Consider the following 454,696-nt stretch of genomic DNA (forward strand, 5'->3'; position numbering starts at 1 on the left):
GATGGCAATGTCGTCGTCGAGCGAGGTATGCGGCAACTGGGCGACGCTGACCTTGTAGCCTTTCAGCGACAGGATGTCGTGCACCACGCGCCAGCTCGAAGCGTCGATGAATGCACCCGGCACGATCACGATGTTCTTTGCGATCGGCACCGGAGCTGTCGACGTCGCGGGCGCAGCGGCATGTGCTGCGCCCGCCAGGCCTGCAGCCAGCGCGACCGCGGTGGCAATTGCACGCTTCATCACTTCGCCTTCAGCGAGCCGTAGCCCTTGGGCGTCTTGATGGAGGTGCAGGTGCCTTTCTCTACCAGCACCCAGGCGTCACCCTGGTAATCGACTTTGGACGTGGCGGCGCACGAGGTGCCAGGGCCTGCGGCGCAGTCGTTCTGGCCGGCTTTCGCCACGCCGTAGCACTTCTCCATTTCCTTCTTGGGTTCCGCGGCGTGGGCGGCGGAGGTGCACAGTGCAATAGCCAGGGTGGCTGCGAGTCCTGCGTAGGTGGTTTTCATAATCTTGGTCTCCTTGGTTAAGGTGTGACCAGATTAAGGGGGGAGTGTGTATCGCTTGTGTCGGTGGCGTGGGAGGTTTTGGCAAGTTGTGTATCTGGCATGGCGCCAGATACACTGGGATACAAAAATGTCTACGGCAGGGGGCTGGCATCGACCGTTGGGGCCGCCCGCTTGCCGGGCGATAGAAGCTGGCGCCCTGCAAGCCGCCTGCGTTGCGCCAGTGGGCCAGGCCGTTGTTGTGTGACGCCGGCTATGCCGAGCCAACGCAAGCGAGATCGCGGCGTAGAATGGACGGCATGAGGCCAGACCTGCCACCCGACCAGCAATGGAAACTGATGCTGGGGAGTTTCATCCACGAGTTCTCGCGGCTGGAGGCGCACGTATTCATCCTGTGCGCGCGCAGCATCGGTACCGACCAGACCCGCAAGCTTACCTTTGGCAAGCGCCTGGACCGCATCAAGGCCAGCCTGAAACAGCAATCACCGCGGGCCAGCGAAGCCATGCTGGCGCTGCTGCGCGAAGCGCGCGGCTTGGCGGAGTTCCGCAATGCGCTGCTGCACGACACGGCATTCCACGGCATGGGCGGCAGCGCGCCGCAAATGGAAGAAATGGAAGCGCGCCAGCAGCAGCTTGAATTGCTGCTGGCGGCGCTGGCGCAGGCTTAGAGGCAGTTTCAAAATGGCCGTGGCGTTGTTGCGGCTCCTTGCCGTGCAGGCGCACTGTCTTCGTCGCCGCGCCTAGCCACGCCCATCTTGAAACGGCCTCTTAGCGGCGCAGGGCGGAAATGGCTTGCTCGATGCTTGCGCTGTCCAAGCGTTTGGCCAGCTTGCGGCCTTGCTCGCGCATGCGTTCGAACGCTTCGTCGAGTTCGGTCGTGCTTGGCTGCAGTGGCGCCAGCGAACGGGCCAGCTTGGGCAGGATGGCGCGGCGCAGGAAGCGTTCTCCCATCTGGCTCAATTGCCAGGCGACGGCGCCCAGGCTGAGGAAAAAGGCGATGATGAAACCGGTGTCCATGTTTTCCGGCGCCTGCTGGCGCAGCGCTGCCAGCACCAGTCCGCAAAACGCAAATGCCCCGCCGATCGTCCACCACACTTCGCGGTCGAGGCGCGTGGCCGCCTCGAACTCGTCGAGCGCATCGGCCTGCAGGCGCAGTGCGGCATCGAGCTGGCGGCGACGTTCCGACGCATCGATCAGCAACGGCGCCTCGCGCAGGCGCGCAGCGGCGGCAAGTGCATCGGCGTGGCGGATCGACAGATGGGGATTGGTCGTTTGCTCCAACTGCACCAGTGGCAGCTGCTCGGCGCTTAACTTGGTGTAGTGCCCGACTTCCATTGGCAGCACCATGCCGCAATCGCAGCAGGTGCGCTGGTATCCAGCCAGCTCGCCTTTGGTCAGGGTGATGTAGTACACGTGCCAGGCCATGCCGATTCGCTGCACCGAGAATGCGCGGGCTGCCCGGCATACCGGGCAGAAATCGGCGACGTAGCCGGCGTGGGTGTGGACGGCCTTCCTGCCCCAGACGAAGATCATGTGTGCCTATGGCGGTTGGCGCTGGCAAAGGCCGGCAGGGCGGCGGCCGCGCTGGCGACGATCAGGAATTTCATGTGTTATCTCCGGGGGCGGCAATGGCGTGCCGGTTCGCCCGGCCATTATAGGCGCCGTTAGCGGAGATTTTCCATAAGGACAAACCCTGAAGGAAGCCATCAAGCGGCGGCGATCATTATGCGACCGCTTTCTCTTCGTGCGGAGCATCGCGCAATTCACGACGCAAGATCTTGCCGACGTTGGACTTGGGCAGGCTGTCGCGGAACTCGATGTGCTTCGGCTTCTTATACGCGGTGAGCTGCTGCTTGCAGTAGTCCATCAGCTGCTCGCCGGTGAGCGAAGAGTCCCTGCGCACGACGAACAGCTTGACGGCCTCGCCCGAGTTGGCATCGGGTACGCCGATGCAGGCGCATTCCATGACCATCGGATGGGCTGCCACGACGCACTCCACTTCGGTCGGGTAGACGTTGAAGCCGGAGACCAGGATCATGTCCTTCTTGCGGTCGACAATGCGCACATAGCCCTGCTCATCCATGATGCCGATGTCGCCCGACTTGAAATATCCGGAAGGGGTCATGACGCTCGCGGTTTCACTCGGCCGCCGCCAGTAGCCGGCCATCACTTGCGGGCCGCGGATTGCGATTTCGCCCGGCTGGCCGAACGGCAGCGGCTTGCCGTCGTCGTCGAGGATCGCCACCTCGGTGGACGGCACAGGCAGGCCGATGGTGCCGCTGAAGCCTTGCTGGTCCGGGCGGCACAGCGTGGCCGTGGGCGAGGTTTCGGACAGGCCGTAGCCTTCCAGGATCGGGCTGCCGGTCAGCTTCAGCCAGCGCTCGCTGACCACCTGCTGCACCGCCATGCCGCCGCCGAGCGTAATGCGCAATCCGGAAAAATCGACCTTGGCCAGTTCGGGCTGGTTCAGCAAGGCATTGAACAAGGTGTTCACGCCCGGGAAGAAGTTGACGCGGTACTTGGCCAGTTCCTTCGCAAAGCCCGCCATGTCGCGCGGGTTCGGCACCAGCAGGTTCATCGCGCCCCAGCGCGCGCCCATCAGCATGCAGGCATTCAGCGCGAGGATGTGATACAGCGGCAGCGCGCACACCGTCACGACCTGCTTGCCATCGCGCTCCTTGAGCAATGCCGGCCCGGCCCAGGCATCGTTTTGCAGCATATTGGCAATCACATTGCGGTGAGTCAGCATGGCGCCTTTCGACAGGCCGGTGGTGCCTCCTGTGTATTGCAGGAAGGCGATGTCGTCGTGAGCCAGGTCGGGCTTGCGCAGCTCCTGAGCGGCGCCGGCGCGCAAGGCCGCGCGGAACGGCAGCGCATCCGGCAGGCTGAATGCGGGCACCAGTTTCTTCACGCTGCGCACGACAAAGTTGACCAGCGCGCCTTTGCCGAAACCCAGCATGTCGCCCATGCTGGCCACGACGATATGCTTGATCTGGGTGTGCGGCAGCACCTTCTCCAGCGTGGTGGCGAAGTTCTCGAGGATGAAGATCGCTTGCGCGCCGGAGTCGGCCAGCTGGTGTTCGAGCTCGCGCGCGGTATAGAGCGGATTAACGTTGACCACCGTGTAGCCCGCCCTCAGCACGGCCGCCACCGCGATCGGATACTGCAACACGTTGGGCATCATCACCGCGACACGCGCACCTTTGTGCAGGCCGCGCTGTTGCAGCCAGGCAGCCAGGTTGCGCGAATGGCGGTCCCACTCGCGATAACCCATGGTGCTGCCCATGCAGGCATAAGCCTTGCGTTCGGAGTAGCGGGAGAACGATTCCTCCAGCAGGTGCGGCAGGGAGCCATACAGCTCGGGATCGATGGTGGCGGGAATGCCATCGGGGTAGGACTTCAGCCAGGCTTGTTCAGCGCTCATGCAGTCTCCTCTCTCATGCGCATCAGGGCGTGCGTCTTGTCATCGGCGCCGGGGCCGGCCACCGTCTCGATTTGCTCGGGTTGCAGCTCGCGTCCATCGGCCGCGCGGATGCCGACGCCGGCCACCGGCAGGCCGGTGGCCTTTTCCACCATGGTCAGGCGCGCGCCGTCCGGATGCGGCGCCCATTGCTCGCCCCACAGGGTCATGGCCGCCAGGACGGGGGCGAGGGCGCGGCCCTTTTCCGTCAGGCGGTAATGGACGATGCGCGCGTCTTCGGCGGAGGGTTGGCGCAGCAGGATGCCGTTCCCGACCAGCTTCTCCAGCCGCCGCGCCAGGATGCTGGTGCTGATGCCGAGGTGGCGCTGGAAATCCTGGAAGCGGCTCATGCCGCAGAACGCGTTGCGCAAGATGACAAAAGTCCACCATTCGCCCACCTGTTCAAGGGTCTGGGCGATGGGGCAGTTCATCTCCACGAACGAATTCTTGCTCATGGATTGAATTTATTGCAATTACTTCGGTAACGCAAGCGAAATTTGCGTGTACCTCATTCCTGCTTGAAGACTTTGCCCGCCGCCATGACGAACGGCACCTGCTTCAGGACATTGACGTCCTTCAGCGGGTCGCCGTCGACGGCGATGATGTCGGCTGCCTTGCCCGCTTCCAGCGTCCCGGCCACGGCGGATACGCCCAGCAGGTCGGCGGCATTGACCGTGGCGGCTTTGATCGCTTCGGCCGGCGTCATGCCGAATTCCACCATGTACTCGAATTCGTCGGCATTGCGGCCGTGCCTGGACACGCCGGCATCGGTGCCGAACGCGATCTTCACGCCGCTCTTATGCGCCAGCTTGAAGGATTTGCCGGTAATGCCGATGCGCCACTTGATCTTTTCCAGAACGGCCGGTTCGTAGGCATTCGGATTGGCCGCCAGGCGCTCCTTGTAGCCGTTCACGGTCGACATGGTGGAGACGTAATAGGCGCCCGATTTCAGGAACAGCTTGACGCTGCCGTCGTCCAGCAAGGTGCCGTGTTCGATCGAATCGGCGCCCATGGCCAGCGCCAGGTCCACGCCATCCTTGCCGTGCGCGTGCACCGCCACCTTCTTGCCGTACAGGTGGGCGGTATCGATCAGGGCCCGGGCTTCGTCATCGAACATCTGCTTGTTGACGCCGGCGCCGATCTTGCTGTTTACGCCGCCCGTGGTGGCGATCTTGATCACGTCCACGCCGCGGCCGATTTGCCGGCGGATGGCCTTGCGGCATTCTTCCGCGCTGTCGCAGACGTTATCGGTGTGGATGGCTTCCTGCACCCAGTCGGCGTAGCCGAGGCGGCCGTCCATATGGCCGGAAGTGGTGGAGATGGGCGTGCCGGCATCGATGATGCGCGGGCCCCTGGCCCAGCCCTTGTTGATCGCGTCGCGCAGCGCCAGGGTAATGCCCTGGTCGCTGTCGCCCAGGTTGCGCACGGTGGTGAAGCCGGCATTGAGCGTTTTGCCGGCGTTCATTTCCGCTTCATACGCCCAGGCGGCAGCGCTGGTGGTCACGCCGGCCAGCGCCCCTTCCAGCCCGGCGCGGTCGGACACCAGGTGTACATGGCTGTCGATCAGGCCCGGCAGCACGAAGCGCTGGCGCAGGTCGATCACCCTGGCGCCCGGATAGCGCTCGGCGCCGACAAAGCCATCGAGCACGGCCTGGATCTTGCCGTCTTCCACCACCAGGGTCGAGTTGCCGCGCGGCGCTTGGCCTGGTTTGTCCAGCAGCGTGCCAGCCTGGATCAGGGTCGGCGCAGCGGCAGCGGCGCCGCAAGCGAAAGCGAATGCCGCAGCGACGGCGGCACGCAGGGAAAGGCAGGAGGGCATGGCATTCCTATCGTTGTGAAAGTTTAGGAATGTAGCACGCCGGATAACGCATGTGTTCCGCAGTGCAACACATCACACTGTTGTCATTTCCGCCAGTTATAGTTAGTCTGTTTGCACAATTACCAATCGTCAACGGAGGCGCAAGATGCAAAAACTGGGTGCGGAATTCTTTGGGACGTTCTGGCTGGTCCTGGGCGGTTGCGGCAGCGCGGTGCTGGCGGCGGCCTTCCCCGGCGTCGGGATTGGCCTGCACGGAGTGTCGCTGGCGTTTGGCCTGACGGTGCTGACCATGGCTTTCGCCATCGGGCATATTTCGGGCTGCCATTTGAATCCGGCGGTGTCGGTCGGCCTGTGGCTGGGTGGCCGCTTCCCGGCCAAGGACTTGCCGGGCTATATCGTGGCGCAAGTGCTGGGCGGCATTGCCGCAGGCGGCGTGCTGTACCTGATCGCCAGCGGCAAGGCCGGCTTTGACGTGGGCGCCGGCTTCGCTTCCAACGGCTACGGCGAGCACTCGCCAGGGGGCTACAGCCTGCTGGCGGCCCTGGTGACGGAAGTGGTGATGACCGCCTTCTTCCTGGTGGTGATCCTGGGCGCCACCGACAAGCGCGCACCGGCCGGCTTCGCCCCGATCGCCATCGGCCTGTGCCTGACACTGATCCACCTGATCTCGATTCCAGTCACCAACACCTCGGTCAACCCGGCCCGCAGCACCGGCGTGGCGCTGTACGTCGGGGGCTGGGCGGTGGCGCAGCTGTGGCTGTTCTGGATCGCACCGATCATCGGCGCCGGCATCGGCGCCGGCATCTACCGCTTCATTGGCGACGAACAGAAAGGATAAATGGGGTACGTCCCCATTTAAGCCGTGCTGCTATGATGGGGGCTATCCAGGGAGGGCATATGGCGCTACCACATGCATCGTCCGGGCAAGTGGTCCGGATTGGCCGCGAGGCCGGTGAAAGCTTGTCGCAGTTTTCTTCCATCGCATTGGCCAAGACGGAGCAGCTCGAATTGATCCGCATGACGGTGCCGGCCGGCCGCGCCTTGCCGGAACACGCGGTGCACGGCCAGATTACGCTGCAATGCCTGGAAGGGGAGGTGTCGTTCAATGCGCATGGCCGCACGACCATCCTGCGCGGGGGCGAACTGCTGTACCTGGAAGGCGGCGCGCCCCATTCCTTGCAGGCGAACGCCGACTCCCTGTTGCTGCTGACTATTTTGCTGCCGGATTGAAGCTCTCGTAGCGCGGGTCGCGCGCCAGCAGGCCCTGCACCAGGTCGGCTGGCTGCAGGCCGTCGAACAGCACGCTGGCGACGGCGTTGGTGATCGGCATTTCCACGCCGAGGCGGCGCGCCAGTTCGCGTACCGCTTTGGCGCAAGGCACGCCTTCGGCGACATGGCCCAGTTCCTTGACGACGGTTGCCAGCGTCTTGCCCTGCGCCAGGCCCAAGCCGACGCGGCGGTTGCGCGACAGGTCGCCGGTGCAGGTCAGGATCAGGTCGCCCATGCCGGTCAGGCCCATGAACGTCTCGACATTGCCGCCCAGCGCGGTGCCAAGGCGGGTGATCTCGGCCAGGCCGCGCGTAATCAGCGCGGCGCGGGCATTCAGGCCCAGGCCCATGCCGTCGGCCACGCCCGTGGCGATGGCCAGCACATTCTTCACGGCGCCGCCCACTTCCACGCCGACAATGTCTTCACTGCAGTAGACGCGCATGGTGCCGCCATGCACGGCGCCCACCACCAGTTCGCACAGCGCAGCATCGCTGGAAGCGATGGTCAGCGCGCACGGCAAGCCCTTGGCGACTTCCTGCGCGAACGAGGGACCGGACAGCGCGCCGGCCGGCACGCCTTCCCCCAGCACTTCGCGCGCGATCTGGTGCGGCAGCATGCCGGTGTCGTATTCGAAGCCTTTGCACAGCCAGACGATGTTCGGGATGGGCTTGCCTTTCAGCGCCTGCAGCAGCGGGCGCAGGCCGGCTACCGGACAGGCGGCGATCAGCAGGCCGTCCTGGCCCACGTGGGCAACGGCCGCGTCGAAGTCGGCGCTCACCTGCAGCGCCGGCGGGAAAGGATAGCCTTTCAGGTAATGCGTATTGTCGCGGGCGGCGGCCATGTCGGCCATCGCGGCGGCATTGCGGCCCCATAGCACCACGTCGTGGCGGGCGGCGACGGCAATGGCAACAGCGGTGCCCCAGGCGCCGGCGCCCAGCACGCTGATCTTGCGTTTTCCTTCTTGCAGCATCTTGCTCAATTACCCCAGATATCGTTGCTGCGCACGTAGCCGGCCAGGCCGTCGCGGTGTTTCACCCTGGTCCAGCCATTGGCGGCGGGTTCGGCCAGTTCCAGCAGCACGCCCTTGTCGGCGATGAAGACCACGGGCGCAGTATCGTCGGCCGCACCGCGCACCTTGGTATTGGCGGCGCGCACGATCACATTGCGTTGCTTGATGCTTAAGCCTTTGGCTTCAGTCCAGGCCAGGTCGCCGGCCATGTCGCGCACCTTGACCCATTCGCCATAGGTCAGCACGATTTCCAGCGGCGCGCCGGGCGGGACAATGTACTGCTTGGCGGCCCGGGTCGACGGGGCGCCGTACAGTACGGCAGGATTGGCGCCTACCGACCGGTAGTCGATAGCCTGGGCGCTGGCGCAGGCCAGCAGCGAGGCGGCGAGGGCGACAATTCGGCATAAATTCATCGATCAGAACCTTAAAAATGCGCAAAGGCCCACTGGGGCCTTTGCATGCGGGGGAACCGTGGTTCCCCATGATATCGCAGAAGTATTACTGTACGGTTGCCGAGCCTTCGACCTGGGTCGCGCCGGCTTCGGCAGCTTGCTGCTGGGCGATGGCTGCCAGGCGCTGCTGGTAGAACACTTCGAAGTTGATCTCGGCCAGGTGGATCGGAGGGAAACCGGCGCGGGTGATCATGTCGGCGATGTTCGAACGCAGGTATGGGTACACGATGTTCGGGCAGCCGATGCCCAGCAGTGGATCGAGCTGTTCGGCTGGAATGTTGCGGGCTTCGAAGATGCCGGCTTGCTTGCCTTCAACCAGGAAAGCGACTTTGTCCTTGACCTTGGCAGTCACGGTCACGGTCACGGTCGACTCGAAGATGCCTTCGGACAGCGGCTCAGCGCCAACGTCCAGTGCCACTTCGATCGAAGGGGCTTCCTGTTCCAGGAAAATAGCTGGGGAGTTAGGCTGTTCCAGCGACATGTCTTTCAGGTAGACGCGTTGGATTTGGAACACGGGTTGCAGGTTTTCTTCAGACATGGAACGCTTTCGTATCAGTTATATAGTTAATGCTTGTCCAGGCCACGGGGTCAGCCCAAGTCAAACGCGACGGCAATTGTAGCAAAACTAGCTTATTTTCCAACGTTTTGCCCGCTTGTCCGTTGTATTTGGGGGCGTTTAACCTTTTAACAAGGGGTCGAGGCCGCCCGCCTGGTCCAGGGCATACAAGTCGTCAAAACCGCCAACATGGGTGTCGCCGATATAGATCTGCGGGACAGTGCGGCGGCCGGTCTTTTCCATCATCAGCTGGCGCTGGGCCGGGTCGAGGTCGACGCGGATCTTGTTGATGGCGGTGACACCCTTGCTTTCCAGCAAACGTTCGGCGCGCACGCAATACGGGCACACCAGGGTGCTGTACATGGTAACGTTGGCAGTCATGGCAGCTCCTTTACTTTGTCAGCGGCAGGTTTTGCGACTTCCAGGCTTCGATCCCGCCTTCCATCACGACCACGTCGGAGAAACCGGACTTTTCCAGCATGCGGGCGGCGCTGAAGGCGCTGATCCCTTTATCGCATACCACCACCAGGGTCTTGTTTTTGAACTTGTCCAGTTCACCCATGCGGTTGCCCAGTTCGGCCAGCGGGATATGTTTGGAATCGATGATACGGCTTTCCGCCTTGTCCTTGGCGCGCACATCGAGGATGCCGGCCTTGCCGCGGTTGATCAGCAAGGTGACGGCGGCAGGCGAGGCTTTCTTGCCGCGCTGGGTCAGGACCGGGAACAGCAGGGCGCCGCCGGACAGGAGGACGATGGCGATCAGGAAAATATTGTCGATGATGAATTTCACGGTAATCCAATGGTTGAACTTAATCTGCGCATTATAAAATAGATGCTTGTTCGTGGCTTCGGCGGCGATTTTCACCCATTTCCAACTCTATTGTTATAGCTCTATGTATAAAATCGTATTCATGCGTCACGGCGAGTCCACCTGGAACCTGGAAAATCGCTTCACCGGCTGGACCGATGTCGACCTGACCGAAAAAGGCGTCAACGAAGCCAAATCTGCCGGCAAAATCCTGAAAGATGCCGGCTTCTCCTTCGACCTGTGCTACACCTCCGTGCTCAAGCGCGCCATCCGCACCCTGTGGCTGACGCTTGACGAGATGGATGAGATGTACGTGCCGATCAAGCATGACTGGCGCCTGAACGAACGGCATTACGGTGCCTTGCAAGGCCTGGACAAGGGCGAAACCGCCGCCAAGTTCGGCGACGCCCAGGTGCTGGTCTGGCGCCGCAGCTACGATATCCCGCCGCCAGCGCTGGAAGCCGGCGATGACCGCACGTCCTTCCATGACCCGCGCTACGCCGGCTTGCCCAAGGATGCCATCCCGCTCACCGAATGCCTGAAAGACACCGTGGCGCGCGTCATGCCGGCCTGGGACGAGGAAATCGCCCCGGCCATCAAGTCCGGCAAGCAAATCCTGATCTCGGCCCACGGCAACAGCCTGCGCGCCCTGATCAAGATGCTGGACGGCATCAGTGACGAGGCCATCGTCGGCCTCAACATCCCGAACGGCCAGCCCCTGGTGTACGAACTCGATGCCGACCTGAAGCCGATCAAGCATTACTACCTGGGCGACCCGGCCGCCATCGCTGCCGCGCAGGCTGCCGTGGCCAACCAGGGCAAGGCCAAGTAATTCCCGTGGCGTGGTATCCGACTCGCCGCGCCTGCCGCGGCGCCGCGCTGGCCCTGCTGCTGGCGCTGGGCGCCGTGCAGGGCGCCCATGCCGCCCGGGCCGCCAACAAGCCCAGCGAGCGCAGCAAGCAAAAGGCTGCCGCCGAGACGGAGCGGGCGGCGCTGGCGCGCAAGTTGGCCACCCTGAAGGCGGAAATCGGCAAGACCGAAAGCGCCAAGGAAGACGCGGCCGATACGCTGGCCGAGTCGGAGGAAGCCATTTCCGACGCCAACCGCACCCTGCGCGATCTGGCGGCGGAGCAATCCCAGCTCAACAGCAAGGTGGCCGAACTGGCTGCCGAGCAGTTGCGCCTGTCCGCCACCGTGGCAGCCCAGAAGCAGCAGCTGGCCAAGCTGCTGCGCGAGCAGTACGTGGCCGGCAATGAGGACCGCATCAAGCTGCTGCTGTCGGGCGATAATCCCAACCGCATCAACCGCGAACTGCAGTTAATGGCCTATGTGTCGCAGTCGCAGGCGCGCCTGCTCGAATCGCTGCGCGCCAACCTGAAAAAAGTCGAGGAAAACCAGGCCGAGGCCCAGAACGCCAAGCAGGAACTGGACGAAATCGCCGAGGAGGAACGCCAGCAGAAAGCCAAGCTGGAACAGGAAAAAGGCCGCCGCGCCGCAGCCCTGGCCAGCCTGTCCAAGAAACTGCTGGCACAGCGCAAGCAAGCCGGCCGCATGGAGCAGGATGCCCAGCGTCTCGATGCGCTGGTCGACCGGCTGAATAAGCTCATTGAAGAACAGGCGCGCATCGCCGCCGCCGAAAAAGCGCGCCAGGAAAAGCTGGCCGCCGAACGGGCCGCCAAGGCCAAGGCGGAGGCGGAAGCGCGCGCCCTGGCCCGCGCCAAGGCGCAGGCCGAGCGCGAGCGGCTGGCGCAGGAAGCGAAAAAAGCCGGCAAGCCGGCTCCCAGGACGCCACCGGCCGAAGACGAACCGAAGGTCGCCGCCAAGCCGGAACCTGCCGAGCAGCGCGACGAGAAGTCGCCGCGGCCATCCGAGGTGGCGCTGGCGCCCGTGGTGCCGGACGGGGTGTTTGCCAGGCTCAAAGGCGCGCTGCCGGCGCCGGTTTCGGGCAAGGTCGACAAGCGCTTCGGCAGCAAGAATGCCGACGGCGTGGCCTGGAAAGGCATGGTGGTGAAGGCGGCCGCCGGTGCCGACGTGCGCGCCGTTGCTGCCGGCCGCGTGGTGTACGCAACCTCGCTGCGCGGCTACGGCAATTTCATTATCATCGACCACGGCGGCCAGTACTGGAGCGGCTACGGCTACAACGAGTCTGTGCTGAAACGTGCCGGCGACGTGGTGAAAGCGGGCGAGGTGATCGCCACCGTCGGAAATACCGGCGGCTACGAAGAATCGGGTTTATACTTTGAGATGCGCCACCAGGGCAAGCCGATAGATCCGGCCGGGTGGGTCAAGTTCTAGCGGCGGAAAGCAATCAATGGGCAACAAAACGAAGAGTCTGGGCCTGGTCGGCCTTGGTATGGTGGCTGGCATAGCCGTCTCGATGCAGTTTTCCGCCCTGGCGCAAAAGGCTGCCACGCCTTTGCCGCTGGAAGAACTGCGCACCCTGTCCGAAGTTTTCAGCCTGATCAAATCCGACTACGTCGAACAGGTCGACGAGAAGAAGCTGCTGCAGGACGCCATCGCCGGCATGGTCTCTTCCCTCGACCCGCATTCCACCTATCTCGATAAGACCGCATTCAGGGAAATGCGCGAATCCATCCACGGCAAGTTTGTCGGCATCGGCATCGAAGTGGGCGTGGAAGACGGCAACATCAAGGTCGTGGCGCCGATCGAGGATTCGCCGGCCTGGCGCGCCGGCATCAAGGCGGGCGACCTGATTACCCGCCTGGACAACCAGCCGCTGAAAGGCCTGTCGCTGGACGAGGCAATCAAGAAAATGCGCGGCGAGCCCCGCACCAAGGTGGTGCTGACGGTTTCGCGCAAGGATGAAGAAAAGCCGTTGCTCGTTCCCATCGTGCGCGAAGAGATCCGCGTGCAAAGCGTGAAGGTGAAGATGGTGGAGCCGGACTACGCCTGGCTGCGCATCTCGCAATTCCAGGAGCCGACGGTGGAAGACATGGCGAAGAAGCTTAGCGCCCTGTATGCCAAGCACCCGAACATCAAGGGCCTGGTGCTGGACCTGCGCAACGACCCGGGCGGCGTGGTGCAGGGCGCCGTCGGCGTATCGGCCGCTTTCCTGCCGAAGGATGCACTGGTGGTGTCCACCGACGGCCAGCTGGCCGATTCCAAGCAGGCCTTCCATGCCACCTCGGCCAACTATTCCAGCCGCAGCGGCGGCGACCCGCTGGCCAAGCTGCCGGCGGCGCTGAAGACGGTGCCCATGGTGGTGCTGGTCAACGGCGGCTCCGCCTCCGCTTCCGAGATCGTGGCCGGCGCCCTGCAGGACTACAAGCGCGCCATCGTCATGGGCAGCCAGACTTTCGGCAAGGGCTCGGTGCAGACGCTGCGCCAGATCACCGCCGATTCGGCCGTCAAACTGACCACGGCGCGCTACTTTACGCCGAACGGCCGCGGCATCCAGGCCAAGGGCATCGTGCCCGACGTGCTGGTGGACGAAACGGCGGAGGGCGATGCGATCAACAGCCTGCGCCTGCGCGAAGCCGACCTGCAGAAGCACCTGGCCAACAGCGAAGGCGGGGAGGACAAGCAAGGCCGCATCCGCCGCGACGAGCTGGAAGAAGAACAGCGCCTGCTGGCCGCGGCGAAAAAGCAGAAGCCTTTCGAGTTGGGCGGCAAGGACGATTTCCAGCTGGAGCAGGCGCTGCGCCATTTCAAGGGCCTGCCGGTGAAGACGGCCGCCAGGCCTGAGCTGGCAGCGAAGTAGATGAACGACCAGCAGCTGCTGCGTTATTCGCGCCATATCCTGCTCGACGAAATCGGCATCGAGGGGCAGCAGGCGATTTTGCAGGGCAGGGCGCTGGTGATCGGTGCGGGCGGGCTCGGCTCGCCGGCGGCGCTCTACCTGGCATCGGCCGGCATCGGCCAGCTGACCATCGTCGACCACGACTGCGTCGACCTGACCAACCTGCAGCGCCAGATTGCGCACACCACGGAGCGTGTCGGACAGCCCAAGGCCGAATCGGCGCGCGCCACGCTGCACGCCATCAACCCTGAATGCCAGGTGAACGCCCTGGTCGAACGCGCCGACGATGCGCGCCTGGCGGCGCTGGTGGCGCAGCACGACGTGGTGCTCGATTGCACCGACAACTTCAAGACCCGCCATGCCGTCAACCGCGCCTGCGTCGCGCACCGCGTGCCCCTGGTATCCGGCGCCGTGATCCGTTTCGATGGCCAGGTCAGCGTGTTCGATACCCGTGTGTCCGGGCCGTGCTACTCCTGCCTGTTCCCGCAGGACCAGCCGTTCGAGGATGTGGCCTGTTCCACCATGGGTGTGTTTGCGCCGCTGGTGGGCGTGGTCGGCGCCATGCAGGCTGCCGAAGCGCTCAAGCTGGTGATGGGAATCGGCGAATCGCTGTCCGGCCGCCTGCTGCTGCTCGATGGATTGCGCATGGAATGGAACAGCATTAGCATCACCCGCAACGAGGCCTGTCCTGTGTGCGGGACACAACATCAATAATCAGGAGATCCACCAATGAAGCGAGTTTCCGCCGTCCTGGCACTGGCGATCGCAACTGCGTTCAGCGCGCAGGCAGCCGTCACCCAAACCACGCGCTACGTCATCATTTCCGAGAACAACGGCAAGCAGATGGGCGAGCAGGTGGTGGAAAGCCACGACGACGGCTTGACCAGGGTCCGCTACATTTACAAGGACAATGGCCGCGGCCCCGAGCTGACGGAGGAATTCCGCCTGGCCGAGGACGGCACCATGTCGTACTACCACTCCCGGGGCAATTCGACCTTTGGCGCCGTGGTGGACGAGAAATTCGAGCGCAAGGGCGGCAAGGCGCAATGGAAATCCACTACCGAGCAGGGCGCAAAAGACGTCAGCGGCCCGGCCGTGTACGTGGCGCTGAACGGCAGCTTCGAAGTGGATTCGCGCGCGATAGCCGCGCTGGCCCGGACGCCTTCGGCCAGCATCCCGCTGCTGCCCTCCGGCACCCTGAAGCAAGTGGTGCTCGATGAGGCGCAGGTGACCGGCCCCAAGGGGCAGTCGCAGCAAGTGCAGCTGGTGGCCCAGACCGGCCTCGGACTGAGCCCGAAATTCCTGTGGATCACCAAGGGCGCCAATCCCTCCCTGTTCGCAGTCGTCGAGCCGGGCACCTATGTGTTCGCCGTCGAGGGATGGCAGGACAACGGCAAGCTGCTGGCCGAGCGCCAGAAAGTCGCCGAAGCGAAGATGCTGAACGACATGGCCGCCAAGCTGCAGCACCCGCTGCAGGGCCTGACCGTGGTGAAGAATGCCCGCATCTTCGACAGCAACAAGGCCACCGTCGGCGCACCGTCCGACGTGTACGTGCTGCGCGGCCGCATCGCCGCCATCATGCCGGCCGGCTCGCCGTTGCGCGGCGCCGTCAACGAGATCGATGCCGGTGGCCGCATCATGCTGCCAGGCCTGTTCGACATGCACGGCCACATCGGCCGCTGGGAGGGCGCGCTGCATGTGGCGGCCGGCGTGACCACACTGCGCGACATGGGCAACGACAATGCCCAGCTGCAGATGATGATCGACGAAGTCGCCGACGGCGAGCTGCTGGCGCCGCAGATCGTGCCGACCGGCTTCCTGGAGGGCGAAAGCTCGTATTCCTCCAACGGCGGCTTCGTGGTGAAAACCCTGGAGCAATCCAGGCGCGCCATCGACTGGTACGCCGGGCATGGCTACCCGCAGCTCAAGATCTACAACTCCTTCCCGAAGGAGATCCTGAAGGATACCGTGGCGTACGCCCACTCGCGCGGCATGCGCGTCTCCGGCCACGTGCCGGCCGGCCTGCGCGCCCAGCAGGCGCTCGACGCCGGCTACGACGAGCTGCAGCACATCAACCAGGTCATGCTGAACTTCCTGTTCAAGCCCGGCGTGGAGACGCGCAGCCTGGAACGCTTCTACCTGCCGGCGGAAAAGGTGGCGGGCCTGGACTTCAATTCGAAGACGGTGAAAGACTTTGTCGCGACGCTGAAGAAAAAGCAGGTTGTGATCGACCCGACCCTGGCCACCTTCGCCTTCCTGAAGCAGAAGGACGGCGACGTCAACGAGCCGTGGGCGGCGGTGGAAGGCAATATGCCGCCCGACGTGGCGCGCGGCTTCCACGTCGGCACCATGAAAATCCCGGATGCGGCGACCCAGGCGCGCTACGAGAAGTCCTTCGCCAAGATGGTGCAGTTCGTCGGCATCCTGCACAAGGCAGGGGTGCCGATCGTGGCCGGCACCGACGACCTGGCGGGTTTCACCCTGCACTCGGAGCTGGCGCTGCTGGTGAAAGCCGGCCTGACCCCGGCCGAGGCGATCCAGGTGGCGACCCGCAACGGCGCCCGCTACACCCGCACCAGCGCCGACCGGGGCAGCATCGAGACCGGCAAGCTGGCCGACCTGGTGCTGGTCGACGGCGACCCGACCAGGAATATCGAAGACCTGCGCAAGGTAGCCGCCGTGATCACTCGCGGCCATGTGGTCTATCCTAAGGAAGTGGACGAGGCGCTGGGCATCAAGCCTTTCGTCGCCGACGCGCCGGCGGTGAAGCCGCTGGCGGCCGTGCCGTCCAATATCGCAGGTTCGAACGACGGAGTGTTGCGCCGCGCAGGCGCAATTGGCCGCAAGCACGATTGAATCACTTATACTGCCAGTTTAATTTTTAGTGAATCTTATGCAAAAACCAAGCAAACGCCGCTCCGGCGGTTTTACGCTGATCGAGATCATGGTGGTCGTCGTGATCATGGGCGTGCTGGCGGCACTGGTGCTGCCTAAGGTGCTGGACCGCGTGGGCCAGTCCAAGACTGCCGCTGCCAAGGTCGAAATCTCCACCATCATGCAGTCGCTGAAGATGTACAAGCTGGATAACCAGCGCTACCCGACCACGGAGCAGGGCCTGCAGGCCCTGATGGCCAAGCCGACAGCCGGCCCTGCGGCCAACGGCTGGAAGGCGCCGTACCTGGAAAAAATGCCGAAGGACCCTTGGGGCAACCCGTACCAGTTCCTGTCCCCGGGCGTAAAGGGGGAAATCGATGTGTTCTCGTATGGCGCCGACGGCCAGCCAGGCGGCAGCGGCGACGATGCTGATATCGGTTCCTGGGAAATCTGAGCGCGCGCCTGCGCATTCGGCAGGGTTCACGCTGATCGAGCTGCTGGTGGTGCTGGTCATCATCGGCATCACGCTCGGCCTGACCGTGATGAATGTCGCGCCGTCCCAGGCGCAAGCCATGCAGAAGGAAGCGCAGCGCATCGCGCTTTTGATGCAGCTGGCGCGCGATGAAGCCATCGTGCGCAACCGGCCGATCGCCTTCGAGGCGGGGCCGGACAGTTACCGCTTCCTGGTGCGTAACGACAAAACCTGGGAAACGCTGCCGCAGGACGACCTGCTGCGCGAACGCCCGTTCCAGTTCACCCCGATCACGCTGCTGCTGGACCCGCCGACCAATGTGCCGGGCAGCATGCGCATCGTGTTCGGCCGTGAGCCGGTCGACCGCCCATTCACGCTGACCATGGCCAGCGGCGATTTGCGCGCCATCATCCGCGCCGACGGCATCGGCCATTTCACGGTGGACTGAAGAATGCGGCAACGAGGCTTTACCCTGCTGGAAGTGCTGGTGGCGCTGCTGATAGTCTGCACCGCGCTGGGCGCCGCCTTGCGCGCCATGGGCAGCCTGACCCAGAACAGCGAAGGCCTGCGCACCAATATGATGGCCATCTGGTCGGCCGAGAACCGCATGGTGCAGGTGCGCCTGGCCAAGGTGTGGCCGGCGCCGGGCAAAACCACCTTCGAGTGCCCGCAAGCCGATTTCAATTTCATTTGTGAAGAAGCGGTGTTCACGCTGCCGAACCCGCGCATGCGCCGGATCGAGGTGAGCGTCTTCGAAGCGAGCGCACCGCAACGCCGCATCACATCGCTGAACCAACTGGTGCTGCAGGAATGAAGAACACGCGCGGCTTTACCCTGATTGAACTGCTGGTGGCGATCACCGTGCTGGCCATCGTGGCCGTGCTGGGCTGGCGCGGGCTGGATGGCATCGTGCGCTCGCGCGAGCAGCTGACGCGGAACATGGAACAGACGCGCGGCATCCAGCTCACCTTCGCCCAGATGCAGAGCGACCTGGAACAGATCGCCGACAAGCCGCTGCTGCGCGAGCGCCAGAACCTGCTGGCCGAAGCCAACCGCCTGGTCTTTGTCCGCACCGTGCTGGTCGAGAATGCGGCGTCGCAGCTGCAGGTGGTCAGCTACACCATCCGCGACGGCTTGCTGTCGCGTACCGAGTCGCGCGGTGCGCGCGACCTGATCGAACTGGACGCCCTGTGGACGGCCGCCCTGGAACAGTCGGGGCAGCAGGCCATGGTGGGCTTGCAGGCCGGTGTCAGCAGGATGGAGTTCCGGCTGTGGGAGGGCGGCGGCTGGCGGCAGCCGGGCAATGCCACGAGCGCGCCTGCCGAACCGAAGTGCGACGATGCCGACCCGAAATGCAAGGAGATCAAGGCCGCGCTGGCAAGCAAGGCGGAAGGCCCGACCGGGCTGGAAATCTCCTTGCAGATCCAGGGCCAGCCGGCGCCCCTGGTCAAAGTCTTCCTGCTGGGGTCCGTATGAAACGGCGCTTCCAGTCCCGCCAGCGCGGTGTCGCTGTTGTTACGGCGCTACTGTTAACCACCCTGGCCGTGACCATCGTGGCCAGCCTGTTCTGGCAGCAGCAGGTGCAGGTGCGCTCGATCGAAAACCAGCGCCTGCATTCGCAGACGCGCTGGATCGTGCGCTCGGGCCTTGATCTGGCCAGGCTTATCCTGCGCCAGGACATGCTGGACAGCCGTACCATGACGCGCGCCGACGGCCTGTGGGCCACGCCGCTGGCGGAAACCCGGCTCGACGATTTCGTCAAACGCGAAAAGATCGAAGGCGAAACTTTCGACGCGACCATTTCCGGGCAGAATTACGACGCCCAATCGCGCTACAATCTTGCGAATCTGGCCAGCACGACCGGGGCGGGCGGCATCAACAAGCGGCAGGTGGCGGTGTTTGCGCGCCTGCTGCAGATCCTGCAGCTCGATCCGGCGCTGGCCAAGGCCGTGGCGCTCCAGGTGGCGCGCAGCGAGGGCGCCGGCCTGCTGCAGCAGCCATCGGGAACCCCGCCGTCGCCGGAGGTCGAAGCGGTGCCGCCGGGCAGCGGCCAGCCGATGAAGATGCTGCGGGCGGAGGATTTGCTGTCGGTATCGGGCTTCGACCAGAAGGCGATCGACAAGCTGCGTGATCTGGTCGTTGTCCTGCCGGCTGCGACGCCAATCAACGTCAACACGGCGCCGGCGGAAGTGCTGGCGGCCCTGATCAACGGGTCGCTGTCGGAGGGGCAGAACCTGGTGCTGGCGCGCAAGCGCGCGCCCTTCCTCAATGTCGTCAACTTCAAGCAGAACGCGGGCAAGGCGCCGCTGCTGCAGGACAACGATATCGATTGCCGCAGCGACTACTTCCTGGTGATGAGCCGGGTGAAGCTGGATCGGGCGGAACTGGTGTCGTGGTCGCTGATCCATCGCGACCAGTACGGCACAAACGTGGTGTGGATACGGGAAATTTAAGGAATAGGGAAGGCCAGCTTTGACAACACTCTACATTCGGTATCCGGCCCGCGCCGCAGCCGCCGACAACGGCGTGCCGGCGAGCTGCCAGTTTGCGCTGGTGGGCGATGGCGGCAACGTGATGCAGCAGGGCGCCGGCGCGCTGGGCAACCTCGGCGAACTGGTATCGAGCGCGCGCCGCGTCGTGCTGCTGCTGGCCGCCGCCGATGTCTCGCTGCTGAAAGTCAAAATGCCGCCGCTGTCGGGCGCCCGCTTGAAGGCCGCCCTGCCCAACCTGGTGGAAGAACAGGTGCTGGGCGATCCGGCCGACTGTGTGCTGGCCCTGGCGCCCGCCAGCGGCGACAGCGACGAACGCGTGGTGGCCGTGGCCAACCGCGCCTGGCTGGAAGTGCTGGTCAAGGCGCTGGTGGCGCAAGGCGCGCACGGCGTCGCGGCGCTGCCGGTGCAACTGAGTTTGCCGCTGGCGCCGGGCAGCGTGTCGGCCGCCCTGGGCGTGGACGATGCCGGCCTGGAGCTGACCCTGCGCAGCGCCCCCAACGAAGGCCTGGGCCTGACCCTGCCCAATGCCGCCGAACCTGCGCTGCAGACCCTGCGCGCACTGGCCGGCGAAGCCCCGGTCACGCTGTACCTGGCCCCGGCCCAGCGCGCCGAGTATGCCGCGGCGGCGGCCAATGTGCCGGGCATCACGCTGGAGGAAGACAACTGGGCGCACCGCATCGCTGCCGCCAAAGCGGTGCCGTTCGACCTGGCCGCCGGCCTGGGCGCCGTCAGCGGCGCCACCGCCCGCGCCTGGGCGCGCTGGAAATGGCCGCTCCGCATCGCCGTGGCGGCGGTGCTGGTCAACATCGTCGGCATGAACTGGGAATGGCTGCGCCTCAAGCGCGAAGCCGACGCTGTGAAGCAGAACATGGTGCAGGTATTCCGCGCCGCCTACCCGAACCAGCCTGTCACCGGCGACCCGGCGGCGCAAATGCGCCGCAATATTGCCGTCGCGCGCGCCAGCAGCGGCGGCGGCACGGCCGACGAATTCACCAACATGAGCGCGCTCCTGGGCGAGGCGCTGGCCGTGCTGCCCAACCGCGAGGCGGTGGCGGGCATCGAATACAAGGAACGCAGCATGACGGTCAAATTCAAGCCGAACAGCGTCGACGCCAGCGCGCTGGCGCAGGTGCAGGCCGCGCTGGCACAGCGCAAGATGAGCGCCACCGAAAGCGGCCCGGGCGTGTGGCTGGTGAAGGCAGGGGGCAAGTGATGGCTAAGCTGAACGACACCATCAACGGCTATCGTGCTGCCGCCGCCACCTGGTGGGGCGCGCGCAACGAACAAGAGCAGCGCATGCTGACCATCGGCGCGATCGTGGTCGCCCTCGGCCTGGTGTGGGGCGTGCTGGTCGACCCGGCACTGAGCGGCCGCGCCAAACTGCAGAAAGAGCTGCCGCTGCTGAACCAGCAGGTGGCCGAATTGCAGGCGCTGTCCGGCGAGGCGGCCCAGTTGGCCGCCCAGCCGCCGGTCCAGCCACAGCCCCTGAGCAAGGAAGGTGTGGCGGCGCGGCTGCAGGCTGCCGGCCTGGCCACGCAAAACCTGGCGGTCACGGGCGATTACATTAAAGTGGAATTCAAGGGGGTGCCGTTCCCTGGTTTGGTGACCTGGCTCGATGCGATGCGCCGCGAGCAGCGTGTGCTCGTGCAGGAAGGCACCGTCACGCAGCAAGGACCGGCCGGTCAGGTGGATGCCAACCTGACCCTGCGCCAGGAGTCTTCCGCACAATGAAGCGCGCAGTATTGTGGTTGTTGGCGATTGTGCTCAGTGCCGGCCTGACCGTGCTGGTTTTTCTGCCTGCGAGCTGGATGGGGCAGGTGGTGGAAAGCCAGAGCGGCGGCCGTTTGACCCTGGGCGACGCGCAAGGTACGCTGTGGCGCGGTTCCGCCTTCATTGGCGGCGCCGCCAGCAGGGATGGCGCAGTCACGCCGCTGTTGCCGGGACGCTTCAGCTGGCGCCTGTCGCCGCTGGTGCTGTTCGGCAGCGTCGACCTGGAGCTGCAAAACCCGGATGCACTGACGCAGCCGGTATCGCTGCGCGGCGGCTGGAACAGCTGGGAAGTCAGCCCGGCAGCCCTGATGCTGCCGGCCGACGGCCTGGCAGGGCTGGGCGCGCCGCTGAATACGCTGGCCCCGAGCGGCCGCATGAAACTGTCCTGGTCTTCGCTGCAGCTGGCGCGTGCAGGGCAGGCGGTGGCGCTGAACGGGCGCACCACGCTGGAAATGCAGGACATGTCGTCGCGCCTGACGCCGGTCAAGCCTCTGGGCAGCTACCAGCTGGCCTTCGACTGGAAGGGCCAGCAAGCCGCGCTGGCGCTGCATTCGCAGCGCGGGCCGCTGCTGCTAAGCGGCACCGGGAAGTTCGAGCATGGCCGCCTGCAGTTTTCCGGCCAGGCGGAAGCGGCAACAGGATTTGAAGACCAGCTGGTCGGCCTTTTAAGCATGCTGGGCCAGCGCAAGCCAAACAGCGTTAAAAACGTCATTGCACTAGAGTTCCGATAATGAAAACACACACTGCTAGCCCAAACCCTTTCCCGGCACTGCGCCGACTGAGCGCTGCCGCGCTGCTGTGCTGTGCGCTGGCGCCTGCCGCCGCTCCGGTGCCGGCCTGGGCCCAGCCCAATGACGAAGCGGCGCTGAATTTCGTCGGCGCCGACATCGAATCGGTGATCAAGGCCGTCGGCCATTACACCAACATCACCTTCCTGATCGATCCGCGTGTCAAAGGCACGCTGACCCTGGTCTCGGAAAAATCCATCACCAAGTCGCAGGCCTTCCAGCTGCTGGCCTCCGCGCTGCGCCTGCAGGGCTATGCCATCGTCAGCGGCGACGGCTACGCCAAGGTGGTGCCGGAAGCGGAAGCCAAGCTGCAGGCCTCGCCGACCATCGTCGGCGGCCAGAAAAGCCCGCAGGGCGACCAGATCGTGACCCAGGTGTTCCACCTGAACCACGAGAACTCGGCCAACCTGGTGACCGTGCTGCGTCCCCTGATCACGCCCAACAACACCATCAATGCCAACCCCGGCAACAACACCCTGGTCATCACCGACTACTCGGACAACCTGAAGCGCCTGGCCAAGATCGTGGCCTCGCTCGACGCGCCGTCGTCGGCCGACCTGGATGTGGTGCCGGTGCGCTACGCCATCGCCAGCGACCTGGCGGCCATGATCAACAAGCTGATGGAGCCGGGCGCCGGCGGCGACTCCGGCCGCGTGACCCTGGTACCCGACCCGCGCACCAATTCGCTGGTGGTGCGCGCGCCGTCGGCGGCACGCGCCAACCTGGCCAAGTCCCTGATCTCGAAACTGGACCAGCCAACCGCGCAGGCCGGCAATGTGCACGTGGTCTACCTGAAAAACGCCGAAGCGACCAAGCTGGCGGAAACGCTGCGCTCCGTGGTGTCGGGCGACGGCGGCAGCAGCCAGTCCGGCAGCAATAGCGGCGGCCTGAATGCGCTGGGCGGCGCCGGCAGCGGCAACAGCCAGATGGGCCAGTCCGGCCTGGGCTCGTCCTCGCAATCGGGCACCGGCCAGGGCGGCCCGAGCAACCCGGCGCTGCAAAGCGGCAGCCGCAGCGGCTCGCAGGCTTCCGGTGCCGGCGGTTCGGCCGGCTTCATCCAGGCCGACGCCACCACCAATACCCTGATCATCACCGCGCCGGAGACCGTCTACCGCAACCTGCGCGCCGTGATCGACCAGCTCGACGTGCGCCGTGCCCAGGTTTATATCGAATCGATGATCGTCGAGGTCAATGCCAACAAGCTGTCCGAATTCGGCGTGCAATGGGCCGGCCTGAGCGGCAACGACGGCAGCACCTACCGCGTCGGTGGCGGCACCACGTACGACAGGGCCGGCAACAACAGCATGGTCAACCTGGCTGCGCTGATCGACGGCACCGACGGTGCGAAGCCGCCCGGTGGCGGCCTGACGCTGGGCATTTTCAAGCAGCTGGCAAACGGCAGGCTGGGCCTGGGCGCCGTGGCGCATGCGCTGGGCACCGATGGCGACAGCAATATCCTGTCGACGCCGAACATGCTCACGCTGGACAATGAAGTGGCCACCATCAAGGTCGGGCAGAATGTGCCGATCGTGACCGGCTCGTTCACCACCACATCCGGCACCAACAATAATCCGTTCCAGACCGTCGACCGCAAGGATATCGGCATCACCTTGAAGGTGCGGCCGCAGATTTCCGAAGGGGGCACCATCAAGCTGGCGATCTACAACGAAAGCTCGAGCATCGACGACGTCACCAATAACGCCGGCCTGATCCTCAAGAACCGCGTCATCGAAACCAATATCATCGCCGACGACGGCCAGATCCTGGTGCTCGGCGGCCTGATCCAGGACGATTCCAACGACGGCGTCGACAAGGTGCCGGGCCTGGGCGACATTCCGCTGATCGGCCATTTGTTCAAGTACCAGAAGCGCGAACGCAAGAAGACCAACCTCATGGTCTTCCTGCGGCCGGTGGTGGTGCGCAACCGCGAGCAGGGCATGAGCCTGACTGCCGACCGCTACGACTTCATGCGGGCGACCCAGCGTGCGGCAACGCCGGAGCCGAGCATCACGGTCAAGAACCTGGGCTCGCCGATGCTGCCCGAGCTGCAGAACGGCCAGCCGACCGGCAGCGGCCAGCTGGCGCGCCCGATTGCCCCGGCCGCACCTGCCGTGCCTGAACCGAAGCAACAGTAAAAGCAAGCGATGACCAACCTCCTGCCCTACGCCTTCGCGCGCGACTTCCTGGTGCTGGCCCAGCCCAGCGCGGAAGCCGAACATGCGGTCGATGTGATGATGTCGGCCGCCACGCCCGCTTCCGCCATTGCGGAGGTGTCGCGCCGCTTCGGCCGCATCAACCTGAAACACCTGTCGCGCGCCGACCTGGAGGCGGCGATTGCCGCCGCCTATGCCAGTGCCAGCGGCGACGCCTCGCAGGTGGCGGAAGAATTCGACGCCGACCTCGACCTGACCAAGCTGCTACAGGACGTGCCGGCCATCGAAGACTTGCTGGAATCGTCCGACGACGCGCCGGTGATCCGCATGATCAATGCGCTGCTGACGCAAGCCCTGCGCGATGGCGCATCGGATATCCATATCGAACCGTTCGAGCAGACCTCGGTGGTGCGCTTCCGCGTCGACGGCGCGCTGCGCGACATCGTGCGCCCGCGCAAGGCCATCCACGGCTCGCTGATTTCGCGTATCAAGATCATGGCGCAGCTCGACATCGCCGAAAAGCGCCTGCCGCAGGATGGCCGCATCACGCTGCGCGTGGGCGGCAAGCCGGTGGACGTGCGCGTCTCCACGCTGCCGACCGGCCACGGCGAACGCGCCGTATTGCGCCTGCTGGACAAGGAAGCGGGCCGGCTCGACCTGTCGCACCTGGGCATGAGCGAGAAGATGATGGGGCAGTTCAACAGCCTGATCAACCAGCCGCACGGCATCGTGCTGGTCACCGGCCCGACCGGCTCGGGCAAGACCACCACGCTGTACGCCGCCCTGTCCATGCTGAACAACACTTCCACCAACATCATGACGGTGGAAGACCCGGTCGAATACGACCTGCACGGCGTGGGCCAGACCCAGGTCAACGCCCGCATCGACATGACTTTCGCCAAGGCCCTGCGCGCCATCCTGCGCCAGGACCCGGACGTGATCATGATCGGCGAGATCCGCGACCTGGAAACCGCGCAGATCGCGGTGCAGGCTTCGCTGACCGGCCACCTGGTGCTGGCTACCCTGCACACCAACGATGCCGCCGCCGCCGTGACCCGTTTGCTGGACATGGGCATCGAGCCCTTCCTGCTGTCCTCGTCCCTGCTTGGCGTGCTGGCCCAGCGCCTGGTGCGCAAGCTGTGCCCGAGCTGCAAGACTTTCGACGGCACGCAGTGGAAGGCCGTGGGCTGCGAGCATTGCGGCAACACCGGCTACCAGGGCCGCGTCGGCATCTACGAGCTGCTGCAGACGGACGAACATATCCGGGCCCAGATCCACGACCGCACCTCGGAAGCCGAGATACGCGTCACCGCGCAGCAGCATGGCGGCATGACCACCATGCGCGAGGACGGCGAGCGCTGGCTGCAGCAGGGCATCACCACGCCGGCCGAACTGCTGCGCGTGACGAAGGACTAAGCGATGCCCGCCTTCCGCTATGAAGCCGTCGATGCCGCAGGCGCCAGCAAGAAGGGCGTGGTCAATGCCGACAGCGCCCGCTCCGCGCGCGCCGACCTGCGCTCGCAAGGCCTGGTGCCGATCAAGGTCGACGCCATTTCAGCGCAGGTCGACGCCAGCGGCGCCACGTCGCGGCGCGGCTTCGGTGAAAAGCTCAGCACCACGGAACTGGCGCTGTTCACGCGCCAGCTGGCCAGCCTGCTGGAAGCGGGGCTGCCGCTGGAGCAGGCCTTCACCGCGTTGCTGGAACAGGCCGAACGGCAGTACGTGCGCGACCTGGTGGCCTCGATCCGCTCGGAAGTGATGGGCGGCTCCTCGCTGTCCGATGCGCTGTCGCGCCACCCGCGCGACTTCCAGGAAATCTACCGCGCGCTGGTCGCTTCCGGCGAGCAGATCGGCCAGTTGTCGCGCGTGCTGTCGCGCCTTGCCGACTATATCGAACGGCGCAATGCGCTGGTGCAGAAGGTCAAGCTGGCCTTTACCTACCCGGCCATCGTAACCGTGGTGGCGTTCCTGATCGTGATCTTCCTGCTCACCTACGTGGTGCCGCAGATCGTGTCGGTATTTGCCAATACCAAGCAGAAGCTGCCGCTGCTGACGGTGATCATGCTGGCGATCTCCGACTTCGTGCGCAGCTACGGCTTCGCCGTGCTGGGCATTCTGGTGGCCGGCGGTTTCGTGGTGCGGCGCATGCTGCAAAACCCCGACATCAAGCTGCGCTGGCACACCTGGCTGCTGACCGCGCCGCTGTACGGCAAGTTCGAGCGCAGCCTGAACACCTCGCGCTTTGCCAGCACGCTGGCGATCACCACCGGCTCCGGCGTGCCGATCCTGCGCGCGCTGGAAACCAGCCGCGACACGCTGTCCAACGTGGCCATGCGTCAGCTGGTCGAGCAGGCCAGCGACTCGGTGCGCGAAGGCGCCAGCCTGGCCCGTTCGCTGTCGGCGCAAAAACACTTCCCGCCAATGCTGATCCACATGATCCGCGCCGGCGAAATCACCGGCGAACTGCCCGCCATGCTGGACCGCGCCGCCAGCGCGCAGGAATCGGACCTGGAACGCCGCACGCTGACCATCGCCGGCCTGCTGGAACCGATGCTGATCCTGGCCATGGGCGTGGTGGTGCTGCTGATCGTGCTGGCCGTGCTGATGCCGATCATCGAAATCAATCAGCTCGTGCGCTGAACCTGGAGAATTGAATTGAAACGTTTGCCTTTGATCTGCAGTGTGGCCGCCGTCGCGGTGCTGTCTGCCTCGCTGGCCTACTGGGGCATGCAGCTGTTCAAGCCGAAGCAGCGCCCGATCGCGGCGGTGCCGGTGGCGCAGGTGCTGGAAGCGAACATGGACGCGGCGCGCGGGCTGTTTGGCGGCAATACCGCGCTGGCAGCCGTCAGCAACTACCAGTTGCGCGGCGTGGTGGCCGATACCCGCGGCCACGGCAGCGTGGCCATCATTTCGGCCGACGGGCAGCCGGCCAAGGCCTTCCCGGTCGGTTCGGAATTGTCGCCCGGCGTCAGCGTGAAGGAAGTGCAGCCGCGCCACGTGATCCTGATGGAAGGCGGCGTGCAGAAGCGCCTTGACCTGATGAGCGACCAGGGCGTGAGTTCGACCGGCGGCATCGTCGGGCCGATGAACATGGGCGGGCCGCAGGAGCCGCCGCCAGTGCCGCTGCCGCCGCCGCCGGCCACGCCGATGGCGCCGCCGCCGGTGCAGATGGCGCCGGCGCAGCCGACTTCCACTTCCGCGCAGCCGACTGGTGGGGCGCCGCAGGCGCGATGAGGCGCTTAGTCCTTCTCCTCGCCTTGTGCACGGGATTCGCCTGCGCTGCTGAAAACCCGCACCCCGATACGCGGCTGCCGCAGGCCGGTGTCAGACCCGGTGGGTCTGACACCGGGTTACCGGTTTTGCAGCGCCCGCGAGTCGCCCTGGTCCTCTCCGGCGGCGGCGCCCGCGGCTTCGCCCATGTCGGCGTCCTGCGCGCCCTGCAGGAAATGCGCATCCCGATCGACATCGTGGTCGGCACCTCGATGGGCAGCGTGATCGGCGGCGCCTGGGCCGCCGGCGCCTCGCTGAAAGACCTGGAAAACATGGCCGCCAGCACCGACTGGGACAGCGTGGTCGCCGACCGCCCGGCGCGCGACGAGCTGCATTTCCGCCGCCGCGACGAAGACATCCTGATCCCCTCCCGCATCGAGTTCGGCATCACGCGCAAGGGCGTACAGGGCCCGCCCGGCGCCGCCAGCAACGCCGCGCTGGAAATGGCCCTGCAACGCCTGCTGCCGCGCGGCACGCGCGACCTGCCGGTCAGCCAGTTGCCGCTGCCATTCCGCTCGGTTGCCTCCGACCTGCTGACCGGCGAACTGGTCGTGCTTGACAACACGCCGCTGTTCCAGACCATCCGCGCCTCGCTGGCCGTGCCGGGCGTGTTCGCGCCGGTGCGCATCAAGGACCACCTGGTGGTGGACGGTGGCCTGGTGCGCAACCTGCCGGTCGACATGGCGCGCGCAATGGGCGCCGACATCGTCATCGCGGTCAATGTCGGCACCACGCTGGCGCCGGAAAAGGAGCTGGGCAGCGCGCTGGGCGTGGCCAACCAGATGCTGCAGATCCTGACCGAACAGAATGTGCAGCGTTCGCTCAGCGAATTGCGCAAGGACGACATCCTGATCGCGCCAAAGCTGGACGGTATCACCTTCCTCGACTTCTCGACCTGGCAGAAAGCCATGGCCGCAGGGGAAGCTGCCGCGCGCGAACTGGCGCCCCGCCTGGCCGCGCTGGCGCTGCCTGAGCGCGACTACATCAGCATGGAGAGCCTGCGCCTGGCCACGCCGGCCGATTCCGACCGGCCCGTCAAGCTGGCCAAGGTGCAGATCCAGGGGACGCAGGAAGTGAATCCGCAAGTGCTGGAAAAGCAGTCCGGCCTGGAACCCGGCCAGCCGACCACGCGCGAACAGGTGCGGCAGGCCGCCGTGGCGCTGTATGGCCGCGGCGACATGGCCCGCGTGGAAACCGACATCGACGACGTCGACGGCGAACGTACCGTCACCATCCGCACCACGGAAGCGGAATGGGCGCGCAGCCGCATGCGCGTCGGCCTCGAGCTGGCCAGCGATTTCCGCGACTCGAACAACTTCGCCATCAAGGTCATGCACGTGCTGTCGGCGCTCAATAGCTGGGGCGGGGAACTGCGCACCGAAGGACGCCTGGGCAATGAGCGCGGCCTCGGCATCCAGTGGTGGCAGCCGCTGGGGCCAGGCTCGCAATGGTTCGTGATGCCGTCGGCGCAGGTCGGCAGGATTGCCGGCGACATCTTCCAGAAAGAGCAGCGCATGGCGCGCGTGGCCTACAGCACGCGTGCCGCTTCGTTTGCGCTCGGACGGCAGTTCGGCAACTGGGGCGAGTTGTCGGTGGGCGTGACGCGCCAGGCCAATTCCGTGCGGCGCCTGATTCCGCAAGACCCGACTTTGCCGGTGGATCGCGTCTACGACAACAAGACCTTTGCCCGCTTCCGCGTCGATACGCTCGATTCGCTGGCCTTCCCGACGCGCGGCACTTTGATCACCATTGGCCGCGAGCAGACGCCGGGCAGCGGCAAGAGTGTCGGCAGCGGCGGCGTGAACTGGGGCGCGACCGCGCTGCAGGCTTTCCAGTGGAAGGACTGGGCCGGCCACGTGTCGCTGGAGTGGGCCAAGGCGCAGGCCGGTGCTTCGCCGGTCACGCTGGGCGGCTTCCTGCGCCTGTCGGGCACGCCGACCGATTCGATCCAGGAGCCGGTAATCGTGCTGGGACGCCTCGTGCTGGCGCGCCGCATCGCTGCGCTGCCGAGCGCATTCGGCGGCACCATGCGGGCCGGTTTCTCTCTCGAGACTGGTGGCGGATTCGACCGCCGTGCGTCGGCAACCGGGCGCGCCTTGAAGCAGGCAGGCAGCGCTTTCCTGTCGGTGGAAACCCGCTTTGGCCCCTTGTTCCTTGGCGCCGGTGCCACCCGCAGCGGGGAAGAAACCTTATATCTTTTCCTCGGCCCGATCTGGTAGCCAGCAAGCTTGAGTTCCCTCTGCCTTGTCCATTGCAGGATGCATGGCGTGCGCACCTGCTCGAGGTCGTCGAGCTCGGCGCTCAGATCGAAAATTGCTCAGGCGCGATTAAAGTCGATCCAGGTAGATGCTCTCCGGCACAACTGGCGGAGAGCCCTTGCATTGGAGCAGGAATTGCTGACCATCATTGGCCAGGATGGATAAGCTTGCGCCAGCTTCCCGGCAGGCCTGCTGCAGCAGGTTCAACGCGACCCTGGCATTGCCCGGGAGCACGTGATTTTCAATGTGCGTGATGGTCGGCGAGTCCGCGAAGGCAGTGCAGCCAAAGCGGCCATCGACTTTCAAGCCATTCGGCAATGTCCAGTACCCGGAACCAGTCTTGCAGTCCTGGCGGATCAGATAGTCCATCAAGGGCTTCAGATAGACGGCATCATTATGCGGCGGGGATGCTGGCTGCAATCGGACGCCAAGGGGTGGAAGAATGCTGCGCCAGCTAAGCGCGGGGTCGAGCCGGCCTTGCGTCATCAGGGTCTCGATAAACCGATAGGCCGGCAAGTCGCGTCGACTGTCGGTGAGCGCGAGCAGTGACGCGGCCGAATATTGCGGCTGCTTGAACGCGGAGCGCATGGCGGCAAAGAAGTCCCGCTTACCCTGACTGCCATGGCGTGCGAGCCGGTCGTAGCTGTAAAAAAAAGGGCAACGCCGCAATCATAGAACAGCTTTTGTTCGGGGGAAGTGGCCTGGATGTCGAGGAGTGAACGCGACGCAATGCCCAGCTGGCAGTTATTGATACTGGCGTTCATCGTATCCAAGGCGTATTGCCGGCTGATCAGCTGCAGCTCCGTAAGCGTGTTGAGCGCGGCATATTCAGCCATCCCCTCGTGTATCCAGGCGTGCCCATAATTGGCCGGTCTGCTGAGTTCAGCGTTGAAGATATGCGCCAATTCGTGCGCCAGGAAGCGCCGGAGCTGGCGCTGCCTGTCTTCGGTGCGCACTGCCCACTCCTCGCCATACAGGGCCAGACGCACGGATTGGCCCGGTAGCGTATCGCCCCGGTAGCTGTCGGATGGGCCGGTCTTGGCGAGCATGGACAATATGATGGCTGGCCTGATGCGCTCCTTGGGAACGCCGAACCTGGTCCGGTAGGCTTGCGTTACAGCGTCGACAGTGCCCTTGACCTCTTGCTTGATCCACGGTGGCGTAGCTGGATCGAACAAGAAACTGGCCCTTTCCCCCTGCATTGCATGCAATGGTCCGACATAAAGATACGCACCTGCGATGGCAGCTGTTGCCAAGTCGTCGTGCCAGGCCGTGCCGGGCGCAATATTGCGTCCCCGGACAACGCCGCCGGCATTGAAGCGGAAGCTTGTGGACCAGGTTTCAGGGGACAGTGCAAGATGCTCTGACAGGATGGCTGCGCCACTGCTGCCCACCGGGATTGTCGTTTCATAATGGCGGAGCTTAGCTGCCTGAAGCACCGGAATTTCGATTGATACATGGCTAAACGCTTGTTCCGACTTGCTGCGCAAGCCGATGTCGTCGAGAAGCAAGTCGGGATTACTGAGCTTCCAATGGCTAATGCGCGTTTCGAGCTGGCGCTGTTTAAACTGGACCTGCGTGACCGGCGTTGGAAAGTCATAGTTGACGACAATCGCACTAGCGTCCTTCATGCCCAAGGTCACTTGCACCGGTGCGGGGGCCGCCATGGACGGAGCGCCTAGCAACAGGGCAAGACCTGCGCCGGCGAATCGAATTATTGGAAACATCTGAAGAGCATTTTCAAGGCGTCGCAGCAGAGAGATTTATTGGCAAAGCCGTTTCGCCCGCTGAAGCGGCTTTCGATGTCGCCTCCACGGCAAAGCTGCTTTCACGCCAGCCGAAGCGGGAATCAGGGAGTCGTCAACGGAAATACTGCCGTCACTCTGGATGATGGTTGCTTGCGATCCGATCCCCATCCTGCAATCGGTCTCGGCGCGTACGGCGGGGGTGGAATGCGAGGGCGATTGGACCGCTGGCGGCCGGGCTATTCGTCCTCGGAGCCGGTAAGTTTCTTGTCGATCAGCTTCCTGGCAGCTTGGCGCTCGGCAGTGGTGCGGTTCTTGTCGTGCGGCCCCGCTGCCCGTGCCTTGGCCAGCGCCGCAATCGGATTGCGGGGTTTGCCAAAGTGTTGCGAGGGCTCGACGCGGATCCGCATCTTCTGCCGTGTCGCCAGCTGCTTGTTAGCCATTACAGTACGTAGCGTGACAGGTCTTCGTTGACGGCCAGCGCATCCAGGCGCTGGTTCACATAGGATGCATCAATCGTGACGGACTTGGCGCCGCTTTCGGTCGCCGTGTAGGAGATCTCTTCCAGCAGCTTTTCCATCACCGTGTACAGGCGGCGCGCGCCGATATTCTCGGTGCGTTCGTTGACCTGGAAGGCAATCTCCGCCAGGCGGTTGATGCCGTCCGCGGCAAACTCCAGGTGCACCCCTTCGGTCGCCAGCAAGGCCTGGTACTGCTTGGTCAGGCAGGCGTCGGTACTGGTCAGGATACGCTCGAAGTCGGCGATCGACAACGACTCCAGTTCGACGCGGATCGGGAAGCGGCCCTGCAGCTCGGGGATCAGGTCCGACGGCTTGGCCAGGTGGAAGGCGCCCGAGGCGATGAACAGGATATGGTCGGTGCGTACCATGCCGTACTTGGTGTTGACGGTGGTGCCTTCCACCAGCGGCAGCAGGTCGCGCTGCACGCCGGCGCGCGAGACGTCGGCGCCGCCCACTTCCGAGCGCGAAGCGATCTTGTCCACTTCGTCCAGGAAGACGATGCCGTTCTGCTCCACGTTGGCGAGCGCTTTCTTTTTCATCTCGTCTTCGTTGACCAGCTTGGCCGCTTCCTCCTCGAGCAGGAATTGCATGGCTTCCTTGATCTTGACCTTGCGCGCCTTCTTGCGGCCGCCGCCCATGCCGGAGAACATCGACTTGATCTGCTCCGTCATTTCTTCCATGCCGGGCGGCGCCATGATTTCCATGGTCGGGCTCTGCTCGGCCAGCTCGATCTCGATTTCCTTGTCGTCGAGCTCGCCCTGGCGCAGGCGCTTGCGGAAAGTCTGGCGCGTGCTGTCGTCGCTGCGCGGCTCGGCCGATGCATTGGCAAAGCCGAAGTCGCGCGGCGGCGGCAGCAGGATGTCGAGGACGCGGTCTTCCGCCGCGTCTTCGGCGCGCGCACGCACCTTGGCCATTTCCGACTGGCGGGTCTGTTTCACGCCAATATCGATCAGGTCGCGGATGATGGTGTCGACGTCGCGGCCGACGTAGCCCACTTCGGTGAACTTGGTCGCTTCCACCTTGATGAAGGGGGCGTCGGCCAGTTTGGCCAGGCGGCGCGCGATCTCGGTCTTGCCGACGCCGGTGGGGCCGATCATCAGGATGTTTTTCGGCGTGATTTCATGGCGCAGCGGCTCTTCCACCTGCTGGCGGCGCCAGCGGTTGCGCAGCGCAATGGCAACGGCCTTCTTGGCCTTGCCCTGGCCCACCACATGTTTGTCGAGTTCGCCGACGATTTCTTGAGGGGTCATGTTCATGCTGGGTCCAGAGTTTCGATGATGTGGTTCAGGTTGGTGTAGATGCACAGCTCGCCGGCAATGGTGAGCGACTTCTTCACCACTTCGGAGGGGGACAGGTCGGTGTTCTCGATCAGGGCCTTGGCGGCCGACTGGGCATAGCTGCCGCCGGAGCCGATGGCGCCGATGCCGCCTTCCGGCTCGAGCACGTCGCCGTTGCCGGTGATCACCAGGGTGGCATCCTTGTCGGCCACCAGCAGCATCGCTTCCAGGCGGCGCAGCACGCGGTCGGTGCGCCAGTCCTTGGCCATCTCGACCGAGGCGCGCAGCAAGTTGCCCTGGTGCTTTTCCAGCTTGGCTTCGAAGCGGTCGAGCAGGGTGAAGGCATCGGCCGTGCCACCGGCAAAGCCGCACAGGACCTTGTTCTGGTACAGTTTGCGCACCTTGCGTGCCGTGCCCTTCATGACGATATTGCCCAGCGTGACCTGACCATCGCCGCCGATCGCGACATCGTTGCCGCGACGCACGCACAGGATGGTGGTGCCGTGAAATTGTTCCATGTTAATGCCTTTGTATTGGGATTAACGCGGTATTTTGGGGCCGCAGCCCCAAAATTCAACAGCTCAGTACTTGTGGGGGAAGAGCCGCGCTATGTCAGCATAACCCAGCAGGCGCATCAGCGCGGCGACCAGGTGGTTCAGGTCGCGGAACTCGACGCGGTGCTCGCCGCTTGCCAATTCGGCCACTTTGGCCTGCAAGGCGCTGGCCGCGCCAAACTCCATGCGCGCCAGGCGGCCGCAATCGAATACCACCACCTGGTTCTCGCTGGCATAGGCATCGATCGCACCCAGCAGGGTGCCGATGTCGCCTTCGATCACGGCGGGCAGCATGAAGCGGTCGGAAGCGGCGGCAGTGGCCTGGCGCGGAGCATTGGCCACCTTCTTCGGCGCCACGAACGGCGGCGGCGATACCTCGAAAGTGACGCAGTAGTCCATCGACGCTTCTTCGAATTCCTTTTCCTGGTTCAGCAGGCGCAGCAGTTCGAGGTAGAGCAGCCACGGCGCTTCGCCGACGTCGCGGTTGCCGATGGTGAGGATGTTGCGTACCTGCTCGGCCAGTTCGGCGGCGCCCACCACGATCAGTTCGCGGTCGGCCGCCTGGACCTTTTTCAGGGCCTCCAGCAGCAGGGCGCAGCCTTCCGGATCGACGCCGTTGACCCGTGAGAAGTCCAGGCGCAGCGGCTGTTTCTGGTCCATGCTGTCCAGCCGTTCCAGCTGCGGTGCCACGGAGGCGTTCAGCATGCCGGCCAAGCCCAGGGTCGGCGTCACGCCGGAATAGCCGCGTGTCACTTCCGGCGCCTTGCTGTCCGCGCTGGCGGGCGGGACCCAGGACGGCGGCGACGTTTCATACTGGCTGGCGTAGTCGATCGACACGTTTTCGAACGATTCCTGGCGGCCCAGGACCTGGTACAGGTCGAACAGCATCCACCACACTGTGCGGTCCTGCGCCGAGTCGGGCAGGCTGCCCAGCAGCATTTGTTCGGCCACCTCGGCCTGGCCATTGGAATACAGGATCGCGATCTCTTCCACGATCGGCGCGCTTTCCGCGGCCGCCGCTTCGAGCGGCATATCCTCATCGCCCAGCAGCTCGGTGGTGTACTGGTCCAGCAGGGGCAAGGTGGCGCCATCATTGGCGGCTGCGGCCGCGGCTGGCTGCAGCGTGCGCGGCTTGCGGGCCCAGGCGGGTTCCGGTTCATTAAAGATGTCCGCTGCCATCGCCGCCTCGATGGCGTCGATCTTCATGGCGGTGGCGCGGGCGATTTCGCGTTGCAGGTCCGACTGTTGCGCGCGCTGGCGCTCCAGTTCGCTGTTCGCGGCCAGGCGTGCGGCGTCCGCATCGTCTGTTTCGACGACGCTTTCCTCGACCTTGCCTTTTTTGAAAATGGAGAACAGTCCCATAGGATCACTAGTGTAGCCCAACGGAAAATTATAAGGGCGTACCGTACGTGTAAAGAAAAGAAAAAAGCACGCCTAAGCGTGCTTTTTCTCAATTTGTGGCGGATCAGTCGCCGTACAGCTTCTGTTTCAGTTCGCGGCGCTGCTGTGCTTCCAGCGACAGGGTAGCCGTTGGACGTGCGATCAGGCGTGGAATGCCGATCGGTTCGCCGGTTTCCTCGCAATAACCATAGTCGTTATTGTCGATGGCCGCGATCGATTGCTGGACCTTCTTCAGCAGCTTGCGCTCGCGGTCGCGGGTACGCAGTTCCAGTGCGTGCTCTTCTTCGATGGTGGCGCGGTCGGCGGGATCGGGCACCAGCACGGTTTCGCGCAGGTGTTCGGTGGTTTCGCCAGCGTTTTTCAGCAGTTCTTTTTCAAGGTTTTGCAGCTTGTTCTTGAAAAACGCCATCTGGGCCGGGTTCATGTAGTCCTTGTCGCTCATCTTCAGAATTTCTTCTTCGGTGAGCAGGACTTCCGCGGCGGGGGTCGATTTATTTGCTTTTGTCATGACTTCGCTTACCTTCGATACGACAGAGTTTTCAGATTTCTGCTTGGGTGGCGTCAAAAAAAACGCCTTAGTTTATACCAAACATTGTTCAAGGCCAGTAATAAAGATGTCTTTTGGGAGATTTTTGCCAATAAACACCATTTTGCTGGCCCGTGTCTCGTTTTCGCCCCATTTGGCGCCCAGGTCGCTGCCCATCAGCTGGTGCACGCCCTGGAACACGACTTTCCTTTCTGCGCCCTGCATCAACAATACGCCTTTGTAACGCAACATGCGAGGACCGTACACATCAACGAGACCGCCCAGGAATTCATCAAGTTTGGCCGGGTCAAACGGGCGTTCGCTCTTGAACACGAAAGCGGCGATATCGTCGCTGTGGTGGGCGTGGTGATGGTCGTGATGATGGTGCTCGTGGCCGCAGTGTTCGCCATGTGCGTGGTCGTGATCGCAATCGGCATGGTCGTGCTCGTGCTCATCCTCGGCCAGGAAATCGGGATCGATTTCCAGCTTTTCATTCAGGTTGAAGCCGCGCAGGTCCAGCACCTCGGTCAGCGGCGCCTTGCCGAAATCGGAGCGGCTGATCGGCGCGCGCGGGTTGATGCGCTTCAGGCGCGCGCTCAGCGCGTCGACGGTGGCCGCATCCACCAGGTCGGTCTTGGACAGCAGGATCTTGTCGGCAAAGCCGACCTGGCGCTGCGCTTCTTCATGCTCGTCGAGCTGCTGCATGGCGTGGCGCGCGTCGACCACCGTGACCACGGCGTCAAGCAGGTAGTTAGCGCCCACTTCCTCGTCGATGAAGAAAGTCTGGGCTACCGGGCCGGGATTGGCCAGGCCCGTGGTTTCAATCACCACGCGCTCGAACTGGATTTCGCCGGCGGCGCGGCGCTTGGCCAGATCGCTGAGGCCGACGATCAGGTCGCCGCGTACGGTGCAGCAAATGCAGCCGTTATTCATTTCCACGATTTGCTCGCGCGATTCCTGGACCAGGATTTCGTTGTCGATATTTTCCTGGCCGAACTCGTTTTCGATCACGGCGATCTTCATGCCGTGCTCCTCGCGCAGGATGCGGTTCAGCAGCGTGGTTTTGCCGGCGCCAAGAAATCCGGTCAGGATGGTGGTTGGGATCATTGCCATAGTCGTACGAGAAGCATTGGGAATCGGTCGATTATGCCGGAATTCTGGAAATGCTGGCAAATGGGCAAACTTGAGCAGGATCAAGTTCCCGGCTATTTAATTTTAGCCCTTGGGTGGGCCTTGTCATAGACCAGCGCCAGGTGCTGGAAATCAAGGGCGGTGTACACCTGGGTCGAAGTGATGCTGGCGTGGCCCAGCATCTCCTGCACCGCGCGCAGGTCGCCCGAGGACTGCAGCACGTGCGAGGCAAACGAGTGGCGCAGCATGTGCGGGTGCACGGCCACCGGCGCGCCGGCCCGGATGCCGTGCGCCTTCAGCCGCAGCTGCACCACGCGCGGCGTGATGCGCTTGCCGCGCTCGTTGAGGAACAGGGCGCTGCTGCCGTCGGTTGGGGCGGGGCGCACGGCCAGCCAGGCCTGCAGCGCATCGAGGGCGGCGCTGCCGACCGGCACGCGGCGCATCTTGTTGCCCTTGCCGGTCACCACGACTTCGGCGTTGTCCAGTTCCAGCCAGCCCAGCGAGGCGGGCTGGCCGTCCCCCGCCTTGCGGAAGGCGCGGTCCAGGCTGGCCAATTCGGACACCCGCAGGCCGCTCGAATACAGCAGCTCGAACATGGCGCGGTCGCACAGCCGGGCCGGCGCGCCGGCGCCGGCGCTTGGCGCCGTTGGCGCCACCAGCTGCACCGCATCGTCGACCGACAGGGCCTTGGGCAGGGTCTTGGCCCGCTTGGGCGCGCGCACGCCTTCCACCGGGTTGGCCGCCAGCGTGCCGTGCCGGCCCAGCCAGGCGAAAAAGCCGCGCCAGCCCGACAGCTTGCGCGCAATGCTGCGCGCATCCAGGCCGCGGCCATGGAGCTGGGCCGCGTAGCGGCGGATATCGAAGTGGGTCAGGGCGGCCCAGGCTTTGCCGTCGGACAGGGCGGCCAGCTCGCGCAGGTCGCGGCCGTAGGCGGCCACCGTGTGCGCGGACAGCTTGCGCTGGGTGGCCAGGTGGGCCAGGTAGGCGCCGGCCTGTTCCTGCTTACCGGCGCCGCTCATTGGCTCAGGCCAGCAGGGGAGCCAGCGCTACGCTGGCGGTTTCGCCGATGTGGACCAGGAAGTCGGTCGCCATCAGGGAGGTGAAACGTTCCGGGTCCGGCGAGCCCATGATCAGCAGGCCGAAAGCCGCGCCCCTGGCGCCGGGCTTGCGCAGCGGCAAGATCACCACCGACTTGATCTGCCCGGCATCGTCCAGCCAGCGCACCGCTTCGAAATCGTTGTTGCTGCCGCAGTAGGGCGTCAGCAGGCTGTTGGCGAACAGGCGGGCGTCTTCCGATACGCCGCTGGCAAACCATGCACCGGCAAATTCGTCGGCCACGTTGAACAGGCGCAGGGTGGCGGCCGGCACCTGGAAGCTGTCGACCAGGCCTTGCGCCACCGCGCGCGGAACCTCGGCATCGTCGCGGGTTTGCAGGATGGCCTGGTTCCAGCTGTGGAAACGGTTGGCGATGGCAGCGTTGGCTTCGGCATGGCGCGTCAGTTCGGCCATGCGCAATTCCAGCGCCTTATATTTGTCGCGCATGACTTCCATCTGGCGTTCCTGCAACGAGACCGCCCGCCCGGTCAGGGGACTGGACAGCCTGACGTCGCCGAGCAGGTTGGCGTGTTCTTCGAAGAAGTGGGGATGGTCGGCCAGGTACTGCGCGACGATTGCGGAATCCAGGGAGTCGGTCATTGGTGATGTCACATCGAATGTTGCAGGCGTGGACATTTTAACCGAAGGGGGACGCCCTTGGGGCGGGGGCTGCCTGGGTCAGACCCCCAGGCCTGACCCGGGTTTTCCGGCTTAGAAGTTGTGGTGTATGCCCAGCGCGTAATGGTTCTGGTTGACGTCCGAAGTCGACGCCGCGGTGAGCGGGGTCTTCTTCTGCGACAGGTCCAGGTACAGGTAGGTACGCGGCGACAGGTTGTATTCATAGCCGACCGAGAGCTGCTTGGTCTTGAGCTGGCCATCCGGGTCCTTTTGCCCATAGCCCAGGCGGAACATGCCAGGGCCGTAGGTGTAGTTGGCGCCCAGCATCCAGGCGCTGATGCCGTCGTTGGAGGCCAGCACGTGGCCCAGGTCCTGCCTGCCGTAGTTGGCCATCAGCTTCAGTTGCGGCATCGGACGGAAGTAGGCGCCGACCGAATGCCACTTGACCTCGGTCGCATTGCGTTCGGAACCGGCATAGATGGCCCACTGCGGCGCCGTGCCCGGCGCCATATACGTGGCGCTGACCGAGTACGGGTAGGCCCCGGCCTGCGAGCCGACCGGATACTGTGGCGCAGCCACCGTGCCGCGGCCAACGATCGCGCTTGCCAGGCCATTGTTTTCCTTGCTGCCGACGGTCACATTGAACTGGAAGCCGTTCCACACCGGCGTGTTGTACCAGATCGCGTTGGAGAAACGGTTGCCGGAATTGCCGGCCTGGCCCAGCGGATCGGAGCCGCTGCCCGGCACCGCGGTGCGGTAGCCGGCCACCATGATGTCGGTCTGGAAGCCGGCCTGGTTCGGCATGCCGGACCAGGGCTCGAACTGGGTGCTGGTTTCCTGCAGCGAGGTCAGTGCGCGGCCGGCGCGGATGGTACCGAAGCCGCCTTGCAGGCCGACCCGGCTCTGGCCCTGGAACAGCGGACGGCTTACGCCTTCGATGGTGCCGGTGTCCGGCTCGAAGCGGATCTCCAGGTGGAACAGGGCCTTCAGGCCGCTGCCCAGGTCTTCGACGCCACGAAAGCCCAGTTTGTTGTTGTCGCGCTTGGCTTCCTGAATGGCGGTATTCGCCGAATTGGTGGTCTTGGTAACGCCGGCATCCAGCGTGCCATAAATGGTGACGGAGGATTGCGCAAAGGCAGCACTGCTGAAGGCGCCCATCAAGGCCAGGGCCAATAACGATTTCTTCATGTGTTCTTCCTTTTTATGAGTCAAACCGGGTCCGGGGATGGTTATACGATAAGTGCAGATAGCGCGGCATCCGCGCCGAATGGTCATTTACCTGCGCGAAACAGGGTCAAAAACGGGCGCCGCTGTTGTATTTTTGAAACGCTTGCCAGCCTGCTCATTTGGTGAAAGACCTGTAAGGAAGGCGAAAGCCAGGGCTGTCACATTTGTCACACATCAAAAAGTCCGGGAGTCATGCGCCACCGCCTAGTGGTGCGGCTACACTGGGCATGCAGCTTATTCCTTGGAACCGGATACATCGATGGCAAATCGAGACGAGCTGGTGATTATCAGGGGAGCGCGGTCAGGAGACGCCGCAGCCCAGCTAGCGTTGGGCAAGCTCTACCTTTTCGGCGGGGCCAGCCTGCCACAAAACATGCCGACAGCCTTGCATTGGCTATGCCGCGCCGCGACCCAGGGCGTGGAGGAAGCTTGGCGGCTGATCGGTGCGAACATCCCGTTTGAAGTGGCGCAGCCGGCGCGCACGCAGGCCTTGCAGTGGTTCGTGCGCGCCGCGCAGGAAGGCATTCCGGCAGCGGTGCGCGTGCTGGCGCAGTTGCGGCGCGTCGACTTGTCGCCGCCTGCCGCCGCCAGCCTGGCGCGCGCGGCCGCGGTGCCGGTAGCGCTACAGCGCGCGGCGCCGGCGCCCGGCCCGGAGGTGCCGGCCAGTGTGCCCCAAGCCTGGCGCGCAATGGAAGCCGCGCCACATGCCGACCAGGACGAGCTGCTGCGCTTGCGCACCCTGGCCGCCCAGGGCGGCGACCGCGATGCCCAGTTGGCGCTGGGCCTGCACCTGGCGCGCATGAACAGCGAAGGCGACCGGGTGGAATCGAGCAGCGGCACGGTCAACTTCAAGCGCGCCCTGCGCTGGCTGGCCCAGGCCGGCGAACAGGGACTGGCTGACGCCTGGTTTGCCATGTCGCGCATTTATATCCGTCCCGAATTTTCCCAGCGCAGCGCGAGCGAAGCGCATGCCTGCCTGGAGCGTGCGGCCGGCATGGGGCATAGCGGGGCGCAGCTGGAATGCGGCATCCACGCCTGGCGCGCGCGCCGCGGCGCCGAAGACAATGACGTGCGGGCAGTGTACTGGCTGCAGAAAGCGGCGGCCCAGGGCAGCGCCGAGGCGCAGCAGGCGCTGGACCGGATTTCCCCACCGCCGCCGCCGGCCAGCTGGGCCGATCCCTTGCTGCCGCTGCTGACGCGCGAATTCCTCAGCAGCCAGCCCCTGCTTGCGGCGCGCATCGAGCTGGCGGCCTTGTTCCGCCTGACGCGCGCCGAGGCCTTGCTATTGGATGTGAAGGCGGCCGATCAGGGGCATTGCGTGGTGGTCGATATCCGCGCCAGCTATGGCCGCAGCAAACGCCGCCTGGTGCTGGTGCGCACCGCGGCGGAGCGGCAGAAGCTGGACCGCATCGGGCGCCTGTTCGAGCAGGTCGATGCGGAAATGGAGGGGAATTACCGGCAGCGCCTGTACCGCCTCAAGAGCTGGCTTGGGGCGGATATGATGGCGGCTGCTTGAACCGGTAAGCCCGGGCCAGACCCCAGGGGCCGACCCGCGCACAACCGCAACCTGCGGCAGTGGCACAGACGGGGTCTGACCCGATGGGTCAGACCCCGGTTTACCGGTGTCAGAGCGTGATCTCGCCTTCAAACACAGTCACGGCCGGCCCGGTCAGGTAAACCGGCTGCCCCTCGCCGGCCCAGGCGATCGACAACTGCCCGCCGCGCGCATCCACGCGCACCGGCGAATCCAGCAAGCCGCGGCGGATGCCCGCCACGACAGCCGCGCAAGCGCCCGTGCCGCAGGCCAGCGTCTCGCCGGCGCCGCGTTCGAACACGCGCAGTTTCACGTGCTGGCGGTCGAGCAGTTGCATGAAGCCGGCGTTCACCCGCTTGGGGAAGCGCAGATGATGCTCGATCAGCGGTCCCACCAGCTCTACCGGTGCGCTATCGACGTCGGCCACTACCTGCACCGCATGCGGGTTGCCCATCGAGACTACCGACACCTGCACCGCCTCGCGCTGGCCGGCCAGCTCCAACACCAGCGGCCACAGGGTTTCACGCCCTTCCGGCTGGCCCTGCAAGCCTTCCGTATCGAACGGCACTTGCGCCGGGTCCAGCACCGGTGCGCCCATGTCGACGGTAATGCTGCCGTCGTCTTCCAGGCGCGGCTCGATGATGCCGGCCAGGGTTTCCACCCTGATCTTGCGCGCCGCTGTCAGGCCCTTCTCGACCACGAACTTGACGAAGGCGCGCGAACCATTGCCGCATTGTTCCACCTCGCCGCCATCGTTGTTGAAGATGCGATAACGGAAATCGCAACCCGGCACGGCCGATTTTTCCACCACCAGCATCTGGTCCGCGCCCACGCCGAAACGGCGGTCCGCCAGCGCTTGCCACTGGGCCGGGCTGAAATCGATCTTCTGGTTAATGGCGTCAATGACCACGAAATCATTGCCGGCGCCGTGCATCTTGGTGAATTTGAGTTTCATCGCTTTTTCGAATAGAAGGAAGGCTGGCCTTCCGGGCGGGTCTTGAAGCGCTTGTGGGTCCAGAAGTATTCGGCTGGCGCTTCTTTTACGCGTTCTTCAATAAATTCATTCATACGGCGCGTTGCCGCGACCATATCGGGCCCGGGGTAATTCTCCCACACCGGATAGAACTTCACACGGTAGCCGGCGTAACCGGGCAGGAAGGTGGCGATCACCGGCATCACCTGGCCACCGGTCGCCGCGGCGATGCGCGCGGTGGCAGTCAGGGTGGCGGCAGGCACGCCGAAGAAGGGGACGAACTCGGCATCCTTGTCGCCGAAGTCCATGTCCGGCAGCATGAAGTAGGGCAGCTTTTCCTTCAGCGCGCGCAAGATGGGCTTGATGCCGTCCTGGCGGGTAAACAGCCTGACCGGCTTGAAACGGGCGCGGCCGGCACGCAGCACTTCATCGAAGGCCTTGTTCTTTTGTGCGACGTACATGGACGATGCTGACGCTTCCATGGCGATGGCGGCGCCGCCCACGTCCAGGCAGACGAAGTGCGGGCACAGCAGGATGGTCGACTTTTCCGTCATTTCGGCCACCGGGACCTGGCCGGGCGGCATGCCGGCACTGGTTTCTACCTTGATCAGCTTGCGCAGGCGCTCTTCCGATGCCCACCACAGGATGGAGCGTTCCAGCACGCTGCGCGAGTAAGCCTGGAAGTGCTGGCGCGCGATGGCGCGGCGCTGCTGTTCCGTCAACTGCGGCATGGTCAGGCGCAGGTTGGTGAGCGCGATTTCGCGGCGCGGGCCCATGACGACAAACAGCAGGCTGCCCACGGCCTTGCCGATTCGGCCCAGCAGCGGCAGCGGCAGCCAGTGCAGCAGCCACATCATCCCAAGCAGGAGCCTCATGCCGAGGCCTCCTGCGCTGTGGCGCCCGGACCGGCCACCCCGGCCGGTACCTTGTAGCGGTTATAGCTCCAGTAGTACTGGGCCGGGCAGCGTGCGATCAGCTTTTCCATTTCAGCGTTGATGGCGCGCGCCTGGGCCGCGGAGTCGCCCTCCAGCGCACCTTCGAACGGCACGAAGCGCACCACATAGCCCTTGCCGCCCGGCAGGCGTTCGGCATAGACGATCAGGAGCACGGCATCGCCCAGTTGCGCCATCTTGGCCGGCAAGGTCATGGTGTAGGCGGTGCGGCCAAAGAAATCGGCCCACACCCCTTCGCCTTCCTGCGGCACCTGGTCGGGCAGCAAGCCGATCGGCTGGCCCTTCTTGAGGAATTTGGCCAGCATGCGCACGCCGCCCATATTGGCCGGCGCCAACAGAAGGTTCTTGCGGGCACGGGCGCCTTCGATCAGCGGCTTCATCGCTTCCTTGCGCGGCGGGCGGTACATCACCATCAGTTCGGTGCGGTGGGCGATTTCCTGGGCGGTAATTTCAAAGCAGCCCAGGTGCGGGGTCAGGAACACAATGCCCTTGCCGGCGTCGAGGTATTGCTGCACCAGGTCCCAGTTCTCCACAGTGGCACGGCTGGTCACGCGCTGCGGGTCGGCGCACCAGATGAAGGGCAGCTCGGCAATGGCCTTGCCGGCTTCGCCGACGGCGCTGCCGAGATGGGCCGAAAAGCCGGCCTGGGCCATATTGGCGCGCATGCGGCGCCGGTAAGCGGGGGAAAGCAGATAGACCAGCCAGCCCAGCCCGACGCCGAGCAGATGCAGTACCGGTAGAGGGAAGACGGAGAAGAAGCGGAATATTCTCAACAACATTTCTTAATTTATAAGAGCTTTTTAACGTTGCTCTGCACAAAAATTTTTTAAGAAGCGTAAAATACCACGTTGCAGTAGCCGCTGAGTTAACAGACAACTTGCGAGGCGGGATACAAACTTCGCTAAAGCGTCGCAAGCTTAATTGGTTTTGCGACAATGTTACTTTGACCAAAGCTAGGAGCTTGCGATGTCCAACGATTTCCTGTTTACCTCTGAATCCGTCTCTGAAGGCCACCCGGACAAGGTCGCCGACCAGATTTCCGATGCGATCCTGGATGCCATCCTCGCCCAGGACCCACGTGCCCGCGTTGCCGCGGAAACGCTGTGCAATACCGGCCTGGTGGTGCTGGCAGGTGAAATCACCACCCACGCCAACGTGGATTATATTCAAGTCGCCCGCGACACCATCAAGCGCATCGGCTACGACAATACCGAATACGGTATCGACTACAAGGGCTGCGCCGTGCTGGTTGCATACGACAAGCAATCGCCGGACATCGCCCAGGGCGTCGACGAAGGTGCTGGCATCGACCTCGACCAGGGGGCCGGCGACCAGGGCCTGATGTTCGGCTACGCCTGCGACGAAACCCCGGAACTGATGCCGGCGCCAATTTACTACTCGCACCGCCTGGTCGAACGTCAGTCGCAGCTGCGCAAGGATGGCCGCCTGCCATGGCTGCGTCCTGACGCCAAGTCGCAAGTCACCCTGCGCTACGTCGATGGCCGCCCGGTTTCCGTGGACACCGTGGTGCTGTCGACCCAGCACGCGCCCGAACTGAGCCACAGCCAGATCGAAGAAGCGGTGATCGAAGAGATCATCCGCCCGGTGCTGCCGACCGGATGGATCAAGGACACCAAGTTCCTGGTCAACCCGACCGGCCGTTTCGTCATTGGCGGCCCGCAAGGCGACTGCGGCCTGACCGGCCGCAAGATCATTGTCGACACCTACGGCGGCGCAGCCCCGCACGGCGGCGGCGCATTCTCCGGCAAGGACCCTTCCAAGGTTGACCGTTCCGCGGCTTACGCTGCCCGCTACGTGGCCAAGAACGTGGTGGCCGCAGGCCTGGCGCGCCAATGCCAGGTGCAGGTGTCGTACGCAATCGGCGTGGCACGCCCGATCAACATCACCGTGTACACCGAAGGCACCGGCGTGATCTCCGACGAGAAGATCGCCCAGCTGGTGCAGGAACACTTCGACCTGCGCCCGAAAGGCATCGTGCAGATGCTGGACCTGCTGCGCCCGATTTATACCAAGACCGCAGCCTACGGCCACTTCGGCCGTGAAGAGCCGGAATTCAGCTGGGAGCGCACCGACAAGGCGGCGATCCTGCGCGCCGCCGCCGGCCTCTAAGCTTGACAGCCGAGCCCGTGTCCCCCCTGGGGTCTGACCCCATGGTGGGACACGAACTCGGCCAGTAGTGCTACAATTTCCCCTCTCCGAGGAGCGCTGCGACCAGCAAGCCTGGCCAGGCTCGGAACTTCAACACCGCGCTCACGTTACTTTTTTCAACCTATGAAAGGAGGGCGTGATGAACGCCGTACTCAAAGACTCCGAAGACTACATCATCGCTGACATCGGCCTGGCCGCCTGGGGCGAAAAAGAGATCAAGATCGCGGAAACGGAAATGCCAGGCCTGATGGCAATCCGCGAAGAATTCGCCGCTGCTCAGCCGCTGAAAGGCGCGCGCATCACCGGTTCGCTGCACATGACCATCCAGACCGCAGTGCTGATCCGCACCCTGGAAGCACTGGGCGCGCAAGTGCGCTGGGCCTCCTGCAATATCTACTCGACCCAGGACCACGCTGCCGCAGCCATTGCCGCCGTCGGTACCCCTGTGTTCGCGGTCAAGGGCGAAACCCTGGCCGACTACTGGGACTACACCCACCGCATCTTCGAGTGGCCGGGTGAAGGCGTGTACTCCAACATGATCCTGGACGACGGCGGCGATGCAACCCTGCTGCTGCACCTGGGCGCCCGTGCCGAGAAAGACATCTCGGTCCTGAACAACCCGGGTTCGGAAGAAGAAATCTGCCTGTTCAATTCCATCAAGGCCCACCTGGCCAAGGACGCGACCTGGTACTCCAAGCGCCTGCCGCACATCCTGGGCGTGACCGAAGAAACCACCACCGGCGTGCACCGCCTGTACCAGATGCACAAGGAAGGCAAGCTGGCTTTCCCTGCCATCAATGTGAACGACTCCGTCACCAAGTCCAAGTTCGACAACCTGTACGGCTGCCGCGAGTCCCTGGTGGACGGCATCAAGCGCGCCACCGACGTCATGGTGGCCGGCAAGATCGCCGTGATCGCCGGCTACGGTGACGTCGGCAAGGGTTCTGCGCAAGCGATGCGCGCCCTGTCGGCGCAGGTGTGGGTGACCGAAATCGACCCGATTTGCGCGCTGCAGGCTGCGATGGAAGGCTACCGCGTGGTGACCATGGATTACGCCGCTGAACACGGCGACATCTTCGTGACCTGCACCGGCAACTACCACATCCTGACCGAACAGCACATGCTGAAGATGAAGGACCAGGCGATCGTCTGCAACATCGGCCACTTCGACAATGAGATCGATGTCGCCTCCCTGAAGAAATACCAGTGGGAGAACATCAAGCCGCAGGTGGACCACGTGATCTTCCCGGACGGCAAGCGCATCATCCTGCTGGCGGAAGGCCGCCTGGTGAACCTGGGCTGCGGCACCGGCCACCCATCGTATGTGATGTCGTCCTCGTTCGCCAACCAGACCATCGCCCAGATCGAGCTGTTCGCCAACACCAAGGCCTACCCGGTCGGCGTGTACACCCTGCCCAAGCACCTGGACGAGAAGGTCGCGCGCCTGCAGCTGAAGAAGCTGAACGCGCAGCTGACCACCCTGACCGAAGAGCAGGCGGCGTACATCAACGTGAAAGTCGAAGGCCCTTACAAGCCTGAGCACTACCGCTACTAAAACCGGCAGGGCGGCGGGACCTGGCCCTGGGTCCGGCTGCCGTCCCGCACTGCAAATCACCCGGCTTATACCGGTCGGGTCTGGCCCTTGGCTCAGACCCGGGTTTACCGGTCCTCACAATCGAGCAAAATCATGCGTTTGGTCCTCACCTGGATAATCAATGCCGCCGCGCTCTTCGCGCTGCCTTACCTGATGCATTCCGTCAGTGTCACAAACATTGGCGCCGCTTTGGTTGCTGCCCTCCTGCTTGGCCTGGTCAACACCCTGGTGCGCCCATTGCTGCTGCTGCTGACATTGCCCGTTACGGTGCTGTCGCTTGGCCTGTTCATCTTCGTCATCAATGGCTTCATGTTCTGGCTGGTGGCGAAAGTGGTGGACGGCTTCCACGTGGACAGCTTCTGGTCAGCCATTGGTGGCGCGCTCTTGTACAGCGTGATTTCCTGGGCCTTGTCTACCCTCCTGTTGAAAGACAATGATGGCTAACCATAATTTCAGTATCGAGTTCTTCCCGCCCAAGACGGCGGAAGGGACGGAAAAGCTGCGCCTCGTGCGCGCCAAACTGTCCGAGCTGCATCCCAAGTATTTTTCCGTGACCTTCGGCGCCGGCGGTTCCACCCAGCAGGGCACCCTGGACACCGTGCTCGAGATCATGGCGGCCGGCGAAGACGCCGCGCCGCACCTGTCCTGCATCGGCGGCACGCGCGAATCGATCCGCGCCATCTTGCAGCAGTACAAGTCGCACGGCATCAAGCGCCTGGTGGCGCTGCGTGGCGACCTGCCATCCGGTTACGGCATGGCGGGCGAGTTCCGTTACGCCAACGAGCTGGTGGAATTCGTGCGTGCGGAAACGGGCGACTGGTTCCATATCGAAGTGGCGGCGTACCCCGAGGTGCACCCGCAGGCGCGCTCGCCGCAGGATGATATGCAGGCCTTCGTGCGCAAGGTGAATGCCGGCGCCAACGCGGCGATCACCCAGTACTTTTATAACGCCGACGCGTATTTCCATTTCGTTGACGCGGCGCAGAAGGCGGGGGTGAACGTGCCTATCGTGGCGGGTATCATGCCGATCACGAACTACACGCAGCTGATGCGCTTCTCGGATATGTGCGGCGCCGAGATCCCGCGCTGGGTGCGCCTGAAACTGGCGTCATTCGGCGACGATTCGGCCTCGATCAAGGCTTTCGGTCTCGACGTGGTTTCGGACCTGTGTGAACGCCTGCTGGCCGGCGGCGCGCCGGGCCTGCACTTCTATTCCATGAACCAGGCTGTCGCTACCACGGCCCTGTGGAATCGATTGGTCTGAAACCGGTAGACCAGGGTCAGGCACAAGTGCCTGCCCCTGGCACGCGGCCGCCGCGTGCCCGGTGTCTGACCCTGCGGGTCAGACACCGGACTTCCGGTTCTAGTCTTCGGTAATTATGCGGTCCAGCGCCACATCGTGCCCATCGCTGCCGAAATCGGCAGCCAGGCAACGATACGCCACCCCCACGGTGGCCGGGCGCGGTTCGCGCGCCAGCGTGCGGTCGTAGAAGCCGCCGCCATATCCGAGCCGGTAGCCCTGCGGGTTATAGCCCAGGCAGGGTATCAGTAAAGCCGGCGGATATTCCTGCACCAGGCGCTGCATGGCCGGCACCGCCACTCCCATCGGATCCTTCACCATTGGTTCGCCGATAGTCCACTCCGAGAACGCCAGTGGCGCATGCTTTTCCAGCACCACCGGCAGCAGCAGCTTCACGCCCAGTTCCGCCAGCTCCGCATAACAGGCGTGCAAGTTCGGCTCGTCGCGCAAGGGCCAGTACACCCCGAGCGTGCCGACACCGGATTCACGCCACCACTGGACCACTTTCGCACCAATTTCCTTGTCCCACTGCGCCCGCGTTTCCGGCGCCAGCGCACGGCGCGCCGCGAGCATCGTCTTGCGCAGTTCCGCCTTGCCGGGTGCTGGTTGGCCGTCGCGGTTGCGTGGTATCCTAGTTGGGCTGGTCATATCGTGAATTACCTTGAGAGTCGTACATTGATTTCCACCTCGAAATGGATAGCCGGCGCACTGATGGTCGCAGCATGCGCCGCCTCGCCGCTGGCCCTGGCGCAGGATAACGCAAGCGACAGCCGCAAGGAAGATGATGCCTTCCTCCTGCTGCGCGATTCGGTACGGCGCGACGACGCCGCCAAGGCGGAGTTTTACGCCGCCCGCCTTACCGATTATTCGATTCCGTCCTACGTCGATTATTACCGTCTGAAGGCCCGCTTCAAGGAAGCGGCCGACCCGGAAGTGCGTGCCTTCCTGAGCAAGTACCAGGGCAGCGCCATCGCCGACCGCATGCGCAATGACTGGCTGCTGGAGCTGGGTCGCAAGCGCGAGTGGGCCACCTTCGACGAACAGTTCCCGCAGTTCGTGCTGCAGGACGATACCCAGGTCAAGTGCTATAACCTGTTGTCGCGCCTTTCCAAGGGCCAGCATGTTGCCGCCGATGCGCGCACGCTGCTGGTTTACCCGCCTTACTACGGCGAAGGTTGCGGCGCACTGATCGCGGCGCTGGCGCAGACCGGCCAGTTCACCGAGGACGACTTGTGGACGCAAGTGCGCCTGGCTGGCGAAACCAACGCCACCGGTCCGGCCAAGCGCACCGTGATACTGCTGAACGGTTCGGACAAGAAGATGGGCCAGGCAATCGATCTGCCTACGCTGGCGCTGGCCAAAGGCGCCGGCAGCACGCGCGCCGACCACGAGACCTTCCTGGTGGCTGTCGGCCGTGGCGCCCGCACCAGCATGAACCTGGCCCGCATGGCGCTGGAAAGGAATCTGCCGCTCCTGACGCCGCAAGAGCGCGCTATCGGCTGGGCCAACCTGGCGCTGGTGTCGTCCTATTCGTTCTCGCCCGACACGGCAGGCTACTGGGCCAAGGCGGCTGGCGCCCCGCTGTCCATGGACCAGATGCAATGGAAAACCCGCATCGCCCTGCGCGAGCGCGACTGGAAAACGGTCAAGGCCACCATCGCTGCCATGCCGCCGCAGTTGCGCAAGGACCCGACCTGGATCTACTGGAACGCGCGCGCCATCGCCGCCGAAGCAGGCAGCAATACGCCGGAGGTGCTGGCGGCCTACCGCAGCATTGCCGACCAGCCAAACTACTATGGCATCCTGGCCGCTGAAGAACTCGGCCAGCTGGTCACCATCCCGCTGCCGGGCCCGGCGCCGACAGCGGCCGAAATGGCCGCCATCGCCGCCAATCCCGGCCTGCAGCGCGCGCTCAAATTCTTTGAAATGCGCTTGCGCTTCGAAGGCACGCGCGAATGGAACTGGGAGACGCGCCGCCTGAACGAACGCGAGCTGATCGCCGCCGCCGAGTTCGCGCGCGAGAAGCATGTGCTGGACCGCATGGTGTACACCTCCGAGAAGACGCGCGTGCAGGCAGACTACACGCACCGCTACCCTGTGCCGCATGACGACATCATGCAGCCGACCACCAGCACCCTGGGGCTGGATCGCGCCTGGGTGTATGGCCTGATCCGCCAGGAGTCGCGTTTCATCATGGACGCGCAATCGTCGGCCGGCGCCTCGGGCCTGATGCAGGTGATGCCGTCCACCGGACGCTGGGTGGCGCGCAAGATCGGCTTGACCGACTTCGTGCAGGGCATGCTGACCGACGTGAAGACCAATATCCTGTTGGGCGCGAACTATATGAACATGGTCCTGGGCAGCATGGACGGCTCGCAGGTGTTGGCCACCGCAGCCTACAATGCCGGGCCGGGGCGCCTGCGTTCCTGGCGCACGCAGCTGACCAAGCCGATGGACAGCACCATCTTCATTGAATCGATTCCGTTCTCGGAAACGCGCGGCTACGTGAAAAACGTGATGGTCAATGCCACTTACTATGCGGCGCTGTTCGATGGCCGTCCGCAATCGCTCAAGGCGCGCCTGGGCAGTACCGTTACGCCGAAAGGCTACAGCGATCAGGAACAACAGGAGGCCGCCTACGGCGGCCGTTAACCAGTACTGGGAGAACAGAGGAAACATGCAGACCACAGAACTCGACCCGAAACTTGCCGAAACCCTCGCCGCGGCGCGCGAGCCTGGCTTGACCCTGGTTATCGGCAACAAGAACTATTCCTCATGGTCGATGCGCCCGTGGGTGGCGATGAAAGCCTTCAATATCCCGTTTACCGAAGTGCGCGTCCTGCTCGACCAGCCCGACACTTCCAACAATATCGCCAGGTACAGCGCCAGCGGCCGCGTGCCGGTGCTGCTGGCCGGCGACATGGCGATCTGGGACAGCATGGCGATCTGTGAATACCTGGCCGAGCAATTCCCCGACAAGCCGATGTGGCCGCGCGACGTCGCTGCGCGCGCCCTGGCGCGCTCGGTGTGCGCCGAGATGCACAGCTCCTTCGGCAGCCTGCGCACCACGATGTCGATGAACATCAAGGGCAGCTACCCGGGCAAGGGCCGCACGCCGGCCACCCAGGCCGACATCGGCCGCATCAGCGAGATGTGGGAGGAGTGCCTGAGCCGCTTCGGCCACAACGAATTCCTGTTCGGCGAGTTTTCGATTGCCGACGCCTTTTTCGCGCCGGTCGTGTGCCGCTTCAAAACCTATGGCGTGGTGCTGCCGCCGGCGCTGGCCGCTTATTGCGAGCGCATGCGCAGCCATCCTGCAGTCGACGCCTGGATCGCCGGCGCCCTGGCTGAAACCGAAACCGCGCCACTGCACGACGCGGAGATGCCGGACGATTGATGGCGATGAAGACTTACGTGGTCGGCGGCGCGGTGCGCGATGAATTGCTTGGATTGCCCGTCAAGGACCATGACCACGTCGTGGTAGGCGCCACGCCGGAAGACATGGTGAAGGCCGGCTTCCGCCCCGTTGGCAAGGATTTTCCCGTGTTCCTGCACCCGAAAACGCAGGAAGAATATGCGCTGGCGCGCACCGAGCGCAAGACCGCGCCCGGATACAAAGGCTTCGTATTCCACACTTCCAGCGACGTGACGCTGGAAGAAGACCTGGTGCGGCGCGACCTGACCATCAACGCCATCGCCCGTGGCGACGATGGCGTGCTGGTCGACCCCTACCATGGCCAGCAGGACATCAAGGACCGCATTTTCCGCCACGTGTCCGACGCTTTTGCCGAGGACCCGGTGCGCATCCTGCGCCTGGCGCGCTTTGCCTCGCGCTATCCGGATTTCCGCGTCGCGCCCGAGACCAATGCGCTGATGACACGCATGGTGGAGGAGGGGGAGGTCGACGCACTGGTGCCCGAGCGCGTATGGCAGGAGATCGCCCGCGGCCTGATGGAGCGGAAGCCATCGCGCATGCTGGAAGCGCTGCGCGATTGCGGCGCCCTCTCGCACATCCTTCCAGAGATCGGCGACGGCCATGCGGTGGCGCCGGTGATCGACCGTGCCGCTGAACAGGACCTGGAGCTGCCGGTGCGTTTTGCCGCACTCGCTCTGGCGCTCGACGTTGCGCAGGTCGAGCAGGCCTGCAAGCGACTGAAGGTGCCGACCGAATGCCGCGACCTGGCGGTGATGGCAGCGCGCGACCGCGCCAGCGTGGACAAGGCGCTGGCACTGGACGCCGCTGCGCTGGTCAGCCTGTTCGAACGCTGCGACGGGTTCCGCAAGCCGGCGCGCTTCGTGCAGATGGTGGCCGCAGCCGAATGCGCGGATGTCCGCTCCGGCGCATGCACGGCGCCATCGGCGCAGCGCGCGCTGCTGGCCAAGGCGCTCGATGCCGCGCGTGCGGTCAATGCCGGAGAGATTGCGCAAGGCTCGGCGGGTGCGCCGCAGCGGATTCCCGAGCTGGTGCGCGCGGCCCGCGTGCAAGCCGTGCGCGCCGCAATCGGTGCGCAGGAGGACCAGGATGACCAGCCTTAACTTCTTCCGCAATCCCCTGCGCGGCCTGTTTGGCGGCAAGGACAGGCCGACCGTGCCGGTCAAGGAATTGCGCGAGCGCGACCGCCGCCGCATGCTCAAGCATTTCCTCTCGCTGGAACGCCACGACCGCCTGCTGCGCTTCGGCACGCCCGTCAACGACGAGCAGATCACGCGCTATGTGGGCAGTATCGACTTCGACCGCGACCTGGTGTTCGGCGTGTACAACCGCGTCTTCAAGCTGGTGGCAGTGGGCCACCTGGCCTTTGCCGAGCGCGATGCGGACAAGCACAAAGTCACCGAGAAGGACCAGGTGGCGGAGTTCGGCGTGTCGGTTTCCAAGTCCGCGCGCGGCCTGGGCATCGGCTCCAGGCTGTTCGAACGCGCCAGCATCGCCTGCCGCAACAACGATGTCGACACCCTGTACATGCATTGCCTGTCCTCGAACGCCACGATGATCCACATCGCCAAGAAGGCCGGCATGGAAATCCACCGCGACTACGGCGAGGCCGACGCCTACCTCAAGCTTGGCCCGGCCGACCCGGCCAGCGTGCTGCAGGAAGCGATGGAAGAGCAGTTCGCATCGTTCGATTACGCCCTGAAAGCCAACGTCCGCGCTGCCAGCAAACTGCTCGACAAGATCCCTGGGGTAAAATCGGAGGAAAAGTAGAGGAGGCTTCATGCCGTTCGCCCTGCGCAGCATTGCTTTAGCCGTCACCATGGCCGCACCGCTGGCGCCGGCTGCGGGTGCGCCGTTGAACCTCTGCTACGAGGACATCCCGCAGGCGCCGTGGACCATGCCCGACGGCACCGGCCTGAATATCGAGCTGCTGAAGCGCGTCGCCAGGCTGACCGGCGACCAGTTCAACTTTGTTCCCCGCCCATGGAAGCGCTGTGAGGAGGAAACCCGTACCGGCGTGATCGACGCCATGGTCGGCCCCTCCGACAATCCGCGCCGGCGCGTCTACAGCCTGCCGCCGACCAAGGCCGACGGTTCCCAGGACCCCGAGCGCGCCATGTACCGCGACCACGTCGACCTGTACCTGCGCGTCGACAGCGGCGCAAGCTGGGACGGCAAGACCCTGGTCAATCCGCGCAAGCTGGTGGTGGCGCAGCGCGGCTATTACATCGTGGACATGCTGCAGGCGCGCGGCCAGACCGTGATCGACACGCCCAAGACGGCGGAAGAAGGCTTGCGCCTGCTGGCCGCCGGCAGCGCCGACGTTGCCGTGTTGATGGGGCGCGATGCGGAAAACCTGTTAAAGGAAGATCCACGCTTCCAGGGCCGCGTGATACTGGCCCGGCAGCCCTTCGCCACCTTCGATTTCCACCTGATGGTCGGGCGCAAAGCCTACAACAAGGAGCCCAGGCGCTTCGAGGCGATCTGGAACGCGATCGCCAAGGTGCGCGCTACCCCTGACTACCAGCGCCTGGAACAGTCGCTGGTTCGCCAGCACGAGCACGATTGACCGTTGCCCGCATGGCGTAGGCGAACAGCAGGCCGCTGGCGTACATCAGCACGCCGTACAAGGCGCCCGGCATGGCATAAGCATCCTGTTTCAGGACGCTGCTGCCGATCACCATCGCCAGCGTGCCATTCTGGATAGCGGTTTCGATCCCGAGCGTCACGGACTGCTGGCGCGAAAGGCGGGCCAGCCATGCCACGCCGAAGCCGCAGGCAAGCATGGTAACGTTGAGCGCCACCGCGAACGGCGCCAGGGTATGGAAGTTATCGCGCAGCATCGCCCAGTTCTTGGCAACGGCGGCGGCCACGATCAAGATGAACAGGACCGAGGCAATCCTGGTGCAGGTGCCCTCGATGCGCTGGCCCATGGCCGGCTTCAGGTGGCGCAGCAGCATGCCGACGGCGACCGGCAGGCCAAGCATCAGCACCATCTGCTTCATCATCGGGCCGACCGGCGCCTCCACCCGCTGTCCGCTGCTGGCAAAGTACTCCAGCGCGAAGGATACGATCAGCGGCAGCGTGAAGATGGTCAGCACGCTGGCTACGGCGGTGAAGCTCAATGCCAGCGCCACGTCGCCGCGCGCGATGTAAGTCAGCAGGTTGGAGGTGGTGCCGGTCGGGCAGGCTGCCAGGATCATGAAGCCGACCGCGAAAGCGCCGCCGATGCCCGCGGCCTGCAGCATGCCGAAGCAGGCCAGCGGCAGCAGCACAAAGTGGCACAGCACGCCCACCAGCAGGGCGCGCGGCTGCGTGACGATGCGCCTGAAATCGGCCGGCGTCAGGCCCAGGCCGAGCGCAAACATGATGAAAGCGAGTGCCGCGGGCAGCAGCACGGTCGAGACGATGTCTCCTTGCATGGCGGGGTCTCCTGGTCTTGATGGTTCGTGTGCGGACCGTACCGATAGTACTGTAGTAGTCTTGCGTTTTCCATCACAACGTGCGCCGCCGATATGAAGTCGTTCCACCCTTCCGCCGTGCTGCTGCTGGTGCAGCTGGCCGGCATGCTGATCTACCCCTTCCTCGAAACCATGCGCGGAGGCCAGATAATCTTTAATGCTTTCGGCATCGTCGTGCTGGTGGTGGCGACGCGCATGGTGCGGCGCACCCCGGGCCACGCCTGGATCAGCGCCAGTATCGCGGGACCGGTGGTTGTCCTGCTGGCGCTCCAGATGATGTTCGATATGCCGCAGCTGCTGCCCTGGTCCTCCGCGCTGGAGGCGGCGTTCTATTTTTATGCGGCTGCCAGCCTGGTGGCCTACATGATGGGCGACAGGGAAGCGACGACCGACGAACTGTTTGCCGCCGGTGCCGCCTTCACCTTGCTGGCATGGGCTTTCACCCACGTCTTTGTGCTGGTGCAGACGCTGCAGCCGGGGACTTTCGGCGCGGCCGTCAATGCGGCGGACCCGCGCACCTGGAGCGAACTGAATTACCTGAGCTTTGCGCTGCTTTCGAGTACCGGTATCGGCGACGTCATCCCGCTGACGTCCCATGCCCGCGCCATCGCCAGCGTCGAGATGCTGGTTGGCCTGATGTACCTGGCCGCGGTGGTGGCGCGCCTGATCGGCTTTACCCTGACGCCCAACAAAAACTAGGCTTACACCAGCGGCAGGGCGGTGGTGTCCTTGATACGCTGCAGGGCGAAGGACGATTTCACGTCCAGCACGGCCGGGTGGCGCAGCAGGGTCGCCATCATGAAGCGCGAGAAGTGGTCCATGTCTTCCACGTGCACGCGCAGCAGGTAGTCCATTTCGCCGGTCATGGCGTAACAGGCCACCACTTCCGGCCATTGTTCGACCGCCACCGCGAAGTCGGCGCGCGGCGAGGTGCCGGTCGGGTTCACGCCGAGGGCGCGGGCGTTGCTGTGGGCGGCGGCGTCGCTGTGCTTTTCCAGGCGCACATTGACATAGGCCAGCAGGCCGAGGCCGATCTTGTCGGGGTCCAGCAGCGCCACGTACTGGCGGATCACGCCTTCCTCTTCCAGGCGCTTGATGCGGCGCAGGCAGGGGGAAGGGGAGAGGTTGACTTGCTCTGCGACATCCTGATTCGACAGCCGGCCATCCGTTTGCAAGATGGACAATATCTTGCGATCCGTTTTATCCAGCGCAATCTTGGTCATAAATTCCTCTTTCAATCGAAGTTCTCGCAATATTATTGCTCAATCAAAGCAATGTTGGGAAATGTTTGCAATTAAATGTCGCATGCAGGGGACTATACTGTGCGCAATTCTAATAGGGAGACGCACCATGAAATTCACCCCCTGGGAAAACCCCATGCGCACCGACGGCTTCGAGTTCGTCGAGTTCGCGGCACCCGATCCAAAAGCCCTGGGCAAGCTGTTCGAAAACATGGGCTTCACCGCGATCGCCCGCCACCGCCACAAGGACGTAACCCTGTACCGCCAGGGCGAAATCAACTTCATCATCAACGCCGAGCAGGATTCCTTTGCCCAGCGCTTCGCCCGCCAGCATGGCCCGTCCGTGTGCGCCATCGCGATCCGCGTGGACGATGCCGCTTTCGCGTACAAGCGCGCGCTGGAACTGGGCGCGTGGGGTTTTGACAACAAAACCGGCCCGATGGAACTGAATATCCCCGCCATCAAGGGCGTGGGCGACTCCCTCCTGTACCTGGTGGACCGCTGGCGCGGCAAGAATGCGGCCGACGGCAAGCCGACCGGCGCCATTGGCGACATCTCGATTTACGACGCGGACTTCGTGGCCATCCCAGGCGCCCAAGCGAACCCGGTCGGCAATGGCCTGACCTATATCGACCACCTGACCCACAATGTGCACCGGGGCCGCATGAAGGAGTGGGCTGACTTCTACGAGCGCCTGTTCAATTTCCGCGAAGTGCGCTATTTCGACATCGAAGGCAAGCTGACCGGCCTGAAGTCGAAGGCCATGACTTCCCCATGCGGCAAGATCCGTATCCCGATCAACGAATCGTCGGACGACAAGTCGCAGATTGCCGAATACCTGAACGAATACCACGGCGAAGGCATCCAGCATATCGCTTTGGGCACCGACCAGATTTACGGCTCGGTGGAGCGGCTGCGCAACCAGGGCATCGTGTTCCAGGACACGATCGAAACCTACTATGAACTGGTCAACCGCCGCCTGCCCAACCACGGCGAGAACGTGGAAGAGCTGCGCCGCCTGCGCATCCTGATCGACGGCCATTCGTCGGCCGATTCGAACGAGCGTGAACTGCTGCTGCAGATCTTCACCCAGAACGTGATTGGTCCGATTTTCTTCGAGATCATCCAGCGCAAGGGCGACCAGGGCTTCGGTGAAGGCAACTTCCGCGCGCTGTTTGAATCGATTGAGCTGGACCAGATTCGCCGCGGCGTGCTGGACGACCCTGCGAAGTCGGCCGCCTGACACCGGGGTACCGGTTTAAAGAATTCCCGGCAGTCCCGCACCTAAGACGGGACGCCGTTCCAATTTTGAAGAAGTTATTGGAGACACACCTGATGAACGCACCCGTCAAGAGCGGCGAGCTATCGCCTGCGCACGACATTACCCTCGACGACAAGTGGACCCTGGAGCGCGGCCGCGCCTTCATGACCGGCACGCAAGCCCTGATCCGCCTGCCGATGCTGCAGCGTGAACGCGACCTGAAAGCCGGCCTGAACACCGCCGGCTACATCACCGGCTACCGCGGTTCGCCGGTCACCTCGGTCGACCAGACCGCGATGAAGGCCAAGAAGCACCTCGACGTGCACCACGTCAAATTCCACCCCGGGATGAACGAAGACCTGGCGGCGACCGCCGTCTGGGGCACCCAGCAGACCAACCTGTTCGAAGACGCCAAATACGACGGCGTATTCTCCATGTGGTACGGCAAGGGCCCGGGCGTCGACCGCTGTGGCGACGTGTTCAAACATGCCAATAACGCCGGCTCCTCGAAACACGGCGGCGTGCTGGTGCTGGCCGGCGACGACCACGCGGCAAAGTCGTCCTCCACCGCCCACCAGTCGGACCACATCCTCAATGCCTGCGGCATTCCGGTGCTGTACCCATCGTCGGTGCAGGAATACATCGACTACGGCCTGCATGCCTGGGCCATGAGCCGCTATACCGGCCTGTGGGTGTCGATGAAATGCGTGACCGATATTATCGAGTCGGGTGCCGTGGTCGATTTCGACCCGGACCGCGTCCAGATCCAAATGCCGGAAGACTTCGAGCTGCCGCCGGGCGGCCTGAATATCCGCTGGCCGGACACCGTGCTGGACATGGAAGTGCGCATGAACAGCTACAAGTGGTACGCCGCGCTGGCCTACTGCCGCGCCAATAAACTGAACAAGATCATCTGGGATGCGCCCAAGCCGAAGATCGGCATCATCACCGCCGGCAAGTCCTACCTCGATACCCGCCAGGCGCTGGCCGACCTGGGCATCGACGAGCAAGCCGCCGCCGATATCGGCATCCGCCTGTACAAGATCGGCATGACCTGGCCGCTGGAAGCGGACGGCGTGCACGAATTCGCCAAGGGCCTGGACGAGATCCTGGTGGTGGAAGAAAAGCGCCAGATCCTGGAATACGCGCTGAAGGAAGAGCTGTACAACCTGCCGGACGGCGAGCGTCCGCGCGTGGTCGGCAAGTTCGACGACACCGGCGAGTGGAGCAACAAGGGCAAGACCGGCCACGGCGACTGGCTGCTGCCTGCGACCTATGAGCTGAACCCGGCCCAGATCGCACGCGCCATCGCTTCGCGCATCGAGCATTACTGCAAGGACCATCCTGTCGCGGCACGCGTGAAAGAGCGTATCGCCTTCCTGGAAGCCAAGGAAGCGGCGCTGAAGAACCTGCCCGCCAAGGCTAATCCCGAGACCGACCGTATTCCTTATTTCTGCTCCGGTTGCCCGCACAATTCCTCGACCAAAGTGCCGGAAGGATCGCGCGCCATGGCCGGTATCGGCTGCCATTACATGGTGCTGTGGATGGACCGCGAAACGTCCACCTTCACCCATATGGGCGCGGAAGGCGTAACCTGGGTCGGCCAGGCGCCGTTCACCAACGAGAAGCACGTCTTCACCAACCTGGGCGACGGCACCTATTTCCATTCGGGCATCCTGGCGATCCGCGCTGCCGTTGCGGCCAAGGTGAACATCACCTACAAGATCCTGTACAACGACGCCGTGGCAATGACCGGCGGCCAGAACGTGGACGGCCCGCTGGACCCTGGCATGATTTCGCGCCAGATCGCGGCAGAAGGCGTGACGCCGATCATCGTGGTCACCGACGATCCTGAAAAATATCCGGACGACTACAACTGGGCGCCGGGCGTGACCGTGCGCCACCGCTCCGAGCTGATGGACGTGCAGAAGGAGCTGCGCGACAAGCCGGGCGTGTCGGCCATGATCTACGACCAGACCTGCGCCTCGGAAAAGCGCCGCCGCCGCAAAAAGGGCGAATACCCGGACCCGGCCAAGCGCGCCGTGATCAATGAAGCCGTCTGCGAAGGCTGCGGTGACTGCTCCGTGCAGTCCAACTGCCTGTCTGTGGAGCCGCTGGAAACCGAACTGGGCCGCAAGCGCCAGATCAACCAGTCCAGCTGCAACAAGGACTTCTCCTGCGTGAACGGCTTCTGCCCGTCCTTCGTGACGGTCGAAGGCGGCGGCCTGAAAAAGCCGAAGAAAGCTGCGGCAGCCGGCGGCGGCGAAGTGCCGGCCCTGCCATCGCCGGTGCTGCCGTCGACCGCCAGCCCGTACGGCATCCTGATCACCGGTATCGGCGGCACCGGCGTGGTGACGGTCGGCCAGATCCTGGCGGTGGCGGCGCACGTGGAAGGCAAGGGCGCGATCGTGCTGGACATGTCCGGCCTGGCCCAGAAGGGCGGCCCGGTGATGTCGCACGTGCGCCTGGCCGACAGGCAATCGGACCTGCACTCGACCCGCGTGGGTACCGGCAGCGCCAACCTGGTGATCGGCTGCGACCAGATCGTGACCGCATCGAAAGACGCCCTGTCGCGCATGGGCGAAGGCCGCACATATGCCGCCATCAACTCGACCGGGGCCACCACCGCGGCCTTCGTCAAGAACCCTGACTGGCAATTCCCGGGCACTTCCTCGCAGGCCGAGATCAAGCGCGCCTGCGGCGAAGCCAATGTGGACTTCGTCGACGCCGGCAAGATCGCGACCGCGCTGATGGGCGACTCGATCGCCACCAATATGTTCATGCTGGGCTACTCCTTCCAGAAAGGCCACGTGCCGCTGTCGGAAGCGGCGCTGATGAAGGCGATCGAGCTAAATGCCGTGTCCGTGCCGTTCAACAAGGCGGCCTTCAACTGGGGGCGCTACTGCGCGCACGACACCGCCGCCGTGACCAGGCTGGCCACACCGGCAACCGTGATCGAATTCAAGCGCACCCAGACGCTGGAAGAGATCATCGCCAAGCGCGTGGAACTGCTGACCGCCTACCAGGACGCCGCATACGCCAAACAGTACAGCGACTTCGTGGCGCAGGTACAGGCAGCGGAAGGCGCCTTCGGTTCGAAGAAGCTGACCGAAGCGGTGGCCCGTTACTTCTACAAGCTGATGGCCTATAAGGACGAATACGAAGTGGCACGCCTGCACAGCGACCCGGCCTTCCGCGAGAAGATCGCCAATATGTTCGAGGGCGACTACAAGGTGAAGTTCCACCTGGCGCCGCCGCTGTTTGCCAAGAAGGACAAGGAAGGCCACCTGGTCAAGCAGGAATTCGGTCCATGGATGCTGAAAGCCTTCGGCGTGCTGGCCAGGTTCAAAGGCCTGCGCGGCTCCGCCCTCGACATCTTCGGCTACACCGCGGAGCGCAAGATGGAACGCGCCCTGATCGGCGAATACCGCAAGACCGTGGAAGGCTTGCTGGGCAAGCTGAACGCCGACAACCTGGCAACCGCCGTGGCCATCGCGCGCATTCCTGAAGATATCCGCGGCTATGGCCACGTCAAGGAGCGCCACCTGAAGGCAGCCAAGCAGAAGGAAGCATCGCTGCTGGCGGACTTCAACAAACCGGCTGTGGCGACGCACGCGGCCTGATATTTGGCGCATGAGAAAAGCCGGGGCAAGTCCCCGGCTTTTTTTATAAGCATCTGCAAAATCATTCGTTCAGTAACAGGGGCGCGCTTGTTAATGTGGCGCCTCGTCACAAGAGGATCAGTTCAATGCAGACAAAATTCAGAATGAAACCATTGGCAGCAGGCGCTTTCGTTTTGCTGGCAGGCGTCGCGCAGGCCCAGGAAGCAGCCGCGCCGGCAGCAGTCGTGATCACCGGCTCGCGCATCCCGCGCGCCAGCCTGGAAGGCCCTTCGGCCGTCACCGTCATCACCGGCGACGACATCACCAGGCAAGGCTACAAGAATGTCTTTGACGCGCTGACCAACCAGTCGCAGAACAGCGGCTTCGTGCAGGGCGCGGATTTCGGCAATACCTTCACGCCATCGGCCAATGCCATCAGCCTGCGCGGCCTGGGGCCCAATCACACGCTGGTGCTGCTGAACGGCCGCCGCCTGGCCGACTTCCCGATCGCATACGAGGGCACGGTCAACTTCACCAACCTGGCCAATATTCCGTCGAGCGTGGTGGAGCGCATCGAGATCCTGAGCGGCGGCGCCTCGTCCATCTACGGCTCGGACGCGATCGCGGGCGTGGTCAACATCATCCTGAAGAAGCAGGCCAACGGCTATGACATCAACCTCAAAGCCGGTACCACCACGCGCGGCGGCGGTAGCGACAAGCGCCTGCAATTGACCGGCGGCCAGAGCGTCGGCAAGCTGAATACCCTGTTCAGCGTTGAACTGCTGGAACGCGACCCGCTGTGGAGCGCCGACCGTGACTTCATGGCCAGCAAGACCGGTGTGGCGCCGACATCGGTGCTGGCGCGCAGGAACGTCAGCACCGGGAAATATATAGACCTGGGCAATACCTGCGCCGGCATCGGCGACCTGTTCGGCGGCAGCACCGTCAAATACACGGCCAAGGCAGGCAGCTTCTGCGCCAGTCCGAAGGTCGGCCCAACCTACTGGACCACCCAGACCAAAAACAGCAGCCGGAACCTGTTCGGCAGCGCCAACTACGAGCTGTCCGACACCACTACCCTGTTTGCCGAAGCGCTGTACGGCAAGAACCGCAGCAGCAACAACACGCGCGGCCCGTCGTGGACGTCGCGTTCGGCCACCGACAGCTATTTCTGGAACCAGAACACCAGCCGCTACGAGGCCTGGAGCCGCTACATCGCACCGGAAGAAATGGGCGGCGTGGAGCGCTACAACCGGCGCTGGGACGACCAGGCAGCCTCGCTGTCGCTCGGCTTGCGCGGCCAGATTCCGAACACCACGTGGAACTACGAAGCCGGCTACACCGCTTCGCAGTACAAGAGCCAGAACCACGCGCCGCGCGCGTTGGCCAACATTGACGGCTTCTTCCTCGGGCCGCAACTGGGCGTGAATGCCAGCGGCGTCGCCATCTTCGCACCTGACCCGGCGCGCCTGGCCACGCGCCTGACACCAGGCGAATTCAACTCCATTACCGGCGAATCGGTCAGCGACGATAAAGCCTGGACCAATACCCTGAGCCTGACCGCCAACGGCGAAGCCTTCAACCTGCCCGCCGGAGCGGTGAAGGTGGCCACGGTGGCCGAACTGGGCAAGCAGGGCTTCTCCAATGTTCCTGACCCGCGCATCAACCAGGGCTACTTCAACACACTGGCGCGATCCGACGTCACCTCCGGCACGCGCAAGCGCTACGCGCTGGGCGCCGAGGCCAGCATCCCCCTCGTCAAGAGCCTGGTCGGCACGCTGGCCGGGCGCTACGACCATTACTCGTTCGCCGCTCGGGGCGACGGCAAGTTCACCTATAACGGCGGCCTGGAATGGCGGCCTGCCACGCAAGTGCTGCTGCGCGGGAACTACGCCACCAGCTTCCGCGCGCCGGACATGAACTACATTTACAAGGCGCGCGGTACGGGCTACTACGCATCGACCACGGATTACTACCGCTGCGCCAAAGCCGGCCAGCCGGTGGCCGACTGCGATTTCGCCAACTATTCGCCGGGCGCCGATTACGTGCAGACCGGCAGCAAGGACTTGCGTTCGGAGCAGGGCCGCTCGGCCGGGGTGGGCGCCGTATGGTCGCCCAGCGCCGACTTCGACGTTACGCTGGACTACTGGAAGATCCGCATCGACGACCTGGTCACCAACCTGAGCGCCGACAAGCTGCTGCGCGACGAGGCGGAATGCCGCATCAGGGGCGACCTCGCTTCGCCGACCTGCGCCGATGCGATCCGCCGGATCGTCCGCTATGCCGACAATGCGTTGAACAAGCCGGGCGAGATCAGGCAAATCCTGGTCAACCCGATCAACGCGTCGACCAGCAAGGTCAGCGGCATCGACCTGTCGGCCAAGTACGCCCTGCGCAGCGCCGCCTACGGCAGCTTTATCACCAAGGTGAACTATTCGAAAACGCTGAAACAGGCATCGCGCCAGTTCGCCGGTGATCCGCTGAACAACGACAAGGACGACCTTGGCAATTACGACTGGCGCGACAAGCTCAATGCCAGCCTGACCTGGAATGCGGGCGCCTGGTCCAACACCCTGTTCCTGCAGCGCTACGGCAAGGTACCCAACGGCGCCGGCGACGCCTGGCTGACGCGGACCACCCTGGTCAACGCCAGCGCGGTGGTCAAGCTGAACCAGCGCAGTACCGTGTCGCTGGCCGCCAACAACCTGTTCAACCGCGTCAAGCATGACGACAGCGGTGGCTGGCCCTATTACCCGGTCGGCAATTACAGCCCGGCCGGCCGCCAGGTCTGGCTCGAGCTGAACTACCACTTCGGTTCGTAGTGCTTTGCCAGTAATAAAAAGTGCAGAATAGAAAACTTCATTTCTGATGCTATTTCTATAACACATTTCCCAATTTTGGCCAACTGTTAACAATGGCAGTTGGTCAATCCCATCCCTTCAGGTCTACTGTTCCTTCCCTTGGCTTAGTTGGCAATCCCAACGACATGCCAGGAGCGTGTGCCGCCGTCTTGCCGCTTAATGAACTTATTGTGGAAATGCCGGAATCGAACATGTTGCAGACCCTGGATGATGTGCGCAAAATCGAAGTCGTGCTGAAAGTAGCCGAGCGTTGCAATATCAATTGCTCGTACTGCTACATGTTCAACAAGGGTAACGAGGAATATTCCGATCTGCCCGCCTATATCCGGCAGTCGACGGTGGAAGAGATCGCGCACTTCCTCGCCAACGGCGCGCGCGAACTCAATTGCAAGGACGTGAGCATCGGCTTGCACGGCGGCGAACCGCTGATGATCAAGAAGGAGCGCTACGTCGAAATCTGCGAAACCTTCATCCGCATCATCGCGCCGGTGGCCAAGGTGGATTTCACGATGCAGACCAACGCCGTCCTGGTGGACGACGAATGGATGCAGATCTTCAAGAAATACAAGATCCAGATCGGCGTCAGCATCGACGGTCCGCGCGAATACAACGACCGCGCCCGGCTCGACCACCAGGGCCGGAGCACCTACGACGGCACCGTGCGCGGCATCCGCAAGCTGCAAGGGGAGGGCAGCCACCTGCGCGCCGGCGTAGGCGGCCTGGCGGTGATCGACCCCCATGTCGACGCGAAGAAAATCTACCGCCACATGGTCGACGTGCTGGGCATCAGGAAGTTCGACTTCCTGCTGCCGATCGAAACGCACGACACTTTCGATGAATCGACCCTGCCGCTGTATGCCAAGTACCTGTGCGACGCCTTCGACGAATGGGTTGCCGACGGCGATACCGGCATCCGTATCCGGATGTTTACCAATATGCTGTCGTACTTCACGCGCGGCAAGGAGTACGCCGCGCGCGAAAACCACTATATCTTCAACCGCTGGATCCTGATGACGATCGACAGCAACGGCGGGATCGGCCCGGACGATGCGCTAAAGCCGCTGAACGGCGGCCTGTTTGCCCAGAACGTGCGCGAGGTGAGCCTGAAGCAATTCGTGCTGTCGCCGCTGATGCAGGATTTGCGCGCGGCCGAAATGGCCTTGCCGGCCGCCTGCACCGAGTGCGCCTGGCAGACCTATTGCAAGGGGGGCGGCCACTACGGCCGCTTCGCCAACCGCTTCAGCAGCCGCAACGGCTTCGACAACCCGACCATTTTCTGTGGCGCGCTGAAGCAGCTGTACGCCCATGCGGCAAAGCGCCTGATCGAGTCCGGCGTCGATTATGAGCGGGTGGTCGCCTCGCTGGAATATTCCGGCACGCGCCAGCAGCACGCGCCTGCCGCCATCCGCAGCGCCAATGCATCGTTCGGCGGGCGCAAGACGATACCCATCCACATGGCGTGACGCCGCAAGGCGCTGCGCAATGCTGTAGGGCCGGCATATTCTTCTTGGGTGGTAAGCCGGCCGGTATTCAAACACCCAATTTTTCACTAAGGACTTGAAATGACTGACAAGATCAAATCTGAAGAAGTTGTCAAGGCTGAGCTGGAAATCTCCGGCGCCATCAAAGACCTGGAAAAGCAGAAGGAAGGTTTCCTGGCTCGCCTGTCCGATGACCTGCTGGAAGACGTCAACGGCGGCTCCGTGCACCTGAACGGCCACGGCAACGTGGTAGTGACCTAAGCGCTCGACCTCTGGTGGATGGCCGGCACGCCGGCGTCCCAGCCGCTGCCTGCCAACCGCCAGACCTGTTTGCACGCCCCTTAACGGAATATCTCTGCCTACTGGAGTCGCGTATGGATCGCAGCACCGTGGACTATAGCCGCGTCATGCAGCCGCAGGAAGACGGCTACGACGTCGAGGTCTTCCGCGCGTTGAAGCAGGCCGCAGGCTTCGCCCGCCAGGACGTGCCCGGCATGTTCCGCGTGTTCGGCCAGCAGGTGGTAGCGGGGCGCTGGCGCCCCAGGCAATTCGAACACGAAGTGCCGTGCGAAACGGCCGCCCATTACGCGCTGCTGGATGCGGCGACGCGGCAGGCCGCGCCGGCCATGCATACCTCGATCAGCGGGCTGCTCGACGTCCTGACCGGTGTCGAACTGCGCAACAACACCGAGGTGTCCACCCTGTGCCCGACCGCGCGCTATCCCGGCGCCTGGATCGTGCTGACCTCGATCAGCGCCGACCCGGCCGTGGCCCTGCGCGGCATCATCCATGAAATGATGCACCAGAAGCTCATCGCGCTCGGCCTGGGTTCGCACCGTTCCTTCCTGGACGGCGGCGCAGCCTTCATCCTGAACGACAAGGAGCAACTGCACCGCTCCATTGTCAACAGCTACGCCGACACTATGCAGCCATACATGCCGGGCCCGATCGGGCGGCCGATGCTGGCCTGCATCCACGGCTACGCCTCCTTCCTGTCCGCCGCCGCGGCCACGCTCAAGCTGGTGCCGTACGATGCGGGCCGTGCCGCGTCCTATATGCGCTATGTCCGCAAATGGTCCGAACGGCTGGACGACTGCTGGAACGCCATCCGCGACGGCGCGCAAACCAGCGACCAGGGCGCGCAGCTCCTGCTCGGCCTGGAAAACTGGACCAGCGAGCACCTGCGCGATTACCGCGCCGCCGTGCGGGTATACGGCGACGGCGCCGAAGCCCGGGCGGCCTAGGAGCGCACGCCATGACCAAGCCCGCAGCCAATCGCCAGCGCGGTCCAGACGAAGCCGGCAGCCGCCACGTGCTGTGGCTGCGCATCAGCTTCCTGCTGGTCATGGTGATCGCCCTGGTGCTGGTCCTGATCTCCTACCTGAATTACTCGAACTACCGCAAGGCCTTCCTGGAGCAGAACCTGACGCGCAACCTGATCGTGGCCAAGGACGTGCGCCAGACGGTGCTGGGCGGGCTCAATATAGGTCTGGAGCCGGGCGCCAATATGCGGCTGCTGCCGGCCATCCGCGATGCGGCGCGCGACGGCAGCGGCATTCGCTACATCGGCGTGCTTGACGATGCCGGCGCCGTGATCGGCGATGGCGACATCATTGGCCGCGCCGCCCAGTGGCGCAAGCGGCTGGCCGGCACCGCGGCCGACGCCTACTGGCAGGCCAGCGATGCCGACAGCATGGAAGTCGGCATCCCTTTCGAAAACAACTTCCACATCAAGTCCGGCGCCGTGGTGATCGGTTACGACCGGCTGGCCATCGAGGCTGCCGCCAGCGATATGCGACGCAAGCTGGTGGTCAACGTCGCCATCACCCTGCTGTGCGTGGTGCTGCTGACCTTTGGCGGCGTGTACCTGGCCACCCGCAAGCTGGCCAGTGCCCTGGCCGGCGCCGCCACCGCCATTGACGCGGCAACGGCGCACGGCAAGCCGGCCCCGCTGGCGGGCGACGTGCTGGGCGCCGAGGCGGCCCAGGAAATCAACGAGTTCACCGAATTGAGCCAGCGCGTGGTGGGCGGCATCGCCGTGCTGGAACACGAACTGGCGGCGCGGCGCGAACTGGCCGCCTTGGGCGGCAAGGAGGAGGCATGAAGCAACTGCAGTTGCGCCTGGTGATCCTGTCGGCCACCCTGCTGGTGCTGTCAGCCCTGCTGCTGTCCTGGTTCGCCTGGCGCGATTTTTCGCAGGGCTTGCCGCCCGAGATGGCGCGCACCGTCACCACCGTCAGCCATTCGGTGGCGCATGTGATGAAGAAGGCGTATGACAGCGGCGTGCCGTTCCAGGCCATGAGCGGCGTCGAGGAATACCTGGGCCAGGTGCGCGACAACAACCCCAGCATCGTCTACCTGCAGGTCAGCGGCCAGGCCGGCCAGCCGCTGTACCGCAGCGGCTTCGCTGCGCTGGCCGAGCAGCCCGCGCTGCAGGCTGCGGCAGCCGGCGCCACCGGCGCCGCCACCCAACGCATCGGCCCCTACTTCAATACCGCAGTGCCGCTGGTGTTCGGCCACGTGCGGGTCGGCACCCTGCACCTGGGGCAGCGCGCCAGCTTCGTCGAGCAGCAGATGCGCGAGGTGAGCTACGACGTGCTGACCACGCTGGTGGTGGCGGGGCTGATCGCCCTCGAGCTGATGCGCTTCGTGCTGACGTTTGCCATCGCCACCCCGGCCGACGTGATCCGCGTCTTCGTGGCCCGCGTGCGCGAAGGCGACTACTCGCACTACCTGCCGGCCGACCGCCTGGGCGGCATCGGCCAGCTCAATGCCCATTTCAACCGCATCGTGGCCGAGGTCAATGCGCGCTGCCAGCGCTTGCCGGCTGCGGCGCGCGCCCGGCTGGCGGCGCTCAAGCTGCATGAGCCGGGCGCGCGCCACACCCTGCATGCCTCGGCCCTGGCGCATATCCGCTGGCCTTTCTTCCTGCTGATCTTTGCCGACTCGCTGTCGCTATCGTTCTTCCCGGTGTTTGTCGGGCAGTTCTATGCGCCGGGCATGGGCTTGTCGAAGAGCGTGGTGGTGGGCTTGCCGATCTCCATCTTCATGTTTACCTGGGCCCTGTCGATGCCGTGGGCCGGCATGTGGAGCGACCGCGTCGGCCACCGCAAGGCCTTCGTGGTGGGTGCGGCGGTCACCACCGCCGGCCTGGTGCTGACCGCGTTGGCCCAGACCCTGTACGACTTGCTGCTGTGGCGCTGCCTGACTGCCCTCGGCTATGGGTTGGTGTTCATCACGGCGCAAGGCTATGTGGCCAACAATACGCCGCCGGCCCAGCGCACGCGCGGCATGGCGGTATTCCTGTCGAGCTTCTTTGCCGGCTCGCTGTCCGGCTCGGCCATCGGCGGCATCCTGTCCGACCGCCTCGGGCACGGCGCCACCATCCTGCTGTCGGCCCTGTTGAGCGCGGCAGCCGCGCTGTTCGTGCTGCGCTTCCTGTCGCCGGCCAAGCCGTCCGGGGCGGCGCGCCGCTCGCTGGCGCTGGCCGACGTGCAGCGCCTGCTGCGCAACAGGAAATTTGCCGCCATCACCTTCCTGGCTGCGGTGCCGGCCAAGATCGCGTTGACCGGCTTCTTGTACTACACCGTGCCCCTCTATCTGAGCTTGCTTGGCAACAGCCAGTCCACCACCGGGCGCGTGATGATGGCCTACGGTCTGGCCATCATCGTGCTGTCGCCGCTGGCCGCCAAGCTGGCCGACCGCATCGGCCACCTGCGCTGGTTCGTCACGGTCGGCGGCTATGCGGCGGCGCTGGCCATGCTGGTCATCTATGTCAACGACAGCACGCCGGGCTTGCTGCTCAGCATCACCCTGCTGGGCATCGCGCATGCGATCGGGGTGTCGCCGCAGCTGGCGCTGATCAACGATTTTTGCAAGGAAGTGGTGGCGGAAGTGGGGGCCGGTACGGCGACCGGCATCTTCCGCCTGGTCGAGCGCCTGGGCAATGTGCTGGGGCCGGTCATTGCCGCGCTGTTGATTTCCCATTACGGCTATCGCGGCGCCTTCCTCGGCATCGGCTTGCTGTGCTTTGCCTGCATCACCAGCTTTACTGCCATGTTCTTTTGGTTTGACCGTAACCCGTCCCGCGCCGCCAGCGTCGCCGGATAATGTGTGAAGAGGACTGTAATGCGTTTGTGTCAACTGTTGTTGCTGGCCCTGCTGTGTGCGACAGCGGCCGTCAAGGCCGCGCCCGAACCGGAAGCCCCTGCCGCCCGGCCCTATCGCATCATGATGATGCTGTACCGCGGCGAGACCGATGCCGAAAAAGGCTTCATGGATTACTTCAAGCGGCGCAAGATACCGGCTGAGTTCATCATCCGCGACGCCCAGGCCGACCCGGCCCGGATTGCCGAGTTCGTGCGCGAGGCGCGGCACGCGAAGCCGGACTTGATCTATACCTTCGGCACCACGGTGACGGCGGCGGTGGCGGGGCTGGAAGGCGCCACCGATGCGGCGCGCCACATCACCGACATCCCGATCGTGTTCGACATCGTGGCCGATCCGGTAGGTGCCGGCCTGGTCAGCAACCTGCAATCCTCGGGCCGCAACCTGACCGGGGCCTCGCACATGGTGCCGCTGCGCGCCCAGCTGCAGGCGCTGGAAGCGATGCGCCGCACGCGCACGCTGGGCGTGATCTACAACCCCAACGAGCGCAACTCGGTGTTGGCGGTGCGCGAGCTGGAGAAGACGGCGCCATCCTTGTCGCTGTCGCTGCAACTGATGCCGCTCAAGGTGGACGGAACCAAGCAGCCCACGGTCGACGACATCGGGGTGGCGGTGCGCGCGCTGGTGGCGCGTAAGCCGGAATTCATCTACCTGCCGTCGGACTCTTTCCTGATCAAGCATGCCGGGGTGGCCGTGCGCGCAGCGCACGGCGCCGGCATCCCGGTGTTCGCCGCCACCGAGGCGCCGATCCGCGAGGAAGGCGCGCTGTTCGGCCTGGTCAGCACCTATGCCAATGTCGGCGAACTGGCGGCCTACAAGGCCGACCAGATCCTGTCGAGGAAGCTGCCGCCGGCCCGGATCCCGATCGACTCGCTCAAACGCTTCACCTACCTGGTGAACATGAACGCGGCCAAGTCGCTCGGCATCTATCCGCCGCTGTCGGTCATGAAGTTTGCCGAGCTGATCACGCCGGCAGCCACCATTGACGCGCGCGAATAGCGCAGGCAGCGGGACGCCCATGGCGCCCGCCCTTCCTCCCCGATTGAGCTGATCCATGGAACGACGTGATATCCAGCGGCGCGGCACCGCGCTGGCACTGGCGCTGGTTTGCAGCCAGGCGGCCTTGGCGGCGCCGCCGCTGCGCCTGGCCGATGCGCTGCGCCTGGCCTTGTCGGCCAACCCGGACCTGCAGGTGCAGCAGAGCGCGACGGCAGCGGCGCGCGGCCAGCTGCAGCAGGCCAGCGGCCAGTTCGACACGGTGCTGGCGGCCGGCGCCGACTATGCGCGCCAGCACGTGCCCAGCCCGCTGCCCGGCGCCGTGCAAGGCACCACCTACAGCGCCGGCTACCGGGTCGGCGCGCGCCAGCAGTTGCGCAGCGGCCTCACGCTGGGCGCCTCGCTTGACGCCAAGTCTTACCAAGACAGCGCCGTGCAGGGCGCGCAGGCACCGGGCACGGTGACGCTGGGCGTGACCTTGAACTTGCCGCTGCTGCGCGGGCGCGGCGGGCGCGAGGTGGCGGCGGTGGAAGATGCCGCCAGCCTGCAGGTGCAGGCCAGCGAACTGGCGCTGCGCGACAGCGCCGCGCAGGCGCTGTACCGCACGCTGTCGGCCTACTGGGCTTATGCGGTGCAATTTTCGCTGGAGCAGGTGGCGCGCGACAGCGAGCAGCGCAGCCGCGAACTGCTCGCTTCCACGCAAAAGCTGGTGGACGCGGCGGAAAAGCCGCGCGGCGACCTGGTGCTGCTGCAGGCCGACCTGGCCGACCGCGTGGCCAGCCGGCAGGCGGCGGCGCTGGCGCTGAGCGAGGCGCGCATCGCACTGGGCCGCGTGCTGGGCATGGATGGTGCCGCCAGCGCCGGCCTGGCGGCCCCGGCCGATGCCCTGCCGGCCATCCTGGCCATCGGCATGCCGGGCCAGGCCCAGCTGGTCGAGCTGCGCCTGGCCGCCCAGCAACGCCGGCCCGACCTGGCGGCGCTGGGCGCCCAGGTGGCGGCCGCCACGCGCCAGGCCGAGGCGGCACGCCACCGCCTGCTGCCCGGGCTGAACCTGGAACTGGGCGTGGCCTATGCCAAGGCGCACGACGGCAGCCAGCGCTATCCCTGGTGGAGCGACCCGGGCCGGGTGCAGCAGGGGCCGTCGGTATCGGCGCGCCTGGTGTATGAATTCCCGCTGCAAAACAACACGGCGCGCGGCCAGTTGCGCGAGCGTGCCGCCCAGCTCGACCAGGCGGTCGTGCAGCGGCGCGACCTGGCAGCGGCGGTGGCGGCCGGCATCGACAGCGCGGTTGCCAGCCTGGCCAGCCGCTCCGCCCAGCTGCAGGTGGCGCAGCAGGCGCTGGCCCTGTACGAACGCGCCGTCGGGCAGGAAATCGTCAAGCAGAAAAACGGCATCGCCACCCTGATCGACGTGATCAACGTGGAAGCGCGCTTCATCAACGCCCGCACCAGCTACCTGCAGACCTACCTGGCCTATGCGCAAGCGCTGGCACGGCTGCGCTACGAGAGCGGCACCCTGCTGCCGCCGGCGGGCGGCAGCGGCGCGGCCACCCGTTTCGAGCTTGACCCGGCCGAGCTGGCCGGGCTGGGCCCGCTGGCCGGCCAGCTCGCGCCGCCCCCTTGATTGCACGGAGCCGACCATGACCAACAAGACCATCTTCCGCCAGGTAGCGCTGAACCGCCTGTCATCCCCCGAAGAACTCGACTGCCTGCTGCAGGTGACCTCGGCCAAGGGCTGGCTGGCGCTGGCCGGCATCGGCTTGCTGCTGGTGACGGTGAGCGTGTGGAGCGTGTTCGGCCGCCTGCCCACCAAGTTGAGCGCGCAGCAATGCATTCTGCTCAAGAGCGGCGGCGTCAACCTGCTGACCACCGCTGCCAGCGGCCGCCTGTCCGACCTGTCGGTGGCGGTCGGCGACCAGGTGGCGCGCGGCCAGATCATCGGCCGCATCGAGCTGCCGGACCTGCTGCCGAAAATCCTGGCCAGCGAGGCGCGCCTGAAGGAAGCGGGCGAGCGCCACGCCCAGGTGCGGGCTGTGGCGGCGCAGGCGGCGCTGCTGCGCCAGGCGAGCACGCTGCAGCAGGCGCGCAACCTGGAGCAGCAGCTGCAGTCGGTGGCGCAGCGCCTGGCCCTGGTCAAGGAGCGCATCGAATCGCAGGCCAGCCTGTTCCAGCAGGGCTTGATCACCAAGCAGACTCTGCTGGCATCGCAGCTGGAAGCGGCCGCCATCGAAGTCGAAGCGCAGACCCTGCGCGGCCAGCTCAAGCAGCTGGAAGTGTCGCGCCTGGACGCCCAGCGCCAGAGCGACAACGAGGTGGCGCAGGCGGCCAATGCGCTGGAGGATGCGCGGCGCGCCACCGGGCTCCTGGTGCGCGACGCCGAGCACCTGACGGCCATCGTCAGCCCGTATTCCGGGCGCGTGCTGGAAGTCAAGGCCAACGAGGGCCAACTGGTCGAGCGCGGCACCGACATCCTGACCATCGAATCGTCCGGCCTCGACGTCAACGAACTGGAAGCCTATGTCTACCTGCCGGCCGCCGAGGGCAAGAAGGTGCGCGGCGGCATGAAGGTGGAGATCAGCCCCAGCACCGCCAAACGCGAGGAGTTTGGCTACCTGCCCGCCTTCGTGACGGCCGTGGCCAGCTACCCGTCGACCCAGCAGGGCCTGATGCGCGTGTTCGGCAACGACAAGCTGGTGCAGCAGCTGTCGGGCACGCAGGCACCGATCCAGATCATGGCGGCGCTCAAGCCGGCGGCAGCCAACGTCAGCCGCTATGAATGGTCGACCCGCAGCGGGCCGCCGTTCGCCTTGCAGAGCAATACCGCCTGCTCGGCCTCGATCACGCTGGCCGAGCAAAGGCCGGTGGCGCTGGTGATTCCCTTCCTGAAGAAAGTGGCCGGGCTCGAATGAAGGCGCTGCTCGCGATCCTGCAGCGCGCCTGGCAGCGCCTGGCCCGGGCCGGCAAGCGCGGCGTGCACACGCCATCGGTATTGCAGATGGAAGCGGTGGAATGCGGCGCCGCCTCGCTGTCCATGGTGCTCAGCTACTACAAGAAATACATCGCGCTGGAACAGCTGCGCATCGCCTGCGGCGTGTCGCGCGACGGCAGCAAGGCCAACAATATTCTGGCGGCGGCCCGCCAGTTCGGCCTGCAAGCCCAGGGCTTCCGCGCTGAACCGCAGGGCTTGCGCCAGGTGAAGCTGCCCGCGATCATCTTCTGGAACTTCAACCACTATGTGGTGCTGGACGGCTTCGCCGGCGACCAGGTCTACATCAACGACCCCGGCTACGGGCGGCGCACCGTGTCGGCCGAAGAATTCGACCAATCGTTTACCGGCGTCGTGCTGACCTTCGAGCCCGGCCCGCAATTCCAGCCATCGGGCCAGCCGCCCAGCCTGTTCGACGGGCTGCGCCGGCGTCTGGCCGGGGCCCGCGCGGCCGTCAGCTACCTGGTGCTGGTGGGCCTGGCGCTGGTGCTGCCCGGCCTGGTGATCCCCGCCTTCACCTCGGTCTTCATCGACCAGGTGCTGGTGGGCGGGCTCGACAGCTGGGCGCTGCCGCTGATCGCCGGCATGCTGGCCACGGCGGCGGTGCTGGCGGCGCTGACCTGGCTGCAGCGCTACTACCTGCTGAAGCTGGAAATGCGCATCGGGCTGAGCACGGCCGCAACCTTCTTCTGGCACGTGCTGCGCCTGCCGCTGTCGTTCTACAACCAGCGTTCGGCCGGCGACATCGGGGCCCGGGTCGGCATCAACGACGAGGTGGCCAAGATCCTCTCGGCCGACCTGGCCGGCGGCGTGCTGAGCGTGCTGACCGCGCTGTTCTTCGCCGCCATCATGCTGTTCTACGACGTGACGATGAGCCTGCTGACCATGGCCATCGTGATCGTCAATATGCTGGTGCTGCGCTATGTCTCGCAGCGCCGCGTCGAACTGACGCAAAAGCTGGCCATCGACCAGGGCAAGGTGTCCGGCACCTCGCTGAACGGCCTGGCGCTGATCGAGTCGCTCAAGGCCTCGGGCGCCGAATCGGACTTCTTCAGCCGCTGGGCCGGTTACCAGGCGCGGCTGATGAACTCGACCCAGGCCATGTTCCGCAGCTCGATCGCGCTCGACTTGCTGCCCAAATTCTTAACTGCCGTCAACGGCGCCCTGCTGCTGGGCATGGGCGGCATGCGCGTGATGGATGGCGTGATGACCATCGGCACCCTGGTGGCCTTCCAGGCGCTGGTGGCCAGCTTCACCGTGCCGGTCAACAACCTGGTGGCGCTGGGCGGCAAGATCCAGTCCTTCCAGGGCGACATGGGCCGGCTTGACGATGTGATGCGCTATCCCTGCGAAGACATCGCCGCCCTGGACCGCACCGAGCAGACGGTGGCCGGCGCCAAGCTGGAAGGCTGCCTGGAACTGCGCAACGTCACCTTCGGCTACAGCCGCCTCGGCCCGCCGCTGCTGAAGGACTTCAACCTGCTGGTCAAGCCGGGCCAGCGTGTGGCGCTGGTGGGCGGCTCGGGCTGCGGCAAGTCGACCGTCGCCAAGCTGGTGCTGGGCCTCTACGAGTTGTGGGACGGCGCGGTGCTGTTTGACGGCAAGCCGCGCCAGGCTTGGCCGCGCTGGCAGCTGCTCAATTCGATGGCGGCCGTGGACCAGGATATCGCCCTGTTCTCGGGCAGCGTGCGCGACAACCTGACCATGTGGGATAGCACGGTGGCGCACGCCGTCATGGTGCAGGCGGCCAAGGATGCCTGCATCCACGACGTCATCTCGGCGCGCGCCGGCGGCTATGACGGCGTGGTCAGCGAAGGCGGCGCCAATTTCAGCGGCGGCCAGCGGCAGCGCCTGGAAATAGCGCGCGCCCTGACCGCCAACCCGCGCCTGGTGATCCTGGACGAGGCCACCAGTGCCCTCGATCCGCTGACCGAGCAGCTGGTCGATGCCAACCTGCGCCGGCGCGGCTGCGCCTGCCTGATCGTGGCGCACCGCCTGAGTTCGATCCGCGACTGCGACGAGATCATCGTGCTCGAGCGCGGCCAGGTGGTCGAGCGCGGCACCCATGACACATTGCTGGCCCTGGACGGCCATTATGCGAGGCTGATGGCAAATGAATAAACGACACGATCCCAGCCTGGACCAGCAGCTGCTGCAGTGCGGCTGCGCAGGCAGCGAACGCGGCCTGCAGGTGGTCGGGCCGGACTTCCCGGCCTGGTTCATCGAGTACGGCCGGGTCGATGTATTCCTGGTGCGCACCGGCGACCACGGTGGCGCCGGTGCGCGCACCCTGCTGTTCTCGCTGGAAGCGGGGCAACTGCTGTGGCTGCCGGCCGATTGCGGCCACGCCAGCCTGCCGCTGGCCCTGCTGCCGGCCGCAGCCGCCCGCTACCGTTGCATCGGCCGGCACGAGGTGCAGGCCCTGCTGGCCGAGCCAGCGCTGCGCGCCGCTGCGATTGCCCAGCTCGACTGGCTGGCCGCCAGCATCGCCAGCGGGCTGGCGGCGCGCGGCGCGGCCCCGGCCGTGCCGCTCGAAGCGGGCCCGTGCAGCGCCGCGCAGGCGCAGGAAGTGGCGCCGGCGCAGCCGGGCCTATGGCTGGCGCCGCAAGCGGGCGAATTGCGCTACTGCGGCGGCGAGGTGCTGGCGCCGGCGCCAGCGGTGCCGCTGCCGCCCCATTGCCGCCTCGCCATGGCGGCCGGCAGCGCGCTGGCGGCCGGGCCGATCGACGCGCTGCAGCCCGGGCTGCCCTGCAGCGCCCTGCTGGACGGGGTGGACATCCTGTTCCGCCACCTGCACCGCAGCGCCATCGCGCAGGCCGAGCAAGCCGACGCCGCCGAACTGGACCGCCTGCACGCCAAGCGCGCGCGCAGCAGCCGCGCCATGAGCGATGCGCTGGGCGCCCTGGTCACGCTGTTTTACCAGCAGGCGCCGGGCATGGCGCCGTTGGAAGGGCGCAACCTGATCCTGGCCCAGTGCAAGCTGATCGGCCAGCGCCAGGGCATTGAATTCAAGCCGGGCGCGGCGCCGCTGGATCCCCGCTTCAGCGACCCGATCAAGGCCATTGCCCAGGCCTCGGGCGTGCGCAGCCGCAAGGTCACGCTGAAGGGCGACTGGTGGCTGCAGGACAATGGCCCGCTGCTGGCCTTCCACGACGCCAGCTGCATCCCGCATGCGCTGCTGCCCACGCGCGGCGGCCGCTATACCTGGATCGATCCCGACAGCGGCGCCGAGCAGCCGGTCAGCGCCACGTTTGCGCAAGCGCTCAAGCCCTTTGCCTTCGTGTTCTACCGCGGACTGCCGCCGCAGGCGCTGGCGCTGCGCGACATCCTGCGCTTCCTGCTGCGCAGCGTGCGCCCCGAGCTGGCCGTGGTGGCCGCCATCGCCCTGGCCAGCGCCGTGCTGGGCATGGCGTTGCCGCTGGCCAGCGGCTACCTGTTCGACAGCGTCTTCCCGGCAGCCGACGGGCGCGGCATGCTGCAGGTGGTGCTGATGCTGTTCGTGGCCAGCCTGGCCACGCTGCTGCTGGAGGCGACGCGCGCGCTGACCATGCTGCGCATCGAGGGCAAGGCCAGCAGCGACTTGCAGGCCGCCGTCTGGGACCGTGTGCTGAGCTTGCCGGTGCCTTTCTTCCGCGGCTACAGCGCGGGCGACCTGGCGACGCGCATCAACGGCATCAATGAAATCCGCCAAGCCATATCGGGCACGGTGATTGCCACTGCCATCAACAGCGCCTTTGCCGTGCTCAACATCTTCCTGCTGTTCTATTACAGCGGCAAGCTGGCCCTGGTGGCGTTGGCCCTGCTGCTGGCGGCGGTCGGCGTCAACCTGCTGATCGGCTATGCCAGCGCGGGCGTCAGCCGCCAGGCGGCCGATGCGCACGGCAAGGTGGCCGGGCTGGTGTTCGAGTATCTGGGCGGCGTGGCCAAGCTGCGCATCACGGGCGCCGAGGCGCGCGCCTTTGCCAACTGGGCGGCCAGCTTCGGCCGCCAGAAATGGCTGGCGCTGCGCGCCGGCACCCTGGCCAACTGCTCGGCCGTGTTCAATGCCGCCTTCCCGCTGCTGTCGAATGCCCTGCTGTTCGCCAGCATCGGGCTGGCCGGTGCCGGCGCCGACATGGCGCGCCTGTCGACCGGCGACTTCATCGCCTTCAGCGTGGCCTGGACCATCTTCCTCAACGCCGCGCTGGCGCTGGTCAAGACCGGCATCGACCTGCTGCCGCTGGCGGCCACCTACGAGCGCACCAAGCCGATCCTGCAAGCCTTGCCGGAAGTCGATGCCAGCAAGCCTTACCCCGGCGCCTTGAGCGGCGCGATCGAGTTGAGCAAGGTGCGCTTCGCCTACGCGCCGGATGCGCCGCCGGTGATCGACGACGTTTCGCTGTCGATCGCGCCGGGCCAGTTCGTGGCCCTGGTCGGCTCTTCCGGTTCCGGCAAATCGACCCTGCTGCGCCTGATGCTCGGCTTCGAGCAGCCCGGCAACGGCGGGCTCTACGTGGACGGGCAAAACCTCAACGAAATCGATATCGGCGCCGTGCGGCGCCAGATGGGCGTGGTGCTGCAGGGCGGCCGCCTGATGAGCGGGGATATCTTCACCAACATCATCGGCGCCAACAACCTGACCCTGGACGATGCATGGGCGGCGGCGCGGGCCTGCGGCCTGGACCGCGATATCGAAGCCATGCCGATGGGCATGCACACCCTGGTCAGCGAAGGCGGCGCCACGCTGTCGGGCGGGCAGCGGCAGCGCCTGCTCATCGCGCGCGCCATCGTCACCCAGCCCAAGATCGTGTTCTTCGACGAAGCCACCAGCGCGCTCGACAACCAGAGCCAGGCCATCGTCAGCGCCAGCCTGGAGCAGCTGAAAGCGACGCGCGTGGTGATTGCCCACCGCCTGAGCACGATCATGAACGCCGACCGCATCTACGTGCTCGACAAGGGCAGGCTGGTGCAGTCGGGCACGTATGAAGAACTGATGGCCCAGGACGGCTTGTTTGCCGAACTGGCCAAACGCCAGCTAGCATGAGGAATGCCATGAAGACTGTGTTTGTGCTGTTGTTGACCGTGTTGACCCTGAGCGCCTGCGAGAAGGCATCGCTGGCGCAGCAGCGCAGCGAGCAGTTGGCCGCGCAAACCGGCGACATCACGCTGGCGGTGGCCTGGCCCCTGACGTCGAGCAAGGCGACGCTGGCCAAGGGCGTGCAGCTGGCGGCCGACGAAATCAATGGCAGCGGCGGCATCCTGGGCGGCCGCAAGCTCAGGCTGCTGTTCAAGGACGACGCCGGCTCGCTGAATACCGGGCGCCAGGTGGCGCAGGAAATCGCCAACGACCCCGGGGTGGCGGCCGTGATCGGCCACCTGAACAGCTATATCACGGCGCCCGCCTCGCTGATCTACGAACGGGCCGGGCTGCTGATGATCACGCCGGGCGCCAGCGGGCAAAAGGTCACCGAACAGGGCGGCAAGCTGGTGTTCCGCAGCCTGCCTGGCAACCGCGACCAGGGGCGTCAGATCGGCGACTACGCGGCGGCCCAGGGCTACAAGCGGGTGGCCATCTACTACATCAAGAACGATTACGGCGTCGACCTGGCCAACTGCTTCGAGCAGCGCGCCCACGAGCTGGGCTTGACCGTGGTCGACCGCCAGTCGTACGACATGGGCGGCGGCGACCGCAGCATCACCCTGCGCAACTGGGCCGCATTCCTGAAGATCGATGCCATCTTCTTTGTCGGCTCCTTGCCGGAAGGGGGGCAAATCCTGCGCGACATGCGCGCGGCGGGGCTGCAGATGCCGGTGTTTGGCGGCGCCGGCCTGGATTCGCCCGATTTGATCAAGCTGGGCGGCCCGAGCGTCAACGGCACGGTGGTCTTTTCGCTGTTCAACCAGAACGATCCGCGGCCGGAAGTGCTGGCGTTCGGCCAGCGCTACCAGGCGCGCTACGGCAGCCTGCCCGACGCCACCGCGGCGCAGGGCTACGATACGCTGAAGCTGCTGGCCCAGGCGATGCAGGCGGCCAACAGCACGGCGCCGGCCGCGGTGGCAGCGGCGCTGCGCGCCACGCGCGACTGGCGCGGCGTCACCGGCGTGCACACCTTCGACGCCAAGGGCGACCTGATCGCCAAGCAACTGGCCAAGGTGGTGGTCAACAACGGCAAGTTCGAATCGTTTGCGGCGCGGCCGCCGGTCAGCTACCGGCCGTAAGCAAGGAGCAGCCGCATGCCGAAGGACCAGCATTTGCCGCAGCCGCCGGCCGGCGCCCCCGGGCATGCCGGCGCCCGCCTGCTGCATCCGCATATCGTGCTGCGGGTGGCGGGCGAGCCCTGCGCGCACTGGCAACAGTTGCACGATGGCGCAGCAGCAGCCAGCCTGGAGCATATGCACGCCTTGCGCCAGCGCATGGCGCAGCTGGCGGCGCCCGCCTGCGCCGCCATCGAACAGGCGGTGTGCCGCGCCGGCGCGGCGCGTGCGGCGCGGCGCGAACTGCTGGCCGCCAAGCGTGCCGCGTTCAACGGCCAAGCCCTGCGGCTTGGCGACGATTTGCTGCAAGCCTGGTTCGCGCCGCCCCAGCGCGCGCTGCTGGCCGGGCTGGCGGACCTGGCCGGCCAGCTGCATGCGGCCGAACGGGAGTTTGCTGCCGTCTTCGAGCAGGAGGCGGCCCGTGCGCTGCAGCGCCTGCGCACGGCAGCGCGGCAGGCGCCGGCCCTGATGGCGGGCATCCATTACAGCAACCCGGCTTTGTTTGGCCTGCTTGAACGCTGGCTGCACGACGCTGAGCCGCCCGACAGCAAATCGGCGCGCCGCCTGCAGGCCACGTTGCTCGAGTTTGCCATGCGCGCCGCCTTCAAGACCAGCCCGCTGTCCTCGTTCACCCTGGTCGCCGTGGCCAGCTGGCGCGACGGGGCCGGCGATGGCGGCGACCTTGGCGCGCGCGCGGCGCGCCTGGCGCTGCGCTTCAACCATAGCCAGCTGCTGCATGTGCTGGAAGCGCTCTGGCGCACGCCGCAACATCTGGGCGATGCCTTCCCGCTGCAGCTGAACCCGACCATCCGTCGTGAAGGCGGCCGCCTGCATTGGCAGCAGCTCGCTTGTACGGAGGCGCGCCACGGCAAGTTCTGGGGCGCGGCCCACCCCCAGCGCAGCGCGGCGCTGAGCGCTCCCTTGCAGGTCTTCCTGGCAACGATGGCAGCGCTGGACGAGCCGCTCACCCTGGCCTCGGCGGCGCAGGCGCTGGCGCGTGCGCTGCCGGCCCAGCACGCGGCGGAGGCGCGCCAGTTCGTCGACAGCATGCTGTCGCTCAACCTGCTGCATCCGTACTGGCCGCGCTACCAGCAGGACGACCTGCTGGACGACATGCTGCGCCTGGCGCCCGCGCTGGCGCCGCAGGCCGGCGGCGCACTGCGCCAGGGCGCCGTGCGGCTGCGGGCGCTGGCCCAGTCATACCCGCAGGCCAGCCTGGCGCAGCGGGTCGCGCTGCGCCGCGACATCGATAGCGCCGCCGCCGGCATGGCGGCCGCCGTCGGCGCCAGCCTGCCGCGGGCCCCGGTATTTTTCGAAGACTGCAGCATCGGCGGGCCGCCCTTGCACGCCTGTCCGCAGCGCTGGTCTGGCGTGCTGGACGATTTGCAGGCCTGGCTGGCCCTGCAGCCATTGTTCGATCCGGACACGGCGGCGCAATCGTGGCTGGCCGCCCGTTTCGTCGAGCGCTACGGCGCCGCCGGCGTGTGCTGCGATATCGCAGGCTTCCTGCACAGCCTGGAGTCCGGGCCGGTGCCGCCCACGCCGGCCATGGCGGCGCTGCGCGACGCAGCATTGGACGCCATGCTGGCGGGCGGCGGCCGGGCCGACGCGGCCTGGTGCCGGGAACTGGCCGTCCGCCTGCCGGGCACGGTGCGGCGGCGCGGGGCGTCGCAGGTCTTCTTCGGCCAGCGCACCGATAACGAGGCGGCGCCGCATGGTTTCGTGGTGAACCGCGTGTACGGCGGCAGCTCCATGCTGCTGTCGCGTTTCCTGGGCGAGCTGCCGCAGCAGGAACTGGCGCTGGTGCGGCGCTATATCGGCAGCCGCGCGGCGCAGGGCAATTACCTGGAATTGCCGGGCGTGTTCGGCTTCAACGGCAACCTGCACCCGCGCCTGGCCGATGGCGAAGTGCTGCTGCCCGGCGCGCAGCCCGGCCGCGCCGGGGTCGCGCGCCACAGCCTGGAGACGCTGCGTCTGGTCTACAACGCTGCCACCGACCGCCTCGATGTGCTGGACGCGGGCGGTGTGCCGCACGAGCTGTACTACTTTGGCTTCCTGCAGGCGCGTAACCTGGCGGCGCCTTTCCGCTGGCTGGCGCGCAATGCCAGCCCGCTGCCGGAATTGTGGCAACTGCTGCACCAGCGCCTGGGCGCAGCGGACAGCCGGCTGCTGGCGCTGCCGCGCGTGCAGGTCGGCAGCGTGCTTGTCGCGCGCCGGAGCTGGGTGGTGCCGCGCGCTTGCTGGCCCGACCCGCATGGCGCCCTGCCTGCGTTCGCGCGCGCGCTGCACGCGCTGCGCCGCCAGCATGGGCTGCCCGATGAAGTGTTCGCCCGCTTCGACGGCAAGCCGTTTTACCTGCACCTCGACAGCCCGCTGCATCTGCGCCAGCTGGCGGCCGCCATCCGCAGCAGCAGCGGCGCGGCGGCCTGCATCCAGGAAGCGCTGCCGGCGCCGGGCGTGGGCACGCTGCGCTGGCAGGGCCGTGACCATGTCGCGGAAATGCAGATTGAAATGACGCTTCCCGGCATATGAAGCAAGGAGACAACACCATGGGCTGGCGCTCCATCCACCTGTTCCTGGCCGATCCGGCCCGGGCCGACGCCTTCCTGCTGGAGGTGATCGCGCCCTGCATGGACGAGCTGTGCGCCTGCGGCCAGGCAGCAAGCTGGTTCTACATCCGCTACTGGGAACAGGGGCCGCACCTCCGGCTGCGCGTGCGGGACATGCCGGCCGCGCCCTATGCGCAGCTGCTGAGCCGCTTGCGCGCCCAGCTCGCGCACTATGTGGCCGCAAGCCAGGCGTGGCCGCTCGCCTATCCCGACGACATGGTATTCGAGCGCCCCGACGTCGATGCCGTGGCGCGCCGCTGGCTGCCGCAAGGCACGGTCAGGGAAATCGCCTATGTGCCGGAACTGCAGCGCTATGGCGGGGCGCAGGCGCTGGCAATCAGCGAGCGCCTGTTTGCGTTGTCCAGCGCGCTGGCGCTGCGCGTCGTCGCGGCCAGCCCGGACCCCAATGCGCGGCGCAGCCGGGGCTTGCTGTTGACCAGCGTGGCGCTGGCGGCGGCAAGCGGCGAGCGCGCCAGCCTGCTGCGCTTCCTGCGGCAGATGCAGGCCACTTGGCAAGCCATCCTGGGCGAGGTCGGCAGCCTGCGGGCGGCGGCGCAACTTGTCTCGCCGATACAACGGGCGCGCTACCTGGCGCTGATCGAGCACTTGCAGGCCGGAAGACCGGCGCCGCCGGGGATTGCCGGCGAATGGTGGGCGCACATACAGCAGGCCATCGCCGGCTGGCGCGCGCTGGCAAGGCGCGGCTTGTTGCAGTGCCCGCTCAGCGGCCAGGCGGCCATTGATGCGCCGGGCCAGGCGCGCGCGATCGCGGCGCTGCTCGATGCGCACATCCACATGATGAACAACCGCCTCGGCTTGTCGCCCGAAATCGAATACTGGTATGCCTGCATGCTCGAGCACGCGGTCCAGGTGCCTTGCACCGAGGAAGTTACATATTGATTATTGTTGCGAAAAAAATAAGTTTGTTCTACTGTCCCTGGAGGCGGCCGTCAGCCGCATAACCCGACCCAGAAGCGAGGAACCCCGAGTGCACTGCGATACAGATGCTTACTTGCCGGATGACGCTTACGACACCATCGTCCGCGCCGGCGACTGGACCAGCCTGCGTGCCCGCGCGAGCGCCTGCCTGGCCCCATTGGGCGCCACCGACTTCATGCTCAAGCTGGAGCACGGGCGGCCGCTGGGCGCCAGCTACCACCTGACCGGCACACTCGAGGAGACGGTGCTGCAGATGTTCGGCGACCGCGAGTGCGCAGTGGCCGATCCGGTCAACCGGCACTTGCGCTCGACGGCGATGCCGCACGAATGGCAACCGGCGCAACTGTCGCAAGTGGCGGCGCCGACGGTCTACCAGCTATTGAGCAAGGCCGGCATCAAGCATGGGCTGAGCTTGAGCATGCGCGGCCCCCACACGGCCAGCCGCATCGACTTCTACGGCAAAGCGGAATCGCGGCTGGCGGCCTCGCCGGCGCTGCGGGCCAGCTTTGTGCTGCTGGGCGCCCATCTGCATTGCCGCGCCGACGACCTGCTCAGCCAGCAGAGCCGCGCGCCGGCGCCGCAGCTCTCCAAGCGCGAGCTCGAATGCATCAAGTGGAGCGCGGCAGGCAAGACCTGCGCCGAAATCGGCCTCATCCTGGGCATAGGGCGGCGCACCGCCTACTTCCACCTGCATAATGTGGCGGCCAAGCTGGAGGTGTATTCGACCCGCCATGCGATCGGCCGGGCTGCCGAACTGGGCCTGCTCGATTAGTCGCGCAAGCCCTGGCGCACGATGCCATCGAGCATGGCCTTGGAATAGACCGCGCCGTGTTCCTCGCTGGCCTGCATCAGCGAACGCCAGAGCGGCACGATGCCCACCCCCAGCTGCTCGAACCGCTGCAGACCGCAAGCATAGATGCCATCGTAAGACGCGACCGATTGGCCCAGCCTGTCGCACGCGGCCGACTGGGCGGCGCGGTACGCCTTGACGCTGTCTGCGCTGCTGATGCCGGTCTGCAGCAGACCGTCAAGGGCCATGGCTTCGGCGCCGCCTTCGTGGATCCAAGGCTCGTCTTCGCCGATTCCGCCGCGCGCAATATTCAGTTGCCACAGGTGGGCCATTTCATGCGCGACCAGGCGCGCGACGTAGTCGCGCTTTTTCGGGTGGTCACCGGCGAGCTGGGCGCCTTCGACCCGGTAGGACAGCTGGCCCATGACGGCGCCGCCCTTGATCGAGAGGCCGGGCGCTTCGAAGCCTGCCACCGACAGCATGATGAACAGCTCGTCGCGCAAGGGGCGCTGGTAAGCCTTCTCGTAATAGCCGGAGAGTTTCGCGCCGGCGTCCAGGACGGTGTCGCGCAGCCAGTCTGGCGTTTTCGGATCAAGCAGGATATGCGCGGCGCCCGCCTGGGCCGCATGCGCCGGGCCGAAATAGGCGTAGCCGCGCGGCCCGCCGGCAATCATGCGGTTCTTGGGCGGTGCGATGACGTTCTCCTGTTGCCAGCCTGAGAGGCGGATATCGGCCCGCATCGGCCAGGCTTGTTTGCCCAGTTCGGCGTCGCCCTGCAAATGACCGAGGAAAATCGCCGTGCCGCCATCGGTGAAACGGTTGAATGGAGCATAGTTCTTGCCAGGCACGCCGTCGAAGGTACGGATCTCGATGCTGGCCGTGCTGAAAGGCTTGCCGTCCGACGACAGGATGTCGAACTCCGGCCCGGCCCGCATGCGCATGCCTGCGCCCAGCACCTTCCACGCCTTCGCACGGTAGTCGTCGACCGCACCCAGCCTGATGGCCGTGACGGGGCGCGCGAAACGGTAGTCGACCCGCCATAAGTCCTTTGCCACGTGACGCACATCGACCGTGACATCGAGGCGGGGCTGTTCTTCGGCTGGCACCACCTGCGTGGCACAGGACAGCAGCAAGGCGGCGCACAAGCGGGCGAATCGATGCATGGGGCAGGTCCTCTTCAAGGTGGCGGGAGGAGCCCATTCTATCCCGGCTACGCCGCACTTGTTCAAGCGAAGCGCACTATAATGCTTCGGCGTTTCCAACCAGCCGCCGGAGCATCGAGATGATTCGTACCGCAGTAATGCTTTCCCTGTTCGCCGCCTTCCCGCTGGCCCAAGGCGCGCCCGACCTTGCCACGTTCGCTGAACGCTCCGGCTACCAGGCCACGGGGCGTTACGATGAAGTGCAGCGCCTGTGCGCCGATTACCAGAAGGCGTACCCGAAAGCGGTGCGCTGTTTCGCGTTCGGCGAAACGCCCGAGGGACGGCCGATGCTGGCGCTGGCCATATCGCGTAGCGGCGCGCTGACTGCCGCCGCGGCCAGACAGCGCAAGCTGCCGGTGCTGCTGGTGCAGGGCGGCATCCATGCCGGCGAGATCGACGGCAAGGATGCGGGCTTTTGGGCCATGCGCGAAGCATTGGACGGCAAGGCTGCCGCCGGCGCCCTGGACAAGCAGGTGGTGCTGTTTGTCCCCGTCTTCAACGTCGATGGCCATGAGCGCTTCGGCAAGAACAACCGGCCCAACCAGCGCGGCCCGGCGGAAATGGGCTGGCGCGTCACGGCGCAGAACTACAATCTCAACCGCGACTATGTGAAAGCCGATGCGCCTGAAATGCAGGCCATGCTCAGGCTGGTCAACGAATGGGATCCGCTGGCCTACGTCGACCTGCATGTCACCAACGGCGCCAAGTTCCAGCCGGACGTATCGATCCAGGTGGAACCGGTCCACGGCGGCGATGCGGCACTGCTCCCGCTCGGCAAGCAGATGCGCGAGAACGTCATGGCCGACCTGCGCAAGCAGGGCTCCGACCCGCGCCACTTCTACATCTCCTTCGACAAGACCGACCAGCCGGATTCCGGTTTCGTCGACAGCATGCCAACGCCGCGCTTCTCGACCGGCTACTTCCCGCTGCGTAACCGCTTCGCGATGCTGGTGGAAACGCATGCGTGGCGCGACTACCCGCATCGCGTAAGAGTGACCCGCAATACCATCGTGTCGATGATGGAGCAGTTCGCACAGAACGGCGCGGCCTGGTCGAAGGTTGCGGCGGAAGCCGATGTGCGCGCCGCCAAACTGGCCGACATGCCGCTTAGCTACAAGACTACCGAACGCACCGAGATGATCGACTTCCCGGGCTACGAATACAGCCGCACTCCGTCCGACATCTCAGGCGGCGTGTGGACCAAGTACGACGAGTCCAGACCGCAGAAATGGACCGTGCCGCTACGCGACGAGGTAGTGCCGGACGTCATGGCCAAGGCGCCGGCCGGCGGCTACCTGGTGCCGGCCGCGCAGGCGGCGCTGGTCGAACCGAAGCTGAAGGTGCACGGCATCAGCTACAGGCGCCTGGCGCAGGCGCCGGGCAGGATAACGGTGGAAACTTTCCGCGCCGATGAAGCGAAGCTGACCGCGACCTCCTTCGAAGGCCACCAGTTGGCCAGCTGGAAGGGCGCATGGAAGCCGGAGCAACGCGAAGTCGGCAAGGGCGCCCTGTTCGTGCCGATCGCCCAGCCCAAGTCGCGCCTGCTGATGACCATGCTGGAGCCGGCCGGCGCCGATTCCCTGGCGGCCTGGGGCTTCTTCAACAACTACCTTGAGCGCAAGGAGTACATGGAGGAGTACGTAGCCGAGGAGGCGGCGCGCGATATGCTGGCTGCCGACACCGCCCTGGCGCCAGCCTTCAAGGCCAGGCTGGAAGGCGACCCGGCTTTCGCAAAGAGCCCGCGCGCGCGCCTGGATTTCTTCGCGCGCCGCCACGCCACCTGGGACGAGCGCCACAACCTGTATCCGGTGTACCGCACGGCCGTTGTTTACTAAACTCTCTGAAACATCGCCGTTTGCGCCACTTTCGATTGCGAGGAAATATCGGGTAAAGGTATAAAAGCAGCATCATAAAAGGAGACACCATGGGTATCCGGCCTTTCATGGCGCTGTTTACTGCAACGATGCTGGCCGCCGCTGCGCAAGCGGCGCCGGCGGGCAGTCCGGCTGCTGCCGTCAACGTGTTTATCGGCACCGGTGGCGACGGCCACACCTTTCCCGGCGCCAGCCGCCCCTTCGGCATGGTGCAATTGAGCCCGGATACCCAGGTGCGGCATTTCCGCCAGAGCTACCCCTGGGCGGCAGGCTACCGCTACGAGGACAACTCCATCCTCGGCTTTTCCCATACCCATTTCTCAGGCAGCGGCCACGCCGACCTGGGCGACATCCTGCTGATGCCGTACAGCGGCGACACCAAACTGGAGCCGGGCTACCCGGAACGCCCGTTCAGCGGCTACCGCTCCCGCTTCCGCCACGAGGATGAACGCGCGCAACCCGGTTACTACGCGGTGCGCCTGCAGGACCACGACATTGAGGTGGAGCTGACTGCCAGCGAGCGGGTCGGCCTGCACCGCTACCGCTATGCAAAAGGCGCGCAGGCGAAGCTGGTCCTGGACCTGCGCCAGAGCATCTACGACCACGCCGACAAGAACCTGTGGTCCTCGCTGCGCCTGCGCGACAGCCACACCATGACCGGCATGCGCATCACGCGCGGCTGGGCGCCCGGACGCCAGCTTTATTTCGCCATCAAGCTTTCGCGCCCTATTGCCGGCCACACCCTGCTCAACCGCGAGGAGGGTGTGGAATACAAGGGTTTCGCCGGCCCGGGCAAGACGCCGGCCGGCAAGGTGCAGGTGCAAGGCAAGGCGCTGGTGGCCGCCTTCGATTTCGGCACGCCTGAGGATGGCACCCTGCTGGTGAAAGTCGCGATTTCCGGTGTCAGCGAGGACGGTGCGCTGGCCAACCTGGAAGAAATGCCGGGCTGGGATTTCGACGCCGAACGCCAGCGCGCCGGCACTGCCTGGAACGACGCCCTGTCGGCAGTGGCCATCGAGGCGCCGGCCGAGATGCGCAGCATGGTCTACACCAGCCTCTACCACGCCATGCTGGCTCCCAGCCTGTTCATGGACCGCGACGGCAAGTATCGCGGCCCGGACAACCAGGTGCACCAGGCCCAAGGCTTCCGCTACCATTCGACATTCTCCCTGTGGGATACCTACCGCGCGCTGCACCCTTTGCTCACTCTGGTGCAGCCGGAGCAGCGCAATGCCGATTTCGTGAACTCGCTGCTGGCTTCGCGCCGGCATAGCCCGCACGGCATCCTGCCGGTATGGGCTTTCCACGGCCTGGAAACCTGGTGCATGATCGGCTACCACGCGGTGCCGGTTATTGCCGACGCCTACATGAAGGGCATCAAGGGCATCCCTGCCGACGAAGCCCTGGCCGCGATGGTGGCCAGCGCCGATTACGGCCCCTATGGCGGCCTTGAGCACTACAAAAAGCTGGGTTATGTGCCGATCGACCTCGAGCCGGAAGCCGCGTCCAAGACTGTGGAGTATGCCTTCGACGACTGGACCATCGCGCGTATGGCCGAGAAAATGGGCAGGAAGGACGTGGCAGCACGCTTCTACCAGCGCGCGCAGAACTACCGCAATGTTTTCGACACCAGGACCGGCTTCGTCCGCGCCCGCAAATCGACCGGTGAGTTCCGCGAACCCTTCAACCCGGTGCAGTCCAATTTCGGCAGCGACTACACGGAAGGCAGCGCCTGGCAGTATTCCTGGTATATGCCGCACGATAACGCGGGCCTGGCCGGCCTGCTGGGCGGGGATGCAAGCCTGCAGGCGAAGATCGACCAGGTCTTCGACGCCAGGGTCGATGAAAACGTGTACGCCCACATGGAAGACATCTCCGGCCTGATCGGCCACTATGCGCACGGGAACGAACCGTCGCACCACGTGGCCTACCTGTACAACTTTGCCGGCGCTCCGTGGAAGACGCAGGCGCGCCTGGCGCAGATCGTCGCCAGCCAGTACCACAACAAGCCGGACGGCCTGGCCGGCAACGACGACCTGGGGCAGATGTCGGCCTGGCTGGCCTTCACCGCGCTGGGTTTCTACCCGGTGGCGCCGGCCAGCAATGAGTATGTGATCGGCCGCCCTTTCGTCGACAAGGCCACGCTGAACCTGCCGAACGGCAAGCGTTTCACCATCCGCGCCGAGCAGCTGACGCCCGCCAATGCCTATGTCGGCAGCGTCACGCTGAACGGCAAGCCGCTGGCGCGCAGCTTCCTGCGCCATGCAGAGATCGTGGCCGGCGGCGAGCTGGTGTTCCGCATGCAGGCCGAGCCCAACAAGGAGTGGGGCCGCGCAAGCAGCGCCCGTCCATACAGCCAGACGAGGTATCAATGATGAGCGTTACCATCTTCCGCGCCGGCCTGGCGCTTGTGCTGGCCGCTGGCGCGCCGTTGGCGGCCGCACAGTTCGTCGGCAAGATCAGCGACCCGGTCGAATGGGTCAATCCCCTGATGGGCACTTCCAGCAAGCCGGAAATGTCGAACGGGAACACCTATCCCGCCATCGCCGTCCCCTGGGGCATGAACCTGTGGACCCCGCAGAGCGGCAAGATGGGCAACGGCTGGACCTACCAGTACGAAGCCGACAAGCTGCGCGGCCTGAAACAGACGCACCAGCCATCGCCCTGGATGAACGACTACGGCCAGTTCTCCGTCATGCCGGTGACCGGCGCCAAGCGCTTCACGGAAGACGAGCGCGCCAGCGTGTTCTCGCACAAGGCCGAAACGTCCAAGCCTTATTACTACAGCGTCTACCTGGCGGACGCCAACGTCACTGCGGAACTGACGCCGACCGAGCGCGCCGCCCAGTTCCGCTTTACCTTCCCCGAATCGGACAAGAGCTATGTGGTGGTGGACGCCTTCGACCAAGGCTCCTACGTCAGGATCATCCCCGAACAGCGCAAGGTGATCGGCTACAGCACGCGCTATGCGCGCGGTCCGTTGCCGTCGAGCTTCCGCATGTACTTCGTCATGCTGTTCGACAAGCCGTTCACCTCCACCGATGTGTGGCGCGGCAAGGAGCTGGTGGAAGGCGCGCTTGAAATGGAAAGCCAGCATAGCGGCGCGATCGTCGGCTTCAAGACCCGGCGCGGCGAGCAGGTGCACATGAAGGTCGCTTCGTCCTTCATCAGCCCCGAGCAGGCCGAATTGAACCTGCAGCGCGAACTGGCCAGCGACGGCTTCGACGCCACGCGCGCCCGCGCCAAGGCGGCCTGGAACCGCGTGCTGTCGAAGGTGGAAGTGGAGGGCGGCAGCATCGACCAGATGCGCACCTTCTACTCAAGCCTGTACCGCATGGTGCAGTTTCCGAACAAGATGTATGAGATCGATGCCGCCGGCCAGCCGGTGCACTGGAGTCCCTACAATGGCAAGGTGCTGCCCGGCTACCTGTTCGCCGGCACCGGCTTCTGGGACACTTTCCGCGCCCTGTATCCCTTCCTGAACCTGGTCTACCCATCGGTCAACCGCGAAATGCAGGCCGGCCTGGCCAATGCCTACCGCGAAGGCGGCTGGCTGCCCGAGTGGTCCAGCCCCGGCTACGCCGACATCATGGTCGGCAATAACTCCGCCTCGGTGGTGGCCGATGCCTGGATCAAGGGCAGCCGCAGCCCCGATATCGACACCTTGTGGCAAGCGCTCAAGCATGGCGCGGAAAACGAAGGTCCGGTAAGCGCCGTCGGCCGCGCCGGCGTGAAGTACTACAACGAGCTTGGCTACGTTCCTTACGATGTCAGGATCAACGAGAATGCCGCGCGCACGCTGGAATATGCCTACGACGACTTTGCGATCTACCAGTTGGGCAAGGCGCTCGGCAAGCCGGAATCGGAAATCGCCATCTACGCACGGCGCGCCATGAACTACAAGAAGCTGTTCGATCCGGAGACGGGCTTGATGCGCGGACGGAACAAGGATGGGAGCTTCCAGTCGCCATTTAATCCGGTCAAATGGGGCGATGCTTTCACCGAAGGCAATAGCTGGCATTACACCTGGTCGGTGTTCCACGATATCGACGGGCTGGTGAACCTGATGGGCGGGCGCACCGCCTTCATCGACAAGCTGGATACCGTGATGAGCATGCCGCCCGTGTATGACGAAAGCTATTACGGTTCCGTGATCCACGAGATCCGGGAAATGCAGGTGGCGAACATGGGGCAGTACGCGCACGGCAACCAGCCGATCCAGCATATGCTCTACCTGTACAACTATGCCGGGGCGCCGTGGAAGTCGCAGTACTGGATCCGCGAGACGCTGAACCGCATGTACAAGCCGACGCCGGATGGCTATTGCGGCGACGAAGACAACGGCCAGACCTCGGCCTGGTATGTGTTTTCGGCGCTCGGCTTCTACCCGGTAACGCCGGCAGTCGGGCAATATGTGGTCGGCGCACCGCTGTTCCAGCGTGCCACCGTCCATCTGGAAAACGGCAAGCAGATTCGCATCAACGCGCCAGCCAATAGCGCCGAAGCACGCTATATCCGCGCCGCGCAACTGAATGGCCGCGCGCTGCAGCGCAACTGGCTGGGGCATGACGAGTTGCTGCGCGGCGCCACCTTCGATGTCGAGATGTCGGCGCAACCGAACCGGCAGCGCGGTATTGCGCCAGCCGACGCGCCGTATTCCTTCTCGCGCGAAGGGCAGCGCTGATCGGCGGGCGGCGCCTTACTCCGCCTGCAGTGGAATCACGCCCGGCATGCTTGCCGGCGTGGCGCAGGGCTCCTCGTCGAAGGCGATATCGCCCAGCGGATTGGCGATGCCGTCGGTTTTCAGGTCCTTGAAGCCGAACAGGTCGCGGTCCATCAGGTGCGATGGCACCACGGTGGACAGGGCGGAGAAGGTGTTTTCCACCCGGCCCGGGTTCTTCTTCTCCCATTCGCGCAGCATGGCCTTGATCTGTTTGCGCTGCAGGTTTTCCTGCGAGCCGCACAAGTCGCACGGGATGATGGGGAAATTCTTCACCGCCGCGTAGCGCTCGGTGTCTTCTTCCTTCACATAAGCCAGCGGGCGGATCACCATGTGCTTGCCGTCATCGGACACCAGCTTGGCCGGCATGCCCTTGATCTTCCCGCCGAAGAACATATTCAGGAAGAAGGTCTCGAGGATGTCGTCGCGGTGGTGACCCAGGGCGATCTTGTTGCAGCCCAGTTCATCGGCCACGCGGTACAGGATGCCACGGCGCAGGCGCGAGCACAGGGAGCAGGTGGTTTTGCCTTCCGGGATCAGGCGCTTGACGATGGAGTAGGTGTCCTGGTTCTCGATGTGGAACGGCACGCCCAGTTTTTCCAGGTAGGCCGGCAGCACATCGGCCGGGAAGTTCGGCTGCTTCTGGTCCAGGTTGACGGCCACGATCTCGAAATTGATCGGCGCGCGTTCGCGCAGCGTCATCAGGATGTCCAGCAATGCATACGAGTCCTTGCCGCCCGACAGGCATACCATCACCTTGTCGCCGTCTTCAATCATGTTGAAGTCGCCGATGGCCTGTCCGACCAGGCGGCACAGGCGCTTGTGCAGTTTATTGTTTTCGTAGGCGATCTTGTCTTCCGCCTTGGTGTCCACTACCGCGTTCATTCTGCGTCCTTGATCTTGAATACTTCCACGCCCACGCCTTCGCAGTCCGGATACACGTCAGGCTTCATGGTCGACACGCGCGCGGCGCGCACGCTTGGATGCGCCAGCATCGCTATTACAACGTCGTCCACCAGGGTTTCCTGCAGGTGCACGTGGCCCTCGGCCATGCGGCGCGCAATGGTCTCGCGCATGAAGTCATAGTCGACCACTTCGTGCAGCTCGTCGGCCTTTGGGGTCGACACGGCCAGCGGGATGTACAGGTCAACGTTGATCAGTACGCGCTGCTCGCCTTTCTTCTCGAAATCGTGCACGCCGATGTTGATCAGCACTTCATAGTTGCGCAGGAACAGCCGGCGGCAGTCCTGCAGTTGCGGGTGAATCAGGGCGGACAGCATGGTGCTTAAACCTTCAATCAGAATTTATTTGGCAAGGAACATCACATCGCGCGGCGACGGCAGCAAATGCTGGCCGCCATCGACCAGCAGGGTAGTGCCGGTCACCGCACGCGCGCCTGCCGCGTAGACCACGGCGGCAGCAATGTCCTCGGGAGTACTGGAACGGCCCAATGGCGTCTGGGTGTGCGCCTTGGCGAAACCTTCCTCGCTCTGGTCCCCGGACACCATGGTGATGCCGGGCGCCACGCCTACCACCCGGACCTTTGGCGCCAGCGACTGGGCCAGCATGGTGTTGGCCGCTTGCAGCGCCGCCTTGGACAGGGTGTAGGACAGGAAATCAGGGTTGAGATTATAAAGCTTCTGGTCCAGCAGGTTCACAACCACCGCCTGGCCGCCTTCCGGCGTGGCGTCGTACAGGGCGCGCGCAAGCTGGATCGGCGCCGCCACATTGGCGTGCATATGGGCGTCGAGCCGGGCGTGGCTGATATTCAGGTCGGAGTCGTAATCGAACAGGGAGGCGTTGTTCACCACGCAGTCGACGCGCTCCAGCGCCTTCACTGCCGCCGGCAGCAAGCCGCGCACGGCTTCCTCATCGGACAGGTCGCATTGCAGCGTGATGGCGCGGCGGCCGAGGGCGGCAACAGCTTGCGCCACTTCGCGCGCTGCGTCGTGCGACGTGCGGTAGTGGACGGCGATGTCCCAGCCGGCACGCGCCAGGCCGAGCGCGATTTCGCGCCCCAGGCGGCGGCCGGCGCCAGTCACCAGGGCCACGCGCGGCGGCGCCGCGGGCGTCGGAATTGTTGTAGTCATAGTCAAATCAAGCAAAATGGCGCCGGGCGGCGCTGAACCGCTACAATGCCGGCATGTCTTTACCAGCTCCTTCTCCCGACGCGCTGGCCGCGTCCCAAGCCTTGCAGCGCCTGATTGCCGACGACATCGCGCGGCAAGGCGGCGCCATCCCGTTCTCCCGCTTCATGGAGCTGGCGCTGTATGCGCCCGGCCTGGGCTATTACAGCGGCGGCGCCGCCAAGCTGGGCAAGGATGGCGATTTTACAACTGCGCCCGAGCTGAGCGCCTTGTTCGGGCAGTCGCTGGCGCATGTCGCAGCCGCTATTATGGACCAAAGCGCGCCGCACATCCTTGAATTCGGCGCAGGAACGGGCAAGCTGGCGAAGGATATCCTGACCGAGGCGGCGGCGGCCGGCATCACGGTCGAGAGCTATTCCATCGTCGAGTTGTCCGGCGAGTTGCGCGCCCGCCAGCAGGAGCTGTTGCGCGATTTCCAGCAAGTGCGCTGGCTCGACGCGCTGCCGCCATCGTTTGCAGGCGCCGTATTCGGCAACGAGGTGCTGGACGCGATGCCGGTTGACGTGGTCACCCTGACCGAACAAGGCTGGCAGTCGCTGCATGTTGCCATCACGGAAACGGGCTTCGCCTGGCGCCCGACGGCTGCCGGTGCGGCGTTGCTGGCCCAGGTCGAGCGCCAGGTGCCGGACGCCGGACAACTGCCGGTGGGCTATGTCACCGAAGTGCACGGCGCCGGTTGCGGCTTCATGGCCACGCTGGCCAGCATGCTGGCCAAAGGCAAAGGCGCTGCCTTCCTGTTCGACTATGGTTTCCCGGCGCGCGAGTATTACCTGGGCGACCGCGCCAGCGGCACCCTGATGTGCCACTATCGCCACCATGCCCACGCGGAACCGTTCTACCTGCCCGGCCTGCAGGACATTACCGCCCACGTCGACTTCACGGCAATGGCGCTGGCGGCGCAGGACGCGGGCGCCGAAGTGATGGCGTACAACAGCCAGGCCGGCTTCCTGATCGGCGCCGGCATCGGCGAGCTGATCCAGCGCTATGATCCGGCCGACGCCATGAATTACCTGCCGCACGCCAACGCATTGCAGAAATTGCTTTCCCCGGCCGAAATGGGAGAATTGTTCAAGGTGCTGGTGATCGGCCATGGCATTGCGTTGCCTGCTCAATTGCTGCGCAGCGACCGCAGCCACCGTTTGTAATATGATTGAGAGATGGGAAAGATACATACTCACTATGACAACCTGAAGGTAGCGCGCGGCGCGCCACAGGAAGTCATACGTGCTGCTTACAAGGCGCTGAGCCAGAAATATCATCCTGATAAGAATCCTGGCGATGAAAAGGCGGCGCGCATCATGGCAATCGTCAACACGGCCTATGGCACGCTGTCCGATCCGCAACGCCGCAAGGAGCACGATGAATGGATCACCCAGGAAGAATGGGAAATCGAGTGGCTGGAAAGCACCAAGCACGAGCCGGCGCATGAGCCGGGCTGGTCCGACCAGCTCGACCTGCCGCGCCGGCGCCGGGTGCTCAAGTCCTGGCGCTTCTGGGGCACGGTGAGCGGCGCCGCCGCCGCCGGCTGGCTGGGCGGGGTGCTGACGGTGACCGAGCCGCGCGCCATGTCGAGCGTGCTGGCGGGGGCCTGGGGCGGCAAGCCTCCGGCCGAGCTGACAGCCACGGCGGCCGCCACCCCGAAGATCCACCCGCCGCGCGTGGAAAAAGTGACGCCCGACGATGGCTGGGCCGTTGCCAAACCGTATTCGCCGGAACCCGCGCTGTCTGCCGCCGCGGCACCGCCGATCAAGGTGCTGGCCCTGTCGCAAGTGGTGCTGCCTGGCGCCGCAGTCGACTGCGAAGCCGAGGTTGCCCCGTCTGTCGCGCCGAACGGTGAGCCGTGGCCGGCGCAGTCCGGTTATGTGGAAGGTTTCCCGGTTGGTAACAAGGGCGAAGATATGCAGCTCACGCTGGACAACAGCGCCAACGCTTCGCCGGTCTTCATCAAGGTGTACGACCTCGAGCGCCGCTCGAACGTGCGCTACGCCTATGTGCAGCCGCACGACAAGCTGGTGGTCGACCAGCTATCGAACGGCAAATACGAAATCCGTTACCAGAACCTGAACCTGGGCGCCGGCCAGAACGGCTGCACGCCCAAGAGCGGTTAAGCCGTGCCGGCGGTGAGCGTCTCGCTCAGTCCCATCTCGGGGCTGGCCATCAGGCGGTAGATATCCACCAGGATCAGCATCCGCTCGTCGATGGTGCCTAGGCCGATCATGTATTCCGAGCTGAAGGCCGTGCCCATGTCGGGCGCCGGCTTGATCTGCTCCGGTGTCAGGGTGGTCACGTCGGATACCGAATCGACCACCATGCCGACCACGCGGCCATTGATGTTCAGGATGATGACCACCGTGAACTGGTCGTACACCGGCTCGCCCAGCTTGAATTTGATGCGCATGTCCACCACCGGGATGATGATGCCGCGCAGGTTGATCACGCCCTTGATGAACTCGGGCGCGTTGGCAATGCGGGTCACCGCCTCGTATCCGCGGATTTCCTGCACCTTCAGGATATCGATGCCGTACTCTTCGGCACCGAGCTTGAATGCCAGGAATTCCTTGCCTTGGCTAGCGTCTTCTTGCGCAGTAACTTGCATGGTTTTTTTCCTTCAGCAAAATCTGTGTTGTCAAAGCGTATCAGAGTGCAAAGCGATTTACGAGCGGGCAATTTTTAATTGCTAGCTAAGTCAAATCTGATTATGCTGGATGTAAAGATTAGCGCATTTTGATCAAGGAGACTTCATGGCGGACCCTCAAGCCGTCGATGACAACTGGCTGCTCGAAGAAGACGAAGAAGAGAAGCAGCCAACATCGACAGGATCCCCAGAACAGCGGCTGTGGCGCGTGCTGATTGTGGACGACGACCAGGACGTGCACGCGGTGACCCGCCTGGCGCTGCGCAATGTCAGTTTCAAGGGACGCGAGCTGGAGTTGTTCTCAGCCTACAGTGGCCGCGAAGCCTTCGAGATCCTGCGCGATACGCCGGACATCGCCCTGGTGCTGCTTGACGTCGTGATGGAAACCGACGATGCCGGCCTGCTGCTGGCGCGCCGCATCCGTGAAGAATTGCACAACTCCATCGTGCGCGTCGTGCTGCGGACCGGCCAGCCGGGCCAGGCGCCGGAGCAGCGCGTCATCATCGAATACGACATCAACGATTACAAGGCCAAGACCGAACTCACCACGCAGAAGCTGTTCACCACCGTGATCTCGGCCCTGCGCGCGTACGAGAGCCTGAACATGCTGGAGCGTTCGCGCATTGGCCTGGGCAAGATCCTGGCCGGCGCGACCAACCTGTACCAGATCCATTCGCTGCGGGAATTCGCCTCCGGCGTGCTGAACCAGGTGTCCGCGATACTCGACGTGGGGGCCGATGGCGTGCTGTGCCTGATGCAGGTCGACACCGGCGATACCACCGTGGTGGCAGCCACCGGCGGTTACGCGCCACTGGCCGAGAATGAGCGGATGCCGGAAAGCCACCCGCTGTGGCCGACCATCCGGAAAGCCTTCAAGGAAAAGAAGAGCCAGTTCGAACATCCGGCCAATGTGCTGTTCATCCATACCCAGGAAAACCGCGACGTGCTGATTTCGGTGACGCCGCCCTGGCCGCTGGCCCAGATCCAGCGCGACCTGCTGGAAGTGTTCTGCGAGCGCATTGCTGCCGCCTTCGACAACCTGTACATGTTCGGCCAGTTGCGCAAGGCGCAGGAAGCCACCGTGGTGGCGCTGGCCGACCTGGCGGAATTCCGCGACGGCTGCACCGGCGGCCATGTGCGGCGCGTGCAGCAACTGTCCTCGGCCATTGCAGCGCGCATGAAGGAGCGCGGCGTTTATGACGACGAGCTGACGCCGCAACTGGTCGACATGATCGGCCTCGCCTCCATCCTGCATGACGTGGGCAAGGTCGCCACGCCGGACCATATCCTGCTGAAGCCGGGCCCGCATACCGAGGATGAGCGCGCCCTGATGCAAACCCACGCTGCTGTCGGGCGCAGCGTGCTGGAGCGTGCGGCCAATATGGTCGATGGCGTCAGCTACCTGACGTACGGCGCGGAAATCGCCGGCGGCCACCACGAGCACTGGGATGGCGGCGGCTACCCGAGCCAGCTCAAGGGCAAACAGATACCATTGTCGGCGCGCATCGTGGCGGTGGTCGATGTCTTCGATTCCCTGCTGCATGAGCGTCCCTACAAGGAACCGTGGCCGTATCCGGAAGTCATGACCTATATCCGCGACCGCGCCGGCACCCAGTTCGATCCCGCAGTGGTGGCAGCCCTGAACGAAGTGGTCGAACGCAACCCGGGGCTGGGGCAGGGCAGCTGAGCAAGCCCGACTGTGGCAGCCGCGCCGCGCTGCCGGCAGCATTCTCACCAAAGTTCACGGCGTGCAGCGTGCAAGCGCTAAAATAAGGACAGCCCTTGTCCTCCGCCTAAGCCATGAATGAACTGAAGGGCCTGACAGCGCTGGTCATCGAGCCCAATCCCAGCATGCGCGCCAGCTTGCACAATATGCTGAGCTTGTGCGGCCTGGTGCGTATCGACGATGCCGCCAGTTCCAACCAGGCGATCCGCGCGCTTGAAACCCGGACCTACGACCTGGTGCTGTGCGAATACGCCCTGGAAGGCGGCCAGGACGGCCAGCAAATGCTGGAAGACCTGCGGCATCACCGCCTGGTCAATGCTGCCACCATGTTCTTCATGGTCACCGGCGAAGGCCAGTTCAGCAAGGTGGTCAGCGCCGCCGAGCTGATGCCCAACGATTACATCCTCAAGCCTTTCGCGGCCGATGCCATGCTGGAACGTATCTGGCGCGCGCTCGAGCGCCGCAATGCCTTGCTGCCGGTGTACCAGCTGGTCGACATGGGCGACCTGCGCGCCGCAATCGACGCCTGCGAGGAAGGCGAGGCGGCGCAGCCGCGCTTTGCCCTGGACTTCCGGCGCCTGCGCGCCGAGATGCATATCCAGGCCGGCGAGCCGGAACTGGCGGAACCGCTGTACGCCGAGCTGTGGTCCAGCCGCCAGGTGCACTGGGCCCGGCTGGGCCAGGCCAAGACCCTCTACCTGCGCGGCCGCTACGATGAGGCGCGCGACATGCTGGAAGACCTGCTGGGCAAGAACAGCCGCTTCCTTGACGCCTACGACTGGCTGGCGCGCACGCATGAAGCGAATGGCAACCCGGCGGCGGCGCAGGCCGTGCTGGCCGAAGCGGTCGAACTGTCGCCGCATGCGGTGCGCCGCCTGCGCCGGCTGGGCGAAGTGGCGCTGGAAGCGGGCGACGTCGATGGCGCCGAGCGCGCCTTCAAGCAGGTGGTCAGTAAGACGCGTTACTCCGAGTTCCGCACGCCGGAAGACCATGCCAAGCTGGCGCAGACCCTGGTCAAGAAGGGCGATCCGGTGCAGGCGGCTGCGGTGATCCGCGACCTGGACAAATCGCTGTCGGGCAGCCCGAACACCGGCGTCTGCAGCGCCATCGCTTCGGCCGCGCTGCATGAATTCACCGGCAATGTGGCGCGCATGAATGCTTCGCTGGACTATGCGGTGAGCGGGGCGCGCACCGCCACCGGCCTGTCGAATGAAATGAAGATGGAACTGGCGCGCACCTGCCTGGAAGTAGGCAAGGAGGAGCAGGCGACGGAAGTGATGCGCGACGTCATGCGCAACAGCGCCACGCCGGGCGCCATGGAGCGCGCCATGCGCATGATGGAAAAGAGCGGCCACGCCGAACTGGGCCAGCGCCTGGCCGACGAAAGCCGCAATGAAGTCGGCGAGATGGTGGCAGCCGGTGCGGCGCTGGCAAAGAAGGGCGATTTCCGTGGCGCGGTCGACCTGATGCTGGAAGCGGTGGCCAAGCTGCCGGACAATGCCCAGGTGGCCTTCAACGCGGCGGTGGCGATCCTGAAATGCCTGGAAAACGAGGGCTGGGACGATGCCCTCGGGCGCCATGCGCTGGCGCTGGTGGCCACGGTGCGGCGCCTCGACCCGGCCAACGACAAGTTGAACGCGCTGGCAGGCCTGCACCAGGACATATTGAAGAAATACAACATCCGGCCGGCTGGGCGGCGCGAAGCTGGAGTGCGCGTCGCGATTTGATAGCTGCCGGGGCTACAATGGGCTATGAGCTCCCATCCACCAGAAGAACGCCCGGTCCGCGCCTACCTGCTGAAAAAGCTATGCAGCGATGACGAGGGATTGTTTGCGCTTGGCGTGTCGATCGCGCGCGTGGTGCAGATGGCCGACTCGGACGACCAGGGCACGCAGAGCCTGGCCTATCACGTGCTGTCCGACGTCGCGCTGACACAGAAGATCCTGCGCCTGGCCAACACGCCGCAATACCGCCAGGCCTCGGGCGCGCCGGTCACCACAATTTCCCATGCAATCTCGCTGCTTGGTTTCGATAATGTGAAAACCACGGCACTGGCGATGCTGCTGGTCGACACCATGGCCAACAGCAAGCATGCGCAAAGCGTGCGCGTGGAACTGGAGGCCGCGCTGTGCGCCAGCCTGGTGGGCCGCGAGCTGGCGCGCTACAGCCCCTACCAGAAGGCGGAAGAAGCAGCCATCGGCGCCTTGTTCAAGAACCTGGGCCCGCTGCTGATCGCCTCGCGCGAACACGATCGCTTCCGCGAAATCAATGCGCTGGTGGTGGCCGGCGAGCATTCGCAGGCCCAGGCTTCGCAGATGATACTGGGCAGTACTTATGACACCTTGACAGCGACCGTACTGCGCGAATGGAAGATCCCCGATGTGATCATCCGTTCGCTGACGCCACTGTACGGCAGCACCATGCGGCCGCCCGCGGACCGCACGGAATGGATACGCCAGGTGGTGCACTTCAGCATGGATGCGGCACGCGCCTTGACGCGCCTGGGCGGCGCCGCGTCCGATGACGTGCGGCTCCTGCACCAGCGCTTTGGCAGTTCGCTGGGACTGGAGCGCGAGCAGATCACCACGGTGCTGACGCGTGCGCGCAGCAGCATGGATGCGCTGTTGAACAGCATGCAGCTGGATGGCGCTTCGGGCGGTGCGTCGGGCGAGCCGGGCGATCCGTATGCGGAAGCGAACGAAGCGCCCGGCACGGCCGGGACCTTGCCGAGCGTGCTGGCGCTGGCCAGCATGGATTCCGGCGCCAGGGAGGGCGCTTACCCGAGTGGCAAGCCGTATGACGCGCGCGAGCAGTTGCTGGCCGGCGTACAGGAGCTGACCACGATGCGGGTGGAAGGCAAGGCGCGCGTCAATGAGCTGGTGCAGGCGGTGCTGGAGACCTTGTACCGCAGCATGGGGTTCCGCTTTGCGACGGTTTGCCTGAAGGATGCGAAGACTGGGCAGTTCCGGGCGCGCATTGCCTTGGGCGATAAGCGGGCCTTGCGGCTGGAGGGGTTTGTGTTTCCGCTGCAGGGAAAGGACTTGTTCCATCTGGCGCTGGAGAACGATGCGGACCTGATGATCGCGGATGCGAGCGTGGCCAAGATCCGCGACCTGCTGCCGAAATGGCACCTGGATCTGTTGCCAGATGCGCGCAGCTTTATTGTGCTGCCGCTGGTGGTGCAGGGAGTGCAGCTTGGTTTGTTTTATGCGGATCGCGCACAGCCGGCGCCGGAGGGTGTACCGCCCGATGAGACTTCGCTGATCCGGGCGCTGAAGGCACAGGTGCTGGCGGCTTTGTCGCCTTAAAACCGGTAAACCGCGGGGGGAGGGTTGTGCGCCGTAGCTCTTCTCAAAACGTCAAAGGCCCGGAGCCCCCTGACGGTTGATCTGGCGGGGTCCGACCCTGCGGGTCAGACCCAGGTTCACCGGTTTTAGGCCGGTTCAGGAAGACGCCCCGCCAGCGCCTCAAATTCAGCAACTTTCATCGGCCGCGCAAACAGATACCCCTGCGCCTCATTGCAGCATTTGCTGCGCAAGAATTCCACCTGCGCCTCCGTCTCCACCCCTTCCGCCACCACCCCCAGCCCCAGCGCATGCGCCAGCCCGATCGTGGCGGCCACAATCACCGCATCATTCGGATCGCTCTCAATATCCTTCACAAAGCCCCGGTCAATCTTGATCCGGTCGATCTCGAACAACTTCAGGTAGCTGAGCGACGAATATCCCGTCCCAAAATCATCGATTGCCACCTTGATGCCGCGTGCCCGCAGCTCGCGCAGCAGGTCGCGGCTGCGTTCCGGATCCTGCATCGCCGCCGACTCGGTAATCTCCAGCTCCAGCAGCGACGGATCGATTCCGCTCTCGCGCAGCAACTGGTCCAGCAGCGGCAGCAAGGCGCCGCCGTGGCACTGGCGCGCCGACAGGTTGACCGCCAGCCGCAGCGTACCCGCCCAGCGGCGCAGCAAGCCCACCGTCTGCTGCAGCACCCAATCTCCCAGCGGCAGGATCAGTCCCGATTCTTCCGCGATCGGAATAAAGCGGTCCGGCCCTACCATGCCCAGTTCAGGATGATGCCAGCGCAGCAGCACTTCCGCGCCGATCACGCGGCGGGAGGCCAGCTCCACCTGCGGCTGCAGGTACAGTTCGAATTCCTTACGCTCGAGCGCCTGCCACAGGCGATTCTCCATCATCAGCCGGTCGTGGGTGGCGGCATTCATGGCCGCTTCAAAAAACTGGAAATTACCGCGCCCCTGGCTCTTGGCCGCGTACATCGCCGTATCCGCGTGGCGCAGCAGGGTGGCGCTGTCATGGCCATCGGGCGGGAACATGGCGACGCCGACGCTGGTCCCGGTGTGGATGGTCTTGCCCGCCAGATGGAAGGGCTCGGCCAGTGCGGCGACGATGCGCACCGCGATCTGGCTCGCTTCCGCCGGCGTCACATTGCCGCCGGTGACCACAATGAATTCATCGCCGCCCAGGCGGGCGATGGTATCGACTTCGCGCAGCAGGTCGCGCAGGCGGTCGGCCACAGCCACCAGCAACTGGTCGCCGGTAGCGTGGCCGTGGGTGTCGTTGATCTTCTTGAAGTGGTCCAGGTCGAGGAACATGACCGCAGCCGTACCCTGGGCGCGGCGGGTCTGCGCCAGCAGCTGGTCGAGGCGCAGGTTGAGCGACAGGCGGTTATCCAGTCCGGTCAGCGGGTCGTGGTGGGCCAGCTTGTAGATCCGTTCCTGGGCGCGCTGCTGTTCGGTCAGGTCGTGCAGGATGGCGACGAACACATTGCCGTCCGGGAGCTCCACCTCGCTTACCGAAATCGCGATCGGGAAAATGCTGCCATCGTGGCGGCGGCCGCTCGATTCGTGCTCGTGGGTGGCACCGCTGGCAATATTGCGCAGCAGGCGCGCCGCGCTGTCGCTTTCCGCTTCCGGCAGCAGGATCGCCAGCGGCATGCCGGCCAGCGCTTCGGTCGGATAGCCGAACAGGCGGCAGGCGGCCGCGTTGGCCGACACCAGCAAGCCACCGGCATCGATGGTGAGGATGGCATCGGCCGCCTTGTCGAGGATGGCTTGCAGCCGCGCTTCGCGTTCGCGCAGGCGGATCGTGCTTTCCTTGACCTGCTGCTGGATCTGGGCGCGCTCGCCGCTGGTCAGCAGCATCAGGGCGCCCAGCAGGCCGGTCAGCATCAATCCGGCACTCAAGACCAGCCAGCTTTGCCAGCCGTGCTGGTGCACCATGTATGCGGCGGTGGGCAGCAGCACCAGTTCGTAGTCGCGGCCGCCAAGGCTGAGCTTGCGCCAGTAGTCATCCTCGTTCGGTGTGCGCGACAATTGGTCGATCAGTGTTGTCGGGCCAGGCTTGCTGCGGTCCACCAGGCGGGCCTGGATGTGTGGGAAATCGGCCGTTGCCAGTGCCCCGTTGACATAGGAATCGATCTGCATGGCCAGCAGCAGCATGCCGACTGCCGGCTGGCCGTCGCCCGGATCAACCGCCTGCAGCAGCACCACGCCGCTGCCTTCGCCAGGCAGGGACAGCATCACCGGCGCGCTGGCAACCGGCCTGCCGGTGCGCAGTGCATCGCGCACGGCTTGGGCGCGCACCGGTTCTGCCAGCCAGTCCAGGCCCTGGTAGTGGCGGCGCGCGGCAGGTTCGATGAACAATGTCACCATGTGATCGCCGGGTGGTACCCCGGCTTGCTCTTGCGCCGCATGGCGGTGCGTGTGTCCCGGGCCGCCGGAGGGGGCGATCATGCGGAAATCGGCACCAATGGTGTCGCGCGCCCAGGCTTCGAAATCCGCGCGTTCCGCTTCGGACACGGGACGCAGCCACGCCATCGACAGCAGCTCGGGCCGCTGGTCGAGGTAACCGTGTGCAATCTTGTCAAAACCTTGGGCCGACATCACGCGGCCGTAGCGGTTGATGGCGCGCGCCATCGCGAACACATAGCGCTCATGTTCGCTGAAGCGCGATTGCAGGGAGTCGCCCACCTGCTGCGCTTTGAGGCGGAAGCCCTCGAGGTGCTGCCGGGTTTCCCAGCGCGCCACCAGCACGTACAGCATCACGCACAGGCTCACCAGGAAGAGCTGCGGCACGCCAACCAGCAAGCGGCGGCGCTGCCACAGTGCACGCGGCTGGCCGAACAGTACCCAACACAGCGGCGCAGCCAGCAACACGCCAATCGCATCGCCTATCCACCAGGTCAGCCAGCTCGTCGTCAAATTGCCCGGCGCCATGGCGCCGACGCCGGCCGCCACGCCATTGGACAGCGTGCTGCTCACCAGGGTACCGCTGACTGCCAGCAGCAGGAAGCGCAGCACATCGCGGCCGGCGCCAATCTCCGGGCGGATCGCCCGACGGAAATACAGCATGCCCAGCCACGCCTGCAGCACCGAGCCGGCGGCGGCCGCAAGCGCCGCCAGCCCCTGCGGCAAGGGCGGCAGGGTCAGGGGATTGGGCGCGCCCGGCAGGGGCAGGAAATTGATCAGCAGGGCGCCGATGGCAACCCCGGGCAACAGGCGCGGCCCATACGTGACGACAGCGGCCAGGGCAATCCCGGCCGGCAGGAAAAGCGGGCTGGCATAAGCGGGCGCCAGCGACAGGTAGAGGCAGAAGCGGCCAATGACCGCGTAGGCCGCCAGCATCAACAGGTTGGCGGCCAGCGTGCGCTGCCAGCCAGGGGAGGGATTCTTCACAGAATGGGCGCTCGGGGGCACGGGATAAGTTGACCAATTTTATAGCAAACGGTGCAACGCAAAAACAACACTTGCAAATTTGCAGGAGTAGCCATTACAATCTCGCCCCGAAGCGCACGGTCATGCAGCGTTTGCGAAATAAGCAAATAACGGTATTGACAGTGTTGGAAAGTTGCTTCATACTCTGCGGTTCCTTCGCGGAGGGGTGGCCGAGTGGTTAAAGGCAGCAGACTGTAAATCTGCCCTCTTATGAGTACACTGGTTCGAATCCAGTCCCCTCCACCAAATGCAGGAAGCTGAGTGAAGTTGTAGTCGAAAGAAGTCGGACCTCGCGGGTGTAGCTCAATGGTAGAGCTGAAGCCTTCCAAGCTTAAGACGAGGGTTCGATTCCCTTCACCCGCTCCAAGCAGCACAGTAGTAAAAATAAGCCCTTGTAGCTCAGTGGTAGAGCACTCCCTTGGTAAGGGAGAGGCCACGTGTTCAATCCACGTCAAGGGCACCAGAATTCTGCAGTATCTATCTGTTAGTCGGGCGCGTGCCCTGCAACTCAACATTTGTTAGGAGTCTAAAATGGCAAAAGAAAAGTTCGAGCGGACTAAGCCGCACGTGAACGTTGGCACCATCGGTCACGTTGACCATGGTAAGACCACCCTGACCGCCGCGATTGCAACCGTTCTGTCGAAGAAGTTCGGCGGCGAAGCGAAAGCTTACGACCAGATCGACGCTGCTCCAGAAGAAAAAGCACGCGGCATTACCATCAACACCGCCCACGTCGAGTACGAGACCGCAACCCGTCACTACGCTCACGTTGACTGCCCAGGCCACGCCGACTACATCAAGAACATGATTACCGGTGCTGCGCAGATGGACGGCGCGATCCTGGTTTGCTCCGCAGCTGACGGCCCAATGCCACAGACCCGCGAGCACATCCTGCTGGCACGTCAGGTTGGTGTTCCATACATCATCGTGTTCCTGAACAAGTGCGACCTGGTGGACGACGCAGAACTGCTGGAACTGGTCGAAATGGAAGTGCGCGAGCTGCTGTCCAAGTACGAGTTCCCAGGCGACGACCTGCCAATCATCAAGGGTTCGGCACGTATGGCGCTGGAAGGCCAGGCTGGCGAAATGGGCGAAGACTGCATCATGCGTCTGGCCGATGCGCTGGATTCCTACATCCCAACCCCAGAGCGCGCTGTTGACGGCACCTTCCTGATGCCAGTGGAAGACGTGTTCTCGATCTCCGGCCGTGGTACCGTGGTGACCGGTCGTGTTGAGCGCGGCATCATCAAAGTCGGCGAAGAAATCGAAATCGTTGGTATCACCGACACCGTCAAGACCACCTGCACCGGCGTGGAAATGTTCCGCAAGCTGCTGGACCAGGGTCAGGCAGGCGACAACGTTGGTCTGCTGCTGCGCGGCACCAAGCGTGAAGACGTTCAGCGTGGTCAGGTTCTGGCCAAGCCAGGCTCGATCAAGCCGCACGCTCACTTCACCGGCGAGATCTACGTTCTGTCGAAAGATGAAGGCGGCCGTCACACCCCGTTCTTCAACAACTACCGTCCACAGTTCTACTTCCGTACCACCGACGTGACCGGCTCCATCGAGCTGCCAGCGGACAAAGAAATGGTTATGCCAGGCGACAACGTCTCCATCACCGTGAAGCTGATCTCCCCGATCGCTATGGAAGAAGGCCTGCGCTTCGCAATCCGTGAAGGTGGTCGTACCGTCGGCGCCGGCGTGGTTGCCAAGATCATCGACTAATAAGTCGAAAAGAGTCCAGCCAAGACTAGCGCCCGTCGCTGATGGGTGCTAGAATTACGGATTCCACTGTAAAGTTTTACGTAGGGGCGTAGCTCAATTGGCAGAGCGTCGGTCTCCAAAACCGAAGGTTGGGGGTTCGATGCCCTCCGCCCCTGCCACCGAATCTGGTGCAGGGCACCGAAAGTAAAAGTAAATGTCTAATCAATCCGTGCAAACCGTTAGCACGACGAACGATAAGTTCAAAGTCGTGTTGGCAGTTGTGGCGTTGATTGCAGGCGTGGTCGGATTCTTCGTCCTGACCGGTAAACCAACCCTGGTGCGGACAGCCGCGCTTGTGGTTGGTTTGCTCATTTCCGCCGGCATCGCGTACACCTCTGCTGCAGGCCGTGATTTCCTGAATTTTGCCAAGGAAGCCGTTCGCGAGACCAAAAAGGTCGTGTGGCCGACTCGCAAGGAAGCCACTCAGATTACCCTGATCGTGTTCGCGTTCGTGACCGTGATGGCAATTTTCCTCTGGGGCACGGATAAGATCCTCGAAATTGTGTTGTACGACCTGATCCTGGGCTGGAAGAAATAATGAGCGAAATTGTGCAAGACGAGCAGCCGGGCAAGGACCCGGCGCAGGCGGTGTCCACGCCAGTCAGCAACAAACGCTGGTATGTCGTACACGCCTACTCCGGCATGGAGAAGAGTGTTCAGCGCGCCCTGATGGAGCGTGTCGAGCGCGCTGGCATGCAGGACCAGTTCGGCCAGATCCTGGTGCCGACCGAAGAAGTGGTTGAAGTGCGCAACGGCCAGAAATCTGTGACCGAGCGCCGATTCTTCCCTGGCTACGTGCTGGTGGAAATGGAAATGACCGACGAAACCTGGCACCTGGTGAAGAACACCAGCAAAGTGACCGGTTTCATCGGCGGCAAGTCGAACAAGCCGACCCCGATCCCTGCGCGCGAGATCGAAAAGATCATGACGCAAATGCAGGAAGGCGTGGAAAAGCCACGTCCAAAAGTGCTGTACGAAGTGGGCGAGCAAGTCCGCATCAAGGATGGTCCGTTCACCGACTTCAACGGCAACGTGGAAGAAGTCAACTACGAGAAATCCAAGGTGCGTGTGTCGGTCACCATCTTCGGCCGCGCGACGCCAGTCGAACTCGAATTCGGCCAGGTCGAAAAGATTTAAACCAGTAGTGCGGTGTCAGACCCAATGGGTCTGACACCGGTTTGCCGGTTTTGCAGTAATCGCCGGCCTGAGCGTTCAATCAGGCAAACAAGAGGAGCCCCGCCGCGTGCGGGGCGCTACTACTCAATCCAACGATAGGAAGTGCCCAAATGGCAAAGAAAATCATTGGCTTTATCAAGCTGCAAGTTCCAGCTGGTAAGGCAAACCCATCCCCTCCAATCGGTCCAGCACTGGGCCAGCGCGGTCTGAACATCATGGAATTCTGCAAAGCGTTCAACGCGCAGACCCAAGGTATGGAACCAGGCATGCCAATCCCAGTCGTGATCACTGCGTTCGCGGACAAGTCCTTCACCTTCGTGATGAAGACCCCTCCAGCGACCTTCCTGATCAAGAAGCACTCCGGCGTGCAAAAAGGTTCGTCCAAGCCACATACCGACAAGGTAGGCAAGCTGACCCGCGCTCAAGCTGAAGAAATCGCTAAACTGAAGACCCCGGACCTGACCGCTGCCGACCTGGATGCTGCTGTTCGCACCATCGCTGGTTCCGCACGTTCCATGGGCATCACCGTAGAGGGCATCTAATCATGGCAAAACTGTCCAAGCGCGCTCAAGCCATCAAGGCTAAAGTAGACCGTACCAAAGTGTACGCTTTCGACAACGCTGTCGCCCTGGTTAAAGAACTGGCTACCGCCAAGTTCAACGAATCCATCGACGTGTCCGTTCAACTGGGCGTGGACCCTAAGAAGTCCGACCAGGTTGTTCGCGGTTCCGTGGTTCTGCCAGCTGGCACCGGCAAGACCGTTCGCGTTGCTGTGTTCGCAACCGGCGACAAGGCTGAGCAAGCTAAAGCTGCCGGCGCTGATGTTGTTGGTATGGAAGACCTGGCTGAGCGCGTCAAAGCCGGCGACATGCCTTTCGACATCGTGATCGCTTCCCCAGACACCATGCGTATCGTTGGTACCCTGGGCCAGATCCTGGGCCCACGCGGCCTGATGCCTAACCCGAAAGTCGGCACCGTAACCCCAGACGTGGCTGGCGCCGTGAAGAACGCCAAGGCCGGTCAGGTTCAGTACCGTACCGACAAGGCAGGTATCATCCACGCGACCATCGGCCGCAAGTCGTTCAGCGACGCAGATCTGAAGACCAACCTGGTTGCTCTGATCGACGCACTGAACAAGGCTAAGCCAGCTTCGTCCAAAGGCGTGTACCTGCGTAAAGTATCCCTGTCGTCCACCATGGGCGCTGGCGTACGCGTAGACCACGCTGGCCTGAACGGCTAAGTAAAAAATTAAGTCCTCACCGGAAGGTGGGGCGGATCTTTGGGCTGGCCGGGGTAACCCGGCCGCGCCTTCAAAGACCGTTGGGCTGGAGGCATCAGGTAGGCATCCGGTTAATACGCCCCGGGGCGTCCCAACGCAGATGGTGATCCCGAACAAGTTTATGTAGTCCCTTTAGACTCCTAAACCTCGGACGCCGTTGTTCGAACCGATGCGAGGCGCAAGCCGAGCATTATTTAAGGAGAAGACCGTGGGTCTCAATCTGAATGACAAAAAGGCCGTCGTCGCCGAAGTTTCCGCAAAAGTAGCAACTGCGCAAACTATCGTCGTGGCCGAGTACCGTGGCATCCAGGTTGGTCACTTGACTCAACTCCGTGCTAAAGCGCGTGCGCAAGGCGTGTACATCCGTGTTCTGAAGAACACCCTGGCACGTCGTGCAGTAGAAGGCACGCAGTTCGCCGCTCTGGCTGACTCCATGACCGGTCCGCTGATCTACTCGATCTCGGATGATGCTGTTGCTGCTGCGAAAGTCGTTGCTGACTTCGCAAAAACCAACGACAAGCTGGTTGTGAAGGCCGGTAACTTTGCAGGTAAGCAGCTCGACGTAGCTGGCGTTACCGCACTGGCGAGCATTCCTAGCCGTGAAGTCCTCATCTCGCAGCTGTTGGGCGTTATGCTGGCTCCGGTGTCGGGCTTTGCACGTGGCCTGGCTGCTCTGGCAGCCAAGAAAGAAACCGAAGCCGCTTAATCGCTGGCCTGGTTTCTTAGTCAATACCAATTCTGTAGTACTACAAACAAATTAGGAGTTTCAAATGGCAATTTCCAAAGACGACATCCTGAACGCAGTGTCCGAAATGTCCGTAATGGACCTGAACGAACTGGTTAAGGCATTCGAAGAAAAGTTCGGCGTGTCCGCAGCAGCAATGGCTGCTCCAGCCGCTGGCGGCGCCGCTGCTGGTGCAGCTGCTGCTGAAGAGCAAACCGAATTCAACCTGGTTCTGTCCGAAGTCGGCGCTAACAAAGTTGGCGTGATTAAGGCTGTTCGCGAAATCACCGGTCTGGGCCTGAAAGAAGCCAAAGACCTGGTTGACGGCGCACCGAAGACCGTGAAAGAAGCAATGGCTAAGGCCGACGCAGAAGCAGCTAAGAAGAAGCTGGAAGAAGCCGGCGCGAAAGCTGACCTGAAGTAATTGAACCAAGGCGGGTAACTGCCTTAGTTTAGGAAGCCAATGCGGCGGATCTCATCCGAAAGGGTGGGTCCGCCCTTGGCTCCTTTGTCGTCTCTGAAGTAGAAGTTGTTGTTTTATAGTGAATTGAGCTTTGCGAAGCGCGCCCGCAACGCTGAATTCTCTACCTTTTCCTGTCTCACACGGAGTGTCCATGCACTACTCATTTACTGAGAAGAAACGCATTCGCAAGTCCTTTGCGAAACGCGCCAACGTCCACAACGTTCCGTTCCTGCTGGCTACCCAGCTCGAGTCTTACGAGAACTTCTTGCAAGAGCACACTCCCGTTGCAAACCGCAAGAACGAAGGCCTGCAATCGGCTTTCACGTCGATCTTCCCAATCGTTTCCCACAATGGCTTCGCACGCCTGGAATTCCTGTCCTACGTCCTGGGTGACCCGGCGTTCGACGTCAAGGAATGCCAACTGCGCGGCCTGACCTTCGCTTCCCCGCTGCGCGCCAAGGTGCGTCTGGTGATCCTGGACAAGGAATCGCCAACCAAGCCGGTCGTGAAGGAAATGAAGGAGCAGGAAGTCTACATGGGCGAACTGCCCCTGATGACGACCACCGGCTCGTTCGTAATCAACGGTACCGAGCGTGTCATCGTCTCGCAGCTGCACCGTTCGCCAGGCGTGTTCTTCGAGCACGACCGCGGCAAGACCCATTCGTCCGGCAAGCTGCTGTTCTCGGCACGTATCATCCCTTACCGCGGTTCCTGGCTGGACTTCGAGTTCGACCCGAAAGACATCCTGTACTTCCGCGTCGACCGCCGCCGCAAGATGCCGGTATCGATCCTGCTGAAGGCGATCGGCATGACCCCGGAACAGATCCTGGCGAACTTCTTCGTCTTCGACAACTTCAACCTGCGTTCGGAAGGCGCAGAGATGGAGTTCGTGTCCGAACGCCTGCGCGGTGAAGTCGCGCGCTTCGACATCGTCGATCCGAAGTCGGGCAAGACCATCGTCACCAAGGACAAGCGTATCAACGCCAAGCACGTGCGCGAAATCGAAGCAGCCGGCATCCAGCACATCTCCGTGCCGGAAGACTACCTGCTGGGCCGCGTACTGGCGAAGAACATCGTCGATCCGGAAACCGGCGAAATCGTGGCCAATGCCAACGACGAGCTGACCGAAGACACCCTGGGCAAGCTGCGCGAAGCCAACATCTCCGCGATCCAGACCCTGTACACCAACGACCTGGACCAGGGCGGCTACATCTCCCAGACCCTGCGTATCGACGACACCGCCGACCAGACCGCGGCCCGTATCGCGATCTACCGCATGATGCGTCCTGGCGAACCGCCAACCGAAGAGTCGGTGGAAGCCCTGTTCAACGGCCTGTTCTACAGCGCCGACCGCTACGACCTGTCCGCCGTGGGCCGCATGAAGTTCAACCGCCGTATCGGCCGTGATGAACTGACCGGCGCCATGACCCTGTCGAACGACGACGTGCTGGCCGTGATCAAGATCCTGGTTGAGCTGCGCAATGGCCGCGGCGAAGTCGACGATATCGACCACCTGGGTAACCGCCGCGTACGTTGCGTGGGCGAACTGGCCGAGAACCAGTTCCGCGCCGGCTTGGTGCGCGTTGAGCGCGCCGTCAAGGAACGCCTGGGCCAGGCCGAAGCCGACAACCTGATGCCGCACGACCTGATCAACTCCAAGCCGATCTCGGCTGCGATTCGCGAGTTCTTCGGTTCGTCCCAGCTGTCGCAGTTCATGGACCAGACCAACCCGCTGTCGGAAATCACCCACAAGCGCCGTGTATCCGCTCTGGGCCCTGGCGGTCTGACCCGCGAACGCGCCGGCTTCGAGGTGCGCGACGTGCACCCGACCCACTACGGCCGCGTGTGCCCGATCGAAACGCCTGAAGGCCCGAACATTGGTCTGATCAACTCGCTGGCACTGTACGCCCGCCTGAACGAGTACGGTTTCCTGGAAACCCCGTACCGTAAAGTTGAAAACAGCAAGGTCACCGACAAGATCGACTACCTGTCCGCGATCGAAGAAGGCCGCTACATCATCGCCCAGGCAAACGCCAAAGTGAACGATGAAGGCCAACTGGTCGACGAACTGGTGTCGTCCCGTGAAGCTGGTGAAACCATCCTGGTCTCCCCAGAGCGCGTGCAGTACATGGACGTTGCGCCAGGCCAGATCGTTTCCGTGGCAGCATCGCTGATTCCATTCCTGGAGCACGATGACGCGAACCGTGCACTGATGGGTGCCAACATGCAGCGTCAGGCTGTGCCTTGCCTGCGTCCTGAAAAGGCGCTGGTCGGTACCGGTATCGAACGTACCGTGGCAGTCGACTCCGGCACCACCGTGCAGGCACTGCGCGGCGGCGTGGTGGACTACATCGACGCGGGCCGCGTCGTGATCCGCGTGAACGATGAAGAAGCACAGGCTGGTGAAGTCGGTGTGGACATCTACAACCTGATCAAGTACACCCGTTCCAACCAGAACACCAACATCAACCAGCGTCCTATCGTCAAAGTGGGCGACCGTGTGGCCAAGGGCGACGTGATCGCCGACGGCGCATCGACCGACCTGGGCGAACTGGCACTGGGCCAGAACATGACCGTGGCCTTCATGCCATGGAATGGTCTGAACTTCGAAGACTCGATCCTGATCTCGGAAAACGTTGTTAAAGACGACCGTTACACCTCGATCCACATCGAAGAACTGTCCGTTGTTGCCCGTGACACCAAGCTGGGCGCGGAAGAAATCACCCGCGATATTTCGAACCTGGCCGAGAACCAACTGGCTCGCCTGGACGAATCCGGCATCGTGTACATTGGCGCTGAAGTGCAAGCCGGCGACGTGCTGGTCGGTAAGGTGACCCCGAAGGGCGAAACCCAGCTGACTCCAGAAGAAAAGCTGCTGCGCGCGATCTTCGGCGAAAAAGCATCCGACGTGAAAGACACCTCGCTGCGCGTTCCATCCGGCATGGTTGGTACCGTCATCGACGTGCAAGTGTTCACCCGCGAAGGCATCCCACGCGACAAGCGCGCCCAGCAGATCATCGACGATGAACTGAAGCGCTACCGCCTGGACCTGAACGACCAGATGCGTATCGTGGAAGGCGACGCCTTCCAGCGTCTGGAAAAGATGATGATCGGCCAGGTTGTGAATGGCGGTCCGAAGAAGCTGGCCAAAGGCGCCAAGATCACCAAGGAATACCTGGACGATCTGGACAAGTTCCACTGGTTCGACATCCGTCCTGCCGACGAAGACATGGCCAAGGCCCTGGAAGCCATCAAGGAATCCATCGCCGAGAAGCGCCACCAGTTCGACCTGGCCTTCGAAGAGAAGCGCAAGAAGCTGACCCAGGGCGACGAACTGCAGCCTGGTGTGCAGAAGATGGTCAAGGTGTACCTGGCCGTTAAGCGCCGCCTGCAGTCCGGCGACAAGATGGCAGGCCGCCACGGTAACAAGGGTGTTGTGTCCCGTATCGTTCCGGTGGAAGACATGCCATACATGGCTGACGGTACCCCGGCAGACGTGGTGCTGAACCCACTGGGCGTTCCGTCCCGTATGAACGTTGGCCAGATCCTTGAAACCCACCTGGGTTGGGCAGCGAAGGGCCTGGGCATCCGTATCGGCGAAATGCTGCAAGCGCAGATCAAAGTCGAAGAGATGCGCAAGTACCTGACCACCGTGTACAACGAGTCCGGCGCCAAGGAAGATATCGCTTCCCTGTCCGACGACGAGATCATGAAGCTGGCGGCCAACCTGAAGAAGGGTGTGCCGTTCGCGACTCCGGTGTTCGACGGCGCGCACGAATCGGAAATCCGCCGCATGCTGGACCTGGCGTACCCGGATCACATCGCCTCGCACCTGGGCATGACCCCGTCCAAGAACCAGGTCACCATGTACGACGGCCGTACCGGCGAAGCGTTCGAGCGCAAGGTCACCGTGGGCGTGATGCACATGCTGAAGCTGCACCACCTGGTCGACGACAAGATGCACGCCCGTTCCACCGGTCCTTACTCGCTGGTGACGCAGCAGCCTCTGGGCGGTAAAGCCCAGTTCGGCGGCCAGCGCTTCGGTGAGATGGAGGTGTGGGCACTGGAAGCGTACGGCGCGTCCTACGTGCTGCAAGAGATGCTGACCGTGAAGTCCGACGACGTGAACGGCCGTACCAAAGTGTACGAGAACCTCGTCAAGGGCGACCACGTGATCGACGCCGGCATGCCGGAATCGTTCAACGTGCTGGTGAAAGAGATTCGTTCCCTGGGTATCGATATCGACCTGGAACGCAACTAAAACCGGTAAAGGGGGAATAAATGGGGACGTACCCCATTTTTCCCCGAAGGGAAAAATAGGGTACGTCCCCATTTATTCCCCGCCCCGCGGCTGCCGCGTATCGGGTGTCAGACCCTGTGGGTCTGACACCGGTTTACCGGTTTAAGTAAGTAAAGAATTCGTCACTATCTGGAGTGATACATGAAAGCCCTGCTCGATTTATTCAAGCAAGTACAGCAAAACGAGTCGTTCGACGCGATCAAGATCGGTCTGGCCTCTCCTGAGAAAATCCGTTCGTGGTCGTACGGCGAAGTCAAGAAGCCTGAGACCATCAACTACCGTACCTTCAAGCCAGAGCGCGACGGCCTGTTCTGCGCCAAGATCTTTGGCCCGATCAAGGACTACGAATGCCTGTGCGGCAAGTACAAGCGCCTGAAGCACCGCGGTGTCATCTGCGAAAAGTGCGGCGTTGAAGTGACCCTGGCCAAGGTGCGCCGTGAGCGCATGGGCCACATCGAACTGGCATCGCCGGTTGCGCACATCTGGTTCCTGAAATCGCTGCCGTCGCGTCTGGGCATGGTCCTGGACATGACCCTGCGCGATATCGAACGCGTACTGTACTTCGAAGCATACGTCGTGACCGATCCAGGCATGACCCCGCTGAAGAAGTGCCAGATCATGTCGGAAGACGACTACGCCGCCAAGTACGAAGAGTACGGCGACGACTTCACCGCCTTCATGGGCGCTGAAGGTATCCGCGAACTGCTGCGCTCGATCGACATCCACCGCGATGCCGAAGCCCTGCGCGTGGAACTGAAGGAATCCAAGTCCGAAGCCAAGATCAAGAAGTACGCCAAGCGCCTGAAAGTGCTGGAAGCGTTCCAGCGTTCCGGCATCAAGCCAGACTGGATGATCATGGAAGTGCTGCCGGTGCTGCCGCCGGAACTGCGCCCACTGGTCCCGCTGGATGGCGGCCGCTTCGCGACCTCCGACCTGAACGACCTGTACCGCCGCGTCATCAACCGTAACAACCGTCTGAAGCGCCTGATGGAGCTGCGTGCTCCAGAGATCATCACGCGTAACGAAAAGCGCATGCTGCAGGAAGCGGTCGACTCGCTGCTGGACAACGGCCGTCGCGGCAAAGCGATGACCGGCGCCAACAAGCGTCCGCTGAAGTCGCTGGCTGAAATGATCAAAGGTAAGGGCGGCCGCTTCCGTCAGAACCTGCTGGGTAAGCGCGTCGACTACTCCGGCCGTTCCGTGATCGTGGTGGGTCCACAGCTGAAACTGCACCAGTGCGGTCTGCCAAAGCTGATGGCCCTGGAACTGTTCAAGCCATTCATCTTCAACAAGCTGGAACTGATGGGTCTGGCGACCACCATCAAGGCCGCCAAGAAGCTGGTCGAAGTGCAAGAGCCAGTGGTGTGGGACATCCTGGAAGAAGTGATCCGCGAACATCCGATCATGCTGAACCGTGCACCAACCCTGCACCGTCTCGGTATCCAGGCTTTCGAGCCTGTGCTGATCGAAGGTAAAGCGATCCAGCTGCACCCGCTGGTCTGCGCCGCGTTCAACGCGGACTTCGACGGTGACCAGATGGCAGTCCACGTGCCGCTGTCGATCGAAGCACAGATGGAAGCCCGCACCCTGATGCTGGCTTCGAACAACATCCTGTTCCCATCGAACGGCGAACCATCGATCGTTCCTTCCCAGGATATCGTGCTGGGTCTGTACTACGCGACCCGCGAAGCGATCAACGCCAAGGGCGAAGGCATGATGTTCCCGGACGTGTCGGAAGTGATCCGCGCGTACGACAACAAGGAAGTGGAACTGGCGACCCGCATCACCGTGCGTATCGTTGAGAATCCAAAGGATCCTGCAACCGGCGAGTTCGTCCGTACCGTGACCCGTTACGAGACCACCGTTGGCCGCGCCATCCTGTCCGAGATCCTGCCGAAAGGCCTGCCATTCAGCGTGCTGAACCGTCCGCTGAAGAAGAAAGAGATCTCCAAGCTGATCAACACTTCCTTCCGCAAGTGCGGCCTGCGCGCGACCGTGGTGTTCGCCGACCAGCTGATGCAGTCGGGCTTCCGCCTGGCGACCCGCGCCGGTATCTCCATCTGCGTGGACGACATGCTGGTGCCGGAAGTGAAGAAGACCCTGATCGCGACCGCCGAAGCGGAAGTGAAGCAGATCGAGCAGCAGTACGCTTCCGGTCTGGTCACCGCCGGCGAACGTTACAACAAGGTCGTCGACATCTGGGGCAAGACCTCCGACGAAGTCGGCAAGGCGATGATGGACCACCTGAAGGTGGAAGACGTGGTGCGCCGCGACGGTACCCAGTCGACCCAGGAATCGTTCAACGCGATTTACATGATGGCCGACTCCGGTGCGCGTGGTTCCGCAGCACAGATCCGCCAGCTGGCCGGTATGCGTGGTCTGATGGCTAAACCTGACGGCTCGATTATCGAAACCCCGATTACCGCGAACTTCCGCGAAGGCCTGAACGTTCTGCAGTACTTCATCTCGACCCACGGCGCTCGTAAAGGTCTGGCCGACACCGCGCTGAAGACCGCGAACTCCGGTTACCTGACCCGTCGTCTGGTCGACGTGACCCAGGATCTGGTGGTGATCGAAGACGATTGCGGCACTTCCAACGGCACCCTGATGAAGGCGATGGTCGAAGGTGGTGAAGTGATCGAAGCCCTGCGCGACCGTATCCTCGGCCGCGTGGCAGGCACCGACATCGTCAACCCTGAAACCCAGGCTACCCTGTACGAAGCCGGCACCCTGCTGGACGAAGACATGGTGGAAGAGATCGAACGCGTCGGCATCGACGAAGTGAAGGTCCGTACCCCGCTGACCTGCGACACCCGCTACGGCCTGTGCGCCAAGTGCTACGGCCGCGACCTGGGCCGCGGCCTGCTGGTCAACGCCGGCGAAGCAGTCGGTGTGGTGGCAGCGCAGTCTATCGGTGAACCTGGTACCCAGCTGACCATGCGTACCTTCCACATCGGTGGTGCGGCATCGCGTGCAGCAGTGGCATCGTCCGTCGAAGCCAAGTCGAACGGCACCGTGCGCTTCACCGCCACCATGCGTTACGTCACCAACGGCAAGGGCGCCCAGATCGTCATTTCCCGTTCCGGCGAAGTGCTGATCACCGACGACCACGGCCGTGAGCGCGAGCGTCACAAGGTACCGTACGGTGCGACCCTGATCGTCAAGGACGGCATGGCTGTGAAGGCCGGCGCTCCTCTGGCAACCTGGGACCCGCTGACCCGTCCGATCATTACCGAGTACGCCGGTACCATCCGCTTCGAGAACATCGAAGAAGGCGTGACCGTGGCTCGCCAGGTCGACGAAGTGACCGGCCTGGCCACCCTGGTGGTGATCGACGCCAAGCGTCGTGGTTCCCCAGGCAAGGCCCTGCGTCCACAGGTGAAACTGCTGAACGAAGACGGCGGCGAAGTGAAGATCGCCGGCACCGAACACGCAGTGGCGATCGGCTTCCAGGTCGGCGCGCTGATCATGGTGAAAGACGGCCAGCAAGTGTCCGTGGGTGAGGTTCTGGCGCGTATCCCGACCGAATCGCAGAAGACCCGAGACATTACCGGTGGTCTGCCACGCGTTGCGGAACTGTTCGAAGCACGTTCGCCGAAAGACGCGGGCATGCTGGCGGAAGTCACCGGTACCGTGGCCTTCGGTAAGGAAACCAAGGGCAAGCAGCGTCTGGAAATCACCGACATGGACGGCAACAAGCACGAGTTCCTGATTACCAAGGACAAGCAAGTGCTGGTGCACGACGGCCAGGTGGTGAACAAGGGCGAGATGATTGTGGACGGCCCAGCCGATCCGCAAGACATCCTGCGCCTGCTGGGTATCGAAGCGCTGGCCCGCTACATCGTTGACGAAGTGCAGGACGTGTACCGACTGCAGGGCGTGAAGATCAACGACAAGCACATCGAGGTGATCGTTCGCCAGATGCTGCGCCGCGTGCAGATCACCAACGCCGGCGACACCGACTACATCGTCGGCGAGCAGGTGGAACGTTCGGAGCTGCTGGAAGAAAACGATCGCGTCAATGCGCTGAACAAGATCCCTGCAACCTACGAAAACGTACTGCTGGGTATTACCAAGGCATCGCTGTCGACCGACTCCTTCATCTCGGCTGCATCGTTCCAGGAAACCACCCGTGTCCTGACCGAAGCTGCGATCATGGGCAAGCGCGACGGTCTGCGCGGCCTGAAGGAAAACGTCATCGTTGGCCGCCTAATCCCAGGCGGTACCGGCCTGGCCTTCCACCGCGCCCGCAAAGAGAAGGAAGTGTGGGAAGCCGAAGAGCGCAAAGCGCTGCTGGAAGCAGAACGCGCCGCGATCGTGGCCGAACTGCCAGCGGACGAACCGCACCACAGCGACGAAGCGTAATCCGCTTCAACGCCAGCAAAAACGCCACCCTCGGGTGGCGTTTTTTTTGCTCAGATCAAATGTCCACCTTGGGGTCAGGAACCAAAGTGGACATTTTCCGTGACAAAAATGCCACCGTTGTGAGGCAATTTGCATGCGTTGAGGCTGGAAAGATTGCCAGGCGCCAATTGCATACTACAATCAGTATTTCTGAAATTGTTTGAGAACGATATGGCCGAACCCCTGCAAATCACCTGTGACGCGACGATTGTGGGTGACGATGGAAAAATGTACCTGCACGAGTCAATGTTCAGCGGCCTGTTCGACTTGCCAAACAATCATGCGGAAATCGTGGCACGCCTCCATCCGGCAAAGCGCAAGCTATTCGATGCGCTGGTGGCGGGGGAGCGAATTGAGGCCGAGGCCAAGGACCCCCAGGGGGTGCTGGTCAAGGTCCCGCTGGACAACGACATCACAGTGCACGTGAACCAGCGCTATGGCGGCGTGCGCCGCTTCAGTTACGCATCCATTATTGCGAAACATGCCCGTACCTACGGCGAAGTGCAGGCGCGCGGCTTTGACGCGAATTGTGAGCCGGTGATTCGCCAGATGCCCGACCGCAGCTTCCGGATCCTTTTCAATACCATGCCGCCGCGTGCACATGCGCTGGGTGCGGCCTTCAATATGGACCACTTTGGCGCCTGCATGACCAAACTGACCGCGTCGAAGATGACCTGGGATGACCGCGATGTGTTCCACCTGCCATCCGCGACTGAGGCGGAAATTCGCGCCATCCTGCAGTTCCTGCTTACTTACGGCAAGGATTGAGGTCACAAAGGGTGACCTGATCTCCAGGCTGGCTGCTATTTCTTGTCGCTGGCAGCGGCCTTCGAATCATCGATCAAGTCGAATTTTCCGTCGGATGTCATGAAGAACGTGCAGTCGGCGCCGGTCGCGCAGCCGCTGACGTGCTTCTTGCCGGCCGATTGCATCAGGTAGGAGCCCGGCCCCAGTTTGGTCTCGGGAGCGCCATCGGATTTGTGTACAAAGGTGCCGGACAGGACCACGATTTTCAGCGCATGGGTATGGTGATGCAAGGCGTTGATCTGGCCGGCATCGAATTTCACCAGCACGCCGTAGGGCTTGCCTTTCGTCCAGTCGCCCCAAAGTTTGGCGACCTTGGTGCCGGGGACCGGGCCCGGTTCCCACTTCACCGATTCGGCAGGCCAGAGCACGTCTTCCATGGGCTTGTCTTTGGCTGGCGCATTGGCGCTCAGCAGGGCGGAAACCGCTAGTACCGCAGATGCCATTGTTTTCATGGCGGCACTCCTTCTTGTTGTGGTTGGCGGAAAACTGGCGTCCACTTATCTTTATAGCCCATCCATCGTAGATTCCAAGTTGGCCTCCAGCGACAAAGCTGTGCGTAAATCGGCACACCGAGCGCGGATTGCGGCCGAGCCCGTGTCCCCCTTGGGGTCTGACCCCATGGTGTGACACGGGCTCGGCTGTAGCTGGGGTATATTGCTTCGATGGAAAGCGTCGAAGAACTTGAGCGGTGGTTCAGGATGGCGGGCGTCAGTTCGCTGCATGCCTGCATCGGACCGCTTCCCGGGTCGCGGGCTGCGTTGGGACGGTGGACCAGCGATGGGCCGGAACACGCCATTCGCTCCGTCAGCCCGCATCCGGGCACCTATCGCCTGGCGCTGATGATGGAGCCGCTCGATGCGCGTATCTGGCAGGGCAATACGCCGGTCTGGGGCGGTACCATCGGCGCCAACCGTTTCCGGCTTTGCCCGCCGGGGGAGCAGGGCAGGTGGAGCCAGCTTAGCAGCTGCGATATCGTCAACGTCTTCCTGCCGGTGCAATTGGTGGATCGCCTGGCGGCCCAGCGCGGGGAGGGAATCGATGCGACCCTGACAGCCAACCAGTTTACTTCCGACCGCATGGTGTTCGACCTGGTGCGCAAGATGCTCGATGCGCAGGCGCTGGCCGGTCCGCTGGCGGCGGAGATGTGCGACCACCTCGCCATGGCGCTGGCCTGCTACCTGATCGAGCATTATTCGCGGCCGGCGCAGGCGGAGGAGAGCACGCTCGGCGGAACCCGCCTGCGCCGGGTCCTGCGCCATATCACTGAGCACCTCGATGCGCCGCTGGCCAATGCGGAACTGGCTGCGTTGTGCGGCATGAGTGGGGCGCATTTCTCGCGCGAGTTCCACCGCGCCGTGGGGCTGCCGCCGCACCGCTATGTGCTGACGCGCCGCCTGGAGCTGGCCTGCGTGGCATTGGCTGGCGGGGAGGCGCGTATCGTCGACATCGCGGAGCAGTTCGGTTTTCATAGCGCCAGTCACTTCACGCGCGCTTTTTCGGCGCATTACGGCCTGTCGCCCGCTGCGTGGCGCGCCAGCCGCTGTAACAATTGTTAATAGCAGGATTGTGCAATTTGCGCGTGTTTGTGCACGCGTCGCCGATGGACCGGCCACAGAATCTCCAGTCCCAAACCACAAAAAATGGAGAGACCTATGGCTTTACTACGTAATTCCCTGGCGCTGCTTGCGCTGGCGGCGGCCGGCGCTGCGCAGGCCGATAATATTTCGCTGCGCATCGGTTTCGCCGAGGGCCGCAGCGGGGCGGAATTCAAACCCCTGCATGCGGAAGTGGGCAAGTTCGCTGTAACGCCGAATGTGCGCCAGGGTGCGGAAGGCGAGCAGTGGGTCGTGGTAGCCAAGGATGCCCAGGGCCGCGTGCTGCACGAGGTGACCGTCAATAACGGCTTGCGCCGTCACGTCGAGACCTTCAACCCGCGCTCAGGCGCCATCGACCTGTCGACCACGGTGCAGCAGCGTGAGGGCAGTTTCGAGGTGTCGCTGCCATTCGATAAGGCGACCGCCAGTGTCGAGGTGTTGCCGAAGCAGGGCGCTGCGAGCGGCGCCCGCTCGGCCGTCGCCGCGGCAGGGCCGCTGGCGCGCTTTGACCGCAGCACGCTGGAGCAGGCGGCCGCGAGCGGCAAGACTGCCCGTTCCGCCATGCTGGCCGCGACCCCGTCCGCCACGGCAACCACGATCCTGAACACCGGCAGTGCGGCGACCCGCATGGATTACGTCTTTATCGGCGACGGTTATACCGCCGCTGAAATGGACAAGTGGCGCGCCGATGCGCAAAAGGTGATCAACGGCTTCCTGGCCGACCCGTTGTTTAACGCCAACCGCAACTCCATGAACATCCATCGCGTCGACGTGGCCAGCAACCAGTCCGGCGTGGACGAGCTCGACAAGGGGATCTACCGCGATACCGCCATGGACGGCGAATTCGCCTGCTACAACATCGAGCGCCTGCTGTGCGTGAACAATAGCAAGGCGACCAATATCGCGGGCTCCGTGCTGGCGCCCGATGCGCGCGATGTGATCGTGGTGATCGCCAACTCTACCCGTTACGGCGGTTCAGGCGGCGCGGTGGCGACACTGTCCATGCACGCTTCGTCGATCGAGGTGGCGCTGCATGAAATTGGCCATACCGCTTTCGCGCTGGCAGATGAATATGAATACGGCACCTGCAACACGAGCAGCGAGCCGACCGAGGTCAATGTGTCGCTGAACGGCACGCGTTCGGTCAAATGGGGCAGCCTGATCTCCGGCAGCACCGCTGTCCCGACCGGGCTGGGTGTTTATCCGAACGGCACTGTCGGCACTTTCGTGGGCGCGCAGTACTGCGGTTCGGGCAAGTACCGCCCGACTGAGAACTCGCGCATGCGCACCCTGGGCTATCCGTGGCACGCCGTGAACGAAGGAGCGGTGAAGAAGGTCTTCGCCAAGTACACCGGCGCCGGCTCGGTGACCCAGACCGGTACGCTGGCCAACGGCGGCAGCGCCATCGCGCCAAGCGCTTCGCCAGGCTGGGTGCAGGCCGGTGCCGGCACCTTCTCCCTGCAGCTGAGTGGTCCTTCCGGCGCGGACTTCGACCTGTTCCTGTACAAGTGGTCGGGCAGCGCGTGGACCAAAGTGGCGGCCAGCGAAGGCAACACCTCCAGTGAGTCGATCAGCTACAACGGCACGGCGGGCTATTACTACGCGCAGGTGAAGTCGTATTCCGGCAGCGGCAATTACTCGCTGACCTACGCCTTCCCTAAGCCTTAAGCTCGCGCTGGCGCGCTTTCGGCAGGGCGGAGAATGCCTTGTCATAGGACCATTGCACCAGCTCGACAAGGTAGTCCTGTGGGAAGCTGCGCACGTCGACAATGGTGACCCAGTGAAACCGGCCCATGTAGCGGGCCGGTTTCACTCCCGGCATGCCGGTGAGTTCGAGAAAACGGTCGGGCGTGGCGCGGAAGCTGAAGCGCCACCGTTCCGGCTCGCTGGTCTTGAAGTAGGCGAAAGTCTTGCCGCCGATCTTGTAGCTCAGTACATTGACAGGCGGCGCGTGCAGCAGGCTCTCTGCGCCCGGCAGGCCGGCGCAGTGGGCTTTCAGCTTAGGTACGGTCAGGTGGTGGATAGGCATGGTACGTCATGCTAACATTTAGTCTATGATCGCCTCGGCCCTGTTTACTCCTGCCCAGCAAAAGCTGCTGGGTTTGCTGTTTGTGCGCGTGAATGAGGGTTTCCACCTCAACGAAATCATGCGCCTGACGGGGCTGGGCAGCGCTTCCGCGCAACGTGAGCTCAAGCGCCTGCATGAATCGGGGCTGATCGTCTCCGAACGCATCGGCAACGTGCGCCAGTTCCGCCCCAATAAAGAAAACCTGGTGTATCCCGAGCTGGCCAGCCTGGTCAAGAAGACTTTTGGCTTGGTCAGCGTGCTGAATTCGGCACTGGCGCCGATGCGCAAGCAGCTCAGCGTGGCGTTCGTCTACGGCACCACGGTCAAGCAAGCGGAAGACTCGACCGCGCCGGTCGAGCTACTGTTGATCGGCGAAAACACCACCTACGGCGAGTTGCTGAGCCGGCTTCCGGTGGCCGAGCGCCTGCTGCGCCGTAAGATCAACCCCAACCTGTATTCTGTCGACGACTTCCAGCGCCGCTTGCGCGAGCAGCAGCCTTTCATCCTCAAGATGCTGGGCGACCGCAAGGTGTTCGTACTGGGCGACGATACCGACCTCGATAACATCATCAAAGCGGTCCACCCGGAGGATGAGCATGGAGACGCGTTACCGGACGTTTAAGGAGTTCTACCCCTTCTACCTGAAGGAGCACGCCAACAGCACCTGCCGCCGCCTGCACTTCGCCGGCTCCAGCATCGTCCTGCTGCTGCTGGCCGTAGTCATCGTCACGGGCGAACTGGTGCTGCTATGGCTGCTGCCCGTGGTTGGCTACGGCTTCGCCTGGGTCGGCCATTTCTTCTTTGAACACAACCGGCCGGCAACCTTCAAGTATCCGCTGTTCAGCCTAATGGGCGACTGGGTAATGTTCCGCGATATGCTTACGGGCCGGGTTGCGTGGTGAAGCTACCGTGCGCGGCAGGCTGATGGCCACGCGGGTGTAGCGCCCCGCCTCCGATTCGCAGCCAATCTCGCCGCCGAAGGCCGTCACCACGCGTTTGCAGAAGGCCAGGCCCATGCCGGTGCCGCCGCCATTGTGGTGGGTGGTGTAGAACGGCTCGAACACATGCGGCAGCACATCGGGCGCGATGCCGTGGCCGTTGTCGGTCACCACCAGCCAGTTGTACGTGCCGCGCGAATAGCATTCCACCTCCACCGCGCCGCTGTTATTGACCTTCACTGCCTGCAGCGCATTCTTCAGCAGGTTATACAGCACGAACATCAGCAGCACATCCGAACCGTGGAAGCTGTACTCGTTGCGGATGGTGACGCGCACTTGCGACTTCTCGGCGCCCGAGAAGGGATAGCAGGCCATCGCTTCATCCACGCAGACGCTGACGGAATGCACGGCGAAGCTCTCGCGCTGCATGACGCCGTCGCGGGCAGAGGCCAGCAGCATATCCACGATAAAATTGGAGCGCGACACTTCGGCATCGATGCTGCGGGCAATTTCGCCCAGGTGTTCCAGCTGGCGCGTGCCTAACGCACCCTGGTGCTCGGGCCGGTAGCCGGCAATCAGCTCGGGCAGGCTGCGCGCCAGGATGCGGGTCTGGCTGCGGATGCTGGCCAGCGGCGTGCGCATTTCATGGGCGATGGTGGCGGCTGCTGCCAGCGGGTCGGCCAGCAGGTTGTGCCGCACCATGGCCTGGGCAATCAGGCCCAGCGAGGCCAGGATGAACACCACGCCCGGCGGGTAGATCTCGATCCCATAGTTGCACAGGTAATCGCTGGCCGCGCCGAAGTAGATCAGGATGCTGACCAGCACATAGCGCAAGCGCGTACGCTCGGTCGAGACGGCGCGCTGCTGGCGGTGGTACAGCAGCCACAAGGCGCGTCCGATCACCAGTACGGTCTGCGCCAGGTGCAGCGGATGCAGCCAGCCTGCCTTCGGGTAGGCGCCATAGAAGTAGTGCTGCAGGCCGGACAACATCCAGTCCGTGGTCGGCAGCAGCAGGCCCAGCCCGCAGGCGAACAGGTAGCTGAGATAGAGGCCGGGGCGCTCGTTCTTGCTGCCGGTGAGTTCAATGATGAAGTGGTACAGCGTGGTCGGCAGGAACAGGATGGGCAGGTAGCCCAGACGGGCCAGAGCCATGGCTGTGCTGTCGTTATGGGTCAGGAATAGCAGCGCCCAGCTCGCCTGCCAGAAAAAGGTGGTGGCGCAGACGGAAAAAAAGGTCAGGCCGACCCGGTTCGGGCCGCGCGAGCGCAACACATACAGCCCATAGCAAATAAATAGGGCTGAGACCAATGCCGGTATTAGCGCATACATTGAGTTTCCTCAGCTGAAAATCGGATTGTTAACAGCTTATTGTCAAGAAATTGGACAAGTATTGAGGAATGTCAATAGTTCGGCGCGCCAATCGGAAAAAGTAAGGGCTGGCATTAAGCCGTTTTACTTTTATGGAGAAATAGTCCTATGTACATGCACGTCCCAGCCCCCGACGCCCCTGCCGCAGCCGAAATGACCTTCCACCACAAGCTTTCGATCTTCCTAAAAGACTCCAATGCCTACGGCAATACCTACTTCGCGCGATATTTTGAATGGCAGGGCATTTGCCGGGAAAAGTGGTTTTACGAATGTATTTCCCGCGACATGCTGCAGGAGGAGGGCGTATTTATTACGAAGCATGCGCAGAATGATTACCTGCAAGAGACTTTCCCATTCCAGGAAGTTTCTTGCGAAGTAAATACCTACGATGTGCGCAAGTGCTCGTTCTGGCTCGAGTTCCGCTTCTATGCCGAAGGGCACCCGGTATCGGTGGGCCGGCAGCAGATCGTGTTCGCCAACCACGCGAAACAGATTTCACCGTTGCCAGAGCTGGTGCTCAAGCGCATCAAGCGCTACGCCCTCAGGAAATAGCTGCCCAGCCCGTGTCACACCCTGGGGTCACACCCTGAAGGTGACACGAGCGCGGCCATTGTGCGCTTGAGGCCGTGTCACACTTGGGGTGTGACCCCAAGGTGTGACACGGGCTCGTCCGTTAGCGCGAAGCGGCGATCCAGGCGTCGACTTTCGATTCCAGCAGGGCAAGCGGCACGGTGCCGTCGCCCAGCACGATGGCGTGGAACTTGGACAGCGTGAACTTGCTGCCCAGCGCCTTCTCGGCCTTGGCGCGCAGTTCCTGGATCTTCAGGGCGCCGGTCTTGTAGGCCAGGGCTTGCGCCGGCCATACCATGTAGCGTTCGGTCTGGTTGCGCGCCACGCTTTCGTCGCCCAGGGTTTCGGTCATGTACTTGATCGACTGCTCGCGGGTCCAGCCTTTGGCGTGCATGCCGGTGTCGACCACCAGGCGCACGGCGCGCAGCATCTCGTCGTTCAGGTGGCCGAAGTACTGCGCCGGGTCTTCGTACATGCCCATTTCCTTGCCCAGGGTTTCCGCATACAGCGCCCAGCCTTCGGTGAAGGCGGTATTGCCGCCGAACTTGCGGAACTTCGGCATGTCCAGCTCCTGCATCAGGGCGATGTGGAAGTGGTGGCCGGGTTTGCCTTCGTGCAGGAACAGGGTGTTCATGCCGGTGCTGCCGTACTTGGTCGGGTCGGTCACCACGGACCAGAACACGCCCGGACGCGAGCCATCCAGCGCAGGCGCCGTGTAATGGTCGGACGCGGTGTCGCGGCTCAGTTCAGGCTCCAGCCGCAGGTCCAGCTTGGCCTTCGGGATCAGGGTGAACATGGAAGGCAGCTTGGTGTCGAGCAGGTCGTTCAGCTTGTGGTACACGGCCTGCACTTCGTCTTCCGTTTTGAACGGGAAGAACTTCGGCTGTTGCGATACCCAGGTCGGCAGGCCGGCCGCCGGGCCGTCGTAGCCCAGTTTCGGTCCCAGCTTGGCGTATTCGGACTGGATGCGCGCCACTTCGCGCAGGCCGGTCTGGTGGATCTCTTCGGCGCCCTTGCTGGTCGTGGTGGAATCGGCGATGCGCACCTTGTACCAGGCTGCCCCGTTCGGCAGGGCGTTCCAGCCAGTGCTGGTACGGCAGGCCGGGATGTATTCCTTCTCCACGAAGGCGGACAGCTTGCTCAGGGCCGGGTTCAGCTTGTCGGCCACCGTGGCGCGGTAAGCGGCCGCCAGGCGCTGCTTGTCGGCGTCGCTGAAGCTGGCCGGGAACTTGGTCACCGGCGTGAAGTAGATGTTCTTTTCAGGCGTTTCGCTGACCAGCTTCTGGAATTGCGGCAGCGCGGCAACCATGATGGGCTTTGGCTGCGTAATGCCCTTGGCCATGCCTTCCTTCATATTGGCGATGGCCTGGTCGATCCAGGCTGGAAGCTGGTTCAGGCGGTTCAGGTAGGCCTCGTATTCCTTGACCGTGGTCAGCGGCTGCGACGCGTCGCCGCTGGAGAAGTTGGCCAGGGTGACCGGCATGCTGCTCATATGCTCGATCGGCAGCAGGTGTTCGGGGAAAGGTTCGTACGCCAGGTAGGTCTTCAGCTCGAAGGCCATCACGTCGTAGCTGATCCGGTCGCCGCGATTGAGCTGCGCACGGGGGATCGCCTGCAGGCGCTTGCTGAAGTTGCGGTACAGGTCGAACTGCCTGGCGCGCGAGGCCGGCCAGATGGCCGTGCCGATCTGGTCGTCGAAGCGGTTGTCGCCGTTCTGCGTCGCGCCTACCGGGTCGAATTTGGCGATCGCATCGTAGTACTCGTCGGCCAGTGCCCAGAACTGCTTCCTGGCTGCCTCATTGCTCTTGGCCGGAGCTTTTTCCAGCGCAGCCGGTGTGGCGGCGGCAGCGTTGGCGTGGACAGGGGCATAAGCCAGCAGAACGGCAGCCGCCAGGGCGCCGAGGGTAATACGATGTTTCATTTGTCTTGGTCCGGGTAAATGAAGGAGCGACAAGCATAGCCGAGCAAGGCCGCTGCTACAATGTTGCAAGATCGCTAAACACGAGGGGGAAAGCCGCATGTCGTATCCGCACATCGTTCGTAAGGCCGCCGCACAGGAAGCGGAAGGCACGTTCTCGCATCCGTGGAATCCCGATTCCGAGATCAGCGGCGCGCAACTGTCGCGCATGGCGGGCTTGAAGCGCACGGGCGTCAGCATCGGCCGCCTCAAGCCCGGCAAGGAGTCGTTCGCCTACCACCTGCACCATAACGAGGAGGAGTGGGTCTATATCCTCTCGGGGCGCGGTATTGCCCATATCGACGGCGAGGACTATGAACTGGAGCCGGGCGACTTTGTCGGCTTCCCCGCGCCATCCAAGGCGCACCAGATGATCAACCGCGGCACTGAGGACCTGGTCTACCTGATGGGCGGGGAGAACCTGGCAAGCGAAGTGGCGGACTTCCCGGCGCTCGACCGCCGCATGGTGCGCACCGGCGACAAGATCAAGGTCTACAAACTGTCGGAAGGCAAAGACTTCGGTCCGCTATGAGCTTCGATTGGGAGATCGCAGCAGCGCGCAGCCATATGGCGGGGGGCAAACTGAATGCGGCTATGGCGCACCTTGAACGCGCCCACGTGATCGGCCAACAGCAGGTGTGGCCGCATGTCCTGACACATTGGCTGATGCTGAGGGTGGAGCTGCAGCGTGGCCGTGCGGCTGCGGCATTCGGCCAGTTGCTGCGCATCGTATTGGGCGCGCTGGGGTCCGCGCTCGGCCTGGTCCCGACCGGGAATACGGGCGGCAGCGATATCGGCATGTTCAAGCGGATGCCCATCCCTGACGAACTGCAGGCAGCCAGCGAAGCGCAGCCGCGCAACCCGCTTGCCGATGCGGCATTCATGGCCTGGTTCGCCGTGTTGATGATGGCGCTAGCCATGGCGTGGCCGGAAAGCCGGCACCTGGCCGCCCCAGAGCGCTATTCGCTTGGCATCGGCTGGCCGGTAATGTTTTCCACACTGTTGTTGGCAGTACTGCTCTCCGCGCCGCGCCTGGTCCCACGGTACCGCGTGATGGCGAGCAAGCTGCTGTCCATCGGGCTGCTGGCTTATTGCTGCTTCTCCCTCGCCAGTGCCCCGGCATTGCTACTGGTGCTTGTGACCGGTAGGATCTTCCTGGGAGCGAAGAAAAAATGAGAAGAATCCTGGCACTGATGGCTATCGTGGCAACATTGGCCGGATGCGCAGCACCGCCGGTGCAGCACGGCTGCGTGGCTGAGAAATTCGAAAGCTTCCTGCCGCGCTATATGAGCGATCGCCAGTTCGCCACGGCGCGCACGGTGTTTCCGCTTGAATCCCTGGCGACGCTGGATCAAAAGAAAACCCTGGTAACGCGCGAGGAGTTTGCCGCCTCATCCCTGATCGCCGATACGATCAAGGCCGACCACCTCTCGCGCAGGCAGCTTGCAACGCCGGGCGGAATGGAACTGAACGTCTTCCGGCCCGACTCCGATTCGCTGATCTATTTCTACCGCTTCCGCCAGCAGGACGGCTGCTGGTACCTGTGGCAATTCGAAGATTCATCACTGTGAAAATATGCTGAGCAAGCGCGCAATGTTCTATATGTTGTTGGCGGGCGCCGTGTTAGGCGGCATGTGGTATTCGACGCGGTTGCTGCCGTCGCTCGCCAAGGGCGTGCAAACCATGCGCAAGGGCTGCGCGGCCAAAGCGCCTGAATCGTTCGACGCCTTCCTGGCGCGCTACCAGTCGGACCGCATGTTCGCCAACGCGCGCACCACAGACCCGCTGGAGAAAGTACTTAACGGCCTTGACGGCCCGGCCATGAGCAAGGTGCCGCGCACCGAATACCGCAGCCAGGAGCTGCTGGGCGATATGGTGAAGAAGCACGGCATGGCCGTAAGGCAGGAGGCCGGCAACATGGAGGTTGAAGCCGGTCCCGTCACCTACCGTTTCCGCCTGCAGGGCGGTTGCTGGGAGCTGTGGCAGGCCGAGTCGTGATCGCTACGCAGCGTCGAGCGACTCCGCGCCCGTCATCAGCGATTCCACCGCGCGCTCGAACAGCGGCGAGTATTCCACCGGCCGCAGGCTGCCATCGCGCATGGCGGCGAGCATGGCAGCGCGCGAGTACACCAGCGGCGTGGCATGGTCCGGCGCCGTGAACAGGAAGCCTGCATTGCGGGCAGCGACGGCGCCGAGGCGCAGCGGCACATACTTGTCGCCAGACAGCAGTTCGAAACCATTGCCCGCCTGCGCCCACTGCAGCCATTCGTCTTCGTAGCTCGTTACCGGGGCCAGTGCCGGGTCGGGCTGCACCGTGGCCAGGATGCCATGCAGCGCGAATTCGGCACTGAACTGGGCCTGGGCCGGCAAGGCATCCGCATGCGTTGCAGCCATCAGGCCTGGCTGGCCCGGATCGATGGCAGCGAAGCGCTCGCGCAGTCCCGCCACGTTCAGGCGCGGCGTGGTAGGCATCGGCATATTGTTGGACAGTACATCCATGTGCAGCGACACCAGCTGGTCCAGCGCTGCCTGCGCATCCGCTTCCTTCATGCCGATCGTTGCCAGGCCGGCACGCAGTTCGCGGCCAAGGGCCGGCAGCATCTTCATCAGCACCGCGCGTTCTTCCGGCAGGATCTTTTCCTGGGCACTCCACACCAGCTCCGGCAGCAGCTTGCCGTAGTCCGGCTGGCGGCCGTAAGTATGCACCATGACCTGGGCCCAGGTGCCGGTGATGAAGTCCATCATGCGGCGGTCGACGTTGACCGATTCGAGCTGGCCGCGCAAGGTGTCGGCCAGGGCAGCCACGAACGGCGCCACCTTCACCGCGCGTTCGAAAGCCGGCATCGCACGCTGCACGACCGGGTCGTGTTCGCGCAGCTGGGCTGCCAGGAAACTGTCCAGTTCCAGGCAGGCATCGGCGAACACGGAAGGGTCATGTTCGTACAGCTGCAATACCTGGTTGACCAGTCGCTCCACCTCGCCCTGCAACGGCTGCATCAGCGGCGAATCGGCGCCGATGCCGGCGGCGGCACTGCCAATGCGGTCCAGCAGGTGGCGCGCCGGCAGGTGGGCGCCTTGCAGTACAGCCAAATCTTTCAGTGCCGCGCGCAGGAAGGGGGCGTGCAGCCGGCTCAGTTGTACGCGGATGCCTTTCGGCAGCTGGTCGTCATTCAGGATGAATTCGAACAGCAAGCCGACCAGTTCCACCACGATGCGCTCCGAACCGTGCGGCAGGTTGGCCATCCGCTCGAGCAGGGCCAGGGGCGGCTGCGGCCCGCTGCCGGCATGTTCGCGCTGGAGCTGGCGCAAGGCGCTATCGAGTTGCGCGCGCAGCGTGTTTTGCTGCTGCGGGGCGCTGCGCCGTGCGCCGGACGGATTGAAGATGCTGAAGACCAGCTCCTGCAGTTCCGGCTTGGACGGCGTGTTTGCTTGTCCTTGCAGGATGCTCGGCGGTGAATCCTGCCGGATCTCCTGCTGCACCGCGCCCAGGCGCGCTACGCGCTGGCGCATGGCGGCGTCGACGTCCGCCTGGCCGGTCGCGGCACGCTGCCAGGCCAGGCGCTCCTGCTCCAGCCGGTTCAGCGCCGAGGGGCGCGCCACCAGGCGCGAACGGATGCCGCGCGACTCGAACACTTCGCGCAGGCGGGTGTAGAAGTCGCCCAGCTCCGCCGTCATGGCTTGCGACAGGGTGTCGAACAGCAGCTTGCTTTGCGCTTCGTCTGCCACCATGGCATGCAGCGCGTCGTACAGGGAGCGCGCCAGCAGGTAAGGGCGGAACGGGTTCTCCCGCTCGCGCACCTCGCTGTCGCCGTGCATCTGGGCGATGATCAGGTTCAGGTGACCCAGGCTCAGTTCGTCGGCGTCGCGCAGCTTCAGCAGCAGGCGCTCGACTTCGATCTGGCGCGTCACCACTTCATCGTCGATCAGGGTCAGGGTGTCGGCGCGGAAGTTGTGCAGGCCGGTACGCAGGTCGGTGTGCATGGTCTGCATGGCGCGCGCCAGCAGGCCGGCATAAGAGCGTTCCATGCGCGCGCGCATGGCGGCCCCCTGCTCGCGCAGGAAGACGCGGCATGCCCCGGCAAGGCGCTGTTCCGTCGGCGGCGCTGTGCGCAGGGCTTCCCCCAGAACTGCGTCGGCCTGGTCGGTCATCCGTTTGCACAATGTCGCAAAACCGGTTTGCGCTTCTTCGAGGGCGAGTGCAAGCACCCTTTTCAACGTTTGCATATGCCTAGATTCTATCGAAATGTTGCACCGAAGAGTCAACAATTTAACGGTCGAAAGTGTGTCAAAATGCAATTTTGACCGGAGTTTCCTGCAATGCGTATCGCGCTAGTTGCTGCTTTAATGTTAACCGCAGTGTCGGCCCAGGCCGATGTGAGCCTGGTGGGCACCCTGAAAGAGCGGGCCCTGTTGTCGGTCAACGGCGGCGCCCCACGCACTTATCCGGTTGGCGCCACGCTGCCTGATGGTAGCAGACTGGTGGGCGTGACGTCCGGCGAAGCCACCATTGAAGAAGGCGGCAAGCGCTACACGATACGTCTCGGCGAATTCGCGGCGTCCAAATCAAATAGTGGCGGCAATTCGATGGTGCTGTCGCCCGATCCCAATGGCCACTATTCCGTCACCGGCGAAATCAATGGCTTTCCTGTCAACATGATGCTCGATACCGGCGCCACGCTGGTGTCGATTCCGGCCGCACTGGCAGGCAAAATGGGCATCGACTACAAGAACAAGGGGCGCCGCGCCTTCACCCAGACGGCAGCCGGCACGGCGCCGGTCTGGATCGTGAAGCTGGACAAGGTGAGGGTCGGCGAGTTCGAATTTTCCAACGTCGATGGCTCGATCAACGAAGCCGGCCTGGGTGTCATCCTGCTTGGCAACTCCGTGCTCAAGCGGCTTGATATGAAGACGGAGTCCGGCCTTCTGACGCTGACAAAGCGTTTCTAGCATACAGCGCCGCCACCACGTCCGACTGGGTCACGATGCCGGCAAAGCGGTCTTCGTGATCGAGGACGGGAATGTGGTGGAAGCCGGAATCGGCCATTAGCGGCACCAGTTCGGTAATCGGCGTGTCGACGCTGGCCGTGCGCGGATGTCTGACCATGATCTGGCCGACCACTTCGGGCTTTTCCGAATGCGTCGTGCCGGAGGGACGCAGGAAGTCGCGCAACTGGCGGCGCATGCCGTGGTAATCATCCAGTCCGCCATGGGTCATGAAATCGCTGGTGGTGACGATGCCGATCACGCGCCGCACGCGATTCAATACCGGCACTGCTGCAATGCGGTGCTTGCGCATTTCGCGCCAGGCATCGGCCAGGGGCGTTGCAAATTCCGCCGTCACGGCATCCTTGGACATGATGTCGCCGCAAGTGATGATGCCCAAACGGCGCTGGTAGGCGCGCATCTGCGTTTTCAGGAACAGTTCTTCCAGGTCGTCGCGGCTGATATCGAGCTCCTGGTTGTACTGGCGCAGCACGGCGTCCAGGTCTTCCGGCTGGAAGCCGAAACGCACGGTCGGTACCTCGTCTTTCGTCGCATGCGGGTTCGGGTGCGCCAGTTGCTGGCTGTGTGGGTAGCGGCGCCCGGTCAGGTTGTTGTAGACGATCGCCGCGAGCACGATCAGCACGCAGTCCAGCAGCACCGGTCCCAAAGGCAGGCGGTAACCCATGGCATGGACTGCCGGGCCGCCGATCACCATCATCAGCGCCGTGGCGCCGCCGGGCGGATGCAGGCAGCGCAGCGCGAACATGGCGGCAATTGCCAGCGGAGTGGCCAGGGCCGCCGCCATCGGGCCGGGGCCGAGGAACTGCACGCAGGCCACGCCCATCAAGCCGGACACCACATTGCCGCCAATGACCGCCCACGGCTGCGCCATCGGGCTGGCCGGAAGACAGAACAGCAGCACGGAAGAAGCGCCGATCGGCGCCACCAGCCACATCGCATTGTCGCCCAACAGGTAGTGGGCGGCAAAGCTGGTTATCAAAAGGCCAAGCAAGGCGCCGGCACTGGCACGCAAGCGCTGGCGCTGGCTGGTATTGCTGCGGGCGGGAAGCAGGGAAAGAAGCGCGGATTTCAGCATCCGGCCATTATCCCACGCTTGCCAGCTACTCTCAGCCACCCGCCCCGTGCGACACCAGGTCAAGCGGCAGGCTGGTGGTGTACTTGATCTGCTCCATCGAAAAGGCCGATGAAACGCCGGTCAGCTGCGCGGCCTTGATCAGCTTCTTGTAAAAACGGTCATACCCTTCGATATCGGTGGTGACTACTTTCAAGAGGTAGTCGATATCGCCGCTCATGCGGTGGAACTCTTGCACTTCCGGCAACGCCACCACGGCGGCTGCGAACTTCGCCAGCCACTTCTCATCGTGCTGGCTGGTGCGCACGCTGACGAACACGGTCACCGGCAAGCCCGCCTTGCGGCGGTTGACGATCGCCACCCGGCGGTCGAAATATCCATCTTCCTCCAGCCGTTTCAGGCGCTTCCAGCATGGCGTGGTCGAAAGTCCAACTTTCTCCGCCAGCTCGGCCACTGAGAGCGTGCCGTCGACCTGCAATGCTCCAAGAATCGCGTAGTCGTAGCGGTCGAGATCATTCATTTTTATTTATATCGATATTTGGAATGCTTATTCTACATTAAGGCCTGTTTGAGGTAATTTTGGAATGGCTGATTCACAAGCAGTTCGTAAACTATTGAGTATGAGCAAAGAAATCTACCTCGACGGGAATGCCACCACCTGCGTGCTGCCGGCCGCCATCGACGCGGCAGTGCAAACCATGCGCGAGTGTTTCGGTAATCCCAGCAGCACTCACGCCACCGGCCTCAAGGCCAAGGCCATGATGGACACCGTGCGCCAGCGCGCCAAACGCCTGCTGGGCGTGGGCAGCGGCCGCATCATGTTCAACAGCGGCGCCACGGAAGGCATCCAGACTGCCGTGCTGTCGGCCCTGTGTGCGCTGCGCGAACGGCGCGCGCGCGGTGAATTGATCGGCAGCCTGCTGCTCTACGGCGCCACCGAGCACAAGGCGGTGCCGGAAGCACTGGCGCACTGGAACCGTTTGCTGGGCCTGGGCCTCGAATTGAAAAAGCTGCCGGTCGACGGCGATGGCCGCCACGACCTGGCCGCGCTGCGCGCGCTGGCGCCGCAAGCGGCATTCGTCTGCACCATGGCGGCCAATAATGAAACCGGCGTGGTATCCGACCTGGCCGGCATTGGCGCGACGCTAACAGGCAGCAAGGCGCTGTGGATGGTCGACTGCGTGCAAGGCCTCGGCAAGCTGCCGCTGGACCTGGGCAACACCCGCATCGATTACGCGCCGTTCTCCGGCCACAAGCTGTATGCGCCAAAAGGCATCGGCATGTTGTATGTACGCGATGGCGCGCCCTATACCCCGCTGGTGATGGGCGGCGGCCAGGAAGCAGGCCTGCGCTCCGGTACTGAAAACATGGCCGGAATTGCAGCGCTGGGCGCCGTATTGGCCGCGCTGGAAGAGGGCGGCACCTTCCGCTCGCCGACCGAGTTGCATGGCTTCCGCGAACAGCTGGCCGCCAGCCTGCGCGTGGCCTTCCCCGGCATCGTCTTCAATGCACCGTTCGACAAGGCGCTGCCGACCACCCTGAATTTCTCCGTGCCCGGTTTGTCGAGCAAGGAACTGCTGGATGTGTTCGACGCCGCCAACGTGCGCGTCAGCGCCGGCAGCGCATGCTCCGCCGCCAAGGCAGCACCGAGCTATGTGCTGGACGCGATGGGCTTGCCGGCCTGGCGCAGCAGCAGCGCGGTGCGCATGTCCTTCGGCCCGCTGGCCAGCCAAGACATCATCAGCGAAGCTTGCGCGCGCATCGAGCGCTGCGGCATGGCCCTGCGCGCCGCCGGCTTGCTGGATGCGCCGGGTGCCACGGCAAACGCCCCGGAAGGCGTGCTGCAACTGAGCCTGGGCGGCAGCCATACCTGGCTGCTGCTCGATGCTCCTACCCGCCAATGCATCGTAATCGACCACCAGGACGAACTGGCCGAACGCATCGACAGCTTGCTACTCAGCCACGGTTACCGGATCGCCGCGCGCTTCAGCACGCAAGGCGGCGCCGCGTGGCCGGCCGACAGCGAGAGCCTGGCGTTCGGTGCGCACAAGTTGCGCCGCGTGGCGCTGGGTTCCGGCCGACACGCCTACCTGCTTTGCAGCGGCGACAAAGTCCACTATGCCTTTACCGGGTTAGTGCCGTTTTCCGCACTGGAAGGCAAGTTCCCGGACGATGCGTTGCTGTGCGCCGGCCGAGAAGAATTGAACGCCTGTTGCACCAGCTTGCGCGCGGAGGCGCAAAGCGGCGCTGCCGGCACAGACCTGAACATGGACAGCATTACCCTGGCGCGCCTGCTGGAAACGCAGCCGCAGGCAGTGCTGGTGGACGTGCGTGAGGTGTACGAGCAGGCCGCCTGCATTCCTGGCGGCCGCGCGACGCAGAGCGTCCCACTGAGCCGGCTGGCGGCGTTCGTGCCAGGCTGGCTCGATGCCGCAGAACGGCCGCCGCTGGTGTTCTTCTGCCGCAGCGGAAACCGTAGCGCCAAAGCGGCGCAATGCCTGCGCCGGCTCGGCTATCGAAACGCTTTCAGCCTGGGTGGAGGAATTGCCCTGGCATCGCCAGCCCTGGCCCTGGCTGCATGATTTTGTGAGGTTGTATCCTGCTTGCGGCGGCCGTTGGCCGCCGTTTTTTTCGGAGAAGTCGGCGCCATGCCGGATTGTCGCCGCATTTGCATGCGGGCGGCGCCATGAGTTTGTCTTGACCCGTGGCACGAAAAAGAACGGCGACCAGCCGGCCGCCGACTTCCTTACAGCTTCATCTCCAGCATCGCGCGGAACAGGACGCTGGTCGGCGTGATGGTGGTGTCGCTACGTCTTCCGGTGGCCTCAATGTAGGAGGACTGCGCCAGGTTGTCCTGGTGCAGCATGTTTGAGGCAGAAAGGCGCAGTTGCGTCTTCGGAGTGAACTTCCACAAGCCATACAGGTCCAGCGCGCGCTTTGGCACCGAATAGGCGTACTGCCGCTCCGAGATGCGTACTGCGCCGCCGCCCTGGTAGCTGTACGAGCCGCCGAGTGTCAGCGGCAGCTTGTCCAGCTTCCAGTCCGCGCCGACCGTACCGCTGACCGGCACTTGCTGGTCCAGGCGGTTGTTCGGGCCTGGCACGGTGTCCAGCTTCGACCAGCTGCGCGTCAGATTGGCGCGTAGCTCGACGCCCGGCGCTTCCTTCATGATCGAGCGCAGCGGCAGCTTGGCTTCCAGCTCGATGCCGTAAGTGTTGGCGCTGCCGGCATTGACCGGGCGCGCGACCCATACGCCGTCGACCAGGTCGACGCGGCGGCGCGTGATGTCTTCGATGCGGCGCGCGTAAGTGCTGGCCGACAGCAGGCCGCCGCCTTCGCCGAGATAATGCTCGAACGCCAGATCCAGGCCCCAGGCCAGCTCCGGCTTCAGGTCCGGGTTGCCCATGGAATCCGGCGAAGTCGAGCTGTTGTTGTTGGAGGTGAAGCGGCGCGGGACCAGGTCGCCTACGGCCGGCGCCTTGTAGGTGCGGCTCAGCCCGAAACGCAGCTGGTCCTTCTTCTTGTCGCCCAGTTTGTACAGGGTCTGGAACAGAGGACTCAATACGCTGGAGTTGTTGTCGATGCTGCCGTAGTCGGTGCCGGTGTTCTGGATGTTCACGCCTTCCCAGCGCAGGCCAAAGTAGACGGACCAGCGGTCGGTCACATTCCATTCGTCCTGTGCGTAGGCGGCAAGGCGGGTCACGTTGGCGGAATAGACTTCATCAAGGTTCTGCGGCGCGGTGCCGGTTGGTGCGCGCAGGAATTGCTCGCGCTGGATACGGTCCTCATCGCGCTTGCTGTAGCCGATATCCCAGCCGGTCGCCAGCGCGTGGCCAGGGATCAGCGGGCTGGAATATTTGCCGGTGCTGGTGAACCCCTTGTCGGTGGACTCGGAAGTCACGCTGCGGGCACGCTCGAACAGCGCGCCGGTTTGCAGGTTCGGCGCCCTTACGTTGCGGTGGTTGTAGTTCAGGCCCGCCTTCATATCCAGCCTCGCGCCATCGGCCAGCGGGCGCGCCCAGCTCAGGTCCGTGCGCAACAATTCCATATCGGCCTTGATAGCCTGGTCCAGGGCGCTGAACATCGGCTGCTCGCCGTACCCGGTGCTGATGCGTTCCTTGTTGGCGGCACGGAAGCGGTTGAGCGCGAGAAAGCTCTGCGAGGTGATCACGTCGCCGGGCTTGATCGCATAGTTGATGCGCGGTGCCAGGTTGATGTTGCGGAAATAGCCGTCGCTGCTGGTTTCGCCCCGGCGCAGCAGGGGCGTGCTTCCGGCGGCTTCGGTGATCGAACGGCTTGGACGATCGAAGTCGCCGTGCAGGAAGCCGCCGCCGATCGAGTACGACCATGGCCCTTTGCGGCCCGACATTTGCAGGTTGGCGCTGGCGCCGGGTTGGCCGTTGTCCGATTGCAGGCCGGCCTTGATTTCGGCCTGCGCGGTGGAAATGGCTTTCTTGAGCACGATGTTGATGCCGCCGGCAATCGCCTGGGTGCTGAACTCGGCGGTGGCGGCGCGCATGACCTCGATGCGCTCGATCATGTCCGGCGTCAGCGAATCGAGCGAGAAGCCCGGTGGCGCCGGTTCGCCGTTCAACATGATCGAGGTGTAGCCGCTGCCCAGGCCACGCATGCGGATATTGCCGCCGCGGCCTTGCACGCCGTCCAGGGTGATGCCGGGCAGGCGCTTGAGTACTTCGCCGATGCTGGTGTCGCCGTTCTTCAGGATCTCTTCTTGCGTCACGACGATCTTGGTGGCGGTATCGTTGCGGCGGATATCCATGGCCGCGCTGCCCTTGATTTCCACTGTGGGCGTCGCTTTGTCGGCGGCGGCTTGATCCTGGGCGTAAGCAGCGTTCAAGGCTTGCGCGATCAGGATGAGAGGGAATGCGATTTTCTTCATGCAAATGGCGATGGCTTTTGAGAAACACAGCAGCATACACTGCCGGCCTCCGACCGGCAGGAAATGCGGATTTTCAGTGGTAGGGTTAGCAAAAAAACTCGCGCTCTTTCTGGTGCGAAATAGCGGGTGTGAAATGCGCTGATCTGTAACGGACCCATATGTACGCTAGCGAACAGTCGCATGTCGTGCGCCCGCCTAACATTGCTTGGAACATACTGCCGGTCTGCGCGGCAGTTCTAAGAATAAGTGTGAGGCCCACCCTTGAAAGAGAACCCTTTTTTATGGCCGGCCGCAAGTGCCGGGTTCAAGGAATCTGAATCGGGGTCCCTGCCCAAGGGGACCGGTGAGGAAGATGATTTGCCACTGCGCGGTGAGCTGTTCAGCGCGCAACAGATGGAGCAGCATGGCCGAGCGCTGGCTGCGAGCCATGAGCTCAGCAAGCGCGGCGGCGGCGACCGCCTGCTGGCACGGCTGAGCGAGAACGAAGCACTGATCGGCTCCACCTGCGAAGGCTTGACCGAGGCGGTCAAGGAGGGCCGCCAGATCACGCCCGCTTCCGAGTGGCTGCTCGATAATTTCTACCTGATTGAAGACCAGATCCGCACCGCGCGGCGCCACCTGCCCAAGGACTACAGCAAGGAGCTGCCGCGCCTGGCCAAAGGCGCGCCGGAAGGCACGCCGCGCGTCTATCAGATCGCGCTGGAGATCATCGCCCATGGCGACGGCCGCGTTGATCCGGAAAGCCTGAGCCGCTTCGTCGAAGCCTACCAGGAAGTGGCAACGCTGAAGCTGGGCGAGCTGTGGGCCATCCCGATCATGCTGCGCCTGGCGCTGATCGAGAACCTGCGCCGCGTGGCGGCGCGCGTGGCGGAGAACCGCTTCCAGCGCGACCTGGCGAACAGTTGGGCCGACCAGATGGTGGAAATCGCCGACAAGAATCCGAGTGGCCTGATCCTGCTGGTGGCCGACATGGCGCGCTCCGAACCGCCCATCACCAGCGGCTTCGTGGCCGAACTGGCGCGCCGCTTGCAGGGCCAGAGCCCGGTCCTGACGCTGGCACTCAACTGGATCACCTATCGCCTGGCCGAATCGGGCCAGACCATCGAGCAGCAGATCCAGGCGGAAATCCAGCTGCAGGCGGCGGAGCAGGTGTCGATCGCCAACAGCATCGGCAGCCTGCGCTTCCTCGGCACCATGGACTGGCAAGAATTCGTCGAGACCATGAGCGTGGTGGAACAGGCTTTGCGCCAGGACCCCGCCGGTACCTATCCAGATATGGACTTTTCCACGCGTGACCAGTACCGCCACAGCGTTGAGCGCATGGCGCGCTATTCGCGCGCGACGGAAGCGGAAGTGGCGCAGCAGGCACTCGAACTGGCGCGCACGCGCGCCGCCGACCATGACGCGCGCTTGCATCATGTCGGCTATTACCTGGTGGGTGACGGCATGCTGCTGATGGAGCGCCAGGTCGGCGTGCGCTTGCCACCGCTGCGCTCACTGAAGCGCACCATGCGCACCGCGCCGCTGCTGTCCTATCTCGGGGCGATTGGCGCCTTGTCCGTGATTGCTACCGCACTGATGCTGGAGCGCGCCTGGCGCGATGGCGTGCAGCCATGGGCGCTGCTGGCATTGGGCCTCCTCGGCCTGATGGGCAGCAGCCAGCTCGCGCTGGCCCTGGTCAATTGGGTTGCCACCCTGTTCGTCGAACCGAAGCCCTTGCCGCGTATGGATTTCCGCAATGGCATTCCGCCGGATGCGCGCAGCATGGTGGTGGTGCCGGCCTTGCTGTTCAGCCGGGAAAACGTCGATGAACTGTGCGAGCAGCTGGAGGTGCGCTTCCTTGCCAACCGCGATCCCAACCTGCGCTTTTGCCTGTTGACCGACTTCGCCGACGCGCAGGAGCAGACGCTGCCGGCCGACGCCGCCCTGACCGAACGCGTTGCCGCCAACATCGCGCGCCTGAACCTGAAATACACGGAGCAGGGCGCGCCTGCGCCATTCCTGCTGCTGCATCGCGCGCGCCGCTGGAACGCTGCGCAGCGGGCCTGGATGGGCGAGGAGCGCAAGCGCGGCAAGCTGTCGGACCTGAACCGCTTCATGCGCGGCGGTGCGCAGGATGCGTTCTCGTTGATCGTCGGCGATATCGAAGACCTGCCGTCCTTTAAGTACGTGATCACGCTCGATAGCGATACGCAGTTGCCGCGCGATGCGGCGCGCCAGTTTGTCGCAACGATGCGCCACCCGCTCAACCTGCCGCGCATCGACCAGCGCCTGCGGCGGGTGGTGGCCGGCTATGGCATCCTGCAACCGCGCGTGGCCGTGAGCCTGCCGAGCGAAGACGCGTCGCGTTACGAAAAGCTGTGCGGCGGCGAGCCTGGCATCGACCCGTATACCCGCACCGTCAGCGACGTCTACCAGGATGTCTTCGCCGAAGGTTCGTTCATCGGCAAGGGCATCTATGATGTCGACGTGTTCGAAGAAGTGCTGGGCCAGCGCTTCCCCGACAACCGCATCCTGAGCCACGACCTGCTGGAAGGTTGCTACCTGCGCGCCGGCCTGCTGAGCGACGCGCAGCTTTATGAACATTACCCGGCGCGCTATCGCGATGACGTCAGCCGGCGCCAGCGCTGGATACGCGGCGACTGGCAACTGCTGCCGTGGCTGATGCGGCGCGTGCCGCTGGCTGGCGGCAAGCATGAAAGCAATCCGCTGTCCGCGCTGTCGCGCTGGAAGCTGTTCGACAACTTGCGCCGCAGCCTGGTGGCGCCGGTGCTGACGCTGTCGCTGCTGATGGCCTTTGCGGCATTGCCGCACCCGTGGTTTTGGGCGCTGGCCGTGCTGGCAATCATTTTCCTGCCGCCGCTGGTGAGCGCCGTCTACGACGTGCTGCGCAAGCCGGACGATACCCTGTGGAGCCAGCATGTGCCGGCTTCGCTGCGCCGCAGCGGCATGCAGTTTGCGCATGCCTTGCTGACGCTGATATTCCTGCCTTATGAAGCTTATGTCAGCCTGGATGCCATCGTGCGCACCGGCTGGCGTCTTCTGGTGTCGCGGCGCCGCCTGTTGGAGTGGCGCGCGTCGGGCCTGTCGCGCTCCGGCACCAGCCTGGCCAGCAACTGGCGCACCATGTGGGTCGCCCCGTTGCTGGCGCTGGCCGTGGGCGCCGGCCTGGCCGTGCTGCGTCCGCAGGCATTCCAGGCGGCGCTGATCTTCGTCGCGGCCTGGTTCGCCTCGCCGCTGGTGGCCTGGTGGATCAGCCTTCCCATTGCGCGCGTGCAGCGCGCGTTGAAGGAAGACCAGAACCTGTTCCTGCACAAGCTGTCGCGCAAGACCTGGTTGTGGTTCGAAACCTTCGTCGGTCCGGAAGACAACTGGCTGCCGCCGGATAATATGCAGGAGCATCCGACCCAGGTAGTGGCGCACCGCACCTCGCCCACCAATATGGGCATGGCGCTGCTGGCCAACCTGACCGCCTACGATTTCGGCTATATCACTGGCGGCCAGCTTGCCGCCCGCACGGCCAGCACGCTGGACAGCATGTCCCAGCTCGAGCGCCACCAGGGGCACTTCTACAACTGGTACGACACCCAGTCGATGAAGCCGCTGCATCCGATCTATATCTCCACCGTGGACAGCGGCAACCTGGCGGGACACCTGCTCACGCTGCAGGCGGGCCTGGTGGGCATCGCCGAACAGCCGATCGTGCACCCGAACCTGGCGCAGGGCCTGGCCACCACCTGCGCCCTGGTGCGTGAAGCCGCCGCTTCGGCCGGCAGCGTGGCGGCAGAAGCGCTGGCGGTGCTGGAGGCGGCCATTGCGGCCCCGCCGGCCGCCTATCCGCCCAGCTTGCGGCAGCAGCGCGCCTGGCTGGTGCGCGCATGCGAAGGCTCCGAGCGATTCCTGCGCCAGGCCTCGGTCCCGCTCGACCCGCAAGTTGCGGCATGGGCAGAAGCGCTGCATGCACAGTGCCGCAGCATGCTGGACGAACTGGATGGCTTCGCGCCCTGGATCACGGCGCAAACCGAGGCGCAATACGACACCACGCTCGATCGCGTGCCGACCCTGCGCGAACTGGCAAGCTGGCCATTGCCCGGCGCGGCGCTGAGCGACCTGGCGCCGGACGAGCGCGAACGCCAGCAGCAACTGGCCGCGCTGGTGGAGCAGGGTGCGGCGCGCGCGCGCGAACGGCTCGACATGCTGAACCGCCTGTCGCACCAAGCCAATGAATTTGCCCAGTGCGAGTACGGCTTCCTGTTCAACCCGACCACCAAGCTGCTGGCCATCGGCTATAACCTGAGCGAACGGCGGCTCGATGCAAGCTGCTACGACCTGCTGGCCTCCGAAGTGCGGCTGGCCAGCTTCGTCGCCATCGCGCAGGGGCAGTTGCCGCAGGAGCACTGGTTCGCCATGGGGCGCCAGCTTTGCATCGTGCACGGACAGCCCGTGCTGCTGTCGTGGAGCGGCTCGATGTTCGAATACCTGATGCCGCTGCTGGTGATGCCGACCTACCCGAGCACTTTGCTGGACCAGACTTACCAGTCGGTGGTGGCGGCGCAAGTGGAATACGCCCGCCAGCGCAATGTGCCCTGGGGCATTTCCGAGTCGGGCTACAACACGACTGACGCGGCGCTGAACTACCAGTACCGAGCCTTCGGCGTGCCGGGCATTGGCCTGAAGCGCGGTTTGGCGGAAGACCTGGTGGTGGCGCCGTACGCCACCATGCTGGGCCTGATGGTCGATCCGGATAGCTCCTGCCAGAACCTGCAGAAAATGGCGGCGCTGGGCTTCATGGGCCGCTACGGCTTCTATGAGGCGATCGATTACACGGCGGCGCGCCTGCCGCGCGGCCAGCAATTTGCCATCATCAAATCCTTCATGGTGCACCACCAGGGCATGGGCTTACTGGCGCTGAGCTATGTGCTGAACGACCGGCCGATGCAGCGCCGCTTCGAATCCGACCCGCTGCTGCAATCGACCCTGCTGGTGCTGCAGGAGCGCAGCCCGCGCATCGGGGCCTTCCATTCGGCCAGCGCGGAGCAGGCTTCGGTGCGCAGCACGGTGCCTGACCAGGCGGCGCCGATGCGTATTCTGAGCCAGCACACGCCGCCGGTGCCGGAAACCCAGCTGCTGTCGAACGGACGCTATCACGTCATGGTGAGCAGCGCGGGCGGCAGCTACAGCCGCTGGAACAACCTGGCCGTGACGCGCTGGCGCGAAGACAGCACGCGCGACAACTGGGGCCAGTTCTGCTACGTGCAGGACGTGGAGGACGGTGCGTTCTGGTCCACCACCTACCAGCCGACCCAGGCCGAGCCCAAGCGGCTGGAAGTGATCTTCTCCGAAGGCCGTGCCGAATTCCGCCGCAGCGACAACGAGATCGAGCTGTACACGGAAATCGTGGTGTCGCCGGAAGACGATATCGAGATGCGCCGCACGCGCATCTCCAACCATTCCGAGCGGCGCCGCATCATCGAGATCACCAGCTTCGGGGAAGTGGTAATGGCGCCGGCGCCGGCCGACAACGCGCACCAGGCGTTCAGCAAGCTGTTCGTGCAGACCGAGATCGTGGAGGACGAAAGCGCCATCCTGTGCACGCGCCGCCCGCGCGGCAAGGACGAGAAGACGCCTTATCTGCTGCATGTGATGACGGTGCATGACGCACAGGTGCAGCATGTATCGTATGAAACCGACCGTGCGCGCTTCATCGGCCGCGGCAACACTGCGCAACTGCCGCTGGCATTGAAAGAGCCGGGGCCGCTGTCCGGCAGCGAGGGATCGGTGCTCGATCCGGTGGTGGCGATCCGCTACCGCATCGCGCTTGAACCGGGACAGGTGTCGGTGATCGACGTCGTGACCGGCATGACCGATACGCGCGATGCAGCCCAGTACCTGATCGACAAATACCAGGACCGCCACATGGCGGACCGCGTGTTCGAACTGGCGTGGACGCACAGCCAGGTGGTGCTGCGCCAGTTGAACGCCAGCGAGGCCGAGGCCCAGCTCTACGCACGCCTGGCCAACCACGTGATCTACCCGAATGCCGCCCTGCGCGCCGACCCCGGCATCCTGGTGCGCAACCAGCGTGGCCAGTCCGGCCTGTGGGCCTATGCAATATCCGGCGACTTGCCGATCGTGCTGATGGAAATCCGCGACGCCGCCAATATCGAACTGGCGCGGCAGCTGGTGCAGGCGCATGCCTACTGGCGCCTGAAAGGACTGGTGGTGGATCTGGTGATCTGGTACGAGGACCGATCCGGCTACCGCCAGGCGCTGCACGACCAGATCATGGGGTTGATCGCATCCGGCCTGGACGCGCATACCATCGACCGGCCGGGCGGCATCTTCGTGCGCCCGACCGAGAGCATTGCGCCAGAAGACCGCGTGCTGCTGCAGACGGTGGCGCGCGCCGTGCTGAGCGATGAGCGCGGCACGCTGGCCGATCAGTTGAAACGCGGCGTGGCGCCGACACTGCGCATGCCGCCGCTGATGGCGGAGGGGCGCGCCGAGCCGGCGGTGCGGGAACACCAGGCCACGGCAGGGGTGCCCCTGCCCGATGACCTGATCCTGGTGAACGGCCTGGGCGGCTTCACCCCGGACGGCAAGGAATATGTGATTGCCACCGGCGCCGGCAAGCGCACGCCGCTGCCTTGGTCGAATGTGATCGCCAACGCCCAGTTCGGCAGCGTGGTGTCGGAAAGCGGCCAGGCCTATACCTGGCAGGAGAACGCGCATGAATTCCGCCTGACGCCGTGGCATAACGATCCAGTGTCGGACCTGAGCGGCGAGGCGTTCTACCTGCGCGACGAGCAGACCGGCCGCTTCTGGTCGCCATGCGCCTTGCCGGCGCCGGGCGCGGGCAGCTACCTGACGCGGCACGGCTTTGGCTACTCCTCCTTCGAATATGCCGAAACCGGCATCAACAGCCGCATGACCACCTTCGTGGCGCTGGATGCGCCAGTGCGCTACACGGTGATCCGCGTGCGCAACGATTCCGACGTGGCGCGCAAGCTGTCGGTGACCGGGTATGTGGAATGGGTGTTGGGCGACATGCGTTCCAAGTCGGGCATGCATATCGTGACCGAGATCGATCCGGTGACCGGTGCGCTGTTCGCGCGCAATGCCTACAACACCGAATTCTCCGGCCGCGTGGCCTTCTTCAATGCCGACGCGTCAGTGCGTACGGTGACGTGCGACCGCACCGAGTTCGTCGGCCGCAACGGCAGCCTGGCGCGGCCGGCCGCGCTGCGCCGGGTGCGGCTGTCCGGCAAGGCCGGCGCGGGGCTGGATGCCTGCGCCGCCATCCAGGCGCCGTTCGAGCTGCAGCCAGGCCAGGAACGCGAGATCGTCTTCGTGCTGGGCATGGGTGGGCGCCGCAATGCCGACGCCGCCAATGTCGTGCAGCGGCATGGCGGGCGCGGTGCGGCCCTGCAGGCGCTGGGCGAAGTCCATGCGCACTGGGACAAGGTGCTGGGCGCGGTGCAGGTACAGACACCGGAGCCGGAGCTCGACGTGCTGGCCAATGGCTGGCTGATGTACCAGACCATCGCCTGCCGCATGTGGGCGCGCAGCGGCTACTATCAGAGCGGCGGGGCGTTTGGCTTCCGCGACCAGCTGCAGGATGCCATGGCAATGGTGCACACGCGGCCCGATATCCTGCGCGAGCATTTGATCCTGTGTGCGGCGCACCAGTTCGTCGAAGGCGACGTGCAGCACTGGTGGCACCCGCCCTCCGACCGCGGCGTGCGCACGCACTGCTCGGACGACTACCTGTGGCTGCCGCTCGCAGCATGGCGCTACGTATCGAGTACGGGCGACATGTCGGTGCTGGACGAGCAGGCGCATTACCTGGAAGGCCGGCCGGTGCAGCCGGAAGAGGACTCCTATTACGACATGCCGAGCCGCTCGGCGCATGCCGGCGACCTGTACGAACACTGCGTGCGGGCCATCCGCAACGGCCTGCGGTTTGGCGGGCACGGCTTGCCGCTGATCGGTTCCTGCGACTGGAACGACGGCATGGACAAGGTAGGCGAGCATGGCAAGGGCGAGAGCGTATGGCTGGCCTGGTTCCTGATCGAAGTGCTGCAGCGCTTTGCCGAAGTGGCGGAAAAGCGCGACGACGCATCGTTCGCCGGCGAATGCCGCGAGCAAGCCAGGACGCTGGCCGCCAATATCGAAGCCAACGCCTGGGATGGCCAGTGGTACCGCCGCGCCTACTTCGACGACGGCACACCGCTCGGCTCCGCCCAGAACGAAGAGTGCCAGATCGACTCGATCTCGCAAAGCTGGGGCGTGCTGACCGGCGCCGCCGACCAAGCGCGCGTGGCAGGGGCGATGCAGCAGGTACAGGCGCGGCTGGTGCGGCGCGACTTCGGCCTGATCCAGCTGCTCGACCCGCCGTTCGACAAGGCCGACCTGAATCCCGGCTACATCCGCGGCTACGTGCCGGGGGTGCGGGAAAACGGCGGGCAGTACACCCACGCAGCGATCTGGACCGTGATGGCCTTTGCGCGGCTGGGCGACGTCGAACGGGCCTGGGAGCTGATGCGCATGATCAACCCGGTACGGCACGGCGCCAGTGCCGAAACCTGCGCGCGCTACAAGGTCGAACCGTACGTGGTGACGGCCGACGTGTACGCCGTCGAACCGCATGTGGGCCGCGGCGGCTGGAGCTGGTACACCGGCTCTTCCGGCTGGATGTACCGCCTGCTGCTGGAATCCCTGCTCGGCCTGACGCGCCAGGCCGACAAGCTGCTGCTGGCCCCGCGCCTGCCTGCCGCCTGGCCAGGCTTCACGCTGCACTACCGCTACGGCAGCAGCACCTACATCCTGCGCATCACCCGCGGCGAAGCCCCCGCCTCGCCGACGGAGATCGCCCTGGTCGACGATGGCACCACCTATGAAATAGACGTCAAGGTGTAATTTGAAAGTCGGGGTCAGCTCCGGCAATCGGACATCGATGTCCGATTGCCGGAGCTGACCCCGACTTTAGGTGTGCTATCCTCTGCGCGCTTGTAACAACAGAGAGGTGCCATGTTCCGACTGTCTTTGCCTGCTGCCGCGGTGGCGGCTGTATTTGCGTTGCCCGCGTGGGCGCAAGATCCGCTGAGCTTTGCGCGTTATGACCAGGTGCGCACGACCGACTTGCACCTGGCCCTGAAGGCCGATTTTGCGCGCAAGACGCTCGACGGTTACGCGGAACTCTCGCTCAACTGGATCGACAAGTCGGCGCGCACCCTGGTGCTCGACACCCGCCAGCTCAGGATCGCGCGGGTGCAGGTCAAGCGCCCCGACGGCAGCTGGGCGCCAGCTTCCTTCATGCTCGACAGGCAAGACCCGAAGAAGGGCCGCGCGCTGCGCATTGCCCTGCAATCGCAACCCGAAAAGGTCCGCATCTATTACCGCACCGCGCCGACTGCCAATGCATTGCAGTGGATGAATCCGGAACAGACGCTGTCCGGCAAGCGTCCCTTCATGTTCAGCCAGTCGCAGCCGATCGAGGCCCGTTCCTGGGCGCCGGTGCAGGATACGCCAGCCGTGCGCTTCACCTACAGCGCCCACATCGATGCGCCTGCCGGCATGCGCGTTGTGATGAGCGCGGAGGGCGACCAGCATGCCACCGGCAAGGGTGGCTGGAACTTCAGGATGCCGCAGCCGGTACCAGCCTACCTGCTGGCCATCGCGATCGGCGAAATCGAGTTGCGTAACCTCGGTCCGCGCACTGCCGTGTACGCGGAGCCTGGCCGCATCGACGCTGCGGCCTATGAGCTGGCCGATACCGAGAAGATGGTCAACGCGGCCGAAGCGCTGTTCGGTCCTTATCGCTGGGGACGATACGACATGCTGGTGCTGCCGCCATCGTTCCCGATCGGCGGCATGGAAAACCCGCGCATGACCTTCCTGACCCCGACCATGATCGCGGGCGACCGCAGCCTGAACGACCTGATCGCGCACGAACTGGCGCATAGCTGGTCCGGCAACCTGGTCACCAACGCGTCGTGGAAGCACTGGTGGCTGAACGAGGGCTTTACCACCTACGTCACCACCCGCATCGTGGAAAGCCTGTATGGCAAGGACGTGGCGGACATGAACTTGCAGGTGGAGCAGTCGGAGGCGATCGCTTCGCTGAAAGACATCCCGCCAGCCAAGCAAGCCTTGCTGACCAAGGATCCCGACACGAACCCGGATACCTACACCGACGAAGGGCTGGCCTATCCGAAAGGCGCCTGGCTGCTGCACACGCTGGAGCAGCGCGCCGGCCGCGAAGTATTCGACCCATTCCTGCGGGGCTGGTTCGACCAGCATGCCTTCCAGTCGGCGACCACCGATGAATTCGTCAACTACCTGCGCAAGAACCTGCTGGCGAAGCATCCGGCCATCATGAGCGAGGCGGAGTTGGAGGAATGGCTGCACGGCAGCGGCATCCCGGCCAGCGCGCAGTACGTGAATTCGACCCGCCTGGCAGCGCTGGACGCCAAGCGCGAGGCCTGGCTGAAGGGAGAGCTGGCCACCAGCCTGCTGGAGACGCAGCAATGGATCGCGCTGGAGTGGATGCATTTCCTGAACGGCATCGACACCAGGGCCAATGCCGCGCAGATGAAGGAGCTGGATGAAGCCTTCAAGCTGCGCGACACGAAGAATAATGAGATCGGCTTCCGCTTCCTGCTGGCGTCCGTGCACGCCGGCTATGGCGTGCGCGAGCCGCTGCATGCCTTCCTCATGAGCGTGGGCCGCCAGAAGTTCGTGGTCCCGCTGTACAAGGCGCTGCTGAACAACCCGAACGAGGCGGCATGGGCCAAAGGCGTCTATGCCAAGGCCCGTTCGCGCTACCACCCTGAGACCCAGGGCTCCGTCGATAAACTGCTGAAGAAGTGACCATGCTGCTGAAGAAACCATTCGCCACCCTGCTCATGCTGGCTTTCGCTGCCGGCGCCGCCGTCAGTGTCCCTGCCGGCGCCACGCCTGAAGGAACGGCCGCTGCAGCAGCCGCCAGTGCGCCGGCTTTCGACCTCGATCGCGACGTCAACCTGGCGCTGAAAACCTTCGATGTGCCGGGCATGGCGATTGCCATCGTCAAGGACGGCAAGGTGCTAGCCACCAAAGGTTTCGGCGTGCGCAAGCTGGGCAACCCGGCGCCGGTGACGGGCAAAACCCTGTTCGAAATCGCCTCCAATTCGAAAGCATTTACCGCGGCAGGACTGGCGCAGCTGGTGGACGATGGCCAGCTTGGCTGGGACGACCCCGTCACCAGGCACCTGCCAAGCTTCCAGATGGCGGATGCCTACGTGACGCATACCATGACCGTGCGCGACCTGCTGGTGCATCGCAGCGGCCTCGGTTTGGGCGCGGGCGACCTGCTGTGGTGGCCAACGACCACCTTCAGCACCGATGAAATCATCGATCGCCTGCGCAATGTGAAGCTGGCGACCAGCTTCCGCAACAACTACGCCTACGACAACCTGCTGTACATCGTGGCAGGCAAGATCATCGCGCAAAAGGCCGGCAAGAGCTGGGAGCAGGCGATGCACGAGCGCATCCTGGCGCCGCTGGGCATGCATGGCACCACCACCAATGTCGACGAGATGCTGAAGGCGCCCGACTACTCGGCCCCGCACAGCAAGATCAATGGCAAGGCCGCCGTGGTCAAGCCGATGCCGGTGCAGAACGCGGTTGGCGCCATCGGCATCCAGACCAATGCGGAAGACATCGCCAAGTGGATGCAGGTGCTGCTCAATGAAGGCAGGATGGAAAACGGCAAGCAGCTTTTCAGCGCCAAGCAGGCCCGCGAGATGTGGACCCAGCAGACGCCGATGAAGATCAGCGAACCGAAACCGGCGCTGGCAGCCACCAAGCCCAATTTCGCGGCGTATGGGCTGGGCTTCCAGCTGCGCGACTACCGTGGCCGCAAGATCGCCATGCACGGCGGCGCATTGCAGGGCTTCTATTCGCGTATCGTGATGGTGCCGGAAGAGAAGCTGGGCGTGGCCATCTTCACCAATGCGGAGAACGGCCCGGCCATGACTGCGCTGCAGTGGCGCATCCTGGACAACTACCTGGGCGCGGCCCCGACCGACTGGATCAAGGTCTATGCCGCGCATGAGGCGGAAACGCATCAGGAGGAATTGGCGCGCCAGGGCAAGTTGACGGCGGCGCGCGCTACGGCTTCCAGGCCTTCGCTGCCGCTCGCTTCCTACAACGGCGACTACAAGGATGCCTGGTATGGCACGGTGAGCATCAAGCAGGAAGGCGGCCGGCAACTGATGTCCTTCAGCCGTACCCCGGATCTGACCGGCACGCTGGAGCACTTCCAGCACGACACCTTCATCGTGCGCTGGAAGGAGCGCAATTTCAACGCGGACGCCTACGTCACGTTCGCGCTGAATCCGGACGGTTCGATCGACCAGATGAAGATGGCGCCGGTGTCCTCAGAAACCGATTTCAGTTACGACTTTGCCGATTTGTCCTTTACTCCGGTGAAGAAGTGACAAAATTCGGACAAAATTGAAACGAAGTGTGAGATTCTTTCATGTGCGTATGCAGCATAATAGCGACTGGTTCATGCACCTGGGAGAATGAATGACTAGCCTGATCGTTTCAATTGCCGTCGTCCTGGCCGGTCTATTCGTTGCCGGCTATGGTTTTGTCACCTTGATGAGCCGCCTGCAGTCCCGTTAGGAAGTTCCAGCTCGAATACCTTGCGCTTGCGCGCCGCGATTTCCCCCAGGGCGCGCCGGAACGCCGGGTAGTTATTCAACAGCTTATCGAAACTGCCATCCGCTTGTGCGCGTTTCAGGCCCCTCTCCACTCTTTCCGCCATCGCCTTGTTGTCCTTGCTGACAAAGAAGTAGAACGGCACGCGGTAATGCAGGAAGATGGTCGGCTCGACCATCAATCCATCCTTGCCATACACCTGTTCCTCCGCCCAGGCTTCGTGCACGCCGCGCGGCATGTAGTCGAAGCGCCTCGCTTTGAGCATCGGGAACAGGGAACTGTAGCTGATTGTTGTTTCAACCGGCAGGCCGTTGTGGCGCAGCACGTCCACTGAAGGCCAGTTGAGGCCAGCGCCCGCGGTGAGCTTGCGCAGGTCATCCAGCGTGCGCACCTCGCGAAAGCGGGCTTCATCTTCCTTGCGGATCATGAAGACGCGGTAATCGTTCAGGTCGCGCACCAGCGATATGCGGATCGGCAGCAGGTCGCGCTCGCGCTGTTCGTTGGTGCCGTCCCACATGATGTTGATCACGCCGTTGCGCTTGATTTCCAGCGCGCGGCGCGGGCTGGTCAGCTCGTGGGGATAGAACTCGATGGAGAACGGACCTTCGGTCTTTTCCAGCGCCAGGCGCAGCAGCAGGTGGAAGTAGGTGACCTGGACTTCGGAACCCGGCGTAACCGACGGCAGGATAAAGCGCATCAACGGCGCGTTAGCCGCGCCGCCTGCGTTGGCCAGGGATGCTGCCGCCAGCAGCAGGCCGGCGGCAGCGCATTGCAGCTTTTTCAGCACTGATTACTGTGGCTTGACGAACTTCAGCGTCATGCGGTCGCTCTCGCCGATAGCGGCGTACTTGGCGCGGTCCTTGTCCTTGTTGGTCAGGGTTGGCGGCAGCGCCCACACGCCGTTTTCATGGTTGGCGTTGTCCTTGGCGTTGGCATTGATTTCGGACTTGGCCACCAGCTTGAAGCCGGCCTGCTCGGCCATCTTGATCACGTAGGCCTCGTGCATATAGCCGGTGCTGGCCTTGGCATCCTGGGGCATCGAAGCCGGCAGGCGGTGCTCTTCCACGCCGAAGATGCCGCCCGGTTTCAGGGTGTCGTAAATGCTGGCCATCAGCTTCTTCATGTTCTCGTCGCCGGTGCCGATCCAGTTGTGGATGTTGCGGAAGGTGAGCACCATGTCGGCGCTGCCTTTCGGCGCGTAGGTGTACACGCCATTGCCTGGCTCGAAGGCGCCCACGACCACCTTGTCGCGGCCCGGCTGCCGGGCCAGGAATTCCTGGAAGCGCTCGGCCGACTTGCGCACGCGTTCATCCGCCGATTGCGGGCTGGAGCCGGCGGTAATCAGCTTGCCCTGGTCGCGCAGGTAGGGCGCCAGGATTTCGGTATACCAGCCGCCGCCTGGCGACAGTTCAACCACCGTCATGTTCGGCTTGATGCCGAAGAAGGTCAGGGTCTCGTAAGGGTGGCGGAACTGGTCGCGTTTCACATTGTCCGCGTTGCGGGTCGGGCTGGCAATGGCGGCTTTCAAGGCAGGATCGGCCAGGGCCACGCCGGAAAAACTGGTGAAGCCGACGGCCAGCAGGCCGGCCAGGACGTACTGTTTCATTCAGGAGTCTCCTTTTGGGTTGGGCAGGCGACACAGCGGCTCCGGTCGCCCGGGACTTGATGATCGTGCAAGCTGGCCGGCTGGTCAAGTGTCCGCGCGGACGGTGTGCGGACACTCGCCGGACACTTTCAGCGGATATGTTTCAGCTTTGTACAAGCTTTACACAATGGCATAAAAATTGCGTACGATTTGACTCCTGCAAGCTGTCTTAGGTAATAACGATAACCCTGGAGAGACTATGGAACGACGTGCATTCCTCAACATGAGCGGCGGTGCAATGGCTGCCATGATGATGCCTTTTGGCCGCGCCATTGCGGCCGACGAGCTGATCAAGCCCGTGGAAGTAAAGTTCAAGAAGATGCTGGCAGATACCGCGCTGACCGCGGCCACCCAGGCCGGCGCCAGCTACTGCGACGTGCGCATCGGCCGCTACCTGAACCAGTTCATCACCACCCGCGACCTGAATATCGAGAACGTCACCAATACCGAGTCGGCGGGCGTCGGCGTGCGCGTGATCGCCAACGGCGCCTACGGCTTTGCCGCCACCAGCGATATGTCGCCGGACGGGGTAGCCGGCGCGGCGCGCCAGGCGGTCGCCATTGCCAAGGCCAATGCCAAGCTGCAGGCCGCCGGCGTGCAACTGGCGCCGACGCCGGGCGTGGGCGAAGTGTCGTGGGCGACCCCAATCAGGAAGGATTGGCGTACGGTGCCGATCAAGGAAAAGGCCGACCTGCTGATCACCGCCAACAAGGGCGCGCTGGAAGCCGGCGCGTCCTTCATCCAGTCCTTGCTGTTCCAGGTCAACCAGCAGAAGTATTTCGCTTCCACCGACGGTTCCTATATCGACCAGGACCTGCACCGCCTGTGGGTGCCGTTCTTTGCCACCGCCGTCGACAAGGCGACCGGCAAGTTCCGCAGCCGCTCCGACCTGGGTACTCCGGTCGGCATGGGCTATGAATACCTGGATGGCCGCAAGGAAGACAAGATCAAGGCAGCCGGCGGCGTCGCCACGCTGTACAACCGCTCCTACGACCTGGTGGAGGACGCGAAAGCCGCCGGCCGCCAGGCCAGGGAAAAGCTGAGCGCCAAGTCAGTCGAACCGGGCAAGTACGACCTCGTACTGTCGCCGGAACATATGTGGCTGACCATCCATGAATCCGTCGGCCACCCGACCGAGCTCGATCGCGTGCTGGGCTACGAAGCCAACTTCGCCGGCACGTCCTTCGCCACGCTGGACAAGCAGCAGTCGAAGAAATTCAAGTACGGCTCCGACCTGGTCAACATCGAAGCGGACAAGACCATCCAGGGTTCGCTGGGCGCAGTTGGCTACGACGACGAAGGCGTCAAGTGCAAGAAGTGGGACATCATCAAGGACGGCATCCTGGTCAACTACCAAGCCACGCGCGACCAGGCGGCAGTGATCGGCGAGCAGGAATCGCACGGCTGCTCCTACGCGGACTCCTGGAGCAATGTGCAATTCCAGCGCATGCCTAACGTTTCGCTCAAGGCCGGCAAGAAGAAGCTGACCCCGGACGAGCTGGTGAAGGACGTGAAGAAGGGCATTTACATCGTGGGCGCCGGTTCCTTCTCGATCGACCAGCAGCGCTACAATTTCCAGTTCGGCGGCCAGATGTTCTACGAGATCAAGGACGGCAAGATCGGCCAGATGCTGGAAGACGTGGCTTACCAGTCGAACACCCAGGAGTTCTGGAATGCCTGCACCGCCATGTGCGATGAGCGCGACTGGCGCATGGGCGGCTCCTTCTTTGACGGCAAAGGCCAGCCGATGCAGGTGAGCGCGGTGTCGCACGGGTCTTCGACCACCCGCTTCAACGGCATCAATGTGATCAACACTGCCCGCAAGATCGGCTGAGCGTAAAGGACAACCATGAAGATCCTGAATCAGGAAGAGACCAAGCGCATCTCCGACAAGGTCATGGCGCTGAGCAAAGCCGATGAGTGCATCGTTACCATCAACGGCAGCCGTACCGGCAATATCCGCTATGCGCGCAATGCCGTGTCGACTGCCGGGCTGGTGGAGAATACCCAGTTGTCCGTGTCCGTTGCTTTCGGCAAGAAGCAGGGCACGGCCGTCGTCAACGAGTTCGACGACAAGTCGCTGGCGAAAGCCGTGCAGCGCGCCGAAGAACTGGCCAGGCTGGCGCCGGAAAATCCGGAGTTCATGCCTACCCCGGACAAGCAGGCGTTCAAAGCTTCCAATACCTTCAGCAAGTCGACCGACGCGATCGACCCCGAGTATCGTGCACAGGTAGCTGCTTACAGCATTGAGGCCTGCAGGAAGAAAGGCTTGGTGGCTGCGGGCTTCTTTACCGACCAGTCCTCGTTCGAGACCGTCGCCAATTCCCGCGGCGTGTTCGGCCACCAGTGGCAGACCGGCATTGACTTCACCTGCACCGTGCGCACCGAAGACGGCCGCGGTTCGGGCTGGGTGCGCCGCGATGCGCAGGACGTGGCGCGCTTCGATCCGCGCGCAGCGGCCGAAGTGGCAATGGAAAAGGCGATCCGATCGGCGCAAGCCAAGGCGCTGGAGCCGGGCCGCTACACCGTGATCCTGGAGCCTGCCGCCACCTCAGACCTGCTGGCATTCATGTTCAACGGTTTCGACGCGCGTTCGGCCGATGAAGGCCGCAGCTTCCTGGCCAAGAAGGGAGGCGGCAACCGCATGGGCGACAAGCTGTTCGACGAACAGGTGAATGTGTGGGCCGACCCGTGGGACAAGGATATTCCTGTGCTGCCCTGGGATAACCAGACCTTGCTGGCGCGCGAGCGCATGGACATCATCAAGAACGGCAAGATCGCTTCGCTGAATTATTCGCCGTTCTGGGGCAAGAAGCAGGGCAAGCGTGCTGTCGGCCAACCGGGCAATATCATCATGGCCGGCGGTTCCAAGCCGACCGAGGAGCTGATTGCTTCGACCAAGAAGGGCATCCTGGTCACCCGCACCTGGTACATCCGCATGGTCGACCCGCAAACCGTGCTGCTGACCGGCCTGACCCGCGATGGCACCTTCTACATCGAGAACGGCAAGATCAAGCACCCGGTGAAGAACTTCCGCTTCAACGAAAGCCCGGTGACGATGCTGAACAACATTGAAGAACTGGGGCGTCCCGAAGTGCTGGCCGGCGACGAGTCGCAGTTCCAGTTGCTGATCCCGGCCATGAAGGTGCGCGACTTCAACTTCACCTCTTTGTCCGACGCAGTCTAGAACCGCTGCGTCGCAAAGTGTCGGACCCTGCGGGTCTGACACTGCTTTACCGGTTTTAAGAATGGAGCAACACATTGGAACGTAGATCCTTCCTGAAAGTCGCCGCTGCCGCCGGCGGCAGCATGCTGGTCCCCGTCTTTGGCAACGCCATCGCCGCTGAAGACCTGATGAACCCGATGGCCCGCAAGTTCAAGAAAGAACTGGCGGACGCCGCCCTGAACGCCGCCACCAAGGCCGGCGCCAGCTACTGCGACGTGCGCATCGGCCGCTACCTGAACCAGTTCATCACCACCCGCGACACCCGCGTCGAGAATATCGTCAACACCGAATCGACCGGCGTCGGCGTACGCGTGATCGCCAACGGCGCCTATGGCTTCGCCGCTACCAATGCCATGACTGTGGATGCCGTAGCCGACGCCGCGCGCCAGGCGGTCGCCATCGCCCGCGCCAACGCGCGATTGCAAACCTCGCCGGTGCAACTGGCGCCGGTCAAGGGCGTAGGAGAAGTGGCATGGCAGACGCCTTTCAAGAAGGACTGGCGCGAGGTGCCGATCAAGGAAAAGGCCGACATGCTGCTGGCCGCGAACAAGGCCGGCCTGGAGTCAGGCGCGTCCTTCATGACCGCCAACCTGTTCCAGGTCAACCAGCAGAAATACTTTGCCTCGACCGACGGCTCCTACATCGACCAGGATGTGCACCGCCTGTGGGCGCCGTTCACCGCCACCGCGGTGGACAAGGCAAGCGGGAAATTCCGTACCCGCGATGGCCTGTCTTCACCGGCAGGCATGGGCTATGAATTCTTCGACGCCAGGCCGGAGCACAAGGTGCGTGCGGCAGGCGGCGTCACCCAGTTGTATAACGGCGGCTACGACATCGTCGAAGATGCCAGGGCGGCCGGCAAGCAGGCACGCGAAAAGCTGTCGGCCAGGTCGGTCGAGCCGGGCAAGTACGACCTGGTGCTGAGTCCTGAACACCTGTTCCTGACCATCCACGAGAACGTCGGCCATGCCACGGAACTGGACCGCGTGCTGGGCTACGAGGCCAACTACGCCGGCACTTCCTTCGCCACGCTGGATAAATGGAAGAGCAGGAATTTCAAGTACGGCTCGGACATCGTCAACATCGTGGCCGACAAGACCACGCCGGGATCGCTGGGCAATGTGGCCTATGACGACGAAGGGGTGGCGTCGAAGAAGTGGGACCTGATCCGCAACGGCATCCTGGTGAACTACCAGGCCACGCGCGACCAGGCGCACATCATCGGCGAGAAGGAGTCGCATGGCTGCTCGTATGCCGACTCCTGGAGCAGCGTGCAGTTCCAGCGCATGCCGAATATCTCGCTGGAAGCGGGCAAGAAGCCGCTGTCGGTGGACGAGATGGTCAAGGACGTCAAGAAGGGCATCTACATCCTGGGCCGCGGTTCCTATTCCATCGACCAGCAGCGCTACAACTTCCAGTTCGGCGGCCAGCTGTTCTACGAGATCAAGGACGGCAAGGTCGGCCAGATGCTGAACGACGTGGCGTACCAGTCGAATACCCAGGAGTTCTGGAACTCCTGCACGGCCACCTGCGACCAGCGCGACTGGCGCATGGGCGGCTCGTTCTTCGACGGTAAAGGCCAGCCAAGCCAGGTCAGCGCCGTTTCGCACGGCTCGTCGACCACCCGCTTCAATGGCATCAATGTGATCAACACTGCCCGCAAGATTGACTAAGGACGCGATAGATGAAACTCCTGAGCAAAGACGAAGCAAAAAGCATCTGCGACAAAGTGATGGCCATGTCCAGGGCCGACGAGTGCCGCATCAACCTGAACGGCAGCCGCAAGGGCAATGTGCGCTACGCGAACAACAGCGTTTCCACCGCCGGCCAGATCGAGGACACGACCCTGGTGGTCAGCGTTGCATTCGGCAAGAAGCAAGGTTCCGCCACCTGCAACCAGTTCGACGCCAAGTCCCTGGAAGCTGCGGTGCGCCGCGCCGAGGAGATCGCGCGCCTGGCGCCGGAGAATCCGGAATTCATGCCGGCCGTGGGCAAGCAGGACTTCAAGGCCAGCAATACCTTCAGCCGCAATGCCGAGGCGTTCAATCCCGATTATCGCGCCGACGTGGCGTTCGCCAGCATCGAGGCGGCGAAGAAGGCCGGTTTGCAGGCGGCTGGATTCTTCAACGACAGCATTGGCTTCGACTGCATCGCCAATTCGAACGGCGTGTTCGGCTTCCAGGAGCTGGGCGGCCTGAATTTCACCGTGACCACGCGCACCAACGACGGCCGCGGTTCGGGCTGGGTCAATCGCGCTGCCTACGATCCGAAGGCATTCGATCCGCGCGCGGCTTCCGAGATCGCGATCGAGAAGGCCTTGCGCTCCGTGGATGCCAAGGCGCTGGAGCCGGGCCGCTACACGGTGGTGATGGAGCCTGCCGCCACCAACGACCTGCTGAACTTCATGTTCAACGCTTTCGATGCGCGTTCTGCCGATGAAGGCCGCAGCTTCCTGTCGAAGAAGGGCGGCGCCAACCGTCTGGGCGACAAGTTGTTCGACGAGCAGGTGAATGTCTGGACCGACCCGTGGGATGCCAGTGCGCCGGTGCTGCCCTGGGACCAGGCCTCGATGCAGGCGCGCGCCCGCCGCGACCTGATCAAGGGTGGCGTCATCACCTCGCTCGATTACAACCGTTACTGGGCGCAAAAGCAGCGCAAGGAGGCGACCCCGCCAGCCGGCAATATCATCATGGCGGGGGGCTCCCGTTCAACCGAGGAACTGATCGCCTCGACCAAGAAGGGCATCCTGGTGACACGGACCTGGTATATCCGCATGGTCGACCCGCAATCGGTGGCGCTGACCGGCCTGACCCGCGACGGCACTTTCTACATCGAGAACGGCAAGATCAAGCACCCGGTTAAGAACTTCCGCTTCAACGACAGCCCGGTATCGATGTTGAACAACATCGATGAACTGGGCCGTCCGGTGCTGATCGGCGACACCGATGCGCGCAAGCTGATGATTCCGGCCATGAAGGTGCGCGACTTCAACTTCACGTCGCTGTCCGACGCGGTTTAAGGAATGCCCGTCTACGATTTCTACTTCACCCGCCTGACTTACGAGTCGGGCGATTGGGATGTCGATATCCGCATGCCGAGCAATGTGCTCAACTCGCTGGTCGAATACACGACCCTGAAAGTTGATCCCGTTGAACGCATCGTGGCGCTGTCCGATCCGAAGATGCTGGAGGCGCCGTTCTGCTACCTGGCCGGCCACAAGCTGGTGCAGTTCACGGCGGCTGAGCGCAGGAACTTCGAGCGCTATGTGCGCGGCGGCGGCTTCGTCTTTGTGGACGACTGCAACCACGATATCGACGGCCTGTTTGCGAAATCGTTCGAGGCGGAAGTAGCGAAAATCTTCGGCCCGAAAGCACTGCACAAGATCCCCAACAGCCATCCTTTGTACTCGGCCTTCTTCAAGTTCGACGGGCCGCCGAACACCGGAATGGAGCTGAATGGCTGGGGCGACGACCTGGTGCACGACTACCTGAAGGCCGTGGAGCTCGGCGGCCGCATCAGGCTTTTGTATAGCAACAAGGACTATGGCTGCGAGTGGGACTATGATTTCCGCAACAAGCGCTGGCTGGCAATCGACAACACGCGCTTCGCAGTCAACATCATTCAATACGCGTTGGGAGCATGACCGTGGCTGAAAGCGGCTGGAGCGAGAACGAGATCGGCGTATTGCACGCCAGGGTAAAGGCACTGAAGGCGAGCATGGGCCGCGTCATCATCGGCCAGGAAGAAGTGATCGATTCGCTGGTCATCTGCCTGCTGGCAGGCGGCCATGCGCTGGTGGAAGGCGTGCCGGGCCTGGGCAAGACGCTGCTGGTCAAGTCGCTGGCGCAGGCCACGGACATGCAGTTCCGCCGCGTGCAGTTTACGCCGGACCTGATGCCGTCCGATATCGTCGGTACCGAGATCCTGGAGGAAGACCACGCGACCAGGAAGCGTGAGTTCCGCTTCCAGCAAGGCCCTGTCTTCACGCAAGTGCTGCTGGCGGACGAGATCAACCGCGCGCCGCCGAAGACGCAGTCGGCGCTGCTGGAAGCGATGCAGGAGCGTTGCGTGACCTTCGCCGGCCAGACCCACAAGCTGCCGCGCCCGTTCTTCGTGCTGGCGACGCAGAACCCGATCGAGCAGGCTGGCACTTATCCGCTGCCGGAAGCGCAGCTGGACCGCTTCCTGCTGCATATCGATGTCGGCTATCCGACGGAAGACGAAGAGATCGCGATGGTTTCCGCCACCACCCACGCCGGCCTGAAGGATGCCGAGCCCGTGATGGATGTGGAGACCTTGCTGCGCCTGCAGGCGCTGGTGCGCGATATCGAGATCGGCGAGCACTTGCTGCGTTACGCCACGCGCCTGGTACGCGCCACCCGTCCACGCGAAACGAATGTCGATGCGGTGAGGAAGCATGTCGGCTGGGGCGCCGGCCCGCGCGCTGGCCAGGCGCTGGTGCTGGCCTCCAAGGCCCGTGCACTGATGCAGGGCCGCCTGGCGGTGACGCGGGAAGACATCGGCCACATGCTGCTGCCGGTGCTGGCGCACCGCGTGCTGCGTAACTTCGAAGCGGAGGCGGACGGCATCGCGATCGCCGATATCCTGGCCGCGCTGCGCGGCGCAATCAAACCCGAATAAGCGATGCTGGAAACACCTGCGCTGCTGGCGCATTCCGCCGACCTTGAGCTTGTGATCCGCCATGTGCTGGCGGGGCTGGGCCATGGTATCCACGCGGGCCGCGAACGCGGTGCCGGCGTGGAATTCTCGGAATACCGCGCGTACGCACCCGGCGACGAGTGGCGCCGTGTCGACTGGAAGCTGCTGGCGCGCGCCGACCGCTACTACGTGCGCGAAGCGGAGCGCGACAGCCACGTCGCAACCTGGCTGGTGCTGGATGCCACCGCCTCGATGGCGGAGCCAAGCCGGCGCGTGGATGGCTTGAGCAAGCATTGGTACGCACGCACCGCGCTGGCGTGCGTGGCCGCGATCGCGCAGCGCCAGGGGGACGCCTTCGGGCTGCTGGTGATCTCCAGCGGCAAGGTCGACTTTACGCAAGCGTCGCGCGGGCCGCGCCATCTGCAGCGCGTGCTGGCGGCCTTGCAGCGGGCTACGCCATCGGGCGAACTGCCGGATGCGGATATCCTGCGCGCAAGCCTGCATTTCGCGCGCTCGCAGGGCATGGTGTTTGCCGCAACGGACGCCCTGGACTGGCCCTCTCCTTTGGGCGAAGCGCTGGTGCGCCTGCGCCATATGCGCCACGACGTGCGGCTGCTGGCCTTGCGCACCGAAGCTGAAGTTGAGGCGGACTTCGCTACCGGCCATGCCTACCGGGACCCGGAGGAGGGCGCCGGCCTGCACAGCTTTATCCGCGCCGGCCGTGACGCTTACCGTGCAGCGCTTGAAACACACTTTGCAGCCGTGCGCACCGCTTGCCGGCAGCATGACCTGCCTTTGTGCGAGGCGCGGATAGAGCAGCCGCTGGGCGAAGTGTTGCGCACCTGGTTGCGGAATCCAGAGGCGCGCAGGCCATGACCAGCATGCAGCCCTTATGGTGGTTTGCCTTGCCGGTGCTGCTGCTGCCGCTGTGGTGGCATATGCGAAAGCGCGAACGCACCCGTACCGACCTGCTTGCTACTGCACGCTTCCTGCCCCCCGCCGCGCCGCAGCAGCAGCGCGTCTTGCGCTGGTCGGACGTGCTGCTTCTGCTGGTGCGCATGGCGCTGCTGGCCGCGCTGATTGCATGGCTGGCGGTGCTTGCCCTGCCGTGGAAGGGCGATACGGTGTTCATCGATGCGTCGCTTGAAAATTCGCCTTGGGCTGCGCAGCAGCTGCGCTCGGCAGGCATGGACGGCGCCGCCCGCGAGCCGCTGCCCGCCGACCCGTGGAACTGGCTGGCCCGCAACGAGCACGAATGGCGCCCCGGGGCACGCTTCCTCATCCTCGCCCCCCGCGCCCCCATGCCTGCGCTCCCCCCGCGCCTGGCCCACGCCACCGACTTGCGCCTCGCACCGTCAAGCGCCAATGGCGCCTCGGCCGCGCATCCGTCCGACTCGGGGGCGCTGGCGCCGCCGCGCGAGCGGCACATCGTCGTCTCCGCGCCGGCCGAGCGACTGCCCGGCTGGCAAGCCCTGTTCGCCGCCTTCAGCACAGCAGCCGATGGCGCCAACCGCTACGTGATCGCAGACACGCCGACAGCCACGACAGAGCTGATAGTCTGGGATCGCGCCGACATTGCGCCCCCCGCCGCGTGGAAAGCCCCGCTCTGGTGGCGCACCGCCGGCTCCAGCGGGCAATCGCGCACCCCGCAGGGCCTCGCCTGGACTGCCCCGCAATGGCCGCTGCGGGACGTCGATGCGGCGCGCGCCCTCTATGAGCGGTGGCAGGCGGCGACCTCGCAGGCGGCCCCCTACCCGATGCCGGCGCAAACGCTGAAGGCCGGGCGCGCGCAGCCGCTGGCCACGGAGCCGGCCCGCTCACCCGATTGGCTGGCACTAGCCTTGCTGGCCCTGTTCGCACTTGAAAGGATGCTCGCCCATGCCCGCCGCCGCTGACCTCCTGGGCGGCGTGCGCCAGCGCATGCTGCAGGCCCTGATCCGCCGCCGCAGTCCGAGCTGGCTTCTGCCGTTGCTGGCCCCGGCCGCACTGGCCGCGGCGATACTCTCAGGTGCCTTCGGCAGCGCCAGCCCGATCACGCTCACGGTGCCTCTCGCGCTGGCCGCCGCTGTCATGCTCTGGGCCGCAATCGACTTTGCGCTCTGGCGCAAGCGAATCGATGATCAATTGCCATCCTGGTTGAACGACGCGGTTCCCGAGCTGGAAGACAGTAGCGCGATGCTGGCCGCCGCGCCCGGCACACCGCTCGGCGCCTTGCAGCGCAACCGCCTGCTGGCCCGTATCGACCAGGCCCTCAGCGAAGAGCGCCTGCGCGGCATCGCGATCCGGAAAGCCCGCTTCAACGCGGTTCCACTGGCGTTGGCGGTCGGTGCCGCCGGCTGCGCCTGGGCCTACGCCGCAGCGCATAGCCGGCAATTCGCGGCGCCCGGCAGCGCAGCCCCGGCAGCGCAGGCCGCCATTGCCGCCGCCGGCATCAGGCTGCATGCCGAGCCGCCGTCATACACCGGCGTGAAAGCCAGCGAAGGCGCTCCGCGCGACCTGCAAATCCCACAGCACAGCAAAGTGCGCTGGTGCGCAGTCAACGCCGGCGCCAGCATCGAACTTGGCGATGGCCAGACCCTGCAGGCCGATGCGGGAAAGTGCGCCGAATGGAGCGCCGGCGATTCCATCTTCTGGCGCAGCCGCCGCAACGCCGGCCAGCGCTACACGATCCGGGTGGCTCCCGACCAGGCCCCGCAAGTTGCCATCGCCGTGCCGATTGAACCGGTCACCGTTCTTAAACCCGACGCGCAAAGCGCGCAAATCAACGTCAGCGTCAGCGACGACTATTCGATCGCCAAGGCCACCTTGCATATGACCCTGGCACGCGGCAGCGGCGAAAACATCCGCTTTACCGACAAGGAAACCCCGCTTCCGGCATCGGCCGATCCACGCAAGCGCAGCTGGAACAAGCAATGGATGCTGAACGAGCTCGGCATGGAGCCCGGCGACGAACTGTATTTCTTCGTGCGCGCCAGCGATAACGCGCCGGTCCCGCAGACCGCGCAATCGCCCACCTACACATTGCGCCTGCCCGGCCAGCAGGGCGAGGCGCTGGAATCGGCAGCGTTGCCGTCGCTGGTCAAACCGGAGAACCTGCGCAGCCAGCGCCAGATCATCATCGATACCGAACAACTGCTCGCCGACGCGCCGCGCATTGGCGCAGCAGAGCTGCGTGCCCGCAGCGAAAAGATCGCAGGGGACCAGGCAAAGCTGCGCCTGCGCTATGGCCAGTTCCTCGGCGAGGAATCTTCCCTGTTCGGCGATGAAGAGCATGCCGAAGGCGATGGCCATGAGCACGGCGCCGCGGATACCCAGGGGCAGGGCGGCTTTGGCACCGGCAATATCGCAGCCCAGTTCGGCCATGCCCACGACCAGGAAGGCAACGCCACCATTTTCGACCCGGCCACCAAGGAGGTCCTGCGCCGCGCCTTGCGGGCCATGTGGGACGCCGAAAAACAGCTTCGTGCCATCGCGCCGAAGACGGCCCTGCCGCCTGAATACAAGGCACTTGGCGCCATCAAGGAACTGCAGCAGGCAGAACGCGTCTACCTGCACCGCACAGCCTTCGTGCCGCCAGCCATCAAGGAAGAAAAACGGATGAGCGGTGAGCTGGCCGGTACCGCCAGTTACCGCCGCGCGCAAGGCGCGGCCAATGAACCGGTCCCGGCCGACGTGCGGGCGCTGGTGCAAGCCCTTGGCGGCGATGGCGCACTGCCTGCCTTGTGGAGCAGGACAGCGCGCGAGGCCGTGGCACGCATCGCAGATGACGAGCAGCGCCTGTCCGCCCAGGCCTCGGTGCAGGACGTGGCCGACGGTTGCCTGCCATGCCGCGCCCAGTTGCGTGCCTGGCTGCGCGCGACAGTGCGGCAGCCGGCAGTGCCGCTTCAGGCGCGACCGCAAGCCCAGACGAAATTTGGCCAGGTATTGCAAGGGAAGGGCGCATCGTGAACGTGGATATCAACCTGCTGTACGGCGGCGCCGTGCTGGCCGGGACGGCAAGCGCCATGCTCTACATGCGCAAGAAGCGCTGGGTAGACGCGGCCCTGGCGCTGGCGGCAGGGGCATCGTTGGCCACCCTGCTCGCCGCACCGGCGGCTCCCGCGGGCGACGCCCAGCCCATCGTGCTCGCAACTGCCGCGGCATCGCCAACGGCACCCGACGATCGCCTGGCGGCAGCGCTGGCACGCCTGCCGTCGGCGCCGCGCACTGTCGCGGTGGAAGTGCAGGGCCAGGGCCTGCACGAGGCACAATGGCGCGATCTTCCCGTTCGGCCGATCCGATGGCAGCCAGAAACGGACGGCCTGCTGCGGCTGGAGTTTCCGCGAACGTTGCCACTGGGGCGCAACTTCGCACTGAGCGTGCGGCGCGGCGCTCCGCAAGCCGGCTGGCGCCTGCAATTGCTGGCCGAAAACGGCCAAGTGCTATCCGAGTCGCGCGCTGCAACAGCGGCCGACGCCTTGCGCGTGCAATGGCAGCCGCCAATGGCGGAGTCGATGGTGCTGCAAGCGCGCCTGCTGGACAAGGACGGCAAGGCCATTGCGCAAGGTCCGGTGCCGCTGCGCGTTCTTGACGCTGTGCCGCTGCAGGTGCAAGGCCGTTTTGGCGCGCCATCCTTCGACACGCGCGTGCTGAACCAGTTGTTGACCGATTCGAACGCCATCGTCGACTGGCAAACCACGCTGGGCAAATCGCTGGTGCGCAGCGAGCAGGCGCGGGCGCCGCTGACGCATCTTCATGCGCTGGTGGCCGATGCCGCCTGGCTTGAACGCGGCGGCTTGCGAGGGGCATTGTCGCAGGTCGGGCAAGGCCTGCCGCTGCTGGTCCTGGGCGGCAATGCCGACGACGCCGCGCTGTGGCAGCGTGAACTCGGATTGAAGCTGGTGCCGCAATCGGCCACCACCGAGCAGGAGGATATGCGCCGCCTGGCCCTGGCAGGCGCCACCCTGGCGTTCGCTCCGGGCGCCCATGTTCCCGTGTCCGGCGGCGCGTGGCAGGCCATTGCGCGCGACAAGGACGGCAAGCCGTGGCTGTGGCAGCGCGAATGGCAGAAAGGCCGCATCTTGTGGCTGGGCGTTCGCGACTGGCATCGCTACGCCATCAACGAGCCGGCGGCCCTCGGCCAATGGTGGCAGCAAGTCATGGACCTGGCAGCACTAGGTAGTGAACAGAATGTGCGCTGGGTCGACGCGGAACCGATGCCGCTTGCCGGCTTGCGCACCGAGCTATGCGCGCAAGGCGTGGCAAGCGGCGCTGCGGTCAGCGTCGGCCAGGAAGAGGCAAGGTGGCAGGCGCGCAGCGAGCGCGCAGACGCCGCATGCGTGGCGCTGTGGCCGCGCGCCAGCGGCTGGCTGCCGCTACGCAGCGGCGAGGCGGAGCATGCCGTTTACGTGTACAGCGCACAAGACTGGCCGGCATGGCAGGCCGCGCTGCGCCATGATGCGACGGCCCGCTACGCCAGCCGCAGCGCCCAGCCGGTCGCCGGGCTTGCGGCCAATGCAGCCGATGCTGCCGCCCGCGCGATGCCACGCGCTGGCGAGCCGCAACGGTGGGCCAGCGCCGTGCCGCGCTGGTTGCTGGGCCTTGCCTTTGCCGTCAGCGTGTTGCTACTGTGGTGGCGCGAGCGCCGTTGAGTGCTCGGCTGTGCTAATGTCTTGGCATGAAAGCGATCGACGAATTCAGGGTCAAGCCGGGCTTCCGGCTGCGCGACAAGGATGCGAAAGCGGACAGCAAACCCGATCGGGAGCTGCTGGATAAAATGCTGGACGACATCTCCGACCTGCAGGAGATGCTGTACGCCGAGCGCCAACGCAAGCTGCTGATCGTGTTGCAGGGCAAGGACACCTCCGGCAAGGACGGCACCGTGCGCCACCTGTTCGGCAAGATCAATCCCATGGGTTTGCGCGCCGTCGGTTTCCGGGCGCCGACCGGGATCGAAGCGGCGCATGATTTCCTGTGGCGTATCCACCGCGAGGTGCCGAAAGCGGGCGAGATCGCAGTTTTCAATCGCAGCCATTACGAGGACGTGCTGGTGACGCGCGTGCTCGGAATGATCACGCCGCAGGAATGCAAGCGCCGCTACGCCCAGATCCGCGACTTCGAGCGCATGCTGGCGGAAAGCGGCACCACCATCGTCAAGCTGTTCCTGCACATCTCGAAGAACGAGCAGAAGGCGCGCCTGCAAGAACGGGTCGACGACCCGCACAAGCACTGGAAGTTCGACCCGGAAGACCTGAAACAGCGCGAGCTCTGGAACAATTACCAGAAGGCCTACGAAGACGCGATCGCGGAAACCGACGCCGACCATGCGCCCTGGTACGTCGTCCCCGCGAACTCAAAACGGTATCGCAACGAGGCGGTCGCCCGCCTCTTGCTGGAAACCCTGCGCGGCATGGGGCTCGACTGGCCGCCGCCGGACAAACGGCTGCTGAAGCTTAAGGTGCGCTAGCCCACTCGCGCACATAGTCCGGTGCCGCAATTTCGCACGCCGGATCGGCCACCGGCGCAGTGCGCAGCTGGACGAATGGCAGCTCGCCCACCCAGGCAGCGATGCCCATGTCCTCCTCGTCGTCATTCGGCCCGCCGCTGCGCACCTTGCACGCCGCTTCGGCCAGGGAAATGCGCAGCACCGTGGTGGCTGCATGTTCCTTGTCGTTGCCGCCGCGCACTTCGAACCGGCGGCCAGGCGCCAGGTGATCCATGAAAGCATCCAGCGTGCGGCGCTGTTCGATTTCGTCCACCGCCTCGAAGCGGCCGTAGATCATTACCGAGCGATAGTTCATCGTATGGTTGAAGGCCGAACGCGCCAGCACCAGGCCGTCCAGGTGGGTGATGGTGACGCAGGCATCCTGCGCCATCAGCTGCTTCAGCATGCGGCTGCCGTTGGAGCCGTGGATGTAGAGGTGCTCGCCCTCGCGCCAGCAGGCGGTCGGGATGCAATGCGCGCCTTGCCCGTCGCTGAAGGCGATATGGCAGATATAGGCGGCGTCGACGATGGCACGCACCAGTTCAGGTTCATAGGCGGCGTTGACGGCGCCACGTCGCACGCGGGTGCGGTCGGATGGGGGAGGTGTTGTATTCATGGCATCGGACTATAATGTCCTGCTGGCCCCTGCAACAGGTCCAGGGGTATGTAAAACCATGGAGCCACGCTTGGATTATTCGCTGCTGATCTCGAACTTCACCGCCAGTCACGGCCACCATGGCTGGCCGCGCCAACGCCTGCTGCACGAATGCCTGCGCGCCGCTATCCGCGACGGCACGCTGGCACCGGGCACGCGCCTGGTCGCCACGCGCGCCCTGGCGTTGGAACTGGGGGTGGCACGCAACACCGTGCTGTACGCCTACGAGCAGCTCACCAGCGAAGGCTACGTGACGACGGACCGCAGCGGTACCATCGTGGCCGCCGTGGCACCGGCGCGGCAGCGCGAGGCCAGCGTGGTCGTGCCGTACCGGGGCTTGTCGCAACGTGCGCAGAACCTGCGCCACAGCAGCGCATCGGCTGCCAGCGGCACGCCTTTCGTGCCTGGCGTTCCCGACCTGGCAAGCTTCCCGATCGGGCTGTGGCGCCGCCTGCTGGAGCGCGCCTGGCGTTCGCTGCCGACCGAAAAACTGAACTACGGCGACCCGTGCGGCGAACCGGCGCTGCGCGAAGCCATCGCCGACTACCTGCGCGCCTCGCGCGGCGTGATCTGCGAAGCGGCGCAGGTATTCATCACCGACGGCAGCCAGAGCAGCCTGGACCTGTGCGGGCGCGCCTGTGCCGACGCCGGCGAAACGCTGTGGATGGAAAACCCCGGCTATGGCGGCGCCATGGCGGCCTTCCGCGCCGCCAGCCTGAAACTGGAACCGATCGACGTCGACGACGAGGGGATCGCGCCGCGCCCCGAAGACTGGATACAGCGCCCGCCGCGCCTGATCTACACCACGCCCTCGCACCAGTACCCGACCGGCACCGTGTTATCGCTGGCGCGCCGCATGGCCCTGATCGACGGCGCACGTTCCTGCGCGGCGCTGATCATCGAAGACGATTACGACAGCGAATTCCGTCACGACGGCCCGCCGCTGGCATCGATGCAGGGCCTGCAGCCCGACGCCCCGGTGCTGTACTGCGGCACTTTCAGCAAGACCATGTTCCCCGGTCTGCGCATCGGCTACCTGGTGGTGCCGCCCTGGCTGGTGCAGCCGCTGGCCACCATGCGCCAGCAATCGGCCTCGCGTGGCCGTGCCGCCGACCAGATTGCGCTGGCCGAATTCCTGCGCAGCGGCCAGTTCGCCCTGCACCTGCGCCGCATGCGTCGCGTGTATCGCGAACGGCGCGACGCCCTGGTGGCGGCGCTGGACAAGCACCTGGGCAGCATCGCCAGCGTGCAGGGCGCGTCGGCCGGCATGCACCTCGCGCTGCGCTGGGAAGACCCGCGCCTGTCCGACGCGCAGATCAGCCGCCGTGCGCTGGAGCAGGAAGGGATGATCGCCAACGCCCTCAGCGTGCACGCCGTTGCCGGCCAATGCAACTGGCAGGGACTGGCGCTGGGCTATGGCCAGGTCGACCCCGGCCAGGTGGAGACCCTGGTCAAGCGCCTGGCTGCTGTCATTCATTTAACGGCTTATGAAAATTTTTATCGAAAGTTCAAATAGTTGATCGGAACCCTGCGCCCATTGTTTTTAGAATGAAGTAAATCTGGCCTGACCAGATGTAGTCAAAAACAAAAGACGAATACTGGGACGCAATGAACCAACATTTCCTGAAACTGCGGCAGAATTTCAAGGCCGACATGATGGCGCGCTACGCCGTCGATGAACAACTGTTTGACGAAACCAGCCAGTGCATCGCGCCGCTGGCCGTGCCGTTCGCGGTGCGCCGCGGCGAGCTGCTGCAACGCGTCGGCCAGGCCTCGCGCGATGTGTTCTGGCTGACCGGCGGCGTCGCCCGCGTCGGTTATGTCAGCGAAGGCGGCAACGAGGTCACGATGCGGTTTGCCACCGAAGGGCATATCGCGAACGCCTATGAAGACTTGCTGGAGTTTCGCGGCGAGCAGCCGGCGCGCTCCTTCATCGTGGCCGAGACTTCGGTACAGGGCTTCCGTTTCGACTGGGAGCAGATGAGTGCCGCACGCGGCGAGCACCCGGTGCTGACGGCCTATATGACGCGGCTGCTGGAGTTTGCCGTGTGCAGCCAGGCGCGCCGCTTCATCACGCACACCGCGTCGAGCGCCGAAGAGCGCCTGGCCAATTTCAGGGAAGAATATCCGAACCTGGAACGCCGGATTTCGCAGAAGGTGCTGGCGTCCTACCTGCAGATCACGCCAGCCTATCTGTCGCAGCTCATGCGCCGCGAACAGGAAGCGGCCTGAAAGTCGGGGTCAGCCTGACCCCGGCTTTCATTTTTGTTCTTGCCGCAGGAGCGTCGACATGTATTGCGGCGTAATACCCAGGAAGGAGGCCAGCGATTTTTGCGAGATGCGCTGCTCGAGCCCCGGGTATTGTTCGCGGAATGCCGCCAGCCGGCAATTGGCCGAGGTCATGCTGCGCACCAGGCAGCTTTGCGAATAGCGGCGGATCGAGTGCTCCGACACCTTCAGGTAGTACTCGCGCATCAGGCTGTGTTCTTCGCGCAGGCGTGCCAGGGTGGCCCACTCGACGCGGATTGCCGTCACCGGCGTTTCCGCAACGATGAATTCCTGCGCCGGCTGGCCGTCCTGGGCCGCCAGCAAGTCGTGGTGCGAACCGCAAGCGTCCCCTTCCGCGGAAAACGCCATCGTCACGTCGGTGCCGTCCTTGGTCAGCATGCCGCGCCGCGCCACGCCGCGGTACAGCCAGTACGCCACGCTGGCCGGCTCGCCCGCGCGCTGCAGGTAGTCGCCTTTGCGGAAATGTACCTCGACGACATGCGGCGCCAGGATGCGGTTGAATTCATCAAACATTGCACGCGAGACGCCGATGCGGCTCATCGAGTAGTCGCTGAATTCTTCTCGCTGCTTTAGGAATGCTTCGGACATTGCGGTAGCTCTTGGTCTTTCTGACAATATTGTTTCTTGCCTGAAACCACAGGCCCCGCAATATAAACCACTGCAAGAAGCCCGGCAATCCCGTCGTCACGACTGTTGCGCAATACCAATTAATTTTAGTAACTACTTGATAATCTTCAACTATTTAAAGGGAGCACGCTCCCTGGTGTAGCTATACTACGCGTTGGCCATCCAGTCGCGCATGCCGTCTACCCAGGAGCGGGCCTGCAGGTTAAGCGATTTCCTGATCTGGGTGGCACGCTCGTACAGCACGGCAAAATCGATCGATGGCGCGCGCTTGAACGCGATCACCACGATGTTGGCGTCGTGCACCTCGGGCAGCCAGACGACGGCGTCGAACACCAGTTCCATGTGCTGCAGATTCTTGCCGTAATTGTCAAAGTCGCCGAACACATTGGTGGTCATGATGCCGTCCGGCCCCAGGCAGTCAAAGCAAGCCTGATAGAACTCCGGCGTATCGAGCACCGGACCGCGCGCCTCTTCGTCATACAGGTCGACTTGCAGCACGTCCACCGTGCCGTGATTGCGCGGGTCGAGCACGAAGTCCATCGCATTCATCTGGCGCACGTCGAGCCGCTCGTCGTTCGGCGGCAGGCCGAATTTCTCTTCGCAGATTGCAATCACGTTGGGATTGAGCTCGATGGCGGTCACGCGCGCCTTGGGGAACTGGCGGTAGCTGAATTTGGTCAAGGCCGCGCTGCCTAGGCCGAGCTGGACTATATGGCGCGGCGCGGGAATGAACAGGGTCCACATCATCATCATGCGCACGTACTCCAGCTCGATCATGTCGGGCTTGGACAGGCGCATGGCGCCCTGCACCCATGAAGTACCCAGGTGCAGTGAACGGACACCTTCGAATTCGGTGATGGTGGCGGGAGGAAAACCAGGCTGGTCAAATCTGCGGGAAGTCATGGCCGACAGTTTACCAGCCCGGCGCTCAAGCCTGCCGGCGGCGGCGCTTGAGGCCTGCCGCCCCGGTCACGCCGAGGCCTGCTAGCAGCAGGGCGTATCCAGCGGGCTCCGGCACCGCGCTGACGTTCAGTGTGCCCGAATAGCTGGCGGAAGCAGGCGTGAGGCCGGTATCCTCAAAATCCACATAGCCGTAGACCGTCAGCACCAGCGGCCCGGCGATCGCCGTGGGCAGCAGGTAGCCATACTCGAAAAGCCCGGGGCCGCTCAGTGTCAGCTCGTTGCCGTTGATGTAGGCGGCAGTGAAGGTCACGTCGGTCGGCGGGGTGAAGCCCAAGGTGACCAGGCTGGCATCGACAAAATAAGTCCCGGCGCTCGGCGAAAAATTGAAGGTGTCGGCGAAGGCGCCCTTTTCGAGATGGGTCACGCCAAAAGCGGCGGATTGTTCGGTGGCACTGCCGCCGAGGTTGACATTGGTGACGACATTGTCGGCCTGCACTGCCGCGGCGGCGACTGCAAGCAGCAAACCCATGGCTGTCTTCATGGCGTTCTCCTGGAAGCGCAGGCGAGGCGCCTGCACTTTCCAAGTTAGGCCGAGGGTCTGGGCTGGCGTTTGATCTGGATCAAAGGGGCAAGATGATTGCCACCGCCAGGCCGCCGCCATCGCGGTTGGCCAGCGCGATGCGGCCGCCATGGGCTTCGGCGATCTCGCGTGCCAGGGCCAGGCCGAGGCCGGTGCCGCTGCGCTTGGTGGAATAGAAAGGCACCAGGGCGTTGGCCAGCACCGCCTCGCTCATGCCGGGGCCGCGGTCCTGTACCTCGATGCGCAGCATGCCTTGCTGGCGGCGCAGCTCCAGGCTTACTTCCGCGGCAGGCGAACCGGATTCATGGGCGTTCTTCAGGAGGTTGAGCAAGGCCTGCTCCATTTGCGCGGCATCGAAGGCGTGCGGTTCGGCAGGCACATCGCCCTGCAGCTTGAACTGCACCTGATCGGACAGGGCGGCCAGGAAGCTGCCCCAGTCTTGCTGCTCAAGGCGCGGCGCAGGCAGCTTGGCAAAGCGCGCGTAGCCGAGGATGAAGCTTTCCAGGTGGCGCGTACGTTCCTCGATCGTGGCCAGGATTTGCGGCAGGCGCCCGGTCTGGCCACGCCGAACCAGCTCGGCGCCGGAATGGGCCAGCGAAGTCAGTGGCGCCAGCGAATTGTTCAATTCATGGCTGATCACGCGGATCACTTTTTTCCACGTCTGCACCTCCTGGCGGCGCAGCTCCTGCGTGAGCTGGCGCAGCAGCAACAGTTCATGCGGACGGCCATTCAGGCTGAAGCTGCGGCGCGCCAGGTGGAAGACTTCCTCCTCCTCGCTGTCGCCGATGGTAAACAGGCCGTCGCCGCCGCGGCCTACGGCATCGCGCAGGGCCGGCTGCACGCGGGAGAGCAAGTCCGGCAGGTGCAGGCCTTCCAGCTTGCGGCCCTCATTGACCAGCTGGCGCGCGGCCAGGTTGCCGAAGACGATGGCATCGTTGTCCGTGACCAGCAGCATGGCAACGGGCGTATGCTGGACCATGGTATCGAGCAACAATTCACGCTGCACCAGGCCCAGGCGCTGTTCGCGCAGCACCTGTCCCAGTTCGTTGTGGGCCGCGACCAGGTCGCTCAATTCATCGTTATGCGGCCAGTGCAGGCTGAAGGAAAAATCGCCGTCGCGGTAGCTGGCCACGGTGCCGGTCAGGGCCCGGTACAGCGAAAGCTGGCGTTGCAACTGGGCGCGGATGGTGATCACCGCCAGCGGCACCAGGCACAGCAGCGAAATGGCGACCACGCTGGTCGGATGCTGGGGCAAGAGCTGGTCCAGCCCGAGCGCGATCAAGATCCCGGTCGCCGTCAGCGTCCCCACCAACGCCGACCACAGGGTAAGAAGCGAGAGCCGCATCATCTTATACGGTCGGGCTCGTGTCACACCTTGGGGTCACACCCCAATGGTGACACGGCCCCAGCAGGTGCACAGCAGAGGCCGTGTCACACCTGGGGTGTGACCCCAGGGTGTGACACGGGCTGGGCCGGAGCGGGAGGCTGGTCATGGGCGGGCGATGCCGAGGCGTTCCATGCGGCGGTAGAGGGCCTGGCGCGAGAGACCGAGCTCGGCGGCGGCCTGGGCCACGACGCCGCTGGCGCGCTGCAGGGCGGCGACGATGGCGTCGCGGTCGGGTTCCTGGTCGGGGCCGGCGGCGATGGCGACGTGGCCGTTCATTGCGCTGGCCGCTGGCAGGCCGAGGTCGGGAACGGTGATGGTGTCGCCTTGTGCCAGCAGGCTGGCGCGGGCCATGACGTTCTTCAGTTCGCGTACATTGCCGGGCCAGCCGTGCGCCAGCAGGGCGGCCTCGGCGTCGGCGCGCAGCTGGCGTTGCTTGCCGAGAAAGTGGCGGGCCAGCGGCAGGATGTCGCCGCGGCGTTCGGCCAGCGGCGGCAGGCGCAGTTCGATCACGTTGAGGCGGTAGTACAGGTCTTCGCGGAAGGTGCCGGCGCGGATCATGGCGGGCAGGTCGGCATTCGTTGCGCTGATCACGCGTACCTGCACCTGGCGTTCGCGGTTGGAGCCGAGCCGTTCGAAGCGGCCGGTTTCCAGTACGCGTAGCAGCTTCATCTGGCCTGCCAGCGGCAGGTTGCCGATTTCGTCGAGGAACAGGGTGCCGCCGTCGGCGGCTTCGAACTTGCCTTCGCGCGCCCTGGAGGCGCCGGTGTAGGCGCCGGCGTCGGCGCCGAACAACTCGGCTTCAATCAGTTCGGCCGGCAGGGCGCCGCAGTTGAGCACCACGAAGGGGCCTGCGCACACCGAGGAGTTGGCCTGGATGATGTCGGCGATGCGTTCCTTGCCGGTGCCGTTCGGACCCGTGATCAGGACCGGCACGTCGGCGCGGGCGACCTGGCAGGCCAGCGCGATCACGCGTTCGGTGGCGGGGTCGTTCCACACTATATCGCGCAGCTTGTAGCGTTCCAGTTCGCGGCGCTGGCGCAGTTCGTCGCTGCGGTGTTGGTTGAGGGCGCGGTTGGCCTGGCCCAGTTCCAGGAGGTTGCGCACGGTGGCGATCAGGCGCTTGTCGTCCCACGGCTTGGACAGGTAGTCGGCGGCGCCGGCCTTGATCAGGTCGACTGCGGCGTCGAGGTGGGTCCAGGCAGTCAGCAGGATCACCGGCAGGTCGGGGTGACGCTTGCGGATGGCGCGGAACAGTTCCACGCCTTCTTCGCCGGAGGTGGTGTCGGCGGTGAAGTTCATGTCCTGCACGACCAGGTCGATGCTGGCGCTGCGCTGGTCGAGCAGGGCGAGGCCCGCTTCAGGCGCGGCGGCGTGCAGCGATTCGATGTCGTGCAAGGAGAACAGGACTTCGAGCGCGACTGCCACTGCGGCGTTGTCGTCGATGATGAGGATGGTTGGCATCTTGGCAGGATACATTAAAACCACTAAATCCGGGGCAGGCCCGAAGGTCTGCCCCCCTGCGGTTTGGGGGCGCCGGCTCAGCCCACGAGCGCCGCAGCCCGAGCCCGGCCCTTGGGTCAGGCCGAGCGGGTTGCCAGCGCCGGGGAAATGGAGGCGGCGCGCCACGCGGGGCCGTACACGGCGGCGATACCCAGCGCCCAGGATGCGGCGGCGCCGGCCAGCATATATTCGACCGGCAGGCGCGCCAGCTCCAGCTTCGATACCAGCAACTGGTTCAGGGCCAGGGCCCCCAGCAGGCCGCCGACGATCCCGGTGGTGGTGATCATCAGGTTTTCGGTCACGAAGTAGCGCAGGATGTCGATCTTGCGCGCGCCCAGTGCCCGCCGTACGCCGATCTGCTTGCGCCGCTGCGTCACCCACAGGCTGGCCATGCCGACGATGCCGCTGGCCGTCACCACCATCAGCAGCACGCTGACTGTGATCAGCATCCAGCACAGCGCATTGTCGGCGCGATAGCGCTTCACGCGTTCTTCGGTCTGGGGCGTCGCGCGCACCACCACCTGGCCGTTATGCAGCTTGCGGATTGCCTGCTCGGCATCTTTCATGGCGCGATCGAGCTGGCCCGGTTCGGCGCGCAGGGTGTACAGCGGCGGCCGCACACCATTGGTCAGGCGTGCCGGCACCATGGTCGAATACTCGCCTTGGGCGCCCATGGCGGCGCTCGGGGTTTGCAGCGTTTCCACCACGCCCACTACGCTCACTTCGCGGGCTTCGGCGCCGGTGCCGTAGTACAGCTTCTTGCCGACGTAGCTGGCGGCGTCGGGCCAGACCTTCTGGCCGATCGCCTTGCTGACGATGACCACGCTGGGGAAGGCCTTGCTGACCTTGCGGTCGGTCTCCATGACGTCCTGTGCATTGAAGTCGCGCCCTTCGATGAGCTTCAGGCCCCAGGTTTTGACCAGCGAATCGGGCGTCACGTACATCGCCGGGCTGGCGACGCTGCGCACCTGCTCGCGGCTGGCGGCCACGCCGCTGTAGTTGCCCGAGCCCGACAGGGGGATCTGGTTGGTGTCCGCCACCGAGACGATGCCGGGCACGGCGCGCAGCGCGGCTGCCTGCGCCCTTTGCATGGCCAGTTGCTCCTCATGGCCGCCCAGGGTGAGCGGGCGCACGTTGAGGTTGAACACCTGTTCCTCGTTGGCCATGCCGATCGGGCGCGCGGCGACTTCCTGGCGCACACTGACGATGTGCAGGGCATTGGCAAGGATGGCCAGGCTGAGCGCCACTTGAACGGCCACCAGGACCGGACCGGTTTTGTTGCGCATCAGCGCGGAAAAGATTGGTTTGATTTCCATGATGTCCTCACTGCGATTTCAGTTGCAGGGCCGGGGTTACCTGGCATGCGCGCCAGGTCGGCAGCAGGCCGGCCAGCATGGCGGCGCTGACAGACATGACAAAGGTCACGGCCAGCATCACCCAGTCCATTTTCGTGGTGACGGCGATCTGCGCCGAGATGCTGCCGATCAGTGCCAGTGCGCCGAGTGCCAGCAGCAGGCCGAGGATGCCGCCGGCCAGGCCGACCACCGCGCTCTCGATCAGGAACTGGGTGAAGATTTCCCGGCGCGAGGCGCCCAGGGCGCGGCGCACGCCCACTTCCGGTGCGCGCACCGAGAATTTGGCCAGCAGCAGGCCGATGGTATTGACCAGGCAAAGCAGCAGGAAGCCGAAGGCCAGCATGGCCGACAGGCGGCTGTCCTTGCCGACCACCTTCTGTTCTTCCAGCCATTCCATCACGTTGAACAGGTCGTTCGGCGCATTGCGCTGCAGGCGGCCCAGCTTGCGCTGCTCGGCGGCGTAGGCGTCCAGCCAGGCTTGCAGTTGCGGACGGTCCGATGCCGAGTGCAGTTCGAACCAGAACTGGATCCAGATGCATTCCGAATCGAGCAGCGCCTGGTAGCCGGGGCCGCGCTCGCTGCTGCAGCTGGTGTTGCCGTTTTGCGGCAGCTCGTGGCGGATGGCGCTGTGGAAGGGGATGTAGTACTCGTCTTCGTCGCCGAAGGCGCCGCTGCCGCCGATGACGCGGTGGTAGCGCGGCACCGGCTTCCAGTCGCCGTACACGCCGACCACGGCGAAATCGGCGCCGAACATGCGCACGCGCTGGCCGACCGGATTGGCGTTGCCGAACAGGCGCTCGGCCAGCTTGCGGCTCAGCACCACCACGTCGGCGCCCGCCTTGTCCTCTGCCTCGCTCCATGGGCCGCCTTGCACGAACGGCACCTCGAACATGGCGAAGAAATCGCGCGTCGGCGACAGGCCCTCCGCAGTGAAGACCGGCAGGTCCTTGCGCGCCGGCTCGATCGAACCGGCCACGCCGCGCACGGCGGTGCGGCGTTCGCCCTGGCCCGAAGCGAGCAGGTTGACGGCGTCGCGGTAGGACATCTCGTCACCTTCGCGCTCGCCCGGCGTATAGCCCTTGAGCGGGCCGTTGTCGAGGCGCGGCACGATCAGGCGCTCGCTCTTGTGCGGGATCGGGTCGCCCGACATCACGTGCAGGATGGTCAGCGTCGATACGCTGGCGGCCACGCCGACCGCCAGGATCAGCACCATCAGCGCGGTCAGCACCGGGTTGCGGCGCAGGCTGCGCACGCCCAGCAGGAAATAGTATTGGAACATCTCATGCCTCCTTGGCGACCACCAGCGACGGCGACTTGCGCACCAGGTCGGACACCTGGCCGTCGATGATGTGGACGTTGCGCTGGGTGCGCTGCGCCAGTTCCGGGTCGTGGGTCACCATCAGGATGGTGGTGCCCTCGGCGTTGATTTCCTCCAGCAGCTCCATCACGCCGCGCGCCATCTGGGTATCCAGGTTGCCGGTCGGTTCGTCGGCCAGCAGCAGCTTGGGCGAACCGGCCAGGGCACGGGCGATCGCCACGCGCTGCTGCTGGCCGCCCGACAGCTCGGCCGGGTAGTGGCGCATGCGCGAGGCCAGTCCGACCTTGGCCAGCGCGCCTTCGATACGCTCCTTGCGTTCGGCGGCGTTGAAGCCGCGGTAGCGCAGCGGCACGTCGACATTGTCGAACAGGCTCAGGTCGGGGATCAGGTTGAAACCCTGGAAGATGAAGCCCAGCTTCTCGTTGCGCAGGCGCGAGCGGGCGTTGTCGTCCATGCCCTTGACGTTGATGCCGTCCAGGACGTAGTCGCCGCTGGTGAAGTCTTCCAGCAGGCCGGCGATGTTCAGGAAGCTGGTCTTGCCGGAACCGGAAGGGCCGGTGACAGTGACGAATTCGCCCTGCTTGACTTCGATCTCGAAGCCGCGCAGCGCGTGGGTTTCGATCATGTGGGTGCGATAGACTTTGCTCAGGTTATTCATGCGCAGCATGGTTTGCCTCTCCGTAGGGGTTATTTGTTGACCGAGACGCGCTTGGCATTCTCGAAGCTTTCGGTACCGGCGACCACGATCTTGTCGCCTTGTTTCAATCCGTTGACGATTTCCACGGCGGCCACGCTGGTGGCGCCCAGCTGCACCGGGGTGCGCACGGCGATGCCGTCCTGCAGCAGGTAGACATAGCGGCCGCCTTCCGCTTCGACGAACGGGCCGCGCTGGACCATCAGCACGTTCGGCTTCTCGTCGATCAGCAGTCGCGCGGACACGCGCTGGCTCTGGCGCAGGCCCTCCGGCTGCCGGTCGAAGCGCACGCGCGCCAGCACCTGGTTCTTCACCACTTCCGGCGACAGCGCCGACAGCTTGCCCTTGCTCTTCACGCCGGCCACTTCGATTTCGGCGGTCATGCCAAGACCCAGGTCGTTGGCGTAGGATTCCGGCACTTCCAGTTCCACTTCGAGCTGGGACAGGTCGACCAGCGTCATGAGCGGGGTATTGGCCTGCACCACGCTGCGGTTGGCGACCGACAGCGTGCCGATAAAGCCGTCCACCGGCGCGCGCACGGTCAGCTCGTCGACGCGGCGCTGGGCGTTGGCCAGGGACAGCTTCTGGCGCTCCATCTGCGCGGTCTTGGTTTTCAGCTCCAGCGACACGTTGTCGCCTTCCAGTTCGGCCGCCTGCTTGGTGTGCCTGGCGCGGATGTCGGCGGCAGCCACCGCGTCCTTGGCTTTCTGCAGATCGATCTTGGCGATGATGCCTTCGGTCGCTACGCTTTCGTAGCGCTGCAGGGTGCGCATGGCGGACACGCGCTCGATCTCGGCGGTGTCGGCTTCGCGCTGGGCGGCCAGCTTCTGCTTGCGGGCCAGGATCTGCTGGCGCGAGACTTCGGCCTGCAGCTCGTTGAACAGGGTCTGTTCCTTTTTCAGTTCATCGGTCAGGTCGGGCGATTCCAGCACGGCCAGCACCTGGCCCTTCCTGACCGTGTCGCCGGCGTGCACCTTCAGTTCGACCGTGGAGGTGGAGGTCGAATACAGGGTCGGGCTGACGGCAGCGACGATGCGGCCGTTGACTGCAGCGTCGCGGATCAGGGTGCCGCGCGTGACTTCGCCGATGCGCAGGCGGGCGGCGCTGATCGACTGCTCGCTGCCGCTCCAGTTTTGCAGCAGGCCGTAGCCGGCAGCGGCCAGCGCCACGCCGGCCACCAGCAGCAGTACTTTGCGGCGCGGGAAGCGGCTGGCGGGGGCTGCGATCACTTGGTCCTGGTGTGAGGTGTCGCGAATCATGTGCTTGTTCCTGGTGTTGGTGGTTTGGTCAATCTTGCTGTTGCATGAAGTGTGCCAGCAGCTAACTCATTGATTTATATGTTGTCCGCCATGCCGCGGCTGCCGTCCGCCAGCGTCCACGGTGTCCGCCTGTCCGCCCCGGGCAGCAAACGGACTACTTGATTTTTTGGTAAGCGGCTATACTTGTTCGCTTAACTTTATGGCAAGGAGTGGTTCTGTGGAGTATCCGTTCTCCGAAGGCGCGGTCGCGCGCTACGACGAATTGGCCGGAGCCAGCGGCAACGGCGCGGTGGATGGACAGACCTGGCAGGATTTGCTGCTGGCGCCATATCTCCTGGCAGTCGCTGAAGGCGCCAGCATTTTCGGCCGCCAGATGCTGTATCGGCGTTTGCGGCGCGGTATGGCAGCCGGGCCGTCCGGAGGTGTCCGCGCGATGCTGGCGGACAGCGCAGCGCGCGAACGGCTTGCCACCCAGCTCGCGCCCTTGCGCAATGCCAGCGCCGAAGTCAGCGAGTCGCTGTTTGTGGCCGCCGTGGATGCCGCGGCGCGGCCCGAATCGCCGCCGGCCGGGTCGCCATTGCCGCCGGTGCCACGCTGGTCGGCCTGGCTCCGGCTGGTTCCGCTGGCCTTCCTGGCCTGCGCCGCCGCCAGCTTTTTCTGGCTGAGCGCACTGGTTCCCGCTGTCGTGCTGTCGCTGGTATTGATGGCGATCCAGATCGCCTTTCACGCGCGCATGCAGCAGTGGACGGACGTCGCCGAAGCGCTGCAGCTGCAGCTGTATGCGCATAGCCAGCAGGACGTGAGCGGCGCCGCGCAAGCCGCCCAGTTGCGCGGCAAGCTTGCCCGCAATGCCTTTTCCACAGCGCCCGGCGTGGCCGAATATGCCGACTGGGTGTTGCTCTCCAACCTGAAGCACTATTTCTTCACGCGCCGCTTGGTGCGCGAACACGCTGCCTTCCTGCGCGAGAGCTATGAACTGGTGGCCAGCCTGGATGCCGACCTCGCCCTGGCGCGCCACTTGTCCGCGCAAACCTGCTGGTGCTGGGTTGAGGAAGGATGGGAACAGGAAATCCAGCTGCAAGCGGTGCGCCATCCATTGCTGCCCGATGCGCAGTCGCTGGACCTGGCACTGGATGGCAAGAGTGCCTTCATCAGCGGCCAGAACGGCATTGGTAAAAGCACGCTGCTGCGCGCGATCGGTCTGAACCTGCTGGCAGCGCGCGCTTTCGGCTTCTGCTATGCCGAGGCTGCACGTGTGCCGAACCTGCCCGTGTATGCCAGCATGCAGAACGAGGATGCGCTGGATGGCGGCGAAAGCCTCTACCAATCAGAACTGCGCCGCGCGCATGAACTGCTGGCGCTGGCCAGGGAGCCGCAGCGCGCTGTCTTCATCATCGACGAAATCTTCCGCGGCACAAACCACTTCGAGTCGGTGTCCGCCTCCGCCGCGGTGCTGGAACAACTGGCCGGCCGCGGCACGGTACTGGTGTCCTCGCACAACGTCGTGCTGGCGCAGCTGCTGGAGCAATGCTGCGTGCCCCTGCTGGTGCAAAAGCGCGCCGGCCGCCTGGTGCTGACGCCTGGCGTGCTGGCCGAAACCAACGGCCTGACCCTGCTGGCCCAGTCCGGCTTCGACGCCTCCATCGAGGAGCGCGCCCGCGACGTCTATAAACGCCTCACTGGCCGGCTGCTGCCGGCATAGGGCGTGGAGTCCTGCGGCGCAGCCAGAGTTTGGTCAGGCCGTACATGATCGCAATCACCGCCAGCCACGCAAGGTAGACCACGCCCAGCGAAGGCTCGTAGCCTTTCGGCAGGGTAAATCCGGCAGGACCGCCTTGCGGCGTCGCCCCGAAGCGCAGCATGAAGTAGGGGCCGGAGAGGACGTGGATCATGGCGATGTGGATCACGTAGAAGAACATCGGCGTGCCGCCGAACAGCAGCAACAGCGGCACGGGACGCAGGCGCTCGAACCACGCCAGCACCGGCAGCGCAATGCCGACCGTCACGCACAGGTAAAGCAGCGACGGCGGGTATTTGTGCACGCGGACGAAGGACATGAGGTCCCATACAAAGCCACGTCCCTGCGGCGACCATGGATCCGGATCGCCATAGAAATTCCCGCTGCGCAGCACGACAAAGGCCAGCAGCAATACTGCGCCGGCTGCCAGCAGGAAGCGCTGCCGGCGCGCCGGCTGCCACTGGAATACCGGCCCCAGCGCGTAGCCGGCCGCAATCAGTCCAAGCCACGGCATCAAAGGATAGGCAAGGTACACCCCATAATTGCCGGCCACCGGCCAGAATCCGCGCTGGTGCCAGGCCAGCCACAGCGGATGGCTGGACTGGATAGCGTCGAGCAGGTTATGCGGCAGGATCAGCAGCGCCGCGACGACGGCGATGGCGGGCAAGGGCAGCCACGCCAGCCCGGCGAGGAAGATCATTCCCATCCCCAGCGCCCACAGCACCTGCAGTATGGTGACGTTATACCCGAGCTGCCAGCTGAAACTGATCCACGTCGCTTCAAGCACCAGCAGCAGCAAGCCGCGCGTCACAAGGTAGCGCGATAGGGCAGGAATTCCACTCCTGGCCCCGCGCAGGAAGGCTGAGGTACCGGCCAGGAGTACGAAAGTGGATGCGCACAAGTGCGTGATCCAGCGCGTGCCGAACCACCATGGCGTGGTCTTTGCCAGGTCTTCCGGATCAAACAGCGCGGGCCCGAAAAAATCGCGCGTATGGTCCAGCGCCATCAGCACAATCACCAGGCCGCGCAGCATATCGATGCTGGCTAGACGCTTCGTAGTCGGCATGCTTGTCTCCGTTATTTATTTGCTATGCATTGTGGGCGCGAATTGGCGTTCGAGGCAAATTTTTAATTTCTGTCTTGACAGAAATTAGTGTAAGCATAGAATGGCAGGCATGGAACTGAAACCGATAGCCGAACGTTTTGTGCTGCACTGGGGCGAGATGGGTTCGCGCTGGGGCGTCAACCGTACCGTGGCGCAAATCCACGCGCTGCTGTACCTGGCCGCGCGCCCGATGGACGCGGAAGAAATCCAGCATACGCTGGGCGTGGCCCGCTCCAACGTCAGCAACAGCCTGAAGGAACTGCAGTCGTGGAACCTGGTGAAAGTAGTGCACCTGAAAGGCGACCGCCGCGACCATTTTGAAACATCAACCGATGTGTGGGAGCTGTTCAAGCTGATCGTGGCCGGACGCCGCCAGCGCGAAATCGATCCCACCGCCACTGCGCTGGCCGAATGCCTGGCCAATCCCGCCATGGCCGATGAGGATGAAGGCACGCGCGAACGGATCGAGGAAACGCTGAAGTTCATCGAAGTGATGGCAACGTTGTCGGATGAATTGTTGCGCTACAAGCCGGAAACGCTGATGAAGACCCTGGGCGTCAGTGCAAAAATCAGCCGGGCCATTCGCGGCAAGCAGTGACCGGGCCACAGGCGGCGGGCAGCAATGCCCGTTTTTTTGGGGTCTTAATTTCTGTGTTTACAGAAATTACTGTTTAATGAGATTTCAAGTGTTGATCGCATACGAAATCCTGGTGCCCGTGCTGGCCGGCCTGGCTACCAGCTTTTACCTGCGCAATGCGCTGCGCAACCTGTTGCTGGACCTGTGCGGCACGGCGCCGCGGGCCGAATTCTGGGTGCGCACCAGCACACTCCTGATCACCGCATTCCCCATCCTGCTGACACTCTGGTTCGGGCGTAGCGACGTGGAGGGCGCCACGCCCGTTCTTGTCCTGCGCACCGCGCTGATCATGTCCGTTACCGGTGTCGTCGCCGGCGTTGCGGTCATGGGCTGGAACATCGCAAAGTCGATCCCGAAACCCGGAAAATGAAGATCCTGGTTTGCGGCGCATCAGGATTCATTGGCAGCGCGGTCTGCTCCGCACTGGCGGCGGCCGGGCATGAAGTGCTGCGCGGCGTGCGCGCTGCCGTGCTGCCCGGCGATGTCGCAATCGATTACAACGTTGACGTTCAGCCGTCCGCCTGGATCGTACGCGTGCGCGGGCTCGACGCAGTGGTGAATGCGGTTGGCATCATCAGCGAACGCGAGGGCGAAAGTTTCGAGGCGCTGCACAGCGCCGCCCCGCGCGCCTTGTTTGCCGCCTGCGCCGCGGCAGGCGTGCGGCGCGTGGTGCAAATTTCGGCGCTCGGCGCCGGGCAGGGCCGCACCGCCTATTTCGCCAGCAAGCGCGCGGCGGACGAGGCATTGATGGCATCGCCACTGGATTGGATCATCCTGCGCCCGTCGCTGGTATTCGGCCAGGATGGCGAATCGGCGGCGATGTTTTGCAAGATGGCCAGCATGCCTGTCATTGCTTCGCCGGCCCTGGGAGAGGCGCGTTTCCAGCCGGTCCATGTCGACGACCTTGCGCGTGCAGTGGTGGCTGCCGTCGATGCCGCGACACCCGCGCGGCGCGCAGTCGATCTGGCCGGCGGCAATTCCGTCACTTTCGACGGCATGCTGCGCGCTTACCGCTGCGCCATAGGTTTGCCGCCTGCGCCAACGCTGCGCATCCCGGCGCCGGTGATGGCCTGTGTTGCCAGGCTGGGCGGTAGACTTCCCGGCTTGCCATTGACACCGGACAACTGGCGCATGCTGCAGGCAGGGAGCGCCCCGGCGGCCTGCGATGCGGACGGCGCTGCCGCGGCATGCAAACTGCTTGGCCGCGCGCCGCGTGCCATCGGCGATTTCATCGCACAGTCCGAGCGCGAATTGCTGCGCCTGCGTGCGTTAGCCAGCTGGCGCAGCGTCATGCTGCGCTGGACCCTGGCCATCGTCTGGCTGGCCACTGCCGTGGTGAGCGCCTTCCTCTACCCGGCTGCCGCAAGCCTGGCCATGCTGGCGCGCGTTGGCCTGGACGGGTGGGCGGCAACGCTGGCGCTGTACGGCGCGGCGGGGCTGGACGCCGCTTGCGGCATCGCCAGCATCATGCGCCCAGGCCGCGCGCTCTGGCTGGTGCAAGGCGCGCTGATATTCGGCTACAGCGCGGTGATCGCGGCCTGCCTGCCGGAATACCTGTGGCACCCCTTTGGCCCGGTGCTGAAGAACCTGCCGATCCTGGCCATCCTGGTCATTTTATTTGCTGAGGAAAAAGCGTGGACTACCTGACCATCAAGACCATTCATATCCTGTCCTCGGTGCTGCTGGTGGGCACCGGATTCGGCACGGCGTTCTATCTGTTTTTCGCGAACCGCTCACGCTCGGTGGAGGCGATTGCCGTGGTCTCGCGGCTGGTGGTGCGCGCCGACTGGTGGTTCACCACGCCAGCCGTGATCGTGCAACCCTTGTCCGGCGCATGGATGATCCACCTGGCCGGTTACCCGCTGGACGCATTCTGGATCAGGGCTTCGCTGGCGCTGTATGCCCTGGCGGGCGCATGCTGGCTGCCGGTGGTGTGGTACCAGGTCCGGATGGGCAAGATGGCGCTGGCGGCGCATGCCGCCAACACCGTACTGCCGGAACAATACTGGCGCTATGCGCGCCGCTGGGAACTGCTTGGCTATCCGGCATTCATCGCCATGCTGGCGGTGTACTGGCTGATGGTGCACAAGCCGGTATAGGCTTTATTTGTCCTGCACCTGCGGCTTGCCCTTGTCGATCACCTCGCGGCAGTCGCCCTTGAATTTCGCGTTGTCGTAGTTGGTCCAGCCGTAGCTGTCCACCACCCGCTTGTGCACCTTGAAGTCCTTGCTAAGGAAGCTCCAGGCCGGTTTGTCGTCCGGGTAGCGGATGTTTGCCACGTCGAGCATGGTGTGGAAGATGTTCTCTGTCGCCAGCTTGGCCTTGCGGTTGCGGTACAGGGCGAAAACCTTGTCCGGATAGCGCACGAGATACTGGTCCGAGTACCACATGAAGGCCGGCACATGGAACTCATAATCCGTGTTGTGGCCGTGGAAGGCCAGGCGGCATGAGCCGTCGTACAAGGTCTGGCCATGGTCGGCAACGTACAGCATCGATGCCAGTTGGCCCGTGCCTTTCAGGTCGCCGATCACCTGCGCCAGGAACCAGTCGGTATACAGGATCGAGTTGTCGTAGCTGTTATTCAGGAGCGGCTTGATCTTGCGGTCGGTGTACACCGGCTTGTCGATGCCGAACAGCGATGGCTGCCATTTGTCGAATGCCTTCGGGTGGCGCTGGCTGTAGTTCCAGTGGCTGCCCAGCGAGTGCAGCACGATCAGCTTTTTGGGCGCCGGATCGGCCAGCGCGCGCCTGAGCGGCTCGAACAGCACTTCATCGTAATTGGAATGGTTGGTGAAGCTGCCCAGGTTGAGGAACTGGATCACGTCGGCTTCCCTGGCGAAGACCGATACCGGCGTGTCGTACTGGCCGAACGAGATCTGGTTCGACAGCCACCAGGTCTTGAAGCCCGCCTCCTTGTAGGCGGTCAGGAAGGATTTTTCGCTGAAGCCATCCTTCAGGCTTTGCGTGGCCGGCTTGCGCGAAATGATCACCGGCACCGACAGGCGGGTGGCCGACACGGAAGTGATCACGTCCGACAGCGCCACCAGGTTGCTCTCCTTGCCCAGCAAGGGATTGGTTTCGCGCTTGTAGCCGTTCAGGCTCCAGCGGTCGTAGCGTGAAGATTCGCCCAGCACCATCACCACGACTTCCGGTTGCGCGCCGCCGTCGACCTGCCGCGCGCCGAATTCGAAGCTGGCGCTGCGCTCATGCAATTCCGACAGGTAGCGCCGCTCCTTGTAGAAGTCATAGCCGCGCGCCGCCAGGCCGAAAGGCCAGGATTCGATGAAGGCGTCCGGTTCGAACGGCAGGCGAGCCCAGTAGGGCAGGGCCGGGCCGGGCAGGTGCAGCGTGTGGGCGCCGGCCAGCGCGGCGCGTGCCGAGGCACTCTCGCTGCCGTGGTCGCCGTCGTTCTCGGACGCGCTCTCGCTGCCGTTTGCGCCGCCCGCAGCAGCGCTGGCTGCCGGGCGCGATGCCGGTGCCGCATCGATGCCGAATTCATAGCCCCAGGCGGCCGTCCCCGCCAGCACGGCCAGCGTCAGCAGCGCCAACCAGCGCGAGCCGCCATGCCAGTCCAGCTCGCGCGTCTGGCGCGCGGCGCGGAAGGTGAGCACCCACCACAGCGCCACCCCCACCATCACGGCCAGCATGGTCCACACTTTGCGGCCGAGGAATTCCATCGCCTCCTGCGGGCTGGTCTCGGCCAGGATGCCGAGGTGGTGGGTAGAGATGCCCTGGCCGTAAAAGACGAACAGGTAAATCTCGGTCGGCAGCGCCAGGAAGGCCGGGATCAGCAGCCAGTGGAAATAGGCGGGTCGCTTGAACAGCGCCCACACCGTGACCCAGGCCACGAACTCGATGCCCAGCAGCTGCCACGGCTGTTCCACCGGCTTGCCCAGGAGCAAAGGTACAAAGGGCACCGCGGATAGCGCCAGGTAGCTAAACAGGATGAACAGGTGTGAAGGGCGCGGCAGCATTGCTTACAGGAAAGTGCGAAATGATCGCTATTATGCGGCCAATAGCGGGCCGTGGGGCGTCCAAATACTGCCACTTTATTCAGCATTCCGGTTGACTGAGCGGTTAACCAAGTATATACTCGCGAGTTCTCAATTTAGTCTGCGCATCGTATACGCGTTTGTTTGAGCGACGTTCAGCGCACTCTGAGAGATACCGTTTTAGCCCCCGGGCAAGGCTGCCCGGGTTGTCAATGCTGTAATTTTGTTGGATTTAAAACGATGCCAACCATCAATCAATTGATTCGCCAACCACGTACCAAGCTGGTCGTGAAGAGCAAATCGCCGGCACTTGAAAACTGCCCGCAAAAGCGTGGCGTGTGCACCCGTGTGTACACCACCACTCCTAAGAAGCCTAACTCGGCACTGCGTAAAGTTGCAAAAGTGCGCCTGACCAACGGCTTCGAAGTGATTTCGTACATCGGCGGTGAAGGCCACAACCTGCAGGAACACTCGGTTGTCCTGCTGCGCGGCGGTCGTGTAAAAGACTTGCCAGGTGTGCGTTACCACATGGTCCGTGGCTCTCTGGATACCCAGGGCGTTAAAGACCGTAAGCAAGCTCGCTCCAAGTACGGTGCGAAGCGCGCTAAAGCCGCTAAGAAGTAATTCTTGCAATTTAAATGAGTTGAGGCGGTCGCGAGACCGAGTAAGTGGATGGCTATGATGGCCACCGCGAGTGCCAAATCAGAGGCGCTCAACTGAAGAAAAGGAAATGACATGCCACGTCGTCGTGAAGTACCCAAGCGCGAAATTCTGCCGGATCCAAAATTCGGTAGCACCGAAGTCGCTAAATTCGTAAACGTCCTGATGCTGTCCGGCAAGAAGTCGGTTGCAGAAAACATCATCTACGGCGCCTTCGACCATATCCAGTCCAAGTCCGGCAAGGACCCGCTGGAAGTGTTCACCGCAGCGATCAACAACGCCAAGCCACTGGTTGAAGTGAAGTCCCGCCGCGTTGGCGGCGCCAACTACCAGGTTCCAGTCGAAGTGCGCCCAGTGCGCCGCCTGGCCCTGTCCATGCGTTGGCTGCGTGAAGCCGCTAACAAGCGCTCCGAAAAGTCCATGCCACAGCGCCTGGGTGGTGAGCTGCTGGAAGCCGCGGAAGGCCGTGGCGGTGCAATGAAGCGCCGTGACGAAGTCCACCGTATGGCTGAAGCGAACAAAGCGTTCTCGCACTTCCGCTTCTAATACGTTTGGCCGGCCTGTACTGGCTGGCCTTGTTCAAGCCGGGCACATTTTTCTTGAAAAAATGCTGCTCGGTTTTGTCCATTCAAAGATTTAGGATCAATTATGGCCCGCAAGACCCCCATTGAGCGCTACCGTAATATCGGTATCTCCGCTCACATCGACGCTGGTAAGACCACCACCACCGAGCGCGTCCTGTTCTACACCGGCGTGAACCACAAGATTGGTGAAGTGCACGACGGCGCCGCCACCATGGACTGGATGGAGCAGGAGCAAGAGCGCGGCATTACCATTACCTCGGCAGCGACTACCTGCTTCTGGAATGGTATGGCGAACAACTTCAAGCCACACCACATCAACATCATCGACACCCCAGGGCACGTTGACTTCACCATCGAGGTGGAGCGTTCGATGCGCGTTCTGGACGGCGCTTGCATGGTTTACTGTGCAGTGGGCGGCGTGCAGCCACAGTCTGAAACCGTATGGCGCCAGGCTAACAAGTACAAGGTGCCTCGTCTGGCCTTCGTGAACAAGATGGACCGTACCGGCGCCAACTTCTTCAAGGTCTACGAGCAGATGCGTTCGCGCCTGAAGGCCAACCCAATCCTGATCCAGATCCCGATCGGCGCCGAAGACAACTTCAAAGGCGTGATCGACCTGGTCAAGATGAAGGCCATCATCTGGGACGACGCGTCCCAGGGCATGAAGTTCGACTACGTCGACATCCCTGCAGAACTGCAGGATTCCGCGACCGAGTGGCGCGAGAAGATGGTTGAAGCCGCTGCTGAAGCGTCGGAAGACCTGATGAACAAGTACCTGGAAGAAGGCGAGCTGTCGGAAGAAGAGATCAAGACCGCCCTGCGCCAGCGTACCATCGCTTCGGAAATCGTTCCGATGATGTGCGGCACCGCCTTCAAGAACAAGGGCGTGCAGGCCATGCTGGACGCCGTGATCGAATACCTGCCATCGCCAGTGGACATCGCTGACGTTGCCGGTACCGACGAAGACGAACAGCCAGCTACCCGTAAGGCTTCGGACGAAGAGAAGTTCGCTGCCCTGGCATTCAAGATCATGACCGACCCGTTCGTGGGCCAACTGGCCTTCTTCCGCGTCTACTCCGGCGTGGTGAACGCAGGCGACACCGTGTACAACTCGGTCAAGCAGCGTAAAGAGCGTCTGGGTCGTATTCTGCAGATGCACGCTAACCAGCGTGAAGAGATCAAGGAAGTCCGCGCCGGCGACATCGCCGCTGCCGTGGGCCTGAAGGACGTGACCACCGGCGAAACCCTGTGCGATCCATCCTCGATCATCACCCTGGAAAAGATGGTGTTCCCAGAGCCGGTGATCCAGCAGGCAGTTGAGCCTAAGACCAAGGCTGACCAGGAAAAGATGGGCCTGGCCCTGAACCGCCTGGCACAGGAAGACCCTTCGTTCCGCGTGAAAACCGACGAAGAATCCGGCCAGACCATCATCGGTGGTATGGGCGAGCTGCACCTGGAAATTATCGTTGACCGTATGAAGCGCGAATTCGGCGTGGAAGCAACCGTTGGCAAGCCACAGGTTGCATACCGCGAAACCGTGCGTAAGACCGTTGAAGGCGCAGAAGGCAAGTTCGTCAAGCAGTCCGGCGGCCGCGGCCAGTACGGTCACGCTGTTGTTACCCTGGAACCACAGGAACAAGGCAAGGGCTTCGAATTCGTCGATGCGATCAAGGGCGGTGTGATTCCTCGCGAATTCATCCCTGCGGTGGAAAAAGGCGTGCGCGAAACCCTGAACAACGGTGTTCTGGCAGGCTACCCAGTGGTTGACGTTAAAGTCACCCTGACCTTCGGTTCCTACCACGACGTTGACTCGAACGAAAATGCATTCCGCATGGCCGGTTCGATGGCGTTCAAGGAAGCGTGCAAACGCGCGAACCCAGTCATCCTGGAACCAATGATGGCTGTGGAAGTCGAGACTCCGGAAGACTACGCCGGTACCGTGATGGGCGACCTGTCGTCCCGCCGCGGTATGGTGCAGGGCATGGACGAGATCCCAGGCGGCGGCGGCAAGATCATCAAGGCAGAGGTACCTCTGTCGGAGATGTTCGGCTACTCGACCATCCTGCGTTCCGCGACCCAGGGCCGCGCGACCTACACCATGGAGTTCAAGCACTACGCTGAAGCTCCTAAGCACGTGATCGACGCAATCGTCACCGCTAAAGCGAAGTAAAATAAATAATTACCCGGGCGGGGGAGATCCTCCCGCCTGGTTTGACCTTAAATCTAAAGTTCTGAGGAAGAATTAAAATGGCAAAAGAAAAGTTCGAGCGGACTAAACCGCACGTGAACGTTGGCACCATCGGTCACGTTGACCACGGCAAAACCACCCTGACCGCTGCGATCGCGACCGTCCTGTCGAAGAAATTCGGCGGCGAAGCGAAAGCTTACGACCAGATCGACGCTGCTCCAGAAGAAAAAGCACGCGGCATTACCATCAACACCGCTCACGTCGAGTACGAGACCGCAACCCGTCACTACGCTCACGTTGACTGCCCAGGCCACGCCGACTACATCAAGAACATGATTACCGGTGCTGCGCAGATGGACGGCGCGATCCTGGTTTGCTCCGCAGCTGACGGCCCAATGCCACAGACCCGCGAACACATCCTGCTGGCACGTCAGGTTGGCGTTCCATACATCATCGTGTTCCTGAACAAGTGCGACCTGGTGGACGACGCAGAACTGCTGGAACTGGTCGAAATGGAAGTGCGCGAGCTGCTGTCCAAGTACGAGTTCCCAGGCGACGACCTGCCAATCATCAAGGGTTCGGCACGTATGGCGCTGGAAGGCCAGGCTGGCGAAATGGGCGAAGACTGCATCATGCGTCTGGCCGATGCGCTGGATTCCTACATCCCAACCCCAGAGCGCGCTGTTGACGGCACCTTCCTGATGCCAGTGGAAGACGTGTTCTCGATCTCCGGCCGTGGTACCGTGGTGACCGGTCGTGTTGAGCGCGGCATCATCAAAGTCGGCGAAGAAATCGAAATCGTTGGTATCACCGACACCGTCAAGACCACCTGCACCGGCGTGGAAATGTTCCGCAAGCTGCTGGACCAGGGTCAGGCAGGCGACAACGTTGGTCTGCTGCTGCGCGGCACCAAGCGTGAAGACGTTCAGCGTGGTCAGGTTCTGGCCAAGCCAGGCTCGATCAAGCCGCACGCTCACTTCACCGGCGAGATCTACGTTCTGTCGAAAGATGAAGGCGGCCGTCACACCCCGTTCTTCAACAACTACCGTCCACAGTTCTACTTCCGTACCACCGACGTGACCGGCTCCATCGAGCTGCCAGCGGACAAAGAAATGGTTATGCCAGGCGACAACGTCTCCATCACCGTGAAGCTGATCTCCCCGATCGCTATGGAAGAAGGCCTGCGTTTCGCAATCCGTGAAGGCGGCCGTACCGTCGGCGCCGGCGTGGTTGCCAAGATCATCGACTAATTTATTAGTCCCCTGATCTGAATCTAGCGGGCCGGCATGTGCTATCATGTCGGCCCGTCGTAGTATTTACATACATTGCCGGAAACATATTGTTGCCGGTTCGTTCTTTTAAGGAATAAGCATGTCCGCTCCAAACCAAAAGATCCGTATCCGCCTGAAGGCTTTCGACTACAAGCTGATCGACCAGTCCGCCCTGGAAATCGTTGACACCGCCAAGCGCACCGGCGCCGTGGTAAAAGGCCCAGTTCCTCTGCCAACCCGTATCCAGCGTTACGACGTGCTGCGTTCCCCGCACGTGAACAAGACTTCCCGTGACCAGTTCGAAATCCGTACCCACCAGCGCCTGATGGACATCGTGGACCCAACCGACAAGACTGTTGACGCCCTGATGAAGCTGGACCTGCCAGCTGGCGTGGACGTCGAAATCAAACTGCAGTAATCGATTTCGTCGCAAGACATCGAAAAGGCCCGCATCTGCGGGCCTTTTTTATGGTGCGCCCGGCAGGGCGCACCTACTTGGAGGTGAAAGTCCTCTGCTCGCCCGACAAGGGGAAGAGCTAGCGGAAGGCAAGGGTGTCGCGGGCGACTGCGAATCTGGAGGAAGCCGGAAGCAAAGCGCTGGCCTGACGAACAGGAAGCGGATACGAGGCGGCGCAGCCGGGTGAGGTGTCCATAATCACCAAAGCCCAAAACTTGTACGGAAGGCGGCGACGTAGATCCGACAGGCATAAGCGTGAAGGTAGGTGCGCAATACCCGGGGAGATCTGCACATGTGCCACTGTGCTACCGGCATCGTGAGGTGACGGGATGCATGTGCAGAAGTCAGCCGAGGGCATAGTAGGTCGAGACAAGGACGAGGAGTCCGCAGAGCTTGGCCGAAGGCCTGAACATTCAACAACGCGAGTAGGACATTCGACCTCGATGCGAACCGATGAAACAGCAAGGCAGGCAACTGCGCCAGTGACGGGGGAAAGCGGCCGGATGTCGCTGGGGGCCGTCCCTGGAGTCGAGGAATGCACGGCGGCGAATAGGCGAACGAAAGCGGAAGGACTGCGGCAGATGGACGCCGTGGTCGAACGTAACAACCTCTGGCGAGCGTATGAGCGGGTCATGCGAAACAAGGGAGCGGCGGGAGTCGATGGACTCGTGCTTGCCGACTTCAAGGCATGGCTGCGACAGCACTGGCCAGCTGTCAGGACAGCGCTGCTCAAGGGCGAGTACATGCCGATGGCGGTTCGCAAAGTAGAAATACCGAAGCCAAACGGCGGGGTACGACTGCTGGGCATCCCCACGGTAATGGACCGCTTGATTCAGCAGGCGCTGCTGCAAGTTCTGCAGCCGCAGTTTGAACCTGGATTCTCCGAACACAGCTATGGCTTTCGTCCTGGCCGTAATGCGTGGCAAGCAGTAATGCAAGCGCAAAGCTATGTCAGGGAGGGCCGCCGCTGGGTGGTCGACGTTGACTTGGAGAAGTTCTTCGACCGTGTGAACCACGACATCCTGATGTCGCGCGTTGCACGCAAGGTCAAGGACGAACGGGTTCTGAAACTGATCCGGCGCTACCTCGAAGCGGGACTGATGGAAGGCGGTGTCGTCAGCGCGAGAACTGAGGGGACGCCGCAGGGCGGACCACTGTCGCCGCTGCTGTCGAACATCCTGCTGACCGATCTGGACCGTGAACTGGAGCGCCGGGGCCACCGGTTCTGCCGCTATGCCGACGACTGCAATATCTATGTCGGAAGCGAGTTGGCAGGGCAGCGTGTGATGGATGCGATGACTGGCTACCTCGAGCATAAGCTCAAGCTCAAGGTAAACAAGGACAAGAGCGCCGTTGCACGGCCTTGGGAAAGGAAGTTCCTCGGCTACAGCTTTACATGGCACAAACAGGGGCGTCTGAAAATCGCGGCGGCAAGCCTGAAGCGATTGAAAGACAAGGTGAGGGAAATCGTGGTCGGGAACGTATCTCGCAACCTGGCTACGACGATCCACGAGCTGAACCCGGTGCTGCGAGGCTGGATATCGTACTTCCGACTGACTGAGGTAAAGGGCGTGCTGGAGGACCTGGACGGGTGGATAAGGCGCAGGCTGCGCTGCATTTTATGGAGGCAGTGGAAGCGTCCGGCGACCCGTATCAGAAAGCTGCAAGCGAAGGGGCTGGACGCGAAGCGTGCGTGGAAGTCGGCAAACAACGGACGTGGCCCCTGGTGGAACGCCGGCGCGAGCCATATGAACGCCGCCTACCCGAAGAAGCACTTCGATGCACTAGGGTTGGTTTCGCTGCTCGCTACACGGCAGCGCTTCCAGTTTATTGAATGAACCGCCGTATGCGGAACCGCACGTACGGTGGTGTGAGAGGGCGGCGGGAGTAACTCCGCCCCCTACTCGATCGGTCGCACGAAAACCGGTTGGATGGTGGCGGCCCAGGAGGTATTGTTCGCGCCTGAGCCTGTTCCAGAGCAGTTTTCTGAGAGCGATGCATGAGGGGAATTGGCGGTAATGCATCGACATTGTCAATAGTGTCATGTTGTGTTTTGTCAACACTATTTCGATAATCCCAAGAGTTATTGACGTTTGTGTAATGCCCTGTAAAAATGTTGTCACGTCACAATAATGTGACGTTATTTATTTTTTGAGGAAATTATGCAAGAGCTGAATGCAGTTGAAGTTGAAGAAGTATCCGGTGGTGTGTTGTTTGTAGCCCTGCTGGCGTTTGATGTGGCGATTATTGCATACGACGCCTACCTGATCAGCAAGCTCTAAGCATGTGATTCGCTGCCAATTGGCAGCAGAAGGTATCATGGGTGCGATTACTCCCGCATCCATGATATTCAGTAGTTGCAAATATATGAAATTCTTATCGAAAATTCCCCCGCCTGACCTTCCCCCAGCACGACCACAAGGCAGCATCCGGCTAAATTCGCGCCAGGTCCAACTGTATACTCTTGCCGTTGGATTGCTAACGGTGCCGGCGGTTTACTTGGCATGGCGCCTCGCCTTTGGGCCAAACCAGATATTGGGAATATTCGACCGACCAAGCTGGGTGTTCATTGGCGCGACAATCGGTATCTTGCTGGCCCATGAATTGGCGCATTTGCTTGCCCATCCAGCGATGGGCTTCAGTCCCAATTCGTTCATCGGCTTTGACCGAAAGTTTTTTGTCTTTTTTGTAGGGTGCCATGGCGCGCAATCAAAATGGCGATATATAGTCATGGCCATGATGCCGATAATATTGCTGACATTGCTGCCTTTTGGCGTGGCGATATTTTATCCAGTCTACATACCGGAACTGGCATGGTGTTCCATATTTAACATGGCTGGGGCAGGAACGGATCTATTTGTAGCAGTTTCAGTGATCGTAAAAATGCCAAAAGATTGCATTATTCAGGGTTCAGTATTCGGCTATCAGAACTAACAGCCCATATCAAATTTTTCTATGGCAAATATGCATCCTGATTTGGAAATTCTGCACGCTCGAATCAAAGCAGTAAGAATGGAGTTTCTGGGTAAGGTCAAACTCAGTTTGGCAATTATTGGCGCAGTGACTTTGGCACTGCGGTTTGGGGGCGGCCTGGTGAATGGGCACGGCATGCAGTTGCTTATCGGCGGGCTGCAGGCCGCAGCAGTCTGCTTCGCCCTTTATGCACTACTACTGCTACGCCCTAGCTGCAAAGCATTCCTGCAATTCCGCGTGCCGCCGGCGCATGCCGCAGCTTTAGAGCAGGCGTTGTCGCTGCATACTTGGACCGAGCTGAATGCAATAGTCGCAACGTCCGGCGCAACGGAGATGCAAGTTGGGCATTTGCTTGCTATGTCCAGCAGCACAGACCAATATCAGGAGCGTGTGCGGCCTTGACCGTTTCCGATAAACAGAATCTGAACGTAATGGTAGTCGAAGAAGGGTCGGGTGATTGGGCTACTTTGGCTGGCATATCGATCACCCAGATGTGCCCTACTCCTTAGCTGGAATGTCCACGCCGGCTTAGCTGCATTTGTTCGTCATTCTACTTCCCGATTCAAACTGCCCCATCTTCGGTGGCTTCCATGCTTATTTCATTTTTCCTTCGCCGTGCGTGACGATCTTTCAAACACCCAAGAATCCGTAGCACCTTCTGCCAGCGCCACACCACTATTCCGCACCCAGGCGATCGAATATTTGAACGTGCGCCAGTATGGTACGGTGCTGCTGACTCATCCGGTCAGCCATAAGCTACTGACCGCGTGGTTTGCCTTGTTGGCCGCCGGCATCGTGATTTTCTTCATCTTGTTCAGCACAACGCGCAAAGCCGAATGTCAAGGCGTATTGTTGCCAAGTGCCGGCGCGCTGCGTATCGTCCCGATTCAGGCCGGCACTATCGTGCAAGCCAAGGTAAAGGAGGGCCAGCAAGTCAAGGCCGGCGATGTGCTGTTCGTCTTGTCCAGTGAGCGCAGCAGCACCAAGGCTGACCAAGCCCAGGAAGTCATCACCAAACTGCTCGAAAGCCGGCGCGACAGCTACGCCACTGAGCTCAAGCAATCGCGCCTGCAGGCGCAGCAGCGACTGGCTGCCGCCCGCGACAAGGAGGCCGATTTCGCCAACGAGGGCGCGCACCTGGAGGAGCAATACCGGCTGCAGCAAAACCGCGTCGCGCTCTCTGAGCAATCGCTCAAGCGCTATGCCGATCTGCAGGCGCAGAACTATATTTCGGCCGCCCAACTGCAAGAAAGGCAGGCTGAGCTGCTGGACCAGCGTCAGCGACTGGCCGATATCCTACGTGCGCAAGCATCGGCCAAGCGCAACTCGACCGAAGCCAAAGCCGCAATCCGCGACCTGGAAATCCAGGCCGGGCGCGAAGCCGAGGCGCTGCAGCGCAATTCCGATGCCGTTAAGCAAGATATCGTTGAAAACGAGGCGCGCCGGGAAATCCTGATCCGCGCTCCGGCCGATGGCACGGTGGCCGCCATCGCGGCCGTCAGCGGTCAGGCTGTGACTGCCGGTGCCACGCTGGCTTCGCTGCTGCCATCGGGCTCGCTGCTGGAGGCTGAGGTTTACGCGCCATCACGCGCAATCGGTTTCATCAAGCCGGGCATGCCAGTGCTACTCCGTTATCAGGCGTATCCGTACCAGAAGTTCGGTCAGCATTCAGCCGTCGTCAGCGAAGTGGCCAGTGCGGCATTAACGCCGCAGGAACTAGACATGCCGGGCGCGAACAGCCGCACCGCCGAGCCGATGTACCGCATCCGCCTCAAGCTAAGCCAGCAGTCCGTGCGCGCGTATGGGCAGCCGATCCCGCTCAAGTCCGGCATGCTGGTCGATGCCAGCATCGTGCTCGAGCATCGCAAACTATATGAATGGGTGTTGGAACCCTTGTTCAGCATTTCCGGCCGTCTTTGAATTCCATTGCCATGCAAGTACCATTCCTGACCAATATCCAATTTTGGCGTTCACGCCACCTGCCAGTCGTGCTGCAGACTGAGTCGGCCGAATGCGGCCTGGCTTGCCTGTCTATGGTGTGCAGCTACTGGGGTCATAAGACCGACATCGCGAGTATGCGGCGCCGCTTTTCCGTCTCGCTCAAGGGCGTCACTCTAAAAAGCTTGATGGCGATGGCGACCGGCGTCGGCCTGACGCCTCGCCCACTCAAGCTGGGCCTGGAGCATGTGCACGAACTAAAGCTGCCGTGCATCCTGCACTGGGATATGAATCATTTCGTCGTGCTCAAATCGCTGACGCGCAGCCACGTCGTCATCCACGACCCGGCGGTAGGTGAGCGGCGCGTACCGTTGGAAGAGTTTTCCAAGCATTTCACCGGTGTTGCCCTGGAGCTAACGCCGGGTTCGGAGTTCAAGAAAGGCGAGGAACTGCAGCAATTCTCGCTGGTCTCGCTGATGGGGCGCGTGATTGGCTTGAAGCGGGGTTTGGCGCAAATCCTGTTGTTGGGCCTGGCGCTGCAAGTGTGTGCGTTGGTGGCGCCGTTCTATATGCAATGGCTGGTCGATGAAGCACTACTGGCGGCCGACCGCGACTTGATCACGGTGCTGGGCGTAGGTTTTCTGCTGCTGGTGCTGCTGCAGACGAGCATAGGCGGTGTGCGCTCCTGGATCACCACCGTCATCGCGACCAACCTGAACATTCAGTGGCTGGGCAATACCTTCTCCCATTTGATGAAGCTGCCCCTGCCATACTTCGAAAAGCGCCATACCGGCGACATCGTTTCTCGCTTTGGCTCAATCCAGACTATACAGCGCAGCCTGACGACGCAATTCGTTGAAGGCATGATTGATGGCGTGCTCGTGCTCACCACCTTCATCATGATGCTGCTGTACAGCGCAAAGCTGGCGGGCGTGACATGCATCGCTACCCTGCTGTATGTGCTGATGCGCTGGGTAATTTTCCGCGCACTGCGCGAAGCGACGGCCGAGCAAATCATCCATGCCTCCAAGCAGTCGACGCACTTCATGGAATCGGTGCGTGGCATCCAGAGTATCCGACTGTTCGGGCGTAACGATGAGCGCCGTGCAGGATGGCTCAATGCGCTGGCCGATCAGTTCAATGCCGATTTGCGCATCGCGAAGTTGTCGGTGTCATACCAGACAGCCAACACTTTCTTGTTTAGCGCTGAGAGGGTTATTGTGGTTTGGCTAGCGGCGCTGCTGGTGTTGGCCGGCGAATTCTCGGTCGGCATGCTGTTCGCGTTCATTTCCTACAAGGACCAGTTCAGCCAGCGCATTGCCAGCCTGGTCGACAAGCTGTTTGAATTCCGGATGCTGCGGCTGCATGGCGAGCGCGTGGCCGACATCATCCTGGCCGAGACGGAGGTGGTTCGCAACGATACCGAAATCGATGTTACGCAGATCATGCCGAGCATTGAATTCCGCGACATCAGCTTCCGCTATTCCGACAGCGAACCCTTGGTACTTGCCAACTTGAACCTGACCATCCCAGCCGGCGAATGCATTGCCATCACAGGCCCATCGGGCTGTGGCAAGACCACCTTGATGAAGCTGATGCTTGGATTGTTGGAGCCGACCGAAGGCCACATTCTAGTGGGCGGCGTCAAGCTGAATAGCCTTGGTCTGGCCAACTACCGCGAAATGCTGGGCACGGTGATGCAGGACGATAGCCTGTTTGCTGGCTCGATCCAGGATAATATCGCCTTCTTCGACCCCAACCCTAACCAGGAGCGCATCCAGCATTGCGCTCAACTGGCGGCCATTCATCCCGAAATCGCGGCCATGCCAATGGCTTATCACACCTTGATTGGGGACATTGGCAGTGGTCTGTCGGGTGGGCAGAAGCAGCGTATCCTTCTGGCGCGCGCCTTGTACAAGAACCCGCGCATCTTGGTCTTGGACGAGGCGACCAGCCACCTTGATGTGTGGAACGAAGGCGTCGTCAATAAGGCGATCAAACAACTGGCCTTGACGCGCGTGATGGTCGCACACAGGCCGGAGACCATTTCCATGGCTGATCGCGTCGTGATTCTGCAGCAAGGTAAGATCGTGCAGGACGTCAAGGCTTCGGAAAGGCAGGCTCCAGCGAAGATGGCCTGATACATTTCGGAGCTGCCAAGCGAGCAACAGCGCGACAAGGTGCAAGATGCGGTCAAGGCGCTGGAAGACAGCCGGAAAAAAGGCGAAAGAAGCCGCCGACAAGGCTACAGGCGACGAGGGCCGGCAAAACCGAAGCTAGGCGCGTTATACTGCCGCGCATGAGCGACAAGACCATCCTGATCGTCGAAGACGAACAAGCCATTGCCGACAGTATTGCCTTCGCCCTCGGCAAGGAGGGCTTCACCCCGCACCATGTAATGCTGGGCGAGACGGCGCTGCTTGCGGCGCGCGAGCTGGCGCCGGCGCTGGTGATCCTCGATGTCGGCCTGCCCGATATCAGCGGCCTGGATGTGTGCCGCCGCTTGCGCCAGTTCAGCGAGACGCCGGTGATTTTCCTCACTGCCCGCAGCGATGAGATCGACCGCATCGTCGGCCTCGAGATCGGCGCCGACGACTACGTCACCAAGCCTTTCTCGCCGCGCGAACTGGTGGCGCGCGTGCGTGTGATCCTGCGCCGTGCCGGCAACGGCGCCACGCCTGGCGCGCCGGCCACCGTGCCTGTTGCACCGCCTGCGCCGCCCGCGCCGCGCACACCGGCTTTCGAACTGCGCGCCGCCGAAGCGCGCATCCTGTTTGCCGGCCAGCCGCTCGACCTGACCCGCTACGAGTACCTGCTGCTGAAGACCCTGGTCGAGCATCCCGGCCACGTGATGTCGCGCGCCCAGCTGATGGACCGCGTCTGGTGTGACGCCCCCGAAACCCTGGACCGCACGGTGGACGCCCACGTGAAATCCCTGCGCGCCAAGCTGCGCGCCATCGACGACAGCGCCGACCCGATCCAGACCCATCGCGGCATGGGCTACAGCCTGCAGACCGGCGCATGAAGATTGGCCTGCGCATCCTGCTTGGCTACTTCCTGATCGTCGGCCTGGCAGCCTGGTTCCTGCTCAACGTCTTCGTGCAGGAAGTCAAACCCGGCGCCCGCTCCACGCTGGAAGCGGCCATGAATGACACTGCGCAGTTGCTGGCCCGGCTGGTCGCCGACGATGTGAAGGAGGGGGCTTCCGATGCCGCTTTGCTGGCAAGGATCGCTGCCGCCAGCCGCAATACCGACTACCGCATCACCATCACCGACGCTCAAGGCATCGTGCGCTTCGACTCCGCCGGCAAAGCCGTGGGCAAGGACTATTCGCGCTGGAACGACGTCTACCTTACCTTGCGCGGCCAATATGGCGCGCGCATGACAAGCGAAGTGCCGCGCGACTATAGCTCCCTGGGCATGTACGTCGCCGCGCCGGTGCGCGACGGCGACCGAACCATTGGCGTGCTGACGATCTCCAAGCCGATCTCCAGCGTGCAAGGCTTCATCGAGCGCAGCCAGCGCAAGATCCTGAAATGGGGCATTGTGCTGCTTGGCCTGTCGCTGCTGATCGGCGTTGCGATCACCTGGCGCATGGCCAGCACCGTCAACAAACTGATGGTCTTCGTGGAAGACGTGCAGGCCGGTCGCAAGGCAGTCATGCCCAAGCTGGGCAGCAGCGAGATCAGCACCCTCGGCCACGCGCTGGAAGCCATGCGCGCCAAGCTGGAAGGCAAGGACTATGTCGAAACGCTGATGCACACGCTGACCCATGAGTTGAAAAGCCCGATCGCCGCCATCCAGGCCACGGCCGAGCTGCTGGAGGAGGACATGCCGCCTGAACAGCGCCGCCAGTTCCTGTCGACCATCCAGGCCCAGAACGCCCGCCAGCGCGACCTGATCGACAAGCTGCTGGCACTGGTGCGCGTGGAAAAGCAGCAGCGCATCGACGACGCTGCGCCGCTTGACATTGCAGGCCTGTTGCAAGACGTGGCAGGCGATTTTCAGGGCCGTCTGGCCGCGTGCTCGCTTCAGCTCGATATAGACGCTCCGCCGCAACTGCAGCTACTGGGCGACCGCCTGCTGCTGCGTCAGGCGCTTGGCAACCTGCTTGACAATGCCATCAGCTTCGCGCCGCGCGGCAGCCGCATCACGATGTCCGCGCGCGGCGAGGGCGGCATGTTGGAGATCGTGGTCGCCGATAACGGCCCCGGCATACCGGGCTACGCGCTGGAACGCGTATTCGAACGCTTCTACTCGCTGCCGCGTCCGGATGCACCGAAGAGCACCGGCCTCGGGCTGCCTTTTGTACGAGAAGTGGTAACGCTGCATGGCGGCACGGCGCAGGTTGTCAATGAGTCCAACACCGGATGCCGCGCCATCGTGCGTCTGCCACAAAAATTGTAGGATGCATGCGCAAGTTATTGCCGCCCAGTCAAACGGACATTATTTTGACAAACTTGGTGCATGGAAGTCATTTAATGAAGCGGTCGGGAGTCGGTCTATTGCTTGCATCGGCGCTGTTGCCGGGTTGTGTATCGTTTTATCAGCAGCCTGCCGCAGGCGAAAAGTCGGCGCAGCTGGCGGCGCGCATGCCGGCAGAGACAAGGGACTTTCTGGCAAGGACAAGTACAGCATTAGTAGAGATTTCCGGTTTCGCCGACGCGAAATGTACTCCTGGCACCGGTAATGGCCGGGTGCTTGTCTTGGCCACCACGTGGGGCGAAATCAAGAACGCAAGACTTGCTGCCGGGCGACGCCTGTACCTGCAGATCTATCGGAATGAAACCGACTTCAAGACATTGAACGGTCCGCAGAATGCGTTGAATGCTGTGCTGAAAACCCCGGGAAAGCCAATACTCGAAATGCAGGTGACTACCAGGGAATGTGTCCGGGTGGTGAGCTTTGAGCCCGAGGCGGGGAAGTCGTATGACTTGCTGGTGGATGGCGCTCCGGATGGTTGCGAGGTATCGCTGGCAGACGTTAGCACCGCTATGGCGCCGCCAGACTTCCAGGAGCACGCGGTCAAAGGAGCTTGCATACCAAGCCGGTGATCGCGCTTCACGCAGAACGCATTGCCAACACATGAACGCTCCCTACACTGGCGCAATTTGCGCAATTGACGGAGCTCTTGTGAAACGAAGATCTATCTACCTTGTACTGGGGCTGTTGGTACTGGCGCTCCTCGCTGCCAGCATCTGGGTATGGGAACGCAATGGCGCCTACGGCTTCAATGTCCTGAAGCGGCGTGGCGGAACCTACTGGACACAGATGGGCACCGACGATGCGAGGCTGCCACCATCGATGCGCCAAGCACTCAAAGATATGGTGCCGGCAGTTTCCGCGGGCCAGTTCTATTGGCGCGAGTTCGAACCGGGTTTCGCAAGCCACCTGGGCCATGCCAGTCGTGCTGACGGTCGAGCGCGCGCCCTGAAAAAACGCGATGGCTTCACATAGGGCGCATCGTCCCTGCACATCGGTTTTCTACACTGGCGCAACCATAACAACAGGAAGCACCCACCATGCAAAAGAAACTTCTTTTCAAAGCCCTGCTCGTCGGCATCCTGATGCTGCTGCTCGGCGTGCCGCTGGCCATGATCCAGTCCACTATCAGCGACCGCATCTCCTACCGCGACGAAGCTGCGCGCAGCATCGCTGCCGATTCGGTGGGCGAGCAGCATATCTATGGGCCGGTGCTGGTCATGCCATATAGTGAGGTATATGCCGTCGAAGAAAAGGATAAGGACGGCAAGCCGGAGACAAAGCGTTACCGCAAGCAATCGCAGCACCTGGTATTTCCCAACCAGCTCGAAGTCCTGTCGAACCTCGGCACCGAGCGCCGCCACCGCGGCATCCATCAGGTGTTGATGTTCAACGGCGCGCACAAGATCAACGGCGATTTCATCGTGCCTGAAGTGGCCGAGCTGCCGCACACGGAGAGCGGCTCGCAGATCACGCCGGAACGCCCCTACATTGCGCTGGCCGTGGCCGACGTGCGCGGCGTGCGTGACATCCCGCGCCTGGTTTGGGGCACCCGCAGCTTTGAATTCGAACAGGGCTCCGGCCTGCGTTCCTCGCGCCAAGGCTTGCACGCCAAGCTGCCGATGGAGGATGCGGTGCCAGGCCAGGTCAAGTTCAGCTTCAACCTGAATCTGGCGGGGATGGATAGCCAGGCCTTTGTGCCGCTGGCGCGCAATAACCGCTTCGTCATGTCTTCGTCCTGGCCGCACCCGCAGTTCAGCGGACGCTTCCTGCCGGAGCAGTACAATCTTGACGAGAAGGGTTTCCAGGCTGTGTGGCGCATTTCCTCGCTGGCCAGCGAAGCCCAGGCGCAGCTCCGCCAGCGCGAACAGTCGGCCGGGCAGGGCGAACATGCCCAGCCTGCACTGGACACCATCCAGGCCGCGTTCATCGAGCCGGTCAACGTGTACTCGATGGCAGACCGCGCCACCAAGTACGGCCTGCTGTTCGTGGCACTGACCTTCGCCGCCTTCTTCCTGTTTGAAGTGATGAAGCGCTTGCCGATCCACCCGGTGCAGTACCTGCTGGTGGGCTTGGCCCTGGCGCTGTTCTTCCTGCTGCTGGTCAGCCTGTCTGAGCACTACAACTTCGTCGCGTCCTACCTTGCCGCCAGCGCCGCCTGCATCGTGCTGATCGCTTACTACCTGATGCACGTACTGCATGACTGGAAGCGCGGCCTGGGCTTCGGCGCCGCACTGTGTGCCTTGTACGGCATCCTGTTCGGCCTGCTCAATTCGGAGAACAATGCCCTGATGCTGGGCGCCATCCTGCTGTTTGCCGTGCTGGCAGCCATCATGGTCGCCACCCGCAAGGTGGACTGGTACAACCTGAATAGCCCGGCACCTGTGCCGGTGGAGCAAGCGTGATGCTGCCGGGCGGCTTGCTGGCGCCCTCCCTCGCCGAGGGCGCGCAACTGATGGTGTTGTCCGGCTACACGGCCGGCCAGCCCGCGGGCCCGGTGCGCGTGGTGCTGGACCAGCGTGGTGCACGGGTAGTGCTGGTGCTGGCCAGCTACGAAACGGTGGCGTGGCAGCTCGACGTGCGCCCCGGCACGGAACTGCTTGGCGTGATCGTTAGCGCATACCGCGAGGTCGCCATAGCTGGCCACGGGACGTCGCCGGCCTACCGGTTGGCGCTGCCGTGCGCCCCGACGGCTGGCAGTGCCGCCTACATGGACCTGATGCAAGTCCTGCAAGCGAGGCTGGGGCGCAGCCGGCCCGATGCCTTCCGTGGCTATGTCCGCCTGCCGGAGCAGGTGGCATTCGCTTCGTGCGCGTTAGCGGCAGGCGCGACGGTGGCGCAACCACAGCCAGGCATACAGCAAAAGGTTCACGCCCAGTACGATGCCCGCCAATATGTACTGCAAGGTGGGCGTCAGGCCGGCAGGGTAGAGCACAGGCAGCAGGTAATGCTCGATGAATCCGTCCGCATAGCCTTGCTGGCCTGCGCGCACGCGTAAATCGTTTTCCAGGTAGGTGAGCGGGCAGATCGCGCCCATCAGTTCGATGCCGATGGCCCACAGCGCCGCCGGCAAATGGATGCGCACCAGACGCGGCCAGCGCAACGCCAGGACCGCACCTAACAGCGCGAACAGGATGAAGGCGAGATGCAGCAGCAGGACTGCATCGGCAGCGAGGCGAAATAGCATGACTGCATTCTACGCCCGCGCTCCGGACGAGCCCGTGGCAACCTTGGGGTCTGACCCCAAGGTTGCCACGGGCGCGGCTGTCGTTATGGGCGGGTGAAGCTCCATTGCTGGTTGCTGCCATTCGTCAGCGGCCATTGGATGATTTGCGCGTTTTCGGCCGTGCTCTTGTTTTGCACATCCATCACGTAGCCGCTCAGCAGGTTCTTGACCGTGTACCAGCCGCTGGCGGGGCTGGCGAAACTCCAGTGCTGGCCGTTGCCGGCCCAGTAGGACCATTGCGCGATATTGGTGCCGGCTGTGGTGGAGTTTTCCCAGTTGTCCAGGCTGCGCAGGCTGCCGGCGTTGATGATGCTGTATTGGCCGTCGCCATGCCCGATCACATACCATTGCTGGTGCTTGGCGCCACTGTAGCTTTGCTGCTGCACCATGGCGCCGTTGCTGCCGGAGGCATTGGCGACCGCAAGCGCCTTGCCGCTCAGGCGCGACTTGATCACGTAGGGACCGTCGCTCATGCCGCCGCAGCCGGCAAAGTTGCTGAAGTTGCGCGTCAGCGCTGGCCAGCCGCCGCTGTAGCTCATGCGCAGGATGTCGAGCTTGGCATTGCCGCCGTCGTTCAGGTCGTAGTAGTGGACCGAGGTGAAATTGCAGCCATCCTGCTTCAGTACGCCGATATGGCCGGGACCTTTGTATTTGCCGTCCACGTTCGGCAGTACGGTGCGGGTGCCGGAGTAGGGGCCGGTAATGCTGGTGGCGCGCTGCACTTCAACGTAATAGCTGCTGTTAGAACCCTTGCAGCAGGCGCCGCGGTTGACGAACAGGTAATAATAGCCACCGTCGCGCGTGATGTAGGGCGCTTCGATGTCCTGGCCGCTGCCGCCCCAGATCCTGCTGACGTTGCCGGCCAGCTTGCCGGTCGACTGGTTGATCTCCGCCACGCCGATGCCACCGAAGAAGGAGCCGTAGCTCATGTACACCTTGCCGTCGTGGTCGCGGTACAGGGCGGGGTCGATGGCGTTGATCTCGCTGGCGCCGCCAAACGACTCGACCACGATGCCGAGGTCGGTCCAGGCCGGGTTCTTCAGCGAGGGTGTGCGTGCGACCCCGATCGCCGAGCTGGAAGTGCCGAAGGTCGAGACCGAGTAGTAAATATAGTAGTACCCGTTCATGTGGATCACGTCGGGCGCCCAGAACGAGCCGCTGAAATTGGGGATCTTGTTGGCGATCCAACCCGGATAGGTGCTGAACACCGGTCCCGGGCCGCCCTGCCAGGTAATCAGGTCGGTCGAGGTGGAATACCAGATCCCGGTGCCGGTGGTGAAGTTGAAATACGTGTCGCCGTCCTTGGTGATGGTGCCCGGGTCGTGGGCATTTTGCAGTCCGGCGAGGGTGATGGCCTGCGCCGCCAGGGCGGGCAGGCACAGGCAGAGTATTGCCAGCAATTTCTTCATGAAGTCTCCTTATGGTTATAGGGCGCTCTGGCCCATCACCACATTAGGAGTACTTGCTGTCGGCTACCAATGAGTTTTTCAGGCGCTGCGATACCGTTTCCGGCATGCTCCCAACAGGCCGAGTCCGCCAAACAGCATGCCCCAGCCGGCCGGTTCCGGTACCGGCGAGGGCGGGATGGCGCTCACCGACAGTTGCGTGTGCCACAGCAGTTGCTGGTTGCTGTCGGTGCTGTTGGTCCAACTCACCGAAAAGTGGTCGGTATAGCCATCGGGATCGTCGGCCAGGTGGGTGGTGCGCCCATAATCGTTGCGGCATTCGCCTGGCGTCAGGTCGAGGCAAATGCCGACTGCCCCGGTGCTGAAGGCTTGGCCGCTGGTGCTGTTCTCGAATTCCAGCGCAAGCTGGCCGCTGACGGTGAAGCTGGCGCCCGGTGCCAGGTAAATGAAGGTGCTGGTCCACAGGTCGGTATTGCCCCAGCGCCAGGGCGCGTCGCTGTCGACCATGGAGACAGACAGGCTGCCGCCGCCGCCCAGGGCGTCCCAGCTGCCGCGGGTCAGGGAACCGCCGTGGCTGGCCGAGCTGGCCAACGGTTCCCAGCTCGCGGTGTGGCTGTCGTTGTCGGAAACGGAGTGATCGTTGCTGACATTGATAATGCGCGATTCCATTTCCCAGTTACCGGGCTGGAAAGCGACATTGCCGCTGGTCTGGATTTGCAGCTGGTCCAGGCTCAGGGTGGCGCCGACAGTGCCGGCGCGGGCAGGGGAAATGGCCATCAGGGCGGCCAGGACAGCAGGAATTGCCAGTTTAACCATGCTTACCTCCTTGCGCGAAGGTGGCAATCTTAACGGGTAGTTAATTTGCGGCGGCGCTCGCTTGCCGGCGGTCAAAACATTTGACATACCTCGTACAAAGCTGTTGCGTCAAGGGGGAAATATCGGTACACTAGCCGGCTTCGGTATGGGTTCGTCTTTTTTGCCCGTATCATTTTTTGTAGTTAAACAAAGCCCCGCCCAATCGTAGGTGGGAATGGAGAAAAAATGAGCCTTGGCCTCCTCGGTCGCAAGGTTGGTATGATGCGCATCTTCACCGATGACGGGGACTCGATCCCAGTCACCGTGTTGGACGTATCGAACAACCGTGTTGCGCAAATCAAAACTCCTGAAGTGGATGGTTATTCCGCTGTTCAGGTTGTCTTCGGTCAGCGTCGCGCATCCCGCGTGACTAAAGCTGCTGCCGGTCACTACGCTAAAGCAGGTGTTGAAGCTGGTTCCTTCATCAAGGAATTCCGCGTTGACGCAGCTAAAGCAAACGAACTGAAAGCCGGTGAAGTTATCGCCGCTTCCCTGTTCGAAGTCGGTCAGAAGATCGACGTGCAAGGTGTGTCGATTGGTAAGGGCTATGCCGGTACCATCAAGCGTCACAACTTCGCATCGGGTCGTCAAACCCACGGTAACTCCCGTTCGCACAACGTACCAGGTTCCATCGGTATGGCGCAGGATCCAGGCCGTGTGTTCCCAGGTAAGCGCATGACCGGTCACATGGGCGACGTCACCGTCACCACCCAGAATCTGGAAATCGCTCGTATCGACGCTGATCGCCAGCTGCTGCTGGTGAAGGGTGCAGTACCAGGCGCGAAAAACGGCCAGGTTGTTGTATCGCCAGCTGTTAAAGTTAAAGCAAAGAAGGGAGCTTAATCGATGGAACTGAAGCTCTTGAACGCGCAAGGTCAAGTTGCGTCGAACGTAGCCGCCGCTGACACCGTCTTCGGCCGTGACTACAACGAAGCACTGATCCACCAAGTCGTCGTTGCTTACGCTGCTAACGCACGTAGCGGTAACCGCAAGCAAAAAGACCGTGAAGAAGTCCACCACACGACCAAGAAGCCATGGCGCCAAAAAGGCACCGGCCGTGCTCGTGCTGGTATGTCCTCCTCCCCGCTGTGGCGCGGTGGTGGTCGCATCTTCCCGAACTCCCCTGACGAGAACTTCTCGCACAAGGTCAACAAGAAGATGTATCGCGCAGGTATCTGCTCGATCCTGTCCCAGCTGGCCCGCGAAGAGCGTCTGGTTGTGATCGAAGACCTGTCGATCGAAGCCCCTAAGACCAAGCTGCTGTCGCAAAAGCTGACCGGCATGGGTCTGGATTCGGTCCTGATCGTTACCGACACCATCCAGGAAAACCTGGAACTGGCTTCCCGCAACCTGCCGAACGTGCTGGTTGTCGAGCCGCGTCACGCTGACCCAATGTCCCTGGTCTTCTACAAGAAGGTCCTGGTCACCAAGGCAGCTCTGGCACAGATTGAGGAGATGCTGGCATGAGCGCAGTTATCAAACACAGCGAAGAGCGCCTGATGAAGGTGCTGCTGGCTCCGGTCATTTCCGAAAAAGCCACCATGGTTGCGGAAAAGAACGAACAGATCGTGTTCCTGGTTTCCAAGGATGCGACCAAGCCAGAAATCAAGGCCGCCGTTGAACTGCTGTTCAAGGTTGAAGTGGAATCGGTGCAGACCGTGAACCGCGAAGGTAAGGTCAAGCGTTCCGGCCGTTTCATCGGTCGCCGCAACCACACCAAGCGTGCTTTCGTGTGCCTGAAGCCAGGCCAGGAAATCAATTTCACCGAGGAGGCTAAATAATGGCACTCGTTAAGATGAAGCCAACCTCCCCAGGCCGTCGCGGCATGGTGAAGGTTGTGAACAGCGACCTGTACAAAGGTCGTCCGTTCGCCGCCCTGCTGGAAAAGAAGTCCAAGACTGCTGGCCGTAACAACAACGGTCACATCACCACCCGCCACATCGGCGGTGGCCACAAGCACCACTACCGTGTTGTGGACTTCAAGCGCACCAAGGACGGCATCCCTGCGAAAGTGGAACGTATCGAATACGATCCAAACCGTACCGCACACATCGCCCTGCTGTGCTACGCCGACGGCGAGCGCAAGTACATCATCGCCCCGAAAGGCGTTGCTGTTGGCGACACCCTGCTGAACGGTTCGGAAGCGCCGATCAAGGCCGGTAACTGCCTGCCAATCCGCAACATCCCAGTCGGCACCAACATCCACTGCGTGGAAATGCTGCCAGGTAAAGGCGCCCAGATGGCCCGTACCGCTGGTGCCGTTGTGGTCCTGATGGCCCGTGAAGGTACCTACGCCCAGGTTCGCCTGCGCTCCGGCGAAGTGCGCCGCGTGCACATCGAGTGCCGCGCCACCATCGGCGAAGTCGGCAATGCTGAGCACAGCCTGCGCAAGATCGGTAAAGCTGGTGCGATGCGCTGGCGCGGTGTTCGCCCAACCGTCCGCGGTGTGGTGATGAACCCGATCGACCACCCGCACGGTGGTGGTGAAGGCCGTACCGCAGCTGGTCGTCATCCAGTATCGCCATGGGGCCAGCAGACCAAGGGTAAGAAGACTCGCTCGAACAAGCGTACTTCTTCGATGATCGTCTCTCGCCGCGGCAAGAAATAAGGATAAACCATGACTCGTTCATTGAAAAAAGGGCCGTTCTGCGACGCCCACCTGGTGAAGAAAGTCGAAGCCGCGCAAGCGTCGAAAGACAAGAAGCCAATCAAAACCTGGTCCCGTCGTTCGACGATCATGCCTGACTTCATCGGTCTGACCATTGCCGTGCACAACGGCAAGGTGCACGTGCCTGTGTACGTTTCCGAGAACATGGTTGGTCACAAGCTCGGCGAATTCGCGCTGACCCGTACCTTCAAGGGCCACGCTGCTGACAAAAAGGCTAAGAAATAATGGAAACTAAAGCTATCCTCAAAGGCGTGCGCCTGTCGGATCAAAAAGGTCGCCTGATCGCTGACCTGATTCGCGGCAAGAAGGTTGACGCCGCGCTGAACATCCTGCAGTTCAGCCCGAAAAAAGGCGCGTTCATCGTCAAGAAAGTGCTGGAGTCCGCCATTGCGAACGCCGAGCACAACGACGGTGCCGACATCGACGAACTGTTCGTAAAGACCATCTACGTCGAAAAGGGTCCAATCCTGAAGCGCTTCACTGCACGCGCTAAAGGTCGTGGCGACCGTATCTCGAAACAATCCTGTCACATTTACGTGACTGTCGGTAACTAAGGAGCTGCGATGGGTCAGAAAATTCATCCAACCGGTTTCCGTCTGGCGGTCACCCGTAACTGGGCATCTCGCTGGTACGCAACCAACGGTAACTTCGCTTCGATGCTGAACGAAGACCTGAAGGCACGTGCTTTCCTGAAGAAGAAGCTGAAAAACGCTTCCGTAGGCCGCATCGTCATCGAGCGTCCTGCCAAGAACGCACGCTTCACCGTGTACAGCTCGCGTCCTGGTGTCGTGATCGGCAAGAAGGGCGAGGACATCGAAGTCCTGAAGTCCGCCCTGACCAAGATCATGGGCGTGCCAGTGCACGTGAACATCGAAGAAATCCGTAAGCCGGAAATCGACGCGCAGCTGATCGCTGACTCGATCTCCCAGCAGCTGGAAAAGCGTATTATGTTCCGCCGCGCCATGAAGCGCGCCATGCAGAACGCAATGCGCCTGGGCGCCCAGGGCATCAAGATCATGTCCTCCGGCCGTCTGAACGGCATCGAGATCGCCCGTACCGAATGGTATCGTGAAGGCCGCGTGCCTCTGCATACCCTGAAGGCGGACATCGACTACGGTACCTCCGAAGCTTCCACCACCTACGGCATCATCGGTGTCAAGGTGTGGGTGTACAAGGGCGACCGCTCCGCCACCGGCGAAGCACCAGTCATCGACACCCCGGCTGAAGAGAAGAAGCCACGTGGCCCGCGCCGCGAAGACGGTAAGCCAGCTGGCCGCCGTCCAGCTCCAGGCGCCAAAGCCCCAGCCGCCCGCCGCGCTGCCAAGCCGGCTGCAGCTGACAAAGCAGGAGAATAAGCATGCTGCAACCAAGCCGCAGGAAATATCGTAAAGAGCAGAAAGGCCGCAACACCGGCATTTCGCACTCCACCGGCACTAACGTGTCGTTCGGTGAGTTCGGCCTGAAGGCCGTGGCTCGTGGCCGTATCACTGCACGCCAGATCGAGTCCGCTCGTCGTGCAATGACCCGTCACATCAAGCGTGGTGGCCGTATCTGGATCCGTGTTTTCCCAGACAAGCCGATCTCCAACAAGCCTGCCGAAGTCCGTATGGGTAACGGTAAAGGTAACCCGGAGTACTACGTTGCCGAAATCCGTCCAGGCAAAGTCCTGTACGAAATGGATGGCGTTGGCGAAGAACTGGCACGCGAAGCGTTCCGTCTGGCTGCTGCTAAACTGCCTCTGGCTACCACCTTCGTGGTGCGCCAGGTTGGCCAATAATTGGAGTGAAATATGAAAGCATCTGAACTCCGTGGCAAAGACCAGGCTGCACTGCAGAAAGAACTGAACGACCTGCTGAAGGCGCAGTTCGGTCTGCGTATGCAAGCTGCTACCCAGCAGCTGGGCAACAGCTCGCAGCTGAAGAAGGTCCGCCGCGACATCGCCCGCGTGAAAACGGTAATGAACTCGAAGGAAGCGAAATGACCGAACAAGTTAAGCTGAAGCGTACTCTGATCGGTAAAGTCGTGTCCGACAAGATGGACAAGACCGTTACCGTTCTGATCGAACGTCACGTCAAGCACCCTCTGTATGGCAAGATCATCGTTCGTAGCGCCAAGTACCATGCGCACGACGAGACCAACCAGGTCAAAGCCGGTGATACGGTAGAGATCATGGAAGGTCGTCCGATCTCCAAAACGAAGGCGTGGACGGTGACCCGTGTAGTGCAAGCTGCACAAATCGTCTAAGTAAGTTGCAAGCCGGGAGCGTGAGTTCCCGGCCACAATTTAATTAGTTCTTGCAGGCCCGCAGGTTTTGTGTGATACTTGCGGGCTTCGTCCATGTATCCGCCGCAAAGTTTCTCTCCGTAGACGCGATAGCGGTCAGTACTTGTATGAAGATCAAGCACCCAATCAGCCATGTTGGCTGGCGGGACCAAGACTGACCGATGTCCGCATTGTGTGGATTCTTCGGCTTAAGTTGGGAAAGAGATAACTATGATTCAAACTGAAAGCCGGCTCGAAGTAGCCGACAACACCGGTGCGAAAGAAGTCATGTGCATCAAGGTGTTGGGCGGTTCCAAGCGCCGTTACGCTGGCATCGGCGACGTGATCAAGGTCACCGTTAAGGTGGCTCAGCCTCGCGGCCGTGTCAAAAAAGGTGAAATTTATAACGCCGTGGTTGTGCGCACCGCTAAGGGTGTGCGCCGCCAGGATGGTTCGCTGGTGAAGTTCGACGGCAATGCCGCTGTCCTGCTGAACAACAAGCTGGAACCAATCGGTACCCGTATCTTTGGCCCAGTGACGCGTGAACTGCGCACTGAGAAGTTCATGAAGATCGTGTCCCTGGCACCGGAAGTCCTGTAAGGAGTCAGACAATGGATAAGATTCGCAAAAACGACGAAGTCATCGTCCTGACTGGTAAGGACAAGGGCAAGCGCGGCGTAGTGACCCAGCGTGTAGACGCTGAGCACGTCGTGGTAGACGGCGTTAACGTGGCTAAAAAAGCCGTTAAGCCGAACCCGATGACTGGTGTTCAAGGTGGCATCGTTGACAAGACCATGCCAATCCACGTGTCCAACGTTGCTCTGTTCAACGCTGCGACCGGTAAGGCAGATCGCGTAGGCTTCAAGGAAGTGGACGGTAAAAAAGTCCGCGTCTTCAAGTCGAACGGCGAAGTAGTGAAAGGGTAATCAGAAATGGCCCGTCTGCAACAACTGTACAAAGACAAGATCGTCGCTGAGCTGACCGGTAAATTCGGTTACACCTCCGTGATGGAAGTGCCGCGCCTGACCAAGATCACCCTGAACATGGGTCTCTCGGAAGCCGTGGCTGACAAGAAAATCATCGAGCACGCTGTTGGCGACCTGACCAAGATCGCCGGCCAGAAGCCAGTCGTGACCAAGGCCCGTAAGGCAATCGCAGGTTTCAAGATCCGCGAAGGCTACCCGATCGGTACCATGGTGACCCTGCGCGGCGCCCGCATGTACGAATTCCTGGACCGTCTGATCACCGTGGCCCTGCCGCGCGTGCGTGACTTCCGTGGTGTGTCTGGCAAATCCTTCGATGGCCGTGGTAACTACAACATCGGCGTGAAAGAACAGATCATCTTCCCGGAAATCGAGTACGACAAGATCGACGCACTGCGTGGTATGAACATTTCGATCACCACCACCGCGAAGACCGACGACGAAGCCAAAGCGCTGCTCGCCGCCTTTAAATTCCCGTTCAGGAACTAAACGATCATGGCAAAACTCGCACTGATTAACCGTGAACAGAAGCGTGCTGACCTGGTAGCCAAGTTTGCTGCCAAGCGCGCCGCTCTGAAGGCCATCATTGATGACCAGACCAAGTCGGAAGAAGAGCGTTACGAAGCGCGCCTGAAACTGCAGGCCCTGCCGCGTAACTCGGCTCCAACCCGTCAGCGCAACCGCTGCCAGGTCACCGGTCGCCCACGTGGCACCTTCCGTAAATTCGGCCTGGGTCGTATCAAGCTCCGTGAATTCGCTATGCGTGGCGAAATCCCGGGTATGACCAAAGCCAGCTGGTAATAGGAGAATAAGCAATGAGTATGAGCGATCCTATCGCCGATATGCTGACCCGTATTCGCAACGCACAGACCGTGCAAAAGACCTCCGTGGCTATGCCATCGTCGAAGGTGAAAGTTGCGATTGCCAACGTCCTGAAAGACGAGGGTTACATTGAAGATTTCGCCGTGTCCACCAACGAGGGCAAGTCGGAACTGAAAATCGGTTTGAAATATTATGTAGGCCGTCCTGTGATCGAGCGTCTGGAACGTGTTTCGCGTCCAGGCCTGCGTATCTACAAAGGCAAAGATGAGATCCCAACCGTGATGAACGGCCTGGGCGTGGCAATCGTGTCGACCCCGAAAGGCGTCATGACCGATCGCAAGGCGCGCGCTACCGGTGTTGGTGGCGAAGTCATCTGCTTCGTGGCTTAAGGAGTAACACAATGTCTCGTGTAGCTAAAATGCCGATCGTTGTGCCTGCTGGCGCCGAAGTTGCCATCTCCGCACAAGCGATCACCGTCAAGGGCCCGCTGGGCACCCTGACCCAGAGCCTGAACGGCCTGGTAAAAGTTGAAAACAACGCTGGCACCCTGTCCTTCGACGTGGTGAATGACAGCCGTGAATCGAACGCCATGTCCGGCACCCTGCGTGCCCTGGTCAACAACATGGTCGTGGGCGTTACCAAGGGCTTCGAGAAGAAGCTGTCCCTGGTCGGCGTGGGCTACAAGGCCCAGGCTCAAGGCGACAAGCTGAACCTGTCCCTGGGCTTCTCGCACCCAGTCGTTCACGACATGCCTGCCGGCGTGAAGTGCGCAACCCCAACCCCAACCGAGATCATCATCTCTGGCGTCGATCGCCAAAAGGTTGGCCAGGTGGCTGCCGAAGTGCGTGCTTACCGCTCCCCTGAGCCTTACAAGGGCAAGGGTGTCCGCTATGTGGACGAAGTGGTTAAGCTCAAAGAAACCAAGAAGAAGTAATTAGGGGCTGACGATGGACAAAAAAGAATCTCGTCTGCGCCGCGGACGTCAAACTCGCATCAAGATCGCGCAACTGAAAGTGAACCGCCTGTCGGTGTACCGCACCAACCTGCACATTTACGCGAACCTGATCAGCCCGGACGCCAAAGTTCTGGTTTCGGCCTCGACCGTGGAAGCGGAAGTGCGCGCCGAGCTGGCTGGCAAGTCTGGCAAGGGTGGCAACGCCGCCGCTGCCGCACTGGTTGGCAAGCGTGTCGCAGAAAAAGCACTGAAAGCGGGCATCACCGAAGTCGCCTTCGACCGCTCCGGTTTCCGTTACCACGGCCGCATCAAGGCGCTGGCTGAAGCCGCGCGTGAAGCTGGCCTGAAGTTCTAAGGGTACGATCATGGCAAAAATGCAAGCAAAAATGGCATCCGATAAGCCGGATGATGGCATGCGCGAAAAAATGATCGCGATCAACCGCGTGACCAAAGTGGTCAAGGGTGGTCGCATCATGGGCTTCGCAGCGCTGACCGTGGTGGGTGACGGCGATGGCCGCATCGGCATGGGCAAGGGCAAGTCGAAGGAAGTTCCAGTCGGTGTGCAGAAGGCAATGGAAGAAGCCCGCCGCAACCTGATCAAGGTTCCTCTGAAGAACGGCACCCTGCAGCACACCGTCACCGGCCGCCACGGCGCGTCGAAAGTGATGATGTCGCCAGCCAAGCCAGGTACCGGCGTGATCGCTGGTGGCGCCATGCGCGCGATCTTCGAGGTGATGGGCGTGACCGACGTGGTGGCGAAATCCACCGGTTCGAACAACCCGTACAACCTGGTGCGCGCCACCCTGGACGGCCTGGCCAAAATGAGCACTCCAGCTGACATCGCTGCCAAGCGCGGCAAGTCGGTTGAAGAGATCCTGGGTTAATAGGGAGCACTTCAATGAGCACTATCAAAGTCAAACTGGTGAAGGGCCTGATCGGCACCCGTCAAGACCACCGCGCAACCGTGCGTGGCCTGGGCCTGCGTCGTGTGAACTCTGTCAGCGAACTGCAGGACACTCCTGCTGTGCGCGGCATGATCAACAAGGTCGCCTACCTCGTTAAAGTCGTTTCCTAAGCGACCCTTAGGAACTGGAGAAAACAATGCAACTGAATACCATTCAACCAGCAGAAGGCGCGAAGCACGCTAAGCGCCGCGTTGGCCGCGGTATCGGCTCCGGCCTGGGTAAAACCGCAGGCCGCGGCCACAAAGGTCAGAAATCGCGTTCGGGCGGCTTCCACAAAGTCGGCTTCGAAGGCGGTCAAATGCCTCTGCAGCGTCGTCTGCCTAAGCGTGGCTTCAAATCCCTGAATGCCACTTTCAAGGCTGAAGTGCGTCTGTCCGACCTGAACGCCCTGGCTGTCGGTGAAGTCGACATCCTGGTGCTGAAACAGGCCGGCGTGCTGAATGTTCTGGCACGCGACGTACGTGTGATCGCTTCCGGCGAAATCACCAAAGCAGTGACCGTAAAAGGCCTGAAGGTGACCGCTGGCGCGAAAGCAGCCATCGAAGCAGCTGGCGGCTCGGTAGCCTGAGTCAGCTAGCTTAATCGGAGCGAAAATTGGCAACGAACCAACAGCTTGCTAAATCCGCCGCCGCCGGCTTCCCATGGAACCGGCTGTGGTTTTTGCTGGGCGCTCTGGTGGTGTACCGTATCGGTGCACACATCCCTGTGCCGGGTGTCAACCCGGTAGAGCTGGCACGGTTGTTTGAAGGGCAGCAGAACGGCATCCTGGGCATGTTCAACATGTTCTCGGGTGGCGCGCTGTCGCGCTTCACGATCTTTGCCCTGGGCATTACTCCATACATTTCGGCCTCGATCATCATGCAGCTGGTGTCGATCGTGTCGCCGACCATGGAGGCGCTGAAAAAAGAAGGGGAAGCGGGGCGTCGCAAGATTACCCAGTACACCCGTTATGCAACTGTCGGTCTGGCACTGTTCCAGGCGTTCGGCATCGCGGTCGCGCTGGAATCCCAGCAAGGCCTGGTGATCGACCCTGGCATGGGCTTCCGCTTCGTCACCGTGGTGACGCTGCTGACCGGCACCATGTTCGTGATGTGGTTGGGCGAGCAGATTACCGAGCGTGGCCTTGGTAACGGCATCTCGATCATCATCTTCGCCGGTATTGCGGCAGGTCTGCCAAGCGCCTTGGGTGGTTTGTTCACCCAGGTCAGCAACAACCAGATCAACGCTTTCTCGGGGATCCTCATCGTGGTCCTGGTGGCAGCCGTCACCTATGCCGTGGTGTTCGTCGAACGTGGGCAGCGCAAGATCCTGGTCAACTACGCCAAACGTCAGGTCGGTAACAAGATCTACGGTGGGCAGACCAGCCACCTGCCGCTCAAGCTCAACATGGCAGGCGTAATCCCGCCGATCTTCGCTTCGTCGATTATCTTGTTCCCGGCTACCATCGTGGACTGGTTTTCGAAAGGTGCCGACAACAGCAATCCTGTGGTCGCGTTCCTGAAAGATCTGGCTGCGTCGATGGCTCCTGGTGAGCCAATCCATGCACTGCTGTACGCTGTGGCAATCGTATTCTTCTGCTTCTTCTACACCGCACTGGTGTTCAACAGCAAGGAGACTGCGGACAACTTGAAGAAGAGCGGGGCCTTTGTGCCAGGGATTCGTCCCGGTGAGCAGACAGCCCGTTACATCGACAAGATCCTGATGCGATTGACCCTGGCGGGCGCCGTGTACATTACCGCCGTGTGCTTGTTGCCGGAATTCATGCAAGCGCAGTGGAAGGTGTCGTTCTATTTTGGTGGTACTTCGCTGTTGATTATTGTGGTTGTGACCATGGACTTCATGGCTCAAGTGCAAAACTATGTGATGTCGCAGCAATATGAATCGCTGCTGCGCAAAGCTAACTTCAAGGGCGGACTTCCGACACGATAAATGGCAAAAGACGACGTAATTCAGATGCAGGGCGAGATCCTGGAGAACTTGCCCAACGCAACTTTTCGAGTAAAGCTGGAAAACGGCCACGTGGTACTCGGCCACATTTCGGGTAAAATGCGCATGAACTACATCCGCATTCTCCCTGGCGACAAGGTCACGGTTGAATTGACGCCGTACGACCTGAGCCGGGCCCGTATTGTGTTCCGGACAAAGTAATTAATTAAGCAATTTCGAACATAAGAGAGTGCAATCATGAAAGTTAACGCTTCAGTTAAGCGCATCTGCCGCAACTGCAAGATCATCAAGCGCAAGGGCGTGGTCCGCGTAATCTGCGTGGAAGCTCGTCACAAGCAGCGTCAAGGTTAATTCGAGGGAATAACGAATGGCACGTATTGCAGGGGTTAACATCCCAAATCATAAGCACACCGTTATCGGCCTGACCGAGATCTACGGTATCGGCCGTCCTCGTTCGCAGTTCATCTGCGCACAAGCCGGCGTTGCAACCAACAAGAAGGTCAAGGACCTGGACGACAGCGAACTGGAAAAGCTGCGTGAAGAAATCGGCAAGTTCATCGTGGAAGGCGACCTGCGCCGCGAACTGTCGATGAACATCAAGCGTCTGATGGACCTGGGCTGCTACCGTGGTCTGCGTCACCGTAAGGGCCTGCCGGTCCGCGGTCAGCGCACCCGCACCAATGCACGTACCCGCAAGGGCCCGCGCAAAGCCGCTCAATCGCTGAAGAAATAATCTAGGGAACTACTATGGCTAAGCAACAAAGCTCCGCAGCAGCCGCTCGCGTACGCAAGAAAGTCAAGAAGAACGTCGCTGAAGGTATCGCACACGTTCACGCTTCCTTCAACAACACCATCATCACCATCACCGACCGCCAGGGCAACGCTCTGTCGTGGGCGACCTCCGGTGGTGCCGGCTTCAAGGGTTCGCGCAAGTCGACCCCGTTCGCAGCGCAGGTTGCTGCTGAAGCCGCTGGTAAAGTGGCGCAGGAATGCGGCGTGAAGAACCTGGAAGTGCGCATCAAGGGCCCTGGTCCTGGCCGCGAATCCGCTGTTCGCGCACTGAACAACCTGGGCATCAAGATCACCGAGATCCAGGACGTGACCCCAGTGCCGCACAACGGCTGCCGTCCTCCAAAGCGTCGTCGTATCTAATATCAGTCTGACATTGGCCGGTTCGGTGTGGGCCGGCCACCGTCTTCTGAAGTCAAAATCGCTGGAACAGTGAACCGGAAACGGTTATACTGTCCGGCTATTTTTGCCTTTCCGCGCCGCTTTTTGTGGCTGGACTGGCAATGTTGAGCCACCGCCTGCGCTGAAAGTGAGCCAGGCTAGCGCCTAACCGCATTCCGATGCGGCTGGGGCGTCATTTATCATTCAAAGGAAATTACCGTGGCACGTTATATCGGACCAAAAGCAAAACTGTCCCGCCGTGAAGGCACCGACCTGTTCCTGAAGAGCGCACGCCGCTCCCTGGATTCCAAGTGCAAACTGGACGTCAAGCCAGGCCAGCACGGCGTGAAATCCGGCGCCCGCACCTCCGACTACGGCAACCAGCTGCGCGAAAAGCAGAAGGTCAAGCGTATGTACGGCGTGCTGGAACGCCAGTTCCGCCGCTATTTCGCTGAAGCTGAGCGCCGCAAGGGCCCAACCGGCGAAACCCTGCTGTCCCTGCTGGAATCCCGCCTGGACAACGTTGCTTACCGCATGGGCTTCGGCTCGACCCGCGCTGAAGCGCGTCAGCTGGTTTCCCACAAAGCCTTCACCGTGAACGGCAACGTGGTGAACATTCCTTCGTACAACGTGAAGACCGGCGACGTGATCGCCGTGCGCGAAAAGTCGAAGAAGCAGACCCGTATCGTTGAAGCCCTGTCGCTGGCTGAACAAGTCGGCATGCCGGCTTGGGTGTCGGTCGACTCCAAGAAAATGGAAGGTACCTTCAAGTCCCTGCCAGAGCGCAACGAAATCGCTGCCGACGTCAACGAATCGCTGATCGTCGAACTGTATTCCCGTTAATCTCGGGTGCTGTACCAAGGCGGGACGCGGTCCCGCCTTTTCCATTTAATGCCATCAGCCTTATCGGTGTAACGAGCCGAGGGTAATGAAAAGGACATTTACATGCAAAATAGCTTGTTGAAACCACGTATTATCGATGTTGAAGCCCTGGGCCACGGTCACGCCAAAGTCGTGATGGAGCCATTCGAGCGCGGCTACGGCCACACTCTGGGCAACGCGCTGCGCCGCGTGCTGCTGTCTTCGATGACCGGCTTTGCGCCGACCGAAGTCACCATCGCCGGTGTCGTTCACGAGTACTCCTCGCTGGACGGCGTGCAGGAAGACGTGGTGGACCTGCTGCTGAACCTGAAGGGCGTCGTGTTCAAGGTGCACAACCGTGACTCCGTGACCCTGACCCTGAAGAAGGAAGGCGAAGGCCCAGTGATGGCGTCGGACATCGACCTGCCACACGACGTGGAACTGATCAACCCGGACCACGTGATCGCCAACCTGACCGCTGGCGGCAAGCTGGACATGCAGATCAAGGTCGAAAAAGGCCGCGGCTACGTTCCTGGCAACGTGCGCCGCCTGTCGGAAGACGCCAACAAGACCATCGGCCGCATCATCCTGGACGCTTCGTTCTCGCCAGTGCGCCGCGTTTCCTACGCTGTCGAATCGGCACGTGTGGAACAGCGTACCGACCTGGACAAGCTGATCATCAACATTGAAACCAATGGCGTGATCACCCCGGAAGAAGCGATCCGCCAGTCGGCCCGCGTGCTGGTCGACCAGCTGAACGTGTTTGCTGCCCTGGAAGGCACCGAAACCACCGCTGAAGCGCCATCCCGCGCGCCAATGGTCGATCCGATCCTGCTGCGTCCAGTGGACGACCTGGAACTGACCGTGCGTTCGGCCAACTGCCTGAAGGCAGAAAACATCTACTACATCGGCGACCTGATCCAGCGCACCGAAAACGAGCTGCTGAAGACCCCGAACCTGGGCCGCAAGTCGCTGAACGAAATCAAGGAAGTGCTGGCATCGCGCGGCCTGACCTTGGGCATGAAGCTGGAAAACTGGCCGCCTGCCGGCCTGGAGAAGTAATAACTGACAGATTGGGTGACAGTGCTGGACATCGCGCAGCGATGTTCTGCCCTGTCACCAACTGATTTGCAGTACCCGTCCGCTGCGTTGTGCAGTAGACGTTTTAACTTGATAACCGGACCGCGCCACGGCTTGCCAAGGCGATCGAAGATCTCGGATTTAAACATTATCGAAAGGAAGTACCATGCGTCACCGTCACGGCCTCCGTAAACTGAACCGTACCTCGTCCCACCGTCTGGCAATGCTGCGCAACATGACTGTTTCGCTGCTGCGTCACGAAGCGATCAAGACCACCTTGCCAAAGGCCAAGGAACTGCGTCGCGTTGTGGAACCAATCCTGACCCTGGGCAAGACCGACACCCTGGCCAACAAGCGTCTGGCTTTCTCCCGTCTGCGCGACCGCGAGATGGTTCTGAAGCTGTTCGCTGAACTGGGCCCACGCTACGCCAACCGCAACGGCGGCTACCTGCGTATCCTGAAAATGGGTTTCCGTCATGGCGACAACGCGCCAATGGCTTTCATTGAGCTGGTGGACCGTCCAGAAGTCAGCTCCGCTGACGAGGCACCAACCGCTGAGTAATCTCAGTCAGGTTTATTGAAAAGCCGGGCATTGCCCGGCTTTTTTTCTGCCCCGCTGAAAGCAGCTTAAAGCAGCGTTAAGCCGCCCGGTGTACCATGGGCGTGCCCGATCGATTCACCGTTCAAGACCATGCACCGACCAGCGTCCTCATTCAAGGCGTGGCTGTTTGCCGCGCTCTCGCTCCTTGTTCTCCTGTTTGCCGGCGCGGCGCGGGCCAGCGAAGAATTCCTCGATCCGCAAGTTGCCTTCAAATTTTCCGCCAAGGTGGTGGAGGGCAAAGCCATCGCGGTGACCTATGAGATCGCCGACGGCTACTACATGTACCGCGAACGCTTCAAGTTCGTTGCCGATGGCGCCACATTGGGCGAGCCGCAAATCCCGCCGGGCAAGGTGAAATACGATGAAACCTTTGCCAAGAACGTGGAGACCTACCGCCACCAGGTGACGATCGTGATCCCGGTGCAGGCACCCGGGCCGTTTACCCTCAAGGCCACCAGCCAGGGCTGCTCGGACAAGGGCCTGTGCTATTCGCCGATGGAGTCGTCGGCGCGCCTGATGGTGGTTGGCGGCAGCGTCTCGAACAGCGGCGGCGTGTTCGGTATCGGCGCAAGGCAGGAGGCCGCAACGGGTGCGCAAAGCGTGCCGGGCGCCGTCTCGCTGGCGGGTGTTGACCTAGCGCCGGCGGGCGCGGTCGTGGGCGGCCCGGCCGCGGCTGGCGACGGCGGCGCCATGCCGGTCGGCGCGGCGGCAGGCGAAAGCGAAATGGGCAAGATCGAATCGGCCTTGAAGGGCGGCAGCCTGCTGGTCATCGCGCCGCTGTTCATCCTGCTGGGCCTGGGCCTGTCATTCACGCCCTGTGTGCTGCCGATGGTCCCGATCCTGTCCTCGATCATCGTTGGCGACGGCTCTTCCGGCAATCGCTCGCGCGGCTTGGTGCTGTCGGTCAGCTACTCGCTTGGCATGGCGATCGTGTACACCGCGCTTGGCGTTGCGGCCGGCCTGATCGGCCAGGGCCTTTCGGCAGCGTTGCAAAACCCCTGGGTGCTGGGCGCCTTTGGCCTGCTGATGGCGGGCATGGCCCTTTCCATGTTCGGCGTCTATGACCTGCAGATGCCAGCCTCGATGCAATCGCGGCTGGCCGGAGCCTCAAACCGCCAGTCGGGCGGCAAGCTGGCCGGCGTGTTCGCCATGGGCGCCATCTCGGCCCTGATTGTCGGCCCCTGCGTCGCAGCTCCGCTGGCCGGTGCCCTGGTGTACATCAGCCAGACCCGCGACGTGGTGGTCGGCGGCAGCGCGCTGTTCTCGATGGCAGTTGGCATGAGCATTCCTCTGTTGCTGGTCGGCATCTCGGCCGGCGCTCTGGTGCCACGCGCCGGGATCTGGATGCAGGCCGTGAAACGCTTCTTCGGTGTGCTGATGCTGGCAATGGCCCTGTGGCTGGTTGCGCCCGTATTGCCGGGCAAGCTGCAGATGATCGGCTGGGCCATCCTGGGCGTGGGTTACGCCTTTTTCCTGCTGACCCATGAGCGCGGCAGCTGGCTGCCCAAGGTGATCGCAGCCTTCTTTGCGGTCTTCGGCCTGGTCCAGGTTGCCGGACTGGCGACCGGCAGCGCCGATCCGCTGCACCCGATCGAAAGGCTGGCCGGCCGCGCTGACCGCCACCTGCAATTCACCCGCATCAAGACGGTGGCCGAGCTGGATGCTGTGCTGGCGCAGACCGGTGGCAAGACCGTGCTGCTGGACTTCTACGCCGACTGGTGCGTGTCGTGCAAGGAAATGGAGAAGCTGACCTTTGTCGACCCGGTGGTCCAGCAGAAACTGGCCAACACGATCCTGCTGCAAGTGGACGTGACGGAAAATAATGAGGCCGATAAAGCCATGCTGCAGCGCTTCACCTTATTCGGCCCGCCCGGCATTATCATGTTCAACGCCGCAGGGCAGGAAATTCCCGATTCGCGGGTCATTGGGTTCCAGAATACCGAGAAATTCCTGCGGTCGCTGCAAAAGCTGAACTAAAGAAATGGGCGCCGTGTGCGCCCATTTTCTTTAGCCGTGATGGTGCATCATGCGCCGATGATGGCGATGGCCGAAACGGCCGCCTTTCTCGTCAAAGATTTTTTGCTGCTCCGGCGTCAGCGCCGCGTAAAAAGTTTTCGTCGCTGCCAGGTTGCTTTCCATGCGGGCCACGCGGGCCTTCGCCATTTCAATCCGCTTTTCCATGCGTTCCGGCGCCGGCATATTCTTGAACGAGGCGCGATCGAACTGGCCGCGCTGCGGCATATTCGACTTCAGCGCCGACAAATAAGCCTGCCATGCCCCTTCCTGGGCCGGGGTAATCTTCAGCGTTTCATGCATGCGCTTGGCGCGCGCATCCATACGCTCCTGCATCTTTACCGGATCGAACTTGGTAGCCGCATAGTGATGCTGCGCAGCCTCTTGCGCGATGGCCGGCAAAGACGCCGCGCCAAGGCCCAGAACCGCTGCGCCGATGACGAATGCTTTATGCAAGGTTTTCATCATTAATCCCTTCAGAAATAAATTTATGAAAATGTGCACTCGCACTGCACATGGAAGCATCTTCCATTTTTCCTGTTTCGGCGAAGTGTCCCGGAGCAAGCACTTTGTATCCAGTTGTTGCACTTTGATTGCATTACGGCAATGTTGTTGGTTTTTCGTTTAACGGTGGCCGTGAGGATTGCATGCGTAATGGTTGGCTGGGAATGGCAGTAGCCGGGATGATCGCCGGATGTGGCGGCGGGGCGGCTCGGGCAGCGGAAACGATTCGGCCCAGTTGCCAGTCGGCTCCAAGACCTATGTGGCAGCCAGCGCAACTGTGGGCGGCTATTTCACTTGGGAGCGTTCGACGCGTGAGCAGGATTCCGGCGCCGAGTCCTACGATTACAACACCAAATATTTCCGCAGCGTGGGAGCCGATGGCGCAGCAACGGCCGACTACTTGAACGATTACGCCAATGGCCCGGATGACGCCCTGGTCTGTGGATCGAGCACGTCTTCGGCGGATTTTGACAGCCTTGGCCGTTGGCTCCGCTCCAGCTTCGGCGCGTGCGCCCAGACAGCGGATCGGCCTTTCCATATGGCGGCGCCAATCTACCATGGCAGTCGGCATGAGTTGGCAGCACACCGGCGTCGTGGAGGACAAATGTTCGCTTCACCCTGCGACGCAAACTGCGATCACATTGCAGGGCAATGTTTTCGCCATTGAGCAGGTCACCGTGCCGGCAGGAAGCTTTACGACCCACAAAATGAGCCGCAACGAAACGCTTGAAGATGGGAACTTCCACAAGGTCTCCGACCGCACTTGCTGGTGGGAGCCTGAACTGGGGATCGATGTCAAATGCGTCACTAGCGCGACAGTGACCAACAAGGCCAGCGGTAGCAAGCGGTCCGTGGTGCAGACCGAAGTGCTGGGGAGCTATTCCAAGCAAAAGCTGGCACGATAATCGGACACCGTGCTGCGCTTCATCGGCAACTGGAAAGGCCGTCTTGAAGGCACTGCGCTTGGCCAGAACGTGGCGGGTACTTGCACCTTGGCGATCGACTGGGAGGGCGACATCAGTGGCGGCTGCTTCGGCAACAACGTGGCATTCAACGTCACTGGCAAAGTAAACGCTTACGGCGGGCTGTGGATCACGGCGGCAAGTGCCGGCAATGACCTCCCGTGGTTCACCGGTAAGCTTGATAGCCTGCAGCAGATGCGTGGTACCTGGAGCGTTTCGGCTGTCGGTAAGGGCACCTGGACCATCATCCAGGACTGATGGCGGAGTTTTGTAACGTCATGTTTCGACAAGCAATATCTAAACATGGCGATACAAACTGTCTACCCGCAGTCGGCATTGCAAGGGATAATTGGATGCATGGAAAATGCCGCCACTATCCTCATCGTCGATGACGACCGCGATATCCGCACCCTGCTGCAGGATTACCTGGAGACCAACGGTTACCGCACCCATGGCGCCGGCGACGGCGCTGCCATGTGGAAGCTGCTCGACAACACCAAGCCCGACCTGATCGTGCTGGACCTGAACCTGCCGGGTGAAGATGGCCTGACCCTGTGCCGCAAGCTGCGCGCCCACTCGACCCTGCCAGTCATCATGCTGACGGCCCGCAGCGAGCCGCTCGACCGCATTCTCGGCCTGGAGATGGGCGCTGACGATTACCTGCCGAAACCCTTCGAACCGCGCGAGCTGCTGGCCCGCATCCGCAGCGTGCTGCGCCGAAGCACCAGCACGGCTGCCAGCGGCGTCGAGAAAGCCAGCCGCATCCGCTTTTCAAACTGGGTGCTGGACCTGACCGCGCGCCACCTGGTCAACCCGCAGGGCACGGTCATCATGCTGTCCGGCGCCGAATTCCGCTTGCTCAAGGTCTTCCTCGAGCACCCGAACCGCGTGCTGAACCGCGACCAGTTGCTGAACCTGACCCAGGGCCGCGATGCCGATCCGTTTGACCGCTCGATCGATATCCAGATCAGCCGCCTGCGCCAGAAGCTGGGCGAAGATGCGCGCCTGCCGCAAATCATCAAAACGGTGCGCAATGGCGGTTACGTGCTGGCAGGTACGGTGGCCGTGGAGCCTGACTGATGAAAGCGTTTTTCAGGGGCATGACGGGCCGGGTCTTCCTGGTCCTGATGCTGGGCATCCTTGCCTCTGCCGCGCTGACCCAGTACCTTGCCGTCAATGAACGCCAGCGCACCCTGCAGCGCTACCGCGATTTCTTTGCCCTCGAGCGTGCCGAGCAAATCATTTCAACCGCCGTCGTGGTGCTGCCCGAATCGCGCAACCAATACCTGCGCGTGGCCAGCATGGGAGCGATCAAGCTCGAGGTACTGGGCGACCTGAGCGGCATCAATCGCGAAATGAGCGAGTTCGGCGCCACCCTGGCCAACCGCCTCGGCAAGGACTACGTCCTGCAATCGCTGCTCGAGCGTCCGGATGCCTGCGAGCGCCCAACGCCCGCCTATACCGCTTTCTCCGTGTTCGGCGCCGGCACCGGCACCTGGCGCGGCACCTGTGAATCGCTGGCTGTGACCATGCCCGACGGCCAGCACCTGAAATTGTCCATCCTGCCGCCGCGCCAGCCGGCGCCGACAGGCACCAATGAATATGCCGCTTTTGCTCCCTTCCTGCTCAGCATTGCCGTGCTGGCCTACCTGGTGGCCCGCATGACGATGGGTCCGCTGAAAAAACTGGCCGTGGCCGCCAAGAACCTCGGTAACGACATCAACCATGCGCCGATCAAGCTGGGCGGCGCGACGGAAATCCGCACCGCCTCGGCCGCCTTCAACGCCATGCAGGCGCGCATCCGCCAGCACATCGCCCAGCGCACCGAAATGCTGGCCGCCATCACGCACGACCTGCAGACCCCGCTGACCCGCATGCGCCTGCGCCTGGAAAAAGTGCAAGACCCTGAACTGCAGGGCAAGCTGCTGGAAGACCTGTCGGCCATGCAGCAAATGGTGAAGGAAGGGCTGGACCTGGCGCGCAGCATGGACACCACCGAAGCGATGCAGCGCGTCGACCTCGACGCCCTGCTGGACAGCGTTTGCGCCGATGCCGTCGATGCCGGCCAGGAAGTGGACCTGAAGGGCCGCGCAGCCATGGACTTGATGGGGCGCCCGCTCGACATCCGGCGCTGCCTGGTGAACCTGATCGACAACGCCGTCAAGTACGGCCAGCGCGCCCATGTCACGGTGGAACGGGAAGCCGGCGCCGCGCGCGTGCGCATCCGCGACGAAGGCCCGGGCATCCCGGCCGGCCAACTGGCCCAGGTGTTCGAACCGTTCTACCGCCTGGAAACCTCGCGCAACCGGTCCTCCGGCGGCACCGGCCTCGGCCTGACGATTGCGCGCAATATCGCTGAACAGCATGGCGCCAGCCTGAGCCTGGCCAACCACGCGAGCGGCGGCCTGGAAGCCACCCTCGTGTTCCCGGAATTTTATGCAGGAAAGTAGTTAGACCTCACATGAAGAAGAAAACTTTGGCAGTAGTGGTGGGCCTGGCCGTGGCGATGGGCGGCGGCGCCTGGTATGCGAGCAAGGACCCGGCCGGGCAGGGCGCCGCGCAAGTGCAAGGCAGTGGCGGCAAGGGACGGGGCGAACAGGGGCCGACCACGGTCAATGTGGTGGCGCCGCAGCGCCAGGACGTGCCGGTCGCGCTGTCGGCCAACGGCACCGTGAGCCCGATTTCTACTGTCGACCTGCACCCGCAAACCACCAGCACCATCGTCAAGGTGCATGTGAAAGAAGGCCAGTTCGTGAAGCAGGACGAGCTGATGTTCTCGCTCGACGCCCGCACCGAGGCCGCCAATGTCGAGAAGGCCGATGCGCAGGTGGCGAAAGACCGCGCCACCCTGGCCGACCTGGAGCGCCAGTACAAGCGGGCGCAGGAACTGCGCGCCCAGAACTTCCTGGCCCAGAGCGCGGTCGATACCCTGAAGAGCCAGGTGGAATCGAGCCGCGCCACGCTGCAAGCCGATATCGCCGTGGCCCGCGCCAGCAAGGTCGACCAGAGCTTCACCCAGATCCGCTCGCCGCTGAGCGGCCGTGTCGGCGCCATCAATGTCTACCCGGGCAGCCTGGTGCAGCTCAGCACGTCGCTGACCACGGTGACCCAGCTCAACCCGATCAACGTCGCCTTCACCGTGCCGGAATCGAGCCTGGCGGCCCTGCTCGATGCCCAGCGCGCCGGCAAGGTGGCGGTGCAAGCCTTCCAGAACAATTCGGACAAGCCGATCAACGGCCAGCTCAGCTTTGTCGACAATACCGTCGACCCGGTGGCCGGCGTGATCCGCGTCAAGGCCGTGTTCGACAATGCCGACACCCGCCTGTGGCCGGGCCAGTACGTCAACACGCGGCTGACGGTGGCCACGCTGAAAGACGCCCTGGTTGTCCCGCAGAACGCTATTATTACCAATACCAAAGGCACCTTTGTGTACACCGTTGCACCTGACCAGACGGCCAGGGTGGTCAATGTACAACGCATCCACGGCTTCGGCGCCCTGGCCGCTGTCAGCGGCCTGAACGGCGATGAAAAGATCATCGTCGAAGGCAAGCAGAACCTGCGCCCGGGCGGCAAAGTGCGCCTCGCCGAACCTGCAGTCGCCCACACCGGCAAGGCCCACAAGAAGGGTAAGGCAGAATGAACCTTTCCGAGCTGAGTATCCGGCGCCCCGTCATGGTGGTGCTGCTCTCGCTGAGCCTGATCCTGGCCGGCGTGCTGGCCTATGTCCACATCCCCGTCGCAGCACTGCCGAGCTACAACACCCCGGTCATCAATGTCAGCGCCGACCTGCCGGGCGCATCGCCGGAAACCATGGCATCGTCGGTCGCGCTGCCGCTGGAAAAACAGTTCTCGACCATCGGCGGCCTGTCGATGATCACTTCCACCAGCACGCTCGGCAATACCTCGCTGACGCTGGAATTCGATCCGTCGATCAACGTCAATGAAGCGGCGGTCGACGTGCAGGCGGCGCTGCTGCGCGCCCAACGCTCGCTGCCGCAGGAAATGACGGACCTGCCGTCTTACCGCAAGGTCAATCCGGCCGACGCGCCGGTGCTGTTCGCCACCATGACCTCGCCGTCGCTGAGCCTGTCGGAGCTCAACGATTACGCGGAAAACCTGGTGGCGCCCAACTTGTCCACCTTGCCCGGCGTGGCCCAGGTCTCGGTCAATGGCCAGAAACGCTTTGCCGTACGCGTGCGCGCCAAGCCGGACCTGATGAACTCGCGCAACCTGACGCTGGACGAGCTGCAGGCTGCCATCAAGGCCGCCAACGCCAACACCCCGCTCGGCACCATCGATGGCCCAAGCCAGACCCTGACCATCCAGGGCAATGCGCAGCTGATGCGCGCGGCCGATTTTGCCGACCTGATCATCGCCACCCGCAACGGCCAGCCGGTGCGCCTGAAGGAAGTGGCAACGGTGGAAGACAGCTACCAGTCGATCAAGGCGGCCGGCAGCTATAACGGCGAACGCGCCATCGTGCTGCTGGTGCAACGCCAGCCGGACGCCAACACCGTGCAGGTGGTCGATGCGGTGCGCAAGCTGCTGCCGCGCTTCCGCGCCCAGTTGCCGGAATCGGTCTCGATCAACCTGGTCAACGACCGTTCGGTTTCGATCCGCGAAGCGATCCACGACGTGAACCTGACGCTGGCGCTGACCGTGGTGCTGGTGGTGCTGGTGATCTTCCTGTTCCTGCGCCGCCTCGCTGCCACCTTCATCCCGGCCGTTACGATGCCGATCTCGCTGCTTGGCGCATTGTCGCTGCTGTATGCGCTGGGCTACAGCCTGGACAACGTCTCCCTGCTCGGCATCACGCTGGCGGTCGGCCTGGTGGTCGACGATGCGATCGTGGTGCTGGAGAACATCGTGCGCCATATCGAGCTGGGCAAGAAGCCCTTGCAGGCGGCCCTGGTTGGCTCGAAAGAGATGGGCTTCACCATCGTGTCGATTTCGATTTCGCTGGTGGCGGTGTTCATCCCGATCTTCTTCATGCCGGGCGTGATGGGCCTGATGTTCCACGAGTTCGCGGTGGTGGTCGGCCTGTCGGTGCTGGTGTCGGCGATCGTTTCGCTGACCCTGGTGCCAATGCTCGCTTCGCGCTTCATGCCGGCCGATGCGCACGAAACGTCGGGCGACGATACCTTCATCGGCCGCCACTTCGAGCGCGCCTTCCATGCCACGCGCGATGCGTATGCGCGCACGCTGGACCTGGCCTTGCACCACCGCTTCGTGGTGCTGGGCATCGCCTTTGGCACCTTCGCGCTGACCGCCTGGCTCTACATCGCGATCCCGAAGGGCTTCTTCCCTGAGGAGGACCTGGGCCAGATCCGCGTGAATACCGAGGCGTCGGAAGATATTTCCACCTCCGCCATGCTGGAGCTGCAGGAAAAAGTGGCCGCAGCCATCCAGGCCGACCCGAACGTCAAGGACGTGACCTCATTCACCGGCGGCGGCAATACCGGCCGCATGTTCCTGGTGCTGAAACCGCGCTCGGAACGCAAGAAAATGCCCGAAGTGCTGGATAGCCTGCGCAAGGCGACGAAGCAGATCGCCGGCATCCAGGTCTACCTGAGCCCGGTGCAGAACCTGCAGCTCGGCGGCCGGCCGTCGAAGAGCCGCTACCAGTACACGCTGCAATCGGTCAGCCCGGATGCGCTGAATGACTGGGCCGGCAAGTTCCTCGACCAGATGCGCGCCGATACCGATTTCCGCGATGTGACCAGCGATTCGCAGAACCGGGGCCTGCAGGCGCAACTGAAGATCGACCGCGACAAGGCCAATATGCTGGGCGTCAAGCTGGCCGATGTGCGCACCGCGCTCTACCTGGCTTTCGGCGAGCGCCAGGTATCGACCATCTACTCCTCGGCGGCCAGCTACTTCGTGATCCTGGAGGCCGCCACCGAAGACCGCCAGTTCGACGACGCGCTGACCAAGCTGTCGGTGCGCAACAGCAGCGGCCAGCTGGTGCAGCTCGCCAGCTTTGCCAGCGTCGAACGTACCGTGGGGCCGACCTCGGTCAACCACCAGGGCCAGCTGCAAGCCATCACGATTTCCTTCAACCTGGCGCCGGACGTGCCTCTCGGCAATGCCACTGCCAAGATCGAAAAGATGGGCCTGCAGATGGGCTTGCCGGCCTCGATCATTACCAGTTATGGCGGCGATGCGGCGGTGTTCCAGGATTCGCAGAGCAGCCAGCTGATCCTGATCGTGGCGGCATTGGGCGTGATCTACGTGCTGCTGGGTGTGCTGTATGAAAGTTATATCCACCCGCTGACCATCCTGGCCGGCCTGCCCTCGGCCGCCGTGGGGGCGCTGCTCACGCTGTGGATGTTCAAGATGGACCTGACCATGATCGCCATCATCGGCATTCTGATGCTGATCGGTATCGTGAAGAAGAACGCCATCATGATGATCGACTTCGCCCTGGTGGCGCAGCGGGAGGAGGGCAAGGCGCCGCAGGATGCGATCCGCGAAGCCTGCATCCTGCGCTTCCGCCCGATCATGATGACCACCTTGGCGGCCCTGATGGGCGCCTTGCCGATCGCCCTTGGCCTGGGCGCCGGCGCCGAGCTGCGCCAGCCGCTGGGCCTGGCGGTGATCGGCGGCCTGGTCTTCTCGCAGGTCATTACCCTTTATATAACACCGGTAATCTACCTGTTCCTGGACAAGTATTCCGGCAGCGGTCCCATGAAAGATGCGGACCTGGATGACGGTTCTGCAACGGAAGCCGCGCAGCCGCTCGAGCTCAGGGCCTTCAAAGCGGCCAAACACTGATAATATGCGGGGCGGCGCTTACAACCTGTAACATTCGTCAAGGGCGAAAGTCGGTAAGCTGCCACCCCAGCACCTTCAGTAAAAAGCCATTATCTTGCACCAATACACCCATTCCCATGCCGAACTTGCGGCCCACGACGGGCATACCTGCCCGACCTGTGGCCAGCCGTGGCCGCAGGATAAGGTGCCCGAATATGGTGCAAGCAAGCCTAACCGCTGGGGGATCGCCTTTACCATCGGGCTGCATGTGCTGGTGGTGCTCATCTATTTCATCAAGCCCAAGGAAAAGGTCGACCTGACCCCACCGCCCAAGGCGGGCGAAATGGTCTATATCACCCCGGGCAAACCGGCCCCGCAGCCCAAGCCGCAGCCGAAGGCAAAGCCGAAACCGGCCAAGGAAACCCCGCGCGCGGCGCGCGCCTACCTGCCGCCGAACAAGAACGCGATCACCGAAGTGATCAAGCCGCAGGAAAAAATCGTGCCGCCCGAACAGGCCAAGCTGACGCCGGTGCCCGATACCGCGCCCGACATGGCCGCCCTGATCGAACAGCGCCGCCGTGCGCGCCAGGGCGACGCGCCGCAGCCGGCCCAGGAAGAAGATGCCGGCGCTACCGGCAAGGCGCGCGCCCTGGCCAACATCATGGGCGCCCAGGGACGCAACGCGAATGGCGAACGCAACGATACCGGCGGCGTGTTCCAGATCGTCAACCAGACCTTCAATGGCGCCGACATCAAGTTCCGCGGCTTCAGCAGCAACTTCAAGCGCCAGTGGCAGCAACAGGTCCACGTTGACCAGGGCGCGGAAAAGGATATCGAGACGGCCATCGTCAAGAAGATGATCGAGATGATCCGCAAGGAAAAGCCGGGCGACTTCATCTGGGAATCGCACCGCCTCGGCCGCAACGTGCCAATGAGCGCACGCAAGGAAGACGAAAAGGAACTGCAGGCTTTCCTGCTGCTCGAGTTCTGGCCAAATTACGGCAAGCTGCGCTAGGCAATGGCGGTGTTGCCGATCGTGGCCAGCGCCATCGCTTTTGAGCGGGAACTGGCGCAAGCGCGTGCCGCCGGGGCGCGGCGGACTGCTGGCCGCCAAGGTGTTGTAGATTGTCAGGGCGATATGTAAAAAGCGCCAATTTCTTGATTCAGCCGAAGTTCTTGCAGCTATAATCGCGAAATTTGCCGATTGGAGCCGGAGTTTTCGCCGCGATGAACATCACCCTGATTTCCTTTGTTGTGCTGTACCTGCTGGGCACCCTGGCCCTCGGCGCATGGGCTGGTACCCGCATCAAGAATACGACCGACTTCGCGGTGGCCGGCCGCAGCCTGCCCCTGATCATGGTGATCACGACAACATTCGCGACCTGGTTTGGCGCGGAAACCGTGATGGGCATCCCTGCCAAGTTCGTGCAGGGCGGCCTGAACGCCATCGTGGAAGACCCGTTCGGCGCGGGCACCTGCCTGATCCTGGTCGGCATGTTCTTCGCGGCCCGCCTCTACAAGCTCAACCTGCTGACCATCGGCGATTTCTACCGCCAGCGCTACGGCAAGGGCATTGAAGTGTTCTGCTCGATTGCCATCATCATTTCCTACCTCGGCTGGGTAGCGGCGCAGATTACCGCCCTGGGCCTGGTATTTACCGTGCTGACCAACGGCGCCATGTCGGAAACGGCCGGCATGATTGTCGGCACCCTGGCCGTACTGGTCTATGTGGTGATCGGCGGCTTCCTGGCCGTGGCCTGGACCGACTTCATCCAGATGATCGTGCTGGTCGTGGGTCTGTCCATCATCGCCATCTTCTCGGCCGACCTGGCCGGCGGCACCGGCAAGGTGTTTGCGATGGCGACCGAAAAGGACTTGTGGAACTTCCTGCCGCCAGCCAGCTTCACCGATATCGCCTTCTTTGTCGGCGCGGCCGTGACCATGATGCTGGGCTCGATTCCGCAGCAGGACGTGTTCCAGCGCGTGATGTCGGCCAAGGATGCGCCGACTGCCCGTACCGGCGCCGTGATCGGCGGCGCCAGCTATATCGTGTTCGCCGCCGTGCCGATGTTCACCGTGGCCTGCGCCGTGATCGTGATGGGGGAGGGCGGCCTGGAAATGGCCAAGAACGATTACCAGCGTCTGTTGCCTACCTTCGTGCTGACCAAGATGCCGCTGCTAATGCAGATCCTGTTCTTCGGCGCGCTGCTGTCGGCGATCAAGTCGACTTCGTCGGCGACCTTGCTGGCGCCGTCGACCAGCTTTACCGAGAACATCCTGAAGAACCTGCGTCCCGGCATGTCCGACAAGCAGCAGCTGTTCGCGATGCGCGCCACCATCGTGGTGTTCGCGGCGACCGTCTTGGCGTACGCAATCGCCATGAAGGGTACCTCGATCTACGAGCTGGTGTCGACCGCCTACCAGGTGACCCTGGTGGCCGCCTTCGTGCCGCTGCTGATGGGCCTGTACTGGAAACGTGCAACCACGCAGGGCGCCATCCTGTCGGTCGCTTTCGGCATTGCCACCTGGGTCATCTTCTTCCCGCAGATCGGCGGCGAAGAGCTGGCGGCCAGCTTCCCTGGCCAGCTGGCCGGCTTGCTGGCGGCTTTCGTCGGCATGATCGCCGGCTCGCTGGCACCGCAAGTGCTGAAGAACCGCCACGACAGCGCACACCACATGCCCGCCTGAAAAATGGGGACGTACCCCATTTAATTGAAAAGGGCCGCTGTGAGCGGCCCTTGCTGTTACAGCCCCTTGAGCTTGCGGGCAATATCGAGCGCGAAGTAGGTCAGCACACCGTCGGCGCCGGCGCGCTTGAACGCCATCATCGATTCCATCATCACCTTGTCGTGATCGAGCCAGCCGTTCAGCGCAGCAGCCTTCAGCATGGCGTATTCGCCCGACACCTGGTAGGCGTAGGTCGGCACCTTGAACTCGTCTTTCACGCGGCGCACGATGTCCAGGTAGGGCATGCCTGGCTTGACCATCACCATGTCGGCGCCTTCGGCGATATCCAGCGCGACTTCGCGCAGGGCTTCGTCGGTGTTGGCCGGGTCCATCTGGTAGGTGAACTTGTCGGCCTTGCCCAGGGCTGCCGCGGAGCCGACCGCATCGCGGAACGGGCCGTAGAAGGCGGAAGCGTACTTCGCCGAGTAAGCCATGATACGGGTGTGGATCAGGCCCTGCTCTTCCAGTGCCTTGCGCATCACGCCGATGCGGCCGTCCATCATGTCGGACGGGCCGACGATGTCGACGCCGGCCTCGGCCTGTGTCAATGCCTGGCGCACCAGCATCTCGGTGGTCTCGTCGTTCAGGATCGAGCCCTTTTCATCGACGGTGCCGTCCTGGCCGTGGCTGGTGTACGGGTCCAGCGCCACGTCGGTCATGATGCCCAGCTCAGGGAAATTCTTTTTCAGCTCGCGCACCGCGCGCGGGATCAGGCCTTCCGGATTGGTGGCTTCCACGCCATCATTGGTCTTCAGCGACGGATCGATATTCGGGAACAGCGACAGTACAGGGATGCCCAGCTTCACGCATTCTTCGGCCACCTTCAGCAGGTTGTCGATCGAGATGCGGTCCACGCCCGGCATGGTGCTCACCGCATCGCGGCGGTTGGCGCCTTCCACCACGAAGACCGGGTAGATCAGGTCGTCAACGGTGACGGTGTTCTCGCGCATCAGGGCGCGCGAAAACGGGTCGCGGCGCATGCGGCGCATGCGGATGGCTGGAAAATCAGGAGTGATCATTCTTCGCTTTCATCAGGATTGGGCGCTTGGCTGCCTTCGGCGAGGCCGGCCAGCTCTTCGATCTTGGCGGTCGCTTCCTCGATGCCGATGCGCTTCAGCGCGGAAAACAGTTGCACGGTGAAGGGGAACCCTTCGCCGTCTTCATCGACGTAGCTGTCGAGCTTGGCTTTTGCCTGGCGCAGCACATTGATGGATTCATTGCGGTTGAGCTTGTCGGCCTTGGTCAGGATGCAGTGGATCGGCTTGCCGGTCGGGCCGAACCATTCGATCATTTGCACGTCGAGCTCGGTGAACGGGCGGCGCGCATCCATCATCAGCACCAGGGCTGCCAGTTGTTCGCGCTGCTGCACATAGTCGCCCAGCAGGCGCTGCCAGTGGTTCTTGGCGTCACCCGACACTTCCGCATAGCCGTAGCCCGGCAGATCGGCGATCAGGCACTGGATTTCATCCATCTTGACCGGGTCGTGGCGGTGCATCGCGACGTGGGCGCCGCCGACCGAGAAGAAGTTGATGTGCTGGGTGCGGCCCGGGGTCTTGGAGGCGAAAGCCAGCCCTTTCTGGTTGCACAGGATATTGATCGCGGTCGATTTGCCAGCATTGGAACGGCCCGCAAAGGCGATCTCTGGCACCGTCGTACGCGGCAGGTCGCGCAGATGGTTAACGGTAGTGAAAAAACGGGCTTGCCAGAGTTTGGACATGGGGAAAGCAACAAAAAGAGGGCAAAAATGCAGGAAAGCTATTGTACAATAAGGGGTTACGAATTGTTGCCATGCTATATTTGCCCAATTCTTATACTACTCATTATTTACTTCTGTCCCAAGGTGTCTGAATGAATCGTGCGTTTTCGCCATTTGTAAAATCCTTGTTCGTCGCAATGCTGGCCGTAAGCGGTGTGGCCTCCGCCAGCGAAGCGAAAGCCCCGGCAGCAGCAAAGGTTGACCCTGCCAAAGGCGCTACCCTGTACGCGGAAGGCGACAACGCGCGTGGCATCCCGGCCTGCGTATCCTGCCACGGCGCCAAGGGGGCATCGACCATCACCATCAACCCGAAACTGGGCGGCCAGGGTGAAGCCTATGTGTATAAGCAATTGGTGGCCTTCAGTGGCGACGCTCGCCCAGGCACCGTGATGACCGCATTTTCCAAGGCCCTGACCGACGAAGAGAAGAAGAATATCGCCGCCTACCTGGCAACCGAACCAGGCAAGGCCGGTGCTGCCAAGAACAAGGACACCGTGGAACTGGGCAAGAAGATCTACCGCGGCGGCATCGCTGAAAACCGCGTACCTGCCTGCGCTTCCTGTCACGGCCCTGCCGGCGGCGGCATGCCAGCCATGTACCCGCGCGTGGGCGGCCAACACCAGGACTATTCCGCTGCCACCCTGAAAGCCTTCAAGGCCGGCACCCGCAAGTCCAGCCCGGAAATGCAAACCATCGCTTCCCGTATGTCCGACAAGGAAATCGAAGCGGTTGCCGACTACATGGCCGGCTTGAAGTAATTGCAATGCACCGCCTGATGCAGGGCGGTTCTGGACATGAAAAGGGCGGCCGCGCAAGCAGGCTGCCCTTTTTTTGCGTATCCTCCTGACTTTTTCCCTGAGCAGCAATGAGCGACACCCCAAGCACTTCCGGCATCCAGCTTCGCAACCGGCGCGGCCCACTGGCAGAGACGGTCGAATTGCTGTCCTCGATGCGCTTTGCGATCGCACTGTTCGTGGTGATCATCTTCGCCGCGATCATCGGCACCATCGTACAGCAAAGCCAGCCGATGCCGAACTACATCAACCAGTTCGGCCCGTTCTGGTTCGAAGTGTTCAATAAGCTGGGCCTGTACGCGATTTACTCGTCGTGGTGGTTTGTTTCCATGTGCGCCTTGCTGGTGGTGTCGACCACGCTGTGCATCGTGCACAATACGCCGAAGATGCTGAAGGATATGCAAAGCTGGCGTGAAAAGGTGCGCGAAGCTTCGCTCAACAACTTCCACCACAAGACGCATTGGCAATCGCCGCTGTCGCGTGCTCAGCTTGCAGATCAGACCGCCCAGCGTCTGGGCCATGCCGGCTATGGCACCAAGGTCATCGAAAAAGACGGCGCCATCCTGGTGTCGGCCAAGCGCGGCGCGGGCAACAAGTTCGGCTACATCTTCGCCCATAGTTCGATTGTGATTATCCTGGTCGGCGGCATGCTCGATTCCGACTTGCCGATCCGTTTACAGCAATGGGTGTTCGGCAAGACCGCGTTCGGCGGTACCGGCCTGATTGCCGACATCCCGGCCCAGCACCGGCTCGGCGTGCACAACCCTACATACCGCGGCAATATCGCGCTGCCGGAAGGCACGGCCGGCAATACCGCCATCCTGCCGCGTCCAGACGGCGTGCTGCTGCAGGATTTGCCGTTCACCATCCAGCTCAAGAAATTCGATATCGATTTCTACAGCACCGGCATGCCGAAGCTGTTTGCCAGCCATGTGACGGTACGTTCCAACGCGACCGGCAAGACGGTCGATGCCGTGGTCGAAGTCAACAAGCCGCTGATCTTTGAAGGCGTGGCGATCTACCAGTCGTCCTTCGAAGACGGCGGCAGCAAGCTGAAGCTGCTCGGCCACCCGATGCAGGGCACCGGCACCGCCACCTTCGGCCTGAATGGCGAAGTCAACGGCACCACCAGGCTGAACGACGAGTACACCGTGGAGTGGAGCGATTTCCGTCCCTTCAACGTGGAAAACATCGCCGGCCAGGATGCACGCGCCGTCACCAAGGGCGAGAGCCTGAATGAATCCTTTGCGCGCAGCCTCGACAAGCAACTCGGTTCGGCCGCCAAGACCGCCCACAACAAGGACTTGAAGAACGTCGGCCCGTCAGTGCAGTACAAGCTGCGCGACAAGACCGGCCAGGCGCGCGAATACCAGAACTATATGCAGCCGGTGACCATTGAGGGCGATACCGTCTTCCTGGCCGGCGTGCGCGCCAATCCGTCCGACCCGTTCAGCTACCTGCGCATTCCGGCCGACGACGAGCACAGCGTGCGCGACTGGATGCGCCTGCGGGCAGCCCTGCAGGACCCGGCGCTGCGCCAGAAGGCCGCCGCCAGCTATGCGGCCCGCGCCATGCCGCAGTCGAAAGCTGGCGATGTCCTGCGTGGCCAGCTGGAAGCCTCCGCCCTGAAAGGCCTGGAAATCTTCGCCGGCGACACCAACGGCGCCGGCTTCTTCGCCATCAGCCGTTTCCTGGAGAAGGTTCCACCAGCCGAGCAGACCAAGGCTGCGGAAATCTTCCTGAAGATCCTGAATGGCTCGATGTGGGAACTGTGGCAGGCTGCCCGTGCCCAGGACGGCAAGCCGGCCGCCGCGCTGGACGAGGCCCACGGCCGCTTCCTGCAGTTGGCCACCAATGCCCTCTCGGACAGCTTCTTCTACGGCGCCCCGGTCTATCTGCAGCTCGATGAATTCACCCAAATCAAGGCTTCGGTGTTCCAGGTCACCCGTTCGCCGGGCAAGACCATCGTGTACCTCGGCTGCCTGCTGCTGGTGCTGGGCGTGTTCGCGATGTTCTACATTCGCGAGCGCCGCGTCTGGGTCTGGATCAAAGACGGCGAAGCTGGTGCCGAGGCCCTGATGGCCATGAGCACCCAGCGCAAGACGCTGGACTTCGAAAAGGAATTTAAGGAACTCAAGGAAAAACTTCCGCAATCGGCGTAAGCTGTTGCCAAGTTTTGGAGAATCGCAAATGGAAGCAACTCAAACGTATACCCAGCAACCCGGCTATTTCAAGCGCCTAAACGCGTTCGACTGGCTGTTTGCCCTGGCCCTGTGCACGGGCGCGCTGTATGCCTTCAACCGCTTCGGCGCCTACATGGATGTCTATGAAAAGGTCATCCTGCTGGCGTCCGCCCCCGTGTTTGCCGCGCTGGGCTGGTACTGGAAGCCGCTGCGCTGGCTGATGCCGCTGTCGTTTGCGCTGGCGCTGTTGGCGGTCAGCCTGTACGGCGGCGACCTGGCGGCGGCGGACAAGCGCTTCTTCCTCAAGTACATGCTGTCGAGCCAGTCGGCCATCCTGTGGATGAGCACGATGTTCGTCCTGTCCACCCTGTTCTACTGGGTCGGCCTGGTGGCCCGTTCCGATGTCGGCGGCGCCATCGGTTCCCGGCTGTGCTGGGCCGGCATCGTGCTGGGCCTGACCGGCATGCTGGTGCGCTGGTACGAGTCCTACCTGATTGGCACGGACGTCGGCCATATCCCGATCTCGAACCTGTATGAAGTGTTCATCCTGTTCTCGCTGATCACCGCGATGTTCTACCTGTACTACGAAGAACACTATAAAACCCGCACCCTGGGGCCCTTCGTGCTGCTGGTGATCTCGGCCGCCGTCGCCTTCCTGCTGTGGTACACCGTGGCGCGCGGCGCGGCGGAGATCCAGCCGCTGGTGCCGGCCCTGCAGAGCTGGTGGATGAAGATCCACGTGCCGGCCAACTTCATCGGCTACGGCACGTTCGCCTTGGCTGCCATGGTAGCCTCGGCCTACCTCTTGAAGTCGCACGGCATGCTGGTGGACCGCCTGCCGTCGCTGGATGTGCTGGACGACGTCATGTACAAGGCAATCTCGATCGGTTTTGCCTTCTTCACCATCGCCACCATCCTCGGGGCCCTGTGGGCGGCGGAAGCCTGGGGCGGCTACTGGTCCTGGGACCCGAAAGAAACCTGGGCGCTGATCGTCTGGCTGAACTATGCGGCCTGGCTGCATATGCGCCTCATGTCGGGCCTGCGCGGCCGCCCTGCGGCGTGGTGGGCCCTGGTCGGCCTGCTGATCACCACCTTCGCCTTCCTGGGCGTGAACATGTTCCTCTCCGGCCTGCATTCCTACGGCAAGCTTTAATATCGGCTTGAGCAAACTGGTGTAAGGTTTAGCTATTACCTTGCACCAGTTGGAGCCGACCATGTTGATTCTCCCTTCCGAAATCACGCCGCGCGAAGTCTTCGAATCGCGCCGCAAGTTCATTAAGCTGGCTGCGGCAGGCGCCATCCTCGGTCCTGAACTGGTGCAAGCGGCCAACCTGCCGTCCAAGCTCAATCCTGCCTACGCCGTGATGGAAAAGCAGACATCGCGCAAGGACGCCACCACCTACAACAACTTCTACGAATTCGGCACCGACAAATCCGACCCGGCCGAGAATGCGCACACGCTGCGCACGCGCCCGTGGACGGTGCAGATCGAAGGCGAGGTGAAAAGGCCGATGACGCTCGACATCGACAGCCTGCTCAAGCTGGCGCCGCTGGAAGAGCGCATCTATCGCCTGCGCTGCGTGGAAGGCTGGTCGATGGTGATTCCGTGGATCGGCTACTCCTTCTCGGAATTGATCAAGAAGGTCGAACCGACTGGCAATGCCAAGTTCGTCGAGTTCATCACCCTGGCTGACCACAAGCAGATGCCGGGTGTGCGCAGCCGCGTGCTCGATTGGCCCTATGTCGAGGGCTTGCGCATCGACGAAGCCAACCATCCGCTGGCCTTGCTTACGCTGGGCATGTACGGCGACGTGCTGCCGAACCAGAACGGCGCGCCGGTGCGCATGGTGGTGCCGTGGAAGTACGGCTTCAAATCCGCCAAGTCGATCGTCAAGATCCGCTTCGTGCGCGACATGCCGCGCACTTCCTGGAACAAGTCGGCGCCCAATGAATACGGCTTCTATTCGAACGTGAATCCGGAAGTGGACCACCCGCGCTGGTCGCAGGCGTCCGAACGCCGCATCGGCGAAGACGGGTTCTTCACCAAGAAGCGCAAGACGCTGATGTTCAACGGCTACCCGGAAGTCGCATCGCTATACACCGGCATGGACCTGAAGAAGTTCTACTGATGGCCTTTACTCCCACACCGCGCCAGCTGACGGCAATCAAGTGCATCGCCTTCGTGCTGGCGCTGGTGCCTTTCTTTGCCCTGGTCTACCTGGTGGCTACCGACCAGCTGGTCGAACCGCTGCAATACATCACGCGCAATACCGGCTCGTGGACCTTGTACTTCCTGTGCATCACGCTGGCGGTTACACCGCTGCGCCGTTTGTCGGGCTGGAACTGGCTGCTCAAGCTGCGCCGCATGATGGGCTTGTACGCTTTCTTCTACGCGCTGCTGCACTTCACCACCTTCCTGTGGTTCGACCATTTCTTCGACGTGCAGGAGATGCTGAAGGATGTCGTCAAGCGGCCCTTCATCACGGTCGGCTTCATCGCCTTCGTGCTGCTGCTGCCGCTGGCTGTGACCAGCACCAACGGCATGGTGCGCCGCCTTGGCGGCAAGCGCTGGCAGCTGCTGCACAAACTTGTGTACCTGATCGCGCCGCTGGGCATCCTGCACTTCTGGTGGATGCGGGCGGGTAAGCACGACTTCAACAAACCTATCCTGTTCGGTTTGATCGTGCTGGTGCTGCTCGGGATGCGTGTCTGGTGGGCGCGTGCTGCTAAAAGACCGGTAACCCTGGGTCAGACCCAAGGGTCTGACCCACGATGATCTTGCGGCTAGCGGGGATGGTTGTGCGTTTCCGATGGCTTAGCGGATAACGGATTCCAGCGCGAACAGGTCGGCTGGATTCTCGCGCTGGCGCACGACGTGGACTTTGCCGCCGTCGACGATCAGCTCCACGGCGCGGCCGCGGGTATTGTAGTTGGAGGCCATGGTCATGCCGTAGGCGCCGGCGGTCTTCATTACCAGCAGGTCGCCGGCTTTGACGCCGAGTTCGCGGTCGCGGGCCAGCCAGTCGCCCGATTCGCAGATCGGGCCGACCACGTCGAACATGGCGGCAGCGGCTTCGCTGCGCACCACCGGCTGCATGTCCATCCAGGCCTGGTACATCGCCGGGCGCGCCATATCGTTCATGGCTGCGTCGACGATGCAGAAATTCTTCTCTTCACCGTGCTTGATGAACTCCACGCGGGTCAGCAGCACACCGGCGTTGCCGACGATGGAGCGGCCGGGCTCGAAGATCACCTTGATCGGTGTACCGCCGTGCTTCTCGGCGCGCCAGGCGTCGATGCGTTTGAACAGGCGCGCCAGGTAGTCGCCCACCGGTACCGGTGCGCCGTCACCGTAGTCGATGCCCAGGCCGCCGCCGATATCCAGGTGGTGCAGGCGGATGCCTTCGGCGCCCAGCGCGTCGATCAGTTCAATCAGCTTGTCCAGCGCTTCCAGCAGCGGCGCGTCGTCCAGCAACTGCGAGCCGATGTGGCAGTCGATACCCGACACGTCCAGGTGCGGCAGCGTGGCGGCGGTGCGGTAGGTCTCCAGCGCGTCGTCGAAGGCGACGCCGAACTTGTTGGCTTTCAGGCCGGTGGCGATGTAAGGGTGGGTCTTGGCGTCCACGTTCGGGTTCACGCGCAGCGAGATGCGCGCTTTCTTGCCCATGCTGCCTGCCACTTCGTTCAGGCGGTGCAGTTCAGGAATCGATTCGACGTTGAAGCACAGGATGTCGTGTTCGAGCGCCAGGCGCATTTCTTCCACGCTCTTGCCGACGCCGGAGAAGATCACTTTCTTCGGATCGCCGCCGGCGGCGATCACGCGCAGCAGTTCGCCGCCCGACACGATGTCGAAGCCGGCGCCGCGGCGGGCCAGCAGGTCGAGGATGGCGAGGTTGGAGTTCGCCTTCATCGCATAGCACACCAGGGCATCGCGGCCGGTGCAGGCATTGGCGTAGGAATCGAAGTTCTCGGTCAGCTGGGATTTGGAGTAGACGTAGGCCGGGGTGCCGTACTGTTCTGCAATGCTATTGAGCGCAACGCCTTCGGCGTGCAGCACGCCATTCTGGTAGTCGAAGTGGGACATAAGCTTACTGTTGGGATGCTGGTGGTGTGGACGGAACCGGAGCCGCCGCTGGCGCCACGCCTGGTTTCGCCTCGGTGGCGGGCTTGGCGGGTCGCTTTGGCATGTAGAGTGGGCCGGTTTGGCCGCATCCGGCCAGCAGGGCTGCCATTGTAAGGACAGCAAGTGCGATTGGGGACTTCACGATTAAAATAGGGGCTTGATAGGAATCTTGGAGTGTAGCATGACCGAATCGGAATTTTTGGACCTGGCCGAGGCAACCCTGGACGCGATCGAGGCTTCCCTGGACCGCCTGTGCGAGCAGGATATGGTGGACGTGGAGTGCAGCCGCAGCGGCAATGTGCTGGAGATCGAGTTCGTCGGGAACGGGTCGAAGGTGATCATCAACTCGCAGGCGCCGATGCAGGAGCTGTGGGTGGCGGCGCGGTCGGGGGGCTTCCACTATCGCCAGGTGGAGGGCAAGTGGGTCGATACCCGCCGCGGTACGGAGCTGTTTACGGCGCTGTCGGAGATTGTGACGGAGCAGGGCGGGGCGCCGGTGGTGGTGGCGCCATAAAACCGGTCGTGCGGTGTCTGACCCGCAGGGTCAGACACCAGGCCTGCGGCCGCCGCGTATCGGTGTCTGACCCTGCGGGTCAGACACTGCACTGCCGGTTTTAGAACAGTTCGTTCTTGACCGCGTCCTTCTGCTTCTCCTCCGCCGGCGTACCGCGCGTCGCCCCTTCCAGGCTGTCGATCCCCACGCCCGGCGGATTCTCCGCATAATAGTACTCGCCATCCTGGGCAATGATGCCCTGCGGAATCGTCCTTTCCTCAACCGGAATACTCTTCAGCGCCTTGCCCATATAGCTGATCCAGATCGGCAGGGCCAGGCCGCCGCCGGTTTCCCTGTTGCCCAGGTTCTTCGGCTGGTCGAAGCCGATCCAGGCAATGCCCACCAGCTTGGACTGGTAACCGGCGAACCAGGCGTCGATCGAATCATTGGTGGTGCCGGTCTTGCCCGCGATGTCTGGACGCTTCAGCGACAGGGCGCGGGTCGCGGTGCCGAAACGCACCACGTCCTTCAGCATCGAATCCATCAGGAAGGCGTTGCGTTCATCGATCACGCGGTTCTTTTCGTCACCGGCCTTGTCCGGGTTGGCCTGCGACAGCACCTTGCCGGTGGAGTCGGTGACCTTGGCGATCAGGTATGGCGAGACCTTGTAGCCACCGTTGGCAAACACCGCGTAGGCGCCGGCCATCTGCATCGGGGTGACGCCGCCCGCGCCCAGGGCCAGCGTCAGGTATGGCGGGTTGCGCTCGGCATCAAAGCCGAAACGGGTGGTGTATTCCTGGCCGTACTTGGCGCCGATGCGGTGCAGGATGCGGATCGAGACCATGTTCTTCGACTTGGTCAGGCCGCGGCGCATGGTCATCGGGCCTTCATACTTGCCGTCGTAGTTCTTCGGCTCCCAGGCCTGGCCGCCGGTCTGGCCGGCGTCGAAGGAGATCGGGGCGTCGTTGATCATGGTGGCCGGCGACAGGCCGCGCTCGAGCGATGCGGAATAGATGAAGGGCTTGAACGAGGAACCCGGCTGGCGCCAGGCCTGGGTCACGTGGTTGAACTTGTTGCGGTTGTAGTCGAAGCCGCCCACCATGGCCTTGATCGCGCCGTCTTCGGTGCTGGCCGAAACGAAGGCAGATTCCACTTCCGGCATCTGGGTGATCTGCCAGTCCTTGTCGTCCTGCATGACGCGGATCACGGCGCCGCGGCGGATGCGCTTGTTGGGCGGGTTCTTGTCCGAAAGCCAGCTCTTGCCCATGGCCAGGCCGGCGCCCTTGATGGTGATCTCCTCGCCCGAGGCGGTGACTGCCGTCACCTTGTCGGCCGCGGCGCCCAGCACCATGGCGGCCACGATATTGTCGCTGTCCGGATGCTCGGCCAGCTCGGTCTCGATGATCTCGTCGGCTTCCGCCTTATTGGCCGGCAGGTCGACATAGGATTCCGGCCCGCGGTAGGCATGGCGCTTCTCGTATTCCATCACGCCGCTGCGCAACGCCAGGTAAGCCGCATCCTGGTCGGCCTTGGTAATCGTGGTGAAAACATTCAGGCCGCGCGTATAAGTCTCTTCCTTGAACTGCTCGTACACCAGCTGGCGCGCCATTTCCGCAACATATTCGGCATGAACACCAAACGCGCTGCTGTCTGTTTTCACTTTTAACTGCTCAATCTTCGCCGCCTCATACTGTGCGGGCGTAATATAGCCAAGCTGGGCCATGCGTTGCAGGATGTACTGCTGGCGCACCTTGGCGCGCTTCGGGTTGACCACCGGGTTGTAGGCCGAAGGCGCTTTAGGCAGGCCGGCCAGCATGGCCGCTTCCGCCACGCTAATGTCTTTCAGGTTCTTGCCGAAATAGATTTGGGCGGCCGATGCAAAACCGTAGGCCCGCTGCCCCAGGTAGATCTGGTTCATGTAGACCTCCAGGATCTGGTCCTTGGTCAGGTTCTGCTCGATCTTCCAGGCCAGCAGCGCTTCATAGGCCTTGCGCTTGAACGTCTGCTCGCTGGAGAGGAAGAAGTTGCGCGCTACCTGCTGCGTAATGGTGGATGCCCCCTGGCGGGCGCCGCCGGTTGCATTATGCACGGCGGCACGCAGGATGCCCCAGTAGTCGACGCCGCCGTGTTCATAGAAGTTGCTGTCTTCAATGGCCAGCACCGCCTGCTTCATGACATCGGGGATGTCCTTGATATGCACCAGGTTGCGGCGCTCTTCGCCGAACTCGCCGATCAGCACATTGTCGGCCGAGTAAATACGCAGCGGCATTTTCGGCCGGTAGTCGGTAATGGTGTCCAGCGACGGCAGGTTGGGGTAGGCCAGGGCCAGGCCGAACACCACCAGCAGCACGCCGGCCAGGATCAGGCCCAGCAAAGAAATCAGGGCCATCAGCAGAAAACCCTTCGGCGATTTTTTTGCCGTGGTCTCGTGGTTGTTTGCAGTCATACGCAGCTTCAGTAAGTTTTATGCAAGGCATTATAAATGAGGGCCCCACGCCCTGAGCGCACGTGATATTCGGAAATATTGATTGTGAGCAACAAGGCAACTTAGTTTATTGATATGCCATTAATTGCAACTTTTGTGTGGCAAATCCCTCACAAAACATTAATGGTGCACTGGAGAAATACCTTTACATGGCGCAGTCAATGTTGCTAGCATCTAATGTACTGTCTCATGTTTGCGGTCTAAACACGGGTTTTTAAACGAATTTGGATATGTAAATGTCTATGGAGTTGTCAGGAGTGCATCCATGTCATTGGACCTGAAAGCCCTGTTTGGCGGCGCCCAGGGCCCGCTGGTTGGCTTAGATATCAGCACCTCGAGTGTGCGTTTGGTGGAATTGTCCGAAGGGGGCAAGGACGGCATGCGTCTCGAGCGGTGCGCCTCGGAGCCACTGCCGCGCGGCGCAGTTGCCGACGGCAATATTGAAAATATGGAGCAAGTGGTCGAGGCGGTGCGCCGCCTGGTCAAGAAAAGCGGCACGCGCGCCAGGAATGTCGCGCTGGGCATGCCGCCTGCTTCCGTGATTACCAAGAAAATCGTGCTGCCTGCCGGATTGTCGGAGCAGCAGCTGGAACTGCAGGTCGAGTCCGAAGCTGCCCAGTACATCCCGTTCGCGCTGGACGAGGTGAGCCTGGACTTCGACGTGATCGGGCCGGTTGCCAATTCGACCGAAGACATCGAGGTGATGCTGGCAGCAGCACGCCGCGAAAAAGTCGTCGACCGCGTGGCGATCGCCGAAGAGGCCGGCATGAAGGCGACGGTGGTGGATGTCGAATCCTACGCCGCGCGTGCTGCGCTGGACTACGTCACCTCCCAGCTGCCGAATGCCGGGGTCGGCCAGGTGATCGCACTGTTCCAGATCGGCGCCGTGTCGACCCAGATTTCGGTGATGCTCGACGGTGCCACGGTCTATGAGCGCGAGCAGCCGTTCGGCGGCAATTCGCTGACCCAGGATATCGTGCGTTCCTACGGCCTGGCGTTCGAAGAAGCCGAGGCGCGCAAGAAGGCGGGCGACCTGCCGGAGAACTACCAATCCGACGTGCTTGCACCGTGGCTGGAAGGCGCCGCGCTGGAAGTGACGCGCGCCATCCAGTTCTTCTTCACGTCGACGCCATTTACCAAGATCGACCAGATCTTCCTGGCAGGCGGCTGCGCCGTGTTGCCGGGCTTGCTGGACATAATTGCCAGCCGCACCCGTATTTCCAGCGCCGTCATTTCGCCGTTCAAGGGCATGCAGCTTGCATCGGGCGTGCGTGAACAGGCGCTGCGCAGCGATGCGCCGGCATACCTGGTGGCCTGCGGCCTAGCCATGCGGAGGTTCGGCTGATGATACGCATTAACCTTCTCCCGCACCGGGAGGAAAAACGCGCACTGCGCAAAAAAGCCTTTTACGCCCTGCTTGGCATCGGCTTCGGCGCCGGCGCCACCATTGTTGCGATGGTGGGCGGCTATAACGCCAGGGAGATCTCGATCCAGGCATTGCGCAATGGCGAACTGACCAGTGCCATCGCTGAACTGGACAAGAAAATCGTGGAAATTTCCACGCTGCGCCAGGAAATCGATGCGCTGAAAGCGCGCCAGCAAGCGGTGGAAGACTTGCAGGCCGACCGTAACCAGCCGGTGTACCTGATGGATGAACTGGTCAAGCAGACGCCGCCAGGGGTATTCCTGAAGACGGTCAAGCAGGAAGCGCAAAAGGTCACGCTGACCGGCAGCGCCCAGTCGCAGGAACGGGTGTCCGAACTGCTGCGCAACCTGTCCGGCAATTCGCCATGGCTGGAACGTCCCGACCTGCAGGAAGTGAAGGCCGGCACGATTGGCGGCAGCGGCAAGGACAAGTCCAGCGGCCGCGCCATTGTCGAGTTCCAGCTTTCCGTCATGATCAAGCGTCCACGCGACAAGGACGAAAACCCGGACGGTAAGGCGGGTGCCAAACCTGGCGCCAAGCCAAATGCCGAAGCCCAGTCCTGAGAACATAACCATGGCAACTGATTTGAAACAATTAGATGAGGTGCTCAAGGGCCAGTTCCGGAACCTGAGCGGGGTGCATCCTGGCCTGTGGCCGATCCTGCCGCGCGTGCTGCTGGCGCTGGGCATGGCGGTGCTGGCGGTAGGGGCGGGCTATTTCCTGTACTGGCAGTCGCAGTACGAGGAACTGGAAGCCGGTGCGCAAAAGGAAGTCCAATTGCGCGACGAGTTCAAACAGAAGGTCGCCCAGGCGGTCAACCTGGAAGAGCTCAAGCGCCAGAAGGAAAAGGTCGACCAGTACGTGGTGCAGATGGAAAAGCAACTGCCGGGCAAGGCTGAAATGGCTGCACTGCTGTCGGACATTAACAATGCAGGAACTGGCCGCGGCCTGACCTTTGAGTTGTTCAAGCCGAACCGCGTCGACGTCAAGGATTACTACGCCGAACAGCCGATCGAACTGCGCGTCAACGGCAGCTACCACGACCTGGGTGCTTTTGCTGGCGACTTGGCGGGCATGGCACGTATCGTTACGCTCAACAATATTTCGCTGGATATCAAACCCAAGGAAGGCAAGGAATTGCCAGCCGGCACGTTACAACTGAATGCCACCGCAAAAACCTTCCGTTATCTCGATCCGGAGGAAGTGGCCGAGCAGCGCAGGGTAGCAAATGAGAAGAAAAAGGGAGATAAGAAGAAATGAAGAAGCTTACCCCCCTCGCCTTCGTCTTGCTGCTGAGCGCTTGCGGTGAGAGCGATGTGCAGCAGGTGCGTACCTGGATGAAGGAAGTCGAAAGCCAGACCCAGCCAACGGTGAAACCGCTGGCGGAGCCGAAGACTTTCTTCCCCTTTGCTTACGTAGCCGGTGACGTGCTGGATCCGTTCAATGCCAGCAAGCTGCTGACCGAACTGGCCAAGAGCCGCCCGGGCGGCGCCCAGGCGCCGGACCAGAACCGACGCAAGGAATTCCTCGAGAGCTTCCCGCTGGATGCCATGAAGATGGTCGGCACCATGGAAAAGAATAATGTGGTGAATGGCCTGGTGCAGATCGACCGCACCGTCTACCAGGTCAAGAAGGGACAGTACGTGGGACAGAATTATGGTTTGATCACCGCGGTCGCCGATGACGCGATCACGGTGCGTGAAATTGTTCAGGATGCGGCCGGCGACTGGGTCGAGCGCATGTCGAAGCTGGAACTGCAGGAAAGTAAGGAGAGCTCCAAATGATCGCCATCAGAACCCTGAAGCGCTTGTGCCGCCAGGCTGGCGTAATGCTGGCACTGGCCGGCAGCGCAGCCGTTGCGCAGGCCCAGCAAGGCAACGCGATCGAATCGATCACGGCCAATCAGCAGGGCAGCAATGTGATCGTGAAGATCGCAATGAAGGATACGCCGCAAAAGCTGCCAGTCGGCTTTGCCATTACCAACCCGGCCCGTATCGCGCTCGATTTCGGCCAGACTGCCAATGCCACCGGCAAGACCAGCCAGGACCTGAACATGGGTGACCTGGCCAGCGTCAACGTGGTGCAGGCCGGTGACCGCTCGCGCCTGGTGTTCAACCTGAAGCGCACGCTGAACTACGCCACCGCGCTGGACGGCAAGAACGTGATCCTGACCATCGACGCTTCCGGCGGCGTGGCGCAGGCAGTCGATGCCCGCGGCCTGCCCGTGGCAGCGGCCAAGCCGGCCGTGCCGGCGCCTGCCGGCAAGCAAGCGCTGCGCGATATCGACTTCCGCCGTGGTAACAACGGCGAAGGCCGCGTCGTCATCGACCTGCCGAACAACCAGGTCGCGGTCGACGTGCGCCAGACCCCGACCGGGGTGGTGGTGGACTTCCTCAAGACCACCCTGCCGGAAACCCTGCGCCGCCGCCTGGACGTGACCGATTTCGGCACCCCGGTCAACCGTATCACCACCGTGCCGCAAGGCGAGAACGTGCGCATGACCGTGGAAGCGCATGGCCTGTGGGAACAAAGCGTGTACCAGAGTGAAACCCAGCTGGTGGTGGACGTCAAGCCGATCAAGGAAGACCCGAACAAGCTGGTGCAGGGCACCCAGGGCTACCGCGGCGAAAAACTGTCGTTCAACTTCCAGAACGTGGAAGTGCGCGCAGCGCTGCAGGCGATTGCCGACATCTCCGGCCTGAACATCATCACCAGCGACAGCGTGCAGGGCAACCTGACCCTGCGCCTGAAGGAAGTGCCGTGGGACCAGGCGCTGGACGTGGTGCTGCAGGCCAAGGGCCTGGACATGCGCAAGAATGGCAGCGTGCTGTGGATCGCGCCCAAGGAAGAACTGCTGACCAAGGAAAAGCTGGAACTGGAGCAGAAAGCCCAGATCGCCGACCTGGAACCACTCAAGTCCGAGATCTTCCAGCTGAACTACCAGAAAGCGGAAGCGTTCAAGACCGTGTTTGGCATTGAAGGCAGCGGCGACTCCAAGAACCGCATCCTGTCCAAGCGCGGCAGCGCCATCATCGAGCCGCGTACCAACCAGCTGTTCGTGACCGATATCGCGTCCAAACTGGAAGAAGTGCGCAAGCTGATCCAGAAGACCGACGTCGCCACCAGGCAAGTGCTGATCGAGGCGCGCATCGTGGAAGCGTCCGACACCTTCACCCGTAACCTGGGTGCCAAGCTGGGCTTCGCCGACATGCGCGCCATCCGTGGCGGCGACGCCGGCTGGGGTATTGGCAACGGCAACAACCGCGTCGGCCTGAGCGGCAGCCAGACCGGCATGGGCCAGGCCCAGGGCGTGGTCAAGATCAACAACGGCATCGACGATTACGGCAATATGCAGTTCATCAACCTGCCGGCGGCATCGATCAACGGCGCCCAGGCCGGCAGCCTGGCGGTCAGCCTGTTCAACCAGGCCGCCAACCGCTTCCTGAACCTGGAACTGTCGGCCCTGGAAGCTGACGGCACCGGCAAGATCATTTCCAGCCCGCGCGTGGTGACCGCCGACAAGGCGCCGGCCGTGATCGAACAGGGCGTGGAACTGCCATACCAGGTGGCGACTTCGTCCGGCGCGACCTCGATTGTGTTCCGTAAGGCGAACCTGAAGCTGGACGTGGTGCCGCAGATTACCCCGGACGGCAATGTGGTGCTGGACGTCGATGTCAACAAGGACTCCGTGGGCCAGGAAACCCGTGCCGGTTTCGCGATCGATACCAAGCACGTGAAGACCCAGGTGATGGTGGAGAATGGCGGCACGGTAGTGCTGGGCGGTATCTACCAGCAGGTCGAGCGCAACACCACCAACAAGGTGCCGCTGCTGGGCGATGTACCGATCCTGGGCAACCTGTTCAAGCAGAATTCGCGTACCAACGACAAGACCGAACTGCTGGTCTTCATTACGCCGAAAATTGTTACCGACCGCCTCTCCGCGCGTTGAGACGAAACATTAGTGTCATCAGAATAAAGGAAAGAACATGGCAAACGTAGTATTCCGAAAACTGTCCGGCTTGCTTGGCGCGCTGGCTTGTGCCGGCCTGCTGGCAGCTTGCGGCGGCGGCGGCGGCAATCCGGGCACCAGCACCACCGACCCTGACCCGCTGACGCCCAAAGCAGCCAGCGTGGTGGTGAGTTCCAGCTCCAACACCATTGCCGCCTCCGGCGTCGATGGCACCGAAGTGACGATTACCGCGATCGTCAAGGACAGCGGCAACCAGGCTGTGCCTGGCGCAACCGTGCTGTTCAAGACCACCGCCGGCACCATCAGCAACAGCGGCGCAGTCACCGACAGCACCGGCACCGTCAGCGAAAAGCTGAGCGTGAAAGGCGTGACCGTGAACGGCGTTCCGCAGCCGGTTAACCTGGAAATCAAGATCTCGGCCGGCGTCAAAGGGGTCGAAAACGTGACCTCCAACACCATCACCGTCACGACGAAATAAGCAGAGACCAGTGCAGCGCCTGCCCGGCGGCAGGCTGCTGCTGCGCAATTTGCGCTATCATGCGTGAATGCAAAATGTTTACTTAGTTGGATTGATGGGGGCGGGCAAGACGACCATTGGTCGCCAGCTCGCCCGCAAGCTGGGCTTGCGGTTCGTCGATTCCGATCATGAAATCGAAAGCCGCACCGGCGCCTCGATCCCCTGGATTTTCGAGATCGAAGGCGAGCCTGCCTTTCGCCGGCGCGAAGCGGAAGTGATCCGCGAGCTGACCTGCCAGCAGGGCATCGTGCTGGCCACCGGCGGCGGCGCCATTCTCAACGAAGCCAGCCGCACCCTGCTGCAGGAACGCGGCACCGTCATCTACCTGCGCGCGTCGATCAATTCGATCCTGGCCCGTACCGCGCACGACAAGAACCGGCCCCTGCTGCAAACGGCCGACCCCCGCAAGAAACTCGAAGAATTGCTGGCACAGCGCGAGCCGCTGTACATGGACATGGCCGACCTGGTCATCGACACCGGCCGCCCCAACGTACAATCGATGGTGCAGAACATCATCAACCAGCTCGACGCGCTGGCCTGCCAGGCCGCGCCCAACTGCGTGACCAAGGCACAACCCGCCATGAATGAACAGACCAATATCCTGCTCAACGTCGACCTGGCCGAGCGCAGCTACCCGATCGCCATCGGCCCGGCCCTGCTGGAGGACGCCAGCCTGCTGGCCAGGTACGTGGGCGGCAAGAAGGTCGCCATCGTTTCCAACGACACGGTGGCGCCGCTGTACATGGAGCGCGTGCGCGCGCCGCTGGCCGCTGCCGGCAAGGAGGTGATCGAAGTGGTGCTGCCTGACGGTGAAGAGCACAAGCACTGGGAATCGCTGATGAAGGTGTTCGATGCGCTGCTGGCCAATAAGGCCGACCGCAAGACCACCCTGGTGGCGCTGGGCGGCGGCGTGATCGGCGACATGACCGGCTACGCGGCGGCTTCCTACATGCGCGGCGTCGATTTCGTGCAGGTGCCGACCACCCTGCTGTCCCAGGTCGACTCCTCGGTGGGCGGCAAGACCGGCATCAACCACCCGCTGGGCAAGAACATGATCGGCGCCTTCTACCAGCCCAAGGCGGTGATTGCCGACACCACGACGCTGGAAACGCTGCCGGTGCGCGAACTGTCGGCCGGCCTGGCGGAAGTGATCAAGTACGGCTGCATCATCGACGTGCCGTTCTTCGAATGGATCGAGGCGAACATGGGCCTGCTGATGGCGCGCGACAAGGGCGCGCTGGCCTATGCCATCGCCCGCTCCTGCGAAATCAAGGCCGACGTGGTGCGCCAGGACGAACGCGAGGGCGGCCTGCGCGCCATCCTCAATTTCGGCCACACTTTCGGCCACGCCATCGAGGCCGGCATGGGCTATGGCGCATGGCTGCACGGCGAAGCGGTCGGCTGCGGCATGGTGATGGCGGCCGATCTGTCGCAGCGCCTGGGCTTCATCGACCAGGCCACGGTGGAACGCATCCGCGACCTGGTGGCCGCTGCCGGCCTGCCGATCGCGGCGCCGGACCTGGGTGCCGGGCGCTGGCTGGAGCTGATGGAAGTGGACAAGAAAAACGAGGGCGGCGCGATCAAGTTCATCCTGCTCGATCCGCTGGGCAAGGCGCGCATCACGACGGCGCCGCAAGAGCTGCTGCTGCAAACCCTGGCCGCCTGCACGGAGTAATATGGAAGAGACGCTGGCGCCCTACGCAGCACACTCCGACAAGGGGCGCGGCCGCCGCTTCCCGGAAACGCCGCACGCCTCGCGCTCGCAGTTCCAGCGCGACCGCGACCGCATCATCCATTCGACCGCTTTCCGCCGGCTTGAATACAAGACCCAGGTTTTCCTCAACCACGAAGGAGACCTGTTCCGCACCCGCCTGACGCACAGCCTGGAAGTGGCCCAGATCGGCCGCTCGCTGGCGCGCAACCTGCGCCTGAACGAAGACCTGGTGGAAGCCATCGCCCTGGCGCATGACCTGGGCCACACCCCGTTCGGCCACGTGGGGCAGGACGTGCTGCACGAATGCATGAAGGAGCACGGCGGCTTCGAGCACAACCTGCAAAGCCTGCGCGTGGTCGACCTGCTGGAAGAACAGTACGGCGCCTTCGATGGCCTGAACCTGATGTTCGAAACGCGCGAGGGCATCCTGAAGCACTGCTCGGTCAACAATGCCCGCCTGCTGGGCGACGTGGCGCAGCGCTTTCTCGACAAGACCCAGCCCTCGCTGGAAGCGCAGCTGACCAACCTGGCCGACGAAATCGCCTACAACAGCCACGATATCGACGACGGCCTGCGTTCCGGCCTGATCTCCATCGCGCAGCTGGAGGAAGTGGCGTTCTTCGGCCGCCTGTGGCGCGAGGTGCAGGCCGCCCACCCCGGACTGGCCGGCCGCCGCGCCATTTACGAAACCCTGCGCCGCCTGATCACCGCCCTGGCCGACAACCTGATCGCCACGTCGCAGGAGCGCATCGCCGCGCACCAGCCGCAAAGCCTGGATGAGGTGCGCGCCGCGCCGCCGCTGATCCGCTTCTCCGACCAGATGCGCAAGGATGCCACGGAACTCAAACGCTTCCTGCACGAGAACCTGTACCGCCACTACAAGGTGAACCGCATGCGCCTCAAGGCCAGCCGCATGGTGCGCGAGCTGTACCAGGCCTTCTCCGCCGACCCTTCGCTGCTGCCGCCCGACTACCGCACGGCACGCGGCGACACCACCGCACAGGCGCGCCGCATTGCCGACTACATTGCCGGCATGACCGACCGCTACGCCATCGCCGAACATCGACGCATCTATTCGCTGGAGAACCTCTGACCTTCCGCAAGCCCCGTTAGCGTTCGGGCTTGTTTGAGCGTGCTCAGAACATGCGTGCCTGGCTGCGTTCGCCGAGCAGATCGAGCAGCAGCTTCTTGACGGGGGCCGGCAGGGCGGCGCCAGGGATGGCGGCGGCGTCCAGCCAGCTGTAGCGGCCTTCGCCGGCCAGCGCCGCGCGCGCCGACAGCGTGACCAGCAGCGGGTGGATGTGCAGCTTATAGTGGGTGAAGATGTGCACGACCGGCAGCAGGCGCTCGAGCGACTCCATCGTGCCGAAGGGCTGCACGGCGGCAGCCACCGCAGCATCCGCCGCGGCAGCGGCGCCGCCACCGGCTGCACGGCCGGCAGATGGCAGCGCCGTGTGCCCCGCCAGCTCGGGCAGGGACAGCAGGCCGCCCCAGATGCCCGTCGCCGCACGCTGCTCGACCAGCACCTGGCCGCGGTCGACCAGCAGCAGCATGTGCGCCGACTTTTCCGGCGTCGCCTTCTTCGGCTTGCGTACCGGCAGTTCCGCCGTGCGTCCGGTGGCGTAAGCCACGCAGCGCGCCTGCATCGGGCAGCGTTCGCAAGACGGGCTGCTGCGCGTGCACAACGTTGCCCCCATGTCCATCAGGCCCTGGGTGTAAGCCTCGATGTCTTCCGCGGGCGCCAGCGCTTCCGCGCGGGCCCACATCGCTTCTTCGGTCTTGCGTTCGCCGGGAAAGGTATCGATGCCGAAGACGCGAGCGAACACGCGCTTCACATTGCCGTCCATGATGGCGGCGCGCCGGCCGGCGGAGAATGCCGCAATGGCGGCCGCCGTGGAGCGGCCGATGCCGGGCAGCTCGGCCAGCAAGGCCGGGTCGGCAGGGAACACGCCGCCATATTCGGCCACCACGCGTTGCGCGCATTTGTGCAGGTTGCGCGCGCGGCTGTAGTAACCCAGGCCGGCCCACTGCGCCATCACGTCTTCAACGGGAGCGGCAGCCAGCGCAGCGAGGGTGGGGAAGCGTTCCAGGAAGCGCGCGTAATATGCCAGCACCGCCGACACCTGCGTCTGCTGCAGCATGATCTCGGACAGCCACACCAGGTAGGCATCGCGGGTGTTCTGCCACGGCAGGTCGTGGCGGCCATGTTGCTTCTGCCACGCAATCAGCGCGGCAGAAAAGCTCGGGTCTTCGTACTGCAATTACGCCGCTGCCTCCAGCACGACATGCTCGGCCGAAATGGCGTCGCTGATCGCCGCAGCCAGCGCGGCCAGCTTGGCCTTCTGCGCTTCCAGCTCGGCCTGGGTGGTTTCGAAGGCTTCGATCTTCTGCTCCAGCGTATCGGTCGCATCGTGGATGCGCGCGATCGATTGCTGGCGGTGCTTCAACTGCTCCTTGTGCTGGCGGATCTGCGCTTCCAGCGGCGCCATGATCACCTTCAGCCAGGCATCGGTATCGGCATTGGCCGCCTTGAAGCAGCGCTTGACTGCCGACGCCACGGAATCGAAGAAGCGCTCCATCAGCACCACGCGCGAGGTGGTCAGCATGACCGCGGTGCCGAACTGCTTCTCGTAGATGCCGTGCGCTTCGTTGATCTCATCGCGGTACTTGGCCAGCGAGAAGGCCATCGGCATCGGCAAGGTCAGGCCGTGCTCTGCCGAGAACTTCTTGTACATGGTTTCCATCATGCTGCGGATCTCTTCGATCTTGCGCTCCGATTCATCCAGGTTGTCATGGATGCTGTCGAAATAGACCTTGATCGCATCGCGCAGGCCGGTGGTGAAGCGGCTGTTCTGCATTTCCGCGCGCGCCTTGATCAGGTTGTCGCGCAGGATACCCATGCCCAGGCTGGAATACAGTTCGGTGGACAGGCGGGTGAACACGGCGCGCGTGGCCTGCAGCTTGAACAGGCTTTCGTCGAATTCCTTCTTCTCGGCCTCGACCCGGCGCGCCATGTGGGCGATCACCGACTGGTTCTTGCCGCGCAAGCCTTTCAGCTCGTGCAGTTGCTCGACGATGCCGCGCGTGCGGGCCGACAGCGCCGCGTACTGGGCGCCGCTCAGCGCCGCCAGCTCGTCGCCCAGGCGGCGCCGGATGATGTCCTTGCGCGCCGGGATCAGCTCGTTGAACAGGGCGCTCTCGAGCTGCTTCATGCGGCTCTTGTGCACCAGTTCATGGTCGCCGGTGATCTTGCCCAGCAGCGCCTTTTGCGCCGAGACCGGAAACACCTGGCGCGCGTCGAGGCCCAGCATATGGGCCGCGTGCTCGCGCTGGCGCGCGATGGCCGCTTCGATTTCCTCCTCGGTGCGCAAGGGGTCCCACATGGAGTCGATCTTGTTGAGCACCACCATGCGCCCGGCGCCATTGCCGATGTGGGTGCGCCACACTTCGATATCGCTCTTGGTGACGCCGGTATCGGCGGCCAGGATGAACAGTACCGCATGGGCATGCGGGATCATGTTCAGCGTCAGTTCCGGTTCGGTACCGATGGCGTTCAAGCCCGGCGTATCGAGGATCACCAGGCCCTGCTTCAGCAGCGGGTGCGGGAAATTGATGATGGCGTGGCGCCACTGCGAAATTTCGACCAGGCCGTTATTGTCCAGCGTGGCACCCATGTCGGGATCGTTCTCGTCGTACAGGCCATAGCGCTTGGCTTCTTCCACCGGCACATGGCGGGTCAGGCTGACCTGCTTGAACACTTCCTGCATCTGCTCCGGCGCATCGAGCTGCAGCGGCAGCACGGTCCAGGCGTGCGGCTCATCGCGGTAGTCGCTGGTCGACAGGTTCTCGGCCCGCGTCTCGATCGGCAGCAGGCGGATGCAGGCAGGGTAGGCCGGGTCGTACATCAGCTCGGTCGGGCACATGGTGGTGCGGCCGGCCGCGGACGGCAGGATGCGCTGGCCGAAATCGGCAAAGAAGATCGAGTTGATCAGTTCAGATTTGCCGCGCGAAAACTCCGCCACAAAGGCCACCGACAGCTTGTCGTCGGCCAGTTTGGACAGCGTTTGCGCCAGGCGCTGCTCGGTCGCGGCATCGGACAGGTCGGCCTGCACGACCCAGTCCCGGTAGTTTGCGACGGCGCCCATGACGCCTTGGCGCCATTGGCTGTATTGTTCCAGGTCCCTTACCATTCTGCTCTCGTTATTTCTGGCAATTTACACAATAAAAAGTTGATCTTTGGCCCTGCTTGATCTGGCGCACAGGCGCACCGCACAAGCGGCAGGGCACACCAGCACGATCATAGACGAAATATGTCTGTTGGAAATACCCCGATTGCCCATTTACACCGATAAAATCGCGCAAAGTGCTGCCTCCTTGCACAATTGCCTCGGCCAGCACGTCGCGGATGGCCTGTGCCAGGCGGTCATAACGCGCGGCACTGATGCGGTTGGCGGCGGTTTTCGGGTTGATCCCGGCACGGAACAGGCTTTCAGAGCAGTAGATATTGCCGACGCCGACCACGATGTCGCCGGCCATCAGCACCTGCTTGATGGCGGCGCTGCGGGTGCGCGTCTGCTCGAACAGCAGCCGGCCGGTAAATGCCGGGCCCAGCGGTTCCACGCCCAGGCCGCGCAGCAGCAGATGCCCGTCCAGGTCACCCTCTGCCACCGGGTGCCACAGCACGGCGCCAAAGCGGCGCGGGTCGGTCAGGCGCAGCACATGGCGGCCATCGGCGCCTTCCACCGTCATGTCGAAATGATCATGTTTTTCCGGCGGGATACCGGTAGGCAGCACGCGCAGATGGCCGCTCATGCCCAGGTGGACGATCAGCGTGCCATGCTCGAATTGCAGCAGCAGGTACTTGCCGCGGCGGCCGGTCGCCAGGATGCGGCGCCCGGCCAGCAGCGCCGGCAGGTCGTCCGGGAAGGGCCAGCGCAAGCCGTCGCGGCGCAGCACGACGTCGCGCACGATACGGCCTTCGATATGGGGAGCGACGCCGCGCCGGGTGACTTCTACTTCTGGTAATTCAGGCATGAGGGTGGTTTCTTGCAGGTTGGCGTAGAATCAAGTCTTGAGCCCGATTTGCAGGATCTTCCTTTGAAAAACGCATTCGCCATTGTAACCCTGTCGGCCCTGGTGTCCGCCTGTGCAGTCGTGCCGCCGGAACAGGCGGCGCCCGGGCCGGCGGCGCCCTCCGTCGTACCGCCGGCGGCAGCTGCCGCTGCCCTTGCCAAGGCCGCGCCGCCCGGCGAAACGCTGCCCAATATCGAGCTGACCAGCGACTTGTTCTACAAGCTGACCAAGGCCGAGCTCGATTTCAAGCGCGGCCAGTGGCAAAGCGCTTATGTGACGATGATGGCGCTGGCGCAGCAGACGCGCGACCCGCGCCTGGCGCGCCGCGCTTCCGAAATGGCACTGTCGGCCAAGCAGGGCAATGAGGCGCTGGCGGCGATCCGCCTGTGGCGCGAACTGGCGCCCGAGTCCGACGAGGCGGCCCAGTATTTCCTGGGCTTTGCCGTGCTGGGCGACGACCTGAAGGAGGCCGAAGCGTTGTTCGCGCAGCGGCTGCAAGCGGCGGCGCCGAATGGCCGCCCCTTGCTGATGTTCCAGATGCAGCAGTTCCTGCTGCGCGCCAAAGACAAGGCTGCCGCCTTGGCGCTGATGGAGCGCGTGCTGCAACCCTACCTGCATACGCAGGAAGCCCACCTGGTGCTGGCGCAGGGCGCCCACGCCGCCAATGAGGCCGAACGCGCCCGTGCCGAGGCCAAAAAAGCCGTGGAGATCAAGCCCGACTCCGAACTGGCCACGCTGACCATGGCGCAAATGCTGGGCGAGCTTGATGGCGCGCAGAAACTGTTCGCCGACTTCCTGCAGAAATATCCGGCGGCGCGCGAAGTGCGTTCGGCCTATGCCCGCCTGCTGGTGGAGCAGAAGCAGTACGACCAGGCGCGCGAGCAATTCCTGCTGCTGCTGAAAGAGCAGCCGGACAACCCGGGCACCTTGTACGCGCTGGGCGTGATTTCGCTGCAGGGCCAGGACAGCAAGGCGGCCGAAGGCTACTTCAAGCGCTATGTGGCAGTGCTGGAAGCACAGCCCGACCCGGAGCGCGACCCGAACAAGGCATTGATGCTGCTGGCCCAGATCGCCGAAGAAAAGGGCGACCTCGACGGCGCGCTGGCATGGCTGGACAAGATCGACGGCGACGATGCGCGCAGTGCCCTGGCGGCCCGCCTGAAGCGCGCCCACATCACGGCACGCAAAGGCGACGTCGACGGCGCACGCGCCCAGTTGAAGGACATCACCCCGGCTGACCAGGCCGAGCAAGTGCAGATCCTGCAGACCGAAGGCCAGCTGCTGCGCGACGCCGGCCGCGCGCTGGAGGCTTTCAAAACCCTGCAGGATGGCGTGCTGCGCTTCCCCAACAGCCCGGACCTGATGTACGACTACGCGCTGGCCGCCGAAAAGCTGGGCAAGGTGGAGGCGATGGAAACGGCGCTGCGCAAGGTGATCGAATCGGTGCCGGACAACCACCACGCCTACAATGCGCTGGGCTACTCGCTGGCCGACCGCAATGTGCGGCTGGACGAAGCCTATGAGCTGATCGACAAGGCGCTGAAGATGGCGCCGGGCGACCCCTACATCATGGACAGCATGGGCTGGGTCCTGTTCCGCATGGGCAAACTGAAGGAAGCCGAGCAATCGCTGCGCCAGGCTTACGCCTTGCGCGGCGACGCGGAAATCGCCGTGCACCTGGGCGAAGTGCTGTGGAAGCAGGGCGATAAGGCCGGCGCCGCCAAGCTGTGGCGCGAGGCGCGCGACAAGGATCCGAAAAACGACGCGCTGCGCAGCACGCTGGCGCGCCTCAACGCTGGAATTTAATGAGCTTCAAGACACTCGCCGCCATCGCCGGCGCGGCCGCCATCCTGTGCGGCTGCGCCAGCAGGCCGTCCGCGCCGCCCTCCGCCGCCACGGTCGCGCCTTTTGCCGACAAGCTGGCATTGTCGGGCCGCCTGAACGTGCGCTACCTCAAAAACGGCAGCCAGGAATCGACCACCGTCAAATTCGACTGGCAGCAGGACGCGCACAGCACGGATGTCGCGCTGTTCGATCCCTTTGGCACCAAGGTCGCCACGATCCATGTCACGCCGCAGGGCGCCACGCTGCGCGAAGGCGGCAACAAAGCGCCACTGACCGCACCCAGTGTCGACGCGCTGAGCGCCCGCGCGCTGGGCTGGGCCCTGCCGGTGGCCGGCCTGCGCGGCTGGCTGCAAGGCCATGCCACCGCGGCCGATGGCAAGCCGTGGTCGGCCAGTCCCGCCCATAGCGAAGTGACGACACGCGAAGGCTGGCGCCTGCACTACACCGATTGGCAGCCGGACAGCTCGCCGCCGCGCCCCAAGCTCATCAATGCAGAACATCCGGGCGGTGGCGAGGTACAGCAAATGGCCCTGCGTATCGTGATTTCCGACTGACCATGAAAAGCCTGTTGAATTGCCCGGCCCCGGCCAAGCTGAACCTTTTCCTGCATGTGAATGGCCGCCGCGCCGACGGCTACCATCTGCTGCAGTCGGTATTCCAGATCATCGATCGCAGCGACACCCTGCATTTCTCGCTGCGCGGCGATGCCGAACTGCACCGCAGCAACGAGATCCCCGGCGTTCCCGCCGAGCAGGACCTGGTGATCCGCGCCGCCCGCATCCTGCAGCGGGACGTGCTGCGCCGCACCGGCGCACTGCCGCCCGGCGTCAATATCACCATCGACAAGATCCTGCCCATGGGCGGCGGCCTGGGCGGCGGCTCGTCCGATGCCGCCACCACGTTCATGGCGCTGAACAAGCTGTGGGGCGCGGGCCTGAAGCGCGAAGAGCTGATGGCGCTGGCCCTGCCGCTGGGCGCCGACGTGCCTTTCTTCATCTTTGGCCAGACCGGCTTTGCCGAGGGCGTGGGCGAAGCGTTGCGGCCGGTCGATGCGCCGGATTGCTGGTATGTGGTGATCGAGCCCGGCGTGGCTTGCCCGACCGCGCAAATTTTTACCTCCGAGCATTTGACAAGGGATACGCCGCCCGTTAAGATGTCGGACTTTTCCAGCTACCACGCAAATCGCCAAGATCTGCGCCAGTTTGGAAAGAACGATTTGCAACAGGTGGCGTGCCGCTTATTCCCGCAAGTAGCAGAAGCGGTAGAATGGCTGGGCGCTTACGGCGATGCCAGGATGACTGGCTCCGGAGCTTGTGTGTTCGTCGCAATCCAAAGCGAGGAACAGGCCGATGCGGTGCTTGCGAAAGTGCCAGCCGCCTGGACCGGATGGAAAGCGAAGGCGCTGAAACAGCATCCGATCATCGAAAAGTTGTGAATCGTAAAAAGATTTGGTTTTTCGTAAAATAGGCTATATAATGTCGGCCTACTGACGAAAGACAGTCAGTTAAGAGTAGGGGAATCGCCAAGCTGGTTAAGGCACCGGATTTTGATTCCGGCATACCAAGGTTCGAATCCTTGTTCCCCTGCCACCGTTTTCCCTGGGTCTGTCGAGGCAGCAGTCTCCAGCCAGGGTTAAGACAAAAGCTCCTGCGGTGCAGGAGTGCCTCAAGAATTCAACACTACCTCTCGGGACTCCCAATGGCTTACGAAAACCTGATGGTTTTTACCGGCAACGCTAATCCAGCCTTAGCAGAAGGGGTCGCAAAAAATCTCGGCATCCCACTCGGCAAAGCAGTCGTTTCGAAGTTCTCGGACGGCGAAGTCATGGTCGAAATCAACGAAAACGTCCGCGGTAAAGACGTGTTCGTGCTGCAATCGACCTGCGCACCGACCAACGACAACCTGATGGAACTGATCCTGATGGTCGATGCCCTGAAACGTGCGTCCGCTGGCCGTATCACTGCTGCAATTCCTTACTTTGGCTATGCGCGCCAGGATCGCCGCCCGCGTTCCGCCCGTGTCGCCATTTCGGCCAAAGTGGTTGCCAATATGCTGGAAGAAGCCGGCGTCGAGCGCGTCCTGATCATGGACTTGCACGCTGACCAGATCCAGGGCTTCTTCGATATCCCGGTTGACAATATTTACGCTTCGCCAATCCTGCTGGGCGACCTGCAGAAGAAGGCCGAGCAAGACCTGCTGGTCGTCTCGCCTGACGTCGGCGGCGTGGTGCGTGCCCGTGCGCTGGCCAAGCGCCTCGGCTGCGACCTGGCCATCATCGACAAGCGCCGTCCAAAAGCCAACGTGTCCGAAGTGATGAACATCATCGGCGACGTGGAAGGCCGCAACTGCGTGATCATGGACGATATGGTCGACACCGCAGGCACCCTGGTCAAGGCGGCCGAAGTGCTGAAAGAGCGCGGCGCCAAGAAAGTAACCGCTTACTGCACGCACCCGGTGCTGTCCGGTCCGGCCATCGAACGCATCTCCGGCTCTTCGCTAGACGAGCTGGTGGTGACCGACACCATCCCGCTGTCCGAAGCTGCCAAGGCATGCGGCAAGATCCGCCAACTGACCTGCGCTCCGCTGCTGGCCGAGACCTTCAAGCGCATCATCAAGGGCGATTCGGTTATTTCCCTGTTCGTCGACTAAGAATTTGCCGGCTGCGGCGCACGCCGCAGCCGGTTTGTTGAAGTGCCCTGGTCGCGGGGCACTTCGTTTATCGACAAGGCGCGAGCCTTGTTTTATTTTTTGGAGTATTCCATGAAAGTTGTAGCATTCAAACGTGATCTGCAAGGTACGGGTGCGAGCCGCCGCCTGCGCAATTCCGGCCAGACCCCTGGCATCATCTACGGTGGCACCGAAGCCCCTGTGACCATCGCCCTGGACCACAACGCCCTGTTCCACGCGCTGAAAAAAGAAGCTTTCCACTCGTCCATCCTGGACATGGAAATCGACGGCAAAGTGGAAAAAGTGCTGCTGCGCGACTTCCAGATGCACGCGTTCAAGCAACTGGTTCTGCACGCTGACTTCCAGCGCGTTGACGCCAACAAGCCACTGCACGTGAAAGTGGCCCTGCACTTCGAAAACGCTGACGTGTCCCCAGCTGTCAAGCTGCACTCCGCAACCATCAGCCACGTGGCCAACGAGATCGAAATCTCCTGCCTGCCAGCTGACCTGCCAGAGTTCCTGACCGTTGACCTGTCGAAGATGGATGTCGGCCAGTCGATCCACGCTTCCGAACTGAAGCTGCCAAAAGGCGTGACCATCGTGACCCACGGTGCCGATGCCACCATCGCTACCGCATCCGTGCCAGCTGGCGCTGTTGCTGCTGAAGCCGCTGCTGCCAAAGAGTAATCCTCTTTCGCATCGCATGAAGAACCCCGCTTTGGCGGGGTTTTTTATTTTCAGCTTCCCGGGCGTGGCTGCGCTGCGGCAGGCAGCACCTCAATTCCCTCGTTCAGCCGCATGAACTTGAAGCCCGCCAGGCCGTTCCCGGCCCTTGCCCGGGTGCGGGCGATGAAGGATGCGAAGGATTCCTCGCGCACTTCCGGTTCTGCCGAATGCAGGAAACGGCGCGTTCCCTGCGCATCGAGCACCACCAGCCCCACATGGGTCACCATATGCTGGCCCTTGCGGACGGACACCACTTCCACCATATCGCCTTCGTCCAGGGTAGCGAATTCCTGCAATGCGCGGTCCAGCGGCAGGTAGGCTTGCTCCGTGTCCTGCACCGGGATGTCGCGCTGCACGTGGTGCTGAGTCAGTAGAAACCGGGCACGGTCGACCCGCATCGTATAGCGCGCGCCGGCGCTGGCATCGGAGAGCAGCCAGCGGTTGTTGATGTTCCAGTCCACTTCCATGTAGTGGTTGCGGCTGGCCACGCCGATTACGCCATCCTTGTAGCGGATGCGCTGCAGCGTCCAGAAGAATTCTTCCCACGAAGCGCTGAGCGCCATGGCATAGGTATGCTCGGCGAACACCAGGCAGTCGCTGGCGGACAGGCTGTACATCGGCAGCGTGTCATGCAGCTCATAGGGAAATTCGCCCAGCAGGTTCAGCTTGTAAGGCTGGCCGATATTGCGGCGGCCGATGGCGGCGATGCGCTTGCGCAGGTCGGGTTCGGCATGCCGCATGTCGGCGATAAAGGCGCCGGCTTCCTGCGGCGACATCTGGTAGATCTGTTTCGGTCCCGCCGCCGCGGTGAGCGCGGCGGCCAGTGCTACGCTGGCAAGCAAGCTCATACTCGGGCTGCTTTGGCGCCGGATGGCCAGGTGAAGTACGACCTTGCGATATAACCCCAGGGGACGGCAATGATTGCCAGCACGACCCCGAGGAAAGCGTAGGTCGTGCTTTCCGCCGGCGAGCCCACCAGCTCGCCGCGCGACCACAGCGGGTAGGCGACGATCACCAGCCACATCACCTTGTAGAGGATCTCGAGCAGGATGATCGGCAGCATTTTCACCGGCCGCAGCAGGCCCAGACCGGCCAGCGTGGCAAAGGCGGTCCATACGGTCCAGGCCACCGCCTCGTTCGGCGCCCATTGGCCCTGGTGGGTCAGGATCTCGGTCCAGGTGGTTTTTCCCAGCATGAAGAACATCAGCCCATACAGCAGGCGCAGCAAATAGATGTTGATGCGCATGACGCCTTCATGCCGCGGATCGCGCTGCCACAGGCGGGCCAGCATCAGCCCACCTCTTTCAGCATGGTTTCCACTTCGGCCAGGCGGCCGTTCATATTGGCCAGCGTGGCTTGCATGGCCGCCAGGGCGGCGGCATGTTCCGCCTGGGCGGCGGCGGCGCGGGCAGCCAGCTCGCGGTAAGCCTCGGCGCTGGCGGCTTCGGCGCCGGCCTGGTGCGCAGCGGACCAGTATTTCATGCCAAAGACGACCAGTACGGTGGCCAGCGGCAGGCCCAGGGTCAGCAGGTAAATGTGCTCGGACATACAGTTATTCCTCTTCCGGGTTGAGATGTTTGGCGGCTTCAACGATCGCTGCGGGATCCAGCGTCAGGCAGAAATCGGCCACTTCGAAGTAATTCAGGGCCTTGCCGTCGCTGGATAATTCGTGCTTGCTGGTGACGAGGCCAGCAGTCTCCAGCTTGGCAAGGTGCAGGTGCAGCAGCGGGCGGCTGATGCCTACGTCGCGCGCCAGTTGGCTGACGTAGTTGCGGCCGTCCGTTTTCAAGGCAGCGATGATGCGCAGGCGGTGCGGATTGGCGAGCGCTTCGAGCACTGGCAGCAGCTTTTGCATGCCGCTCACTTCAGCAGCAGGCGGCAGTTGGCGCTGACCGATTCGGTCGCCATCGCGCCCTTTTCGCCGCGCGCCGCTTGCATGCATTGTGCGAAGGCTTCTTCTTTGGTTTTTGGCCGTTCGCATTGTTCGGCCAGCAAGGTGTTCTGGGCGATCAGCAGCCTGTTTTGCTCGATCAGCTGGTCGATGCGCTCCTTGTCCGTCATTGGCGGCTCGGCGGCCAAGGCCGGCGCGGCCAGGCTGGCGGCAAGCAGCAGGGTAGTCAGGTAGTTCATGGCACGTCCTTTCTGTTTTAGGTTGAAGACACGTGTCATAAATATCTTACATGTGTATCCTGTTGTCAAGTGGTCTAAGCAGAAATCTCGCTGTAGCACGGCGGGGGCGCGGTCAATGGCTGTCCCAGCGCGATACCTGAAATGCTGGCAGCGCGCCAGCCCAATAGTTCCGTATAATCTGCGGTTTTGCACTCGCAACCGCAAGACCATGCCCATCCGCCTGATCGTTGGCCTCGGCAATCCCGGCGCCGATTACGAACAAACCCGCCACAATGCCGGCTTCTGGCTGGTGGACAATCTGGCCGACTCGCTGCCCAATGCCCGCTTGCAGCGTGAATCGGGCTTCAATGCGCTGGTGGCCAAGACCATCATCGGCGGCAACCAGCTCTGGCTGCTGGAACCGCAAACCTATATGAACCGCTCCGGCCAGTCGGTCGGCGCCATTGCGCGCTTCTACAAGATCCAGCCGGACGAAGTGCTGGTGGTGCACGATGAACTGGACCTGCCGCCCGGCGCGGCCAAGCTGAAGAAGGGCGGCTCGTCGGGCGGCCATAACGGCCTGAAGGACATCACCGCCGCACTGGGCACCCAGGACTACTGGCGCCTGCGCATCGGTATCGGCCACCCGCGCACCCTGAACCTGAACCAGCCGGTGGCCGACTTCGTACTGCATCGCCCGCGCCGTGAAGAGCAGTTGCTGATCGACGAAGCGATCGAAAAAGCCCTGCGCATCATCCCGACTGCCGTCGCCGGCGACTTCACCAAGGCGACGATGGAACTGCACACCAACTAAGTGCTGCTGGCGCCCGCCTGCCGCAGCAGGCGCCATACCATCCCCGCCACCGCAGCCACGCCCAGCAGCAGTACGCCCCACAGGATCAGGAGGCGATTGCGGGCGGCGCTGTGGTCGGCGCTCGCGCGCTTGGCGGCGTTGGCCAGCGCCTCAACCTGCTCTTGCGCGGCGCCCGCCCTCGCACGCTCCAGCGTACCTAATTCGGCCGGCGTAAAGCCGGGCGCCACCTCGGTGATATCGCGCGCTGCCGGCGCGGCCTTGTCGCGCCCGACCGCCAGCGTGTACGGCGGCGTGCCGCCCGCCACGAAGACCAGCGTGGCCGGCTCCCAGCTGATGCGCAGCGCCGGCTTGACTGGCGGCGGTTGGTCGAAACGCAGCACCCAGCGATCGCCGAGCCAGGGCGGGACTGCAATGTCGCCCGACAGGCGCGTTTTGCCATCCTGTTCCAGGCGATAAAAGGTGGTGCGCACGGCGGGCTCGAAGCGGAACTGGCCCGTGCGGCGCACCTCGACGTAGCTGCCCAGCATGGCGGGCAGCACCATATTGCCGCTGTCGACTTGCAGGCCGATGCTCCGTGGCGTGACGCCAGCCGGTTTGCTGTATTGCAGGTCGCGCGGGTCGCGGCCCGGTTGCGCTGGCAACAGCAGCGATTCGGCCGGGACCGCCGCCACCCTGTGCACGGGCACTTGTGCGCTGATGGCGGCAAACGGGACCGGCTCGCCGCTGCGCCAGCTCAGGCGGGCGTAGCGCATCGAGCGTGCCGGGAACTCCAGCCTGTCGTTGGCCAGGGTTTCGTCGCTGGCATTGGCGAGCCAGCTCAACTCCGCCACGCCAATGGCATCCCAATGCTTCAGGTCGTCGCTGGCCTCCAGCCAGACCTGGCCGGTATAGGTCGTGCGGCCGGGCGGCAGCGTGAAGTGCAGGGCGTCTACCTGCGGCGGCGCTTGCGAACCTTCCTGCCGCAAGTCGAGCACCAGCCCGGCCAGGCGCTCCTGCGCATGGCCGGGCGCCGCGCTGCCTTGCTGCGCAGGCAGGCGCACGGACAGCACGCGGCCGTCGGTTGCCGTGCTGACCTCCAGCCCCGCCAGCGGGGCATCGGCGCGTTCCGCCAGCAGCGGAAAAATGCGCACCGGCAGGGCGCGATGGGTGGTGCTGGCGGCGGCGTCCGGCTGGCGCAGTGCAAAGGGCTGCGGCGTGCCGTGCGCATCGAATACGCGCAAGTCGCTGAGCGAGGCCGAGCGCGCTTTCAGGTAGGCGTCGCGTGGCAGCTGCAGCTGGACCACGCCTGGCTTGCCGCTGACCGAGAGCGGGATCACGTGGGTGTAATCCTGCGGCAAGTCGCTTGCCGCAGCGGTGGCGGCAGCCGCCGCCAGGAGCAGCGCGTTCATGCGGCTTCCTTTTCAGTTTGCCCGCCGCTTGCGGACGGGTAAGGGGCGAGGTAGCCGATGCCCACCATCAGCGCGCCAACGCCGAGGAAGGACACGATGCGTTCTACACCGCCGACATTGGACAGGTCGACCAGGAACAGCTTGGCCACCACGACGCCAAGCAGCACAGCGCCGGCGATCCACAGCTTGCGCTCGTGCTTGCGCGTTGCGAAGCGCATCAGCAGCAGCGCAGTCACGCTCCACACCAGCGACAGCATGGCTTGCACGAATTGCGATGCAAACAGAGCATCGAACTGGTAGGGCACGCCGACGTAATGCGACACGGTGCGCAGCAGTGCCAGGTTGAACCAGGCATATGCGGCCAGGGCTGCGCCGGCAAACAGCTGCGGGCGGTATGGCGAGAGCTTGTCCTGCAATAGGCGGTAGCCGGCAACCGACAGCAGCAATGCAAAGATGCTGGTCAGGTCCAGCGGGTTGGCCAGCGGGACATAGGGCAGGGGCGCCATCGCACCGTCCTGCGTCAGGTTCCAGACCGCCACCAGCAAGATCGACCAGCCGCAGCCCAGCGGCAACAGCACATCGCGGTACCAGGCAGCGACCGGTGTCACCGGCCAGGCATCGGCACGCACCCGGCGCATCACCCAGGCCAGGCCGCCCATCATCAGCCAGGCCGGCAGGAAGTTGGCCCAGGCCGGATCGGCGCCACTGCCTTCCAGGCCGCGCGAAATCCAGTAGGCGCCCACCGGCCAGATCATCAGCCACGGACCGGTGCTGCGCAAGGTGTGCAGGAGCACCAGTGGTGTTTCGCCCAGCGTGGCGCCGCGCATCAGCCATTCGGACAACAGCCACAGTGCGGCATAGGCGAACCATACTTCGCCGGCGGGCACGGTAATGCTGCTATACAGTGCGCCAAGCATGCCGAGCGTGGTGATGCCGAACAGCAGCCATGCCGGCAGCACCGCGGCACGCAATGCCGGCCAGGACAGGCGTTGCGCCAGCTTGACGAACAACGGCGTCGTGGCGACGATCACCAGGTTGTAGGCGCTGGCACGCAATGGGCTGTGCGGTTCGAAGTTGCCGGTAGTGGCGATTTCGTAATGGGCCAGCAGCCAGTTGGCGACAGTGGGCACGATCACCAGCAGCCACCAGACGCCGGAATACGCCAGCACCGCATTTGACCAGGCCGCCGGATATTGCGAACCGTGGCGTTTCATCGTCCACGCGCTGAACACGGCGCCGGCCAGCAGCATGACGCTGCCGAGGAACGGCGTGGCGAACAAGTCGGTCGAAACCGGTGCGACATGCCAGTTCAGGGCCAGCAGGACAGCCAGCACCAGGCCGGCCAGCAGTTGCGCCGCCATGGCCAGGCCGCGCGCCAGCGGCCATGCCAGGCGGCGCCCGATCAGGGCCATCACGACTGCAGCGCCGAGTGCACTGGCAACCAGCAGGTTGGCTTGCAGCTTGCCGCTGGTGCGCAGGATGACTTCGGTCCAGGCGCCGCCGACCAGCCAGATGGCGGCGCCGGCGAGGAACAGCGCGCCCAGCAACTGCAGGCCGCCCAGCCCCTCTTCGCTGGAATGGCTGCGGAAGCGCATGGCCATGATGCAGGCGCTGACCGCCAGCAACAGGAAGCCCAGCCACAGGTTGGAGTTCATTGCCGCCTCCTGGTCCAGGCCGGACACGGAGCCGATGAAGCTGACCCACGCACCCAGTTGCACCAGCAGGCCGAAGCCCCAGGCCAGCGGCTGGCGCTGGCGCAGGCCGATCCAGACGATGCCGGCGCCTTCCAGTGCCCACGCGGCGGAAGTCCAGCGGCCATCGAGCGCCATCGGAATGGCAAGCGTGCCGAACACCACGGCAAGGGCGGTGAACGCATCCACCAGCAAGCCGTAGGTGGCCCGGCGGCGCGCCAGCGCGACCGCCAGCACGGCATAGAACAGGCCGAGCACGAGGGCGGAGTAGGCCATGCCGAATTCAAAGCCTTTTACCAGGCTGAATTGCAGGCTGGCCGCCAGCATCGGGGTGCCGAATACCAGGGTGCCGTCCACATAGCTTTTCAGCTTGGGCGCTTCCAGGTGGGCGTAGGCGACGGCGATACCGACGTAGTACAGGAAGAACAGCGCGAGGAAGCCTTGCACCGACAGGTAGAACTGCGGCTCATAGCGCAGCACGCCCCAGGCGGTGCCGATGGTAAAGGTGAACGCAAAACCAAGCAGGTTCAGGACGCGCCAGGAGCGCTTGAGGGCGATGGCCAGGATACCGGCGTTGAGCAGGGCGTAGTAGCTGAACAGGGCGACGTGGCTGCCCTGGCCGGTGGAGGTCATGATCGGCGCGGCGAAGCCGCCGGTGATGCCGAAGATGGCCAGCCATTGGGCGTTCTGCAGCACGGCCAGGAGACAGGTGCCGAGTGTCAGCAGGAACAGCATGGCGAAGGCCAGGCCGCCGGGGATCAGGTGGTAAATGCGGAAGGCGCCGAACACCACCAGCATCAGCACGGCCATGCAGGTGCCCTGCAGCGGCAGGCTGACGCCCCGGTTGCCGGTGCGGATGCGCCAGGCCCAGGCCAGCGCGGCCAGGTCGGCGAGCACGATGCCGGCCAGGCGCAGTTCGATCGGCACCGTGACACGGGCGGCCGCGTATTTCAGCAGGAAGCTGACACCGATGAAGAGAATGAGCAGGCCGATTTTCGCCACCAGGTTGCCCTCGAACAGCCAGTTGCGGGCGGCGGTAACCCAGGCTGGCGGTTCGCGCGGCGGCAGGCTAGGCCGTGGTGCCGGGCGCGCGGGCGCGGCGTCGTCGCGGGCGGCGTCCTTGGCGGCAGCCCAAGCCAGGTCGGCCGCCTCGCTGGTCTTGGCGGGGGCTTCAGGGCGTTGCGCGACAGCGGGCCCGGCCGGCTCGGCAGGCGTTGCCGCGGCCGCTGGCTGGAGTGCAGGTTCAGGCGAGGTTGCCGGCCCAGGTGCCGGTGCTGGCGGCACCGGCTGCGGTGGAGAAATTGCCGTACGCGCCGCCAGCGGTTCACGCTCGGCCGGTGCGGCCGCTGTGGCCGCTGTGGCGGAAGGCGACGGTGCGGCTGGCGGTTCGGGTGCGCCAGCCGCGGGCTGGCTGGCGGCGCTGCGCCGGAAACCGGCGAGCGTGGCCTCCAGTGCAGCAAAGTCGCGCTGCAACTGGAGGGCATGCTGGCGTGCCTGGCGCGCATCGCGGCGGGCCAGCCAGGCCCAGCGCGATACCACCGCCAGCACGATAAACCAAAGCAAATCCATGGATGCTCCCTATATTGTTCTAATGGCATTGTTTTCCATCGGTAACAATATTGCAAGCACTAGTGATACCCGTATCGCCGTTTGCCCACAGGCGTATCAGCAACTGATCCTGCTCAACGTTCCGCCTCCGGTATCAGTAGCAGCAGGTCGGTCACGCCCACGTCCACGCCCGCCTGCGACAGCAAGGTCGTCGCCTGGCCACGATGATGCGTCTGGTGGTTGAAGAAATGCAGCAGCAACAGTCCGAGCTGACGGTTATTGGCTGCGCCATTCAGGCGGCGGTAGGTGATGACGGCATCCAGGTCGGCCTCGGCCAGGCCGGCGCTCCAGCCCAGGATCAGGCGGTCGAGCCAGGCGCGCCGCTCGCGCAGCGCGGAAAAGGAGTCGAACAGCGGCTGGTCCAACGCGGCCGGCGCCGGCAGCGCCGCCACAGGCGCCAGCGCCGCGGCAAAGCGCGGATGGCTGGCGATGCGCTGCAGCCAGATGGTGTCTCCCACCGCGACATGGTTGAGGGTCGCCAGCAGCGAACCAAAGAAGGCCCCGCGCTCCGCCGCCAGCGCTTCCGCCGGCAGGCTGGCCGCCGCCTCGTACAGCTTGTTGTTCATCCATTCGTTGTAACGGGCCAGCAGGGCGATATGGGCGGTTCCGGGCATGTTCTGGGGTACAATCTCGGTCTATTTGCGGAAAATTCCGTAGCAGAACAATATCATTTAAAGGTTTTTCATGAGTCTCAAATGCGGCATCGTCGGCCTGCCAAACGTCGGCAAGTCCACCCTTTTCAATGCACTGACCAAGGCCGGTATCGCGGCCGAGAACTACCCGTTCTGCACCATCGAGCCGAACGTCGGCGTGGTGGAAGTGCCTGATCCGCGCCTGAAGCAGCTGGCTGAAATCGTCAAGCCGGAACGCATTCTTCCTGCCATCGTGGAGTTCGTCGACATCGCCGGCCTGGTGGCCGGCGCTTCCAAGGGGGAAGGCCTGGGCAACCAGTTCCTGTCCCACATCCGCGAAACCGACGCGATCGTCAACGTGGTGCGCTGCTTTGAAGACGACAATGTGGTGCACGTGGCCGGCCGCGTATCGCCGCTGGACGACATCGAAGTGATCCAGACCGAGCTGGCGCTGGCCGACCTGTCGACCGTGGAAAAAACCATCGCGCGCGAGCAGAAGAAAGCCCGCTCCGGCGACAAGGATTCGGCCAAGCTGGTCGCCCTGCTGGAAACCCTGGTGCCGCACCTGAACGAAGCCAAGCCGGTGCGCGCCATGGGCCTGGGCGCCGAAGACATGGCCCTGATCAAGCCACTGTGCCTGATCACGGCCAAGCCAGCCATGTACGTGGCCAATGTGTCCGACAGCGGCTTCACCAACAACCCGCTGCTGGACCAGCTGACCAAGTACGCTGAAGCCCAGAACGCGCCAATCGTGGCCATCTGCGCCGCCATTGAAGCGGAAATCGCCGAACTGGACGACGCCGACAAGGAAGCCTTCCTGGCCGACATGGGCATGGCCGAACCGGGCCTGGACCGCCTGATCCGCGCCGGCTTCAAACTGCTCGGCCTGCAAACCTACTTCACCGCCGGCGTGAAGGAAGTGCGCGCCTGGACCATCCACGTGGGCGACACCGCGCCGCAAGCGGCTGGCGTGATCCACACCGACTTCGAACGCGGCTTCATCCGCGCCCAGACCATCGCCTTCGATGACTACATCGCGTACAAGGGCGAAACCGGCGCCAAGGAAGCGGGCAAGATGCGCGCCGAAGGCAAGGAGTACGTGGTCAAGGATGGCGACGTGCTGAACTTCCTGTTCAACGTCTAAGGCTGTTTTGCTTCGTGCTCGCGGATGGCTTTGGTGAAGCTGTCCATGAGCGGATTGGGCACTGCCAGCGACAGCTGGTAGTGTTCGATCTTGAATCCCTTGCCGGTATTGACCAGCACTCCGCTGGCCTGGCAAGTCCCCATCTGCGTGTTGAGCTGCTCGTCGAACCACACGTATTTCTTATCCGGCGAGAAGTAGATATTGCGCTTTTGCGCGGTAAAGCTCCAGGCCTTCTTGCGGTCCCAGAAGCGCTTGGCCCAGGCTTTGAATTCCTTGTAGCTCCACACTTCGCTCTTGTCGGTACCGATGAAGACGGCGTCCGGCGTGAACTTGTCCCAGTAGTCGGGCCGGGTATTGGCCGCGTCGTCGTGCCAGCTGTCGACAAAGGCGTTGACCTGCTGGCGGAATTCGGTGTCCGGGCCGGCCGCCAGGGCGTTGTGCATCATGAGGGCGGTGGCGGCGGCGATCAGCAGGCGTTTCATTCGGTTGTCTCCCGGGTCAATGTTGGTGAAATAGTATAATCGCCGGATTGTGCACAGCTTCTCATAAAAAACATGGCATCACCCAACGATAACGCCAGCATGGCATTGTTCTGCGACTTCGAAAACGTCGCACTGGGCGTCCGCGACGCCAACTACGAGAAATTCGACATCAAACCCGTGCTGGAGCGTCTGCTGCTGAAAGGCAGCATCGTGGTCAAGAAAGCCTATTGCGACTGGGACCGCTACAAGGGCTTCAAGGGGCCGATGCATGAGGCGAACTTCGAGCTGATCGAAATCCCGCACGTGCGCCTGTCCGGCAAGAATTCGGCCGACATCCGCATGGTGGTCGATGCGCTGGACCTGTGCTACACCAAGTCCCACGTCAACACCTTCGTCATCATTTCCGGCGACTCCGATTTCTCGCCGCTGGTATCCAAGCTGCGCGAGAACGCCAAGCGCGTAATCGGCGTAGGCGTGAAGGATTCCACTTCCGACCTGCTGGTGGCCAATTGCGACGAGTTCATTTTCTACGACGACCTGGTGCGCGAGTCGCGCCGCCAGCGCCAGGCAACGCGCAATGACCGCGAGCAGCAGCCAAAGCGCTCGCCGGAAGAGGAAAAGCGCCGCCGCGAAGAGATGGACAAGCGCCGCAACCAGTGCGTGGAAATCGCCTACACCACCTTCGACGCACTGGCTGCCGAACGTGGCGAAGGCAAGATCTGGGCCTCCGTACTGAAGGAAGCGATCAAGCGCCGCAAGCCGGACTTCAGCGAGTCGTATTACGGTTTCCGCACCTTCGGCAACCTGCTGGAGGAAATGAAGGCGCGCGGCCTGCTTGAATTCGGCCGCGACGAGAAATCGGGTGCGTATGTGTACCGCAGCAACCAGCCGGTTGTGCTGCCCGTTGTCGAGGCGCCGGCGGAACAGGATACTGGCGTTGTAGCCGATGCCGCTGCCGAAGCGCACGAAGGCGCCGAGGAAGCTGCTGCAGCCACCGGCGAAGCAGGCGAGGGCCGCCGCGAACGCGAAGGCCGCGATGGCCGCCGCAATCGTGGCAACCGTGGTGGCCGTGGCCGCCGTGGCGAAGGCGATGCAGCCCCCGCCGGTGCGGTGGAAGTGCCGGCCGATGCCGAAGTCGCCGCCGTGGCGGTGGTGGAGGAGGTTGCGCCAGTGGTGCAGGCGCCAGCCGACGCGCCTGCCGAGGTTGCCGCTGAGGTTGCCGTCGAAAGCGCCGCGGAAGTTGTCGCGGCAGCGCCGGCCAAGCGCACCCGCGCCGCGGCCAAGAAGCCGGCCGCGAAGAAAGCCAGCTCGCGCGGCAGCAAGGTAGCGCAGGCTGCGGCCGATGCGGCGGAAGCGGTGCAGCAGGCGGAAGCGGCGCTGGCTGTCGCTGCCGAAACCGCGGCGGCGGTAGAGGCGCCGGCACCGGAGGCGCCGGCCGATGCCAAGCCGGCTGCGCCCAAGCGTGCCAAGAAGCCAGGCATGCATAAGCCTTCTGCGCGCAGCAAGCTGCCGAAAAAACCGAAAGCGGAAGCTTAACGTTGATTATTCGCCGCGCACCGCGCGGCGATATTTTTTCTGCCATACTCACGGGCACTATGCCCTTCATCTCCGAACTGACCCTTTACCCGATCAAGTCCTGCGCGGGGCTGTCGCTGAAACAGGCGATCCTGACCCGCGCCGGCCTGATGACCGAGCAGATTTACGACCGCGAGTGGATGCTGGTCGACGCCAGCGGCGTAGCGCTGACCCAGCGCGAACATCCGCGCATGGCGCTGATTGTGCCGCGCCTGAAGACCGAAACCATGGAGCTGCGCGCCCCCGGCATGCTGCAACTGGAAATCCCGCTTGGCCTGCCCGATCCGGATGGCGCCCCGACGCTGCAGGTGCAAGTCTGGGACGACACCGTGCTGGCTTACGATTGCGACGAAACCACCGCCACCTGGTTCAGCAAATTTCTCGGCATCGAATGCCGCCTGGCGCGCTTCCACGCCAACGCCAAGCGCCTGACCAGCGGCAAATGGACCAATGGCGAGCGGCACCCGACCCTGTTCTCAGATGGCTACCCCATTCTGGTGATCGGCACCGGCTCGCTGCAGGACCTCAACGACAAGCTGCAGCAACAGGGCCGCCAGCCCCTGCCGATGAACCGCTTCCGTCCCAACCTGGTGGTGGGCGACTTGGATGCCTTCGAAGAGGACTACACCGAGGAATTCCGTATCGGCGAAGCGGCCCTGAAGCCGGTCAAGCCTTGCGCGCGCTGCCCGATGCCCTCGGTCGACCAGGCCACCGGCGAATTCGGCCCCGATCCACTGGACATCCTGCAAAGCTACCGTGCCAAGCCCGAAGTCGACGGCGGCATCTGCTTCGGCATGAATGCAATCGTAGCAACAGGTGATGGCATAAAACTATCGGTGGGCGACCCAATCGAGGTTACACTGTCGTTTTAGTAGTGGATGGCGGCAGGGCGATGGAGATTACGCAGAAAATCACGGGCAAGCAGCCCACCCAGGCGGAACTGGCAGCAGAGAACCAGTCCCTGCGCGCCCGCCTTGCCTATCTGATCGAGCAGGCCGAACGCAATCATTCCATCATGACGCGGCACCAGGCGTTCGACCTGGAAATCGTCGGCGCAGCCAGCTTTCCTGAGCTGATTGGCACGATTTTCCGCTCCCTGCCGGTGATTTCCGACCTGGATGCGGTGACCCTGGCCCTGGTCGACGTGGATGACGATATCCGCACCGTGATGGAAAAGCTGGGCGTCGATTTCGCCGACTTCCCGAACCTGGTGTTCGTGCCCAATGCCGAAACGTTGGCCGTCGACACCGAACCGGGCCAGGCGCCCAGGCCATACCTCGGCATGTTCGACCCGCACAAGCACGGCCGCCAGTTCCCGCAGCCGGGCATGCGCTTGCAAAGCGTGGGCGTGGTGCCGCTGCTGCGCAACAAGCGGCTGATTGGCTCGCTGAACCTGGGCAGCGCCGATCCGACGCGTTTTTCGCCCAGCCTGGGCACCGATTTCGTCGAGCACATGGCATCCATTATTGCCATCTGCCTGGAGAACGTCATCTCCAATGAAATGCTGAAGTACATGGGCCTGACCGACGCGCTGACCGGGGTGTTCAACCGCCGCTATGTGGACCGCCGCCTGCTCGAAGAGATTGCGCGCGCGCGCCGGCAAGCGTATCCGGTGTCGTTCATGTACATCGACATCGACCACTTCAAGCGCGTCAACGACACGGTCGGCCACGGCGGCGGCGACGAAGTGCTGCGCGAAGTGGCCAACCGCATCAAGGCGGAACTGCGCCTGTCGGACGCGCTGGCGCGCTTTGGCGGCGAGGAGTTCGTGGTGCTGCTGATCGATGCCGACCTGGAAAGCGCGACCTATGTCGGCGAGCGTATCCGCGCCGGCATTGCGGCGACCATGATCGAGCTGTCGCACGGTGTGAAGGTGTCGATCACGGCCTCGGTGGGCGTGTCCAGCCTGGCGCAGGTACCAGACGATGCGTCGCCGGAAGAGCAGGCGATGCAGTTGATCGAACAGGCCGACGAGGCGCTTTACCAGGCCAAGGAAAGCGGGCGTAATCGGGTGATCCGCTACGCGGCCTGAAAACCGGCCCGCGACGGCAGCAGGCAAGTGTCAGACCCTAAGGGTCTGACACTGGTTTACCGGTTTCAGGCCAGCAGGTCGTTTTCCGCGCGCGCCACTTCCTCGGCGGTGCCGCGCAATACCACCACATCGCCCGCCTCCAGCGTGGTGCCAGCGTCGGCCTCGAGCCGCACCTTGCCGCGGCGGATGGCGGAGATTTCGGCGCCGGTTTCATCCAGCCCCAGGTCCTTCACGCATTTGCCGATGCACGAGGCCTGCTCGCCCAGCGGCACCGAATGCAGGCGCACCATTTCCGACTCCTCGCCACTGTCGCTGGCGCCGTGGAAGTAGCCGCGCAGCGAAGCATAGCGCTCCTCGCGCGCCCGCTGCACGCGGTGCACCACGCGCCGCAGCGGCACGCCCAGCATCACCAGCGCGTGGGAGGCCAGCATCAGCGAGCCTTCCATCAGCTCCGGCACCACTTCGGCGGCCCCGGCTTCCTTCAGGCGGTCCAGGTCCGAATCGTCATGCGAGCGCACGATCACCGGCAGCTCCGGCGCCAGTTCGTGTACCAGCTGCAGTACCCGCAGCGCAGACGGCGTGGAGGCATAAGTGATCACCACCGCCGAAGCGCGCTTGATGCCCGCTGCCACCAGCGACTCGCGCCGCGCCGCGTCGCCATAGGAGACGTTGGCGCCGCCAGCCTGGGCTTCCTGGACCCGGAGCGGGTCCAGGTCCAGCGCCTGGTATGGAATCTTCTCTTCGGTGAGCAGGGTAGCCAGCGACTGGCCCGAGCGGCCGAACCCGGCCACGATCACATGCTTTTGCGCCGCCATCGTGCGCGCTGCGATATTGGTCAGGTTCAGCGACTGCATCATCCATTCGTTGGCCGAGAACTTCAGCACGATCTTGTCCGACTGCGCGATCAGGAAAGGCGCCAGCAGCATCGACAGCACCATCGAGGCCAGCACCACCTGCACCACGAAAGGGTCGACCAGCTTCATGCCGCCCACCACGTTCAGCAGCACGAAGCCGAATTCACCGGCCTGGGCCAGCGCCAGTCCGGTACGCATGGCAGTCGAGGTGGAGGCGCCGAACAGGCGCGCCAGGCCGGCGATCAGGGCAAACTTGAGCAGCACCGGGCCGGCCAGCAGCAGCAGCACCAGCCACCAGTTCTCCAGCACCACGCGCGCGTTGAGCAGCATGCCGACCGTGATGAAGAACAGGCCCAGCAGCACGTCGCGGAAAGGCTTGATGTCCTCTTCCACCTGGTGCTTGTACTCGGTCTCGGAAATCAGCATGCCGGCCACGAAGGCGCCCAGTGCCATGGACAAGCCGGCCTGCTCGGTAATCCAGGCCGCGCCCAGCGTCACCAGCAGCAGGTTGAGCATGAACAGTTCCTGCGAGCGGCGCAGCACGACGATGGTGAACCACTTGCGCATCACTTTCTGGCCGACAACGAGCAGCAACAGCAGTACCACGGCCGCCTTGAGGCCGGCCAGGCCCAGGGTCTTGGGCAGGTCGGCCGGGTTCTGCGCCAGGGCCGGGATCAGGATCAGCAGCGGCACCACCGCCAGGTCCTGGAACAGCAGGATGCCGATGATCTTGCGCCCGTGCTCGCTTTCCAGCTCCAGCCGTTCCGTCAGCAGTTTGACCACGATGGCGGTGGACGACATGGCCAGCGCGCCGCCCAGCGCGAACGAGGCCTGCCAGCCCAGCTGGATCGAGGGCGGCAGCAGGAAGTGGATGAGCCAGCCGAACAGCATGGTGACGCCAATGGTCAGCCCCACCTGCGCCATGCCCAGCCCGAACACGATCGAGCGCATGGCCATCAGCTTGGGCAGGGAGAATTCCAGGCCGATGGAAAACATCAGGAACACGACCCCGAATTCCCCCAGCAACTCGGTCGCGTGGCTTTGTTCGGCCAGCCCCATGGCATGCGGGCCGAGCAGGATGCCGACGGCCAGGTAACCCAGCATCGGCGGCAGGTGCATCATACGGAAGGCTACTACGCCGAGGACGGCGCTGCCGAGGAGGAGAAGGGTCAGTTCGAGGGGGGAGAACATCCGTTGTTTGTTTTGTCTGGCAAGTTTTTTGCTTATCTAATTCGGCTATACTTCGGGCATGAGTGTAACCCATGAAAAATCAATGCTGAAATCTTTTGATGCCAAGACCGCAACGCGTGCCCTGGAACTGGCGCGCGCGGCCCTGCAAGTCGAAACGGATGCCCTGGCAGCGCTGAATGCGCGCCTGGCCAACGACGAGACGGTGGGCCAGGCCGTGTCCTTGTTGCTTCAATGCAAAGGCCGCGTTGTCGTCTCCGGCATCGGCAAGTCCGGCCATATCGGCAAGAAGATTGCCGCCACCCTGGCCTCCACCGGCACCCCGGCCCTGTTCGTGCACCCGGCCGAAGCGGCGCACGGCGACCTGGGCATGGTGACCCCGGAAGATGTGGTGATTGCCATTTCGTATTCCGGCGAAGCGGCCGAGCTGATGGCCATCCTGCCGGTGGTCAAGCGCATGGGCGGCCACGTGATCGCCATGACCGGCAAGCCGCAATCGAGCCTGGCCAGGCTGGCCGACGTGCACCTGGACGTGTCGGTGGCGAAGGAAGCGTGCCCGATGAACCTGGCGCCGACCGCCTCCACCACCGTCACGCTGGCGCTGGGCGACGCGGTCGCGGTCGCGCTGCTGGAGCTGCGCGGCTTCAAGGAAGAAGATTTCGCCCGCTCCCACCCTGGCGGCGCCCTCGGCCGCCGCCTGCTGACACACGTGCGCGACGTGATGCGCAAGGATGGCGCCATCCCTGCCGTGGGGCCGGAAACGCGCCTGCCGGACGCCCTGCTGGAAATTACCCAGAAGGGCATGGGCATGACGGCCATCGTCGATGCCGCCAACAAGCCGGTCGGCGTGTTCACCGACGGCGACCTGCGCCGCATGATCGAGAATGTGCAGGACTTCAACAAGGTCGTCATCAAGGATGTGATGCACCTGAACCCGCGCACCGTCGGCCCCGACCAGCTGGCGGTGGATGCGGTGGCGGTCATGGAAGAATTCCGCATCAACCAGATGCTGGTGGTGGACCCGGACGGCACGCTGGTCGGCGCGCTGCACATCCACGACCTGACGCGCGCCAAGGTGATCTGATGATGCTGAACCGTGAAGAGCTGGTCGCCCGCGCCGCCAAGGTGCGCCTGTTCATCTTTGACGTGGACGGCGTGCTGACGGACGGCAGCCTGAGCTATGGCCCCGAGGGCGAAATGATCAAGACCTTCAATGTGCACGACGGCCTGGGCATCAAGCTGCTGCAGGAAGCCGGCATCAAGACCGCGATCATCAGCGCGCGGCGCACGCCGATCGTGCTGGCGCGTGCCCGCGACCTGGGCATCGAGTACGTGCACCAGGGCGGCCACGACAAGCTGACCCCGTTCAAGGCCTTGCTGGCCGAGCTCGGGCTGGCCGAAGAGCAGGTCGCCTTTATCGGCGACGACGTGGTGGACTTGCCGCTGCTGAGCCGCGTGGGCTTTGCCGTCAGCGTGCCGAACGGCCGCAAGGAGGCGCATGAGCGCTCCCATTACATCACCGAGGCCGCAGGCGGCCGCGGCGCCGTGCGCGAAGCCTGTGAATTCGTCCTGCACGCAACGGGCAGCTATGAGCGCGTCATGGCCCAGTTCCTGGCGTAAGGGAGCCGGCAATGCGTAACCAGAGGACCGCCCACCGCTTCCGCCTTTCCATCGGCATGATCGTCGTGCTGCTGGCGGCGCTCGGCAGCTTTTACCTGCTCGAACTGCTGAACCGGGCCGATGAACAGATGCAGGCCGACCTGCGCATGAACGAGCCGGACTACATCATCGACAACTTCTCCTTCGTGCGCATGACGCGGGAAGGCAAACCGAGCTATATTATTGCCGGCAACCGGCTGACCCACCGCCCGATCGACGATTCATCCGAGATCGACCAGCCGCGCGTGCGCAGCCTGTCCGCCGACAAGCCGCCGATGGAAATCGTGGCGGACACGGCGCGGGTGGACGACGTCAACAGCCGCGTCACCCTGAGCGGCCATGTCACGATCGACCGCGCCGCGGCGCCGGACTCGCAACTGCTGCACCTGGAATCGGACAAGCTGGTGATCTTCCCGGACGAAGACCGCATGGAAACCGACCGCCCGGTGAAGCTGCGGCTAGGCAATACGACCGCTTCGGCCAACAGCATGCGCGCCAATAACGCGACGCGCGAAATGCACCTTGCCGGCAATGGCACGCTGCAGATTCCGCCCAAGGCCGCGGACCAATAACTGAGGAATGACTATGAAACGACTACTCTTGTCGGCAGCCTTGCTGCTGGGAGTCGCGGCTCCGGCGCTGGCCGAGAAAGCCGACTCCTACAAGCCGACCAACATCAGCTACGGCTCGATGGACATTGACGATGTCAAGCAGATCACCGTGCTGCAGGGAGGCGTCAGGCTGACCCGCGGCACGCTGACCATGACGGCCGAGCGCGCCTTCGTCAAGCTGACGCCGGAAGGCTACCAGCAGGTAACCCTGTTCGGCGACGGCAAGAAAGCCACCTTCCGCCAGAAGCGCGACGGCGCCGGCGATCAGTGGGTGGAAGGCGACGCCGAGCGTATCGAATATGAGGAACAGGTTGAGCTGGTGAAAATGTTCAACAAAGCCACCATCCGCCGCCTGGAAGGCGGCAAGCAGAACGATGAAGTGCAGGGCGAGTTCATCTCCTACGACAGCCGCAAGGAATTCTTCAGCGTGCGCAATACCGCAAGCGGCGAGAGCAAGCCGGGCGGCGGCCGCGGCACCATGGTGATCCAGCCGGCCCGCACCGAACCGCCTGCGGCCCAGCCAACCACGCCTGCGGCCCAGCCAACCACGCCTGCCGCCACCACGGAGAAGAAGTAAGCATGCAAGCAAATACCTGCGCCAGCACGCTGGTCGTGCGCGGCCTCCAGAAAACCTATGGCAAACGCCAGGTGGTGCACGACGTTTCGCTGCAAGTCGACTGCGGCGAAGTGGTCGGCCTGCTGGGCCCTAACGGCGCCGGCAAGACCACTTCCTTCTACATGATCGTCGGCCTGGTGGCCTCCGATGCGGGCACCATCGATATCGGCGGCGCCGACGTATCGAGCCTGCCGATCCACAAGCGCGCCGCGCTGGGCCTGTCCTACCTGCCGCAGGAAGCTTCGGTGTTCCGCAAGCTGACCGTGGAGGAAAATATCCGCGCGGTGCTGGAACTGCAGAGGGTCGACGGCAAGCCGCTGGCCAAGGCCGAGATCAACCAGCGCCTGGAAGCGCTGCTGGCCGACTTGCAAATCGAGAAGCTGCGCGAGAATCCGGCCCTGTCGCTGTCCGGTGGCGAGCGCCGCCGCGTGGAAATTGCACGCGCCCTGGCCACCAATCCGCGTTTCGTGCTGCTGGACGAACCGTTCGCCGGCGTGGACCCGATCGCCGTGATCGAAATCCAACGTATTGTGCGTTTCCTGAAGGAGCGCAATATCGGTGTCCTGATCACCGACCATAATGTGCGTGAGACCCTCGGCATCTGCGACCGCGCCTACATCATCAACCAGGGCGCCGTGCTGGCTTCGGGCCGCCCGGACGACATCATTGCCAACGAATCCGTACGCCGTGTCTACCTCGGCGAACACTTCCGCATGTAAGCGAAGGCCATGAAACAAACACTGCAACTGCGAACCTCGCAACACCTGGCGCTGACGCCGCAGCTGCAACAATCCATCCGCCTGTTGCAGCTGTCCACGCTGGAACTGCACCAGGAGTTGGAACAGCTGCTTGGCGACAATCCCATGCTGGAGCGCCTTGACGATCCGCTCGACCACTCGGTGCGCCTGCTGGCCGATGGCGCCATCAGCCAGGGCAACGGCAATGGCTCGGAAGGCCCCGCCGCGCCCACACCTGATGGCGCGCCAGGCGAGGGCGGCGACGCCCCCGCCGCTGCCGATGGCGAAGGCTATGAAGGCGGCGACAGCGAAAGCGCCGGCAACGGCAGCGACGACACCGACTGGAGCGCCAGCTCCGGCAGCAAATCCGCCGACGACGAAGACAGCCGCCCGCAACTGGAAGCTTCCGGCTGCACGCTGCGCGAACACCTGCTGGAGCAGATGCGCGTCACCGTGCAGGAGCCGCGCGACCGCGCGCTGATGGAGCTGATCATCGATGCGCTGGACGATAACGGCTACCTGGAGGAGCCGCTGGAAGAAATCCACGAGCGCCTGCCGCCCGAGCTGGAGATCGAGCTGGACGACCTGCGTTGCAGCCTGGTGCTGCTGCAAAGTTTCGACCCGCCCGGCGTTGCCGCGCGCAATGCCGCCGAATGCCTGGCGCTGCAGATCAAGCGCATGCCGGGCGTGCCGCTGGTGACGCGCCGCATGGCGCTGACCATCGTCGAAAAGCACCTGACCTGGTTTGCCCAGCGCGAATTCACCAAGCTGAAGAAAGCCCTCGACTGCGACGACGAAGACTTGCGCGAAGCGCAGTGCGTGATCCGCCAGTGCAACCCGCATCCGGGCGCCGAATTTGCGTCAGGCGAGTCAGACTATGTGGTGCCGGACGTGATCGTGAAGAAGGGCCGCGGCGGCTGGCTGGTCACGCTGAATAACGACGTGGTGCCGCGCCTGCGCGTGAACGCGCTGTACGCCAACCTGCTCAAGCAAGGCAAGAGCGAGTCGCAGATGAATGGCCAGCTGCAGGAAGCCAAGTGGCTGATCAAGAATATGCGCCAGCGTTTCGACACGATCCTACGCGTGGCGGAGGCGATAGTAGAACGACAAAAGAACTTTTTCAGTCATGGCGCGGTGGCCATGAGACCCCTTGTGTTGCGTGAAATTGCTGATACACTGGGACTACACGAGAGCACTATTTCTCGCGTAACAACTCAAAAATACATGCTCACCCCACATGGCATGTTTGAGTTGAAATATTTCTTTGGTAGCCACGTCGCGACCGAAGCTGGGGGTGAAGCTTCCTCGACTGCGATACGGGCACTGATCGTGCAATTGACAGGAGCAGAAGACCCGAAAAATCCTTTATCCGACAGTAAGATTGCGGACATGCTGGGAGAACAAGGCATGGTGATTGCGCGACGGACTGTTGCCAAATATCGAGAAGCGTTGAAAATCCCTCCGGTAAGCCTCCGCAAATCTTTGTAGTGCATGGGTTCCTCTGTGCGTTTCGGCGCGCACGAACTCGAGAGCGACATCATCTTTAGGAGTGTGTATGAATCTCACCATCAGTGGACATCATGTCGAAGTGACCCCGGCCATTCGCGAATACGTGCAGAACAAGCTGGAACGAGTCAAGCGCCATTTCGATCAAGTAATCGATATTGCTGTCATCCTGACTGTAGATAACCTCACCGAGAAAGAGAAACGCCAGAAAGCCGAAATCAACCTGCGCATGTCTGGCAAAACCGTGTACGTCGAAAGCCTGTCGCAAGACCTCTACGCCGCCATCGACACCCTGATTGACAAACTGGATCGCCAGGTCATGAAATACAAAGACCGTGTGCAGAACCACAATCATGCGGCCATCAAGCATTTCCCGGATACGTACGAAGCACCACCCACCGCCATGTAAAGGACTGGCCGTGTAGCACACCAAAGGGCGCAATTGGCGCCCTTTTTTGCGGCCAGGGTGCGTTAAAATATTTGCATGAGCGAACACGTCCAAACCCACATCTCCAACGGCACCGGCTTCATCACGCTGGACCGGCCCAAAGCCCTCAATTCACTGTCCCTCGACATGGTGCGCGCGATGACGCAAGCGCTGCTGGCGTGGCGCGACGATGCGTCCGTGGCGGCGGTTGTCGTGCGCAGCAGCAGTGAACGCGCGCTGTGTGCCGGCGGCGATATCCGTTTTTTCCATGACGTCGGCCGCGCCAATACACAAGGCGGCAGCGCCCTGCTGGAAGACTTCTTCACCGAAGAATATGCGCTTAACCATTTGATCCATTTCTACCCCAAGCCTTATGTGGCGCTGATGGATGGCGTGGTGATGGGCGGCGGCATGGGGATCGCACAGGGTGGGCCTGACTGCGGCGTGCGCATCGTCACCGGCCGTACCAAGATGGCGATGCCGGAAGTGAATATCGGCCTGTTCCCTGACGTGGGCGGCAGCCATTTCCTGTCGCATGCGCCGGGGCGGCTCGGCATGTGGCTCGGGCTGACCGGCTTGACGGTCGGCGCGGCCGACGCGCTCTACCTGGACCTGGCAGACTACTTCGTGCCGGAAACGGAACTGGCCGGTCTGGCAGCGCTGTTCGAGTCCACTCCCGGCGAGTCGCTGCGCGATGCGATTGCCGTCTTTGCCGGCCCGCACAATGCGTTCGCCGGCGACAGCGAACTGGAGGCGCAGCGCGCCCTGATCGACAAGCATTTCTCCGCCGGTTCGGTGCCGGCCATCATGGATTCGCTGCGCGGCGACAGCACGCCTTTCGCGCAGAAGTCGCTCAAGGCGATGGAATTACGCTCGCCCTTGATGATGAGCGTGACCCACGAACTGCTGAAGCGCGGCGCCGCGCTGGGCGTGTCGGATTGCCTGCGCATGGAGCGCAACCTGGTGCGCCGCAACTTCGAACACGGCGAAATTTTCGAAGGCGTGCGTGCGCTGGTGATCGACAAGGACAACCAGCCGAAGTGGAATCCCGCGACCCTGGCCGAAGTCACGCCCGCAATGGTGGAGCGGTTCTTCGAACCATGCTGGCCGGCCTGGGCGCATCCACTGCGGCACCTCGCATGAGGGAGTTGGACCGGATCGACCGCAGCATCCTCAATATCCTGCAAGAGGATGCCAGCACGCCCCTGCGCGAGATCGCAGAGCGCGTGCATTCATCGGTCGCGACCTGCCAGCGCCGCATCGAAAGACTGCGTGCCGATGGCGTGCTGGTGAAGGCGGTGGCGCTGGTCGACCGTGCGCTGGCCGGGCGGCCGCTGACAGTGTTCGTCTCGGTCGAACTGGAGAAGCAGAATACCGACATCTTGAAGCAGTTCGAACACCGCATGCGCTCCGAGCCGGAGGTGATGTCGTGCTACGAGGTGGCGGGCGAGTTCGACTTCCACCTGATCGTTACGGTGGAGTCGATGGAGGAATACAGCGCCTTCACGCGCCGCGTCTTCACCTCCCACCACAACGTGATCAACGTGAAGAGCCTGTTCGCGATGAACTGCTCCAAGTTCGAGACTAAGCTGACGCTTTAAGCCTGCTTGCCCCTTACCTTTTCAACGAAGGTTTGCGGGGCGTTTGCGATCACTACCTTTGACGGCAAAGCTTTCCGCAGGAAGGAGATCACAGCCTGCTCCGCCTCAAGGCCCATTAAAGTTGCAAATACTTTTGCCTCCTTTCCAGTGAGCTCGAAGCGGTAGTATCGGTTGCCGTTCGGCCCGTAGACTTTGACTTGTTCGATGCTCGCTATCGGTATTTGTTCCACTGAGCGAAGGAGGCCAGGTTTGGTGAACAGCAGCATGTCATTTTTGGTTGCTGCCACTGGAGCGCCATCCGGGTCCATCGCGCGCAGTTGGAAACATCTGACCAGGGTCATGACCGAGATCACAACAATCGTTTCAAGCAGCCTGCGATCACCAGCGAAATGCCAGGCCACAGCTAGCGCGAGCATGGCGCCGGAAATGCCCAGTTCACGGGCCATGGCGACAGGTCTGAAAACGCCATTTTGCGTAACATGGAACTTGGGAAGCCGCGTACGCACGGCAAATGCGGCGAGCATCACGGCGAGGCATGGAAGCCAGACCCATAGCAACTCAGACCTGACCACCGTCATTCCAGCAGGCCCGAGCAACCGCTCAAGCGTTAATGGCGACACGCGGATCACCTGGGTCGGGAAAAACAGGCGCTGATCAGACAATGGCCATAGCAGTGCGGCACCCAAGCCTCCTGTCGTGCACATATCCAGCAAAGGATGGGAAACGCAGGCAAACGATACAAAGGCCCATGCAATCCAGCGCTTTGCGCGCAACAGGGGCGCAAGCAGTGCCGCCAATGCGCCCAGCGCCAGTGCGAAGGCAATGGAATGCGATGCGCCGCGATGGCCAAACTGGTCCGCATACGCGATTCCAAACTTGAAGGCGATGACATCCATGTCGGGCACGATGGATGCAACCATGCCTGCCAACAGAAGGCGGCGTGAAATACGGTTCGGACCGAGTGCGACGCCGAGCGCCAGCGGAATTGCGGGATGGGTGAAGATGGTTGGCATGGTTCAGGGGATCTTAAAGCGGAGGCTTGCGGTGGAAGTTGACGTACAGGGCCTGGAGTTGCGGCGGCAATTTCTTCCAGTATGCGGCAGCCTTGGCAGGCGGCACTTGCCAGAACAGGTTCTCCACCAACGCAACGTCGATGCACTGCCTGACTTCCTGGCTGGCGGACACGAAAACGTTGGCGGTAAATTCGAAGAATCCGGAACACTCGGCGAGGTCATTTTCCCGCTTCATTTCTTCATTCAGGACATTGGCGACGCATTCGAACCAGCTATAAGCGCTCTCCGGCGAAGGCTGCTCTGCCCAGCAGGAAAGGAAATTGCGGTCGCTGCTCTGGGCCAGGGCAGGGAAACGCTCCCTGGCCGCGAGGTAAAACGACGAATTGGCCTGCATTACTCTTTCGGGCAGTCCACTGGCGGCAACGGGCCGAACACGACTTCGGAATCGGCCGGTCCGGAAGTCTGCAGGATGTAGACCACTTTGGCGGAGGTGTCGACGTACATCATGTGCGCCCGCCCGCCGGGCACCATGCCAGGCGAGTTTAGCGTCATGTGACGGGTTTCGCGCAATTGCTCGGGCAACTTGGGCACCGTTGGCCACTTTTCACGGGTGCCGGATGGCGACACGAAGCTGGCGTAGTGCGCAGCCGTGCAACGCCAGATTGGTTCCGGTTCGATGGGTGCAGCGCCCAGCGCCGCTGCAAGCAGTAAAGAGATCGCCATAGGCAGATAATAGATCAAAAATCCGGTGCCGCAGCAAAATTCATTGTTACCGGCGGCCGAGCTGCGGCCTGATTGGCGGCGCGCCGCTCTCCATGCGGATGCGCAGTTCTCCGTCTTCCTTGACCAGCAGCACGGCATACGACTGGGAGGCAGTCTCGCCGCCGGCCTTGTCGCTGCGAGCGACGCCGCCTGTGATCATTACCGATTGATCGCTCAGCTTCTCGAATGCCAGGTTCTGCCAGCGGAAAGTCGCCGGCGGTTTCCAGCTCGTCGCGAATTCGCTGGACAGCCTCTCATGGCTTAGCTCCTCCTTCCATTCGCCGCCAATCAAGATGGTGCCGCGACGTGAATAGCGATTGGCGAGGGCTTTGCGGTCGCCGGAGGAGACCTCTTCCGCGTAGGTGTCCATGAAATAGTGCGCGAGATCGAGGACATCAACGGCTGATGGATCCTTGCAGGCGATTTTGGGCAACGGCCCGAATATCACCACGGTATCCGCCGTGCCGGCGGATTGCTCGATGTAGGCGCTGCCGGACGCTGGATCAACGTACATGACATGCGTTCGACCGCCGGCGATGGCGCCCGAGGTGTTCAGCAGCTTGGCCTTCCTGCCACGCAAATGGACCGGCAGGGCTTTCAGGACCGGCCATGGGGCGGAAGTCCCGGAAGGAGAAACGAAAGCGGAATAGTGCCGCGCAGTGCAGCTCCACGCCGGATCCGGATCGAAAGGGGTGGAACCGATTGCGGCTGCCGCCAACCATACGGCCAGGCTCATTTTGCCTCCAGTTCTTTCATGCGTTGGGGTATCAGGTCCATCTTGCCGTCACCGTTGAATTCGTTACAGGTGGCCGACACCAGCTGTTCGGCTTCCTGGCCTTTCGCGAAGTACAGCCCCTCGCAGTCGCAGCGCAGGCGGGCCTTGATCTTTTTGGCCTTCCTGAGTTCAGCAATCCAGCACGAGTCGGCACAGCCGCAGGATTGGTAGGTCAAGACTTCGCCGTCACGCTTCCAGTCCAGCTCAAACTTTGTGTGCTGGCCTGCTGCGTGTGCCGGTTGAAGCGTCAGTAAAGCTGCGATGGCGATGATGGACAGTTGATTCATGGCGAAATGCTAACACGGCATGGGAAATTTTCCCGCCGCCTTGCGCGAAATCGAGAAATCGTATCGCACCGACTGCCTAAGATGATGGCTCGTTGTTTGAAAGGAGAGCATCATGATTGACCACGTATCCATTGCCACCCGCGACCTGCCGCGCGCGGTGGAATTCTATAAAGCCTGCCTGGAGCCGCTCGGCTACAGCGTCCAGCACCAGGACGACAAGCAGGCCATCTTCGGTGCCGACGGCCACTGGGCCTTCGCCATCTATCCGGCGCAGGGCGACGCGCCGCTGGTGGGCCAGCGCGGCCACATCGCCATCAAGTCGCCATCGCAGCTGGCGACGCACGCCTTCCACGCCAACGCCATGGCGCAGGGCGCCGCTTCATTGCGCACGCCGGGCTTGCGTCCTGATGTCAACGAGCGCTATTTTGGGACGATGATCACCGATCCGGACCAGCATACGATCGAAGTAGTGCACTGGCTGGATTAATTTGGTGCACGGGGCCGGCTGACGGCTGGCCCGCATCTTGCTGTATTGCCTGGGTCATCCACTTTACCCAAGCGCTCATGACCACCATACGCTCAGCCCACCCGGCCGATGCCGCTGCCATCGCTGCGATCTACAACCACTACGTCGCAACCACCACCATCACGTTCGAAGAGGCCGAAGTCAGCGTCGACGATATGACCAACCGCATTACCAGAGTGATTTCGTCCAAGCTGCCCTGGCTGGTGCTGGAGCAGGACGGCAAAGTCCTCGGTTACGCCTACGCCAGCAAATGGAAGGAGCGGTCGGCCTATCGCTTTTCGGTCGAAAGCTCAATCTACCTGCAGCAGGAAGTGCGCGGCAAAGGCTTCGCGCGCAGGCTGTACCAGCACTTGTTCAACCTGCTGCGCCAGAGCGGCGTGCACCTGGTGATCGGCGGCGTCGCGCTGCCCAATGAAGCCAGCGTCGGCCTGCACGAGAAGATGGGCTTCCAGCCCGTCGGCGCCTTCAAGGAAGTGGGCCGCAAGTTCGGCCGCTGGATCGACGTCAGCTACTGGCAGCTGCGGCTGGAGTGATCGGCTCTACGATTGCTCGCGGTGGCGCAGAACCACCGTCTCGGTCGGCGCGAAGTGGCGCGCCAGGCGCTCGGCCATGTAGACTGAGCGGTGCTGGCCGCCGGTGCAGCCGACGGCCACCGTCAGGTAGGAGCGGTTGTCGCGCTTGAAGTGCGGCAGCCATTTGCTGACGAAGCCTTTGATATCCTGGAACATTTCTTCCGCACTTTCCTGGGCATCGAGGAAGGCGATCACCGGCGCGTCGCGGCCGTTCAATGGGCGCAATGTGAGGTCGTAGTACGGATTGGGAATGGCGCGCACGTCGAACACGAAATCGGCGTCGAGCGGTACGCCGACCTTGAAGGCGAAGGATTCGAAGAAGAGAGTCAGCGGCGCATTCTCGCTGTGCACCAGGTCCTTGACCCAGGCGCGCAGCTTGTTGGCGTTCATCTCCGACGTGTCGATCACGATGCCAAGCTGCTGGATTGCCGACAGGCGTTCACGTTCTTCGGCAATACATTCGATCAGGGTACGGCGCGCCGCAGGGTTCTGGCCCGGCGCCAGTTCGTGTGACAGCGGGTGGCTGCGCCGGGTTTCGGAGAAGCGCGCCACCAGCGAATGCGTGTTCGCGGTGAGGAAGATCACCTTTACTTCGTGGCCGTCTTCTTTCAGCTTACGGTATTCGCCGGGCAGGCTGGCAAGGCTGGAGGCGCTGCGTGCATCGACTGCGACGGCCAATGCATCCGTTCCCTCAATAGCAAGGCGGTTGATCAGGTCCGGCAGCAGGGCAGGCGGCAGGTTGTCGACGCAGTAGTAGCCGATGTCTTCGAGAACATTCAGCGCAACGGATTTGCCGGAGCCGGAGATCCCGGTGAGTAGGACGATTCGCATGCGACCGATAGTACCATTAAGTCGGCTCAGTCACCTGACATGGCCTGGCGTTGGCGCTCCATGAATTCCTGCAGCGTATCGATGCCGCGCAATTGCAGGATGGTGTTGCGTACCGCAGCTTCCAGCAGTACCGCGATGTTGCGGCCGGCTGCGACCGGAATCACAACTTTGCGGATCGGGAGTCCCAGCACGTCTTCGGTCGGGAACTGGAATGGCAGGCGTTCCACTTCTTCTTCCAGCGCGGAGCGGCGCACCAGGTGCACGATCAGCTTCAGGCGCATCTTGCGGCGCACGGCGGTCTCGCCGAAGATCGCCTTGATATCGAGCAGGCCCAGGCCGCGTACTTCCAGCAGGTTTTGCAGCAGCGGCGGGCAGCGTCCTTCGATCATGTTCGGCGCGATGCGGGCGAATTCAACTGCATCGTCGGCCACCAGGCCGTGCGAACGTGAAATCAATTCAAGTCCCAGCTCGGATTTGCCGAGGCCGGAGTCGCCGGTAATCAGCACGCCCACGCCCAGCACGTCCATGAAAACGCCATGCATGATGATGCGTTGCGCCAGCTTCTTCGACAGGTAGACGCGCAGGAAGTCGATGACCTGTGCGGCAGGCAGCGGCGTGGAGAACAGCGGAATATTCTTCTCGTCGCAGATCGCCAGGATGTCCGGCGGCGTCTCCAGGCCCTGCGCGATGATCAGCGCCGGTGGGCCGCCCGCGATCAGTTCACCGATCACGTGGGCGCGCGTCAGCGATTTGAGGCGCTGGTAATAATTGATTTCCTGATGGCCGAACACCTGGATGCGGCCAGGGTGAATGGTATTCAGGTGGCCGACCTGGTCGGCCGCCGAAGCAACGTCGCCGGAGATCAGGCGTTCGCCGCCGGGAAAGCCGGCGAACCAGCCCAGCTGCAGGGTTTCGCGATTGTCGTCGTACAGTCTCTGGATCGTCAGCGGCGTTTGCAGCATGTTCAACCTGCCGCTTGCAGGCTAGGCTGCCAGTTGACGATGCGGCTGTAGACCGACTTCGGGTCCGGGTCTTCCGTCAGGGCCTGGCGGAAGGCGTCGTCGGAGAACATTTCCGCGATCTCGGACAGGATCTCGAGGTGCTGCTGCGTCACGTGGTCTGGAATAAGCAGGAAGAACAGCAGGTTCACAGGCTTGCCATCCGGCGATTCGAATGGAATCGGCTCGGCCAGGCGCACGAAGGCGGCCAACGGCGACTTCAGGCTCTTGGAACCCTTGATGCGCCCGTGCGGTACCGCGACGCCGTGGCCGAGGCCAGTGGAGCCCAGGCGTTCACGCGCGAACAGGTTGTCCGACACGGTGGAGCGAGCGATGCCGCAGTTGTTCTCAAAGATCAGGCCGGCTTGCTCGAAAGCGCGCTTTTTGCTGGAGACTTCCAGGTCGAGCTGGACGTTCTCTAGCGAAAGGATTTTGCTCAGGTTATTCATGACGCGACATTATGTGCAGTAGCGAGCGCATTATAGGCTTGTTTCTCAGCCGTGTAACTCGAAATTCACGCAATGTTTCCACGTGGAAAAAACCCTTACTGGCGGGCGTTGCGCAAGTTGGACGGCCGCTGGGCACTACTAAAGTTGGTGCGCCAAGGGTTGATATCAAGGCCGCCTCGGCGGGTATACCGCGCATACACCGTCAAATGCTGAGGTTTGCACTGGCGCAGGATGTCGGTGAAGATGCGTTCCACGCATTGCTCGTGGAATTCATTATGCTCGCGGAAGCCGATCAGGTATTTGAGCAAGCTCTCCTGGTCGATCTGCGGGCCGTAGTAGCTGATCTGCACGGTGCCCCAGTCCGGCTGGCCGGTGACCAGGCAATTCGACTTCAGCAGGTGCGAAACGAGGGTTTCCTCTACTGGCAGTTCGTCGAAGTTGGCTTTCAGGGTTTCCGGCTGCGGGGAATAGCTGTCGACATCGATGTCGAGGCGGTCCAGCAACTGCCCTTCCAGCTCGCCCATTCCGAGCTTTTCGAAGTCTTCCTGCATGGTCAGGGTGACGTGCACATTCGCGCCGGCGGCGGAGGACAGGTCTTGCTGCAGCAGGATTTTCAGAGCGTCGGGCCCGGCCAGCCTGGTCTGGTTGAAGGAATTGAGGTAAAGCTTGAAAGATTTAGATTCGATCAAGTTTGGCGAGTCGGCCGGGATGGTGAAGCGCGCCACTGCCACTTGCGGCTTGCCGCGCATGTTCAGCCAGGACAGCTCATAGCCGTTCCAGATATCCACGCCGAAGAAGGGCAGGGTGCCTTTCAGGCCCAACTCGTCACGCTTGGCCTGGCGCGGGATGGGGAACAGCAGTTCCGGCGCGTAATCGGTGCGGTAGGCGGAGGTTTTGCCGAGGGGGGAGTGTTCTGGGAGGTTGGACATGGCGGACTTCGTTTTGCGGGACAGTCTGCCAGTTTACCAAAAACCGGTAATTCGGTGTCTGACCCGCAGGGCCAGACACCCTACGGTCTTGAAGCCGCGGGATGAACCGGTGGCGGCGCCGCAGGCTGGGTCCGACCCTGCGGGTCAGACCCAGGTTTACCGGTTTTACAGGAACAGCTTGTAAACCGGATTCTGCGTCTCATCCCAATAGCGATACCCCAGCGTCGCCAGGAACTGCGCAAACTTCTCCGCATCCTGCGCCGGCACCTGCAAGCCGATCAGAATCCGCCCCACATCGCCGCCCTGCGAGCGGTAATGGCACAAGGAGATGTTCCACTCCGGCGCCATCGAATCGAGGAAGCGCATCAGCGCCCCGGGACGCTCCGGGAACTCAAAGCGATACAGCAATTCATCCTTCGCCAGCACGCTCTTGCCGCCAACCAGGTGGCGCAGGTGCGACTTGGCCAGTTCGTCATGCGTCAGGTCCAGCGTCTTGAAGTTATTCTCTTCAAAGCGCCGGGCAATCGTCGACGATTCGCTGCGATCGGCAATCTGCACGCCGACAAACACGTGCGCCTGCTCCTGGTCGCTGATACGGTAGTTGAACTCCGTCACATTGCGCGGACCCACCAGGCTGCAGAAGCGCTTGAACGAACCGCGCTGTTCCGGCATGGTCACCGCAAATACCGCTTCGCGCGACTCGCCCAGCTCTGCGCGCTCCGCCACAAAGCGCAAGCGGTCAAAGTTCATATTGGCGCCGCTGCAGATGGTCACCAGCGTTTCACCCTGCACCGGATACTTGCCCATCTCCGCGCGTTCGACATAAGCCTTGGCTCCGGCAACGGCCAGCGCGCCGGAAGGCTCCAGGATCGAGCGCGTATCGGTGAACACGTCCTTGATCGCCGCGCAGATCGCATCGGTATCGACCACGATCACTTCATCGACAAACTGCTGCGCGAGGCGGAACGTTTCCTCTCCCACCAGGCGCACCGCGGTACCGTCGGCAAACAGGCCAACATCGGACAAGGTCACGCGCTCTCCGGCCTTGATCGAGCGCCCCATTGCATCCGAATCCATGGTTTGCACGCCAATGACCTTGATATCCGGGCGCAGTTGCTTCACATACGCTGCGACACCGGCAATCAGGCCGCCGCCGCCGATCGGCACGAAGATCGCGTGGATCGGGCCGGAATGCTGGCGCAGGATTTCCATGGCGATCGTGCCCTGGCCGGCGATCACTTCAGGATCGTCGAACGGATGCACGAAGGTCAGCTTCTGCTCCTTTTCAAGTTGCAGGGCGTGGTTGTAGGCGTCCGTATAGGACTCGCCATGCAGCACCACTTCCACGCTCTGGCCGCCGCGGCGGCGCACGGATTCGACTTTAAGGAGCGGCGTGGTGGCGGGCATGACGATCAGGGCGCGGCAACCGAGTTTGGCTGCGGACAGGGCAACACCTTGCGCATGGTTGCCTGCGGAGGCGCAAATGACGCCGCGCTTCAATTGCGCGTCGCTCAGATTCGCCATCTTGTTGTAAGCGCCGCGTACCTTGAAGCTAAAGACGTCCTGCACGTCCTCGCGCTTGAAGTAAATCTGGTTGCCAACTCGTTGCGAGAGAATCGGTGCCAGTTCGAGCGGAGTTTCATGGGCCACGTCGTAGACGCGGGAGGTCAGGATTTTCTTCAGGTAGTCGATAGTCATGATTTGCAAAGGTAAAGGTGTGGTGCAAAGACTGACAACGGCGGGTAACCGAAGGGGGCGCACGCCTGCCATGCGGGTATGCGGGTGGCAGGATGTCTAACGTGCTTTGAGCTTGGTACGGATGATTATAATTGAGCCATGATTGAAAACGCTATTCGCTGGCTGCTGGACCTCATTGCAGCGCCGGAAGTGGGGCTGACATCCGTCTTTATCATCAGTTTCGTTTCTGCCACGCTGCTGCCCTTGGGCTCGGAGCCTGCTGTCTTTGCCGTTTGTAAAGCCAACCCCCAAATGTTCTGGCCGGCCATTGCCGTCGCCACGGTCGGCAACACGCTGGGCGGGATCGTCGATTACTGGATCGGTTATTACGCCAAGAAAGCCTTCGCCAAAGAACGTTCGAGCCGCTGGTTCGGCTGGCTGGCGCACTATGGCGCCAAGACCATGCTGCTGTCCTGGGTGCCGGGTATCGGCGACCCGCTGTGCACGCTGGGCGGCTGGCTCAAGCTGCCGTTCTGGCCCTCCGTCCTGTATATGGCGATCGGCAAACTGGCGCGCTACCTTACGATGACCACCTTGCTGCTGTACGTGCCGGATGGCTTCTGGCGCTCGGCTGCCCAGGTTTTGGGCGGATAAACATTCCGCATAGCAGCACGGTTGCAGAATTTCGGCGCAGGCAGTGACTTGCGATGCGAACGAATGACGGAATTTCGATTATTCAACAGTATAATATTTCGCCAATTGACGTTAACGGAACCCCGCTGGCGTCTAAGGCTGTTCCTCTCTTGTGCGCCGCAATAAGATAGAATGGCCTGTCCCAGCGTCAGCCCCCGTCCTCGCAATATGAACGCACCAGCACAAATCCAGGCACTGCTTGCCGAATCGCCAGATGGTCACGCCCACACCCGCCTGCGGGAAATTCCATACAACTACACCTCGTTCTCCGATCGCGAAATCGTGATCCGCCTGCTGGGCGAAGAGTCCTGGGCGTTGCTGGATGAACTGAGGGCCTCGCGCCAGACCGGCCGTTCGGCGCGCATGCTGTACGAAGTGCTGGGCGATATCTGGGTCGTGCGCCGCAACCCATACCTGCAGGACGACCTGCTGGACAATCCGAAGCGCCGCCAGGCCCTGATCGATGCGCTGCACCACCGCCTGTCGGAAGTGGACAAGCGCCGCAACACTGTCGACGCGGCTGCCGATGCGGAATCGCAGAAGCGCAGCGGCAATGTGGAGAAACTGCTGCGCGCCGCCAGCAAGGCAGTGGCCGACTTCGGCGAAGAGTTCCGCCAGATGTACGACCTGCGCAAGCGCACCCAGAAGGTCTTGGGCAAGTACACCGAGAAGCACAATATCTGTTTCGACGGCATGAAGCGCATCACCCACGTGACCGATGCGACCGACTGGCGCGTCGAATATCCGTTCGTGGTGCTGACGCCGGACAGCGAAGAGGAAATGGCCGGGCTGGTGAAAGGCTGCATCGAACTTGGCCTGACCATCATCCCGCGCGGCGGCGGCACCGGCTACACCGGCGGCGCGATTCCGCTGACGCCGCTGTCGGCCGTGATCAACACGGAAAAGCTGCTCAAGCTGGGCGCCGTCGAAATGAAGGTGCTGCCGGGCCTGGACCGCGAATACGCGACCGTGCATTCGGAAGCGGGCGTCATCACCAACAAGGTCAGTGAAGCGGCCGAGAAGGCGGGCTTCGTGTTCGCGGTCGACCCGACCTCGGCCCACGCCTCCTGCATCGGCGGCAATATCGCCATGAACGCGGGCGGCAAGAAGGCCGTGCTGTGGGGCACCGCGCTGGACAACCTGGCCTCGTGGCGCATGGTGGACCCGAACGGCGACTGGCTGGAAGTCACGCGCCTGGACCACAACTTGTCCAAGATCCACGATACGCCGCTGGCGCGCTTCAAGCTGGAATGGACGCATCCTAACGGCCGCGGCGAAGCCAAGGGCGAGCCGTTCAGGACCGAAATCCTGGAAATCGAGGGCCGCAAGTTCCGCAAGGAAGGCCTGGGCAAGGACGTCACCGACAAGTTCCTGGCCGGCCTGCCGGGCGTGCAGAAAGAGGGCACCGACGGCCTGATCACGTCGGCGCGCTGGATCCTGCACAAGATGCCAAAGTTCACGCGCACCGTCTGCCTGGAGTTCTTCGGCCAGGCGCGCGATGCGATCCCGTCGATTGTGGAGATCAAGGATTACCTGGACGCCTTGCCGGCGCAGGGCGAACAGTTCAAGACCATCCGCCTGGCCGGCCTGGAGCACCTGGACGAGCGCTACCTGCGCGCAGTCGGCTACGCCACCAAGTCCAAGCGCGGCGTGCTGCCCAAGATGGCGCTGTTCGGCGACATCGTCGGCGACGATGAAGACGCCGTGGCGCTGGCCGCCTCCGAAGTGGTGCGCCTGGCGAACACCCGCGTCGGCGAAGGCTTCGTGGCCGTGAGCCCGGAAGCGCGCAAAAAGTTCTGGCTGGACCGCGCCCGCACCGCGGCGATTGCAAAGCACACCAATGCCTTCAAGATCAATGAAGACGTGGTGATTCCGCTGAACCGCATGGGCGAATATACCGACGGCATCGAGCGCATCAATATCGAGCTGTCGATCAAGAACAAACTGCAACTGGCGGAAGAACTGCGCGAGTTCCTCGCTGCGGACAAGCTCCCGATCGGCAAGAGCGACGACGCGACCGACGACAAGGTCGGCTACGCGGAAATGCTGGGCGACCGCCAGGCGCTGGCGCTGGCGCTGGTGGACCAGGTGCACGCACGCTGGACCTTCATCCTCGCCAACCTGGACAAGCCGCTGGCCGAAGTGCGCGCCGACTTGCTGGCGCTGGGACTCGAACAGCTGGCCGGTGCACTGGACGACCGCCTGCAGCACCAGCCGCAAGCGACCCTGTTCGACGTGGCGCAGGACCGCACCGTACGTATCAGCTGGAAGCAGGAAATCCGCGCGCACCTGCGCCAGATCTTCAACGGCGGCGCCTACAAGCAGATCCTCGATGAGGCCACTGCAATCCACAAGCGCGTGCTGCATGGCCGCGTCTTCGTTGCGCTGCACATGCACGCCGGCGACGGCAACGTACACACCAACCTGCCGGTCAACTCGGACCATTACGAAATGCTGCAGGACGCGCACAAGGCAGTGGCGCGCATCATGAAGCTGGCCCGGTCGCTGAACGGGGTGATCTCGGGCGAACACGGTATCGGCATCACCAAGCTCGAATTCCTGACCGAAGACGAAATCGGCGAGTTCCGCGAATACAAGAAGCGTGTCGACCCGGAGGGCCGATTCAACAAGGGCAAGCTGCTCAACCTGCCGGGCATGGAAGCGACGCTGCTGAATGCCTACACGCCTTCGTTCGGCCTGATGGGCCACGAATCGCTGATCATGCAGCAAAGCGATATCGGCGACATCGCCAACAGCGTGAAGGACTGCCTGCGCTGCGGCAAGTGCAAACCGGTGTGCTCGACCCATGTGCCGCGCGCCAACCTGCTGTACTCGCCGCGCGACAAGATCCTGGCCACCTCGGCGCTGATCGAAGCTTTCCTCTACGAAGAGCAGACCCGCCGCGGCATTTCGATCCGCCACTGGGAAGAATTCGAAGACGTCAGCGACCATTGCACCGTGTGTCACAAGTGCGCGACGCCGTGCCCGGTCAATATCGACTTCGGCGACGTGTCGATGAATATGCGTAACCTGCTGCGCAAGATGAACAAGCGTTCGTTCAATCCGGGCAAGAAAGCGGCGATGTTCTTCCTGAACGCGTCCGATCCGGCGACGATCCAGGCCACGCGCCAGACCATGATCGGCTGGGGCTACAAGGCGCAGCGGCTGGGCCATGAAGTGTTCAAGGCCGTGGCACGCAAGCAGACCAAGGCCCCGCCGCCGACCGTCGGCAAGCCGGCCGTGCGCGAGCAGGTGATCCACTTCGTGAACAAGAAGATGCCGGGCAACCTGCCGAAGAAGACTGCGCGTGCCCTGCTGGACATCGAAGACAACAAGATGATCCCGATCATCCGCGACCCGAAGAAGACCAATGCCAATACCGAGGCGGTGTTTTACTTCCCGGGCTGCGGTTCGGAGCGCCTGTTCTCGCAAGTGGGCCTGGCAACGCAGGCCATGCTGTGGGAGGTTGGCGTGCAGACTGTGCTGCCACCGGGCTACCTGTGCTGCGGCTATCCACAGCGCGGCGCGGGCGAATACGACAAGGCCGAGAAGATGATGACGGACAACCGTGTCCTCTTCCACCGCATGGCCAATACGCTGAACTACCTGGATATCAAGACCGTGGTGGTGTCCTGCGGCACCTGCTACGACCAGCTGGCGACCTATGAATTCGAGAAGATCTTCCCGGGCTGCCGCATCATGGACATCCATGAGTTCCTGCTGGAGAAAGGCGTCAAGCTGGAAGGCGTCGAAGGTACGCGCTACATGTACCACGATCCTTGCCACACGCCGATGAAGCAGCAGGATCCGCTGAAGACAGTGAATGCGCTGGTATCGACGGTCGACAACGTGAAGATCGAGAAGAACGACCGCTGCTGCGGCGAGTCGGGCACTTTCGCGGCCGCGCGTCCGGATATCTCGACCCAGGTCCGCTTCCGCAAGGAGCAGGAGATGGTGTCGGGCGCCGACAAGCTGCGTGCAGACGGCTTCAAGGGCGACGTCAAGATCCTCACTTCCTGCCCGTCCTGCATGCAGGGCCTGAGCCGCTACAACGACGATTCGGGCACCACCGCCGATTACATCGTGATCGAGATCGCCAAGCACAAGCTGGGCGACAACTGGCTGGTGGATTATGTGGCGCGCGCCAATGACGGCGGTATCGAAAGGGTGCTGGTATGACGATCAACTGCGACCTGTGCAAGCTGCTGGCCGGCTTCGACGCTGCGCCCGCCGGCGCGGCAGGGCCGCTGGTCTGGCGCGACCAGCGCCTGGCGGTAATCCTGGTCGACGAGCCGGGATATCCCGGCTACGCCCGCGTGGTGTGGCACGACCACGTGCGCGAGATGACCGACCTGTCGCCTGCGGACCGCGACCATGTCATGCAGACCGTGTGGGCGGTCGAGCAGGCGCAGCGCGCCACCATGTCGCCGCACAAGGTTAACGTCGCCAGCTTTGGCAATATGACGCCGCACGTGCACTGGCACGTGATCCCGCGCTACACTGACGACGCGCACTTCCCGAACCCGACCTGGGGCGCGAAGCAGCGCGAGCACGAAAACGCAGCTATCGCGGCGCGTGCGGCTTTGCTGCCGGCCTTGCGGGCGGCGATCATCGGGAACTTGAAATAATGAACAATCCAACCGGCCTGACCGTCCACAGCAAATCGCGCTACCTTGAAATTTCCTTCGACGATGGCGCGAGCTTCAATATTCCATTTGAATTGCTGCGGGTGTATTCGCCATCGGCGGAAGTAAAGGGCCACGGGCCGGGCCAGGAAGTGCTGCAAGTGGGCAAGCGCGAGGTGGCCATGACCAACCTCGAGCCGGTTGGCAACTACGCCGTCAAGCCAACCTTTGACGACGGGCACAATTCCGGCCTGTACACCTGGGATTACCTGTACGACCTTGGCGCCCGCATGGCGCAGCACTGGGCCGATTACCTGAAGCGCCTGGAAGCCGCCGGCTTCCCTGGCGACTCCGGCCGCGAACCCGGCACGGTGCTGCCAGGCGCCGCCGCCAAAGCCCAGGGCTGCGGCCACCATCACTGAGCCAGTCCCGCTCCAGCACTGGGTGCCGGCGCAGGTGTTTCTCATGCTCGCGCATGGCCAGGAGGATGGAAGTGTCGCGCTGGATATTGCAGGGCATTGGGCCGGCTTGCGACTGGCCCAGCTGCCTGCTTTCGGGTACACCTAGGATTGACGGCGTGTTGCCGCCAAAGAAGGATTGCTTAGTTGACCATCATTTTGCGGCGCTGGAACTCCTCATAGCGCTGCTGCTCGCGTTCCCAGATGTAGCGGAATGCGGCGCGGGCTTCCGGAGTCAGGCGACGGATGGCCTCAACGTTGAAGGTCATCGGGTGCGGCTCTGCGGACACCAGGGCGCGCGATTGGGCGCGGGTGGCATCGATGAACTGCTTGGTGGCTTCGTCGATATCCGGGAAAAAAATGTCCGCGGGCAATTTTTGCTGAAGCTCCATCTGAAAATCTCCTAGTAAGACAAATCGTCTGAGCCATAAAACGACTCGTTGAGCATTCTGGTTGACAAGCATCTGCAAAATCTGTGCGTCACCCCACAAATGTATAATGCGGCAATTACAAGGCACCCTCAACATGACCAATACCACCCATTTCGGTTATAAAACCGTCAACGAAGACGATAAAGTCAAGGAAGTCGCCAAGGTCTTCCACTCCGTCGCCGCCAAGTACGACATCATGAACGACCTGCTGTCCGGCGGCCTGCACCGCATCTGGAAGGCGTTCACTATTGCTAACGCGGCCGTGCGCCCGGGCATGAAGGTGCTCGACATCGCGGGTGGTACCGGCGACCTGGCCAAGGCATTTGCCAAGGCGGCGGGTGCGACCGGCGAGGTCTGGCTGACCGACATCAACGAGTCGATGCTGCGCGTGGGCCGCGACCGTCTCTTGAATAAGGGCCTGGTGACCCCCACGTTGATTTGTGATGCGGAGAAGCTGCCTTTCCCGGACAACTATTTTGACCGCGTCAGCGTGGCGTTCGGCCTGCGCAATATGACGCACAAGGATGTTGCTCTTTCTGAAATGCGTCGCGTGCTGAAGCCGGGCGGCAAATTGCTGGTGCTGGAATTCTCGAAAGTGGATCCAGTCTTGCAAAAACCATATGACTTTTATTCCTTCACGGTGCTGCCGTGGATGGGCCGGAAAGTGGCCAACGATTCGGAGAGTTATCGTTACCTGGCCGAATCCATCCGCATGCACCCGGACCAGGAAACGCTGAAGACCATGATGCAGGCTGCGGGTCTTGAGCGCGTGCAGTACTACAACCTGACGGCAGGTGTGGCCGCTTTACATACCGGCATCAAAATGTGAGACATCCGACGATGAAAATGAAGAAATTCCTGGCCGGCGCAATGGTTGCGCTGTCCGCGCTGAGCATGATGAGCGAATTGGCCGCGCGCCCGATGGGCGGCAGCAAATCGATCGGCCGCCAGTCCTCGAGCGTGAGCAGCATGCCAAGGCAGGCCAGCCCTGCGCCGGCGCCAACCGCGCCCACCGCGGCGCCGAGCGCGAGCCGTCCTGCTGCGGCACCGGCGCCTGCCGCGCCGGCACCGGCAGCCAAGCCCAGCATGTGGAAGGGCATCCTCGGCGGCGCACTGCTGGGCCTTGGCCTGGGCGCGCTGCTGTCGCACTTCGGCCTGGGCGGCGCCATGGCGTCGGCCATCAGCACCATCCTGATGATCGCCCTGATCGGCGGCGTGATCTACTTCATCGTCCGCATGCTGCGCCGCAAGTCGCAGCCGGCGGCCCAGCCGGCGTTCAGCGGCGGCTATAGCGGCGGCAATGCGCACCAGATGCAGCCAGCGGCGTTCGAGCCGGTGATGCCTGCTGGCGGCTCCGGCCTGGCAGCACCTGCTGCGCCGGCGGCAGCGCACACCCCTTGGGGCGTGCCGGCCGATTTCGACAGCGCGGGCTTCCTGCGCGCTGCCAAGTCCAATTACATCCGCCTGCAGGCGGCATGGGACAAGGCGGATGTGGAGGATATCCGCAACTTCACCACGCCTGAAGTCTTTGCCGAACTGCGCATGCAGATCCAGGAGCGCGGCACGCAAGTCGAGTACACCGATGTGGTGGCAATCGAGGCTGAACTGCTGGGCATGGAGAACAATGGCAATGACTACATGGCCAGCGTGAAGTTCTGGGGCAAGATGAAACCTGCTCCCGATGCGCTGCCGGAACCGTTCCAGGAAGTGTGGAACCTGAGCAAGCCGCATAACGGCAACACCGGCTGGGTGCTGGCAGGCATCCAGCAGCTTGCGTGACATCGCGCTGTAACTGGTAAGATCGAGACCGCCCTGGCTTTCCGGGGCGGTTTTGTTTTGTGCAAACCGGTAGAGCGGGTGTCCGGCCCCCTGGGCCAGACACCGGTTTGCCGGTTCTTGCGGTTGAAAAGACGACGACAATGTTCTCATTCCCTCCCAAGCTGCCTGGCCTGAGCACGCCGGCGGCAGCTACCATCAACCACCTGCTGGCGCAGGAGCCGTGGGCGCGCACCGAGCTCAAGCTGCATGCCGGCAAGGTTGCCGTGATCGACGCCAGCCCAGCTGTGCTGCGCCTGCGCCTGGCGCCGGACGGCATGGTGGAGGCAGCCGGCAGCGCGGCCGGAGCAGCAGTGACGATTCGCCTGAAACTCAGCGATCTGCCGCTGATAGCGCAGAACCGCGCGCGTGCCTTCTCTTACGTGCAGATTGAAGGCGACGCGGAATTTGCCAACGCCATCTCGCGGCTGTCGCAATCGCTGCGCTGGGAGGCTGAATACGACCTGGAACAACTGGTCGGGCCGATTGCCGCGGTACGCCTGGTGCAGGGGGCGAAAGCGGTAGTGCAGGGTGCGCGCAACGGCCAGCGCAAAGTGGCCGAGAATGTCGCGGAGTATTTCCTCGACGAGAACCCGCTGTTGATCCGCCCGGTGACGGCGGAAAGCTTTGCGGCCGATGTGACCCGCTTCCGCGATGACGTGGAACGCGCCAGCAAGCGGCTGGAAAAACTCGAACAAAAACTGGCTAAATGATTCGCAAATTCCTCCGGCTGTTCAAGATCGTCCGTGTCTCCGTCCAGTATGGACTGGACGAAATCGCCATTTCCGGCTTCGACAAGCCGCGCATCAGCAAATTCCTCGATACCGTCTTCTTCTGGCGCGACCTGTCGACGCCGCGTGCCGTGCGCCTGCGCCGCGCGCTGGAGGAGCTGGGCCCGATCTTCGTGAAGTTCGGCCAGGTCCTGTCGACCCGCAGCGACCTGTTCCCGCTCGATATCGTGGCCGAGCTGTCCAAGCTGCAGGACCGCGTGCCGCCCTTCGACTCGGACCTGGCGATCAGGATGATCGAAGAGTCGCTGGGCGCCCACCCTGACGCGTTGTTTGCGCGCTTCGAACGCGTCCCGGTAGCCTCGGCTTCCATCGCGCAGGTGCATTTCGCCGCGCTGAAGGATGGCACCCAGGTCGCGGTCAAGGTACTGCGGCCGGGCATGAAGAAACTGATCGATGAAGACGTGGCGCTGATGCATATCGCGGCCAACTTCATCAACCGGCTGTGGGCCGATTCCAAGCGCCTGAAGATCCAGGAAGTGGTGCAGGAATTCGACAAGTACCTGCACGATGAGCTGGACCTGATGCGCGAGGCAGCCAATGCCAGCCAGTTGCGCCGCAATTTCGCCGATTCGAAGCTCTTGCTGGTGCCGGAAATGTTCTGGGATTACTGTTCCAGCAATGTGATCGTGATGGAGCGCATGCACGGCATACCGGTGTCGCAGATCGACCGCCTGATCGAAGCGGGCGTCGATCTGAAGAAGCTGTCGTCGGATGGGGTGGAAATCTTTTTCACGCAGGTGTTCCGCGATGGCTTCTTCCACGCCGATATGCATCCGGGGAATATTCTGGTGTCGATCGAGCCGGAATCGTTTGGCCGCTATATCGCGCTCGACTTCGGCATCGTCGGCACGTTGAACGATTACGACAAGGATTACCTGTCGCAGAACTTCCTGGCCTTCTTCCGCCGCGATTACAAGCGCGTGGCGGAAGCGCATATCGAATCGGGCTGGGCGCCCAAGGAAACCCGTGTCGACGAGCTGGAAGCTGCAGTGCGCGCCTGCTGTGAACCGATTTTCGACCGTCCGCTGAAGGACATTTCATTTGGCCAGGTCCTGCTGCGCCTGTTCCAGACGTCGCGCCGCTTCAATGTGGAAGTGCAGCCGCAACTGGTACTGCTGCAGAAAACGCTGCTCAATATCGAAGGCCTGGGCCGCCAACTGGACCCCGACCTGGACCTGTGGAAGACGGCCAAGCCATACCTGGAGCGCTGGATGGCGGAGCAGGTGGGCTGGCGCGGGCTGGTGGATCGCTTGAAGGCGGAGGCGCCGCGCTATTCGCATATTTTCCCGCAGCTGCCACGCCTGGCGCACCAGGCGCTGAGCATCGCTGCCGAGCGCGACGTCGAGACCAGGCTCTTGCTGGCGCATCTTGTGGCCGAACAACGGCATACGAACCGCCTGCTGTCGTTCTTTGCATTCTTTGTCGGGTCCTTCGTGGTGGGCTCGGTGGCGTACCTGGCTTATGCCCGACTTTACTAACCGCGATCCGCGCACGGCGGAGTTCTGGGACCAGCGGTTTGCGGCGGCGTTCATGCCCTGGGACCGGGGTGGGGTGCCGGCGCAGTTGGCGGCTTGGCTGCAAACCGGCAAACCGGTGTCTGACCCGCAGGGTCAGACACCTCGACACGCGGCTGCCGCAGGCCCGGTGCCTGACCCCGGCCGGTTGTCGGTACTGATCCCTGGCTGCGGCAGCGGCTACGAACTGCAAGCGTTCTGCGAAGCCGGCTGGAACGCCACCGCCATCGATTTCTCCCCGGCCGCTGTTGTTGCGGCGCAACAAGCCCTCGGCCCCTGGCGCGAACACGTTGTCGAAGCCGACTTCTTCGCATTCACGCCACCGCAGGCGTTGGACCTGATCTACGAACGGGCCTTCCTGTGCGCCATGCCGCGCGATATGTGGCCGCGCGTGGTGCAGCGCTGGGCCGAACTGCTGCCGGAAGGCGCCTTGCTTCTAGGCTACTTCTTCTTCGATAGCAACCCGAAAGGTCCGCCCTTCGGTGCCGACCGGGAGGCGCTGGCGCAGTTAATGAGCGCCCACTTCAGTCTCGAGCAGGACGAGCCGGTCGAAGACTCGGTTGCAGTATTCCAGGGCAAGGAGCGCTGGATGGCATGGCGCCGGAAAAAAGCTTTATAATTCAGGGTTTTGATGTTTTTTGCGGAGTAATAGATGCCGATCTACGCTTACCGCTGCGAGGAATGTGGCTTTGCCAAGGATGTGCTGCAAAAGATCTCCGATCCGCAGCTCACGGATTGCCCTACCTGCGGCAAGTCCACCTTTAAGAAGCAACTGACCGCAGCCGGCTTCCAACTGAAAGGCACCGGCTGGTATGTTACCGATTTCCGTGGCGGCACCGCCCCGGCGACCGGCGTTGCCAGCGCGGCCAAGACCGAAGCCCCGGCGACAGCTGCCCCGGCGCCTGCACCGGCAAAGTCTACCAGCGAGGCGTAACCAGCCCGCACAAGGAACACGATGCGTAAATATTTCATTACCGGCTTGCTGGTCCTGGTACCTCTGGCAATTACGGCATGGGTGCTGAACCTGGTGATTTCCACCATGGATCAGTCCCTGTTGCTGATCCCGGAAAAATGGCTGCCGGATGACCGCCGGCCGTCTGGCCTGGGCACGATCCTGACTGTCGCGGTCGTGTTCCTGACCGGCCTGCTGACCAATAACCTGGTCGGCAATTTCCTGGTCCGCCAATGGGAAAAGCTGCTGCATCGCATTCCTGTGGTCAGTTCCCTGTATGGCAGCGTGAAGCAGGTCTCGGATACCTTGTTCTCCGATTCCGGCAATGCTTTCCGCAAGGCCGTGCTGGTACCTTACCCGCATGCCGGCTCGCGCACGATCGCCTTCCTGACCGGTGCGCCAGCCACGGAAGTGCAGAAGCACCTGGACGATGAATACATCAGCGTCTACGTGCCAACCACGCCGAACCCGACTTCCGGCTTCTTCCTGATGATGCCGAAAAAAGATGTAGTCGAGCTCGATATGAGCGTCGATGCCGCACTGAAGTACATCGTTTCGATGGGCGTTGTCGTCCCTGAATAAAACTTAACCTGAAACTGAGAATCAATATGTCCATGCGTACTGAATACTGCGGCCTCGTAACCGAAGCCCTCGTAGGCCAAACCGTCAGCCTGTGCGGCTGGGTGCACCGTCGCCGCGACCACGGCGGCGTGATCTTCATCGACCTGCGCGACCGCGAAGGCCTGGTGCAGGTGGTCTGCAACCCGGAACAGGCGGAAGTGTTCGCCGTCGCCGAATCCGTGCGTAACGAGTACTGCCTGCGCATCACCGGCACCGTGAAAGACCGCCTGGCCGGCACCGTCAACAACAACCTGAAGTCGGGCAAGATCGAAGTCGTTGCCGCCAAGGTGGAAGTGCTGAACGCCTCCGTGCCTGTTCCGTTCCAGCTGGACGACGACAACCTGTCCGAAACCACCCGCCTGACCCACCGCGTGCTGGACCTGCGCCGTCCACAGATGCAGAACAACCTGCGCCTGCGCTACAAGGTGTCGATGGAAGTGCGCAAGTACCTGGACGACCTGGGCTTCATCGATATCGAGACCCCGGTGCTGACCAAGTCGACCCCGGAAGGCGCACGCGACTACCTGGTGCCGTCGCGCGTGAATGCGCACGAATTCTTCGCGCTGCCGCAGTCGCCGCAGCTGTTCAAGCAGCTGCTGATGGTCGCCAACTTCGACCGCTACTACCAGATCACCAAGTGCTTCCGCGACGAAGACCTGCGCGCCGACCGCCAGCCTGAATTCACCCAGATCGACTGCGAAACCTCGTTCCTGACGGAACAGGAAATCCGCGACCTGTTCGAAACCATGATCCGCAAAGTGTTCAAGAACACCATGGACGTGGAACTGCCTAACCCATTCCCGGTAATGGACTTCGCTGAAGCCATGGGCAAGTATGGTTCGGACAAGCCTGACATGCGCGTCAAGCTGGAATTCACCGAACTGACCGACGTAATGAAGGATGTTGAGTTCAAAGTCTTCTCCGGCGCCGCCAACATGAAGAACGGCCGCGTGGTCGGCATGCGCGTGCCTAAGGGCGCCGACATGCCGCGTTCGGAAATCGACGCCTACACCCAGTTCGTCGCCATCTACGGCGCCAAAGGCCTGGCATACATCAAGGTCAACGAGAAGGCCAAGGGCCGTGACGGCCTGCAGTCGCCGATCGTGAAGAACATCCACGACCAAGCACTGAACAAGATCCTGGAACTGACCGGTGCACAAGACGGCGACCTGATCTTCTTCGGCGCCGACAAGGCGAAGGTGGTGAACGACGCGATCGGCGCGCTGCGCGTGAAGATCGGCCACTCCGAGTTCGGCAAGGCCAACGGCCTGTTCAACGACGTGTGGGCGCCGCTGTGGGTGATCGACTTCCCGATGTTCGAATACGACGAAGAAGAAGACCGCTGGACCGCGACCCACCACCCGTTCACTTCGCCAAAGGACGGCCACGAAGACATGCTGGAAACCAATCCAGGCGCCTGTATCGCCAAGGCCTACGATATGGTGCTGAACGGCTGGGAACTGGGCGGCGGCTCGATCCGTATCCACCGCGAAGAAGTGCAGTCGAAAGTGTTCCGCGCGCTGAAGATCGGTGCCGAAGAAGCCCGCGAGAAGTTCGGCTTCCTGCTGGACGCGCTGCAGTACGGCGCGCCTCCGCACGGCGGCCTGGCCTTCGGTCTGGATCGTATCGTGACCCTGATGACCAAGTCCGATTCGATCCGCGACGTGATCGCCTTCCCGAAAACCCAGCGCGCGCAGTGCCTGCTGACCCAGGCCCCTTCGCCGGTCGACGAGAAGCAGCTGCGTGAACTGCATATCCGCCTGCGTTCGGCGGAGCCGAAAGTGGCCGGCTAAAACCGGCTAGGCGGTGCCTGACCCGCAGGGTCAGGCACCCCGACCCGCAGCCGCCGGTGCCTGGTTTCAAAGCAAATGAAGCCCTATAAGATCCCGGAATCCGTCCTGGTGGTGATTCACACCGCCGACCTGGAAGTGCTCCTGATCGAGCGCGCCGGCAACCCCGGCTACTGGCAATCCGTCACCGGCTCGAAAGACGCCATTGACGAACCCCTGCTCACCACCGCTACCCGCGAACTGTTCGAAGAAACCGGTATCGTTGCCGACGGCAAAGACATCGTGTTGCGCGACTGGGACCTGCAGAACATCTACGAAATCTATCCGGTCTGGCGCCATCGCTACGAACCCGGCGTCACCCACAACCGCGAACACATCTTCAGCGTGCAGGTGCCGCGCAACGTACCGGTCATGCTGAGCCCGCGCGAACACACCGCCCACGTCTGGCTGCCCTATCTCGAAGCTGCCGACCGCTGCTTTTCCCCGTCCAACGCCGAAGCCATCCTCCAGTTACCGCAACACATGTAACTTGCAGCTTGCTTGTAAATCGCGCACCGCGCGTTGTGGCTATAATCGGACATCGACTGTCACGCTGGGGGCGCACGCCATGCCGGAGACTCAGGATATCCTTCTGGAGCAGTTGCAGGTCGGCTTATATGTCCACCTCGACCTGAAATGGTTCGAGCATCCTTTTGCATTCAGCCATTTCAAGATCAAGTCGCAGGAGCAGATCCACCAGTTGCGCAGCCTCGGCTTGCACAAGATCCGCTTCGACCCGGCCTTGAGCGATGTGCAGCCGGCCTCGTTGCCGGTCGACACGCCGGCCGCCGCTCCTGAATCTCTTGCCAAGGCACAGGCGCCGGCGCCCGAATCGCCCGAGCTGGCTGCCAAGCGCGCCATGATGGAGCGCATGCGCCAGCAGCGCGAGAACGCGGCGCGCATCGAGCATGCCTTTGTCGACACGGCGCGCGCGATGAAGGACATGGAAAAGAACATCTTCGCCCGTCCGGCCGAGAACCTGCAAAGGGCCAGCGAGATGATCGGCAAGATTGCCGACTCCATTCTGAGCGCGCCGGAGCTGGCCATCCACGTCATGGGCGACCGCACCGGCGGCGAGGAAATCTACCTGCATTCGCTCAACGTCACCATGCTGTCGATGATGATTGCGCGCGATATCAAGCTGCCGCGCGAAGTGGCGGGCGCGATGGGCGTCGGTTCCATGTTCCACGATCTTGGCGTGCGCAACGTTCCGGACAAGGTGCTGACCAAGACCGAGGCGTGGACCCACTCCGAGCAGCACCTGTACGAAACCCACTGCGCGGTCGGAACGGAAATGGGACAGCAGCTCAAGTTTCCCGCCGCCGCCGTGGCGATCGTGCGCGATCACCACGAAATGTTCGATGGCAGCGGCTACCCGCGCCATTTGAAAGGCGAAGAGATCGGTGTACTGGCGCGCATCGTGGGGATCGCCAATTACTATGACCGTCTGTGCAACCCGATCAACGGTACGCCCGGCCTGACCCCGCACGAAGCGTTGTCGCTGATGTTCGCCAAGAACCGCAACAAGTTCGACCCGAAGCTGTTGCAGGTGTTCATCCGCTGCCTGGGGGTGTACCCGCCGGGCACCATTGTGCAACTGTCGAACGGCGCTACCGGCATGGTCGCCACCATCAATACCGAAAAGCCGAACAAGCCGGAACTCGTCGTGTATGAACCGGGCATCCCGCGCGAAGACGCGATCATGGTTGACATGGCGCTGGAGAGCGACCTGAATATCGTCCGCGCCATCAAGCCGGCGCAGGTGCCGAAGGAAATCTACGCCTACCTCAGCCCGCGCAAGCGGGTCAGCTATTACTTCGATGCCACCAAGCCGGGCCAGGGAGCGACCGGGTGATCTCCGAACTGCGCCAGCTCATGCTCGATCATAGCCCGCACATGATGCTGCTGGTGGACCCGAGCGACTTGCGCATCATTGTCGCCAACCGGGTGGCCGAGCAGGTGCTTGGCTATTCCGGAGCACAGCTGGCCGATATGCAGATTACCGATATCGAGAGTTCGCTGCAGGATGTGTTCTATTGGGAAGACGTGCGCGGCGGCCATTTCCAGGATATCGATGCGCAAGAGGGCGAATACCTGCGCGCCGACGGCACCCAGCTCATGGTCATGAAATCGCTGCGTGTGCTGCGCCACGATGACCGCTGGCTGATCCTGATCATGGCGCGCGACGCGCGGCAGGAACGCAAGGTGGAGGATGTGCTGGAACAAACCCTGTCGCAGTTACGCACTACGCTGGAGGCGACCGGCAATGGCATCCTGGTGATCGATTGGCACAACAATATCGCCAGCATGAATCGCCAGTTCAGCGAGATGTGGCATATCCCGGACGCCTTCCTGAAGAACGGCAATGACTCGGCCATCCTGGAATTCCTGACCGCCAATGTGGTCGAACAGGAACTGTGCCGCGAGCGGTTGCAGCAAGTGAGTGATCCGCACGAGGCGCTGGACCAGTTCCACCTGCATGACGGCCGCGTGTTCGAATGCAGCTCGCGCCCGCAATTCCTCGGCGAGCGGATCATCGGCCGGGTGTACGGCTTTCTCGACAACACGGAGCGCGTGCATGCCGAACAGGCGCTGCGCGAATCACGCGACCAGCTGGAAACCCGCGTGCACGAACGCACCCTGGCGCTGCAGATGGCGAACATCACGCTGGAGAGCGAGAAGTCGCGCCAGGCCGACTTGATCCGCAAGCTGGGCGAGGCGCAGAACCAGCTCCTGCAGTCGGAAAAGATGGCTTCCATCGGCGTGCTGGCGGCGGGCGTCGCGCATGAGATCAACAACCCGGTGGGCTTCGTCAATTCCAATCTGAGCAGCCTGCAGCGCTATATGCAGTCCCTGATGCGGCTGCTCGATGCGTATGAGGCGCGCGAAGAGCACCTGCCGCAGTCCGACCGCGGCGAACTGAATGCCCTGCGCAAGGAAATCGACGCCGACTACCTGCGCGAAGACCTGGGCAGCCTGCTGTCCGAATCGATGGACGGCCTGGACCGCATCAAGCGCATCGTGCAGGACATGAAGGACTTCTCGCACGCGGGCGGCGGCGACGTGCTGGTGGCCAACCTGGAGACTGGCCTGGACAGCACGCTGAACGTGGTCTGGAACGAGTTGAAATACAAGGCCGAAGTGGTGAAGGAATATGGCGGCGTACCGGAAATCGAATGCATCCCCTCGCAGCTGAACCAGGTGTTCATGAACCTGCTGGTCAATGCCGCCCATGCCATCGAAAACCGCGGCCGCATCACGCTGCGCACCAGTTACGAAAATGAGATGGTGACGGTGTCGGTGAGCGATACCGGCAGCGGCATCGCGGCGGAAAACCTGGGCCGCATCTTCGAACCCTTCTTCACCACCAAGCCGGTGGGGAAGGGCACGGGGCTGGGCTTGTCGCTGTCCTACAGCATCGTGCAAAAGCACGGCGGCCGCATCGAGGTCGACAGCGAAATCGGCCGCGGCACCACCTTCCGCGTCATCCTGCCGCGCCAGATGGCGCCGAGCACGGAGGAAGACGATGTCATGACTTAGCGGCCGCAGGGAATGGCAAAGTCGACGTGGTAATGCTCATCATGCCGCACCCATGGCTTGCCCTGCATGAACTTAAGCCGCTTCAGCTGGGCGCCGCGCGCGGTGGCGAACAGGCGCGGCAGGTAGGCAGTGTCGAAGATCACCAGTGCAATGCCATGCCCGCGCGCGCGGGCGGCCTGGTCCAGCTGGTACAAGTGTTCCGCCAGCGCGGCGAAGTCGATGCTGTACCCGTCGTAGCGCGCATCGCGGTCGAATTCGATGTCGTAGCCGAAGCGCAGGGCGGCTGGCGTCGGCAGGCGCGCCGGCCGGCCATGCCTGTCGCGCACCGGCACGAAGAAGTCGACCGACAGGCCATTCTGGTGCGTGCGGTGGGGGCGGAAGCGGCCGCCATGCTCGTTCCCTGTTTCGCCATACACGTATTGCGAACCAGGCGCGGCGTGCTCGAGCCTTGCGAAGGCATCCAGCATGATGGCCGACACTTCGCTATGCACATGGTTGCGGCCCATGGCGATGGCCAGCGTGCTGTAGGCCGCGAAATTGGCGCCCTGTGGCGGCAGCTGGATGCTGCCTTCGATACTGCCGCGGCTGACCGTGCCGTGGCAGCGGCTGGCGGCGGCATGGGCGCCGGCCGCGCAAGCCGCCAATAGCGCCGCGGCAGCGATGTGCGTCCCCCTCATCGCGCAGCGCCCGAAAGGACCCGGCGCAGCATATAGCAAGCGGGCAACCCTGGCAGCAGCAGGAGCCATACGATGGCCGGCGCGCTGCCTGAAGCGCCGGCGCCGGCATTCGCCGCCATCAGCATGACTGTCGTGTTGACTGCCGCGTGCATGGCAATGCCCGGGATCAGCGAGCGCGTGCGCTCATAAAGCCAGCCGGCAAAGATGCCGAACAGGCTGGCGCCGACCAACTGGTAAATATTCATGTGGTAGAAGCCGAACACGACGGCCGAGCCGAGAATGGCGTAGCTGCGCTCATATTGCTGCAGGAAACTGCGCAGGATGATGCCGCGAAACAGCATCTCTTCCACAACAGGGGCGATGATGCAAATCAGCATGATTTGCGGCAGCCCCGCCGCCATCCAGTTGCCGAGATGGTTCTCCATCCCGGCGCGCAGGGGAAACTCGGCCAGCAACAGGTCATTTACGAATCCCATGAGCAGGAACAGGCACGGCGTCGCCAGCAGCACCAGCGGCACGATGACGACCATGGTTGCCGCTGCTGCCGAGCGTGAGGAATTGAACAGGTCGCGATAAGCCAGGTTCTTCCAATGCAGCAGCACCGTGAACAGGACGCCGTTGGCCAGGAGGCGGGAGAGCGTGAGCAGGCTGAAAGGATTGCCAAGGCCCAGCCAACGGTGCGCATCGAACAGGGCACAGCTGACCAGGTAATCGACGGCCCACAGGCATAAGACGAGGAAAAAGGCTTCCAGGGCAGACGGGAATGTGGCGTGTTGTTCATTCATGGGCATGACTATAAAGCAATTCCCAACACTTTTGACCGGGAGCAAGCCGGGCAGTTGGAGTTAGAATGGTTCCATGAAGATCCGCGTTGCCACATACAATATCCACAAAGGCGTGTCGTACCGTAGCCAGCCACGGGTGCATGCCTTGCGCCATGCGATTGAGGCCTTCCACGCCGACCTGGTATTCCTGCAGGAAGTGCAGGGCCAGCACGACAGGATCGAGGCGCGTTACGGCGAAGAAAGTGCAGGCCACCGGCACTGGCCGAAGAAGGCCCAGCATGAATTTTTCGCAGGCGAGTCGCACCAGTCCGTGTACGGCCTGAATGCACAATACGATCACGGCCACCACGGCAATGCGCTGCTCAGCAAATACCCGATCGCGCGCTGGACCAATACCGATATCTCCGACCATGCTTATGAATCGCGCGGCATCCTGCATTCGGTGGTGGAAACGGAAGGCCAGCTGGTGCACTGCTACGTGATCCACCTTGGCCTGTTCGAGCGCAGCCGCGTGCGGCAGGCTGAATTGCTGATCGAAGCGGTGCGCAGCTCGGCGCCGGACGGCGAGCCGGTGATCATCGCCGGCGACTTCAACGACTGGCGCAATACCCTGACCGACAAGCTGCAAAGCGCACTCGGCGTGCGCGAAGTGTTCGACGAAATCAAGCACGGCCATCCGGTCGGCGACCTGGTGCGTACTTTGGCGCGGCGCAAGGCCGCCCAGCGCCCGGCCCGCACCTTCCCGGCCGCCTTGCCATTTTTCAGGTTGGACCGCATCTATGTGCGGGGCTTCAAGGTAGAATCCGCGGAAGTCCTGCACGGCCCGCTGTGGGCCAGGCTGTCGGATCATGCGCCCATCGTGGCGAACCTGAAACTGGTTTCCTGACACATGCGTCACGTTGATTTTCTAGCCGATAACGAAGTCAAACTCCTCCACTGCGGTACCGACTATTTTCCGGCCCTGGTCGAGGCCATCGGGGCCGCGCAGTTTGAGATCTATTTCGAGACCTATATCTTTGCCGAGGATGAAACCGGCAAGCGCGTCATGGCCGCGCTCAAATCTGCCGCCCAGCGCGGAGTGACGGTGCGCATGATTACCGACTGGTTCGGTACCGGCCACAAGCCGGTCTCCCGCCTGCATGCCGAAGTCACGGCGGCCGGTGTCGAGCACCGCATCTTCAATCCCTGGTTCCGGCGCGGCGTGACGCGCACCCACCGCAAGATCTGTGTGGTGGATGCCGAGGTGGCTTTTGTCGGCGGCATCAATATCAACGACGATATGTTCACCGACTATGACCACAGCAAGGCGCTGCAAGCGCCACGCTGGGATTTTGCGGTCGCCGTGCGCGGGCCGCTGGTCGAATCCATCCACACCGAGGCGGAAACGCAGTGGAAGCGCCTGGGCCATATGACCATCGTCAGGCGCCTGACCCTGTTCAACGAAATGCGCAAGCTGAACAAGATCGCGCGCCAGAGCACCATGCAGGCCGGCTTTGTGGTGCGCGACAACCTGCGCAACCGCCGCACCATCCAGCGTGCCTACCTGCAAGCACTGGGGCGGGCCAGGAAAAGCGTGCTGCTGGCCAACCCCTATTTCGCACCGGGCCGCAAATTCCGCCGCGCCCTGGCCGCGACCGCGCAGCGCGGGGTGGAAGTGGTGCTGCTGATCGGCGTCGGCGAATTCTGGATGCAGGATGCGGTGGCGCATTCCTTCTACCCCAAGCTGCTGGAAGCGGGCGTCAAGGTGGTGGAGTACCGCAAGACCCAGTTGCACGCCAAAGTCGCGGTCATCGACGACGACTGGGCGACTGTTGGCTCCTCCAATGTGGACGGGCTGAGCCTGTTCCTCAACCAGGAAGCCAATGTGGTGATCAAGGACGCCGAGTTTGCGCGTTCCCTGCGGGCAAAGATCGAGGATGCCATTGCCGATGGCGTGGTGATCCACCAGCAGGATTTCGAACATGTCGGGCGCTTCCGGCGGGTAGGGTATGAAGTCGCGTATTTCTTCTACCGCACGCTGATGCGCATTTTTGCAGTGGGGAAGTACACATGAGTGACGTAAGAATCGACAAATGGCTGTGGGCGGCGCGCTTTTTCAAGACGCGCCAGCTGGCCATCGACGCCATCGACAAGGGCAAGGTCAAACTGTCGAGTGGCGAGCGCATCAAGCCTTCGCGCAATGCGAAGCTGGGCGAGCGCCTGCATATCGATAATGGTGCTGACGAATGGGACGTGCTGGTGGTCGGGATTTCCGGCAAACGGGAAGGAGCACCGATCGCCCGCCTTCTATATGAAGAGAGCGAAGAATCGCTGGCCCGCCGCGCCGCCCTGATCGAGCGCAGGAAGCTGTTCCCCGAACCCTTCGCCGACAACAAAGGCCGCCCCACCAAGCGCGACCGCCGCCAGTGGGAACGCGCCACGACAAAATAAATGGGGCCGCAAAATAAATAGGGACGTACCCCATTTTTCGCCTTCGGCGAAAACATGGGGTACGTCCCTATTTATTTTGCGGCCCCGTCCCCATTTATTTTGTTGCGGTGCAACAATAGAGGTGCACTTCTAGTGGTGTCGTTTGACTTTCGCCACACGCTGGATAATAGTACGAACGTTCGCAAAACTTTTCACCAGCGGCCGATCTGTTAGAGCGAGAATAAGGTTTTTCCTTCTTTCTGGATGGGTTCAAAAGTGAGTGGAATTCTTGTAAATACACCAACAAAATTCATGCGCAAAGGCGAAATGACCCGTGCGGCCATCCTGGATGTGGCCCTCGACCTGGCAAGCCGTGACGGCCTGGAAGGCCTCACCATTGGTTTGCTCGCCGACAAAATGAACATGAGTAAGTCCGGTGTATTCGCGCACTTTGGTTCGCGAGAAGATTTGCAGATTGAAGTCCTGAAGCTGTACCACCATCGTTTCGAGCAGGAAGTGTTTTACCCGGCGATGAAGGAGGCCCGCGGCCTGCCTCGCCTGCGCGCCATGTTTGCCAACTGGATCAAACGTGTGAGCGTGGAAATCGCCTCGGGCTGCATCTATATCAGCGGCGCCGTCGAATATGACGACCGTCCTGGCCCGATCCGCGAAGAGCTGCTGGCCATGGTCGGCGCGTGGCAGGCAGCCTTGCTGCGTTGCGTACGCCAGGCCATCGACAACGGCGACCTGCGCGGCGATACCGATGCTTCCCAGCTTGTATACGAGATGTATGGCCTGATATTGGCCCTGCACCATGAGGCGCGCTTCATGCGCACTCCTGGCAGCGTGGACCGGGCAGGCACGGGCTTCAACCGACTGATCGAAAACTATCAACCATCCTAAGGCTGCAATTCGCCGCAGCCGAGCAAACATAACCTTTTAGCTTTCTGGAGAATAAAATGGGTCAATACGTCGCGCCAATCCGTGATATGCAGTTCGTGCTGCACGAACTGTTGAAGGTGGAAGAGAAGCTGAAAGAGCTGCCTCCTCACGCCGAAACCGACGCGGACATCATCAACCAGGTGCTGGAAGAAGGCGCCAAGTTCACTTCCGAAGTGCTGTTCCCGCTGAATCACTCGGGCGACCGCGAAGGCTGCCACCACGATGCCGCGGCCAAGACCGTGACCACTCCAAAAGGCTTCAAGGAAGCCTACGCCCAATACGTTGAAGGCGGCTGGGCTGCGCTGGCCTGCGATCCTGAATTCGGCGGCCAGGGCCTGCCGATCGTCCTGAACAACTCGTTCTACGAGATGCTGAACTCGGCCAACCAGGCATGGACCATGTATCCAGGCCTGTCGCACGGCGCTTACGAGTGCCTGCTGGCCCACGGCACTCCTGAGCAAAAGTCCACCTACCTGCCTAAGCTGGTTTCCGGCGAATGGACCGGCACCATGTGCCTGACCGAGCCGCACTGCGGCACCGACCTGGGCATGCTGCGTTCGAAAGCCATCCCTAACGCCGACGGTTCCTGGAACATCACCGGCGCCAAGATCTTCATCTCGGCCGGCGAACACGATATGGCGGAAAACATCCTGCACCTGGTGCTGGCCCGCGTGCCGGACGCTCCGGAAGGTTCGAAGGGCATCTCCCTGTTCCTGGTGCCGAAGTTCATCCCTAACGCCGACGGTTCGATCGGCGAGCGCAACCCGATCTTCTGCGGCGCGATCGAAGAGAAGATGGGCATCCACGGCAACTCGACCTGCCAGATGAACCTGGACGGCGCCAAGGGCTGGATCATCGGCCAGCCGAACAAAGGCCTGCAGGCGATGTTCGTGTTCATGAACGCCGCCCGCCTGGGCGTGGGCGTACAGTCCCTGGGCCTGACCGAAGTGGCTTACCAGAACGCGCTGGTGTACGCAAAAGACCGCCTGCAAATGCGCTCGCTGTCCGGCGTGAAGAATCCTGAAGGCCCGGCCGATCCGATCATCGTGCACCCTGACGTGCGCCGCATGCTGCTGACCGGTAAAGCCTACGCTGAAGGCGCGCGCGCTTTCGCTTCCTACGTGGCGCTGCAGATCGACCGCGAACTGCACCACCCTGACGAAGAAGTGCGCAAGGAAGCCGGCGACGAAGTTGCACTGCTGACCCCGATCATCAAGGCCTTCATCACCGACAACGCTTGGATCGCCACCTCCGACGCAATGCAGGTGTACGGCGGCCACGGCTACATCTCCGAGTGGGGCATGGAGCAGTACGTGCGCGACGCGCGTATCAACCTGATTTACGAAGGCACCAACACCGTGCAGTCGCTCGACCTGCTGGGCCGTAAGATCCTGATGGACAACGGCGCCAAGCTGCGCAAGTTCGGCGAAAAAGTGCGCGCCTTCGTGGAAGAAAACGGCACCGACGAAGCGATGTCCGAGTTCATCACCCCGCTGGGCGACCTGGGCGAGAAGCTGACCAAGCTGACCATGGAAATCGGCATGAAGGCCTTCCAGAACCAGGACGAAGTGGGCGCCGCCGCGGTTCCTTACCTGCGCGTAGCCGGCCACCTGGTGTACTCCTACTTCTTCGCGCAGATGGCGAAGATCGCACTGGAAAAAGAAGCATCGGGCGACAAGTTCTACACCTCGAAGCTGGCAACCATCCGCTTCTACTTCGGCCGCCTGTACCCGGAAACCGCAACCCTGATCCGCCAGGCTCGTTCCGGCGCCGCCAACCTGATGGCCCTGGACGCTGACCTGTTCTGAAGTTGATGGCGCTGGCCATTCGCGCACTAAACCGGTAGGGCAGGTGTCAGACCCAGTGGGTCTGACACCGGATTACCGGTTTTAGCTAAGACAGCCGACGCCCACGCATAGCAACGGAAATACCAACTAAAGGATATATATGAGCAACTTCAACGTGAAAAAAGTAGCGGTGCTGGGCGCCGGCGTGATGGGCGCGCAGATCGCGGCCCACTGCGTCAACGCCAAGGTTCCAGTCGTCCTGTTTGACCTGCCAGCCAAAGAAGGCAACAAGAACGGCATCGGCATCAAGGCCATCGAAGGCCTGAAAAAACTGTCCCCAGCTCCTTTCGGCGACAAGGCCGACGCGGAACTGGTGCAGATCGCCAACTACGAAGACAACCTGGACCTGCTGGCCGGCTGCGACCTGATCATCGAAGCGATTGCCGAGCGCATGGACTGGAAGCATGACCTGTACAAGAAGGTTGCTCCGCACATCGCCCAGAACGCGATCTTCGCCTCGAATACTTCCGGCCTGTCGATCAACAAGCTGGCCGAAGGCTTCGACGCCGACCTGAAGGCGCGCTTCTGCGGCGTGCACTTCTTCAATCCACCACGCTACATGCACCTGGTGGAACTGATCCCGACCACCGACACCAAGCCGGAAATCCTGGACCAGCTGGAAACCTTCATGACCTCGACCCTGGGCAAGGGCGTGGTTCGTGCCAAGGACACCCCGAACTTCATCGCCAACCGCGTTGGCGTATTCGGCATCCTGGCCATCATTCACGAAGCGGAGAAGTTCGGCCTGTCCGTCGACGTGGTCGACGACCTGACCGGCGCCAAGCTGGGCCGCGCCAAGTCCGGCACCTTCCGTACCGCCGACGTGGTTGGCCTGGACACCATGGGCCATGTGATCAAGACCATGGAAGACAACCTGCCGAACGATCCGTTCGCCGCGCTGTACAAGACTCCTGCCGTGCTGTCCGGCCTGGTCGCCAAGGGCGCCCTGGGCCAGAAATCCGGCGCCGGCTTCTACAAGAAGGTCGGCAAGGACATCATGCGCCTGGACGCAGCAACCGGTGAATACGTCGCCGGCGGCAAGAAGGCAGACGACATCATCGCCCGCATCCTGAAAGAAAAGGATCCGGTCAAGAAGATGAAGGCACTGCGCGAATCGACCAACCCGCAAGGCCAGTTCCTGTGGGCGATCTTCCGCGACGCTTTCCACTACATCGCGATCCACCTGGAATCGATCGCCGACAACGCACGCGACATCGACTTCGCCATGCGCTGGGGCTTCGGCTGGAACGTCGGCCCGTTCGAAACCTGGCAAGCCGCTGGCTGGGGCCAGGTTGCCCAGTGGGTCAAGGAAGACATCGAAGCCGGCAAGGCGCTGTGCAATGCACCGCTGCCAGCATGGGTCTTCGAAGGCAAAGTGGGCGAGCAGGGCGTGCATACCGCCGAAGGTTCGTTCTCGCCAGCGACCAAGTCCTACACGCCACGCTCCGACCTGGCAGTGTACAAGCGCCAGGAATTCCGCGCTCCGGTAGTGGGCGGCGGCGGCGCCGATCCCAAGACTGCCGGCACCACCGTGTTCGAAGACGAATCCGTACGCCTGTGGCACACCGGCGACGACGTCCTGATCCTGTCGCTCAAGACCAAGATGCACGTGATCGGCAAAGGTGTGATCGGCGGTATCCAGCGCGGCCTGGCCGAAGCTGAGAAGAACTTCAAGGGCCTGGTGATCTGGAACACCGACGCAGCCGAAGGCGGCGCCTTCTCGGCCGGCGCCGACCTGCAGGAAGCCCTGCCAGCCTTCATGGCCGGCGGCGCGAAAGCAGTCGACCCGATCATCAAGGAACTGCAGGACACCTTCATGAAAATGAAGTACTCCAACGTGCCAGTGGTAGCGGCTGTTGCCGGTATCGCCCTGGGCGGCGGCTGCGAAATGATGCTGCACGCATCCAAGCGCGTGGCTGCACTGGAATCGTACATCGGCCTGGTGGAAGTGGGCGTTGGCCTGATCCCTGGCGGCGGCGGCCTGAAGGAAGCGGCTGTACGTGCTGCCCGCGAAGCCAAGGGCAACGACATCCTGCAATTCCTGAAGACCGGCTTCACCAATGCTGCAACCGCGAACGTTTCGAAGTCCGCGCTGGAAGCGAAGGCCATGGGCTACCTGAAGGAAGACGACGTGATCGTATTCAACGCCTACGAGCTGCTGCACGTGGCCAAGACCACTGCACGTGCGATGGCCGATTCCGGCTACCGCGCGCCGATCCAGCGCCCAGTGCCAGTGACCGGCCGTTACGGCTGGGGCACCATCCGCGGCCAACTGGTCAACATGCGCGATGGCGGCTTCATCTCCGCACACGACTACAAGCTGGGCGACATGATCGCCGAGATCGTGTCCGGTGGCGACATCGACCAGGGCAGCGTAGTGAGCGAGCAGTGGCTGTTGGATATGGAACGCAAGGCCTTCCTGGAATTGCTGAACCATCCTAAGTCGCAAGAGCGCATCATGGGCATGCTGCAGACCGGTAAGCCGGTTCGCAACTAAGAGCAAATGTCCATCCTGTCGCTGGCCTTCAAAATCCTGTTGCGAGTGAAACCTAGCATGGTCTATGAGCAAATCAAAAAGCACATGACGGAGTCGCTGCCGTTCGTGCGCCTGCTCGGCATCCGCATCGACAGCATCGGTCCGGGAACGGCCGAAGTGTCGATGCCGGACGACGGCAAGCTGCACAACCACCTCGGCACGCCGCACGCGGGTGCGATTTTCACGCTGGCCGAAACGGCGTCCGGCGCGGCCATGGCAGGCGGCTTCGCCGACCTGATCATGGACATGCGCCCGGTCGCCAAGGAGTCGCGCATCCAGTACCAGAAAGTAGCCAAAGGCGCGACGCGCGCCTCCGGCAAGGTACCGGGCGACCTGGCCGCGCTGAAAGCGCAACTGAAGGATGAAGGAAAGATCGCGTTTCCGGTCAATGTCGACATTTTCGACGAACACGGCACGCTGGCAGCACAAGTACAGGTGGACTGGTACCTCTCCGCCAAACGCTAACGAACACAGATACTGGAAAGCTTAAAAATGAGCAAACAACTCCAAGACGCATACATCGTCGCCGCTACCCGCACCCCGATCGGCAAAGCACCGCGCGGTATGTTCAGCAAGACCCGTCCGGACGACCTGCTGGTCGCCGCCATCAAGGGCGCCATGGCTGCCGTGCCTAACCTGGACCCGGCCCTGATCGTCGACGCGATCATCGGCTGCTCCTTCCCTGAGGCAGAGCAGGGCTTCAACATCGCCCGTAACTCCGTGGTGCTGGCAGGCCTGCCGAACACCGTGGGCGGCGTAACCATCAACCGTTACTGCGCATCGGGCATTACCGCCCTGGCCATGGCTGCCGACCGCATCCGCGTTGGCGAAGCCGACGTGATGATCGCCGGCGGCGTGGAATCGATGTCGATGGTGCCGATGATGGGCCACCACCCATCGATCAACATGGACACCTTCAAGGACGAGAACGTGGGCCTGGCCTACGGCATGGGCCTGACCGCCGAGAAAGTGGCGACCCAATGGAAGATCTCGCGCGAAGACCAGGACGCCTTCGGCCTGGAATCGCACCGCAAGGCGATCGCCGCCCAGCAAGCCGGTTTCTTCAAGGACGAGACTACTCCGGTCGAAATCATCACCCGTACCCCTGACCTGCGCACCGGCGAGATCAAGGTTGGCAAGCGTACCGTGGATACCGACGAAGGCGCCCGCGCCGACGCCTCCATGGAAGGCATGGCCAAACTGAAGCCAGTGTTCGCCGCCAAGGGCACCGTGACCGCTGCGACCTCCTCGCAGATGTCCGACGGCGCAGGCGCGCTGATCGTGGTCTCCGAGAAGATCCTGAAAGAACACAACCTGACCCCGCTGGCCAAGTTCTCCTCGTTCGCCGTACGCGGCGTGCCGCCGGAAATCATGGGCATCGGTCCTAAGGTCGCCATCCCAGCTGCCTGCGCCGCTGCCGGCATCACCCAGGACCAGCTGGACTGGATCGAACTGAACGAAGCGTTCGCGGCACAGGCACTGGCCGTGATCCGCGACCTGAACCTGGACACCAGCAAGGTGAACCCGATGGGCGGCGCCATCGCCCTGGGCCACCCGCTGGGCGCAACCGGCGCGATCCGCGCAGCGACCGTCGTGCACGCACTGCGCCGCAACCAGCTGAAGTACGGCATGGTCACCATGTGCGTGGGCGCCGGCATGGGCGCAGCAGGCATCATCGAGCGCGTATAATCCTCGCGCAACGACGTAGCTAGGAAGGCGGGTCACAAGCCCGCCTTTTTTACATCCACAGTCCGGCGAGCAGCAAGTGTCAGACCCTGCGGGTCTGACACCGGTTTACCGGTTTTGAAAACGGAGACAACAAGCAATGGCAATCCTGACCAGCAAAGCCAATGGCATCCTGACCATCGAATTCGACCGCCTGGACCGCAAGAACGCGATCACCTCCGCCATGTACCAGACCATGGCCGACACCATCAACGCCGCCGAAACCGACGCCGAAGTGCGCGCCATCCTGTTCACCGGCAAGCCAGAGATCTTCACCGCCGGTAACGACCTGGTCGACTTCGCAATGACCACCACCGCCAACGACGGCGTAGCCTTCTCCGATCGTCCCGTGATCCAGTTCATGAAGGCACTGTTCAACAGCACCAAGCCAGTGGTGGCCGCAGTGAACGGCGCCGCCATCGGCATCGGCACCACCATGCTGATGCACTGCGACCTGGTGTACGCCGCCGACAACGCCAAGTTCTCGGTACCGTTCGCGGCGCTGGGCCTGTGTCCTGAATTCGGTTCCAGCATGTTGCTGCCCGCAAACGGCGGCCATGCGCGCGCGGCGGAAAAGCTGATGCTGGGCGAGCCCTTCAGCGCACAGGAAGCCTACGACATGGGCCTGATCTCCAAGCTGCTGCCCGCCGAGCAGGTGCTGTCCCACGCCCAGGCGCAAGCAGCCAAGCTGGTCGCACTGCCGGCCGAATCGATCCGCCAGACCAAGCGCCTGATGAAGGCCGGCCGCGAAGCGCTGAAAGCGCACATCGACGTGGAAAGCGCCCAGTTCGGCGCCATGCTGACGGGTGCCGAAGCCAAGGAAGCGTTTACCGCGTTCTTTGAAAAGCGCAAGCCGGACTTCAGCAAGTTCGCCTAATCTCGACGTAGCGTCCTTGCTGGTAGCGTCCCTGCAGCAAGCCTGGCGCTCGTTCTGGACGCTGCAAAAGCGCCGGACCGAGCCTGCCTGGGCGCGCCTGCTGATCGCCGGCGCCATCGCCATTGGCGGCGCTTTAGTGCTGCTGCTGCTGGCGGGGATACTGACGGGCAGTGTCGGCGATGCCAACTGGTGGCGCTGGTGGCCGAAGTACCTCTTCCTGATTTGCCTGTCGGTCGCCTACGCGATCCTGGCCTTGTGCCGTGCCCTGGAATTGCTGCTGCCCGCGGCGGTCATTCATCAGCTTTCGCCGGCGCGGGACTGGCGTGCCGCCCTGTTCCTCAATTTCGTGCTCGTTGCCGGCATCCTGGGCGGCTATCTTGTCGCGCTGCAGCTGATCGGATGGTGGTTTGCCTATCCCTCATGGATGAAGGCGTCCTATCCACTTGCCGTGACGCGGTTCCTGGCCTTCGTCGCACTCATGCTTGCAGCCAGCTGGATTGGTGGCAGGGTGCGCAAAAAACAGCGGCTGCTCCAATACCAGGTCATGGAGTCCCGGCTGCGCATGCTGCAGGCCCAGATTGAGCCACATTTCCTGTTCAATACCCTGGCCAATGTCCAAAGCCTGATCGATTACGATCCAGCGCGCGCCAAGCGTATGCTGGCAGGATTCACCGACCATTTGCGCGCCAGCCTGCCTGGTCGGCCAGGACCAGGTTGCCCGCCCGCCAGCGTGACGGCAACCCGATAATGGGCTACCATCGGAACGCATCAATTCGATTGATTGGCGCATAGCCCACATCCCTCAGCACTCCTGACAGCAAAAAATGCAATTCATCTCCGCACCCGTCTGGCTGCCATTCGGCTTGCTAGGCCTTTCGATTGCCAGCACCGGCCTGGTGGCCGCACATAGTGAACGACAGGACTTCCTGCGCCACCTCTGGCTGGTCTTGCTCGGCCTTGCGATCACTGCCGGCCTGGCGGCGGGCGTGCTGCGCCCCGTCGCCATCGTCGGCATCGTGGCCTTGCTGGCATTCTCATGGCTGGCCACACGCCACGGCAAGGCTGCCGTGCGAACGCTGTTGACGCTGTTGACGCTGCTGCTGGCGCTTGCGCTTGCACTGCACGCCCTGCCGGGCTACGACAATCCCCTGCTGCTGAAGGATGTCCGGCTATCGGCCGAATCGGCGCCTTACACCATGTATGCGAACTTCGACAAGGGCGTGATCGGACTTGTGCTGCTGGTATTCTTCTGCCGCCGCGCCGGCTCCTGGCGTGATTTTGCGGCAGCGTTTAGGTCGCAAGCGGCCGTGGTTGCAGCGCTGTTGTGCGGTGTGCTGGGCATTGCGTGGGCGATCGGATTCATTCATCCTGATTTCAAGCTTTCGCCATACCTGCCGTTGTTCGCCGCTGTCAACCTGCTGTTTGTTTGCGTGGCGGAGGAAGCTTTCTTCCGCGGCATCATCCAGGGCCAGCTCGCACGCTACGGCGAGACCATGGCAGTCGCGGTGTCAGGCCTGCTGTTCGGGGCTGCGCATCTGGGCGGCGGCTGGCAATTCGGTGCCCTCGCCAGTCTGGCCGGCCTGGGCTACGCGCTGCTGTATTCGAAGACGCAGCGCATCGAAATTCCGATCGTCGCCCACTTCCTGCTCAACCTCCTGCATTTCATGGCGTTCACTTATCCGCGTGCTGGCTGAATGCCGACAGTTGGACAGCACAACCGGCAGCTTGAGCCCATTGAATAGAGCGAGCATCGCCGGTATCGATATCGCCAGCCAGAACGACGACGTCGGGCGACAAGCAGGCGAGATCAAACGAAACTTGGCGCTTCTCCCAGAACTCGCGGTGCAGGTCGGACAGAATCAGCAGGCGCATTTGGGCTATTTCAGTAATCCGCGACGAGTGTTGCGTGCGTGCCGCTGTTTTCGCCTCCATTGAACAGCGGCAGAATGCTTTCGTGGCATACCAGATGGCGTGTAAAACAGCCGCCCATCACGAACAGCAGGCGCTCGTTCAAGGGCGTCTGTTCCAGCAGCTTCGCATTCAGGCGGAAGGACCAGACGCTTGGCTCGAGATCGTCGGGATCTGCATCTTCATCCTGGCCGGAATGTTCGGACAGTTCCCTGTCCCAGCAATCGAATTTTTCGCGGAAGCCAATGTAGCAAAAGTCGTCATGCAAGGACTTATCCTCATGCACCCACCACACGGGGTGCATGAAGAGGCCAGCCACCTTGCGTTCCAGGAGCGCGTCCCGTACATGATTGCGCACGATGATGTTGCCGCGTTCGAACATCACGTCTGGTGGAGCAGGCAGGGGTTCGATGCCTTCATTGCGGTTGTCACGCTTTTCGCCGTTGTAAAAGGCAAGCGGTGCGGAGCCTGTCAGCAATGGCGCTTTCCAGTATTCGCGCTCGCACGTTTCATGGAATGCAGTGGGATAGGGCAAGGTCTCATGGTCGCCGCGCTTGAGGAAGTAGTACTGTTTTTCGAAGCTGGTCATCGTCCTGCTTTCATTCATATGCCACAGTGCCCATGCGAATGCCGTGCCCGCGGTGTTCCATGCTGCCGCAGTTGCGGCATGATTTGTCCCGACGGATAGCTGCCTTGCGCGTGCGAAGGTCCGTACGCGGCAGGAAAGGGAACTCGAGCTCCTCGATCCGTGCCTCGGCCAATACTTCCTCCAGCTCGTGTACTTTGGCCGCTGCGCGCGTGAAGTCAATGAGCAAGAGCGCAAACTCTTGTACGGCAGCGTCAAGCGGGGCCTCGTCTTCGCCGTCGTCCACGAAGCATTGCAGGTTTTCGGCCAGTTCATGGATGGCGTGCTCGATCGCCGCTCCGGTGCAGAGCAAGGCAAGCGGCAGCATCAGGCGCAGTTCGAGCATCAGGGTGGAGCCCCCTGAACCGGCCAGGTGCGCGTACAGCGCCGGCGGAACGGCCTCGAAAACCATCTCCATGTACGCCAGCCAGGTCGACATGCTGTCATGTTCGGCCAGCAGTTCGTCGATCAACCGACGGTCATGCGAAGCACGGACCTCGCGCGCCAGTTTCGGCCGGATAGCCGGCAGCACGCGCTCAAGGAAGTCGTCGATGCCTTGCCTGTCGCCGTTGGCGATAAGCCCGGGCAGGGCGAAAATTTCGGCCCGGTGCTCGTGCAGCCTTGCGGCGAAGGTGACGCCGCCACCGAACGCGCCATGCGTGAAGTCGTGCGGGGGATCGGGCCGGCGGCCGGGCACCAACTGGATGCCGGTTATGGCGGGCAGGCCGCCCAGGCGCTCTTTCCACCATACCCATTCATCGGCTTCGGTGGATTGCGCATCGTCGCCGGCCAGGGCGGCCTGCCGCATCGCATCCGATATGCCGCCCCAAAGCCCGGCATCGAAAACGCTGCGCCTGGCCCGCAGCCATTTGGCTTGTGGAGGATTACAGCCGCATTCCGCTGCGGCCTGGTAGGCGGCGGCGCCGCCTCCTTGCCACAGCTCGCGGAAGGGTTGCAGCGCTTGCGTCAGGTGCAGGAAGGCACTGTGCAGGCGCAGGACGATGCTCTCGCGCTGCTCCTTGGCCTCGTGGGCCAGCTCCCTGGTGAGCAGATCGATGGCGACAGGCGATACAGGTTTCTTCATGGCGCTTCAAAATTGCCAAAAATGCAAAGCAGTCATTATGGCAGCAAGTGCGCGGTCGCGGCGTTCAAGAGTGCGCGTATAATCCACGCGACGTTTTTCAACCGGAGAATCCTGTAATGTCCATGCAATTCCTGCGCCGCGCCGCCGTCCTGTCCGTGCTGGCTGCCGCTATCGCCATCCCGGCCCAGGCCGGGAGTTCCGCTTCTTCCGCATCGAGCGCTGGTTCCGAGTCTTCGGGCAGCGTGTCCGATTCGATCGGCGCCTCCAGCAAGAGCTCCAGCGGCGACGACAAGAAGGTGGCCGCAGGCCAGTACCGCGTCATCGACGTAGCCGAAGCGCCGGGCAAGCCGGGCGCCACCCGCCTGAAGCTGCAAGGCCAGGGCAATGAATTCTTCCTCACTGTGCCGAAAGCCGCCCTGGCCGATCGCGCGCTGCCTGCCGGCGCATTGGTGCAGGTGAGCGAGCGTCCGTACGGCTATGAATTCGCCTACGCTGACACCCGTCAGGCCTTCTTCCTGGCCCTAGACGAAGCATGGCAACGCGAACTGCGCTCGCACGCCATCTGATTGCCGCCTGCCTCGCGCTCGGCTGGAATGCCCCAGCGCAGGCAGGTGGAATGATGTTCTGCGACCGTCCGGCGAAAGTCACGGCGGCGGCGCAGGACCACGTGCTGCGTTTCGCCGCCGTGGTGAAAGACGAGCTGGAACGCTCTGGCGCCACGGCCGCCGTGGTGTCGCGCGCAGGCATGGACCTGGCGCGCATCGGCCTGCGCTATTCGCATGCCGGCCTGGCGCTGAAAGACAATCCAAACAGCCCATGGTCGGTGCGCCAGCTTTACTTTGCTTGCGATGAGAAGCGCCCGCGCATCTTCGACCAGGGCATGGCCGGATTCGTGCTCGGCGCGGAAGAACCCGCACAAGGCCACCTGTCGATGGTCCTGTTGCCGGAAGCGCAGGCGCGCGCATTGCAGGCGGCTGCGCTGGACGCGCAAACCCCGTTGTCGCTGCTGGCCGGCGAATACAGCGCCAATGCCTATGCCTACAGCACGCGCTACCAGAACTGCAACCAGTGGCTGGTGGAGCTGATTGCCAGCGCCTGGGGCGCATCAGCGCCGCAGCGCGCCGAAGCGCAGCGCTGGCTGCGGGAACGCAGCTACCAGGCGCAGCCGGTCAATGTCGGCCGTACCCTGGTGATCGCGGCGCATTTCGTGCCGCTGGTGCATGTGACCGACCATCCCGACGAGGACTTGCGCGCGCAAACAATGCGCGTCAGCATGCCTTCGTCAATTGAGCATTTTGTTCGCCGCGAAGCGCCACAAGCGCACCGCATCGAGCTTTGCTACAACGCGAACCATATCGTGATCCGGCGTGGCTGGGAAGCGATGGGCGCGGGCTGCGAAGCACAGGCTGGCGACGAGGTTATCGCCTTTGAAAACAGAAACTAACAAGGTCATATGGATACTTCCATTGCTTCGCTTTACCTGATCTCCGCAGGCGCGCTGGCAATGTCGGCATTCCAGTCAACGCTGGTGGCACGCAACAGCTCCTACGTGCGGGCGTGCTGGGCGTTTGCAGTCATCTGCCTGACATTTGCCTGCTTCCAGTACGCGAACGTGCAGCAGCAGCTGGCGCCGGGGCTGGCGGCGGCCATCGCCGCGCACAAATGGGTCAATTTCTTCTCGCTGCTGCTGGCGCCGCAGTTCTGCTACCTGGTCGCCTCGCTCGATCCGAGCCGGGCCGCGTTCCGCCTTACCTACGGCATTGCCTTCATCTCGGCCGTGCTGGCGGTGGACAATTTCATGGAGCCTTACGGCTACCGCTTTTCCTCACTGGCCACCGATGCGCCGACCGAGCTGATATGGGGCGGCCACGCCTTCCTGCTTTTTGGCGAAACAACCGCCGCGTATTCGGTCAGCCGCCTGCTATCGCTGGGTGCTGCGATATTCGCCGTCATTTACTGCATCCGTGTCCAGCGCCAGAAGGCGCGCTTTTCGAACCGGCTGGTGTGGAGTTCCGCCGCCCTGGTCGTGGTGACCACGGCCCTGGGCGGCGCAACCGATACCGGCATGCTGCGCATGCCTTACCTGAGCGGTTTCGGATTCCTGTTCCTCGCTGCATCCTACCTGTTGCTGGTCAAGCGTGAGGCGACCCAGCGCCTGACCGAGAAAATCCGCATCAGCGCCGCACTGGAGCGCGAACTGGCGAGCCACAAGTTGTCCAGCAGGCGTATCGAGCGCGCCCTGACCAATGATGAGCTGACCCGGCTGCCGAACCGGGAAGGCGCGCTGGAGAAGCTGCGCACCATGTCCGCCTGGAGCGAATCGAGCATGACCCGCATGGCGGTGCTGCTGCTCGACCTGGACCGGCTGGCAATCATCAACGGCACGCGCGGCTACGAGGCCGGCAACCAGGTGCTGATCGAGGTGGCACAGCGCCTGCGCGAGCATTGCGGCAAGCGCCGCCTGGTGGCACGCCTTGGCAGTGCGCGCTTTGTGGTCGGCATTGCCGGCCACAAGACGCTGGGCGGCATCGAGCGCGAAGTGGAAGGCGTGCTGGCTGCGATCAAGCCGCCTTTCGCGGTCGCCGGCAATATCCTGAACATGACTTTCAGCGCCGGCGTGGCAATCTATCCGGACCATGCCGAATCGGCGGAAGACTTGCTGGCATCGGCAGGCCTGGCATTGCACGAGGCGCGTGACGCAGGACCGGGCAGTATCCGGACTTTCCACCCATCGCTGCAAAAGTCGCTGAGCGAGCGCATTGGCCTGGAAAACGAACTGAAGGAAGCGCTCGAGAACGGTGAGCTGTTCCTGCATTACCAGCCGCAGGTCTGTGCGGTCACCGAGCGCGTGCTGGGCATGGAGGCGCTGATTCGCTGGCAGCATCCGGAACTGGGCCTGGTGATGCCCGACAGATTCATTCCACTGGCCGAATCAACCGGCACCATCGCGGCAATCGGCGCGTGGGTGATCGAAAGCGCCTGCCGCCAGCTGCAGGACTGGCGGGCCCTGGGCTTTAGCGAGGTGCGGATGGCGGTCAACCTGTCGGCGCAGCAGCTTTTGCTGGACGACCTTGACGATAGCGTGCAATCGGCCTTGCGGCGCGCCGGCCTGATGGGCGCCGACCTGGAGCTCGAAATCACGGAATCGGTTCTGATGCAGGATCCGCAACGCTCCATCGAAAGGCTGGAGACGCTGCGCAGCCTGGGCGTGCGGCTTTCGATCGACGACTTCGGCACCGGCTATTCCTCGCTCGGCTACCTGAAAATGCTGCCGGTGCATTCCTTCAAGCTCGATCGCAGCTTTGTGCGCGATATCGGCACCAGCGAAAAGGATCTCGAGATCTGCGCCACCGCAGTGGGGCTGGCGCGCAAGCTCGGCCTGGAGATCGTCGCCGAAGGCGTGGAGGATACGGTGCAGGCAACCCAGTTGCGCCATTTGGGCTGCAACCTGTTGCAGGGCTATTACTTCGCGCGCCCGCTTGCGGCGCATGCGGCGACCAATTTCCTGATGGAGCAAAAGGCAGCCGCCGCGTAGCTGCCCGCCCCGCTCAGTGCTCGGGGAGCCGGCCGAATCTACCGCGCGTGAAATCCTGGAATGCCTGCTCGATCTCGGCCTGGGTATTCATGACGAAAGGGCCGTGGCCGACAACCGGCTCGTCGATTGGCTCACCGCTCAGGAACAGCACGACGGCGTCGCTGCTGGCCTGAAGCGAGAGGCCTTCGCCGCTGCGCTCGAAGACCACCAGTTCGGCTTCTTTCGCCAGCGTTCCTTCATTTGCCAGCACGGCCCCGTGCAATACGGCGACGGCGGTGTTCCAGCCCTGCGGCGCCGGCAGCTGAACCGGCCCGCCCGCCTTCAGGTGCAGGTCCCACACATGCATGGGGGAGGACGTGCGGGCCGGCCCTTTACAGCCCGCGTATTCACCGGCAATCACGCGCAGTTCGCCGCTGCCGCCCGGCAGCGCCACGCGGGGGATGTGCCTGTTCTCGATAGCCTGGTAGCCGGGGGCGGACATCTTGTTCTTCGCCGGCAGGTTGACCCAGAGCTGCACCATATCCAGTTCCCCGCCCTTGCGGGAAAATTCTTCGGCATGGAATTCCTCGTGCAGGATGCCGGAGGCAGCCGTCATCCACTGCACGTCGCCGTCGCCGATGGTGCCGCCCTGGCCGGTCGAATCGCGGTGCGCAACTTGTCCGTGATAGACAATGGTCACCGTTTCGAAACCGCGGTGCGGGTGCGGGCCGACGCCGCGTATGGTGCTGGTGGGCTCGAAGGTCATCGGACCGGCACGGTCCAGCAAGAGGAAGGGGCTGAGCTCCGGGCCCATGCCGTGGTAGGAGAACAGCGAACGCACGGGAAAGCCGTTGCCGACCCAGTGCTGGCGCGGGGCGCTATAGACGCCGATGACACTTTTCATAAAGAACTCCGATGCCGGTCTTGGTATAACTACCAATTCAGTATGGTCCAACCGGCGCTTCCATGAAAGGCGCAAATTCTGCCGACTGCGTTCCTGCCAAAGAACAGCGGCCGGCATCCATGTTTGTAATAAAATAACGCGAATTGCCAAAAAGAAAACCGAGGACGGTATGGATACTCCCATTGCTTCGCTCTACCTTGTCTCCGTGGGAGCGCTAGCAATGTGTGCTTTCCAGGCGGCCTTGCTGGCACGCAGCAGCTCCTACGTGCGGGCTTGCTGGACCTTTGCCGCCATCTGCCTGACGTTTGCGTTGTTCCAGTTTTCCAACGTGCGGCAGCAAGTGGCGCCCGACCTGGCGGCTGCCATTGCCGCGCATAAATGGGTGAACTTCTTCTCGCTGGTGCTGATACCGCAGATCTGGTACCTGCTTGCCGCACTCGAAGCGCGCGCATGGGCTTTCCGCCTGTCCTATGCTGTGGCCCTGGCGACGGCCGTGCTGGCGGCGGACAACTTCACTGCTTCGTACGGCTACCGTTTCTCCGCGCTGACCGTCAGCACCCCGGGCGAACTGATGTGGGGAGAACGCGCTTTCCTGCTGGCCGGGGAGACCACACCTGCCTATGCCATCAATCGCCTGCTGTCACTTGGTGCCGGGGTGTACGCCGCCATCTTCTGCATCCGCTCGCGCAGCCAGCGCGTGCGCTTTTCCAACCGCCTGGTATGGGTCTCGGTGGCGCTGATTATCGTTACCACTGCGCTGGGCGGCGCTACCGATGCCGGCCAGCTGCAACTGCCGTACCTGAGCGGCTTCGCCTTCCTGTTCCTGGCTGCGTCCTACCTGTTGCTGGTACGGCGCGAGGCTACCCAGCGCATGAGCGAGAAGATCCGCATCAGCGCGGCGCTGGAACGCGAAGTCGAGAGCCATAAGCGCGCCAGCCTGCGTTTCGAACACGCGCTGACCAACGATGCGTTGACGCGCCTGCCCAATCGCACCGGCGCACTGGAGCTGCTGCACAAGATGTTCCTCAGGAGCGAGTCGAGCCTGACCCGGATGGGCGTACTGCTGCTCGACCTGGACCGCCTGGCAATCATCAACGGCACGCGCGGCTACGAGGCAGGCAACCAGTTGCTGGTTGAAGTGGCGCAGCGCCTGCGCCAGCACTGCGGCAGGCGCATGCTGGTGGCGCGTCTTGGCAGCGCGCGTTTCGTGGTAGGCATTGCGGGCCACAAGACCTGGGCCGGCATCGAAGGCGAGGTGGAGGGAATACTGGCCGCGGTCAAGGCGCCTTTCGCCATTCCGGGAACGGTGCTGAACATGAGCTTCAGCGCCGGCGTGGCGCTCTATCCCGACCACGCCTCGTCGGCGGAAGACTTGCTGGCATCGGCGGCCCTGGCGCTGCACCAGGCGCGCGACGCCGGGCCGGGCAACCTGCGCGTGTTCCATCCTTCGCTGCAGCAGTCGCTAAGCGAACGCATCGGACTTGAAACGGAATTGAAGGATGCGCTCGAAAAGGGGCAGTTCATCCTTCATTACCAGCCGCAGGTTAGTGCGGCGACCGGCCGCGTGGTATGCATTGAGGCGCTGATCCGCTGGCATCATCCGGCGCTGGGGATGGTGATGCCGGACAAATTCATTCCGCTGGCGGAAGCGACCGGCGCTATTGCCGCGATCGGTTCGTGGGTGATCGATGCCGCCTGCCGGCAATTGGCAAGCTGGCGTGAAAACGGTTTCACCGATGTCCGCGTGGCGGTCAACCTGTCGGCGCAGCAGTTGCTGGTTTCCGACCTTGGCGATACAGTGCAATCTGCATTGCAGCGTGCCGGCTTGCATGGGGCCGACCTCGAACTTGAAATCACGGAGTCCGTGCTGATGCAGGACCCGCAGCGCTCCATCGAAAGGCTGGAAGCCTTGCGCAGGCTGGGCGTGCGGTTGTCGATCGACGATTTCGGCACCGGCTATTCCTCGCTCGGTTACCTGAAGCTGCTGCCGGTGCATGCTTTCAAGCTTGACCGCAGCTTTGTGCGCGATATCGGCAGGTCCGCCAAGGACCTGGAAATCTGCGCCACCGCTGTGGGCCTTGCGCGTAACCTGGGCCTCGAACTTGTGGCGGAAGGCGTGGAGGACTCGCTGCAGGCCGCGCAACTGGGCAAGCTTGGATGCCACCTGCTGCAAGGCTATTGCTTCGCCCGTCCGCTGCCCGCCTGCGCAGCGACGGATTTCCTTGCAAACGAGAAGAGGGTGGCATGAGACCGGGCTCCAAACCGACGCGGAGCAACCGCAACGCAAGCACCAGGGCTAACGGTCTTGGGAAAAGGCCCGGCAATCGTCCTGGAGGCGCGTTCGCTGCGGCCTTTCCGCTAAAGCAGGCACGTTGATCCCGAGCGCGGGCGCGAACTCTCCAGGTTCACCTATCAGTCACTCCCAGTGCCAGCTCTGGCCCCAGCTTTCCTGGTAGTCCCAGAGGTGCAGGTCCTGGCCATCGAATGAGCCCCACCAGGCATCCTTGACGTCGATCGCCTTTCCCGGGGCGTGGGCCGGGCGCAAGGTCTGGCCGGACCAGGAGAAGCGCTGGTTGGCCTTGTCGTTGCAGTCCCAGACCGCGAGCCTGGAGCCGTTGCCCGAACCAAAGGCCTGGACGTCGACGCATTTGTCGGGATTGTTTTTGCTGCGCAGCAGGCCATCCGGGTCGTGGTACCACAGTTGCGTGACCTGGCCCTGGCAGCTCCAGTGATGCACCGGTGTGCCGTTGGCCATGTTGTTGCCCTCGATGTCCATGCACTTGCCGCGGCCATCGACCAGCTTGCGGAACGCATAAGCGCCGCCTGGCTTGACGCTTGCGGTGACGCCCGCAGCAGTGACCGAACCATCCGACACCAGCCGGATGCGCGCGCTGTCGCCGCTGACCATGAAGCTGCTTGCGATGGCGCCGGACAGCGATTTCACCAGCGTGCCATTGCGGTCATATACATGAATGAAGTCCCGGTTCGCGTCGGTGCTGCCGTTGACATAGACCTTCAGGGCCGCTGCGCCGGGAACGGTCAGCCACTGGGAACGGTCTTCGTTATTGCCATAGGCGCCGCTGTTCCAGGTTGTGGCAAGCGCTTCGATGGCGACGCTGGCGCCGCTGGAAGTACCCGCGCCGTCGGATACGAGCTGCGCGATGACCGCATTGTCGGCCACGACCAGGGAATGGGCCAGCGCCCCGCTGAAGCTTTGCAGCAAACGGCGGTTGCTGTCGTGGATGCGCAGCACGTCGCCGGCACCGAGCGAGCCGCCGACATTGACCCGTACCGCACCGGCGCCCGGTAGGCGCAGGGTTTGCGCACGGTCTTCGTTGTTGGCGTAGGCGCCGGAATCCCAGCGTGCTGGCGCATCGTCATACTTCTCCCATTTTCCCTCTTCCGCCAGGTCCGAGTAATTGAGCCAGACAGGGTTGGCGCCGGCCGCCAGGCGCAGGCGCTCATTCATGTACGCGTTGGCGGGAACCGAAAAGGCAAAGCCGCTGCCGAAAGCCGCCGCGCAAGCCTGCTTGCCGCCTCGCCAGGCGCCAGCCGCCGGCGTGACGCGCCAGTCGTCAAGCTGCGCCTTGTTCTGGCAGGCGAAGCGCAGCGCGGCAGTGCAGGCCGCATCGTTCCACCGTCCGTCGCCGCGCATCTGCGCGCAGTCTTCGTTGTTGTAGTCGTTCGGCTCGCCTTCGGCCCAGGACCAGATGGCGGCGCCGATCATGCCTTCGTCCCAGCGATCGGCATCGACGTTGTCCACGCCGCAGCGCATCAGGGCAGGGATGTTGGAGGCGTCGATGGTGCCGGTTTCGTCGACCCAGGAATCGGGCAGCACATCCTTGCCAAGCTTGGAGTCGGAAACCGCATAGATCTTTTCCTGGTCGACCGGCGCGCCGTCCACGGTGCAGTTGGCGGTGTTGACGAACTTGACCTGCCGGCTGTTCCAGCCGCCAGCGGCGCCGGTCGCAAACATCGGGCCGTGCCAGACCACGGCGCCATCGTATGTGTTGTTGGCCGATTTGACGATCACGCGCTTGCCGCGGGCGATCATCTCGCGCGGCGACTCCCAGCGGCCGGCTGGCTTGTCGGTTGGCTTGTACAGCAGGGAGCCGAAGACCGTCGTCAACGGTCCCACCACCCCGGCCTTGTTATTGGCGCGGTCTTCCAGGTCGACGAAGACGATTGCCTTTGGATTGGCGTCCAGCCAGTTGCGGATCTTCCACAGCTCGTTGGGATAGTTGTCCGGTGCTCCGTAAATCGCCGAGCAGTCCTGGTGGCAGAGCTGCACCTGGCCATTGTTCATATGGAGGTCGAGGTCGACGTTGCGGACGCCGGAATTGAGCAGCTGGTTCATCGGCCAGCGCTGGTTGGCCCAGGTTGCGCCGCTGTCGTTCCACGCATTGTGCGCGCCCAGTACCTGGATGCGGTTGAGCGGGGTATCCAGCGCCACGTCGTACTGTGTGCGCATGCCCAGGCCCAGGTCCGCAGCGTGCAATGCCTGCATCCCGAACAGGAGAGAAACGATGACGCCTGCCAGCTTCATTCTGCCTCCGAAAGTGAGTGTCCTGAACCGGCTAACTTACCCCAGGACCGGCGTCCGCACGATGGAGGACTGCCTCTAAGATTTTGGCTCGTGCGGTCATTTACTTGTAGCAAAGTCCTGCTAGTTTGGCCGGTTCGCAGTCTCGATTATTCCATTCACCGATAGACTATTTACAGGAGCGATAGATGCTGAAAACCGTTAGCTGCGCGGTCGTAATCGCGTGCGCCTTTTCCGCCTTGCCTGCAATGGCAGCTTGCCCGGATTACGTGACGCCGGCCAATCCGCCCGCACTATCAGGCCCTGCGCGCAAAGCCTTTTCCAACTTCGGCAACACGATTCTCGCCGGCTTGTACAAGCCCTGGCATATGGCCCACGACGTCATCGTGAAGGCAGGCCAGCCGGCGACCATCACCGGCAAGTTCGATTACGACGCCGTGTTGCACAAGGACCTGGAAGGCGAACGGGTACACGCCTACCTGTATGGCAGCGGCATGCAGCAGTGGCAGTATCTCGGCAGTTCCATCACCGACAGCGACGGCAAGGTCAATGTAGGGCTGGGCGTGCGCCCGGTCGGCGACTATGTGGTGCGCTTTGTGGTGGAAGGCGACTTGAGCAGCACCAATGGCTACCTGAGCGTGGTCGATCCGCGCCGCGATGCGGTGCTGTTCGATATCGACGGCACCCTGACGATCAACGATTTCGAGGCTTACGCCGACTACGTCGGCGTCAAGACCGCGACGGCATATTCGTACGCGCCGCAGGTCGTGAATGCCTACCGCCAGAAGGGCTACCAGGTCCTCTTCCTTACGGCACGACCTTACTGGGTAACGAAGGACGGTCTGGAATGGCTGAAAATCCAGAACATGGGACAATGGCACTACCATTCCAATCCGTACGGCGATGGCCCCATTCCGCCGAATACGCAGCAGTTCAAGACCGATTACGTGCGCTACCTGCGCAACACGGTCGGCCTGAACATCGTGCGTGCCTACGGCAATGCCACCACCGACATCGCAGCCTATGCCGATGGCGGCATTCCGAAGGCGCAAACCTATATCATCGGCCCCAATGCCGGCGCCTCCGGCACGCAAGCGATCCAGGGCGATTACACCGCGCATTACAGCTTCGTCGTCGAGCCCACCCCGGTAGCGGCCTGCCGCCTGTAACGTGGTAGATTCCCACTTTGGACACAGAGAAGGAGGTTTGAAGTGGGAATCCTTGACGGAATGCTGGGCAACGCGTCCAAGATCGACATTGCCGACTTGCGGGAGGATTTCGCGAAAATCCTTGCACCGAATGAGCGAGTGGAGCATGCTTACCAACTGATACGAGACTATTTCGTGTTTACCGACAAGCGCCTGGTGGTGGTAAATATCCAGGGTGTCACGGGCAGCAAGAAGGAGTATCACTCGATCCCTTACAAGAGCGTGACGCGTTTCAGCATCGAGACCGGCGGCACGCTGGACCTCGACGCGGACCTGAAGATCTGGATTTCCAGCACGGCGGAACCGTTCACGCAAAAATTCAACAAGCGCCTGAGCATCTATGAAGTGCAGGCGGTGCTCGCGAGCTATGTGCTGAAATGAAGCGGTTTGTCTTCGTGCTGGTGTTGGCTGCAGCTGCCTTCTTGGTCTGGGGCGATCCTGCCGGGCTGCTGCACCGCGTCAGCATGTGGACTTGCGACTGGCTGCGTGTTTTCAGGGTCTGTTGACGCATCCATCTTTCGTCGCCGGGCGAATCGTTGCGCAGGCGCGGCCGCTAGCATGATGGCTTTTACCGGAGCCAGCCATGCCAGCCTGCGAAGCGATCGATATCTCCAGCCACCAGCCCGCACTGGTGGCGCGCATGCGCCACACCGCGCCAGACCGGGGCAACGGCGCATTGCCCGTGCTGTTCGTGCACGGTTCTTCGTTCCCCTCGGGATTGTCATTCGACTTCCGCATGGACGGCCAGTCCTGGATGGACTGGATGGCGGCGCGCGGCTACGACGTGTACGCGCTGGATTTTCCCGGCTACGGGCTGTCTGACCGTTATCCGGCTAATGCGCCGTCGCCGCCGGGCCGCGCGCGCGAAGTCGTGCAGGATGTGGCCAACGCGGTCGATGCCATCCTGCGCCGGACGGGCAGGCAGCAGATCCTGCTGGTCGGGCATTCCTGGGGCGGCTCCGTGGCCGCCCGCTATACGCAGGATCACGCGGCAAAGGTGGCAAAGCTGGTGCTGTTTGCGGCAGTCACGCCGCGCGGCGCGCCCACCCCGGCCGCGGCGCCGGCAAAGCCGGGCAACGCCTCCTATGAGGCGCTGACGCCAGCCCAGCGCATCGCCGCCATGGACAGCCTGCGGCCGCCGCAAGAGCCGCCGCTGCTGCACACCGATGTTTTTACCCGCTGGGGCGCACAATGGCTGGCATCCGACGGACGCCGCGAGGGGGCGGTACGATTTCCAGCCGGCCCCGGCGCCGACCTGGCGGACTTGCAGCAGGGCCGCAGCTACTACGATGCCGCGCGCCTGGACATGCCGGTGCTGCTGGTACGCGGGGAATGGGACGCGTGGCCGGGCGACGCCGACTATCGCATGCTGGCGGCGGCGATCGGGGGCGCACGCTATGCGGTCATCCCGCGCGGAACGCACGTGATGCACCTCGAGGCTGCGCGCTTCAAACTGTATGAAGAAGTGCTGGATTTCCTGCGTAACGGGCCACCAGGAAGTCGATGAAGGCGCGCACGCGCAAGGGCAGGTTGCGCCGGGTTGGGTAGACGGCATAAACCTCGACCGGAGCCTTGCGCCAGCCCTCCAGCAATGGCCGCAGCTCGCCGCGCGCAATCGCCTGCGCAACGATGAAATGGGGCAGATAGGCGATACCGTGTCCTTGCACGGCGGCCTCGCGCAGCGCGGCACCGTTGTTGACGCGGAAAGCTGAACGCACATCGACGCTGAAAGAAGCTCCGTTGGAAGGATCGCGGAAAGACCAGTACGCAGTCTCGTCGAGGTTGCTGTAGGCCAGGCCGCGGTGCGAGGCGAGGTTGTGCGGCGTGCCTGGCATTCCATGCTCTGCCAGGTAGGCCGGGCTGGCGCATACGGTATGTTCGATCGAGGCGATGCTGCGCGCCACCAGGCTGGAATCCTTCAGGCGTGAAATGCGGATTGCCAGGTCGAAACCCTCGTTGACGATGTTGACGATGCGGTCATTCAAGTCCAGCTCCACAGCCAGGTCGGGATGCCGTGCTGCGAATTCCGCCGCCAGCGGCGCCAGGCACATCACGCCAAAAGACATGGGGCCCGCCACGCGCAGCTTGCCGCGCAGGGCGGTGCTGCCGGAGGAAACCTCGGCCTCTGCATCGTGAAGGTCGTCCAGCAGGCGCAAGGCGCGTTCGTAGAGCAGGGCGCCGGCATCGGTCACGCTCATGCTGCGGGTGGAGCGCACCAGGAGCTGCGTTCCGAGGCGGTCTTCCAGTTCGCTGATGCGGCGGCTCACCGCCGACTTGACTACGCCAAGGCGGGCCGCCGCGCCCGAAAATCCTTCCGCCTCCACGACCGCCACAAACGTCTTCAAGTCCTCATAGCGGTCCTGCATTGTTCTTCTCCGGTGGATTCTGTGTGCTCAGCGCGAGGTCCGCAGGCGCACGGCATGCGCCTATGATGGGGGCCAGTATAAAACCTTAACAGGAGAGAAGTATGAAAATCGGGATGACTGTCGCCGGCTTGCTGCTGGCGGCCGGTGCCGCGCAGGCAGGGGAGCCGGTCTGGGATGCCAACAAGGTTGAATTGAAGGCCCGGAAGCTGGCCGACGGCGTGTACGCCATGCTGCCGTCCGATGCGGCCAGGGCTGCGGACGGCGTGCCGATCGCCACCACTTCCGGCATCCTGGCCGGCAGCAAGGGTGTCCTCGTGGTCGACACCATGATCAATGAGCGCCTGCACAAGCAAGTGATGGCGGAAGCAAAGCGCCACGGCGCGCTGCGCTACGCTGTCAATACCAGCTACCACGGCGATCACTCTTACGGCAACTACTACCTGCCGAAGTCGGCCACCGTGATCCAGCACGCTGCGGCCAAGGCATACGTGGACGCCAATTTTGCCAAGGACGTCCAGTTCATGGAGGGGGCCTTCGGCAAGGGACGCGGCATCGACAAGATCAAGCCGCGCACCGGCGACGTGCTGCTGGCCAAGGACGGCCGCGTGCAACTGGACCTGGGCGGCAAGGTAATCGATATCATCGACTTTGGCTTCGGGCAGACCGGTGGCGACCTGGTAGTCTGGGATCCCCAGGCCAAGGTGGCCTTTACCGGGAACCCGGTGATCGCCGGCAAGCCTTCGCTGCCATGGCTGCTGGATGGCCATGTCCAGGAAACGCTGGACACGCTGACCCGCCTCTATAACTTCCTGCCTGCCGATGCGCGCATCGTACCGGGACACGGCCCTGTGATCGGCAAGGAAGCGATGAAATGGCACCTGGATTACCTGGCCGCGCTGAAGTCCGCCGTGCAGGATGCCCACGCCAGGGGGATGACGCTGGAGCAGGCGCAATCGCACGCGGACCTGCCGGCGTTCAAAGGCTATGCCATTTACGACTGGGTCCACAAAGGCATCAATATTCCTGCCGCCTATGCGGAATTCAGGAAGTGATCAGTTGATGCCGTATCGCGCCCGGATGGCTGCCAGGGCGCCGTTCTGCTCAAGCTGGGCAATCGCCTGGTTGATGCGCGCGAGCTGCGCTTGCGTAGTGCTGGCCGCGTTCAGCATCAGGTGCACCGGGGCGCGGTAGGGCATATAGGGCAACTGCACGATCCGGACGTTCTGCAGGCGCGCGATATGGCGCAAGGCATGCGCATCGCCCATGATCAGGTCCCCGCGGCCGGCCTCCAGCATCTTGACGCCCTGCTCGAAGGTGCCGAAGGTGCTGCGCCGTCCTTCCGCGTTCAGCAGCGGCATGGCGTGTTCATAGTCGTCGCCGTAGTAGCCGAGGCGCGGCGCCAGCAGGCTGGCGCGCTGGCTGACGATGTCCTGGAAGCTATCGATGCGGCGCAGCTTGTCCAGTTTTTCCGGTATGGTGAACAGGCCGACGGTCTCTTGCCGGTAGGGCAGGCTGAACCGCGCATAGCCGCGCCGCTCTTCCGTGGCGGAGGCAGCCATCAGCAGGTCCAGTTTGCCTTGCTGGAACAGGACGTTGCGCCGCGCCGGCGGCATTTCCTTTTCCAGTTGCAAGCGACAGCCCGCGTGTTTCATGATGGCCTGCAGCAATTCGAAATCGACCCCGCCCAGCACTTGCTTGTCATTGTGATAAAAGTAGGGCGGCCATTCTTCCGGCGCCAGGCGCAACGTGCATGCCCCGGCAAGGCTGGCAAGTTGGAGCAGCAGTGCGGCGAGCAACAGCCTCATGGCCGAGGGCATCCGAAAGTATCCACCAGGACAGTGTTTCAGATGGCAGCGTCGCTGTAAAGAGAAAAGCTAGTGACTGTGGTGCCGGTATATTTCCCGACCGCCGGCCCCGGTAGTGGCGTCGCAGCGCCAGGTGCACGCATTTTGCTGGCCGAATGTGACGCCCGTTTGACGCCCGTGTGACGGCTTGGTGTAATACCCCCATGAAAGAAATACATGCACTATTGCAACAAGCCGTTTCGCTGCACCAGAAAGGCGAGCTGGCCCGCGCCCAAGTCATCTACGACCAGGTCTTGCGCGCCCAGCCGCTGAACTTCGATGCGCTGCATCTGAGCGGCGCCCTGGCGCGCCAGCAGGGCGAAGCGCAACGTGCGTTGGACTTGATCGATGGCGCCCTGGCCATCGACGGCCGCCGCGCCATCGCCCACTGCAACCGTGGTGTGGCATTGCAGGATCTGGGCCGCTTTGGCGAGGCGCTGGAGAGTTTCGAGCGCGCGCTGTCCTTGCAGCCGGATTACGCCATTGCCCTGAGCAACCGCGGCAACGCCTTGCGCCACCTGGGGCATCTTGACCGCGCACTGGAAAGCTACGCTGCTGCCCTGCGCCTGGCGCCAGAATACGCTGATGCGCTGTGCAACCGCGCACTGGCGCTGCAATCGCTGGCGCGCCACGAGGCGGCCCTGGACAGTTTCGGCGCGGCCCTGGCAGCGCGGCCCGAGTATCCGCAGGCCTTGCATGGTGCTGCCGTTTCGCTGTTGGCACTGGGCAGGCCGGCCGATGCGCTGGAAGGTTTTGAGCGCGCGCTGCACCTGCAGCCGGAATACGCGGAAGCCTGGTGTTCGCGCGGCGCCATGCTGCTGCGAGCGCAGGACCATGAGGAAGCGCTGGCGAGCTTCCAGGACGCGCTGACGGTGCGACCGCGCTACGCGCGCGCCCAGCTTGGGCTGGCGAACACGTTGCGCGCCATGGGCCGGCGCGAGAAGGCTGTCGAGGCCTACCAGGCAGCACTCTCCTTTGGCGCCGATGCCGCAACAGTCGGCTACATGCTGGCCATTATGGGCGCCGAGCAGGCGCCCGGGGCATCACCAACTGCCTACGTGAAGGCCTTGTTCGACCAGTACGCCGGCAACTTCGACCGTCACCTGGTCGACGTGCTGCGCTACCGCACGCCATCCCTGCTGGTGGAAGCCCTGCGCCGCCACCTGCCGCCGGGCGAACTGGATGTGCTGGACGCCGGCTGCGGCACCGGCCTGTGCGGACCACTGCTGCGGCCCCTGGCCTGCCTGCTGGAAGGCGTCGACCTGTCGCCGCACATGCTGGACCGCGCGCGCGATACCGGCCTATACGACGGGTTGTATTGCGGCGAGATGGTGGGCTATTTGCGCGTGCACCCGGCCAGCGTCGACGTCATTGTCGCGGCCGACGTGTTTGTCTACCTGGGCGACCTGAAGCCGGTGTTCTCTGTTGCGAGGCTGGCACTGCGCGGCGGCGGGCGCTTCGCCTTCTCGGTGGAAGAGCACGAGGGCGCTGAAGATTTCGTGCTGCGCGCATCCGGCCGTTACGCGCATTCGCGCGCCGGCATCGAAGCGCTGGCACGCAGCCACGGTTTCGCCATCCATGAAATTACCCCGAGCACGCTGCGCCAGGAAAGCGGCACAGACATGCGGGGTTTGCTGGCCGTGCTGGGAACCCATGCAGAGTAGCGTCCTTGAAGTAGCCGCGAATGCGGTGATGGCCGTCTCCATCTTCCTGGCGGGGCGCAACAATATCCACTCCTGGTGGATCGGCATTGCCGGCTGCGCACTGTTTTCCGTGCTGTTCTACCGCACGCAACTGTATGCCGATGTGGCGCTGCAGCTGTTCTTCATCGCCACCTGCATGATCGGCTGGCGCCAATGGCTGCGTGGCGACCATGGACATGCGCTGCACATCCGGACCACGCGTCCGCGCACCTTGCTCAAGATGGTGCTGGCCGGCATTGCCGCCACGGCAGCCTATGGGCTGATGTTGAAACATTACACCGATGCCTTCGCCCCCTTCGTCGATTCGGCGGTGCTGATGTTCTCCATCATCGCGCAAGTGCTGCTGATGGGGCGCCGCATCGAGACCTGGCCGGTATGGCTGCTGGTGAACACCATTTCGGTGCCCTTGTATGCCAGCCGCGGACTCTACCTGACGGCTGCCCTGTATGCTGCGTATTGGATCAACGCGCTGCTCGCCTGGCGGCATTGGCGCCGCCAGCGCGGAGCCGGCGCCTGAAGTTCGCTTATTTCAGCACGAAGATGGCATTCACGGTCTGTGAATACGGGATCGAATCGGGCACCGCGTAGCTGCCGGTTTGCGGCGCAGTGCCGCGCGCTTCGCGCCCTGGCTGCTGTTCGATGTAGGGAGCGCCGACCTGGTCGAGCGGGCCGCGTGCGATGGCAACGACCGGGCCAAGCTTGCGGCCGAAAGCCCTGGCCAGCGACGTCCCCTTGCTGCGCGCGTCGTCGGCGGCAGCGGACATCAGCTGGGTATTGATGTCATCGCCGTCGGTACGGTCGAAGGTTGAGCTGATGTTGGTGATGTGATCCATCGCGGCCAGCTTCGCAATCAGCGCAGGCCATTGCGCCAGGTCGCGCACGCGGGCATGGAACAGCCGGCCCATCGAGTAGGCTGGGGGCTGATGTTCGCCCACCGGAACGGTCTTCTTCTCGAGCTCATACGCCGCGATGTCCGCTTCCTGCACGCCGTGTTCGGCCAGTAGCTGCATTGCGCTTGCGCTCAGCTCCTGCAGTTGGCTGGCGGCGGTGTCAGCGTTGGCATCCTGCGTGCCGGCTTCGAATTTGACTTCGCCGATATCAGGCCGCATCCACAGCTGCGCCTTGCCGCTGGTGCTGACAAAAGGATGGGAGGGCAGCGAAACAGGCGCTGCCTGCGCGCTGCACGTTGCCAAAGTGGCGCACAGCGCAAAAGCTGCAACGGAATTGCTCAACTCCAGGTCTCCTTAATCGAGTAGCCAAACGTACTGCATTGGCTGCCAGGAAGCGATCGGCTTGCCGCGCACCTTGGCAGGGATGAAATGGCATTTCTCAATGCCGGCTTGTGCTGCCTTGTCCAGGCCAGGATGTCCACTGGACTTGATGATTCCGGAGTCGGTGACATCGCCGTTCTCGCTGATCTTGAATCGCAGCGTGACGGCGCCGGTATGCCCCGCTGCGAGGTCTTCTTCCGGCCACAGCGGCTTGGAACAGGATGTGAAATCGACCACGGCCGGCGTGCGCGCAGCCGGGACGCTGGCGGCATCGACGCGGGCGTTGGCGTAGCCGGCCAGGCAAGCCGCCGTGATGCCGAACGCCGCCAGCAGTCCTTTCCAGTTGCTGCGCTGCTGCTGCGGCAGCATCAGGTGCCGGATGCGCAGCAGCAGGTCGCCACCATCGGCTGCCAGCGCCAGGCGCTGCGCAGCGAACTGCATCTTTTCCAGCTCGGACAGCGCCAAGGCAAGCCGGCGCGGCTCGCCCGTCAACTGCGCGGCGATGCTGTCGGCCACCAGTTCGCGCTCATGGCGGATGCGGCGCGACAGCCACCACACGGCCGGGTGGTAGAACAGCAGGGTTTCGGCCACGTTCTGCACCAGGTTGACCAGGTAGTCATGGCGGCGCACGTGGGCCAGTTCATGCGCCAGCAGCGCTTCCAGCAATTCGGCAGGCATGCGCGCCACCAGGGCGGCGGGAACCAGCACCACCGGACGCCACCAGCCCGCAGCAATCGGGCTGGCCAGCGTTTCGACGATGCGCAGCCCGACGTTGCGGCCGATGCCGAGGCGTGTTGCAAGGAGCGACAGGCGCTGCTGCCAATGGTCATTGCGGCCGCCGGTACGGCGCGCGCGCGCAATCCAGGCCAGGCCGAAGGCGCTGCGCAGCGCCAGTGCGCCGGCACAAGCGAGCCACGCGGCAACCAGCAAAGGCAGGCGGCTGTCGATGCTGGCCAGCAGTTCGCTTTGCCCGGAGGCGGCGTCGCCGCCCGCCAGCACCAGCGCTTGCAGCGAGCGCGGGGTCGCCTGCAGCGCGCTGGCGAATTCGTAAGCGGGCCACAGCAGGCAGGCCAGCAGCGCAACGCAGGCGACGGCGTAACGCGCGCCGGGGCTGGCGCCGCGCATCAGCGCCAGCAGGGCGGCGCCGGCGACGCCCGCCAGCGCACCTTGCCAGAGAAAGTGAATCAGGGCCCAGCCGGCGGCGTGGATCATGTCATTCATTCGGCTTGTCCTCCTGTTTCAGCAACGCTTCGATTTCCTCGCGTTCCTTCTTCGAGATGCCGCTGCGCAGGGCTGCGAGCACCAGCGCCTTGGCGGAACCGGCGAAGGCGCGCTGCAGCAAGTCTTGCAGCATATTGCCCTGCATCGCCTCGCGCGCCACGGCGGCGGCGTAGATATGGGAGCGCTGGCGCTCGTCGCGGATCAGCAAGCCCTTGCCGTGCATGATCTGCATCAGCCGCAGGACCGTGCCATAAGCCAGGTCGGGCTTCCCGGCCTGCATGGCTTCGTGCACCTGTTTTGCGGTGGCCGGACCCAGCGGCCAGATCGCCTGCAGCAGTTCCAGCTCGGCTGGCGTCGGTTTCGGAATGGCTGCCATGTTTATTTCCTTTTAATGTTTTGCCTAGATTAGCCTGTCTAGACAGAGTTGTATACTTCTCATTGCTCGCTGTGGTGGAATGTAGACAAAGATGTCTATAGATCCAAATTGCATATAGGTCTGAGTTTTAATTAGTTTCAGAAATGAAAGGCCGGCGTTATAGTTGCCTCATGAAAACGCCAGTCCCGCACCAGCGCCGCCACACCATCTACCTGCCCTGCATGGCGCAGTGCATGGGCCGCTGCTAAGCGCACCCAGCCGAATCCCACGCAACACACCGTTTCGCCGATCCCGCCCACGAGGCAGGCAGGCCCCTGCTTACCCAAAAGGAAGAACATGATCAAGCCACTCAGCATCACCCTGGCCATTGCGGCCGCTTTCCCGCAACTGTCTTATGCGCAAGAAGCACTGGCGCGCGTCGTCGTGACCGGTTCGAATATCCGCACCGCGCAGAAAGAGGGCGCCAGCGCCGTGCAGGTGCTGAGCGCCAAAGAACTGGCCGCCACCGGCAAGACCACCGTCGCCGATATCCTGCGCACGATTTCCGCCAACAGCGGCAACAGCTACAACGAGCAGTACACCGGCAGCTTCTCGGCCGGCACCGCAGGCCTGTCGCTGCGCGGCCTGGGCCAGAAGAACACCCTGATCCTGGTAAACGGCAAGCGCGTGTCTTCTTATGCGACGGCGCAAGACCTGCAGGAAGTGTTTGTCGACCTGAACTCGCTGCCGATGGCCGCGGTGCAGCGCATCGAAGTGCTGAAGGATGGCGCCTCTTCCGTCTACGGTTCGGACGCGGTGGCGGGCGTGGTCAATATCATCCTGTACAAGGAATTCAAGGGGACCGAAGTGAGCGCGCAAGTCGGTTCTTCCACCGAGGGCACCGGCCAGCTTGAACGCAGCGCGTCGCTGCAGACGGGCTTTGGCAGCCTGGATGAAAAGGGCTGGAGCGTGGTGTTCTCGCTCGACGCGCTGAAGCGCGACAAGCTGCAGCAAACCGACGTGTCCTACCTGCGCGGCAGCGATTTCCGCAGTTATGCCAACGGCACGCTGGCGTGGACCCCGACCAATTACTACGGCACGTCCGACGCCACCAGGCAACTGGGCGGCGTGCAGGGGCCGCTGCAGGCGCAGAACTACGGCGACATCACACCCGGCAAGAGCGGCCAGGTGCTGGCTTATAACCCGGCCGAATTCCGCACCCTGGTCCCGGGCGTGGAGCGCGTGCACACGTCCTTGCGCGGCACCCTGAAGCTGAACGAGGAGACCGAAGCCTATGCGGAAGGGCTGTACGGCTACTCCTGGGCAGAGCAGACCTTTGGCGCGCCCTTGACCGTGGGCAGCGGCCTGCGTGCATGGAACAACAGCAGGCAGGCACTGGACAACATTCAAGTGGCGCTGCCGGCGGGCCACCCGAACAATCCTGGGACGGCCGCGCTGCCATTCACGGCCACGCTGTTCGACCTGGGGCCGCGCCTGAAGCAGGACAAGGTGGACTTCTACCGTGCGCTGACCGGCATCAAGGGCAGCTGGAACGGATGGGAATATGACGCATCCATCGCCCGCTCCGGCAGCAAGCTGAAGGAAACCGTGCAGAACTTCGTCAATCGCTACGAGTTCGAAAAAGTACTGGCGGACGGCAGCTACAATTTTGCCGACCAGTCGAAGAACAGCGAAGAAGTGCGCAACCGCTTGCGCCTGTCGACCCTGCGTCCAGCCCAGTCGAAGCTGACCGTGGCCGACTTCAACGCGTCGAAAGACCTGCTGGAACTGCCGGCCGGTGCGCTGGGCTTCGCTTTCGGCGGCCAGTGGCGCCAGGAAGAAATGGACTCCAACACCTCGACCGCGGTCTTGTCGGGGGCCGAGCTGCGTCCCGCCATCAACATCATCAAGGGCAGGCGCCAGGTGAGCGCAGCCTTCGCCGAGTTCAACGTACCGGTGCTGAAAGACCTGACCGTCAACCTGGCCGGCCGTGCCGACAAGTACAGCGACTTCGGCTCCGCCTTCTCGCCAAAAGCCAGCGTACGCTACCAGGCTGCCCCGTGGCTGCTGCTGCGCGGTACCGTGTCGCGCGGCTTCCGCGCACCGTCGCTGCCGGAGATCACCAGTTCGACCTCGGTCAGCTATGGCTCCGTGATCGACAAGCTGGACCCGGTCACGCCGGGCCAGGCGCGCGGCATCACCAACATTACGATCGCCAATACCGAGCTGTCGCCGGAACGCTCGAAGAACGTGAACCTGGGCTTCGTGCTCTCGCCATCGGCCAATAGCAGCGTGGGCGTGGACTATTACCGCATCCGCACCAAGGGCGTGATCGACACCGAAAGCACCGACACCATCCTGGCCAATGAAAGCATCCACCCCGAAAAAGTGGTGCGCGACGGCCAGGGCCGCATCCTGACCCTGTACCGCCAATACGCCAACCAGGGCGAGCGCGTGGTGAGCGGCATCGATGTCGACCTGCGCTACAGGTTGCCGAAGACTGCCTACGGCAACCTGACCTTGAATGCGCAGCTGAGCCGCGTGTTCAGGTACGAGCAGCCGCTGGCGCCCGGCGAGCCGTTGACCAACGGCGCCGGCACCAACCACTTCGGCTCCATTCCGAAATGGCGTGGCACGACCGGCGCCACCTGGGAACTGGGACAGTGGACCACCAACGCTGCCTGGAATTATGTCGACGGCTATCAGCAGACCACCCGCCAGGGCGAGCGCGTGAAGCCATTCGCCACCGTGGACCTGAACGTGGGTTACAAGATCAGCGCCGCCACCAGCGTGAGCCTGCTCCTGGCCAATGCATTCGACCGCAAGCCTTCGTGGGACAGCTCGTTCAATTTCTTCGACTACACCCAGGGCGACCCGCGCGGCCGCTTCCTGTCAGTCAAGGTCAATCACAAGTTTTAATGATGGAGGCGCGATAGCTGCTGGGCGTCGTGCCCATCCGTTCGCGGAAGGCAGTGGCGAAATTGCCGGCATTGGCAAAGCCCAGCAGCAGCGCAATATCCTGCACGTCCATGTCGGTATCGCGCAGCAAATGCATGCCGCGCTGGATGCGCGCTTCGCGGATGTAGGCAAACACGGTCATGCCGGTGTGGGTGCGGAACAGCTGGTTCAGCTTTTCGCGGTAAGTGCCCACGCTGGCGGCGATTTCCGCCAGGCCGGGCAGGGCGGCCAGGTTGTCGTAGATCAGGCGCTTGGCTGCGTTGACGATCACCGAGTCGGTGTCGATCGGACCGCTTTCCGCCGCCTCGGCGGGAGGCCGCTTCATCAGATTCAGGTGCACGTGGATGCGTGCCGCCAGTTCCCCCGGCGTAAACGGCTTGCTGACAAAGTCGACGCCGCCCAGCTGAAGGCCCATGATGCGGTCTTCCACCGCCTCGGTGCCGCTCAGGAAAATAATCGGGATATCGCGCGTGGCGGGGTTGGCCTTGAGCAGGCGGCAGCAGGTATAGCCGTCCATATTCGGCATCCGCACGTCCAGCAGGATCAGGTCGGGCTGGCCGGACAGCGCCAGTTGATAGCCCTGCTCGCCATTGAAGGCGACCGACACCCGGTACGGCATCTCGCTTAACAAGTCGACGAGCATGCGCTGTTCGAACGCGGAATCATCCACGATCAGGATATTTCGCACTTGTGCGTCGCTGGTCAGGTACATGGTTGTTCAGGGTGGGGCTGTGTTGCTTATTATGCCCATGTTTGAAAAAATGTTGCGCATTTCACATCGGGCAAAGGCATTCTCTCCTCTGGCAAAAGTACAGTGCGCCGCAACAACGCCGAATGGAAAGAAGATAGCGACGTTCCTTGCAAGAGTGATTTTTGGTGAGTCTTTTAGGGGTGTTTTCGCGGTTCAATTGAGTCTGAAGCATTCAACTGGTTAAATTAAACCAACTGACTAGGAGGCAACATGAAACATACCGACTTTGGCCAAATGCCCTGCCCGATCGCGCGTAGCCTCGGCAAGGTAGGCGAGTGGTGGAGCATCTTGATTCTGCGCGATGCATTCTATGGCCTGACCCGCTTCGATGAATTCGAGAAGAGCCTGAAGATCGCACCGAACATGCTGACCCGTCGCCTGGCCGGCCTGGTCGAGGGCGGCCTGATGGAGCGCCGCCAGTACAGCACCCGCCCGCCGCGCTACGAATACATCCTGACCAAGGCGGGCCGCGACTTCAAACCGGTGCTGCTGGCCTTCATCGCCTGGGGTAACGAGCACCTGTCGCCGGAAGGTGCCAGCTTGCTGGTGGTGAGCCGCGAAACCGGCAAGCCTGCCGACCAGGTCCTGGTCGATGCCAATAGCGGCCTGGCCATCAATGACGAGGACTATATGTTTGCGCCAGGCCCTGCCGCGCCGGAAGTGATGCGCAACCGCATCACCGAAGCGGGCCGCCGCATGCCTAATTAGGCTGAAGCTGTTCGTAGACCGCGTTGGCGAGCTGCGACAGCTCTTTCTTTCCGACGGCAGCCGACAGCGCATAGCCGAAGCTGCCGTCGATCCAGTAAAACACCCCCACATTTCCTTCTTGCGCGAACCGGAACCCGGTGTCGCGGTTCTGCTTCTGGCCGGAGCTGACGTAAAGCGTCAGGCGCTGGCCGCTGGCGTCGCCATACATGAATTGGGCGACCGGACCGTTGTCGCCCGGCAGCAGGCGGCCGCCTACCAGCTCATATCCCTGTTTTGCCAGTTGCGGCGGACGTAGCGGCTTGCCCAGGCGTTTCGACAGCCAGGCCACCAGGTGCTGCTGCTGGTCGGCGCCGACTTCCACCGGATGCCGGACTTCGGGGGTGTAGACGGCGTGGGCGAGGGCGGCCTGGCGCGGCAGGGCGGCCAGGGACTGTCCCGCGCCGCTGGCCGCGCGTCCCGCCCCGCCGCCAATTCCGGCGCCACGCAGCGTCCAGCCGGCGGCGCCGCCGAGCACGCCGGCGCCGACCGCCACCGCCAGCATGGCGGCCATGCGGCGCCAGGCGGGGATGGTCCATGCCGGGCCGGCACTGTGCGCGCCGGCATTACCTGCGCCGGGGGCGGGGCGGGGTGCATCCCCGGGCCGGGCGCCGGTGCGCGGCGTTTGCATCAGCTCCGGAACGCCGGCGTCGAGCACCGGGTCGAACAGCGCGTGCAGGGCGGCATTCTGCTCGCGATAGGCTAGCAGTCGCGCCGCTTCGGCGCGATGGCCGGCCAGGTAGCGATCGACCGCCGCCTGCCGATCCGGCGGCAGGCGGCCATCGACCCAGGCTTGCAATTCGGCTTCGTTCATTTCACTACCTTCAGGTTGGCGGCTGGCGGCTGCCCCGCCATCAGCCGCCGCAAATGCTCGCGTGCACGGCTCAGGCGCGACATCACGGTGCCAAGCGGGATATCGAGCGTGGCCGCCACGTCTTCGTAGCGCATTTCTTCCAGTGCCACCAGCAGCAGGACTTCGCGCTGGGCCGTCGGCAATTGCTGCAGGGCGCGTTCCAGATCGTGCAGCTCCAGTGCCGCGGGCGGTGGCGCGGCCGGCAAGTCCGCGTCACCGAGTTCCACGGCCGGCGGCGGCGCGCGCCGCAGCTGGTCCACGTGCAGGTTGTGCATGATGCCGAACAGCCAGGCGCGCAGGTCGCCGTCCGGCCGCCACTGGGCGATGCGCGCCCAGCCGCGTTCCACGGTGTCCTGCACCAGGTCGTCCGCGCTGGCACTGTCGCCAGTGAGCGCCCGCGCATAACGGCGCAGGCGCGGCAGGCAGGCCAGCAAGCGTTCATGCACCTCCTGCATGCGCTCAATCCTTGACCACGTGCCAGATATCCTTGACGTTGTCGCCCGCGCGGTCGCCGGCCTTCTTGTCGCCGACGAACAGGTAAAGCGGCTTGCCCTTGTAGGCGAGCTGCTTGCTGCCGTCATCGCGGGTGATGGCAGACCACGGCGCAGCCAGTTCGCCGGTGGCCGGAACGGCCGGCCAGTTTTTCAGGCAGCCTTCGACGCAGGCGCTTTTGCCGCTGCCGGCAACATCCTTGTCGAAGGTGTAGACGGTCATGCCAGCGCCGTCGACATAGACGCCACCGGCCTTCTTCAGCGGTTCGGCGGCGACAGCGGCAGTGCTCATGAGGGCGGCCAGGGTGAGTACGATAGCTTTCATGTTTACCTCCGTGTGTGATGAGTATTGCGTATACGTAGCGTGTGGCCAGCTTATTCCATCCTGCCTAAAATGTTTTCTTGCTAATTCTGTCACGGAGGATGCGATGAACAATTTCATGCGTGTAGCTGTGTTGTCGGCCCTGCTTGGTGCAGGAAGCGCCTGGGCCGAAGGTCTGGCCAAAGCGGACCAGAAAATGCTGACCGACCTGGCCATGGCCAATATGGCGGAAATCGAGACCGCCAAGCTGGCCTTGCAAAAGACCCAGAGCGACCGGGTCAAGAGCTTCGCCCAGCAAATGGTCGATGACCACACCAAGGGGCTGGAGGAAGTGCGCAAGGTCGCGGCCGCGCGCAGCGTGACCCTGCCGAACGAGCTCGATGCCAAGCATAAAGCCATGGCCGCCAAGCTGGAGAAACTGTCCGGCGACAAATTCGACCGCAGCTATATGGAGCAGGCCGGCGTGCAGGCACACAAGGAGGCCCACCAGCTGGTCACCAAGGCGGAAGCGACCGCCAAGGATACCGAGCTGAGGTCGCTTGCTACCCGCCTGCAGCCCACCATCCACCAGCACCTGAACAATGCCGAGCAGTTGAACGCCGCCATCAGGGGCAGCGCGACGGTCGGCAGCAGCGCTACTCAGGGCAGCAGCGGTTCCGGCACCACGGCGCAAGCCGAGGCTGGCGGCCACGATCATGGTACCAGCGGCGGCAACAAACCCGATTCCAGCACCCGCACGAACAAGCCGGACCGGCGCTGAACCGAGCGGCCGGCGGGCCGCGCCGTTGTTTGGCCAGCAGAGCTTAAGCTACTTGAACACCAAAAAGTCCGGTCGTGCGGTATGATTCTTCGCTGCAACACCTATTTCAAGGATATCAAGTAGTGGATTTGTTCGCGCTCGACGAAGAGCTGGCCCAGTGGGAAGCTGCATTGCCGTTTTCTGAGGGCCAACCGCGCCTGCAACTGCTCTCACTGCTGGCCTGGCATCTGCGCCAGCGCGATGGTGTGCGATCGGCGCAACTTGTTGAAGAGGCAACTTCGTTGGCCTTTCTTTTGCCAGCGGCGGAAAGACGTGTGCTGGCAGCGCGCTGGGAGCTGCTCAAAGCGGAAGCCTGCTGGCTGGGCGGCGACCTGGACGCCGCCGGCATCACCGCCGAACGCGCCATGCTGGAATTTGCCCGAAACAATGACCGGCCGGGCGCGGCCGACACCCACAGCCTGCTGGCCTGGATCGCCTTCGACCGCGGCGATTCCGCCGGCTGCGACAACGAACTGGCGCTGGCCATCGCCGATGCCCGCGCTTCCGGCGACGCCATGCGCATCGGGATGTTCGAGAGCCTGGCTGCCCTGTTCAGCGTATTTCGCAACGCGCCTGCCGCCAATGAGCGCTGGAGCAAGCACTTTGCCATCGACCTGGCCGGCCAGCATCCGGTAGTTGCGGGCTGGATTTCCGACTACCTCGGCACCGCAGCCTTCCAGGCTGCGGAGTTCGGCCGCGCCATCAGCTACCTGATTGCCGCTTTCGAAGCGGCCATGGTTTCCGGCCAAGTCCGGCGCGCCGTGATCCTCGCCACCAATATCGGCAACGCCTTCACCCGCCTGAACGCCCACGACGCCGCGCTGGAATGGATGCAGCGCGGGCTGGCGCTGGCGCGGCCGACCGGCTGGCCGATGTGCATCGGCCTGGCCCAGATGCAATCGGCTGAAACGCTGCGCCACCTTGGCCAGCGGCCGGCGGCCAAAACGCTGCTGCGCGACGCGCTGCAGATGCTGGCGCCCTTGTCCGGTTCGCGCGCGTTTGTCATGGCGCTCGAATACCAGGGCGACCTGGCGCTGGACCTGGGCGATTATGAAGCGGCGCTGGCCAGTTTCCGCGAGCTGGAACAGCGCGGCCACGCCCTGGCGCAAAGCGATTTCCACAGTTGCGCGCGGCGCGGCCAGGCCCACGCACTGGCGGGGCTGGGCCGGACCGGCGAGGCGCAGGCTGCCGCCATGTCGGCGCTGGCGCTGGCGCGCGAACTGAGCGATCCTTTCAGCCAGATCGCAGCGTTGAGGGTGCTGGCTGATATCCATGCGGGCAATGCGATGTCCGTGCTGCAGTACCTGCGCGAGGCCTTGATGATTGCCGCCACCATAGAGGGCTATATCGTGCCTGGCGAACTGCTTGATGCGGTGGCGCGCGAGTATGCCGCCGTTGGCGACTTTGCACGCGCTTACGAATTTTCGGTGCAGGCCAATGCGGCGCGCGACCGCACCAACAGCCAGGAAGCCACCAACCGCGCGATTGCGATGCAGGTACAGCACCAGACCGAGCGCGATCGCCAGCTGGCTGCCGCCGAGGCGCAGCGTGCGGAAGTGCTGGCCCAGACCAGCGCTACGCTGAGCCACCTGTCAGCGATCGGCCAGGAGATTACCGCGCAGCTCGATGCGTCGGCCGTGTTCCGTGCGCTGGACCGGCATGTGCATGGCTTGCTCGATTCGACCCATTTCTCGATCTTCCTGCTGGAGCCGGACGGCGATTTCCTGCATTGCGCTTTTGGCGTGGAAATGGGTTTGCCGCTGCCGCCGACGCGCATTGCCATGTCCGATCCGCGCTTCAACACGGCGCGCTGCGTGCGCGAGCGCGATGAAATCCTGATCGAGATCGAAGACAAGTCCGATACGCCCAACCTGATTCCCGGCACCTTGCCCACCCTCACGCTGCTGTTTGCGCCGTTGATGATCGGCGAGCGCGTACTGGGCGTGATGACGGTGCAGTCGATGCTGCCGCGCGCCTACGGCGAAAGGGAACGGCTGATCTTCCGCACCTTGTGTGCCTATGGCGCCATTGCGCTGGACAATGCCGCGGCGCAGGCGCAACTGCTGGAGAAGAACCTGGAACTGGAGCGCGCATACAAGGCGCTGGAAGAAGTCAGCCTGACCGACCAGTTGACCGGCTTGCGCAACCGCCGCTTCTTCCTGCAGCACGTCGAGTCGGACGTGGCGCTCAGCCTGCGCGGCTATGACGGCGGGGAAGCCGGGCCTGACAACGACCTGGTGTTCTACATGGTCGACCTGGACCATTTCAAGGAAGTCAACGACCGCCATGGCCACGCCGCAGGCGACTCGGTGCTGGTGCAAATGAAGGATCGCCTGCGCGAAGTGTTTCGCGAGTCGGACTACCTGGTGCGCTGGGGCGGCGAAGAATTCCTGGTGCTGGCCCGCGCCACCGACCGCAGCGGTGCCCATGTCGTGGCCGAGCGCATTCGTGACGCCGTGTCCTCGCGCGAGTTCGTTCTGCCCGATGGCACGCCGCTGGCACGCACCTGCTCGATCGGTTTTGCCTGTTATCCCTTCCTGCCGTCGCATCCGCGCCTGATGTCGTGGTCGCAGGTGGTGGAACTGGCCGATCTGGGTCTGTACATTTCCAAGCACTCGGGACGCGATGCGTGGACGGCCGTGCATGCGACCGCGGCGGCGCAGCCGGAAGGGCTGTTCGCGCGCCTGGTGCATCAGCCGGGAAAGTGCGTAGAGCGTGGCGAAGCACGCATCGTGACCAGCCTTGGAGAGCGCACTATAATCTGCCCATGAGCATACATCGCTGTTCCTGGGCCAACCCAAACAATCCTCGCTATATCGCCTACCACGACCAGGAGTGGGGCGTTCCATGCCGCGACGAACTGCGCCTGTTCGAGATGCTGAACCTCGAAGGCGCGCAGGCGGGCCTGAGCTGGGAAACTATCCTCAACAAGCGCGACAACTATCGCGCGGCCTTCGATGGCTGGGATGCGCGCAAGATTGCCGCGTATGACGAGGCGAAGGTGGCGCAGCTGCTGGCCGATCCCGGCATTGTGCGCAACCGTCTCAAGGTGAATGCCGCCATCACCAATGCGCGCGCTTACCTGCGCTTGCTGGAAGAGGGGAGCAGCCTGTCCTCGCTGTTGTGGGATTACGTGGGCGGCAAGCCGATCGTGAACCGCATTGCAGCGCAGGGCGAGCGGCCGGCGCGCACCGAACTGTCCGACCGCATCTCCAGGGATCTCGCCAGGCGCGGGTTCAAGTTTGTCGGGTCGACGATTGTTTATGCATACATGCAGGGAATCGGGATGGTGAATGACCATGACCTCGCGTGCTTCCGCCACAAGGAGTGCCAGCACGGTGGTTGATCACCGCCACGTCGTGCTCGATGCCGCATTCGGCAGCGGTGACCAGTTCCTCGCCGCCCTTGCGCGCCACTGCGCCGCAGCAGACGCTTGCCATCTGCACTACCTCGCGATCGTCCCGAGCGTGCCCAGTGCGTCCACCCAGGCCGCGCTGGCCGAGGCCGTGCCCGCCCTGGCCGTGCAATGGCCGGTCGATGTCCCCGGCCTGCATCGCCTGCACCTGCCATCCGAGCGCCTGACCCTCGACCTGCTCGCCGGCCCGGTCGAAGGCTGGCTGCCCGAGATCGTGGCCCGCGTCGATGAATTCATCATCGCCGATCCGCTGGAGCACATCCGCGCCCTGCAACGCCTGGCAACGCCGGCCTCCACGCTCCGCATCCGCCAGCCCGACGAGCAGGCGCTGCGCTCCCTGCGCGCGGCCGGCTTCACCATCGCCGGCGAGCCGGAAGGGGAGTGGTACCGCGCCAGCTACACCAGCCGCAAGCCACAGCCGCCGCGGGCCCCGGCGCCCGTCCGCCGCGCCATTGTCGTCGGCGCAGGCGTGGCAGGCAGCGCCGCGTGCGAACGTCTCGCAGCACGCGGCTGGCACGTCACCCTGATCGAGCGCCATGGCGCCCCGGCGCAGGAAGCCTCCGGCAACCGCGCCGGCATCTTCATGCCGCTGCTGTCGAAAGACGACAACATCCCGACCCGCCTGGCGCGCGCCGCCTACCTGTATGCGCAGCGCGCCTGGCAGCAGCTGGGCGGGCTGGACCCCAATGCGCCGGGTCCCGAAGCCGAACAGGGCGCCGCTCCCATCCGCGGCAAGCAATGCGGTGTGCTGCAGCTCGCGCGCGATGCCGAACACGCACTGCTGCAGAAGGAAGTCGTCGACACCTGGCACTACCCCGAGCGATTTGTCCGCTGGCTCGACGCGGACCAGGCAGGCGAGATGCTCGGTGCACCGACACCCTACGGCGCCTGGCACTTCCCCGAAGGCGGCTGGGCCACGCCGGCCACCGCCTGCCGCGCCATGCTGCAAGCCTGTGGCGACAAGCTGCGCCGCATCTTTCACACCGAGGCCCTGCGTATTGAGCGTGCGGGAGAAGAATGGCGCGTGTTCGACGCCCAGGGCCAGTTGCTCGCCGCGGCGCCGACCGTGGTGCTGGCTAACGGCGCCGGCGCCACAGCGCTCGAGCAGGCGCGCGAACTGCCGCTGTACACCCTGCGCGGCCAGGTCACCCACCTGCAGCAAGACGGCTTCCCCGGCCTCAAGCTGGTGGTTTGCCGCGAAGCCTATATGACGCCGCCGGTCGACGGCATTGTTTGCGTGGGCGCCACCTACGACAGATCCAATGACCGCCAGCTGTGGCAATCAAGCCAGGACGAAAACCTGCTGCGCGCGGAAGAAATCCTCGGCCACCCGCATGGCGCCGGCGCCCCGCTGCAGGGCCGCGTCGGCTTCCGCACCATGGCCCCCGACCGCCTGCCCCTGGTTGGCCCCCTGCCCGATAGCACGGTCGACGCCCGCACGGAACGCTTGCGCGACCTGCCGCGCCACCCGGGCCTGTACACCTTGCTCGGCTACGCAAGCCGGGGCCTGATCTGGGCCCCGCTCGCGGCCGAAATCCTGGCCTGTCAACTGGAAGATGAACCCCTTCCCATCGAAGCAACACTAGCCGCCGCACTGGACCCCGGACGCTTCCTGCTCAAGCAGCGCCGCAAGCTATAATGGTTTCCTATCCAACGGCTGGAGAATCCATGGAAGAGCGCGCCGGCTCGCCAGAGCTGTTCATGTTCCTTGCCTCCACTGTGCACGACATGAAGAATTCCATCAGCGTGCTGACCGGTACGCTGGAGAACCTGCTTGTGCAGGCAGGCGATTCCGCGCAGGACAATCCAGCCTATCCGCAGATGGCGCAAATGCTGTACCAGTCGAAGCGCCTGAATGACCACCTGATCCAGCTACTAGCACTGTACAAGGAAGTTGGCCGCCCCAATTATCCTTTCGACCCGACCCCGGTGCAGGTCAGTGAGCTGGTCGACCAGCTGGTGGCCCAGCAGCGCGTCCTGCTGCAATCGAAAGGCATCCGGCTCGACACCAGCTTCCCGCCTGCCCTGATCTGGACCCTCGACGAAGACCTGGTGCTGGGCCTGCTGGCGCACGCAATCAACAACGCCGTGCGCTATACGCGCGACCGTATTTCGCTTGCCATTTGCGAGCACGATGGCTTCATGGAGGTGAGGGTGGAGGACAACGGCTGCGGCTTCCCGCCCAATATGCTGGAAGCGGGCCAGGTCACAGGGCTGGGCATCAACTTCCTGACCAATAGCAGCGGCCTTGGCCTCTACTTCGCCAGTGAAGTCGCCAAGTCCCATAAACACCGCCAGCGCCAGGGCAGCATCGCGCTGGAAAACGGCGGCACGCTGGGCGGCGGCTGCTTCATCCTGCGCTTGCCATGAACGCAACAGCCGTTTCCACGCCAGCCGCAGCGGCGCCGGAAAAGGAACCCGGCACCAACTGGGCCGACAAGCGTTACCTGATCGTGGACGATTTTGTCGGCGTGCGCCAGCTGCTGCGTGAAGCCTTGCGCAGCCTGGGTGCACGCCACATCGACCAGGCATCGAGCGGCGGCGAGGCGATCGGCCTGCTGGCGCGCATCCAGTACGACGTGATCCTGTGCGACTTCAACCTTGGCGAGGGCAAGAGCGGCCAGCACGTGCTGGAAGAAGCCCGCATCCGCGGCCTGCTGTTGCCAAGCTGCGTCTGGATGATGGTTTCCGCCGAAAAGAGCGTGGAGGCGGTGATGGGCGCCGCCGAACACCAGCCCGACGCCTACCTGATCAAGCCGATCACCGAAGGCGTGCTGCTGACACGGCTGAACCGCGCCTGGCAGAAGAAGCAGATCTTCCAGGACATCGACCAGGCTTACCTGGAAAAAGACTACCTGCGCGCCGCCAAACTGTGCGCCGAGGCGGCCGGCCGCAACAAGGTGCATGAGATCGACCTGATGCGCATGCGCGCCAGCTTGCTGCTCAAGGCCGGCGAAACGGAGCAGGCGCGCCTGGTGTACGAAAAGGTGCTGCAGGAGCGCGACTTCAACTGGGCCCGCACCGGCGTCGGCAAGATCCGCATGGCCAACGGCGAGAACGAGGCCGCGCGCCAGATGTTCCAGGGCGTGATTGCCGAAAACCGCTTCTACCTCGACGCCTACGACCAATTGGCCAGGTCTTTGCAGAACATGGGCCGCATCGAGGAAAGCTGCGACGTGCTGGAGCGCGCCGCCAGGATGTCGCCCAACTCGGTGCCGCGCCAGCGGGCGCTGGGCACGACTGCGCTCAAGCTGGGGAATATCCCGCTGGCCGAACGCGCCTTCCGCAAATGCCTGCAGATTGGCGAATACTCGATCATGAAAACCGTCGATGCCTACTTCGGCCTGGCGCGCGTGCTGGGCCAGAAGAACGATGCCAAGGAAGCCATGCAGCTGCTGGCGGCCGCGCAGCGCGACTTCTCCGGCAGCATGGTGGAGCTGCGCTCGAAAATCACCGAAGGACTGGTCTACCACGAAAGCGGCGATTACCGCCGTGCACGCAAGTCCGGCGACGAACTGGAGACCATGCTGAAGGAAGACAGTGAGCGGCCCGACACTGCGACCTGCCTGGAAATGGCCACCTTGCTCTTTGCCGTTGGCGTGAAAGACGCCCCGGTGGAGCTGCTTTGCTACGTGGTGCGCAACAACGACGAGAACACCGTCATCCATGACGAGGTGCAGCGCATCTTCGACAAGGCCCGCATGGGCGATGAAGGCGCCGCCCTGATCAACACGGCGCGCAAGGAGGCGTCGGAGATGATGAACAAGGGCGTGCTGCTATGGAAAACCGGCAAGCTGGATGAAGCGGTGGAATGGATGCGCGAAGCGCGCCGCAGCCTGCCGGACAATATGCGGATACTGTTCAATTCCGCCCAGATCCTGATCTCCCATATGCAGGCCAGGGGCTATAACGATGCCCTGATGTCCGAAGCGAATGATGTATTGATGCACGTTGACCGGATTGCGCCGGGCCAGCAGCGCTTTGCGCAGCTTATTGAACAGTTGCAGAAGTTGATCCCCGGCCGGATGTCGGCGCAGGAAATCGAAGCCGAACTGACGGCCGCCATGAAAGACGACCACGACAAGGAGTGATCCATGCGCGATATCGCCAAAGAGGTCTATAACAAGATGAAGGTGGGGGCTGCTGCCTGGATTCGTCCGGTCAGCGCGAAGGGAGACACCCTCGAATCCTTCCAGAGCGCACACGATGCGGCCAAGGCCCTGGAAGACGAAGGTTTGATCAATATCATGAAGGTCCAGCGCGATGAGGACGGCCTGATCGAGGCCATCCGCATCCAGAAGCTGAATTAGGGCTTGGCAGCCTTCGGCGCACGCTTGGCCGCAGGCTTGCGCGTTGCCGGTTTGGCGACAGGCTTGCTGGCGTCATGCGCGGCGCCGTTCTTGACGGCTGCCGGTTTGGCGGCCGGGTCGGCGGCCATCGCCGTGTTGACCGCTTGCGCGAACTGTTCCTGCAGCAGGTTCCACCAGGCGGCGGGATTGGCCATCTGGTTGGCGGCAGTGCTGGCCGTATCGAGCGCGGCAGGTTTGGCGTCGGCGGCCGGTTTGTCGCCCGGCTTGCCGGTGTCGGCAGCCGGCTTGTCCGCTGGCTTGGCTGCCGCGGGCGCTGCCGGCTTGGCAAACGGATCGCTGTGCGGCGCCTGCTGTACGGCGGCGGCCAGCGATTGCCCCATCGATTTCAATGCCGCGATGGTACCGCGCTGGACTTCCAGCGCCTGGATGCTCGAGCGCAGCATGGTGGCGTTCAGGTTGAGCCATGACTCGACCGCTTTCAGCTCGCTGATTTTCTTGTCCAGGTCATCCACCGACAGCGTCGGCGCGGCGATGCCCGGAATGCTGATGCCGGGCACGCCCATGCTCCCCCACAGGGATTTAACGAAGTCCAGCGTATCCGTCATTACTGCAGCGCCGGGGATGTGGGGCATTTGTGGATTGCTCATATCGGGTCTCCGAGGGTAGGTTGTTTTAGCGTAGCACACAGCTCTCCCAGACAGCAACGAGCAGCAGAACGGCGACGCAAGCGCCGGCAGCCAGCAGCGGGGAAAGATGCAGCACGAGCGACAGGGCGCCCAGCACCAGCAGCAGAGCGATGCCGAGCAAATGGGAGAACGGCGGCCAGGCGCGCGTCTGCGCCAGCCACTTGAACAGGGCGGTCCCGCACAGGAACAGCAGCGGGCCGCCGATGATGGCTGCCATCGCGGCCGGGCCGCCATGGTGGGGATGGCTCAGCACCAGCTCATCGCCCACTGCGCCGACGATGATGCCGGCCACGATGGGAATGTGCAGGTAGGTGTAGTTGTTGCGCGCATGGCGGCCCGGATTCTCGGAGTGCACGATGCGGTGGTGGCCCTGTTCCAGGCCGTGGTCGAAATACAGCCACCACATCAGGATCGCGCCTAGTACCGCCAGCAGGAAGGCAGCGACGGTTGCGGGATCGAATGCCAGGTCGGCAAACGTGGCGCCGGTCACCAGCAGCGATTCCCCGAGGGCGATGATGACGAACAGGGCGCAGCGTTCGGCCATGTGGCTGCCGTCCACGTTCCAGTCGGCCAGGGTGGAGCGGCCCAGACCCGGCACGAAGTAGAACAGGATCGGGCCCAGCATGTCCACCGCCAATGCCGCGAGCCACCATGCCATGCGCGATTCGGGGGCGGCCAGGCCACCGGCAAGCCATAACGCGCCGCTGGCGCTGAGCCACAATGTAATGCGCACGAAGTTGCAGCGCAGTGCCCCATCGTCGCCGCGGCTGGCCGCCAGCATGGCCAGCGTGCGGCCCACTTGCTGCGCCAGGATCGAGGCGCCAAACAGCCAGCCCAGGTCGGTGAAGGCGCGCGGAATCGAAACCGACATCAGCAGTCCTGCCACCAGCAGCGCGAACAGGGCGGCGCGCACGGTCTTCTTCTCCGGATCGAACCAGTTGGTGGCCCACACCGTGTAGATCCACACCCACCAGGTAGCCATGAACAGCAGGCCGACCTGCACGGCGCCGGCAGCATCGAGCTTTTTCAGCAGGGTATGGGATAGCTGGGTGACAGCAAACACGAATACAAGATCGAAGAACAGCTCGACCATGCCGACCTTGCCGGAATCGGCCTGGCCGCGCTGGCGCAAAAGGGACATCGGGGCTCCTTGTCAGAATATCCAGCAAATTATGCCATTGAGCGTGCTGTCAGCGGAATCGGGGAGCGGCACGTTAAACTAGCGACCATGACGATCGTTACTCGCCCCCGCCACCGCCGCCGCATCATTGCCATTTGCGCAGCCACCGCGGCACTGCATTTCGTAACGATCAACTGGGTCAGCGGCCGCATCGGCGCGGCCGGTCGCGCCCCCGATGCTGAGCAAAACATCATCAGCGCGGCATTGCGCCTGGCGCCACCGCCGCCGGAACCGGCAGCACCGGCGCCGGTGGAAGCGGCGCCGCCGCCGAAGCCAAAAGCGAAACCGAAACCGCCCAAGCCCGCGCCGCCGCCGGAAGAAACGGCAGCGGAGGCCGGCAGCGCGCCGGCGGATGCCGCGCCGGTTGCGCCGCCGGAGTCGGAAGCTGCGGCGCAAGCCGGGCAAACGGGCGCTGCGCCGGCCGCGCCTGCCGTAGAATCCGCGCAGCCCCAGGCCGAAGTTGCGGCCCAGGCCGAGCCGCCAGCCGATGCCAAACGCTGGCAGGTCGCGCTGCCGCCCTCGGCCCGCTTCGAACTGGACGTCGCGCGCAAGGATGCGGACGGCACCAACTGGAGCGGTTCGGCCAGCATTGGCTGGCAATCTGACGGCGCCAGTTACAGGGCCACGCAGGAGGTCGGCATCAGCCTGCTGATTGCGCGCGTCAACCTGCTTGAAGTGAGCAGCGAAGGCACGATCAACGACTTCGGCATCGCCCCGGCCAAGTTCAGCGAGAAGCGGCGCAACCGCTCGGCCACCGCGACCCACTTCAACCAGCAGGAACAGAAGATCACCTTCTCCGCCAGCGAGCGCAGCGTGCCGCTGACGGCGGGCGCGCAGGACCGCGCCACGGTGCTGTTCCAGCTGGCCGGCATCGGGCGCGCCGACGTCAACCAGTTCGGCAAGCCGATGGACATCCTGGTCGGCGAAGACCGCAATGCCCAGGTCTACAGCTTCGTGCTGGTCGGCGAGGATGAACTGGACACCAAAATGGGCAAGCTGATTACCTGGCACCTGGCGCGCCCGCCCAAGCCGGGCAGCTACAGCGCCCGGCTCGATATCTGGCTGGCGCCCAGCCTGGACTGGTACCCGGTGCAGATCCGCAATACGGAAGCCAATGGCGCCGTCACCACCCAAACCGTCACACGCATCATCAAATAAGGACCAAGCCATGCGCAGTACCCTGATCACCCTGACCCTCGCCCTCGCCGCCGCCACGGCCAGCGCCGCCACATCCGACTACCCGGTCGCCAGGCGGGCCACCAGCCTGCCGCCGTCGGCCGACCTGAGCTATGCTGTCAAGGGCAGCAACCGCGGCATTCCGCTGTTGGGCACGGGCACCGTCGCCTGGCGCCAGGGCGACGGCAGCTACTCCCTGCATACCGAAGCGCGTTCCAACCTGTTCGGCAAAGTGCTCGAGCAGCGCAGCGAAGGCACGCTGGACGGCTATGGCCTGGCGCCCGCCACTTTTTACGAGAAGCGCTTCCGCAAGGACCCGACCACCACCCGTTTCGACCGCGGCACGCAAAAGATCGAGTTCGAAGACGGCAAGGCGAGTTACGCCATCCGCGGCGGCGAGCAGGACCGCAGCAGCGTGACCTTCCAGCTGGCGCTGCTGGCGCGCGCTACGCCGGAAAAGTTCACGCCCGGCAGCGAATGGACCTTCTTCGTGGCCGGCCGGCGCGATGGCGAGCCCTGGACTTTCCGCGTGGTCGGCACGGAAACCCTGGAAAACCCCGCCCTGGGCGAGCAAAAAGTGCTGCACTTCAGCCGCAAGCAGGTTGGCAGCCACGGGCAGCAGGTCGACCTGTGGCTGGCCCCCAACCTCGACTGGTACCCGGCACGCATCCTTTACACGGAAGAAGACGGTGATTCCTTCGAGCAAGTCCTAGAGAAAGTCAACCGAAAATAGCCACACCCGGCCTGTTATACTTGCACCCTCAAAGTCGGGACTGGCTGCCAACTTGAAAGTCGGGGTCAGCTCCGGCAATCGGACATTTTGCATCGCAAAATGTCCGATTGCCGGAGCTGACCCCGACTTTCCAATTGGTAGCTCCCCGGTTTTAATTACTGGAGCGCAATGATTGATTTGATGGCAAGTGCGGCCCTGGCCGACACCAACCCGACTGAGCAAGAGCAGCAGGATGCCCTGCAGGCCCATTTCCAGCCCCACATTTCCGCCGACGAGATCGAGCAGGTCTACCACCTGAAGCGCGCCCAGCCGCTGTTGCAGGTGTTTACCGCATTGTTCCACGGCGGCTTCGAGGGGGTGCTGGTGCGCCTGCTCGTCTTGCGCGAACTTGCCAATGACACAACTTCGTCGGCATTTTCCCGTGCCGATATCAATACCCGCCTGGCCTACCTGCTGCCGGAAAGCCTGGAAACGGTGCTCAACCGCCTGCGCTCCAACGGCCTGCTGGCCTGGGATGCGCAGCAATCGGTCTACCGCGTGACGCCGATGGCGCGCAATGTGCTGGCCTCGATCGACAGCCTGCTGGTGCTGGCCGCCCCGGACGACGATGCCGAAATGGGCTTCCTGCTGTCGCAGGTAGCCGGCGCCCAGGCGGTGGGCGGCGTCACCAGCGAGCAGCTGCAGCACCTGCTGGGCCGCCTGGTCGACCTGACCGAAGAATTCCGCGACGCCATCGCGTCCGGTTCCGAATTCCGCCTGCGCGAGTCGCAGGCCAAGTGGCACCAGGCCTGTGACTGGGTCGAGAAGGGCTCCGAGATCCTGCGTGCCATCACCACTGACGAAAACGCGGACAGCGCCACGCACCGCGCCGCGCAAGCGATCGGCCGTGCCCAGTCGCAGCTGCTGAACATGCAGGGCATGTTCTCGCGCGCGCTGAACCAGATCGAGCGCCAGCGCGTGCACCTGGGCCAGTCCGGCCTCTCCACTACCGATATCAAACGCTGGCTGCTGGCGCATGAGGACCTGTCCTCGCTGGCGGTCGATGCAATCGACCAACCGGTGAAACCGCTGTTCATCACGCCTGCCGAGATGATCGACGTCGCCGAGACTGAATTAATGACAGAACGTGCCAATAACAATGGGCTGAACGGCCTGCCTGCCGGCCAGGATGCGCCGACCACGATCAACGACAGCCCTGCGATGCAGAAGGAACTGGACGACTGGCTGGCCCGCTTGTCCGACTTCGCGCAGTTGAACAATTTCCCGTCCGTGGCCGAGGAGTCGCCGCGCGAAGTGAAGGTGCACGAAGCGCTGCTGCCGGCGTCCTTCGCCCTGGCCTCCTACCGCGCCTCGATGCTGCCGCTGCTGGGCGACGAGGCCGAGGCTTCGATGCAGGGCACCACTGCGGACCTGGCGCGCCTGCCGGTGCGCTTCTCGCCGCAGGACGAGATGGTGCAGTTGCCCGACCTGGAGGTCGCCGCCATGTCCCTGGCCGCGCTGACCCTCGAATTAGACAAAGAAAGCCCGAAGTCCGATGAGTGACGATACCCAAATCCTGATCGCGCGCCTGGTGGCGCACCAGACCTTGCGCCGCGACGACAAAATGGTCAAGCGCGCCCTGTCGGACGAGCTGTTCCGCGCCGAAGTCGATGCGCGCCTGGCCGCCTGCGGTATGAAGCTGCTGGATAACGTCTATGCCGACCATGTCACGCTGGCCCTGCAGCGCAATATCGAACCGAAGGTGTTCGGTGCGCGTGATACCTGGCAGAACAATAATTTCGGCTTGGCGCGCGACGGCGTAGCCTTGCTGGTGGTGCTGTGGGCGCTGATCATCCTGCCCAAGCGCGAGCGCCAGGAAACCCACCAGCACGCGGACGACGACCAGAACGATATGTTCGGCACCGACAAGCCGGTGCCGCGTGCGGAAGACACCTCGATCGGCATCCCGTACAAGGCGCTGCTGGCCGACTTCGGCGACAAGCTTGGCAAGAAAACCCGCATGGACATGAACCTCGGCATCCTGGGCAAGCTCGGTTTCATCGAGCGCCGTGGCGACATCATCGTCGAAGGCCCGCTGCTGGACCTGCTGATGGATACCGACCTGCTGAAAGAACGCATCATCAACGGCGCCCTGGCCGACGTGTTCAAGCGCGCCCCGGCCCAGATCGTGCACATCCCGCGCGAAGTGCTGGCCGCGGCCAACGACGCCGAGCCGCAACCGGCGGCCAATGAAGAAACCCCGACGGAAGAATAAGCGATGTTCCAAATTAAATCCCTTGAGCTGGTCCACTGGGACTACTGGCAGCGCATCAAGAACATTCCGCTGGATGCAAAGATCATCACCATCGCGGGCCAGAACGGCTCCGGCAAGACCACCTTGCTGGACGCGCTGCGCACGCTGTTCGGCCTCGATTGCTCGATGGGCCGCACCTACAAGCACTACGCCCGCCACAGCGGCCAGCAGACGGCCTGGCTGCGCGCCGTGGTGGACAACAAGCCGCAGGGCAAGCAGCTGTCCAACCGCCCGTTCCGCAGCAGCGGTTTCTTCGCCGAAGACGAGGTGACCCTGTTCTGCCAGGTGCAGAAGAATGGCGGCGACTGGAAGCGCCAGTACCTGATGCGCCCCGGTAATGTGGAAATCGAAGAAGTCACCGAAGCGAACGACTGGCTCGGCGTGGAGAACTACCGCAAGCGCCTGGCCAATGCCGGCCTGTCGCAAGCCATGTCCAAAGTGCTGGCGCTGGAGCAGGGCGAAACCGACAAGCTGTGCGAATATGCGCCGCGCCAGCTGCTGGACCTGGTGTTCCAGGTGTTCGGCGACAAGGAAGTGCTGGACGCTTACGACGAGGCCAAGCGCCACCAGCGCGACACCGAGGAAGAGCTGAAGCGCTTCGAAGCCGAACTGGAAGGTTCCAAGACCAACCTGGAAGGCCTGCGCCTGCGCGTGGCCAATTACCACCAGTGGGAAACGCTGCACAAGGAACGCCGCAACCTGCAGGAGGAAGTGCTGCCGTCGCTGGAATACCACGAGGCGCGCGAGAAGGCCGCCAACGTCAGCCGCCAGCTGCGCGAAGCGCGCAAGCCGCTGGCGCAGGCCGACCAGGTGCTGGCCGACAAGCGCAATGAAGTTGCCAAGCAGGCCAAGGCGCTGCAGGACGCGCAGCAGCAGGAAACCCTGCTGGAGCAGGAACAGACCGCGCTGACTTCGCGCCTGAACCACATCAACGGCAAGCTGAAGCCGCTCGAATCGCTGGCCGAGCAGAAGTCCCGCCTGCAAAAGCTGGCCGCCGAATCAGGCGCCGATGTGGCCGATGCCGCCGCGCAGCTGGAAGCCAAGGAAGCCGAGCTGCTGAAGCTGCGCTCGCAGCGCGATGCCGTGACCAACCGCATCGCGCAGGACAAGGCCACCATCAACGCGCTGTCGGGCAAGACCGCCATGCCGGAACCGGACAATGTGCGCGCCATGCGCCGCGCCCTGAACGATGCGGGTATTCCGCACGCCATGCTGTCCGATATCGTCGAAGTGACCGATCCGAAGTGGCAGGGCGCCGTCGAGGGCGTGCTGGGCGGCTACGCCTCCGTGGTGCTGTTGGAGCGCTCGTCCGATGCGTCGTCGGCTTACCGCCTGGCGGAGAAGGAGCGCTATCGCCACTTCATCGTGCCAGATTGCGTGAAGGCGCACGAGCCGAAGAACCAGAGCCTGCTGTCGGTCGTGAAGTTCAGCGGCCTGGCGCCGGAATGGCTGATCGACCAGCTCTCGCGCATCACCCGCGTGGAGTCGGTGGAAGAGGGCGCAAAGCTTGGCAATATCGAGGAATGGATCACGCCGGAGGCCTACCACAAGGAACGCCGCGGCGGCCGCTCGCTGTTCGTGGAAGCGTCGCGCTACCGCTTCGGTTCCGCCGGCAAGACATCGCGTATGGATGCAATCCAGAAGAACCTGCCGAACCTGGAAGCCGAAGAAGACAAGTACACCCTGCAGATTTCCAAGCTGGCCTCGGAAACCTCCGCCCTGAAAGCCCGCCTGGCCGGCGTGGATGCGGTGAAGGAATTGAGCGCCCGGACCGAAGAATTCGACGAAGCCGCACGCTCCGCCGTGCCGCTGCGCGCGGAACGCCTGGAAGTCGGTTCGCGCCTGGGCGAGCTGCAAGGCCTGATGAAGAACGCCACCGTGACGCGCACCAAGGCCGACACCGCGTGGCAAAGCGCCCGCATGTCGCTGTCCGAAGCGGAAGCGGGCATGCGCCTGAACTTCAAGCGCCAGATGGAACAGCGTTCCGACCACGCCCGCGCCATGCTGGCGCTGCGCCGCCAGTGGCGCCACCTGCCGGGCGCATGGCGCCGTCCTGCGCGCCGCCTGGCACTGGTGCAGCAGCACCAGAACGCGCACCAGGTCGACCTGCGTATCGCCAGCCTGCAGTCGTCGCTGGCACGCGACGACTGGGAACTCGATGCCACCGTGATCGACCAGTACGCACGCCTGAACGAGCAGCTGTCGAACCGCAAGACGGAAACCGAAGAACGCCGCTACCAGAACAACCGTGCGATCGAAGCGACTGCTAATGCGCGCGGCGCCTACATCGAACGCCTGCGTTATACGATCAAGACTTATTCGTCGAACATCAAGGAATTGGGTGCGCTGGCCAATATCGACGTGCACGTCGAGCCGGTCAAGCTGGAGAACGATGACTTGCTGCTGGCGCAAGCAGGCCTGCAGGTACGCTTCAAGTTCGACGGCAAGGGCCCGATCGGCCTGAACGACGGCGAAGCGTCGGGCGGCCAGCAGGTGATGAAATCGCTGGTGCTGCTAATTGGCTTGCTGAAGTCGGAAGACGGCTCCGGCGGCTTCGTGTTCATCGACGAACCGTTCGCCCACCTGGACATCCGCAACATCCAACTGGTCGGCGAGTTCCTGAAGAACACCGACGCCCAGTACCTGATGACGACGCCGCTGACCCATAACACCGACGTCTACGATCCTTCCGACCTGACGCTTATTACGAGCAAGAAAAAGAAGGACACCCAGTGGGCGCAGCCGATCTTCGTGCTGCAGCGCCGCCAGGCCGTAGCCGCCTGATGGCGGCCGGCGCCACGTCGCGCCGGCTCAATCGTTCGTGGTAATCCCGACGGCACGGTACATCGGACAGAACTTAACCGTGCCCGTCAGGAGCGGCAGCACGCCGATCCAGCCCCATAGGCCGATCAGGCCAAGCAGGTTGGCCGCGATCAGTCCCAGGCCGACAGCAACACGCAGGGCACGGTCCACCGTGCCGATATTTTCAATCATGGTCATGGCTTTCTCCTGTTACTGGCAACCAGTATGGGAAAGCCCGGCATGGCCGGGAATGACCTGGATCAATTAAAGCGTGGCCTCAGGCGGCTTCCTTGGAACAGGCGCCCAGGATGGTGTCCAGTTCCTTCTTCAGTGCCAGTGCCACGGGCCGGCCGCGTATGCGGTTCACCATTTCGAAGAAGGTGATGCGCATCGCCTTCAGGTCTTCCAGCGTCTGCGCCGCTTCCAGCTTGGTTTGCAGGACCTGGCCGCGCAGGCCGAGGGTCGGCTCGATGGTGCGCGCATAGAAGTCGCGCGCTTGCTTGTACTGCGCAGCGAGTTCTTCTTCGGTAGGCAGGACCGGCATGACGGTGATCGGCGGTGCTTCGCCTTCTTCGATGAAACCCTGTGCCAGCAGTTCGTTGACAGCGCTGGCGTCCAGCCCGAGCCCGGTCACTTTCGGCAGCAATTCTTCCATTGGATGGCGGCCATCAATCATCACCAGCAGAGTACGCATACGGGATTGCAACCCATAGGTGCGCGCCGAGATTTCCTCCCGGCCCTTGTTGGTCTTATTGTAAGTCGTCATAGGAATATTTCCTCGCAGCAATCATTTTTGTGTGATTTTAGAATACACGACCTTTAAGGATTTGACATCGGCCGAAATATGGTCTTTAATTTCTGTAACGACAGAAATAAATGAAAAATAACAAAATTCAACGACTATTCATTCTGGAACCAGTGGAAATCCGTGAGTTTCGGCATGTTAAACGTACTTTAATTAAATTTCACGTTTGTAGTTTTTATGTCACAAAAGGAGTTGGCCCATGGCCGCACTGACCCTGTATTTTGACAATGCCTGTCCGTTCTGCCGGTGCGAAATGAGCTGCCTGCGGCGCTGGGACCGGACCGGCCAACTGGCCTTCGTCGATATAACCGCCCCGGGTTTCGACCCGCTCCCGCTGGGGGCCAGCCTGGCCGCCATGAACACCGAACTGCACGGACTGCGCGCCGACGGCGCCATGCTGCGGGGTACCGACGCCATCCTGGAGGCGTACACGCTGGCGGGACGCGCCTGGCTGGTCTGGCCGCTGCGCGTGCCGGCGCTGCGGCCGGTGCTGGCCGTGGCCTACCGCAGCTTCGCCCGCAACCGCTATCGCATTTCGCGCTGGCTCGGGATGGGTGGCGCCCGCCCCAAGTGCGACGGCGGCCAGTGCCAGATCAACTGCGGAGGTAAGAATGGAACGTAAATGGCTGGTGCGCTGGATGTATGCCAGCGCAGCCGCACACCTGCTGGTCGGCCTGGCGCTGCCGTGGATCGGCAACGCTGCGGCGCTGGACTGGTACCTCGCCTGGCTTGGCCCGGCCGCGACGCGCCCGCAGCACGCCTGGTGGCTGGCGCTGTTCGGACCGACCGTCCAGTGCGTCGGGCTGTGGATGCTGGCGCTGGTGTGGTTCGGCGACCAGCGCCGCGAACCGGCGGCCTGGCTTTGGATGGCGGCAGGCTTGCTGCTGTGGGGGCCGCAGGACATCATGGTGTCGCTGCGCGCCGGGGTATGGCCGAATGTATGGCTCGACGCCGCCACGCTGGCGTTGCTGCTGCCTGCGGCGTGGCGCCTGTACCGCATCGACGCCAGCACCCGTGACGCCGCGGGCGCGGCCCCGCTGGTGGGCGAGGGGGAGCTGTTCCGCAAAATCCTCGGCAGCGAATGGAACAAGCTGCACCCCGATATCCAGCAGCGTTTCGCCAGCAATCCCGCGCCAGGCAAGCCGCTGCTGTACCACGGCACCTTGTCCGAACTGCGTGCTTCGCGCTTTGGCAAGCTGCTTGGCTTGGCCAGCAAGCCCTTCATCCAGGGCGCGTTGATTCCCTACTGCGACAGCGATTTCCCGGTCGACATCCAGGTCTACGGCAAGCCGGGTTCGCAAAACATCTACAAACAGCGCATCTACATGCTAAATGGCCGCAAGCCGATCCGGTTCACCTCCTACATGGCGGAGAGCGAGCGCGGTGAAGTGCTGGAATACGTGGGCCTGGGCCTTGGCATGAAACTCAGGCTGCACGTCGCCGACGGCAACCTGCATTTCACCAGCGACGGCTATTTCTGGGACATCCTGGGCTGGCGCATTCCGCTGCCGGGCGTGCTCACCCCGGGCAAGACTTTCCTGCGCCATTGCAACGAGGCGCCAAACCGTTTCAACATCCGCATCGAGATCCGCCACGCCCTGTTCGGCACGACATTCGTGCAGGCCGGCGTCTTCCGCCAACGGCGCGCAGCAGAAAAGGAAGCAGCATGAACACGCACCTGCTCGCACTGCAGCTCATGGCCGTGCAAGGCTGCCTTGGCGCATTCGACACGATCTACCACCACGAGCTCACGGAAGCCTTGCCGCAGCGCGCCACGGCCAAGCGCGAACTCGCCATCCACGCCGTGCGTGCCACCATCTACGGCGTGCTGTTTGTCGGGCTCTCGGCCTGGATCTGGCAGGGCGCTTGGGCCTGGGTGCTGCTGGCGCTGTTCGGTGTCGAGATTGTCCTCACCTTGTGGGACTTCGTGGTGGAAGACCGGACCCGCCTGCTGCCGGCAACCGAGCGCGTAACGCATACGGTGCTGGCGATTAACGGCGGCGCCTTCATTGCCCTGCTGGTACTGGGAATGCCGGCAGCTGCCGGCGCCCCGACAGCTTTGGCTTACGCGCCGCAAGGCTGGCTCAGCGTTTTCCTCGCCTTATGCGGTGTCGGCGTGTTTGTGTCCGGCTTCCGCGATGCGCTGGCGGCCCGCGCCTTGCACTCTGCCGCTGATGCGGCCGTGCGCTTCGACGGCCCGCCGCAGACGGTGCTGGTCACGGGTGGCACCGGGTTCATCGGCCATGCGCTGGTGCCGGCTTTGCTCGCCAGCGGCCATCGCGTGATCGTGCTGTCGCGCGAACCGCGCAAGGCGGCCTGGGAGTTCGGCGGCGCGGTGCGCGCCGTGGCCAGCATGAGCGACCTGCCACCGCAGGAAGCCATCGACGTGATCGTCAACCTGGCCGGTGCCCGCATCCTCGGCTGGCGCTGGAGCGCGCGCCGCAAGGCCGTGCTGCGCGCCAGCCGTGCCGGGCTCACTGAGGGCGTGGTGGACTGGATCGCGCGGGCTGCGCGCAAGCCGCGCCTGATGATCAATGCTTCCGCCGTGGGCTACTACGGCATCCAGCCGCAAGGCAGCGGGCAGGTGCTGAATGAGGCCAGCCCGCCGCAAGCGATCTTCATGTCGCAGCTGTGCCAGGAGTGGGAGGCTGTCGCGAGCCGTGCACGAGAGTATGGCGTGCCGGTGGCGCTGGCCCGCTTCGGCCTCGTGTTCGGCCGCGGCGGCGCTTTGCCATCCATGCTGATGCCCTTCAGGCTGGGCTTCGGCGGCCGCATGGGGACGGGCCGCCAGCGCACTGCGTGGATACACATCGCCGATCTGCTGGGCGCCATGACCCACGTCTGGCGCCTCGGCGCCAATGCCGACGGCGCCTGGAATTTCACCGCCCCCGAGCACCCGACGCAACAGGAATTTGCCAAGGCCGCCGCTGCCGAGCTGCATCGCCCCAGCGCGATTCCGACGCCCGCCTGGCCGCTGCGCCTACTGCTGGGCGAGCAATCCGCGCTGCTGTTGGAAGGCGCGGCTGTCGCGCCAACACGCCTGCTGGCCAGCGGCTACCGCTTCCGCTTCCCGACAGTGCGGCAAGCGCTGGCTGATCTGGTTTAATCGCGCTTTTTCTGCGCCATGCTCCAGCGCAGCAAGCCGATCGAATAGGCGGCGAGGTAGCCGAGCATCAGACCGAAGGGCAGCACCGTCAGCGGATGCTGCAGGACTTCGACCCGGTTGATCACGCGCGGGGCCGCGGATTGCCGGTTGATGTAGAACTCGACGCCGATCTGCAGCACGCGGGCGACGAACAGCATGCAGATCAGGATGGCGGTGCGGCTGGGCGGGGTGAAATACAGCGTGCTGCCCGTGTTCTCGAAGCGGGTCTTCTTCAGCGAGAAGAAGGCCAGCCAGGCACCGGCTATCACGCCGCCAGCCATCATCGACAGCGCCGGCGCATTGCCGAGCATGGACTGGGCGGCAGCCAGCAGCAGCACCGGCAAGCCGGCCGCGCCGACCCAGTGCCGCCACGCGACCGATTCCTGGCGGCGGAACACCAGCTTCAGGCGCGAATAGATGCGCCAGATCAGCGTCGGAACGAGGATGAGCAGGACTACGGTGGTGACAGTCAGTTGCATATGGCGCGCCGGATTCGTGAAAAAAGAAGAATTTTAACCGCAGGCGTAAAATACCCCTTCGTGATCTCGCTTTCGGGAGTTCCAGCCATGGAAAAACACCGTATCCACGCCCACCGCGCACCGGACTTGCCGGTGCCAGTCGATGAGACGCAGCCGCACCCCGAGCCGGTGCATCCCCACAGCCCGCACAACCCCGTCCCGCAGGACGAGCCGGTGCCCGACCATAACCCCGAGCTGCATCCGCCCGGTCAGTCGAAAGCCCAGTTGTAAAGCACGTCCAGTGCGTTGTTGGTGCCGGTTTGCACCTGCAGCGTCACGCGGTTGTTGACCTTGTAGCGCAGCTTGACCAGGCTGGTCGCCGTGCCCGCGCCCTGTTCGAAGCTGATGTAGGCGCGCGAGGACAGCTTTTTGCCGACCGTGACCACCGTGCTTTCCAGCCCCTTGGCCTGGCTCACGCCCAGTTCGTCGAGCCCGACGCGGTTGGCCAGGCTGGGGCCGCCGGAGCCGCCCAGCAGGGCTCCGGCTGCGGTGCCAAGCAGGCTCATTTCATTGCCTGCCATGTCGGCCGTGCCGTGGCCGAGCACCAACCAGGCCAGCTTTTCACTGTCCGGTACCGACGGCGTGGAGACCAGCTTGGCGGACGGCGCCAGCGCCGTGCCGCGCACTTCGACGCCTGCTTCCACATTGGTTTCGCTCAGCTCATCGCCTTCCGGGCGCTTGCGCACGGCGCGGATGTTCAGGCCGGGGTTGTCGTAGGCCCCGGTGAAGTTCAGCACGCCGCGTTCGATCGCCAGGCGCTGGCCGTAGGCGGCATAGGTGCCGCTGACGACGCGGATGCTGCCGTTGACGCGCGGTGCGCGGCGGTCGGCCATGCGCACGCGCACGGTGCCGGCCAGTTGTGCGTCCAGGCCTTTGCCGCGCAGGGTGAAATCGTCGCCCAGGTCGGCTTCCAGGTCGATGCTCAGGGGCAGCCCGGCGCTCGTGGCAGCTTTCGGCTTGTCGCGTCCGAGGATCACCACGTCTTCGCTGATGGTCGGCGTGTCGAGCGAAGGCAGTTCAATGACGGCGCGGTTAGCCTTGAACTTGCCCTCGAACTCGAAGCGCCTGGCATCGCGCACCAGGGTACTGCTGCCGCTCAGCACCAGGGTGCGGTCGGGGCGGTTGAATACTTCAAGCTTGCTGGCGGCCAGCTTGAGGTCCAGCGACATGTCGCCGCCGGCCAGCCGCATCCAGCCATCGGCTTGCACATTGCCGTCGGCGCCGTCGAAGCGCAGGCGTTGCAGCTGCAGCTGGTCGCCGCTCACCTTTGCTTGCAGGGCGCCGTTGCGCAGGCGGATACCTTGTTCGGCCCAGTTGATCACCAGCTGTTCGCCCACCACTTCACCATCCAGCAGCGGGTTGGCGACGGTGCCGTGGCCGCCGGCGTGCGCGCGCAAGGAGCCGCCCAGCTCCATGCCTTGCACGCCGAGCAGCGGCGACAACCAGGCAATGGATGGCAGGCTGGCGCTGGCGCCGAAGGTCAGCGGGCTGTCGGCAGGAATGCGGCCGTCGCGCAGCTGCGCCGTGGCTTCCAGCCGCGCGTTGCCGGCGCGGTCGCCTGCCAGTTCGGCCTGGGCGCGCAACTGGTCGCCGGAGACGGTGACGCGGGCGTCCAGCACCTTCAGGTCGAGCGGGATCGGCCGTTCGCCGCCGGTAATCGTGATATCGCCTTTTTCGCGGAAGACGTGCAGGTAGCCGTCCAGGGCCGGGGCGGCGCCTTTTGCCGCAGGCGCGGCAAGTTCGAGCGACCAGTCGCCGCCCAGCGTCATGGTGCTGGCGACATTGCTGCGCCAGGTGTCGGACAACTGGGCGAGATAGCTGGCGTTGACACCGGCGGCGCTGCCTTTGCTGCGCCAGTGCAGGCCGTTCTTTTCCAGGGTGTCGATGCGCAGGCTGCCTTCCGGCATGGCGATGGTGGCGCTGCTTATTGCGAGCTGCTCCGGTGAGGCCAGGCCGGCAACGCCTTCGCCTTGGCGGCCGGTGATGCGCAGCGTGGCCGGGGCCTGCAGGCTGAGGGCGAAGCGGCCCTTGTTCTGCAGGGCGTCGATGCTGCCGCTCCAGCTGTCGGTGGCGAAGCTGCCGCGTAGCTTTGCGCTGGCGTCGAAGTCCGGATTGGCGGCGGCGACCTGCACCGCATGGTTGCCGGCGCTGCCGCCGGCTTGCAGGCGCAGGCGGTCCAGCAGGAGGCCGGGCAGGTTCAGGCCGGCGACTGCCAGGTCGGCTTGCAGCGGGTCGTCCGCGCCGAAGGCGGTGCCGATGGTGGCGCTGCCCTTGATCGACGAGATTTCGCGCTGGCCGGGCAGGCGCAGGTGGGCGCCGTCCAGCGTGGCGCTGAGCGTTGGCATGGTGTTGGGGCCGCGGCCTGCAACGTTGCCGCCGCTGGCGTAGCCGCTGCCGCGCAGGTTGCCGGACCATTCGCGGCCCAGCACCGCCAGCTGCGGCGCGTCGAGCTTCCAGTCGATGCGGTCTTGCGGCTTGCCGAAAGAGCCTTTCGCCTGCAGCGTATTGGGGCCGAGGCGCAGGTCGATGTCGCTGTCCTGCACGCGGCCGGGGCCGGCGGCCAACCTGGCGTGGCCGCTCAGCGCTGCGGTGCCTAGCGTGGATGCCGCTTGCAGCCGGATGTCGGCATGGAGCAGCCAGTCCGCGGAAGCGCGCAGCGTGGCATCGAAGTCGGCGTTGAGGTTGCCGCCGACTGGGGCAGCAAAGCTGGCCGGATTGAGGCGGCTGGCGCTGCCGGCCAGCTTGACGTCCATGGCGCCGGACAGCGCTGCCTCGCCGCTGGCGCGGATCACGCTGTCGGCACGCGGCAGCGCCGGCATTGCCGCGCCTGGGCGCTGGCCGGCGGGCGGCGGCAGGTAGCCCAGGCCGCGCGCCTCGGCGGTAAAACTGGTGCGCGGCGCCTGGTAGCCGCCGCTCAGGGTGCCGCTGGCAGTGGCGCTGCCTTGCAGCTGCGGCTCGAGCACGGAGAGCTGGGCAGCGTCGAGCTGCCATTCCAGCTGGTCGCCCGCTGCGCCGAATGCACCGCGCGCCGTGGCGGTATTGCGGGCGTAGGCGAGACGGGCGTCGACGCTGGCGATGTGCCGGGCATCGGCGGCCAGCTTGATGCTGCCGGACAGCGGTTGTCCCATCAGCTTGCTTGGCTGCAGGGCGATATCGGCGTCCGCGCGCCAGTCAGGCGCCAGCTTGCCGTTTGCCTGCAGCTCCGCGTTCAGGTCGGCCGATGGGAAAGCGCCCAGTGCGGCCGGGTCGAATCGCCTGACCACGGCGCCGGCCTTGAAGGATTTGTCGTCTTTCAGGCTGGCTTGCCCGCTCGCGGTGATGCTGCCCTGGCCGGCAGTGACGCGTGCCTGGTGCAGGGTCAGAAGCAGGTCTTGCAGCGTGGCGTGGACATCGAGGCGCAGCTTGCCTTCGCCTAGAGCGGCGCGCAGCGTGTGCTGTTTGCCCTTGCTTTCAGCGCTGATGTCGCCTGCGATGGCGGTGCCGATGGCGGCGCCGTGCAGGCTGCGCAAGTCGAGGCGGTCGGTGTGCAGGCGCACGCTGGCGGCGTCGATGCTGCCGTCCTTGGGCAGGCGGCGCAGGTTGCCGCTGCCGGTGAACTTGCCCGCTGCGCCAAGATCGATCAGCAGGCCGCTCAGGCTGGCGTTGTTCAGCGTGCCGCCCAATTGTGCGGCGGCGCTATGCAGGGGCAGTTTTTGCTGGTCCAGCGGACCGGGGGCGCTGCGGTTCGTTGCCGCCAGTTTGCCGGACAGCTGGTCGCCGCTGATGGCGGCTTCCAGCGCCAGGTCGATTGCCGCCTTCGGCCAGGCCGGGTCGAAGCGGGCCGGGTCGACGTCGCGCGCCTGCAGGCGGATGCTGCGCAGGGGCAGGGCGTCGAACGGCGCCAGCACCACTGTGCCGTCGCCATTGGCGTAGTGCGATCTGCCTTTGACGTCGAGCTTGAGTTGCGCGAGGTCGCCGCTGGCCAGCACTTCCAGGCGCGTGGCGCTGCGTTGGACCAGGCCCGGGTCCGGCGGCGTTGCTGCCGGCGCGCCAGGCGGCGTCGCGGGAGCGCCGCTGCGGCGGGCGGCCGGCGCTGGCGCGGATGGCATCGGCGCCAGCGCAGCGGTGGCGCTCAGTTTGTACGGGTGCGTGGTGGAGATCTCGGCACTGGCAGCGAGCGCGCCAACGGGCGTTTCGGCGCTGGCGTCCTTCAGCTGCCAGCGCCGGCCGTCGCCTTGCAGCTGCAGCTTGATGGCGCGCAGTTCGGTGCGGCTGCCGTCTTCGCCGACCAGGGCCAGCGTGCTGACGCGGCCATCTGCAATGCCCAGGCGGAAGGGCGGCGTGATCGATGCCGGCATTTCAGCCGGCTTGGACGGACCGGTGCTGCGCGACTCTGCCCGCGCCACGTGCAGCTCGCTGATCGCCACGCCCTCGCTGAAGTACTGCAGGGGCGACCAGTTGATGTCGATGCTGTCGAGCGTGAGCATGCTGGACTCGTCGCGGTAGACGATGCGCCCGATATGCATGCGCCCATACAGCGAGCCGCTGACGCCGGTGACCACAATCTGGCCGCCGCTGGCGCGGGCGACCTGGGCGACGATCTGCTGCAGCGTGGTTTCGCGCCCCAGCAGCCAAACGGCGCCGCCCAGCACGGCCAGCGTCACGCCGCCGCCGATCAGGGTGCGGCGCAGCCATTTGCGGCCAGGCGCTTGTGGCGGCGCGTCGGGGGCCGGAGGGGTGTTTGGCGTATCCATCAGAACGTGAACCCCAGCGAGAAATGCAGCCGCGCCTTTTTCGTGGCGTGGCCGTAGGCGACGTCGACATTGATCGGCCCGACAGGGCTCTTATAGCGCGCACCGACGCCGTAGCCGGATTTCGGCCGCAGGCCGCCCAGCGAATTGGAAGCATTGCCGGCGTCATAGAAAACCGCCGCACCCCAGCTGGGCTTGAACCAGTGCTGGTATTCCGCACTGCCGGTGATCAGGTAGCGGCCGCCAACGGTCGCTTCGCCCTGCTGCACCCCCAGCTCCTGGTAGGCGTAGCCGCGCACCGAGTTGTCGCCGCCGGCGCGGAACAGGTAGGTGGTCGGCACGCCTTCCTGGTGCTTCGAACCCAGTGCCCCGAATTCGGCGCGCAGGATGACGGTGGACTTCGGGCTGAGCGGCCGGTAAGTGATGCCGCGCGCCGTGGCGCGGATGAATTTTTCGTCCGTCAGCACCGGCAGCAGGGCGCCGCCCAGGGTAGCGTTCAGTACATGGCCCTTGGTCGGGAACACCAGGTTGTCCACCTTGCGCCAGGTGGCGGCATAGGTGATCGGCAACGATTGGCTGTGCGACGACAGCACCCGGTTCACGGTCTTGCTTTCGTTCAGGTACTCGATGGAGATGCTGCGCTCCAGCAGTGGCGTGCCCCAGGCCCGCTTGGCCGCGACGGAAGCGGTGCGCGTGATTTCGCCCTCGATGTCCTTGCGCTCCACCGTCGCGCCGAAGCTGTCGTTGTAGCCGTCCGCCGTGGTCGGGAAGTAGAAGTCGCTGCGCGCCTGCTGGCGCTTGGTTTCCAGCGTCAGCGCGCTCTTCATCTTCAGGCCGAACACGTTCAAGTCATCGTAGGTGCCGGACATGCGCGAGCCGGTATTGGTGCTGAAACCGATACCCACGCTGGCGTTCTTGCGCTTGTTTTCCACCACCCGCACCAGCAAGGGCAGCGGCGCCATGGACGCCGGCTGCGGCACGCCTTCCGCCTTCTCCTCGGCCGCTTCGATCTGTTCGCCCAGCACGGACGACAGGTCGGCGCTGACCTCGACATTGGCGAAATAGCCGGTCTCCTGCAGCTTGCCCTGGTAAGCCTGCAGCGCCGCTTCGCTGTAGACATCGCCCGGCTTGATCGGGTTCAGGTTGCGCACCACCGATTCGGGATAGCGCCGCAAGCCTTCGATCTTCAATTCGCCGAAGCGCATCTCCGGCCCGCTATCGAGCGCCACATGCAGCAGCGCACGCCGGGTTTCCGGATCGACCACCGCCTCGCTGGAAATCATTTGCGCGCGCGGGTAGCGCGTCTGCACCACGGCGCGCAGGATATCGCGCTTGGCCCTTTCCCACTCGTCCTGGCGGAACACGGCGCCGGTCGGCAAGCCCCAGCCGGCCTTCAGCGCATCCTTGTCGAACGGTGCGCCCGACGACTGGAAACCTTCCAGCACGATCGCCACCTCGCCCACCAACACCGGATCGCCGGGCTGCACATCGACGGTGACGGTTGGCGTGCCGCTTTCGTCCAGGCTGATATTGACCGCCGGCGTGTAGTAGCCGGCAGTCGCTACCAGCGTCTTGATCTGCTCCGGCGCGGCGCGCAGCATGCGCTGCAGCTGGTCGCGGTCCATGCGCTCGTTCGTACGGTAGCGCACCAGGTCCAGGTTGTCTTCGAGCAGGGATTCCAGCGCACGCGGCGCGTTGATGCGGACCTGGTATGTCCAGCCCTGGGCAGCCGCCAGCAAGGGCAGCAGCAGGGCCGCGCAGCCCAGTACAAGGCCCTTCAATACATTTATCCCGGTTTGTGCCAAAATTCGTGGTCTGTGATCTGGAAAGTCGAAACCGAATGTTACCGGATCAGCCGCACTCTTGTCGGCCACTTAATGATTCATTACAAATAGACCTCAAAGAAAGACTGCGATGCTGACTAACGACGCCGCACTGGTCCTGTTCAGCGGTGGACAGGACTCGACAACCTGCCTGGCCTGGGCCCTGGAGCGCTATCCGCGCGTCGAAACCATCGGCTTCGACTATGGCCAGCGCCACGCGATCGAGCTCACCGTGCGCCCCCGCGTGCTGCAACAGATGCGCAGCGTCAAGCCGGAGTGGGCCGAGCGCCTGGGCGAAGACCACATGGTCGACCTGGGCCTGATCTCGCAACTGTCGAAGACGGCGATGACCGAGGACATCGAGATCGTGATGCAGGAAAACGGCCTGCCGAACACCTTCGTCCCTGGCCGCAACCTGCTGTTCATGACCGTGGCCGCCACCCTGGCCTATCGCCGCGGCCTGACCGTGCTGGTGGGCGGCATGTGCGAAACCGACTTTTCCGGCTACCCGGACTGCCGCGACGACACCATGAAGGCGCTGCAAGTGGCCCTGAACCTGGGCATGGACACCCGCAACAAGCTGGAGACCCCGCTGATGTGGCTGGACAAGGCGCAAACCTGGCAGCTGGCCGAACGTCTCGGCGGCCAGACGCTGGTGGACCTGATCCGCGCCGCCACCCATACCTGCTACAAGGGCGAACGCGGCGAACTGCACGATTGGGGTTACGGCTGCGGCACCTGCCCGGCCTGCGAATTGCGCGCGCGCGGCTACCGGCTGTACCAGGCGGCCCTGAGTGGCAATCATGGCACTAGCGCCGATTGACTTTTTCTATAGGGCAATTATTTTGCCCTGAACAAATTATGATGCTGGTATGCAGAGGCCACCTGCCAGCCCGCCGCTCCAACGCCTGCTCCAACCCCGCCTGCTGGCGGGGCTGGTGGCCGCGCTCTGCCTGACGGCAACCGGCAGCGTCTGGTGGGGCGCGCGCCTCGATGCCGAGCGCGATGCCCGCACCGGCTTCGACTACCGCGCGCGCGAGCTGGTCAACAATATTGCGGCGCACATGCAGGCCTATGTCCAGGTGCTGTACGGCGTCCAGGGCCTGTTCGCCAGTTCCGATTTTGTCGCCCGCCAGGAATTCCGCACCTATATCGAACGCCTTGAGCTGGGCCAGAACTTCCCCGGCATACACGGCATCGGCTTCATGCGCCTGGTGTCCGGCCCCCAGCTCGCATCGCACGTGGCCATCGTCCAGGCCGAGGGCTTCCCGGACTATGCGGTGACGCCGCCCGGCCAGCGCAGCCAGTATGGCCCGGTGGTCTATCTCGAGCCGTTCTCCGGTACCAACCTGCACGCTTTCGGCTACGACGCCCTGTCCGAACCGGTGCGCCGCGCCGCGCTGGAACAGGCGCGCGACTCGGGCTTGCCGAGCATGACGGGCAAGCTCCTGCTGAAGCAGGAGATCGCCGACCCGGTGCAGGCCGGCTTCATCATCGCACTGCCGATCTACCAGAACGGCGTCGGGCGCTACACACTGATCCAGCGCCGCAGCGCCCTGAAGGGCTGGGTCTATGCAGCGTTCCGCATGGGCGACGTGATGAGCGCGCTGGGCTACGATACCTTGCGCGGCCTCGACGTGGAAATCTATGACGGCGAAGAGCCCAACGCCATGACACGCATGTTCGACAGCGCCCCGGCAACTTCCGCCAGCGCGGGGCGGCACCATGCGCTCAAGCGCGTCAGCCTGGCCGGGCGGCGCTGGACCCTGAAGATCAGCGCGCTGCCCAAGCCGAACGGCGTGCTGTCGGACAAGCCGCGCGCCATCGCCATCGGCGGCCTGCTGATCAGCGCCTTGCTGGCACTGCTGGCCTACGTGCTGGCGGAAAGCCGGCAGCGGCTGCGCATCGCGCTCGACCACAGCAGCCGCATGGGCGACGAATTGCGCGAAGGGCAGGAAACCCTGCTGGCCATGGCCGAACACGCGCAGGGCAGCCAGGCGGTGCTGCGCTGCATCCTCGATTCCACGGTGGACGGCATCCTGGTCGACGATTACAGTGGCACCGTGCTCAATTCCAACCGCCGCTTCCGCCAGTTATGGAACGTGCCGGAGCAGCTCGACTGGGAGAAGGACGGCGCCATCCTGCTGGCCCATATGGCCAGCCAGCTGGAACAGCCGGACGCCTTCCTGCATGCCTGCGCCCGCCCGCAGATCGACGATGAGGACAGCCACAGCCAGCTGCAGATGCGCGACGGGCGCGTGCTGGAAGTGACCACGCGCCCGCTGCGCCTGGGCAGCGAGCCGGCGCGGCTCTGGTCTTTCCGCGACATCACCGAACGCACCCTGAACGAACGGCGCGAGGAAGGGCGGCACCAGGTGCTGGAACTGCTGGCCGCCGGTGCCCCGCAGCAGGAAGTGCTGGACAACCTGATGCGCGGCATCGAAACGGTCACCCCCGGCATGATCTGCAGCGTGATGCTGCTGGATGAGGAGGGCAAGCACCTGCACCTGTCTGCCGCGCCCAGCCTGCCGGCATTTTTCAGGCAAGCCATCGATGGCTTACCGGTCGGCTTCGGCAATGGCTCCTGCGGCAAGGCCGTCACCAGCAACAGCCGGGTGATCGTGGAAGACATTGGCAGCGATCCGCTGTGGGCGCCGTACCGCGAAATGGCGCTGCGTGCCGGCCTGGGCGCCTGCTGGTCGGAGCCGGTGCATGGCGCCAACGGCAAGGTGCTGGGCGCCTTCGCCATCTACCACCGCGAACCGCAGCGTCCCAGCGTGGCGCAACTGGCCTTGATCGACCAGGCGGCCAGCCTGGCCGGCATCGCGGTGGAACAGGCGCGCGCCGCCGAAGCCTTGCGCGTGGGGGAGGCACGCTTCCGCAGCCTGTACGACCACGCGCCGGTCGCCTTGTGGCAGCAGGACTGGTCGGCCGTGCGCGCAGCCTTGCAGGAGCTGGTGGCGTCGGGCGTGGAAGACGTGGCGCAATGGCTGCAGGTCAATCCCAGCCAGTTCCAGCGCTTAGCCGGGCTGGTGCGCATTACCGATGTCAATGCCGCCGGGCTGGCCCAGGTCGGCGCGGGCCCGGCCTGCAAGCAGGCGGGGCGCCTGAGCCTGGCGCAGAATTTCGCGCCATCGTCCATGGCGGAATTCGGACGCGCCCTGCTGGCGCTGGAGCGCGGCTCGCACTTGTTCCAGTGCGAGGCCAGCTACCTGCGGCTGGATGGTGTGGAACGCCAGAATGAGCTGACGCTGCTGGTGATGCCGGGCCACGAGCACGCGCTGGACTTCGTGATCGTTTCCACCATCGATATCACCGAGCGCAAGCGCCTGAACGAGGAACTGGTGCAGCTTGCCGCCACCGACTTCCTGACCGGCCTGCCGAACCGGCGCGAATTCATGGCGCGGCTGGATGACGAACAAGCCCGCCTGCAGCGCGATGTCGGCGGCCGCGCCGCCGTGCTGATGCTGGACATCGACCACTTCAAGGACATCAACGATGCCCACGGCCACGACTGGGGCGATGCGGTGCTGCGCCACCTGGCCGGCCTGATGCGCGATTCGCAGCGCAAGATCGACATGCTGGGCCGCGTCGGCGGCGAGGAATTCGCCATCCTGCTGCCGGGCGCCGACCTGGAGGCGGCCCGTACGTTCGCCGAGCGCCTGCGCCAGCGCATTGCCGACACGCCGATGGGACGTAATGGCAGCAGCATCGCGATCACGGTCAGCATCGGCATCGCCAGCATGGCGCCGGCCGACCGCAGCGGCGATGCGGCCCTGGTGCGGGCCGACCATGCGCTGTACCGTGCCAAGCGCGGCGGGCGCAACCGCGTGGAAGGCTGATCAGTCCGGGCGCATGCGCAGCTGTTCGACCTTGTCGCCCTTGCCCAGGCTCAGCTCGACCAGCAGGGCGCCGTCGGTGTAGTTGAGGCGATAGCTGTACCTGCGCATCTCGCCATCGGTGCTGCGCGCCAGCGCTTCCACCTTGCGCAGCGGCCCCCAGTCGCGCAGGTCTTGCGACAAGGTGGCCAGGAATTCCGGCGACAGGTTGCCGGCCACCTTTTCGCTCAGGCCTTCCGGCAGCTTGCTCTCGGCGATGCTGGCGAACATGGCGCGCACGCGTTCGGCCACGGCCGGTTCGGTATCGGCGATCGCCGCTTGCGGCTTGAGCGCCAGCGCCGGCAGGTAATGCGCGGCGACGATGTCGCCCAGCTTGCCGGCGCGCGCGCTGGCTGAGTTGGCCAGCACCACCACCGACAGCTGGTCGTCCACGAAGCGGTACAGCTGCGAGCGGAAGCCTTGCCAGGCGCCGCCGTGGCCGATGGCGCGGTGGCCGTTACGTTCGAACAGCTGCCAGCCGTAGCCGTAGCCGGTGGCCGTGCCGTCGTTCAGCTTGGCCGGCGTCCAGCTGGCCTGGCGCACGCTGGCCGGCAGCACCTGGTCGCCGTACAGCGCCAAGTCCCATTTCGCCAGGTCGCGCGCTGTCAGGTACAGGCTGCCGTCTGCCGTGGTATTCAGGCGCGGCGCCACCCATGACTGGTTCACCAGCGTGCCGCCTTTGCGCTCGTAGCCGCGGGCGCGGTGCGGAACGATGTCGGCTTCGCTGATGATGCGGCTGCCCATCTCCAGCGGCGCGAAGATGCGCTCGCGCAGCTGGTCGCCGTAGAATTTGCCGCCTGCCTTGTTGCAGATGAAGCCGAGCAGGTGGTAACCCATGTTCGAGTACGACCATTTCTCGCCCGGCGCAAACAGCACGGGAATGCCGGCTTCCAGCGCGATCAGCTCCGCTTCGCTGTAGTCTCGGGTCAGGTCCAGCCTGGCGTAGGGATCGCCCAGTCCGGAGGTATGCGTCAGCAGGTGGCGGATGGTGATGCCTTCCCAGGACTTGGGCGTGTTGGCCAGGTGTTTTGACACCGGATCGTCCAGCGACAGCTTGCCGTCCTGCGCCAGCAGCAGCACCAGCGCCGCAGTGAAGGTCTTGCCGATCGATCCGGACTGGAACACGGTGGCGGGCGTGACCTTGACGTTGTGCTCCAGGTCGGCCAAACCATAGCCCTGTTCACGGATGATCTTGCCGTCTTTGACGACAGCGATGGCGACGCCGGGAATATGGCTGCGCTTCATTTCCGCCTGGATGGCGTCGTCGAGTTTGTCAGCGAAGGCGGGAGCAGAGAAGGCGAGGGACAGCAGCAAGATGGTCGGGCGCATGGATGCAATTCCGCATAGGTTGCTAAAATTGCATTCTAGCACCCGACTCTGCGATCAGGCCGGCGCATGTTCCAGGGCTGGCGCGGCCGGCTTGCGGTTGCGGCGTTTCACCAGCCAGTAGATGAAGAAGGGAAGCATCAGCGGCAACAGCAGGGGCGACACGGCGGCCATGGTCAGGACGGCTGCCAGGGCCAGCGCCAGGATCACGAGCACGCCGACGCCGGCCATGACCAGCGCGACCATGGCAGCGACGAACACCATCACGACCGCCACCACGGCAAACGCGCCGCCGGCCAGCACGGTACCCAGCAAGGCGCCCAGCGGCCCGTCATAGTCGGCGTCGCCGACCGTGACGACCAGGTCGGTGGTGTCGATGGACATCCAGGCTGCAAGCATGCAGAAGAACAGCAAGACCAGGGACAGGGCAAATACCTTTTTCATGATGGGCCTCTTGGCGTTGAACATGGTGTCACTGTAGGCCTTGCGCCGCGCGCCAGCCATCGGATTGCGACGAACGGCGGAATCTGGATGATGAACGGAAAAGTCCCGCGACCAGCCTCAATCGCTGCTTGAATTCATTAACTGTTTGCCTATACTGAATATCCGATCTCTGAGATGGAGGGGAATATGGCTTGGCGAGTAAGAGATGGGAGCCAATCGTTGCTCCTGGGAATCGACAGCGAACCGCGCCAGCGCAGCGCGACTATCGGATTTGGCCCCAAAGGCCCGCCCTCGGCACCACCGACGATTCCACCAATCATCATCAATCCCTTCAAATACCAGACGCCCGACCCGGCGATCGATCCGCGCATTACGCCGATCGGCCCGCCCATCCTGCCGCCGCGACGGCCGGCAATGTCCTTGCATTGATCTGGCACAAACCGGACCGCCCGCACGCCACGCGGGCTTTGTTTTCCGCTGGCTAGCATGGGCGCCTCCTGCTATATTTCCCAGACGCATCTAACTTTGGGAACGAGATGGAAAGCCGTCTGCGCCGCCTGGAGGCCGTCCAGGAAATCCTGCTGGAAATTGGCAAGCTGTCCAACAGCTGCACCGATATCACGGTTTTCCTGCAATCCGTGCATGCGGCGCTGGGCCGCATCATGTACGCCTCGAACTTTTATGTGGCCCTGAGCGACCGCGACGCGCCCGGCAATGCCGTGCGTTTCGTCTACTTCGTCGATGAGGTGGACGACCACCCCTATAAGGACCAGTTGGTGCAGCTGGCCACGCCCGACCAGTCGCCCACCGCCTGGGTCATCCTGAACAAGCAGCGCCTGGTGATGACCGGCGACGAACACCGCGCGCGCGAAGAGAACGAGGTATTTGGCGTCGGCACCATCGCCGAACACTGGGTCGGCTGCCCGCTGCTGGACCAGAGCCACGACGTGATCGGCGCCATGGTGATCCAGAGTTACGACAAGGAGCATACCTATAGCGAGGAAGACCAGGCCCTGTTCGCGCAGATTGCCAACCATGTCTCAAGCGCCCTGCAAGGCTTGCAAAGCATGGACCGGCTGGAACGCGCCGTGCGTGAGCGCACGCTGGAACTGGAGCGTGAAGTGGCCGAGCGCAGCAAGGCCGAACGCCTGCAGCGCGCGCTGTATGAAATTGCCAGCCTGTCCGCCTCCGCCTCCGCCGAATCGGATGCCAAGCTGCTGTACGCCCGCCTGCACGAGATCGTCGGCAGCCTGATCACCTCCCGCAATTTCCTGATCGCGCTGCACCACCCCAAGCGCGATGAAATCTCGATTCCCTACTTCGTCGACGAGAAGGACCTGGTCGCGCCGGTCCAGCGCTTCGAATACGGGATCGGCATGAGTTCCTTCGTGCTGAAAAAGCGCCAACCCATGCTGCTTGACGGCCCCGCTTTCGCAGCACTGATGGCCGGCGGCGAGATCAATGAGCCGCTCGGCAACCAGGGCATTGCCAGCTGGATGGGCTGCCCGATGATGGTAGGCGAGCAGGCGCTGGGCGTGATCATCGTGCAAAGCTACGACGAATCGGTGATGTACACGCAGGCCGAACTGGATATCCTGGCCTATGTTGCCAACCATACTGCCGCCGCCATCGCGCGCACCCGCTCTGACCTCGCGATCCGCCGCGCCAAGGCCGAACTGGAAGAACAGAACAGCGCGCTGGCCACTGCGCTGGCGCAACTGCAGGCCGCGCAATCGGAGCTGGTGCGGCAAGAGAAGCTCGCCTCCCTGGGCCGCCTGGTGGCCGGCGTCGCGCACGAGATCAACACCCCGCTCGGCATCTGCGTCACCGCCACCAGCCACCTGGTGGAGGAACTGCGCCTGTGCCGCCTGGACCTGGCCGAAGGAACGCTCGACGAAGACGGCTTGAACCAATTCTTCGACACTGTCGACCAGTCGCTCAAGATCATGACCACCAACACCCAGCGCGCCGCGGCCCTGGTGCGCAGCTTCAAGCAGGTGGCGGTGGACCAGTCCTCCGACAATATCCGCCACTTCAACCTGCGCAAGTATCTCGACGAAGTACTGCTGTCGCTGCAGCCCAAGCTGAAAGGCAAGCCGATTGCCGTCAACGTCGAATGCCCGCCGGACATCCACTGCGAAAGCTTCCCCGGCGCCGTTTCCCAGATCGTCACCAATATGGTGGTGAACTCGCTGGTGCACGGCTTCGAAGAAGGGCAGCAGGGCATCATCCGTATCACAGGCAAGCTCGATGGCGACCACGTGCTGTTCGACTACAGCGACGACGGCGTCGGCATGGATTCCACCACCTTGCAGCAGTTGTTCGACCCCTTCTTCACCACCAAGCGCGGCTCCGGCGGCAGCGGCCTGGGCGCGCACATCCTGTACAACTTGGTGACCGGCCCGCTGGGCGGCACCGTGAAAGTGGTCAGCTCGCCCGGCATGGGCCTGCACTACCACCTGCGCTTCCCCCGCGCCCAGCGTAGCAAATAGAAAGTCGGGGTCAGCTCCGGCAATCGGACACGGGCTCAGCCGCTCGCGGCTGAGCCCGTGTCCGATTGCCGGAGCTGACCCTGACCCTTCCCCTCATATTTTTGTTGTAAACGTTGAAGGAAGCTGTTAACTTTCAATCCCAAAAACGGCGCATGCATGGCTGTGTCACCCCTTTCATTCGTAGCGTCCAAACTGCGAGGGAAAGGAATAAGCCATGCATGCACATGCAATCATACAGGGGTTATTGGATCAGGAATGTCCGAACATGCATGCCAAGCGGCGGACATGCTTGGCCAAGGTGGCGACAGCGGCGTTGCATGGTGGCCTAAGTCTGGTGCGCATGGGGAAGAAGCTGGCTTCGGCGACGCAGTTGCGCCATCGCATCAAATGCTGTGATCGGCTGTTGAGTAACCCCCATCTGGCGCAGGAAAAGCATGCCGTGTACCGTGCGCTGGCTCGCCGTGTGATCCGCCAGCCTGGTGTGCAGATTGCTGTGGACTGGTCGGCGGTACGAGACGATAGCAGCATTCAGTTGCTACGGGCAGCAGCCATCGTCAAAGGGCGTGCGTTCACCCTCTATGAGGAAACCCACCCCTGCGCCAAGCTTGGCTCACCGATTGTGCATCAACACTTTCTACAATCGTTGCGCAGCATACTTCCACCGGGCAGCCGGGCCATCATCATCACCGATGCCGGCTTTCGCGCCAGTTGGTTCAAGCTGTTAAACCAGCTCGGATTTGCCTGGGTGGGGAGGATCCGCAATCGCGACATGGTGCGCTGGCACGACAGTCCTGGCTGGGTTGGCTGCAAGACGCTCTATGCACAGGCCAGCGCCCATGCGCGCGACCTGGGCCAATACTTTTACACGCGCGCTAATCCTGTCCTGTGCCGGCTTGTGCTGCTGAAACGCCACCCAAAGGGGCGGCGCCGATTGACCAAGATAGGCAAGCCGGCACGCAGCTGCCACAGCAAGAAGAATAGTCGGGGACAACGCGAGCCATGGTTGCTCGCCGTTTCACCCAAGCTCGCCTCACTCAATGCCGAGCAAATCGCCAACATTTACGCTGGCCGCATGCAGATCGAACAAACCTTCCGCGACCTCAAGAACGCGCAGTGGGGAATGGGATTACGCCTTAGTCAGACCCACACATTGCGGCGCTTGGCTATTTTGCTCTTGCTGGGGACATTGCTCACCTACGCACTCTGGCTTATCGGACTCGCCGCTCGCAAAACAGGTTTCAGTGTCGCTTACGGCAGTCGCGCGAAGGCTGCCAGCACTCTGTCAATTCTGTCATTGGCGATGCATTGGATTAATGAGGCCCAACCGCCTTCGATCCATCTGACAGATATCAAACACGCACTTATCGAACTGATATCGATGGTGCGTGTCTGCAAAATATGAGGGGAAGGGTCAGGAGCTGACCCCGACTTTAATCCGGGAAGCGTTCGTTGATGGCGAGCGCCTTGCCCATATTGGCGATCAGCAGTTCGACGTATTTCGGGTCGAGGTGCTTGCCGGCCACTTCGCGCATGTGCTCCACCACCTGCTCTACCGGCCAGGCATCCTTGTAGCAGCGCTTGTGCATCAGGGCGTCGAATACGTCGGATACGGCCACGATGCGGGCGTATTCGTGGATGTCGTGGCCTTTCAGGCCTTGCGGGTAGCCACTGCCGTCGAACTTCTCGTGGTGCTGGTGGGCGATCACGGCGGCCGCCTTCAGGATCGGGCGCTGCGAGCCGTCCAGGATCGACAGGCCGACCGAGGGATGCTGTTTCATGATTTCCCACTCCGCCGGATCGAGCTTGCCGGGTTTCAGCAGCACCGAATCCGGGGTGGCGATCTTGCCGATGTCGTGCATCGGCGCGGCGTGCTTCAGCACGGCGGTTTCCTCTTCCGGCATGCCGGCCGCAGTGGCCAGCAGGTGGCAGAATTCGGCCATCCGGCGCACGTGGTTGCCCGCTTCGTTGGAGCGCGATTCAACCACGTCGCCCAGGCGCATGATCAGCTCGGCCTGGGTGTCGGTGATTTCCTGCGTGAGCAGAATATTGTCGAAGGCGATCGCCACGCCGCTGCAGAAAATCTCCAGCAGCTTCTGGTCGATCTCGGAAATCTCGTCCACGCCTTTCAGCACCAGCAGCGACGCCTTGCCGCTGCTGTTCGGGAAGTAGCCGACGAAGGTGTCGCCGGCCATGCGCGAGATGCGGTTGCGCTCGGCGTCCTTGAGCTGGGCCAGCAGCTCCGGCGTCAGCAGGCTGTCTTCGTCCTGCCCGATCTGGGCCAGCACTTCATAATCGTTTTCGCCGCTGACAGCGCTGGCGCCGCGCAGGCGCACCAGCATGCTTTGCTCCAGGCGCAGCAGCGCGACCACCTGCTGCAGCAGGCCGTTGGCGAAGTCCTTCAGGTTGCGTGCCTGGAAGATGTGGGCCGAAGCGGCAATCACGCGTTCCAGACCTTCGCGATAATGCATCTGCTGCTGGCGCGCTTCTTCCACCTTCATGATGTCACGGTAGGCGCGCAGGGCAGCGAAGGTGGTGGTGAATAGCTTGGTGCGATCGAGCTCGGTCTTTTCCTTGTAATCGTTGATGTCGTAATTGACGATCACGCGTTCTTCCGGCGCCTGGCCCGGCTGGCCGGTGCGCAGCACGATGCGGGTGAACTGGTTGTCCAGGTCTTCGCGCATCCAGCGCGCCACTTCCAGGCCGGAGTCTTCGCGTTCCATCACCACGTCGAGGAAGACCAGGGCAATGTCTTTTTCCCTGGCCAGCACTTCTTTCGCTTCGGCGCCGCTGTAAGCGTGCAGGAAAGCCAGGCCGCGTCCCTCCAGGCGGAATCGGCTCAGTGTGAGCTTGGTGATGTCGTGGATATCGGGTTCGTCATCCACCAGCAGGATTCGCCACGGCGCAAGTTTGGGCGTAGCAGAAGACAAGAAAGACATATTGGCAAGTTCCAAATGTGACATACAGTCCTGGATGATGCGCAATTCCCGGGCGCATCAAAATGATTGTAGTCCTACCCATTGTTATTAACAATAAGCAATACTGGATGAGCTAAATCTTTACAACATCGCTGTGTCGCCGTAACGCTTTTGACAGCGCTCGCACCAGAAAGTCCGGCGCTGGGTCAGCCCCAGGTGGGCCCGGTGCAGCTTGATATTACAACGCGGACAGACGCTACGGTTATGCACCTGCCAATGTTTTTTCAGTTCGAACGCCAGCTTCCAGGCCTTGAATTCGAAACTGTACTGGCGCGCCTGCTGGACCAGCGCGCGCAGCTTGCCTTGGGGTAGATGATTTACCGTGGAGAGAGGGTGTATGTGCAAGCGAAACAATACTTCGTTCTTGATGATATTGCCAACGCCGGCAAAGATGTCCTGGTCGAGCAGGACGTCGCATGCCAGGCGCTCGGGATGTGCGCGCAGCTTTTTCAATGCCAGGCGCGGGCTCCATTGCTCCGACATCACATCGGTGCGCCAGTCGTAGGCCTGCGCCAGCTCGCCTTCCACCAACTTGACCGAGCAGCTGTAAAAGTTCAGCGCCCCGCCTTCTTCAAATTGCAGCGAGAGCCGCGGCGAGGCGCCTTCCTTGCGCTCGTCGATGCGGTAACTGCCGAACATCAGGAAGTGCACGCGCAGCGTATACAGGGGCAGCTCGATCAGGAAATGCTTGCCCCAGCTGCGCAACGACAGGATGGGCTGGCCGGGCAGCTCGTCCAGCGGCAGCAGTTTGCTGTTGCCGCTGGCGGCGCCAATGGTGCGGCCTTCAAACGCGCGCACTTGTTCGGTGAGGATGACGATCGATGGGCCTTCGGGCATGCTGGCCTCCTTGCAGCCCAGTCTCCCGCCCGCGCGCCGGCCGCGCCGTGCGCGCACGCACAGTTGCTATACTCGCCTGCATGCTGATACGACACACCACCGAACAGGACTGGCCACTCCTCAAAGCCCTGCGTCTTGCCGCGCTGCTCGATTCCCCCACCGCCTTTGGCGTAAGCCACGCCAGCGCCGCCGCCAACACCGATGAACAATGGCGCGAGCGCGCCGCTGCGCGCGGCCCGGCGACCTATCTGTTGGCCTTCCACGGCGACACGCCGGTCGGCATGGTCGGCGGCGTGGTCAGCGAGACGCAGGAGTTCAACCTGATTGCGATGTGGGTGCAGCCCGGGCAACGCGGCAGTGGCGCCGCTGCCGCACTGGTCGAGGCAATGCAGGTATATGCGCAAGCGCGCGGCCACACGCGGATGGTACTCGATGTTTCCCCAGCCAACGAACGGGCGGCAGCCTTCTACCTGAAGCGCGGCTTCCGCTTCCTGCCGCATTGGGAAGCGCTGGAAAGCCATCCGCACATCCAGGTCCAGAAAATGGAGTGGTGCCGCTAGCGCGCTTGGTCACAATGTTGTCATTTTCGCTTTCTAGAATGGCGGGCATCCTCAACCCACCCCTTGGAAAGCGGCATGGAACACAAGATCGATCACGACGACATCGGCTACAACGATACCCCGAACGAACATTTCAGCGAAGTCCTCGACAAGCGCATCAGCCGCCGCAACCTGCTGCGCGGTTCGGTCGCATCGGCCATCTCCGTGATGATGGGCTCGGCCACCCTGACCGCCTGCGGCGGCGGCGGCGACGATGCCCCGGTCGTGACCAAGCCGGAAACGCCGGCGCCGGTGGAGAAGCTGCTGGGCTTTACGGCCGTCGGCAAGAGCCTGGCGGACGTGGTCACCGTGCCGGCTGGTTATACCGCCACCGTCATTTACGCGCTGGGCGATCCGCTGACCGCTTCCGCCACTGCCTACAAGAATGATGGCAGCGATGCCGACTTCGAAAACCGCGCCGGCGACCACCACGACGGCATGGAATTCTTCGGCCTGGACAGCGCCGGCAAACCGTCGGCCAGTGGCAATGAGCGCGGCTTGCTGGCCGTCAACCACGAAGCGACCACCAACGACAAACTGTCGTCCTTCTTCATCCACGCCAATGGCGGCAGCAATACCCTGCCGCGCCCGGCCGCGGAAATCGACCGGGAAACCGCGCTGCACGGCATTTCGGTGGTGGAAGTGCGCAAGAACGCCGGCAAGTGGGAATACGTCAAGGACTCGGCGTTCAACCGCCGCGTCACCTGCCTGACCGAATGCGATATCAACGGCCCGGCCAAAGGCAATGCGCTGATGAAGACCAAGTATTCGCCGGACGGCAGCAAGACGCGCGGCACCTTGAACAATTGCGGCACCGGCCGTACCCCGTGGGGCTCCTTCGTCTCCGGCGAAGAAAACTGGAGCGGCTACTTCACCCGCGGCGCGGCGGACGATGCGGCGCGCGGCAACGACAAGAGTGTCGCCGCGCTCAAGCGCTATGGCCGCAGCCAGGGCGCAGCCTCGCGCCACGGCTGGGAAACCGGCGGCCTGGACGACAAGTACCAGCGCTGGAACAACTCCAGGCTGGGCGCTTCGGTGGATGGCAGCGATGATTACCGCAACGAGATGAACGGCATGGGCTATATCGTGGAAGCCGATCCATACAACAAGTCCAAGCCGCTGCGCAAGCGCACCGCGCTGGGCCGCTACGCCCACGAAAGCGCTGCCTTCGGCAAGACCGTGGCCGGCCAGCCGCTGGCCGTCTACATGGGCGACGATTCGCGCAACGAGTACATCTACAAATTCGTTTCCACCGCCACCTGGAGCGATGCTGACGCCAACCCGGCCGACCTGCTGGCCACCGGCGACAAATACCTGGACGCGGGCAAGCTGTTCGTGGCCAAGTTCGCTGCCGACGGCAGCGGCACCTGGATCGAGCTGAGCATCAGCAACGCCGCCATTGCCACCTATGCGGCCTACAAGTTCGCCGACCAGGCCGACGTGCTGGTCAACGCCCGCCTGGCGGCGGACGCCGTGGGCGCCACCAAGATGGACCGCCCGGAATGGTGCTCGGTCAACCCGGCCAACGGCGAGGTCTACTTCACGCTGACCAATAACAGCGGCCGCAGCGTGCCGGACGGGCCGAACCCGCGCACCTATGAAGACATGAAAGGCGCGAGCAAGCAGACCGGCAACGTCAACGGCCACATCCTGCGCGTCAAGGAAAAGGATGGCAACGCTTCCGCCGCCTTCAGCTGGGACGTCTACCTGTTCGGCGCCCAGTCCGATGCCAACCCGGGCATGGTCAACCTGTCCAGCCTGACTGCCGACCAGGACTTCTCCAGCCCGGACGGCCTGGCCTTCTCGCGCGCCACTGGCATCTGCTGGATCCAGACCGACGACGGCGCCTACACCGACGCCACCAACTGCATGATGCTGGCCGGCCTGCCTGGCGCCGTAGGTGACGGCAAGAAAGTCACGCTGGCTTACGGCAGCGGCAATATCGACACCTTCGTCGGCAAGACCCCGACCGCCGACACACTCAAGCGCTTCCTGGTCGGCCCGGTCGATTGCGAACTGACTGGCATTGCCGAGACGCCGGACGGCAAGACACTGTTCGTCAACATCCAGCACCCGGGCGAAGGCACGGCCCACGCCAATCTCGCCGACCCGACCAAGTACACCAGCCAATGGCCGGCCAATGCCGGCTACGGCGCCGGCAAGCGCCCGCGTTCGGCCACCATCGCCATCACCAAGAACGACGGCGGCCGTATCGGTAGTTAATTAAAAGTCGGGGTCAGCTCCGGCAATCGGACATTTTGTCCGATTGCCGGAGCTGACCCCGACTTTCATATCGGTAGCTAAATGTAAGCAGTTGTCTGCAGTTGTCGGTGCAAATGGGCCCTGGGTTGCGGGCCCATTTTTTTTGTCAGGAATTGTTTCATTTGCGGCGGGGCGGCGGCGCAGGAGTATATTGAAGGTGAGCTACGAAAGGAAACCGATCATGAAACGCCAAACTCGCTTCTGGATTGCCGCCGCCCTGCTGCTGGCGGCTGCCGGCGCCGCCTCGGCCGGCGGGGTGACGGTCAAGTACCAGGACCCGGACAAGTTCGCGGACGTGCCGTTCTGGGAACAGGACCGCGATCAGGTGCTGAAAGAGCTGACCACCCACTTCGACCACTTGGCCCGTCAGTTGCCGGCCAATCAGCAACTGTCGATCACGGTGACCGATATCGACCTGGCCGGGCGCGTCGAGCCGCGCCGCCGTTCCATGCGCGATATCCGTATCCTGCGCGGCGGGGCCGACTGGCCGACCATGGAATTGCACTATACGCTGGAGCAGGATGGCAAGGTGCTGGCCAGCGGCACCGACCGCCTCAGCAACATGATGTACCTGGAACGGCTGAACCGCTACGCCAGCGGCGATTCGCTGCGCTATGAAAAGCCGATGGTCGATGAGTGGTTCAAGAAGAACTTCGGCGCGCCAACTCAGCTCAGCAGCAAGTAGCGGTCCCGCTCAGTCGATCCAGTTGACGCGGCTGAACTTGGCGCGGAAGTCGTCCGGCATCGGTACCACCTGGCTGTGCGTGTAGTTGTAGAACACGAAGCCTTGCTTGGCCATGGCCACCAGCGTGCCGTCGGCCGGGCGGGTGATGCGGAAGATGACATCGCCGCCGTATTTGTTGAAATCCATCACGCCTACTTCAAACAGCAACTGGTCGCGCGCATGCGCTTCGGCGCGGTAGGTGGTGGCCAGGTCGGTGACGATGATGCCGGTGCCGTCGGCTTCCGTTTCCTGCACGCCAAACTCGAACAGGAAGCGCGCCCGCGCTTCCGAGATCATGGAGATCATCGAATCGTTGCCGAGGTGCTTGGCACCGTTGATGTCGGTGACGCGCACCGTGAGCTGGGTCGAGAAACAGAATTGGTCTTCCGGGAACGCAAGCGTCAGTCTGGCCATGTCTTTCGTGGGCAAGTGGGAAAGCGTCCATTGTAGCGCGCCTTCGCCACTTGGATCGGCGCCGCTACGGTTTGCGGATGATCTGGTACACCTTGCCCGATGCGCTCAGCATGTACAGCTCGCCTGCCGCATCCTGGCCGAAGCCGGGCACTTGGCCGATGTCGCCCACGGCCCAGTCTTTGGCTTCGCTGACGCCGCCATTGGCGTACAGGAAGCTCTTCAGGAAGCCCTTGCAGTAGTCCGAATAAAGGTAGCGCCCGGCCAGCTCCGGCAAGGCCGTGCCGCGGTAGACAAAGCCGCCGGTGATCGAGCAACCGTTGACGTTGTTGGCGCCCTGGTCGTATTCGAACGCGGGCAGGGTCAGTCCTTGTTGGGAGCAACTGGCGGCGTTGAAGCAACTCGTGCCTTCCATGATGTTCCAGCCGTAATTGGCCGGCTTGAGGCCGGTCGACACCACGTTGACCTCCTCCTTCAAGTCCTGCCCGACGTCGGCAATGTACAGCGTGGAGGCGCTGTTGTCGAAAGCGAAGCGCCACGGGTTGCGCAAGCCGTAAGCCCAAATCTCGCCGCGTTTGCCGGCCTGCCCGACAAAGGGATTGTCGGCCGGCACGTTATACAGCGGCGGCACCACATCGTCCACTTTCAGGCGCAGCAGCTTGCCCAGCAGCGAGTCGAGGTTTTGCGCATTGCCGTTCGGATCGCCGGCGCCGCCGCCATCGCCGGTGCCGGCATACAGGTAGCCGTCGGCGCCGAAGGCCAGCATGCCGCCGTAATGGTTGTTGTAAGTCGGGTGCGGGATGGTGATGATGCGCTTCAGGGTGGTCATGTCGGCCAGGTCGGGATTGCCGGCCGCGACCTTCACTTCGTCGATGGCGATATTGCTGAACTTGTCCGTGTAGTAGACGTAGAGGCGGCCGTTTTGCGCGTAGGCGGGGTGGAAGGCCATCGACAGCAAGCCGCCTTCGCCATCGGTACCGATCAGGCCGGTCAGGTCGAAGAAGGGCGTTGCGCGCAGGCTGCCGTCGCTGGCCAGGATGCGGATGCGGCCGGCGCGTTCGACAATGAAGCGGCGCGTGTCGCCGGCCGGTGCCGTCAGGAGCAAAGGCATGCTGAGGCCGCTGGCCACTTCCTTCACGGTCAGGGCGAAGGCCGGCTTGGGCGGCTCGGGCGGCGGCGGATCGGGTTGGGTCACGGGCGGGGAACTGCCGCCGCCACCGCCACCGCAAGCGGCCAGCGCGGCGGCCATCAAGGTTGCGGCCAGTGTGCAGGCCGGGGACAAAGCGGGGACCGCAGTTGCGGGCCGGGAATTCAGGTCATCAGCCATCATTTCCTCCGGTTGGGTTAGCAGTCCACTGTAGAACTGCCCAACTGCGCCATCTGTGCGGGAACGCACTTACTGGTTTTCGCTCAGGAACAGCAAGCTGTGGCCGTGGGCCTCGGCCGCACTGCGCTGGTGATAGCTGTTGCGGTGGTTGCAATTGAAGCCGTGTTCGGCGTCCGGGTAGAGGTGGATTTCGACCTCTTCGCGCGCGTCAAAACGTTCGGCAATCCGGCGCACTGCCGCGTGCGGGATGTGGCTGTCGCGCGCGCCGAAGTGCAGCAGCAGCGGGCCGTCGATGGCGTCGGCGCGCGCCAGGCAATCCTGGATGCCGCCGCCGTAGTAGGCCACCGCATGTTCGGCATGGCCGTTGGCCAGCGCCAGGTAAGCCATGCGGCCGCCCCAGCAGTAGCCCAGCGCGGCCAGCCTGCCTTCGGCGCCGGGCGTGGCGCGCAGGGCGGCGGCGGCGGCGCCGATATCGGCCTGGGCCTGGGCCACGTCGGCGCGCTGCATGCACTGGGCGGCGCGGCCCCAGTCCGCTTCGTCATAGGCGAACTCGAGGCGCCGGCCCTGGCGCCAGAACAGGTCGGGCGCCAGCACCACATAGCCGTCGGCGGCGTACTGCTCGGCCACCGCACGGATATGGGCGTTGACGCCGAAGATTTCCTGCAGCAAGAGCAGGGCGGGGCCGTGGCCGCTGCGCGGCAGGGCCAGGAAGGCGTCGAAGGCGCCGTCCGGCCCGGCCACCGTGGTCCATTGGCTACTCAGGTCCATGGCCTCAGCCCGCTTGCGGCGGCCGGGCCAGCGATTGCAGGCAAGCCTCCAGGTCCTGGCGCGCGAAGGCCGAGACGTTCTTGGCCACTTCGGCCGTCACCAGCTTGCGGGTCTGCTTGTCCAGGCTGTCGCGCAGCAGGCCCAGGAAACGCGGCGCCGCCACCAGGGCCAGCTGCTGGAAGCGCTGTTGCGCGGCCGCCGTGTCGAGCCGGTGGCCGATCTCGCGCGCGAACTGGCGCACCTCGTGCTGTACCGGTTCTTCCACCCGCGGCGCAGTGTGGCCGCGGCCTTCCGGGCCGAAATACTGGCCATGGCCGTCGGAAGCCAGCTGGCGGTTGTCGGCGCGCCCCAGCGGGTTGGCCAGGTCTTCGATTTCCTCGGCCGGCAGTTGGCCGTCGCGCAACTGGAAGATGCGGGCGTGGCTGCTGTCAGCCACGACGATCCAGGTTTTTTCCATGGTCGCCTCCTCGTGGTGTGGGCAGCCCAGTATAGGCCGCTGCCGCGGCGCCCGGCGCGCGCGAGGCGGGCGGAAAATGTTGCCCTATGGCATTAAAGGGCCGGCCGTGCGAAAATGGTAAGCTCGCACCGGCAGGGGGCCCGATGGACGATCCGCGCAACGCAGCACCACAGCAAGCTTTCCGCAGCCGCACTGCGGCGCTGGCGCTGCTGTGCGGCTTTGGCCTGACCGGTGCCCTGTTTGCCGGCGTCAGCCGGCTCGAGGCGCAGCGCGCCCAGCTGGCGTTCGAACAGCGCGTGCAGGCGCGCGCCTTCGTGCTGCGCGAGGGCATCGGCGGCGCCCTGGCCAGCCTGCACGCGGTCAACCAGTTGTTCCTGGCCCGCCCCGATGCCAGCCGCGCAGAATTCCACCGTTTCGTCACGCCACTGCTGGCGCGCCACCCCTATGTGCTGGGCACCAGCTACCTGCGCTTCATCGAGCACGCTGAGCGGCCTGCTTTCGAAGCGTCCCTGCAAGCGCTGCAGCCGGGCGCCACGGTGCGGGAAATGCGCGCAGGCGCGGCAGTGCCGGCAGGCGTGCGGCCGCGCTACCGGGTGATCGATTACATCGAGCCACTGGCCGGCAACGAGGCCGCGCTGGGCCTCGATACCCTGTTCCCCGACCACGGCGAAGCGGCGCGTGCGCGCGCTTATGCCAGCGGCGCTGCGGCCGCCGGGCCGCTGGTGCAACTGGTGCAGCGCGCGGGCACGCGCACCCGGCTGGGGGTGGTGGTGTCGATGCCGCTGTACGCCGGCGGCGCGGCAGGCGGCCAGGTGGTCGGCGAAACGGCATTGACCCTGCAGCCGGGCGAGATGGTCGAGAAAATTTTCGCCAGCGCCGGGCCGGCCGCCACTGTGCCCGACATGCAGGTGTATGCCAGTGCCAGCGCCGACCCGGCCGCCCTGGTCTACGCCACGCCGCCGCCGCCGTCCCACGGCGGGCTGGCTTTGCCGGCCTGGCTGTACCCGGCGCGCACGGCGCCGCTGGAACAGGCGATCGACGTGGCGGGCACGCGCTGGCTGATGGTGGCCACCCCCGCCAAGCGCATCCTGGCCGGCGAGCACCTGGCGTCGCTGTTTACGCTGGTGCTGGGCGTGCTGACCACCCTGATCGGCTCGGCCTTCATCGATTCGCTCAAACGCCGCAAGCGCTTGATCCAGCAGCGCGTGGCCACGCGCACGGCGGAACTGAAGGCCGCCAACCAGGCCTTGCTGCTGCGCCAGCGCGCCATCGAGTCGAGCACCAATGCGGTGATGATCACCGCGGCCGAAGCGCACAACCCGATCGTCTACGTGAACCCGGCCTATGAACGCATCACCGGCTACCGCGCGCAGGAGGCGCTGGGCAGCAGCCCGCGCGTGCTGTTTGGCGACGACGTCGACCAGCCCGGCATCGACGAATTGCGGGCGGCAATCCGCGAACAGCGCGACGGCCACGCGGTGCTGCGCTGCTACCGCAAGGACGGCACCCTGTTCTGGAACGACGTGGTGATGTCGCCGGTGCGCGACGAGCATGGCGTGGTGGTCAACTTCATCTCGATCCAGCATGACATCTCCGCCATCAAGGCTTATGAGTCGGAGCTGGAGCACAAGTCGACCCACGATGCGCTGACCGGCTTGCCGAACCGCGTGCTGCTGCAGGACCGGCTGGCGCAGACCATCCAGCATTCGGGGCGCAAGGGGCACGAACTGTGGCTGGTGTCGATCGACCTGGACCGCTTCAAGTTCACCAACAGCCGCCTGGGCCACAAGGGCGGCGACCGCCTGCTGCAGATCGTAGCGGCGCGGCTGCAGGCGGCGGTGCGGCCGGTGGATACGGTGGCGCGCCTGGGCGGCGACGAATTTGCGCTGCTGCTGTTGCCCGAGCGGGGCGGCACGGCGCCGCGCGCCGAACAGCTGCAGCGCGTGCTGGACGGCCTGGCGGCGCCGCTGGTGCTCGACGGCACGGAGCTGTTCCTGACTGCCAGCGCCGGCATTGCCGCCTTCCCGACCGACAGCAAGGAGCCCGGCGTGCTGGCCGAACGCGCCGACATGGCCATGTTCCGCGCCAAGGAAATGGGCGGCAACCAGTACCAGTTCTACACCGCTGCCATGAACGAGCGCCTGGCCGAACGGCTGCGTATCGAAAGCGCGCTGCGCACGGCGCTGGAGCGGCGCGAATTCGAGCTGCACTACCAGCCGCAGGTCGACTGCACCACGGGCCGCATCATGGGCATGGAAGCGCTGATCCGCTGGCGCCATCCCGAGATGGGCATGGTGGCGCCCAACCGCTTCATTGCCCTGGCCGAGGAGACGGGCCAGATCCTGGCTGTGGGCCATTGGGTGCTGCGCAGCGCCTGCCGCCAGCTGCGCGACTGGCAGCGCGACGGACGGCGCGAGCTGCGCATCGCGGTCAACGTCTCGGCGCGCCAACTGGCCGAGCCGGACTTCGTGCAGGGGGTGGCGGAAGTGCTGGCCGATACCGGCCTGGCGCCGCGCTGCCTGGAGCTGGAGCTGACCGAGAGCGCGGTGATGGACGACGTGGCGCACGCCACCGCCGTCATGCACGAGCTGAAAAAGCTGGGCGTGAAGCTGGCGATCGACGATTTCGGCACCGGCTATTCCTCGCTGGCGCACCTGAAGCGCTTCGAGATCGACGTGCTGAAGATCGACCAGACCTTCGTGCGCGACCTGACGGTCGATCCGGACGATGCGGCCATCGTCACCACCATCATCGCGCTGGCCGACAACCTGGGGCTGGAAGTGATTTCGGAAGGGGTGGAGACGCAGGAGCAACTGGACTTCCTGCGCGCCCATGGCTGCCGCCACATGCAGGGCTACTTCTTCGGCCGGCCAGTGCCGGCCGCAGGCTTCCTCGCCCTGCTGGAGCAGGACGAGGCGTCGGCTAGCGCTTCACAAAGCTGAACGGATCGCCCTTCTTCCAGGTTGGCTTGGACTTGCCGTTGGCCACTTCATAGCCCAGGTTCAGCGTGAACTGGGCTTGCTGCACCATGCCCGACAAGTCCCAGCCGGCGTGGTATTCGTCCTTGACGCTGTGGTAGTCGTGCTTGAAGGCGACGATGCTGGCGGCCGAGGCGTCGTGCGCGTGCTCGAACTCGAAGTGGCCGTCGCCGGAGAACACGGCGGAACCGACGTTAAACGCCGGCACGCCAGCCTTGGCGAACTGGAAGTGGTCGGCGCGGAAGTAGGCGCCCGACAGGTCGGGAATTGGCGGCGCCAGTTTCAGGCCCATCTGCCGCGCGACTTTGGCGGCGCTGTCGTACAGCGAGCTGCGCTCGGCGCCGGCCACGCCGATGTCCCTGGTGCGGCCGGCAAAGTTCATGGAATCGAGGTTCAGGTCGGCCAGGGTGCGCTGGAGCGGGAAGGCGGGTTCCGCGACGTAGGCCTGGGCGCCGTGCATGCCGACTTCCTCGGCGGCCGGCCACAGGAACACCTGCGAGCGTTTGGCCGGCTTCTGCACGGCGGCGGCGGCCATGGCCAGCAGGGCGGCGGCGCCGGAGCCGTTGTCGATGGCGCCGTTATAGATGCGGTCGGTGCCGTCGGCCGCACCGTCGGCCTTGCCCAGGTGGTCCCAGTGCGCCGAGTAGACCACGGCTTCGTGCTTCAGAATCGGATCGCTGCCGGGCACAATGCCGACCACGTTGAACTGTTCGACCTGGCGCACGCTGGAGCGGATCTCGCTGTGGGCGCTGATGTTCAGGACGACCGGGCGGAAGTCGCGCCGTTCGGCGGCCGCGCGCAGGGCGTCGAGGTCGAAGCCGGCCGCTTGGAACAGGGTGCGCGTGTAGTCTTCGGACAGCCAGCCTTCGATCAGATTGCCGCCGCCGGGCGCGTGGAAGCGTTCCAGCGAGAAGCTGGTGGCGGGCACGTTCCAGCCGTAGGCGGCCGAGGGCGTGGTGTGGATCAGCAAGGCACCGGCGGCGCCGCGGCGTACCGCTTCCTCGTACTTGTACATCCAGCGGCCGTACCAGGTGTAGCCTTTGCCGGCAAAGCGGTTCGGTTCTTCAGCGCTCGGCTGCGGGTCGTTGACCATCATGACGAGGATCTTGCCCTTGACGTCGACGTCCTTGTAATCGTTCCAGTTTTCTTCCGGCGCGATGGCGCCGTAGCCGACGAACACCAGCGGCGCGTCAAACACCACTTCGGCGCGGCCGCTGCCGGTGCCGATCAGGACGTCCTGGCCCAGGCGCGGCGTGAGGGTGCTGGCGCCGGCCGCGAACCTGATCGAGCTGCCAGGCTGCAGCCGGCTGCCCTGGAATCTCACCGGCTGGCGGTACAGGCCGTTGGCCAGCGGTTTCAGGCCGATGGCGGCGGCCTGGGTTTCCAGGTAGCGCACGGCGAGGTCGCCGCCGCGCTGGCCGGTGCCGCGGCCTTCGAGCAGGTCGTCGGCGAGGAAGGAAAGGTGGGCGCGCAGCGGCGCTTCCTTGACGGTGGGCGCTTGCTGCGCTGCGGCAGAAGCGGCCGCCAGCAGCAGACTGGCAGGGATCAGGTACTTGGTTTTCATGGCGGGGATATTACCCCATAATGGAACGGATTCCCGGCGGCGAAACAAAGGAGATACATGGAAGTCATTATCATCACCGGCGCATCCGACGGTATCGGAGCAGAGATGGCGCGCCAGCTGGCCAGGGCACGCGGCAAGGACGTGGCGCTGGTGCTGGCCGCGCGCAACGAAGCTGCATTGCAGGCAGTGGCTGCCGACTGCAATAGCGCCGGCGCCCACACCCTGGTAGTGGCCACCGACGTGGCCCAGCAGGCGCAGTGCCGCCACCTGGTTGCGGCGGCGGTGGAGCGCTTCGGCCGCATCGACGTCCTGGTCAACAACGCCGGCCGTTCGGCCCACGCGCTGTTCGAGGAAGTGGCGGACCTGGGCTGGTACGAGGACCTGATGAGGGTGAACCTGTGGGGCGCCATCTGGTGCACCCATGCGGCGCTGCCTTACTTGAAGGAGGCGCAGGGCCGGATCGTGGCCGTGTCGTCGCTGGCGGGCCTGGTCGGCGTGCCGGGGCGCACTGCCTACGGCGCCACCAAGTTCGCCATGGCGGGCTTCTTCGAGGCACTGCGGGCGGAGATGAAGCCGTACGGCGTCAGTGTCACCACGGCCTACCCGGGAGTGGTCGATACCCAGATCCGTTATCGGGGTTATAACGCCGCGGGCGGGGAACTGGGCCAGAGCAGCTTGCGCGAGGATGCGGCGATGCCGGTGGCCGAATGCGCGAAGCTGATTATCGATGGCATGGCGGGGCGCCGGCGCGAGGTGGTGATGACGGCCAAGGGCAAGCTGGGACGCTGGCTCAAGCTGCTGGCGCCGGGGCTGATTGAGAAAATGGCTTTGAACGCGCTGAAGGATGACGTCAAGCCGCACACCTGAAACCGGTAAACCGGTGTCTGAGCCGCAGGGTCAGATGCCCGGCACGCGGCCGGCGCGGATTGGTGTCAGGCACTTGTGCCTGACACCGGGTTACCGGTTTAGAGCGCGCTAAAGGGTAAAATAGCGCTTTCCCGTCGCATCAGGCGATACAACAATAACCTCACGAGTGCCGCCATGTCTGACACCCTGTTTACCGATTTGAACCTCAGCGCCCCCATTTTGAAGGCGCTGAAAGAAGTAGGCTACGAGACCCCGTCTCCGATCCAGGCCTCCACCATTCCCCACCTGCTGGAAAACCGCGACGTGCTGGGCACCGCGCAAACCGGCACCGGCAAGACCGCCGCCTTCGCGCTGCCTATCCTGTCGCGCATCGACATCAAGCAGGCAGCGCCGCAGGCGCTGGTGCTGGCGCCGACGCGCGAGCTGGCGATCCAGGTGGCCGAAGCCTTCCAGCGCTACGCCACCCACATTCCGAAATTCCACGTGTTGCCGATCTACGGCGGCCAGTCCTACGGCCCGCAGCTGCAAGCGCTGCGCCGCGGCGTGCATGTGGTGGTCGGCACCCCGGGCCGCGTCATCGACCACCTGGAAAAAGGCTCGCTCGACCTGTCGCAGCTGAAAACCCTGGTGCTGGACGAAGCGGACGAAATGCTGCGCATGGGCTTCATCGAAGACGTCGAGCGCATCCTGCAGGAAACCCCGGAATCGCGCCAGACCGCGCTGTTCTCGGCCACCATGCCGGCGCAAGTGAAGCGCATCGCCACCACCTACCTGAACGACCCGGCGGAAGTGATGGTGGCGGCCAAGACCACCACCAATACCAACATCCGCCAGCGCTACTGGCTGGTGTCCGGCATGCACAAGCTGGACGCGCTGACCCGCATCCTGGAAGCGGAGCCGTTCGACGGCATGATCATCTTCTCGCGCACCAAGATCGGCACCGAGGAACTGGCGGAACGATTGCAGGCGCGCGGCTTCTCGGCCGGCGCCATCAACGGCGACATGCAGCAGGCGGCGCGCGAACGCATCATCGGCCAGCTCAAGGACGGCAAAATCGACATCCTGGTGGCCACCGACGTCGCGGCGCGCGGCCTGGACGTGGAGCGCATCAGCCACGTGGTCAACTACGACGTGCCGTACGACCCGGAAAGCTACACCCACCGCATCGGCCGCACCGGCCGCGCCGGCCGCAGCGGCGAAGCGATCCTGTTCATCACTCCGCGCGAGCGCAACCTGCTGAAGCTGATCGAGCGCACCACGCGCCAGCCGGTCACGCCGATGACGCTGCCGACGCTGCAGGCGGTCAACGACGTCCGCATCGGCAAGTTCAAGGACCAGATCACCGACACCCTGGCGCAGGAAGGCCTGTCCTTCTTCGAAAACCTGGTGCGCGAGTACGAAGCCGAGCACAATATTCCTGCCGTCGAAGTCGCCGCCGCGCTGGCGATGATGGCCTGCGGCGGCAAGCCGCTGCTGCTGGACAAATCGCGCGAAAAAGGCTGGCATGAGGACGGCGCGCCGCGCCAGGAAGGGCCGGGCCGCGAACAGCGTGAGCCGCGCGAGCCACGCGAGCCACGCGAGCCGCGTCCGAAGAAGGAACGCATCGAGCGCGAGCCGGAGCAGGGCATGGCCACCTACCGCGTGGAAGTGGGCTACCAGCACGGCGTCAAGCCGGGCAATATCGTCGGCGCCATCGCCAACGAAGGCGGCATCGACTCCAAGTTCATCGGCCGCATCGAAATCTACGACGACTACTCGCTGCTGGACATGCCGGCCGACCTGCTGCCGGGCGATATCGACGCGCTGCAAGTGCTGCGCGTCGCCGGCCAGCCGCTGCGCCTGCACCGCGACGGCGAAACGCCGCCACCGGCGCCAGCGGCCAAGGCGCCGCGCGCGGCCAAGCCTGAGCGTGCCGAGCGCCCGGAGCGCGCAGAACGCGTGGAACGTTCGGCCCCGCCGCTGTCCTCGCGCGCCGATGACGACGAGCCGATGTTCGAAGAGGCGCCGAAACGCAAGAAGAAGGACAAGGCCGCGGCAGGCGAGGGCGGTCCAGCCCCGATGCCGATGCGCGCCTACCGCGTTGAAGTCGGCTCGGGCGACGGCGTCAATGCCGGCAACCTGGTCGGCGCCATCGCCAACGAGAGCGGCCTCGAATCGCGTTTCATCGGCCGCATCGAGATCCTGGAAGACCACGCCTTTGTCGAGATGCCGGACGGCATGCCGGATGATATCTTCAAGCACTTGCGCAAGGTCTGGGTCGGCGGCAAGCAACTGAAAATGTCGCTGGCCGACGCCATGCCGCCGATGTCCGGCAAGCATACGCCGCCGAAGAAGCCGGCCGCCAAGCCAAAGCGCTGATCGGCGCGGAAACCCTGGGGCCGGACAACACCCCCGGCCCTGCCGCCCCCTCTGCAGCTGCTACTGAAAGCTACTGAAATTTTTCGGGCTATCGCGCTATCACGGGCAAAACCCGGCAGGTTTCAGTTCGTTTCAGTGGTCGTTTCAGCAGTTTTCAGTAGTAGTCCCCGACAGTCCTCCGAGGGGCACCCCAAGCGGCGCCCCGACTGGCGGCGTCTGCAAGTGTTGTTGCCGAATTAGCCATCGCCACGCTATGCTGCTGGCTGTTCCGGACTTCGCCGAGAAAACCATGCGCAAACTGATCCGTCATTCCCTGTGCGCCGCCGTCGGCGCTGCCGCTGTCGGCGCCACTGCCGCAGCAGCCGATGCGAAGGTCACCCAGCCGATGGACTTGCAGGATTACCTCGCGCTGAGTGGCCCTGCGCCAGACAAGCGGATCATGTACGGCACCGCAGCCAGCCAGTTCGTCGAATTGTTCAAGCCCGCCGGCCCCGGTCCGCACCCGGTGGTCGTGCTGATCCACGGCGGCTGCTGGAGCGTGCACTTTGGCGGCATCGAGCAGATGCGCAATATGGCCGGCGCGCTGACCCGGCAGGGTATCGCGGTCTGGAACGTCGAATACCGCCGCTACGACGAGGAAGGCGGCGGCTACCCCGGCATGTACCAGGACGTCGCCACTGCGGTGGACTTGCTGAAGCACGAAGCCGGAGCCAGCGCCATCGACCTGAGCCGCATCGTCGCAGTCGGCCACTCCGCCGGCGGCCACCTCGCGCAGTGGGCGGTTTCGCGCCACAAGCTGCCCGGATGGAGTCCCGCCTGGACCACGCAGCCGCTGAAAATCAGCACGGTCATCAGCCTTGGCGGCCTGGCCGACCTGCGCAACGAAGCAGCCCTGATCCGCCGCACCTGCGAGCGCGAAACCGCGCAAATCGCCGGCACCCCAAGCGCCCAGCGCCCCGACGTCTTTGCCGACACCTCGCCGGCCGAAATGCTGCCGGCAGGCGTGCGCACGGTCCTGATTCACGGCGAGCACGACGACATCTCGCCCATCGCCACCGGCGAACACTACGCCCGCCGCGCGCGCGCAGCCGGCGACACCGCTGAAGTGCTGCTCCTGCCCGGCGGCAGCCACTACGATGAAGTCTCGGCCGACTCGAAATCCTGGGCAATCGTCAACGGCCAGATCCGCAAGGCGCTGGGTCTTTGATGGAAGCAATCATGTTGGTCGGTATCCAGGCATCCGGAAAATCGACGTTCTACAAAGAGCACTTCTTCAATTCCCACGTTCGCATCAGCAACGATCTGTTGAAAACGAAGAACCGGGAAAAGCTGATGTTCGCGCTGTGCTTCGATACAGGAATGCCGCTGGTGGTCGACAACACCAATGTCAGTAAAGCGGTCAGGGCGCGCTACATCGCGCTGCTGAAGGAGCATGGCTACCGCATCAAGTGCTATTACTTCAAGAGTGACCTGGACCGCTCGCTGGAATGGAACGGCCGGCGCCAGGGGGGCGAATGCATTCCCCAGGTCGGCATCTTCAGCACCCACAAACGGCTGGAAATCCCGAGTCAGGACGAAGGCTTTGATGAAATGTATTACGTTGACTGGAGCGCAGGTCAATGCGTTGTGAAGGAATGGAATAGTGAAGTTTGATGAACTTGACGAATCGATGCGCGTTTATGAGACCGCGCATGACCAGTGCGTCCTGCCCGGCATCTATATGGTCGCGCGCATCGATGGCCGCAGTTTCACGCGGCTGACCAAGGAGGTTGCGAAATTCGAGGCGCCGTTTGACGTCCGCTTCCGGGACTTGATGATCGAGACCACGAAACACCTGATGAATTGCGGCTTCAAAGTCATTTACGGCTACACGGAGAGTGACGAAATCTCGCTGTTGTTCGACCCGGACATCAATGTGTTCGGCCGCAAGACGAGGAAATACAACTCCATCCTGGCTGGCGAAGCCTCCGCCAAATTCAGCCTGATGCTGGGACAACTGGGCGCCTTCGACTGCCGCATCTCGGAACTGCCCACCAGGCGGCTGGTGGTCGACTATTTCCGCTGGCGTAATGAAGACGCGCACCGCAACGCACTGAACGCCCACTGCTACTGGATGCTGCGCAAGGAAGGCGTGGACCCGAACAGCGCCGCCGCGACGATCGCCGGCAAATCGCTGGCCGACAAGAACGAACTGCTTTTCAGCCGCGGCATCAACTTCAACGAACTGCCGAATTGGCAGAAGCGCGGCGTGGGCCTTTACTGGGGCGTCGAAGAGAAAGCGGGCTTCAACCCCAAAGACAATATGCCGGTCGTATCGCAGCGCCGGGCCATCGTGACGGACCTGGAGTTGCCGATGCGCGACGAGTACAGCACCTTCGTCGAAAATCTGCTGGAAAACGCTTAGCCCCCGCCAGGGTCACCCAATCGGCGGCGGGTACTTGATGGCATTGAGTGCGATCTTTTCCAGCGCCGCCGCGTGCAGGTCGACATCGAGCTTGTCGGCGATCTGCACCAGGTAGAGCAGCACGTCGGCCAGCTCATGGCGGAGCGCCTCGTGCTGGCCCGGCGCCAGTTCGCCGGCGCGGCCGGTTGGCAGCCACTGGAAATGCTCGGCCAGTTCGGCTACTTCCACCGACAGCGCCATCGCCAGGTTCTTGGGCGTGTGGTACTGCTCCCAGTCGCGCGCAGCGGCGAAAGCGCGGGTGCGCTGGCGCAGGTCGTGCAGCGAATCGGTCATGCCGGCTTCTCCATGAACACGCTCAAAGGATCGTCGCGGTAATCGCCGTATGGCCCGCGCACGCGGTAGCCCAGGCGCTCATACAAACCGATCGCTTCCGGCTGCGACGGCCCGGTCTCCAGCATGAACTGGCGGCAGCCGCGCGCCAGCGCTTCCGCCTCCAGCATGCCGAGCAGGCGTTGCGCCACGCCCTGGCCGCGCGCCGAAGGATGCACGAACATGCGCTTCACTTCGCCATATTCCGGCGTCACCACGATGGCGCCGCAGCCCACCGCCACGCCGTCCAGGTTGCGCGCCACGGCAAACAGCACATTCGGCTGCAGCAGCGAATTCATGTCGAGCGCGTACACGCTCTCCGGAGGGTACAGCGACAGCTGGTAGGCATCGAGCAGGTCGATCAGGGCCACGACTTCCGGCTGGTTGGGGGTCTCGAGTTTGATGTCCATCAGCCAATGGTATCATCCCTGCGCCACCTGACCGGGGCCGGTCCGGGGCGAGACATGTATAAGGATAATCATGAAATCGCTAGTTCCTCATGCCATTACACTGGCAGTCAGTGCACTTGTCGCCACCAGCGGCTACGCCGCCGACAACAGCGCCACTACCCCGCGCGCCGAAAACCCCTACCTGAGCCAGGTCGATGCCGCCGCCCGCTCGGCGCGCGTGTCGAACGTCGCCTATGTCCTCGATTTCACGCTGACCGGCCAGGAAACCTTCAGCAACGTCACCACCGTCACGTTTGACCTGAAGGACAACGCGCAGCCGCTGACGCTGGACCTGGACAAGGCCACCATCAAGCGCCTGGTGGTCAACGGCAAGCCGGTCGCCGCGCCCCAGTACAACAACTGGTTTATTACGCTGGCCGCCGCCGACCTGAAGGCGGGCCGCAACAGCGTGAGCGTGGAATTCGAGCGCAAGCACAGCACCAATGGCGAAGGCCTGCACCGCATGGTCGATCCGGTCGATGGCCGCGTCTACACCTACTCGCACTTCGAGCCGGCCGCCGCGCACCAGATGTTCGCACTGTTTGACCAGCCGGACCTGAAGGCCACTTACCAGGTCAATGTCAACGCCCCTGCCGACTGGATCGTGGTGTCCACCGCGCGCGAATCCAAAGTGGATGACGTAGCCGGCTCGCCAAACACCAGGCGCTGGACTTTCCCGGTCTCCAAGATCCTCAGCCCGTACAACTTCTCGCTGCACGCCGGTCCGTACAAGGTGTGGGAAGACGCCACCAGCGCCAAATACCCGATGCGCCTGTTCGCGCGCCAGTCCGTGGCCGGCCAGGTCGACCCGGCGCCATGGTTCGAATACACCAGGCAAGGCCTGGCCTGGTTCGACGACTACTTCGGCATCCCTTACCAGTACGGCAAATACGACCAGCTGCTGGTGCCGGACTTCCTGTACGGCGCGATGGAAAATGCCGGCGCCATCACCTTTGCCGAACACTCCTTCCTGCACAAGGACAAGATGTCCAGCGCCCAGAAGCACGACCTGGCCAGCGTCATCATGCACGAGATGGCGCACCAGTGGTTCGGCGACCTGGTCACCATGGAGTGGTGGAACGGCCTGTGGCTAAACGAGAGCTTTGCTTCTTTCATGGGCACCCTGGCCACTGCCGAAGCCACCGAATTCAAGGACGCCGCCTGGCAGTACTTCTACTCCCAGGGCAAGTCGGCCGCCTATGTGATGGACCAGCGCGTCACCACCCATCCGATCGAAACCCCGGTACCGTCGACCGCCAACGCCTTCGACAATATCGACGCCATCACTTATTCCAAGGGCGCATCGACGCTGAAGCAGCTGCGCCACCTGCTGGGCGAAGAAGCCTTCCGCAAGGGCGTGCATAACTACCTGGTCAAGTACCAGTGGAAGAACGCCAGGCTGGACGACTTCATCGGCAGCCTGGGCCAGGCCGCCGGCCGCGACCTGGGACAGTGGACCCAGGACTGGCTGTACCAGCCGGGCGTGAACACCATCACCGCCAGCTACAGCTGCCAGGCCGGCAAGATCGAGACCTTCAGCCTCTTGCAGACGGCGGTCGAACAGTTCCCGACCTTGCGCGAGCAGCGCGTGCAGCTGGCGCTGATGCAGAAGAAGGGCAAGCAGCTCGCCATCGCCAAGGTGCTGCCGGTGACCTACAAGGGCGCCCGCACCGAGGTGGCGGAACTGCAAGGCGCCGCCTGCCCGGACCTGGTCTATCCGAACTACCAGGACTGGGGCTTCGTCAAGGCCAAGCTCGACACGCGCTCCTTTGCTACCGCGCGCCAGGACATCAGCAAGGTGGAGGACAAGCTGCTGCGCACCATGCTCTGGCACAGCATGTGGGACAACGTGCGCGACGGCGTATTGCCGCTCAACGAATTCCTCGACACGGTGCTGGTTAATGCGCCGCAGGAAAAGGACTACGTTCTGCTGGGCGACGTGCTGGGCAAGATGGGCCAGTCGATCCGCTACCTGCGCACCATGTCGGCCGACAGCGCCTACACCCGCACCGTGGTCGGCCGCCTGGAAAAGATGACGTGGGCGCAGGCCCGGGCCAGCACGGGCGACTTCCAGCGCCGCTGGTTCAACGCCTACCTGGGCACCGCAGGCAGCAAGGAATCGCTGCAGCGCATCGCCGCCATGCTCGATGGCCGCGAGAAGCTGGCCGGGCTGACCCTGAGCCAGGACGTACGCTGGGACATGATCGCGGTCCTGAACCGAAAGGATTATCCGGGAGCCGAGGCACGCATCGCCGCCGAGCAGGCCAGGGACAAGTCCGACAGCGGCGAACTGGCTGCCGTGGCAGCGCAGGCGGCGCGTCCCGATGCGAAACTGAAGCAGGAATGGCTGGCAAAGATCGGCGACACCCAGACCAAGCTGCCGTTCTCGCGCATCCGTACTGCCATGCACGCGCTGTATCCTTCCTCGCAGGTGGCGCTCAATGAGCAAAGCGCAGCGGCGCGCCTGGCGCAGTTGCCGCTGCTGGACAAATCGGCCGGCCCGGTCTTCATGCGCGATTATGCCGGCGCCATGATCCCGGCCACCTGCACGGCTGCCAGCGTACAGCGGCTGGCCGATACGGCTGCGGCCAATCCGGGCCTGAGTGCCGGCACCCGCCGTTCGCTGCTGGTGGCGCATCAGGAGGACCAGCGCTGCGTGGCGATCCGCAAGGCGCTGACGGTGAGGCTGAACTAAACGTCGGCCTTGGTGGAGAGCGCGGCCTGCGCCGCCAGCAGGTCGAGCAATGCCGGCAGCGGCGCCGGGCGGCCCAGCAGGTAGCCTTGCAGTGCATGGCAGCCGTGGGCCGCCAGGAAGTCGGCCTGGGCCTGCGTCTCCACCCCTTCCGCCACCACCCGCAAGCCCATCTGGCCGGCCATGGCCAGGATGGTCTGCACGATCACCACGTCGCTGGCATCGTCCGGCATGTCCATGATGAAGCTGCGGTCGATCTTCAGCTCATACAGCGGCATGCGTTTCAGGTACGCCAGGCTGGAATAGCCGGTGCCGAAATCGTCGATGGAAAAACGCACCCCGAGCTCGGCCAGCTCGTTCATGCGCGCCACGATTTCATCCATCTTCTCCACCAGCAGGCCTTCCGTCACTTCCAGGATCAGCAGCGCCGGCTCCATGCCGTGCTCCTGCAGGATGTTGCGCACCTGCGGCACGAAGTCGGCGTGGCGGAATTGCTGCGGGCTGACGTTGACCGACAGCGGCAACGACAGGCCGAGCGCCGCCATGCGCTGCTGCGCCAGGCAGGCCTGCCGCAGCGCCCACAAGCCGAGCGGCACGATCAGCCCCGCTTCTTCGGCCAGCGGGATGAAGATGGCCGGCGCCACCATGCCGCCTTCGTCGCGCTCCCAGCGCATCAGCAGTTCGGCCCCGTGCAGCCGCCCCAGGCAATCGAACTGCGGCTGGTACACCATGTGCAGCCGCTCCTGCTCGACGGCCTGGCCCAGTTCGCGTTCCAGCGTCAGGCGCCGCTCGACTTCGGCCTGCATGGCTGCTTCGAAGAAGGCGATGCTGTTGCGCCCCGCGGCCTTGGCGCGGTACATGGCGGTATCGGCTTCGCGCAGCAGGTCTTCGGCCTGCCGGCCAAATTTGGGCAGCAGCGTGACGCCGATGCTGGCCGAGCAGCCGTAGTCCTGGCCGCCGATCTCGAATTGCTGCGCCAGCGATGCGCGGATCTTCTCCGCCACCCCTTGCGCGGCATTGCCGGCCGCCGCCAGGTCCGGCGCCAGGTGCGCCAGGAGCACCACGAATTCGTCGCCGCCGATGCGCGCCACGGTGTCGCTTTTGCGCACCACTTGCTCCAGGCGCCGCGCGGCCAGCCGCAGCAAATGGTCGCCGGTGGCATGGCCGCGCGCATCGTTGATGGTCTTGAAGCGATCGAGGTCGACAAACATCACGGCGCTGAAGGCCTGCTGGCGTTCGGAACTGGCCAGCAGGCCGGCCAGGCGGTCCAGTAGCAATCGCCGGTTCGGCAGTCCCGTCAGCGGGTCATAGAAGGCCAGTTGCTCGCCCTCGGCCAGCGAGCGCGCCAGGTGGCGCAGCAGCACCCCGCAGCTCATGGTCAGCACGCCGGCGATGAACAGGTAATTGAGCGCCACGATGGCGGCGCGCATGGCGGCATCGTCGGACAGCCCCATGACCGCCGGATCGGGCGCCGGCGCAAAGCCGGTCAGCACGATGGCCACCGCACCGGCCAACAGCAGCCAGATGGCCGGCTTCAGCCCCACCAGCAGCGCGGCCAGGCAGGGCACCGCCAGCAGGTAGGTGTGCGCCACAGGCCCGACCTGCAGCATCAGGGCCACGCCCACGGCAAAGGTAATCAGCAGGAATTGCATGGCGCGCAGCGGATAGGACACGGCCTCCTGCAGACGCCACAGTGCCGTCAGCCAGGACAGCGCCACCAGGTCCACCACCACCACGCCCCACAGCCCTTCGCGCTGCGATTGCGCGATGCTGGGAATGGCCGTGGCAATGCCCAGTACCAGCACGATCTGGACCAGGCGGGCAAAGATCTTTTCGCGCCAGTGGGTGATCTGGTCGGGGGCAGCCATGCGCTTGCTTCCTTGCTCTTAGGAACCCTGATGTTACGCCCAATGCGGCGCCGTGTCACCGCTGGGGGCGCAGCCGGCACGTGACTATTTGATAGTTTTTCAGGCATGCCTTTCTTATAAAATCGGCTGTTTCATCCAATAACTAGGGGATTCACGTATGAAAACCAAACTGTTTGCGGCCGTGGCGGCCCTGGCGCTGGCAGGTTGTGCCGGCACCCAACCAACCCTGGGTGGCGGCAGTACCGTAGCCACCGGCGGCGCCGGCGGCGCCACCGCGGCCAACGCCAGCACCCAGCTGGAAAAATGCGACCGGCCGCTGGGCACCCTGTCCGTGGTCGAAGACCGCAGCATGCCGTGGTTCCAGCAGTTGAGCCAGTACAAGCTGGGCTCGACCACCCCGGTGCTGCGCATGATGATCCAGCAGTCGAACTGCTTCGTGGTGGTGGAACGCGGCGCCGCCATGGACCATATGATGGGCGAGCGCGCGCTGGAAAAATCCGGCGAAATGCGCGCCAACAGCAATTACGGCAAAGGCCAGATCGCCGCTGCCGACTACACCATGAGCCCGACCATCACCTTCAGCCAGAAGGGCACCTCGGGCATGGGCGGCGCGTTGGGCGGCCTGGGCCTGATCGGCAGCGTGGCCGGCGTGGTGGCGGGCAATATGAAAACCAATGAAGCGTCGACCATGCTGATCATGATCGACAACCGTTCCGGCGTGCAGCTGGCGGCCGCCGAAGGCAGCGCCAAGAACACCGATTTCGGCATGTTCGGCGCCATGTTTGGCGGCAGCGCTGCCGGCGGCGCCGGCGGCTACACCAATACCCCGGAAGGCAAGATCCTGGTCGCCGCCTTCATGGACTCGTACAACAACGTGGTGCGGGCGGTGCGCAACTACAAGCAGCAGGAAGTAGCCGGCGGCCTGGGCACCGGCGGCGCGCTGGGCGTGCAGGGCGGCACCACCGCTGCTTCGCAGCAGCCTGTCGCCGCCCAGTCGCAAACGCCTAAAGCCAAGGCCAAGAAGAAGTAATGTCCCCCGTTTGCCGGGCGTACCGCACGCCCGGCAAATTGCCAGCATCGCCTTGCCTTGCTATAGTGCTCCGTTGCAGTCCAGCGCGGAGCTTTTCCTTGAACACCCACACAACTCCAGACACCGCCGCGCCGATCCGGGTGCTGCTGGTGGACGACCATCCCATGCTGCGCGCCGGCCTGGCCGACGCCATTGCCAGCGAGCCCGACATGCAGGTGGTGGCCGAAGCGGGCGACGGCCACCAGGCGCTTGCCGCCTGGGCCGCCGTACGCCCGGACCTGGCCATCATGGACCTTGCCATGCCCGGCATGTGCGGGCTGGCGGCGCTGCAGGCGATCCGCGCCCAGTTCCCGGCCGCGCGCATCGTGATGCTGACCACCTTCGGCGGCGACGCCCAAGTGCGGCGCGCGCTGGAGGCCGGCGCCAGCGGCTTCCTGCTCAAGAGCAGTATGCGCAAGGAACTGGTGGGCATGATCCGCGCCGTGCACGGCGGCCAGCGCTATATCTCGCCGGAGATCGCGCAGCAGCTGGCCAGCCACCTCGGTGCTTCCCTGCTCAGCGAGCGCGAGGTGGAAGTGCTGCAGTGCGCGGCGGCCGGCAACGCCAACAAGCGCATCGCCAGCCTGCTGGCGATTTCGGAGGAAACAGTGAAGGCGCACATGCGCAGCATCCTCACCAAGCTCGACGCCAACGACCGCACGCACGCCGTCACCATTGCCCTAAAGCGCGGCATTATCGGGCTGTGACCCCGGCCGCGGCGACAGCGCCGCCATGAGCGCCAGCAGCGCCACCGCCGGCAGCAGTCCGCAGCCCATGCCCCAGCGCGAGGCCAGCGCACCCGTCACGCAGCCGGCTGCAAACGCCAGCACGCCGCTGCCCAGGGCAGCCAGGGCCGGGCGCTGCGCGCCGCCGGCGCGGTCCAGGCAGTCGATCACCAGCTGCGTGACATTGCCGGTCATGACCGTGCTGGCGGGCAGCTTCGCCAGCAGCAGCTTGCCGTAACCGTTCTGCGCGCCCATGCCGGCGGCGCACAGCAAGCCGGCCGCCATGTCCCAGCGCGCCGTGGCGGCAGCGGCCAGCAGCAATGCCGCCTGCAGCAGGTGCGACGAGCGCAGCGCGCCGCCGCCGGCGCGCTCTCGGCGCCGCACCAGGGCGCGCACCGCCACCACGCCGGCCACGAAGGCAGGAAAGGCAAGCAGCTTGAGCAGCACGTCGTTACCCGGTGCCACCACTTCCCGCCCCAGCAGCACGAAGTTGCCCGTTACATGGGCGGTGAACAGCCCGTGCAGGGCGATGAAGCCAAGGGTGTCGACATACCCGGCCAAGAAACTCAGGGTCGCTCCGCGTGCCATATGCCTCCTTTGCGCGTCAGATCGTGCCAGGCCACCAGCAGGAAGCCGCCGGCCAGGCCCAGATGTTCGTAAAAGCTGTTGGCGGCCATGAAGCGTTCCATGCCCGTCATTTCCCAATAGCGGTTGGCGATGAAGCTGGCCGCCACCGTGAACAGGGACAGCCAGGCGGCGCCCAGCCAGCGCAGGCGGCCGCTCAGGACCATGACCGCCGCCCCCAGCTCGCCGCCGATCACCAGGACCGCCAGCGGCGCCGCCGGCTGCAGCCCGAAGTGCTGCATTTCGCCGACCGCGCTGCCAAAGTCCAGCAGCTTGTTCAAGCCGCCCTGCAGGTAGGCCGCGCACAGCAGGAGCAGGGCCAGCCAGTGCAGGGCGCGAATGCCCGCGCTGGCGCGGCTGGTGCGCAGGCGCGCGGCGCCGGGTGTGTGCGGCGCCATGTCACACCGCCCAGCAGGAGCAGCCCAGCGCGCCCCAGAACGACTTCAGGTCTGCGATCGGCAGGGAACGGGTCCATGCAGTCGCGTGCTGGTGGCCGTGCATGCCGCACTTGCTGGAGCAGCCGCAGGCTGCCGCCGCGGCCATGGCGGCCGTGCGGGCGTGCCCCGCGTTGGCGCCATGTCCCGCACTGCCTGTCGCCAGGGCGCCTGGCATCCTGCCCCAGGCGCCATAGCCGCCGTAGCGGCTGACCGGCGACCAGTCCGGCATCGCCGGCGGGATGGGCGGATCGTAGGCGCCGAACGGCCCTGCGCCGTACACCACCTTGCCGCCCACCACGGTCAGCAGCGAAGTGGTATCGGCAATCTCGTCCTCCGGGCAGCGCAGGAAGTCGCGGTCCGGCACCATCAGGTCGGCCAGTTGGCCGACCGCGATGCGGCCTTTCCTGCCTTCCTCGTTGGAGAACCAGGTCACGTTCTCGGTCCACATGCGCAGCGCCGCCTCGCGGTCCAGCAGGTTGCGCTGCGGGTAGAGGCGCATGCCGCCGACCGTGCGCCCGGTGGTCAGCCAGGACAGCGAGACCCAAGGGTTGTATGACGCCACGCGCGTGGCATCCGTGCCGGCCGAGACCTTGACGCCCGACTCCAACAGGTACTTCACCGGCGGCGTCGCCTCGGCCGCCGCCGCGCCGTAGCGCTCGACGAAGTACTCGCCCTGGTAAGCCATGCGGTGCTGCACCGCCACGCCGCCGCCCAGCGCCGCGATGCGGTCGATGGACTGCGGCGAGATGGTTTCCGCATGGTCGAAGAACCAGTGCAGGCCGTCCAGCGGCATGTCGCGGTTGACCTTTTCGAACACGTCCAGCGCGCGCGAAATGGTCTCGTCATAGGTTGCATGCATGCGCCACGGCCAGCGGTTCTGCACCAGGATGCGGATCACGCCTTCCAGGTCGTCCTCCATGCTGGCCGGCATGTCCGGGCGCGGCTGGCGGAAGTCCTCGAAGTCGGCGGCCGAGAAGGTCAGCATCTCGCCGGCGCCGTTGTGGCGGAAGTAATCGTCGCCCTGCTGATACTTGCTGCCGGCAGCCCAGTTCAGGAAGTCGTCCTTTTCCTGCTTGGGCTTTTGCGTGAACAGGTTGTATGCCAGACGGATGGTCAGTTGGCCGGCATCGGCCAGCTGCTGGATCACCTGGTAATCCTCGGGGTAGTTCTGGTTGCCGCCGCCCGCATCCAGCGCACCGGTCACGCCCAGGCGATTGAGTTCGCGCATGAAGTGACGGGTCGAGTTGAGCTGGTATTCCGGCGGCAGCTTGGGTCCCTTGGCCAGCGTGGCGTACAGGATCGACGCGTTCGGTTTTGCCAGCAGCAGTCCGGTCGGATTGCCGGCGCTGTCGCGCAGGATCTGGCCGCCCGGCGGCTCCGGCGTGTCGCGGTCGTAGCCCACGGCACGCAGCGCGGCGCCGTTCAGCAAGGCGCGGTCGTACAGGTGCAGGATGAATACCGGCGTGTCCGGCGCCACGGCATTCAGCTCGCCGATGGTCGGCAGGCGCTTTTCCGCGAACTGGTGTTCGGTGAAGCCGCCCACCACACGCACCCATTGCGGCGCCGGGGTGATTGCCACTTGGGCGCGCAGCATGGCCATGGCGTCGGCCAGCGAGCGCACGCCGTCCCAGCGCAATTCCATGTTGAAGTTCAGGCCACCGCGGATCAGGTGCAAGTGGTTGTCGATCAGGCCGGGCAGCACGCGCCGGCCTTGCAGGTCGATCACGCGGGTTTGCGGCCCTGCCAGCGGCAGGATCTCGCGCGCCTCGCCGACATGGGAAAAGCGGCCGCCGGTCACAGCGACCGCAGCGGCCTCGGGCTGGCTCTTGTCCAGTGTCGTGAAGCGGCCGTTATGGAGTATCAGCTCCGGTGCAGCAGTCATTGCTTGTCCTCCTTGGTGCCGGCGCATGGCAGTTGGCCGAAACAATGCGGCTTCACTTGCTCATGCAGCCAGGATACCTGCTGCTGCTTCGGCGCCAGCCACTGGCGAACCAGCGGCGGCACCTGTTCTCCCAGCAGGATGCCGAGCAGCCCGACCAGCGCCACCACGGGCGGCGCCGGCGAGCGCACGTTCAGCATGCCGTACAGGATGCCGGCCAGCAGGCCGGCACCCAGCGAGAGAAGATAAATCTTCACTGGCCTTCCTTGGCGTGGAACATGGTCTGTGCGTAGATGATACCCAAGCCGTAGGCGCCGCCGAATTTCTTGGCGATGCCGGTGGTCAGCTCGTAGCTGTCGGTACGCGCCCAGTCGCGCTGCAGTTCCAGCAGGTACTGCAGCGAGGTCATTGGACGCGCGCCTGCCTGCACCATGCGCTCCATGGCGCGTTCGTGCGCTTCGGCCGAGACGTCGCCGCAGGCGTCGGCGATCACGTACACCTCGAAGCCCTGGTCCAGCGCCGACAGTGCAGGGCCGACGATGCAGACGCCGGTCCACAAGCCTGCCAGTACGATGCGCTTCTTGCCGATGGCGTTGATGCGGCGGATTACGTTCTCGTCTTCCCAGGTGTTCATCGAAGTACGATCGGTGATTTCGGCGCCAGGGAAGGCTTCCTTGATCTCGTCGAACACCGGTCCGGAGAAGCTCTTCTCGGCCACGCTGGTGATGATGGTCGACACGTCGAAGCCGGCGGCGGCATGCGCAACCAGGGCGGCATTGCTGCGCAGGGTGACGGCGTCGATCGAGTGGGTGGCGAAGGCCATCTGCGACTGGTGGTCGATCATGACCAGGGTGTGGTCGCGAGGGGTCAGCAGCAGGGCGCCCGGGGTAGCTTTAGCGGTGATGGTCATGTGTATTTCCTTTCGTGGTTACCAAAGTGGTCGTAACTTGTCGAGCGCGGCGGACACGCCGGCGCCGTAGGCCTCGTCGGCCTTGTTGCAGTTCTCGATGTGGCGCTGCTGGATATGCAGCGGCACGCCGGAGAGCGATCGCGCGGTGTTGTCGAACAGGGCCTGGCGCTGCTGCTCGTCCATCAGGCGGAACAGGGCGCGCGGCTGGCTGTAGTAGTCGTCGTCGGTGCGGTGGTTCCAGCGCGCGGCGGCGCCGTCCAGCGCCAGCGGCGGCTCGGCGTAGGCAGCCTGCTCCTGCCATTCGCCTTTCGAGTTCGGCTGGTAGCCGATGGTGCCGCCCTGGTTGCCGTCGACGCGCATGGCGCCGTCGCGGTGGTAGCTGTGCAACGGGCAGCGCGGCGTGTTGACGGGAATGGCGTGATGATTGACGCCCAGGCGGTAGCGCTGCGCGTCGCCGTAGGCGAACAGGCGCGATTGCAGCATGCGGTCGGGCGAGAAGCCGATGCCCGGCACCACATTGGCCGGCGTGAAGGCGGCCTGCTCGACGTCGGCGTGGTAGTTGTCCGGATTGCGGTTCAGCTCCAGCACGCCCACTTCATGCAGCGGGTAGTCCTTGTGCGGCCACACTTTGGTCAGGTCGAACGGGTTGAAGGCTGCCTGCGCCGCCTGCTGCTCCGTCATCAGCTGTACCTTCAGCGTCCAGCGCGGGTACTCGCCGCGCTCGATCGCTTCGAACAGGTCGCGCTGCGACGATTCGCGGTCCTTGGCGATCAATGCCGCCGCCTCCTCGTCGCTCAGGTTGACGATGCCCTGCTGGCTCACGAAGTGAAACTTGACCCAGTGCCGTTCGCCTTGCGCGTTGATGAAGCTGAAGGTGTGGCTGCCGAAGCCGTGCATATGGCGGTACGAGGCCGGGATGCCGCGTTCGCTCATCACGATGGTCACCTGGTGCAGCGCCTCCGGCAGCAGGGTCCAGTAGTCCCAGTTGTTCTCGGCGCTGCGCAGGTTGCTGCGCGGGTCGCGCTTGACGGCGTGGTTCAGGTCCGGGAACTTCAGCGGATCGCGCATGAAGAACACCGGCGTGTTGTTGCCCACCACGTCCCAGTTGCCTTGCTCGGTGTAGAACTTGACGGCGAAGCCGCGGATATCGCGTTCCGCGTCGGCCGCGCCGCGCTCGCCGGCCACGGTGGAGAAGCGCGCGAACACTTCGGTCTTCTTGCCGACAGCGCCAAACAGCGCAGCCTTGCTGTAGCGCGCGATGTCGTGCGTGACGGTGAAGGTGCCGAAGGCGCCGGAGCCCTTGGCGTGCATGCGCCGCTCAGGAATCACCTCGCGGTGGAAGTGGGCCAGCTTCTCCAGGTGCCACACGTCCTGCAGCAGCATGGGCCCGCGCGGGCCCGCCGTTTCCACGTTCTGGTTATCCGCGACCGGCGCGCCGGCTGCGGTAGTCAGTTTGCGATCCATGGATTAGCCCTTGATGAAGGCCAGCAGGTCGGCGTTCAGCTTGTCCTTGTGGGTATCGGTCAGGCCGTGCGGCGCGCCTGGGTACACCACCAGCTTGGCTTTTTTCAGCAGCTTGGCTGCAGCCTTGGCGGAAGCGTCGATCGGCACGATCTGGTCGTCGTCGCCGTGCAGCACCAGCATCGGGATGTCGATCTTCTTCAGGTCGGCGGTGAAGTCGGTTTCCGAGAAGGCCTTGATGCAGTCGTAGGTGTTTTTGTGGCCGGCCATCATGCCCGCCATCCACCAGGCGTTGATCATGCCTTGCGACGGTTTGGCGCCCGGGCGGTTGAAGTTGAAGAACGGGCCGGAAGCGATGTCCAGGTAGAGCTGCGAGCGGTCCTTCAGCGAACCGGCGCGGATGCCGTCGAACACTTCCATCGGCAGGCCGCCCGGATTGGTGGCGGTCTTCAGCATTTGCGGCGGCACGGCGGAGATCAGGCCGGCCTTGGCGATGCGCTTGCTGCCATGGCGGCTCAGGTAGCGCGCCACTTCGCCGCCGCCGGTGGAGAAGCCGAACAGCGCCGCGTTCTTCACGTCCAGCAGGTCCAGCAGTTGCGCCAGGTCGTCGGCGTAGTGGTCCATGTCGTTGCCGTCCCACGGCTGGCTGGAGCGGCCGTGGCCGCGGCGGTCGTGCGCGATGGTGCGGTAGCCATGGTCGGCCAGGAACAGCATCTGCGATTCCCAGCTGTCGGAGTTCAGCGGCCAGCCGTGGCTGAATACCACCACCGGGCCGTTGCGCGGGCCCCAGTCCTTGTAATAGATCTCGACGCCATCGCGGGTGATGAAGGTACCGGAGGTGCGGCCAACGGCGGCGGAGCCCTTGGCGGCCGGCGCAGCGGCTGCGGCGGAAGCGGAGAGCGATGCGCCGGCGGCGGCGACGGCGGTGGCTGCGCCCAGCAGGACGTTGCGGCGGCGGTTGCTGATAGGGGATGGCATGGTGAGGTTCTTCCTTCTTTAAGTGGTTGATATCCACTTGAAAGAATAGCCACGCGGCACGCGCCGCGAATCGCCCATCCGGGGGCGTGCCGCCTACCTCTTTTGAGGGAGGGCAGGCGGCACTGGCCCGGCCCGGCACGCCGCCTTACGATGAGGAACCGCCCTCCCGCATGGCGCATGCCGTGGCGGCGCCCGCCGTGCCGGGCAGCCAGCGCCACAGGCGGCGCAGCAGGCTGCCGGTGCGCCGTTCGGCATAGGCCAGTTGCGCCGGCACCAGCAGGCGGATCGTGGTGCCGCCCTGCGGTGGCGAGACAATGGTGCAGGCTGCGCCAACAGCAGCGGCGCGCTCTTGCATGCCGACCAGGCCGAAATGGCCGGGCAGGCCGGGATGGGCGCCGATGCCGTGCCCGTTGTCCCTGACTTCGAGCAGGAACACGGTGGCCCCGTAGTCGATCAGCACCTCGACCCGTGTCGCATGGGAATGGCGCGCCGCGTTGAACAGCGCTTCGCGCGCAATGACCAGGACCTCGCAGTGCACCGGGTCGAGCAGCGGGCGCGGTGGCTGCGCCAGCGACAAGTGGAAGCGTTCGTTCAGCAGTACCGTGCCGTACTGGCGCACTACCTGCGCCAGGTTTTCGGCATCGCCGTCGCCGCGCAAGTCCATGATGTAGTTGCGTCCTTCGGCCATGAGCTGGTCGGCCAGTTCCAGCGTCTGTTCGATCCTGGCTTTCTCCTCGCTGCCATGCGGCAGCAAGGCTGCCTGGCGGTCGAAGAACATGATCAGGCCCTGCACGCTTTGCAGCAGCGTGTCGTGCAGTCCGCGCGCGATGCGGGCCCGCTCGGCCAGGCGCTCCTGCCGCAGGTCGCGCATGCGGTCGGTCAGCTGGCGCACGCGCAAGGCATACAGCGCAAGCAGTGCCAGGGCGGCTGCCGCCAGCAGCATGGCGTCGAACCAGCCGGTCTGGGTGAAGGAAGGCAGGATCTCCAGCTGCATGGTGGCGCCGTCCTGGTTCCACACGCCATGCTCGTTGGCCGCTGTCACGTTGAAGCGATAGCTGCCCGGCTGCAGGTTGGTGTAGAACGCCTCGCGCCGGCCTTGTACTTCCTGCCATTCCGGGTCCACGCCATCCAGGCGGTAGCGGAAGCGCACCCGTTCCGGCATCGACAGGCTGAGTGCCGTGAAGGCGATCGCCAGGTCCTTGCTGCCCTTGGGTAGTTGCAGGGAGGGCAGCGGCAGGTAGGAGGCGCCACCCGAACGCAGGGCGCGGATCTGCACCGCCGGCGCCTGCGTGTTGCGGGGGATGTTGGCGGGATCGATGCTGGCGATATGGTTGGCGGTCGAAAACCACAGCTTGCCGTCGCTGCCCTGCACCAGGGAGGGCAAGGGACGGAACTGCTCCGCGCTGCCCGGCAGGCCGTCCTGGGCATCGAAGCGCTCGAAGCGCGGCACATGGGCCGGATCGGTCAGCAGCTGCGCGAGCTGCGCGGCCGGCAGGCGCCAGATGCCGTCGATGCCGTGCAGCCATAGCTCGCCCTGCGCCGTGCGCACGATGCCGGAAATGCCGCGCAGTTCGCCCTCCACCGCATGGTAGCCGGCGCTGTCGAACCAGCCCAGCCCGAATTCGCCGCCGGCCCATACGCGCGGGCCATCCACGTGCAGCGCCAGCACGTGGCCGGTGTGCACACCCTGTTCGGGACCGAAGACGCGCGCCCGGCCATGCTCGATGACGGCAATGCGGCTGCCCAGGTAGCCGACCCAGATGCGTCCCAGCTCGTCCGTGGCCACGGCCGGCGCCAGCCCCTGCGGCAGCCCGGCCACGCCGCCATCCTTGCGCCAGCTGTTGCCCTCGGCCATGAACAGCCCCTTGCGCGCGAGCGACAGCCACATGCGGCCGCCGCGGTCCAAGGTCATGGCCTGCACGTCGTGCTGCGCGTGTTGCGGCGGATGCGGCAAGCGGGTCAGCAGGCCGGACGGTGCCCGGCGCCAGCGCTCGTTGCCGGTGCCGAACCAGAGTGCGCCGTCCGCGGCGCGGTAGCCGGCGGTCATGCCGGCCACTTCGCGCCGCAGGCGCAAGCCTTCACTGCTGTAGCTGTAGGTGGCGCCTGCCATATTGCTGACCAGGATGCGGCCGTCGCTGTCGGCCAGCATGCCCGGATGGTCCAGTTCATCGGGCGTGGCCAGCAGGCGCAGGCGGTTGCGGCGCAGCCGGTCCAGGCCGGCCGAGGTGCCGATCCAGAGATTGCCTTCGCGGTCTTCGAACCAGGTCTGCGGCAGGCCGCCGCTGATGCCGCTCTCGCGCGTCAGCTGCTGCGCGGCGTCGCCTTCGGCCGTGCCTTCGGCCAAGCGCTCCAGCGCATGCGCCTTGAGCAGCCACATGCTGCCCTTGCGGTCGAAGAAGATGCCGTTGGCCGCCACTTCGGCGCGCGGCGCGGCACCGCTGGCCGGCGCCCGCTCCTGCAAGCGGTAGCCGCGGTCCTTGCCGTCCGTGGCCCACATGGTGCCGTCCGGCCCTTCGGCGATCGACATCAGGTCGAGGTAGGGCCAGGCGCGCTGGAACTGCTGCCGGCCCGGGTCGCGCCAGTAGACGCCGCCCTGCATCGAGACCCATTGGCGCCCGCTGCGGCTGAAAAAGATCTGGCGCGCGCCGGTTTGCGGCAGACCGCTTTCGGCTGCGACTCGTTCGAAGCGTCCGGCGCCGGGCCTGAGCTGGGCCAGCCCGCCGCCGGCAGCGGCCCAGATGGTGCCGTCCGGGCCTTCCGTCAGGCTCAGCACCGCCGATGCGGGCAAGCCCTCGGCCGGCGAGAACGCGCGCACCTTGCCCTCCACCAAGGCGGTGACGCCGCCGAAGCGGTGCCCAATCCACAAGCCGCCGTCGCGGGTGGCCAGCAAGCCCATGGTGCCGGCCGACTGCAGCCGGTGCCCGGCCAGGCTGTCGATGCGCTCGAATTGGGCGCCGTCGAAGCGGTGCAAGCCGCCCGGCGAGGCGATCCACAGCCAGCCGTCGCGCGTCTGGGCGAACTTGACGACGTCGCTGGGAGCACCTTGCAGGCGGGTCCAGGCGGTATGGGTGTAGTCGGACAGCAGGCGTGGCGGCGCCGCATGCGCGGCCAGGCCCGCCGCGAACAGGAGCGCAGCGATCATCGGGCGGAAGAACATTCCGCTAGTGTAGGTGATTATCGGCCAGGCTATAAACGCGCAAGCTCAGGCCCGCCCTCCGGCCCCAGCCAGGTGGCGGCGAAGCGCTTGCGCGTGGCCGCTGCCGCGGCCTTGTCGCCGCGCTTCTCGTACACTGCCAGCAGGCCGCGCAAGGCCCAGCCGTTGCCAGGCGTCTTGGCGAACGAGGCGCGGAAGGCCGCTTCCGCCTCATCCAGCCGGCCGGCCTTCAGCAGGGCCGCGCCCAGCGACTGGCGCACCGGATAGTACCAGTAGGGCGGCTCGGTATAAGGCAGGACATCCTGCGCCGCCACCGCTTGCGTGAACAGGGCGATGGCGCCGGGCAGCTCGCCCTTCGCTTCGGCCAGCTTGCCGGCCGCGACCAGCCGCGCGGTGCGCACGATATCGGGGCCCGGCACGCCCCAATCCATCAGCGGCTTGAAGTCGGCCTTCTGCTCGATGGCGGCAATGCTGTCGATCTCGCGCTGGCTGTCGTGCCACATGCCCTTGCGGGCGAAGCCGACCGAGCGCGCATAATGCCACATCGCGCGCAGCAGCACGAATTCCTCGGCCGGCGCCGGCAGCGCCAGCAGCGTCTCCGGGCCGCTGAACTGCACATGGGCGAAATAAGGCGCGGCGCGCACCGGCTGCATCGGCGGAATCGCACGCAGCTGTTCGGGGCTGATCGACTGCTCCAGCCTTTGCGTGGCGTGCAGCGTGGCCTTGCCATCGCCGCCCATCAGTGCCGATACCATCGCGAAGTGGATGTTGTGCGGATAATAGGCGCCCTTGTACACCGCGTCGCTGGCGGCGCCGCGGAAGTACTTCTCGTCGATGGCAATGGCATCGAGATTCGATTGCAGCGCGTCCTTGTACATGCCCAAGCGGTAGTAAATGTGCGACGGCATGTGCACGATATGGCCGGCACCGGGGATCTGCCTGGCCAGCTGGCGGGCATAGGGCAGGGCCTTTTCGGGATGGGTCGAGGCTTCCACCGCGTGGATGTAGTAGTGGATGGCGCCGGGATGGCCGGGGTTGCGCTCCAGGACCCGTTCCAGCGCATCGACCATCTCCTGCGTGCGGCCTTTCGGGCTGGCGCCGCCGGCTTCCCAGTAATTCCAAGGTGACAGGTCCATCAGCGATTCGGCAAACAGCACCTGCACCGTATCGTCGTTGGGGAAGCTGCGCGCCGCCTCGGTCATGGCGGCGGCATAGGCCTGGTCCAGCGCTGCGCGGTCGGCCGGCGGCTGCGCGGCGTAGCGCTTGCCGACGGCGCGCACCAGCGCCTGTTCCACCGGGCTGGCGCTGTTGGCCGCCGCCGCTGCGCGCTCGGCTGCCGCGAACGCGGGCGCCGCCATTTCCGGGAACATCGGTGCGTTGATGTTCGGCCCCAGCACCAGGGCTTCGCCCCAATGGCACATGGCGCATTGCGGGTCGGCTTGCTGCGCGGCGTGGAAGGCGCGTGCGGCTTCGGCGTGGTTGAAGGCGAACAGCAGGCGCAAACCCTGGTCGAAATAGGCCTGGGCGCGCGGGCTGCGCGTGGTGACCGAAAAATGCAGCTTGCCCAGGTCCTTGTACAGCGGCGGCGCACTGGCCTGTTGGGGCGTGCGCGCCTGTTGCACCGGCTTGAACGGTGCCGTTTCCGCTTGTGCCAGCAGCGCCAGCATGACGGGCCGCCCGCCGGCCGGACTGGCGCACAGCGCGCCGTCCAGCAGCGGGTCGAAGACCGGTTCGCGCAGCGCCTGCGAACCGGTCGGCAGGGCGCCGGCCGCAAGGCACAGCATCAGGGGCAGGGCACGGGCGGTCGGCATGTCAGCTCTCCTTGTCAGTGATGTAGCGGTTTTCCGGCAGCCTGGCCGGTGGTGGCAGGGTGCAAGGCATGTTCCAGCTTGCTGGTATCCCAATAGCTGCGCACGGATCCGATCTTGTCGTCGCGCATCTTGAAGACATGGACGAATGGATTGTCATAGGAAATGCCGGTACTGAGGGCAATCCAGCTCGAATCGCCGGTGACCACCACCGTGTCACCTTCCTGCACGATGGTCTTGGGTTCCAGGCTGGTGCACTGGACCGTTTCATTCATCTTGATGAAGTACTCGGCTATTTGCTGCTGGCCGTGATAGGTGCCGCCTATGGGCAGGTAGTCGGACTCTGGACTGATCAGGTCCGCATCGTTGTTGAAGTGTGCAAGCAGGCCTTTCAGGTCGCCTGCCGCATACAGCTGGTAGCATTCATTGATGAATTTTTTGGTATCCATGACATCCCCCAAACACCGGCACCTGCAGCGGCATGCCGCAGGCTGCCGATCAGATAAGCCTAGTACGCAGGGGACGGATGTCAAGCTCAGCGCGGGGCGCCGAACACCTGGGTCCAGTAGGCTGCGGGACGCCTGCCCTGGCGGATGCCGACGCCGGCGCCGAGCTCGCTGAACCTGGGATTCATCAGGTTGCGGCAATGGCCCGGACTCTCGATCCAGCCCGCCACCGCTTCCTGTGCGCTGGTCTGGCCGCGCGAGATGTTTTCGCCCACATGGCGCCAGCGGTAGCCGCGCGCCTCGGCGCGCTGCGGCACTTCGTTGCCTTGCCTGTTCTTGTGGGCGAAGTAGCCTTGCTGCGCCATGTCCTCGCTGTGCGCCTGCGCCGCCTCGGCCAGCAGCCGGTTCCAGGCCAGCGGCGGCGCCGCTTCCATCCAGGTGTCGCCGCATTGGCGCGCCTGGGCGCGGGCGGCATTGGTGGCGTTGAGGACCTGCTGCGCTGCTGCGCCGGTATCGGGCAGCAGCAGCAGTGGGTTCGGCGTCGGTGCCGCCAGCACGATGGTCCATTCATTGCCGCTGCGGTGGGTCCCGATGTCGCGATAGCGCTTGCTGCCCAGCGTGACGCAATACGATTCGCGCAAGGCGTCGAAGGCGCTGCGCGCATCGGCGGGGCCTTCGACATTGAGCGCGTCCGCCACTTCGGGATCGTAGCCGGCGCTGTCCAGGGCCGCCAGCAGGATGGTGCCGGGCCGCAGCGCAATGCGCGACAGCACGGGCCTTGGCGTCAGCACCGGCACCGCGGGACGCAGCTTGCCCTGGCAGGTGGCCGGAGCCGCACGCCAGGCGTTGACCATGGCTGCCAGCTGGTCGGCGTCGCCGGCATGGGCCGCAGGAAGCCGGGCCGCGCAGGCGAGTGCGAAAATAATAAGCCTCTTCATTGGACCACTATACCTGCTCTGTTAAACTGCGGGCAACAAAGGAGCGTAGACATGGTTTCGTTGCAAGAACAATTGATGAAGGCTGGCCTGGTCGACAAGAAAAAGGTCAACAAGGTGCAGCAGGAAAAATCCAGGCAGCACAAGGAAGAGCTGCGCAGCGGCACCAAGGCCGTCGATGAGTCGCGCGAGGCGGCGCTGGAGCTGCAGCGCAAGAATGCCGAACGGGCGCGCGAACTGAACGCGCAGCGCGATGCGGCCGCCGGGCAGAAGGCGATCCTGGCGCAGGTGGTGCAGATGGTGCAACAGCACCGCCAGCCCAAAGGCAATGGCGACCTGGCGTATAACTTCACCATCGGCAGCAAGATCGAGCGCATCTACGTATCGGAGAAGGTGCAGCAGCACCTGGTCAACGGCCGCCTGGCGATCGTGGTGCTGGACGGCGTGGCCGAGCTGGTGCCGAAAGTCGTGGGCGAGAAGATTGCCGAGCGCATGCCGGAAGTGGTGGTGGCGGTCAGGAAAGCTGCCAGCGAGCAGCCGGCGGAGGACGATCCTTACGCCGACTACAAGATCCCGGACGACTTTACCTGGTAAGCAGCATCCCGGCCTCGGCGGACACGGTGAACGGCACCGTCGCGCCGCCATAGCCGGCCCAGTTGCGCAGGTCGAAGCTGCCGCCGCCCGCCATGCGCTGGCCTTGCAGGTTCAGGTAGGTCAATGGCTGCTTCGGCCGGCATACCTGCGGCTGGCCGACCGATTGCAGGAAGGTCACCGAGCCCGCGCCAACGCGCGTGCCCCTGCCGTCTTCCACCAGCAGCGCCGTTTCCACGTCCACCCCGATGCCGCGCGCCATGCCGGCCCAGCCATCGTTGACGATGCGGGCGATGAAGGCCACCAGGCGGCCCAGGCGCTCGCGCGTGTCGAAGTGGGCATCGGTGATCACGCTGCCCAGGTCCGGCAGCAACAGGAAGTCGCGCGCCAGCGTCATGCGCTTGTCGAAGGGATCGGCCAGCGCCTCAGACGAGGTAATGCTGCCATTTAGCGCCGCAAAGCCGAAACGCCCCATCAAGGCCAGCCCGGCGCTGGTGCCGCCGATCGGAATCCTGCGGCCGGCCAGTTCCTGGATTGCCGCTTGCACCGGCGTGCCTTGCCAGTAATTGACGTAATCGGACTGGTCGCCGCCGGCGATGAACAGTTCTTCCGCATTGCGGATGCGCTCGATCACGAAGGGATCGCTGGCCGCTTCGCGGCTCGGAATCACCAGCGTTTCCACCGACTGTGCGCCGCCCATGGCGTAGATATAGGGATTGTAGGCGTCGGTGCCGCGGCTGCGGATCACGACGAAATTACCGCCGCCGCCTTTCTGGATCATCCAGGCAAATGCCGCATCGACGTCCGGCCCGCCGCCCATCAGCACCAGGCTGGATTTTTTCGGCTGCGGCAGGACCGCGTTGGTGGGATCGCCTACCGCGTAATACTGGTAAGGTTTGCCAGCGTAGGCGGGTGCTGCCAGCGTGGCGGCCAGCAGCAGGAAGACGGCGAACAAGCGGTGGAGGCGTAGCATGGCGATGCTCCCGGGCTGGGTGGATCCTGCCCGGCCATTGTACGCCCGTCACTTGCAGAAATTTACCCGCGCGCTGGAATATTCAGTCCGCGCGCCACAGCCGGCCGGTCCAGGAAGGCGCCCAGCACGCGGCGCACATTGGTGAATTTCTCGAAGCCCACCAGCTCGCCCGCGCCATAGTATTCCACCAGGTTACGCACCCAGGGGAAGATCGCGATATCGGCAATGGTGAACTCGTCGCCCATGACCCACTTGCGGCCTTCCAGTCGCTGCTCCAGCACGCCGAGCAGACGCGCCGATTCGTTGATGTAGCGGTCGCGCGGGCGCTTGTCTTGGTAATCCCTGCCGGCGAATTTGTGGAAAAAGCCGACCTGGCCGAACATCGGGCCGATGCCGCCCATCTGGAACATCAGCCACTGGATGGTTTCATAGCGTGCCGCCGCGTCCTGCGGAATCAGCTTGCCGGTCTTCTCGGCCAGGTAGAGCAGGATCGCGCCCGATTCGAACAGCGGCAGCGGCTGGCCGCCCGGGCCGTCAGGATCGATGATGGCCGGGATCTTGTTGTTCGGGTTCAGCGACAGGAACTCCGGCGACATCTGGTCGTTGCTGTCGAAGCTGACCAGGTGCGGCTCGTAAGCAAGACCGATCTCTTCCAGCATGATCGACACCTTGACGCCGTTCGGCGTAGGCAGGGAGTACAGCTGCAGGCGTTCAGGATGTTGCGCGGGCCATTTGGCGTTGATGGGGAAGTCGGTCATGCCAGTCATGCTCAAGCTCTCTCGGTTGGACGATGAATCGCGATTATGGGGCATTCCGGTTTTTCATGCCCGGGCCGGGTTATTATTGCCAAGCAATTAACTTTGCCAATATCTAAAACGAGGAGACAAGATGAGACAGCATGTGCTATCCCGTATTCTGACGTTGATCCCCTTCGCGCTGCTGGCCGCTTGCGGCAGCAGCGATGACGCCCAGGCGCCGCCCGCTGCCGCGCCCATCACCGGCACCAATTTTGTCGCCTCGATCCGCTACACCTCCCATGGCGTGCCGCACGTGAAGGCGGCGGACTTCAAGGGCGCCGGCTATGGTTACGGCTATGCCTTCGCCAAGGAGAACATCTGCCTGTATGCGGAAGAACTGGTGACCCTGCACGGGGAGCGCGCCAAATATTTCGGCGGCGCCGGCGGCTACCTTGGCCAGCTGGGCGACACCTTCGGCAATATCGATTCCGATTTCTTTTATAAGCTCCTGTTCACGCCGGCGCTGGCGGCCAGGATCAAGGCGGCTTCCAGCCAGGACGCGCAAGAGCTCACCTCCGGCTTCGTGGCCGGCTATAACCGCTACCTGAAGGAGACGCCGCTGGCGAGCTTGCCGACGGCCTGCAACAATGCTGCCTGGGTGCAGCCGATGACGGAGGACGATGCCTATCTGCGCTTCGCCCAGGCCGCGATGGCCGGCAGCTCGCTGGCCTTCATCAGGCAGATCGGCTCCGCCCAGCCGCCCAAGACGGCCACCGCCTCCCTGCTCAAGCGCAGCAAACCGCGCCTGCTGGCGGCTTCCGATTACGCCAACTCCTCGATTGCCAGGGGCCTGCAGGCCATCCAGGAACACAGCATCGGTTCCAACGGTTTCGGCCTGGGCAAGGACGTGACGCAATCGGGCAAGGGCATCGTATTCGGCAACCCGCACTTCCCATGGTGGGGCGCACTGCGCCTGAACCAGCTGCACCTGACCGTGACCGGCAAGGGCTATGACGTGTACGGCGCCACGCTGCTGGGTGTACCGCTGCCGCTGATCGGCTTTAACGACAAGGTGGCCTGGACCCACACCTTCTCGACCGACAATCGCTTCACACTGCGCTACCTGGCGCTCGATCCTGCCAATCCGACCCGCTACATCAAGGACGGCAAACCGGTGGCGATGACGGCAGTGCCCTTGACGATCAGCGTCAAGGGCGCCGATGGCGCCCTCAGCTCCCTGTCGCGCACCCTGTACACCACCGAGTTCGGCCCCATGCTGATGGACAGCTCCTTCGCCTGGGGCTCCGCGTCGGCGTTTGCGATCCAGGATGCCAACCTGGCCAACTACAAACTGATCGACCAGGTGATCCTGAATGGCAAGGCAAGCAGCGTCGATGGCTTGCGCACCGCGGCTGCCACCCACGTCGCGCTGCCGTGGGTGAATACCATGGCAGCCGACCGCGCCGGCGACACGCTGTACGGGAATTTCTCGGTCGCGGCCAATGTGCAGGATGCACAACTGGCCGGCTGCGTTCCCGGCGCCGCACAGGGGGCGCCATTCCAGGACATCATGGCCTCAAGCGGCGTGGTGGTGATGGCCGGCACGTCGTCGGCCTGCGACTGGACGGGCGCCGTCGGCGCCGCCCAGCGGCCATGGATCAAGCGCAGCGACTATATCCTGAACGCGAACGACAGCCACTGGTGGCCGACTGCCGGCAGTTTCCTGGCCGGTTATCCGAAGATCATTGCGACCGGCCCGAATGCCGAAGGCATGCCGCAGAACAACCGCACCCGCACCGGCCACGCCATCGTGCGCGACCGCCTGGCCAGCGCGGATGGTCTGCCGGGCAACCGCTTCAGCATGGCCAACCTGCAGCAGCTCTACCTGCAGGCGCGCTTCTTCAAGGCGCAGAAATGGCTGCCGGAATTCACCGCTGCCTGCCTGGCCTCCGGCAGCGCGACGGCGGCAGCCAAGGATGCCTGCGCGGTGCTGCAGTCGTGGGACAAGACCCATGCGTCGGGCAGCGCGGGCGCCATCCTGTTTTACGAGCTGTACGCCGCGCTGGGCGAATTGAATGCGGCGTCGTGGTGGAGCGTGCCATACAACCCGGCCGACCCGCTGGAAACGCCGCGCGGCGCCGCCGGCATTCCTGCCGCCATGGCCAAGCTGGAAGCCCTGGTCGCCGGCAGCCAGTTCGATACCGCGGCCAAGCGGCGTACCCGGCCGGAAGAAGTGCAATCCATTTCGCGCCCCGACGGCAGCCTGGCGGTGCCCGGCGGGCGCTATACCTTCATGAACTGGCGCGGCGTGAAGAACCAGATTTATCCCGGCATCTGGATTTACACGGCGGATCCGAAAACCAACGCCGGCGCATACGGCAACAGCTATGTCCAGTTCGTGACATGGGACGATAGCGGGCCGGTGGCCGAAGGCATCCTGACCTATGGCCAGTCTTCGAACCCGGACAGCCCGCACTTCAACGACCAGACCAGGCTGTACGCCCAAGGCCGGTGGATCAAGCTGCCCTATACCGAAGCCCAGATCACCGCCGACCCGGGCTACAAGCTGGTCGAGATTTCGGAGTAGCTTACCCGGCGCGGCGCGCGGCGCGGCAGGCTTCGAGCTGGGTGCGTAGCTCGGAGGCTTCGGCCAGGTAGTTGTCGCGCGCCGTGGTGGCGCCGACCAGTTCCATTTCGGCCGCCAGCTTGGCGTCGGACAGCGTGGCAGCAATGGCCACGCTGCGTTCGAGCTGGCCGCGCAGGTCGGCGATCTGGGCATCCTTGCCCTCGATCGCCAACTGGTCCTTGGCCTTGCCGACCAGGGCGTCGGCGGCGATATTGCGCGCGTTGCGCAATTCCCCGTTCAGGCGCGTGATCTGGTCTTCGTTTTCTTCCAGGGTGGCCTGGGCTAAAGCCAGTTGCGCGCGCAGCGCTTCAATCTCGCTGCGCAGGGGGCTGCCGACGTCGTGGGCGGCCTGCTGCACCCAGCTGCTGAGCGCTGCCGCGACCGATGCAGGAATGTCCAGTTGGGGAATGTCTTGCTCTGCCATGTCAGGCTCCGGTGAGGTTTCCACAATCCAGTCACGATAGCGAAGGATTTGCCACAGAGCAATGGACGAATGGAAACGAAAACCGGGCCCCGCAGGAGCAAGCGTGGCTGCCTTGTCGCAGCCTGGCAACACCTGCCCATGCGCCGCCACGACCGTGCGCTGCTGCAGGGCCCGCCAGCCTTTTCCCCTTGCCTGACCGGCACTAAATTTTGCGGCGGCGGGTTTTGCGGTATCCTCGGCGCATGACCGATGCATTAGCGCGCCTGCCGGAGCTGTTACTGGATGCCGTCTTCATGGTGGAGGAGGGCGGTCGCATCGTATTCGTCAACCCGGCCTGCCGGGCGATTTTCGGCTATGCGCCGGAAGAAATGATCGGCCGCGTCATCCTCGACTTCATCCATCCCGACGACAAGGCACGCACTGTGGCGGAAATGGGCCATGTGCTGAACGGCCGTCCCGGGCTCGGTTTTGAAAACCGCTACCTGCGCAAGGACGGCAGCGTGGCACACATCATGTGGACTGCGCGCTGGTCGCCGCAAGACCGTTTGCGCATCGGCGTCGCGCGCGATATCAGTGAGCGCAAACTCGCCGAGCAGCGCCAGGCCGGCATGCTGGCGCTGGCCACCGCCGCCCACAGTGCTGGAACGCTGCCCGAGCTGTTCCGCGCTTTCGACCAGATCCTGCAAGGCTTGCTGCCGCTGTGCGGCATGGCCGTGGTGCTGCAGCCGGGCGAACGCCTGGCGTATTCCAGCACGCCGACCTGCACGGCGGCGCCGGACGTGGCGGGCTGGCACCACGTCAGCCTGATGGCTTCCGGCATCGCGTTCGGCGACATGCGGCTGGACCTGGGGCGTCACGGCGCGCTGTCGGCCAAGGAAATCGGTTTGCTGGAATTTGCCGCCGGCCAGGCCGGCGCCGTCATCGAAAGGCTGGCGCTGCATGCCGACCTGGCCCATGCGGCACGCTACGACGAGCTGACCGGCTTGCCGAACCGGCGCCTGTTCCAGGACCGCATCCTGTCGGCCATTGCGCGCTGCCGGCGCGGCCAGTCGCGCGGCGCCCTGCTGTTCATCGACCTGGACGACTTCAAGCAGGTCAATGACGAGCATGGCCATGTGGTGGGCGACCAGCTGTTGCAAGTGATGGCCCGCCGCATCACGTCCTGCGTGCGCGAGGCCGACACGGTGGCGCGCATCGGCGGCGACGAGTTTGTCGCCTTGCTGGAGAACGTGGCCGAGCAGGCGCAGGCCGATGCCCTGGCCAGCAAGATCGGGCAAGTGATTGCCACCCCGCTGGCGCTGGCCGGCCACACCCTGCAACCGCATGCCAGTATCGGCATCGCCCTCTATCCCGAGCATGGGGAAGTCATCGACCAGCTGATGCGGCACGCCGACCAGGCCATGTACGCGGCGAAAGCCGCGCGCAAGGCAGCCGCGGCCTGACGCCCGTGCGTGGGCTCAGCGGAAATGTTCGCCGTCCCGCTCGGGCTGGTACAGCACTTCCAGCACGCATACCGGCGACAGCTGGCCGTCGGGGCGCGGCCAGTGGCATCGCCCGCGGCCAGGCCAAGCAGGGCCGGGCCGCGTCTTGGCGGCCTGGATAGGGCGTCATACTGGCCGGCTGGCAGCGCTGGTTTTTGATGCAATGTTACCAATTGCGGCTCTAATTGGGCTTTTTGGTAAAATTTCCCAATTTTGCAGGGTTTTGACTTGATGAAATCCTTGCTGTCACACAAATAAGGAATTCACATGTTCAAAGACAAAGTGCTGTTGATTACCGGAGGCACTGGTTCTTTTGGTAATGCCGTGCTGCGCCGTTTCCTTCGATCGGAGCTGAAAGAAATCCGCATTTTCAGCCGCGACGAAAAGAAGCAGGATGACATGCGCAAGAAGTACAACGATCCCAAGCTGAAGTTCTATATCGGCGACGTGCGCGATTACCAGTCCGTGCTGAACGCGGTGCGCGGCGCTGACTTTATCTATCACGCGGCGGCGCTGAAGCAGGTGCCATCCTGCGAATTCCATCCGATGGAAGCCGTCAAGACCAATGTCATCGGTACCGAAAACGTGCTCGAGGCGGCCATCAATTGCGGCGTCAGGCGCGTGGTGTGCCTGAGCACCGACAAGGCGGTGTACCCCATCAACGCGATGGGCATCAGCAAGGCCATGATGGAAAAAGTGATCGTGGCGAAATCCCGCACCACGTGCGACACCACGATTTGCGCCGTTCGCTATGGCAATGTGATGGCATCGCGCGGCTCGGTGATCCCCTTGTTCACCCAGCAGATCCAGGCCGGGCGGCCGATCACCATCACCGACCCGCACATGACGCGCTTCATGATGACCCTGGACGACGCGGTCGACCTGGTGCTGTATGCCTTTGAGCACGCCTCGCCGGGCGAGATCTTTGTCCAGAAGGCGCCCGCTGCCACCATCGAGACCCTGGCCAAGGCACTGACCGGCCTGCTTGGCGTGCCGGCCCATCCGATCAATATCATCGGGACCCGCCACGGCGAAAAACTGTTCGAAGTCCTGTTGAGCCGTGAAGAGATGGTCGCGGCCGAGGATCTGGGCAATTACTTCCGCGTGCCGCCGGATTTGCGCGACCTGAACTACGGCAAGTTCGTTGAGCAGGGCGAGATCAAGATTTCGGAGGCGGTGGAATACAACTCCCACAACACCACCCGTCTCGAGGTGCCGGGCATGCAGGAATTGCTGATGAAGCTGGGCTTCATCCAGGCGATCGTCAGCGGCCAGCAGGCAGAACCCGAGGACTGAGCCATGAAGGTGTTGATCACAGGCGCCAATGGCTTCGTCGGCAAGAACCTGCAGCTGCACCTGGCGGAACGCAGTGATGTTGAAGTGGTTTGCTTTACCCGCGAGCACACGGCCGCGCAGTTGCCGGCACTGCTGGACGGCGTTGCCTTCGTGTTCCACCTGGCTGGCGTCAATCGCCCGCAAGACCCGCAGGAGTTCGTGACCGGCAACCAGGACCTGACCCGGGCCCTGTGCCAGGCTGTCGCCGGCAGCGGGCGCCGCATCCCGCTGGTGTATGCCTCCTCGATCCAGGCCGGCCGCGACAATCCTTATGGAGCCAGCAAGCGCGCGGCGGAATTGGCGCTGTTCGAACTGCGTGAAAGCCACGGTGTGCCGGTCCATGTGTTCCGCTTGCCGAATGTGTTCGGCAAATGGTGCAAGCCGCACTACAACTCGGCGGTAGCGACCTTCTGCCATCAGCTGGCGCGCGGACTGCCGATCCAGGTCAACGATCCGGCTGCCGCGCTGACCCTGGTCTACGTGGACGACCTCGTCGGCCGTTTCATCGAGCTGATGGATGGCGCGGACGCCAGTCTGGACGCGGATGGTTTCGCGCTGGTGGCGCCCCAGTACAGCACGACGGTCGGCCAGCTTGCCGGGCAGATCAGTGCATTCCGGGACAGCCGGGCAAGCCTGGTGACCGAGCGTGTCGGTACTGGCCTGGTGCGGGCGCTGTATTCCACCTACGTCAGCTACTTGCCGACCGCTGAGTTCTCCTACCCGGTGCCGCAGTATGGCGATGCGCGCGGCGTTTTTGTCGAGATGCTGAAAACCCCGGACTGCGGCCAGTTCTCGTATTTCACCGCCCATCCGGGCGTCACGCGCGGCGGCCACTACCACCACAGCAAGACTGAAAAGTTCCTGGTGATCAGGGGCCGGGCGCGCTTCAAGTTCCGCCATATGCAAACCGGCGAAACCTATGAGCTGCTGGCCAGCGGCGAAAAGGCCGAGATTGTTGAAACCGTTCCGGGCTGGACCCATGACATCACCAATATCGGCGCCGAGGAAATGGTGGTGATGCTATGGGCCAATGAAATCTTCGACCGCGCCAGGCCAGACACCTTCGCGTGCCCGCTGTGAAAGCCAAAGAATGAAAAAACTCAAAGTGATGACGGTGGTCGGTACGCGTCCGGAAATCATCCGCCTGTCGCGGGTACTGGACGCGCTGGACCGCCACTGCGACCACGTGCTGGTGCACACCGGCCAGAACTACGACTATGAATTGAACCAGGTGTTCTTCGACGACCTGGGCCTGCGCAAGCCCGATTTCTTCCTGGCGAGCGCCGAGGGCAGCCAGAGCGCGGCCAACACCATCGGCAACCTGATCACGGCGGTGGACCAGGTGCTGGAGCAGGTGCAGCCGGAGGCCATGCTGGTGCTGGGCGATACCAACAGCTGCCTGTCGGTGATCCCTGCCAAGCGCCGCAAGGTGCCGATCTTCCACATGGAAGCGGGCAACCGCTGCTTCGACCAGCGCGTGCCGGAAGAGACCAACCGCCGCATTGTCGACCACACCTCGGACATCAACCTGACCTACAGCAGCATCGCACGCGAGTACCTGCTGCGCGAAGGCTTGCCGCCGGACCAGGTGATCAAGACCGGCAGCCCGATGTACGAGGTGCTGCAGCATTTCCTGCCGCAGATCCAGGCCTCGGACGTGCTGGCGCGCCTGAACCTGGCCGCCGGGCAGTATTTCGTCGTCAGTGCCCACCGGGAAGAGAACATCGAGTCCGAGCGCAGCTTCACCAGGCTGGTGCAGGTGCTGAACATGGTTGCTGAGGAACACGGCCTGCCTGTCGTCGTGTCGACCCACCCGCGCACGCAAAAGCGCGTGGATGCCACCAGCGCCCGGTTCCATCCGCTGGTGCGCTTGATGAAGCCGCTCGGTTTCCACGACTATGTACACCTGCAAATGCATGCCAAGGCGGTGCTGTCGGACAGCGGGACGATCAGCGAGGAAGCCTCGATCCTGAACTTCCCCGCCCTCAACCTGCGCGAGGCGCATGAACGCCCGGAAGCGATGGAAGAGGCGGCTGTGATGCTGGTGGGCCTGGCGCCGGAGCGCGTGCGCCAGGGCCTGGCGATCCTGGCCAGCCAACCGCGCGGTGCCGAGCGCAGCCTGCGCCTGGCAGCCGACTACAGCATGCCCAATGTCAGCGACAAGGTGGTGCGCATCCTTCACAGCTATACGGATTACGTAAGACGCGTGGTCTGGAAACAATACTGATGACACGACCGCTTCGCTTTGCACTGATTGCCGATACTTTTCCTCCGTTTCGAACCTCAGGGGCCGTGCAGCTGCGGGACCTGGCGCGCGAATTCGCCCGCCAAGGCCACGAACTGACCGTCATGCTGCCGGCGGCCGACCTGGCCGGACCCTGGACGCTGGAAGAGAGCGAGGGCGTGCGCGTGTTGCGCCTGAAAGCGCCGCGCACCAAGGACATCGGCTACGTCCGGCGTACCATTGGCGAGTTCCTGATGCCGTTTGCCATGCGGCGTCAGCTGCGCCGCAGCCCCTTGGCACATGAGAGATGGGATGGCGTGCTGTGGTACGCCCCGTCGATTTTCCACGGGCCGCTTGCCCACGCCCTTAAGAAAGCAAGCCGCTGCAAGGGCTACCTGATCGTCCGCGACATCTTCCCCGAGTGGGCGGTGGACATGGGGCTGATGGGGCGCGGCTTACCCTATCGCTGCTTTTCCGCCGTGGCGCGCTATCAGTATTCCGTGGCGGACGTGATTGGCGTGCAGACGCCGGGCAATCTTTCTTATTTCAGCGAATGGCAGCAGCGGCCCGGGCGCCGGCTGGAAGTGCTGCAGAACTGGCTGGACAAACCGGCCAGCGCGCGCTGCCCGATCCGCGTCAGCGAAAGCCCGCTGGCCGGACGCAAGATTTTTGTCTATGCCGGCAATATGGGCGTGGCGCAGGGCATGGACATCGTGCTCGACCTGGCTGGCGCGCTGGCCGGCCGCAGCGACGTCGGCTTCCTGTTTGTCGGGCGCGGCAGCGATGCCGCACGCTTGCGCGGCATCGCCCGGGCGCGCGGCCTGCAGAACGTGCTCTTCTTCGATGAGATTCACCCGGACCAGATTCCCGATCTTTATGCCCAGTGCCAGGCCGGCATCGTTGCCCTCGACCCCCGCCACAAGTCGCACAATATTCCGGGCAAGTTCCTGACCTATATGCAGTGCGGCCTGCCGGTGCTGGCAAACGTCAATCGCGGCAATGACCTGGCCGGCATCATCCGGACCGAACGGGTGGGGCAGATCTGCGAAAGCAACCAGCTTGACGAGCTGGTCGCGCTGGCCAAGCGCTTGCTGGAGCAGGTAGCCGCCGACCGGGAGCTGCCGGCACGTTGCCAGGCGCTGTTCGAGCGTGAGTTTTCAGTCGGGCATGCAGTGCGGCAAATCACCGGCGCGCTGGCGCGGGACGCAGCATGAGCGGCCGGCAGCAGGTCAGCATCTGCATGGCGACCTATAACGGCGCGCGCTATCTCCGGCCCCAGCTCGCGTCCATACTGCAGCAGATGGAAGAGGGCGATGAGCTGATCGTTGTCGACGACGCCTCGCAGGACGATACGCTGGACATCGTGCGTGCGTATGGCGACCCCCGCATCAGGGTATATGCCAATGCAGTGAACCTGGGCCACGTCAGGACTTTTTCCCGCGCCCTGCAGTTGGCCGGCCGCCCCTGGATGGTGCTGGCCGACCAGGACGATATCTGGGCCGAAGGCCGGCTGGCCAGCTTGCGCGCGGCACTGGCCCGCCCCGGCGTCTGGCTCGCAACCGGCAATGCGCGCTTCATCGATGCCGCAGGCACCGCGATCCCTCCGGCGTACCGCGACCTCGAAGCGGCCGATTCAGGGCGCCATGCGCTCAATATCCTGCGCATCTTTACCGGCCGGGCCTTTTATTACGGCTGCAATATGGCCTTCAGCCAGGAACTCGCGCGGCTGGCCTTGCCGATTCCCGGCTATGTGGAGTCGCACGACCTGTGGCTTGCCATGGCGGCCAATCTGGCGGGCCGCAACCTGCACCTGGGCGAGGTGCTGCTGTATCGCCGCATCCATGGCGGCAACGTCACCAGTTCGCGCCGGCCGCTGTGGCGCAAGCTCAGAAGCCGCGTCCTCTTCCTGCGCGCGCTGGCCCACCTGGCGTGGCGCCGGTTTGGCCGCCGCGCCTGAGCGGGTGCGCCGGTCCGGATCGACGGCTGCTATACTCTGCGCTTGTCAATGAGGAGGTATGTTGCCTAAAGTGGCTATCCTGCTGAGCACATACCATGGCCAGCATTATCTCGCGGAACAGCTGGACTCTTTTTCTGCACAGACACATTCCGACTGGGAAGTATGGGCTTCGGATGACGGCTCGGCAGACGGCACGCCGGGGATTCTCGCTGCATATCGGCAGCAGTGGCCTGCGGGCAGGCTGGCGGTCTGTGCCGGGCCGGCGCAAGGGTTTGCGGCGAACTTCCTGGCGCTGACGTGCAATGACCGCATCCAGGCCGACTATTATGCCTATTCGGACCAGGACGATATCTGGCACCCGGACAAGCTGGAACGCGCCGTGCAATGGCTGCAGGGCGTGCCCGCCGGCACGCCGGCCCTGTATTGCTCGCGCACCATGCTGGTCGATGCGGCCAACAGGGACATCGGCTTGTCGCCCTGGTTTGGCAAGCCGTGTTTCGCGAATGCGCTGGTGCAGAACATAGCAGGCGGCAATACCATGGTGTTCAACCAGGCCGCCCGGACTTTGTTGCGGGCGGCTGCGCAGGTGCCGATCGTGTATCACGACTGGTGGGCGTATATGGCAGTTACCGGCTGTGGCGGGCAGGTGTTCTGCGACCCGGTGCCGACGCTGCGTTACCGCCAGCATGGCGGCAACCTGGTGGGGGTCGATGTCAGCTGGCAGGCACGCTGGCAACGCCTGCTGAAGGTATGGCAGGGGCAGCACAGGGAGTGGAACAGCGCCTATATGGCTGCCCTGCGCAAGCTGGAGGACCGGCTCACGCCGGAAAGCCGCGCCATTTTCCAGCGTTTTGCGCAAGCCCGGGAAATGAGTCTGGTCCCGCGCCTGGTGAATGTTTGCCGTAGTGGGGTGTACCGCCAGACCCGGCTTGGAAATATCAGCCTGGCAGTCGCGGCGATTTTCAGGAAAATCTGAGGTGACAGGACCGATGAACATCTTCGTGACAGGCGGCGCCGGCTATATAGGATCCCACACATGCGTTGAGCTGCTGGCAGCGGGGCATCGGATTGTGATCTTCGATAACTTCAGCAACAGTCACCCGCAAGCGGTGGCGCGCATCGGGCGCATCACCGGACGCCAGCCAATCCTGGTGGAGGGCGACATCCGCGACCAGCCTGCCATCGAGGCGGCCCTGCGCAGCCACCAGTGCGATGCCGTCATCCATTTTGCCGGCTTGAAGGCAGTCGGCGAGTCGGTCGAGCAACCGTTGGCCTACTATGACTGCAATGTGATCGGCACTCACCGATTGTTATCTGCAATGCAAAATTGCGGCGTGCGCACCCTGGTGTTCAGTTCTTCGGCAACGGTGTACGGCGAGCCCCAGCGCCTGCCGCTGGCGGAAGACCACCCGCTCTCCGCCACCAACCCGTATGGCCGCAGCAAGTTGTTCATTGAAGACATGCTGCGCGACATGCATCGCGCGCAGCCTGCCTGGCGCATTGCGATATTGCGTTACTTTAACCCGGTCGGCGCCCATGAGAGTGGCTTGATCGGCGAGAATCCGCAGGGCATTCCCAACAACCTGATGCCCTACGTGGCGCAGGTGGCAGTGGGCCGGCGCGACTGCCTGAACGTCTGGGGTAACGATTACCCGACCCATGACGGCACGGGCGTGCGCGACTATATCCATGTGGTGGACCTGGCGCAGGGCCACTTGAAAGCCCTGGAGCGGCTGGCGGCCCCGCAATGCACCGAAATCAACCTGGGCACGGGCGCCGGCTACAGCGTGCTGGACGTGGTCAGGGCGTTTGAGGTTGCTAGCGGGAAAAAAATTCCCTATAGCATCTGTGCGCGCCGCGCCGGCGATGTGGCCGCCTGCTACGCTGACCCAGCGTATGCCGCCAGCTACCTGGACTGGAAAGCGCAGCGCGACCTGGCCACGATGTGCCGCGACCACTGGAACTGGCAAAAGCGCAACCCGGCTGGCTACGCGTGACCGCTCCGCCTGGCTGCAGTTTGGTGGCCTATCCGGCCAAATGTTAGAATATTGGCCAATCTGATGGTGGCCGTCCGAAATGCCTGGAATGGTATAAAAGACGGCAAATTTTAATAAAATCTAACAATATCATGACAATTTTGGTAACCGGTGGCGCCGGATTTATTGGCAGCAATTTCGTCCTCGACTGGCTGGCCCAGTCCGATGAAACCGTCATCAACCTGGACAAGCTGACCTACGCGGGCAACCTGGACAACCTGCGCGAACTGGAAGGCAACCCGCGCCACCTGTTCGTGCGCGCCGACATCGGCGACAAGGAGCGGGTGGCGGCGCTGCTGGCCGAGCACCAGCCGCGCGCCATCCTGAACTTCGCGGCGGAAAGCCATGTGGACCGCTCGATCCTGGGTCCCGGCGAATTCATCCAGACCAATATCGTCGGTACCTTCAATCTGCTGGAGGCGGCGCGCGCCTACTGGGGCGGCCTGGATGGCCCGGCCAGGGAAGCCTTCCGCTTCCTGCACGTGTCCACCGATGAAGTCTACGGCTCGCTGGAGCCGCAGGCGCCGGCCTTCACCGAGCAGCATCGTTACGAGCCGAACAGCCCTTATTCTGCCAGCAAGGCTGCCAGCGACCACCTGGTGCGTGCCTACCATCACACCTATGGCATGCCGGTGCTGACCACCAATTGCTCGAACAACTACGGCCCCTACCACTTCCCGGAAAAACTGATTCCGCTGGTGATTCACAATGCACTGTCCGGCAAGGCACTGCCGATCTATGGCGATGGCCAGCAGATCCGCGACTGGCTGTACGTCAAGGACCACTGCAGCGCCATTCGCCGCGTGCTCGAGTCCGGCGTACTGGGCGAGACCTATAACGTTGGCGGCTGGAATGAAAAAGCCAACCTCGACGTGGTGCATACCCTGTGCCAGATCCTGGATGAACTGCAGCCGCGCGCCGATGCGCAGTCATATAAGACCCAGATCACCTTTGTCAAGGACCGCCCCGGCCACGACAAGCGCTACGCGATCGACGCCAGCAAGCTGGAACGCGAGCTGGGCTGGAAGCCGGCCGAAACCTTCGAGACCGGCATCCGCAAGACCGTGCAGTGGTACCTGGCCAACCCGGGCTGGGTGCAGAACGTCACCAGTGGCAACTACCGCAACTGGGTGGAGAAGCAGTACGCATGAAGATCCTGCTGATCGGTAAGAATGGCCAGGTCGGCCAGGAGTTGCAGCGCACCCTGCTGCCGCTGGGCGAGCTGGTGGCGCTCGGGCGCGACGGGCTGGACCTGGGCGACCTGGACGCGCTCCAGCGCGTGCTGGCCGGCCAGGCGCCGGACCTCATCGTCAACGCCTCCGCCTACACGGCGGTCGACCGCGCCGAGTCGGACGAGGCCGGCGCCATGGCCGTCAATGCCGCCGCCGTTGGCGCGCTGGCCGCCTACGCGCGCGAGCACGGCGCGCTGCTGGTGCACTATTCGACCGATTACGTCTTTGACGGCGCCCAGGATGCGCCTTACCGGGAAGACGACGCCACCGCGCCGCAAAGCGCCTACGGCCGCAGCAAGCGGGCCGGCGAGCAGGCCATCCTGGCCAGCGGCTGCCAGGCCCTGGTGTTCCGCACCAGCTGGGTGTTCTCTTGCCATGGCGGTAACTTCATCAAGACCATGCTGCGCCTGGCTGGCGAGCGCGACAGCCTGAGCGTGGTAGCCGACCAGTTCGGCGCGCCAACTTCGGCCGAGCTCATTGCCGACGTCACCGCCCTGGCGATCGCGGCCTATCGCCGCGGCGCGCTGGCCGGCGGGATTTACCACCTGACCGCTTCCGGCGCCACCAGCTGGCACGGCCTGGCCAGCTACGCCATCGAACGCGCCATTGCGCGCGGCGCCAGCCTCAAGGTCGATCCGACGCAGATCAAGCCGATCCCGACCGAGGCTTACCCGCTGCCGGCCAGGCGGCCCAGGAATTCGCGGCTGGATACGAGCAAACTGTGCGGCGCCCTCGACCTGCAAATGCCGGACTGGAAAGTGCACGTCGACCGCCTTATTGATCAACTCTCCTGAACGGAAAACCGCATGAAACGCAAAGGCATTATTCTCGCCGGCGGCTCCGGCACGCGGCTGCACCCGGCCACCCTGGCAATCAGCAAGCAATTGCTGCCGGTGTTCGACAAGCCGATGATCTACTACCCGCTCAGCACCCTGATGCTGGCCGGCATCCGCGACATCCTGGTCATTTCGACCCCGCAAGACACGCCGCGCTTCCAGCAACTGCTGGGCGATGGCGAGCAATGGGGCCTGAACCTGCAATACGCGGTGCAGGAGTCGCCCGATGGCCTGGCCCAGGCCTTCATTATCGGCGAGCAGTTCATCGGCGACGCGCCTTCGGCGCTGGTGCTGGGAGATAACATCTTCTACGGCCACGAATTCCAGGACCTGCTGGGCAACGCCATGGACCGCACCGAAGGCGCCAGCGTGTTCGCCTATCACGTGCACGACCCCGAGCGCTATGGCGTGGCCGAATTCGACGAGCAGCGCCGCGTGCTGTCGCTGGAAGAAAAACCGGCCAAGCCAAAATCGAATTATGCCGTGACCGGCCTGTACTTCTACGACCAGCAGGTGGCCGCGCTGGCCAAGAGCCTGAAGCCGTCGGCGCGCGGCGAACTGGAAATCACCGACCTGAACCGCCTGTACCTCGAGCAGGGCAAGCTCAATGTCGAAATCATGGGCCGCGGCTATGCCTGGCTCGACACCGGCACCCACGAGTCCTTGCTGGAAGCAGGGCAGTTCATTGCCACCCTGGAAAACCGCCAGGGCCTGAAAGTGGCCTGTCCGGAAGAAATCGCCTTCCGCCAGCAGTGGATCGGCGCCGCGCAGCTGGAAAAGCTGGCCCGCCCGCTGGCCAAGAACGGCTACGGCCAATACCTGCTGCGCATCCTGGAAGAGAAAGTGTACTGATGAACGCCACCCGATTGCGCATTCCCGACGTCGTCCTGCTGGAACCCAAGGTTTTCGGCGACGAGCGTGGATTTTTTTACGAGAGTTTCAACCAGGCCCGCTTCGAAGAAGCGATTGGCCGCAGCGCCAATTTCGTGCAGGACAACCACTCGCGCTCGGCCAAGGGCGTGCTGCGCGGCTTGCACTACCAGATCCAGCAGGCGCAGGGCAAGCTGGTGCGCGTGGTGGCCGGCACCGTGTTCGACGTCGCCGTCGACCTGCGCAAGAGCTCGCCAACCTTCGGCCAATGGGTCGGCGAAATCCTGAGCGGCGAGAACAAGCGCCAGCTGTGGGTGCCGGAAGGCTTCGGCCATGGTTTCGTGGTGCTCAGCGACAGCGCCGAATTCCTGTACAAGACCACCGACTACTACGCGCCGCAGTACGAGCGCAGCATCGCCTGGAATGACCCCGAGCTGGCCATCGACTGGCAGTACCAGGGCACGCCATCGCTGTCGGCCAAGGACGCCAACGGCACGCCGCTGAGCCAGGCGGAGGTGTTTGCCTGATGCAGCAGTTTTCCATTGCGCCGCGCCAGATGCTGGCCAGTTCCTGGCACAACCGCGGCCTGATCAAAGCCCTGGTCGAGCGTGAAGTGATCGGGCGCTACCGCGGTTCGGTATTCGGCATCCTGTGGTCGTTCTTCCATCCGCTGTTCATGCTGACGGTGTACACCTTCGTCTTCAGCGTGATCTTCAAATCGCGCTGGAGCGGCGGCAGCGACTCGAAAACGGAATTCGCGCTGGTGCTGTTTGCCGGCCTGATCATCTTTAACCTGTTTGCCGAATGCGTCAACCGGGCGCCGACCCTGATCCTGTTGAACGTGAACTACGTTAAGAAGGTGGTGTTCCCGCTGGAGATCCTGCCGTGGGTGGCGCTGGGTTCGGCACTGTTCCACGCCTGCATCAGCCTGCTGGTCTGGCTGCTGGCCTATGTGCTGCTGATTGGCGTGCCGCATGCCACCGTGCTGCTGCTGCCGCTGGTGGTGCTGCCGCTGCCCTTCTTCATCCTGGGCCTGAGCTGGGTGCTGGCCGCGCTTGGCGTCTACCTGCGCGATGCCACGCAGTTCATTGGCATCCTGACCACCACACTGATGTTCCTGTCGCCGATCTTCTATTCGGCCGAAACGCTGCCGCCGGAATACCGCCACCTGATCGCCTTCAATCCGCTGGCACCGGTCATCGAGCAGGCGCGCGAAGTGCTGTTCTGGGGCCGGGTGCCGGACCTGGCCGTGCTGGCTGCCACGCTGGGCGGCTCCATGCTGATCGCCTGGCTCGGCTTCGCCTGGTTCCAGAAGACACGGAAAGGTTTTGCCGATGTCCTCTGAAATCGCGATCAAGGTCAGCAATTTAAGCAAGAGCTACCAGATCTACAACCAGCCGCATGACCGCCTGAAGCAGTCGGTCTTGCCGCGCATGCAAAAGCTGCTGGGCGCCAGTCCCAGGCAGTATTTCCGCGAATTCCAGGCTGTGCATGACGTCTCTTTCGAGATCCGGAAGGGCGAAACGGTTGGCATCATTGGCCGCAACGGCAGTGGCAAGTCGACCTTGCTGCAAATGATTTGCGGCACCCTGAACCCGACCAGCGGCAGCATCGAGACGCATGGCCGTATCGCCGCGCTGCTGGAACTGGGTTCCGGCTTCAATCCTGAATTCACCGGGCGCGAAAACGTATACATGTACGCTGCCGTGCTGGGCTTGCCACGCGCCGAAACCGCGGCCCGCTTTGCCGAGATCGAAGCCTTCGCCGATATCGGCGACTTCATCGAGCAGCCGGTCAAGACGTATTCCAGCGGCATGCTGGTGCGCCTGGCATTTGCCGTCATTGCCCACGTCGATGCCGATATCCTGGTGGTGGACGAAGCGCTGGCCGTGGGCGATGCCTTCTTTACCCAGAAGTGCATGCGCTTCCTGCGCCAGTTCATGAAGACCGGCACCGTGTTGTTCGTCAGCCATGACACGGCTTCCGTGCGCAGCCTGTGCAGCGACGCGATCTGGATCGAAAAAGGCAATATGCTGGAGCGGGGCACGCCCAAGGAAGTGTGCGAGCATTACCTGGAAGCGTTTTACGAGGCCCAGCAAGGCAAGAGCACGTCGACCCGCATCAAGGCTTCCACCGTCGAGCGGGTGGCCGCGGCGGCGCAAGACCAGCGCCGCGAGTTCATCAACGCGAGCAATTTGCGCAACGACCTCGAGCTGTTCGACTTCAATCCCGATGCGCCTTCGTTCGGCAAGGGCGAGGCCCAGATCACGGCCGTGCGCTTCCTGGACGCCGCGAAGCAGCCGCTGGCCTGGATCGTCGGCGGCGAGAACGTGACCCTGCGGGTCGAGGCGCAGGCCCACGGTCTGCTGGATTCGCCGATTATCGGCTTCTACATCAAGGACAAGACGGGGCAGAACCTGTTTGGCGACAACACCTGGCTCGATTATATGGAGAAGCCGGTCGCCTGCGGGAACGGCCAGTTCCTGGTGGCGGATTTCGAATTCCAGATGCCGCGCCTGGCTGCCGGACAATATTCGATCACCGTGGCGATCGCCAACGGCTCGCAACACGATCACGTCCAGCACCATTGGGTGCACGATGCGGTCAGCTTCAAGTCCGAATCCACCAGCGTGGCTGGCGGCCTGATCGGCATTCCGATGCAAAGTATAAATCTTAGAACTGTAGCTTCCCATGAATGACTTCAAAGACAGCTTGCTGCAAGCTGCGAACTTCACCCCCATCTCCCTGCAAGCCCCCAATTCCTGGTGCGGCCACCTGCCGTTCGCGGCATGGCTGGTCAAGCAGCTGCGCCCTGCCTTGCTGGTCGAGTTGGGCACGCATACGGGTAACTCCTATTTCTCCTTCTGCCAGGCGGCACAGGAAGAGGACATCGCGGTCAAATGCTACGCGGTCGATACCTGGCAGGGCGACGAGCACGCCGGGATTTACGGGCAAGAGGTGTTCGAGCAGGTGCATGTGCACAACCAGGACTTTTACTCCGGTTTCTCGCGACTGCTGCGCATGACTTTCGACGATGCGGCCAACTACTTCGCCGACGGCTCGATCGACCTGCTGCATATCGATGGCCTGCATACTTACGAAGCGGTCAAGCACGACTTCGACACCTGGCTGCCAAAACTGGCACCGGGTGCGATTGTCCTGTTCCACGATATCAATGTGCGCGAGCGTGGCTTTGGGGTCTGGCAGCTGTGGGAGGAATTGAAGGAAGGCTACGGCGAGCATCTTGAGTTCGTGCATTCGCACGGGCTGGGCGTGTTGCGGATTGGCGGCGCCAGCGAGGCAGCCGCAATGCCGTGGCTGCAGGCCGGCGCCCCAGAACAACAATTGATGCGCAATTACTTTTCGGCCTTGGGCACGCGGCAGGTCGAGCGCGCCGACCTGATGAAGGCGCGCGCCGATCTGGCTGGCGCGAAAGCCGCATCCCTCCAGAATGCGCAGACCTTGATGGAACAGATCAAGGGCCTGCAGGATGTGATTTCGCAGCGCGATGCGCACGTCCAGCACCTGGAGCAGGAAATCGGGCGCCGGGAGCAGGAAGCATTGCTTGCCGCATCGTCCAAGAAGGCGAAGTGATTCGGCACGGCGATGGGATGGCGGCATGAAGGAAGGCAAGAATAGATGTTGGAAGTTCAGAAAATGAAATTGCGGATTGCATTGGGTGGGCATCAGGGCGATACGGACGCGGTCATGCGCGGCCTTCGCGCTTCCGGCGTTGCTTTGGAAAGCGGTGCCAGTTCCGGCATCAAAGGCGGGCACGGCTTCGAGGAAGATAAGGAGCTGGCAGCGTTCAACGACGAGATTCTTGCCGCACTGGGCCAAAAGAGCGCCGGTTCGGCGCCTGTCGGCACCGCTGCAATCGCCCAGCTGCAAGAGCAAGGGTATTTCCTGCGCGCCGCGGAGCTGATCAAGGGCAAGGCCGGCACAGCAGGCGTGCTTGGCATGCCGGCGCCGCAGATGGTCCCCTTGCTGCCATTCTGGCGCGAAGTATTCAGCCATTGCGGCCTGGAGGTGTCGTACACCCTGGCCCTTCCGGCCGCGGCCGCGCCGGCCCCAGTGACGGCGGTCGCCGACCCGGAAACCGCGGACCACGTCAAGGCGCCGCTCGGCTCCTTGCCGCGCAAAGGACGCAAATTCGTGGCCGCCGCCGCCTTGGCTTCGTACCGCGCCTTGCCGCTGTCCCACGCCAGCAAGCAGAAATTGAAGAGCGGCATTTTCACCTTCTTCGGCTTCGCCCTGAAGAGTAGCGGCGCTTACCAGCGTTGGCGCGAGTACCAGCGCTTCACGCTGCCGCCAGCGGCTGCCCAGGCGCCTGCCATGCGGACCAGCTCGGGACTCATCCTGCAGCAAGCGCTGCCGGTGGCCGACGGTATCTGGGAGTGGCAAGACCACGCCACCATCAAGGCCGGGATTGCCCAGGTAAAAGCGAAGCGCTTCGAGAACCTCGAAGTCAAGCCGTATGACATGGTCAAGATCGAGCACAGCGACCTGCACCGTGTTGCGGCGTCGCTGGCGTTTCCCCCCCTGGTGGCGGCGCCGGACGTGTCGATCATCCTGCCGGTGTTCAATAATATTGTCCTGACCCTCGAGTGCCTGGCCTCCATCGCCCAGCATGTCGAACCTGGCCATACGTTCGAAATCATCGTGGCCGATGACGGTTCGACCGATGAGACCGAGCAAGTGCTGTCCCAGGTGCAGAACATCCGCTACAGCCGCGGCGAGCGCAACCTGGGCTTCCTGCGCAACTGCAACCGCGTGCTGGACGAGGTCAAGGGCCGCTATGTGCTCTACCTGAATAATGATGTCCAGGTGACTGCCGGCTGGCTCGGCGCACTGCTCAAAACCTTCGACCAGCAGCCGAACGTCGGCGCGGTCGGTCCACGCTTCGTCTACCCGAACGGCTTCCTGCAGGAAGCCGGTGTCGCCTTCACGCCGGATGGCGCCGCCACCATGGTGGGCCTGAACGACGATCCGCTCAAGCCGCGCTATTCCTACCTGCGCCGGGTCGACTATGTCTCGGGCGCCTGCCTGCTGCTGTCGAGCGAGATGGTGAAAAAGGTCGGCGGCTTCTCGGAAGAATTCCTGCCCTGCTATTGCGAAGATGCCGACTTGTGCCTGAGCATCCGCAATGCCGGCTATGACATTTACTACAATCCGGACGCCACCATCATCCATCACTTGTCCAAAACGACGGCGCAAGGCGATGATTCTTTCAAGATGCGTGCCATCCACAACAACCTGACTACGCTGCAAAGGAAATGGACGGCGACGCTGGAAAGCAGGATGGATCCGCGCCTGATCTGCTTCTTCCTCCCGCAGTTCCACCCGGTCCCGGAAAACGACCAGTGGTGGGGCAAGGGCTTCACGGAATGGACCAACGTCAGCAAGGCGCAGCCTAACTTCGTCGGCCATTACCAGCCGCGCCTTCCCGCCGACCTGGGTTATTACGATCTGCGGCTGATGGAAGTGATGCAGCAGCAGGCCGAACTCGCCCAGCGATACGGTGTGCACGGCTTCTGCTATTACTATTACTGGTTCGACGGCCATCGCCTGCTGGAACGCCCGATCGAGCAGCTGCTGCTGTCCGACGAACCCAAGCAGCCG

At 63.6% G+C, this 454,696-nt stretch carries 414 protein-coding genes, 5 tRNA genes and 1 riboswitch (2 of these 420 cut by a window edge); of the genes, 280 read left to right on the top strand and 139 right to left on the bottom strand.

Annotation, left to right across the window (positions count from 1 at the left end; translation table 11 throughout):
* Positions 1–240 carry the start of an alpha/beta fold hydrolase gene (locus ACWBU6_RS03140; RefSeq protein WP_452647422.1) on the bottom strand. The gene continues 534 nt to the left of window position 1, outside the view, so 240 of the gene's 774 nt are visible here — the first part of the coding sequence; the start codon lies at positions 238–240; its stop codon lies off the left edge, out of view.
* Entirely contained in the window at positions 240–506 is a 267-nt protein-coding gene (locus ACWBU6_RS03145; protein WP_130316063.1) for a BufA1 family periplasmic bufferin-type metallophore, read from the bottom strand. Before ACWBU6_RS03145 ends, ACWBU6_RS03140 begins: the two co-directional genes overlap by 1 nt.
* A gap of 296 nt (positions 507–802) precedes the next feature.
* Here ACWBU6_RS03145 and ACWBU6_RS03150 point away from each other — a divergent pair, with 296 nt between their 5' ends.
* On the top strand, positions 803–1,171 hold the full coding sequence (locus tag ACWBU6_RS03150; protein WP_452647423.1) for a hypothetical protein: 369 nt from the start codon (positions 803–805) through the stop codon (positions 1,169–1,171).
* 100 nt (positions 1,172–1,271) lie between these two features.
* On the opposite strand, the gene ACWBU6_RS03155 is transcribed toward ACWBU6_RS03150, so the two are convergent.
* From ACWBU6_RS03155 to ACWBU6_RS03170, 4 genes are all read right to left on the bottom strand, one after another.
* Entirely contained in the window at positions 1,272–2,036 is a 765-nt protein-coding gene (locus ACWBU6_RS03155) for a hypothetical protein (protein WP_452647424.1), read from the bottom strand.
* Between the two features lie 190 nt (positions 2,037–2,226).
* Positions 2,227–3,927 (bottom strand): long-chain-fatty-acid--CoA ligase, encoded by a 1,701-nt coding sequence (locus ACWBU6_RS03160; RefSeq protein WP_452647425.1) that lies wholly within the window; start codon positions 3,925–3,927, stop codon positions 2,227–2,229.
* Positions 3,924–4,418: a winged helix-turn-helix transcriptional regulator gene (locus ACWBU6_RS03165; protein WP_452647426.1), complete on the bottom strand. Its 495-nt coding sequence runs from the start codon at positions 4,416–4,418 to the stop codon at positions 3,924–3,926. The genes ACWBU6_RS03160 and ACWBU6_RS03165 overlap by 4 nt, the downstream gene beginning before the upstream one ends.
* A 53-nt stretch (positions 4,419–4,471) precedes the next feature.
* The gene (locus ACWBU6_RS03170; protein ID WP_452647427.1) at positions 4,472–5,782 is read right to left on the bottom strand and encodes an amidohydrolase family protein; all 1,311 of its coding nucleotides are present in this window, start codon (positions 5,780–5,782) and stop codon (positions 4,472–4,474) included.
* A gap of 145 nt (positions 5,783–5,927) precedes the next feature.
* Between ACWBU6_RS03170 and aqpZ the strand changes: the two genes are divergently transcribed.
* The gene (aqpZ, locus tag ACWBU6_RS03175) at positions 5,928–6,620 is read left to right on the top strand and encodes an aquaporin Z (RefSeq protein ID WP_452647428.1); all 693 of its coding nucleotides are present in this window, start codon (positions 5,928–5,930) and stop codon (positions 6,618–6,620) included.
* 59 nt (positions 6,621–6,679) lie between these two features.
* On the top strand, positions 6,680–7,012 hold the full coding sequence (locus tag ACWBU6_RS03180) for a cupin domain-containing protein (protein WP_452647429.1): 333 nt from the start codon (positions 6,680–6,682) through the stop codon (positions 7,010–7,012).
* On the opposite strand, the gene ACWBU6_RS03185 is transcribed toward ACWBU6_RS03180, so the two are convergent.
* The 5 genes from ACWBU6_RS03185 to ACWBU6_RS03205 form a co-directional block, all read right to left on the bottom strand.
* On the bottom strand, positions 6,993–8,021 hold the full coding sequence (locus ACWBU6_RS03185; protein ID WP_452647430.1) for an NAD(P)H-dependent glycerol-3-phosphate dehydrogenase: 1,029 nt from the start codon (positions 8,019–8,021) through the stop codon (positions 6,993–6,995). The two genes, ACWBU6_RS03180 and ACWBU6_RS03185, sit on opposite strands and share 20 nt — an antisense overlap.
* 5 nt (positions 8,022–8,026) lie before the next feature.
* Entirely contained in the window at positions 8,027–8,473 is a 447-nt protein-coding gene (locus tag ACWBU6_RS03190) for an SH3 domain-containing protein (protein ID WP_452647431.1), read from the bottom strand.
* Between the two features lie 85 nt (positions 8,474–8,558).
* Complete coding sequence (secB, locus tag ACWBU6_RS03195) at positions 8,559–9,050, bottom strand: protein-export chaperone SecB (protein WP_452647432.1); 492 nt, start codon at positions 9,048–9,050, stop codon at positions 8,559–8,561.
* Positions 9,051–9,188: 138 nt separating this feature from the next.
* The gene (gene grxC, locus ACWBU6_RS03200) at positions 9,189–9,449 is read right to left on the bottom strand and encodes a glutaredoxin 3 (RefSeq protein ID WP_057265991.1); all 261 of its coding nucleotides are present in this window, start codon (positions 9,447–9,449) and stop codon (positions 9,189–9,191) included.
* A 10-nt stretch (positions 9,450–9,459) separates the two neighbouring features.
* Positions 9,460–9,858, bottom strand: coding sequence for a rhodanese-like domain-containing protein (locus ACWBU6_RS03205; protein ID WP_452647433.1), 399 nt, complete (start codon positions 9,856–9,858; stop codon positions 9,460–9,462).
* A gap of 103 nt (positions 9,859–9,961) precedes the next feature.
* Here ACWBU6_RS03205 and gpmA point away from each other — a divergent pair, with 103 nt between their 5' ends.
* The 18 genes from gpmA to ACWBU6_RS03295 all read left to right on the top strand — a co-directional run bounded on the left by gpmA (position 9,962) and on the right by ACWBU6_RS03295 (position 29,674).
* Entirely contained in the window at positions 9,962–10,708 is a 747-nt protein-coding gene (gene gpmA / locus ACWBU6_RS03210; RefSeq protein ID WP_452647434.1) for a 2,3-diphosphoglycerate-dependent phosphoglycerate mutase, read from the top strand.
* 5 nt (positions 10,709–10,713) lie between these two features.
* Positions 10,714–12,171 (top strand): peptidoglycan DD-metalloendopeptidase family protein, encoded by a 1,458-nt coding sequence (locus tag ACWBU6_RS03215; protein WP_452647435.1) that lies wholly within the window; start codon positions 10,714–10,716, stop codon positions 12,169–12,171.
* Positions 12,172–12,187: 16 nt separating this feature from the next.
* Positions 12,188–13,597 carry a S41 family peptidase gene (locus ACWBU6_RS03220; protein ID WP_452647436.1) on the top strand — a complete coding sequence of 470 codons (1,410 nt, stop codon included), beginning with the start codon at positions 12,188–12,190 and terminating at the stop codon, positions 13,595–13,597.
* A complete protein-coding gene (locus ACWBU6_RS03225; protein ID WP_452647437.1) occupies positions 13,598–14,350 on the top strand; it encodes a HesA/MoeB/ThiF family protein in 753 nt (250 codons plus the stop codon).
* A 15-nt stretch (positions 14,351–14,365) separates the two neighbouring features.
* Positions 14,366–16,492, top strand: a complete 2,127-nt coding sequence (locus tag ACWBU6_RS03230; RefSeq protein WP_452647438.1) for an amidohydrolase family protein — start codon at positions 14,366–14,368, stop codon at positions 16,490–16,492.
* A 37-nt stretch (positions 16,493–16,529) separates the two neighbouring features.
* Positions 16,530–16,964, top strand: a complete 435-nt coding sequence (gene gspG / locus ACWBU6_RS03235) for a type II secretion system major pseudopilin GspG (protein WP_452647439.1) — start codon at positions 16,530–16,532, stop codon at positions 16,962–16,964.
* Entirely contained in the window at positions 16,936–17,430 is a 495-nt protein-coding gene (locus tag ACWBU6_RS03240) for a GspH/FimT family pseudopilin (protein ID WP_452649520.1), read from the top strand. Before gspG ends, ACWBU6_RS03240 begins: the two co-directional genes overlap by 29 nt.
* 3 nt (positions 17,431–17,433) lie before the next feature.
* The gene (gspI, locus tag ACWBU6_RS03245; RefSeq protein ID WP_452647440.1) at positions 17,434–17,796 is read left to right on the top strand and encodes a type II secretion system minor pseudopilin GspI; all 363 of its coding nucleotides are present in this window, start codon (positions 17,434–17,436) and stop codon (positions 17,794–17,796) included.
* Positions 17,793–18,458 carry a PulJ/GspJ family protein gene (locus tag ACWBU6_RS03250; protein WP_452647441.1) on the top strand — a complete coding sequence of 222 codons (666 nt, stop codon included), beginning with the start codon at positions 17,793–17,795 and terminating at the stop codon, positions 18,456–18,458. The genes gspI and ACWBU6_RS03250 overlap by 4 nt, the downstream gene beginning before the upstream one ends.
* The gene (gene gspK / locus ACWBU6_RS03255; RefSeq protein WP_452647442.1) at positions 18,455–19,435 is read left to right on the top strand and encodes a type II secretion system minor pseudopilin GspK; all 981 of its coding nucleotides are present in this window, start codon (positions 18,455–18,457) and stop codon (positions 19,433–19,435) included. The genes ACWBU6_RS03250 and gspK overlap by 4 nt, the downstream gene beginning before the upstream one ends.
* A 19-nt stretch (positions 19,436–19,454) precedes the next feature.
* Complete coding sequence (gspL, locus tag ACWBU6_RS03260; protein WP_452647443.1) at positions 19,455–20,687, top strand: type II secretion system protein GspL; 1,233 nt, start codon at positions 19,455–19,457, stop codon at positions 20,685–20,687.
* Positions 20,687–21,205, top strand: a complete 519-nt coding sequence (gene gspM / locus ACWBU6_RS03265; protein WP_452647444.1) for a type II secretion system protein GspM — start codon at positions 20,687–20,689, stop codon at positions 21,203–21,205. Before gspL ends, gspM begins: the two co-directional genes overlap by 1 nt.
* Positions 21,202–21,975: a type II secretion system protein N gene (locus ACWBU6_RS03270; RefSeq protein ID WP_452647445.1), complete on the top strand. Its 774-nt coding sequence runs from the start codon at positions 21,202–21,204 to the stop codon at positions 21,973–21,975. The genes gspM and ACWBU6_RS03270 overlap by 4 nt, the downstream gene beginning before the upstream one ends.
* On the top strand, positions 21,975–24,167 hold the full coding sequence (gene gspD, locus ACWBU6_RS03275) for a type II secretion system secretin GspD (RefSeq protein ID WP_452647446.1): 2,193 nt from the start codon (positions 21,975–21,977) through the stop codon (positions 24,165–24,167). The genes ACWBU6_RS03270 and gspD overlap by 1 nt, the downstream gene beginning before the upstream one ends.
* Before the next feature lie 9 nt (positions 24,168–24,176).
* Positions 24,177–25,601 (top strand): type II secretion system ATPase GspE, encoded by a 1,425-nt coding sequence (gene gspE / locus ACWBU6_RS03280; RefSeq protein ID WP_452647447.1) that lies wholly within the window; start codon positions 24,177–24,179, stop codon positions 25,599–25,601.
* A 3-nt stretch (positions 25,602–25,604) separates the two neighbouring features.
* Positions 25,605–26,825, top strand: a complete 1,221-nt coding sequence (gspF, locus tag ACWBU6_RS03285) for a type II secretion system inner membrane protein GspF (RefSeq protein ID WP_452647448.1) — start codon at positions 25,605–25,607, stop codon at positions 26,823–26,825.
* Between the two features lie 15 nt (positions 26,826–26,840).
* Entirely contained in the window at positions 26,841–27,419 is a 579-nt protein-coding gene (locus tag ACWBU6_RS03290) for a type II secretion system protein N (protein ID WP_452647449.1), read from the top strand.
* Positions 27,420–27,544: 125 nt separating this feature from the next.
* Positions 27,545–29,674 carry a patatin-like phospholipase family protein gene (locus ACWBU6_RS03295; RefSeq protein WP_452647450.1) on the top strand — a complete coding sequence of 710 codons (2,130 nt, stop codon included), beginning with the start codon at positions 27,545–27,547 and terminating at the stop codon, positions 29,672–29,674.
* 108 nt (positions 29,675–29,782) lie between these two features.
* Here ACWBU6_RS03295 and ACWBU6_RS03300 read toward each other — a convergent pair whose 3' ends face one another.
* The 11 genes from ACWBU6_RS03300 to ACWBU6_RS03350 all read right to left on the bottom strand — a co-directional run bounded on the left by ACWBU6_RS03300 (position 29,783) and on the right by ACWBU6_RS03350 (position 39,769).
* Positions 29,783–30,082, bottom strand: a complete 300-nt coding sequence (locus tag ACWBU6_RS03300) for a hypothetical protein (RefSeq protein ID WP_452647451.1) — start codon at positions 30,080–30,082, stop codon at positions 29,783–29,785.
* A gap of 116 nt (positions 30,083–30,198) precedes the next feature.
* Positions 30,199–31,344 carry a hypothetical protein gene (locus ACWBU6_RS03305; protein WP_452647452.1) on the bottom strand — a complete coding sequence of 382 codons (1,146 nt, stop codon included), beginning with the start codon at positions 31,342–31,344 and terminating at the stop codon, positions 30,199–30,201.
* 353 nt (positions 31,345–31,697) lie between these two features.
* On the bottom strand, positions 31,698–31,901 hold the full coding sequence (locus ACWBU6_RS03310; RefSeq protein WP_452647453.1) for a hypothetical protein: 204 nt from the start codon (positions 31,899–31,901) through the stop codon (positions 31,698–31,700).
* Complete coding sequence (gene hslU, locus ACWBU6_RS03315; protein WP_452647454.1) at positions 31,901–33,235, bottom strand: ATP-dependent protease ATPase subunit HslU; 1,335 nt, start codon at positions 33,233–33,235, stop codon at positions 31,901–31,903. The genes ACWBU6_RS03310 and hslU overlap by 1 nt, the downstream gene beginning before the upstream one ends.
* The gene (gene hslV / locus ACWBU6_RS03320; RefSeq protein ID WP_452647455.1) at positions 33,232–33,774 is read right to left on the bottom strand and encodes an ATP-dependent protease subunit HslV; all 543 of its coding nucleotides are present in this window, start codon (positions 33,772–33,774) and stop codon (positions 33,232–33,234) included. The genes hslU and hslV overlap by 4 nt, the downstream gene beginning before the upstream one ends.
* Positions 33,775–33,837: 63 nt before the next feature.
* A complete protein-coding gene (locus ACWBU6_RS03325; protein ID WP_452647456.1) occupies positions 33,838–35,172 on the bottom strand; it encodes an STAS domain-containing protein in 1,335 nt (444 codons plus the stop codon).
* 103 nt (positions 35,173–35,275) lie between these two features.
* On the bottom strand, positions 35,276–35,719 hold the full coding sequence (gene dksA / locus ACWBU6_RS03330; RefSeq protein ID WP_057265949.1) for an RNA polymerase-binding protein DksA: 444 nt from the start codon (positions 35,717–35,719) through the stop codon (positions 35,276–35,278).
* A gap of 72 nt (positions 35,720–35,791) precedes the next feature.
* Positions 35,792–36,850: a CobW family GTP-binding protein gene (locus ACWBU6_RS03335; RefSeq protein WP_452647457.1), complete on the bottom strand. Its 1,059-nt coding sequence runs from the start codon at positions 36,848–36,850 to the stop codon at positions 35,792–35,794.
* A gap of 92 nt (positions 36,851–36,942) precedes the next feature.
* Positions 36,943–37,887 carry a tyrosine recombinase XerC gene (locus ACWBU6_RS03340; RefSeq protein WP_452647458.1) on the bottom strand — a complete coding sequence of 315 codons (945 nt, stop codon included), beginning with the start codon at positions 37,885–37,887 and terminating at the stop codon, positions 36,943–36,945.
* A gap of 4 nt (positions 37,888–37,891) precedes the next feature.
* Positions 37,892–38,563: a DUF484 family protein gene (locus ACWBU6_RS03345; protein ID WP_452647459.1), complete on the bottom strand. Its 672-nt coding sequence runs from the start codon at positions 38,561–38,563 to the stop codon at positions 37,892–37,894.
* Positions 38,564–38,674: 111 nt separating this feature from the next.
* The gene (locus ACWBU6_RS03350) at positions 38,675–39,769 is read right to left on the bottom strand and encodes a porin (RefSeq protein WP_452647460.1); all 1,095 of its coding nucleotides are present in this window, start codon (positions 39,767–39,769) and stop codon (positions 38,675–38,677) included.
* A gap of 298 nt (positions 39,770–40,067) precedes the next feature.
* Between ACWBU6_RS03350 and ACWBU6_RS03355 the strand changes: the two genes are divergently transcribed.
* Positions 40,068–41,324 carry an SEL1-like repeat protein gene (locus ACWBU6_RS03355; protein ID WP_452647461.1) on the top strand — a complete coding sequence of 419 codons (1,257 nt, stop codon included), beginning with the start codon at positions 40,068–40,070 and terminating at the stop codon, positions 41,322–41,324.
* A 109-nt stretch (positions 41,325–41,433) separates the two neighbouring features.
* Here the strand turns inward: ACWBU6_RS03355 and dapF are convergent, their stop codons facing one another.
* From dapF to ACWBU6_RS03370, 3 genes are read right to left on the bottom strand one after another with little or no spacing between them, the layout of a single operon-like run.
* A complete protein-coding gene (dapF, locus tag ACWBU6_RS03360) occupies positions 41,434–42,297 on the bottom strand; it encodes a diaminopimelate epimerase (protein WP_452647462.1) in 864 nt (287 codons plus the stop codon).
* Entirely contained in the window at positions 42,294–43,190 is an 897-nt protein-coding gene (locus ACWBU6_RS03365) for an LpxL/LpxP family acyltransferase (RefSeq protein ID WP_452647463.1), read from the bottom strand. Before ACWBU6_RS03365 ends, dapF begins: the two co-directional genes overlap by 4 nt.
* Complete coding sequence (locus tag ACWBU6_RS03370) at positions 43,187–44,047, bottom strand: lysophospholipid acyltransferase family protein (protein WP_452647464.1); 861 nt, start codon at positions 44,045–44,047, stop codon at positions 43,187–43,189. Before ACWBU6_RS03370 ends, ACWBU6_RS03365 begins: the two co-directional genes overlap by 4 nt.
* A gap of 187 nt (positions 44,048–44,234) precedes the next feature.
* Here ACWBU6_RS03370 and metK point away from each other — a divergent pair, with 187 nt between their 5' ends.
* The 4 genes from metK to metF all read left to right on the top strand — a co-directional run bounded on the left by metK (position 44,235) and on the right by metF (position 48,295).
* Complete coding sequence (gene metK, locus ACWBU6_RS03375; protein WP_452647465.1) at positions 44,235–45,398, top strand: methionine adenosyltransferase; 1,164 nt, start codon at positions 44,235–44,237, stop codon at positions 45,396–45,398.
* 82 nt (positions 45,399–45,480) lie between these two features.
* A riboswitch (S-adenosyl-L-homocysteine riboswitch) is annotated at positions 45,481–45,548 on the top strand.
* 28 nt (positions 45,549–45,576) lie between these two features.
* Positions 45,577–46,992, top strand: coding sequence for an adenosylhomocysteinase (gene ahcY, locus ACWBU6_RS03380; protein ID WP_452647466.1), 1,416 nt, complete (start codon positions 45,577–45,579; stop codon positions 46,990–46,992).
* A gap of 132 nt (positions 46,993–47,124) precedes the next feature.
* Positions 47,125–47,475, top strand: a complete 351-nt coding sequence (locus ACWBU6_RS03385; protein ID WP_452647467.1) for a phage holin family protein — start codon at positions 47,125–47,127, stop codon at positions 47,473–47,475.
* The gene (metF, locus tag ACWBU6_RS03390) at positions 47,468–48,295 is read left to right on the top strand and encodes a methylenetetrahydrofolate reductase [NAD(P)H] (protein ID WP_452649521.1); all 828 of its coding nucleotides are present in this window, start codon (positions 47,468–47,470) and stop codon (positions 48,293–48,295) included. Before ACWBU6_RS03385 ends, metF begins: the two co-directional genes overlap by 8 nt.
* Positions 48,296–48,394: 99 nt before the next feature.
* Here metF and ACWBU6_RS03395 read toward each other — a convergent pair whose 3' ends face one another.
* A complete protein-coding gene (locus ACWBU6_RS03395) occupies positions 48,395–48,979 on the bottom strand; it encodes a 5-formyltetrahydrofolate cyclo-ligase (protein ID WP_452647468.1) in 585 nt (194 codons plus the stop codon).
* Between the two features lie 63 nt (positions 48,980–49,042).
* On the opposite strand from ACWBU6_RS03395, the gene ACWBU6_RS03400 reads away from it, so the two are divergent.
* From ACWBU6_RS03400 to ACWBU6_RS03420, 5 genes are read left to right on the top strand one after another with little or no spacing between them, the layout of a single operon-like run.
* Positions 49,043–50,983 carry a transglycosylase SLT domain-containing protein gene (locus ACWBU6_RS03400; RefSeq protein ID WP_452647469.1) on the top strand — a complete coding sequence of 647 codons (1,941 nt, stop codon included), beginning with the start codon at positions 49,043–49,045 and terminating at the stop codon, positions 50,981–50,983.
* Positions 50,984–51,008: 25 nt separating this feature from the next.
* Complete coding sequence (locus ACWBU6_RS03405; RefSeq protein ID WP_452647470.1) at positions 51,009–51,728, top strand: glutathione S-transferase family protein; 720 nt, start codon at positions 51,009–51,011, stop codon at positions 51,726–51,728.
* Positions 51,729–51,733: 5 nt separating this feature from the next.
* Entirely contained in the window at positions 51,734–52,867 is a 1,134-nt protein-coding gene (locus ACWBU6_RS03410) for a multifunctional CCA tRNA nucleotidyl transferase/2'3'-cyclic phosphodiesterase/2'nucleotidase/phosphatase (protein ID WP_452649522.1), read from the top strand.
* The gene (locus ACWBU6_RS03415) at positions 52,854–53,534 is read left to right on the top strand and encodes an N-acetyltransferase family protein (protein ID WP_452647471.1); all 681 of its coding nucleotides are present in this window, start codon (positions 52,854–52,856) and stop codon (positions 53,532–53,534) included. The genes ACWBU6_RS03410 and ACWBU6_RS03415 overlap by 14 nt, the downstream gene beginning before the upstream one ends.
* 10 nt (positions 53,535–53,544) lie before the next feature.
* Positions 53,545–54,333 carry a substrate-binding periplasmic protein gene (locus ACWBU6_RS03420; RefSeq protein WP_452647472.1) on the top strand — a complete coding sequence of 263 codons (789 nt, stop codon included), beginning with the start codon at positions 53,545–53,547 and terminating at the stop codon, positions 54,331–54,333.
* On the opposite strand, the gene ACWBU6_RS03425 is transcribed toward ACWBU6_RS03420, so the two are convergent.
* Complete coding sequence (locus ACWBU6_RS03425) at positions 54,275–55,186, bottom strand: bile acid:sodium symporter family protein (protein WP_452647473.1); 912 nt, start codon at positions 55,184–55,186, stop codon at positions 54,275–54,277. The two genes, ACWBU6_RS03420 and ACWBU6_RS03425, sit on opposite strands and share 59 nt — an antisense overlap.
* A gap of 93 nt (positions 55,187–55,279) precedes the next feature.
* On the opposite strand from ACWBU6_RS03425, the gene ACWBU6_RS03430 reads away from it, so the two are divergent.
* A complete protein-coding gene (locus ACWBU6_RS03430) occupies positions 55,280–55,924 on the top strand; it encodes an ion channel (protein WP_452647474.1) in 645 nt (214 codons plus the stop codon).
* 2 nt (positions 55,925–55,926) lie between these two features.
* Here the strand turns inward: ACWBU6_RS03430 and ACWBU6_RS03435 are convergent, their stop codons facing one another.
* Positions 55,927–56,448 (bottom strand): Lrp/AsnC family transcriptional regulator, encoded by a 522-nt coding sequence (locus ACWBU6_RS03435; protein ID WP_028103119.1) that lies wholly within the window; start codon positions 56,446–56,448, stop codon positions 55,927–55,929.
* A gap of 127 nt (positions 56,449–56,575) precedes the next feature.
* Here ACWBU6_RS03435 and hppD point away from each other — a divergent pair, with 127 nt between their 5' ends.
* The 17 genes from hppD (at position 56,576) to ACWBU6_RS03520 (ending at position 84,374) form a co-directional block, all read left to right on the top strand.
* Positions 56,576–57,709, top strand: a complete 1,134-nt coding sequence (hppD, locus tag ACWBU6_RS03440) for a 4-hydroxyphenylpyruvate dioxygenase (RefSeq protein ID WP_452647475.1) — start codon at positions 56,576–56,578, stop codon at positions 57,707–57,709.
* Between the two features lie 92 nt (positions 57,710–57,801).
* Positions 57,802–61,350: an indolepyruvate ferredoxin oxidoreductase family protein gene (locus ACWBU6_RS03445; protein WP_452647476.1), complete on the top strand. Its 3,549-nt coding sequence runs from the start codon at positions 57,802–57,804 to the stop codon at positions 61,348–61,350.
* 143 nt (positions 61,351–61,493) lie between these two features.
* Positions 61,494–64,151 carry a TonB-dependent receptor domain-containing protein gene (locus ACWBU6_RS03450; RefSeq protein ID WP_452647477.1) on the top strand — a complete coding sequence of 886 codons (2,658 nt, stop codon included), beginning with the start codon at positions 61,494–61,496 and terminating at the stop codon, positions 64,149–64,151.
* Positions 64,152–64,381: 230 nt separating this feature from the next.
* A complete protein-coding gene (locus ACWBU6_RS03455) occupies positions 64,382–65,653 on the top strand; it encodes a radical SAM protein (protein WP_452647478.1) in 1,272 nt (423 codons plus the stop codon).
* 99 nt (positions 65,654–65,752) lie between these two features.
* Entirely contained in the window at positions 65,753–65,932 is a 180-nt protein-coding gene (locus tag ACWBU6_RS03460; protein ID WP_452647479.1) for a hypothetical protein, read from the top strand.
* Positions 65,933–66,045: 113 nt separating this feature from the next.
* Positions 66,046–66,915 carry a hypothetical protein gene (locus ACWBU6_RS03465; RefSeq protein ID WP_452647480.1) on the top strand — a complete coding sequence of 290 codons (870 nt, stop codon included), beginning with the start codon at positions 66,046–66,048 and terminating at the stop codon, positions 66,913–66,915.
* Between the two features lie 11 nt (positions 66,916–66,926).
* Positions 66,927–67,775, top strand: coding sequence for a hypothetical protein (locus tag ACWBU6_RS03470; RefSeq protein ID WP_452647481.1), 849 nt, complete (start codon positions 66,927–66,929; stop codon positions 67,773–67,775).
* Positions 67,772–69,781 (top strand): MFS transporter, encoded by a 2,010-nt coding sequence (locus ACWBU6_RS03475; RefSeq protein WP_452647482.1) that lies wholly within the window; start codon positions 67,772–67,774, stop codon positions 69,779–69,781. Before ACWBU6_RS03470 ends, ACWBU6_RS03475 begins: the two co-directional genes overlap by 4 nt.
* Before the next feature lie 18 nt (positions 69,782–69,799).
* On the top strand, positions 69,800–70,837 hold the full coding sequence (locus ACWBU6_RS03480; RefSeq protein WP_452647483.1) for an ABC transporter substrate-binding protein: 1,038 nt from the start codon (positions 69,800–69,802) through the stop codon (positions 70,835–70,837).
* 55 nt (positions 70,838–70,892) lie between these two features.
* Positions 70,893–72,458, top strand: a complete 1,566-nt coding sequence (locus ACWBU6_RS03485; RefSeq protein WP_452647484.1) for a TolC family protein — start codon at positions 70,893–70,895, stop codon at positions 72,456–72,458.
* 16 nt (positions 72,459–72,474) lie between these two features.
* Positions 72,475–73,743 (top strand): NHLP bacteriocin system secretion protein, encoded by a 1,269-nt coding sequence (locus tag ACWBU6_RS03490; protein WP_452647485.1) that lies wholly within the window; start codon positions 72,475–72,477, stop codon positions 73,741–73,743.
* Positions 73,740–75,941, top strand: a complete 2,202-nt coding sequence (locus tag ACWBU6_RS03495; RefSeq protein WP_452647486.1) for an NHLP family bacteriocin export ABC transporter peptidase/permease/ATPase subunit — start codon at positions 73,740–73,742, stop codon at positions 75,939–75,941. Before ACWBU6_RS03490 ends, ACWBU6_RS03495 begins: the two co-directional genes overlap by 4 nt.
* The gene (locus ACWBU6_RS03500; RefSeq protein ID WP_452647487.1) at positions 75,934–78,843 is read left to right on the top strand and encodes an NHLP bacteriocin export ABC transporter permease/ATPase subunit; all 2,910 of its coding nucleotides are present in this window, start codon (positions 75,934–75,936) and stop codon (positions 78,841–78,843) included. Before ACWBU6_RS03495 ends, ACWBU6_RS03500 begins: the two co-directional genes overlap by 8 nt.
* 8 nt (positions 78,844–78,851) lie before the next feature.
* Positions 78,852–80,018 (top strand): ABC transporter substrate-binding protein, encoded by a 1,167-nt coding sequence (locus ACWBU6_RS03505; protein WP_452647488.1) that lies wholly within the window; start codon positions 78,852–78,854, stop codon positions 80,016–80,018.
* A 15-nt stretch (positions 80,019–80,033) separates the two neighbouring features.
* Positions 80,034–82,586, top strand: a complete 2,553-nt coding sequence (locus tag ACWBU6_RS03510) for a lantibiotic dehydratase (protein WP_452647489.1) — start codon at positions 80,034–80,036, stop codon at positions 82,584–82,586.
* Between the two features lie 17 nt (positions 82,587–82,603).
* Positions 82,604–83,563: a thiopeptide-type bacteriocin biosynthesis protein gene (locus tag ACWBU6_RS03515; RefSeq protein WP_452647490.1), complete on the top strand. Its 960-nt coding sequence runs from the start codon at positions 82,604–82,606 to the stop codon at positions 83,561–83,563.
* Between the two features lie 88 nt (positions 83,564–83,651).
* Positions 83,652–84,374: a helix-turn-helix transcriptional regulator gene (locus ACWBU6_RS03520; protein ID WP_452647491.1), complete on the top strand. Its 723-nt coding sequence runs from the start codon at positions 83,652–83,654 to the stop codon at positions 84,372–84,374.
* On the opposite strand, the gene ACWBU6_RS03525 is transcribed toward ACWBU6_RS03520, so the two are convergent.
* Positions 84,371–85,555 (bottom strand): hypothetical protein, encoded by a 1,185-nt coding sequence (locus ACWBU6_RS03525; RefSeq protein ID WP_452647492.1) that lies wholly within the window; start codon positions 85,553–85,555, stop codon positions 84,371–84,373. The two genes, ACWBU6_RS03520 and ACWBU6_RS03525, sit on opposite strands and share 4 nt — an antisense overlap.
* Positions 85,556–85,674: 119 nt before the next feature.
* On the opposite strand from ACWBU6_RS03525, the gene ACWBU6_RS03530 reads away from it, so the two are divergent.
* The 3 genes from ACWBU6_RS03530 to ACWBU6_RS03540 all read left to right on the top strand — a co-directional run bounded on the left by ACWBU6_RS03530 (position 85,675) and on the right by ACWBU6_RS03540 (position 92,152).
* The gene (locus ACWBU6_RS03530) at positions 85,675–87,429 is read left to right on the top strand and encodes a M14 family metallopeptidase (protein ID WP_452647493.1); all 1,755 of its coding nucleotides are present in this window, start codon (positions 85,675–85,677) and stop codon (positions 87,427–87,429) included.
* A gap of 89 nt (positions 87,430–87,518) precedes the next feature.
* Positions 87,519–89,843: a GH92 family glycosyl hydrolase gene (locus tag ACWBU6_RS03535; protein WP_452647494.1), complete on the top strand. Its 2,325-nt coding sequence runs from the start codon at positions 87,519–87,521 to the stop codon at positions 89,841–89,843.
* Complete coding sequence (locus ACWBU6_RS03540) at positions 89,840–92,152, top strand: GH92 family glycosyl hydrolase (RefSeq protein WP_452647495.1); 2,313 nt, start codon at positions 89,840–89,842, stop codon at positions 92,150–92,152. The genes ACWBU6_RS03535 and ACWBU6_RS03540 overlap by 4 nt, the downstream gene beginning before the upstream one ends.
* 15 nt (positions 92,153–92,167) lie before the next feature.
* Here ACWBU6_RS03540 and ttcA read toward each other — a convergent pair whose 3' ends face one another.
* From ttcA to ACWBU6_RS03555, 3 genes are read right to left on the bottom strand one after another with little or no spacing between them, the layout of a single operon-like run.
* On the bottom strand, positions 92,168–93,073 hold the full coding sequence (gene ttcA, locus ACWBU6_RS03545; RefSeq protein ID WP_452647496.1) for a tRNA 2-thiocytidine(32) synthetase TtcA: 906 nt from the start codon (positions 93,071–93,073) through the stop codon (positions 92,168–92,170).
* Positions 93,070–93,468 (bottom strand): dihydroneopterin aldolase, encoded by a 399-nt coding sequence (locus ACWBU6_RS03550; RefSeq protein WP_452647497.1) that lies wholly within the window; start codon positions 93,466–93,468, stop codon positions 93,070–93,072. The genes ttcA and ACWBU6_RS03550 overlap by 4 nt, the downstream gene beginning before the upstream one ends.
* 24 nt (positions 93,469–93,492) lie before the next feature.
* Complete coding sequence (locus ACWBU6_RS03555) at positions 93,493–94,278, bottom strand: SDR family oxidoreductase (protein ID WP_452647498.1); 786 nt, start codon at positions 94,276–94,278, stop codon at positions 93,493–93,495.
* Between the two features lie 53 nt (positions 94,279–94,331).
* Between ACWBU6_RS03555 and ACWBU6_RS03560 the strand changes: the two genes are divergently transcribed.
* Both ACWBU6_RS03560 and ACWBU6_RS03565 read left to right on the top strand, forming a co-directional pair.
* Positions 94,332–95,480, top strand: coding sequence for a class I SAM-dependent methyltransferase (locus ACWBU6_RS03560; RefSeq protein ID WP_452647499.1), 1,149 nt, complete (start codon positions 94,332–94,334; stop codon positions 95,478–95,480).
* Positions 95,481–95,492: 12 nt separating this feature from the next.
* Positions 95,493–96,443, top strand: coding sequence for a J domain-containing protein (locus tag ACWBU6_RS03565; protein WP_452647500.1), 951 nt, complete (start codon positions 95,493–95,495; stop codon positions 96,441–96,443).
* Here the strand turns inward: ACWBU6_RS03565 and ACWBU6_RS03570 are convergent.
* The gene (locus ACWBU6_RS03570; protein ID WP_452647501.1) at positions 96,440–96,931 is read right to left on the bottom strand and encodes a chemotaxis protein CheW; all 492 of its coding nucleotides are present in this window, start codon (positions 96,929–96,931) and stop codon (positions 96,440–96,442) included. The two genes, ACWBU6_RS03565 and ACWBU6_RS03570, sit on opposite strands and share 4 nt — an antisense overlap.
* Before the next feature lie 145 nt (positions 96,932–97,076).
* Here ACWBU6_RS03570 and ACWBU6_RS03575 point away from each other — a divergent pair, with 145 nt between their 5' ends.
* The 3 genes from ACWBU6_RS03575 (at position 97,077) to ACWBU6_RS03585 (ending at position 102,004) form a co-directional block, all read left to right on the top strand.
* A complete protein-coding gene (locus ACWBU6_RS03575; RefSeq protein ID WP_452647502.1) occupies positions 97,077–98,657 on the top strand; it encodes a DUF3369 domain-containing protein in 1,581 nt (526 codons plus the stop codon).
* 113 nt (positions 98,658–98,770) lie between these two features.
* A complete protein-coding gene (locus ACWBU6_RS03580) occupies positions 98,771–100,423 on the top strand; it encodes a tetratricopeptide repeat protein (RefSeq protein ID WP_452647503.1) in 1,653 nt (550 codons plus the stop codon).
* Between the two features lie 24 nt (positions 100,424–100,447).
* Positions 100,448–102,004 carry an HDOD domain-containing protein gene (locus tag ACWBU6_RS03585; RefSeq protein ID WP_452647504.1) on the top strand — a complete coding sequence of 519 codons (1,557 nt, stop codon included), beginning with the start codon at positions 100,448–100,450 and terminating at the stop codon, positions 102,002–102,004.
* A 125-nt stretch (positions 102,005–102,129) separates the two neighbouring features.
* Here ACWBU6_RS03585 and ACWBU6_RS03590 read toward each other — a convergent pair whose 3' ends face one another.
* Positions 102,130–105,387 (bottom strand): EAL domain-containing protein, encoded by a 3,258-nt coding sequence (locus ACWBU6_RS03590; RefSeq protein WP_452647505.1) that lies wholly within the window; start codon positions 105,385–105,387, stop codon positions 102,130–102,132.
* A gap of 199 nt (positions 105,388–105,586) precedes the next feature.
* On the opposite strand from ACWBU6_RS03590, the gene ACWBU6_RS03595 reads away from it, so the two are divergent.
* From ACWBU6_RS03595 to ACWBU6_RS03660, 14 genes are all read left to right on the top strand, one after another.
* Positions 105,587–105,672, top strand: a tRNA-Tyr gene (locus ACWBU6_RS03595).
* Positions 105,673–105,718: 46 nt separating this feature from the next.
* Positions 105,719–105,792 (top strand) — tRNA-Gly (locus ACWBU6_RS03600).
* A gap of 22 nt (positions 105,793–105,814) precedes the next feature.
* Positions 105,815–105,889 (top strand) — tRNA-Thr (locus ACWBU6_RS03605).
* A gap of 68 nt (positions 105,890–105,957) precedes the next feature.
* Entirely contained in the window at positions 105,958–107,148 is a 1,191-nt protein-coding gene (tuf, locus tag ACWBU6_RS03610) for an elongation factor Tu (RefSeq protein WP_452647506.1), read from the top strand.
* Between the two features lie 82 nt (positions 107,149–107,230).
* Positions 107,231–107,306: transfer RNA gene (locus ACWBU6_RS03615), tRNA-Trp, on the top strand.
* Between the two features lie 35 nt (positions 107,307–107,341).
* A complete protein-coding gene (secE, locus tag ACWBU6_RS03620; protein WP_452647507.1) occupies positions 107,342–107,725 on the top strand; it encodes a preprotein translocase subunit SecE in 384 nt (127 codons plus the stop codon).
* Positions 107,725–108,324 carry a transcription termination/antitermination protein NusG gene (gene nusG / locus ACWBU6_RS03625; protein ID WP_130316655.1) on the top strand — a complete coding sequence of 200 codons (600 nt, stop codon included), beginning with the start codon at positions 107,725–107,727 and terminating at the stop codon, positions 108,322–108,324. Before secE ends, nusG begins: the two co-directional genes overlap by 1 nt.
* Positions 108,325–108,473: 149 nt before the next feature.
* Positions 108,474–108,905: a 50S ribosomal protein L11 gene (gene rplK / locus ACWBU6_RS03630; RefSeq protein WP_130316656.1), complete on the top strand. Its 432-nt coding sequence runs from the start codon at positions 108,474–108,476 to the stop codon at positions 108,903–108,905.
* 2 nt (positions 108,906–108,907) lie between these two features.
* A complete protein-coding gene (gene rplA, locus ACWBU6_RS03635) occupies positions 108,908–109,603 on the top strand; it encodes a 50S ribosomal protein L1 (RefSeq protein WP_130316657.1) in 696 nt (231 codons plus the stop codon).
* A gap of 247 nt (positions 109,604–109,850) precedes the next feature.
* On the top strand, positions 109,851–110,348 hold the full coding sequence (rplJ, locus tag ACWBU6_RS03640; RefSeq protein ID WP_452647508.1) for a 50S ribosomal protein L10: 498 nt from the start codon (positions 109,851–109,853) through the stop codon (positions 110,346–110,348).
* Between the two features lie 64 nt (positions 110,349–110,412).
* A complete protein-coding gene (rplL, locus tag ACWBU6_RS03645; protein WP_452647509.1) occupies positions 110,413–110,790 on the top strand; it encodes a 50S ribosomal protein L7/L12 in 378 nt (125 codons plus the stop codon).
* Between the two features lie 190 nt (positions 110,791–110,980).
* A complete protein-coding gene (gene rpoB / locus ACWBU6_RS03650; RefSeq protein ID WP_452647510.1) occupies positions 110,981–115,090 on the top strand; it encodes a DNA-directed RNA polymerase subunit beta in 4,110 nt (1,369 codons plus the stop codon).
* 180 nt (positions 115,091–115,270) lie between these two features.
* Positions 115,271–119,494 (top strand): DNA-directed RNA polymerase subunit beta', encoded by a 4,224-nt coding sequence (rpoC, locus tag ACWBU6_RS03655; protein ID WP_452647511.1) that lies wholly within the window; start codon positions 115,271–115,273, stop codon positions 119,492–119,494.
* 210 nt (positions 119,495–119,704) lie between these two features.
* Complete coding sequence (locus ACWBU6_RS03660; RefSeq protein ID WP_452647512.1) at positions 119,705–120,301, top strand: hypothetical protein; 597 nt, start codon at positions 119,705–119,707, stop codon at positions 120,299–120,301.
* Between the two features lie 35 nt (positions 120,302–120,336).
* Here the strand turns inward: ACWBU6_RS03660 and ACWBU6_RS03665 are convergent, their stop codons facing one another.
* On the bottom strand, positions 120,337–120,792 hold the full coding sequence (locus ACWBU6_RS03665) for a cupin domain-containing protein (protein WP_452647513.1): 456 nt from the start codon (positions 120,790–120,792) through the stop codon (positions 120,337–120,339).
* A 210-nt stretch (positions 120,793–121,002) separates the two neighbouring features.
* Between ACWBU6_RS03665 and ACWBU6_RS03670 the strand changes: the two genes are divergently transcribed.
* Positions 121,003–121,896: a helix-turn-helix domain-containing protein gene (locus ACWBU6_RS03670; RefSeq protein ID WP_452647514.1), complete on the top strand. Its 894-nt coding sequence runs from the start codon at positions 121,003–121,005 to the stop codon at positions 121,894–121,896.
* Between the two features lie 96 nt (positions 121,897–121,992).
* Positions 121,993–123,603, top strand: coding sequence for a M64 family metallopeptidase (locus ACWBU6_RS03675; RefSeq protein WP_452647515.1), 1,611 nt, complete (start codon positions 121,993–121,995; stop codon positions 123,601–123,603).
* Here the strand turns inward: ACWBU6_RS03675 and ACWBU6_RS03680 are convergent.
* Positions 123,593–123,964 carry an MmcQ/YjbR family DNA-binding protein gene (locus tag ACWBU6_RS03680; RefSeq protein WP_452647516.1) on the bottom strand — a complete coding sequence of 124 codons (372 nt, stop codon included), beginning with the start codon at positions 123,962–123,964 and terminating at the stop codon, positions 123,593–123,595. The genes ACWBU6_RS03675 and ACWBU6_RS03680 overlap by 11 nt on opposite strands.
* 25 nt (positions 123,965–123,989) lie before the next feature.
* Here ACWBU6_RS03680 and ACWBU6_RS03685 point away from each other — a divergent pair, with 25 nt between their 5' ends.
* On the top strand, positions 123,990–124,625 hold the full coding sequence (locus ACWBU6_RS03685) for an ArsR family transcriptional regulator (RefSeq protein WP_452647517.1): 636 nt from the start codon (positions 123,990–123,992) through the stop codon (positions 124,623–124,625).
* Complete coding sequence (locus ACWBU6_RS03690) at positions 124,600–124,905, top strand: Mpo1-like protein (protein WP_452647518.1); 306 nt, start codon at positions 124,600–124,602, stop codon at positions 124,903–124,905. The genes ACWBU6_RS03685 and ACWBU6_RS03690 overlap by 26 nt, the downstream gene beginning before the upstream one ends.
* On the opposite strand, the gene ACWBU6_RS03695 is transcribed toward ACWBU6_RS03690, so the two are convergent.
* Positions 124,849–126,270: an ATP-binding protein gene (locus ACWBU6_RS03695; RefSeq protein WP_452647519.1), complete on the bottom strand. Its 1,422-nt coding sequence runs from the start codon at positions 126,268–126,270 to the stop codon at positions 124,849–124,851. The genes ACWBU6_RS03690 and ACWBU6_RS03695 overlap by 57 nt on opposite strands.
* 192 nt (positions 126,271–126,462) lie before the next feature.
* Here ACWBU6_RS03695 and ACWBU6_RS03700 point away from each other — a divergent pair, with 192 nt between their 5' ends.
* On the top strand, positions 126,463–126,861 hold the full coding sequence (locus ACWBU6_RS03700; RefSeq protein WP_452647520.1) for an acyl-CoA thioesterase: 399 nt from the start codon (positions 126,463–126,465) through the stop codon (positions 126,859–126,861).
* A gap of 121 nt (positions 126,862–126,982) precedes the next feature.
* On the opposite strand, the gene ACWBU6_RS03705 is transcribed toward ACWBU6_RS03700, so the two are convergent.
* The gene (locus ACWBU6_RS03705) at positions 126,983–128,800 is read right to left on the bottom strand and encodes a DUF885 domain-containing protein (RefSeq protein ID WP_452647521.1); all 1,818 of its coding nucleotides are present in this window, start codon (positions 128,798–128,800) and stop codon (positions 126,983–126,985) included.
* Between the two features lie 97 nt (positions 128,801–128,897).
* On the opposite strand from ACWBU6_RS03705, the gene ACWBU6_RS03710 reads away from it, so the two are divergent.
* From ACWBU6_RS03710 to ACWBU6_RS03725, 4 genes are read left to right on the top strand one after another with little or no spacing between them, the layout of a single operon-like run.
* A complete protein-coding gene (locus ACWBU6_RS03710; protein ID WP_452647522.1) occupies positions 128,898–129,368 on the top strand; it encodes a cupin domain-containing protein in 471 nt (156 codons plus the stop codon).
* Positions 129,365–130,012 (top strand): DUF3703 domain-containing protein, encoded by a 648-nt coding sequence (locus ACWBU6_RS03715; protein WP_452647523.1) that lies wholly within the window; start codon positions 129,365–129,367, stop codon positions 130,010–130,012. Before ACWBU6_RS03710 ends, ACWBU6_RS03715 begins: the two co-directional genes overlap by 4 nt.
* Positions 130,009–130,407: a hypothetical protein gene (locus tag ACWBU6_RS03720; protein WP_452647524.1), complete on the top strand. Its 399-nt coding sequence runs from the start codon at positions 130,009–130,011 to the stop codon at positions 130,405–130,407. The genes ACWBU6_RS03715 and ACWBU6_RS03720 overlap by 4 nt, the downstream gene beginning before the upstream one ends.
* A gap of 4 nt (positions 130,408–130,411) precedes the next feature.
* On the top strand, positions 130,412–130,834 hold the full coding sequence (locus tag ACWBU6_RS03725; RefSeq protein WP_452647525.1) for a hypothetical protein: 423 nt from the start codon (positions 130,412–130,414) through the stop codon (positions 130,832–130,834).
* A gap of 3 nt (positions 130,835–130,837) precedes the next feature.
* On the opposite strand, the gene ACWBU6_RS03730 is transcribed toward ACWBU6_RS03725, so the two are convergent.
* On the bottom strand, positions 130,838–133,060 hold the full coding sequence (locus ACWBU6_RS03730; RefSeq protein ID WP_452647526.1) for a DUF1631 family protein: 2,223 nt from the start codon (positions 133,058–133,060) through the stop codon (positions 130,838–130,840).
* Positions 133,061–133,180: 120 nt separating this feature from the next.
* Here ACWBU6_RS03730 and ACWBU6_RS03735 point away from each other — a divergent pair, with 120 nt between their 5' ends.
* Entirely contained in the window at positions 133,181–133,783 is a 603-nt protein-coding gene (locus ACWBU6_RS03735; protein ID WP_452647527.1) for a TIGR02281 family clan AA aspartic protease, read from the top strand.
* Here the strand turns inward: ACWBU6_RS03735 and ACWBU6_RS03740 are convergent.
* Together ACWBU6_RS03740 and ACWBU6_RS03745 are read right to left on the bottom strand one after the other, a co-directional pair.
* Positions 133,725–134,915: an HPP family protein gene (locus ACWBU6_RS03740; RefSeq protein WP_452647528.1), complete on the bottom strand. Its 1,191-nt coding sequence runs from the start codon at positions 134,913–134,915 to the stop codon at positions 133,725–133,727. The two genes, ACWBU6_RS03735 and ACWBU6_RS03740, sit on opposite strands and share 59 nt — an antisense overlap.
* 31 nt (positions 134,916–134,946) lie before the next feature.
* Positions 134,947–135,432, bottom strand: a complete 486-nt coding sequence (locus tag ACWBU6_RS03745) for an Lrp/AsnC family transcriptional regulator (protein ID WP_452647529.1) — start codon at positions 135,430–135,432, stop codon at positions 134,947–134,949.
* Positions 135,433–135,532: 100 nt separating this feature from the next.
* Between ACWBU6_RS03745 and ACWBU6_RS03750 the strand changes: the two genes are divergently transcribed.
* On the top strand, positions 135,533–137,494 hold the full coding sequence (locus ACWBU6_RS03750) for an aminotransferase class V-fold PLP-dependent enzyme (RefSeq protein WP_452647530.1): 1,962 nt from the start codon (positions 135,533–135,535) through the stop codon (positions 137,492–137,494).
* A 164-nt stretch (positions 137,495–137,658) separates the two neighbouring features.
* Here the strand turns inward: ACWBU6_RS03750 and ACWBU6_RS03755 are convergent, their stop codons facing one another.
* Positions 137,659–139,812 carry a TonB-dependent receptor plug domain-containing protein gene (locus ACWBU6_RS03755; RefSeq protein ID WP_452647531.1) on the bottom strand — a complete coding sequence of 718 codons (2,154 nt, stop codon included), beginning with the start codon at positions 139,810–139,812 and terminating at the stop codon, positions 137,659–137,661.
* 357 nt (positions 139,813–140,169) lie between these two features.
* Here ACWBU6_RS03755 and ACWBU6_RS03760 point away from each other — a divergent pair, with 357 nt between their 5' ends.
* The 3 genes from ACWBU6_RS03760 (at position 140,170) to ACWBU6_RS03770 (ending at position 152,294) form a co-directional block, all read left to right on the top strand.
* Positions 140,170–148,731 (top strand): GH36-type glycosyl hydrolase domain-containing protein, encoded by an 8,562-nt coding sequence (locus tag ACWBU6_RS03760; RefSeq protein WP_452647532.1) that lies wholly within the window; start codon positions 140,170–140,172, stop codon positions 148,729–148,731.
* 111 nt (positions 148,732–148,842) lie between these two features.
* A complete protein-coding gene (locus ACWBU6_RS03765) occupies positions 148,843–150,684 on the top strand; it encodes a M1 family metallopeptidase (RefSeq protein WP_452647533.1) in 1,842 nt (613 codons plus the stop codon).
* 2 nt (positions 150,685–150,686) lie between these two features.
* Positions 150,687–152,294: a serine hydrolase gene (locus ACWBU6_RS03770; RefSeq protein ID WP_452647534.1), complete on the top strand. Its 1,608-nt coding sequence runs from the start codon at positions 150,687–150,689 to the stop codon at positions 152,292–152,294.
* A gap of 158 nt (positions 152,295–152,452) precedes the next feature.
* Here ACWBU6_RS03770 and ACWBU6_RS03775 read toward each other — a convergent pair whose 3' ends face one another.
* Complete coding sequence (locus ACWBU6_RS03775; RefSeq protein ID WP_452647535.1) at positions 152,453–153,307, bottom strand: substrate-binding periplasmic protein; 855 nt, start codon at positions 153,305–153,307, stop codon at positions 152,453–152,455.
* Between the two features lie 3 nt (positions 153,308–153,310).
* On the bottom strand, positions 153,311–154,126 hold the full coding sequence (locus ACWBU6_RS03780) for a class I SAM-dependent methyltransferase (protein ID WP_452647536.1): 816 nt from the start codon (positions 154,124–154,126) through the stop codon (positions 153,311–153,313).
* Between the two features lie 238 nt (positions 154,127–154,364).
* Between ACWBU6_RS03780 and ACWBU6_RS03785 the strand changes: the two genes are divergently transcribed.
* The 11 genes from ACWBU6_RS03785 (at position 154,365) to ACWBU6_RS03835 (ending at position 168,495) form a co-directional block, all read left to right on the top strand.
* Complete coding sequence (locus ACWBU6_RS03785; protein WP_452647537.1) at positions 154,365–155,999, top strand: TldD/PmbA family protein; 1,635 nt, start codon at positions 154,365–154,367, stop codon at positions 155,997–155,999.
* Positions 156,000–156,014: 15 nt separating this feature from the next.
* Positions 156,015–157,352 (top strand): TldD/PmbA family protein, encoded by a 1,338-nt coding sequence (locus ACWBU6_RS03790; protein ID WP_452647538.1) that lies wholly within the window; start codon positions 156,015–156,017, stop codon positions 157,350–157,352.
* A gap of 74 nt (positions 157,353–157,426) precedes the next feature.
* A complete protein-coding gene (locus ACWBU6_RS03795; RefSeq protein WP_452647539.1) occupies positions 157,427–159,064 on the top strand; it encodes a TldD/PmbA family protein in 1,638 nt (545 codons plus the stop codon).
* Between the two features lie 11 nt (positions 159,065–159,075).
* Positions 159,076–160,410: a TldD/PmbA family protein gene (locus ACWBU6_RS03800; protein ID WP_452647540.1), complete on the top strand. Its 1,335-nt coding sequence runs from the start codon at positions 159,076–159,078 to the stop codon at positions 160,408–160,410.
* A 3-nt stretch (positions 160,411–160,413) separates the two neighbouring features.
* Positions 160,414–161,034 (top strand): DUF4159 domain-containing protein, encoded by a 621-nt coding sequence (locus ACWBU6_RS03805; RefSeq protein ID WP_452647541.1) that lies wholly within the window; start codon positions 160,414–160,416, stop codon positions 161,032–161,034.
* Positions 161,031–162,032: an AAA family ATPase gene (locus ACWBU6_RS03810; RefSeq protein WP_452647542.1), complete on the top strand. Its 1,002-nt coding sequence runs from the start codon at positions 161,031–161,033 to the stop codon at positions 162,030–162,032. The genes ACWBU6_RS03805 and ACWBU6_RS03810 overlap by 4 nt, the downstream gene beginning before the upstream one ends.
* Before the next feature lie 3 nt (positions 162,033–162,035).
* On the top strand, positions 162,036–162,926 hold the full coding sequence (locus ACWBU6_RS03815; RefSeq protein WP_452647543.1) for a DUF58 domain-containing protein: 891 nt from the start codon (positions 162,036–162,038) through the stop codon (positions 162,924–162,926).
* Positions 162,923–163,945, top strand: a complete 1,023-nt coding sequence (locus ACWBU6_RS03820; RefSeq protein WP_452647544.1) for a BatA domain-containing protein — start codon at positions 162,923–162,925, stop codon at positions 163,943–163,945. The genes ACWBU6_RS03815 and ACWBU6_RS03820 overlap by 4 nt, the downstream gene beginning before the upstream one ends.
* Complete coding sequence (locus ACWBU6_RS03825; protein ID WP_452647545.1) at positions 163,929–165,998, top strand: hypothetical protein; 2,070 nt, start codon at positions 163,929–163,931, stop codon at positions 165,996–165,998. The genes ACWBU6_RS03820 and ACWBU6_RS03825 overlap by 17 nt, the downstream gene beginning before the upstream one ends.
* On the top strand, positions 165,995–167,680 hold the full coding sequence (locus ACWBU6_RS03830) for a hypothetical protein (protein ID WP_452647546.1): 1,686 nt from the start codon (positions 165,995–165,997) through the stop codon (positions 167,678–167,680). Before ACWBU6_RS03825 ends, ACWBU6_RS03830 begins: the two co-directional genes overlap by 4 nt.
* A gap of 26 nt (positions 167,681–167,706) precedes the next feature.
* Positions 167,707–168,495 carry a PPK2 family polyphosphate kinase gene (locus tag ACWBU6_RS03835; protein ID WP_452647547.1) on the top strand — a complete coding sequence of 263 codons (789 nt, stop codon included), beginning with the start codon at positions 167,707–167,709 and terminating at the stop codon, positions 168,493–168,495.
* On the opposite strand, the gene ACWBU6_RS03840 is transcribed toward ACWBU6_RS03835, so the two are convergent.
* Positions 168,482–169,129: a pyridoxamine 5'-phosphate oxidase family protein gene (locus ACWBU6_RS03840; RefSeq protein ID WP_452647548.1), complete on the bottom strand. Its 648-nt coding sequence runs from the start codon at positions 169,127–169,129 to the stop codon at positions 168,482–168,484. The two genes, ACWBU6_RS03835 and ACWBU6_RS03840, sit on opposite strands and share 14 nt — an antisense overlap.
* A gap of 70 nt (positions 169,130–169,199) precedes the next feature.
* On the opposite strand from ACWBU6_RS03840, the gene pdxR reads away from it, so the two are divergent.
* Together pdxR and ACWBU6_RS03850 are read left to right on the top strand one after the other, a co-directional pair.
* A complete protein-coding gene (gene pdxR, locus ACWBU6_RS03845; RefSeq protein WP_452649523.1) occupies positions 169,200–170,684 on the top strand; it encodes a MocR-like pyridoxine biosynthesis transcription factor PdxR in 1,485 nt (494 codons plus the stop codon).
* Positions 170,685–170,776: 92 nt separating this feature from the next.
* Positions 170,777–171,400, top strand: a complete 624-nt coding sequence (locus tag ACWBU6_RS03850; protein WP_452647549.1) for a Crp/Fnr family transcriptional regulator — start codon at positions 170,777–170,779, stop codon at positions 171,398–171,400.
* A gap of 27 nt (positions 171,401–171,427) precedes the next feature.
* On the opposite strand, the gene ACWBU6_RS03855 is transcribed toward ACWBU6_RS03850, so the two are convergent.
* The 9 genes from ACWBU6_RS03855 to ACWBU6_RS03895 form a co-directional block, all read right to left on the bottom strand.
* Entirely contained in the window at positions 171,428–172,045 is a 618-nt protein-coding gene (locus ACWBU6_RS03855; protein ID WP_452647550.1) for a Crp/Fnr family transcriptional regulator, read from the bottom strand.
* Positions 172,046–172,231: 186 nt separating this feature from the next.
* Complete coding sequence (locus tag ACWBU6_RS03860) at positions 172,232–172,987, bottom strand: spermine/spermidine synthase domain-containing protein (RefSeq protein ID WP_452647551.1); 756 nt, start codon at positions 172,985–172,987, stop codon at positions 172,232–172,234.
* A 25-nt stretch (positions 172,988–173,012) separates the two neighbouring features.
* Positions 173,013–173,528: an FxDxF family PEP-CTERM protein gene (locus ACWBU6_RS03865; protein WP_452647552.1), complete on the bottom strand. Its 516-nt coding sequence runs from the start codon at positions 173,526–173,528 to the stop codon at positions 173,013–173,015.
* A 79-nt stretch (positions 173,529–173,607) separates the two neighbouring features.
* Complete coding sequence (locus ACWBU6_RS03870; RefSeq protein ID WP_452647553.1) at positions 173,608–174,915, bottom strand: sensor histidine kinase; 1,308 nt, start codon at positions 174,913–174,915, stop codon at positions 173,608–173,610.
* A gap of 141 nt (positions 174,916–175,056) precedes the next feature.
* Positions 175,057–176,415, bottom strand: a complete 1,359-nt coding sequence (locus ACWBU6_RS03875) for a sigma-54-dependent transcriptional regulator (RefSeq protein ID WP_452647554.1) — start codon at positions 176,413–176,415, stop codon at positions 175,057–175,059.
* Between the two features lie 116 nt (positions 176,416–176,531).
* On the bottom strand, positions 176,532–177,770 hold the full coding sequence (locus tag ACWBU6_RS03880) for an ABC transporter permease (RefSeq protein WP_452647555.1): 1,239 nt from the start codon (positions 177,768–177,770) through the stop codon (positions 176,532–176,534).
* A gap of 7 nt (positions 177,771–177,777) precedes the next feature.
* Positions 177,778–179,088, bottom strand: coding sequence for an ABC transporter permease (locus tag ACWBU6_RS03885; RefSeq protein WP_452647556.1), 1,311 nt, complete (start codon positions 179,086–179,088; stop codon positions 177,778–177,780).
* 1 nt (position 179,089) lies between these two features.
* Positions 179,090–179,794: an ABC transporter ATP-binding protein gene (locus ACWBU6_RS03890; protein WP_452647557.1), complete on the bottom strand. Its 705-nt coding sequence runs from the start codon at positions 179,792–179,794 to the stop codon at positions 179,090–179,092.
* A 20-nt stretch (positions 179,795–179,814) separates the two neighbouring features.
* The gene (locus ACWBU6_RS03895; RefSeq protein ID WP_452647558.1) at positions 179,815–181,080 is read right to left on the bottom strand and encodes an efflux RND transporter periplasmic adaptor subunit; all 1,266 of its coding nucleotides are present in this window, start codon (positions 181,078–181,080) and stop codon (positions 179,815–179,817) included.
* Between the two features lie 217 nt (positions 181,081–181,297).
* Here ACWBU6_RS03895 and ACWBU6_RS03900 point away from each other — a divergent pair, with 217 nt between their 5' ends.
* Positions 181,298–182,782, top strand: a complete 1,485-nt coding sequence (locus tag ACWBU6_RS03900; RefSeq protein ID WP_452647559.1) for a MutS-related protein — start codon at positions 181,298–181,300, stop codon at positions 182,780–182,782.
* Here the strand turns inward: ACWBU6_RS03900 and ACWBU6_RS03905 are convergent.
* A complete protein-coding gene (locus tag ACWBU6_RS03905) occupies positions 182,757–183,884 on the bottom strand; it encodes a DUF1624 domain-containing protein (protein WP_452647560.1) in 1,128 nt (375 codons plus the stop codon). The two genes, ACWBU6_RS03900 and ACWBU6_RS03905, sit on opposite strands and share 26 nt — an antisense overlap.
* A 109-nt stretch (positions 183,885–183,993) precedes the next feature.
* Here ACWBU6_RS03905 and ACWBU6_RS03910 point away from each other — a divergent pair, with 109 nt between their 5' ends.
* From ACWBU6_RS03910 to ACWBU6_RS03925, 4 genes are all read left to right on the top strand, one after another.
* Complete coding sequence (locus ACWBU6_RS03910) at positions 183,994–184,521, top strand: GbsR/MarR family transcriptional regulator (protein ID WP_452647561.1); 528 nt, start codon at positions 183,994–183,996, stop codon at positions 184,519–184,521.
* An 88-nt stretch (positions 184,522–184,609) separates the two neighbouring features.
* Complete coding sequence (locus ACWBU6_RS03915) at positions 184,610–184,930, top strand: hypothetical protein (protein WP_452647562.1); 321 nt, start codon at positions 184,610–184,612, stop codon at positions 184,928–184,930.
* Entirely contained in the window at positions 184,927–186,207 is a 1,281-nt protein-coding gene (locus tag ACWBU6_RS03920; protein WP_452647563.1) for an SDR family oxidoreductase, read from the top strand. The genes ACWBU6_RS03915 and ACWBU6_RS03920 overlap by 4 nt, the downstream gene beginning before the upstream one ends.
* Positions 186,195–186,659: a DUF2269 family protein gene (locus tag ACWBU6_RS03925; RefSeq protein WP_452647564.1), complete on the top strand. Its 465-nt coding sequence runs from the start codon at positions 186,195–186,197 to the stop codon at positions 186,657–186,659. The genes ACWBU6_RS03920 and ACWBU6_RS03925 overlap by 13 nt, the downstream gene beginning before the upstream one ends.
* 3 nt (positions 186,660–186,662) lie before the next feature.
* Here ACWBU6_RS03925 and ACWBU6_RS03930 read toward each other — a convergent pair whose 3' ends face one another.
* Positions 186,663–188,534, bottom strand: coding sequence for a phosphoethanolamine transferase (locus ACWBU6_RS03930; RefSeq protein WP_452647565.1), 1,872 nt, complete (start codon positions 188,532–188,534; stop codon positions 186,663–186,665).
* 258 nt (positions 188,535–188,792) lie between these two features.
* Between ACWBU6_RS03930 and rpsL the strand changes: the two genes are divergently transcribed.
* The 15 genes from rpsL (at position 188,793) to creD (ending at position 205,510) form a co-directional block, all read left to right on the top strand.
* Complete coding sequence (gene rpsL, locus ACWBU6_RS03935) at positions 188,793–189,176, top strand: 30S ribosomal protein S12 (protein ID WP_028102972.1); 384 nt, start codon at positions 188,793–188,795, stop codon at positions 189,174–189,176.
* Between the two features lie 111 nt (positions 189,177–189,287).
* Positions 189,288–189,758 carry a 30S ribosomal protein S7 gene (gene rpsG, locus ACWBU6_RS03940; RefSeq protein ID WP_155452640.1) on the top strand — a complete coding sequence of 157 codons (471 nt, stop codon included), beginning with the start codon at positions 189,288–189,290 and terminating at the stop codon, positions 189,756–189,758.
* 102 nt (positions 189,759–189,860) lie between these two features.
* A complete protein-coding gene (fusA, locus tag ACWBU6_RS03945) occupies positions 189,861–191,966 on the top strand; it encodes an elongation factor G (protein ID WP_452647566.1) in 2,106 nt (701 codons plus the stop codon).
* Positions 191,967–192,043: 77 nt separating this feature from the next.
* The gene (gene tuf, locus ACWBU6_RS03950) at positions 192,044–193,234 is read left to right on the top strand and encodes an elongation factor Tu (protein ID WP_452647506.1); all 1,191 of its coding nucleotides are present in this window, start codon (positions 192,044–192,046) and stop codon (positions 193,232–193,234) included.
* A 121-nt stretch (positions 193,235–193,355) separates the two neighbouring features.
* A complete protein-coding gene (rpsJ, locus tag ACWBU6_RS03955; protein WP_028101676.1) occupies positions 193,356–193,673 on the top strand; it encodes a 30S ribosomal protein S10 in 318 nt (105 codons plus the stop codon).
* Positions 193,674–194,155: 482 nt separating this feature from the next.
* Positions 194,156–195,550, top strand: a complete 1,395-nt coding sequence (gene ltrA / locus ACWBU6_RS03960) for a group II intron reverse transcriptase/maturase (RefSeq protein ID WP_452646893.1) — start codon at positions 194,156–194,158, stop codon at positions 195,548–195,550.
* A 481-nt stretch (positions 195,551–196,031) separates the two neighbouring features.
* The gene (locus ACWBU6_RS03965; protein ID WP_452647567.1) at positions 196,032–196,646 is read left to right on the top strand and encodes a DUF3267 domain-containing protein; all 615 of its coding nucleotides are present in this window, start codon (positions 196,032–196,034) and stop codon (positions 196,644–196,646) included.
* Positions 196,647–196,667: 21 nt separating this feature from the next.
* Positions 196,668–197,087 carry a hypothetical protein gene (locus ACWBU6_RS03970; protein WP_452647568.1) on the top strand — a complete coding sequence of 140 codons (420 nt, stop codon included), beginning with the start codon at positions 196,668–196,670 and terminating at the stop codon, positions 197,085–197,087.
* A 51-nt stretch (positions 197,088–197,138) separates the two neighbouring features.
* Positions 197,139–198,605, top strand: a complete 1,467-nt coding sequence (locus ACWBU6_RS03975; RefSeq protein WP_452647569.1) for an HlyD family secretion protein — start codon at positions 197,139–197,141, stop codon at positions 198,603–198,605.
* Positions 198,606–198,616: 11 nt separating this feature from the next.
* Positions 198,617–200,764: a peptidase domain-containing ABC transporter gene (locus ACWBU6_RS03980; protein WP_452647570.1), complete on the top strand. Its 2,148-nt coding sequence runs from the start codon at positions 198,617–198,619 to the stop codon at positions 200,762–200,764.
* A gap of 158 nt (positions 200,765–200,922) precedes the next feature.
* Positions 200,923–201,648, top strand: coding sequence for a two-component system response regulator CreB (creB, locus tag ACWBU6_RS03985; protein ID WP_452647571.1), 726 nt, complete (start codon positions 200,923–200,925; stop codon positions 201,646–201,648).
* A complete protein-coding gene (gene creC, locus ACWBU6_RS03990; protein ID WP_452647572.1) occupies positions 201,645–203,030 on the top strand; it encodes a two-component system sensor histidine kinase CreC in 1,386 nt (461 codons plus the stop codon). The genes creB and creC overlap by 4 nt, the downstream gene beginning before the upstream one ends.
* 5 nt (positions 203,031–203,035) lie before the next feature.
* Positions 203,036–203,677 carry a hypothetical protein gene (locus ACWBU6_RS03995; RefSeq protein ID WP_452647573.1) on the top strand — a complete coding sequence of 214 codons (642 nt, stop codon included), beginning with the start codon at positions 203,036–203,038 and terminating at the stop codon, positions 203,675–203,677.
* Positions 203,678–203,756: 79 nt separating this feature from the next.
* Complete coding sequence (locus ACWBU6_RS04000) at positions 203,757–204,080, top strand: hypothetical protein (protein WP_452647574.1); 324 nt, start codon at positions 203,757–203,759, stop codon at positions 204,078–204,080.
* A 65-nt stretch (positions 204,081–204,145) separates the two neighbouring features.
* Positions 204,146–205,510: a cell envelope integrity protein CreD gene (gene creD / locus ACWBU6_RS04005; RefSeq protein ID WP_452647575.1), complete on the top strand. Its 1,365-nt coding sequence runs from the start codon at positions 204,146–204,148 to the stop codon at positions 205,508–205,510.
* Between the two features lie 410 nt (positions 205,511–205,920).
* Here creD and ACWBU6_RS04010 read toward each other — a convergent pair whose 3' ends face one another.
* The 3 genes from ACWBU6_RS04010 to ACWBU6_RS04020 all read right to left on the bottom strand — a co-directional run bounded on the left by ACWBU6_RS04010 (position 205,921) and on the right by ACWBU6_RS04020 (position 208,553).
* Positions 205,921–206,292, bottom strand: coding sequence for a DUF2784 domain-containing protein (locus ACWBU6_RS04010; RefSeq protein ID WP_452647576.1), 372 nt, complete (start codon positions 206,290–206,292; stop codon positions 205,921–205,923).
* An 83-nt stretch (positions 206,293–206,375) separates the two neighbouring features.
* Entirely contained in the window at positions 206,376–207,740 is a 1,365-nt protein-coding gene (locus ACWBU6_RS04015) for a family 43 glycosylhydrolase (RefSeq protein ID WP_452647577.1), read from the bottom strand.
* 78 nt (positions 207,741–207,818) lie between these two features.
* Positions 207,819–208,553 (bottom strand): PEP-CTERM sorting domain-containing protein, encoded by a 735-nt coding sequence (locus ACWBU6_RS04020; protein WP_452647578.1) that lies wholly within the window; start codon positions 208,551–208,553, stop codon positions 207,819–207,821.
* A 225-nt stretch (positions 208,554–208,778) separates the two neighbouring features.
* Here ACWBU6_RS04020 and rplC point away from each other — a divergent pair, with 225 nt between their 5' ends.
* The 29 genes from rplC to dsbD all read left to right on the top strand — a co-directional run bounded on the left by rplC (position 208,779) and on the right by dsbD (position 224,883).
* Positions 208,779–209,435: a 50S ribosomal protein L3 gene (gene rplC / locus ACWBU6_RS04025; protein WP_055937618.1), complete on the top strand. Its 657-nt coding sequence runs from the start codon at positions 208,779–208,781 to the stop codon at positions 209,433–209,435.
* Positions 209,436–209,438: 3 nt separating this feature from the next.
* A complete protein-coding gene (gene rplD / locus ACWBU6_RS04030; protein WP_130315953.1) occupies positions 209,439–210,059 on the top strand; it encodes a 50S ribosomal protein L4 in 621 nt (206 codons plus the stop codon).
* The gene (rplW, locus tag ACWBU6_RS04035; RefSeq protein ID WP_057264745.1) at positions 210,056–210,373 is read left to right on the top strand and encodes a 50S ribosomal protein L23; all 318 of its coding nucleotides are present in this window, start codon (positions 210,056–210,058) and stop codon (positions 210,371–210,373) included. Before rplD ends, rplW begins: the two co-directional genes overlap by 4 nt.
* Entirely contained in the window at positions 210,373–211,200 is an 828-nt protein-coding gene (gene rplB, locus ACWBU6_RS04040; RefSeq protein WP_452647579.1) for a 50S ribosomal protein L2, read from the top strand. Before rplW ends, rplB begins: the two co-directional genes overlap by 1 nt.
* A gap of 9 nt (positions 211,201–211,209) precedes the next feature.
* Entirely contained in the window at positions 211,210–211,485 is a 276-nt protein-coding gene (gene rpsS, locus ACWBU6_RS04045) for a 30S ribosomal protein S19 (RefSeq protein WP_130315950.1), read from the top strand.
* Positions 211,482–211,814 carry a 50S ribosomal protein L22 gene (rplV, locus tag ACWBU6_RS04050; protein WP_207232949.1) on the top strand — a complete coding sequence of 111 codons (333 nt, stop codon included), beginning with the start codon at positions 211,482–211,484 and terminating at the stop codon, positions 211,812–211,814. The genes rpsS and rplV overlap by 4 nt, the downstream gene beginning before the upstream one ends.
* A gap of 9 nt (positions 211,815–211,823) precedes the next feature.
* Positions 211,824–212,615, top strand: a complete 792-nt coding sequence (gene rpsC / locus ACWBU6_RS04055; protein ID WP_130315948.1) for a 30S ribosomal protein S3 — start codon at positions 211,824–211,826, stop codon at positions 212,613–212,615.
* 2 nt (positions 212,616–212,617) lie between these two features.
* Positions 212,618–213,037, top strand: coding sequence for a 50S ribosomal protein L16 (rplP, locus tag ACWBU6_RS04060; protein ID WP_028101660.1), 420 nt, complete (start codon positions 212,618–212,620; stop codon positions 213,035–213,037).
* A gap of 12 nt (positions 213,038–213,049) precedes the next feature.
* Positions 213,050–213,241, top strand: a complete 192-nt coding sequence (gene rpmC / locus ACWBU6_RS04065; RefSeq protein ID WP_028101659.1) for a 50S ribosomal protein L29 — start codon at positions 213,050–213,052, stop codon at positions 213,239–213,241.
* The gene (gene rpsQ / locus ACWBU6_RS04070; protein ID WP_130315947.1) at positions 213,238–213,504 is read left to right on the top strand and encodes a 30S ribosomal protein S17; all 267 of its coding nucleotides are present in this window, start codon (positions 213,238–213,240) and stop codon (positions 213,502–213,504) included. Before rpmC ends, rpsQ begins: the two co-directional genes overlap by 4 nt.
* 249 nt (positions 213,505–213,753) lie before the next feature.
* Complete coding sequence (gene rplN / locus ACWBU6_RS04075; RefSeq protein ID WP_028101657.1) at positions 213,754–214,122, top strand: 50S ribosomal protein L14; 369 nt, start codon at positions 213,754–213,756, stop codon at positions 214,120–214,122.
* An 11-nt stretch (positions 214,123–214,133) separates the two neighbouring features.
* Positions 214,134–214,448 (top strand): 50S ribosomal protein L24, encoded by a 315-nt coding sequence (gene rplX, locus ACWBU6_RS04080; protein WP_155452626.1) that lies wholly within the window; start codon positions 214,134–214,136, stop codon positions 214,446–214,448.
* Between the two features lie 6 nt (positions 214,449–214,454).
* Positions 214,455–214,994 (top strand): 50S ribosomal protein L5, encoded by a 540-nt coding sequence (gene rplE / locus ACWBU6_RS04085; protein ID WP_028101655.1) that lies wholly within the window; start codon positions 214,455–214,457, stop codon positions 214,992–214,994.
* A gap of 6 nt (positions 214,995–215,000) precedes the next feature.
* Positions 215,001–215,306 carry a 30S ribosomal protein S14 gene (gene rpsN, locus ACWBU6_RS04090; RefSeq protein ID WP_055937643.1) on the top strand — a complete coding sequence of 102 codons (306 nt, stop codon included), beginning with the start codon at positions 215,001–215,003 and terminating at the stop codon, positions 215,304–215,306.
* Positions 215,307–215,320: 14 nt separating this feature from the next.
* Positions 215,321–215,716 carry a 30S ribosomal protein S8 gene (gene rpsH, locus ACWBU6_RS04095; protein WP_130315945.1) on the top strand — a complete coding sequence of 132 codons (396 nt, stop codon included), beginning with the start codon at positions 215,321–215,323 and terminating at the stop codon, positions 215,714–215,716.
* A gap of 11 nt (positions 215,717–215,727) precedes the next feature.
* On the top strand, positions 215,728–216,261 hold the full coding sequence (gene rplF, locus ACWBU6_RS04100) for a 50S ribosomal protein L6 (protein WP_130315944.1): 534 nt from the start codon (positions 215,728–215,730) through the stop codon (positions 216,259–216,261).
* Positions 216,262–216,274: 13 nt separating this feature from the next.
* Positions 216,275–216,637 (top strand): 50S ribosomal protein L18, encoded by a 363-nt coding sequence (gene rplR / locus ACWBU6_RS04105; RefSeq protein WP_452647580.1) that lies wholly within the window; start codon positions 216,275–216,277, stop codon positions 216,635–216,637.
* A gap of 10 nt (positions 216,638–216,647) precedes the next feature.
* Positions 216,648–217,166: a 30S ribosomal protein S5 gene (rpsE, locus tag ACWBU6_RS04110; RefSeq protein WP_057264732.1), complete on the top strand. Its 519-nt coding sequence runs from the start codon at positions 216,648–216,650 to the stop codon at positions 217,164–217,166.
* Positions 217,167–217,180: 14 nt separating this feature from the next.
* The gene (gene rpmD, locus ACWBU6_RS04115; RefSeq protein WP_035373423.1) at positions 217,181–217,357 is read left to right on the top strand and encodes a 50S ribosomal protein L30; all 177 of its coding nucleotides are present in this window, start codon (positions 217,181–217,183) and stop codon (positions 217,355–217,357) included.
* 26 nt (positions 217,358–217,383) lie between these two features.
* Positions 217,384–217,815, top strand: a complete 432-nt coding sequence (rplO, locus tag ACWBU6_RS04120; RefSeq protein ID WP_028101648.1) for a 50S ribosomal protein L15 — start codon at positions 217,384–217,386, stop codon at positions 217,813–217,815.
* Positions 217,816–217,841: 26 nt separating this feature from the next.
* On the top strand, positions 217,842–219,176 hold the full coding sequence (gene secY / locus ACWBU6_RS04125; protein ID WP_452647581.1) for a preprotein translocase subunit SecY: 1,335 nt from the start codon (positions 217,842–217,844) through the stop codon (positions 219,174–219,176).
* Positions 219,177–219,395: a translation initiation factor IF-1 gene (gene infA / locus ACWBU6_RS04130; RefSeq protein ID WP_005663428.1), complete on the top strand. Its 219-nt coding sequence runs from the start codon at positions 219,177–219,179 to the stop codon at positions 219,393–219,395.
* A gap of 36 nt (positions 219,396–219,431) precedes the next feature.
* Positions 219,432–219,545 (top strand): 50S ribosomal protein L36, encoded by a 114-nt coding sequence (gene rpmJ, locus ACWBU6_RS04135; RefSeq protein ID WP_082507582.1) that lies wholly within the window; start codon positions 219,432–219,434, stop codon positions 219,543–219,545.
* A gap of 16 nt (positions 219,546–219,561) precedes the next feature.
* A complete protein-coding gene (rpsM, locus tag ACWBU6_RS04140; protein WP_028101646.1) occupies positions 219,562–219,927 on the top strand; it encodes a 30S ribosomal protein S13 in 366 nt (121 codons plus the stop codon).
* A gap of 14 nt (positions 219,928–219,941) precedes the next feature.
* Positions 219,942–220,346: a 30S ribosomal protein S11 gene (gene rpsK, locus ACWBU6_RS04145; RefSeq protein ID WP_028101645.1), complete on the top strand. Its 405-nt coding sequence runs from the start codon at positions 219,942–219,944 to the stop codon at positions 220,344–220,346.
* Between the two features lie 237 nt (positions 220,347–220,583).
* On the top strand, positions 220,584–221,207 hold the full coding sequence (rpsD, locus tag ACWBU6_RS04150) for a 30S ribosomal protein S4 (RefSeq protein WP_342118631.1): 624 nt from the start codon (positions 220,584–220,586) through the stop codon (positions 221,205–221,207).
* A gap of 102 nt (positions 221,208–221,309) precedes the next feature.
* Complete coding sequence (locus ACWBU6_RS04155; protein ID WP_130315941.1) at positions 221,310–222,287, top strand: DNA-directed RNA polymerase subunit alpha; 978 nt, start codon at positions 221,310–221,312, stop codon at positions 222,285–222,287.
* A gap of 184 nt (positions 222,288–222,471) precedes the next feature.
* Entirely contained in the window at positions 222,472–222,867 is a 396-nt protein-coding gene (rplQ, locus tag ACWBU6_RS04160; protein ID WP_452647582.1) for a 50S ribosomal protein L17, read from the top strand.
* A gap of 129 nt (positions 222,868–222,996) precedes the next feature.
* Positions 222,997–224,883 carry a protein-disulfide reductase DsbD gene (gene dsbD / locus ACWBU6_RS04165; RefSeq protein WP_452647583.1) on the top strand — a complete coding sequence of 629 codons (1,887 nt, stop codon included), beginning with the start codon at positions 222,997–222,999 and terminating at the stop codon, positions 224,881–224,883.
* A gap of 30 nt (positions 224,884–224,913) precedes the next feature.
* Here dsbD and ACWBU6_RS04170 read toward each other — a convergent pair whose 3' ends face one another.
* Positions 224,914–225,507 (bottom strand): Spy/CpxP family protein refolding chaperone, encoded by a 594-nt coding sequence (locus tag ACWBU6_RS04170; RefSeq protein ID WP_452647584.1) that lies wholly within the window; start codon positions 225,505–225,507, stop codon positions 224,914–224,916.
* A gap of 485 nt (positions 225,508–225,992) precedes the next feature.
* On the opposite strand from ACWBU6_RS04170, the gene ACWBU6_RS04175 reads away from it, so the two are divergent.
* The 8 genes from ACWBU6_RS04175 to ACWBU6_RS04210 all read left to right on the top strand — a co-directional run bounded on the left by ACWBU6_RS04175 (position 225,993) and on the right by ACWBU6_RS04210 (position 235,826).
* Positions 225,993–226,328, top strand: coding sequence for a hypothetical protein (locus ACWBU6_RS04175; RefSeq protein ID WP_452647585.1), 336 nt, complete (start codon positions 225,993–225,995; stop codon positions 226,326–226,328).
* 9 nt (positions 226,329–226,337) lie between these two features.
* Positions 226,338–226,643: a hypothetical protein gene (locus ACWBU6_RS04180; RefSeq protein ID WP_452647586.1), complete on the top strand. Its 306-nt coding sequence runs from the start codon at positions 226,338–226,340 to the stop codon at positions 226,641–226,643.
* A gap of 99 nt (positions 226,644–226,742) precedes the next feature.
* Complete coding sequence (locus ACWBU6_RS04185; protein ID WP_452647587.1) at positions 226,743–227,465, top strand: response regulator; 723 nt, start codon at positions 226,743–226,745, stop codon at positions 227,463–227,465.
* Positions 227,465–228,835: an ATP-binding protein gene (locus tag ACWBU6_RS04190; protein WP_452647588.1), complete on the top strand. Its 1,371-nt coding sequence runs from the start codon at positions 227,465–227,467 to the stop codon at positions 228,833–228,835. Before ACWBU6_RS04185 ends, ACWBU6_RS04190 begins: the two co-directional genes overlap by 1 nt.
* Positions 228,836–228,846: 11 nt before the next feature.
* Entirely contained in the window at positions 228,847–230,025 is a 1,179-nt protein-coding gene (locus ACWBU6_RS04195; RefSeq protein WP_452647589.1) for an efflux RND transporter periplasmic adaptor subunit, read from the top strand.
* A complete protein-coding gene (locus tag ACWBU6_RS04200) occupies positions 230,022–233,159 on the top strand; it encodes an efflux RND transporter permease subunit (protein WP_452647590.1) in 3,138 nt (1,045 codons plus the stop codon). The genes ACWBU6_RS04195 and ACWBU6_RS04200 overlap by 4 nt, the downstream gene beginning before the upstream one ends.
* A 94-nt stretch (positions 233,160–233,253) precedes the next feature.
* Positions 233,254–234,153 (top strand): hypothetical protein, encoded by a 900-nt coding sequence (locus ACWBU6_RS04205; RefSeq protein WP_452647591.1) that lies wholly within the window; start codon positions 233,254–233,256, stop codon positions 234,151–234,153.
* 212 nt (positions 234,154–234,365) lie between these two features.
* Positions 234,366–235,826 (top strand): sodium:solute symporter family protein, encoded by a 1,461-nt coding sequence (locus ACWBU6_RS04210; RefSeq protein ID WP_452647592.1) that lies wholly within the window; start codon positions 234,366–234,368, stop codon positions 235,824–235,826.
* A 56-nt stretch (positions 235,827–235,882) separates the two neighbouring features.
* On the opposite strand, the gene hemB is transcribed toward ACWBU6_RS04210, so the two are convergent.
* Together hemB and yihA are read right to left on the bottom strand one after the other, a co-directional pair.
* Positions 235,883–236,884, bottom strand: a complete 1,002-nt coding sequence (gene hemB / locus ACWBU6_RS04215; protein ID WP_452647593.1) for a porphobilinogen synthase — start codon at positions 236,882–236,884, stop codon at positions 235,883–235,885.
* Positions 236,881–237,582 carry a ribosome biogenesis GTP-binding protein YihA/YsxC gene (yihA, locus tag ACWBU6_RS04220; RefSeq protein WP_452647594.1) on the bottom strand — a complete coding sequence of 234 codons (702 nt, stop codon included), beginning with the start codon at positions 237,580–237,582 and terminating at the stop codon, positions 236,881–236,883. Before yihA ends, hemB begins: the two co-directional genes overlap by 4 nt.
* A 131-nt stretch (positions 237,583–237,713) precedes the next feature.
* On the opposite strand from yihA, the gene ACWBU6_RS04225 reads away from it, so the two are divergent.
* The 5 genes from ACWBU6_RS04225 to ACWBU6_RS04245 all read left to right on the top strand — a co-directional run bounded on the left by ACWBU6_RS04225 (position 237,714) and on the right by ACWBU6_RS04245 (position 243,374).
* Positions 237,714–238,379, top strand: coding sequence for a c-type cytochrome (locus ACWBU6_RS04225; protein WP_452647595.1), 666 nt, complete (start codon positions 237,714–237,716; stop codon positions 238,377–238,379).
* Positions 238,380–238,486: 107 nt separating this feature from the next.
* Positions 238,487–240,577: a cytochrome c biogenesis protein ResB gene (locus ACWBU6_RS04230; protein ID WP_452647596.1), complete on the top strand. Its 2,091-nt coding sequence runs from the start codon at positions 238,487–238,489 to the stop codon at positions 240,575–240,577.
* 28 nt (positions 240,578–240,605) lie between these two features.
* The gene (ccsB, locus tag ACWBU6_RS04235) at positions 240,606–241,751 is read left to right on the top strand and encodes a c-type cytochrome biogenesis protein CcsB (protein WP_452647597.1); all 1,146 of its coding nucleotides are present in this window, start codon (positions 240,606–240,608) and stop codon (positions 241,749–241,751) included.
* 61 nt (positions 241,752–241,812) lie between these two features.
* Positions 241,813–242,727 carry a protein-methionine-sulfoxide reductase catalytic subunit MsrP gene (gene msrP, locus ACWBU6_RS04240; RefSeq protein WP_452647598.1) on the top strand — a complete coding sequence of 305 codons (915 nt, stop codon included), beginning with the start codon at positions 241,813–241,815 and terminating at the stop codon, positions 242,725–242,727.
* A complete protein-coding gene (locus ACWBU6_RS04245; protein ID WP_452647599.1) occupies positions 242,727–243,374 on the top strand; it encodes a sulfite oxidase heme-binding subunit YedZ in 648 nt (215 codons plus the stop codon). Before msrP ends, ACWBU6_RS04245 begins: the two co-directional genes overlap by 1 nt.
* Before the next feature lie 39 nt (positions 243,375–243,413).
* On the opposite strand, the gene lysA is transcribed toward ACWBU6_RS04245, so the two are convergent.
* Both lysA and lptM read right to left on the bottom strand, forming a co-directional pair.
* Entirely contained in the window at positions 243,414–244,682 is a 1,269-nt protein-coding gene (gene lysA / locus ACWBU6_RS04250; protein WP_452647600.1) for a diaminopimelate decarboxylase, read from the bottom strand.
* 4 nt (positions 244,683–244,686) lie between these two features.
* Positions 244,687–244,830 (bottom strand): LPS translocon maturation chaperone LptM, encoded by a 144-nt coding sequence (gene lptM / locus ACWBU6_RS04255; RefSeq protein ID WP_452649524.1) that lies wholly within the window; start codon positions 244,828–244,830, stop codon positions 244,687–244,689.
* Positions 244,831–244,902: 72 nt separating this feature from the next.
* Between lptM and cyaY the strand changes: the two genes are divergently transcribed.
* The gene (gene cyaY, locus ACWBU6_RS04260) at positions 244,903–245,235 is read left to right on the top strand and encodes an iron donor protein CyaY (RefSeq protein ID WP_452647601.1); all 333 of its coding nucleotides are present in this window, start codon (positions 244,903–244,905) and stop codon (positions 245,233–245,235) included.
* A gap of 100 nt (positions 245,236–245,335) precedes the next feature.
* On the opposite strand, the gene ACWBU6_RS04265 is transcribed toward cyaY, so the two are convergent.
* Positions 245,336–247,603 carry a penicillin-binding protein 1A gene (locus ACWBU6_RS04265; protein ID WP_452649525.1) on the bottom strand — a complete coding sequence of 756 codons (2,268 nt, stop codon included), beginning with the start codon at positions 247,601–247,603 and terminating at the stop codon, positions 245,336–245,338.
* 361 nt (positions 247,604–247,964) lie between these two features.
* Here ACWBU6_RS04265 and ACWBU6_RS04270 point away from each other — a divergent pair, with 361 nt between their 5' ends.
* The 8 genes from ACWBU6_RS04270 to ACWBU6_RS04305 all read left to right on the top strand — a co-directional run bounded on the left by ACWBU6_RS04270 (position 247,965) and on the right by ACWBU6_RS04305 (position 256,419).
* Complete coding sequence (locus ACWBU6_RS04270) at positions 247,965–249,044, top strand: pilus assembly protein PilM (RefSeq protein WP_452647602.1); 1,080 nt, start codon at positions 247,965–247,967, stop codon at positions 249,042–249,044.
* The gene (locus ACWBU6_RS04275) at positions 249,044–249,688 is read left to right on the top strand and encodes a PilN domain-containing protein (protein WP_452647603.1); all 645 of its coding nucleotides are present in this window, start codon (positions 249,044–249,046) and stop codon (positions 249,686–249,688) included. Before ACWBU6_RS04270 ends, ACWBU6_RS04275 begins: the two co-directional genes overlap by 1 nt.
* Positions 249,689–249,698: 10 nt before the next feature.
* Entirely contained in the window at positions 249,699–250,385 is a 687-nt protein-coding gene (locus ACWBU6_RS04280; RefSeq protein ID WP_452647604.1) for a type 4a pilus biogenesis protein PilO, read from the top strand.
* The gene (locus ACWBU6_RS04285) at positions 250,382–250,909 is read left to right on the top strand and encodes a pilus assembly protein PilP (RefSeq protein ID WP_452647605.1); all 528 of its coding nucleotides are present in this window, start codon (positions 250,382–250,384) and stop codon (positions 250,907–250,909) included. Before ACWBU6_RS04280 ends, ACWBU6_RS04285 begins: the two co-directional genes overlap by 4 nt.
* Positions 250,906–253,074 (top strand): type IV pilus secretin PilQ, encoded by a 2,169-nt coding sequence (pilQ, locus tag ACWBU6_RS04290; RefSeq protein WP_452647606.1) that lies wholly within the window; start codon positions 250,906–250,908, stop codon positions 253,072–253,074. The genes ACWBU6_RS04285 and pilQ overlap by 4 nt, the downstream gene beginning before the upstream one ends.
* A 37-nt stretch (positions 253,075–253,111) precedes the next feature.
* Positions 253,112–253,573: a hypothetical protein gene (locus ACWBU6_RS04295; protein WP_452647607.1), complete on the top strand. Its 462-nt coding sequence runs from the start codon at positions 253,112–253,114 to the stop codon at positions 253,571–253,573.
* A 94-nt stretch (positions 253,574–253,667) separates the two neighbouring features.
* A complete protein-coding gene (gene aroKB, locus ACWBU6_RS04300) occupies positions 253,668–255,287 on the top strand; it encodes a bifunctional shikimate kinase/3-dehydroquinate synthase AroKB (RefSeq protein ID WP_452649526.1) in 1,620 nt (539 codons plus the stop codon).
* A gap of 1 nt (position 255,288) precedes the next feature.
* Entirely contained in the window at positions 255,289–256,419 is a 1,131-nt protein-coding gene (locus ACWBU6_RS04305) for a deoxyguanosinetriphosphate triphosphohydrolase (RefSeq protein ID WP_452647608.1), read from the top strand.
* Positions 256,420–256,462: 43 nt separating this feature from the next.
* Here the strand turns inward: ACWBU6_RS04305 and mutY are convergent, their stop codons facing one another.
* From mutY to mutM, 3 genes are read right to left on the bottom strand one after another with little or no spacing between them, the layout of a single operon-like run.
* A complete protein-coding gene (mutY, locus tag ACWBU6_RS04310) occupies positions 256,463–257,587 on the bottom strand; it encodes an A/G-specific adenine glycosylase (RefSeq protein ID WP_452647609.1) in 1,125 nt (374 codons plus the stop codon).
* Entirely contained in the window at positions 257,588–259,516 is a 1,929-nt protein-coding gene (locus ACWBU6_RS04315) for a dynamin family protein (protein ID WP_452647610.1), read from the bottom strand. It lies immediately after the preceding gene.
* 10 nt (positions 259,517–259,526) lie between these two features.
* Positions 259,527–260,360 (bottom strand): bifunctional DNA-formamidopyrimidine glycosylase/DNA-(apurinic or apyrimidinic site) lyase, encoded by an 834-nt coding sequence (mutM, locus tag ACWBU6_RS04320; protein ID WP_452647611.1) that lies wholly within the window; start codon positions 260,358–260,360, stop codon positions 259,527–259,529.
* Positions 260,361–260,423: 63 nt separating this feature from the next.
* Here mutM and ACWBU6_RS04325 point away from each other — a divergent pair, with 63 nt between their 5' ends.
* From ACWBU6_RS04325 to ACWBU6_RS04350, 6 genes are all read left to right on the top strand, one after another.
* Entirely contained in the window at positions 260,424–262,205 is a 1,782-nt protein-coding gene (locus tag ACWBU6_RS04325) for a tetratricopeptide repeat protein (RefSeq protein WP_452647612.1), read from the top strand.
* A complete protein-coding gene (locus ACWBU6_RS04330) occupies positions 262,205–262,798 on the top strand; it encodes a lipoprotein insertase outer membrane protein LolB (RefSeq protein WP_452647613.1) in 594 nt (197 codons plus the stop codon). The genes ACWBU6_RS04325 and ACWBU6_RS04330 overlap by 1 nt, the downstream gene beginning before the upstream one ends.
* A gap of 2 nt (positions 262,799–262,800) precedes the next feature.
* Positions 262,801–263,679 (top strand): 4-(cytidine 5'-diphospho)-2-C-methyl-D-erythritol kinase, encoded by an 879-nt coding sequence (gene ispE, locus ACWBU6_RS04335; protein ID WP_452647614.1) that lies wholly within the window; start codon positions 262,801–262,803, stop codon positions 263,677–263,679.
* 77 nt (positions 263,680–263,756) lie between these two features.
* Positions 263,757–263,833: transfer RNA gene (locus ACWBU6_RS04340), tRNA-Gln, on the top strand.
* Between the two features lie 109 nt (positions 263,834–263,942).
* The gene (locus tag ACWBU6_RS04345; RefSeq protein WP_130315905.1) at positions 263,943–264,893 is read left to right on the top strand and encodes a ribose-phosphate pyrophosphokinase; all 951 of its coding nucleotides are present in this window, start codon (positions 263,943–263,945) and stop codon (positions 264,891–264,893) included.
* A gap of 111 nt (positions 264,894–265,004) precedes the next feature.
* Positions 265,005–265,598, top strand: coding sequence for a 50S ribosomal protein L25/general stress protein Ctc (locus tag ACWBU6_RS04350; RefSeq protein ID WP_452647615.1), 594 nt, complete (start codon positions 265,005–265,007; stop codon positions 265,596–265,598).
* 50 nt (positions 265,599–265,648) lie between these two features.
* Here ACWBU6_RS04350 and ACWBU6_RS04355 read toward each other — a convergent pair whose 3' ends face one another.
* The 5 genes from ACWBU6_RS04355 to ACWBU6_RS04375 are packed head-to-tail and all read right to left on the bottom strand — an operon-like array spanning position 265,649 to position 267,767.
* A complete protein-coding gene (locus ACWBU6_RS04355) occupies positions 265,649–266,485 on the bottom strand; it encodes an N-acetylmuramoyl-L-alanine amidase-like domain-containing protein (RefSeq protein ID WP_452647616.1) in 837 nt (278 codons plus the stop codon).
* Positions 266,482–266,928 carry a hypothetical protein gene (locus ACWBU6_RS04360; RefSeq protein WP_452647617.1) on the bottom strand — a complete coding sequence of 149 codons (447 nt, stop codon included), beginning with the start codon at positions 266,926–266,928 and terminating at the stop codon, positions 266,482–266,484. The genes ACWBU6_RS04355 and ACWBU6_RS04360 overlap by 4 nt, the downstream gene beginning before the upstream one ends.
* The gene (locus ACWBU6_RS04365) at positions 266,928–267,185 is read right to left on the bottom strand and encodes a hypothetical protein (protein WP_452647618.1); all 258 of its coding nucleotides are present in this window, start codon (positions 267,183–267,185) and stop codon (positions 266,928–266,930) included. The genes ACWBU6_RS04360 and ACWBU6_RS04365 overlap by 1 nt, the downstream gene beginning before the upstream one ends.
* 4 nt (positions 267,186–267,189) lie before the next feature.
* A complete protein-coding gene (locus tag ACWBU6_RS04370; RefSeq protein ID WP_452647619.1) occupies positions 267,190–267,492 on the bottom strand; it encodes an ArsR/SmtB family transcription factor in 303 nt (100 codons plus the stop codon).
* A 5-nt stretch (positions 267,493–267,497) separates the two neighbouring features.
* Positions 267,498–267,767: a hypothetical protein gene (locus ACWBU6_RS04375; RefSeq protein ID WP_452647620.1), complete on the bottom strand. Its 270-nt coding sequence runs from the start codon at positions 267,765–267,767 to the stop codon at positions 267,498–267,500.
* A gap of 208 nt (positions 267,768–267,975) precedes the next feature.
* Here ACWBU6_RS04375 and pth point away from each other — a divergent pair, with 208 nt between their 5' ends.
* On the top strand, positions 267,976–268,560 hold the full coding sequence (gene pth / locus ACWBU6_RS04380) for an aminoacyl-tRNA hydrolase (protein ID WP_452647621.1): 585 nt from the start codon (positions 267,976–267,978) through the stop codon (positions 268,558–268,560).
* Here the strand turns inward: pth and ACWBU6_RS04385 are convergent.
* The 3 genes from ACWBU6_RS04385 to ACWBU6_RS04395 form a co-directional block, all read right to left on the bottom strand.
* On the bottom strand, positions 268,557–269,948 hold the full coding sequence (locus ACWBU6_RS04385) for a DUF3999 family protein (protein ID WP_452647622.1): 1,392 nt from the start codon (positions 269,946–269,948) through the stop codon (positions 268,557–268,559). The two genes, pth and ACWBU6_RS04385, sit on opposite strands and share 4 nt — an antisense overlap.
* Positions 269,945–273,208, bottom strand: coding sequence for a DUF2339 domain-containing protein (locus tag ACWBU6_RS04390; RefSeq protein WP_452647623.1), 3,264 nt, complete (start codon positions 273,206–273,208; stop codon positions 269,945–269,947). Before ACWBU6_RS04390 ends, ACWBU6_RS04385 begins: the two co-directional genes overlap by 4 nt.
* 113 nt (positions 273,209–273,321) lie before the next feature.
* Complete coding sequence (locus ACWBU6_RS04395) at positions 273,322–273,861, bottom strand: DinB family protein (protein WP_452647624.1); 540 nt, start codon at positions 273,859–273,861, stop codon at positions 273,322–273,324.
* 70 nt (positions 273,862–273,931) lie between these two features.
* On the opposite strand from ACWBU6_RS04395, the gene ychF reads away from it, so the two are divergent.
* Entirely contained in the window at positions 273,932–275,023 is a 1,092-nt protein-coding gene (gene ychF, locus ACWBU6_RS04400; protein ID WP_452647625.1) for a redox-regulated ATPase YchF, read from the top strand.
* Here the strand turns inward: ychF and ACWBU6_RS04405 are convergent.
* Entirely contained in the window at positions 275,020–275,505 is a 486-nt protein-coding gene (locus ACWBU6_RS04405) for a nuclear transport factor 2 family protein (RefSeq protein WP_452647626.1), read from the bottom strand. The genes ychF and ACWBU6_RS04405 overlap by 4 nt on opposite strands.
* Positions 275,506–275,577: 72 nt before the next feature.
* On the opposite strand from ACWBU6_RS04405, the gene ACWBU6_RS04410 reads away from it, so the two are divergent.
* Genes ACWBU6_RS04410 through ACWBU6_RS04420 form a run of 3 tightly spaced genes read left to right on the top strand, consistent with a single transcriptional unit; the run spans position 275,578 to position 279,112 of the window.
* Positions 275,578–277,041, top strand: a complete 1,464-nt coding sequence (locus tag ACWBU6_RS04410) for an NYN domain-containing protein (protein ID WP_452647627.1) — start codon at positions 275,578–275,580, stop codon at positions 277,039–277,041.
* Positions 277,042–277,100: 59 nt separating this feature from the next.
* The gene (locus tag ACWBU6_RS04415) at positions 277,101–277,952 is read left to right on the top strand and encodes an MOSC domain-containing protein (RefSeq protein WP_452647628.1); all 852 of its coding nucleotides are present in this window, start codon (positions 277,101–277,103) and stop codon (positions 277,950–277,952) included.
* Positions 277,953–277,972: 20 nt separating this feature from the next.
* Positions 277,973–279,112 carry a DUF484 family protein gene (locus tag ACWBU6_RS04420; RefSeq protein ID WP_452647629.1) on the top strand — a complete coding sequence of 380 codons (1,140 nt, stop codon included), beginning with the start codon at positions 277,973–277,975 and terminating at the stop codon, positions 279,110–279,112.
* Positions 279,113–279,177: 65 nt separating this feature from the next.
* On the opposite strand, the gene ACWBU6_RS04425 is transcribed toward ACWBU6_RS04420, so the two are convergent.
* Positions 279,178–281,157 (bottom strand): cation:proton antiporter domain-containing protein, encoded by a 1,980-nt coding sequence (locus tag ACWBU6_RS04425; RefSeq protein ID WP_452647630.1) that lies wholly within the window; start codon positions 281,155–281,157, stop codon positions 279,178–279,180.
* 82 nt (positions 281,158–281,239) lie between these two features.
* Here ACWBU6_RS04425 and ACWBU6_RS04430 point away from each other — a divergent pair, with 82 nt between their 5' ends.
* From ACWBU6_RS04430 to ACWBU6_RS04470, 9 genes are all read left to right on the top strand, one after another.
* A complete protein-coding gene (locus tag ACWBU6_RS04430) occupies positions 281,240–282,238 on the top strand; it encodes a KpsF/GutQ family sugar-phosphate isomerase (protein WP_452647631.1) in 999 nt (332 codons plus the stop codon).
* Positions 282,238–282,774, top strand: coding sequence for a KdsC family phosphatase (locus ACWBU6_RS04435; protein ID WP_452647632.1), 537 nt, complete (start codon positions 282,238–282,240; stop codon positions 282,772–282,774). The genes ACWBU6_RS04430 and ACWBU6_RS04435 overlap by 1 nt, the downstream gene beginning before the upstream one ends.
* An 11-nt stretch (positions 282,775–282,785) precedes the next feature.
* Positions 282,786–283,385, top strand: a complete 600-nt coding sequence (lptC, locus tag ACWBU6_RS04440) for an LPS export ABC transporter periplasmic protein LptC (RefSeq protein ID WP_452647633.1) — start codon at positions 282,786–282,788, stop codon at positions 283,383–283,385.
* Positions 283,386–283,398: 13 nt separating this feature from the next.
* Complete coding sequence (gene lptA / locus ACWBU6_RS04445; RefSeq protein WP_452647634.1) at positions 283,399–284,001, top strand: lipopolysaccharide transport periplasmic protein LptA; 603 nt, start codon at positions 283,399–283,401, stop codon at positions 283,999–284,001.
* A 2-nt stretch (positions 284,002–284,003) separates the two neighbouring features.
* Entirely contained in the window at positions 284,004–284,759 is a 756-nt protein-coding gene (gene lptB / locus ACWBU6_RS04450) for an LPS export ABC transporter ATP-binding protein (RefSeq protein WP_452647635.1), read from the top strand.
* Positions 284,760–284,768: 9 nt separating this feature from the next.
* Entirely contained in the window at positions 284,769–286,265 is a 1,497-nt protein-coding gene (locus tag ACWBU6_RS04455) for an RNA polymerase factor sigma-54 (protein ID WP_452647636.1), read from the top strand.
* Between the two features lie 67 nt (positions 286,266–286,332).
* Positions 286,333–286,692 (top strand): ribosome hibernation-promoting factor, HPF/YfiA family, encoded by a 360-nt coding sequence (gene hpf / locus ACWBU6_RS04460; protein WP_130315877.1) that lies wholly within the window; start codon positions 286,333–286,335, stop codon positions 286,690–286,692.
* A 75-nt stretch (positions 286,693–286,767) separates the two neighbouring features.
* Positions 286,768–287,853, top strand: coding sequence for an enoyl-CoA hydratase/isomerase family protein (locus tag ACWBU6_RS04465; RefSeq protein ID WP_452647637.1), 1,086 nt, complete (start codon positions 286,768–286,770; stop codon positions 287,851–287,853).
* A complete protein-coding gene (locus tag ACWBU6_RS04470; RefSeq protein ID WP_090438714.1) occupies positions 287,850–288,311 on the top strand; it encodes an Lrp/AsnC family transcriptional regulator in 462 nt (153 codons plus the stop codon). The genes ACWBU6_RS04465 and ACWBU6_RS04470 overlap by 4 nt, the downstream gene beginning before the upstream one ends.
* On the opposite strand, the gene ACWBU6_RS04475 is transcribed toward ACWBU6_RS04470, so the two are convergent.
* The 5 genes from ACWBU6_RS04475 to ACWBU6_RS04495 are packed head-to-tail and all read right to left on the bottom strand — an operon-like array spanning position 288,308 to position 291,148.
* A complete protein-coding gene (locus ACWBU6_RS04475; RefSeq protein ID WP_452647638.1) occupies positions 288,308–289,324 on the bottom strand; it encodes a metal-dependent hydrolase in 1,017 nt (338 codons plus the stop codon). The genes ACWBU6_RS04470 and ACWBU6_RS04475 overlap by 4 nt on opposite strands.
* Positions 289,325–289,337: 13 nt before the next feature.
* On the bottom strand, positions 289,338–289,718 hold the full coding sequence (locus ACWBU6_RS04480; protein WP_452647639.1) for a DUF7674 family protein: 381 nt from the start codon (positions 289,716–289,718) through the stop codon (positions 289,338–289,340).
* Entirely contained in the window at positions 289,718–290,047 is a 330-nt protein-coding gene (locus ACWBU6_RS04485; protein WP_452647640.1) for a hypothetical protein, read from the bottom strand. Before ACWBU6_RS04485 ends, ACWBU6_RS04480 begins: the two co-directional genes overlap by 1 nt.
* A gap of 46 nt (positions 290,048–290,093) precedes the next feature.
* On the bottom strand, positions 290,094–290,822 hold the full coding sequence (locus ACWBU6_RS04490) for a hypothetical protein (protein ID WP_452647641.1): 729 nt from the start codon (positions 290,820–290,822) through the stop codon (positions 290,094–290,096).
* Entirely contained in the window at positions 290,819–291,148 is a 330-nt protein-coding gene (locus ACWBU6_RS04495) for a hypothetical protein (RefSeq protein ID WP_452647642.1), read from the bottom strand. The genes ACWBU6_RS04490 and ACWBU6_RS04495 overlap by 4 nt, the downstream gene beginning before the upstream one ends.
* Positions 291,149–291,260: 112 nt before the next feature.
* Here ACWBU6_RS04495 and ACWBU6_RS04500 point away from each other — a divergent pair, with 112 nt between their 5' ends.
* A complete protein-coding gene (locus ACWBU6_RS04500) occupies positions 291,261–291,635 on the top strand; it encodes a VOC family protein (protein ID WP_452647643.1) in 375 nt (124 codons plus the stop codon).
* A gap of 77 nt (positions 291,636–291,712) precedes the next feature.
* Positions 291,713–292,207: an arsinothricin resistance N-acetyltransferase ArsN1 family B gene (locus ACWBU6_RS04505; RefSeq protein WP_452647644.1), complete on the top strand. Its 495-nt coding sequence runs from the start codon at positions 291,713–291,715 to the stop codon at positions 292,205–292,207.
* 6 nt (positions 292,208–292,213) lie between these two features.
* Here the strand turns inward: ACWBU6_RS04505 and rapZ are convergent, their stop codons facing one another.
* The 5 genes from rapZ to ilvA form a co-directional block, all read right to left on the bottom strand.
* Positions 292,214–293,077 carry an RNase adapter RapZ gene (gene rapZ, locus ACWBU6_RS04510; RefSeq protein ID WP_452647645.1) on the bottom strand — a complete coding sequence of 288 codons (864 nt, stop codon included), beginning with the start codon at positions 293,075–293,077 and terminating at the stop codon, positions 292,214–292,216.
* A gap of 26 nt (positions 293,078–293,103) precedes the next feature.
* Positions 293,104–294,039, bottom strand: coding sequence for an HPr(Ser) kinase/phosphatase (gene hprK / locus ACWBU6_RS04515; protein ID WP_028101576.1), 936 nt, complete (start codon positions 294,037–294,039; stop codon positions 293,104–293,106).
* A gap of 2 nt (positions 294,040–294,041) precedes the next feature.
* Complete coding sequence (locus tag ACWBU6_RS04520) at positions 294,042–294,524, bottom strand: PTS sugar transporter subunit IIA (RefSeq protein WP_452647646.1); 483 nt, start codon at positions 294,522–294,524, stop codon at positions 294,042–294,044.
* A gap of 95 nt (positions 294,525–294,619) precedes the next feature.
* Positions 294,620–295,453 (bottom strand): NADPH-dependent 7-cyano-7-deazaguanine reductase QueF, encoded by an 834-nt coding sequence (gene queF, locus ACWBU6_RS04525; protein WP_452647647.1) that lies wholly within the window; start codon positions 295,451–295,453, stop codon positions 294,620–294,622.
* Between the two features lie 165 nt (positions 295,454–295,618).
* Positions 295,619–297,151: a threonine ammonia-lyase, biosynthetic gene (gene ilvA / locus ACWBU6_RS04530; RefSeq protein WP_452647648.1), complete on the bottom strand. Its 1,533-nt coding sequence runs from the start codon at positions 297,149–297,151 to the stop codon at positions 295,619–295,621.
* A gap of 138 nt (positions 297,152–297,289) precedes the next feature.
* Between ilvA and ACWBU6_RS04535 the strand changes: the two genes are divergently transcribed.
* The 4 genes from ACWBU6_RS04535 to ACWBU6_RS04550 all read left to right on the top strand — a co-directional run bounded on the left by ACWBU6_RS04535 (position 297,290) and on the right by ACWBU6_RS04550 (position 302,870).
* Positions 297,290–297,784 carry a YqaA family protein gene (locus tag ACWBU6_RS04535; RefSeq protein ID WP_452647649.1) on the top strand — a complete coding sequence of 165 codons (495 nt, stop codon included), beginning with the start codon at positions 297,290–297,292 and terminating at the stop codon, positions 297,782–297,784.
* 207 nt (positions 297,785–297,991) lie between these two features.
* On the top strand, positions 297,992–302,002 hold the full coding sequence (locus tag ACWBU6_RS04540; RefSeq protein ID WP_452647650.1) for a DUF3683 domain-containing protein: 4,011 nt from the start codon (positions 297,992–297,994) through the stop codon (positions 302,000–302,002).
* Positions 301,999–302,451 (top strand): HIT family protein, encoded by a 453-nt coding sequence (locus ACWBU6_RS04545; protein ID WP_452647651.1) that lies wholly within the window; start codon positions 301,999–302,001, stop codon positions 302,449–302,451. The genes ACWBU6_RS04540 and ACWBU6_RS04545 overlap by 4 nt, the downstream gene beginning before the upstream one ends.
* Positions 302,451–302,870, top strand: coding sequence for a gamma-butyrobetaine hydroxylase-like domain-containing protein (locus ACWBU6_RS04550; RefSeq protein ID WP_452647652.1), 420 nt, complete (start codon positions 302,451–302,453; stop codon positions 302,868–302,870). Before ACWBU6_RS04545 ends, ACWBU6_RS04550 begins: the two co-directional genes overlap by 1 nt.
* Before the next feature lie 179 nt (positions 302,871–303,049).
* Here the strand turns inward: ACWBU6_RS04550 and ACWBU6_RS04555 are convergent, their stop codons facing one another.
* Entirely contained in the window at positions 303,050–303,298 is a 249-nt protein-coding gene (locus tag ACWBU6_RS04555) for a hypothetical protein (protein WP_452647653.1), read from the bottom strand.
* 133 nt (positions 303,299–303,431) lie between these two features.
* Here ACWBU6_RS04555 and ubiE point away from each other — a divergent pair, with 133 nt between their 5' ends.
* From ubiE to ACWBU6_RS04610, 11 genes are all read left to right on the top strand, one after another.
* Positions 303,432–304,166, top strand: coding sequence for a bifunctional demethylmenaquinone methyltransferase/2-methoxy-6-polyprenyl-1,4-benzoquinol methylase UbiE (ubiE, locus tag ACWBU6_RS04560; RefSeq protein ID WP_452647654.1), 735 nt, complete (start codon positions 303,432–303,434; stop codon positions 304,164–304,166).
* Between the two features lie 11 nt (positions 304,167–304,177).
* Positions 304,178–305,116: a Tim44 domain-containing protein gene (locus ACWBU6_RS04565; RefSeq protein ID WP_452647655.1), complete on the top strand. Its 939-nt coding sequence runs from the start codon at positions 304,178–304,180 to the stop codon at positions 305,114–305,116.
* A gap of 140 nt (positions 305,117–305,256) precedes the next feature.
* Positions 305,257–305,865 carry a ubiquinone biosynthesis accessory factor UbiJ gene (locus ACWBU6_RS04570; RefSeq protein WP_452647656.1) on the top strand — a complete coding sequence of 203 codons (609 nt, stop codon included), beginning with the start codon at positions 305,257–305,259 and terminating at the stop codon, positions 305,863–305,865.
* Complete coding sequence (gene ubiB, locus ACWBU6_RS04575) at positions 305,862–307,421, top strand: ubiquinone biosynthesis regulatory protein kinase UbiB (protein ID WP_452647657.1); 1,560 nt, start codon at positions 305,862–305,864, stop codon at positions 307,419–307,421. Before ACWBU6_RS04570 ends, ubiB begins: the two co-directional genes overlap by 4 nt.
* Complete coding sequence (locus tag ACWBU6_RS04580; RefSeq protein ID WP_452647658.1) at positions 307,405–308,076, top strand: methyltransferase; 672 nt, start codon at positions 307,405–307,407, stop codon at positions 308,074–308,076. Before ubiB ends, ACWBU6_RS04580 begins: the two co-directional genes overlap by 17 nt.
* A 33-nt stretch (positions 308,077–308,109) precedes the next feature.
* On the top strand, positions 308,110–308,391 hold the full coding sequence (locus tag ACWBU6_RS04585) for an FmdB family zinc ribbon protein (RefSeq protein WP_452647659.1): 282 nt from the start codon (positions 308,110–308,112) through the stop codon (positions 308,389–308,391).
* Positions 308,392–308,412: 21 nt separating this feature from the next.
* Complete coding sequence (locus tag ACWBU6_RS04590; RefSeq protein WP_452647660.1) at positions 308,413–308,991, top strand: DUF502 domain-containing protein; 579 nt, start codon at positions 308,413–308,415, stop codon at positions 308,989–308,991.
* A 26-nt stretch (positions 308,992–309,017) separates the two neighbouring features.
* Positions 309,018–310,823 (top strand): aspartate--tRNA ligase, encoded by a 1,806-nt coding sequence (gene aspS, locus ACWBU6_RS04595; protein ID WP_452647661.1) that lies wholly within the window; start codon positions 309,018–309,020, stop codon positions 310,821–310,823.
* 75 nt (positions 310,824–310,898) lie between these two features.
* Positions 310,899–311,348 carry a dihydroneopterin triphosphate diphosphatase gene (nudB, locus tag ACWBU6_RS04600; RefSeq protein WP_452647662.1) on the top strand — a complete coding sequence of 150 codons (450 nt, stop codon included), beginning with the start codon at positions 310,899–310,901 and terminating at the stop codon, positions 311,346–311,348.
* A 79-nt stretch (positions 311,349–311,427) separates the two neighbouring features.
* Complete coding sequence (locus ACWBU6_RS04605; protein ID WP_452647663.1) at positions 311,428–312,714, top strand: HD-GYP domain-containing protein; 1,287 nt, start codon at positions 311,428–311,430, stop codon at positions 312,712–312,714.
* Positions 312,711–314,399 carry an ATP-binding protein gene (locus ACWBU6_RS04610; protein ID WP_452647664.1) on the top strand — a complete coding sequence of 563 codons (1,689 nt, stop codon included), beginning with the start codon at positions 312,711–312,713 and terminating at the stop codon, positions 314,397–314,399. The genes ACWBU6_RS04605 and ACWBU6_RS04610 overlap by 4 nt, the downstream gene beginning before the upstream one ends.
* On the opposite strand, the gene ACWBU6_RS04615 is transcribed toward ACWBU6_RS04610, so the two are convergent.
* A complete protein-coding gene (locus ACWBU6_RS04615; protein WP_452647665.1) occupies positions 314,396–315,076 on the bottom strand; it encodes a penicillin-insensitive murein endopeptidase in 681 nt (226 codons plus the stop codon). The genes ACWBU6_RS04610 and ACWBU6_RS04615 overlap by 4 nt on opposite strands.
* Positions 315,073–315,861, bottom strand: coding sequence for a CPBP family intramembrane glutamic endopeptidase (locus tag ACWBU6_RS04620; RefSeq protein WP_452647666.1), 789 nt, complete (start codon positions 315,859–315,861; stop codon positions 315,073–315,075). The genes ACWBU6_RS04615 and ACWBU6_RS04620 overlap by 4 nt, the downstream gene beginning before the upstream one ends.
* A 73-nt stretch (positions 315,862–315,934) precedes the next feature.
* Between ACWBU6_RS04620 and ACWBU6_RS04625 the strand changes: the two genes are divergently transcribed.
* From ACWBU6_RS04625 to ACWBU6_RS04675, 11 genes are all read left to right on the top strand, one after another.
* Entirely contained in the window at positions 315,935–316,747 is an 813-nt protein-coding gene (locus ACWBU6_RS04625) for an endonuclease/exonuclease/phosphatase family protein (protein WP_452647667.1), read from the top strand.
* Between the two features lie 3 nt (positions 316,748–316,750).
* Complete coding sequence (gene clsB / locus ACWBU6_RS04630; protein ID WP_452647668.1) at positions 316,751–317,914, top strand: cardiolipin synthase ClsB; 1,164 nt, start codon at positions 316,751–316,753, stop codon at positions 317,912–317,914.
* Positions 317,911–318,291, top strand: a complete 381-nt coding sequence (locus tag ACWBU6_RS04635) for an RNA-binding S4 domain-containing protein (RefSeq protein WP_452647669.1) — start codon at positions 317,911–317,913, stop codon at positions 318,289–318,291. The genes clsB and ACWBU6_RS04635 overlap by 4 nt, the downstream gene beginning before the upstream one ends.
* A 291-nt stretch (positions 318,292–318,582) precedes the next feature.
* Positions 318,583–319,173, top strand: a complete 591-nt coding sequence (locus tag ACWBU6_RS04640) for a TetR/AcrR family transcriptional regulator (RefSeq protein WP_452647670.1) — start codon at positions 318,583–318,585, stop codon at positions 319,171–319,173.
* A 56-nt stretch (positions 319,174–319,229) separates the two neighbouring features.
* Positions 319,230–321,020, top strand: coding sequence for an acyl-CoA dehydrogenase C-terminal domain-containing protein (locus ACWBU6_RS04645; protein ID WP_452647671.1), 1,791 nt, complete (start codon positions 319,230–319,232; stop codon positions 321,018–321,020).
* Positions 321,021–321,159: 139 nt separating this feature from the next.
* Positions 321,160–323,556 (top strand): 3-hydroxyacyl-CoA dehydrogenase/enoyl-CoA hydratase family protein, encoded by a 2,397-nt coding sequence (locus tag ACWBU6_RS04650; RefSeq protein ID WP_452647672.1) that lies wholly within the window; start codon positions 321,160–321,162, stop codon positions 323,554–323,556.
* Between the two features lie 6 nt (positions 323,557–323,562).
* Positions 323,563–324,060 (top strand): PaaI family thioesterase, encoded by a 498-nt coding sequence (locus ACWBU6_RS04655; RefSeq protein WP_342115149.1) that lies wholly within the window; start codon positions 323,563–323,565, stop codon positions 324,058–324,060.
* Between the two features lie 27 nt (positions 324,061–324,087).
* On the top strand, positions 324,088–325,284 hold the full coding sequence (locus ACWBU6_RS04660) for an acetyl-CoA C-acyltransferase (RefSeq protein WP_452647673.1): 1,197 nt from the start codon (positions 324,088–324,090) through the stop codon (positions 325,282–325,284).
* 136 nt (positions 325,285–325,420) lie between these two features.
* A complete protein-coding gene (locus ACWBU6_RS04665; RefSeq protein ID WP_452647674.1) occupies positions 325,421–326,197 on the top strand; it encodes an enoyl-CoA hydratase in 777 nt (258 codons plus the stop codon).
* A gap of 16 nt (positions 326,198–326,213) precedes the next feature.
* Entirely contained in the window at positions 326,214–326,945 is a 732-nt protein-coding gene (locus ACWBU6_RS04670) for a histidine kinase (protein ID WP_452647675.1), read from the top strand.
* A gap of 76 nt (positions 326,946–327,021) precedes the next feature.
* Entirely contained in the window at positions 327,022–327,891 is an 870-nt protein-coding gene (locus tag ACWBU6_RS04675) for a CPBP family intramembrane glutamic endopeptidase (protein WP_452647676.1), read from the top strand.
* On the opposite strand, the gene ACWBU6_RS04680 is transcribed toward ACWBU6_RS04675, so the two are convergent.
* From ACWBU6_RS04680 to ACWBU6_RS04690, 3 genes are read right to left on the bottom strand one after another with little or no spacing between them, the layout of a single operon-like run.
* On the bottom strand, positions 327,869–328,069 hold the full coding sequence (locus ACWBU6_RS04680) for a hypothetical protein (protein ID WP_452647677.1): 201 nt from the start codon (positions 328,067–328,069) through the stop codon (positions 327,869–327,871). The genes ACWBU6_RS04675 and ACWBU6_RS04680 overlap by 23 nt on opposite strands.
* 10 nt (positions 328,070–328,079) lie before the next feature.
* The gene (locus tag ACWBU6_RS04685) at positions 328,080–328,694 is read right to left on the bottom strand and encodes a hypothetical protein (protein WP_452647678.1); all 615 of its coding nucleotides are present in this window, start codon (positions 328,692–328,694) and stop codon (positions 328,080–328,082) included.
* Between the two features lie 10 nt (positions 328,695–328,704).
* On the bottom strand, positions 328,705–329,814 hold the full coding sequence (locus ACWBU6_RS04690; protein WP_452647679.1) for a hypothetical protein: 1,110 nt from the start codon (positions 329,812–329,814) through the stop codon (positions 328,705–328,707).
* Positions 329,815–329,930: 116 nt separating this feature from the next.
* Between ACWBU6_RS04690 and ACWBU6_RS04695 the strand changes: the two genes are divergently transcribed.
* The 3 genes from ACWBU6_RS04695 to ACWBU6_RS04705 are packed head-to-tail and all read left to right on the top strand — an operon-like array spanning position 329,931 to position 333,349.
* On the top strand, positions 329,931–330,380 hold the full coding sequence (locus ACWBU6_RS04695) for a hypothetical protein (protein ID WP_452647680.1): 450 nt from the start codon (positions 329,931–329,933) through the stop codon (positions 330,378–330,380).
* Positions 330,347–331,258 (top strand): DUF2145 domain-containing protein, encoded by a 912-nt coding sequence (locus ACWBU6_RS04700; RefSeq protein ID WP_452647681.1) that lies wholly within the window; start codon positions 330,347–330,349, stop codon positions 331,256–331,258. The genes ACWBU6_RS04695 and ACWBU6_RS04700 overlap by 34 nt, the downstream gene beginning before the upstream one ends.
* Positions 331,259–331,267: 9 nt before the next feature.
* Entirely contained in the window at positions 331,268–333,349 is a 2,082-nt protein-coding gene (locus ACWBU6_RS04705) for a putative bifunctional diguanylate cyclase/phosphodiesterase (protein ID WP_452647682.1), read from the top strand.
* A gap of 13 nt (positions 333,350–333,362) precedes the next feature.
* On the opposite strand, the gene ACWBU6_RS04710 is transcribed toward ACWBU6_RS04705, so the two are convergent.
* On the bottom strand, positions 333,363–334,232 hold the full coding sequence (locus ACWBU6_RS04710) for a pirin family protein (protein ID WP_452647683.1): 870 nt from the start codon (positions 334,230–334,232) through the stop codon (positions 333,363–333,365).
* Between the two features lie 169 nt (positions 334,233–334,401).
* On the opposite strand from ACWBU6_RS04710, the gene ACWBU6_RS04715 reads away from it, so the two are divergent.
* The gene (locus tag ACWBU6_RS04715; protein ID WP_452647684.1) at positions 334,402–336,480 is read left to right on the top strand and encodes a putative bifunctional diguanylate cyclase/phosphodiesterase; all 2,079 of its coding nucleotides are present in this window, start codon (positions 334,402–334,404) and stop codon (positions 336,478–336,480) included.
* Between the two features lie 168 nt (positions 336,481–336,648).
* Here ACWBU6_RS04715 and ACWBU6_RS04720 read toward each other — a convergent pair whose 3' ends face one another.
* On the bottom strand, positions 336,649–338,778 hold the full coding sequence (locus ACWBU6_RS04720; RefSeq protein ID WP_452647685.1) for a ricin-type beta-trefoil lectin domain protein: 2,130 nt from the start codon (positions 338,776–338,778) through the stop codon (positions 336,649–336,651).
* Between the two features lie 185 nt (positions 338,779–338,963).
* Here ACWBU6_RS04720 and ACWBU6_RS04725 point away from each other — a divergent pair, with 185 nt between their 5' ends.
* The 3 genes from ACWBU6_RS04725 to ACWBU6_RS04735 all read left to right on the top strand — a co-directional run bounded on the left by ACWBU6_RS04725 (position 338,964) and on the right by ACWBU6_RS04735 (position 341,490).
* On the top strand, positions 338,964–339,944 hold the full coding sequence (locus ACWBU6_RS04725) for a lipin/Ned1/Smp2 family protein (RefSeq protein ID WP_452647686.1): 981 nt from the start codon (positions 338,964–338,966) through the stop codon (positions 339,942–339,944).
* Between the two features lie 42 nt (positions 339,945–339,986).
* Positions 339,987–340,364, top strand: a complete 378-nt coding sequence (locus tag ACWBU6_RS04730; protein ID WP_452647687.1) for a PH domain-containing protein — start codon at positions 339,987–339,989, stop codon at positions 340,362–340,364.
* Between the two features lie 202 nt (positions 340,365–340,566).
* Complete coding sequence (locus tag ACWBU6_RS04735) at positions 340,567–341,490, top strand: alpha/beta fold hydrolase (RefSeq protein ID WP_452647688.1); 924 nt, start codon at positions 340,567–340,569, stop codon at positions 341,488–341,490.
* On the opposite strand, the gene ACWBU6_RS04740 is transcribed toward ACWBU6_RS04735, so the two are convergent.
* Positions 341,432–342,349 carry a LysR family transcriptional regulator gene (locus ACWBU6_RS04740; protein ID WP_452647689.1) on the bottom strand — a complete coding sequence of 306 codons (918 nt, stop codon included), beginning with the start codon at positions 342,347–342,349 and terminating at the stop codon, positions 341,432–341,434. The genes ACWBU6_RS04735 and ACWBU6_RS04740 overlap by 59 nt on opposite strands.
* 101 nt (positions 342,350–342,450) lie before the next feature.
* On the opposite strand from ACWBU6_RS04740, the gene ACWBU6_RS04745 reads away from it, so the two are divergent.
* Complete coding sequence (locus ACWBU6_RS04745) at positions 342,451–343,401, top strand: MBL fold metallo-hydrolase (protein ID WP_452647690.1); 951 nt, start codon at positions 342,451–342,453, stop codon at positions 343,399–343,401.
* Here ACWBU6_RS04745 and ACWBU6_RS04750 read toward each other — a convergent pair whose 3' ends face one another.
* A complete protein-coding gene (locus ACWBU6_RS04750) occupies positions 343,402–344,154 on the bottom strand; it encodes a substrate-binding periplasmic protein (RefSeq protein WP_452647691.1) in 753 nt (250 codons plus the stop codon).
* A 203-nt stretch (positions 344,155–344,357) separates the two neighbouring features.
* Between ACWBU6_RS04750 and ACWBU6_RS04755 the strand changes: the two genes are divergently transcribed.
* Together ACWBU6_RS04755 and pnuC are read left to right on the top strand one after the other, a co-directional pair.
* The gene (locus ACWBU6_RS04755; protein ID WP_452647692.1) at positions 344,358–345,857 is read left to right on the top strand and encodes a tetratricopeptide repeat protein; all 1,500 of its coding nucleotides are present in this window, start codon (positions 344,358–344,360) and stop codon (positions 345,855–345,857) included.
* Positions 345,847–346,413: a nicotinamide riboside transporter PnuC gene (gene pnuC / locus ACWBU6_RS04760; RefSeq protein ID WP_452647693.1), complete on the top strand. Its 567-nt coding sequence runs from the start codon at positions 345,847–345,849 to the stop codon at positions 346,411–346,413. The genes ACWBU6_RS04755 and pnuC overlap by 11 nt, the downstream gene beginning before the upstream one ends.
* 7 nt (positions 346,414–346,420) lie before the next feature.
* On the opposite strand, the gene ACWBU6_RS04765 is transcribed toward pnuC, so the two are convergent.
* From ACWBU6_RS04765 to ACWBU6_RS04780, 4 genes are all read right to left on the bottom strand, one after another.
* Positions 346,421–347,128 carry an SIMPL domain-containing protein gene (locus ACWBU6_RS04765; RefSeq protein WP_452647694.1) on the bottom strand — a complete coding sequence of 236 codons (708 nt, stop codon included), beginning with the start codon at positions 347,126–347,128 and terminating at the stop codon, positions 346,421–346,423.
* A gap of 12 nt (positions 347,129–347,140) precedes the next feature.
* Complete coding sequence (locus tag ACWBU6_RS04770) at positions 347,141–348,388, bottom strand: TonB family protein (RefSeq protein WP_452647695.1); 1,248 nt, start codon at positions 348,386–348,388, stop codon at positions 347,141–347,143.
* A complete protein-coding gene (locus ACWBU6_RS04775) occupies positions 348,381–348,764 on the bottom strand; it encodes a BlaI/MecI/CopY family transcriptional regulator (RefSeq protein ID WP_452647696.1) in 384 nt (127 codons plus the stop codon). Before ACWBU6_RS04775 ends, ACWBU6_RS04770 begins: the two co-directional genes overlap by 8 nt.
* 137 nt (positions 348,765–348,901) lie before the next feature.
* Positions 348,902–349,108: a hypothetical protein gene (locus ACWBU6_RS04780; protein WP_452647697.1), complete on the bottom strand. Its 207-nt coding sequence runs from the start codon at positions 349,106–349,108 to the stop codon at positions 348,902–348,904.
* Here ACWBU6_RS04780 and ACWBU6_RS04785 point away from each other — a divergent pair.
* Complete coding sequence (locus tag ACWBU6_RS04785) at positions 349,101–351,662, top strand: TonB-dependent receptor plug domain-containing protein (RefSeq protein WP_452647698.1); 2,562 nt, start codon at positions 349,101–349,103, stop codon at positions 351,660–351,662. The genes ACWBU6_RS04780 and ACWBU6_RS04785 overlap by 8 nt on opposite strands.
* Here ACWBU6_RS04785 and ACWBU6_RS04790 read toward each other — a convergent pair.
* Complete coding sequence (locus ACWBU6_RS04790) at positions 351,646–352,413, bottom strand: response regulator transcription factor (RefSeq protein WP_452647699.1); 768 nt, start codon at positions 352,411–352,413, stop codon at positions 351,646–351,648. The two genes, ACWBU6_RS04785 and ACWBU6_RS04790, sit on opposite strands and share 17 nt — an antisense overlap.
* A gap of 249 nt (positions 352,414–352,662) precedes the next feature.
* On the opposite strand from ACWBU6_RS04790, the gene ACWBU6_RS04795 reads away from it, so the two are divergent.
* Positions 352,663–353,160 (top strand): winged helix-turn-helix transcriptional regulator, encoded by a 498-nt coding sequence (locus tag ACWBU6_RS04795; protein WP_057264480.1) that lies wholly within the window; start codon positions 352,663–352,665, stop codon positions 353,158–353,160.
* Here the strand turns inward: ACWBU6_RS04795 and ACWBU6_RS04800 are convergent.
* The 3 genes from ACWBU6_RS04800 to ACWBU6_RS04810 are packed head-to-tail and all read right to left on the bottom strand — an operon-like array spanning position 353,153 to position 354,832.
* Positions 353,153–354,010 carry an anti-sigma factor family protein gene (locus tag ACWBU6_RS04800; protein WP_452647700.1) on the bottom strand — a complete coding sequence of 286 codons (858 nt, stop codon included), beginning with the start codon at positions 354,008–354,010 and terminating at the stop codon, positions 353,153–353,155. The genes ACWBU6_RS04795 and ACWBU6_RS04800 overlap by 8 nt on opposite strands.
* Positions 354,007–354,504 (bottom strand): RNA polymerase sigma factor, encoded by a 498-nt coding sequence (locus ACWBU6_RS04805; protein ID WP_452647701.1) that lies wholly within the window; start codon positions 354,502–354,504, stop codon positions 354,007–354,009. Before ACWBU6_RS04805 ends, ACWBU6_RS04800 begins: the two co-directional genes overlap by 4 nt.
* A gap of 4 nt (positions 354,505–354,508) precedes the next feature.
* On the bottom strand, positions 354,509–354,832 hold the full coding sequence (locus ACWBU6_RS04810; RefSeq protein WP_452649527.1) for a COG4315 family predicted lipoprotein: 324 nt from the start codon (positions 354,830–354,832) through the stop codon (positions 354,509–354,511).
* Between the two features lie 136 nt (positions 354,833–354,968).
* Here ACWBU6_RS04810 and ACWBU6_RS04815 point away from each other — a divergent pair, with 136 nt between their 5' ends.
* The 7 genes from ACWBU6_RS04815 (at position 354,969) to ACWBU6_RS04845 (ending at position 363,386) form a co-directional block, all read left to right on the top strand.
* Positions 354,969–355,622 (top strand): DUF4142 domain-containing protein, encoded by a 654-nt coding sequence (locus ACWBU6_RS04815; protein WP_452647702.1) that lies wholly within the window; start codon positions 354,969–354,971, stop codon positions 355,620–355,622.
* Between the two features lie 122 nt (positions 355,623–355,744).
* Positions 355,745–358,432: a diguanylate cyclase gene (locus ACWBU6_RS04820; RefSeq protein ID WP_452647703.1), complete on the top strand. Its 2,688-nt coding sequence runs from the start codon at positions 355,745–355,747 to the stop codon at positions 358,430–358,432.
* Positions 358,429–359,007: a DNA-3-methyladenine glycosylase I gene (locus tag ACWBU6_RS04825; protein ID WP_452647704.1), complete on the top strand. Its 579-nt coding sequence runs from the start codon at positions 358,429–358,431 to the stop codon at positions 359,005–359,007. Before ACWBU6_RS04820 ends, ACWBU6_RS04825 begins: the two co-directional genes overlap by 4 nt.
* Entirely contained in the window at positions 358,955–360,715 is a 1,761-nt protein-coding gene (mnmC, locus tag ACWBU6_RS04830; protein WP_452647705.1) for an FAD-dependent 5-carboxymethylaminomethyl-2-thiouridine(34) oxidoreductase MnmC, read from the top strand. Before ACWBU6_RS04825 ends, mnmC begins: the two co-directional genes overlap by 53 nt.
* A 29-nt stretch (positions 360,716–360,744) precedes the next feature.
* On the top strand, positions 360,745–361,446 hold the full coding sequence (locus tag ACWBU6_RS04835; RefSeq protein ID WP_452647706.1) for a sensor histidine kinase: 702 nt from the start codon (positions 360,745–360,747) through the stop codon (positions 361,444–361,446).
* Positions 361,443–363,167: a tetratricopeptide repeat protein gene (locus ACWBU6_RS04840; protein WP_452647707.1), complete on the top strand. Its 1,725-nt coding sequence runs from the start codon at positions 361,443–361,445 to the stop codon at positions 363,165–363,167. Before ACWBU6_RS04835 ends, ACWBU6_RS04840 begins: the two co-directional genes overlap by 4 nt.
* 3 nt (positions 363,168–363,170) lie before the next feature.
* Complete coding sequence (locus ACWBU6_RS04845) at positions 363,171–363,386, top strand: hypothetical protein (RefSeq protein ID WP_452647708.1); 216 nt, start codon at positions 363,171–363,173, stop codon at positions 363,384–363,386.
* Here ACWBU6_RS04845 and ACWBU6_RS04850 read toward each other — a convergent pair.
* Positions 363,383–364,033, bottom strand: a complete 651-nt coding sequence (locus ACWBU6_RS04850) for a PhaM family polyhydroxyalkanoate granule multifunctional regulatory protein (RefSeq protein ID WP_452647709.1) — start codon at positions 364,031–364,033, stop codon at positions 363,383–363,385. The genes ACWBU6_RS04845 and ACWBU6_RS04850 overlap by 4 nt on opposite strands.
* 25 nt (positions 364,034–364,058) lie before the next feature.
* Positions 364,059–365,213, bottom strand: coding sequence for a low temperature requirement protein A (locus tag ACWBU6_RS04855; protein WP_452647710.1), 1,155 nt, complete (start codon positions 365,211–365,213; stop codon positions 364,059–364,061).
* 87 nt (positions 365,214–365,300) lie between these two features.
* Here ACWBU6_RS04855 and ACWBU6_RS04860 point away from each other — a divergent pair, with 87 nt between their 5' ends.
* From ACWBU6_RS04860 to ACWBU6_RS04880, 5 genes are all read left to right on the top strand, one after another.
* Positions 365,301–366,410 (top strand): DUF3108 domain-containing protein, encoded by a 1,110-nt coding sequence (locus ACWBU6_RS04860; protein WP_452647711.1) that lies wholly within the window; start codon positions 365,301–365,303, stop codon positions 366,408–366,410.
* A gap of 10 nt (positions 366,411–366,420) precedes the next feature.
* Positions 366,421–367,161, top strand: coding sequence for a DUF3108 domain-containing protein (locus tag ACWBU6_RS04865; RefSeq protein ID WP_452647712.1), 741 nt, complete (start codon positions 366,421–366,423; stop codon positions 367,159–367,161).
* A 168-nt stretch (positions 367,162–367,329) separates the two neighbouring features.
* A complete protein-coding gene (locus ACWBU6_RS04870; protein WP_452647713.1) occupies positions 367,330–368,703 on the top strand; it encodes a hypothetical protein in 1,374 nt (457 codons plus the stop codon).
* Complete coding sequence (locus ACWBU6_RS04875; RefSeq protein WP_452647714.1) at positions 368,696–369,415, top strand: hypothetical protein; 720 nt, start codon at positions 368,696–368,698, stop codon at positions 369,413–369,415. Before ACWBU6_RS04870 ends, ACWBU6_RS04875 begins: the two co-directional genes overlap by 8 nt.
* Positions 369,416–369,418: 3 nt before the next feature.
* Positions 369,419–372,238, top strand: a complete 2,820-nt coding sequence (locus ACWBU6_RS04880; RefSeq protein ID WP_452647715.1) for an ATP-binding protein — start codon at positions 369,419–369,421, stop codon at positions 372,236–372,238.
* Positions 372,239–372,265: 27 nt separating this feature from the next.
* Here ACWBU6_RS04880 and ACWBU6_RS04885 read toward each other — a convergent pair whose 3' ends face one another.
* Together ACWBU6_RS04885 and ACWBU6_RS04890 are read right to left on the bottom strand one after the other, a co-directional pair.
* Positions 372,266–372,454, bottom strand: coding sequence for a YgaP family membrane protein (locus tag ACWBU6_RS04885; protein ID WP_452647716.1), 189 nt, complete (start codon positions 372,452–372,454; stop codon positions 372,266–372,268).
* A gap of 79 nt (positions 372,455–372,533) precedes the next feature.
* Positions 372,534–373,022 (bottom strand): hypothetical protein, encoded by a 489-nt coding sequence (locus ACWBU6_RS04890; RefSeq protein ID WP_452647717.1) that lies wholly within the window; start codon positions 373,020–373,022, stop codon positions 372,534–372,536.
* A 238-nt stretch (positions 373,023–373,260) separates the two neighbouring features.
* On the opposite strand from ACWBU6_RS04890, the gene ACWBU6_RS04895 reads away from it, so the two are divergent.
* Genes ACWBU6_RS04895 through ACWBU6_RS04905 form a run of 3 tightly spaced genes read left to right on the top strand, consistent with a single transcriptional unit; the run spans position 373,261 to position 376,167 of the window.
* Positions 373,261–373,683, top strand: a complete 423-nt coding sequence (locus tag ACWBU6_RS04895) for a thiol-disulfide oxidoreductase DCC family protein (RefSeq protein ID WP_452647718.1) — start codon at positions 373,261–373,263, stop codon at positions 373,681–373,683.
* Positions 373,673–374,731, top strand: coding sequence for a DUF4166 domain-containing protein (locus tag ACWBU6_RS04900; RefSeq protein WP_452647719.1), 1,059 nt, complete (start codon positions 373,673–373,675; stop codon positions 374,729–374,731). Before ACWBU6_RS04895 ends, ACWBU6_RS04900 begins: the two co-directional genes overlap by 11 nt.
* A complete protein-coding gene (locus ACWBU6_RS04905; protein WP_452647720.1) occupies positions 374,728–376,167 on the top strand; it encodes a TIGR01777 family oxidoreductase in 1,440 nt (479 codons plus the stop codon). The genes ACWBU6_RS04900 and ACWBU6_RS04905 overlap by 4 nt, the downstream gene beginning before the upstream one ends.
* Here ACWBU6_RS04905 and ACWBU6_RS04910 read toward each other — a convergent pair.
* On the bottom strand, positions 376,164–376,685 hold the full coding sequence (locus ACWBU6_RS04910; RefSeq protein WP_452647721.1) for a hypothetical protein: 522 nt from the start codon (positions 376,683–376,685) through the stop codon (positions 376,164–376,166). The genes ACWBU6_RS04905 and ACWBU6_RS04910 overlap by 4 nt on opposite strands.
* An 87-nt stretch (positions 376,686–376,772) precedes the next feature.
* On the opposite strand from ACWBU6_RS04910, the gene ACWBU6_RS04915 reads away from it, so the two are divergent.
* Positions 376,773–376,955 (top strand): hypothetical protein, encoded by a 183-nt coding sequence (locus ACWBU6_RS04915; RefSeq protein WP_452647722.1) that lies wholly within the window; start codon positions 376,773–376,775, stop codon positions 376,953–376,955.
* On the opposite strand, the gene ACWBU6_RS04920 is transcribed toward ACWBU6_RS04915, so the two are convergent.
* Both ACWBU6_RS04920 and ACWBU6_RS04925 read right to left on the bottom strand, forming a co-directional pair.
* On the bottom strand, positions 376,934–381,457 hold the full coding sequence (locus ACWBU6_RS04920; RefSeq protein ID WP_452647723.1) for a translocation/assembly module TamB domain-containing protein: 4,524 nt from the start codon (positions 381,455–381,457) through the stop codon (positions 376,934–376,936). The two genes, ACWBU6_RS04915 and ACWBU6_RS04920, sit on opposite strands and share 22 nt — an antisense overlap.
* Entirely contained in the window at positions 381,457–383,235 is a 1,779-nt protein-coding gene (locus tag ACWBU6_RS04925; protein ID WP_452647724.1) for an autotransporter assembly complex protein TamA, read from the bottom strand. Before ACWBU6_RS04925 ends, ACWBU6_RS04920 begins: the two co-directional genes overlap by 1 nt.
* Positions 383,236–383,368: 133 nt before the next feature.
* Between ACWBU6_RS04925 and queC the strand changes: the two genes are divergently transcribed.
* Both queC and ACWBU6_RS04935 read left to right on the top strand, forming a co-directional pair.
* Entirely contained in the window at positions 383,369–384,100 is a 732-nt protein-coding gene (gene queC / locus ACWBU6_RS04930) for a 7-cyano-7-deazaguanine synthase QueC (protein WP_452647725.1), read from the top strand.
* A gap of 49 nt (positions 384,101–384,149) precedes the next feature.
* Positions 384,150–387,119 carry a CHASE domain-containing protein gene (locus ACWBU6_RS04935; RefSeq protein WP_452647726.1) on the top strand — a complete coding sequence of 990 codons (2,970 nt, stop codon included), beginning with the start codon at positions 384,150–384,152 and terminating at the stop codon, positions 387,117–387,119.
* On the opposite strand, the gene ACWBU6_RS04940 is transcribed toward ACWBU6_RS04935, so the two are convergent.
* A complete protein-coding gene (locus ACWBU6_RS04940; RefSeq protein WP_452647727.1) occupies positions 387,120–388,484 on the bottom strand; it encodes a serine hydrolase domain-containing protein in 1,365 nt (454 codons plus the stop codon).
* Positions 388,485–388,538: 54 nt separating this feature from the next.
* The gene (locus ACWBU6_RS04945; RefSeq protein ID WP_452647728.1) at positions 388,539–388,925 is read right to left on the bottom strand and encodes a hypothetical protein; all 387 of its coding nucleotides are present in this window, start codon (positions 388,923–388,925) and stop codon (positions 388,539–388,541) included.
* A gap of 219 nt (positions 388,926–389,144) precedes the next feature.
* On the opposite strand from ACWBU6_RS04945, the gene ACWBU6_RS04950 reads away from it, so the two are divergent.
* The 3 genes from ACWBU6_RS04950 to ACWBU6_RS04960 all read left to right on the top strand — a co-directional run bounded on the left by ACWBU6_RS04950 (position 389,145) and on the right by ACWBU6_RS04960 (position 392,819).
* Positions 389,145–389,354, top strand: a complete 210-nt coding sequence (locus ACWBU6_RS04950) for a hypothetical protein (protein ID WP_452647729.1) — start codon at positions 389,145–389,147, stop codon at positions 389,352–389,354.
* Positions 389,355–389,461: 107 nt separating this feature from the next.
* A complete protein-coding gene (locus ACWBU6_RS04955; RefSeq protein WP_452647730.1) occupies positions 389,462–391,417 on the top strand; it encodes a GAF domain-containing sensor histidine kinase in 1,956 nt (651 codons plus the stop codon).
* A 214-nt stretch (positions 391,418–391,631) separates the two neighbouring features.
* On the top strand, positions 391,632–392,819 hold the full coding sequence (locus ACWBU6_RS04960) for an IS4 family transposase (protein WP_452644803.1): 1,188 nt from the start codon (positions 391,632–391,634) through the stop codon (positions 392,817–392,819).
* Positions 392,820–392,847: 28 nt separating this feature from the next.
* Here the strand turns inward: ACWBU6_RS04960 and ACWBU6_RS04965 are convergent, their stop codons facing one another.
* Together ACWBU6_RS04965 and ACWBU6_RS04970 are read right to left on the bottom strand one after the other, a co-directional pair.
* Positions 392,848–394,353 (bottom strand): DUF3369 domain-containing protein, encoded by a 1,506-nt coding sequence (locus ACWBU6_RS04965; RefSeq protein WP_452647731.1) that lies wholly within the window; start codon positions 394,351–394,353, stop codon positions 392,848–392,850.
* Positions 394,354–394,473: 120 nt separating this feature from the next.
* Positions 394,474–395,229 carry a DNA-formamidopyrimidine glycosylase family protein gene (locus ACWBU6_RS04970; protein ID WP_452647732.1) on the bottom strand — a complete coding sequence of 252 codons (756 nt, stop codon included), beginning with the start codon at positions 395,227–395,229 and terminating at the stop codon, positions 394,474–394,476.
* Positions 395,230–395,309: 80 nt separating this feature from the next.
* Here ACWBU6_RS04970 and ACWBU6_RS04975 point away from each other — a divergent pair, with 80 nt between their 5' ends.
* The 3 genes from ACWBU6_RS04975 to ACWBU6_RS04985 all read left to right on the top strand — a co-directional run bounded on the left by ACWBU6_RS04975 (position 395,310) and on the right by ACWBU6_RS04985 (position 398,775).
* Positions 395,310–395,789: a GNAT family N-acetyltransferase gene (locus ACWBU6_RS04975; protein ID WP_452647733.1), complete on the top strand. Its 480-nt coding sequence runs from the start codon at positions 395,310–395,312 to the stop codon at positions 395,787–395,789.
* Between the two features lie 75 nt (positions 395,790–395,864).
* Positions 395,865–398,051: a PhoX family protein gene (locus ACWBU6_RS04980; RefSeq protein WP_452647734.1), complete on the top strand. Its 2,187-nt coding sequence runs from the start codon at positions 395,865–395,867 to the stop codon at positions 398,049–398,051.
* Between the two features lie 220 nt (positions 398,052–398,271).
* Complete coding sequence (locus ACWBU6_RS04985) at positions 398,272–398,775, top strand: DUF3016 domain-containing protein (RefSeq protein WP_452647735.1); 504 nt, start codon at positions 398,272–398,274, stop codon at positions 398,773–398,775.
* Positions 398,776–398,784: 9 nt separating this feature from the next.
* Here the strand turns inward: ACWBU6_RS04985 and ACWBU6_RS04990 are convergent, their stop codons facing one another.
* From ACWBU6_RS04990 to ACWBU6_RS05005, 4 genes are all read right to left on the bottom strand, one after another.
* On the bottom strand, positions 398,785–399,228 hold the full coding sequence (locus ACWBU6_RS04990) for a thioesterase family protein (RefSeq protein ID WP_452647736.1): 444 nt from the start codon (positions 399,226–399,228) through the stop codon (positions 398,785–398,787).
* 64 nt (positions 399,229–399,292) lie between these two features.
* Complete coding sequence (locus tag ACWBU6_RS04995) at positions 399,293–400,555, bottom strand: PQQ-dependent sugar dehydrogenase (protein ID WP_452647737.1); 1,263 nt, start codon at positions 400,553–400,555, stop codon at positions 399,293–399,295.
* Between the two features lie 66 nt (positions 400,556–400,621).
* On the bottom strand, positions 400,622–401,314 hold the full coding sequence (locus ACWBU6_RS05000) for a dienelactone hydrolase family protein (protein ID WP_452649528.1): 693 nt from the start codon (positions 401,312–401,314) through the stop codon (positions 400,622–400,624).
* Positions 401,315–401,324: 10 nt separating this feature from the next.
* Complete coding sequence (locus ACWBU6_RS05005; protein ID WP_452647738.1) at positions 401,325–401,777, bottom strand: host attachment protein; 453 nt, start codon at positions 401,775–401,777, stop codon at positions 401,325–401,327.
* A gap of 143 nt (positions 401,778–401,920) precedes the next feature.
* Here ACWBU6_RS05005 and ACWBU6_RS05010 point away from each other — a divergent pair, with 143 nt between their 5' ends.
* A complete protein-coding gene (locus tag ACWBU6_RS05010; RefSeq protein ID WP_452647739.1) occupies positions 401,921–404,719 on the top strand; it encodes a bifunctional diguanylate cyclase/phosphodiesterase in 2,799 nt (932 codons plus the stop codon).
* Here the strand turns inward: ACWBU6_RS05010 and ACWBU6_RS05015 are convergent.
* The gene (locus tag ACWBU6_RS05015) at positions 404,700–406,319 is read right to left on the bottom strand and encodes a M28 family peptidase (protein WP_452647740.1); all 1,620 of its coding nucleotides are present in this window, start codon (positions 406,317–406,319) and stop codon (positions 404,700–404,702) included. The two genes, ACWBU6_RS05010 and ACWBU6_RS05015, sit on opposite strands and share 20 nt — an antisense overlap.
* 57 nt (positions 406,320–406,376) lie before the next feature.
* On the opposite strand from ACWBU6_RS05015, the gene ACWBU6_RS05020 reads away from it, so the two are divergent.
* The 5 genes from ACWBU6_RS05020 to ACWBU6_RS05040 all read left to right on the top strand — a co-directional run bounded on the left by ACWBU6_RS05020 (position 406,377) and on the right by ACWBU6_RS05040 (position 411,948).
* A complete protein-coding gene (locus ACWBU6_RS05020; protein WP_452647741.1) occupies positions 406,377–407,186 on the top strand; it encodes an SDR family oxidoreductase in 810 nt (269 codons plus the stop codon).
* 174 nt (positions 407,187–407,360) lie between these two features.
* Complete coding sequence (locus ACWBU6_RS05025) at positions 407,361–409,544, top strand: DEAD/DEAH box helicase (RefSeq protein ID WP_452647742.1); 2,184 nt, start codon at positions 407,361–407,363, stop codon at positions 409,542–409,544.
* Between the two features lie 289 nt (positions 409,545–409,833).
* Entirely contained in the window at positions 409,834–410,751 is a 918-nt protein-coding gene (locus ACWBU6_RS05030) for an alpha/beta hydrolase family protein (protein WP_452647743.1), read from the top strand.
* Positions 410,752–410,762: 11 nt separating this feature from the next.
* A complete protein-coding gene (locus tag ACWBU6_RS05035; protein WP_452647744.1) occupies positions 410,763–411,197 on the top strand; it encodes an AAA family ATPase in 435 nt (144 codons plus the stop codon).
* Positions 411,187–411,948, top strand: a complete 762-nt coding sequence (locus ACWBU6_RS05040; RefSeq protein WP_452647745.1) for a tRNA(His) guanylyltransferase Thg1 family protein — start codon at positions 411,187–411,189, stop codon at positions 411,946–411,948. Before ACWBU6_RS05035 ends, ACWBU6_RS05040 begins: the two co-directional genes overlap by 11 nt.
* Positions 411,949–411,960: 12 nt before the next feature.
* Here ACWBU6_RS05040 and ACWBU6_RS05045 read toward each other — a convergent pair whose 3' ends face one another.
* Both ACWBU6_RS05045 and ACWBU6_RS05050 read right to left on the bottom strand, forming a co-directional pair.
* The gene (locus tag ACWBU6_RS05045) at positions 411,961–412,281 is read right to left on the bottom strand and encodes a nucleotide pyrophosphohydrolase (protein WP_452647746.1); all 321 of its coding nucleotides are present in this window, start codon (positions 412,279–412,281) and stop codon (positions 411,961–411,963) included.
* Positions 412,278–412,727 (bottom strand): GNAT family N-acetyltransferase, encoded by a 450-nt coding sequence (locus ACWBU6_RS05050; protein ID WP_452647747.1) that lies wholly within the window; start codon positions 412,725–412,727, stop codon positions 412,278–412,280. The genes ACWBU6_RS05045 and ACWBU6_RS05050 overlap by 4 nt, the downstream gene beginning before the upstream one ends.
* A 70-nt stretch (positions 412,728–412,797) precedes the next feature.
* Here ACWBU6_RS05050 and pepN point away from each other — a divergent pair, with 70 nt between their 5' ends.
* Positions 412,798–415,461: an aminopeptidase N gene (pepN, locus tag ACWBU6_RS05055; protein WP_452647748.1), complete on the top strand. Its 2,664-nt coding sequence runs from the start codon at positions 412,798–412,800 to the stop codon at positions 415,459–415,461.
* Here pepN and ACWBU6_RS05060 read toward each other — a convergent pair.
* Positions 415,458–417,326 (bottom strand): putative bifunctional diguanylate cyclase/phosphodiesterase, encoded by a 1,869-nt coding sequence (locus ACWBU6_RS05060; RefSeq protein WP_452647749.1) that lies wholly within the window; start codon positions 417,324–417,326, stop codon positions 415,458–415,460. The genes pepN and ACWBU6_RS05060 overlap by 4 nt on opposite strands.
* Before the next feature lie 157 nt (positions 417,327–417,483).
* On the opposite strand from ACWBU6_RS05060, the gene ACWBU6_RS05065 reads away from it, so the two are divergent.
* Both ACWBU6_RS05065 and ACWBU6_RS05070 read left to right on the top strand, forming a co-directional pair.
* Positions 417,484–418,356 carry a CsgG/HfaB family protein gene (locus ACWBU6_RS05065; RefSeq protein ID WP_452647750.1) on the top strand — a complete coding sequence of 291 codons (873 nt, stop codon included), beginning with the start codon at positions 417,484–417,486 and terminating at the stop codon, positions 418,354–418,356.
* Between the two features lie 98 nt (positions 418,357–418,454).
* Positions 418,455–419,102 carry a response regulator gene (locus ACWBU6_RS05070; protein ID WP_452647751.1) on the top strand — a complete coding sequence of 216 codons (648 nt, stop codon included), beginning with the start codon at positions 418,455–418,457 and terminating at the stop codon, positions 419,100–419,102.
* Here ACWBU6_RS05070 and ACWBU6_RS05075 read toward each other — a convergent pair.
* The 11 genes from ACWBU6_RS05075 to ACWBU6_RS05125 form a co-directional block, all read right to left on the bottom strand.
* A complete protein-coding gene (locus tag ACWBU6_RS05075; RefSeq protein ID WP_452647752.1) occupies positions 419,076–419,708 on the bottom strand; it encodes a YoaK family protein in 633 nt (210 codons plus the stop codon). The two genes, ACWBU6_RS05070 and ACWBU6_RS05075, sit on opposite strands and share 27 nt — an antisense overlap.
* A complete protein-coding gene (locus tag ACWBU6_RS05080; RefSeq protein WP_452647753.1) occupies positions 419,687–420,142 on the bottom strand; it encodes a DoxX family protein in 456 nt (151 codons plus the stop codon). Before ACWBU6_RS05080 ends, ACWBU6_RS05075 begins: the two co-directional genes overlap by 22 nt.
* Before the next feature lies 1 nt (position 420,143).
* A complete protein-coding gene (locus tag ACWBU6_RS05085) occupies positions 420,144–422,063 on the bottom strand; it encodes an amidohydrolase (RefSeq protein WP_452647754.1) in 1,920 nt (639 codons plus the stop codon).
* The gene (locus ACWBU6_RS05090; RefSeq protein WP_452647755.1) at positions 422,060–422,317 is read right to left on the bottom strand and encodes a DUF1427 family protein; all 258 of its coding nucleotides are present in this window, start codon (positions 422,315–422,317) and stop codon (positions 422,060–422,062) included. The genes ACWBU6_RS05085 and ACWBU6_RS05090 overlap by 4 nt, the downstream gene beginning before the upstream one ends.
* Positions 422,314–422,970, bottom strand: a complete 657-nt coding sequence (locus ACWBU6_RS05095) for a hydrolase (RefSeq protein ID WP_452647756.1) — start codon at positions 422,968–422,970, stop codon at positions 422,314–422,316. Before ACWBU6_RS05095 ends, ACWBU6_RS05090 begins: the two co-directional genes overlap by 4 nt.
* A gap of 18 nt (positions 422,971–422,988) precedes the next feature.
* Positions 422,989–424,434, bottom strand: a complete 1,446-nt coding sequence (locus ACWBU6_RS05100) for a catalase (protein ID WP_452647757.1) — start codon at positions 424,432–424,434, stop codon at positions 422,989–422,991.
* Between the two features lie 3 nt (positions 424,435–424,437).
* Positions 424,438–425,409: an alpha/beta fold hydrolase gene (locus ACWBU6_RS05105; protein WP_452647758.1), complete on the bottom strand. Its 972-nt coding sequence runs from the start codon at positions 425,407–425,409 to the stop codon at positions 424,438–424,440.
* A 145-nt stretch (positions 425,410–425,554) separates the two neighbouring features.
* Positions 425,555–428,551: a triple tyrosine motif-containing protein gene (locus ACWBU6_RS05110; RefSeq protein ID WP_452647759.1), complete on the bottom strand. Its 2,997-nt coding sequence runs from the start codon at positions 428,549–428,551 to the stop codon at positions 425,555–425,557.
* 44 nt (positions 428,552–428,595) lie between these two features.
* Positions 428,596–430,374 carry a tetratricopeptide repeat protein gene (locus ACWBU6_RS05115; RefSeq protein WP_452647760.1) on the bottom strand — a complete coding sequence of 593 codons (1,779 nt, stop codon included), beginning with the start codon at positions 430,372–430,374 and terminating at the stop codon, positions 428,596–428,598.
* 14 nt (positions 430,375–430,388) lie between these two features.
* Positions 430,389–430,820 carry a nuclear transport factor 2 family protein gene (locus tag ACWBU6_RS05120; protein WP_452647761.1) on the bottom strand — a complete coding sequence of 144 codons (432 nt, stop codon included), beginning with the start codon at positions 430,818–430,820 and terminating at the stop codon, positions 430,389–430,391.
* A gap of 86 nt (positions 430,821–430,906) precedes the next feature.
* Positions 430,907–431,755 carry a CAP domain-containing protein gene (locus tag ACWBU6_RS05125; protein WP_452647762.1) on the bottom strand — a complete coding sequence of 283 codons (849 nt, stop codon included), beginning with the start codon at positions 431,753–431,755 and terminating at the stop codon, positions 430,907–430,909.
* Positions 431,756–431,806: 51 nt separating this feature from the next.
* Here ACWBU6_RS05125 and ACWBU6_RS05130 point away from each other — a divergent pair, with 51 nt between their 5' ends.
* Entirely contained in the window at positions 431,807–432,346 is a 540-nt protein-coding gene (locus ACWBU6_RS05130) for a DUF2058 domain-containing protein (RefSeq protein ID WP_452647763.1), read from the top strand.
* On the opposite strand, the gene ACWBU6_RS05135 is transcribed toward ACWBU6_RS05130, so the two are convergent.
* Positions 432,336–433,316, bottom strand: a complete 981-nt coding sequence (locus ACWBU6_RS05135; RefSeq protein ID WP_452647764.1) for a cyanophycinase — start codon at positions 433,314–433,316, stop codon at positions 432,336–432,338. The two genes, ACWBU6_RS05130 and ACWBU6_RS05135, sit on opposite strands and share 11 nt — an antisense overlap.
* Before the next feature lie 62 nt (positions 433,317–433,378).
* Positions 433,379–434,083: a glutathione S-transferase N-terminal domain-containing protein gene (locus tag ACWBU6_RS05140; RefSeq protein WP_452647765.1), complete on the bottom strand. Its 705-nt coding sequence runs from the start codon at positions 434,081–434,083 to the stop codon at positions 433,379–433,381.
* A gap of 133 nt (positions 434,084–434,216) precedes the next feature.
* On the opposite strand from ACWBU6_RS05140, the gene ACWBU6_RS05145 reads away from it, so the two are divergent.
* Positions 434,217–436,640, top strand: a complete 2,424-nt coding sequence (locus ACWBU6_RS05145; protein WP_452647766.1) for a penicillin acylase family protein — start codon at positions 434,217–434,219, stop codon at positions 436,638–436,640.
* A 1-nt stretch (position 436,641) separates the two neighbouring features.
* Here ACWBU6_RS05145 and ACWBU6_RS05150 read toward each other — a convergent pair whose 3' ends face one another.
* On the bottom strand, positions 436,642–437,103 hold the full coding sequence (locus ACWBU6_RS05150; protein ID WP_452647767.1) for a hypothetical protein: 462 nt from the start codon (positions 437,101–437,103) through the stop codon (positions 436,642–436,644).
* 242 nt (positions 437,104–437,345) lie between these two features.
* On the opposite strand from ACWBU6_RS05150, the gene ACWBU6_RS05155 reads away from it, so the two are divergent.
* From ACWBU6_RS05155 to ACWBU6_RS05230, 16 genes are all read left to right on the top strand, one after another.
* Positions 437,346–438,545, top strand: coding sequence for a diguanylate cyclase domain-containing protein (locus ACWBU6_RS05155; RefSeq protein WP_452647768.1), 1,200 nt, complete (start codon positions 437,346–437,348; stop codon positions 438,543–438,545).
* Positions 438,546–438,851: 306 nt separating this feature from the next.
* Complete coding sequence (locus ACWBU6_RS05160; protein ID WP_452647769.1) at positions 438,852–439,880, top strand: polysaccharide biosynthesis protein; 1,029 nt, start codon at positions 438,852–438,854, stop codon at positions 439,878–439,880.
* 3 nt (positions 439,881–439,883) lie between these two features.
* Positions 439,884–440,999 carry a UDP-2-acetamido-2,6-beta-L-arabino-hexul-4-ose reductase gene (gene wbjC, locus ACWBU6_RS05165; protein ID WP_452647770.1) on the top strand — a complete coding sequence of 372 codons (1,116 nt, stop codon included), beginning with the start codon at positions 439,884–439,886 and terminating at the stop codon, positions 440,997–440,999.
* A gap of 10 nt (positions 441,000–441,009) precedes the next feature.
* Positions 441,010–442,146 carry a non-hydrolyzing UDP-N-acetylglucosamine 2-epimerase gene (gene wecB, locus ACWBU6_RS05170; protein WP_452647771.1) on the top strand — a complete coding sequence of 379 codons (1,137 nt, stop codon included), beginning with the start codon at positions 441,010–441,012 and terminating at the stop codon, positions 442,144–442,146.
* Positions 442,146–443,357, top strand: coding sequence for a glycosyltransferase family 4 protein (locus ACWBU6_RS05175; protein WP_452647772.1), 1,212 nt, complete (start codon positions 442,146–442,148; stop codon positions 443,355–443,357). Before wecB ends, ACWBU6_RS05175 begins: the two co-directional genes overlap by 1 nt.
* Complete coding sequence (locus ACWBU6_RS05180) at positions 443,354–444,100, top strand: glycosyltransferase (protein ID WP_452647773.1); 747 nt, start codon at positions 443,354–443,356, stop codon at positions 444,098–444,100. The genes ACWBU6_RS05175 and ACWBU6_RS05180 overlap by 4 nt, the downstream gene beginning before the upstream one ends.
* 58 nt (positions 444,101–444,158) lie before the next feature.
* The gene (locus ACWBU6_RS05185; RefSeq protein ID WP_452647774.1) at positions 444,159–445,076 is read left to right on the top strand and encodes a glycosyltransferase family 2 protein; all 918 of its coding nucleotides are present in this window, start codon (positions 444,159–444,161) and stop codon (positions 445,074–445,076) included.
* 13 nt (positions 445,077–445,089) lie between these two features.
* Positions 445,090–446,097, top strand: a complete 1,008-nt coding sequence (galE, locus tag ACWBU6_RS05190; RefSeq protein ID WP_452647775.1) for a UDP-glucose 4-epimerase GalE — start codon at positions 445,090–445,092, stop codon at positions 446,095–446,097.
* A 131-nt stretch (positions 446,098–446,228) separates the two neighbouring features.
* Complete coding sequence (rfbB, locus tag ACWBU6_RS05195) at positions 446,229–447,287, top strand: dTDP-glucose 4,6-dehydratase (RefSeq protein WP_452647776.1); 1,059 nt, start codon at positions 446,229–446,231, stop codon at positions 447,285–447,287.
* Positions 447,284–448,162 (top strand): dTDP-4-dehydrorhamnose reductase, encoded by an 879-nt coding sequence (gene rfbD / locus ACWBU6_RS05200; protein WP_452647777.1) that lies wholly within the window; start codon positions 447,284–447,286, stop codon positions 448,160–448,162. The genes rfbB and rfbD overlap by 4 nt, the downstream gene beginning before the upstream one ends.
* 12 nt (positions 448,163–448,174) lie before the next feature.
* Positions 448,175–449,056: a glucose-1-phosphate thymidylyltransferase RfbA gene (rfbA, locus tag ACWBU6_RS05205; RefSeq protein WP_452647778.1), complete on the top strand. Its 882-nt coding sequence runs from the start codon at positions 448,175–448,177 to the stop codon at positions 449,054–449,056.
* Positions 449,056–449,601 carry a dTDP-4-dehydrorhamnose 3,5-epimerase gene (rfbC, locus tag ACWBU6_RS05210; protein ID WP_452647779.1) on the top strand — a complete coding sequence of 182 codons (546 nt, stop codon included), beginning with the start codon at positions 449,056–449,058 and terminating at the stop codon, positions 449,599–449,601. Before rfbA ends, rfbC begins: the two co-directional genes overlap by 1 nt.
* On the top strand, positions 449,601–450,419 hold the full coding sequence (locus tag ACWBU6_RS05215; protein WP_452647780.1) for an ABC transporter permease: 819 nt from the start codon (positions 449,601–449,603) through the stop codon (positions 450,417–450,419). The genes rfbC and ACWBU6_RS05215 overlap by 1 nt, the downstream gene beginning before the upstream one ends.
* The gene (locus tag ACWBU6_RS05220) at positions 450,409–451,773 is read left to right on the top strand and encodes an ABC transporter ATP-binding protein (RefSeq protein WP_452647781.1); all 1,365 of its coding nucleotides are present in this window, start codon (positions 450,409–450,411) and stop codon (positions 451,771–451,773) included. Before ACWBU6_RS05215 ends, ACWBU6_RS05220 begins: the two co-directional genes overlap by 11 nt.
* On the top strand, positions 451,766–452,668 hold the full coding sequence (locus tag ACWBU6_RS05225; protein ID WP_452647782.1) for a class I SAM-dependent methyltransferase: 903 nt from the start codon (positions 451,766–451,768) through the stop codon (positions 452,666–452,668). Before ACWBU6_RS05220 ends, ACWBU6_RS05225 begins: the two co-directional genes overlap by 8 nt.
* Before the next feature lie 63 nt (positions 452,669–452,731).
* Positions 452,732–454,696, top strand: the 5' portion of a protein-coding gene (locus tag ACWBU6_RS05230; RefSeq protein ID WP_452647783.1) for a glycoside hydrolase family 99-like domain-containing protein. It continues 753 nt past the right edge of the window; the window shows 1,965 of its 2,718 coding nt (coding positions 1–1,965); its start codon is at positions 452,732–452,734; the stop codon falls past the right edge of the window.

Source organism: Pseudoduganella sp. HUAS MS19, assembly GCF_053615455.1.

Bases quoted from the DNA above. Each gene is read 5' to 3' on its own strand.
- ACWBU6_RS03145 (WP_130316063.1), bottom strand. From the start codon at position 506: ATGAAAACCACCTACGCAGGACTCGCAGCCACCCTGGCTATTGCACTG.
- ACWBU6_RS03150 (WP_452647423.1), top strand. From the start codon at position 803: ATGAGGCCAGACCTGCCACCCGACCAGCAATGGAAACTGATGCTGGGG.
- ACWBU6_RS03155 (WP_452647424.1), bottom strand. From the start codon at position 2,036: ATGATCTTCGTCTGGGGCAGGAAGGCCGTCCACACCCACGCCGGCTAC.
- ACWBU6_RS03160 (WP_452647425.1), bottom strand. From the start codon at position 3,927: ATGAGCGCTGAACAAGCCTGGCTGAAGTCCTACCCCGATGGCATTCCC.
- ACWBU6_RS03165 (WP_452647426.1), bottom strand. From the start codon at position 4,418: ATGAGCAAGAATTCGTTCGTGGAGATGAACTGCCCCATCGCCCAGACC.
- ACWBU6_RS03170 (WP_452647427.1), bottom strand. From the start codon at position 5,782: ATGCCCTCCTGCCTTTCCCTGCGTGCCGCCGTCGCTGCGGCATTCGCT.
- aqpZ (WP_452647428.1), top strand. From the start codon at position 5,928: ATGCAAAAACTGGGTGCGGAATTCTTTGGGACGTTCTGGCTGGTCCTG.
- ACWBU6_RS03180 (WP_452647429.1), top strand. From the start codon at position 6,680: ATGGCGCTACCACATGCATCGTCCGGGCAAGTGGTCCGGATTGGCCGC.
- ACWBU6_RS03185 (WP_452647430.1), bottom strand. From the start codon at position 8,021: ATGCTGCAAGAAGGAAAACGCAAGATCAGCGTGCTGGGCGCCGGCGCC.
- ACWBU6_RS03190 (WP_452647431.1), bottom strand. From the start codon at position 8,473: ATGAATTTATGCCGAATTGTCGCCCTCGCCGCCTCGCTGCTGGCCTGC.
- secB (WP_452647432.1), bottom strand. From the start codon at position 9,050: ATGTCTGAAGAAAACCTGCAACCCGTGTTCCAAATCCAACGCGTCTAC.
- grxC (WP_057265991.1), bottom strand. From the start codon at position 9,449: ATGACTGCCAACGTTACCATGTACAGCACCCTGGTGTGCCCGTATTGC.
- gpmA (WP_452647434.1), top strand. From the start codon at position 9,962: ATGTATAAAATCGTATTCATGCGTCACGGCGAGTCCACCTGGAACCTG.
- ACWBU6_RS03220 (WP_452647436.1), top strand. From the start codon at position 12,188: ATGGGCAACAAAACGAAGAGTCTGGGCCTGGTCGGCCTTGGTATGGTG.
- ACWBU6_RS03225 (WP_452647437.1), top strand. From the start codon at position 13,598: ATGAACGACCAGCAGCTGCTGCGTTATTCGCGCCATATCCTGCTCGAC.
- ACWBU6_RS03230 (WP_452647438.1), top strand. From the start codon at position 14,366: ATGAAGCGAGTTTCCGCCGTCCTGGCACTGGCGATCGCAACTGCGTTC.
- gspG (WP_452647439.1), top strand. From the start codon at position 16,530: ATGCAAAAACCAAGCAAACGCCGCTCCGGCGGTTTTACGCTGATCGAG.
- ACWBU6_RS03240 (WP_452649520.1), top strand. From the start codon at position 16,936: ATGCTGATATCGGTTCCTGGGAAATCTGAGCGCGCGCCTGCGCATTCG.
- gspI (WP_452647440.1), top strand. From the start codon at position 17,434: ATGCGGCAACGAGGCTTTACCCTGCTGGAAGTGCTGGTGGCGCTGCTG.
- ACWBU6_RS03250 (WP_452647441.1), top strand. From the start codon at position 17,793: ATGAAGAACACGCGCGGCTTTACCCTGATTGAACTGCTGGTGGCGATC.
- gspK (WP_452647442.1), top strand. From the start codon at position 18,455: ATGAAACGGCGCTTCCAGTCCCGCCAGCGCGGTGTCGCTGTTGTTACG.
- gspM (WP_452647444.1), top strand. From the start codon at position 20,687: ATGGCTAAGCTGAACGACACCATCAACGGCTATCGTGCTGCCGCCGCC.
- ACWBU6_RS03270 (WP_452647445.1), top strand. From the start codon at position 21,202: ATGAAGCGCGCAGTATTGTGGTTGTTGGCGATTGTGCTCAGTGCCGGC.
- gspD (WP_452647446.1), top strand. From the start codon at position 21,975: ATGAAAACACACACTGCTAGCCCAAACCCTTTCCCGGCACTGCGCCGA.
- gspE (WP_452647447.1), top strand. From the start codon at position 24,177: ATGACCAACCTCCTGCCCTACGCCTTCGCGCGCGACTTCCTGGTGCTG.
- gspF (WP_452647448.1), top strand. From the start codon at position 25,605: ATGCCCGCCTTCCGCTATGAAGCCGTCGATGCCGCAGGCGCCAGCAAG.
- ACWBU6_RS03300 (WP_452647451.1), bottom strand. From the start codon at position 30,082: ATGGACTATCTGATCCGCCAGGACTGCAAGACTGGTTCCGGGTACTGG.
- ACWBU6_RS03305 (WP_452647452.1), bottom strand. From the start codon at position 31,344: ATGAAGGACGCTAGTGCGATTGTCGTCAACTATGACTTTCCAACGCCG.
- ACWBU6_RS03310 (WP_452647453.1), bottom strand. From the start codon at position 31,901: ATGGCTAACAAGCAGCTGGCGACACGGCAGAAGATGCGGATCCGCGTC.
- hslU (WP_452647454.1), bottom strand. From the start codon at position 33,235: ATGAACATGACCCCTCAAGAAATCGTCGGCGAACTCGACAAACATGTG.
- hslV (WP_452647455.1), bottom strand. From the start codon at position 33,774: ATGGAACAATTTCACGGCACCACCATCCTGTGCGTGCGTCGCGGCAAC.
- ACWBU6_RS03325 (WP_452647456.1), bottom strand. From the start codon at position 35,172: ATGGGACTGTTCTCCATTTTCAAAAAAGGCAAGGTCGAGGAAAGCGTC.
- dksA (WP_057265949.1), bottom strand. From the start codon at position 35,719: ATGACAAAAGCAAATAAATCGACCCCCGCCGCGGAAGTCCTGCTCACC.
- ACWBU6_RS03335 (WP_452647457.1), bottom strand. From the start codon at position 36,850: ATGGCAATGATCCCAACCACCATCCTGACCGGATTTCTTGGCGCCGGC.
- ACWBU6_RS03340 (WP_452647458.1), bottom strand. From the start codon at position 37,887: ATGAGCGGCGCCGGTAAGCAGGAACAGGCCGGCGCCTACCTGGCCCAC.
- ACWBU6_RS03345 (WP_452647459.1), bottom strand. From the start codon at position 38,563: ATGACCGACTCCCTGGATTCCGCAATCGTCGCGCAGTACCTGGCCGAC.
- ACWBU6_RS03350 (WP_452647460.1), bottom strand. From the start codon at position 39,769: ATGAAGAAATCGTTATTGGCCCTGGCCTTGATGGGCGCCTTCAGCAGT.
- ACWBU6_RS03355 (WP_452647461.1), top strand. From the start codon at position 40,068: ATGGCAAATCGAGACGAGCTGGTGATTATCAGGGGAGCGCGGTCAGGA.
- dapF (WP_452647462.1), bottom strand. From the start codon at position 42,297: ATGAAACTCAAATTCACCAAGATGCACGGCGCCGGCAATGATTTCGTG.
- ACWBU6_RS03365 (WP_452647463.1), bottom strand. From the start codon at position 43,190: ATGAGGCTCCTGCTTGGGATGATGTGGCTGCTGCACTGGCTGCCGCTG.
- ACWBU6_RS03370 (WP_452647464.1), bottom strand. From the start codon at position 44,047: ATGTTGTTGAGAATATTCCGCTTCTTCTCCGTCTTCCCTCTACCGGTA.
- metK (WP_452647465.1), top strand. From the start codon at position 44,235: ATGTCCAACGATTTCCTGTTTACCTCTGAATCCGTCTCTGAAGGCCAC.
- ahcY (WP_452647466.1), top strand. From the start codon at position 45,577: ATGAACGCCGTACTCAAAGACTCCGAAGACTACATCATCGCTGACATC.
- ACWBU6_RS03385 (WP_452647467.1), top strand. From the start codon at position 47,125: ATGCGTTTGGTCCTCACCTGGATAATCAATGCCGCCGCGCTCTTCGCG.
- metF (WP_452649521.1), top strand. From the start codon at position 47,468: ATGGCTAACCATAATTTCAGTATCGAGTTCTTCCCGCCCAAGACGGCG.
- ACWBU6_RS03395 (WP_452647468.1), bottom strand. From the start codon at position 48,979: ATGACCAGCCCAACTAGGATACCACGCAACCGCGACGGCCAACCAGCA.
- ACWBU6_RS03400 (WP_452647469.1), top strand. From the start codon at position 49,043: ATGGTCGCAGCATGCGCCGCCTCGCCGCTGGCCCTGGCGCAGGATAAC.
- ACWBU6_RS03405 (WP_452647470.1), top strand. From the start codon at position 51,009: ATGCAGACCACAGAACTCGACCCGAAACTTGCCGAAACCCTCGCCGCG.
- ACWBU6_RS03410 (WP_452649522.1), top strand. From the start codon at position 51,734: ATGAAGACTTACGTGGTCGGCGGCGCGGTGCGCGATGAATTGCTTGGA.
- ACWBU6_RS03415 (WP_452647471.1), top strand. From the start codon at position 52,854: ATGACCAGCCTTAACTTCTTCCGCAATCCCCTGCGCGGCCTGTTTGGC.
- ACWBU6_RS03420 (WP_452647472.1), top strand. From the start codon at position 53,545: ATGCCGTTCGCCCTGCGCAGCATTGCTTTAGCCGTCACCATGGCCGCA.
- ACWBU6_RS03425 (WP_452647473.1), bottom strand. From the start codon at position 55,186: ATGCAAGGAGACATCGTCTCGACCGTGCTGCTGCCCGCGGCACTCGCT.
- ACWBU6_RS03430 (WP_452647474.1), top strand. From the start codon at position 55,280: ATGAAGTCGTTCCACCCTTCCGCCGTGCTGCTGCTGGTGCAGCTGGCC.
- ACWBU6_RS03435 (WP_028103119.1), bottom strand. From the start codon at position 56,448: ATGACCAAGATTGCGCTGGATAAAACGGATCGCAAGATATTGTCCATC.
- hppD (WP_452647475.1), top strand. From the start codon at position 56,576: ATGAAATTCACCCCCTGGGAAAACCCCATGCGCACCGACGGCTTCGAG.
- ACWBU6_RS03445 (WP_452647476.1), top strand. From the start codon at position 57,802: ATGAACGCACCCGTCAAGAGCGGCGAGCTATCGCCTGCGCACGACATT.
- ACWBU6_RS03450 (WP_452647477.1), top strand. From the start codon at position 61,494: ATGAAACCATTGGCAGCAGGCGCTTTCGTTTTGCTGGCAGGCGTCGCG.
- ACWBU6_RS03455 (WP_452647478.1), top strand. From the start codon at position 64,382: ATGTTGCAGACCCTGGATGATGTGCGCAAAATCGAAGTCGTGCTGAAA.
- ACWBU6_RS03460 (WP_452647479.1), top strand. From the start codon at position 65,753: ATGACTGACAAGATCAAATCTGAAGAAGTTGTCAAGGCTGAGCTGGAA.
- ACWBU6_RS03465 (WP_452647480.1), top strand. From the start codon at position 66,046: ATGGATCGCAGCACCGTGGACTATAGCCGCGTCATGCAGCCGCAGGAA.
- ACWBU6_RS03470 (WP_452647481.1), top strand. From the start codon at position 66,927: ATGACCAAGCCCGCAGCCAATCGCCAGCGCGGTCCAGACGAAGCCGGC.
- ACWBU6_RS03475 (WP_452647482.1), top strand. From the start codon at position 67,772: ATGAAGCAACTGCAGTTGCGCCTGGTGATCCTGTCGGCCACCCTGCTG.
- ACWBU6_RS03480 (WP_452647483.1), top strand. From the start codon at position 69,800: ATGCGTTTGTGTCAACTGTTGTTGCTGGCCCTGCTGTGTGCGACAGCG.
- ACWBU6_RS03485 (WP_452647484.1), top strand. From the start codon at position 70,893: ATGGAACGACGTGATATCCAGCGGCGCGGCACCGCGCTGGCACTGGCG.
- ACWBU6_RS03490 (WP_452647485.1), top strand. From the start codon at position 72,475: ATGACCAACAAGACCATCTTCCGCCAGGTAGCGCTGAACCGCCTGTCA.
- ACWBU6_RS03495 (WP_452647486.1), top strand. From the start codon at position 73,740: ATGAAGGCGCTGCTCGCGATCCTGCAGCGCGCCTGGCAGCGCCTGGCC.
- ACWBU6_RS03500 (WP_452647487.1), top strand. From the start codon at position 75,934: ATGAATAAACGACACGATCCCAGCCTGGACCAGCAGCTGCTGCAGTGC.
- ACWBU6_RS03505 (WP_452647488.1), top strand. From the start codon at position 78,852: ATGAAGACTGTGTTTGTGCTGTTGTTGACCGTGTTGACCCTGAGCGCC.
- ACWBU6_RS03510 (WP_452647489.1), top strand. From the start codon at position 80,034: ATGCCGAAGGACCAGCATTTGCCGCAGCCGCCGGCCGGCGCCCCCGGG.
- ACWBU6_RS03515 (WP_452647490.1), top strand. From the start codon at position 82,604: ATGGGCTGGCGCTCCATCCACCTGTTCCTGGCCGATCCGGCCCGGGCC.
- ACWBU6_RS03525 (WP_452647492.1), bottom strand. From the start codon at position 85,555: ATGCATCGATTCGCCCGCTTGTGCGCCGCCTTGCTGCTGTCCTGTGCC.
- ACWBU6_RS03530 (WP_452647493.1), top strand. From the start codon at position 85,675: ATGATTCGTACCGCAGTAATGCTTTCCCTGTTCGCCGCCTTCCCGCTG.
- ACWBU6_RS03535 (WP_452647494.1), top strand. From the start codon at position 87,519: ATGGGTATCCGGCCTTTCATGGCGCTGTTTACTGCAACGATGCTGGCC.
- ACWBU6_RS03540 (WP_452647495.1), top strand. From the start codon at position 89,840: ATGATGAGCGTTACCATCTTCCGCGCCGGCCTGGCGCTTGTGCTGGCC.
- ttcA (WP_452647496.1), bottom strand. From the start codon at position 93,073: ATGAACGCGGTAGTGGACACCAAGGCGGAAGACAAGATCGCCTACGAA.
- ACWBU6_RS03550 (WP_452647497.1), bottom strand. From the start codon at position 93,468: ATGCTGTCCGCCCTGATTCACCCGCAACTGCAGGACTGCCGCCGGCTG.
- ACWBU6_RS03555 (WP_452647498.1), bottom strand. From the start codon at position 94,278: ATGACTACAACAATTCCGACGCCCGCGGCGCCGCCGCGCGTGGCCCTG.
- ACWBU6_RS03560 (WP_452647499.1), top strand. From the start codon at position 94,332: ATGTCTTTACCAGCTCCTTCTCCCGACGCGCTGGCCGCGTCCCAAGCC.
- ACWBU6_RS03565 (WP_452647500.1), top strand. From the start codon at position 95,493: ATGGGAAAGATACATACTCACTATGACAACCTGAAGGTAGCGCGCGGC.
- ACWBU6_RS03570 (WP_452647501.1), bottom strand. From the start codon at position 96,931: ATGCAAGTTACTGCGCAAGAAGACGCTAGCCAAGGCAAGGAATTCCTG.
- ACWBU6_RS03575 (WP_452647502.1), top strand. From the start codon at position 97,077: ATGGCGGACCCTCAAGCCGTCGATGACAACTGGCTGCTCGAAGAAGAC.
- ACWBU6_RS03580 (WP_452647503.1), top strand. From the start codon at position 98,771: ATGAATGAACTGAAGGGCCTGACAGCGCTGGTCATCGAGCCCAATCCC.
- ACWBU6_RS03585 (WP_452647504.1), top strand. From the start codon at position 100,448: ATGAGCTCCCATCCACCAGAAGAACGCCCGGTCCGCGCCTACCTGCTG.
- tuf (WP_452647506.1), top strand. From the start codon at position 105,958: ATGGCAAAAGAAAAGTTCGAGCGGACTAAGCCGCACGTGAACGTTGGC.
- secE (WP_452647507.1), top strand. From the start codon at position 107,342: ATGTCTAATCAATCCGTGCAAACCGTTAGCACGACGAACGATAAGTTC.
- nusG (WP_130316655.1), top strand. From the start codon at position 107,725: ATGAGCGAAATTGTGCAAGACGAGCAGCCGGGCAAGGACCCGGCGCAG.
- rplK (WP_130316656.1), top strand. From the start codon at position 108,474: ATGGCAAAGAAAATCATTGGCTTTATCAAGCTGCAAGTTCCAGCTGGT.
- rplA (WP_130316657.1), top strand. From the start codon at position 108,908: ATGGCAAAACTGTCCAAGCGCGCTCAAGCCATCAAGGCTAAAGTAGAC.
- rplL (WP_452647509.1), top strand. From the start codon at position 110,413: ATGGCAATTTCCAAAGACGACATCCTGAACGCAGTGTCCGAAATGTCC.
- rpoB (WP_452647510.1), top strand. From the start codon at position 110,981: ATGCACTACTCATTTACTGAGAAGAAACGCATTCGCAAGTCCTTTGCG.
- rpoC (WP_452647511.1), top strand. From the start codon at position 115,271: ATGAAAGCCCTGCTCGATTTATTCAAGCAAGTACAGCAAAACGAGTCG.
- ACWBU6_RS03660 (WP_452647512.1), top strand. From the start codon at position 119,705: ATGGCCGAACCCCTGCAAATCACCTGTGACGCGACGATTGTGGGTGAC.
- ACWBU6_RS03665 (WP_452647513.1), bottom strand. From the start codon at position 120,792: ATGAAAACAATGGCATCTGCGGTACTAGCGGTTTCCGCCCTGCTGAGC.
- ACWBU6_RS03670 (WP_452647514.1), top strand. From the start codon at position 121,003: ATGGAAAGCGTCGAAGAACTTGAGCGGTGGTTCAGGATGGCGGGCGTC.
- ACWBU6_RS03675 (WP_452647515.1), top strand. From the start codon at position 121,993: ATGGCTTTACTACGTAATTCCCTGGCGCTGCTTGCGCTGGCGGCGGCC.
- ACWBU6_RS03680 (WP_452647516.1), bottom strand. From the start codon at position 123,964: ATGCCTATCCACCACCTGACCGTACCTAAGCTGAAAGCCCACTGCGCC.
- ACWBU6_RS03685 (WP_452647517.1), top strand. From the start codon at position 123,990: ATGATCGCCTCGGCCCTGTTTACTCCTGCCCAGCAAAAGCTGCTGGGT.
- ACWBU6_RS03690 (WP_452647518.1), top strand. From the start codon at position 124,600: ATGGAGACGCGTTACCGGACGTTTAAGGAGTTCTACCCCTTCTACCTG.
- ACWBU6_RS03695 (WP_452647519.1), bottom strand. From the start codon at position 126,270: ATGTATGCGCTAATACCGGCATTGGTCTCAGCCCTATTTATTTGCTAT.
- ACWBU6_RS03700 (WP_452647520.1), top strand. From the start codon at position 126,463: ATGACCTTCCACCACAAGCTTTCGATCTTCCTAAAAGACTCCAATGCC.
- ACWBU6_RS03705 (WP_452647521.1), bottom strand. From the start codon at position 128,800: ATGAAACATCGTATTACCCTCGGCGCCCTGGCGGCTGCCGTTCTGCTG.
- ACWBU6_RS03710 (WP_452647522.1), top strand. From the start codon at position 128,898: ATGTCGTATCCGCACATCGTTCGTAAGGCCGCCGCACAGGAAGCGGAA.
- ACWBU6_RS03715 (WP_452647523.1), top strand. From the start codon at position 129,365: ATGAGCTTCGATTGGGAGATCGCAGCAGCGCGCAGCCATATGGCGGGG.
- ACWBU6_RS03720 (WP_452647524.1), top strand. From the start codon at position 130,009: ATGAGAAGAATCCTGGCACTGATGGCTATCGTGGCAACATTGGCCGGA.
- ACWBU6_RS03725 (WP_452647525.1), top strand. From the start codon at position 130,412: ATGCTGAGCAAGCGCGCAATGTTCTATATGTTGTTGGCGGGCGCCGTG.
- ACWBU6_RS03730 (WP_452647526.1), bottom strand. From the start codon at position 133,060: ATGCAAACGTTGAAAAGGGTGCTTGCACTCGCCCTCGAAGAAGCGCAA.
- ACWBU6_RS03735 (WP_452647527.1), top strand. From the start codon at position 133,181: ATGTTAACCGCAGTGTCGGCCCAGGCCGATGTGAGCCTGGTGGGCACC.
- ACWBU6_RS03740 (WP_452647528.1), bottom strand. From the start codon at position 134,915: ATGCTGAAATCCGCGCTTCTTTCCCTGCTTCCCGCCCGCAGCAATACC.
- ACWBU6_RS03745 (WP_452647529.1), bottom strand. From the start codon at position 135,432: ATGAATGATCTCGACCGCTACGACTACGCGATTCTTGGAGCATTGCAG.
- ACWBU6_RS03750 (WP_452647530.1), top strand. From the start codon at position 135,533: ATGAGCAAAGAAATCTACCTCGACGGGAATGCCACCACCTGCGTGCTG.
- ACWBU6_RS03755 (WP_452647531.1), bottom strand. From the start codon at position 139,812: ATGAAGAAAATCGCATTCCCTCTCATCCTGATCGCGCAAGCCTTGAAC.
- ACWBU6_RS03765 (WP_452647533.1), top strand. From the start codon at position 148,843: ATGTTCCGACTGTCTTTGCCTGCTGCCGCGGTGGCGGCTGTATTTGCG.
- ACWBU6_RS03770 (WP_452647534.1), top strand. From the start codon at position 150,687: ATGCTGCTGAAGAAACCATTCGCCACCCTGCTCATGCTGGCTTTCGCT.
- ACWBU6_RS03780 (WP_452647536.1), bottom strand. From the start codon at position 154,126: ATGAAACAGTACGTCCTGGCCGGCCTGCTGGCCGTCGGCTTCACCAGT.
- ACWBU6_RS03785 (WP_452647537.1), top strand. From the start codon at position 154,365: ATGGAACGACGTGCATTCCTCAACATGAGCGGCGGTGCAATGGCTGCC.
- ACWBU6_RS03790 (WP_452647538.1), top strand. From the start codon at position 156,015: ATGAAGATCCTGAATCAGGAAGAGACCAAGCGCATCTCCGACAAGGTC.
- ACWBU6_RS03800 (WP_452647540.1), top strand. From the start codon at position 159,076: ATGAAACTCCTGAGCAAAGACGAAGCAAAAAGCATCTGCGACAAAGTG.
- ACWBU6_RS03805 (WP_452647541.1), top strand. From the start codon at position 160,414: ATGCCCGTCTACGATTTCTACTTCACCCGCCTGACTTACGAGTCGGGC.
- ACWBU6_RS03810 (WP_452647542.1), top strand. From the start codon at position 161,031: ATGACCGTGGCTGAAAGCGGCTGGAGCGAGAACGAGATCGGCGTATTG.
- ACWBU6_RS03815 (WP_452647543.1), top strand. From the start codon at position 162,036: ATGCTGGAAACACCTGCGCTGCTGGCGCATTCCGCCGACCTTGAGCTT.
- ACWBU6_RS03820 (WP_452647544.1), top strand. From the start codon at position 162,923: ATGACCAGCATGCAGCCCTTATGGTGGTTTGCCTTGCCGGTGCTGCTG.
- ACWBU6_RS03825 (WP_452647545.1), top strand. From the start codon at position 163,929: ATGCCCGCCGCCGCTGACCTCCTGGGCGGCGTGCGCCAGCGCATGCTG.
- ACWBU6_RS03835 (WP_452647547.1), top strand. From the start codon at position 167,707: ATGAAAGCGATCGACGAATTCAGGGTCAAGCCGGGCTTCCGGCTGCGC.
- ACWBU6_RS03840 (WP_452647548.1), bottom strand. From the start codon at position 169,129: ATGAATACAACACCTCCCCCATCCGACCGCACCCGCGTGCGACGTGGC.
- ACWBU6_RS03850 (WP_452647549.1), top strand. From the start codon at position 170,777: ATGAACCAACATTTCCTGAAACTGCGGCAGAATTTCAAGGCCGACATG.
- ACWBU6_RS03855 (WP_452647550.1), bottom strand. From the start codon at position 172,045: ATGTCCGAAGCATTCCTAAAGCAGCGAGAAGAATTCAGCGACTACTCG.
- ACWBU6_RS03860 (WP_452647551.1), bottom strand. From the start codon at position 172,987: ATGACTTCCCGCAGATTTGACCAGCCTGGTTTTCCTCCCGCCACCATC.
- ACWBU6_RS03865 (WP_452647552.1), bottom strand. From the start codon at position 173,528: ATGAAGACAGCCATGGGTTTGCTGCTTGCAGTCGCCGCCGCGGCAGTG.
- ACWBU6_RS03870 (WP_452647553.1), bottom strand. From the start codon at position 174,915: ATGATGCGGCTCTCGCTTCTTACCCTGTGGTCGGCGTTGGTGGGGACG.
- ACWBU6_RS03875 (WP_452647554.1), bottom strand. From the start codon at position 176,415: ATGCCAACCATCCTCATCATCGACGACAACGCCGCAGTGGCAGTCGCG.
- ACWBU6_RS03880 (WP_452647555.1), bottom strand. From the start codon at position 177,770: ATGGAAATCAAACCAATCTTTTCCGCGCTGATGCGCAACAAAACCGGT.
- ACWBU6_RS03885 (WP_452647556.1), bottom strand. From the start codon at position 179,088: ATGTTCCAATACTATTTCCTGCTGGGCGTGCGCAGCCTGCGCCGCAAC.
- ACWBU6_RS03890 (WP_452647557.1), bottom strand. From the start codon at position 179,794: ATGCTGCGCATGAATAACCTGAGCAAAGTCTATCGCACCCACATGATC.
- ACWBU6_RS03895 (WP_452647558.1), bottom strand. From the start codon at position 181,080: ATGATTCGCGACACCTCACACCAGGACCAAGTGATCGCAGCCCCCGCC.
- ACWBU6_RS03905 (WP_452647560.1), bottom strand. From the start codon at position 183,884: ATGCCGACTACGAAGCGTCTAGCCAGCATCGATATGCTGCGCGGCCTG.
- ACWBU6_RS03910 (WP_452647561.1), top strand. From the start codon at position 183,994: ATGGAACTGAAACCGATAGCCGAACGTTTTGTGCTGCACTGGGGCGAG.
- ACWBU6_RS03920 (WP_452647563.1), top strand. From the start codon at position 184,927: ATGAAGATCCTGGTTTGCGGCGCATCAGGATTCATTGGCAGCGCGGTC.
- ACWBU6_RS03930 (WP_452647565.1), bottom strand. From the start codon at position 188,534: ATGCTGCCGCGCCCTTCACACCTGTTCATCCTGTTTAGCTACCTGGCG.
- rpsL (WP_028102972.1), top strand. From the start codon at position 188,793: ATGCCAACCATCAATCAATTGATTCGCCAACCACGTACCAAGCTGGTC.
- rpsG (WP_155452640.1), top strand. From the start codon at position 189,288: ATGCCACGTCGTCGTGAAGTACCCAAGCGCGAAATTCTGCCGGATCCA.
- fusA (WP_452647566.1), top strand. From the start codon at position 189,861: ATGGCCCGCAAGACCCCCATTGAGCGCTACCGTAATATCGGTATCTCC.
- tuf (WP_452647506.1), top strand. From the start codon at position 192,044: ATGGCAAAAGAAAAGTTCGAGCGGACTAAACCGCACGTGAACGTTGGC.
- rpsJ (WP_028101676.1), top strand. From the start codon at position 193,356: ATGTCCGCTCCAAACCAAAAGATCCGTATCCGCCTGAAGGCTTTCGAC.
- ltrA (WP_452646893.1), top strand. From the start codon at position 194,156: ATGCGAACCGATGAAACAGCAAGGCAGGCAACTGCGCCAGTGACGGGG.
- ACWBU6_RS03965 (WP_452647567.1), top strand. From the start codon at position 196,032: ATGGGTGCGATTACTCCCGCATCCATGATATTCAGTAGTTGCAAATAT.
- ACWBU6_RS03970 (WP_452647568.1), top strand. From the start codon at position 196,668: ATGGCAAATATGCATCCTGATTTGGAAATTCTGCACGCTCGAATCAAA.
- ACWBU6_RS03980 (WP_452647570.1), top strand. From the start codon at position 198,617: ATGCAAGTACCATTCCTGACCAATATCCAATTTTGGCGTTCACGCCAC.
- creB (WP_452647571.1), top strand. From the start codon at position 200,923: ATGAGCGACAAGACCATCCTGATCGTCGAAGACGAACAAGCCATTGCC.
- creC (WP_452647572.1), top strand. From the start codon at position 201,645: ATGAAGATTGGCCTGCGCATCCTGCTTGGCTACTTCCTGATCGTCGGC.
- ACWBU6_RS03995 (WP_452647573.1), top strand. From the start codon at position 203,036: ATGCGCAAGTTATTGCCGCCCAGTCAAACGGACATTATTTTGACAAAC.
- creD (WP_452647575.1), top strand. From the start codon at position 204,146: ATGCAAAAGAAACTTCTTTTCAAAGCCCTGCTCGTCGGCATCCTGATG.
- ACWBU6_RS04010 (WP_452647576.1), bottom strand. From the start codon at position 206,292: ATGCTATTTCGCCTCGCTGCCGATGCAGTCCTGCTGCTGCATCTCGCC.
- ACWBU6_RS04015 (WP_452647577.1), bottom strand. From the start codon at position 207,740: ATGAAGAAATTGCTGGCAATACTCTGCCTGTGCCTGCCCGCCCTGGCG.
- ACWBU6_RS04020 (WP_452647578.1), bottom strand. From the start codon at position 208,553: ATGGTTAAACTGGCAATTCCTGCTGTCCTGGCCGCCCTGATGGCCATT.
- rplC (WP_055937618.1), top strand. From the start codon at position 208,779: ATGAGCCTTGGCCTCCTCGGTCGCAAGGTTGGTATGATGCGCATCTTC.
- rplD (WP_130315953.1), top strand. From the start codon at position 209,439: ATGGAACTGAAGCTCTTGAACGCGCAAGGTCAAGTTGCGTCGAACGTA.
- rplW (WP_057264745.1), top strand. From the start codon at position 210,056: ATGAGCGCAGTTATCAAACACAGCGAAGAGCGCCTGATGAAGGTGCTG.
- rplB (WP_452647579.1), top strand. From the start codon at position 210,373: ATGGCACTCGTTAAGATGAAGCCAACCTCCCCAGGCCGTCGCGGCATG.
- rpsS (WP_130315950.1), top strand. From the start codon at position 211,210: ATGACTCGTTCATTGAAAAAAGGGCCGTTCTGCGACGCCCACCTGGTG.
- rpsC (WP_130315948.1), top strand. From the start codon at position 211,824: ATGGGTCAGAAAATTCATCCAACCGGTTTCCGTCTGGCGGTCACCCGT.
- rplP (WP_028101660.1), top strand. From the start codon at position 212,618: ATGCTGCAACCAAGCCGCAGGAAATATCGTAAAGAGCAGAAAGGCCGC.
- rpmC (WP_028101659.1), top strand. From the start codon at position 213,050: ATGAAAGCATCTGAACTCCGTGGCAAAGACCAGGCTGCACTGCAGAAA.
- rpsQ (WP_130315947.1), top strand. From the start codon at position 213,238: ATGACCGAACAAGTTAAGCTGAAGCGTACTCTGATCGGTAAAGTCGTG.
- rplN (WP_028101657.1), top strand. From the start codon at position 213,754: ATGATTCAAACTGAAAGCCGGCTCGAAGTAGCCGACAACACCGGTGCG.
- rplX (WP_155452626.1), top strand. From the start codon at position 214,134: ATGGATAAGATTCGCAAAAACGACGAAGTCATCGTCCTGACTGGTAAG.
- rplE (WP_028101655.1), top strand. From the start codon at position 214,455: ATGGCCCGTCTGCAACAACTGTACAAAGACAAGATCGTCGCTGAGCTG.
- rpsN (WP_055937643.1), top strand. From the start codon at position 215,001: ATGGCAAAACTCGCACTGATTAACCGTGAACAGAAGCGTGCTGACCTG.
- rpsH (WP_130315945.1), top strand. From the start codon at position 215,321: ATGAGTATGAGCGATCCTATCGCCGATATGCTGACCCGTATTCGCAAC.
- rplF (WP_130315944.1), top strand. From the start codon at position 215,728: ATGTCTCGTGTAGCTAAAATGCCGATCGTTGTGCCTGCTGGCGCCGAA.
- rplR (WP_452647580.1), top strand. From the start codon at position 216,275: ATGGACAAAAAAGAATCTCGTCTGCGCCGCGGACGTCAAACTCGCATC.
- rpsE (WP_057264732.1), top strand. From the start codon at position 216,648: ATGGCAAAAATGCAAGCAAAAATGGCATCCGATAAGCCGGATGATGGC.
- rpmD (WP_035373423.1), top strand. From the start codon at position 217,181: ATGAGCACTATCAAAGTCAAACTGGTGAAGGGCCTGATCGGCACCCGT.
- rplO (WP_028101648.1), top strand. From the start codon at position 217,384: ATGCAACTGAATACCATTCAACCAGCAGAAGGCGCGAAGCACGCTAAG.
- infA (WP_005663428.1), top strand. From the start codon at position 219,177: ATGGCAAAAGACGACGTAATTCAGATGCAGGGCGAGATCCTGGAGAAC.
- rpmJ (WP_082507582.1), top strand. From the start codon at position 219,432: ATGAAAGTTAACGCTTCAGTTAAGCGCATCTGCCGCAACTGCAAGATC.
- rpsM (WP_028101646.1), top strand. From the start codon at position 219,562: ATGGCACGTATTGCAGGGGTTAACATCCCAAATCATAAGCACACCGTT.
- rpsK (WP_028101645.1), top strand. From the start codon at position 219,942: ATGGCTAAGCAACAAAGCTCCGCAGCAGCCGCTCGCGTACGCAAGAAA.
- ACWBU6_RS04155 (WP_130315941.1), top strand. From the start codon at position 221,310: ATGCAAAATAGCTTGTTGAAACCACGTATTATCGATGTTGAAGCCCTG.
- rplQ (WP_452647582.1), top strand. From the start codon at position 222,472: ATGCGTCACCGTCACGGCCTCCGTAAACTGAACCGTACCTCGTCCCAC.
- dsbD (WP_452647583.1), top strand. From the start codon at position 222,997: ATGCACCGACCAGCGTCCTCATTCAAGGCGTGGCTGTTTGCCGCGCTC.
- ACWBU6_RS04175 (WP_452647585.1), top strand. From the start codon at position 225,993: ATGAGTTGGCAGCACACCGGCGTCGTGGAGGACAAATGTTCGCTTCAC.
- ACWBU6_RS04185 (WP_452647587.1), top strand. From the start codon at position 226,743: ATGGAAAATGCCGCCACTATCCTCATCGTCGATGACGACCGCGATATC.
- ACWBU6_RS04190 (WP_452647588.1), top strand. From the start codon at position 227,465: ATGAAAGCGTTTTTCAGGGGCATGACGGGCCGGGTCTTCCTGGTCCTG.
- ACWBU6_RS04195 (WP_452647589.1), top strand. From the start codon at position 228,847: ATGAAGAAGAAAACTTTGGCAGTAGTGGTGGGCCTGGCCGTGGCGATG.
- ACWBU6_RS04200 (WP_452647590.1), top strand. From the start codon at position 230,022: ATGAACCTTTCCGAGCTGAGTATCCGGCGCCCCGTCATGGTGGTGCTG.
- ACWBU6_RS04210 (WP_452647592.1), top strand. From the start codon at position 234,366: ATGAACATCACCCTGATTTCCTTTGTTGTGCTGTACCTGCTGGGCACC.
- hemB (WP_452647593.1), bottom strand. From the start codon at position 236,884: ATGATCACTCCTGATTTTCCAGCCATCCGCATGCGCCGCATGCGCCGC.
- yihA (WP_452647594.1), bottom strand. From the start codon at position 237,582: ATGTCCAAACTCTGGCAAGCCCGTTTTTTCACTACCGTTAACCATCTG.
- ACWBU6_RS04225 (WP_452647595.1), top strand. From the start codon at position 237,714: ATGAATCGTGCGTTTTCGCCATTTGTAAAATCCTTGTTCGTCGCAATG.
- ACWBU6_RS04230 (WP_452647596.1), top strand. From the start codon at position 238,487: ATGAGCGACACCCCAAGCACTTCCGGCATCCAGCTTCGCAACCGGCGC.
- ccsB (WP_452647597.1), top strand. From the start codon at position 240,606: ATGGAAGCAACTCAAACGTATACCCAGCAACCCGGCTATTTCAAGCGC.
- msrP (WP_452647598.1), top strand. From the start codon at position 241,813: ATGTTGATTCTCCCTTCCGAAATCACGCCGCGCGAAGTCTTCGAATCG.
- ACWBU6_RS04245 (WP_452647599.1), top strand. From the start codon at position 242,727: ATGGCCTTTACTCCCACACCGCGCCAGCTGACGGCAATCAAGTGCATC.
- lysA (WP_452647600.1), bottom strand. From the start codon at position 244,682: ATGTCCCACTTCGACTACCAGAATGGCGTGCTGCACGCCGAAGGCGTT.
- lptM (WP_452649524.1), bottom strand. From the start codon at position 244,830: ATGGCAGCCCTGCTGGCCGGATGCGGCCAAACCGGCCCACTCTACATG.
- cyaY (WP_452647601.1), top strand. From the start codon at position 244,903: ATGACCGAATCGGAATTTTTGGACCTGGCCGAGGCAACCCTGGACGCG.
- ACWBU6_RS04265 (WP_452649525.1), bottom strand. From the start codon at position 247,603: ATGGCCCTGATTTCTTTGCTGGGCCTGATCCTGGCCGGCGTGCTGCTG.
- ACWBU6_RS04270 (WP_452647602.1), top strand. From the start codon at position 247,965: ATGTCATTGGACCTGAAAGCCCTGTTTGGCGGCGCCCAGGGCCCGCTG.
- ACWBU6_RS04275 (WP_452647603.1), top strand. From the start codon at position 249,044: ATGATACGCATTAACCTTCTCCCGCACCGGGAGGAAAAACGCGCACTG.
- ACWBU6_RS04280 (WP_452647604.1), top strand. From the start codon at position 249,699: ATGGCAACTGATTTGAAACAATTAGATGAGGTGCTCAAGGGCCAGTTC.
- ACWBU6_RS04285 (WP_452647605.1), top strand. From the start codon at position 250,382: ATGAAGAAGCTTACCCCCCTCGCCTTCGTCTTGCTGCTGAGCGCTTGC.
- pilQ (WP_452647606.1), top strand. From the start codon at position 250,906: ATGATCGCCATCAGAACCCTGAAGCGCTTGTGCCGCCAGGCTGGCGTA.
- ACWBU6_RS04295 (WP_452647607.1), top strand. From the start codon at position 253,112: ATGGCAAACGTAGTATTCCGAAAACTGTCCGGCTTGCTTGGCGCGCTG.
- aroKB (WP_452649526.1), top strand. From the start codon at position 253,668: ATGGGGGCGGGCAAGACGACCATTGGTCGCCAGCTCGCCCGCAAGCTG.
- ACWBU6_RS04305 (WP_452647608.1), top strand. From the start codon at position 255,289: ATGGAAGAGACGCTGGCGCCCTACGCAGCACACTCCGACAAGGGGCGC.
- ACWBU6_RS04315 (WP_452647610.1), bottom strand. From the start codon at position 259,516: ATGGTAAGGGACCTGGAACAATACAGCCAATGGCGCCAAGGCGTCATG.
- mutM (WP_452647611.1), bottom strand. From the start codon at position 260,360: ATGCCTGAATTACCAGAAGTAGAAGTCACCCGGCGCGGCGTCGCTCCC.
- ACWBU6_RS04330 (WP_452647613.1), top strand. From the start codon at position 262,205: ATGAGCTTCAAGACACTCGCCGCCATCGCCGGCGCGGCCGCCATCCTG.
- ispE (WP_452647614.1), top strand. From the start codon at position 262,801: ATGAAAAGCCTGTTGAATTGCCCGGCCCCGGCCAAGCTGAACCTTTTC.
- ACWBU6_RS04345 (WP_130315905.1), top strand. From the start codon at position 263,943: ATGGCTTACGAAAACCTGATGGTTTTTACCGGCAACGCTAATCCAGCC.
- ACWBU6_RS04350 (WP_452647615.1), top strand. From the start codon at position 265,005: ATGAAAGTTGTAGCATTCAAACGTGATCTGCAAGGTACGGGTGCGAGC.
- ACWBU6_RS04355 (WP_452647616.1), bottom strand. From the start codon at position 266,485: ATGAGCTTGCTTGCCAGCGTAGCACTGGCCGCCGCGCTCACCGCGGCG.
- ACWBU6_RS04360 (WP_452647617.1), bottom strand. From the start codon at position 266,928: ATGCTGGCCCGCCTGTGGCAGCGCGATCCGCGGCATGAAGGCGTCATG.
- ACWBU6_RS04365 (WP_452647618.1), bottom strand. From the start codon at position 267,185: ATGTCCGAGCACATTTACCTGCTGACCCTGGGCCTGCCGCTGGCCACC.
- ACWBU6_RS04370 (WP_452647619.1), bottom strand. From the start codon at position 267,492: ATGCAAAAGCTGCTGCCAGTGCTCGAAGCGCTCGCCAATCCGCACCGC.
- ACWBU6_RS04375 (WP_452647620.1), bottom strand. From the start codon at position 267,767: ATGAACTACCTGACTACCCTGCTGCTTGCCGCCAGCCTGGCCGCGCCG.
- pth (WP_452647621.1), top strand. From the start codon at position 267,976: ATGCCCATCCGCCTGATCGTTGGCCTCGGCAATCCCGGCGCCGATTAC.
- ACWBU6_RS04385 (WP_452647622.1), bottom strand. From the start codon at position 269,948: ATGAACGCGCTGCTCCTGGCGGCGGCTGCCGCCACCGCTGCGGCAAGC.
- ACWBU6_RS04390 (WP_452647623.1), bottom strand. From the start codon at position 273,208: ATGGATTTGCTTTGGTTTATCGTGCTGGCGGTGGTATCGCGCTGGGCC.
- ACWBU6_RS04395 (WP_452647624.1), bottom strand. From the start codon at position 273,861: ATGCCCGGAACCGCCCATATCGCCCTGCTGGCCCGTTACAACGAATGG.
- ychF (WP_452647625.1), top strand. From the start codon at position 273,932: ATGAGTCTCAAATGCGGCATCGTCGGCCTGCCAAACGTCGGCAAGTCC.
- ACWBU6_RS04405 (WP_452647626.1), bottom strand. From the start codon at position 275,505: ATGAAACGCCTGCTGATCGCCGCCGCCACCGCCCTCATGATGCACAAC.
- ACWBU6_RS04410 (WP_452647627.1), top strand. From the start codon at position 275,578: ATGGCATCACCCAACGATAACGCCAGCATGGCATTGTTCTGCGACTTC.
- ACWBU6_RS04415 (WP_452647628.1), top strand. From the start codon at position 277,101: ATGCCCTTCATCTCCGAACTGACCCTTTACCCGATCAAGTCCTGCGCG.
- ACWBU6_RS04420 (WP_452647629.1), top strand. From the start codon at position 277,973: ATGGAGATTACGCAGAAAATCACGGGCAAGCAGCCCACCCAGGCGGAA.
- ACWBU6_RS04425 (WP_452647630.1), bottom strand. From the start codon at position 281,157: ATGTTCTCCCCCCTCGAACTGACCCTTCTCCTCCTCGGCAGCGCCGTC.
- ACWBU6_RS04430 (WP_452647631.1), top strand. From the start codon at position 281,240: ATGCTGAAATCTTTTGATGCCAAGACCGCAACGCGTGCCCTGGAACTG.
- ACWBU6_RS04435 (WP_452647632.1), top strand. From the start codon at position 282,238: ATGATGCTGAACCGTGAAGAGCTGGTCGCCCGCGCCGCCAAGGTGCGC.
- lptC (WP_452647633.1), top strand. From the start codon at position 282,786: ATGCGTAACCAGAGGACCGCCCACCGCTTCCGCCTTTCCATCGGCATG.
- lptA (WP_452647634.1), top strand. From the start codon at position 283,399: ATGAAACGACTACTCTTGTCGGCAGCCTTGCTGCTGGGAGTCGCGGCT.
- lptB (WP_452647635.1), top strand. From the start codon at position 284,004: ATGCAAGCAAATACCTGCGCCAGCACGCTGGTCGTGCGCGGCCTCCAG.
- ACWBU6_RS04455 (WP_452647636.1), top strand. From the start codon at position 284,769: ATGAAACAAACACTGCAACTGCGAACCTCGCAACACCTGGCGCTGACG.
- hpf (WP_130315877.1), top strand. From the start codon at position 286,333: ATGAATCTCACCATCAGTGGACATCATGTCGAAGTGACCCCGGCCATT.
- ACWBU6_RS04465 (WP_452647637.1), top strand. From the start codon at position 286,768: ATGAGCGAACACGTCCAAACCCACATCTCCAACGGCACCGGCTTCATC.
- ACWBU6_RS04470 (WP_090438714.1), top strand. From the start codon at position 287,850: ATGAGGGAGTTGGACCGGATCGACCGCAGCATCCTCAATATCCTGCAA.
- ACWBU6_RS04475 (WP_452647638.1), bottom strand. From the start codon at position 289,324: ATGCCAACCATCTTCACCCATCCCGCAATTCCGCTGGCGCTCGGCGTC.
- ACWBU6_RS04480 (WP_452647639.1), bottom strand. From the start codon at position 289,718: ATGCAGGCCAATTCGTCGTTTTACCTCGCGGCCAGGGAGCGTTTCCCT.
- ACWBU6_RS04485 (WP_452647640.1), bottom strand. From the start codon at position 290,047: ATGGCGATCTCTTTACTGCTTGCAGCGGCGCTGGGCGCTGCACCCATC.
- ACWBU6_RS04490 (WP_452647641.1), bottom strand. From the start codon at position 290,822: ATGAGCCTGGCCGTATGGTTGGCGGCAGCCGCAATCGGTTCCACCCCT.
- ACWBU6_RS04495 (WP_452647642.1), bottom strand. From the start codon at position 291,148: ATGAATCAACTGTCCATCATCGCCATCGCAGCTTTACTGACGCTTCAA.
- ACWBU6_RS04500 (WP_452647643.1), top strand. From the start codon at position 291,261: ATGATTGACCACGTATCCATTGCCACCCGCGACCTGCCGCGCGCGGTG.
- ACWBU6_RS04505 (WP_452647644.1), top strand. From the start codon at position 291,713: ATGACCACCATACGCTCAGCCCACCCGGCCGATGCCGCTGCCATCGCT.
- rapZ (WP_452647645.1), bottom strand. From the start codon at position 293,077: ATGCGAATCGTCCTACTCACCGGGATCTCCGGCTCCGGCAAATCCGTT.
- hprK (WP_028101576.1), bottom strand. From the start codon at position 294,039: ATGCTGCAAACGCCGCTGACGATCCAGAGACTGTACGACGACAATCGC.
- ACWBU6_RS04520 (WP_452647646.1), bottom strand. From the start codon at position 294,524: ATGAATAACCTGAGCAAAATCCTTTCGCTAGAGAACGTCCAGCTCGAC.
- queF (WP_452647647.1), bottom strand. From the start codon at position 295,453: ATGTCCAACCTCCCAGAACACTCCCCCCTCGGCAAAACCTCCGCCTAC.
- ilvA (WP_452647648.1), bottom strand. From the start codon at position 297,151: ATGACTATCGACTACCTGAAGAAAATCCTGACCTCCCGCGTCTACGAC.
- ACWBU6_RS04535 (WP_452647649.1), top strand. From the start codon at position 297,290: ATGATTGAAAACGCTATTCGCTGGCTGCTGGACCTCATTGCAGCGCCG.
- ACWBU6_RS04540 (WP_452647650.1), top strand. From the start codon at position 297,992: ATGAACGCACCAGCACAAATCCAGGCACTGCTTGCCGAATCGCCAGAT.
- ACWBU6_RS04545 (WP_452647651.1), top strand. From the start codon at position 301,999: ATGACGATCAACTGCGACCTGTGCAAGCTGCTGGCCGGCTTCGACGCT.
- ACWBU6_RS04550 (WP_452647652.1), top strand. From the start codon at position 302,451: ATGAACAATCCAACCGGCCTGACCGTCCACAGCAAATCGCGCTACCTT.
- ACWBU6_RS04555 (WP_452647653.1), bottom strand. From the start codon at position 303,298: ATGGAGCTTCAGCAAAAATTGCCCGCGGACATTTTTTTCCCGGATATC.
- ubiE (WP_452647654.1), top strand. From the start codon at position 303,432: ATGACCAATACCACCCATTTCGGTTATAAAACCGTCAACGAAGACGAT.
- ACWBU6_RS04565 (WP_452647655.1), top strand. From the start codon at position 304,178: ATGAAAATGAAGAAATTCCTGGCCGGCGCAATGGTTGCGCTGTCCGCG.
- ACWBU6_RS04570 (WP_452647656.1), top strand. From the start codon at position 305,257: ATGTTCTCATTCCCTCCCAAGCTGCCTGGCCTGAGCACGCCGGCGGCA.
- ubiB (WP_452647657.1), top strand. From the start codon at position 305,862: ATGATTCGCAAATTCCTCCGGCTGTTCAAGATCGTCCGTGTCTCCGTC.
- ACWBU6_RS04580 (WP_452647658.1), top strand. From the start codon at position 307,405: ATGCCCGACTTTACTAACCGCGATCCGCGCACGGCGGAGTTCTGGGAC.
- ACWBU6_RS04585 (WP_452647659.1), top strand. From the start codon at position 308,110: ATGCCGATCTACGCTTACCGCTGCGAGGAATGTGGCTTTGCCAAGGAT.
- ACWBU6_RS04590 (WP_452647660.1), top strand. From the start codon at position 308,413: ATGCGTAAATATTTCATTACCGGCTTGCTGGTCCTGGTACCTCTGGCA.
- aspS (WP_452647661.1), top strand. From the start codon at position 309,018: ATGTCCATGCGTACTGAATACTGCGGCCTCGTAACCGAAGCCCTCGTA.
- nudB (WP_452647662.1), top strand. From the start codon at position 310,899: ATGAAGCCCTATAAGATCCCGGAATCCGTCCTGGTGGTGATTCACACC.
- ACWBU6_RS04605 (WP_452647663.1), top strand. From the start codon at position 311,428: ATGCCGGAGACTCAGGATATCCTTCTGGAGCAGTTGCAGGTCGGCTTA.
- ACWBU6_RS04615 (WP_452647665.1), bottom strand. From the start codon at position 315,076: ATGAGGGGGACGCACATCGCTGCCGCGGCGCTATTGGCGGCTTGCGCG.
- ACWBU6_RS04620 (WP_452647666.1), bottom strand. From the start codon at position 315,861: ATGAATGAACAACACGCCACATTCCCGTCTGCCCTGGAAGCCTTTTTC.
- ACWBU6_RS04625 (WP_452647667.1), top strand. From the start codon at position 315,935: ATGAAGATCCGCGTTGCCACATACAATATCCACAAAGGCGTGTCGTAC.
- clsB (WP_452647668.1), top strand. From the start codon at position 316,751: ATGCGTCACGTTGATTTTCTAGCCGATAACGAAGTCAAACTCCTCCAC.
- ACWBU6_RS04635 (WP_452647669.1), top strand. From the start codon at position 317,911: ATGAGTGACGTAAGAATCGACAAATGGCTGTGGGCGGCGCGCTTTTTC.
- ACWBU6_RS04640 (WP_452647670.1), top strand. From the start codon at position 318,583: ATGCGCAAAGGCGAAATGACCCGTGCGGCCATCCTGGATGTGGCCCTC.
- ACWBU6_RS04645 (WP_452647671.1), top strand. From the start codon at position 319,230: ATGGGTCAATACGTCGCGCCAATCCGTGATATGCAGTTCGTGCTGCAC.
- ACWBU6_RS04650 (WP_452647672.1), top strand. From the start codon at position 321,160: ATGAGCAACTTCAACGTGAAAAAAGTAGCGGTGCTGGGCGCCGGCGTG.
- ACWBU6_RS04655 (WP_342115149.1), top strand. From the start codon at position 323,563: ATGTCCATCCTGTCGCTGGCCTTCAAAATCCTGTTGCGAGTGAAACCT.
- ACWBU6_RS04660 (WP_452647673.1), top strand. From the start codon at position 324,088: ATGAGCAAACAACTCCAAGACGCATACATCGTCGCCGCTACCCGCACC.
- ACWBU6_RS04665 (WP_452647674.1), top strand. From the start codon at position 325,421: ATGGCAATCCTGACCAGCAAAGCCAATGGCATCCTGACCATCGAATTC.
- ACWBU6_RS04675 (WP_452647676.1), top strand. From the start codon at position 327,022: ATGCAATTCATCTCCGCACCCGTCTGGCTGCCATTCGGCTTGCTAGGC.
- ACWBU6_RS04680 (WP_452647677.1), bottom strand. From the start codon at position 328,069: ATGCGCCTGCTGATTCTGTCCGACCTGCACCGCGAGTTCTGGGAGAAG.
- ACWBU6_RS04685 (WP_452647678.1), bottom strand. From the start codon at position 328,694: ATGACCAGCTTCGAAAAACAGTACTACTTCCTCAAGCGCGGCGACCAT.
- ACWBU6_RS04690 (WP_452647679.1), bottom strand. From the start codon at position 329,814: ATGAAGAAACCTGTATCGCCTGTCGCCATCGATCTGCTCACCAGGGAG.
- ACWBU6_RS04695 (WP_452647680.1), top strand. From the start codon at position 329,931: ATGTCCATGCAATTCCTGCGCCGCGCCGCCGTCCTGTCCGTGCTGGCT.
- ACWBU6_RS04700 (WP_452647681.1), top strand. From the start codon at position 330,347: ATGGCAACGCGAACTGCGCTCGCACGCCATCTGATTGCCGCCTGCCTC.
- ACWBU6_RS04705 (WP_452647682.1), top strand. From the start codon at position 331,268: ATGGATACTTCCATTGCTTCGCTTTACCTGATCTCCGCAGGCGCGCTG.
- ACWBU6_RS04710 (WP_452647683.1), bottom strand. From the start codon at position 334,232: ATGAAAAGTGTCATCGGCGTCTATAGCGCCCCGCGCCAGCACTGGGTC.
- ACWBU6_RS04715 (WP_452647684.1), top strand. From the start codon at position 334,402: ATGGATACTCCCATTGCTTCGCTCTACCTTGTCTCCGTGGGAGCGCTA.
- ACWBU6_RS04720 (WP_452647685.1), bottom strand. From the start codon at position 338,778: ATGAAGCTGGCAGGCGTCATCGTTTCTCTCCTGTTCGGGATGCAGGCA.
- ACWBU6_RS04725 (WP_452647686.1), top strand. From the start codon at position 338,964: ATGCTGAAAACCGTTAGCTGCGCGGTCGTAATCGCGTGCGCCTTTTCC.
- ACWBU6_RS04735 (WP_452647688.1), top strand. From the start codon at position 340,567: ATGCCAGCCTGCGAAGCGATCGATATCTCCAGCCACCAGCCCGCACTG.
- ACWBU6_RS04740 (WP_452647689.1), bottom strand. From the start codon at position 342,349: ATGCAGGACCGCTATGAGGACTTGAAGACGTTTGTGGCGGTCGTGGAG.
- ACWBU6_RS04745 (WP_452647690.1), top strand. From the start codon at position 342,451: ATGAAAATCGGGATGACTGTCGCCGGCTTGCTGCTGGCGGCCGGTGCC.
- ACWBU6_RS04750 (WP_452647691.1), bottom strand. From the start codon at position 344,154: ATGAGGCTGTTGCTCGCCGCACTGCTGCTCCAACTTGCCAGCCTTGCC.
- ACWBU6_RS04755 (WP_452647692.1), top strand. From the start codon at position 344,358: ATGAAAGAAATACATGCACTATTGCAACAAGCCGTTTCGCTGCACCAG.
- pnuC (WP_452647693.1), top strand. From the start codon at position 345,847: ATGCAGAGTAGCGTCCTTGAAGTAGCCGCGAATGCGGTGATGGCCGTC.
- ACWBU6_RS04770 (WP_452647695.1), bottom strand. From the start codon at position 348,388: ATGAATGACATGATCCACGCCGCCGGCTGGGCCCTGATTCACTTTCTC.
- ACWBU6_RS04775 (WP_452647696.1), bottom strand. From the start codon at position 348,764: ATGGCAGCCATTCCGAAACCGACGCCAGCCGAGCTGGAACTGCTGCAG.
- ACWBU6_RS04785 (WP_452647698.1), top strand. From the start codon at position 349,101: ATGATCAAGCCACTCAGCATCACCCTGGCCATTGCGGCCGCTTTCCCG.
- ACWBU6_RS04790 (WP_452647699.1), bottom strand. From the start codon at position 352,413: ATGTACCTGACCAGCGACGCACAAGTGCGAAATATCCTGATCGTGGAT.
- ACWBU6_RS04795 (WP_057264480.1), top strand. From the start codon at position 352,663: ATGAAACATACCGACTTTGGCCAAATGCCCTGCCCGATCGCGCGTAGC.
- ACWBU6_RS04800 (WP_452647700.1), bottom strand. From the start codon at position 354,010: ATGAACGAAGCCGAATTGCAAGCCTGGGTCGATGGCCGCCTGCCGCCG.
- ACWBU6_RS04805 (WP_452647701.1), bottom strand. From the start codon at position 354,504: ATGCAGGAGGTGCATGAACGCTTGCTGGCCTGCCTGCCGCGCCTGCGC.
- ACWBU6_RS04810 (WP_452649527.1), bottom strand. From the start codon at position 354,832: ATGAGCACTGCCGCTGTCGCCGCCGAACCGCTGAAGAAGGCCGGTGGC.
- ACWBU6_RS04815 (WP_452647702.1), top strand. From the start codon at position 354,969: ATGAACAATTTCATGCGTGTAGCTGTGTTGTCGGCCCTGCTTGGTGCA.
- ACWBU6_RS04825 (WP_452647704.1), top strand. From the start codon at position 358,429: ATGAGCATACATCGCTGTTCCTGGGCCAACCCAAACAATCCTCGCTAT.
- mnmC (WP_452647705.1), top strand. From the start codon at position 358,955: ATGACCATGACCTCGCGTGCTTCCGCCACAAGGAGTGCCAGCACGGTG.
- ACWBU6_RS04835 (WP_452647706.1), top strand. From the start codon at position 360,745: ATGGAAGAGCGCGCCGGCTCGCCAGAGCTGTTCATGTTCCTTGCCTCC.
- ACWBU6_RS04840 (WP_452647707.1), top strand. From the start codon at position 361,443: ATGAACGCAACAGCCGTTTCCACGCCAGCCGCAGCGGCGCCGGAAAAG.
- ACWBU6_RS04845 (WP_452647708.1), top strand. From the start codon at position 363,171: ATGCGCGATATCGCCAAAGAGGTCTATAACAAGATGAAGGTGGGGGCT.
- ACWBU6_RS04850 (WP_452647709.1), bottom strand. From the start codon at position 364,033: ATGAGCAATCCACAAATGCCCCACATCCCCGGCGCTGCAGTAATGACG.
- ACWBU6_RS04855 (WP_452647710.1), bottom strand. From the start codon at position 365,213: ATGTCCCTTTTGCGCCAGCGCGGCCAGGCCGATTCCGGCAAGGTCGGC.
- ACWBU6_RS04860 (WP_452647711.1), top strand. From the start codon at position 365,301: ATGACGATCGTTACTCGCCCCCGCCACCGCCGCCGCATCATTGCCATT.
- ACWBU6_RS04865 (WP_452647712.1), top strand. From the start codon at position 366,421: ATGCGCAGTACCCTGATCACCCTGACCCTCGCCCTCGCCGCCGCCACG.
- ACWBU6_RS04870 (WP_452647713.1), top strand. From the start codon at position 367,330: ATGATTGATTTGATGGCAAGTGCGGCCCTGGCCGACACCAACCCGACT.
- ACWBU6_RS04875 (WP_452647714.1), top strand. From the start codon at position 368,696: ATGAGTGACGATACCCAAATCCTGATCGCGCGCCTGGTGGCGCACCAG.
- ACWBU6_RS04880 (WP_452647715.1), top strand. From the start codon at position 369,419: ATGTTCCAAATTAAATCCCTTGAGCTGGTCCACTGGGACTACTGGCAG.
- ACWBU6_RS04885 (WP_452647716.1), bottom strand. From the start codon at position 372,454: ATGACCATGATTGAAAATATCGGCACGGTGGACCGTGCCCTGCGTGTT.
- ACWBU6_RS04890 (WP_452647717.1), bottom strand. From the start codon at position 373,022: ATGACGACTTACAATAAGACCAACAAGGGCCGGGAGGAAATCTCGGCG.
- ACWBU6_RS04895 (WP_452647718.1), top strand. From the start codon at position 373,261: ATGGCCGCACTGACCCTGTATTTTGACAATGCCTGTCCGTTCTGCCGG.
- ACWBU6_RS04900 (WP_452647719.1), top strand. From the start codon at position 373,673: ATGGAACGTAAATGGCTGGTGCGCTGGATGTATGCCAGCGCAGCCGCA.
- ACWBU6_RS04905 (WP_452647720.1), top strand. From the start codon at position 374,728: ATGAACACGCACCTGCTCGCACTGCAGCTCATGGCCGTGCAAGGCTGC.
- ACWBU6_RS04910 (WP_452647721.1), bottom strand. From the start codon at position 376,685: ATGCAACTGACTGTCACCACCGTAGTCCTGCTCATCCTCGTTCCGACG.
- ACWBU6_RS04915 (WP_452647722.1), top strand. From the start codon at position 376,773: ATGGAAAAACACCGTATCCACGCCCACCGCGCACCGGACTTGCCGGTG.
- ACWBU6_RS04920 (WP_452647723.1), bottom strand. From the start codon at position 381,457: ATGGATACGCCAAACACCCCTCCGGCCCCCGACGCGCCGCCACAAGCG.
- queC (WP_452647725.1), top strand. From the start codon at position 383,369: ATGCTGACTAACGACGCCGCACTGGTCCTGTTCAGCGGTGGACAGGAC.
- ACWBU6_RS04935 (WP_452647726.1), top strand. From the start codon at position 384,150: ATGCAGAGGCCACCTGCCAGCCCGCCGCTCCAACGCCTGCTCCAACCC.
- ACWBU6_RS04940 (WP_452647727.1), bottom strand. From the start codon at position 388,484: ATGCGCCCGACCATCTTGCTGCTGTCCCTCGCCTTCTCTGCTCCCGCC.
- ACWBU6_RS04945 (WP_452647728.1), bottom strand. From the start codon at position 388,925: ATGAAAAAGGTATTTGCCCTGTCCCTGGTCTTGCTGTTCTTCTGCATG.
- ACWBU6_RS04955 (WP_452647730.1), top strand. From the start codon at position 389,462: ATGGAAAGCCGTCTGCGCCGCCTGGAGGCCGTCCAGGAAATCCTGCTG.
- ACWBU6_RS04960 (WP_452644803.1), top strand. From the start codon at position 391,632: ATGCATGCACATGCAATCATACAGGGGTTATTGGATCAGGAATGTCCG.
- ACWBU6_RS04965 (WP_452647731.1), bottom strand. From the start codon at position 394,353: ATGTCTTTCTTGTCTTCTGCTACGCCCAAACTTGCGCCGTGGCGAATC.
- ACWBU6_RS04970 (WP_452647732.1), bottom strand. From the start codon at position 395,229: ATGCCCGAAGGCCCATCGATCGTCATCCTCACCGAACAAGTGCGCGCG.
- ACWBU6_RS04975 (WP_452647733.1), top strand. From the start codon at position 395,310: ATGCTGATACGACACACCACCGAACAGGACTGGCCACTCCTCAAAGCC.
- ACWBU6_RS04980 (WP_452647734.1), top strand. From the start codon at position 395,865: ATGGAACACAAGATCGATCACGACGACATCGGCTACAACGATACCCCG.
- ACWBU6_RS04985 (WP_452647735.1), top strand. From the start codon at position 398,272: ATGAAACGCCAAACTCGCTTCTGGATTGCCGCCGCCCTGCTGCTGGCG.
- ACWBU6_RS04990 (WP_452647736.1), bottom strand. From the start codon at position 399,228: ATGGCCAGACTGACGCTTGCGTTCCCGGAAGACCAATTCTGTTTCTCG.
- ACWBU6_RS04995 (WP_452647737.1), bottom strand. From the start codon at position 400,555: ATGATGGCTGATGACCTGAATTCCCGGCCCGCAACTGCGGTCCCCGCT.
- ACWBU6_RS05005 (WP_452647738.1), bottom strand. From the start codon at position 401,777: ATGGAAAAAACCTGGATCGTCGTGGCTGACAGCAGCCACGCCCGCATC.
- ACWBU6_RS05010 (WP_452647739.1), top strand. From the start codon at position 401,921: ATGGACGATCCGCGCAACGCAGCACCACAGCAAGCTTTCCGCAGCCGC.
- ACWBU6_RS05015 (WP_452647740.1), bottom strand. From the start codon at position 406,319: ATGAAAACCAAGTACCTGATCCCTGCCAGTCTGCTGCTGGCGGCCGCT.
- ACWBU6_RS05020 (WP_452647741.1), top strand. From the start codon at position 406,377: ATGGAAGTCATTATCATCACCGGCGCATCCGACGGTATCGGAGCAGAG.
- ACWBU6_RS05025 (WP_452647742.1), top strand. From the start codon at position 407,361: ATGTCTGACACCCTGTTTACCGATTTGAACCTCAGCGCCCCCATTTTG.
- ACWBU6_RS05030 (WP_452647743.1), top strand. From the start codon at position 409,834: ATGCGCAAACTGATCCGTCATTCCCTGTGCGCCGCCGTCGGCGCTGCC.
- ACWBU6_RS05035 (WP_452647744.1), top strand. From the start codon at position 410,763: ATGTTGGTCGGTATCCAGGCATCCGGAAAATCGACGTTCTACAAAGAG.
- ACWBU6_RS05045 (WP_452647746.1), bottom strand. From the start codon at position 412,281: ATGACCGATTCGCTGCACGACCTGCGCCAGCGCACCCGCGCTTTCGCC.
- ACWBU6_RS05050 (WP_452647747.1), bottom strand. From the start codon at position 412,727: ATGGACATCAAACTCGAGACCCCCAACCAGCCGGAAGTCGTGGCCCTG.
- pepN (WP_452647748.1), top strand. From the start codon at position 412,798: ATGAAATCGCTAGTTCCTCATGCCATTACACTGGCAGTCAGTGCACTT.
- ACWBU6_RS05060 (WP_452647749.1), bottom strand. From the start codon at position 417,326: ATGGCTGCCCCCGACCAGATCACCCACTGGCGCGAAAAGATCTTTGCC.
- ACWBU6_RS05065 (WP_452647750.1), top strand. From the start codon at position 417,484: ATGAAAACCAAACTGTTTGCGGCCGTGGCGGCCCTGGCGCTGGCAGGT.
- ACWBU6_RS05075 (WP_452647752.1), bottom strand. From the start codon at position 419,708: ATGGCACGCGGAGCGACCCTGAGTTTCTTGGCCGGGTATGTCGACACC.
- ACWBU6_RS05080 (WP_452647753.1), bottom strand. From the start codon at position 420,142: ATGGCGCCGCACACACCCGGCGCCGCGCGCCTGCGCACCAGCCGCGCC.
- ACWBU6_RS05085 (WP_452647754.1), bottom strand. From the start codon at position 422,063: ATGACTGCTGCACCGGAGCTGATACTCCATAACGGCCGCTTCACGACA.
- ACWBU6_RS05095 (WP_452647756.1), bottom strand. From the start codon at position 422,970: ATGACCATCACCGCTAAAGCTACCCCGGGCGCCCTGCTGCTGACCCCT.
- ACWBU6_RS05100 (WP_452647757.1), bottom strand. From the start codon at position 424,434: ATGGATCGCAAACTGACTACCGCAGCCGGCGCGCCGGTCGCGGATAAC.
- ACWBU6_RS05105 (WP_452647758.1), bottom strand. From the start codon at position 425,409: ATGCCATCCCCTATCAGCAACCGCCGCCGCAACGTCCTGCTGGGCGCA.
- ACWBU6_RS05110 (WP_452647759.1), bottom strand. From the start codon at position 428,551: ATGATCGCTGCGCTCCTGTTCGCGGCGGGCCTGGCCGCGCATGCGGCG.
- ACWBU6_RS05115 (WP_452647760.1), bottom strand. From the start codon at position 430,374: ATGCCGACCGCCCGTGCCCTGCCCCTGATGCTGTGCCTTGCGGCCGGC.
- ACWBU6_RS05120 (WP_452647761.1), bottom strand. From the start codon at position 430,820: ATGGATACCAAAAAATTCATCAATGAATGCTACCAGCTGTATGCGGCA.
- ACWBU6_RS05125 (WP_452647762.1), bottom strand. From the start codon at position 431,755: ATGAAGAGGCTTATTATTTTCGCACTCGCCTGCGCGGCCCGGCTTCCT.
- ACWBU6_RS05130 (WP_452647763.1), top strand. From the start codon at position 431,807: ATGGTTTCGTTGCAAGAACAATTGATGAAGGCTGGCCTGGTCGACAAG.
- ACWBU6_RS05135 (WP_452647764.1), bottom strand. From the start codon at position 433,316: ATGCTACGCCTCCACCGCTTGTTCGCCGTCTTCCTGCTGCTGGCCGCC.
- ACWBU6_RS05140 (WP_452647765.1), bottom strand. From the start codon at position 434,083: ATGACTGGCATGACCGACTTCCCCATCAACGCCAAATGGCCCGCGCAA.
- ACWBU6_RS05150 (WP_452647767.1), bottom strand. From the start codon at position 437,103: ATGGCAGAGCAAGACATTCCCCAACTGGACATTCCTGCATCGGTCGCG.
- ACWBU6_RS05155 (WP_452647768.1), top strand. From the start codon at position 437,346: ATGACCGATGCATTAGCGCGCCTGCCGGAGCTGTTACTGGATGCCGTC.
- ACWBU6_RS05160 (WP_452647769.1), top strand. From the start codon at position 438,852: ATGTTCAAAGACAAAGTGCTGTTGATTACCGGAGGCACTGGTTCTTTT.
- wbjC (WP_452647770.1), top strand. From the start codon at position 439,884: ATGAAGGTGTTGATCACAGGCGCCAATGGCTTCGTCGGCAAGAACCTG.
- wecB (WP_452647771.1), top strand. From the start codon at position 441,010: ATGAAAAAACTCAAAGTGATGACGGTGGTCGGTACGCGTCCGGAAATC.
- ACWBU6_RS05175 (WP_452647772.1), top strand. From the start codon at position 442,146: ATGACACGACCGCTTCGCTTTGCACTGATTGCCGATACTTTTCCTCCG.
- ACWBU6_RS05180 (WP_452647773.1), top strand. From the start codon at position 443,354: ATGAGCGGCCGGCAGCAGGTCAGCATCTGCATGGCGACCTATAACGGC.
- ACWBU6_RS05185 (WP_452647774.1), top strand. From the start codon at position 444,159: ATGTTGCCTAAAGTGGCTATCCTGCTGAGCACATACCATGGCCAGCAT.
- galE (WP_452647775.1), top strand. From the start codon at position 445,090: ATGAACATCTTCGTGACAGGCGGCGCCGGCTATATAGGATCCCACACA.
- rfbB (WP_452647776.1), top strand. From the start codon at position 446,229: ATGACAATTTTGGTAACCGGTGGCGCCGGATTTATTGGCAGCAATTTC.
- rfbD (WP_452647777.1), top strand. From the start codon at position 447,284: ATGAAGATCCTGCTGATCGGTAAGAATGGCCAGGTCGGCCAGGAGTTG.
- rfbA (WP_452647778.1), top strand. From the start codon at position 448,175: ATGAAACGCAAAGGCATTATTCTCGCCGGCGGCTCCGGCACGCGGCTG.
- rfbC (WP_452647779.1), top strand. From the start codon at position 449,056: ATGAACGCCACCCGATTGCGCATTCCCGACGTCGTCCTGCTGGAACCC.
- ACWBU6_RS05215 (WP_452647780.1), top strand. From the start codon at position 449,601: ATGCAGCAGTTTTCCATTGCGCCGCGCCAGATGCTGGCCAGTTCCTGG.
- ACWBU6_RS05220 (WP_452647781.1), top strand. From the start codon at position 450,409: ATGTCCTCTGAAATCGCGATCAAGGTCAGCAATTTAAGCAAGAGCTAC.
- ACWBU6_RS05225 (WP_452647782.1), top strand. From the start codon at position 451,766: ATGAATGACTTCAAAGACAGCTTGCTGCAAGCTGCGAACTTCACCCCC.